Below are 449,080 nucleotides of genomic sequence, written 5' to 3'. Positions count from 1 at the left end.
TGCTCGCGAGCTCCGACGCGCAGCAGCGCGAGGCTTTTCTCTCGCACGTGGCACAGCACCGCGCGCCACGCATCGCGGCGCACTGGGCCTACCTGATGCAGCCGCTGGTGAGCGACCATTCCGAAGACGCGGGCGTGCTGCGCTACCGCCAAATCGAGTACTACCGCATGCCGGTGATGGCCTACCTCTCGCTCGACGACCCGCGCCGCCTCACGCGCGACGACTTCGTGCGGCTCGCTCTCGTCACCGGCGCGGGCGCCACCGATGCCCACCTGCCCTACGCCGACCACCATCTCGCCGACTTCGAGCACAAGTACTGCTACGACCGCTTCTGGGTGAACGCGGGCGCCGCGCCCAACACACGCTACCTGTGCAACGGCCACGCGCTCATCGTGGTGGGCGACGCGCGCTCCGAATTCTTCTGCTGCCGCGACCGCGGCGTGCTCGCGCAGTTCAGGCACCAGCACTTCCTGCTGTTCCTCATCGCGCACTTCCAGAAGGCCTCGCTGCTGATGTTTTCCGACCAGCTGGTGGAAGCGCTCAAGCGGCTGGACATCCGCAGCACGCCGAGCGTGAAGCAGTTCAAGCGCGCCATTCGCGCGAGCTTCGAGCGCTTTTTGCGCTTCACGCACCGCTACTGGTTCCACGAGATCTCCGAGCAGGCGCAGGTGCGCGCACTCTCCCACATGTGCGCCACGCACCTCGGGCTCGATCCGCTCTACGACGAGGTCAAGGCGCGCATCGCCGACATGAACACCTACCTCGACGCCGACAGCCTGCGCCGCCAGGCCGCGACCGTGGTGCGGCTCACCGTGGTCACCCTCTTCGGCCTCATCGGCACCATCACCACCGGCTTCCTCGGCATGAACCTGCTGGCCGAGGCCGAGGCACCGCTGTGGCGCAAGGCCGTGTGGTTCGGCGTGGTGTTCGTCGCGACGACCTGGCTCACCATCTACACGATGGTGAAGTCGCAGCGCCTGTCGGACTTCATCGATGCACTGTCGAACGACAGGCTGGGGTTCAGGGGCAAGCTGGCGGCGCTGGCGAAGGTGTGGCGGCCTGGGGCGGACTGACCGATTTCCCCAGAGCATCGCGCAGAGAACTGATCGTGCTGTCCGCAGCGTCGATTCGCCGTTGCAACTCCTCGTTGACCAGGCGGAACAGCGCGCCGAATTCGGATCGCGTCGGGTAGATCTCCTCGCGCTCGTTCACCTGCATCGGAACGACGAGCTTTTCGAGGCACACATAGGCGCTGTACACCTGTCGAATGCCCTCGACGTCGTCGCCCGCCTGCAGGGCGGCCGACTCGGCATTTGCATTTGAATAGGGAGGAACCGACTTCGGCGTTGGGCCAGTATCGGTTTTCGGCGCGTGCTTGAGCACGCGAGCAGACTTGGTCACGGGCGACCTCCTGAAATTGCAATTTGCAGAAACCGCCGCGGTCGCCCTTTGGGAAACTGCGGCTCACGTCGCAGAGATTGCTTCAGGCTGCTAAACCCGATCACGCCTTGTTCGGCGTGACGGGCGCAGTATAGCCACGCAGCTAGCTCACGGCCGTGTAGGTCGGCATGGTGTTCCTGGTGGCGAACTGGCTCACGGTTCCCCCAGAATCGGCGCATGCGCATTGCCATCGTCTCCGACATCCACGGGAACCTTCCCGCACTCGCAGCCGTCGTCGAGGACATCGGCCGCCGCGGCGTCGATACCGTCGTCAATCTGGGCGACAGCCTCTCCGGCCCGCTGATGCCGCTGGAAACGGCGCGCTTCCTGATGGAGCAGAACTGGACGCATCTCGCGGGCAACCACGAGCGCCAGGTGCTCACCCTTCCTGCCGGCAAACGCGGCGCATCGGACGAATTCGCCCATGAGCGGCTCGGTCCGCAGGAGTTCGCGTGGATGGCTTCGCTCGAACACAGCCTGCGATTGAGCGCCGAAGTGCTGCTGTGCCATGGCACGCCGGACAGCGACCTGCACTACTTCCTGGAGACGGTCGAGCCGTCGCTGCTCAGGCCGGCCACGATGACCGAGATCGATGCGCGGCTCGGCACGGTCGATGCGCAGGTACGGCTCGTCGCCTGCGGCCACACGCATGTGCCGCGCGTGGTTCGCGCTTCTGGCGGGCAACTGATCGTCAATCCGGGCAGCGTCGGGTTGCAGGCTTATGACGACATCCACCCGCATCCGCACGTCGTCGAGACGGGCTCGCCCGACGCGCGCTATGCCATCGTCGAGCGGCTGGCGAACGAAAGCTGGGCTGCGACGCTGATCTCGGTGCCCTACGACCACGCGAGCATGGCGGCGCTTGCGATGGCCAATGGCAGGCCGGACTGGGCCGGCGCACTCGCCACTGGCCGGATGCCCTCAGGCCGTTGACGCTACGCGCGGAATACATGCCGACTCGGCGGGCAAAGAAAAACCCGCCGAAGCGGGTCGATTGCGTCGCAGAGGTTGCTTCGGGCTGCCAAACCCGATCACGCCTCATTCGGCGTGACGGGCGCAGTACAGCCACGCAGTTCGCTCACGGGCCGAGTGCTACCAGGCACGAAGCCTTTCATTGGCAGCTGAAATTCTCGGCCTTCTCGATGTCACCCGTGCCCTTGTAGCGCGCAACCTTCGGGTAGGCGCAGAGCGGCCGGGTGCGGGTGGGCGACCAGCCGGAAGGCACGTCCGCGTTCACGCCGCCCGCGTTGCCCGTACCGCGCGCCGAAGCGACGACGGAATCGGCGGCCTCGCCCTTCTCCACCCAGTTGACGAGCGGCGCGAGCATGTCGAACTGGTCGGTGGTCGGGCCGCCGGCGCAGTGGTTCATTCCGGGCACCCGATAGAAGCGTGCGAAGTTGGATGCATCGCCGCCATTGGCCGCGGCCAGCTGGTCATACCAGTGCTGCGTGTCGTCGCTCGAGAAGATGGGATCGCTCGTCCCATGGTAGGCCATGACCTTGGCGCCGCGCTTCTTCAAGCGGCTCAGATCGGTGGGGTTCGGCGGCGTCATGAACGAAAGAGAGTTCTCGGTGTAGAGCCCGTCGGTCGCGGTGATCTTGGAGAGGATCGAATCGATGCTGGCCGTGAGCGTGAAGTTGGGGCCGTTGAAGCCGGACGGGTTCTCGGGCGGCACCTGCCAGACGAAGGCGACCGCGCCCGAGTCGAGGTTCAATGAATTCGAGAACTTCCACGATGACCAGCCGGTGGTGTTCAGGCCTGCATCGAAGGGAAAGCTCGCATAGATCTTCTTTCCGCCGCCGTCGAGCGCACCCGCGAAGAGCTGCCCGATGCGAAGCTTCTGGTCGGCCGAGAGGCATGTGCCATCGCGCGAGCCGCTGCAGGTGGGAACGTCGCGGTCCAGAGAGAAGGCCGCCTGGCATGCGCCGGTGTCCTGCACGAGGCCGTCGGTCGTGCCGTCGAGGGCATCGCACTTGGCCAGGACTGCATTGGAGACCAGGGTGCGTTCGGCCAGCGTGAAGCCCGTGCCAGGGTCGCCCGGGGTGGTTGCCAGGGCGTTGTAGTTCTGGGCGCCGACGATGTTGGCTGAGGCGGCAAGGGGGAGCCGGAAGCCGGGGTCGCCCACCAGGAAGCCGTCGTAGTCGTCCGCATAGCGCGACATGGCAACCATGGTGTGGCGCCCGCCGTTGGAGCAGCCGCCGATGTAGGAGCGGTCCGGGCCCTTTCCGTAGGCCGATGCGATCAACGCCTTCGCCATCGGCGTGAGCTTGCCGACCGCCTGGTAGCCGTAGTCGAGGCGGGCCTGCGGATCGATGCCGAAGAACGGCGTGGGCGCCGCGTGCCCCGCGTCGGAGCTGATCACGGCGAAGCCCTTGTTCAGCGCGTTGTCCAGTACGCCGCCTCCGCCGACCGGCCCGGTGGCGGTGCCGATGCTGCCGTCGAGCCCTCCGTTGGCTTGATAGAAATACCGCCCGTTCCAGTTCACCGGCAAACGCATCTCGAAGCCGATCGCATAGCTCTGGCCATCGACCGGGCTCGTGCGCTGATACATCGATCCGCGCACCTGGCAATGCGCCCCCACCGGCTTGCCCGCGACGCTCAAGGTGCCGGCTGCGATCGAATTGGCTGCGGAGATGGTCGTGTTGGCAAAGGTGAAGCCGGCGAGTGAGGCGCAATCGCCGAGGGTCGCGCCGGTGGCCGCGCCGAGCACGGGCAGCGTCTCGACGGGCGGCGCCGGATTGTCGGGAGGAGGCGTCACGGGATTGCCATTGCCGGCAGGCGGGGTGACTGTCGAAGTGCCGGTCGTCGGGAACGCGCCGACGAAGCCGCCGCCACCACTTCCTCCGCCACAGGCGGTCAGCAATGAAGCGACAAAGATCAGGGATGCGGGGGTCTTCAAGAATGTCTCCTTCGACGCCTGGACGCGGCGCCTATAGTTAATCTACTTAACTATCAAAGATAACCAGTTATGGTTTTCCATTAAGCAGTTTTCACTCCCAAGACGCCACTCCGATCCAGTTAGATCAGACAGTGAATCACCTGGAGGGAGAACGACAATGCCCGGAATGCCCAAGAACAGAAGCAATCCGGTAGACGCCACACCCGCCGGCCGGCTGGTCGAGGCGTCTTTGCATCACGTGCTCGGCTATCAGCTCGCACAGGCGACGATCGTCACCGGCGCTGTGTTCGCCGAGCGGGTGGGAACGCCTTTCGACCTGCGCCCGGTCGAGTTCACGGTGCTGTGCCTCATCCACGAAAACCCCGACGTGTCGGCCGCCCGCCTGGCGAAGGCACTCGCGGTCACGGCGCCCAACATCGCGGCATGGCTCGAACGGCTCGAGAGGCGAGAGTTGATCCGCCGCACGCCGCACGCCACGGACCGCAGGGCCCAGCACCTTCGCACCACCCCGACCGGCGCCACCCTTGCGAGCAGCGCGACGCGGTCGGTCATCGAAGGCGAGCAGCTGGCGCTCGGCAACCTCTCCAGGGGCGAGCAAATGATCCTGATCGAGCTGCTGCACAAGGTTGCCGTGTCACGCAGCGCGTGAGCGTTCAGGCAACGCGCACGTGCCCCGTGCGCTTCGTGCAGGCCGTGTTCTTCAGTCGCCGAACGCGACTTCCGCGCTGGCGATTGCGCGGATCGGCACGCCGAAGCTCGTGATGTCCGACAGCGTGGCGTTGTGATGCTCGCGGATCTTCGCGCCCGTGGCGTGCGGCTTGTCGTGCGAAGTGTGCGCATCGGCCGCGAGCACCACGTGGTAGCCCAGCGCGGCGGCGCGGCGCACCGTGGTGTCGACGCAGAACTCCGACGAATAGCCGCAGACCACCACGCGCTTCACGCCGTGTTCGGAGAGCCAGGCTTCCAGGGGCGTGCGCAAGAAGGAGTCGGGCGTGGTCTTGCGGATGCGCGCGTCGCGCGAGTCGGTGTTCAGCGCGCTTGCGAGCTGCCAGCGTTCGGAGTCGAACTCCAGGTCAATCGCGTCCTCGTGCTGGATGAAGGCCACCGGCACGCCGGCAGCGCGGGCGCGTTCGGTGAGCGCGTTGATGCGCTGCATCACCTCGTGGGCCTCATGGGGGCGCGGCGGGTCGTCGCAAAGGCCACGCTGGACATCGATGACGAGAACGGCAGTTTTCATGGGCTGCGGAATCGGCGGGTTCTTGACCGCGCGATTGTGCCCGGCCCCGCCTGACCGGCGCCCTACTGCCGAACGCCTTATTCCCAGGCGCTCACTTCCAGCCGCACCTTGCCGCTGATGCCGGGCGCGGCAGGCGCCGCTCCAAGGCTCGACAGCGGCACCACGAACTGCAGCTTGCCGCTCGCCAGTTGCTTCGGGCTCATGGGCAGCGAGGCGCGGCCGGCGGTGTCGGTCTGCCAGCCGTACTTGACGTTCCAGTTCTGCGCCGCGTCGTCGGGCTGGGGCGGCGCGATCTCGATGATCAGCGTGTCGCGAAAGAGCGAGCTGCCTTCGTAGTGGCCGTCGAGCCAGAACTTGTTGTTGACCTGGTAGTCGGGTACGCGCACGCCCAGCGTCATCGCGTAGGCCAGCGTGGGCCTGTCCTGCTTCACGCGGGCCCGGTTGGCGAGGAACACGGTCGAGAGGTAGATGGAGCGGCGGTCGGCCTTGGCTGGGTCGGTGAGCTCCTTGTGCGTGCGGCAGGCGGGCGAGTCTTCCTCGGCAATGCGGCGGCTCAGGTACCAGCGCTTGCCTCGAGGCGCGGCCAGCAGTTCGACCTGGTAGAGCGCATCGACGTCGGCGTCCTTTGGCAGGTCGGGCGGCAGCGTGACGCCGTCGACGTCGAACCACAGGTCGACGCGCACATCGCCGAACAGGAAGCGCGTGAGGTTCTGGTAGGCCTCCTCGGAATTGACGATGCCGAAGTAGCCCGAGTGCGAGCGGTAGGTGTAGGCAGTGGCCACCGGCTGCGTCTTGCCGGCGTCGTCGACGGCCCAGAGCGATGCGTTCTCGATGCGCACGAGCCCGTCGCTGCCGTGGCCCGCGAACATGCGCGAGAGGCCCTTGGCGGTCTCGTAGTCGCCGCGGTTCGTGCCGACCATGCAGAAGAAGCGCTCGGGGGGAAAGGCCGCCGCAGGCAGGTAGTCCATGCGGCCGTTGACCGGTGCCGTGGCCAGGAACTCGGACATCTTCTCCCGGTTGAAGGTGTTCATCTCGTTCAGCGTGAGCCAGGCCGGCACGTTGATGCCGCCCATGTCGATGCCGTTGTGGGGCGTGGCGTAGGTAAACACCTTGTCGACGCAAGCGCGCGCGGCCGCGTCGCCGAGCGCGGGGTTCTGCAGGAAGGCGCGAACCACCAGCCCGCCCATGGAATGCGCGACGAGGTAGCAGCGGAAGTCGTCGGGCGCGAAGCCCGAGGGGCCCTCGCGCTGCACCACTAGGTCACGCACGCGCAAGATGAGCTGGCTCAGGCCCTGCGCGTAGATCTTGACGTCCTTCGCCTTGCCGTCGCCCAGCAGTTCGGAGCCCGAGTCGTAGTAGCGGTAGATGATGACCGAGGCCGAGGGAATGCCGTCGACGTCGTTGCCGTTCGCGTCGGGCGAAGGCTTCCAGTCGGGGTCGAGGATGTCCAGGCCGTTCTGGTAGACGCTCTGGTACTGGAAGTCGGCCAGCAGCCGCACCATCGGCGATTCGAATACGAACTTTTGCGCCGGCGCTTCCTTCTTCACGGTGGCGCGATACACGGTGGAGCCGATGTTGAAGCCGCAGAACGGATCGGCCGCGGTCTCGTCGCGCTCCGACTCGGTCATGGCGTAGCCGCGCACGTAGATGATGGGATAGCGGTTGGTGCTCATGGATCTTCAGCCTCCTCAACTCCGGTGAAACCGATGAAGTCCGGCAGTGTGCCGGGCTCGCGCCGCGCCCGCCATACGGCGCATGGCATAGAGCCCCGAATGCCCCTCCTGCCCGAATGTTTCTATCGCTGAAACCATTGAAACACGCGCCTTCGATAGTCTCCATCCATCCCACAAACACAATCCAGAAGGCTCTCCCATGGCTGAAGACCCCGGCTCGCAAGGCTCCTACCTGCCCCAACTCCTGCGCCGCGGCACCGCGCTCGCCGCAGCCGGCTGCGCCTTCGTGGCGGGCTGCAGCGCCGCTGGCGGCGGCGAGACGCGCTACGAGAATTCGCCGCAATTCAAGGACGGCGGCTTCCACAACATGGCCAACCCCGACCTGCCCGCGCAGGCCAGCGCATGGCGCATCTGGTCGCGCTTCATCGTGGGCAGCAAGGTCGACACCGTCCCGGTCGACCCCATCCCCGTGAAGCCGCTGGACAAGCCCACCCTCGACGCGCTCGACACGAAGACCAACCACGTGATGCGCCTGGGCCATTCGTCGCACCTGCTGAAGCTGCAGGGCAAGTACTGGCTGATCGACCCGGTGTTCAGCGACCGCGCCTCGCCCGTGCAATGGGCCGGGCCGAAGCGCTTTCACAAGACGCCGATCGCGCTGGAGGAGCTGCCGCCCATCGAAGGCGTGATCCTCTCGCACGACCACTACGACCACCTCGACGTGGCGACCATCGAATACCTCGCCAAGGACGTGAAGCGCTACTTCGTGCCGCTGGGCGTGCGCTCCCGGCTGCTGGCAATGGGCGTGCCGGCCGATCGCGTGACCGAGCTCGACTGGTGGCAGTCGGCCGAACACGACGGCGTGAAGCTCACAGCCACGCCCGCCCAGCACTTCTCGGGCCGCACGCTCGGCGACCGCGACCGCACGCTGTGGGCCTCGTGGGTGGTGCAAAGCGGCGACCAGCGCATCTTCTACAGCGGCGACTCGGGCTACTTCCCGGGCTTCAGGCAGATCGGCGAGCGCTTCGGCGGCTTCGACATCGCACTGATGGAAAACGGCGCCTACGACAGCATGTGGCCCGCCGTGCACATGACGCCCGAACAGAGCGTGCAGGCCTTCGAGGACCTGCGCGGCAAGGTGTTCTTCTCGGTGCACAACAGCACCTTCGACCTCGCCTTCCACAACTGGCACGACCCGCTGGACCGCATCGCAGCCCTTACGGAGGCCAGGAAGATCGAGCTGGCCACGCCGGTGATCGGCGAAGTGGTGACGGTGGGAGCGGCGCGGACCAATACGCGGTGGTGGGTCGGCCTGCGTTGACCGGCCCTCCCCCAAGGCCGGGTGGACTACCCGCCGCGCTCCTTGCGCTCGCGGGCGCGCCGCACCTGGCGCGTCTCGTTGGCCTGCGAGGCGATGCGGTCCTTCTCGCGCTTCTTCAGCATGCGCTTCTCGCGCATGCGCCGGCCCAGCACGTAGCTGCCGATGCCGGTGACCACGGCGATGAAGACGCCGATGACGCTGATGTCGATGCCGCCCATGGCTATTGCACCCGCACGATGCTGGTCGGCTTGAAGCCCAGGTCGGCCGCCTTGCCCTTGCGTGCCCGGCTGCCGCGTGCGTTGTTGAGCGTGCGGATCTCCAGCGTTTCCTCGCGCTCCTTGCCGCCTCGGCCGATGCCTTCGATCTTCACGCTGCGCGTGTAGGCGGCCGCACCTGCCAGGGTGTCCTTGGGCTCGAGGTCGATCAGCGTGAGGCCGCGGCCGCCCTTGGGCAGGCTCTTGAGTTCGGCGATATCGAAGGTCAGGATGCGCCCGCCCGTCGAGGCACAGGCCACGTGCGTGGCGGCCGGCATCGGCTCGGCGCCGCTCGCGCCGCCCACCAGCGAGGGGCGGCACAGCTGCTCGCCCTCGCCCACGTCGATGAAGGCCTTGCCGCCGCGCTGGCGCGACATCATGTTCTCGACCGTGGCGATGAAGCCGTAGCCGCCGGTGTTGGCCAGCAGCAGGCTCGCGCCGACCGGGCCCGCGAAGAAGTGCGTGACGTGCGTGCCGGCATCCAGGTCGATGAGCGTGGTGACGGGCTGGCCGTCGCCGCGACCGCCCGGCAGCGAGGCCACGGACACGGTGTAGACGCGCACGCTCTTGTCCTTGGCGCTGCCGAAGACCAGCAGCGTGTCGACGCTGCGGCATTCGAAGGCGCCGTAGAGCGAGTCGCCCGACTTGAAGCTGTACTCGGGCACCGAGCCGTTGGCAGCGCCGGCCGCCTTCTCGCTGGCCCAGCCCTTCTGCGCACGGACCCAGCCCTTCTGCGACACGATCACGGTGACGGGCTCGTCGACGACCTTCACCTCGGCCACGGCGCGCTTCTCGGCCTGGATCAGCGTGCGCCGCGGGTCTTCGAAGGTCTTGGCGTCGGCTTCGATTTCCTTCACCAGCAGGCGGCGCAGCGCGGCGGGGCTGGCGAGGATGTCTTCGAGCTTCTTCTGCTCGTCGCGCAGGCCAGCCAGTTCCTGTTCGATCTTGATGGCCTCGAGCCGCGCGAGCTGGCGCAGCCGGATTTCGAGGATGTCCTCGGCCTGGCGTTCGCTGAGATTGAAGCGAGCGATCAGCGCCGCCTTCGGGTCTTCCGCCGCGCGGATGATCGCGATCACCTCATCGATGTTCAGCAGCACCAGCTGCCGGCCTTCGAGGATGTGGATGCGGTCCTGCACCTTGCCCAGGCGGAAGCGTGAGCGCTTCTCGACGGTGATCTCGCGGAAGGCGATCCACTCGTTGAGCATCTGGCGCAGCGACTTCTGCGTGGGCTTGCCGTCGATGCCGACCATCGTGAGGTTGATCGGCGAGGAGGTTTCCAGCGAGGTCTGCGCGAGCAGCGTGGTAATGAACTCTTCCTGGCTGATGCGCGAGGTCTTGGGCTCGAACACCAGGCGCACGGGGGCGTCCTTGCTCGATTCGTCGCGCACCACGTCGAGCACCGACAGCATCGAGGCCTTGAGCTGCGTCTGCTCCGCACTCAGCGCCTTCTTGCCGGCCTTGACCTTGGGGTTGGTGATTTCCTCGATTTCCTCGAGCACACGCTGCGAGCTCACGCCCGGCGGCAGCTCGTTGACCACCAGCTGCCACTGGCCACGCGCCAGCTCTTCGATCTTCCAGCGTGCGCGCACCTTGAGCGAGCCCCGGCCGGTGCGGTAGGCATCGGCGATGTCGGCCGGGCTGCTGATGATCTGGGCGCCGCCCGGATAGTCGGGGCCGGGCACGATGGCGAAGAGTTCTTCCTCGCTGAGCTTGCCGTTCGACTTGATCAGCGCCACGCAGGCGTCGGCGATCTCGCGCAGGTTGTGGCTCGGGATCTCGGTGGCCAGGCCGACCGCGATGCCGCTCGCGCCATTGAGCAGCGTGAACGGCAGCCGCGCGGGCAGCAGTCGCGGTTCTTCGGTGCTGCCGTCGTAGTTGGGAATGAAGTCGACCGTGCCTTCGTCGATCTCGTCGAGCAGCAGGCTGGTGATGCGCGCCAGGCGCGCTTCGGTGTAGCGCATGGCGGCTGCGCCGTCGCCGTCGCGGCTGCCGAAGTTGCCCTGGCCGTCGACCAGCGGGTAGCGCTGCGAGAAGTCTTGCGCCATGCGCACCAGCGCATCGTACGCAGCCTGGTCGCTGTGCGGGTGGAAGCGGCCGAGCACGTCGCCGACCACGCGCGCGCTCTTCACGGGCTTGGCGCCCACGGTGCCGTTGGTGCCGCCGAAGCCCAGGCCCATGCGCGACATCGAATACAGGATGCGGCGCTGCACCGGCTTCTGGCCGTCGGACACATCGGGCAGCGCGCGGCCCTTGACCACGCTCAGCGCGTATTCGAGGTAGGCGGTCTGGGCGTAGTCGGCGAGGGTCAGGGTCGTGTCGCCGTCGGTGGGACCCTGGAGATCGAGCGGAGGTTGGGAATCCATGAAAGAGCTGGTGAGAAAAACTTTTGTTGTTGCCGGCTGCGCGTTCAGCCGAGCGTAAAGGCCTCGTGGACCGCGGACTGTACGGCGCCGCCGAGCACCGCGCCGCCGCCGGCCACGTAGATCCAGTCGCCGACGACGGCCGCGCCCACGGCGTGGCGCGGCGTGGTCATCGGGGCGTGTCGCTGCCAGGTGTCGTCGACGGGGTTGTAGCTTTCCATCTGGCCGAACACCTTCGCCTGGCGCGGTACGCCGTCGACGAGGATGCCGCCCTCTCCGCCCATGGCGAAGAAGCGGCCGCGGTACACCACGAGCCCGTGGCCCGAGCGCGCGGTGGGCAGCGACGAGCGCAGCTCCCAGGTGTCGCGCGCGGGCAGGTAGACGTGGTGCAGGTCGGTGTTGAATTCGAAGGTGTTGAAGCGCCCGCCGACCACGTGGATCCGGCCGCCGTGCGACACGCAGCCCACGTGGTCGCGCGCGCCGGGCAGCGGTTTACGAGTCGACCAGCGGTCGGCCTTCGGGTCGTAGACCTCGTGCCAACCCACGCTCGCGCGCTCCGCGGCGGGTTCGGACGCGCCGCCGATCAGGTGCAGCGCGCCGTCGAGCATCACGGCGGCTGCGGCGCCACGCGGACGCGGCAGCGGCGCGATGGCGCTCCAGCGGTTGGCGGCGATGTCGTAGACGTAGGCGTTGGTGTCGGAGCGCCGGTTCTGCTCGACGAAACCGCCCAGCGCGTAGACGCGGCCGCCATCGGCGGTCACAGCGACGTGGTTGGCACCGCGGGGCAGCGGCGCGCCGTCGAGCCAGCGGTCGGCCTTCGGGTCGTAGATGTGGTGGTAGTCGCGGTTGACCTTGCCTTCGCCGTAGCCGCCGACCACGTGCATGCGGCCCATCGCCGCGGTGGCCCAGGCCATCTCGCTGCGGGGAATCGGCAATGCGGCGCGCGGCTCCCATCGCCCCTGCGGACCGGGCGGTGCGGAGCTGTCGGTGAAGCGCTGGGCTTCCTGCTCGGGCGTCATGTGGTGCGGCACACCGCCCTGCAGACGCGCATAGGGCTCGGCCGAGGAAGGCACGGGCGGCAGCGTGTCGTGCGTGGCCGGATGCTGCGCGCGTGCGCTGCCCGCCACCATGCCCGCAGCAGTCGTGAGAACGAAGCTTCGACGATCCATGGCCTCCTCCCCTCCTCCGGTCGATCAGGACATCGGCGTGCCCGGTGGCGCATCGGCCGCGCCCGTGGGCACCGCCGGCGGCTCGGGAATGTCGGGAATGTCGGGCATGGCCGGCATGTTGCGCGGCGAATCCGACGGCATGTTGCCGCGGCCGAGCGCGCCGCCCTGCGGCACGGTCAGCTCCATGCGGATGCGTCCCGGCGTCTTGCCACCGCGCACGGCGCCGCTCCCACCGCCCGAAGCCACCGAAGGCTTGAGGTACGCGTACAGCTGCAGCACGGTCTGCACGTAGTTCTGCGTTTCCTTGTAGTTCGGGATCTTGTTGCCCGCCCGCTGCACCGCGCCCTCGCCGGCGTTGTAGGCGGCCAGCGCGAGCTCGATCTGCCCCGGGAACATCGCGATCAGGTCCCGCAGGTAGCGCGAGCCGGCGGCGATGTTGATGCGCGGGTCGAACAGCTTCTTCTCGATGGTCGCGCGCTTGTCCGCCGACACGCCATAGCGCTGAGCCGTGGCCGGCATCAGCTGCATCAGGCCCATCGCGCCCTTGGGCGAAACGGCCTGCGCATCGAAGCCCGACTCAGTGGCGACCAGTGCCTGCAGCAGTTCGTAGTCGATCGCGTGCTTGCTCGCCGCGTCGCGCAGCGCCGACTTGGCGGTCTTGTAGCTGGGCGAGGCCTCGAACATCGCCAGCAGGCTCTGCGAGGCCGGCGGCACCTTGCCGTCGAGTTTGCCCACGCCGCGGCCCAGCGGGGCGATGCCGTTGGCGGTGTCGAAGCTCTGGCCGCCGCGGAAGAAGATCTGGTAGCGCTCGTCGAGCTTCTCGGAGGCGAAGTGCGCGTTGCCCTTGGCGTCGATGTAGCCGTAGATGTCGGCGGCGTGCGCCGGCGCTTGCTGCATGCAAAACAGCAGGACGACCAATGGCAACAAGCGCTTCAAAACCGACATGCGTGCTAGTGGAGGAGAAGGAAAAATCAGACGTCGATATCGACGTCATCGGCGCGCAACTCCATGAGCTCGCGCCGCGCCGCCGCTTCGCCCTTGCCCATCAGCTTGGTGATTTCGCCCTGGGTGGACGTGAAATCGAAGCGGCCCAATTGGACCTGCATCAGGCGCCGGGTGTCAGGATTGAGCGTGGTTTCCCACAATTGTTCCGCGCTCATTTCGCCCAGGCCCTTGAAGCGGCTGATGCTCCAGGCGCCCTCGCGCACGCCGTCCTTGCGGAGCTTGTCGAGCGTGGCGGTCAGTTCGCCTTCGTCCAGAGCATAGACCTTGGAGGCCGGTTTCTTGCCGCGCGCGGGGGCATCGACCCGGAACAATGGCGGCTTCGCGACATACACATGGCCGGCTTCGATGAGTTTCGGAAAGTGCCGGAAGAAAAGCGTGAGCAGCAGCACCTGGATGTGGGAGCCGTCCACGTCGGCATCGCTCAGGATGCAGATCTTGCCGTAGCGCAGGCCGCTGAGATCGGGCGAATCGCCGGGGCCGTGCGGGTCGACGCCGATGGCGACCGAGATGTCGTGGATTTCGGTGTTGGCGAAGAGCCGGTCGCGCTCCACCTCCCAGGTGTTGAGCACCTTGCCGCGCAGCGGCAGGATGGCCTGGCTTTCCTTGTCGCGGCCCATCTTGGCGCTGCCGCCGGCGGAGTCGCCCTCCACCAGGAAGACTTCGTTGTGGCTGGTGTCCTTGCTCTCGCAATCGGTCAGCTTGCCGGGCAAGACGGCCACACCAGAACCCTTGCGCTTCTCGACCTTCTGGCCGGCGCGCTGGCGGGTCTGGGCGGCCTTGATGGCCAGTTCGGCCAGCTTGCGGCCGTAGTCGACGTGCTGGTTGAGCCACAGCTCCAGCGCGGGGCGCACGAAGCTGGACACAAGGCGCACCGCGTCGCGCGAATTCAGGCGCTCCTTGATCTGGCCCTGGAACTGCGGGTCGAGCACCTTGGCGCTCAGCACGTACGAAGCGCGCGCGAACACGTCCTCGGGCAGCAGCTTCACGCCCTTGGGCAGCAGCGAGTGCAGCTCGATGAAGCTCTTCACCGCATTGAACAGGCCGTCGCGCAGGCCGCTTTCGTGCGTGCCGCCGGCGCTGGTGGGAATCAGGTTGACGTAGCTCTCGCGCACCGGCTGGCCTTCCTCGGTGAAGGCGACGGCCCAGTCGGCGCCCTCGCCTTCGGCGAAGTTGTCGGCGTTCTTGTCGGCATGGCCGCTACCCTCGAACAGCGGAATGACCGGGTCGCTGCTGAGCGTCTGCATCAGGTAGTCGCTCAGGCCGCCCTTGTAGAGCCACTGCTGCGTTTCCTTGGTCTTCTCGTTGACGAGCGTGACGCTCACGCCGGGCATCAGCACGGCCTTGCTGCGCAGCAGGTGGGTGAGTTCGCCCATGGGCAGTGCGGCGGTCTCGAAGTACTTGGCGTCGGGCCAGGCGCGAACCGTCGTGCCCTGCTTGCGCTCGCCGGATTCGAGCTTGCGGACCTCCAGCGCCTCGATCACGTCGCCGCCGCTGAAGGCCAGCTTCGCGACCGAGCCCTCGCGGTGCGTGGCCACTTCGAGCCGCTTCGACAGCGCGTTGGTCACCGACACGCCCACGCCATGCAGGCCGCCCGAGAAGCTGTAGGCGCCGCCCGAGCCCTTGTCGAACTTGCCGCCGGCATGCAGCCGGGTGTAGACCAGCTCGACCACGGGCGCCTTCTCTTCCGGATGCAGGCCGAAGGGAATGCCCCGGCCGTCGTCTTCAACACTGACCGAGCCGTCGGTGTGCAGCGTGACCTTGATCTTCTTGCCGTGACCCGCCAGCGCCTCGTCGGCGGCGTTGTCGAGCACTTCCTGGATGATGTGCAGCGGGTTGTCGGTGCGGGTGTACATGCCCGGGCGCTGCTTGACGGGCTCGAGGCCCTTGAGCACGCGGATGGAGCCTTCCGAATAGCCGGAGGAGGCGGACGATGAGCTGGGGGAAGTCTTGGGGGGAGTCGCCATGGGGGCGGATTGTAGTCAGTCGCCGTTCAAACAACTGGATGCCCATACAGCAGCGGCTTTGATGCGTCCACCGCATCGAAATGCGACCGATAAATCATCAATGGCTTTGGCCGACGTGCCACCTGCTGGAGCAGGCGAATAGTTACATTCGAAGTCATGCAATCCCCAGCCGCCCCCGCCCTCTCGGTCAAGCAAGTACTTTTCTGCGGGGCGATGATCGTCACGCTGTCGATGGGCATACGCCACGGCTTCGGCCTGTGGCTGCAGCCGATCACGCAGGCGCAGGACTGGAGCCGGCAGACCTTCTCGTTCGCGCTGGCGGTGCAGAACCTCTCCTGGGGCATCTTCGGCGTGTTCGCGGGCATGCTGGCCGACAGGTTCGGCGCGTTCCGGGTGCTGATCGGCGGCTCGCTCCTCTATGCGCTGGGGCTGTTCGGCATGGCGCATTCGCCGACGCCGCTGCTCTTCACGCTGAGCGCGGGCATCCTGATCGGCGCGGCGCAGGCGGGCTCCACCTACGCGGTGATCTACGGCGTGATCGGGCGGCAGATTCCGGCCGAACGGCGCTCCTGGGCGATGGGCGTGGCGGCGGCGGCCGGCTCGTTCGGGCAGTTCCTGATGGCGCCCATCGAGGGCCGGCTGATCGGCAGCCTGGGCTGGCAGACCGCGCTCGCGGTGGTGGCGGTACTGGCACTGGTGATCGTTCCCCTGGCCTTCGGGCTGCGCGAGCCGAAGACGGCGGCGCTGGCCGGCCACCGCGAGCAGTCGGTGATGCAGGCGGTGGGCGAGGCCTTCCGCTACCCGAGCTTCGGCCTGCTGATGGCGGGCTACTTCGTCTGCGGCTTCCAGCTGGCCTTCATCGGCATCCACATGCCGACCTACCTGCGCGACCGCAGCCTGCCGGCCGAGGTGGCGGGCTACGCGCTGGCGCTGATCGGCCTGTTCAACGTGTTTGGCACCTACACGGTGGGGCTGCTGGGGCAGAAGCTGGCCAAACGGAAGATCCTGGCGGCCATCTACTTCGCGCGGGCGGTATCGATCGCGCTCTTCCTGATGGCGCCGATCTCGCCGATGAGCGTGTACTTCTTCTCCGCGGCGATGGGCTTCCTGTGGCTGTCCACGGTACCGGCCACCAACGCCATCGTGGCGGGCATCTTCGGCGTGGCGCACCTTTCGATGCTCAGCGGCTTCGTGTTCCTGAGCCACCAGGTCGGCTCCTTCCTGGGCGTGTGGCTCGGGGGCTACCTGTACGACACCACGGGCAGCTACGACATCGTCTGGTACATCGCGATCGCGCTGGGCGTGTTCGCGGCGGTGGTCAACCTGCCGGTGAAGGAAAGCGCCATTCCGCGCGGTCCGCAGCCGGTGGGCGCCGCGGGCTGATCCGCAGCCGGTTTGCGTGTAAAACAGGGCCATGACTACCCGGATGCGCCATCACATCGTCCACGCAGGCTGGCTGGCCGCCGCGCTGGCGGTGCTGGGCGGCGTGTTCGCGCTGTACGTTCATCCGGACTTCCTGGTGACGCTGGTCGACCAGATCTGGTCCTGCTTCTGAGCCTCATTGCTATGAAAGAAATAGCGCCGATGCACGGCCTGGGTGCACCTTCCGAATGGATCGTCCGGTGGTCGCACCTGCTTGCGACCGGCGCGTCGGTGCTGGACGTGGCCTGCGGCGCCGGGCGGCACATGAAGTGGTTCGCCGGACGCGGGCACGCGGTCACCGGCGTCGACCGCTCTCCCGAGGCTGTCGAGGCGGCAAGCACGTTCGGCAAGGTGATCGAGGCCGACATCGAATCCGGTTCCTGGCCCTTCTCCGGCCGGGCCTTCGGTGCCGTGGTCGTCACCAACTACCTCTGGCGCCCGCGCATGGCCGACATCGTTGCCGCCGTGGCGCCGGGCGGCGTGCTGCTCTACGAGACCTTCGCCACGGGCAACGAAACCGTCGGCAAGCCCTCGCGGCCCGACTTCCTGCTGCAGCCGGGCGAACTGCTGACGGCCTGCGCCGGACTGAGCGTGGTGGCCTACGAGGACGGGTTCATCGCGCAGCCGGAGCGCTTCGTGCAGCGCATCGCGGCCGTTCGCCCGCCCGCGGCCGATTCCGGTCTGCCGGCGCGCCGCTTCCTTAAGGGAAACTAAGGGGCCCGGGGCCGCTGTCTGGCGGGGCGCCGGAGTAAGTAGAATCGGCGCTTTCGTCCACCGACAAAGAGATTCCCCTTGGAGCAACTGACAGGCAGCATCGTCGCGCTCGTCACGCCGATGCACGACGACGGCAGTGTCGACTACCCCGCCCTGCGGCGACTCATCGACTGGCACATCGAAGAAGGCACCGACTGCCTGGGCGTGGTCGGCACCACCGGCGAATCGCCGACGGTCGATGTCGAGGAGCACTGCGAAATCATCCGCGTCTCGGTCGAGCAGGCCAAGGGTCGCGTGCCCGTGATGGCCGGCTGCGGCGCGAACTCCACCAAGGAAGCCATCGAGCTCGCCAAGTTCGCCAAGGGCGTGGGCGCCGACTCGCAGCTCCAGGTCGTGCCCTACTACAACAAGCCCACGCAAGAGGGCCAGTACCAGCACTTCAAGGCCATCGCCGAGGCCGTGGGCGACCTGCCCATCGTGCTGTACAACGTGCCCGGCCGCACCGTCGCCGATATGGCGCACGACACCGTGCTGCGCCTGGCGCAGGTGCCCGGCATCATCGGCATCAAGGAAGCCACCGGCAACATCGAGCGGGCCCAGTGGCTCATCCGCGAAGTGCCGAAGAACTTCGCCGTCTATTCCGGCGACGACCCGACCGCGGTCGCGCTCATGCTCTGCGGCGGCCAGGGCAACATCAGCGTCACGGCCAACATCGCGCCGCGCAAGATGCACGAGCTGTGCGTCGCCGCGCTGGCGGGCGACGTGAAGCGCGCCATGCAGATCCAGTTCGAGCTCATGCCGCTGCACCGCAACCTGTTCGTCGAGCCCAACCCGATCCCGCTGAAGTGGGCGATGGCACGGCTCGGCCTGTGTGGCGGCGCGCTGCGCCTGCCGCTCACCGAACTCGGCGAAGCGAGCCGCCCCGCGGTCGAAGGCGCCCTGCGCGCCACCGGCCTGCTGAAGGGCTGAGCACTCCTCTCCAGCACGTCCCGGACCTGCCTTTCCCCTGGCCACAGCAAGGTTAAGCAACCTTTTGCCCGAACCGCGCTCAGAGATGGCGGCGGGCACTGCGGCCCCTAGATTGACCGAACCATTCCAACAAGGAAGACGACGTTGAAGAACCTTTCGCGACTTGCACTGCTGGCCCTCGTTGCCAGCCTCGCCGCCTGCTCCGTCCTCGAGAGCGACAAGATCGACTACAAGAGCGCAGGCAAGGCCCCGACGCTCGAAGTCCCGCCCGATCTCTCCCAGCTTTCGCGCGACAACCGCTACGCCATCCCCGGCGGCGCCGTGAGCGCAAACTCGTACCAGGCAGGCATTGCCAACGCGCCCGGCGTCCCCACCGCGGTGGCCAACATCGGCGACGTGCGCATGGAGCGCTCGGGCACGCAGCGCTGGATCGTGGTCAATCGCACGCCCGACCAGCTCTGGGACCCGGTGAAGGACTTCTGGCAGGAAAACGGCTTCCTGCTGACCACCGACCAGCGCAACCTGGGCATCATGGAAACCGACTGGGCCGAGAACCGCGCCAAGCTGCCGCAGGACATCATCCGCGGCACGCTGGGCAAGCTGGTCGACTCGGTCTACTCCACCGGCGAGCTCGACCGCTTCCGCACCCGCCTGGAGCGCACCACCACCGGCACCGAGATCTTCATCAGCCATCGCGGCATGCAGGAGGTCTACAACAACTCCCGCCAGGACCAGACCGTGTGGCAGCCGCGCCCCAGCGATCCTGAGCTCGAGACCGAATTCCTGCGCCGCCTGATGGTCAAGCTCGGCGTGTCGCAGGAGCAGTCGAAGATCCTGGCCGCGACCACCGCGACGCCCAAGACCGCCACCATCGCCAAGGTCGGCAACCAGCCGGTCGTGCAGATCAGCGAAGGCTTCGACCGCGCATGGCGCCGCGTCGGCCTCGCGCTCGATCGCACCGGCTTCACCGTGGAAGACCGCGACCGCAGCGCCGGCGTCTACTACGTGCGCTACGTGCCGCCGAACCCCGACAAGAAGGAGCCCGGCTTCTTCGGCAAGCTGTTCGGTGGCTCGAGCAAGGCCGAGGCGCCCGCGAAGTTCCGCATCTCGGTCAAGAGCCAGGGTGAATCGACCACGGTGTCGGTGCTCAACGAAGCCGGCGCACCCGAAACCTCGGTCAACGCCGAGCGCATCGTCAAGGTCATCGCCGACGACCTGAGATAACCCGCATGCTCCGCTTCCGAAGCCTCGGCAGCGGCAGCACGGGCAACGCCGCGCTGGTCGAGACGACCAGCGCCGGCCGCACCTCCCGCCTCCTCGTCGACTGCGGCTTCGGCCTCAAGCAGCTCGACCTGCGCCTGGCCCAGGCAGGCCTTGCAGCCAGCGACATCGACGCGGTCTTCGTGACCCACGAGCACGGCGACCACATCGGCTGCGCCCATTCGCTGTCGCGGCGCAATCGCATTCCAGTCTGGATGAGCGAAGGCACGTGGCTCGCCACAGGCGGGCGCGACTTCGAGGGCCTGCTGCACCTCGCGCGCGACGATGCCGAGTTCAGGGTCGGCGACCTCTGCGTGCAGCCCTTCACCGTTCCGCACGATGCGCGCGAACCGCTGCAATTGCGCTGTACCGACGGCAATCGCACGCTGGGTGTGCTGACCGACCTGGGCCATGCAACGACGCACGTGCTGACCCGGCTGGCCGGCGTGCATTCGCTGCTGCTGGAGTTCAACCATGACAGCGAGCTGCTCGCGAACTCGAGCTACCCGCCCTTCCTCAAGCACCGCGTGGGCGGCAACTACGGGCACCTGTCGAACACCGCCGCGGCCGAGATCGCACGCGCGCTGGTGCACGACGGCATGCGGCACGTGGTCGCGGCGCACCTGAGCGAGCAGAACAACCGGCCCGAGATCGTGCGGCGCCTCATGGCCGAAGCGCTGGGCGGCAACGAGTCGGAGATGCTGACGGCCACGGCCAGCGCAGGCTCGCCCTGGCTCGACGTCTGAGCGCCAGGGCCCTCACGCTCTCCTAAGAAAAAAAGCCGCCTCATGGCGGCTTTTTCATGGCTGATGCAGCGCTTGCTGCTTACTGCTTCGGCGCTTCATTCTTCTTCGCGGCCTCGGTGGCTGCGTTCGCGGCATCGAGCGCCGACTGCGAGCCCGAAGAAGGCGCGGTCGACGACGAGGACGATGCGCCCGGATCGGCCGATGGCGCGGGAGCGGGAGCAGCGGGCGCGGGTGCGGGTTCAGTCACGGGCGCAGGAGGCGGCGTCACGACAGCCGGCGCTGCATCCTCCTTCTTGCCGCAGGCGACGAGCGCGGCAGCGGCAATCAGAGAGGCGATCAGGACGGACGATGACTTCTTCATGGAATCTCCTTTGGCAATGAAGGTCTGGAACGAAAAAATTCTAGACCTGCATATCCGCCTGAATATGTCTCGCGGCCGCATTCGCGGCATTGGCTTACAAGCCGAGTGTCGATGCCGGAAACGCGGGCCGGCCCATGCGCCAGCACTCTTCGATGGCCTCGCGCAATTCGCTGCGCGCGCGTGCGTCTGCGCCGCTCACGCCCCTGCTTCGTTCTGGGTCGATTCGATGCGCGAACCATGAAGGCGTCCAGATGGCGCTCGGCACTTCCATGCCCGATGCCTTGCCTGCGGCCCTGCATTCGATGATGTGGTCCCACATGCGGCGCCATGCGACGAAGCGCGCATGGCCGCGTTCGAGAATGTCGTAGCGCCGCGCGAGCAGCATCAGGCGGCGGCCGCTCGCGGCCCAGGCCTGCAATGCCTCGATGACCGCGCGCTCGCCGAGGGGCCAGTCGGCGAAATCGGGGTCGCTGAAGACGATCTCCTTCCAGCCTTCGCGCGCCGCGGCCGAGAGTGCGTTGCGCAGGAGCACGTCGAAGGCCTCCCGGCCATCGAAGCGGCCCTCGGGCAATGACGGGCGGGGCGCCTCATCCGGCATGGAGCCACCCTGCTTCGCACCACTCGCCCAGCAGCGCAAGAGCGCCTTCGCTCGCTCGCGAGAGTTCGCGCGCGCCGAGCTCGCGGCGGTCGGCCAGCTTGCGCATCAGCGTCGCATCGGCGCCGCCCGCGCGAAAGCTCTCGCCGTTGATGTAGATGTGCCGCGCGTCGTAGAGCATGCGCGTGCGGCGGTCGAGCTTCACGTGCTGCATGGCCGCTGGTGCCTCACCGCTTTCATCGAACCAGACATTCGCCTTGGGCTCGGTGAGCGACTCGCCAAGGGCACGGTCGATGGCATCGGCATCGCGCAGCGCCGCCTCGATGGCCTTGCGCGCGAAACCCTGCAGGGCCGCGGGCATCGCGGCGGGCGCATCGACGGCGGGCTGCGTCGGATCGCGGTACCGCGCGAGTTCGGTCGGGCCCGCGTCTTCCAGGTCTTCCGCATAGGCCTGCGCCATGCGCGCCAGCAGGTCGGCACCCAGCTCGCCCAGGGCCGACGAGCGCAGGCCGATGGAATACGTCATGCAGTCGCCGCCCACGGCCACGCCGTCGTGGGCGTATCGCGGAGGCAGGTAGAGCATGTCGCCGGGCCCGAGCACGAAGCTCTGCTCGGGCTCGAAGTTCTCGAGGATCTTCAGCGGCAGGCCCTGCTGCAGCCGCAGGTCGCTCTGCTTGCCGATGGACCAGCGCCGGCGCCCGTGCGCCTGCAGCAGGAACACGTCGTAGCTGTCGAAGTGCGCGCCGACGCCACCGGTATCGCTTGCGTAGCTGATCATGAGGTCGTCGAGGCGCGCGTCGGGCAGGAAGCGGAACTGCCGCATCAGCTCGTGCACGCCCTCGTGGTGCAGGTCGACGCCCTGCACCAGCAGCGTCCATGCCGGCTGCTTCAGCGACGGCAGGGCGCGGCGGGCAAGGGGGCCGTGCTTGAGCGACCAGCCGGCCTTGCCGTGGCGGATGAGGCGCGATTCGACGTCCTCACGCTCGGCCAGGGCGAACAACTCGGAACGCTCGATCGGTGGCACCATCGCGGGTATCGCCTGCCGCACGAGCAAGGGTTTTTTCTGCCAGTGCCGCCGCATGAACTGCGCGGCGCTCAGGCCGCCCAGCAGGGGCAGCGGTTTGTTGATCTCCATGGGAGAATTCTGCAATGGAAATCTCTGAACAATGCGTGGTCGGCCTGACCTGGACGATGAAAGACACGCTCGGCGACGTGCTTGATGTGCTCGACGAGCCTGTCGAATTCCTGGTCGGCGGCGACGATCTCTTCGACGTGATCGAAGCGGCCCTGCAGGGCCATGAACCCGGCGCCCGGGTGCAACTGCAGATCGAGCCCGAACAGGGCTTCGGCGACTTCAACGACCAGTTGCTCTTCCTGGAGCCCCGCTCGCTCTTCCCCGAAGGCACCGAGGAAGGCATGACCTTCGACGGCTCCGCACTGCCCAAGGGCGTGAATGCCGACATTCCGAAGGACACGATCTACACCGTGGCCGAGATCTATCCCGACCACCTGGTGCTCGACGGCAACCATCCGCTGGCGGGCATCGCGATCCGGCTCGACATCACCGTGCGTTCCGTGCGCGAGGCTACCGAGGAAGAAGTGGGACGCGGCACGGCGGGCACGGGCTTTTTCAAGGTCGCTCCGATGGCGCCGGGCAACCAGACGCTGCACTGACGCGCCGAATCCGGCCGGAGGCTGCGCATACGAAAAAAGCCGGGCGATGCCCGGCTTTTTCACGTCTGAAACAAGCGCGGCTTACATCCGCGAGATCTGGCCGTTGTCGATGCGCACGCGGTCGCCGATGCGCAGGTCGCCGGGGCTCTGCACGTCGAAGGCGCGATAGCCGCCGCGGTCGGTCTGCACCGAGACGCGGTACATCTCGTAGACGCGCGGACCGTTCTGCTGCGCCTCGATGGTGTTGCCCAGCAGGGCACCGCCCACGATGCCCAGCGCGGTCGCCGCGGCACGGCCATTGCCCCGGCCGAACTGGTTGCCCACCACGCCGCCGATGACGCCACCGGCGACGGCACCGCCGCCCGTGGTGCCGGTGCCGGCGGTTTCGCTGCGCAGCACCTCGATGTTGGCCACGTGGCCGTACTCGACGTAGGAAGCTTCCTGGTAGGGAATGGCCTGCGGAGGCGCCTGGTAGGGATAGCGCGAGGTCTGGTAGACCGGCGCCGGTGCCACGCATGCCGTGAGCGTGGCCACGGCCAGCACGGAAGCGGTGACGGAAACAAAGCGCATTGAGATCTTCATGTTGGAGGCTCCTCGGAAAGAACGATGCAAGGATGATGAATGCATGCACCCTGCGTGTGCCTGACTAACGCCGCAGCATCGGCCGCGATGACGCCGTTCACACACTGAAACCTTCGAGGCCGTACGGCCCGGGCCGGTTCCGCTCTTTACCGCCCGGACACTCAGCCGATCTTCAGGATTCGCTCAATGTTTGCCGGTGGAGCCGTAGCCGCCCTCGCCTCGTTGCGTGGGTGCAAATTCTGTGACCACTCGAAACTGCGCCTGCACCACCGGCACGATCACCAGCTGCGCCAGCCGCTCCATCGGGTTCAGCACGAAGGGCGTGTCGCTGCGGTTCCAGGCGCTGATCTTCAGCTCGCCCTGGTAGTCGCTGTCGATCAGGCCGACGAGGTTGCCCAGCACGATGCCGTGCTTGTGGCCCAGCCCCGAGCGCGGAAGGATCAGCGCCGCATAGGCCGGGTCGGCCAGATGGATGGCGATGCCGGTGCCCACCAGCTGCCAGCCGTTGGGCTCCAGCGTGATGGGGGCATCGAGGCAGGCTCGCAGGTCGAGGCCGGCGCTTCCGGGGGTGGCGTATGCGGGCAATTGATCCACCATGCGCGGATCGAGGATGCGGACGTCGACTTTCACTAGTTATTGCCTTGCTTCTGTTGCTGTTCTCTTTGCTTTCGGGCCGCTTCTTCCAGCACCTGCTGCCACTTGGCAACGCCAGGTGTGAGCTTCAGGCCCTTCAATTTCCTGCCGAACCAGGCGGCCAGCGCCGCCAGGACGATCAGCACGCCGAACGGCACGCCCGCGGCCCAGAGCACGAGGAACGCCACCGCGCCGAAGATGCCCAGCACCTTGAGCAGCGCCGGATCGAAGGAGCCAGGCTGCTTCCTGGGCACTTCGCCGTTGGGGAGCTCGGCGCGTTGCATCGCGGCGGTGACGGGCCCCTGCGCCTGCGGACCGGAGGTCGGCGTCATGCCGATGTCCAACCCGTGCTCGCCGGGCGCTGCGGCGGTCCGCTTCGGCAGCGCCGCCTGCGCGGACAGCCGCTCCACATAGCGGGCGAAATCGCCATTCGGCGGTGTGTTCCATTGGGGATTCATCAGACCCTCCAGTCGGGAAGACGCGCTGCGATCTCGGTCATGAGCTCGCGCGCCAGCGTGAGCTTGGGGGCGCGCGGGAGCTCGCGCACGCCGTTGGCGTCCACCAGCAGCAGCGCGTTGTCGTCCTGGCCGAAGGTCAGCGGGCCGATATTGCCCACCAGCAGCGGGATGCCCTTGCGCTCGCGCTTGGCCTTGGCGTGTTCGGCGAGGTTCTCGCTCTCGGCGGCGAAGCCCACGCAGAAGAGCTTCTTCGACTGCGCCCGCTCGCTCTTCGCGACGGAAAGGAGGATGTCCGGGTTTTCGGTGAAGTTCAGCACCGGCGTCCTGCCGCTGCCGTCCTTCTTGATCTTCTGCTCGCTCTGGCTGGCTGGGCGCCAGTCGGCAACTGCAGCCGTAGCTACGAAAATGCTAGCACTCTGGGCTGCGCGGGTGGTCGCTTCGAGCATGTCCAGTGCGGAGAGCACGTCGACGCGCGTCACGCCGCGCGGCGTGGGCAGGTGCACGGGCCCGGCCACCAGCGTGACTTCGGCGCCCGCCTCGCGGGCCGCGCGAGCAATGGCAAAGCCCATCTTGCCCGACGAATGGTTGGTGATGCCGCGGATCGGGTCGAGCGCCTCGAAGGTCGGGCCGGCCGTGACCAGCACCTTCTGCCCCGCCAGCAGCTTGGGGCTGAAGAAGGCCGTGATGTCCTCCAGCAGCTGCGCCGGCTCCAGCATGCGGCCATCGCCGGTCTCGCCGCAGGCCTGCCAGCCGCTGCCCACGCCTAGCACCGTCGCGCCGTCGGCCGCAACCTGCATGAGGTTGCGCTGCGTGGCCGGATGGGCCCACATCTCGCGGTTCATGGCCGGGGCGATCAGCAGCGGGATGCGGTCCATCGGGCGAGCCAGGCACATCAGGCTCAGCAGGTCGTCGGAGCGGCCTTGCACCAGCCGGGCGATGAAGTCGGCGCTGCAGGGCGCCAGCACGATCGCATCCGCCTCGCGGCTCAGGTTGATGTGCGGCATGTTGTTGGGCTCGCGGGTGTCCCACTGCGAGGTGTAGACGGTTCGCCCCGAGAGCGCCTGCATGGTGACGGGGGTGATGAACTGCTCCGCTGCCTCGGTCATCACGACCTGGACGGTCGCCCCCGCCTTGACGAACAGCCGGCACAGCTCGGCCGACTTGTAGCAGGCGATGCCTCCGGTGAGGCCCAGGACGATGTGTTTGCCGGCGAGGTCTTGCATGGGCTGTATTGTTGCTCACCCCCAGGCTTCGCACTTCGTGTCTTCGCCTCCCCCCCGACCGGGGGCGGGCCGGCCGCTTCGGGCGGCCGTGCGCGGCGGCCCCCACGAAAGATGCCCTTCTCGAAAGGTGTCGCGAAGGGCACACCTATAATCGCAATTTCCCACTGCCCGGATTCACAAGCGTCCGGAACTGGCATGACCAAATTTGTCTTCGTCACCGGTGGTGTCGTTTCTTCCCTTGGCAAGGGAATCGCCTCCGCCTCGCTCGCCGCGATCCTCGAATCGCGCGGCCTCCAAGTCACCCTCATCAAGCTCGATCCGTACATCAATGTCGACCCCGGCACGATGTCGCCCTTCCAGCATGGTGAAGTGTTCGTCACCGATGACGGCGCGGAGACCGACCTCGACCTCGGCCACTACGAGCGCTTCATCAACACGCGGATGCGCAAGGCCAACAACTTCACGACCGGCCAGATCTACAAGACCGTGCTCGAGAAGGAACGCCGCGGCGACTACCTCGGCAAGACCGTGCAGGTGATCCCGCACATCACCAACGAAATCCAGGAATACATCAAGCGCGGCGCCGGCATCGGCACGGCGCACGAGGTGGACGTGGCCATCGTCGAGATCGGCGGCACCGTGGGCGACATCGAGTCGCTGCCCTTCCTGGAGGCCGTTCGCCAGATGAGCCTGCGCATGGGCCCGAACAACTCGGCCTTCGTGCACCTGAGCTACGTGCCCTGGATCGCCGCCGCCGGCGAGCTCAAGACCAAGCCCACCCAGCACACGGCGCAGAAGCTGCGCGAGATCGGCATCCAGGCCGACGCCCTGCTGTGCCGTGCCGACCGCCGCATCCCCGACGACGAGCGCGCCAAGATCTCGCTCTTCTCGAACGTGCCCGAATGGGGCGTTATCTCCATGTGGGACGTGGACACCATCTACAAGGTGCCCCGCATGCTGCACGAGCAGGGCCTGGACGGCCTGATCTGCGACAAGCTGCGCATCAACACCCCGCCCGCCAAGCTGCAGCGCTGGGACGAGCTGGTCTACGAGGTCGAGCATCCGCAGAAGGAAGTCTCGATCGCCATGGTCGGCAAGTACGTCGACCTGTCGGACAGCTACAAGTCGCTCAACGAGGCGCTGCGCCATGCCGGCATGAAGAACCATGCCCGCGTGAAGATCGACTACATCGACTCCGAGACCATCTCGCCGCAGGACGTCTCGCGCCTGGCCAAGTACGACGCCATCCTGGTGCCCGGCGGCTTCGGCCAGCGCGGCGTGGAAGGCAAGATCTCGGCCGCGCGCTTCGCCCGCGAGGGCAAGGTGCCCTACCTCGGCATCTGCCTGGGCATGCAGGTGGCCACCATCGAATACGCCCGCCACGTGGCCGGCCTGAAGAACGCCAACAGCACCGAGTTCGACCCCGAGACGCCCACCCCCGTGATCGCGCTGATCACCGAGTGGAAGGACGCCGACGGCACCGTGAAGATCCGCGACGAGAAGTCCGACCTCGGCGGCACCATGCGCCTGGGCGCGCAGAGCTCCGACGTGGCTCCGGGCACGCTGGCCCACAGCATCTACGGCGACGTGGTCACCGAACGCCACCGCCACCGCTACGAAGCCAACGTGAACTACCTCGACGAGCTGCGCAAGGCCGGCCTCGTGATCTCCGCCCTCACCCAGCGCGAGCACCTGACCGAAATCGTCGAGCTGCCGCAGGACGTGCACCCGTGGTTCATGGGCGTGCAGTTCCACCCCGAGTTCAAGTCGACTCCGTGGGGCGGCCACCCGCTCTTCAACGCCTTCATCAAGGCCGCGCTCGAGCACAAGGAAAAGGGTTCGGGCAGCACCAACAAGACGCTGAAGGCGGTTGCATGAGCAGCGGCTACGTCATCGCCCACGTCGAGGTGAGCAACCCGACGCAGTACGAGGAATACAAGAAGTGGTCGACCGTCGCCATGCAGGCGCACGGCGCCGAGGTGTGCGTGCGCGGCGGCCAGGTGCAGCCGCTGGAGGGCGACTGGAAGCCCACGCGCATCGTCATCCTCAAGTTCCCCAGCTTCGAGAAGGCGAAGGCCTTCTACGAGACGCCCGAGTACCTCAAGGCGCGCGAGGCGCGTGCCGGCGCCGCGATCATGAACATGATCGCCGTCGAGGGCCTCTGATCTCCTGCCCCGTTTCCCCATCTATTCATCCGCCCAAAGAGACCAGAAAGAGAAAGACAGAAGATGAGTGCAATCGTTGACATCGTCGGCCGCGAAATTCTCGACAGCCGAGGCAACCCCACCGTCGAATGCGACGTGCTGCTCGAATCGGGCACCATGGGCCGCGCGGCCGTGCCCTCGGGCGCATCGACCGGCTCGCGCGAAGCCATCGAGCTGCGCGACGGCGACAAGAGCCGCTATCTCGGCAAGGGCGTGCTGAAGGCCGTCGAGAACATCAACACCGAGATCTCGGAAGCCGTGCTCGGCCTGGACGCCAGCGAGCAGGCCTTCCTCGATCGCACGATGATCGACCTCGACGGCACCGACAACAAGGGCCGCCTGGGCGCCAACGCCACCCTGGCCGTCTCGATGGCCGTGGCCCGCGCCGCGGCAGAAGAATCGGGCCTGCCGCTGTACCGCTACTTCGGCGGCATGGGCGGCATGCAGCTGCCGGTGCCGATGATGAACGTCATCAACGGCGGCGCGCACGCCAACAACAGCCTCGACCTGCAGGAATTCATGATCATCCCCGTGGGCGCCAAGAGCTTCCGCGAGGCCGTGCGCTATGGCGCCGAGGTGTTCCATGCACTGAAGAAGATCCTGGGCGACCGCGGCATCAGCACGGCAGTGGGCGACGAAGGCGGCTTCGCTCCCAGCGTCGAGAGCCACGAAGCAGCCATCCAGCTGATCCTGGAAGCCATCGACAAGGCCGGCTACACCGCCGGCGAACAGATCGCCCTGGGCCTGGACTGCGCGGCCAGCGAGTTCTACAAGGACGGCAAGTACGTGCTGTCGGGCGAAAACCTCTCGCTCACGGCCGAGAGCTGGACCGACATGCTCGCGACCTGGGTCGACAAGTACCCGATCATCAGCATCGAGGACGGCATGCACGAAGGCGACTGGGACGGCTGGAAGCTGCTCACCGAACGCCTGGGCAAGCGCGTGCAGCTGGTGGGCGACGACCTTTTCGTCACCAACACCAAGATCCTGCAGGAAGGCATCGAGAAGGGCATCGCCAACTCGATCCTGATCAAGATCAACCAGATCGGCACGCTGACCGAGACCTTCGCCGCCATCGAGATGGCCAAGCGCGCGGGTTACACCGCCGTGATCTCGCACCGCTCGGGCGAGACGGAAGACAGCACCATCGCCGACATCGCCGTGGGCACCAACGCCGGCCAGATCAAGACCGGCTCGCTCTCGCGTTCGGACCGCATCGCCAAGTACAACCAGCTGCTGCGCATCGAGGAAGACCTGGGCGACATCGCCGTATACCCCGGCCGCGGCGCGTTCTACAACCTGAAGTAACGCCGGACGCCACGCGGCATGCGCGCCCGCCTCGTTCCACCGATCGTCCTGCTGCTCCTGCTGGCCATCCTGCAGTGGCAGCTGTGGAACGGGCGCGGCAGCGTGCGCGACGTGGCCCAGCTGCGGACCAAGCTGGCCGACCAGAAGGAAGCCAACGCCAAGGCCGCGCTGAACAACGAGCGCCTGAGCTCCGAGGTCAACGACCTCAAGGACGGGCTGGAGATGGTCGAGGAGCGCGCGCGCGCGGAACTCGGCATGGTCAAGCCGAACGAGGTCTTCGTGCAAATTGCGCACTGACCTCGGCCATTCTTTCCCCTCTCCCTTTCCTCTTCTTTCTTCGCCTCAGAGCCGATGACCGAGCTTCTCTCGGCCCCCGCGTTCATGCTCTGGGGCTCTCCCGTGAGCTGGCTCGAGCTCGTCGCGTCGACGCTGGCGCTCGCCATGGTGGGCTGCAACATGCGCGAGATCCACTGGGGATGGCCGCTGGCCATCGTCAGCTCTGTGCTTTACGTGGCGGTTTTCGCCAAGGCGCGCATCTACGGCGACGCCTCGCTGCAGGTCTTCTTCGCGCTCGTCGCCCTTTGGGGATGGGCGCAGTGGCTGCGTGGCCACCGGGCCGACGGCAGCGCGCTGCGCGTCAGCCGGCTTTCTTCGCGCGGCGTCGCGCTCACGCTGCTGGCCTGCGCAGTGGCATGGCCGGCGGTCGCCCTCTTCCTGCGCCGCTTCACCGACACCGACGTGCCCTGGTGGGACGGCTTCGCCACCGGCCTGAGCCTGGTCGGGCAGTTCCTGCTCGGGCGCAAGTTCATCGAAAATTGGCTGATCTGGCTGGCAGTGAACGTGGTGAGCGTGGGCCTCTTCATCCACAAGGGCCTGTGGCTCACGGTGGGCCTGTATGCGGTGTTCGCAGTGCTCAGCGTGGCCGGCTACCTTGCCTGGCGCCAGCGCATGCCATCCGGCGCCGCCGAGGCTGCGCGCGCATGACACCCGTGCTGCCGACCGGCTGCGTCATCGCCCTCGTGGGTGCCGAAAGCACCGGCAAGACCGAACTGGCCCGCGCCATCGCGCAGCGCCTGCAGGACCGCGGCGTACCGACCACCCTGGTGAGCGAGTACCTTCGCGAATGGTGCGAGCGCGAAGGCCGCACGCCGCGCCCCAACGAGCAGCAGGCCATCGCCGACGAGCAGACCCGCCGCATAGCGCTCGCAGCCGCCACCGGCGTGGTGGTGGCCGACACCACCGCGCTCATGACGGCCGTCTACAGCGAGCAGCTCTTCGCGGACACCTCCCTCTACGACAGTGCGCTGGCCGCCCAGCGGCGCTACGCCATCACGCTGCTGACCGCGCTCGACCTGCCCTGGGTGGCCGACGACATGCGCGACGGACCGCATGCGCAGCAGCCGACCGACACGCTGGTGCGCGCCGCGCTCGCGGGCGCGAAGCTCTCGTATGCCGTGGTGCACGGCAGCGGCGGCGAGCGGCTTGCCAACGCGTGGAACGCCATCGTTTCCATCGCAGGCAACGAGGGCCGGCCGCGCACGCGCGCCAGGTCCGACGCGAAACCCGCCTCCTGGTCGTGGCCTTGCGAGAAATGCTCCGACCCGGAATGCGAACATAGGCTCTTCAGCGATCTCATCGCACGCCGCGAGTAGCGGCCCTCCCTTTCCCCTACCGGAGACCCGATGCCCCTTTCGACCGCCGCGCGCATCGCGCTTCTTCCTTCCGCTCTGGCCGCCCTGCTGCTGTCGGCCACCGGCCCGGTCCACGCGGCACCTGTCGCGGCCACCGTCGAGAACGGCACCACCACCACCGCCTGCGCCGAGGAAGACAACGTCTCGCTGACCCTGCGCGGCGAAGGCATCCGCCGCATGCGCATCGAGGCGCTGCAGCCCGACTACCTCGACAAGATCGGCAACGACGTCACCGCGCCCGACTTCTCGGGCTGCAACTTCGACGGCGGCGAGCATCCCACCGACCCGGCCTATCGCTTCCGCAAGCGCACCGTGATGCTGATGGACAACGCCCAGTGGCGCATCGTAGGCATGACCCTGCCGAGCTTCTGGCGCCCGCAGCGCGTGCCCGTGCAGGTGGGCAAGCGCAAGGACCGCGGCTTTCATCTGCTGCAGGTGTTCAGGAAGGAGAACGGCAAGCCGCTCGAAGCCATCGTGCTCTATCCGTCGGATGGCTACTGGCGCATCAAGCCGCTGCCCGAGCCGCGCTTCGGCGACGGGGTGTACGGCTCGTCCTTCCTGCTCGGCCCGGTCGAGGCCGCCGCGCGGCCGGTGGTGAACATCGCGTCGATCCGCATCGTGCCCCGGCCGCTGGCCATCCACGTGCGCTTCACCGACGGCGGCAGTGCCGCAGTGAAGGTCGAGGAGACCAGCCGCGCGCGCACCGCGCTCGACGTGACGCTGTCGAAGCCCACCGCAAGCGCCCAGCCCTTCGCGGTGCTGCGCTCGATGTACGTCACCCCCGACAACGCCGACGTGAGCGAAGTGCGCTGGCAGGCATCGCCCCAGGCGGCGCAGCAGGTGCTGCCGCTGCCGGAGGTGAAGAGCCTGCAGGCCACGCAGGTGCGCTTTGGCCGCAGCCTGCCGTCGAAGCACAACACGAGCGCGCCGGACATCTCGTTCGGCGGGTTCGACGACGCGGCTCGCTAGACCCCTAGCCCGCGCGCCGCACTTCGCCCGGCGTGACGCCGAGCACACGCCGCATGCAGCGCGCCATGTGGCTCTGGTGCGAGAAGCCGCTCTCCAGCGCCACGAGGCTCGCCGGCATCTCGCTGCGCAGCAGCAGGCCGCGCGCACGGTCGACGCGGCGGTGCACCACGTACTCGTGCACCGGCAGGCCGATGGAGCGCTTGAACTGCGTCTTCAGGTGCGAGGCGCTGAGGCCTGCGACACCGGCCAGCGCGGCCAGCGAGAGATCGCCGTCCAGGTGTGCTTCGATGTACTCGGTCACGCGGCGCAGCTGCGGCCGCGTCAGCCCCTGTGCCGATGCCGTGCCTGCGGCGGCCTCCTGCCCCGCGAGCAGCTGCACCGCGAGCGCGGTGCCCAGGCTGTCGGTGTAGAGCCTGCCGTTGGGAAAGCCAGCGCGGCGCTCCGCGTCGAGCGCCCAAGCGACGTGCTCGATCCGCGCGTCACGGAACTGGTGGCGCTGGTCGAGCACGGCCCGCTCGGGCGGCAGGCCCATCTCGTCGGCTGTGCGGCTCAGCAGCGAAGGCGGCATGCGCACCACGACCGAGGTGCTCGGCGCTTCCTCGTGCCAGACGTCGGAGATGCCGGCCGGCAGGATGTCGAGGTCGCCGCGCGTGTAGAGGAAGCTGTGCAGCCTGCAAGCCCCGGCCACCGGACCGCCGGTGTGTAGCTTGATGCGATGGTCGGGCAGCGCGTCGTAGCCGACCACGCCGCCGGGCGTCTGCCGCAGGTCCACCTGCAGGCGGGTGTCCGTATCGGTTTTGCTCATCGGAACATTATCGAGTGCCGCCTTGCACGGCGCTGTCCGTTCATGCTCCAGCACGGCCGAACGTGCGCGACCGCAAGAGCACCGATCCGGATCATTCGCAGCCTTGAACTTCATCCATTGCAAGGCACGCGAATCATCATGACGAACGACATCTACGGCGGCAAGAAGGCCGTCATCACCGGCGGAACCATCGGCATGGGCCTGGCCACCGCACAGGCGCTGCTCGCGGGCGGCGCCGAAGTGCTCGCGACCGGGCGCAACCCCGTGAACCTCGAAGCCGCGCGGCGCACGCTCGGCGCGGGCGCCCACGTGCTGGCCTCCGACGCCGCCTCGCTGGCCGACATCGACACGCTGGCGGCCACGGTGCGCGAGCGCTTCGGCCGCATCGACCTGCTGCACATCAACGCCGGCATCTCCACGCTGGAGCCCTTCGAACAGGTGACGGAGGCCGGCTACGACCGCGCCTTCGCCATCAACACCAAGGGTCCGTTCTTCACCGTGCAGCGCCTGGCGCCGCTGATCCGCGAGGGCGGCGCCATCGTGGTCACTTCATCGATCGCGGACGAAGGCGGCATGCATGGCATGAGCGTCTACAGCGCCACCAAGGCCGCGCTGCGCTCCTTCGCCTCGGGCTTCGCGGCGGAGCTGATGGCGCGGCGCATCCGCGTGAACGTGGTGAGCCCGGGCTTCATCGACACGCCCACGCTGGGCGTGGCCGATGCGACGCCGGAGGAACGCGCCGAGTTCATCCGGCTGGGCGACCAGATCACGCCGATGCGGCGCCACGGCACCGCCGACGAAGTGGCCCGCGCGGTGCTGTTCTTCGCCTTCGAGGCGACCTTCACGACCGGCGCGCGGCTCACCGTCGACGGCGGACTGGGCCAGAAGCTGACGCCCGCCGCGGCCTGACTGCACCTGATCGACACGAAAACATGGAACGGAGAACGACATGACCGACGTATCCCTCATCGGCCTCGGCCCCATGGGCATCGCGCTCGCGCGCGCACTGCAGCCGAAATACACGCTGACGCTCTGGAACCGCACCGCCGGGCGCGCCCACCCGCTGCTGAACCAGGGCACCCTGCTCGCCACGGATGCGCGCAGCGCCGCCGAGGCGAGCCCCATCGTGCTGATGTGCGTTGCCGACTACGCCGCGGCCCGCTCGATCCTCGCCCAGCCCGGCGTGATGCAGGCCCTGCGCGGCAAGGTGCTGGTGCAGCTGAGCACCGGCACGCCGCAGGACGCGCGCGACGCCTGGGCCGCCGCGGACGGCGTGGCCTACCTCGATGGCGCCCTGCTCGCCACGCCCGGCCAGATCGGCCGGCCCGACACGCCGCTCTTCATTTCGGGCGAGGAGCGCGCGCTGGCCATCTGCCGCCCGGTGCTCGAAACCATCGCCGGCCGCCTCATGTACATGGGCGAGCCGGTCGGCAACGCCGCGGCCTGGGACCTCGCGACGCTGTCGTGCATGTTCGGCGCGATGAGCGGCTTCTTCCACGGCGCTCGCATCTGCGAGGCCGAAGGGCTGGGCGTGGGCGAGTTCGGCCGGATGATCGGTGCGATATCGCCGGTGCTGGGGGAGATGATCCGCGCCGAAGGCGATGCCATCGAGGCCGGGAGCTACGGCGAGCCCCAGAGCTCGATGGCCACCTGCGCGGGCTCGGGCCGGCTGTTCGTGAAGCAGGCGCGCGAGGCCGGCCTGGACGGGAGCTTTCCGGCTTTCCTGGCCGGCATGTTCGACCGCGCGCTGGCGGCCGGTTTCGCGCACGAGCGCCTCGCCGCGATGATCAAGGTGCTGCGCTGACTGAAAAAGAGGCAGCGACGGCGCCGCCTACTGCACGACGGAGCTGCCCGGAACCCGGTCGCCCACCGGCGTGAAAATCTGCGCGGCGTCGACAGCATCGAAGCGGTACTGCTTGCCGCAGAAGTCGCAGCCCACCTCGATGTTGCCGCGCTCGGCGAGGATGCTCTCGGCCTCCTGCTCGCCGAGGCCGCGGATCATCTGCGCCACGCGCTCGCGGCCGCAGGTGCAGGCGAAGCGCGGTCCGAGCATGCCGGCCTGCGGCTCGAAGCGCAGCAGCTTCTCTTCCCAGAACAGGCGGCGCAGAATGGTCTCGACGTCGAGCGTGAGCAGCTCGTCGCGCGTGAGGCTCGACGCGAGGATCGAGATGCGGTTGTAGTCTTCGTTACGGCCGATCTGGTCTTCGTTGGCCTGATCGTGATCCTTGTCGGCGGTGCCCTCGAGGTTGCCTTCGCCTTTCACCGGCAGGCGCTGGATCAGCAGGCCCGCGGCCACCTTGTCGTCGGCGGCCAGCACCAGCGTGGTGTCGAGCTGTTCGCTTTGCAGCATGTAGTGCTGAAGCACGTCGCTGAGCTTGCCGAGCTTCTCGCCGTCGTCACCGAAGAGCGGCACGACGCCCTGGTAGGGGGTGGTGCCCGGCAGCTTGTCCTTGGGGTCGAGCGTGATGGCGCAGCGGCCCTTGTTGTTCACGTTGACCATGTCGGGCAGGTGCGCGTCGGCCGGCAGCTCGCCCATCACCTTGGCGGTCGCGCGCAGGCTCAGGTCGGGCTTGGACTCGGCCACCGCCACCTTGACGGGGCCGTCGCCGAAGATCTGCAGGATCAGCGCGCCGTTGAACTTGATGTTGGCCTGCATCAGCGTGGCAGCCGCCGTCATCTCGCCGAGCAGTTCGACCACGGGCTGCGGATACGCGCCGGTGGCGGTATTGGAGGCGCGCCGCGCGAGGATCTCCTGCCACGCGTCCGTCAGGCGCACGATCATGCCGCGCACCGGCAGGCCATCGAACAGGAATTTGTGCAGCTCGCTCAAAACGTCTTCTTTCTGTGTGTGTGCCTGCGACCGGGATGGTCAGGCGATCTTTTTCAGGCCCTTTGCGAAGCGCCGCGCGTTGGCCACGTAGTTTTCCGCGCCCTGGCGCAGCTTGGCGGCGGCCTCGTCGTCGAGGGTGCGCACCACCTTGGCGGGCGAGCCCATGATGAGCGAGTTGTCGGGAAACTCCTTGCCCTCGGTCACCACGCTGCCGGCGCCAACGATCGAGTTGCGGCCGATCCTCGCGTTATTCAAGACCACCGCCTGGATGCCGACCAGCGTGTTGTCGCCGATGGTGCAGCCGTGCAGCATCACCTGGTGGCCGACGGTCACGTTGTCGCCCACGGTCAGGGGGCAGCCGATGTCGGCGTGCAGCACCGACAGGTCCTGGATGTTGCTGTTGCGCCCGATGCTCAGCGTCTCGGTGTCGCCTCGCAGCACCGCGCCGAACCACACGTTGGCGTTCTCCGCCAGCCTGACGTTGCCCATCACCTCCGCGGTGTCGGCCACCCATGCACCTTCGCCCACCTGGGGTGCCATACCGTCGAGTTCGTAGAGCGCCATTGTTTCCGGTCCCTGCAAGGTCAAAACCTAGAATTGTAGGGATGCACCCCCGATTGAGCGCACTGGCCGCGCTTCGCCTTACAGACCCCGATGAAAAGGTGGCCGCCACCCGTGCCATCCCGCTGGACGGCGCTACCGAATCCATAGCAGCCCAGGCGATCCGCACGCCCGGCGACGATCTCGGCGTGCCGGGCCGCCCCGAGCGCCCGCTGCGCGTGGCCGCCACCGCCGTGCAGAAGCGCTCGCCCTTCACCACCGAGGGACGCGCGGCGCTGATCCATTCGATCTGCCACATCGAGTTCAACGCCATCAACCTCGCGCTCGACGCCGTCTGGCGCTACGACGGCATGCCCGAGGCCTACTACCGCGACTGGCTGCGCGTGGCCCATGAAGAGGCGCTGCACTTCACCCTTCTGCACGCGCACCTGCAGGACATGGGCTGGCGCTATGGCGACTTCCCCGGCCACGACGGCCTGTGGAACATGTGCGAGAAGACCAAGGACGACGTGCTCGCCCGCATGGCGCTGGTGCCGCGCACGCTGGAGGCGCGCGGGCTCGACGCCACGCCGCTCATCCAGGGCAAGCTCAAGCGCGTGAACACACCCGATGCGCTGCGCGCGGTGGAGATCCTCGACATCATCCTGCGCGACGAGGTGGGCCACGTGGCCATCGGCAACCACTGGTACCGCTGGCTGTGCGAGCGCGAGGGCATCGACCCGGAAGCGGCCTACCCCGGGCTCGTGGCGCGCTACGACGCGCCGCGGCACAAGCCGCCCTTCAACTTCGAGGCGCGCGGGCGTGCGGGCTTCAGCGCGGAAGAGCTGCGCCAGCTCTCGCAGACGCAGGACAAGGCCTGAGGCCGCCGCTCTTCTTTCCTCTTCGGCTCAGGCCGGACGCGCCTGCACCACCAGCTTCGGCATGAAATGCTGGAGCACGTCGCCATGCTGGTTGAGCGTCTGGCAGCGCATCGCCACCATCGCGCGGCCGGGTTTGGAGCGCGAGGGCACGATGTCGACGACCTCGCCCTCCACATGCAGCACGTCGCCGGGCCGCGTCGGCTTGGGCCACTGCAGTTCGCCGCCCGAACCGATGATTCCGTCGGCCAGTGGAAGGCCGCTTTCGACCAGCAGCTTCATCGTGAGCGCGGCCGTGTGCCAGCCGCTCGCCGCGAGGCCGCCGAAGAATGTGCTCTTGGCAGCCTCTTCGTCGGTATGAAAGGGCTGCGGATCGAATTGCTGCGCGAAGGCCTTGATCTGCGCCGCGTCGAGCGCGTGCTCCGCGCTCTTGAAACGGTCGCCGACCTTCAGGTCTTCGAGATACAGCTTGGCCATGGGGTCTCCTTTGTCGTGGGTGGCGATCGCCATTCTCGCGGGCGGCGCGGCCTTCAGACGCGCTCGAGGATCGTCGCGATGCCCTGCCCTCCGCCGATGCACTGGGTGGCCAGCGCGTAGCGGCCGTTCTCGCGTGCCAGCAGCGACGCCGCCTTCCCGGTGATGCGCGCACCGGTCGCTCCCAGCGGATGGCCGATCGACAGGCCGCCGCCGTCGAGGTTGATCTTCGCCGGATCGAGCCCGAGGTCGCGGATGCAGGCCAGCGCCTGCGAGGAGAAGGCTTCGTTGATCTCGATCACGTCGAGGTCGGCCGCGCTCAGGCCCGCGCGCGCCAGCGCCTTGCGCGTGGCGGGGATCGGGCCGATGCCCATGATCGCCGGGTCGACGCCCACGGTGGCGAACGAGCGGATGCGCGCCAGCGCCTTCAGGCCGTGCTTCGCCGCGAATTCGTCGCTGGTGACGAGCACTGCCGCCGCGCCGTCGGTCAGCGGAGAAGAGGTGCCTGCCGTCACCACGCCGTCAGGGCGGAACGCGGGCTTGAGGTTCGCCAGTGCCTCGGCGGAAGTGGTCGGACGGATGCAGCCATCGGCATCGATCACGTCGCCCGAAGCCAGGCGCACCGGCACGATCTCGCCGGCAAGCCGCCCCTGCGAACGCGCCTCGGCCGCCTTGCGGTGCGACTCCACCGCGAAGGCCTCCTGGTCGGCACGGCTCACGTTCCAGCGCTGCGCGACGTTCTCGGCGGTCTCGCCCATCGAGATATAGGCGTCGGTGTTCTCCTTGAGTTCCGGGCTCGGCGAGAAGTTGAAGCCGCCCTGCGGCACCATCGTCATCGACTCCACGCCCACGCACAGGAACGCATCGCCCATGCCCGCCTCGATCTGCGCTGCGGCGATGTGCACGGCCTGCATCGAGGAGCCGCAGAAGCGGTTGACCGTCATGCCGCCCACCTCGTGCGGAAGGCCGGCCAGCAACCCGACGATGCGCGCGAGGTTGTTGCCCTGCGAGGCCTCGGGGTAGGCGCAGCCGAGGATGACGTCTTCGAGCAGCGCGGGGTCGAGGTCGGTGCGCTGCAGCAGGCCGCGCACCACGCCGGCGGCCAGCGTGTCGGGGCGCACCTCGGCGAGTGCGCCTTTCTTCGCGAAGTGGAACGGGGAACGGGCGTAGGCGGAAATGACGGCTTTCATGAATGCTCTCCAGCAGATTGACTACCTTCCAATCGGTAGGCTTCGAGGTCGAAAAATAAGCACGCCGAAGCGTGCCTGCACGGGGCCGGGCGCTCAGCCCGGCAAGGAACTCCTTAGCTGGGCGATGGCCTCGTCGAAGTCGTCGACGCGGCCCGTCATGCGCGCCGACAGCAGCGCGCCCTGGCAAACGGAAAAAACGTAGGCAGCCAGCGAAGCCACCGAGGCGCCGGTCTTGCGCTCTGGCATCAGCGCGCCCAGTACGCCGGTGAGCCACGTCACCTGGGTGTTGCGCAGCTCCTGCACGGCAAGGCGAAGCTCGTCGTTGATGACGCCCCAGCCGGGAGCCACCGCCCCCGCGGGACACATGCCCGAGCCGGCCCTGAGCGTGTTGCGGTACATGCGGAAATACGATTCGAGCGCGTCCTTCGGCTCGCGCGCCCGGGCGGCGTCCCAGTCCTTGAAGCCCTGCGTGGCCGCGCGAATCACCGCGACGCCCAGCGCCTCCTTGGTCGGGAAGTGGTGGTACAGGCTGGCCTTGCGCACGCCGACCGCGTCGGCCACGTCCTGGAAGCTGAAGCCCAGGTAGGAACGGGTTTCGATGAAGCCGCGCGCCACCGCGAGGATCTGCTCGCGGGTGCTGCCGGCGGCGAGTGCTGTGGCGTTGGTCATCTACCTACTATAAGGTAGGCAAAGCCAAGTCACAAGCCGGGGTGTCATCCAGGCGTCAGCGCGCCTTTGCGGCTTTTCAATCGGCCTTGATGCCCGCCGCCTTGACGATGCGCCCGTTGCTCTCGAACTCGCTGGCGATTTCCTTCGCGAACGCGGCCGGGGTGCCGCCGGTCGGCACGTTGTCGGTGGCCGTGAGCTTGGCGCGCAGCTCGGGGGTGGCCAGCGCCTTGTTGATCTCGGCGTTGTACTTCGCGACCAGCGCCGGCGGCGTGGCCGCCGGCGCGAACACGCCGAACAGCGAATTGATGTTCGCCGCCTTGTAGCCCAGCTCACCCAGCGTGGGCACCTGCGGGAGGCTGTCGAGCCGGGCTGGGGCACCCACCGCCAGCGGGCGCAGCTTGCCCGACTGGATGTGCGAGGAGAGCGTCGGGCTCGCGTTGGTCGAAAGAATCTCGAACTGCCCGCCGATCGCGTCGTTGAGCTGCTGGCCGCCGCCCTTGTAAGGCACGTGCGTGATGTCCACGCTCGCCGCCGCGCGCAGCTGCTCCAGCACGATGTGGCCCAGCGAGGCCGGCCCCGAGGTAGCCCAGCGCACCGCGCCCGGATGCGCCTTGGCATCGTCGATGAGAGCGCGGAAGTCCTTCGCCTTGCTCGCCGGCGTGGCGATCAGCAGCACCGGCGAATACATCACGCTGGCCACAGGCGCCACGTCCTTCAGCGGATCGAAGGGCAGCTTGCCCAGGTGCGGGCTCAGCACCAGCGGGCTGATGGCCGAGAAGCCCAGCGTCGCACCGTCGGGCGCGGCCTTGGCGACGGCGTCCATGCCGATGGCGCCGCTCGCGCCCGCGCGGTTGTCGACGATCACCGTGACGCCCATCTGGGCCGCGAGCCGGTCGCCCAGCGCACGCGCGACCACGTCGCTGACGCCGCCCGCCGGATAGGCGACGATGAGGCGCACGGTCTTGGGCACGGCCTGCGCGAAGGCGCCGGATGCGGCGCACAGCGCGGCGGCGGCGAGGAGTCGGGTCGCCGTGCGGCGCGAGGGCTTCGGGGAAGCGAGGAAATTCATGGTGTCGTGTGTGGCAGCCCTGGTCGTCTGCCTGCTTGCGTGATGGATGGCGTCAGTCCAGTTGCAGCTTGCGCTCCTTGATCAGCCTGGACCACTTCTCATTGTCCCCCTTCACGAAAGCCGCGAACTCGGCCGGCCCGAGCGAATGCACCTCGGCCCCCGCCGTCGCGAACTTGGCCTTGATCTCGGGCTGCGCCAGCGCCCTGGCCAACTCGCCGGAGAGCCGGTCGACGACTTCCTTCGGCATGTTCGCTGGCCCGACCAGCCCCTGGAATCCGACCGACTCCATGCCCGCAAGCCCCAGTTCCTTGACTGTCGGCACGTCCGGCAGTTGCGGATCGCGCGCCGGGCCGGTCACCGCCAGCGCCTTGAGCTTGCCGCCCTTCACCTGCGGCAGCAGCACGCTGCCCGCGTCGATGAGGATCTGCGTCTGCCCGCCGATCAGGTCCTGCACCGCAGGGGCGCTGCCCTTGTACGGCACGTGCGTCATGTCGAGCCCGGTGACCTGGTTCATCAGCTCGCCGTTGAGGTGCGTGGAGGTGCCGTTGCCGCCCGAGGCGAAGTTGACCTTGCCCGGCTGGCCCTTGGCCCAGGCGACGAACTCCTTGAGGTTCTTCGCCGGATGGTCGGGCCGCGTCACCGCGATGTAGCTGCCCTGGCTGATCTGGCCGATGTAGGTGAACTGCCTGATCGGGTCATAGGGCGGCTTGCTCTGCAGGTACGGCGCGATGGCGAAGGGCCCCGTGTTGGCCAGCAGCAGCGTGTACCCGTCTGCGGGCTGGCGCGTGAGCTCGGTGGCCGCGATCATGCCGCTCGCACCCGGCTTGTAGTCGACCACCAGCTGCTGCTTGAGCGCCTCCTGCAGCGGCACCTGCACCGTGCGCGCCGCGAAGTCGATGCCGCCGCCGGGCGGATAGCCGACGATCAGGCGGATAGGCTTGGCGCTAGGAAAGGCCTGGGCGGCGGCCAAGCCGGCGGCTGCGGCCATTGCGAGGCCGAGCCCAAGGCCGGCGCAGAGTCTGTTGAATTTCACGTTCCGTCTCCTCTTGTTGATCATTGATTTTCCAGCAGCCGCCGCAGCGTCAGCGCGTTGCCCGTGGCCTCGCCGCCGGCCGTGTTGTCGAACACGCACCAGCACTGCGCACCCTCCTCTTTCGCGCGCTGCAGCCGCCGGGCGAGGCGCGCGAGCAGTTCTTCGTCGTAGGCGGACCAGTAGCGCCGCGGCGAACCGTGCAGGCGCAGATAGACAAGGCCCGACCAGCCGCCGGGGGCCGCGGCTTCGTCGAACAGCACCGGGTCCGCGAGCACGCGAGCCACTTCGAAATCCGACAGGAGCCCATCGGCCTGCGGCGTGAACCAGCTGCGATGGCGCGGCTCCAGCACCACCGCGCCCCGGTGCCTGTGCCGCAGCGCGGTGAAGAAGCCGCGCACCGCTTCGGCATCGAACGCCAGGCTGGGCGGCAACTGCACGACCAGCGCACCCAGCTTGCTGCCGAGGCCCTCGACCTGCGCGGCAAACGCCTCGAAAGCCGGCATCGCACCGATCAGCCGGCGTTCGTGCGTCACCGCCTTCGGCAGCTTGACCGCGAAGCGAAACCCCTCTGGGGTGCTCGCGGCCCAGCGCTCGTAGGTCTCGCGCCGGTGCGGCCGGTAGAACGAGGAGTCGATCTCGACCGCGTCGAAGCGCTGCGCATAGCGTTCCAGGTGCGAGCCTTCGGCCGGAAACACCGGCCACAGCGCGCGCGGCAGGCTCCATCCGGCGCAGCCGATGCGCCAGTCCTGCGAAGGCTCAGCCGCGCGGATGGTGCTGCGCATGCAGCTGCTTCAGGCGCTCGCGCGCCACGTGCGTGTAGATGGTCGTCGTCGAGATGTCGGCATGCCCCAGCAGCAGTTGCACCGCGCGCAGGTCGACGCCGTGGTTCAGCAGGTGCGTGGCGAAGGCGTGGCGCAGCGTGTGCGGCGACAGCGGAACGTGGATGCCAGCCGCGGTCGCGTGCTTCTTCACGATGATCCAGAACATCACGCGCGTCATGCCCGAGCCGCGCGCGGTGACGAACAGGTCGGGCGTCTGCTGCCCGTCGAGGATGGCCGGGCGCGAATCCTCCAGGTAGCGCTCGATCCAGCGCCTCGCCTCGGCGCCGAAGGGCACCAGCCGCTCCTTGCTGCCCTTGCCGAGCACGCGCAGGACGCCGTCGTTGAGGCTCATGTCGGTGGCCTTGAGCGCCACCAGCTCGCTCACGCGCAGGCCGCTGGCGTACATCAGCTCCAGCATCGCGCGGTCGCGCAGGCCCAGCGGCGAATCGACGTCGGGCGCGCCCAGCAGGTCGTCGACCTGCTTTTCGGAAAGCGTCTTGACGGCCCTCGGCATCTGCCGCGCCGGCATGAGCCGGATGCTCGGATCGGCCGCGATGCGCCGCTCGCGCAGCGCCCAGCGGTAATAGCGCTTGAACACTGTGAGCCGGCGGTTCGCCGACGTGGCCTTGCCCTTGGTCGACAGGCGCGCGCCCATGTAGGCCTGCAGGTCGGTCTCCTTCGCGGTGTCGAGCGCGGTGCCGCTGCGCTGCGCGCCGAGCCACTGCGCGAACAGCGTCAGGTCGCGGCGATAGGCGGCCAGCGTGTTTTTCGAGAGTCCATCCTCCAGCCACAGTGCGTCGATGAAGTCGTCGATCCCGGGTGTGGTCTGCGTGGCTGCCTCTGTGCTCATGCCTTGCAAGATAACAAAAAGAAAAAGCCGCCCGGCATGCGGGCGGCTTCCCTGGTGCGAGGAGCGATCCTCAGTCGAGCTTCAGGTTCTGCTTCTTCACGACCTGCTTGTACACGTCGTACTCGGCCTTGATCTGCGCGGCGAACTGGTCGGCGTGTTCGCCACGATCAGCGAGCCCGTGTCCTCGATGCGCTTGCGCACCGCCGGCTCTTCCACCGCCTTCTTCACGCCCGCGCTGATCTTCTCGACCACTTCCTTGGGCAGGCCCTTCGGGCCGAGGATGCCGTAGTAGGCCATGCGGTTCACCGGCTCCAGGCCCACTTCCTTGAAGGTCGGCACGTTGGGCAGCGCGGCCAGGCGCTGCGGCGCGGACACCACGATGGGAATCAGCCGGCCGCTCTGGATGAAGGGCATGGCCGAGGGGATGTTGTCGAACATGATCGGCACCTGGCCGGCCACCACGTCGTTCAGCGCCGGGCCCGCGCCGCGGTACGGGATGTGCGTGACGAAGGTGTTGGTCAGGCTCTTGTAAAGCTCCATCAGCAGGTGGCCGATGCCGCCCGTGCCCGACGAGGCGTACGAGTACTTGCCGGGGTTCTTCTTCAGCTCGGCCACGAACTCGGCGTAGTTCTTGGCCGGGAAGCTCGGGTTGACCGCGATGATGTTCGGCGTGGCCGCGATGTTGATGATCGGCGTGAAGTCGTTGATCGGGTCGTACGGCGTCTTCGGGTTGATGGCCGGGTTGGCCGCCGTGCTCGACACCGTGGCGATGCCCAGCTTGTAGCCGTCGGGCGTGGCACGGGCGGTTTCGGCCGCGCCCACGATGCCGCCGCCACCGGCGCGGTTGATCACCACCACCGGCTGGCCCAGCACCTTGCCCAGCGGATCGGAAATCACGCGCGCCACGATGTCCGTCGTGCCGCCCGGTGCGAACGGCACGCTCAGCTCGACGGGCTTGTTGGGATAACCCTGCGCAAAGCTCTGACCCGCCACTGCAATCAGTGCCGCGGCTCCCACCATCGCGCTCCATTGACGACGTTGCATCAAAAACTCCTTGTTCTGCTGTATGTCGAAAAAACGAAGCCCGGATGCTAGCGGCTCGGGGGCCGTATCCGTGCTCTGGATTACCCATGGTCAAGCGGGTTTATCCTCGAAGCGGTGAATTACGCGCAGCTGCTCTTCCCCGACTTCTCCCTCATCGCCATCGGCTGGCTCCTGTGCCGCTACACAGCCCTCGACCGCCGCGTGTGGGACCAGGTCGAGAGCCTTGTTTACTACTTTCTATTTCCTGTGCTGTTGTTCCACTCGATCGTGCGCAGCCCGCTCGACTTCGGGGCGACATCGAGCCTGCTCACCGCAGGTGTCGGCGTGGGCGTGTGCGGCATCTTGCTGGCCTACGCCCTGCCCTTCGTTCCGGGCCTGCGCACGCACATCGACCGGCGCGACCACGCGGCGAGCGCGCAGATTGCCTTTCGCTTCAACTCGTTCATCTGCCTGGCGCTGGCGGAACGGCTCGGAGGCTCCGAGGGGCTGCTGCTGATCGCGGTGCTGATCGGCGTGTGCGTGCCGATCTTCAACATCGCGGCCGTGTGGCCGATGACGCGGCATGCGCAGACCGGGTTCGTGCGGCAGCTGGTGCGCAATCCGCTGATCGTTGCGACCGTGGCGGGGTTGCTGGCCAATGTGCTGGGGCTTACCGTGCCCACTTGGGCCACGCCTACGTTGACGCGGATCGGGGCCGCTTCGCTGGCGCTGGGACTGCTGGCTGCGGGGGCGGGGATGAAGTTCTCCACCTTGGGCACGGGCAAGGTGCTGGCCGTGTCGGTGCTGGCCATCCGGCATCTGTTGCTGCCGTTGGTGGCCTGGGTGCTGGCTCGGGCGCTTCGGCTCGATGCTGCGCAGGGGGCTGTGCTGATGGCTTTCTCTGCTGTGCCTACTGCTTCCAGCGCTTATGTGCTGGCTGCTCGCATGGGGTACAACGGGCCTTATGTGGCTGGGTTGGTGACTTTGTCTACCTTGCTGGGGGTTGTCAGCTTGCCGTTTGCTTTGGCTTTGCCTCGGTGAGGGCTGTTGGGTGTTTGCTTCCCGGGGCCGGGTCTCGGCCCCGGGAAGGAATCGCTCAGCTACGAGAAAGCAAAGCCGGAACAGCAGAAGCCAACAGCGCAACCCCGGAAGCAGTCAACAACCCCAAAACAATCTTCCGAAACGCAACCTCACTGATCCCGATATAAAGCCGCGCCCCCAATAACACAGGCACAGCCACCGCCACCGCCACCACCCCCAGCAAAGGCAAGAGAGAACGCCCGATATTCCCGCTGAACAGGTGGATGCCGAACGCCACCAGCAACATCGACAGATTGAAGTTCTGGATCACCGCCCGCTGCGTATCCCGCTGAAACCCGCGCAACGTGCACCACAGCGTGGGAATGGTCCCCGAGAACCCGCCGATGCCGGCCATCGCCCCACCGATGGCACCGGCCACCCCATCGGCAACACGTCCCCCGAACGCCACCTTCGGCAGATGCTGCGACATCAGCATCGCCGGGCACCACAGCACCAACAGTAGCCCGAGGCACAGCTTGAAGACGACGAGATCCAGATGCGGCAGCAGCCAGACGCCGAAGGGCACGCCCACCAGTCCGCCAAGCAGGAAAGGCCAGAGAACGCTCTTGTCGAAGGAACGCCGCACGGTAACCGCGGCGATCACCTGCCCCGTCATCGCGCCGAAGAGCGCGAGCAAGGCGGCGAGCTGGGGCTCCAGCGTCCAGGCCCAGACGGACATCGCCACCATGCCGAACGCAAAGCCGGAGAGGCCCTGCACGAAACCCGCCAGCACGGCGCCGACGATCACATAGACATACAGGGCTTGCATGCGGCCGATGATATCGGCCGGGGTTCTTCAGCTTCAGGCCGGCACGAGCGCCGTGCGCCGCACCCGGCGCACGTTGAACGCGCTGGCGATGAGCACGCCCTGCACCAGCGCCAGCCCCACGATCACGCTCGTGTACTGGCCGTGGTCCATCAGCCGGCCGAACACCAGCGGCGCCACGGCCTGCCCGATGTCGAGGCCGGCGTAGACCACGCCGTAGACACGGCCGGTGGCGTTGGGCGGCGTCGACTTCTTCACCAGCAGGTCGCGCGAAGGCCCGGCGACGCCCGAGACGAAACCCATCGCACCGAAGAGTGCCGGCACGATGACCGGCGGGAAGTCGGCAAAGGCCAGCAGCAGCGCCAGCGCGGCGGCCAGGCCGAAGCCCACGCCCACGATGCGCTCGCAGCGCGAAGGATCGGATGCCAGGAAACCGCCAGCCACCATGCCCACCGCGCTCGCCACCATGTAGACCGTGAGGCACACGGCCACCAGCGCCACGGGCACCGCGTGAAGGTGCCCCGCGGCCACGGGCGCGAAGGTCTGCACCACGCTGATGACCACGGCATAGAAGAAGAAGAAACCGAAGCACATCCACACGGCCGGGATGCGCAGGAAGTCGAACTCGCCGCCGGCGGGCGAGGACTCGCCCTGTCCAGTGGCCTTGTGCACGGCCGCGGCGTCGAGCGACAGCACGCTGCGGTAGATCCACAGCACCAGCAGCACGACCAGGGCAACCGCGCCCGCCGAAGCCAGTGCCACGCGCCACGAGAAGGCAATGGCGATCGGCACCACGAAGGCCGGCGCCAGCGCCCAGCCCAGGCTGCCGGTGATGCCGTGCACGCTGTAGGCATGGCCCAGGCGCGTGGGCGCGACCTTGCGGTTGAACAGCGTGTAGTCCACCGGGTGGAACACGCCGTTGCCGATGCCGCCGACCACGGCGCACACCAGCAGCATCCAGTAGCTCTGCGCCAGGGCATAGCCGAAAGCCGCCAGCCCCAGCGCCCCGAGCCCCACGAAGAGCACCGGCCGCGGACCCAGCTTGTCGACGATGAAGCCCGAAGCCGCCTGCACGATGCACGAGACCACGAAGAACACCGTGAGCACCGCGCCCAGCTCGACATAACTCACGTTGAACGCGTCCTTCAGCCACGGGAACAGCGGCGCCAGGATGAGCTGGCTGAAGTGGCTGACCGCGTGGGCCAGGCCGACCAGCCCGATCAGCTTGGCGTCGGTGCCCAAGGTATTGGAAGAAGACGGGGAAGCGGGGGCAGAAGCGGCGCTCGCGGGCGAGTTGGAAGACATGGATTGCTACAAAAAAACGGGGCAGGCACCGATGCTATGCGCCGGGGAAGCGGCAGAATGGCGATACAGCGACAACATTTGTCGAAACCATGCCAAGCGCCGCCTCACCCCCCTCCAGGAGCGCCGCGACCGCCGCCAGGCTGCGCGGGCCCACCCCGATCAACAGCGTTGCATCCCTCACGCCGCACCTGTACGCGCCCGACGCGGTGCGGCCGTTGCGCGCCAAGGAGCACTTCCTGAGCGCCGACACGCTGGTCGAGCTTCACGAGCACCCGTGGCCACAGCTCACCTTTTCCACCCGCGGCGTGATCCGCCTGAGCACGCAGGACGGCAGCTACATCGTCCCGCCCTCTCGCGCGCTCTGGGTGCCCGCCAACATGCCGCACAGCATCACGCTGATCGAAGATGCCGAACTGCGCACCGTCTACCTGCACGCCTGGATCGCGCCCTCCTGGGAGAAATGCGAGGTGCTCGAGATCAGCCCGCTGTTGCGCGCATTGATGCTGGCGCTCGACACCACGCCCGACGGCCTGCCGCCGGCAGACGTGCACGCGCCGCAGCGCGAGCGGATGATCGCGCCGCTCCTGGTCGACGAGCTGGAGCGTGCCACGCAGATCCGCATCGACGTGCCGCTGCCCACCGACAAGCGCCTGCGCCAGCTCTGCGAGACGCTGCTGCGCAACCCGGCCGACCGCGCCACGCTGGCCGAGCGCGCCGCCGCCATCGGCGCCAGCGAGCGCACGGTGGCGCGCCTGTTCCGCGACCAGCTCGGCATGAGCTGGCAGCAATGGCGCCAGCAGGCCGTGATGGCGCACGCGCTGCCGCTGCTGGCGCGCGGCATGGCGGTGAGCCAGGTGGCTGCCGCCAGCGGCTACGCCACCGACAGCGCCTTCTGCGCGATGTTCAAGGCCGCCACCGGCCGCTCGCCCACCTCGTTCCAGCACCGCAAGCGGCCCGCGCCCGCCTGAGCGGCGCGCCCCGGGCAACCGGGGTATCGAGGAATGGATGCTTCACGTCGCTCTGGCAAGATCGGCGCCCGACAAGCAACACCATGCACTCACCGATCCCCCTGCATCTGGCGCCCGGCGCCCAAGCTTCCACCTGGACCGCCGACATCTGGCTGCGCGTGCGCCGGCATTTCCTGCTGAAGGCGGTCGGCACCACGGTCTTCACCTGGCTCTTCTTCATCGGCTACTTCCACCTGCTGCGCAATCCGTCCTTTCCGGTCGAGGTGATGCCGCTGACGCCGCTGGACCGCCTGCTGCCCTTCCAGCCCTACCTTCTGGGGCCGTACCTCTCGCTGTGGGTGTACGTGGGCATCGCGCCAGGGCTGCAACTGACCTTCCGCGAGCTGGTGGTCTACGGGCTGTGGATCGGCGGGCTGTGCATCACCGGCCTGGGCATCTTCTACTTCTGGCCGACCCAGATACCCCCTTTGGCCATCGATGCCTCCGGCTACCCAGGCTTCACGATGCTGCAGGGCGTGGACGCGGCCGGCAACGCCTGCCCTTCGATGCACGTGGCGGTGGCCATCTTCACGGCCATCCGCATCGAGGACGTGCTGAGCGAAACCCGCACCCCCGCCGGGTGGCGGGTGCTGAACTGGGCCTGGTTCGCCGCCATCGCCTATTCGACGCTGGCGGTCAAGCAGCACGTGGCGCTGGACGTGGCCGCCGGGGCGCTGCTGGGTATGGCTTTCGCCCTGCCCTCGATGCGCTGGAGGCCGGGCGCCCGGCAGCGGGACGATGTCCCTCACGTGGGAGCGGATATCATCCGTAAACACTGACCACTCACCACTGGCCGACGAGGAAGGGATCGATTGACTCAAGGACCGCACAGGGCGGCGATCGATCGGCGGCACACGACGACAGGCATTGCACGATGAGTTCGCTGAAGGAATTGCAGGACCTGATCCACGAGAAGTACGGCATCGAACCGTCGAAGCTCGACCCCCACGCCTCGATGCGTGAAACCGGCGGACTCGATTCGCTGGCCTTGGCCGAATTTCTGTTCGCCATCGAAGACCACTTCGGCATCGTCATGCCCGACGAGGACGCGAGCATCGACACCCTGGCCGAATTGTCCGTGCTGGTCGACAAGGTCAGGGCCGAGAAGGCCGCGTCGGCGTCGTGAACCACGAAGTCGCCGTCACCGGGCTGGGCGTCGTGGCGCCGCACGGCGACGAGCCCGGCGCACTGTTCCAGGCCCTGCTGCAGGGCCGGTCGGCCATACAGCCCGTTTTTCCTGAACTGCCCAAGCCGGCAGCGGCGGCCACCGTGGCCTTCGACGAGACCCGCTGGTTCACCAAGCTGCAGCTCGCCGGCGTCGACCGCGTGAGCCAGCTGGCCGTGGCCGCCGCCGACATGGCGATGCGCGACGCGGGCCTCGCCGTGTCCGACGCCGACCCCGAGCGCGTGGGCGTCTTCTCGGGCTGCGGCATGGGCGGCGCCGCCGCGCTCGAAGCGGCCTATCGCGGCAACGGCCGCGTCTCCCCGCTCACCATTCCCGCCTTCATGCCGAATGCGCCGGCCGCCCATGTGGCCATGCGCCAGGGCGTGAAGGGCCCGGTGCTCACCTACTCGGTCGCCTGCGCCTCCTCTTCCGCCGCGATCGCCGAAGCGGCCAAGGCCGTGCAGCGCGGCGAGGTCGACATCGCCATCGCCGGCGGCAGCGAGGCGCTGATCGTGCCGGGCGTGGTGGTGGCATGGCAGGCGATGCAGACACTGGCCGGCTTCCAGCCCGGCGAGGCGGCTGGCGCGGTGCGGCCCTTCGCCACCGACCGCAGCGGCTTCGCGCTGGGTGAAGGCTCGGCCTTCCTCGTCCTCGAATCCGCCGAGCGCGCTCGCGCACGCAACGCCCGCAGCTACGCCACACTGGCCGGCTGGGGCCTCAGCAGCGACGCCACCCATCTCACCAAGCCCGACGCTCCAGGACAGGCCCGCGCGCTGCGCGCCGCCCTGCGCCAGGCGGGGCTGCAGCCGCGCGACGTGGGCTACTGCAACGCGCACGGCACGGCCACGCGCATCGGCGACGTGGTCGAGCGCAACGCGCTGGCCGAAGTGTGGGGCGACGACCTCGACGCGCTGCGCGTGAGCTCGACCAAGGCGCTGCATGGCCACATGCTGGGCGCGGCCGGCGCCATCGAGGCACTCATCACCGTGATGGCGCTGCAGCAGCGGCAACTGCCGCCCAGCGCCAACTGCCGCGAGATCGATCCGGAATGCCGGATGAACCTCGTCATGCAGGACGACACCGCGGCACCCGCGCTCGAAGCCGCCATCAGCAATTCCTTCGCCTTCGGCGGCACGAACTCGGTGCTGCTCTTCCGCCGGGCCTAGGCGGCCTTCAGCTCACGCGGCGCGGCCTGCGCGGCCGCCGCGCACAGCCATGCCACGAAGGCGCCGACCAGCGCGTCGTCCGTGCGGCTGGGCGCCACGAAAACGCTGTAGCCCCGGCTCGAGGGCGCACGGTGCGGACAGGCCAGCACCAGCTCGCCCGAACGCAGCTCGCGTTCGACGAAGTAGTCGGGCACGAGCCCCACACCCAGGTCGGCACGCACAGCGGCGACCAGCGAGGAGAACAGGTCGAAGCGGTGCCCGGCCACCAGGTTCTCGGGTGCGCGCAGATGCGGGGTCTGGCCGAACCACTCTTCCCAGGCCCCCATGCGCGTGCGCAACTGCAGCAGCGGCGCCGCGCGGAAGTCGCCGCGCGCCATGGCCGGCCGCCCCTTCGCGTTGGGCGAGCACACGGCAACGCAGGATTCGCCCATGAGCGGCAGCGCGTTTGCGCCCGGCCATACCGCATCGTCGTACTGCACGCCCACGTCGAAGGGCTGGTCTTCCATGTAGAGATGCGTGGGAAACACCTGCAGATGCAGGCTGCAGCCCGGGTTCTGCCCGATGAACTCCGGCAGGCGCGGCGTGAGCCAACCCTCGGCGAGCACCGGCACGGCGCCCACCAGCAGGCGCAGGCCGTCTGTGCGCTGCGCCATGGCTTCGAGCGTGTGGTTCTGCAGCCGCAGCAGGTCGCCCGAGATCTGCCCGTGATAGCGCCGGCCGGCCTCGGTGAGCTCGGTGCCGCGCGCGGTGCGCTGTACCAGCCGCACGCCGATCTGCGTCTCCAGCTGGCGCAGCTGCTGGCTCACCGCGCTGTGCGTGAGGCACAGCTCCTCCGCGGCCTTGCCGACGCCGTGGTGGCGGGCCACCGCGTCGAAGATCAGCAGCGCGCGGGTGCTCGGAATATGGCGGCGCATGAGGGCTTCGTTAGAAAAACTGACAACGCGGCAGATTAAACCAGAGCACGCGCCTAACACAGCCATAAGAATCGCTGACGACGGCGTTGCACCGGCGGCGCCGATCTTGATCTGGCCCGCTTCAAAAAAAGGACACCTTCCATGCTCCGCACCGCCTCGCTACGCCTCGCCCCCCTCGTCCTCGCCCTTGCCTCGGCCGCTGCTGGCTTCGCGCACGCCCAGGGGGGCAGCGTCGCAGCCACGCCCACGCAGGTGCGGCCCGAGGTGGACAAGGCCTACACCCAGCTGATGGCGTCGCCCGCCATCCAGAAGCTGCTGGAAGCGGTCAAGGCCGACCACGACCGCTCGGTGGAAGACCTGAAGATGCTCACCGAGATCGAAGCGCCGCCCTTCAAGGAACAGAAGCGCGCCGAAGCCTTCCTCGCACGCATGAAGGCGCTGGGCCTCGCCGACGCGAAGATCGACGCCGAAGGCAACGTGGTCGGCCTGCGCAAGGGCACGGGCAACGGGCCCAAGCTGCTGATCTCGGCCCACCTCGACACCGTCTTCCCCGCCGGCACCGACGTGAAGGTGAAGGAGCGCGACGGCAAGCTCTACGCGCCCGGCATTTCCGACGACACGCGCGGCCTCGCGGTGCTGCTGTCGTGGCTCAAGGTGCTCAACGACAACAAGATCCAGACGGTGGGCGACCTGCTCTTCGTCGGCAACGTGGGCGAGGAAGAGCTCGGCAACCTGCGCGGCATCAAGGCGATCTTCCGCGACAACCTCGACATCGACGGCATGGTCGGCCTGGAGCCCGCGCCCGATGGCTCGGTGCTGATGCTGGGCACCGGCAGCCATCGCTACGAAGTGACTTTCAAGGGCCCCGGCGGCCACAGCTACGGCGCCTTCGGCCAGGTGCCCAGCGCCATCCACGGCATGGGCCGCGCCATCGCGAAGATCGCCGACATCCGCACGCCGAGCTTTCCGAAGACGACTTTCACCGTCGGCACGGTCGGTGGCGGCACTTCGGTCAACACCATCGCGCCCGATGCACGCATGGCGGTGGACATCCGCTCCGACGAAATGGCGCCGCTGCTCGAGACCGAGAAGAAGATCCTCGCCGCCATCGACGAAGCCGTGGCCGAGGAAAACAAGCGCTGGAACGTCAACACGCTGAGCGTGAGCACCAAGCTCATCGGCGACCGTCCGGGCGGGCGCACGCAGTCGGACACGGTGATCGTCGAGGCCGCCACGCGCTCGAACGCGGCCTTCGGCCACAAGACGCTGCTGACGGGCGCGAGCACCGACGCCAACGTGCCGATGTCGCTGGGCATCCCGGCCATCATCATCGGCGGCGGCGGCAAGACCGGCGGCTTCCACGCGCTGTCGGAGTGGATCGACGTGACCGATGGCTGGAAGGGTGCGCAGAACTCGCTGGTGACGGTGCTGGGCCTGGTTGGCGTGCAAGGCACCAGTGCGCCGCTGCTCGAAAAGCGCCCACCACGCACGAAGTAAGAGCGCGCGTGCAACCGGGGCTTCGCCCCCGGCGTCTCCGTTATGCTGATGGCCGCTTTCCACCACGCGTACCGACAGGAGGACGACATGCACGCCCGTTCAACCCTCATCGCCCTGGCGCTGCTCGCCGCGGGCGCCTCGGCGCAGGCCAACAACCTGCTCGACCAGCTCAAGGAAAAGGCCGGCGAAGCCGCCACCGCCAATTCGCAAGGCAGCGGCGGCAGCACGGGCGGATCGGCGCTCGGCAACCTGGGCAGCAGCCTCGGCTTCAAGATGCCCGCCATCGGTTCCAGCACCATGGGCAACGCGGCCGGTGTGCTGCAGTACTGCGTGAAGAACAACTACCTGGGCGGCGACGCGGCCTCGGTGAAGGACAAGCTGCTCGCCAAGATCACCGGCCAGAAGAAGCAGGAGACCGGCTTCGCCAGCGGCGCCAAGGGCCTGCTGCAAGGCGGCGACGGCAAGTCGCTGAACTTCAAGGGGCTGTCGTCGAAGGTCAAGGAAAAGGCCTGCGACTACGTGCTGAAAAACGCGACATCGTTGATCTGACCCGGCTCCACATTCCGCATCGCTTTCGCGCGGCGCACCGCGCATGTGCCTGCAGTTCTCTCCAGTGCGCCCGCAAACATCCATGACCCCGGCTGCCCCCTCTCCCTCCCTGCGCCAGCGCCTCTCGCGCTGGGTTCCGTGCCTGGCCTGGCCCCGCCCTTCCGCCGCGCTGCTGCGCAACGAGGCGATGGCCGGCATCACCGTGGCGCTGATGGTCATCCCGCAGGGCGTGGCCTATGCGGCGCTGGCGGGCATGCCGCTGGTCACGGGCGTCTACGCGGCGCTGTTCCCGGCGCTGATCGCGGTGATGTTCAGTTCCTCGCAACGGCTGTCGGTGGGGCCGACGGCTCTCACCAGCCTGCTGGTGGGTGCCTCGCTCGCGCCGCTGGCGGTGGCGGGCAGCGCCGAGTGGGTGGCGATGGCGGTGTGGCTCACGCTGATGTCGGGCGCGATCCAGATCGTTCTGGGCGCCGGGCGCTTCGGCTGGCTGCTGCGGCTGGTGAATTCGCCGGTGCTCATCGGCTTCACGCAGGGCGCGGCAGTGCTGATTGCGATCTCGCAGTTGCCTGCGCTGCTGGGCTTCACGGGGCGGACCATTCCGCAGGTGCTGCAGGGCGGGCCATTGCCCGACCTGGTGGCCATCGCCTTCGGGCTGGGCAGCATCGCGGTGCTGTGGCTGGGCAAGCGCCTGCTGCCGCGCTTTCCGACCACGATGGCGCTGGTGGCCGGCGCGGCGGCCATCAGCTGGCTGGCCGACTACGCGCTGCGCGGCGGCGCGGTGGTGGGCACGCTGCCCTCCGGCCTGCCCTCGTTCTACTGGCCGGGCCTGCTCCCCTTGAGCACCTTCAGCGCGCTGGTGCTGCCGGCACTGATGATCACGCTGGTGAGCTTCCTGGAAACCGCGTCGAGCGCCAAGGTCGACAACGCGCGCGCCGGCACGCTCTGGAACGAAAACCAGGACCTGATCGGCCAGGGGCTGGCCAAGCTGGCCTCGGGTTTCACGGGCGCCTTTCCCACGAGTTCGTCGTTCTCGCGCTCGGCCATCACGCTGTACGCCGGCGCGCAGACTGGCTGGGCGACGCTCTTCAGCGTGGTCGTGGTGGCGGGCGCGCTGCTGTGGCTGATGCCGCTGCTCTATCACGTGCCGCAGGCGGTGCTGGCGGCGGTGGTGGTCACGGCCATCCTCGGGCTGGTGAAGCCGGCGAGCTTCACTGCGCTGTGGCGCATCTCGCGCATCGAGGCGGGCATCGCCTTCGGCACCTTCGTGCTGACGATCGCGACCGCGCCCAGCATCTACTGGGGCGTGCTCGGTGGCCTGCTGGCGGCGCTGGCGCACTACATGTACCGGCACCTGCATCCGCGCATCATCGAGGTGGGCCTGCACCCCGACGGCAGCCTGCGCGACCGCAACCTCTGGAAGCTGCCGCCGCTGGCACCGAACCTCTATGCGCTGCGCATGGACGCCGAGCTCGACTTCGCATCCGCCTCCACGCTCGAACGCGCGCTCACGGTGGCGCTGGCCGAGCGGCCCCACCTCACCGACGTGTGCCTGTTCGCGCAGCCGATCAACCGCATCGACATCACCGGCGCCGAGGTGTTCGGCTCGATCCGCCGGATGATGGAATCCAAGGGCATCCGCCTGCACCTGAGCGGCATGAAGCTGCCCGCGATGCAGGTGCTGGAAAGCGCCGGCCTGCTGGCGCCGGGGCCGATGCTCTTCAGCTACCGCACCGACGGCGAGGCGCTCGCGGCGCTGATGCCGCGCGTCGAGGTGCCCGCGCAGCAGGAAGCCGCCGCCTGACGCGCCAGCCCCCATGAAGACCACCATCGAAGAACTCGTCGCGTTCCGCACGGTGGTGGACACGGGCTCGATTACTGCCGCGTCGGAGCAGCTCTCGCAGACCGTCTCGGGCATCAGCCGCGCCCTGAGCCGGCTCGAGCAGAAGCTCGACACCACCCTGCTTCGCCGCACCACGCGCAGGCTCGAACTCACCGAGGAAGGCGCGGCCTTCCTGCAGCGCACGCGCGCCATCCTCGATGCCATCGACGACGCCGAAGAGCACATGGCCGCGCGCCGCGAGCAGCCCGCGGGCCGGCTGCGCGTGAACGCGGCCTCGCCCTTCATGCTGCACGCCATCGTGCCGCTGGTGCCGGAGTTCCGCCGGCTCTATCCGCAGATCAGCCTGGAGCTGGACACCGACGACCTGCCCATCGACCTGCTGGAGCGCCGCACAGACGTGGCGATCCGCATCGGCCCGCTGCGCGACTCCACGCTGCACGCACGGCCGCTGGGCACGCACCGGCTGCGCGTGCTCGCGAGCCCGGCATACCTCGAAGCGCACGGCAAGCCGCGCAAGGCGGCCGACCTGGCCGAACACACGCTGCTGGGCTTCACCCAGCCCGAGTCGCTGAACCGCTGGCCGCTGCGCGGCGTGCATGGCGACGAGTGGAACATCGCGCCCACGCTGGTGGCGTCCAGCGGCGAGACGCTGCGACAGCTCGCGCTGGCGGGCGTGGGCATCGCCTGCCTGTCGGACTTCATGACGGCCATCGACCGCGCCAGCGGCGCGCTGGTGCAGGTGCTGGCGAAGGAGACGGCCGACGTGCGCCAGCCGGTGAATGCCGTGTACTACCGCAACACGCAGTTGTCGGCGCGCATCACGTCGTTCCTGGATTTCCTGTCCCAGCGCATGGGCGGCTGAGCGCGGCCGCTCATTGCGGCTGCCTGGGCACGAAGCGCTCGACCGAGGCCGACCTGATCTCGTAGCCGCTCACGCCCATGTCCGCCGACGAATAGCGCGCGGCCTTCAGCGTGCCGCTGACGTACACCGTGTCCATGGCGTGCAAGCCTTTCACGGCCGAGGCCGCGACAACGTGCACGATCTGGTTGGCCGGCGGCGGCGGGGTGTGGATGCAGGCGCCGAAGTACGGCACCAGCAGGAATTCGCGGATGCCCTCCTGCGTGTTGTCCAGCGGAACGACGAAGCCTGCGAGCTTGCCCGGCTTGCCGTCGAGCGCGACGTTGACGGGGGCGTTGTCCCACACGGCGCGCATCTCGTCGAGCATCTGGATCGCGCGGGGATCGTTGTCGCGCAGGGCTTCGAGGCTGATGTTGCGGTAGCGCCTGGTCGGGTCCCAGCTCTTGGGAATCAGTTCTTCCCACTTGAGCTCGGGGGCTGCGGCGCTGCGTGCTTCCGGTTGCGCTGCGGCTCCCGGGCCGCATCCGCTCAGGAGCGCCGCGGCCGGTGCCAGCAGGAACGCGGCCAGCACGGCGCGCGGAAAGAGCCTTCTCATGAGTGCGATTGTCTTCGGGAGATGTTTCAGGACCGTAAAGCAGGGCCTTTTGCACTCAATTCATCCGAGATTGCGCGAATTCGCTGCGAACCATCAGAATGCCGCAACACGGCACGAGGAGATCCGCATGGCACCGACAGGATGGCTGGGACTCACGTCCCTGGGCACCGTTCACACCGCGATCAGCCTGATCGCCGTCGCCGCGGGGCTGGCGGCCCTGTTCCGCTGCAAGGAAATCACGATGCGCACCGGCCTCGGCCGGCTCTTCGTGTGGACCACCGTGCTGACCTGTCTCACCGGCTTCGGCATCTTCCAGCACGGCGGCTTCGGCAAGCCGCATGCGCTGGGCATCATCACGCTGGCTGCGCTGGCGGCGGGCGCACTCGCCGGCCGGGGCTTGTTCTTCGGGAAGTGGGCGCGCTACGTCGAGGCCATCGCGTTCTCTGCGAGCTTTCTCTTCCACTGGATTCCGGCCTTCACCGAAACGCTCACGCGCCTGCCGCTCGGCGCCCCGCTGCTGCCGAACGCCGATGCGCCGGAGCTCAAGGCGATCACCGGCGTGCTGCTGGTGCTGTACCTGATCGGCGTGGGCCTGCAGATCCGCAGGCTGCGCGGCGGCACCGGAGGGATCAGTCCCGCACCGGTCCGCGCAGGCTCTTGATCTGCGAGCGCTGGCTCTTGCCTTCGAGCCGGCGCTGCTTCGAACCGTAGGTGGGCCTGGTCGCCCGCCGCACGCGCGGCGCGACGGCCACGCTGTCGACCACCGCCTGCAGCCGCGCGAGCGCGTCTGCGCGGTTCATCTCCTGGGTGCGGTGCTGCTGTGCCTTGAGCACGAACACGCCTTCCTGGGTGATGCGGCTGTCGCGCAGCGCGAGCAGCCTTTCTTTCACATCGGACGGCAGCGAACTGGCGTGGATGTCGTAGCGCAGATGCACCGCGCTCGAGACCTTGTTGACGTTCTGTCCGCCCGCGCCCTGCGCCCGGATGGCGCTGAAGTCGACCTCGTCGGGATCGATCAGGACAGACGGGCGGAGCATGCGATCAGACCCGCTCGAAGATGGCCGCGATGCCCTGCCCGCCCCCGATGCACATCGTGACCAGCGCATAGCGCCCCTGCACCCGCTGCAACTCGGCGATGGCCTTGGTCGTGATGATCGCGCCCGTCGCACCCACCGGATGCCCCAGCGAGATGCCAGAGCCATTCGGGTTCACCCTGGCCGGGTCGAAGCCCAGTTCCTTGATGACCGCGCAGGCCTGCGCCGCGAAGGCCTCGTTCGACTCGATCACGTCCAGGTCGCTCACCTTCAGGCCCGTACGCTCCAGCACCTTGCGCGTGGCCGGCACCGGGCCGATGCCCATGTACGCGGGCTCCACGCCGGCATGCGCATAGCCCACCAGCCGCGCCAGGGGCTTGAGCCCCAGCGCCTTCACACGGCCGCCTTCGGCCAACACCACGGCGGCCGCGCCGTCGTTGATGCCCGAGGCATTGCCGGCGGTGACGAGGCCGTCCTTCTTGAACGCGGGCTTCATCTTCGACAGCGTCTCGACGGTGGTGTCGGCGCGCACGTGCTCGTCGGTGTCGAAGAGCACCACGCCCTTGCGCGTCTTGACCTCGACCGGAACGATCTGCTCCTTGAAACGGCCCGCCGCGATGGCAGCGGCCGCGCGCTGCTGGCTCAGCACCGCCAGCTCGTCCTGCTGCTCGCGCGTGATGCCGTAGCGCGCTGCCACGTTCTCGGCGGTGATGCCCATGTGGATCTTCTCCCACGGGTCGTGGAGGATGCCGAGCATGTAGTCGACCAGCACCGCATCCCCCATGCGGGCGCCATAGCGCGCCGAGGTATCGAAGTACGGGCCCCGGCTCATCGACTCCGAGCCGCCGCCGATGGCGATGTCGCAGTCGCCCAGCGCGATGGCCTGCGCCGCCGACACGATGGCCTGCAGGCCCGAGCCGCAGAGGCGATTCACGTTGAAGGCCGGCGTCTCGATGGGGCAGCCCGCGTCGATGGCCGCCACGCGGCTCAGATAGGCGTCCTTGACGTCGGTGGGAATCACGTTGCCCATGACCACGTGGCCGATGGCGTCGGCTGCGACGCCGCTGCGCTCGATGGCGGCCTTGACGGCGGTAGTGGCAAGCTGGGTGTTGGGCACGTCCTTCAGCGAGCCGCCGAAGGTGCCGATGGCGGTGCGGACGGTGCCGACCACGAAGATGTCGCGCGAAGTCATGGAATGTCTCTCCTGGATGAAAGCAGAAAGCCGCGGCTGGCGAGCCGCGGCTCCAGGAGGACGATTCTGACGGCGAACGGTGCGACCGACTGTCGCGCCCGAAATAGCGCCCGCGGGCCGCCGGTCAGCCGCGCGGGGAGACCGATTTCGGCGAAACGTCGGTCACGTCGCTGACGCTGCCGCGGATGCGCACGGGACGCTCCACCGACTCGCCGCGGGCACGGGCGTTCGCCACGTCGGCAGCCGTCGGTTGCGAGGGCTGTGCCGCATTGCGAAATCGGTCGAAGCCGGAGCGCGGGTTGAAACGCATGACCCACGGCGTCACGGGCTTGCCCGTGAGACGCCCCCAGGCGTAGCGAACACCCCACACAGCCGCCAGCAGCATGACCGCCACGGCCAGGCTGGCCGCGAAGACCAGCCCCAGGAGCAGAAGAATGACGCGTATTACGAAGTTCATCATCCGACTTTAGGCCGAAGCGGCCGCCGTTGGTTCCCCCGCCTTGCGGAAGGAGAACTGGCCCGGCGACTGGATCGGGTCGGTCGTGACCTCGATCGTGTCCTTCGGCCCGAAGCTTCCGTCCAGCAGCAGCTTCGACAGCGGGTTCTCGATGCGCTGCTGGATCGCGCGCTTGAGCGGCCGCGCGCCGAACACCGGGTCGAAGCCGACCTTGGCGATCTCCGCCAGCGCAGCCGGCGAAACCTCCAGGCCCAGGTCCATCTTCGCGAGCCGCGCCTGCAGCACCTTGAGCTGGATCGCGGCGATCGACTCGATGTTCTTCGCGTCGAGCGCGTGGAACACGACCGTCTCGTCGATGCGGTTCAGGAACTCGGGGCGGAAGTAGTTCTTCAGCTCGTCCCACACCGCTTCCTTGATCTCTTCCGAGGGCTTGCCCACCATGGCCTGGATGATGGGCGAGCCGATGTTGCTCGTCATCACGATCACGGTGTTCTTGAAGTCCACGGTGCGGCCCTGGCCATCGGTCAGGCGTCCATCGTCGAGCACCTGCAGCAGCACGTTGAACACGTCGGGGTGGGCCTTCTCCACCTCGTCGAGCAGCACCACGCTGTAGGGCTTGCGGCGAACGGCTTCAGTGAGGTAGCCGCCCTCCTCGTAGCCCACGTAGCCCGGCGGCGCGCCGATCAGGCGGGCGACCGAGTGCTTCTCCATGAACTCGCTCATGTCGATGCGGATCAGGTGCTCTTCGCTGTCGAACAGGAAGCCCGCGAGCGCCTTGCACAGCTCGGTCTTGCCCACGCCCGTAGGGCCGAGGAACAGGAACGAGCCGGTCGGGCGGTTCGGATCGGACAGGCCCGAGCGCGAGCGGCGGATGGCGTTGGCCACCGCGCCGATGGCCTCGTCCTGGCCGACCACGCGCTCGTGCAGCTTGTCTTCCATCACAAGCAGCTTGTCGCGCTCGCCCTGCATCAGCTTGGCAACCGGAATGCCGGTGGCGCGCGCCACGACTTCGGCGATCTCTTCGGAGCCGACCTGGGTGCGCAGCAGCGTGGGCGCACTCGACTTGCCCTTGCTAGCCTCGCTGGCCTCGGCCTCCTTCAGGCGCTTCTCGAGCGCCGGCAGCTGGCCGTACTGCAGCTCGGCGACCTTGTTGAAGTCGCCCTTGCGCTTCCACTCCTCGATCTGGAACTTGATCTTGTCCACGTCCTCGCGCACCTGCGCGCTGCCCTGGGCCTGGGCCTTCTCGGCCTGCCAGATCTCGTCGTAGTCGGCGATCTCCTTCTGCAGCTTCTCGATCTCGCCCTCGATCAGGCCCAGGCGCTTCTGCGAAGCCTCGTCCTTCTCGCGGCGCACGGCCTCGCGTTCGATCTGCAGCTGGATCAGGCGGCGGTCGAGCCGGTCCATGACCTCGGGCTTGGAGTCCATCTCGATCTTGATCTTGGCCGCTGCCTCGTCGATCAGGTCGATGGCCTTGTCGGGCAGGAAGCGGTCGGTGATGTAGCGGTCGCTCAGTTCGGCCGCGGCCACGATGGCCGGGTCGGTGATCTGCACGCCGTGGTGCACCTCGTACTTCTCCTGCAGGCCGCGCAGGATGGCGATGGTCGCCTCCACGCTGGGCTCGCCCACGATGATCTTCTGGAAGCGGCGCTCCAGGGCGGCATCTTTCTCGATGTACTTGCGGTACTCGTCGAGCGTGGTGGCGCCCACGCAGTGCAGCTCGCCGCGCGCGAGCGCCGGCTTGAGCATGTTGCCCGCATCCATGGCGCCCTCGGCCTTGCCGGCGCCCACCATGGTGTGCAGTTCGTCGATGAAGACGATGGTCTGGCCCTCGTCCTTGGCGAGTTCGTTCAGAACGCTCTTCAGGCGCTCCTCGAATTCGCCGCGGAACTTGGCGCCCGCCAGCAGCGCTGCCATGTCGAGCGACAGCACACGCTTGCCCTTGAGCGAGTCGGGCACTTCGCCCGAGACGATGCGCTGCGCCAGGCCTTCGACGATGGCGGTCTTGCCCACGCCGGGTTCGCCGATGAGCACGGGGTTGTTCTTGGTGCGGCGCTGCAGCACCTGGATGGCGCGGCGGATTTCCTCGTCGCGGCCGATGACCGGGTCGAGCTTGCCCAGCCGGGCGCGTTCGGTGAGGTCGAGGGTGTATTTCTTGAGGGCTTCGCGCTGGCCTTCGGCGTCGGCGCTGTTCACACCCTGCCCGCCGCGCACGGCGTCGATGGCCGATTCGAGCGACTTGCGGCTCAGGCCGTTTTCGCGGGCGATCTTGCCGACGTCGGCCTTGCTGTCGGCCAGTGCCAGCAGGAAGAGTTCACCGGCGATGAACTGGTCATTGCGCTTGATGGCTTCCTTCTCGGTGGCCTGCAGCAGCTTGCCGAGCTCGGGGCCGACCTGCACGATGTCGTGGCCCTGCACCTGCGGCAGTTTCTTGATGGCGGCCTCGGCCGCCTGCGTCAGGCCGGGGACGTTGACGCCGGCACGCTCCAGCAGGGCGCGCGGGCCGTCGTCCTGGCGCAGCATCGCGACCAGCAGGTGGGCCGGTTCGATGTAGGCGTTGTCGTTGCCCAGCGCCAGGGACTGTGCGTCGCCCAGCGCTTCCTGAAATTTGGTGGTGAGTTTGTCTTGTCGCATGGTGGTATTCCTGCATCCAAAATAGGGCTGTTCGGGCACGATTCAAGGTTGCCGGTCCTTCCGGCGCTTCCCGCCGCTGCGGGCACGGGTATTGCACCGGACCCGGCCTCTCCCGCCCGTAGGCATTTCTCTCTCTCGAATGGAGTCGATCATGGTTTTTTCAATGCGCGTTCAACCGGTGCGCCGGGCGATCAGCGTGGGTCTCTTTATGGCTGCAGCGGGGCTTTGCAGCCTTGCGCAGGCGCAAAGCGGTACGCCCGTGCGCCTGCTGGTGGGCTTCCCCGCCGGTGCCGGCACAGACGCCATCGCCCGCACGCTGGGCGAAAAGCTCAAGGACGTGCTGGGCGTGCCGGTGGTGGTCGAGAACCGCGCCGGCGCGGGCGGGCAGATCGCGGCGACGGTGCTGAAGTCGTCCCCGGCCGACGGCCACACGCTGTTCCTGTCGCACGACCACACCATCTCGATCCTGCCGCAGGTGGTGAAGAACCCGGGCTTCAACCCCGCCACCGACTTCGTGCCCGTGGCCGGTTTCGCCACCTTCGCCAACGTGCTGGCCGTCTCGGGCGGCACGCCGGCCAAGAGCATCGACGAATACGTGAAGTGGGTCCGCACCCAGAAGGGCGGCAAGGAGACCATCGGTATCCCCGCGCCGGCATCGATCCCCGAGTTCCTGGTGAAGATGATCTCGGACAAGTACAAGATCGACGTCCAGCCCGCCCCCTACCGCGGCAGCGCGCCCATGACGGCCGACATGCTGGGCAACCAGATCACGGCAGGCATCGCCTCGGTGCCGGACTTCATCGAGAACCACAAGGCCGGCAAGGTCCGCATCGTGGCGTCCATCGGCGCCAAGCGCCAGGCCGTGCTCCCGAACGTGCCGACCTTCACCGAGTTGGGCTTCTCGAACCTGGAAGACCTGCCCTACTACGGCATCTTCGCGCCGGTGGGCACGCCGCAGCCGATCATCGACAAGTACGGCGATGCGCTGCAGAAGGTGCTGGCCATGCCCGACGTGAAGCAGAAGCTCACGACGATGGGCCTGACAGTGGGCTACGAGCCCCAAGGCCAGTTCGCCGGCCGCGTGCGTACGTACACGCAGACCTGGGAAAAGATCATCCAGTCCAGCGGCTTCAAGCCACTCTGAAGTCTTGCTCCCTCTCCCCTCGGGGAGAGGATTGGGGTGAGGGCCAGCGGCCTTCGCAAGAAGAGCAAGTCGTCGAATGAGTGCGGCTGCCCTCACCCTAACCCTCTCCCAGAGGGAGAGGGAACAGATTCAAGTCAGGCGTTCGGGGCGCTGATGCCCCAGCGCGCCAGGGCCGCGTCGTCGGCCACGCGCGCATCGACCCAGCGGGCGCCTTCGGGCGTCTGCTCCTTCTTCCAGAAGGGCGCCTGGGTCTTGAGGTAGTCCATCAGGAACTCGCAGGCCTCGAAGCTCTGGCCGCGGTGGGCCGACACCACCGCCACCATCATGATCTGGTCTTCCGGCTGCAGCAGGCCGACGCGGTGGATCACGCGCGCGCCCAGGATGTCGAAGCGGCGATGCGCCTCGTCGATCATGGCCTCGATGGCCTTCTCGGTCATGCCGGGGTAGTGCTCCAGCTCCATCGACGAGACGCTGCTGCCGTCGTTGCGGTCTCGCACGGTGCCCACGAAGCTGCAGACGGCGCCCACGCGTTTGTCGCCGGCACGCAACGCGGCGACTTCCCGCGAGAGGTCGAAATCGTTCGTCTGGATCGAAACACGGGCAAGGCTCATGTCCGAATTGTGTCATCGCGATAGACTCTGCCCATGCCCTGCCTTGCCACGCCCACGCTCTTCCCGGTGCCTTCGCGCCTTGAAGACCGTCGCGCCGGCCAAGGCAGCAGCAACGACAAAGCCAAAAAACCAAAGCTCGTCTGACCGGAGCCGAGGTTCCGTCGTCGGATGAGCGACGGAACCTGCAGAAGGCTTTGGCCCCTCACTGGGTTGCGCGCGCATCGGACGATGGTTCTTTCCATCGGTCGATTCCTGAAAGGAAGCCCCGCGTGCCTCATCAACAACAGAACCCCGCCACCCCCGATTTCTCCGGCTTCTGGGTGGCCCTCGTCACGCCGTTCCGCGACGGCGCGGTCGACCATGCCGCTCTCTCCGCCCTGGTCCGCCGCCTCGCCAGCGAAGGCGTGACCGGCTTCGTGCCCTGCGGCTCCACCGGCGAGGCCGCCGCGCTCGACGAAGCCGAGCAACTGGCGGTGCTCGACACCGTGCTGGCAGCGGCCGGCGGTTTGCCGGTCGTCATGGGCATTTCGGGCTACCACCTGGGCAAGGCCATCGCCTGGGCCCGCAAGCTCTCGGAGCGCCCGATCGCGGGCCTTCTGGTGGCCGCGCCGCACTACGTGCGCCCCTCCCAGGCCGGCCTGCTCGAGTGGTTCCGCGCCATCGCCGACGCCAGCTCGGTGCCCGTGCTGGTCTACGACATCCCCTACCGCACCGGCGTCACCATCACCCGCGAGACGATGCTGGCGCTGGCCGCGCACCCCCGCATTCGCGGCATCAAGGACTGCGGCGGTGACATGGGCAAGACACGCGCGGTGATCGCCGACGGCCGGCTGCAGGTGCTGACGGGCGAGGACCACCAGATCTTCGGCACCATGGCCGAAGGCGGCGCGGGTGCCATCGCGGCCAGCGGCAACGTGCAGACGCCGCGCTTCGTGCGCCTGGTGCGCCTGCTGGCGGAGAACCGCCTGGCCGAGGCGCGCGCCGAATGGCAGCCGCTGCAGCCGCTGGTGGAAATGCTCTTCGCCGAACCCAACCCGGGCCCCTTGAAGGCGCTCCTGGCGCACAAGGGCGAGATGGCCGACGAACTGCGCTCGCCGATGACCCGGGCCTCCGAGGGCCTGCGCGAGCGCCTCGTGGCGCTGGACGCGCGCCTCAGCCGCCCGTGACCGGGGGGAAGAAGGCGACCTCGCAGCCTTCGCTCAAGGCTGCGGCTTCGTCGCTCATGGCCTGGTCGAGCGCCATGCGCACCGCCTTGCCGCGCGCCAGCGCGGTGGCGTAGGCGCCGCCCCTGGCGATGAGCTCGTCGCGCAGGGCCGCAAGCGTCTCGGCTCGTGTCTCGACGGCTTCGCCGCTGCTGGAAAGCGCCTCGCGCACCGAGGCGAAATAACGGACCTGGACTTTCATGCGGCTCAACCCAGCAGCGATGCGAAGGGAATGAATTCGACGAGCTCGCCCGACTTGATCGTCCTGCCCGCAGGGTTGTCGACCACGCCGTCGCCCCAGACCATCGAGGTGAGCACGCCCGAGCTCTGGTTGGCGAACAGGTCGAGGCCGCCGGCCGCGTTGCGGCGCACGCGCAGGAACTCGCGGCGCTTGTCGGCGCGGGGCCAGTCGAAATCGGCGCGCATCTTCACCGCCTCTGGTGCGACGCGCGCGGCGCCCTGCAGCGTCAGCAGGAAGGGGCGCACCAGCATCAGGAAGGTGAGGAAGCTCGACACCGGATTGCCCGGCAGCCCCGTCACGTGGCAGGCGCCCTGCCCGCTGCTGCGCGCGATGGAGCCGTAGGCGAAGGGCTTGCCCGGCTTCATCGACAGCGACCACAGCTGCAGCTCGCCCAGCGCCTGCAGCGCGGCGCGGATGTGATCTTCCTCGCCCACCGAAACGCCGCCGGTCGTGATGATCAGGTCGCTCGCCTCGGCCGCGTCGCGCAGTGCGACGACGGTGGCTTCGCGGTTGTCGGGCACGATGCCCAGGTCGTTCACCTCGCAGCCCAGCCGGTGCAGCAGGGCCCGCATGAAGAAGCGGTTGGAGTTGTAGATGGCGCCGGGCTTCATCGCATCGGGCGCGACCTCGCCGGGCATCACCAGCTCGTCGCCGGTGGAGAGCATCGCCACGCGCGGCTTGCGCGCGACCTGCAGGCGGTCGAAGCCGACGCTCGCGGCAAGGCCGAGCGCGGCGGGCGTCAGGCGCTCGCCCTTCCGAAGCACCACGTCGCCGGCGGCCACGTCCTCGCCCGCGCGGCGAATCCACTGGCCGGCCGCCGGCATGATGGCGATGCGCACCGAGCCCAGGCTGCCGTCCTGCGGCACGGCAGCGGTGTCTTCCTGCATCACGACGGCGTCGGCGCCCTCGGGAATCTGCGCGCCGGTGAAGATGCGCGCCGCGGTGCCGGGCGCGAGCAGCGTGCCGACGGTGCCGGCGGGAATGCGCTGCGCGACCTTCAGCTCGGCGCCCGACGCGGCGCAGTCGGCCACGCGCACGGCGTAGCCGTCCATCGCGCTGTTGTCGCGCGGCGGCACCGTGAGGCCGGAGACGAGGTCCTGCGCGAGCACGCGACCGTCGGCGTCGAAGGTGCCGACGCTTTCGGTGGGCAGCACCGGCTGCGCCTTCGCAAGCAGCACCGCGATCGCCTCGTCCAGGGGCATCAGCGGCGGGCGCGAGGAAGAAGCGGCGAAGGGAACGGGGGAATCAGCCATGGTGATCGGGGTTGTATTCGAAGCGCTCACCGCTGTCGATCAACCACTTCGCAATGGCCTCGGCGTCGTTGAGGTCGAAGAGCGGTCGCCCGGTGGGCAGCGGCAGGCTGGCCGGCGCATCGGTGGCCACGGCGACGACGAAGGGATCGTCGGGGTACAGCACGGGCCGCACCGGCTCGTTCGCCCCGGGCTCGCGCCAGATCTCGATCTTGAGCACGTCGCTGTGCCGGAATCCCTCGACCAGCACCCAGTCGGCCACCGGGTGCACCTCGGCCAGCAGCTGGTGCACGCTGAGCTCGACCGGCGCCTCGAATTCGCGCATCACGGCAAGCCGCTTGTCGGAGGCGACGACCACCTCGAAGGCGCCGGCCTCGCGGTGGCGCCAGGTGTCCTTGCCCGGATGGTCGATGTCGAACTTGTGGTGCGCATGCTTGACCACCGACACTCGCTGGCCCAGCCGCTTCAGCGCGGGAATGAGGCGCTCGAGCAGCGTGGTCTTGCCCGCGCCGGAGTAGCCGGCGAAACCGACGACCTTCATGCGCAGCCCTCGCCGTGGTCAGTCACAGTGTTCCGCGATGTAGGCCTTGACCGCTTCCGCGTCGGCCGGCAGCTTGACGACGCGCTTGGGCAGCGCCTCGATGCCTTCGAACTTCTTCGGGCGCGCGGGCTCCTCGCCCAGCGCCTCGACCAGCGTGGCCGCGAACTTGATGGGCAGCGCCGTTTCGAGCACCACCATCGGCACGCCGGGGCTGAGCTGCTCGCGCGCGGCCTTGAGGCCGTCGGCGGTGTGCGGATCGACCAAGGTCGCGAAGCGCTTGTCGGTGTCGCGGATGGTGACCAGGCGGTCTGCGTGCGTGCTGCGGCCGCTGCGGAAGCCGAAGCGCGCGGCGGCCTGCGCGAATGCGGGATCGGCGCTCAGGTCGAAGCTGCCGTTCAGGCCCAGGTCGTCCACGAAGAGCTTGCGCAGTTTGGCCGTATCGCGCCCGACAAGGTCGAACACGAAGCGCTCGAAGTTGCTGGCCTTGCTGATGTCCATCGAGGGGCTGGAGGTTTCGTGCGTGTCGACCGCGCCGCGCACGCGATACACGCCGGTGCGGAAGAACTCGTCGAGCACGTCGTTCTCGTTGGTGGCGACCACCAGCGTGTGGATCGGCAGGCCCATCATGCGCGCCACGTGGCCCGCGCAGACGTTGCCGAAGTTGCCCGAGGGCACGGTGAAGCTCACCGGCTTGTCGTTGGCCGCCGTGGCCTGGAAGTAGCCCGCGAAGTAATAGACGACCTGCGCCAGCAGCCGCGCCCAGTTGATCGAGTTGACCGTGCCGATGCGGTACTTGCGCTTGAAGGCCAGGTCGTTCGACACGGCCTTGACGATGTCCTGGCAGTCGTCGAACACGCCGGTGATGGCGATGTTGTGGATGTTCGCGTCCTGCAGGCTGAACATCTGCGCCTGCTGGAACGGGCTCATGCGGCCGTCGGGCGAGGTCATGAAGACGCGCACGCCCTTCTTGCCGCGCATGGCGTACTCGGCCGCGCTGCCGGTGTCGCCGCTGGTGGCGCCCAGGATGTTGAGCTCGGCGCCGCGGCGGGCCAGTTCGTACTCGAACAGGTTGCCCAGCAACTGCATCGCCATGTCCTTGAAGGCCAGCGTGGGGCCGTTGGACAGGGCCTCGAGGTACACGCCGTCTTCCAGCTCGCGCAGCGGCACGATCTCGTCGGTGCCGAACACCTCGGCCGTGTAGGTCTTCGCGCAGATCGCCTTCAGGTCGGCCGGCGGAATGTCGTCGATGTACAGCGAGAGGATCTCGAAGGCCAGCTCGGCGTACGGCAGCTTGCGCCACTTGGCAAGCGTGGCGGTGTCGATCTGCGGGTATTGCTCGGGCAGGTAGAGGCCGCCATCGGGCGCGAGGCCTTCGAGCAGGATTTCGCAGAAGCGCTTGCGGTCGGGGTGGCCGCGGGTGCTCAGGTAATTCACTTCAACTCTTCCTTGCGGATGCGCACGATGGGTTCGAGCACGGTCGGCAGCGCCTGCAGCTCGGCCAGGACGTCGTCGACCGTGCCCTCGCGCGCGTCGTGCGTGAGGATGATCAGGTCGGTCTGCGTGGAGCCCTCGCCGCCCACCTCGTCGGCTTCGCGCTGCAGCACGGCGTCGATGCTGATGCCTGCAGTGGCAAGCAGGCCCGTCACCTTGGCGAGCACGCCGGCCTGGTCGGCCACGCGCAGGCGCAGGTAGTAGCTGGTGACGACTTCCGACATCGGCAGCACCTGCAGGTCGCTCAGCGCATCGGGGTGGAAGGCCAGGTGCGGCACGCGGTGCGCGGCATCGGCCGTGTGCAGGCGGGTGATGTCGACCAGGTCGGCGATCACCGCGCTGGCGGTCGGCTCGCTGCCGGCGCCCTTGCCGTAGTAGAGCGTGGTGCCCACTGCGTCGCCATGCACCACTACCGCGTTCATCGCGCCTTCGACATTCGCCAGCAGACGCTTCGACGGGACGAGCGAGGGATGCACGCGCAGCTCGATGCCCTTGGCGGTGCGCTTGGTGACGCCCAAGAGCTTGATGCGGTAGCCGAGCTGCTCGGCGTACTTGATGTCCTGCGCGGCCAGCTTGGTGATGCCCTCGATGTGGGCCTTGTCGAACTGCACCGGGATGCCGAAGGCCAGCGCGCTCATCAGCGTGACCTTGTGGCCGGCGTCCACGCCTTCGATGTCGAAGGTCGGGTCGGCTTCGGCGTAGCCCAGGCGCTGCGCTTCCTTGAGCACGGTCGCGAAGTCCAGGCCCTTGTCGCGCATCTCCGAGAGGATGAAGTTGGTGGTGCCGTTGATGATGCCGGCCAGCCACTGGATGCTGTTGGCCGTGAGGCCTTCGCGCAGCGCCTTGATGATCGGGATGCCGCCGGCCACCGCGGCCTCGAAGGCCACCATCACGCCCTTGGCGTGCGCGGCCGCGAAGATCTCGGTGCCGTGCACCGCCAGCAGCGCCTTGTTGGCCGTGACCACGTGCTTGCCGGCCGCGATGGCCTCGAGCACGAGCTGCCTGGCGATGCCGTAGCCGCCGATCAGCTCGATGACGATGTCGATCTCGGGGTTGGCGATGACTTCGCGCGCATCGCTCACCACCTTCACGCCCTCGCCTGCCACTTCGCGGGCACGGGCGGTGTCGAGGTCGGCCACCATGGCGATCTCGATGCCGCGGCCGGCGCGGCGCTTGATTTCTTCCTGGTTGCGCTGGAGCACCTTGAAGGTGCCGCTGCCGACCGTGCCTGCGCCGAGCAGGCCTACTTGGATGGGTTTCATTGGGAGAGTCGCACTCATGGCGTTCAGGGTTTGGATGGGGTGGCGGACGGCTCGGAGAGCTCCACGCGGGTGACGTAGCGCGGCAGGCTCCAGGCACCGCCCGCGAAGCCGCGGCACATGCCGTCGCCCGCGGCGGCGGTGCGCACGAAGCCCTTGCCGTCGAAGCTCCAGGTCTCGCTCGACCAGCAGTCGCCGATGCCGCGGCCCTTCATGGAGGAAGTGACGCTGCCGTCCTTCTCGTCGAAATCGCCGTTGGCTTCGATGGCGACAGGCGCATAGGGCGGCTTGTCGTTGGCGATCCAGAGCAGGCTGGAGTAGTTGTAGGCGCCCATGCCGCAGCCGAAGGACAGCAGCACCTTGCGATCGGTCAGGCGCGTGACGTTCAGCGACTTGGCGTTGAAGTCTTCGTGGTTGTTGCAATCGTCCTTGGCGTCGGACTGCTTCAGCGACGGGAAGATGCGCGCGGCCAGCGCGTCGTCGCCGGGCCTGGCCTTCGGCGGCACGACGGCCTTCACGACCGGCGCCGGCACGGGCGGCAGCACCGATGATTCGGGCTTGCTGCCGCGGCGCACCAGCGCGCCCGGCGTGCCGACGCGGCCCTGGACCTCGTCCATCTTCAGCAGTACGGCATTGAGGCCGGAGAGCGAAAGAACCCACTTCTGCCCGCCGCGGTCCGTGAGCGTGGCGTCGTCGTTCCTGAGCAGTTCGGGGAGCACTGCGCGGACCTGGTCCTGGTCGAGGCTGGCGGCGCTGTCCTTGAGACCGGACAAGGTGGCCTTGCCGACCTTGACGCGCACCGGACCCTTGGCAGGCTTCTCGCCGCCGGTCTGCAGTTCGATCTCGACGGATGTGTCCGGGCCCGCCTTGCGCGTGATGAGCATCGACACCGGCTCCGTGATGTCCGCGCCTTCAGACTGGTAGCCGGCGGCACGGCAGGTGCGCGTGTTGTCGCAGGCCAGTTCCCAGTCGTTGTGCGAGAACGAGACGCCCTCCTTGCCGGCCGCACCGGCGGCGCCAGGGGAAAGCACGGCGAACGACAGCGCCGCGGCGGCAGCGATGCGGGCGGAGTTCATTGGCGCGACTTGCGGCGCAGCCGGTACTGCTCCAGGAACTTCGCGATGCGGTTGATGGCCTCGCGCAGGTCGTCCTCGTGGGGCAGGAACACGATGCGGAAGTGGTCGGGCGTCGCCCAGTTGAAGCCGGTGCCCTGCACCAGCATCACGCGGGTTTCCTTCAGCAGCTCGAGGAAGAACTGGCGGTCGTCCTCGATGGGATAGACCTCCGGATCGAGCTTGGGGAACATGTAGAGCGCAGCGCTCGGCTTGACACAGCTCACGCCCGGAATGGCGGTGATCAGCTCGTAGGCCAGGTCGCGCTGGCGGCGCAGGCGGCCGCCCTCGCACACGAGGTCGTTGATGCTCTGGTAGCCGCCGAGCGCCGTCTGGATGGCCCACTGGCCCGGCACGTTGGCGCACAGGCGCATGTTCGAGAGCATGTTCAGGCCCTCGATGTAGTCCTGCGCGCTGCGCTTGTCGCCCGACACCACCAGCCAACCGGCGCGGTAGCCGCACGATCGGTAGCTCTTGGATAGCGAATTGAAGGTGAGCGTGAGCACGTCGGTCGACAGGCTGGCGATGGCGGTGTGCTTCACGCCGTCGTACAGCACCTTGTCGTAGACCTCGTCGGCGAAGATCACGAGGCCGTGCTCGCGCGCGATGGCCACGATGCTCCTGAGCAGGTCGTCGGAATACAGCGCGCCCGTCGGGTTGTTCGGGTTGATGACCACGATGCCCTTGGTGCGCGGCGTGATCTTGGCGCGGATGTCGTCGAGATTCGGCATCCAGCCGTTGGCCTCGTCGCACAGGTAATGCACCGGGGTGCCGCCGGAGAGGCTGGTGGAGGCGGTCCACAGCGGGTAGTCGGGGGCCGGAAGCAACAACTCGTCGCCGTCGTTGAGCAGCGCGTTGGTCGACATGGCGATCAGCTCGCTGGCGCCGTTGCCGAGGTAGATGTCGTCGAGGGTGACGCCCGCGACGCCCTGCTTCTGCGTCTCGTGCATCACCGCCTTGCGTGCCGCGAAGACGCCCTTGCTGTCGGAGTAGCCGGCCGAGGTGGGCAGGTTGCGGATCATGTCCTGCTGGATTTCCTCGGGAGCATCGAAACCGAACACGGCCAGGTTGCCGATGTTGAGCTTGATGATCTTCTGGCCGTCTTCTTCCATCTGCTTGGCGGCGTCCATGATCGGGCCGCGGATGTCGTAGAGGACGTTGGCCAGCTTGGCCGATTTCTTGAGCTGCTTCAAAGGGCCCTCCCGGGCGCGGGTTAGAGTTTGCTTACGCGGAATCAAAGGCCCTTGCGAGCCCCGTGGCACTAGGGAAAACCTATAATTTGACCACAGTTCCCAGTGCCCAGATGAAGCTACAGCCCGACAAATCCGACGCTCAGTCTCTCACCGCACACGGTCCCGGCTGGGTGGCGATCAACAACGAAAAGGTCGAGGGCAGCGTGGTAGTCGGCTCGCGCGGCGAGCGCTTCGAATGGAATTGTTCGAGCTTCGACCAGATCGGCCCCGAACATTTCGCGCAATTGGCATCACTGGGCGCCGAATTGATCATCTTCGGCAGCGGAAACCGGATCCGCTTCCCCCAGCCAGTCTGGCTCAAGCCGCTGATGGCCCAGCGCACCGGCGTGGAGACCATGGACACCGCGGCAGCCTGCCGGACCTACAACATCCTGGCCGGCGAAGGCAGGCACGTGATCGCCGCCCTCCTCGTGGAGAGCCCCGTGGGTGGCTGATGGGGGTGTTTTCGGGGTAAAATACCGGGTTGCGAACAGGCCGGCTACCCCAAAGTTAGCAACGACCAATCCTCCACTCTTTGAGCAAGCCCGGTGCGAAACGGGGCGAGAGGGCTCAGGAGCGGAATCTAACGGAGAAAACAAGTTTCATGGCGATCGTTGTCAACAAACCCATTCCTGAATTCGACGCCAACGCCACGGGCGGCATCAAGGTCTCGAATACCTCGCATCTCGGCCACGTGCTGGTCATGTATTTTTACCCGAAAGATAACACTCCGGGCTGCACCACCGAAGCGATGCAGTTCCGCGACCGTTACAAGGATTTCGAGAAAGCCGGCGCCACGGTCTTCGGCGTGTCCCGCGACAACATGAAGTCGCACGACGAATTCAAGGCCAAGCTCGAGCTGCCCTTCGAGCTCATCGCCGACACCGAGGAAAAGATGTGCCACATGTTCGGCGTGGTCAAGAACAAGATCATGTACGGCAAGAAGGTCAAGGGCATCGAGCGCAGCACCTTCCTGATCGGCGCCGACGGCATCCTGAAGGCCGAATGGCGCGGGCTCAAGGTCCCCGGCCATGTCGACGACGTGCTCAAGGCCGTCAAGGCCCTCAAGAAGGCTGCCTGAGAGCCTTCCGGCGAGCCGGCGGCGCGCTTTTCCGCTGTGGCGTGGGAAATGCCCCACGCGGTGCGTAAAGAGCTCCCGGCGCGTCATCCGCGGTGTGCATAATGGCCTCATGCCGTTGAGCTCCACGACCGCATCCTCCGAACAAAGCCGCCTTGGTCTTCAGGCGGCTTTTTCGTTTTCTGGTTCCCACTTCCTGCGAGCGATCTGACACATGCCACTGCCCCCCGCCCCCACGAAACGCGCTGCATTGCTCTCCCCGGACGCACTCGATGCGCCCGCCCGGTCCTCGCACCGGGGCTCGCGCCGTTCCGGTGATTCGCGCGCCGACGAAGCCGCGGCGCGCAGCCCGCAGCCGCTGGAGCTGTTCGACAGCGTCGGCGCCGAGAGCGCCGGCGGCGCCACCGCCGTGCGCCCTGCCCGCCGGACCAGGTCGAAAGCCACGCCCGCCCCCGTGAGCGCGCCGGCGCCCCAGGCACTCATCCAGGTCGAGACCAAGGCCCCGGTCGCCGAACCCGCTGCGACTCCTGCAGCGGCAGCGACGCCGCAGGCCCCTGCACGCGCCAAGCGCAGCAAATCCAGCGGCCCGGCCAAGCTGTTCGTGCTCGACACCAACGTGCTGCTGCACGATCCGATGTGCCTCTTCCGCTTCGAAGAGCACGACATCTTCCTGCCGATGATCGTGCTGGAGGAGCTCGACGGCCACAAGAAGGGCACGACCGAAGTCGCCCGCAACGGCCGCCAGACCAGCCGCACGCTCGACGCCCTGGCCGCCGCCCAGGACGCCGACATCGACAAGGGCCTGAAGCTCGACACCACCGGCCACCGCGAAGCCGGCGGCCGCCTGTTCTTCCAGACCGCCCCGCTCGACTATTCGCTGCCGATGAGCCTGCCCCAGGGCAAGGCCGACAACCAGATCCTCGGCGTGGTGCACGCGCTGCGCGACGAGTACGCCAAGGACCGTCCGGGCCAACCCAGGCGGGAAGTCGTGCTGGTGTCGAAGGACATCAACATGCGCGTCAAGGCGCGCGCGCTGGGCCTGGCCGCCGACGACTACCAGAACGACAAGACGCTGGAAGACGGCGACCTGCTCTACGCCGGCTCGCTCGCCCTGCCCGCCGACTTCTGGACTCGCCAGAGCAAGACCGTCGAGAGCTGGCAAAGCGGCAGCAGCACCTTCTACCGGATCAGCGGCCCGCTGGTGCCCAACCTGTACATCAACCAGTTCGTGTACTTCGAGGCTCCGGGCGAACCGAGCATGTACGCCCGCGTCACCGAGATCCGCGACAAGACCGCGGTGCTCAAGACGCTGAAGGACTACAGCTCCGGCAAGAACGCCGTGTGGGGCGTGAACACGCGCAACCGCGAGCAGAACTTCGCGATGAACCTGCTGATGGACCCGGAGATCGACTTCGTCACGCTGACCGGCACCGCCGGCACCGGCAAGACCCTGATGGCGCTGGCCTCCGGCCTCACGCAGGTGCTGGACGACCGCCGCTACACCGAGATCATCATGACCCGCGCCACCGTGAGCGTGGGCGAGGACATCGGCTTCCTGCCCGGCACCGAAGAGGAAAAGATGGGCCCCTGGATGGGCGCGCTCGACGACAACCTCGAGTTCCTGGCCAAGGGCGACGGCGGCGGCGCCGGCGAGTGGGGCCGCGCGGCCACCAACGAGCTGATCCGCAGCCGCATCAAGGTCAAGAGCATGAACTTCATGCGCGGGCGCACCTTCCTCAACAAGTACGTGATCATCGACGAGGCACAGAACCTCACGCCCAAGCAGATGAAGACGCTGATCACCCGCGCCGGCCCCGGCACGAAGATCATCTGCATGGGCAACCTGGCGCAGATCGACACGCCGTACCTCACTGAAGGCTCCTCGGGCCTGACCTTCGCGGTCGACAAGTTCAAGGGCTGGCCGCACGGCGGGCACATCACACTGGCGCGCGGCGAACGCTCGCGCCTGGCCGATTTCGCCAGCGACGTGCTCTGACCCTCCGGGGCAGCGCCCCGGACAAGCCCGCGCACGCTCTCCGAGCAGCGCGGGCTTTTTCATCCGTGGTGACAGGCTACTGACAAGACGCTGTCAGTAGGGCGCCAGCACCATCAGGGCTCCTTCCAACGCAACGAAAGAAAGAGAGTCCCGAATGCAGAACGCCATCACCTGGTTCGAAATCCCTGTCGCCGACATCGATCGCGCACAGGCCTTCTACGAAACCGTGCTCGCCCGCAAGCTGCGCCGCGAAGACTTCGGCGGCGAGACGCTGGCCATCTTCCCGCACGACAAGCCCGCCACCGGAGGCGCCCTGCAGGCCGGCGCCAATGCCAGCGCACGCGCCGGCACTGGCCTTCGCATCTACCTCGACTGCAATCCAAGCATCGATGCCGTGCTGGCGCGGATCGAAGCCGCCGGCGGGCAGATCGTGTCGCCCAAAGCGGCGCTGCCGCCCGGCCTTGGCTTCATCGCCCACCTGCGCGACACCGAAGGCAACGAAGTCGGCCTGCATTCGCTGGAGTGATTCGCCATGACGCAGCGCAACTGGATCGCCGTGGCCAGCGCCGAGCATGCGCGGCGCGGGCGCGACCACCGGCCGCTGGGCTTCATGCAGGTCGGCCACGGCAAGCAGGCGCCGCTCAAGCGGCTTTCGGCGGGCGACCGCGTCGCCTACTATTCGCCGGCCACCATGTTCGGCGGCACGGACAAGCTGCAGAGCTTCGTGTCGATCGGCATCGTGCAGCCGGGCGAACCCTACGAATTCGACATGGGCAACGGCTTCGTGCCTTGGCGGCGCGACGTGGTCTACGCCGCCGGGCACGAGGCGCCGATCGCCCCGCTGATCGAACGGCTGGCCTTCATCGAGAACCCCAGGCAGTGGGGCTACAAGTTCCGCTTCGGCATGTTCGACATCAGCGACGCCGACATGAAGCTGATCGCACAGGCCATGAAGGCCGACCTGAAAACACTATCGCTTTGAGGAGAGAAAGCACATGGAACCAGTTCGCCAACGCCAGGATGCATTCCGCGTCTCGGGCCTCACCATCCGCACCACCAACCGCGAGGAACGCGACCCTGCAACCGCCCGCCTCGGCCAGTTGTGGGGCCGATTCTTCGGCGAGGAAACCTATGCATCGACGCCACAGCGCACCGCCGACATGCGCATCTTCAGCCTCTATTCGGCCTACGAATCGGACAAGGATGGCGCGTTCGACGTCACGGCGGGCGTCGCGGTCTCGGGCGGCGAGAACAGCCTCGCCGTGGAAGCCGGCGACTACCTGGTCTTCAACGGCGAAGGGCAGATGCCGCAGATGGTGATCGCCACGTGGGAGCGCATCTGGCAGTATTTCGAGGCGCACCCGGAAATCGCACGCCGCTATCGCAGCGACTTCGAGGCCTACGAAGGGCCGGACAAGGTGGCGATCCACATCGGAGTTTCATGAGCATCACCCCCAAGAGCCGGCGCGCCCCGCCCGCACGCCACCCTCGCCCGCTCGCCAGGGCCTGCTGATGCGCCGCGCCGACCGCCTCTTCCAGCTCGTGCAGCTCATCCGCGGGCGCCGGCTGACCACGGCCGCGTTCCTGGCGCAGCGCCTCGAGGTGTCGGAGCGCACGGTGTACCGCGACATCGCAGACCTGCAGCACCAGGGTGTGCCCATCGAGGGCGAGGCTGGCGTGGGCTACCGGCTGGGCGCGGGCTTCGAGCTGCCGCCGCTGATGTTCACGCAGGACGAGGCCGCGGCGCTCGTCGCTGCAGCCCGGCTCGCGCAGAGCTGGGTCGATCCGGCACTGGCGCGCGACATCGAGACCGGGCTCGGCAAGATCCTGTCGGTGCTGCCACCCGCGGCGCGCGTCTCGGCCGAGGCGCTGGCGCTCTACGCGCCCGGACTGGGCCTGGACGACACCCTCCGCGCGCGGCTGCAGACGCTGCGCGAGGCGACCCAGTCGCACAACAAGCTGCGGTTGCACTACCGCGACGTCTCGGGCGACGCCAGCGAGCGCACGGTGCGCCCGCTGGGCTGCTTCTATTGGGGCAAGGTCTGGACGCTGTCGACCTGGTGCGAGCTGCGCGACGATTTCCGGGGCTTCCGGCTGGATCGCATGGACGCGATCGAGGTGCTGCCCGACCGCTTTCGAGACGAGCCGGGCAAGACGCTGGCCGACCTTCTGCGGCAGGTCAATGCCGAGACGGCGCATGGCAAGGTGGTGCCGCAGAAGCCGGACGGCCAGCCGTCGTGGTCCAGCAGCAATAGCGGCAGCGGTAGCGCGACCAGCTGACTTCGGCGCCGCCGGGTCAGTACTCGTCGTTGTTGCTGTAGCCGACCAGGTTCTCGAACTTGGTCAGCGGCTTCAGGAAGGCCAGCTTGACGGTGCCGGTGGGGCCGTTACGGTGCTTGCTGATGATCACCTCGGCCACGCCCGGCTCCTTCGACTCCTTGTTGTAGTAGTCGTCGCGGTAGATGAACATGATGATGTCCGCGTCCTGCTCGATGGCGCCGGATTCGCGCAGGTCGCTCATCATGGGACGCTTGTCGGTACGGCTTTCCACGCCGCGGCTGAGCTGCGACAGTGCGATCACCGGGCACTTCAGTTCCTTGGCGAGCATCTTCAGGCCGCGCGAGATTTCGCCCACGGCCGTGGCCCGGTTCTCGTCGCCCGAGCTGCTGGTGGACATCAGCTGCAGGTAGTCGACCACGATCAGGCCGAGCCGCCCGTACTGGCGCGCAAGGCGGCGCGCATTGGCCCGCAGCTCGCTGGTGGAAAGGCCCGGGGTCTCGTCGATGTGCAGCGACACGGTGCGCAGCTTCTCGATGGCCTCGGTCAGACGCGGCCACTCCTCGTCGGTGAGCTTGCCGGTGCGAAGGTGGCCCTGGTCGATGCGGCCGATGGAGCCCACGATACGCACCGCCAGCTGGGCGGCGCCCATTTCCATGGAGAACACGGCCACCGGCAGGCCTTCGTCGAGCGCCACGTGCTCGGCGATGTTGATCGCGAGCGAGGTCTTGCCCATCGAGGGACGCGCGGCCAGCACGATCATGTCGCCCGGCTGCAGGCCGGAAGTCATCTTGTCGAAGTCGTTGAAGCCGGTGCGAACGCCCGTGATGTCGTTCGGGTTCTCGGCCATCTCGGTCACGCGGTCGAGCAGGTCGACCACCAGGGCATCCATGCTCTGGAAGCCCTGCTTCATCCGCGTGCCTTCTTCGCCGATGTTGAAGATCTTCTGTTCGGCCTCGTCGAGGATCTTGTCGACCGCCTTGCCCTGCGGATTGAAGGCGTTGGTCGCGATCTCGTCGCTGGCGGAAACCAGCTTGCGCAGGATGGAGCGCTCGCGAACGATCTCGGCGTAGCGGCGGATGTTGCTCGCGCTGGGCACGTACTGCGCGAGCGAGTTCAGGTACACCAGCCCGCCGATCTCGTCGGCCTTGCCGAGGTTCTGCAACTGCTCGTAGACCGTGATCACGTCCGCCGGCTTGCTGGCGTTGATCAGCCCGCCGATGGCCGCGTAGATCAGCTTGTGTTCGTGGCGGTAGAAGTCGCCGTCGACCAGCAGGTCGCCCATGCGGTCCCAGGCGCCGTTGTCGAGCAGCAGGCCGCCGAGCACGCTCGATTCGGCCTCGATGGAGTGAGGCGGAATGCGCAGTTGGGCGACTTGGCGGTCGGCCGACGGATCATTGTCGGCATAGGAGAAAACGGCGGACATGGGGCCTTGAAAGTTAACAAAGTATGCTACGCGCGCTGCGGCCGCGACGCCATGCATAACGCTGTGTACGTGCTGTGCAAAACCCTGTGGACAGTCACTGAACAAGCCTTGAAGAACAAAAACAAAAGCCGCCCGAAGGCGGCTTTTGCGCAGCGCACGAGGCGCTGTGGACGATCAGGCGGTTTCGCCGTAGACCGTCACGGTGATGTCGACCACCACGTCGGTGTGCAGGGCCACGCTCACGGTGCTGTCGCCGACGATCTTGATCGGACCGTTGGGCAGGCGCACTTGCGACTTCGCAACCTTGTAGCCCTGCTTGCCCAGCTCTTCAGCGATGTCGCCGTTGGTGACCGAGCCGAACAGACGGCCGTCCACGCCAGCCTTTTGCGTCAGCTTGATGGTCGTGCCACCGAGCTTTTCGCCTTGAGCTTGCGATTCGGCCAGCTTGGCGGCCGCAGCCTTTTCGAGTTCGGCGCGCTTGGCTTCGAATTCGGCCTTGTTGGCAGCGGTGGCGCGGCGGGCGCGGCCCGACGGAATCAGGAAGTTGCGTGCGTAGCCGTCCTTGACCTTGACGATGTCGCCCAGGGCACCGACGTTGACAACCTTGTCCAGAAGAATGATTTGCATGGTGTCGACTCCTTAGACGCGGTGCTGGTCGCTGTACGGCACCATGGCCAGGAAGCGTGCGCGCTTGATGGCGGTATTCAGCTGGCGCTGGTAGATCGCGCGCGTGCCGGTCAGGCGCGCGGGGATGATCTTGCCGTTTTCGCTGATGAAGTCACGCAGCGTGTCGATGTCCTTGTAGTCGATTTCCTCGACGCCAGCGACGGTGAAGCGGCAGAAGCGCTTGCGCTTGAACAGCAGCGACTGGGTGTTGCGCTTCGGGCGCTTGTCTTTGTTGAATTTCTTGAACGTGGCCATTTCGGGACCTCTTGTCGAAAATTAATCTTGCTGAAAATCCTGGATGTGCAGGACCGGATGCTTGCCGTTGCCCGGTGTCGCGAGGAAGCCCTGAAAACGCCAGAGACTTCCCATCGACTGTCTTGCGAGCCGTTCGGCGATGGCGCCGAAGGCAACGGCCTTGAGGGCCGTCTTCACCTGCCTGGGCTTTCCTGCCTCCTGGAGCGTCGACTCGTGCTCGAGCTTCAGGTCTAGGGCGGGCAAGCCGGCTGGCGTGAATCGCAGGTTTCCGAGTTCGGCAACGGAGGCGGTCAGCAGCAGCTGGTTGACCCCGGTTGCCGCAGCGGCGGCAGTCACGCCATCAGTTGTTGTTGGCGGCGTACTCGGCCTGCTGGGCCTTGCGGGCCTCTTCGCGCTCGACCGTCTTCATCATCGACGAAGGACCGGTTTCGGCCTTCTTCTTCTGGACGGTCAGGTGACGCAGCACGGCGTCGTTGAACTTGAACGCGTGTTCGAGTTCGCCCATCACGGTCTGCTCAGCTTCGATGTTGACGCACAGGTAGTGGGCCTTGTTGAGCTTGTTGATCTGGTAGGCCAGCTGACGGCGGCCCCAGTCTTCGACGCGGTGGACCTTGCCGCCGCCGGCCGTGATCAGGCCCTTGTAGCGCTCCAGCATGGCCGGAACTTGTTCGCTCTGATCCGGGTGGATCAGCAAAATGATTTCGTAGTGACGCATGGCACTCCTTGTGGATTCTTCCGAGGAAGAGGAAAAGCCACCTGCAGCGTCGGGCGCAGTGTGGCAAGGCAAAGCCAGCGATTATAGCCCTGTCGGAAGCGATCCGGCAAGACTCTCAGTCGTTGAGCGCCTTGTCGAGCGCCGCGGCCTTCTCGGCACCGACGGCGGCGCGGATCTTCGGGGCCAGCGCCAGCAGGTCTTCGTAGCTGGTCGTGCCCTCGACCTGCAGGTTGAGCCGGAAGCCCTTCAGGCCGAGGCTGCCGGTCAGCTGGGTCGCGATCGGGTAGGCGTCCTTGTAGCGCTGCTGCCTGCTGCGCCCGGAGGAGCCCTGGGCGGGCGCCGCTGCAGCGGCCGCCGCCTCTGCGGGAGCCGTCGCGCTGCCCGCCACAGGCTCCAGCACGCCCAGGCCGACCATCTGGTCGATGTCTTCGCGCAAGATGCCCATGCCCGCGGCCAGCACGTCATCGACCGATCTTTTGCCGTCGAACAGGATGAACGCCGAGCGCTGCCGTGGCGACAGCGGGATGGAGCGGTCTTTCAGGGCCTGGTGGCCTGCTTCTGTCTTGACGAGGATCATGGTGTTCTTCCCTTCCGGGATACGCCCGTGAGTCCCGCCAGTCTGGCATCAAATACGCAATTTGTTTCAATCACCGGCCCGGGTCGCGGGAATCCCCCCATGGGGATTTCCGCAATCCAGAGCTTCGGCTTCGCCCGGCTCAGCGCTTGGCGAGCTGCTGCCAGGTGTCGATCACGCTGTCGGGATTCAGCGAGATCGATTCGATGCCCTGCTCCGCCAGCCACAACGCGAAGTCGGGGTGGTCGCTGGGGCCCTGGCCGCAGATGCCGACGTACTTGCCCTGCGACTTGCAGGCCTTGATGGCACGGCTCAGCATGGCCTTGACGGCCGGGTCGCGCTCGTCGAAGTCGGCGGCCAGCAGCTCCAGGCCCGAGTCGCGGTCCAGGCCCAGGGTGAGTTGGGTCAGGTCGTTCGAGCCGATCGAGAAGCCGTCGAAGTACGCCAGGAACTCGTCGGCCAGCACGGCGTTGCTCGGCACCTCGCACATCATGATCAGCTTGAGCTCGTTGTCGCCGCGCTTCAGGCCATGCTCGGCCAGCAGACCGGTCACGCGCTCGGCCTGGCCGAGGGTGCGCACGAAGGGCACCATGATCTGCACGTTGGTCAGGCCCATGTCGTTGCGCACGCGCTTGAGCGCCTCGCACTCCATGGCGAAGGCCTCGCCGAAGTCGGCGCTCAGGTAGCGCGCGGCGCCGCGGAAACCCAGCATCGGGTTCTCTTCCTCGGGCTCGTAGCGGCTGCCGCCGATCAGCTTGCGGTACTCGTTCGACTTGAAGTCCGACAGGCGCACGATCACCTTCTTCGGCCAGAAGGCCGCGGCGATGGTCGCGATGCCCTCTGCGACCTTGTCGACGTAGAAGGCGCGCGGCGAGGCGTGGCCGCGGGCCACCGACTCGACGGCCTTCTTCAGGTCGTTGTCGACGTTCGGGTAGTCGAGGATCGCCTTCGGGTGCACGCCGATGTTGTTGTTGATGATGAACTCCAGCCGCGCCAGGCCCACGCCGTGGTTCGGCAGCTGCGCGAAGTCGAAGGCGAGCTGGGGGTTGCCCACGTTCATCATCAGCTGGATGTCGATCTCGGGCATCACCCCGCGCTGCACCTCGGTCACCTCGGTCTCGAGCAGGCCGTCGTAGATGAAGCCGGTGTCGCCCTCGGCGCAGCTCACGGTGACCAGCGTGCCGTCCTTGAGCAGGTCGGTGGCGTCGCCGCAGCCGACCACGGCCGGAATGCCCAGCTCGCGCGCGATGATGGCCGCGTGGCAGGTGCGCCCGCCGCGGTTGGTGACGATCGCGGAGGCGCGCTTCATCACCGGCTCCCAGTTGGGGTCGGTCATGTCGGTGACGAGCACGTCGCCGGCCTGCACCTGGTCCATCTCGCTGATGCTGTGCACCAGCCGCACGGGGCCGGTGCCGATCTTCTGGCCGATGGCGCGGCCTTCGGCCAGCACGGCGCCCCTGCCCAGCAGCTTGTAGCGCTGCTCGGCCTTGCCCTGCTGCTGGCTCTTCACCGTCTCGGGACGCGCCTGCAGGATGTAGAGCTGGCCGTCGGTGCCGTCCTTGCCCCACTCGATGTCCATCGGGCGGCCGTAGTGTTCCTCGATCACCAGGGCGTACTTGGCGAGCTGCTCGACCTCGGTGTCGGTCAGCGAGTAGCGGTTGCGCTGCTCGGCCTTCACGTCGGTGGTCTTGACCAGCTTGCCGGTGGCCTTCTTCTCCTCGGGCGTGGCGAACTCCATCTGGATCAGCTTGGAGCCGAGGTTGCGGCGGATCACGGCCTTCTTGCCGGCCTTCAGGGTCGGCTTGTGCACGTAGAACTCGTCGGGATTCACGGCGCCCTGCACCACCGTCTCGCCCAGGCCGTAGCTGGAGGTGATGAAGACCACGTCCTCGAAGCCCGATTCGGTATCGATGGTGAACATCACGCCGGCGGCGCCCAGGTCGGAGCGCACCATGCGCTGCACGCCGGCCGACAGCGCGACCACGTCGTGCTCGAAGCCCTTGTGCACGCGGTAGCTGATGGCGCGGTCGTTGTAGAGGGAGGCGAACACCTCCTTCATCTTGTGCAGCACGTCGTCGATGCCGATCACGTTCAGGAAGGTTTCCTGCTGGCCCGCGAAGGAGGCGTCGGGCAGGTCTTCGGCGGTGGCGGACGAGCGCACGGCGAACGAGGCGGCCGGGTTGCCGGCGCTCAGCGTGGCGAAGGCTTCGGTGATGGCCTTCTGCAGGTCGGCCGGGAACGGCTGGGCCTCGACCATGCCGCGGATCTCGGCGCCGGCGGCGGCCAGCGCGCGTACGTCGTCGACGTTCAGGGCGGCCAGGCGCTTGCTGATCTTGTCGGCAAGGCCGTCGTGGGCCAGGAACTGGCGGAATGCGTGCGCCGTGGTCGCGAAACCGGTAGGCACTCGCACACCCTGTGGCAGCTGCGAGATCATTTCGCCGAGGCTGGCGTTCTTGCCGCCAACCGCCTCGACGTCGGTCATTCTCAGGTTTTCAAACGGTACGACCAGGGCGGTCGCGTCGAAAAGTGCAGACATGGGAAAGCTCCAGAAGTTGAAACCGGTGCCGCATGCAGACGGCGCAGCACGATCGTTCTCGTTGCTTTGGGTGCGGGCGCGGTGTGCATGGAGAGAATTGGGCTGGGAAGGCGGATTCCCGATAATGGCCCTCATTGTAGGCGGGGCAAGGTGGTCCGCGCCGCAGGACAAGGCCGCATGACTATTCCTTCACGCACCGTTTTCTTCATTTCCGACGGTACCGGCATCACCGCCGAGACCTTCGGCAACGCCGTCCTCGCCCAGTTCGAGATGAAACCGCGCCACGTCCGGCTGCCCTTCACGGACACGGTCGACAAGGCCCACCAGGCGGTGCGGCAGATAAACCACACTGCCGAGATAGAGGGCGTCAGGCCCATCGTCTTCACGACGCTGGCCAACATGGACGTGCTGGAGGTGATCGAGACCGGCTGCAAGGGCATGCTGCTGGACATGTTCGGCACCTTCGTGCGCCCCCTGGAAATCGAGCTGGCCGCGAAGTCGAACCACCGCATCGGCCGCTTCAGCGACGTCAGCAAGAGCAAGGAATACAACGACCGCATCGCCGCGATCGACTTCAGCCTGCAGCACGACGACGGCCAGAGCAACCGCGACCTGGAAGGCGCCGACGTGATCCTGGTGGGCGTGAGCCGCAGCGGCAAGACGCCGACCTCGCTCTATCTCGCGATGCAGCACGGCCTGAAGGCGGCCAACTACCCGCTGATCCCGGAAGATTTCGACCGCCGTCAGCTGCCGCCGGCGCTCATCCCGCATCGCAAGAAGATCTTCGGCCTGACCATCCAGCCAGATCGGCTCAGCGAGATCCGCAACGAGCGCCGTCCGAATTCGCGCTACGCCAGCATCGAGAACTGCCGCCACGAGGTGGCCGAGGCCGAGGCCATGATGCGGCGCGCGGGCATCCGCTGGCTCTCGACCACCACCAAGTCGATCGAGGAGATCGCCACCACGATCCTGCAGGAGCTGCGGCCGGAGCGGCTGATCTACTGAGTGCTATCTTCTGAATAGCAAAAAGCGCCCCGCCGGGGCGCTTTTTTTGCGTTTTGCTCAGTCGATGTCAGCTTACGCAGGAGCCGACGTGCGGATCAGATGGTCGAACGCACCCAGCGCAGCCTTCGCACCGTCGCCGGCCGCGATGATGATCTGCTTGAACGGCACGGTCGTCGCATCGCCCGCCGCGAACACGCCCGGCACCGAGGTCTGGCCGCGCGCGTCGACGATGATCTCGCCGTGCTTCGACAGCTCGACCGTGCCCTTGAGCCAGTCGGTGTTGGGCACGAGGCCGATCTGGATGAACACCCCCTCGAGCTCGACCTTCTTCGACTCGCCCGTCGCGCGGTCCTTGTAGATCAGGCCGTTGACCTTCTGGTCGCCGGTGATCTCGGTGGTCTGCGCGTTGGTGAACACGTCGACGTTCTTCAGGCTCTTGAGCTTGCGCTGCAGCACCGCGTCGGCGCGCAGCTGCGTGTCGAACTCGATCAGCGTGACATGGCCGACGATGCCGGCGAGGTCGATGGCCGCCTCGACACCCGAGTTGCCGCCGCCGATCACCGCCACGCGCTTGCCCTTGAAGAGCGGGCCGTCACAGTGCGGGCAATAGGCCACGCCCTTGTTCTTGAACTCGTGCTCGCCGGGCACGTTGATGTTGCGCCAGCGCGCGCCGGTCGAAATGATGACCGACTTGCTCTTGAGCGAGGCGCCGCTCTCGAGCTGCACTTCGATCAGGCCGTCGCCCGGCACGAGCGCCTTGGCGCGCTGCAGATTCATGATGTCGACGTCATAGTCGCGCACATGCTCCTCGAGCGCGTGAGCGAACTTCGGTCCCTCGGTTTCCTTGATCGAGATGAAGTTCTCGATGCCCATGGTGTCGAGCACCTGGCCGCCGAAGCGCTCGGAGGCCACGCCGGTGCGGATGCCCTTGCGCGCCGCGTACACGGCCGCTGCCGCGCCGGCGGGGCCGCCGCCGACGATCAGCACGTCGAACGGATCCTTGCCGTCGATCTTCTTGGCTTCGCGCTCGACGCCGCTGGTGTCGATCTTGGCGAGGATTTCTTCAAGGCTCATGCGGCCCTGGCCGAACTCGGTGCCGTTGAGGAACACGGTCGGCACAGCCATGATCTGGCGCTCCTTCACCTCCTCCTGGAAGGTGCCGCCCTCGATCATCGTGGTGCGGATGCGCGGGTTCTGCACCGCCATCAGGTTCAGCGCCTGGACCACGTCGGGGCAGTTGTGGCAGGTCAGCGAGACGTAGACCTCGAACTCGAAGTCGCCGTCGAGCGCCTTGATCTGGTCGAGCACGGCTTGCTCGACCTTCGGGGGATAGCCGCCGATCTGCAGCAGGGCGAGGATCAGCGAGGTGAATTCATGGCCCATCGGCAGGCCGGCAAAGCGCGGGCCGTGGTTTTCGCTCGGGCGGTTGACCGAGAACGAGGGCTTGCGGTGGTTGTCGTCGCGACTTTCGGTCAGCCTGACCAGCGGGGACGATTCGGCAACGTCCTTCAGCAGCGACAGCATCTCGCCCGAGGCCTTGCTGTCGTCGAGCGAGGCGACGATCTCGATCGGCTGCGTGGCGCGCTCAAGGTAACTCTTCAATTGGGCTTTGGTGTTTGCGTCGAGCATGAGGGACTCTCTTTCGATAACGTAAAACTATCAAATGGGGCTGAAAAAGCCCGGGGGCCTATGAGCGCCCGGGCTTTCGCGCGGGTGACGCTCAGATCTTGCCGACGAGGTCCAGCGACGGGGCGATCGTCTTGTCGCCTTCATTCCACTTGGCCGGGCAGACTTCGTTCGGGTGGGCGGCGGTGTAGACCGCTGCCTTCAGCTTGCGCAGCGTTTCCTTCACGTCGCGGGCGATTTCGTTGGAGTGCACTTCGGCGGTCTTGATGATGCCTTCGGGGTTGATCACGAAGGTGCCGCGCAGCGCCAGGCCTTCTTCGGGGATGTGCACGCCGAAGGCGTTGGTCAGCACATGGGTCGGGTCGCCGACCAGCGGGAACTTGGCCTTGCCGACGGCCGGCGAGGTGTCGTGCCAGACCTTGTGCGAGAAGTGCGTGTCGGTGGTCACGATATAGACCTCGGCGCCCAGTTTCTGGAACTCGGCGTAGTTGTCGGCCGCGTCCTCGACTTCGGTCGGGCAGTTGAAGGTGAAGGCCGCCGGCATGAAGATCAGCACGGACCACTTGCCCTTGAGCGACTCGTCGGAAACTTCGATGAACTTGCCGTTGAGGTAGGCCTGGGTCTTGAAGGGCTGAACTTGGGTATTGATCAGGGACATGTTGATTCCTTGGATGCTGCGGATGAACAAAGATAAGGGCGAGCCATGAGTATAACTACCAATCCTCCAATATTCATAGTTATCACCTATTAAAAGTATTGGGACTCGCTATGTTTTCGATGACTGCGAAATACGCCTGACACACCATCAATACGAACGTGTATCACCATCACACGCATGCAGACCGGCGCAGCATGGGATTGCTTGCAAGCGCTCCTTTCCGCCTCTGACAATCACCGCTTTCAGAACAAGGAAAGAGCCATGAAGGGCGACGCAAAAGTCATCGAACACCTGCAGGCTCAGCTCAAGAACGAGCTGACCGCGATCAACCAGTACTTCCTGCACTACCGCATGCTCAAGCACTGGGGCCTGGACAAGCTGGCGAAGAAGGAATACGAGGAATCGATCGGCGAGATGAAGCATGCCGACAAGCTCATGGACCGCATCTTCATGCTCGACGGCCTGCCGAACCTGCAGGACCTGGGCAAGCTGAACATCGGCGAAGACGTGCCCGAACTGCTGCGCTGCGACCTCGGAGCCGAGACCGGCGCGCAGGCCACCATCAAGGACGGCATCGCGCATTGCGAATCGGTGCGCGACTATGTCTCGCGCGACCTGCTCCAGGAGATCCTGGACGATACCGAGGAGCACATCGACTTCCTCGAAACCCAGATCGACCTGATCGACAAGGTCGGCCTGCAGAACTATCTGCAGTCGCAGATGGGCGAACTCGAATAAGGCCGCCTTCGCTGCCGCCAGCAAAACGGGACTTCGGTCCCGTTTTTTATTGCTTTACGTAACTTAACCCGCCACGAATAACAGTCATTCTCATTCGCACGGATAGAATCCGCGCCTTCGATGACTGCGATCCGCCCCGACAACCGCCGCCGTGCCTATTGGCTCAAGACCCTGCACGAATGGCATTGGGTGAGCTCGGCCATCTGCCTCATCGGCATGATCCTGTTCAGCGTGACGGGATTCACCCTCAACCACGCCAGCCAGATCGAGGCCAAGCCGGTCGTCACCCGGCTGAACGGCTCGATCGACGAGGCGCTGCGCGCCCAGCTCGAAAAGCAGCTGCCCGCCGCCAAGGCCCTCAAGGGCAAGGCTCCCCTGCCCCCTGAACTCCAGGCCTGGGTGCAGAAGCACTGGGACATCTCCACCGCCAGCCGCGAGGCCGAGTGGTCCGACGACGAAATCTACCTGTCGCTCCCCCGCCCCGGCGGCGACGCATGGCTGCGCCTGAGCCTGTCCGACGGCGAGATCGAGTACGAGCGCACCGATCGCGGCTGGCTTTCCTACTTCAACGATCTCCACAAAGGCCGCAACACCGGCGCCGCGTGGAGCTGGTTCATCGACATCTTCGCGGGCGCGGCCCTGGTCTTCTCGGTCACCGGCCTCTTCATTCTCAAGATGCATGCGGGCAACCGGCCGTTCACCTGGCCGATGGTCGGCATGGGGCTGGTGGTGCCCGTGCTGCTCGCGCTGCTGTTCATTCACTGATTTCGTTCATCAATTCATCCAGATCCAGGAAAGAGGTTTCCCGTGCACGTTCGCTACTCACTCGCGCCGCTGGCCATGTCGGCGCTGTTCGCGGCTCCGGCCTTCGCGTCGGGGCTGGCCGTCAATATCGAGATCCCACGGCTGAACGTCTCCGAGTACCACCGTCCCTACGTGGCAACCTGGATCGAGCGCGCGGACAACACCGTCGCCGGCACGCTGGCCGTGTGGTACGACGTCCGCACCAAAACCAACAACCCGGAGGGCGAAGGCACCAAGTGGCTGAAGGACATGCGCCAGTGGTGGCGACGCGGCGGCCGCGAGCTCTCGGTGCCGGTCGATGGCGTTACGGGCGCGACCAAGCCTGCCGGCAAGCACCAGTTGAGCTTCACCGAAGGCACGGCGCCCATGCCAAGGCTCGCACCCGGCGCGTACAAGCTCGTGGTGGAGGCCGCGCGCGAAGTCGGCGGCCGCGAAGTCGTGAGCATTCCCTTCCAGTGGCCCCCGACGGCAGCGGCGCAACCGACCGCCACGGGCAAGGAAGAACTCGGCGAGATCAGGCTCGAACTCAAGCCTTGATCTCTTCTGTCCTCCAACGACCAGCCCGCCGCATCACAAAAGGAACCGCCATGACCTGCTTCAACCTGCGCCTCGCCTCCCTCGCCATCGCCCTCTTGGGTGCCGCATCGCTCGCCCAGGCGCACAACGCCTGGCTGCTGCCATCGTCCACCGTATTCTCCAAGGCCGACACCGTGACGGTCGATGCCGCCGTGTCCAACGACCTGTTCGTCGCCAACCACGCGCCGCTGCGCCTCGACGGCCTGCAGATCACAGCGCCCGACGGCAGCACCGTCAAGCCGGAGACCGAAGCCAAGCTCAAGTTGCGCAACGTGTTCGACGTGAGCGTCGCGCAGGCTGGCACCTACCGCATCGCCGTGATCAACGCCGGAGCTTTCGCGAGCTGGAAGGACAAGGCCACGGGCCAGACCAAGCGCACGCGCGGCACGGCCGAGACCATCGGCAAGGAAATTCCGGCCGATGCGCAGGACGTGAGCGTCACCCAGTCGTCGGGCCGCATCGAGACCTTCGTGACCGTCGGCAAGCCTTCCGCGCTCAAGCCGGTCGCCCAGGGCCTGGAGCTGATCGCCGACGGCAGCCCGACCGATCTGGTCAAGGGCGAGAAAGCCACCTTCACGCTGAACCTCGATGGGCAGCCCGCCAAGGGGCTAGAGGTGACGGTGACCGCGGGCAACACGCAGTACCGCGACAAGCTCGAGGAAATCAAGCTCAAGACCGACGACAAGGGCCAGTTCAGCGTGACCTGGCCGACCGCCGGCATGTACTGGCTCGACGCCAGCACCAAGGACAACAAGACCACGGTGCCGCAGGCCAAGGAGCGCCGCCTGAGCTACGCGGCCACGCTCGAAGTGATGCCCTGAGGCTGCGATAGAGCGAGCTTCTCCCTTGGGCCTTTCGTTCAGCACCTGGCGCGCTGGCGGCTACGCCAACGCGGCCGTTCCACGCCCCGCCGATCCCGCGACGCTCCAGCAACTGGGCGACGAGACCATGGGCACCACCTGGTCGCTGCGCTTCGACAATCCGCGAATGCTGCCGCTGGCGCAGGTAAGGGAGGCCGTGGAGTCAGCGCTCGGCCGCGTGATCGCGCAAATGAGCCACTGGGAGCCGGACTCGGACATCAGCCGGTTCAACCGCGCGCAGGCCGGGTCACGCCATGTGCTGCCGCCGGAGTTCGCCGCGGTCATGCGATGTGCTTTCCGGTGGGCAGCGGCAAGCGGCGGCGCGATCGACCCGAGCGTGGGTCCGCTGGTCGCGTGCTGGGGCTTCGGGCCGGAAGCGGAACAGGCGGGCCTGCCCGGCGAGGCCGCGCTGGTCGAGGCGCGCGGGCGCGTCGGCTGGTCCCGGCTGGCGTTCGACGAGGCGGAAGGCTCGCTCCTGCAGCCCGGGGGCGCAACGCTCGATCTCTCGGGCATCGCGAAAGGGTTCGCGGTGGACCACGGCATCGAAGCCCTGCGCACACTGGATATCGCCGACGCGCTTCTCGAAATCGGCGGAGAACTGCGGGGCATTGGCAAACGCCCTGGAGGACAGCCCTGGCAAGTGCTCGTCGATGGCGATCCTTCCGGCGCGCGCCGCGTGGCGCTCGCGGACATGGCCATCGCCACCTCGGGCGACCGGTGGCATCGGCGCTCGCACGAGGGGCGCCACTGGTCGCACACCATCGATCCGCGAACGGGAGAGCCGGTCGCGCACCCGCTGGCCAGCGTCACCGTGCTTCACGCGGAGTGCATGCAGGCCGATGCGCTCGCCACCGTGCTGACGGTGCTCGGGCCGGAAGAAGGATTCGACTTCGCGCAGCGGCACGAGATCGCCGCGCTATTCGTGAGCCACGGCGATCCGGCGCCAGAGGCGAAGACCACGCGTGCCTGGCCCGCAGCGGCCGCTGCATGAACGACTTCGCCTGGCGCGCACTGGGCGCGGTTTCCACCGTCGCGGCGTATGCAGCGCTCTGTGCGTCGATCTACCTGCGCGAGCGCAGCCGCAAGGCCGAAGCTGCGCGCGACTCGGCGGCGTTATCGGCAGGCAGCGGCGCAGCGCCTGTTCTCGTGCTGTTCGCCAGCCAGACCGGCCAGGCCGAAGCCATCGCGTGGCAGACCGCTCGGCAGCTGAGTGCAGCGAATACGCCGGCGCGCGCGATGGAGCTGAACGCGCTCGATGCATCGACGCTGGCAGCCGCCCCGCGCGCGCTCTTCATCGCGAGCACCTATGGCGAAGGCGATGCGCCGGACGGCGCCAGCGTGTTCGTCGAACGGGTGATGAATTCATCGCCGGCACTGTCTTCGCTGAGCTACGCCGTACTGGCGCTCGGCGACCGCCAGTACGCCAACTTCTGCGGCTTCGGTCGTGCGCTCGACGAGTGGCTGCAGGTCGCGGGCGCCAGGCGCGAATTCGATCGCATCGAGGTCGACAATAGCGACCCGGCCGCGCTGGCCGCATGGCATGCGCATTGGGGAGACCCGCCCGCATCCGCAGGCGACGTCGAAGGCGCGGGTTTCGCTCCGTGGCGGCTCGTCTCGCGCGAGCATCTCAACCCGGGCAGCGCGGGCTGGCCGGTCTTCCATCTCGGGCTGGTGCCTCAGGCCGGCGGACCGCTGCCGTACTGGGCCTCGGGCGATCTTGCGCAGGTGGTCGTCGCGGGCGACCCGAAACGCCCGCGCGACTACTCCATCGCCTCGGTGCATGCCGATGGCGAATTGCAGTTGCTCGTGCGGCAGGAGCGGCATCCGGACGGCACGCTCGGCGCGGCCTCGGGACTGCTCACGTCCACCCTGGGCATCGGCGACACGGTTGCGCTGCGCGTGCGGGAGCATCGAAGCTTCCGCCTCGACGGCAACGAAGCACGGCCGCTGATTCTCATCGGCAACGGCACAGGCATCGCCGGGTTGCGCGCGCACCTTCGCACGTGTGCAGCCATGGGCAGGCACGACAACTGGCTGGTGTTCGGGGAGCGCCAGGTGGCGCACGACTTCCTCTATCGCGATGAAATCGAGGCATGGCAGGCCAACGGAACGCTGAAGCGCCTGGACATGGTGTTCTCGCGCGACCAGGCCGATCGCTTCTACGTGCAGCACCGGCTGCTGCAGTCGGCGGACACCGTGCTGCAGTGGCTGCGCGATGGCGCCGCCATCTACGTCTGCGGCAGCCTTCAAGGAATGGCCTCGGGCGTGGATGCGGCGTTGCGCCAGATCGCGGGTGAGGCGCAGCTCATCGAACTCGCGGCCAGCGGCCGCTATCGGCGAGACGTCTACTGAAGAAGGCCAACTGCTTCGCTCGCGTTGTTGGGCCGCAACGAAATTGACACAACTTTCGGCTTAGTTTCGCTCGGGTGTCAATTTTAATATTGAGAACCAATATCATTCGCAGCGATTTGCGAACATTCGCAAATCGACTCACCCAGCCAGTCCTCCCTCGTGTTTCTCCAAGGAATCCAGGTCGTGCGGACACCGCCAGTCGAGTCCTGACGCCCGCCCTTTTCGGAGAAAACTTCATGGCCTACATCAAGAGCCGCAAACACCCTGTTGCGCGTGCCGTTCCACATCTTTCTGGCGCCGCCGCCGCAACGCTGATGGCCATTGCGGCTCCCGGCGCCCTGGCCCAATCGGGTGGGGCGCTGCCTGAAGTGCGCGTGCAGGACTCCGCAGTCACCGACTACAAGGCCGACAACTCGGCCAACCCCAAGTTCACCGCTCCTCTCGTGAACACGCCCCAGACCATCCAGGTCATCAAGGAACAGATCATTCGCGACCAGGGCGCGACCACGCTGACCGAGGCGCTTCGCAACACCCCCGGCGTGGGCACTTTCTTCCTCGGCGAGAACGGCAACACCAACACCGGCGACGCTGTCTTCATGCGCGGCTTCGACAGCTCCAGCGCGATCTTCGTCGACGGCATCCGCGACCTGGGCTCGGTCTCGCGCGACATCTTCAACATCGACCAGGTCGAGGTCGTGAAGGGTCCGTCGGGCACCGACGTGGGCCGCACCTCGCCGACCGGCTACATCAACCTCGTCACCAAGAAGCCGTCGATGGAAGACAGCTTCCTGGGCTCGCTGAGCTTCGGCAGCGCCGACTTCAAGCGCGGCAGCGTCGACTGGAACAAGTCGCTGAGCGGTGCCAACGGCATCGGAGCGGCTTTCCGCCTCAATGCAGTGAGCGAAGACGGCGGCGTGGCCGGCCGCGACTTCGTCAAGAACAAGCGCTGGGCGATCGCGCCTTCTCTCGCCCTCGGCCTGAACAGCCCGACGCGGATCTTCCTCGACTACCTGCACGTCAAGCAGAACAACGTTCCCGACGGCGGCGTGCCCACCATCGGCCTGCCGGGCTACACCACGCCCGACGCCACCGCGATCACCCGCGGCCTGGCCCGCCGCACCTACCTGAACTACGCACCGCGCGTCGATTCGAGCAACTTCTACGGCACCAGCTCGGACTTCGACAACGTGACGGCCGACATGTTCACCGCGCGCATCGAGCACGACCTCACGCCCGACATCACCATCCGCAACACCACGCGCTACGGCAAGACGTCGCAGGACTACATGCTGACGTCGTTCATGGGCGGCGGACTGACCTCGACGAACGGCGTCGGCACCCTGCCCGCCGTGAATTCCGGCTTCATCAACACCGTCATCCCGACGATCCCGGCAAGCTGGACGATCACGCGCAACCTGCCCACCAACAAGGACCAGGAAAACACGATCTTCACCAACCAGACGAGCGTGTCGGCCAAGTTCAACACGGGCAGCATCAGCCACTCGTTCAACGGCGGCCTCGAATTCATCCGCGAGAAGCAGACGGCCAACAACTTCTACACGCAGGGCTTCGCCAGCGTGGGCACCACGCTGGCAGCCGCCGGCTCCTGGCCCGCCGCCAACCTGTACAACCCGAACCCGTACGTTGCCGGCTACAACCGCATCGCCAACGGCACCGGCTCGGACGGCAGCACCGACACCATCGGCCTGTACGCCTTCGACACGCTGAAGTTCAACGAGCAATGGCAGCTGACCGCCGGCCTGCGCTACGACCACTACTCGACCACCTACAACGCCACTGCCCTGACGCTGGCGCGCACCGGCAACGGCCCGCAGACCTCGACGATCACGCCGACCAACCTGAAGCTGTCGGACAACCTGCTCTCCGGCAAGATCGGCCTGGTCTACAAGCCGACGGAGAACAGCAGCGTCTACGCGGCCTACGGTACCGCCGCGCAGCCCCCGGGCGGCGCCAACTTCCAGCTGGCCGCCGGCGGCACCGGCAACAGCGCCGGGCGCACCGACTTCCTTCCGCAGAAGGCCAAGACCTACGAACTCGGCACCAAGTGGGACGTACTGAACAAGCGCGTGGCCCTGACGGCGGCGCTGTATCGCACCGACGTGAGCAACGAGGTCGTGCAGGACTCCGTCACGCAGCAGTACTTCCAGACCGGCAAGAAGCGCGTGCAGGGCGTGGAACTCGGTGTGTCGGGCGCGCTGACCGACAACTGGGGCGTGAGTTCGGGCTTCACCACCATGAACACCCGTGTGCTGAGCGGCCCCTCGGTGCTGGCGGACGGCTCGACTGCGCTCGCCTACACGCCGAAGAAGGCTTTCACGCTCTGGACCACCTACCAGTTCCCGTTCGGCCTCACGCTGGGCGGCGGCGCGCGCTACAACGGCAAGCTGCAGCGCGGCACCGACGGCGCGGTGGGCACGCCAGCGTATGTCGACTCGTACTGGGTGTTCGACGCGATGGCTTCCTATCGCATCAACAAGAACATCGACATCCAGCTGAACGTGTACAACCTGTTCAACAAGGACTACGTGGCGGCCATCAACAAGAGCGGCTACCGCTACACGCCGGGCATCCCCCGATCGGCCAAGATCACCGCGAACTTCGCGTTCTGACGGTCCTTCTCGCGTGCACCGGGCCAACCCGGTGCGGTGCGACACTCGAGCCCCGGCCCGCGCCGGGGCTTTTCTCATTGCGGAGTTCCTGAAAATGATGCTGCATGTGCCCGAAGTGCTGAGCCCCGAGCAGGCGCGCGAGATGCGCGCCGCACTCGACGCCGCGCAATGGACCGATGGACGCGAAACGGTGGGGGCGCAAGGGGCGCAGGTCAAGCGCAACCGCCAGCTGCCGGAGCATTCTCCTGTGGGCAAGGAGTTGGGCAGCATCGTGTTGGCGGCACTGGCGCGGAACCCGCTCTTCTTCTCGGCCGCTCTTCCATCGCGTTTCGTGCCGCCGCTTTTCAATCGCTACGAGGGAGGCGAGCACTACGGCGTCCATGTCGACGGCGCGGTGCGAGCCTTGCCTGGCACCGGGCAGCAATTGCGCACCGACCTGTCTTGCACCCTCTTCCTGTGCGATCCGGAAGACTACGAGGGCGGAGAGCTGGAGGTGATCGACACTTACGGTTCGCACGAGGTGAAGCTTCCGGCGGGAGACCTCATCCTTTATCCGGCGAGCAGCCTTCACCGGGTGCATCCGGTGACTCGCGGTGCGCGGATCTGCTCCTTCTTCTGGCTGCAGAGCATGGTCCGCAGCGATCAGCAGCGCGGGATGCTTTTCGAGCTCGACCAGAACATCCAGAAGCTTCGTGCACGCCTCGGTGAATGCGAGGAAACCGTGGCGCTGACAGGGCATTACCACAACCTGCTGCGGCTCTGGTCTGAAGTCTGACTCCAAGCGGCCTGGTTGTTGCATGAATCAGTAACACATAGTTATTGTGAATGCGATGGATTCTTATTTATAATCGCCCACATCCAACAGCCAGCCAACTGCCGCTTTCACCGCCATGATCGTTTGTGTCTGCCGCCGAGTCTCCGACCGCGAAATCGCACGCCATGTGCGCGCCGGGATGACTTTCGACGAAGTGCAATTCGAGCTTGGCGTCGCCACCCAATGTGGCCAATGTGAAGGTTGCGCGCGCGATATCGTCGCGCAGTGCAGCGCTTCGCACCCGGTTGCCGCATTGAATTGCGAATCGGGTCCGAGAGCGATCCAGCTTGCCAACTCCATCAAGGAAAGCAAAGCATGGAACTCGTCTCGGCACTCGGCGGCAGCCTGATCTTCGTCGCAGGCTCGGTCTGGTGGATCTTTCGCAAGTAGCGCCTGTGGCGTCTTCGTAGCGGTTTTGCTGCAATCGGGGCACCTTTGGGGGTGCCCGCATTCGAATGGTTGATCGTGTCTGACCGCTTCGCCCCCCCTCCTTCCCTCTTCGGCCTTTCGCGCAATGTCGTCATTGCCGGCGGGGTCGTCCTGTTTCACGCCGCTGCGCTCTGGGCGCTCCAGAGCGGGTTGCTGCGCCGTGCCGCCGAAGTGGTGATCCCCGTGGAGATCATCAGCCAGCTCGTCGAACCGCCCAAGCCGGCGCCGCCACCACCGCCCCCGCCTCCTCCGCCGGAGAAAAAGGTGGCCAAGGTGCCGCCGCCTCCGCGGCCCCAGGCGATCCGGGAGCCCAAACCGACGCCTGCGCCGAACGCCCCCACGGGCAGCGTCGAGCCGCCTCCGCCTCCAGCACCCATTCCGCCACCCGCTCCGGAGCCGCCGCCGGCGCCGCCCCCCGCACCGCCGGCGCCCAAGCTGGTCGAGATCAGCGAAGGCCAGACGCAATACGTGCGCGAACCGCGCGTCGTGTTCCCTGCAATGAGTAGGCGCCTGGGCGAATCCGGCGTCGTGGTCATCGCGGTGTATTTCAACAGCGCGGGCATTCCCAAGCGGGCGGAAATCTTCAAGTCCAGCGGTTACGAGCGGCTCGACCAGGCCGCGCGCGAAGCGTTGATGTCTTCGCAAGTGACGCCATTCAAGCAACCGGGGGCCAACGAGGCCACGGTCTACATGCTGAAGGCGCCCATCCGGTTCAATCTTTCCCAGTAATTTTTTGGAGTAGTACGCATGGATTCTCAATTCGGCTTGATGAACGTCTGGAATCAGGGCGATTTCGTCACGAAGGCCGTGGCAGTGCTGCTGATCGGCATGTCGCTCGCGTCGTGGATCGTCATCATCGTCAAGGCGCTCGACGTCATCCGTTACAAGCGTCTCGCCAAGCACTCGCAGGACTTCTGGCACAGCGAAGACTTCGCCACCGCCCTGAACAAGCTGGGCAAGGACGACAGCAACCCCTTCCGCGCACTCGCCCTCGAAGGCCGCGAGGCAGCCGCGCACCACCGCAACACCAAGGCCCACCTGCACGATGCGCTGGATGTGAGCGACTGGATCACGCGCGCCCTGCGCAACGGCATCGACGCCTTCACCGCCCGCCTGCAGACCGGCCTGGCGATCCTGGCTTCGGTCGGCTCCACGGCTCCATTCATCGGGCTGTTCGGCACCGTCTGGGGCATCTACCACGCGCTCATGAGCATCGGCTCGGCCGGCCAGGCGACCATCGACAAGGTGGCCGGCCCGATCGGCGAAGCGCTGATCATGACGGCCCTCGGCCTTGCCGTCGCCATTCCGGCAGTGCTGGGCTACAACGCGCTGGTGCGCGGCAACAAGTTCGTGCTGACCAAGCTCAACGCCTTCGCCCATGACCTGCACGCCTACTTCGTGACCGGCGCGCGTGTGCAAAGCGGCGGCAGCGATGCCATCGTGGTTCCGCTCAAGAAGGGCTGAGCATCATGGCCTTCGGAACACAAGACGAACCCGATGAGGTGATGAACGAGATCAACATGACGCCGCTGGTCGACGTCATGCTGGTGCTGCTCATCATCTTCATCATCACCGTGCCGGTGATGAAGCACGCGGTCAACATCGACCTGCCGCGCGCCACCAGCGAGCCGGAACAACCCAAGCCGCAGAACATCCTGTTCAGCGTGACTGCCGACGGCGCCTACTACTGGAACGAGCAGAAGATCGACGACAGCGAGTTGCCCGGTCGCTTGGCCGCAGAAGCCGCCAAGGAGCCGCAGCCCGAGCTCCACATTCGCGGCGACAAGGCTGTTCGCTATGAGCGAGTGGCCAAGGCGATGTCGGAAGCCCGCGAAGCCGGCGTGCGCAAGATCGGTTTTGTCACGGAACCCGACCCCAAGTGAGCTGAAAGAAAGAGAGCAAGCAAAAAAAGTTGATCGCGGCGATTGACTTCTATTTGCGAATCATTATCATTCACTCATCGCTTCGATAAGGGAACTACAGATGCCAGCCACACCGAATGCCTTTTCTGTTCTGAACCATCCTTCGCTCGACCAGTCGGGTGGCGGCCATGCGTCGATCCAGGCAACGCGTCCGGTGCCGATGCTCGAAAGCACGGAGCTTCTGAAAGGAAGCAAGACCGTCGGCATCATGCACAACGGCTCCCTCTATCGGCTGCAAGCCACCAAACTCGGCAAGCTGATCCTGACCAAGTAAGTCATCCAGCCCGCCCTTCGCGCAAGTTTCATCGTGGGGCGACTCAAGGAGATTCATCTCCGAAGGGTCGTTTTTTGCTAGCCAACGGTTCGCCGACTAGCCAAGCTTTTTTTCCATGCTGAAGCAGCCCAAACAAAAACGCCGACCTCGAAGTCGGCGTTTTGCTTTGTGCGGAGAAAACTCAGAGGCCCAGAGCCGCGATGCCGGCCTTGGCGATCTGCGCGTCTTCATTCGACTTCACGCCGCTCACGCCGACTGCGCCGATCACGTGGCCGTCCTTCACGATCGGCACGCCGCCTTCGAGCAGGCCCTGTACTTCAGGCGCCGTCAGGAACGCGGTCCGGCCACCGTTGATGATGTCCTCGTAGACCTTGCTTTCGCGTCGCCCCATGGCTGCCGTGTGGGCCTTGGCGGGAGCGATGTGCGAAGACAGCGCCGCCGCGCCGTCCAGGCGCTGCAGCCAGAGCAGGTTGCCGGCGTCGTCCGAGATCGCGATGGTCACTGCCCAGTTGTTCTTGAGAGCCTCGGCTTCGGCCGCTGCGGCGATGGTCTTGACGTCGGCGAGTTCGAGGAATGACTTGGTCTTCATGATGGATGAGCTCAGTTTGCGTGAAACCCGAGAGCATAACGGCCACGGCGCCAGGGGCGCCTTCAGGGCTTGGGAACACCCCGCATACGGTTTTTCCGGTACCCCCTCTTGCGGCCCCCTAGAATGCGCCCAACTGCGTCATGCAGCAACCACAGGAGCTCCGGCCATGAACGACCGCGTTACCACCCTAGACACTTCTTCCGGCTACGGCCAGCCATTGGCGCAGGCCGAGCGCCAGCGCGTGCTGCGCAATACCTACTGGCTTCTCGCACTGAGCCTGCTGCCCACCGTATTGGGCGCCTGGGTCGGCGTCAGCACCGGCATCACCCGCTCGCTCACCGGTGGCCTGGGCCTCATCGTCTTCCTCGGCGGTGCCTTCGGCTTCATGTTCGCCATCGAGAAAACCAAGAACTCCGCGGCCGGCGTGCCCGTGCTGCTGGCATTCACGTTCTTCATGGGCCTGATGCTGTCGCGCCTGATCGCGATGGTGCTCGGCTTCAAGAACGGGTCCGAACTCATCATGACGGCATTCGGCGGCACCGCTGGCGTGTTCTTCGTGATGGCCTCGCTGGCCACCGTCATCAAGCGCGACCTGTCTGGCATGGGCAAGTTCCTGTTCGTCGGCGCAATGGTTCTGATGATCGGCGCGATCATCAACGTGTTCGTCGGCTCGACCACCGGCATGCTGGTCATCTCGGTTGCCGCCATCGGCATCTTCTCGGCCTACATGCTCTATGACCTGAAGCAGATCATGGACGGCGGCGAAACCAACTACATCAGCGCCACGCTCGCCCTGTACCTCGACCTGTTCAATGTGTTCCAGAGCCTGCTGGCACTACTGGGCATCTTCGGCGGCGAGCGCGACTGAGCGACGCACACGCGTCCAACGAAAAGGGCCCCTCCGGGCCCTTTTTCATTCCAACTCGAAAACCGCTATCGACTCCACGTGCGCCGTGTGCGGGAACATGTTTACCACTCCCGCATGGGTGCAGCGATAGCCCGCCTGATGCACCAGCAGCCCCGCATCGCGCGCGAGCGTCGACGGGTTGCAGCTTACGTACACGATGCGCTTCGGCGGCGTCCAGCCGTCGGTGCGCAGCTCGGGCTGCTGATGAAGATCGGCGATGGCCTTGGCCAGCGCGAATGCGCCTTCGCGCGGCGGATCGACCAGCCACTTGTCGGCGCCGCCGTCGGCCACCAGCATCTCCGGCGTCATTTCGAACAGGTTGCGCGCCACGAACGTCGCAGGCGACAACTCGCGGCGAGCCGACGTGGCTGGCTGGTTCCTCTTGAAGTTGTCGGTCGCGCGCGCCACCAGCGTGTCGCTGCCTTCGATACCCAGCACCTCGCGCGCCTTGCTGGCCAGCGGCAGGGTGAAGTTGCCGAGGCCGCAGAACCAGTCGATCACGCGCTCGTCAGGCTGAACGTCGAGCAGGCGCAACGCCTTGCCCACCAGCGCCCGGTTGATGTGCGGATTGACCTGCGTGAAATCGGTGGGCTTGAACGGCATCGTCACGCCGAACTCCGGCAACCGGTACGCCAGCGGCGTGCCACCCTCTTCCAGCAGCTTCACGGTGTCCGGCCCCTTGGGTTGCAGCCACCACTGGACGCCTTCGTTCTTCGCGGCAAAAGCCTTCAGCCGGTCGATGTCCGCGCGCGAGAGCGGCTCGAGGTGACGCAGCACCAGGGCGATCGTGCCAAGCCGCGTGGAGTCGGGCGCGTCGCCGCAGGCCAGCTCGATCTGCGGGCAGGTGTCGCGCGCATCCATCGAGCCGATCAGCTCGCGCAACGGCGTCAGCATCTCGCTGACCTGCTTCGGCAGCACCGGGCAAACCTGCATGTCGGCCAGATAGCGGCTCTTGCGCTCGTGGAACCCGATCAGCACCGTGCCCTTCTTGACCACATGGCGCACCGACAGGCGCGCACGATAGCGGTAGTGCCAGGCCGGCCCCTCGAGCGGCCGCAGCAGGTTCTCGGGCTTGACCTTGCCAAGGTGCCAGAGGTTGTCCTCCAGCGCGCGCTGCTTCACTGCCACCTGGGCGGCTGCATCGAGGTGCTGCATCTTGCAGCCGCCGCAGGCACCCGTATGCAGGCCGAAATGCGGGCAGCCCGGGCGCACCCGCTGCGACGATTCGCGGCGGATGGCAGTGACCGTGCCCTGTTCCCAGTTGTTCTTGCGGCGGTGGACGTTGAACCGCACTTCCTCGAACGGCAGCGCGCCTTCGATGAACACGACCATGCCGTCGGCCTTGTGCGCCACGCCCTGCGCATCGAGGTCGAGGGACTCGACCTTCAGCCATTCTTCGCCTGGATTCGCGGGGACTTTCTTTTCTTCGATGGATTCCGTCATCCCCCGATTGTCTCAGCGTGGCCGGATATCCCTAGAACAGCGCGTCGCGCCCTACGCCGGAGCGGGCGAGCTGGCGCCGCATCTTGGCCAGCGCCTCGTTCTGGATCTGCCGCACACGCTCCCGCGTGAGTCCCAGGCGCACGCTCAGCACCTCCAGCGTTTCGGGCTCGCGGTCGTGGAGGCCGTAGCGGCCCTCCAGCACTTCGCGCTCACGTGCGTCGAGGGCCTGCACCCACTGGTCGAGCAGGCGCTCCACCTCGCGTGTGTGCGCCACGTCGGTCGGGCTGCCCTGCTCGTCCTCGGAGGCCACAGTGTCGGCCAGCGTGAACCCCTCGTCTCCCCGAGCGTCGCCAGCGTCCAGCGAGCGCGGGGCTTCGGACAGCGCCAGAAGCTCGGCCACGGACTGCACATCGCGCCCCAACAGCGCCGCGATGTCTTCCACCCGAACGCCGTCCGGCCGATGCACGAGAAATTCGGCGTCGCCTTCGAGCGTGCGGCGGGCCTTCAGCACCTGCTGCAGCTCGCGCACCACGTGCACCGGCAGGCGGATCGCGCGCGCCTGCGTCATGACCGCACGCTCCACCGACTGGCGGATCCACCAGGTCGCATAAGTCGAAAAGCGGAAGCCCCGCTCGGGCTCAAACTTGGTGATGGCGTGCATCAGGCCCAGATTGCCCTCCTCGATGAGATCGGACAGCGGCACGCCTCGCCCCAGATAGGCCTTGGCGATGTTGACCACAAGCCGCAGGTTGTGCTCGATCATCGACTGCCGCGCGGCGAAGTCACCGGCACGCGCGGCGCATGCGGTCTGGTATTCCTCGGCAGGCGTGAAGAGCTCGGTGCGGCGCACCTGGCGCAGGTAGATGGTCAGCGCGTCGGCGCCTTCGCCGCCGACCAGCTCACCCACGGCGCCCATGGCGCTGTTCGTCGGCAGCGGAGCGTCTGCAGCCGACGCGTCCACGTCGTCTTCGGGAACGTGCGCACTCTCGCCGGCAGGCTCGGGATGGCCGTTGCCCGAAGGCATGCTGCCCCTGCCCGCCGACCCGCGCACAGGCAACTGCGTGCGGCGGGGGCGGGAGGCAGCCATGGCATCACCGGCTGGGCAGGTAGCGCGAGGGGTCGACGGGCTTGCCCTGGCGGCGGATCTCGAAATGCAGCTTCACGCGATCGGCATCGCTGTTGCCCATTTCGGCGATCTTCTGGCCCTTCTGAACCGACTGGTCTTCCTTCACGAGCAGCGTCTGGTTGTGCGCGTAGGCCGTGAGGTAGGTGTTGTTGTGCTTCAGGATGATCAGGTTGCCATAGCCGCGCAGGCCCGCGCCCGCATAGACAACGCGCCCGTCAGCGGCTGCAAGCACCGGATCGCCCGCCTTGCCGGCGATGTCGTAGCCCTTGTTCTTCGCTTCGTCGAAACCGGCGATCAACGAACCACTCGCCGGCCAGATCCAGCCCACGTCTTCGTCACCCGAACCGCCGCTGGCGGGGCTGGCCGGTGAAGCCGTGACCGGAGCCGACGGCTTGGTCGCGCCGCTGGACGGCGTGGACGGCACCACCACGGGCTGCGGCGGCACCGGCTTCGTGACCGCGCCTTCGGAAGGCGTTGCGGGCGCGGCCGCGACGGCAGTACCCGAGCCGGTGGGCGGGATCACACGCAGCACCTGGCCGACTTCGATCAGATCGGGGTTGTCGAGATTGTTCCAGCGGACGATGTCCTGCCAGCGCTGGCCGGTCTCGGCGCCGATGCGGCGGATGGTGTCGCCGGGGCGCACTGCGTAGTAGCCGGGCTTGCCGTAGTTCTCGATGCCGGCAAGCGGCCTGCCATTGGCGTCGGTGGTGATCGGTGGGCCGCCGGGCACAGTCGCGGCTGGAGCGCGCGTCATGGTGCCGCGGTCTTCGACTGGTGCCGGCCCGCGAGGTGTGGAACAGCCCGCGATCACGAGCACAAAGGCCAACGTGACGCCAGCGAACCAACTCCGATTGCCAAAACCCTGCATTTGTTATTCCTTCAAGCGATACCGGATTTTAGGGGGACAAAGTGAACAGCCTCAAGAACGAGGCGCTCCAGTCCACGGGGAGTCTTGTCGATGACGACAAGGGCCTGGCCACCCTTCGCGGAATGCGTTGGCGCCACGATGCGGCCGCCCACCGCCAGCTGCTCGATCCACGCCTCGGGCACGGCCTCGCCACCTGCAGCGGCGATGATGCCGGCATAGGGCGCACCCTTGGCGTAGCCGATCATTCCGTCGCCCAATATCAGGTGGACGGTTGCGAGCCGGAAGGGCCGCAGGTTGGCGCGCGCCCGCTCATGCAAACCGCGCAGGCGCTCGATGCTGTAGACCTCGGTCGCCACATGATTCAGCACTGCAGCCTGGTAGCCGCAGCCAGTGCCGATCTCGAGCACCCTGCCGAGCTTGCCCTCGGGCTTTCCCGCCAGGGCAGGAGCGCCCATGAGCAGTTCGATCATGCGAGCCACCACGTTGGGCTTGGAAATGGTCTGCCCCAGTCCGATCGGCAGGCTGGTGTCCTCATAGGCCTGGTTGACCAGAGCGCTGTCGACGAAGCGGTGGCGCTCCACTGCGCCCATCGCGCGCAACACGCGCGCATCGGAAATGCCTTGCGCCGCGAGCTTCTGCACCATGCGCGCCCGCACGGCGTCGGACGCCATCGAAGGCGTGGACGGCACCACAGGCTTGACCGGCGCGGCGGGCATGCGCCCGCGCGTGGCGGCCGAGGCGGTGGGTGTCAGGCGAACAGGAAAACCGGGCCGCTGGGTGGCCATGTCAGTTGCCGAGACGGGCCACCGTCTCGCGCCATTGGCCAAGGTTGGCGTGATCGGTCAGGTCGATCTGCAGCGGCGTCAGCGCGATGTGGCCGGCCGCGGTGGCGTGGAAGTCGGTGCCTTCGCCGCTGTCCTTGGCGCCGCCGGCACCGGCGATCCAGTACATCGTCTCGCCGCGCGGGCTGTCCTGCGTGATCACCTTCTCGGCCGCATGGCGCCTGCCGAGGCGGCAGACCTTGACGGGCTTCAGTTCGTCGAACGGCAGGTTCGGCACGTTCACGTTGAGCAGGAAGGCGCCACCTTCGTGCATGCGCTCGCGCTCGATCTGTTGCACCAGACGCCGCGCCACCTGGCCGGCCGCATCCACGTGGGCCCAGCCCTTCTCGATCTGCGAGAAGGCAATGGCGGGAATGCCGAACAGGTAGGCCTCCATCGCCGCGCCGACGGTGCCCGAATAGATGGTGTCGTCGCCCATGTTGGCGCCGTTGTTGATGCCGGATACCACCAGATCGGGCCGGTAGTCGAGCAGGCCCTTGAGCGCGATGTGCACGCAGTCGGCCGGCGTGCCCGTCACGTAGCGGAAACCGTTGTGCGCCTCGCGCACATAGAGCGGCGCCGCCAGGGTGAGCGCGTTCGACTTGGCGCTGTTGTTGTGTTCGGGTGCGACTACCTCGACTTCGGCGATGTCCTTGAGCGCGTCGTGCAGAGCGACGATGCCCGGCGCCTGGAAGCCGTCGTCATTGGAAATAAGTATCTTCATGGTGCTTCTGGATGCACCGGATTGTAGGCGTCGGGTGCGTCGCAGCAGGGACAAGCCCGCCCTGCCGCGACCCCTATCATGCCCGCAGTCATTGCCCCAACATTACCTGTCTGAAGGAGACCCCTGGCATGCACGCATGGCTTTGCGAAAACCCCGTCGGCGTCGACGCGCTGACCTGGAAGGAACTGCCCACCCCCACGCCGGGCCCGGGCCAGGTGCTCATCGAGATCAAGGCGGCGAGCCTGAACTTTCCTGATCTGCTGATCGTGCAGAACAAGTACCAGATGAAGCCGCCGCTGCCCTTCGTTCCTGGCTCCGAGTACGCGGGCATCATCCAGGCGGTGGGCGAAGGCGTCACGCACCTGAAGGTCGGGCAGAACGTGGCGTGCCTCTCCGGCACGGGTGGCTTCGCCACCCACACTCTGGCACCCGCGGCGCTGTGCATGCCGCTGCCCGAGGGCTTCAGCCATGTAGACGCGGCCGCGTTCATCATGATCTACGCCACCTCCTGGCATGCGCTGATGGACCGGGCGCAACTGAAGGCCGGCGAAACCGTGCTGGTGCTCGGCGCTGCCGGCGGCGTGGGCACCGCGGCCATTCAGATCGCGAAGGCCGCCGGCGCCAAGGTGATCGCTGCCGCCTCCACCGACGAGAAATGCGAGCTCTGCCGCTCCATCGGCGCCGACGCAACGATCAACTACACGACGCACGCCCTGCCCAACGGTTTTCGCGATGCCATCAAGGCCGCGACCGACGGCAAAGGGCCGGATGTCATTTACGACCCCGTCGGCGGCGATTTTGCGGAGCCGGCCTTTCGCTCCATCGGATGGCGCGGCCGTTATTTGGTCGTCGGTTTTGCGTCTGGCCCGATTCCGTCTCTGCCATTGAATCTGACGCTGCTGAAAGGCGCCTCGCTGGTCGGCGTGTTCTGGGGCGATTTCGCCAAGCGCGAGCCCAAGGCCAATGCGCAGATGATGGCCGAATTGGCGCAGTGGTACGGCCAGGGAAAGATCAAGCCGGTGATCGACAGCACGATGCCGATGGCCGAATTGAAGGCCGCGTACGCCCACATGGGTTCGCGCGGCGTCAAAGGAAAACTGGTGATGGTGAACTGAGCGCACCGCCTTTCTGCGCTTCTTGCGCCCCAATAAAAAAGCCCGCATGAGCGGGCTTTTTTATTGGGCATCTGCCCAGCGAAAACAGGGGCACTTACTTGATCTCGTAATCGGAAAGAGACTTGCCCGCAGCCAACGCCTCGGTCACCCAGCGCGGCTTGCGGCCACGGCCGCCAGACCAGGTTTCGCCGGTCGGGCTGCGGTATTTGGCAGCGGCCTTGGCCGGAGCGGCGCTTGCACCGCGCTTGGCGGAACCAGCAGCGCGGCCGGTCAGTTTCAGATCGGAGGCCGTCAAACCGTATTCGGCGATCTTCCGGCGCACCTCTTCGATCACGCCGGCGCGTTCCTGGTTGCGCAGGTCTTCGGCCTGCTTGCGCAATTGCGCAATCTGCTCGTCGTGCTTCTTGATCTGGGAATTGATATCGGCGAGGGTCGAAGCCATTCTTGGACTCCTGAAATTGAAAACGGGGCGATTTTAATTCAGTTTACATTTGACACAAGTGCCTTAACGAGTGAAAAAACGGCGCCGCATTGCATTAGTGCAACAACTCGCAACATAAAGCGATGGGCGCCGGTGAGCGGCCTATAGCTGGGCAAGAGAGAAAAAGAGGCTTCGGCGCGAAGGGACCGCAGAAGATGCGGGGACCGAAAAAGACAACGCCGGGAGAAACCCGGCGTTTTTGTTCCTTTGAATGTGCTATTGCGCAATAGCACAAAGGAGATATTTTGGGGTGGCTGATGGGACTCGAACCCACGACGACCAGAATCACAATCTGGGACTCTACCAGCTGAGCTACAGCCACCACAGAGCCTACGATTGTAGCGTTAAAAATCGCGGTTTTGACGGCGCAATGCACAAAGAGCCCGAAAGAGCAGCATTTCACCCCGCAATCGCCGATCCGCCCGGTGGCACGGCATCCGGAATCCTGATCGATCCATCGGATCTTTCGTGAGTACCGACCAGCAGTCCGCTGGCGACGGCATGTTCGCGCAAGCCGTCGACGACTTCGTCTCTTCCGGGCGTTTCGGAAAACTCGGGACGACTTGCCAACGCAAACAGCTGGAACGCATACCGATGCACTCCATGCCCAGGCGGCGGATCGGGCGGCAGCCAGGCCGCCTGCAAGGCCGAATTGCGTCCAACATGCAGCCCCGCTGCACCCTCGTTTCCCTGGCTTGGAATGGCTCCTTCTGCCAGCGCCCCACTCTGCGGCTCCAGGTCCACCACGATGGCATGCACCAGCGGATTCGGCGTGGGCGAATCGGCGTCCTCCACGATCAGCAGCAACGATGTCGTGCCCACAGGCAGACCGCTCCACTGAAGCGGAGGCGAGACACCTTCTCCATCGGCGGTGCAGCGCTGCGGCAGCGGCGCATGGTCGGCGAACGCCATGCTGGCGAGTTCGATCGATCCCAGTCCCTCGCGCATTCCGAGCGTATTGAAGACGATGTTGTCCAGACCGGCACGCACGCCCTGCAGGGCCTGCCCAATGACTTCGGGTAGTTTTTCCAGCATGCGAATGGTGTACCGCCGCGCCAGTGGCGAATCTGTAGGACGCCGCGCAGCACCTGCGTCACGAAGTCGGGCACAAGTTCTCGGGTGCAGCGCCCGCTGCGCGGCGGCATCGGCCGGCACGCACAGCGCTCCGCTATCATGAATGCGCCCCTTGCGCAGGGGCATGGCTTACGGCCAGTTCCACCACTTCACCACACCAAAGGAATATCTTCATGAGCATCGTCTGGACTATCCTGATCGGGTTCGTCGTGGGTCTTGTGGCGCGGGCAGTCAAGCCGGGCGACGACTCCGCTGGCTTCATCGTCACCACCATCATCGGCATCGCCGGCTCGCTGATCGTCACCTACGTCGGCCAGTCGCTGGGCTGGTACACCGCGGGCCAGGGGGCTGGCTTCATCGCCTCCGTGCTGGGCGCGATCGTGTTGCTCTTCATCTACGGAATGATCAAGCGCAAGAGCTGATCGATACGGGAAAGAAGGCCGTGCCGCCTCGTGCGCACGGCCGCCCAGCGATGCCCCGCAAAGCGCGCGCCAAGCATCATGTGTATGTGGTCGAGCTGGACGACCGCGTATGGAACAACGGCCGCTTCAGGCGCGCCAACCCCGACTACCAGCTCGGCAAACCCTTCGTCTACGTCGGCATGACCGGCCTGGACCCGGACATCCGTTTCGACAAGCACAAGGCCGGCATCCAGGCCAACAGCTTCGTGCAGGAGTTCGGCCTGCACCTGCTGCCCGCGCTCTACGAGCGCTACAACCCCATGACCTACGAGGACGCCCGGCTGATGGAAGTCGACCTCGGCATCGCGCTGCGCAAGGCCGGCTACGGCGTCTGGCAGGCCTGAGGCTCAGGCTGGCAATCAGGCGCCAGCTCTTCAGGAGTAGGTGACCCAGTCCTCATACGCCGGCCCATCCAGATGCGGCAGCGTGTTGTACGTGACGAGCATGTGCCGCTTCGGCGTGAAGGCGAACTCCGTCACCGAGGTATTGCGGATGCGCAGGTTGAGCTCGATCGTCGTCTCCGCACTCGTGCCCAGCACATGACCCACCGCCGTGCTGATCGGCCCACCGCTCGACACCACCAGCACCTTCGCGCCGTGGTGCCTGTCGCGCACGTGGTCGAGCGCCGTCGTCACACCCGCGAGAAAGTCGACATAGCTCGGCATGCCTACCGGCGAAGTCCTGCCCTGCATCCAGGCGCCCAGGCCTTCGCGCAGCAGACGGAAGTGATGGCGGTACATCTCGGGCGTATCGGGCTTCTGCAGCTTGCCTTCGTGGATGGTGGCGATGACCGCCTCGCTGTCGTATTCGTTGAGGCCGGGCCACGGCAGCACGTCGTCGCGCTCCAGGCCGAGCCCTTTGGCGATGCCTTCCCAGGTCTGGCGATGGCGCCTGAGCGTGCCCGTGATGACGGCATCGAATTTCATGCCGCGCTCGCGCCAGTATTCGCCGAGGCGAACAGCCTGCCGATGCCCGAGTTCGCTCAGGTTGTCATAGTCGGCAGCGCCGAAGCTGGCCTGCCCGTGGCGCACGAGGTAGAGGGTTCCCATGGGCGGAATTCTGGCAAGAAGCGAAGGTGTGGGTTGTCCCTCGTGCGACCTGTTCGCGCGGCAAAGAAAAAGGCCCGAGCCATTGGCCCGGGCCTTGTCTGCTCGTTCGCGGGGAGCGAAGCGCGTATCAGCGGCCCGCTGCAACCGGCAGCGTATCCGCCGGCTTCGGCACCAGGATCTCCGCCTTGAAGCGGTCCTTCAGCAGGTTGTAATAGGCAGCGTCTTCAGCGGCGGCCACGGACTGGCCGACCTGCGTCTGCTCCTGCTTCGCGAGCTCGGCCGGCGGCGGCGTGCGCGGAACCACCTTGGTCACGCGCACCACCGTGTAGCCCTGCGCGCCCAGATCCACGCCAACGAGCACGGGCAGCTTGGAGGCGTCGGCACGCAACGCGGCGTCGATGACCGGCAGCGGCTGCGATTGCGCATCGCGGCGCGACACCGTCACGGGCGCGCCGAAGGTCGCGCCATCGGCCTTCGCAGTCCACGCGGCGAGCTTCGCTTCGCCTTCGGCCTTGGCCAGCACGGCGGCGCGCTCGGAGACGAGCTGCGCGCGGATCTTGTCCTTCACGTCAGCCAGCGGCACCGGATGCGCCGCCGTGTACTTCGTCACGCGGCCCGACGCGAGCTGGCTCGGGCCGACTTCGATCGCCTCGGTGTTCTGCTTGCGCTCGAGCGAGTCGGCAGCGAACAGCGCGCTCAGGAAGTTGCGGTTCGCCAGCGGGCCGCTGGTGCCCGGCGCGGGCGTTCGCGCGACGTTGTCGGCCGTGCGGATCGTGAGCTTCAGCTTCTCGGCCGCCGGCTTGAGGCTGTCGGGCGTCTGGTAGACCGCGTCGGTGAAGGTCTCGGCGGCCTTCGCGAATTCCTGCGTGGCCTGCTGCGAGCGCATGTCGTTCTCGATGGTCGCGCGCACCTGCTCGAAGGGCGGGATCACTGCCGGCTTGATGTCGGTCAGGTGGATGATGTGATAGCCGAATTCCGTTTCGACCACGCCGCTGATCTCGCCCTTCTTGAGCGCGAACATCGCGTCTTCGAAAGGCTTGACCATCGCGCCCTTCGTCACGAAGTCGAGATCGCCGCCCTTCTCCGCCGAACCCGGGTCCTGCGAATTCTTGCGCGCCACTTCGGCGAAGGTGTTGGGAGCCTTCTTCACTTCGGCCAGCAGTTGCTCGGCCTTCGCCTTGGCCTTCTCGCGGTCGGCAGCGGATGCGCTGGCCGGCGCGGTGATCAGGATGTGGCTCGCACGGCGCTCTTCCTTCGTGCCGAAGCGCGAAGCGTTCTGCTCGTAGTAGGTCTTGAGGTCCGCCTCGTTCACGACGACGTTCTTCTTGGCCGCGTCGAGATCGAGCACCAGGTACTCGATGCTGGCCTGCTCGGGCGCCTGGAACTGCGCCGTGTGATCCTTGTAGTAGGTCTCGATGTCGGCATCGCTCACCGTCACCTTCGAGGCGAAGGCATCGGGCGCGAAGCGGGCGACCTGGATCTCGCGAATGTCGTAGAAGGCGTTGATGGTGGTCGCGGCCAGTGCGGGCGGCGTGAAGGCCGTGGCCGAGATGCCCAGCAACACCTGCTGCGTCGCCATGTCGGCGCGCACGGAGGCTTCGTATTGCTCGGGCGTGCGGCCGGTCACGCGCTGGAAGCTTTCGCGGTCGAACTTGCCGTCGGGCGTGCGGAAGGTGGCGAGGCCCGGGTCCTGCGCGAAGATGCGCGAGAGGCGCTCTTCGGACACCGTCATGTTGGCCTTGGCCGCCGCAGCAGCCAGCACGCGGTCGCGCACCATGCGCTCCAGCGTGGCATAGCGCATGGCGTCGGACTCGAGGAGCGTCGGGTCGACGTTGGGCGACTGCTGGCGGATGCGGTCCGTCTCGACGCGGTGCTGCTGATCCCACTCGGGCTTGGTAATGTCGTGCCCTTCGATGCGCGCGACCTTCTCGTCGCGACCGAAGCCCTGATAGCGCTCGACGCCGAACAACACGAACGACGGAATGATCAGCAAGAACAAGATGATCATCACGATCTTGTTGTACTTGCGGAAGGTATCAAACATGCTTGAACACTCTTTTTCGACAGCAGTCGGACGGCAATAAAAAAGGCGAACTTGTGGTTCGCCTTTGCATCGGGTGGTGGTGGGTGCTGAGGGGCTCGAACCCCCGACCTACGCCTTGTAAGGGCGCCGCTCTACCAACTGAGCTAAGCACCCCACCGGAAAACTCTCCGAGTCTAACGCCTCAGTTCAGCGCGTCTTTCAGCGCCTTGCCGGGACGGAATTTCGGGATCTTGGCGGCCTTGATTTTAATCGCGTCGCCGGTGCGGGGATTTCGGCCGGTACGAGCCGCGCGTTTGCCTACTGCGAAAGTGCCGAAACCGACGAGCGAAACGGAACCGCCCTTCTTGAGCGTGGTACGAATGGCGCCGATGGTGGATTCGAGCGCGCGGGTCGCTGCGGCTTTGGAAATGTCGGCGTTCTTTGCGATGTGCTCAATCAGTTCGGTCTTGTTCACAAGGGCCCCTTGTAGAAGAAAAAAGTTGGTCGGCTTTCGTCAGCTGCGACCTGGCCGCAAACGGTGCGACACAAGAACCTGGCAGGCCTGACGCCTCGGCAGCGCGCTGCCAGCGAGGATTACAACCACTGGTCTGCAGGGTGTCAATAAGACGCGAGGCCATGCAGAGCAGCGGAGCGCGCGATTTTAGGGGCGTTTCGTGAAGTCCTTTTTCAAAGGCTCTCAAAGCGCATCGGCAATGGCCTTGCCCAGATCGGCGGTGCTGGCAATGCCACCGATGTCGGGGGTGCGCGGTGCTCCGCTTTGGGGCGCGAGCACCTTCTCGATGGTCGACAGGATGGCGTCGTGCGCCTGCTTGTGGCCCAGGAATTCCAGCATCATCGCGCCGCACCAGATCTGCCCGATCGGGTTGGCGATGCCCTTGCCGGCGATGTCCGGCGCCGAGCCGTGCACCGGCTCGAACAGCGACGGCATGGTGCGGTCGGGGTTGAGGTTGGCGCTCGGCGCGATGCCGATGGTGCCGGTGCAGGCCGGCCCGAGGTCGGACAGGATGTCGCCGAACAGGTTGCTCGCCACCACCACGTCGAAGAAGTCGGGCCGCTGCACGAAATGCGCGGTGAGGATGTCGATGTGGAACTTGTCGAGCTTGATGCCGGGGTAGTTCCTGCCCATCTCGGCCACGCGCTCGTCCCAGTAGGGCATGGTGATCGAAATGCCGTTCGACTTGGTGGCGCTGGTCAGGTGCTTCTTGGGCCGCGACTGCGCGAGCTCGAACGCGAACTTCAGCACCCGATCGACGCCCACGCGCGACATCACCGTCTCCTGCACCACGATCTCGCGCGGCGTGCCCTGGTACATGCGCCCGCCGATGCTGGAGTATTCGCCCTCGGTGTTCTCGCGCACGATGTACATGTCGATCTCGCCGGGCTCGCGCGGCGTGCCGTCGCGGCGCACCACCGGCGCGATGATGCCGGGCATCAGGCGCGCCGGACGCAGGTTGATGTACTGGTCGAACTCGCGGCGGAACATCAGCAGCGAGCCCCAGAGCGACACGTGGTCCGGAATCTTCTCGGGCCAGCCCACCGCGCCGAAGAAGATGGCGTCGTGGCCGCCGATCTGGTCCTTCCAGTTGTCGGGCAGCATCTGGCCATGCTTCTCGTAGTAGTCCCAGCTCGAGAAGTCGAAGTGGTCGAACTTCAGGTCGATGCCGAATTTGCGCGCCGCAGCATCGAGCACGCGCAGCCCTTCGGGCATGGTTTCCTTGCCGATGCCGTCGCCGGCGATGACTGCGATTCTGTGGGTGCTCATGGAGTGTCTCCTGCGTGTGCGTGTTGCGAAGATGGAAGAAGAGGAAAGAAGGCCAGGGCCTCGGCGAGCAGTTCGTCCGGGGCCTCCTCGGGAACATAGTGGCCGCAAGGCAGGGCCCGGCCTGACACATCGGCGGCGCGCTCGCGCCACAGCGCCAGCACGTCGAAGGCCTTGCCGACCGCGCCGTGCTCGCCCCACAGCACGCGCAAGGGCTGCCTCAGCTGCAGCCCGGCGGCGATGTCGGCCCGGTCGTGCACGAGATCGATGGTGGCGGAGGCGCGATAGTCCTCGCAGATGGATTCGGCGGTGCCGGCAATGGCGGCGCAGCGCTCGTATTCGGCCAGCACTTGCGGCGCGAAGGGCGCGAGGCCGGCGTGCCGACCGCCCATCACGCTGCGCACGTAGCGCACCGGGTCGGATGCGATCAGCGCCTCGGGCAGTGGCGGCGGCTGGATCAGGAAGAACCAGTGCCAGTAGGCCTTGGCGAATGCTTCCGAGGTCTGCTCGTACATCGCGAGCGTGGGCGCGATGTCGAGCAGCAGCATGCGCTCGACCGCCTCGGGATGGTCCATCGCAAGCCGGTGCGCAACACGCGCACCGCGGTCGTGTGCCAGGATGCCGAAGCGCTCGAAGCCGTGGTGCCGCATGGCCGCGAGCGCGTCGAGCGCCATCTCGCGCTTGCTGTAGACCGCATGCTCGGCATCCGCCGCCGGCCGGCCCGAATCGCCATAGCCGCGCAGGTCGACCGCCACCACCGTGAACCGCTCGGCCAGCGCCGGCGCCACGCGGTGCCAGATCGCATGCGTCTGCGGATGGCCGTGGAGCAGCAGCAAGGGAGCCCCCTGCCCGCCGGTGCGTCCGTGAATGCGCACGCCGTTGCGCTCGATATCGAAAGTGGGGAAGGAAAGAAAGGAAGTGGCCGTCACGACGACGATTGTGCGTTGCGCCCCTCCAGCCATCAAGCAACAATCGGCCAATTCATACTTTCCGATCTGGCATGAATCAACCTTCGATGGAACGAAGCGACCTGGCGCTTGTGCTCGCGATCCGCGACCAGGGCAGCCTCGCGGGCGCGGCTGCCACGCTCGACGTGGTGCCATCCGTCGTCACCAAGCGGCTGGGCGCGCTGGAGGCTCGCCTGGGCCAGCGCCTGTTCGAGCGCACCACGCGGCGCCTCAGCGCCACGGCCGAGGGCGAGGCCATCTGCCTGCATGCGCGGGCGCTGCTCGAAGGGTTCGCCGCGCTGGAGAGCGAGCTTGGCGAACGGCAGAACGAGCTGACCGGCACGCTCCGGCTGGCTGCCACCTTCGGCTTCGGCAGGCTCTGGCTGGGCCCGGCGCTGGCCGCCTTCCAGGCGCGGCATCCGGCGCTGCAGATAGAGCTGGTGCTCACCGAGCAACTGCCCGATCTCGGCGCCGAGGGCTACGACGGCGCGGTGTGGCTCTGGGCCGTGCAGCAGCGCCACGCTGCCGACTGGGTCTCGCGGCGCATCGCGCGCAACCAGCGCGTGCTGGCCGCCTCGCCCGACTACCTGAAGCGCCGCGGCACGCCCGCCACCATCGAGGCGCTGTCCTCGCACGACTGCCTGGTCGCCCGCGAGAACGGCGACGCCGGCGGCCAGCGCCAGCACGCGGTCTGGAGCCTGCGCCACGCGCGCGACGGCAGCACTGCGCGCGTGCGCGTGCAGGGGCCGCTGGCCAGCAATTCGGGCGAGATGGTGCGCGACTGGTGCATGGCCGGGCACGGCATCATGTTGCGCAGCCTATGGGACATCGCACCGCAGCTCGCGAGCGGCGAGCTCGTGCGCCTGCTGCCGCAGTACGCGATGGCGGAGGCCGACATCCACTGGATCGCGCCCTGGCGGCCGAAGACACCGCGCCGCGTGCGCCTGCTGGTCGATCACCTCGTCGAGCAGTTCCGCAGCGAGCCCTGGAAGCCGGGCAAGGCCGAATCACGCTAGATATAAGAAAGGAAGGCAGTTCAGCGGCTGCCGCTTCGCACCACGAGGCTCACCCCCACGGCGGTAAGCCCGATGCCCAGCACCGTCACCAGCGTGATCGGCTCGGAGAACAGCAGCCACGCCATCACTGCCGTACAGGGCGGCACCAGATAGAGCAGGCTGGTGACGGCGGTGGCCGTTCCGCGCTGGATCAGCATGTAGAGCAGCGAGCTGCCGCCCAGCGACAGCGCCAGCACCGACCAGGCCATCGCGCCGCCGGAATGCAGATTCCACTGGATGCTGTCCGTCTCCAGCGCCGCGAACGGCAGGGTGACGAGCACGGCAGCCGCCATCTGCACGGCGCTCGCGCTGCGCACGTCGCAGGGCGCGACGAAGCGCTTCTGGTATAGCGTGCCCGCGGTGATCGATAGCAGCGCCATCAGCGCGAGCGACATCGTCTCCACGCTGACCTCGCCGCCCTGCCCCAGCTTGCGCAGCACAACCAGTACCAGGCCGGCGAAGCCCAATCCCAGCCCGACCCACTGGCGCCCCGTGATTCGCCCGCCGGTGAAGGAGAGCCACACGGCCGTCAGCACCGGCTGGATGCCGACCAGCAGCGCCACCAGCCCCGCGCCCATGCCTTCGCGCACTGCGGCCCAGACGCCGCCGAGGTAGCCCGCCTGCATCAGGATGCCGGTGACGGCCAGGTGCGCCCACTGGGCCCGCTGCTTCGGCCATTCGACCCGCGCCAGCGCGACCCACGCGGCGAAGCAGGCCAGCGACAGCGCGAAGCGCACGGCGAGGAACTTGAGGGGTGGCGCATACGGCATGCCGTAGCGCGCGACGATGAAACCCGTGCTCCAGATCAGCACGAAGACCGCGGGCATCGCCCGCAGCCAGCCCGCGCCGCGGGCCGGGGTTGCCGGTGTCATTTGATTATTTGGTTCGGGCCCGGATTTCCGGAATGGCCTTCTGCAGGTAATACACCATCGACCAGATGGTGAGCACGGCCGAGATCCAGATCAGCCACTGGCCCCAGACGCCGGTGTCGATCACCTTGAACAGGCGCCCGTCATAGAGCAGGAACGGAATGGCGATCATCTGCACGGTCGTCTTGACCTTGCCGATCATGTGCACCGCCACGCTCTTGCTGGCGCCGATCTGCGCCATCCATTCGCGCAGCGCCGAGATGGCGATCTCGCGGCCGATGATGATGAGCGCCACGAACACGTCGGCCCGGTTCAGGTGCACCAGCACCAGGAGCGACGCGCACACCAGGAACTTGTCGGCCACCGGATCGAGAAAGGCCCCGAAGGCCGAGGTCTGGTTGAGCCGGCGGGCCAGGAAGCCGTCGAGCCAGTCGGTGGCGGCGAAGACGATGAACATGACCGTGGCGATCAGGTTGCGCATCGGCTCGGCCATCGGCAGGTAGAACACACCGACGATCAAAGGGATCGCGACGATGCGCGTCCAGGTCATGATGGTCGGCAGGGTCCAGAACATCGCTTGATTGTGTCATGGCCGCGCCACCCCCTCGCGGGGGTCAGGCGCTCAATGCAACGCCTTGTAGATTTCTTCCGCCAGGTCGGAGGCGATGCCCTCGACCGAGGCGATGTCCTCGATACTCGCCGCCGCCACGCCCCGGATGCCGCCGAAGCGCTGCAGCAGGCGCGCGCGCCGCTTCGGCCCTATGCCCGGGATGTCTTCGAGCTGGCTGCCGCCCACGCGCACCTTCGCGCGCTTGGCCCGCATGCCGGTGATGGCGAAGCGGTGCGCCTCGTCGCGGATCTGGGCCACCAGCATCAGCGCGGCCGAGTCCTTGCCGAGGTAGACCTTCTCGCGGCCGTCGGCGAACACCAGCTCTTCAAGGCCTACCTTGCGGCCCTCGCCCTTCTCGACCCCCACGATCAGCGACAGCGGCAGCCCCAGCTCGCCGAACACCTCGCGCGCCATCGACACCTGCCCCTTGCCGCCGTCCACCAGCACCAGGTCGGGCATGCGGGCGGTGCGCGGCTTGGGCGGCGCCTCGCTGCCGTCGCTTTCGGCATCGCCCGGAGGCAGGGCGTCGGTCTCGGCGGCCATGGCCTCGGCCAGCTTGCCATAGCGGCGGTGCAGCACCTGGCGCATGGCGGCGTAGTCGTCGCCGGGCGTGATGCCCTCGATGTTGTAGCGGCGGTACTCCTTGTTCTGCATGGCGTGGTGCTCGAACACCACGCAGGAGGCCTGCGTCGCCTCGCCCGCGGTGTGCGAGATGTCGAAGCATTCGACGCGGAAGTTGTCGAGGTCGTCCGAAGCCAGCTCCAGCGCGTCGGCCAGCGCGCGCGTGCGCGCCTGCTGCGAGCCCTCTTCGGCCAGCAGCCGGGCCAGCTGAAGCTTGGCGTTGGTCTCGGCCATTTCCAGCCAGTGGCGGCGCTGCTCGCGCGGCTGGAACACCGCCGTCACGCGCGAGCCGGCCTGCTGCGAGATGGCCTCGATCAGCTCCCGGCTCACCTGCTCGCTCAGCACCAGCGTGGCAGGCACGGGCACGTCGATGTAGTGCTGGGCGATGAAGGCCTCCAGCACCTGCACTTCGACCGGATCCGCGACGGCGGGCGGCGCGCCCTCTTCGCCGTCGAGCTCGCCGTGATGGATCTGCGCCGCGTCTTCCACGTGCACCGGGAAGTACGGCCGGTCGCCCAGATGCCGCCCGCCGCGCACCATCGCGAGGTTCACGCAGGCCTTTCCGCCCTGCACCTTCACCGCGAGGATGTCGACGTCCTTGTCGGATGCGATCTCGATGGACTGCTGGTGCAGCACGCGCGAGATGGCCGACATCTGGTTGCGCAGATCGGCCGCCTGCTCGAATTCGAGCTTCTCGGCATGCGCCGTCATGCGCTGCTCGAGCTTGGAGAGCACGAGCTGCGTGTCACCCATCAGGAAGGCTTCGGCGCTGGCCACGTCCTGCGCATAGGCCTCGGGGCCGATGTGGCCCACGCAGGGCCCGCTGCAGCGCTTGATCTGGTACAGCAGGCAGGGCCGCGTCCGGTTGGCGTACACCGTGTCCTCGCAGGTGCGCAGGCGGAACACCTTCTGCAGCAGCTGGATGGATTCCTTCACCGCCCATGCGCTCGGATACGGCCCGAAATAGCGGTGCTTCTTGTCGACCGCGCCGCGGTAGTAGGCCAGCCGCGGAAACTGGTGCGAGGCGATTTTCAGGTAGGGGTAGCTCTTGTCGTCGCGAAACAGGATGTTGTAGCGCGGCTTGAGCGTCTTGATGAGATTGTTCTCGAGCAGCAGCGCCTCGGCCTCGGAGCGCACCACCGTGGTTTCCATGCGCACGATCTTCGAGATCATGTGCCCGATGCGCGTGCCGCCGTGGTTCTTCTGGAAGTAGTTGGCGACCCGCTTCTTCAGGTTGCGCGCCTTGCCCACGTAGAGCACCGCCCCGGCCGCGTCGAAATAGCGGTACACGCCGGGCAGTTGCGGCAGGGCCGCGACTTCGCTGAGCAGTTGTTCGGAATGCACGTCTGACATGGCGGCTATTGTGGCGCGCGCCATGCGGCCCCGGCGGCCGCCTGCGCGCAAACCCCGACACCGACTGGAACGGAATGTGCTGAAGATAGGGCGCGGGCGCGAGGAGCGCCCGTGGTTTTCACACATACCTACTCGGGAAATCTCATGACTCAAAACAACAACAGACGCGCCGTCTGGTGCGCGCTCACGCCCGTCGCTCTCTCGCTGAGCCTGGCGGCCTGCGGGGGCGGCTCCAACAACAACGATGCGCAGAACACGGCGGCCGCCCTCGCGGTCATCGCCGCGATCAACGCAGCGAACCAGCCGGCTCCGGCCGCACCTGATAACGGCTGCCTCATCCCAAGCGGCAGCTCGTCCGTGGTGGTCGGCTCCGGCGACGCCGGCGACCCCGCAGCCCCCGAGCCTGCATCGGGCTACGTTCCCGGCCACAAGCTGGTCTACGCCAAGAACTACATGGTGGTCGCGAACCATCCGCTGGCCACCCGCGCAGGCTGCGACGTGCTGAAGGCCGGCGGCAGCGCCGTCGACGCGGCGGTAGCCGTCCAGGCGGTACTGGGCCTGGTCGAACCGCAGTCCAGCGGCCTGGGCGGCGGCGCCTTCATGCTGCACTATGACGCGGCGACGAAGAAGGTACAGGCCTACGATGGCCGCGAGACCGCACCGGCTGCCGCCAACGAGAACTACCTGCGCTACATCGACCCGACCGGCGCCGACACAACCCCGCCCAAGCCCGGCGGCGCGCGTGCCAGCGGGCGCTCCATCGGCACGCCGGGCGCGGTGCGCATGCTCGACATCGCCTACCAGGACCACGGCAAGCTGCCGTGGAAAGACCTCTTCAGCTACGGCATCACGCTGGCATCGGACGGTTTCCAGATCGGTGGACGCATGGCCGCTGCCATCTCGTCGTCGGCCACCAGCCTCAAGCGCGACGCCGAGGCCACGGCCTACTTCTTCAACGCCGACGGGTCACCGAAGACGCTGGGCACGAAGCTGCAGAACCCGGCCTATGCGAAGACGCTGAACGCCATCGCCACGCAAGGTGCCAACGCCTTTTATACGGGCAGCATCGCGCAAGGCATGGTCGACAAGATCGGCATCACGACCGCCGCGAACGACGGCTCGGCCATCACGCCCGGCATGACCACCATGGCCGACCTGGCCAACTACAAGGCCAAGCGTCGCGACCCGGTCTGCGGCACCTATCGCGATTACTACGTGTGCAGCATGTCGCCGCCGTCGTCGGGCGGCATCGCGGTGGTGGCTAGCCTGGGCATCCTCGAGACTTTCAACATGAGCCTGTACAAGCCGACGGCCATCGACATCGAAGGCGGCAAGCCGACCGTGATGGGCGTGCATCTGGTGAGCGAGGCCGAGCGCCTGGCCTATGCCGACCGCGACAAGTACGTGGCCGACACCGACTTCGTGCCGCTGCCGGGTAACTCGGTCGACACCATGATCAACAAGCCCTACCTGCAGAGCCGCGCCAGCCTCATCAGCCTGTCTAAGAGCATGGGCCTCGCGCAGGCTGGCAACCTGGGTTCGGTTCCGCTGGGCATCGACAAGACCGAGGAGCACGGCACCACGCACTTCACCATCGTGGACAAGAATGGCAACGTGGTCGTGATGACTACCACGGTGGAAAGCACGCTGGGCTCGTTCCACATGACGCAGGGCTTCATGCTGAACAACCAGCTCACCGACTTCTCGGCCAACCCCGACGACACCAGCGTGACTCCGAGCGTCAAGGTCGCCAACCGCGTCGCCCCCGGCAAGCGTCCGCGCAGCACGATGGCTCCCACGCTTGTGTTCAGGAAGAACGCCGACGGCAGCATGGGCGAGTTCGTCATGGGCACCGGCTCGCCAGGCGGCGGCACGATCATCCAGTACGTCGTGAAGACACTGGTGGGCGCGCTCGACTGGGGCCTCGATGCACAACAGGCCACGTCGCTGGTCGACTTCGGCGCCACCAACTCTCCCGCCAGCGCCGGTGCCACCTACAGCGCCACCAACGTGGGCGGCGAGCATCCCAACGTGAACACCGGCAACAACGGCAACGACGACCCGCTGATCGTGGGACTGCGTGCCCTGGGTCACACGGTGAACTTCGGCGCCCAGTCCAGCGGTGTCAGCACCGTCATCCGCACGAACGTCGGCGGCAAGACCGTGCTGACCGGCGGCGCCGACCCGCGGCGCGAAGGCATCGTGCTGGGCGACACCTTCACGCCCTGAACGGGCCGCGTACTACGCCCTACTTCGCGAGTTCGCTCACCAGCCGGTACAGGAACTCGCGCCCGTCGTACAGGCGCTGGATCTCGATGCGCTCGTCCAGCCCGTGGGAGCGCGCGTCGGAGGGCTCGACGAACAGGCCGCTCACGCCGTACATCGGGATGCCGGCGTTGCGCATGAAGCGGCTGTCGGTGGCGCCGGTGCTCATGGCGGGGATGACGGGCACGCCGGGCCACATCTGCTGGGTGATCGACTCCACCGTCTTCACCAGGTCGCCGTTCAGCGGCGAGGCCGGGCTGCGCAGCGGCTTGCCCATGTTGCGCACTACGATCTTGTCGTTGCCCACGACCTGGGTCAGCTGGCGCTCGACTTCGTCCGGGTCGTCGTGCGGCAGGATGCGGCAGTTGACCGTGGCCTTGGCCGACTGCGGCAGCGCGTTCTCGGCGTGGCCGGCCTGCACCATCGTCGCCACGCAGGTGGTGCGGAACTGGGCGTTGTAGGCCGGGTTGGCCGACATGCGCTCGATCACCGACGCATCGGGGTTGCCGCTGCCCACTGCGCGCATGTCGTCGGCGAGCTGACCGGTGGCGAAGGGTGCACTGCGCGCGAAGTAGGTTTTGGTGACGTCGGCGAGCTTCACCGGAAAGCTGTAGTTGCCGAGCCGCTCCAGCGCGGCCGACAGCGCGTAGATGGGGTTGGTCTTCGTTGGTATCGAGCTGTGGCCACCCACGTCGCGCGCCTCCAGCATGTAGGTGGTGTACATCTTCTCGGCCACCTGCATGCGGTGCAGGTTGGGCTTGCCGCCGCGCAGCTCGCCGCCGCCGCCTTCGTTGATGCCGAACTCGGCCTGCAGCAGCTCGGGCTTGTTGTTGATGAGCCAGAAGGCGCCGTTGCTCAGCGCGTCGCCGCGTTCCTCGTCGGCGGTCAGCGCGAGGATGACGTCGCGCTTCGGCCTGAAGCCTTCCTGCTTGAGCTGCCCCACTACGGAGACCAGCGCCGCGGCCATGGCCTTGTCGTCGATGGCGCCGCGCGCGGTGAAGTAGCCGCCGGTTTCCTGCAGCTTGAAGGGATCGGTCTTCCAGTCTTCGCGACGCGCCTCGACCACGTCGATGTGGGCCAGCAGCAGCAGCGGCTTCTTGCTGCCGTCGCCCTTGAAGCGCAGCACGAGGTTGCCCTTCTTGGGGAAGGGCTCGAAGATCTGGATGTCGCCGGGGGCGAAGCCCGCTTCGATCAGGCGCTTCTCCATGGCCCGCGCCGCCGCGGTGTTGTCGCCCACCGAGTGGGTGGTGTTGATCTCGATCAGCTCCTTGTAGATGTCGTGGAAGCGCTGCTGCTGCGGCGTGAGCGACTGCGGCGTCTGCGGCTGCGCCGAAGCGGCTGTCAAGCCGCAGATACCGCAAAGGGCCAGCGAGACGGCGAGCACGGACTTGGCGGCACGGAAGGTCTGCATCCTCATGGGTTCTCTCTCTCCGGTGGTTGTCGTCCGGCCAGCATAGCAAGCGCGGCGTGGGAACACGGGCACACTCGCGACCATGCAATCCAGCCAATCGAAGCAGTGGGACATCTTCTGCAGGGTCATCGACAACCACGGCGACCTGGGCGTCTGCTGGCGGCTTGCCCGCCAGCTGGCCGCCCTGGGCGAGCGCGTGCGGCTGTGGATCGACGATGCGGCGGCGCTGGGCTGGATGGCGCCCGAAGCGCGCACCGGCCGCGATGGGGTGGAGGTGATCGACTGGCTGGACGCGGCCTCGCTTCGGGCAGCCGTCGCAGGACCGGCGCCCGACGTGCTGATCGAGGCCTTCGGCTGCGACCCGGCACCGCAGCTGATCGCCCGTTTTGCCGAAGGGCCGGGCCTGGCGTGGATCAATCTCGAATACCTCTCGGCCGAGCCTTACGTCGAGCGGCTGCACGGCTTGCCGTCGCCGGTGTTCAAGGGGCCGGGCTCGGGCCTGACCAAGCGCTTCTTCTACCCGGGGTTCACGCCCGCCACCGGAGGACTGCTGAGGGAGCCCGATCTGATGGAGCGCAGAGCCGCCTTCGACCGCGCGCAGTGGCTGGCGGCCCGGCAGATCCCGTGGCACGAGGGCGAGCGCCTGGTCTCTCTCTTCTGTTACGAGCCCCCCGCGCTGGCAGACCTGCTGGAGCAGTTCGCCTTGAGCGGCCAACCCACTCGCCTGCTGGTGACGGCCGGCCGCGCCGCGCAGGCGGTCCAGGCCCTGCAGGGAAGCGCGCCGCTGCTCCATGGCCGCGGCGCGCTATCAATTTCATACCTGCCCTATCTCACCCAGCCCGACTTCGACCACCTGCTGTGGGCCTGCGACCTGAACTTCGTGCGTGGCGAGGATTCGCTGGTGCGCGCGCTCTGGGCCGGAGCGCCGCTGATCTGGCAGATCTATCCGCAGGACGACGACGCCCACCATGAAAAGCTGAACGCCTGGCTCGACTGGCTCGGCGCCCCGCCCTCGCTGAGGCTTTTCCACCACGCGTGGAACGGCTTTGGCGACACAGCCCTCCCCGAGCCGGAAATGCACGGCCCGTGGCTGGAAACAGCCCGGGACGCCCGCGCGCGGCTGCTCGCGCAGGACGACCTGATTACCCAATTGCGGAAATTCGTCACCCAAAAAAGCTAAAATAGCGGGCTTTGCGGATTTCGGCCCGGGTTTCATCGATCCGGAATGTCTTCCGCTAAACCTGCCGCGGGACATGTACCGCGGGGCCAGCCGAACGGCAAACCAAAGCCCCGCGCACCGAGCGGCCAACATCCAGAGACCCTGTTATGAAAATCGCTCAAGAAATCCGCGCCGGCAACGTCATCATGCACGGCAAGGACCCGATGGTCGTCCTCAAGACCGAATACAGCCGCGGCGGCCGCAACTCCGCCACCGTGCGCATGAAGATGAAGAGCCTGATCGCCAACTTCAACACCGAAGTGGTCTTCAAGGCCGACGACAAGATCGACCAGATCGTGCTCGACAAGAAGGAGTGCACCTACTCGTACTTCGCAGACCCCATGTACGTCTGCATGGACACCGAATACAACCAGTACGAAGTCGAAGCCGAGAACATGGGCGACGCCCTGAACTACCTCGAAGACGGCATGGCCGTCGAAGTGGTGTTCTACGAAGGCAAGGCGATCTCGGTGGAACTGCCGACCAGCGTCGAGCGCGAAATCACCTGGACCGAGCCGGCCGTCAAGGGCGACACCTCGGGCAAGGTCATGAAGCCCGCCAAGATCGCCACCGGCTTCGAAGTGCCGGTTCCGCTCTTCGTCTCGCAAGGCGACCGCATCGAAATCGACACGCGCACCGGCGAATACCGCAAGCGCGTCTGAGTCCCGGCTTCGCCGGCTGACCACCACCCCGAAAAAGGCTCCGCAAGGAGCCTTTTTCGTTTCCGGGCATGATGGTTGCGACGCTGCACAATCACCCGGACAACCTGTCCGCTTTCTCCATGAACAACACGCACAACCTTCACGACAAGCGCCTGGCCGATGCCTGGGCCACGCTCCAGGCCCATGCGGACCAGGGCCTTCCGCTCGACCCCGATCCTTCGCGCATCGCCTTCGCCGACCCCGAATTCCTGCTGCGCCGCGAGACGCGCGGCATCCGCATGCAGCTCGAGCTGATGAAGCCCGACATCGAGCAGCGCGCCCATGGCATCGAGAACACCGTGGTGGTGTTCGGCAGTGCGCGCTTCCGCAGCGAGGAAGACGCAGCGGCCATGATCGCGCAGGCCGAACTCAGCGGCGACACGGCCGCGTCCGAGCGCTGGCGCCGGCTGGCGCGCAACTCGCACTACTACGAGAAAGCGCGCGCCTTCGGCAAGCTGGTGGCCCAGTACAGCAACGACAGGGAGCCGCAGGACAAGCTCTTCATCTGCACCGGCGGCGGCCCCGGCATCATGCAGGCGGCCAACCGCGGTGCGCACGAAGGCGGCGGGCTTTCGGTGGGCCTGGCCATCGCGCTGCCGATGGAAGAGGAAGCCAACCCGTACGTCACGCCGGCGCTGAGCTTCAAGTTCCACTACTTCGCCATCCGCAAGATGCACTTCATGATGCGTGCGAAGGCGCTGGTGGCGTTCCCGGGCGGCTTCGGCACGCTCGACGAGCTGTTCGAGGTGATCACGCTGGTACAGACCAAGAAGTCGAAGCCGGTGCCGATCGTGCTCTTCGGCTCCGACTACTGGAAACGGCTGATCGACTTCGACTTCCTCGTCGACGAGGGCGTGATCTCGCCGGGCGACGTGAAGCTCTTCGAATACGTCGATGCGCCCGAGGATGCCTGGAGCGCGATCAAGCGTTTCTACAAGCTCTGAACGGCCTGAAGCCGCCGCTTCATCGCCTCGGTCGGTGCATCAATCGGCGCTGTCGTCCTCATCCTCCGCCGGATGCAGCGCCTGCTCGAAGAACCTCGTGAGCGCCCGCGCGCGGCGCTTGCGCTCCGAAGCGCCGGTCTGCCCGGTCGCCACGGCATCGTCGGCCACGCCGTGCAGCGCATTGAAGAGGATCACGGCCGTGAGCGTCGCATCCTCCACGTCCCAGAAGCCGGCGCCATCGCCCTGCTTCAGCAAGCCCGCCAACTGCGCGATGACGGCGTTGTCGTTGCGCATGCGGCGGTCTTCGGGGCGGTATTCGTGGAAGACGACGTCGTGCAGCGCGACGTTGTCGAGGTAGATCTCGAGCCCCGTCTCCACCCAGGCCTTCAGCCGGGCGTGATAGTTGCCCGGCCGTTGGCGGTCCATGGCCTCCTGCAGCCGCTCGCAGAAGATGTCGACGAAGCGCTGCTGCAAGGCGCCGAGCAGCGCCTCCTTCGACGGAAAGTACAGATAGAAGGTGCCCTTGGCCACCTGCGCGCCAGCGGCGATGTCGTCGATGCTCGTGGCGGCGATGCCCTTGTCGATGAAGAGGCGCTGGGCCGCCTCCATCAGCGCGGCGGCGCGCGTCTCGGGGGCCTTGGTGCGCCGGCGCTGAGAGAGCTCGCCATCGGTGCCGGGGGAATTCGTGGCGGTGTCGCCGCTCGGGGTCATCTATCGTCGCCTTCGGGTCGTTGATGAAGGCCTGGATACTGACTTCGGGTCAGTAGATTGTCAAAGGGACGGGAAGTACTCGTGTCCGGGACGTGGATTACGAGCCACGCGCCCGCCGGATCAAACCTTCAGGCCCCAGGTCGCTCTCGCTCCGATCGCCACCACACCTCCCACCACCCAGAACACGCCGGCAATGCCGATCAGCGCGCCGAGCGAGCCGAACAGCATCGGCATCGCCACGCTCGACGCGTTGATGGTCATCAGCCGCAGCCCCAGTGCCTCGCCGTGCCGTGTGTGCGGCGTGATCTGGTGGAGCATGCTCATCACCATCGGCTGCACCGCGCCCAGGGCGAAGCCGAGCACCACAGAGCAGATGCCCATGGTCCAGGCCGAATCCAGCAGCGGATACACCGCGAACACCAGCGCCGTGACCGCTGTCGAGGCCAGGATCACGTTGCGTTCCGAGGCGCGCGAGGCAATCACCGGCAGCACCACGCGGATCACCGCCGCCGCGATGGCGAAGGCGCCGAGGATCGAGCCGATCACCGAAGCGCTGATGCCCCGGTCGTGCCCCAGGATCGGCAGCACGAAGGCGTGCACGTCCCAGCTCGACGACTGCAGCCAGTTCACGAACAGCAGGCGGCGGAACATCGGCTCGCGCAGCAGGTCCCAGGCGCGCGTCGGCTTGGCGCCGGCGGGCGGCGGAGCTGGCGGCGGTTCGTCCGCGCCGCGCGCAAGCATCCAGCAGAGAACGGGCAGCGCCGCCATCACCGCGAAGGAGATTCGGAATGCGAGCATGTCCGCCGGCGCGCGGCCCGCGTGGTCGATCAGCATGCCCGCCAGGAACGGCCCGACGAAGTTGGCGACGGCCGGCGCGATGGCCAGCCAGCTGAACACGCGCTTGAGCTGCGTCGCGTTGGTGGCCGAGCGCCCCACGTGCCGCTGCAGCGCGATCACCGTCGCGCCTGTGGCGCCGCCGGTGAGCAGCGCCGCAAGGCACATCACCGGGAACACCGGAAAGATCACCACCAGCCCCGCGCCGACGACCGCGGCGACGACGGACAGCCACAGCGGCCGCTTGAAGCCGTACCGGTCGGCAAAGCGCCCCGCCGGCAGGGCGAGAAAAACCTGGGTCAGCGCAAAGAGGGAGATCAGCACGCCGACCGCCGCCGCGCTGTAGCCCTGTTGGAGCGCCAGCAGCGGCGTGGCGAGCCGCATGCCGGCCATGGTCGCGTGCAGGCACACCTGGGCGCCGATCACACGCAGCAGTTCGGAACCTTTCACGGGGAGTTCTCGCCCTCTTCTTTCTCGTTGTTGTCGGCTTCGGTGCCGGGGGTGGTGGGCGGCAACAGCGCCTGGGCCTGTGCCTCGGGCAGCGCCTCCACCTTGCGCAGCGCCAGGCGCATCTGCCGGGCGCGCGTGTCGGCCTTGTCGATGGTGTCGGAGGCCTTGGCCACCTGCTCCTTGATGCGGGCGACCCACTCGCCGTAGCGCTCGAACTCGGTCTTGACCGCGCCCAGCACCTTCCAGACCTCGGAGGCCTGCCGCTCCAGCGCGAGCGTGCGAAAACCCATGTGCAGGCTGTTGAGCATCGCGAGCAAGGTGGTGGGGCCGGCCAGCGTCACGCGGTGCTGGCGCTGCAGCGCGTCCATCAGGCCGGGCCGGCGCAGCACCTCGGCGTAGAGGCTTTCCACGGGCAGGAACAGGATCGCGAAATCGGTGGTGTGCGGTGCCGCAAGGTAGTTGTCGGCGATGGACTTCGCTTCGGTGCGGATGCGCGCCTCCAATGCCTTCGCCGCGAGTTCGACGCCCGCCGCATCGGCGCGCTCGTGCGCGTCGATGAGCCGCTCGTAGTCGTCGCGCGGAAACTTGGCATCGATGGGCAGCCACACCGGCGCGCCATCGTCGCCGCGGCCGGGAAAGCGGATGGCGAAGTCCACGCGCTGCCCGCTGCGCGGCTTGGTCTCGACTTGCCTGGCGTACTGCTCGGGCGTGAGCACCTGCTCGAGAAGCGCCTCCAGCTGCACTTCGCCGAACATGCCGCGCGTCTTCACGTTGGTCAGCACGCGCTGCAGGCTGCCGACGCCCACGGCCAGCGTCTGCATCTCGCCCAGGCCCTTGTGCACCTGCTCGAGCCGGTCGGCCACCTGCCTGAAGCTTTCGCCAAGGCGCGCTTCGAGCGTGGTCTGCAGCTTCTCGTCGACGGTCTTGCGCATCTCGTCGAGCTTGGCGGCGTTGGTCTGCTGCAGCTGCGCGAGCTGCGCCTCCATGGTCGCGCGCACTTCCGACAGGCGCCGCGCGTTCGATTCGCTCAGCCCCTGCAGCTGGTTGTTGAGCGTGTCCGCCAGCGTCTTCTGCAGCGACGCGAGCTGCAGCGCGAAGGCGTCGAGCTGCGCATTCTGCGTGCGCGTGGCCTCAGCGCCCTGCTGCACCAGTGCCCGCTGGAAGGTGGCGAAGGCCTGCGCGGTTTCCTGCCGGGCACCGCGCGAGCTCTCGCCGATGTCGTTGCGCAGCTCACGCTCGGTGCGCTCGTTGGCCGCGCCCAGCGTGGCCAGCATGCGCGACACCTCGCTGAGGTCGGGCGGAGGCTGCCGGCGGGCCAGCAGCCAGATCACCAGCACGAGCTGGATGGCCGCGAGCACGGCCAGTCCGACGAGGATCAGCGAGGAGTCCAAGGTCCGGTTGCGCTCCTGCTGCTTACTTGCTTGCCGCCGGAACCGGCGTCACGGGCGTCAGCGGTCCCTTGCCGCCGAAGTACGCGATCAGGTTGTCGGCGGCGAGATCGGCCATGGCGCGGCGCGTGGGCACGGTGGCGCTGGCGATGTGCGGCGTCAGCACCACGTTGGGCACGGTCAGCAGGTCGGGATGGACCTTGGGCTCGCCCTCGAACACGTCGAGGCCGGCGGCGGCGATGCGCTTCTCGCGCAGCGCCACGGCCAGCGCGGCGTCGTCGACGATGCCGCCGCGCGCGATGTTGACCAGCGTGGCGGTCGGCTTCATCAGCGCGATCTCGGCCGCGCCGATGGTGTGGTGCGACGCCGCCGAATACGGCACCACCAGCACCACGTGGTCGGCCGTCTTCAGCAGCTCTTCCTTGCTCACGTAGCTGGCCTTGCATTCGGCCTCCAGCGCCGCGTCGAGCCTGGAGCGGTTGTGATAGACCACCTTCATGCCGAAGCCGTGCGCGCCGCGCTTCGCGATGCCCTGGCCGATGCGGCCCATGCCGATGATGCCGAGCGTGGAGCCGTGGATGTCGGAGCCGGCGAACATGTCGTAGCTCCACTTCTGCCACTTGCCCGCGCGCAGGAAGTGTTCGCTCTCGGAGATGCGGCGCGCTGTGGCCATCAGCAGCGCGAAGCCGAAGTCGGCCGTGGTCTCGGTCAGCACGTCGGGCGCGTTGGTGCCGAGCACGCCGTGCGCAGCCATCGCGTCGACGTCGAAGTTGTTGTAGCCCACGGCCATGTTGGCGCAGATCTTAAGGTCGGGGCAGGCGTCGAGCACCGCGGCGTCGATTCGCTCGCTGCCGGTGGTGAAGGCGCCCTGCTTGCCCTGCAGCTTCGCGATCAGCTGTTCCTTGCTCCAGCTCTCGTCGGTCTGGTTCGACTCGACCTCGAAATGCTGCAACAGGCGCTCGATGGTCTCGGGAAAGATCGCGCGCGCGACCAGGATCTTGGGCTTGCTCATGATTTGTTTGTCTCTCAGCGGAAGAAGAGGAAGGTGGACAGGACGAACAGCGGAACCAGGATGGCGCACGACCACGCCATGTAGCCGAAGAAGCTCGGCATGCGCACGCCGCGGCTCTCGGCGATGGCCTTGACCATGAGGTTGGGTGCGTTGCCGATGTAGGTGTTGGCGCCCATGAACACGGCGCCGGCGGAGATGGCGGCGAGCGTGCTCGCGTAGGTGGTCATCAGCGCCGCCGGGTCGCCGCCCGCGGTGTTGAAGAACACCAGGTAGGTCGGCGCGTTGTCCAGGAAGGAGCTCAGCACGCCCGTGGCCCAGAAGTACGCCGCCGGATCGGGCTGGCCGTCGGCTCGCGTCACCGCCGAAACGATGGCGCCGAACGGCCCCTGCGTGCCCGCCTTGAGCATGGCGATCACCGGGATGATGGTCAGGAAGATGCCCGCGAAGAGCTTGGCCACCTCGGCCATCGGGCCCCATTCGAACTGGTTGTCGGCATGCACCTTGGGCGAGGTCAGCCTGTACGAGACCACTGCGATCGCGATCAGCCCGATGTCTCGCACCAGCCCCGGCAGGCCGACCTCGGTGCCGAACACGTCGAAGACCACCGGCGACTTCCAGAAGCCGCTCAGCAGCACCAGCGCGACCACGCCGCCCAGCAGCCAGAAGTTGGCGGCGCCGTCGAACCCGATGCGGGGCGTGTCGGGCGTGGGATCGACCGGCAGCACGCCTTCCTTGCGGTAGTAGTGGCGGTCGATCGCATAGAAGAGCGCCAGCAGCAAGCCGACGATGAAGAGCGTCTCGGGCAGGATGTGCTGCACGGTCCAGAAGAAGCTGACGCCCTTCAGGAAACCGAGGAACAGCGGCGGATCGCCCAGCGGCGTGAGCGAGCCGCCGGCGTTCGACACGATGAAGATGAAGAACACGATCACGTGCGCCTTGTGCAGGCGGTTGTCGTTGGCGCGTATCAGCGGCCTGATCAGCAGCATCGAAGCGCCCGTGGTGCCCATGAAGCTCGCAAGCACCGCGCCGATGGCGAGGATCGCTGTGTTGAGCCCCGGCGCACCGTGCAGGTTGCCCCGGATGTGGATGCCGCCCGCCACGGTGAAGAGCGCCGTCAGCAGGATGATGAACGGGATGTACTCCGCCACCAGCGCATGCACGAACTGCCCGCCGGCCAGCGGCAGGCCGAAGATCGTGGCGAAGGGCACCAGGAACGCCAGCGCCCAGGCCGCCGAGACCTTGCCGTAGTGGTGATGCCAGAAGGAAGGCGCGAGCAGCGGCAGCAGCGCGATCGACAGCAGGATGCCCGCGAAAGGCACACCCCACAGCGGAGAGAGGCTGCCGCCGTCGAATTCAGCGGCCGAGGCCAGTGCGGGGAACAGGAGCAGGAATGGCAGCGCGGCCGCCTTGGGTGGGGTCTTCTTTTGCATGGGGCCGTACCGTACCAGACGGGTCAGTACAGCTTTCAGGCCGGGGGTTGTTCGATCTCGAACACCTGGCGCAGGTAGGCCAGGTACTTCTCGTCCTCGCACATGTTCTTGGACGGCGTGTCCGACAGCTTGGCCACCGGCTGGCCGTTGCACTCGATCATCTTGATGACGATCTGCAGCGGCTCGTAGCCCAGGTCGTTGGTGAGGTTGGTGCCGATGCCGAAGGCCAGCTGGCAGCGGCCGCGGAACTGCTGGTAGAGCTCGATGGTGCGCGGCACCGTGAGGCCGTCGCTGAAGATCAGCGTCTTGGTGCGCGGGTCGACCCGGTTGGCGATGTAATGCGCCAGCATGCGCTCGCCCCAGACGAACGGGTCGCCGCTGTCGTGGCGCGCGCCGTCGAAGAGCTTGCAGAAGTACAGGTCGAAGTCGCGCAGGAAGGCGCTCATGCCGTACACGTCGGACAGCGCGATGCCCAGGTCGCCGCGGTACTCGCGCGCCCAGCTCTCGAAGCCGAAGATCTGGCTGTCGCGCAGCCGCGGGCCCAGTGCCTGGCAGGCCTGCAGGTACTCGTGCGCCATGGTGCCCAGCGGGATCATGCCCAGCTTCATCGCGTACAGCACGTTGCTGGTGCCCGCCAGCTGCGGCAGCCGCGCGCCCGGCTGCGACTGCACCGGCGGCGAGGTGACGGCGCCTAGCCGCGCGGCCGAAGTGCGCAGCACTTCTTCGTGCCAGTCCTTGGAGAAGCGGCGGCGCGTGCCGTAGTCGGCGATCTTCAGGTCGCCGAGGCCGGCCTCCTGCAACTGGGCCAGCTTGGTCTCGAGCCGGCGGCGGCCTTCCTCGAAGTCGGGCTTCTTCTGCGTGTTGCGGAAGTAGACCTCGTTGACGATGGCCAGCACCGGGATCTCGAACAGGATGGTGTGCAGCCAGGGGCCCTTGATGCGGATCTCGAGCTCGCCCGAGGGCTGGGGAATGATGTTGATGTACTTCTCGTTGAGCCTGAAGAGCCCGAGGAAGTCGACGAAGTCGCTCTTGATGAAGCGCATGGAGCGCAGGTAGGCGAGCTCTGCGTCGCGGAACTGCAGCGAGCACAGGCCGCGCACCTCTTCGCGGATCTGCCCGGCGAACTGGGCGAGGTCGACGCCCGGATTGCGGCACTTGAAGCGGTACTCGACCCTTGCCCCGGGGAAGTGATGCAGGACCACCTGCATCATCGTGAACTTGTAGAGGTCGGTGTCGAGCAGGCTGTGAATGATCATGGTGCTGGGCGCGTTGTCTCAAACTTTCGGCGGCCGTTCGATTATCACGGGACGCGTCGGCCTCTGCCTACGGGGGGCGAACAGCACGTCCTACCGACGCGGCGAATCCTCGCGGCGACATTGTTTTCACGGCGGCGGACAAGCCCCGCCGGCTCAACAGTCCCAAAGGAGATTCGCATGAACAAGGACACCATCGAAGGCAACTGGAAACAGCTCAAGGGCAAGGTCAAGGAGCAATGGGGCAAGCTGACCGACGACGACTTCGACGTCATCGCCGGCAAGCGCGACCAGTTGCTCGGCCGCATCCAGGAACGCCACGGCATCAGCCGCGACGAAGCCGAAAAGCAGGTCAAGGACTGGGAATCGCGTGACGGCCGCTCGCCGGACGCGCTCTGGTTCGAGCGCAACTGAGCGCCGCCGGACATCCCCCTGGCATCCCTGCCGAATCCGATCCATCCAATCCCCGAAGGAGAACACCCCATGAAAAAGCACCTTCTCATGCTGGCCCTCGCATCCACCTGCTTCGTGGCCACCCAGGCCAGCGCAATGACCAAGGACGAATACAAGGTCGCCAAGGAAAAGATCGAGGCCGACTACAAGGTCGCCAAGACCCAGTGCGACACGATGAAGGACAACGCCAAGGACGTCTGCATGAAGGAAGCCAAGGGCAAGGAAGACGTTGCCAAGGCCGAACTGGAGCAGCAATACCAGCCCAGCGACAGCCACGCCCGCAAGGTGGCCGAGGAAAAGGTGAAGGCCGCCTACGAAGTCGCGAAGGAAAAGTGCGACGACCAGAAGGGCGAAGCCAAGACCGCTTGCGAGAAGCAGGCCAAGGCTGACGAAGCCCAGGGCAAGGCCGAGATCAACGCCATGAAGAAGAAGATGTAAGGTCTTCGCTCGAGCCCAGTGAAAACGGCGCCCCGGGGCGCCGTTTTCCTTTGCGGAAACGGCTTCAGGGGTCTCGAGACTTGAGCGAATCGACCACCTGCTGCAGGGCCTCGGGCAGCGGCACCGGGCGCTGGGTGGCGCGATCCACGTAGACGTGCACGAAGTGGCCCTGCGCCGCCGCGGTGTCGCAGCCCTCGGCGAACAGGGCGATCTCGTAGCGCACGCTGGAGCGGCCCGCCTGCGCCACCCGCACGCCCGCCTCCACCGTCTGCGGGAAGGCGATCGGCGCGAAGTAGTTGCACTGGGTCTCCACCACGAAGCCGATGGTCTGGCCATGGTGGATGTCGAGAGCGCCGCGCTCGATGAGCAGGGCGTTCACCGCCGTATCGAACCAGCTGTAGTAGACGACGTTGTTGACGTGGCCGTACATGTCGTTGTCGGCCCAGCGCGTCGGGATGCTGCGGAATGCGCGATAGCCGTTGCGCGAATGGGGAGTGGGTCTGGTGGTCGGTGCGCTCATCGCGCGGCATTCTGCCAGCGGCTTTTGCGGCGGAAGGCAACCTTGGTGACCGGTACTCAGCCAGCCGGCAACCGCTGCGCAGCCGAATTTAGAAGGCCGCTTCTAAATTGCTGCATGGCAGCAAAAACCCCTTGATCGCAGAAACCAGCTGCCTATACTTGAGCCCATGCTGCACCGCAACATTGACGGCGAGACAGCGCAACGTGAACCGACCACTCAATCATCCCTTCTGGAGATCCCAAATGGCCCTGACCGCTGACCAAATCCTCGCCGCTCAAAAAGCAAACCTCGAAACCCTGTTCGGCCTGACCACCAAGGCTTTCGAAGGCGTCGAGAAGCTCGTCGAACTGAACGTGACCGCCTCGAAGGCCGCCCTGGCCGAAGCCCAGAACACCGCCCAGGCCGCCCTGAGCGTGAAGGACGCGCAAGAGCTGCTGACGCTGCAAGCCAGCCTGTTCCAGCCCCTGGCCGAGAAGACCGCCGCCTACAGCCGTCACCTGTACGACATCGCCCAAGGCACCGGCGCCGAGTTCACCAAGGCTTTCGAAGCCAAGGCCACCGAAGCCCAGCAAGCCTTCGTCGGCCTTGTCGACAGCGCTTCCAAGAACGCTCCCGCCGGTTCGGAAACCGCCGTTGCCGTCCTGAAGAGCGCCGTGGCCGCCGCCAACAACGCTTTCGAATCGGTTCAGAAGGCCGTCAAGCAAGCTTCGGACGTCGCCGAAGCCAACTTCAACGCCGTGTCGAGCCAGGCCGTCGCCGCTGCCAAGACCGCTACCGCCTCGCGCAAGCGCTAAGCAAGCGACCGACCACCACCAGTTGTCTCCTTGGGTCCTCACGGATCCAATTCAGGGGCCTCATCTCCGGATGAGGCCCTTTTTTTCGTCCTGCGAGCGTCTTCGATAATGGCGGGCTTATCCCAGGAGACTTCTTATGCAGATCGACGGCAAGGTTTTTATCGTGACCGGTGGCGCTTCGGGCCTCGGCGAGGGCACGGCGCGCATGCTGGCCGCCAATGGCGGCAAGGTGGTGATCGCCGATATGCAGGTTGAAAAGGGCGAAGCCGTTGCCAGGGAAATCGGCGGCGTGTTCGTCAAGTGCGACGTGAGCCAGGAGGCCGACGGCCAGGCTGCAGTCGCCGCGGCGCTCAAGCTGGGCAAGCTGGCCGGCCTCGTCAACTGCGCCGGCATCGCTCCGGCCGAGAAGACCGTGGGCAAGAACGGCCCGCACGCGCTGGCCACCTTCAGCAAGACCGTCACGGTCAACCTGATCGGCAGCTTCAACATGATCCGGCTCGCGTCCGACGCCATGAGCAGGAACGAGCCCGAATCCACCGGCGAGCGCGGCGTGCTGATTTCGACCGCCTCCGTAGCCGCCTACGACGGCCAGATCGGCCAGGCCGCCTACAGCGCCTCCAAGGGCGGCGTGGTTGGCATGACCCTGCCCATCGCCCGCGATCTCGCGCGCAGCGGCATCCGCAACATGACCATCGCGCCCGGCATCTTCGGCACGCCCATGCTCTTCGGCATGCCGCAGGAAGTGCAGGACGCACTGGCCGCCAGCGTACCCTTCCCTTCGCGCCTGGGCACGCCCGAGGACTACGCCAAGCTGGCCAAGCACATCATCGAGAACGACATGCTCAACGGCGAGGTGATCCGCCTGGACGGAGCGATTCGACTGGCTCCCCGCTGAGCCTTTCGGATTCCGGCACCCTGGTGGTGCCGGTGCGGTCCAGGCGCTCGTAGTTCGCGATCACCTGGGCCCCGAGCAGCACCAGCGTGGCGGCGATCTCCAGGCTCAGCAGCACCACGATGGCCGTGGTGAGCGAGCCGTAGACCACGTTCACCTGCGAGAGCGTCGAGAAATACCAGATCAGCACGCGCCGCGTGGCCTCCCACAGCAGCGCGGCCGTCACCCCGCCCAGCAGCGCATGGCGCAGCGACATGCGCCCGGCCGGCATCACGAGGTAGAGCGAGGTCAGCATGAAGATCTCGCCGCCCAGCCCCAGCAGGTAAAGCAGCAGCCCCGATACGCCCGACAGCGACCAGCTGCGCCCCAGCAGGTCGACGCTTTCCTGCCCCACCAGTTGCAGCGCCCCCGACACCAGCGTGACCAGCAGCAGCCCCACGCACAGGCACAGGATGTAGACGTAGGGCATGGCCACCGACACCAGGAAATGGCGCTTGTGATCCGCCTTGCGGTGGTGAAAGATCACCGCCATCGCGCTTTCGAGCACGCTGAAGGCCAGCGAGCTGAAGAAGATCATCGTCACCAGCAGCACCGGCCCCAGCACGTCGCGATGGTCCAGGAAGCTCGAAAGCTCCGCCACGATGGCCTTCGACTGCCCCGGCAGCAGCCATTCGAGGTACCGCCCGATGGTGCGCAGCAGCTCGGCCTGCTCGATGACGTGCGACAGCGCGATCACGCTCACGATCAGCAGCGGCACGATGGACAGCAGCGCGTAGTACGCCACGGCGCCGGCGAGCAGCAGGCCCTGGTTGGCGCGGAATTCCTTGAGGGCTTCCCAGATGAACCTCAGGGGGTGGCGCAGCAGCGGCGCGACGTGTTGCAGGGGTTTGGGCGTCGTCATGCGTGAATCCGGTCGCTTTCAGTATGCCGCCCGGCAGTGAACGTTCGGCCGCTTGCGTATGATTTGCCGCTCTTCGCCTACATGACCATCCCCGCTTCATTCATCCAGGAACTCATCGCGCGCGCCGATGTGGTCGAGGTCGTCGGCCGCTATGTGCAGCTCAAGAAGGCCGGCGCCAATTTCATGGGCCTGTGCCCGTTCCACGGCGAGAAATCGCCCTCCTTCTCCGTCAGCCCGACCAAGCAGTTCTATCACTGCTTCGGCTGCGGAGCGCACGGCAACGCCATCGGCTTCCTGATCGAACATGGGGGCATGGGCTTCGTCGAGGCGGTCCACGACCTGGCCGGCCAGTACGGCCTGCAGGTGCCCGAGGACGACGTCTCCCCCGCAGAACGCGCCCGCGCCGCCAGCCAGCGCCAGAAGCAGGCCACGCTGACCGATGTGCTCGAGAAGGCCGGCGACGCCTACCGCAAGCACCTGCGCCAGGCTCCTGGCGCCATCGAGTACCTGAAGGGCCGGGGCGTTTCGGGCGAGATCGCCAGGCAGTTCGGCATCGGCTATGCGCCGGCCGGCTGGCGCGCGCTGGCCAGCGTGTTTCCCGACTACGACGATCCGCTGCTCGCCGAGAGCGGCCTGGTGATCGTCAACAACGAGGAAGGCAAGCTCAGCGAGGAGGAAGCCAAGCGCTACGACCGCTTCCGCGACCGCGTGATGTTCCCGATCCGCAACGTGAAGGGCGAATGCATCGGCTTCGGCGGCCGCGTGCTGGGCGACGAGAAGCCCAAGTACCTGAACTCGCCCGAGACGCCGGTGTTCAGCAAGGGCCGCGAGCTCTACGGCCTCTACGAGGCCCGCGCGGCCTTCCGCGACAAGGGCTACGCGCTGGTCACCGAGGGCTACATGGACGTGGTCGCGCTGGCGCAGCTCGGCTTTCCGAACGCGGTGGCCACGCTGGGCACGGCCTGCACGACCGACCACGTGCAGAAGCTCTTCCGCTTCACCGAGTCGGTGGTGTTCAGCTTCGACGGCGACGCCGCCGGCCGCCGCGCCGCGCGCAAGGCGCTCGACGGCGCCCTGCCCTATGCCACCGACGTACGCAGCATCAAGTTCCTGTTCCTGCCGGCGGAGCACGACCCCGACAGCTTCATCCGCGAGCACGGCGCCGAGGCCTTCGCCCGCTTCGTCAACGAGGCCACGCCGCTGTCGCGCTTCATGATCGAGGCCGCCCGCGAAGGCTGCGACCTGACCACCGCCGAGGGCCGCGCCCACATGACGAGCAACGTGCGCCCGCTCTGGAGCGCCATGCCCGACGGGGCGCTCAAGCGGCAGTTGCTGAGCGAAATCGCGACGCTGGTGCAACTGGACGCGCCGGCGCTGTCGGAGCTGTGGGCCTCCACACCCGGTCCGCGCAAGGCCGGCGGCGGGCCCGCGCAGCAGCAGCAGCAGCGTCGCCACGACGAGCCTCCGAACTACGGCGACGGTGGCGCGGACGACTACTACCCCGACATGCCGCCGCCACAGGACTACGAACCTGCACGCTACGAAAACGATAGCAAACCCAAGTTCCAGCAGCGCAAGTTCACGGGCAAGGGCGGCAAGCGCTGGGGCGGCAAGTTCGAGGAGCCGATCGAGCCCCTGCGCGGCCGCGGCACGCCGCCCAGCCGGCCGGACGTGGCGGTTCGGCTGCTGCTGTCGAACATGGCGCAGTGGGAGGCGCTGTCGCACGAGCTCCACGTGATGCTGTGCGACCTGCCGGGCCAGCACGGCGCCCTCTTCACGTGGCTCGACAGCCAGTTGCACGAGCACGGCGTCCAGCCCTGGGCGGCCCTGCGCGAAGGCCTGCGCGGCCTCGAATTCGAGCCGCTGGCCGAGCGGCTGATGTCCGTCGCCGAAGCCGGGCCCGTTCCCGAGGGAGAAGAAGCGCAACACCTGGCCGATGCCGCCCGGGAGCTTGCCAGCGTGCTCGACTTCATGCTCGAGGAACTCTTGAAAAAGCAGGAAAACGAGGCAATTGCGGCTTTCGGGAAAGACCCGGACGCGCCGAACCGTTTCAGGGCAATTCAGGCAAGGCGGCTCGAATTGCGCGCCAGATTGCGCTCCTCGGGCTCAGAAACTGCTTGAAATTTGCGCAACACGCTATAATGTAGGGCTTCGCAATTGGCGAAATATAGGCAAGAGCGACAGCAGCACCTCCGGGCCGACCCCTAGCGCAATGCACTCCAACGGTAGATTCCGGCGGAAAGGGTCAATAACCGCAAGGACTGCACACCAAATGTTCGCCCGACATCTTGCCTGTTGAGGAATCACTTCCTCTTTCCCATTTGTTTCCAGTCCGTGCCTGTGCACGGGCTTGGTGGCGCCGTCCGCATGACGGTGCGCCTGTGATTCCGCTTGTCTTTTCTTGCCGTAACGAGGTCGTATGCCCAGTTCAAAGAAGCCTGCTCCTTCACTTGCAAAAAGCGTCGCCACCAAGCCCGCAGCAGAAAAACCGTTGAAAGCCGGTGCGAAACCGGCAACCAAGACGGCCGCCGCCGCATCCAAATCGGCCGCCGCTACGAAAGTGAAAACCGTGCCCACGAAATCGACCTCCCTCGAAGATCCCAAGAAGGCCGCCGCCCCGGCCGCCAAGAAGGTCGGCCGCCCGCCCAAGGCTGCCGGAACCGCGTCGGCCACCACCGGCGCCAAGCGCGGCCGCAAGCCCAAGGCCGACAAGGAAGCCCCCGAGAGCGACATCGACCTGTCGGACATCGAGGACGACCTGGCGGGTGACGAGCCCGCGGCTGCGGCGACCGAAGAGAAGGTCAAGCCGCTTCGCATGAAGATCAGCAAGGCGAAGGAACGCGCCTTGATGAAGGAGTTCGGACTCGACGAGACCGTGCTCTCCGAAGAAGACCTGGCCAAGCGCCGCTCGCGCCTGAAGACCCTGATCACGCTGGGCAAGACCCGCGGCTACCTCACGCACGGCGAGATCTCCGACCACCTGCCCGACAAGCTGGTCGACGCCGAGACCATGGAAGTCGTGGTCACCATGCTCAACGACATGGGCGTGGCGGTGTACGAGCAGACGCCCGATGCCGAGACCCTGCTGCTGAACAACACCGCGCCCACTGCCACCACGGTGGAAGAAGCCGAGGAAGAAGCCGAAGCCGCGCTCTCCACGGTGGACAGCGAATTCGGCCGCACCACCGACCCGGTGCGCATGTACATGCGCGAGATGGGCACGGTCGAGCTGCTGACGCGCGAAGGCGAAATCGAGATCGCCAAGCGCATCGAAGGCGGCCTGATGGCCATGATGGAGGCCATCTCGGCCTCCCCCGCCACCATCGCCGAGATCCTGCGCCTGGCCGGCGAGATCCGTGAAGGCAAGGTCGTCATCTCGACCATCGTCGACGGCTTCTCCAACCCCAACGAGGCCGACGACTACGTTGCCGAGGAAGACTTCGACGAATTCGACGAGGAAGACGACGACGACGGCAAGGGCGGCTCCAAGGCGCTCACCAAGAAGCTGGAAGAGCTCAAGAACGAGGCCCTCTCGCGCTTCGACCGCATCGCCGAACTGTTCGAGAAGATCCACAAGATCTACGAGAAGGAAGGCTACGGCACGCCGGCGTACGCCAAGGCCCAGCAGGCCGTGTCCGACGAGCTGATGACCATCCGCTTCACCGCGCGCACCATCGAGAAGCTGTGCGACCTGGTGCGCACGCAGGTGGACGACGTGCGCAAGAAGGAACGCGAGCTGCGCCGCATCATCGTGGACAAGTGCGGCTTCCCGCAGGACGAGTTCATCCGCGACTTCAGCGGCTACGACAAGAACGGCAACCGCATCGCCTCCAACCTGCTGAACCTGAAGTGGGTCGAGAAGCAGGCCGCCGCAGGCAAGCCCTGGAGCTCGGTGCTCGCGCGCAACATTCCGCCGGTGCAGGAACTGCAGCAGAAGCTTGCCGACATCCAGTCGCGCGTGGTGGTGCCGCTGTCGGAGCTCAAGGACATCAACAAGCGCATGAACGAGGGCGAATCGTCCTCGCGCGACGCCAAGAAGGAAATGATCGAGGCCAACCTGCGCCTCGTGATCTCCATCGCCAAGAAGTACACGAACCGCGGCCTCCAGTTCCTCGACCTGATCCAGGAAGGCAACATCGGCCTGATGAAGGCGGTCGACAAGTTCGAATACCGTCGCGGCTACAAATTCTCGACCTACGCGACGTGGTGGATCCGCCAGGCCATCACCCGCTCGATCGCCGACCAGGCGCGCACCATCCGCATCCCGGTGCACATGATCGAGACGATCAACAAGATGAACCGCATCTCGCGCCAGCATCTGCAGGAGTTCGGCTTCGAGCCCGACGCCGGCATCCTGGCCGCCAAGATGGAGATCCCGGAAGACAAGATCCGCAAGATCATGAAGATCGCGAAGGAGCCGATCTCGATGGAAACCCCCATCGGCGACGACGACGATTCGCACCTGGGCGACTTCATCGAGGACAGCAGCAACACGGCCCCCATCGAGGCCGCGATGCAGGCCGGCCTGCGCGACGTGGTCAAGGACATCCTCGACAGCCTCACGCCGCGCGAAGCCAAGGTGCTGCGCATGCGCTTCGGCATCGAGATGAGCACGGACCACACGCTGGAAGAAGTCGGCAAGCAGTTCGACGTGACCCGCGAGCGCATCCGCCAGATCGAAGCGAAGGCCCTGCGCAAGCTCAAGCATCCGTCGCGTTCGGACAAGCTGCGCAGCTTTATTGATACGCTCTGATCCGGTCTCCCGGTATTTCCCCGACGAGGAGGCGCCCGCAAGGGCGCTTTCTTTTTGGTCCTCGCAATACACGCAATAAGAAGAATGGAGCAAACCTCACCATGAATCCCGATGCAGACAAACTCTGGCAGGCCCCGCGCTGGGCGCTTGCCGTGCTGCTCGCCGTGCTGGGCATGCTCGGGCCCTTCTCCATCGACACCTACATCCCGGCCTTCTCGGGCATCGCGCAGTCCATCGGCGCGACGCCGGCCGAGATGCAGCAGACGCTGTCGGCCTACCTTTTCGGCTTCGCGTTCATGAACCTGTTCCACGGCGCGCTGTCCGACAGCTTCGGCCGCCGCCCCGTCGTGCTGTGGGGGCTGGCGGTGTTCACGCTGGCCTCGCTGGGCTGCGCGCTCTCGCAGAACATCACGCAGCTGGTGCTGTTCCGGGGGCTGCAGGGCCTGTCGACCGGCGCCGGCATCGTGGTCTCGCGCGCGGTGATCCGCGACATGTTCCCGCCGGCCGAGGCACAGCGGGTGATGAGCCAGGTCACGATCTACTTCGGCGTGGCGCCGGCCATCGCGCCCATCGTGGGCGGCTTCCTCTTCGTGCACGCGGGCTGGCACGCGGTGTTCTGGTTCCTGGTGGCGGTGGGCGTGGCGCTGTTCGCGGCCAACTACAAGCTGCTGCCGGAGACGCTGCACAAGGACCACCGCCAGCCCTTCCAGGTGCGCCACCTGATGCGCGGCTACTGGAGCCTGTGCTCCGACCCGCGCTTTCTGCTGCTGGCCTTCGCCAGCGGCGTGCCCTTCAATGGCATGTTCCTCTACGTGCTGGCCGCGCCCGCCTTCCTGGGCGACCACCTCGCGCTGCAGCCGCAGCAGTTCTTCTGGTTCTTCCTGCTGACCATCGGCGGCATCATGCTCGGCGCGCGCGCCAGCGGGCGCATGGCCGGCAAGGTGGCGCCCAAGCGGCAGATCCGCGACGGCTTCGTGATCATGCTGGCCACCTCTGTGGTCAACGTGGTGGCCAACACCTTCTTCCACGCACACGTGGCCTGGGCGCTTTGGCCGCTGGCGGTGTTCGCCTTCGGCTGGGCGCTGATGGTGCCGGTGGTCACGCTGCTGGTGCTCGACCTGCACCCCGAGCGCCGCGGCATGGCCTCGTCGCTGCAGGCGGTGATCGGCTCCACCGCCAACGGCATCGTGGCCGGCGCGGTGGCGCCGCTGGTGATGCACTCCACGCTCGCGCTGGCGCTGACCTCCATGGGCATGCTCGCCATCGGGCTGGTCGCCTGGGTGTGGCTGCACGGCCGCTGGCCGGACATCGGGCGCAAGGTGGCGCACGAAGGCTGAGCACATGCGCTTCGCAGCCCTCCTCACCCACGCGCGCGCCTGGCTGCCGGGCCGCACCACCGTCGACGCGCGCGAGCGGCTGCGCGCCGTCCTGGGCGCGGGCATCGGCCTGCTGGTGGCCGCGTTGCTGTCGCACTGGCTGGCCGGGCCGCTGCACGCCTCGGTCTGGCTGATCGCGCCGCTGGGCGCCAGCGCCGTGCTGGTTTTCGCGGTGCCGGCGAGTCCGCTCGCGCAGCCCTGGTCGGTGATCGGCGGCAACACGCTGTCGGCGGTGGTCGGCATCGCGGCGGCCAACTGGATTCCCCAACCCGAGCTGGCCGCCGCCGTCGCGGTGGCGGGCGCCATCGGCCTGATGTTCAGCGCGCGCTGCCTGCACCCGCCCGGCGGCGCGGCAGCGCTGCTGGCGGTGCTGACCCACACCACGCATTTCTCGTCGGCCCTCTTTCCGTTCTTCACCAACTCGCTGCTGCTGGTGCTGGCCGGCGTGGCCTACAACACGCTGACCGGGCGGCGCTATCCGCACGTGCAGGTCGCCGCGCGCCCGCCGGGCTCCGATGCGCGCTTCAGCCAGGCCGACATCGACGCCGTGCTCGCCCGCTACAACCAGGTGCTGGACATCAGCCGCGACGACCTCGAATCGCTGATCCGGGAGACCGAGCTGGAGTCGTACAAGCGCCGGCTGGGCACGCTGAGCTGCGCGGACATCATGTCCAACGTGCCGATCTCGGTGGAGTTCGGCACGCCGCTGCAGGAAGCCTGGGCGCTGATGCACGAGCGCCGCATCAAGGCCCTGCCCGTCACCGACCGCACGCGCCGCGTGGTGGGCATCGTCACGCAGGCCGACTTCTTCCGCCAGCTCGACCTGCAGCACCACGAAGGCATCGCCGCCAAGCTGCGCGACCTGATCCGCGCCACCCGCACCGTGATGTCGAGCAAGCCCGAAGTGGTGGGCCAGATCATGACGCGCCAGGTGCGCGTGGCCAGCGCCGACCGGCCCGTGGTCGACCTGGTGCCGCTGTTCTCCGAGGGCGGCCACCACCACATTCCCATCATCGACGACGAAAAGCGGCTGGCCGGCATGATCACCCAGTCGGACTTCGTGCGCGCCCTCTACCGCGCCGTGCGGCCCGAACCCAACTGAAGCGAAAGGAGCACGCGCATGGCGTGGATCGTGTTGTTCATCGCGGGCCTGCTCGAAACGGGCTGGGCCATCGGCCTCAAGTACACCGAGGGGTTCACGAAGCTCTGGCCCTCGGTGGGCACCGCGATCTCGATGGTGCTCAGCGTGGTGCTGCTGGGCTGGGCGATGCGCTCGCTGCCCGTGGGCACGGCCTACGCGGTGTGGACCGGCATCGGCGCGGTGGGCACCGTGGCCCTGGGCATCGTGCTGTTCGGCGAGCCTGCCAACGCAGCGCGGCTCGTGTGTGTCGCGCTGATCGTGGCCGGCATCATCGGGCTCAAGTTCACGAGCCAGGGTTGAGTTCTTCTTCCCTTCCCGCCTACTCGACCGTCACGTTCGCCTTCTTCACCAGCGCCGCGTAGCGGGCCGCCTCGCTGCGGAAATAGCCGGCAGCCTGCTCGGGCGTGGTGGGCCTGACGACATTGCCCTGCTTGTCCATCGCCTCGCGCACCTCGGCACTGGAAAAAGCCGCGACCACGGCGGCATGGATGCGGGCGACGTCCGCCGGCTGCATCTTCGCCGGCCCGATCAGCGCGAACCAGCCCTCGACCGCGTAGTTCGGCAGCCCCTGCTCGGCGATGGTCGGAATGTCCGGCGCGGCCGGCGAGCGCTGCGCGCCGCACAGGCCGATGGCGCGCAGCGCGCCGCTCTTGATGTGCGACTGCACCGCCGGCAGCGCCACCACGCCCAACTCGACCTGGCCGCCGATCATGTCCGTCATCATCGGCCCGGTGCCCTTGTACGGGATGTGCCGCGCCTTCACGCCGGCCTCGTCCATGAACATCTCGCCCGCCAGATGGATGATGGTGCCGTTGCCCGACGAGGCGTAGTTGTAGGCGCCCGGCTTCGCGCGCAGCAGCGCGACCAGCTCGGGCACGTTCTTCGCCGGCAGCTTCGGGTTGGCCAGCAGCACCAGGGGCGTCGCGCCCACCACGCTGATCGGCGTGATGTCGTTGATCGCGTCGAAAGGCATCTTCCTGAAAACCGCCGGGTTGATGACGTGGTTGTTCGACACCATGCCCAGCGTGAGCCCGTCCGGCGCCGCCTTGACGATGGCCGCCGCGCCGGTGATGCCGCCCGCGCCCGGCAGGTTGTCGATCACCACCGGCTGGCCGAAGGCCTTGCCCAGCGCGGGCGCGGCGGCGCGCGCGATGGTGTCGACGCCCGAGCCCGCGCTGATCGGCAGGATCAGGCGGATGGGCTTGTCCGAACCCTGCGCGAACGCGGGGCATGCGGCCAGCGCGGCTGCGCTGGCGCCGAGGCCGAGCACCGCGCGGCGGTTCATCTTCAGGGGAAGCGTTTTCGTCATGGTCTTGTCTCTCTTCTTTATGTTTCTGGAAAGGCGCCTTGCTCAGGCCACCGCCGACTCCGCATGCATCGCGTCGACCTGCTCGCGTGCATAGCCAAGTTCGGCCAGCAGTTCGCGGGTGTGCTCGCCCAGGGTCGGCGGATGCAGCCGCACGCCCAGGCGCTCGCCACCCAGCGTGATCGGGAACAGCGTGGTCTGCGCCATCTCTCCGGCGCGCTCGCCGTCGGGCAGGCGGATGTCGGCAAGGCCGCCCGTGGCCTTCAGGTGCGGATCGGCGTAGAGGTCCTCGGGCCGCGTGATCGGCGCGAAAGGCAGGCCCTTCGCCTCGAAGATCGCCGACAGCTCCGCCGCCGAACGCTGCGCGAGGCGCTGGCGCAGGTCGGCCAGCAGCGTGGGGCGCATGCGCACGCGGTCGTTGTTGGTGGCCAGCGCGGGGTCGGCCTTCAGGTCGTCGAAGCCGAGTGCATCGCAGAAGGTCTTCCACTGCGCGTCGCTCACCGCCGCCAGGAAGATCTGCTCGCCGTCCTTCACGGTGAACACGTCGTACAGCGCCCAGGCCGAGATGCGCTCGGGCATCGGCGCGGCCGCCTGGCCGGTGATGGCGTACTGCAGCATGTGCTGGCCGACGAGGAACACGTTGTTCTCGAACAGCGCCGATTTCACCTCCTGCCCCTTGCCGGTCTGCATGCGCTGCATCAGAGCGGCGATCGCGCCGATGGCGCCGAACATGCCGCCCATGATGTCGTTCACGCTGGTGCCCGCGCGCAGCGGATCGCCGGGGCGGCCCGTCATGTAGGCGAGGCCGCCCATCATCTGAACCACCTCGTCGAGCGCGGTGCGGTGCTCGTAGGGGCCGGGCAGGAAACCCGCGTGGTCCACGTACACGAGGCGCGGATTGAGTTTGCTCAGCGCGGCGTAGCCCAGGCCGTACTTGTCCATGGTGCCGGGCTTGAAGTTCTGCACGACCACGTCGGCGCTCACGCACAGCCGCAGCGCGGCCTCGAGCCCCTGCGGATTGCGCAGGTCGAGCGCGATGCTCTTCTTGTTGCGGTTGAACATCGGGAAGAAGCCCGCGCCCGCACCCAGCAGGTGCCGCGTGCGGTCGCCCTCGATGGGCTCGACCTTGATGACTTCCGCGCCCAGGTCGGCCAGCACCATGCCGCAGGTCGGCCCCATCACCATGTGCGTGAACTCGACCACGCGGATGCCCGCGAGCGGCAGGCGTTTGGCTTGCGTATCGCTCGTGCTCATGCCGCAACGCCTTCCGTGGCCGTGAAAGTCTTCGGGAAACCCGCGCGCCACACCGTGCCCTGCAGCGTCTCGCCTTCGAGCCAGCCGGCCACGCGCCTGCGCAGGTCGAGCAGCTTCGGCAGGTCGACGCCGGTGGCGACGCCCATGCTCTCGAGCATGAAGACCAGGTCTTCGGTGTCGACGTTGCCGCTGGCGCCGGGCGCATGCGGGCAGCCGCCGATGCCGGCGAGGCAGGCGTCGAAGCGGGTGATGCCGACTTCGAGCGCCGCATAGGCGTTCGCGAGCCCCATGCCGCGCGTGTCGTGGAAGTGGCCGCACCACAGCCGGTCGCCCGCGATGCGCAGGGCGCGCTCGAACAGGCTGCGCACCATCGCCGGATCGGCATAGCCCACGGTGTCGGCGAGGCTCACGCGGTCGGCGCCGGCGTCGAGCAGCGCCTGCATCAGCCGCAGCACCTCTTCGGGATCGACGTGGCCCTGCAGCGTGCAGCCGAAGGCCGTGCCCACGCCGCCGTCGATCAGCGTCTTCGAGCCCGCGGCGTCGCGCGCCGCGCGGATGCGGCCGACCTCGGCGACCACCTCGTCGGGCGTCTTGCGCAGGTTGGCGAGGCTGTGCGCGTGGCTGGCCGACAGCGGCACCACCATCAGGTCGGCGCCGCCCTCGATGGCCCGCTCGGCGCCCTTGAGGTTGGGCACCAGCACCGAGGCGAAGAGCCCCGGCAGCGTCTTCGCGTAGGCCAGCAGCTCGGCCGTGTCGGCCAGTTGCGGCAGCAGGCGCGCCGGCGCGAAGGAGCCGACCTCGATCTCGCGCTGGCCGGCGGCGTGCGCGTCGCGGATCCATTCGAGCTTGTTTTCGGTGGAAAGCACTCGCGCGATGCTCTGGAGGCCGTCGCGCAGGCCCACTTCGCGGACGACCGCGCGCGGCGGCAGGAAGGCGTGAATCAAGTCTTGTCTCCGTGGTGATGCTGGGTGATCCAGGCTAGGGCACCGATGGTAGGAGTTCCAGTTCGATCCAGAAGGTATATTTTGGAAGCCATCCGATTCCAGAATGGAACATCATGAGAGACCTCGACCTGACCACCCTGCGGCTCTTCGTGGCCGTCTGCGAAACGCGCAGCATTGCGCGCGCCGGCGAACAGGCCGCCATCGTCGGCTCGGCCATCAGCAAGCGGCTGGCCCAGCTGGAGGAAACCGTCGGCACGCCGCTGCTGCTGCGCAAGCGCCGGGGCGTGGTGCCCACGCCTGCCGGGGAGACGCTGCTGGAGCACGCCCGCGCGATGCTCGGCAGCGTGAACCGCATCGAGCGCGACATGGCGGCGTATGCGGGCGGCGTGCGCGGGCACGTGCGCATCCTCGCCTCGGCATCGGTCATGGCCGAGTCGCTGGCCGAGGACGTGGCCGACTTCCTGCAGGACCCGGCGCACCGCAACATCCGCGTGGACATGGAAGAGCGCGTGAGCCCCGAGATCGTGCGCGGTATCCGCGAGGGCAGCGCCTCCATCGGCCTGTGCTGGGACGCGGCCGACCTCGAGGGCCTGGAGCGTCGCGACTACCGCTGCGACCACCTCGCCATCGTGGCGCATCCCTCCCACCCGGTTGCGCAGCGCGAGAGCGTGCGCTTCGAGCAGGTGCTCGACCATGAATTCGTCGGCATGCCGGCGCTGAGCGCCGTGCAATTGATGCTGGCGCGCGAGGCGGCGGTGGCGGGCAAGCCGCTGGTGTACCGGGTGCTGGTGTCCAACTTCGATGCGGCGCTGCGCGTGGTGCGCGCGGGGCTGGCGATCAGCGTGGTGCCGGCCGAAGTGGCGCGGCCCTTCGCCGAAGCCTTCGGGCTGCGGCTGATGCCGTTGACGGACGCCTGGGCGCGGCGGCGCTTCGCGATCTGCTTCCGGGGCGACACGGAACTGTCGCCCTCGGCGCAGTTGCTGGTGGCGCATCTGGAACGCCGTGCCACGGACTGATTCGACCGAATTAGGAAACTATTCGTTGTGGATCGTCGGGTTTTTGTTTCGATTCGCGCAACCTAATATTCGAGGCATTCAGCGCTGTCACCCATCCACACACAGTCGAATCACACAGAGAAAGCCCGCCACCATGTTCCGCAGAACCCTCCTCTCCTCCGCCCTCGCCCTCGCCCTCGGTTTCAGCCTCACCGCCCAGGCCGCCCAGCCGCTCAAGCTCGAGGTGTACAACCCCGGCGCGAAATCGATGTTCCCCGTCTCCTCGGAGATCGTCACCGGCCAGACCGACGCGGTGGTCATCGACGCCCAGTTCCAGCGCAACGACGCCGAGGCGCTGGTGCAGAAGATCAAGGCCACGGGCAAGAAGCTCACCACGGTCTACATCAGCCACAGCGATCCCGACTACTACTTCGGCCTCGACGTGATCCAGGCCGCCTTCCCCGACGCGAAGATCGTCGCCACGCCGCAGACCGTGGCCGCCATCCAGGCCTCCAAGGACGGCAAGCTCGCGCACTGGGGCCCGGTCCTGAAGGACAACGCGCCCAAGGCACTGGTGGTGCCGCAGCCGCTGGCCGGCGACAGCATCGAGCTCGAGGGCCGCAAGATCCAGGTCGTAGGCCTCGACGGCCCCACTCCCGAACGCAGCTTCGCTTGGATTCCCTCGCTGAAGGCGGTGGTCGGCGGCATCCCCGTCTCGGCAAACATCCACGTGTGGGTGGCCGACACGCAGACGCCCGAGTCGCGCCGCGACTGGATCAGGACGCTGGGCCGCATAGAGGCGCTGCATCCGAAGACCGTGGTGCCCGGCCACTACCTGCCGAACGCGAACGGCAGCGCGCCCTACTCGCTCGCTTCGGTGAAGTTCACGCGCGATTACCTGAAGGCCTTCGAAGTCGAAGCCGCCAAGGCCAAGGACTCGGGCGCGCTCATCGCCGCGATGAAGAAGCGCTACCCGAAGCTGGAAGACGCCTCTTCGCTGGAACTCGGCGCGAAGGTCATCAAGGGAGAAATGAAATGGCCGCAATGAACGACGCACGAGGCGCAGGCGCGACGCTGCACTACATCTTCGACCCGCTGTGCGGCTGGTGCTACGCCGCCGCGCCGCTGGTCGATGCGGCGCGCGAGGTGCCGGGCCTGAAGGTCGAGTTCCACGGCGGCGGCATGATGACCGGCGCCAACCGCCGGCCGATCACGCCGCAGTGGCGCGACTACGTGCTGCCGCACGACCACCGCATCGCCGAGATGACCGGCCAGCCCTTCGGCGAGCGGTATTTCGAGGGACTGCTGCGCGACACCGGCGCGGTGATGGATTCCGAACCGCCGACCACCGCCATCCTCGCGGCCGAGTCGCTGCGCCCGGGCGGCGGGCTGGACATGATCCACGCCCTGCAGCGCGCGCACTACGTCGATGGCCGCCGCATCGCCGACGTGGAGGTGCTGAAGGCGATCGCCGCCGAACTCGGCTTCGACGCACAGGCCTTCGCATCGGCCTTCGAGCGCCAGTCGGGCGAAGCCACCTCGCGCCACATCGCCGAGAGCCGTCAGTTCCTGCAGCGCGCGGGCGGCCAGGGCTTTCCCACCTTCGTGCTCGTGCAACCCGACGGCAGCGCCGGCCGCGTCGACATCGGTCCCTGGCTCGGTCGTGCGGGCGAATGGAAGGCGCAGCTTGCGAACGTGGCCGGGGCATCGAAGCCAGCCCCGGCAGCCACGGACGCCTCGGCGCCGGCCTGCGGGCCCGACGGCTGCGCCATCTGAGAGAAAAAGCTCCCGGCTATCTCGCCACGCCCAGCAGCCGGTCGAGCACCTGCGGCTGGGAGCGCAGCGAAGCGGCACTGTCCGTGTGCACGATGGTGCCGTGATCGAGCACCACCGCCTCGTCGGAGATCGCGAGGATCGCCTGCGGGTGCTGCTCCACGATGATCGCGGCCAGGCCCTCGTCCTGCGTGATGCGGCGGATGGCGCGCAGCAGCTCTTCCACGATGATCGGCGCGAGCCCTTCGAGCGGCTCGTCGAGCAGCAGCAGCCTGGGGTTGAGCACCAGCGCGCGGCCCACGGCCAGCATCTGCTGCTCGCCGCCCGAGAGCTGCGTGCCCAGGTTGGTCTTGCGCTCGGCGAGGCGCGGGAACATCTCGTAGACACGCTGCGGCGTCCACTTGCCCGGCCGCTCCACCGCAGTGAGGTTCTCGTGCACGGTGAGCGACTTGAAGATGTTGCGCTCCTGCGGCACCCAGCCGATGCCGGCCGCCGCGCGCTGGTGCGGCGCGAGCTTGTGCAGCGCCTGCCCGCCCAGCGTGATGCTGCCGCCGTGCTGGCGCGTCGCGCCCGCGAGGGTGTTGATCAGCGTGGTCTTGCCCGTGCCGTTGCGGCCCAGCAGCGCGAGCGTCTGGCCCTCGCCGAGCGCGAATGCCACGTCGTGCAGCACTACGGCCTCGCCGTAGCCGGCGCTCAGGTTTTCTATTTTCAGCAGCTCAGACATGGGCGGCCTCTCCGTGGCCCAGATAGACCTCTTTCACCTTCGGATCGTTGGCGATGGTCTCTGGGTCGCCCTCGGTCAGCAGCGTGCCGTTGACCAGCACCGTCATGCGGTCGGCGAAGCTGAACACCAGGTCCATGTCGTGCTCGATCAGCAGCACCGACACGTCGGCCGGCAGCGCGGCCACGGTCTGCAGCAGCTCCTCGCGCTCGCCGGCGGGCACGCCGGCCACGGGCTCGTCGAGCAGCAGCACGCGCGGCTCGCAGGCCAGCGCGATCGCGATTTCGAGCAGCCGGCGCTTGCCGTAGGCCAGGTGCTTCACCTGCTGCTGCGCCACGTCGCTCAGGTGGAACTGCTCCAGCAGCTGCGCGGCACGCCCGGCGATGGCCTTGCTCGAACCCAGCGGCTTCCACCATTGCGCGCCCGCGCCCTGGTGCTGCGACACCACCAGCGCCAGCGTCTCGAGCGGCGTCATGGAATCGAACAGCTGATTGATCTGGAAGGTGCGTACCAGCCCGCGCGCCACGCGCTTGTGCGGCGCGAGCTTGGTGATGTCCTCGCCCATCAGCGTGATGCGGCCCTCGGTGGGCGTGAGCACGCCGGTGAGCTGGTTGATGAGCGTGGTCTTGCCCGCGCCGTTGGGGCCGATGAGCGCATGGCGCGCGCCGCGCCGGAGTTCCATCGACACGTTGTTGGTGGCGGTGATGCCGCCGAAGCGCATCACCAGGCCGTGGGTGGAAAGCACGGTTTCGCTCATGCCGCACCGCCTTTCTTGCCGCCCGCGCCGATCCAGGTCCAGGGCTTGAGCAGCCGGTCGCGCCCGACCAGCACCAGCAGCACCAGGATCAGGCCGATCCAGAACATCCAGTACTGCGGCGTCACGGCCGACAGCCAGGTCTGCAGCAGCTTGAACACGATGGCGCCCGCCACGCCGCCATAGAGCCAGCCCACGCCGCCGATGACCAGCATCAGCAGCACGTCGGCCGAGCGGTCGAAGGCCAGCACGTCGAGCGAGGCGAAGCCGGTGGTCTGCGCGAGCAGTGCGCCGGCCGCGCCGGCGATGCCGGCCGCCACGGTGTAGATCACCACCAGCCGCGACACCACCGGGATGCCGATGGCCATGGCGCGCAGCCTGTTGTCGCGGATCGCTTTTAGCGTGGCGCCGAAGGGCGAATGCACGAGGCGGCGCATGAGCAGGAACAGCACCAGCATCACCGCCAGCGAATACCAGGCGGCCGTGCGGCCGTAGAGGTCGAACTCGAACATGCCGAGCACCGGCCCCATCACCACGCCCTGCAGGCCGTCGGCGCCGCCGGTGAGCCAGTCGAGCTTGTTGGCGAGTTCGAGCAGCAGCAGCGCCGTGCCCAGCGTGACCATCAGCCGCGTGAGGTCGCTGCCGCGCAGGATCGTCACGCTCGCCACCATGCCCAGCAGCGCGGACAGCACGGTCGCGAACAGCAGGCCGACGGTCGGGTCGGGCATCACCAGCTTGGCGAACAGCGCCGCGGCATAGGCGCCAAAGCCGAAGAAGGCGGCATGGCCCAGCGACACGATGCCGGTGTAGCCCAGGATCAGGTCGAGCGACATCGCGAACAGCGCGACGATGGCGATCTCGTTGACCAGCAGCGAGTGCGAGGGCATCACGAGCGGCAGCGCGAAGGCCGCGGCCCAGACGACGAATTCGAGCGGGCGCCAGCGCGCCTTGCGCAGCAGGGCCGACTGGAAATCGGCGACGACGGGAAGAGGCGCGCTCATTCAGCGTCCTCCCTTGCGCGTGAAGAGGCCCTGCGGGCGCCACATCAGGATCAGGATCATCAGCAGGTAGACAGTGAAAGCGCCCATCTTCGGAATGAAGTACTTGCCCGCCACGTCGGCGATGCCCAGCAGCAGCGCCGCCGCGAGCGGCCCGGTGATCGACGAGGTGCCGCCGACCGACACCACGATCAGGAAATAGATCATGTACTTGAGCGGGAAGGTCGGATCGAGCCCCAGGATCTCCGCGCCCAGCGCGCCGCCCAGGCCCGCGAGGCCCGAGCCCACCGCGAAGGTCAGCAGGAACACGACGTTCACGTTGATGCCCAGCCCCGCCGCCACGCGCGGGTCGTCGACCGCCGCGCGCAGCCGGCTGCCGAAGCGCGTCTTCGAAAGAATGAGCTGCAGCACCACCGTGAGCACCGCGCACACGCCGATGATGAAGAGCCGGTAGTGCCCCATGCCCAGCAGCAGCGCGCCGTCGCCGATCTCGGTGCGCCCGCGCAGCCATTCGGGCAGCTGCACGTTCTGCTGCGAAGAGCCCACGAAGTAGTCGACCGCCGCCACCGCCATGAAGGCCAGGCCGATGGAAAACAGCACCTGGTCGAGATGCGGCTTGCCGTACATCGGCCGGTAGAGCGTTCGCTCCAGCACCGCGCCGGCCAGCGCGACGACGATGAAAGCGAGCGGCAGGCACGCAAGGAACGGCACGCCCAGCTTCTGCATGGCGAACACCGTGAGATAGCCGCCCGCCATGGCGAAGGCGCCGTGCGCGAGGTTGATGAAGTTCATCAGCCCCAGCGTCACGGCCAGGCCGACGGCGAGCACGAACAGCAGCATGCCGTAGGCGATGCCGTCGAAAAGAATGGTGAGCATGCGAGGGTCTTCGATGCAGTCGCGAAAGCGGACAGCCGAACGCAGAAGGAAGACAAAAACTACGCGAAAGTCGCAGAGAAAACCATCTTTGGTTTCCTTCTGCGACTTTCGCGGAACCTTCGCGACTTCTGCGTTCGGCTGCCCGATCCCGTATTACTTGGCTTTGCCCGGGTCCTTGACGCCCTTGATCACGTCGAATTCGACGTTGTAGAGCTGCCCGTCCTTCTTCTCGACCTTGCGCAGGTACACGTCCTGCACGATGTCGCGGGTCTGCGCGTCGATCAGCACCTGGCCGCGCGGGCTTTCGAAGACCTGGCCCTTCATGGCCGCCAGCAGCGCCTCGCCGCCGCCCTGGCCCTTGGTGGCCTTGAGCGCTTCATAGATGACGCGCATGCCGTCATAGCCACCCACGGCCATGAAGTTGGGACGCATCTTGGGGTTGGCCTTCTCGAAGGCTTCGACGAACTTCTTGTTCAGCGCCGAGGGGTGCGCGGCCGAGTAGTGATGCGAGGTGACCACGCCCAGCGCGCCGTCGCCCATGTCGTTGAGCTGGTCGTCGTCGGTCACGTCGCCGGTGGCGATCATGCGGATGCCGGCCTTGTCCATGCCGCGCTCCAGGAACTGCTTCATCACCGCGGCGCCGGCGCCCGAGGGCACGAAGACGAAGAGCGCGTCGGGCTTCACGTCGCGCACCTTCTGCAGGAAGGGAGCGAAGTCGGGGTTGCGCAGCGGCACGCGCAGCTTGTCGAGCACCTTGCCGCCGTTGAGCTGGAAGCGCTCGGTGAAGAACTTCTCGGCGTCGTTGCCGGGGCCGTAGTCGGCCACCAGCGTCACCACGGTCTTCACGCCGTTCTTCGGCGCCCAGTCGCCCATGGCCACCGACACCTGCGGCAGCGTGAAGCTCGAACGGACGATGTAGGGCGATGCCTCGGTGATGCTCGACGTGGCGGCGGCCATCACGACTTCGGGCGTCTTCGACTGGGTGGCGATGGGCGCCACGGCGAGCGCCAGGGGCGTCAGGCCGAAGCCGGCCAGCACGTTGACCTTGTCGTTCACCACCAGCTCCTGAGCCAGGCGCTTGGTCACGTCGGGCAGGCCGGTGTCGTCCTTGACGATGAGCTCCACCTTCTTGCCGGCCACGGTGTCGCCGTTCTGGGCCATGTACAGGCGCGCGGCGGCTTCGATCTGGCGGCCCGTGGAGGCCGACTGGCCCGTCATCGGAAGGATCAGGCCGATCTTGAACTTGTTGTCCTGGGCACTGGCCAGCGACATCGAAAGTGCAAGAGCCGACAGGGCGGCGGTCTGGATGAGATGGCGTCTTTGCATGTGTTTTCCTTAGAGGGGCGGAACGCGAACCGGAGCTATTTTCAACACTTTGCAACATCCGGCGCAGCAGGCAATCACCTAGCCGGCCACAGTCGCTGACCTTTGTTGCGCGATTGACAAATGAACTGCGCGATCATCGCGCAAGGCAGTCTTCGGCCCGTCACGGGCCGCTTTCATCAGCTGTCGGCGCGGTAGGCGGAATCGAGGGTGAGCGTGCCCACGGCGCGCGACACGCAGGCGCAGATACGGGTGGTCGATTTCTTCTCGTGCTCGCTGAGGAACACGTCGCGGTGGTCGACCTCGCCGTCGACGGCGATCACGTCCATGGCGCACAGGCCGCATTCGCCGCGCCTGCAGTCCGAGAGCGTCTGCACGCCCGCCGCATCGAGCGCGTCGAGCAGCGTGCAGTCGGCAGGCACGGTGATGGTCAGGTCGTGGCGCGGAATGCGCACCTCGAAGGACTGCGTGGCCAGCCGGCCGCTGCTGCCGAAGGTCTCGAAACGCAGGTCGGCGATGGGACGGCCCGCCGCCTGCCAGGCGCGCTTGAGGGCCTCGAGCATCGGCACCGGGCCGCAGGTGTAGAGCTGGGCGCCGGGCGGCAGCGCGGCGATGGCGGCTGCGAAGTCGATGGGTGCTGCACCCTCGTGGGCTTCGACGCCTTCGTCTCCCAGCGCCTCGCGCAGGTGCGGGAGGTAGCCGAACTCGTCGGCGTTGCGAGCGCCGTAGAGCATCTTCACCGGCACGCCGGTGCGCTTCGCATGCACGGCCAGCCGCTGCGCCATCAGCACCAGCGGGGTGATGCCGATGCCGCCGGCCACCAGCAGGTAGCCCGGGGCCGACAGGTCGAGCGGAAAGTGGTTCTGCGGCGCGCTCACCTGCAGGCGGTCGCCCACCGCGAGCCGCCACATCGCGAGCGAGCCTCCGCGGCCGTCGTCCAGGCGCTTGACGGCGATGCGCCAGCAGCGGCCGTCGCCCTCGCCCACCAGCGAGTAGGAGCGGGTCTGCACCCTGCCCTGCGCCGTGAGCACCTGCACCTGGAGGTGGGCGCCGGGTTCATGGGGCGCGGCGAATCCGCTCTCGGGGCGCAGTTCGAACTCGCGCACGGTGGGTGTCACGTCGCGCAGAGCGACGACCTGCGCCTGCATCCATTGAAGATCGCTTTTCATCGGGGAACACCAAGGGAGAAAAAGAAAGAAGCAGGAAGAGGAAGGGAAATCAGCCGCGCCGGCGGATCAGCTGCACGCCCGGCAGCGGACGCTGCTCGGCGGTGGGCGTGCCGTGCAACGCTTCGCGCAGGTTGCGCCGCGCGATGCGGCTGTGTTCGCGCATCAACGCCTCGGCGCGCGAGCCCTCGCCGGACTCGATGGCATCGAGCACCTGCACGTGCTGGTCCTGCGCTACCACGAGCATGTCGCGCGCGGCCGGCGAATTGGCCTGCACCACGACGAAGCCCGAGGGCGAGGCGAAAGGCAGGTTGATCACGCGCTCCAGCTGCTGCGCGATGACGGGGCTGGCCGCCATCTCGCACAGCAGCGCGTGGAAGCGCTCGTTGTGCGTCACGTAGCGCGAGAAGGCGGCGTCGTCGAGCGCGGGCTCGCGCAGCAGTTCGTCGATGCGCTGCAGGCAGGCGCGCGCCTCGCGCAGCACCACCGGCGCGGCGCCGCGCTCGGCCGCGAGCCGGGCCACCAGGCCTTCGAGCGTGCCGCGCAGTTCGATGGCGTCGGCCACGTCGCGTTCGGAGAAGGTGCGCACCGCATAGCCGCCGTTGGGCAGCGCCTCGAGCAGGCCTTCCTGTTCGAGCCGCATCAGCGCGGTGCGCACCGGCGTGCGCGACACGCCGAGCTGCTCGGAGATCGCCACCTCGGCGATGCGCGCGCCGCCGGGCAGCTCGCCCGCGAGGATCATCTCGCGCAGCCGCAGCTGCGCCTTCACGGCCTGCGAGCTGCCGCTGTCGCCGGGCTCGGCGGCAGCGGAGACGGCCGCGACCTTCACACGGCTCACGCGGCCTCCTTCTCGGCCGGCCGGATCGGGATCGCCGCGCGCGCGGGCCTCTCCTTCTCGACCATGCGGTCGATCAGCTTGCGCGCCCACATCGAGCCGGCGTCGATGTTGAGGTTGTAGAACTGGTGGTCGGGGTGCTCGTCGATGGCCTTCTGCTGCGCCTCGAGCACGAGTTCGTCCTCGCGGAAGATGCCGGCGACGCCTTCGCGCAGCTCGTGCGTCAGGCGCTGCTCTCCCAGGCAGTAGTTGCGCGCGAAGGCCCAGAAGTACAGGCAGGTCTTGTCGGTCTCGGGCGTGATGGTGTTGAGCACGTAGCCGTTGACGCCCTTGCTGCGGTCGCCCGGGTTTCCGTCGGAGGGCACCGCGCCGCTGCCGGCCTCGGCCACGCCGACGTCGATGTTCACCGTGCACGGGCCTTCGAATCGGATGATCTGCCAGCGGTCGACCTTGCCGGTGTAGCCGCGCGCATGCCTGATCTGGCCGCCCCAGAACGGCGGCGGATCGATGTTCTCCATCCACCGCGTGACGGTGGCCGAGCGGTCGCCGTGCGTGGCGACGAAGGGCGCCTCGGCCACTTCGCGGTTGCCGATGGAGGAGCCGTGCACGAAGGTCTCGTGCGTCAGGTCCATGAGGTTGTCGACGACGAGGCGGTAGTCGCAGTGGACCCGGATCATCTTGCCGTCGCCGGCCCAGGCCGGGTCGTCGTTCCAGTGCATGTCGGGGATGAGCGCCGGGTCGGCCTTGGCCGGGTCGCCGGGCCAGATCCACACGAAGCGGTGCTTCTCCGCCACCGGGAAGCTGCGCACGCAGGCCGAGGGGTTCAGCGTTTCCTGGCTGGGCATGTGGGTGCAGCGGCCCTGGCTGTTGTAGACGAGGCCGTGATAGCCGCAGACCACCTCGTCGCCTTCGAGCCGGCCCAGCGACAGCGGCATCAGGCGGTGCCAGCAGGCGTCTTCGAGCGCGGCCACCTGGCCGTCGGTGCGGCGAAAGAGCACCATTTTCTGGTTGCAGATGGTGCGTGGCAGCAGCGCGTGGCGCACTTCGACGTCGTAAGCGGCGGCATACCAGGCGTTCAGGGGGAAGGCAGTCGTGGGCGTTTTCATGAATACTCAATGTATACAGAAATGGCGAAATTTCCAGCGAAATTGAGCAATTCGAGGGTAAACACCGAGTTTGCTGTATACAGTAATTAACGTTTCTCAGGCGCTACGATGTTCCGTTCGTTCCTCCCAGATCACGACGGAGTCATCCATGTCACAGCACGCCGCCTTGCCTGCCCGCTACGACCACGTGGGCAGTTTCCTGCGTCCCAAGTACCTTCTCGAAGCCCGTGAGCAGAATGCCAAGGGCGAAATCACGCCCGAGCAGCTTCGCCTCGTCGAGGACAAGGCGATCACCGAGATCGTCAGGTTCCAGGAAGACATCGGCCTGAAGAGCATCACCGACGGCGAATTCCGCCGCACCTACTTCCACATCGACTTCCTCGACCAGCTCGGCGGCGTGAAGACTGACATCCCGGTCACCATCCGCAAGCCCGACGGCACCGAAGAGCTGGCGCCGCCCGCGATGCGCGTGATCGACAAGGTCCGCCACGTCAAGGACATCCAGCTGGCCGACTTCCAGTACCTCAAGAGCCAGGTGTCGGCGGGCCGCACGCCGAAGGTGACCATCCCCTCGCCGACCATGCTGCACTTCCGCGGCGGCCGCGCCGGCATCAGCAAGGACGCCTACCCCGAGCTCGACCCCGCCTTCTACGACGACGTGGCCAAGGCCTACGGCGACGAGCTGCGCTCGCTGGCCGCCGCCGGCTGCACCTACGTGCAGATGGACGACACCAACCTCGCCTACCTGTGCGACGAGCACATGCGCGAGGCCGCCCGCAAGCGCGGCGACGACCCCAACGAACTGCCGCACCGTTACGCCGCCTTCATCAACAAGGTGGTGGCGCAGAAGCCGCCGGGCATGCTGCTGGCCATGCACCTGTGCCGCGGCAACTTCAAGAGCACGCACGCCGCCGCCGGCAACTACGAGCCGGTGGCGGAAGCGCTGCTCAAGGAGATGGACCTCGACGCCTACTTCATGGAATACGACGACGCCCGCTCGGGCGACTTCAAGCCGCTGCGCTACCTGCCCAAGGGCAAGACGGTGGTGCTCGGCCTCGTGACCACCAAGTTCGGCGAGATGGAAGACAAGGACGAGCTCAAGCGCCGCATCGAGGACGCCGCCAAGTACGCCTCGCTCGACCAGCTCGCGCTGTCGCCGCAGTGCGGCTTTTCCAGCACCGTGCACGGCAACAACATCGCGGTGGAAGCGCAGCGCAACAAGCTGCGCCTGGTGGTCGAGACGGCGCAGGAGGTCTGGGGCTCGACCTGAAGCCCGCTTTCTGTTGAAGTCGGGGCCCATGACGACTCACATCTACTCAGGCCCCCTCAGCATGTTCGGCGCCAAGGTCGAGATCGCGGCACGCGAGAAAGGCGTGCCCTTCGAACTGGTCATGGTGCCCTTCATCGAAGGCGACCACTATGAGCCCAAGCACCCTGAGGTGCTCCGGGTCAACCCGGTCAAGCAGCAGGTGCCGGTGCTGGTCGACGACGAGGTCTCGCTCTTCGATTCGACGCAGATCTTCGAGTACCTGGAAGACCGCTATCCCAGCCCCGCGCTTTGGCCCAAGGGCATTGCCGATCGGGCCCGTGCGCGGCAGCTGGAGCAGAAGTCCGACGAGGTCTTCTTCCCGAACGTGATCAAGCTCTTCGGCCTGCAGGAGGCCATGCAGAGCGCTCCCGCGATCGCGGCCTGTGCCGGTTGCGCGCGCTTCTACGAGGAGATGGAAGGCCTGCTCGCCACGCGCGAGTACCTGGCCGGCCCCTACTCCTTCGCCGACATCGCCTTCTACATGGCCTGCGTGTTCGCCGACCGCAAGGGCGCGGGCATGACCGAGGCCACGCCGCGCCTGCTGGCATGGCGCACGCGCGTGGGCGACCGGCCCGCGGTTCGCGCGTCGGTCGATCCGATGATGCGCTTCCTAGCCTCGCAGGGACGGGGCGTGCCGGCCTTCCTGCAGCGCTGAAGGGACACTGAAGGCACCGCGCCAGGCGCTGAGGCATCATCCCAGTCCATGCCGACCAAAGAGTTCGACTGGCTGCCTTCTCCCTCGCAGCACTTTCTCGTCGTCACTTTCGCGCTGCTGGTCTATGTGCTGACCACGCGCGCGCGCCGCGAGCAGCGCGCTCCCACCACCGCCATCGCCTGGGTCATGGGGCTGGTGCTGATGCCCTATTTCATCCTGCCGATGTACCTGCTGTTCGGCCAGCGCAAGCTGCGCCCGGCGGGCTCGCCCCGGCCGCCGCGCTCGGTGCCGCCGGGCCATTGGGCCGCCGACCTGATCGAGAGCTTCGGCCTCGCGCCGCCCGGGCGCAGCGCGATCCGCATGCATGCCGACGGCGAGGCCGCGCGCGAGGCGCTTTGGGAGGTGATCGACGGCGCGCGCGAGCGCATCGACGTGTGCACCTTCATCATCGGCGACGACCCGCTGGGCCACGCGGTGCTGGAGCGGCTTGCGCAGCGGGCGCGCGAGGGCATCAAGGTGCGGGTGCTGCTCGACGGCTTCGGCGCGCTTTCGCTGCCGCGCCATCACTTCGACCGGCTGCGCGCGGCGGGCGGCGAGGTGGCGGTGTTCCGCCCCTTCTTCAGCCTGCGCCGCATCGGGCCGCGCAACCTGCGCAACCACCGCAAGTTCACCATCGCCGACGACGGCTGGCTGTGGTCGGGCGGACGCAACCTCGCCGGCGAGTACTTCACCGGCAACGACGAGCATCCAGAGGCCTGGCGCGATCTTTCCTTTGACCTGCGCGGCAGCGTGGCGGCCGCGGCGGCGCGCCAGTTCGACCACGACTGGGCGTCGGTGCGCAGCCGCAAGGCGCGAGCCATCACCGCGCCCGATGCAGAGGGCCCTGGCACGGCCATGGCGCAGTTCCTGCCGAGCGGCCCCGACCAGACGGAAGACACGGCACACGCACTGCTGATCGACGCCTGCTTCCGCGCCGAGCACCGCATCCTCGCCATCACGCCCTACTTCGTGCCCGGCGACGGCCTGCGCGATGCCCTGCGGCTGGCCGCGCGCCGGGGCGTGCAGGTGACCATCGCGATGCCCGCCCGCTCCAACCACCGGCTGGCCGACTTCGTGCGCGCACGCGCCATGCGCGACCTCGCGCGCGCGGGCGTGAGCTTTCGCATGCTGCCCTTCATGGCCCACGCCAAGGCGGTGGTGGTCGACGAAGAACTCGCGATGTGCGGATCGATCAACCTCGACCTGCGCAGCCTGCTGCTCAACCACGAGGCGGCGGTCGTGTTCTACGGGCAGGACCACATCGAATGGCTGGCCGAGTGGATCGAAACCACGGCTTCGGCCGGCGAGCCCTATCGCGCGCGGCGCCCGGGGCTGCTGCGCGACGTGGCCGAGGGGCTGCTGCTCACTGTTGCTTTCCAGCTCTAGGCGCCCGAGGGCCGGAGCGGGGTCTGTAATCCAAGATGTACAGATGCAACAAATCTGAAACCAATTGAACAAGCACACTAAAATACCCACCGGTTTCGGGGATTGACAAACCTTCACGTCCCGCCGGGTCATCACCGGACGGGCACCGGCGGATCTCCCGGCACCCCCTGCCTGGCGGGGTAGCCCGCTCGGGCGCGACCCTTCACCGGGCCCCGCCGGAGCGCCGTTCGTGGAGTCTTGCGCCCCGGTCCCCGGGGAAAACCGATGCGAGCTTTCTTCTCGCTGCGCGCCCTGGCGAATCTGGCGAACCCGGCCCTGATGCTGGCGACAACGCTTTTCGCACTGTCCGGAATCCCGTCGACCGCCTTCGCCGCCATGGACGAGATCGGCCGGGCCGCCCCGAGCACCCATCGGCTGAAGTTCATCGTCGATCCCGAACTGGCCGCCGATATCGGCCCCGCTGAAGCCGGCCGCCGGCTCGCGCAGTACGTGGCCGACGTCAACACCGTGTTCACGCGCGAGACGGTGCGCAGCTTCTCCTTCGACCCCGCCGCCGACCTGCAGCTGGCCGCACCCGCCAACGCGCCGCAGTGCAGCTACAGCGGACTGGTCAACGGCGAGGTGGTGGTGTGCGTCTCGAAGTCCACCCGCGGCTACAGCCACGGCGGGCTCTCCACGAGCTGGACCTTCCCGCAGAAGGGCGTGGCCTGGAACCTGAACTGGATCGCCATCCACGACCCGCTGCGCCTGACGCGCGCCCCCACGCCGGGCGCGCCCGAGTCCACCGAGAAGGACTACCTCGCCCGCCAGCTCAAGACCCTGCTGCACGAGCTGGAGCACGTGTTCGGCGCGGGCTCGGGCGAGTACTACAACAGCGTCGCGGTGACCGACACCACCGGCGTCGCGCCCGTCACCGACCTCGCGCTGGCCAGCGACAGCGACCGCTACTGGTGGAGCCGCCAGCACTGGCGGCTCGACCCGCTGCTGGGCACCGTCTTCGAGCAGCGCCGCGACCCGCCCTCCAACCGCGTCGCCACGCTGGAGATGATCCGCTTCACCGAAGGCACCCGGGCCAACATCAATACCGACTGGACCGACTGGCCCAAGCTCGGCAGCTCGAAGTTCATGGCGGGCACCACCGCCACCCAGGTGCGCGTGGCCGACCGCGACACCGGCGCCGCCCTGCCCGGCGCGCAGGTGTCGGTGTGGCGCAACCCGGGCCTCGGCAAGCCTCTGGTGATGCTGTCGGCCGGCGTGGCCGACGCTGCTGGCCGCTACCAGTTCGACTGGGACTGCGGCTTCAGTTGCTTCGCCGTAGGCAAGACCACGCTGCTGGTGAAGGCGCGCTCGGCCAACCGCGCGCCCGGCGCGACCTGGTTCACCATCTTCGACGCCTTCGAGCAGAAGGCGGTGCACGGGCAGACGATGTTCACCATCGACCTCGCTCTCGGCAGCCCCGACACGACTGCGCCCACCGTGTCGGTGGCGGCGCCGTCGATGGCCACGGTGGGGCAGCTCACCGTCATCGCGCCCGCCGTGGTCGACAACGCGAGCATCGTCGGCGTGAAGGTGGTGGGCCGCGACAGCATTCCGATCTGCACTTTCACCGCCCCGCCCTACACCTGCAGCTGGACGCCGAGTGCGCCCGGCGTGCAGACCATCCGCGTGATCGCGCTCGATGCGGCCGGCAATTCGGCTGTGGCGTCGGCTAACGTGATAGTCAACGCGCCTTCGGACATCGTGCCGCCGGCCGTGGCGCTGGCGGTGCCGCCCAGCGTGCCGGTGGGCGTGCCCGCAAGGCTCTCCGCCAACGCATCCGACAACGTGGGCGTGGCCGAGCTGAAGTTCGTCGTCGACGGCAGGACCGCCTGCACGCTGCGCGCCGCGCCGTATGTCTGCGCATGGACGCCGAAGCGCCCCGGCGCCGCGAACATCGAAGTGCGCGCCATGGACATGGCGGGGAACATCGCCAGCACCTCCGCCGGCATGCGCATCGAGGGCCTGCGCGCCGAAGATCTCTGAAGCGGCTCAGTCCCGGTTGGTGAAGCTCGCGTTGCCCAGCCCGGTGCCGATGGTCAGCACGCCCCAGTGCCGCACGTCGCGCATGAAGGGCAGCTCGCTCAGGCCCTGCACCACCGCGTCGTTGTGCATCAGCACCAGCGTCGGGCCCGAGCCCATCATCGGCATGCGGCGCCACAGCTGGCTGGGCAGGTGGAAGGCGTGGCCTTCCCAGTCGCCCGGCAGGTTCTGCGCGCCGCGCGCAATGGAGCCGTCGGGACGGATCAGCCCCGGGCAGCCGATGCCGATAAACGGCGCGAGCCGGATCTTCTTGCGCTCGCTGTAGAGGATCATGTCGTGCAGCATGTAGGCGATGTGATCGACCATGCCGCCGCGGTTGGGGCTTTCGTCGGCATGTCGCCACTTCTCGCGCCGCACCACCTTCGCGAGCGAGAAGTCGGGCGCCTTGCGGTGGCGCGTCTTCACGATGCCGCAGCGCACGTTGGTGCCGCCTATGTCCACGGCAAGGATCGCGTCGTGCCCCTTCAGCATGGCCGGCGGCACCAGGTGCACCCAGCCGATCAGGCCGCCGTCGTCCACGTCGTGCGAGAGGCGCGCGATCTGCACGTGCACGCCCAGCTCCTCGAGGATTGCGCCGGTCTGCAGAATGGCGCGCTCGCCCACGTCGCTCTCTGGAAAGCCGCCCCCGATCACGATGCGCTGCACCTTCTTCCACGAGGGCTGGCGCATGAAGCGCTGGATGACCTGGGCCAGCTCCTGCGCGAACTCCTCGATGGCCACGTGCATCAGGTCGGTGGCTTCCGACGCCTTCTTCTCCTGCAGCACGCGGTCGAGTTCCTTCTTGCCGAGATCGCGCGAATGCGAGTTGCCCAGCGGATCCTTGCCCTTGCGGCGGCGGCGCTTGCGCCAGTGTTCGAGCAGTTCGCGGAACGCTGTCTGGCTGGCCTGGTCGCCGACGAAGCCGTCCTTGTCGCGCAGTTGGAGGCTGTAGCCGTCCACCTGCAGGCCGGGCAGTTCACGCAGGCCGTGGACGTCGGGGCCGGGAAGCGGGGCATCCTTCGCGGCCTGGGTCTTGGGGGTCTTTTTCTTCATCGCGGATCACTGTGATCCCGAACGGCCGCCAGCCCCATCGGCACCGCACACCAGGGCGTGTAGGAGATCGACGGGTACGCGCAGCGGGAGCTTGTCTATACACTGGCCCGGATGCACCTGCCCCGCAGCCTCCTGCGCGCCGCCCTGCTCTTCGCCCTCGCCTGGATTGCCCTGTGCGGCATCGCGCGGGCGGCGGACGAGACGTTGCGCGTCGGCTCCAAGCGCTTCACCGAGTCGTACATCCTCGCCGAGCTGCTGGCGCAGACGGCGGCGCCGCACACGGCCACGCCACCCGTCGTGCGGCAGGGGCTGGGCAACACGGCCATCGTGTACGAGGCGCTGCGATCCGGTGCCATCGACCTCTATGCCGAGTACACCGGCACCATCGCGCTCGAGATCCTCAAGGGCGCGCCGGCAGGCACGCGCGAGGAGATGAACGCCGCGCTCGCGCCGATGGGCCTGGGCGTGGCGATACCGCTGGGTTTCAACGACGGCTATGCGCTCGCGGTGCGCGCCGCCGACGCCGACCGGCTGGGCCTGCGCACGCTGAGCGACCTCGCGAAGCACCCGGAGCTGAAGTTCGGCCTGTCGAACGAATTCATCGGCCGCGCCGACGGCTGGAAGGGCCTGGCCGGGCGCTACGGCTTCACGCAGACGCCCACCGGCCTGGACCATGGCCTGGCCTACGACGCGGTGGCCGCGAAGCAGATCGACGTGATCGACATCTACACCACCGACGCCAAGATCGACCACCTCGGCCTGCGCGTGCTGGAAGACGACAGGAAATACTTTCCGCGCTACGACGCCGTGGTGCTCTACAAGCTCGACCTGCCCAAGCGGCTGCCCAAGGCCTGGGCCGCGCTGAAGACGCTCGAAGGCAAGGTCGACGAGCACGCAATGATCGCGATGAATGCGCGCGCCGAACTGCAGGGCGTGCCCTTCGACGTGATCGCGCGCGACTTCCTGGCGAGCGCGGGCGGCAAGGACGCGAAGGCGCAGCCGAAGGAAGAACGCCGGGGCTTCACGGCCAAGCTGTTCGGCCCCGACCTGTGGAAGCTCGCGCGGCAGCACCTGCTGCTGGTGGCGCTGTCGGTGGGCATCGCCATCCTCGTCGGCGTGCCGATCGCGATCCTGGTGTTTCCGCACATGCGGCTGCGCGCGGTGGTGCTGGGTTTCGCGAGCCTGCTGCAGACCGTGCCCTCGCTGGCGCTTCTGGCCGTGCTGATCTCGATGCTGGGCGCCATCGGCGCGCTGCCGGCGCTGATCGCGCTCACGCTCTACTCGCTGCTGCCGATCATGCGCAACACGGTGACGGGCCTGGCCGAGGTGCCCAACGGCCTGCGGCTGGCCGGCACCGCGCTGGGCATGACGCCGCCGCAGAGCCTTCAGTTGGTGCTGCTGCCGCTCGCGCTGCCCACGCTGCTGGCGGGCGTGCGCACGGCCACGGCGATCGCCATCGGCACCGCGACCATCGCGGCCTTCATCGGCGCGGGCGGCTTCGGAGAACGCATCGTCACCGGCCTGGCCCTCAACGACCGCGAACTGCTGGTGGCAGGCGCACTGCCGGCGGCGGCACTGGCCCTGCTGAGCGAAGGCGTCTTCGAACTAGTCGAATACCTCATGCGCAGGCGCCGCCGGGCACCGCCATCGTCGATGCCGACTTGACGCCGTCGCGAAGACGGGAGCGGACAGCCGAACGCAGAAGAAATACAAAGCTACGCGAAAGTCGCAAAAGAACCCGAACACCATTTTTTTGGTATTCCTTTCGCGCCCTCTGCGAAACCTTCGCGCCCTCTGCGCCCGGCTGCCCGCTCCCGCTCCCGATCCCGATCCCGATCCCCGATGCTCAGGCCAGCGTGTAAGCCGTCTTCACCGTCGTGAAGAACTCCTGCGCATAGCGGCCCTGTTCACGCGGGCCGTAGCTCGAGCCCTTGCGGCCGCCGAAGGGCACGTGGTAGTCCACACCCGCCGTCGGCAGGTTGACCATCACCATGCCGGCCTGGCTGTGGCGCTTGAAGTGCGTGGCGTACTTCAGCGAGGTGGTGGCAATGCCGGCCGAGAGGCCGAACTCGGTGTCGTTGGCCGTGGCCAGTGCCTCCTCGTAGTTCTTCACGCGGATCACGCTGGCCACCGGGCCGAAGATCTCTTCCTTGTTGATGCGCATCGTGGCGGCCGATTCGCTGAAGAGGGCCGGCGACATGTAGTAGCCGTCGGTCTCCAGCTTCAGCAGTTCGCCGCCGGCCGCCAGCGTCGCGCCTTCGCTCTTGCCGATGGCGACGTATTCCATGTCCTGGTCGAGCTGCGACTTCGACGAGACCGGCCCCATGTCGGTGCCCTGCGCGAGCGCGTCGCCCACCTTGATCTTCGCCATGCGTTCCTTCATGGCGGCGATGAACTTCGGATAGATGCCTTCGGTGACGATCAGCCGGCTCGACGCGGTGCAGCGCTGGCCGGTCGAGTAGAAGGCGCTCTGCACGCTGAGCTCCACGGCCTGCGCGAGGTCGGCGTCGTCGAGCACCACCTGCGGGTTCTTGCCGCCCATCTCGAGCTGCACCTTCTTGTGGTTGGTGACGCACTGCACCGCGATGTTGCGGCCCACGCCCACCGAGCCGGTGAAGCTGATCGCATGGATGCCGGGGTGGTTGACCAGTGCATTGCCGATCACGCTGCCGCGTCCCATCACCAGGTTGAACACGCCGGCCGGAATGCCCGAGCGGCTGATGATCTCCGCGATCGCCCACGCGCAGCCCGGCACGAGGTCGGCGGGCTTGAGCACCACGCAGTTGCCGAAGGCCAGCGCAGGAGCGATCTTCCAGGCCGGAATGGCGATGGGGAAGTTCCACGGCGTGATGAGGCCCACCACGCCCACCGGCTCGCGCGTGATCTCCACGCCGATGTTCGGCCGCACCGAAGGCAGCACCTCGCCCGACAGGCGCAGGCACTCGCCCGCGAAGAACTTGAAGATGTAGCCCGCGCGCGCGGCCTCGCCGATGCCCTCGGCCTTGGTCTTGCCCTCCTCGCGCGCCAGCAGCGTGCCCAGCTCTTCCTTGCGCGCGAGGATCTCGTTGCCGATCTTGTCGAGCGCGTCGGAGCGCGCCTGCACGCTGCCCGTGGCCCAGGCCGGGAAGGCCGCCGTGGCGGCGGCCACGGCGGCATCGACGTGCGATGCATCGCCCTGCGTGTACTGGCCGATCACGTCGGACAGGTTGCTCGGATTGACGTTGGGGCTGTAGCCGGCGCCTGCACGCCATTCGCCGCCGATGAGGTTGTCGAAGTTCTGCATCTTGGGTTCCTTGCTGCTCGATGGATGAAAAAAGAAAGAAAGAAGCCGGAGCGAGGGCTCCGGCTGCGGGATGTGAGAAACGGAGCCTACGCCTCTACCTGATCATGCAGGGTTTCTTGTTGTCGAAAGTCCACCCCGGGATCAAGTACTGCATCGCCTGTGCATCGTTGCGCGCCCCAAGGCCGTGCTTCAGGTACAGCTGGTGCGCCTTCTCGACCGCATCCATGTCGAGTTCCACGCCGAGGCCGCCGCGCGTGGGCACCTTCACGAAGCCGTCTTCGATCTTCAGCGGGTCCTTGGTCAGATGCTGGCCGTCCTGCCAGATCCAGTGCGTGTCGATGGCCGTCACCTTGCCCGGCGCGGCCGCCGCCACGTGCGTGAACATCGCGAGCGACACGTCGAAGTGGTTGTTGGAGTGCGAGCCCCAGGTCAGGCCCCAGGCCTGGCACAGCTGCGCGACGCGCACCGAGCCCTGCAGGGTCCAGAAATGCGGGTCGGCCAGCGGGATGTCGACCGACTGCAGCGAAAGGCTGTGCACCATCTCGCGCCAGTCGGTGGCGACCATGTTGGTGGCGGTGGGCAGGCCGGTGGCGCGGCGGAACTCGGCCATCACCTCTCGGCCCGAGAACACGCCCTCGGCGCCGCACGGGTCTTCGGCATAGGCCATCACGCCGTGCAGGTCGCGGCACAGGCGAATGGCGTCCTGCAGCAGCCAGCCGCCGTTCGGGTCGAGCGTGACGCGGGCCTTGGGAAAGCGCTCGTGCAGCGCGCGGATGGCTTCGACTTCTTCCTCGCCGCGCAGCACGCCGCCCTTGAGCTTGAAGTCGGTGAAGCCATAGCGTGCGTGCGTGGCCTCGGCCAGGCGCACGATGGCCTCGGGGGTCATGGCTTCCTCGTGGCGAAGACGGAACCAGTCATTGTCGGCGCCGGGATCGCTCTCGTAGGGCAGGTCGGTCTTCCTGCGGTCGCCCACGTAGAAGAGGTAGCCGAGCATCTGCACCGCGTCGCGCTGCTGGCCTTCGCCGAGCAGCGCCGCCACGGGCACTTCGAGGAACTGGCCCAGCAGGTCGAGCAGCGCGGCTTCGACGGCCGTGACCGCGTGGATGGTCACGCGCAGGTCGAAGGTCTGCAGGCCGCGCCCGCCGCTGTCGCGCCCGGCGAAGGCGCTGCGCATGCTGTTGAGAATGGCGTTGTGCCGGCCGATGGGCTGGCCGACGATGAGGTCGCGCGCGTCTTCCAGCGTCTGGCGGATCTTCTCGCCGCCGGGCACTTCGCCCACGCCGGTGTGGCCGGCGCTGTCGGTCAGGATCAGCAGATTGCGCGTGAAGAACGGGCCGTGGGCGCCGCTCAGGTTCATCAGCATGCTGTCGTGGCCCGCGACGGGGACCACGCGCATGCCGGTGACGACGGGGGCGCCTGACGGCGACGAAGTGGAATCTGAAAGCGTCATCGTTGAATCAATCCAAAACCTTTGCTGCCCCATTCGGGGAACACCGCGGAACCGGCTTTGCCGGGCCGCAGGTGTTGCCCCCGGCGAGGGGGTTGGCGAAGCGACACGAAGTGCGCGAAGCCTGGGGGAGTGCCATTAATCCGCGGTGATGTGGCGGGCTTCGATCAATGTCTTCCATCGCGTCCATTCGCGCAACTGGAAGGCGGTGAATTCCTCGGGCGTGCTGGCGACGATCTCCAGGCCCTGGTCGAGCATGCGCTTCTTCGTCTCCGGGTCCTGCATCGCCGCGATGACCGCGTCGCTCAGCTTCTTCTTCACGGCCGGCGGCAGGCCCTTGGGCGCGGCCATGCCCTGCCATGAATAGACCTCGGCGCCCTTCACGCCGGCTTCGGCCAGCGTGGGCACGTCGGGCAGCACCGGCGAGCGCTTGTCGCCCGTGACGGCGATGGCGCGCAGCTTGCCGCCGCGGATGTGCGGCAGCACCGCATTGACGTTCTGGAACGAGAAGTCGACCTGGTTGCCCAGCAGGTCGTTGACCGCCGGCGCGCCGCCCTTGTAGGGAACGTGCACGCCTTCGGTCTTCGTCTGCTGCCAGAAGAGCTCGGCCGAAAGATGGTCGGACGAGCCGTTGCCCGAACTCGCGAACGAGACCTTGCCCGGCGTCTTGCGCAGCAGCGCCAGCACGTCGGCCACGGTGTGCTCGGGTCGCGCGGCGTTCGCGACGAGCACGTTGGGGGCCTGAACTGGCACGCTGATGTAGTCGAAGTCCTTGGTCGCGTCGTAGGGCACGCTCTTCTGCAGGTGCGGGGTGACGACGAAGGCGCCGAGAGAGGAGACCAGCAGCGTGTAGCCGTCGGGCGCGGCGCGCTTGACCTGGCCGGTGCCGATGGTGCCGGTGGCGCCGGGCCGGTTGTCGACGACGAAGCTGCCGCCGAGCTTGGTCTGCAGTTGCAGCGCGATGGTGCGCGCGACCATGTCGGTGGAACCGCCCGCCGGGAACGGCACGATGATGGTCACGGGCTTCTGCTGGGGCCATGCATCGGCTTGCGCCGAGGCAGGCAGCGGCAACAACGCGACCGAGGCGGCCGCGAGGGCGGCCCCGAGAAGGACTCTCTTCTTCATTCGGACTAGATCCTCACGGCCTGACGGGCCAGCAGCTTCCAGCTGCCGCCCTGCTTCTGCCAGACGCCGAGGATCTTCAGCGCCACCTTGCCGGGCTTGCCCGAATCGTTGGTGTCGGCCGTGAGCGTGTGGCGCACGATGGCGGTATTGCCGTCGACCACCTTCACGGTCTGGTCGGTGATGGCGATGGTCACGAAGTCGGACTTGCCGTCGAGCAGGTCGGCGATGAAGCTGGTCTTGGTGTCGACCTTGCCGCCGGAGTGGCCGTAGCTGAGGTCGTCGGCCACCAGCGCGCCGAGCGCGGGGCCGGTGGGGTCGATCATCGCGATGCGCAGGCGCTCGGCGGCGGCGGCCACCTCGGGCGCGGCCGACGCGGCATTGCCCGAGGGCATCACCGAGCAGGCCGAGAACAGGGCCGCCGAGGCGGCGACCAGGAAGAGCTTCTTGAGGAACATGGCGTCTTGTCTCCGTTGTTGTGATGAGGGTCGGTTCGTCCGCCGGGTGCTGGCTTACTGCGGACCGAGCGAGTCGATCAGCGCCTTGAGCTGCTCCATCTCGGCGGGCTTCAGGTCGGTGAGCGGTGCGCGCACGGGGCCGGCGTCGTGGCCGACGATCTTCGCGCCGGCCTTCACGATGCTTACCGCGTAGCCCGGCACGCGGTTGCGCAGCTCGAGGTACGGCATGAAGAAGTTCTTCAGCAGGCGGTGCTGGGTCGGCAGGTCGTCGGCGGCGACGGCCTTGTAGAAGTCCATGGCGGTCTTCGGAATGAAGTTGAAGACGGCCGACGAATACACCGGCGTGCCCATCGCCTTGTAGGCGGCGGCATAGACCTCCGCGGTGGGCAGGCCGCCCAGGTAGGCGAAGCGGTCGCCCATCTTCTGGTAGATGGCGACCATGGCCTCGATGTCGCCCACGCCGTCCTTGAAGCCGACGAGGTTGGGATTGCGCTCGGCCAGCGCGGCCAGCGTGTCGGGCTTCAGGCGGCTGGTGGCGCGGTTGTAGACGATCACGCCGAACTTCACGCTCCTGCACACGGCCTCGACGTGCGCGGCCAGGCCTTCCTGGCCGGCTTCGGTGAGGTAGTGCGGCAGCAGCAGGATGCCGTGCGCGCCGGCCTTCTCGGCGGCCTGGGCGCACTGGATGGCGAAGCGCGTGGGGCCGCCGGCGCCCGCGATGATCGGCACCACGCCACGGCAGGTGTCGACCGCGGTCTGGATGATGCCGGGGTACTCGTCGCCGGTCAGCGAGAAGAACTCGCCCGTGCCGCCGGCCGCGAACAGCGCGCTCGCGCCGTAGGGAGCCAGCCATTCGAGGCGCTGCTGGTAGCCCTTCTTGTTGAAGTCGCCGTTGCTATCGAAGTCGGTCAACGGGAACGAGAGCAGGCCGGAGCCCATGATGGTCTTGAGTTCTTGCGGGTTCATCGGGAAGAGTCCAGTGAAGATTTGGGAAAGGAAAAAGATGGATGAGGCCGGTCAGTCGAGCCTGACGTTCGCCTCTTTGATGACCTGCGCCCAGCGCGCGCGCTCCTTGGCGAAGAACTGGTCCTGCTCGGGCGCGGTCATGGTCACGACCTCGGCGCCCTGGCCCGCGAGGCGGGCGCGGATGTCGGCGGTGCGGATGATGCGCACCAGCTCACGGTTGAGCCGGTTGACGATCGCGTCGGGCACGCCGCGCGCGGCGACCATGCCCTGCCAGGTGCCCGACTCGTAGCCGGGAGCGCCCTGCTCCGCGATGGTCGGCACGCTGCCGATCAGCGGCATGCGCGTGGCCTTGGACACGGCGATCAGCTTGAGCTTGCCGGCCTGCACCTGCGGGTAGGTGGCGAGCATGCCGTTCATGAGCACCTGCGTCTGGCCCGAGACGGTGTCGAGCACGGCCTGCACGCCGCCCTTGTAGGGCACGTACTCCCACTTGGCGCCGATGCGGCGCTGCAGCTCGATGCCCGCGAGGTGCGCGGTGCTGCCGCTGGCGGTAACGGCGAAGTTGAGATCGCTTTTCTTCGAGAGCTCGACCAGTTCCTTCAGCGTGTTCGCCTGCACCGAAGGGTGCACCACCAGCAGGTGCGGCGAATAGGCCAGCATGGAAACGCTGCGCAGGTCCTTCGACGGATCGAAAGGCAGCTTGGGATAGAGCGACGGGCTGATGGCCAGCGCGCCGAGGTCGCACAGCATCAGCGTGTAGCCGTCGGCCGGCGCCTTGGCCAGCAGGTCGGCGCCGAGGTTGCCGTTGGCGCCTGCCTTGTTGTCGATGACGACGGGCTGGCCCAGCGCCTCGGACAGCGGCTGGCTGATGGCCCGCGCGATGATGTCGGACGAACCGCCCGGCGGGTACGGAACGATGATCCGGATCGGCTTCGAGGGCCAGTTGCCGGTGCCGCCCTGCGCGCCGGCCGCGGCCTGCGCGAAGGAGCGCGCCGGCAGGCTGGCGGCCAGGGTGGTTGCCAGTGCGGCGCCGAGTGCGCCGCGTCGGGAGATGGTCATGCTGCCTCCAGTTGTTCGATGGTCGTCATGGCCTTGCGCGCGACGAGCCGCACAAGTTATCAGTCATCGTACAACTAGAGAGATGACTTGTCCAGCATGGCGGACAAGAAAAATATCAGTGAGAGGAAGCGCCGTCGGTCGACGGCACGGCCGCATCGGCGGCACCTGCCGCGGATGCATCGGCTTTCGCCTTCTGCTGCGCCGCCTCCTGCGCCATGCGCAGCCGCTCGCGGCTGTTGGTCAGGTGGATGCGCATCGCGGCGCGCGCCGACTCGGGGTCGCGCCGCGCGATGGCCGCGTAGATCTCTTCGTGCTCGCGGTTGACGCGGCTCAGGTAAGGCGCCCCGCCCTCGTGCGTGCGAATGGCGCTGATGCGCGTGCGCGGAATGAGCGTGGTGCCCAGGTGCCGCATGATGTCCGCGAAGTACGGGTTGCCGGTCGACTCGGCGATCTGCAGGTGGAAGCGGAAGTCGGGCCCCACCGTGTCGCCCGCCGCCACCACGTTGCGCTCGAAGTCGTCGAGCGCCTGGCGCATGGCCACCAGCTGCTCGTCGGTGCGGCGGCTGGCGGCGAGGCCGGCCGATTCGGTCTCCAGGCTGATGCGCAGCTCCAGCACGGCGAGTACGTCGACCGACGCGGCGATCTCGCCCGGATCGAGGCGGAACACCCCGCCGGTGCGCGGCTGCAGCACGAAGGTGCCGACGCCGTGCAGCGTCTCGACCAACCCCGCGGCCTGCAGCTTCGACAGCGCCTCGCGCACCACGGTGCGGCTCACGCCGTAGGCCTGCATGATTGCCGACTCGGTCGGCAGCTTGTCGCCCGGCCGCAGCGACTGGCTGCGGATCTTCTCGCCCAGGTCTTCCACCAGCCCGTGCGCGAGGCCGCGCGCGCGCTGGCGCGGACGCCCCACGAAGGAAGAAGCCGAAGAGCCCGCCTCCGCCGGAGCGTCCGACACCAAGGGATTACCCGCAGTCGTCTGAACCATGGCCACGATGATAATCTCCAAACTAGTTGTACGACAACAGATAACTTATCACTCAACTCCCAAGCGTCGCGGGCTTGTCCGCCAGCGGCCTTCGGTTTCCACGGCACCGAAATGCAGCGCCTTTTCGACCTCGCGACCTCGACCTTGCTTCACCGGCATCGTACCGGTCGCTTCCGCGAAACCGCCGCGACGGCAGCCCCTCGGAAACCATGACTACTGCATGCAAGGACGGCCAACCATGACAGACAACAACAAGATGAACCGCCTCCTGCTGACCGGCGCGGCCGGCGGCCTCGGCAAGGTGCTGCGCGAGCGGCTCAAGCCCTATGCGAACGTGCTGCGCCTGTCCGACATCGCCTCGCTGGCGCCGGCCACCGGCGCGAACGAGGAAACCGTGCCCTGCGATCTCTCGGACAAGGCCGCGGTGCATGCGCTGGTGGAAGGCTGCGACGCCATCGTCCACCTGGGCGGCGTGTCGGTGGAGCGGCCGTTCGAGGAAATCCTCGAAGCCAACATCAAGGGCGTGTTCCACATCTACGAGGCCGCGCGCCGCCACGGCGTGAAGCGCGTGGTGTTCGCGAGCTCGAACCACGTGATCGGCTTCTACAAGCAGAGCGAGCACATCGACGCCCATGCCGCACGCAGGCCAGACGGCTACTACGGCCTGTCGAAGTCCTTCGGCGAGGACGTGGCGCAGTTCTACTTCGACCGCTGGGGCATCGAGACGGTGAGCATCCGCATCGGCTCCTCCTTCCCCGAGCCGGCCAACCGCCGGATGATGAGCACCTGGCTGAGCTACCGCGACCTCACCACGCTGATCGAGAAGTCGCTCTTCACCCCCGGCGTGAAGCACACGGTGGTCTACGGCATGTCGAACAATCGCGACGTGTGGTGGGACAACAGCGCCGCCGCGCACCTGGGCTTCGTGCCGCAGGACAGCTCCGAAGTGTTCCGCGACAAGGTCGAGCAGCAGCCTCCGGTGGCACCGACCGACCCCAACGCCATCTACCAGGGCGGAGCCTTCACTGCACAGGGGCCATTCGGCGATTGAGGCGATGCAAGCTGAACTCGTCCTCGACGCTCGCAACGGCACCGGCGAGAGCCCGGTGTGGCATGCCGCCGAGCAGGCGCTGTACTGGGTCGATATTCCCGCGCGCACGCTGAACCGCTGGCATGCGGGCGAAGGCCACGCGCAGTGGAAGGCCGATGAAATGATCGCCTGCATCGCGCCGCGCGCCGACGCGCCCGGCGAGTGGATCGCCGGCATGGAAAGCGGCCTCTTCTCGCTGAAGCCGCAGGCCGACGGCACGCTGGCCTGCGCGCCGCTCGCCTCCGTCGACCACGCCGCGCCCGCCATGCGCTTCAACGACGGCCGCTGCGACCGCCAGGGCCGCTTCTGGGCCGGCACCATGCTGCTGGACATGGCGGCTGGCGCACGCGTCGGCCGCCTCTACAGCTACGCCAGCGGCAGCGCGAAGGCCGACCAGCGCCTCGACGACTTCATCGTGCCCAACGGCCTGGCCTTCAGCCCCGACGGCCGCACGATGTACCTCTCGGATTCGCACCCCACGGTGCAGGCCGTCTGGGCCTTCGACTACGACACCGCCACCGGCACGCCAGGCAACCGCCGCCTCTTCGTCGACATGAAGCCCCTGCCCGGCCGCCCCGACGGCGCCGCCATCGACACCGACGGCTGCTACTGGATCTGCGGCAACGACGCGGGCCTGGTGCACCGCTTCACGCCCGACGGCCGGCTCGACCGCTCGCTCGAAGTGCCGGTGAAGAAACCCGCCATGTGCGCCTTCGGCGGCGCGGGCCTCGACACCCTGTTCGTCACCTCGATCCGCCCCGGCGGCATCGACCTGTCGGACCAGCCGCTGGCCGGCGGCGTGTTCGCGCTGCGGCCCGGCGCGCAGGGCGTGCCCGAGCCGGCCTTCGGCAGCTGATTCCTTTTTTTCAACAACCACCAAACCAAACCAGAGGACGAGACAAATGAAATTCGCCAAGAAGACCCTGATCGCAATTTCCGCGTGCGCCGCAGCCGCGCTGACCACCATGGCTGCACACGCCACCGAGTTCCGTTCGGCCGACATCCACCCCGACGACTACCCCACCGTGACCGCGGTGAAGTTCATGAGCGAGCGCCTGAAGGCGCTGTCGGGCGGCAAGCACAGCATCAAGGTGTTCAACAACAGTGCGCTCGGCAGCGAGAAGGACACGATCGAGCAGGCCAAGATCGGCGCGCTGCAGATGGTGCGCGTGAACATTGCGCCCATGAACAACATCTGCCCCGAGACGCAGGTGCCGACCATGCCCTTCCTGTTCCGCTCGGTCGACCACCTGCACAAGGTGCTGGACGGCCCGATCGGCGAAGAGATCCTGAAGTCGTGCGAGAAGCAGGGCTTTGTGGGCCTGGCCTACTACGACAGCGGCGCGCGCTCGATGTTCACCGCCAAGAAGCCGGTGCGCAGCTTCGCCGACATGAAAGGCCTGAAGGTGCGCGTGCAGCAGTCCGACCTGTGGGTGTCGATGCTGGAAGCCATGGGCGCCAACGCCACGCCCATGCCCATGGGCGAGGTCTACACGGGTCTGAAGACCGGCCTGATCGACGCCGCCGAGAACAACTATCCCACCTATGAAAGCGCGCGCGCCTTCGAAGTGGCCAAGTACTACAGCAAGACCGAGCACTCGATGGCGCCCGAGATGCTGCTGTTCTCCAAGCGCGTGTGGGACAAGCTCTCCGCCGAGGAGCAGGGCTGGATCCGCCAGGCCGCCAAGGAGTCGGTGCCCTACATGCGCAAGCAGTGGGAAGAGCGCGAAGTGAAGTCGCTGGCCACGGTGAAGGCCGGCGGAGCCGAGATCATCGAGGTCGACAAGGCCCCGTTCCAGGTGGCGATGAAGCCGGTGTACGACAAGTTCATCACCGACGCGAAGCTCAAGGACCTCGTGAAGCGCGTCCAGGAAACGAAATAGGGCTCGCCCCCCAGGCTTGCTCACTTCGTGTAGCCGCCACCCCCTACCGGGGGCAACACCTGAGGCCCGGCAAAGCCGGCTCCTCGGTGTTTCACGAATGGGCAGCCCTCCCCACCATCTCTCGCGCTGGAAAATATGTACACCAAACTTTGCCGCACCCTCGCGCGTGCCTGCATGTGGTTGGGCATCCTCGGTCTCGTGGCGGTCATCTGCGCCGTGAGCTGGCAGGTGTTCGGCCGCTACGTGCTCAACAACACCCCCACCTGGGCCGAAAGCCTCGCGCTGCTTCTGGTGCTCTACGTCACCATGCTCGGCGTGGCCGTGGGCGTGCGCGACGCGGGCCACATCGGGCTCGAGTCCTTCCTCGTCCTCGCACCCGACTGGCTGCGGCTGAAGATGGAATACCTCATCCACGCGCTGATCCTGCTGTTCGGCCTGGCCATGGCCTGGAACTGCGCCGAGCTGGCCGGTTCGGTTTGGGAATACCGGCTGCCCACGCTGTGGATCTCCGAGGGCTGGAAGTACGTGCCGGCCTCGGTCGCGGGCGTGCTGATCGTCCTCTTCTCCATCGAACACATCATCGCCCTGGCCCAAGGCCGCGAAGTGGAACCCGCCTGGGGATAACGAATGCACTCCCCCAGGCTTCGCGCACTTCGTGTCGCTTCTCCAACCCAATTGCAGGGGGCAATGCCTGCGGCCCGGCAAAGCCGGTTCCGCGGCATTCCCCGAACAGTCCATAGCGCCCCCACCACCGGCGAGGCGGCCAGATCATGACCATTCCCCTTTTGATTCTCTGCCTCTCGTTCACGCTCTTCCTCCTGCTGGGCGTGCCGGTGGCTTTCTCCATCGGCCTGTCGGCCCTGGCCACGCTGCTGTATGAAGGCCTGCCGCTGGCGGTCGGCTTCCAGCAGATGACCTCGGGCATGGGCATCTTCTCGTTCCTCGCCATCCCGTTCTTCATCTTCGCCGGCGAGCTGATGCTCTACGGCGGCATCGCGGACCGCATCGTCAACCTGGCGCGCGACCTCGTGGGCCACGTGCGCGGTGGCCTCGGCATGTCGAACGTGGTGGCCTGCACGCTGTTCGGCGGCGTCTCGGGTTCGCCCGTGGCGGACGTCTCGGCCATGGGCGCCGTGATGATCCCGATGATGAAGAAGGAGGGCTATCACGCCGACTACGCGGTCAACGTGACGACCCACGCGGCACTGGTCGGCGCGCTGATGCCGACCAGCCACAACCTCATCATCTATTCGCTGGCCGCGGGCGGAAAGGTGTCGATCGCGGCGCTGATCCTCGCGGCGCTGCTGCCGGCGGCGGTGCTCACCGTCAGCAACCTGGCGGCCGCCTACCTGGTGGCGGTCAAGCGCGGCTACCCCGCCGGCACCTTCCCGGGCTGGGCCATCGTGGCGCGCTCGTTCGCGGCGGCGCTGCCGGGCCTGTTCGTGGTGCTGCTGATCCTGGGCGGCATCCTGTCGGGCATCTTCACGGCCACCGAGTCGGCGGCGGTGGCGGTGCTCTACGCGCTGGCCCTCACGATCTTCGTGTACCGCACGCTGAAGTGGGAGCACTTCGTCAAGGCGGCCTCGAAGGCTGTGCGCACCACCGGCGTGATCCTGCTGCTGATCGGCATCTCCAGCACCTTCGGCTACCTCATCAGCCTGTACGGCGTGGCCGAGCTCACGGGCCAGATGCTGTCGCAGGTCACTAGCACGCCGTGGGTGATCTTCCTGCTGATCAACATCATCCTGTTCGTGCTGGGCACCTTCCTGGACATGGCCGCCACCATCCTGCTGTGCACGCCGATCTTCCTGCCCATCGCGCAGCAGTACGGCATGACCTCCGTGCAGTTCGGCATCGTGATGCTCATCAATTGCGCGCTGGGCCTGAACACGCCGCCCGTGGGCACGACCCAGTTCGTCGGCTGCGCGATCGGCGGGGTGTCGGTGGGAACGGTGATGCGCACCATCTGGCCGTTCTACGGGGCGCTGATCTTCGCGCTCGGCGTGGTCACCTTCGTGCCGGCCTTCTCGACCTGGCTCCCGAGCATGTTCATGGTCGTGAAGTAAGCAAAGCAAGGAACCCGCGATGACCGAGACCACCCGCCCTCCGCTCTACATCCGCATCCACGCCGCCGACAACGTGGCCATCGTCGCCAACGACGGCGGGCTGAAGGCCGGCGCGGAGTTCGCCGACGGCCTGCGGCTGGTGGACAACGTGCCCCAGGGCCACAAGGTTGCGCTGGTCGACCTCGCCGAAGGCGATGCCATCCGCCGCTACGACGTGGTGATCGGCTACGCACAGAAGGCGCTGCCGCGCGGCAGCTGGGTGCACGAGCGCGTGATGCGGATGCCGACCGCGCCCGAGCTCGACGGCCTTCCCATCGCGACGGTCAAGCCCCCTGCCCTGCCGCCGCTGGAGGGCTACACCTTCGAGGGCTACCGCAACGCCGACGGCTCGGTGGGCACGCGCAACATCCTCGCCATCACGCAGACGGTGCAGTGCGTGGCCGGCGTCACCGAATTCGCGGTGCAGCGCATCAAGGCCGAGCTGCTGCCGAAGTACCCCAACGTCGACGACGTGGTGGCGCTGGAGCACACCTACGGCTGCGGCGTGGCCATCGACGCGCCCGACGCCATCGTGCCCATCCGCACGCTGCGCAACATCAGCCTCAATCCCAACTTCGGCGGCGAGGTGATGGTGGTGAGCCTGGGCTGCGAGAAGCTGCAGCCCGAGCGGCTGCTGCCGCCGGGCAGCATTCCCATCGCCGACCAGCGTGCCGGCACCACGCCCGATACCGCGCTCGACGTGGTCTGCCTGCAGGACGACGCGCACGTCGGCTTCATGTCGATGATCGATTCGGTCATGCGCCAGGCCGAGGAGCACCTCGCCCGGCTCAACGCACGCAGGCGCGAGACCGTGCCCGCCAGCGAGCTGGTGGTGGGCGTGCAGTGCGGCGGCAGCGATGCCTTCTCGGGCGTCACCGCCAACCCGGCGGTGGGCTTCTGCACCGACCTGCTGGTGCGCGCGGGCGCCACGGTGATGTTCTCCGAGACCACCGAGGTGCGCGACGGCATCGACCAGCTCACCTCGCGCGCGTCCACGCCCGAAGTGGCCGAAGCCATGATCCGCGAGATGGCCTGGTACGACGCCTACCTGAAGAAGGGCATGGTCGACCGCAGCGCCAACACCACGCCGGGCAACAAGAAGGGCGGGCTCTCCAACATCGTCGAGAAGGCGATGGGCTCCATCGTCAAGTCGGGTTCGGCGCCCATCACCGGCGTGCTCGCGCCCGGCGAGAAGGCGAAGCAGAAGGGCCTGATCTACACGGCCACACCCGCCAGCGACTTCATCTGCGGCACGCTGCAACTGGCCGCCGGCATCAACCTGCACGTGTTCACCACCGGCCGCGGCACGCCCTACGGACTGGCCGAGGTGCCGGTGATCAAGGTCGCCACCCGCAGCGACCTCGCGCGCCGCTGGCACGACCTGATGGACGTAAACGCGGGCCGCATCGCCGACGGCGAGGCCACCATCGAGGACATCGGCTGGGAAATGTTCCGCCTGATGCTCGACGTGGCCAGCGGACGGAAGAAGACCTGGGCCGAGCACTGGAAGCTGCACAACGCGCTGGTGCTTTTCAACCCCGCGCCCGTGACCTGAGCAAGGCGCTGCGCGACGCGCGGGTTCACGTCTTTCTGATTTCCTTTCTAAGACCTGTCTCTTCATCAACGGAGCCCCTCATGGAAGACCTCAAGGACAAGACAGCCCTCGTCACCGGCGCCAGCACCGGCATCGGCGCGGCGGTGGCCATCGCCTTCGCCGCGCGCGGCATGCGCGTGGCGGTGCACTACAACAGCTCCGCCGACGCGGCGAACCAGGTGGTCGACACCATCCGCGCGGCCGGCGGCACCGCCTTCGCACTGAAGGCCGACGTGCGCGACACGGGCGCGATCCGCGAGTGCGTGAAGCAGGCCTCGTCGCAGTTCGGCGGCCGCATCGACGTGCTGGTGAACAACGCGGGCAGCCTGGTCAAGCGCGTGCCCATCGCCGAGTTCGACGATGCACTCTTCGACGAAGTGCTGCACATCAACGCGCGCTCGGTGCTCGCTTTCTGCCGCGAGGTGGTTCCGCTGATGCGCAAGAGCGGCGGCGGCAACATCATCAACGTGACCTCTGTCGCGGCACGCACCGGCGGCGGGCCTTCGGCCTATCTGTACGCGGGCTCGAAGGGCTTCGTGAGCACGGCAACGCACGGGCTGGCGAAGGAGCTGGTGGGCGACCGCATCCGCGTGAACGCGGTGGCGCCGGGCGTCATCCAGACGCCCTTCCAGGACCGCTTCTCCACGCCCGCGATGCTGGAGAACTTCCGCGCCGGCATTCCGATGGGCCGCATCGGCACGCCGGATGAATGCGTGGGCGCATTCCTCTACCTCGCATCGGAACAACTCTCGGGCTACGTCACCGGGCAGGTGATCGAGGTGAACGGCGGGCAGTACATGCCCTGACGCGCACCCACACCTTTCAACACTTCAACGCTCAACCACAACAACGGAGACAAGGATCATGAAACGCAAGCAGTTCATTCGCGGCATCGCCGCCCTCTCGGCCACGGCCGCCCTCTCGCTCGGGCTGGCGGCACCGGCCGCCGCACAGGCCGATTTTCCGAACCGCACCATCGAACTGCTCGTGCCCTACCAGCCCGGCGGCGGCACCGACGGCCTGGCGCGTGCCTTCTCGGAAGCGAGCCGCAAGCACATCTCGCAGAGCATCGTGATCGTCAACCGTCCCGGCGCGGGGGGCGCCATCGGCTGGACCGAGGTGATCAACTCCAAGCCCGACGGCTACAAGCTCGCCGTGCTCACGGTCGAGCTGCTGACGCTGCCGCACCTGGGGCTGGCCAAGTTCAACTACGACGACTTCCAGCCGATCGCTCAGCTCAACGCCGATCCGGCCGCGATCACGGTGAAGGCCGACGCGCCGTGGAACACCATCGAGGAGTTCCTGGCCGCCGCGAAGAAATCGCCGGAGAGCGTGCGCGTGGGCAACTCGGGCAACGGCTCGATCTGGCACCTTGCCGCCGCCGCACTGGAAGACAAGACCGGCGCCAAGTTCGGCCACATCCCGTTCCAGGGCGCGGCACCCGCGGTGCTGGCGCTGCTGGGCGGCCACATCGAAGCCGTGGCGGTGAGCCCGGCCGAGGTGACGACGCACGTGCAGGGCGGCAAGCTCAAGGTGCTGATGGTGATGGCCGACAAGCGCGTGAAGGGCTTCGAGAAGGTGCCCACCGCCAAGGAGCGCGGCATCGACCTGTCGATCGGCACCTGGCGCGGCCTGGGCGCGCCGAAGAACACGCCGCCCGAAGTGATGGCGAAGCTGCGCGAGATCACCGCGAAGACCGCCGCCGAACCGCTGATGCACGAGGTGATGGACAAGCAGAACCTGGGCTATGTCTACACCGACGGCGCGGTGTTCAAGGAAACGCTGGCGAAGGACAACGTGTACTTCAAGCAGCTCATCACCAAACTCAACATCAAGCCCTGAGCCCCGGCCATGAAGAAGACGACCATCGCATCGCTGCTGTGGCTGGCCGCGGCGGTACCCGCATCGGCCGCCACCTGGGTCTACGTGTCGAACGCCGACAGCCAGGAAATCTCGGTGCTCGAGCTCGACAGGAGCCAGGGCGCGCTCAAGCCGGTGCAGACGCTGAACGTGGGCGGCACGGTGATGCCGATGGTGGTGAGCCGCGACAGGCGCGTGCTGTACGCCGCGCTGCGCTCGCAGCCGTTTCGCGTGACCGCGCTGTCGATCGACGGCGCCAGCGGCAGGCTGCGGAAGCTGGGCGAGGCGCCGCTGGCCGACAGCATGGCCAACATCGACCTCGACGCGAGCGGCAAGTGGCTGTTCGCGGCCTCCTACCAGGGCGGCAAGATCACGGTCAACGCGGTGGGCAAGGACGGCACGGTGGGGCCGATCAACCAGCTGATCCAGACAGCGCCCAACGCGCACGCCATCCACGCCGACGCGAGCAACCGCTTCGTGCTCGCCACCAGCCTGGGTGGCGACAACGTGTCGAGCTGGCGCTTCGACGCGGAGAAAGGCCTGCTCTCGCCCAACGACCCGCCGCTGACCACCACCGCCGCGAAGTCGGGCCCGCGCCACTTCGTGTGGGACAAGGCGCAGCGCCATGTCTACCTGCTGGACGAGCTCGACGCCGCGCTGCACGTGTTCGCCTGGGACGCCGCGCGGGGCACGCTCAGGCTCGAACAGAGCACCACCACCCTGCCCGCCGGTTTCACCGGCAAGCCCTGGGCCGCCGACCTGCACCTGACGCCGGACGGGCGCTTCCTCTACGCGTCGGAGCGCACCTCGAGCACGCTCTCGGCATTCAAGGTCGACGCCGCTACGGGGCAGCTGCAGCCGCTGGGCCAGACGCCGACCGAGAAGGGGCCGCGCGGCTTCGCCATCGATTCCACCGGCCGCTACCTGATCGCGGCGGGACAGGAATCGAACGGCATCTCCCTCTACGCCATCGACGCCGACACCGGCGCGCTGGGCACGCCCCAGCACCTGGAGGTGGGCAAGAACCCGAACTGGATCGAGATCGTCGACCTGCCCTGAAGGGCAGCCGGCGCCAACTGACAACCCAAGGAGACTTCGCATGCAACGCCGCACACTCATCCGCACCGCCCTCGCCTCTTCGGTCGCCGCCGCGCTTCCGGCGGCATTCGCCCAGGGCAGCAGCAACTGGCCCACGGGCAAGCCGATCACCTACCTCGTGCCCTTTCCGGCGGGCGGCACCACCGACGTGCTGGGCCGGCTGATAGGACAGAAGCTGGGCCCCGCGCTGGGCACCACGGTGATCATCGACAACAAGGGCGGCGCCGGCGGCAGCGTGGGCTCCGAGATCGGCTCGCGCGCCGCGCCCGACGGCTTCACGCTGGTGGGCGGCACGATCAGCTCGCACGCGATCAACGTGAGCCTGTACCCCAAGCTCGGCTACGACCCGCAGAAGTCGTTCGCGCCGGTGACGCTGATCGGCACCAACCCGGTGGTGCTGGTGGTGAACCAGGCGAGCCCCTACAAGACGCTGAAGGACGTGATCGCCGCGAGCAAGGGCAAGGCGGGCGGGCTCTCGTCGGCATCGGCCGGCACGGGCACCTCGCAGCACCTGGCGCTGGAACTGCTGGCCTACAAGTCGGGCGTGAAGTTCACGCACATCCCGTACAAGGGCAGCGGCCCAGCGATCCAGGACGTGATCGGCGGGCAGGTCGACATGATGTTCGACACCACGGTGGTGGCCGGCCCGCACATCCAGAGCGGCAAGCTGCGCGCGATCGCGGTCACCTCGTCGAAGCGGCTGGCCTCGATGCCCGACGTGCCGACGGTGGCCGAGTCGGGCGTGCCGGGCCTGCAGGACTTCGAGGTGGTGTCGTGGCAGGCGATCTTCGTGCCCGCGCACACGCCCGCGCCGGTGGTCGACCGGCTGCACACCGAGATCCGCAAGATCCTCGCGACGCCGGAGATGCAGGACAAGCTCAAGGGCTTCGGCATGGAGCCGGCCGACCTGAGCACGGTGCAGATCGCGGCCTTCCAGAAGGCCGAGGTGGAGAAGTGGGCGCAGGTGATCAAGGCTGCGGGAATCAAGCCCGACTGATCCGGCGCGATCGGCAGGGGCTGGCTGGGGGAACCAAGGGAAGCTTCCTACGTCCCGGGCGAAAAGCCCTTTATAGAATGCCCCTCCGATCCGCTTTCCAGATCATTCCCACGTGTCCGACCGCTCCGCCGTACTGCCCCAATACCTGTTTCCCAAGCAGGCCCTGACCAATTTCGCCGGCTGGGTCGCGGGCAAGGAACGGGGCGCCGTGACGACGTGGATCATCCGGCGCTTCGTGGCCAAGTACGGCGTGGACATGGGCGAGGCGCTCGAGTCGGACATCAGCCACTACAAGAGCTTCAACCAGTTCTTCACGCGCGAGCTCAAGCCCGGCGCCCGGCCCATCGCCCAGGCCGACCTGATCTGCCCCGTGGACGGCGCGATCAGCCAGTTCGGCGCGATCGAAGGCGACCAGATCTTCCAGGCCAAAGGCCACAACTACACGACCACCGCACTGGTGGGCGGCGACGCCACCCTGGCCGCGAAGTTCGCGCACGGCAGCTTCGCCACGCTCTACCTGAGCCCCAAGGACTATCACCGCATCCACATGCCCTGCGACGGGCGGCTGGTGCGCATGATCCACGTGCCGGGCGACCTGTTCTCGGTGAACCCGACGACGGCGCGGGGCGTGCCCGGCCTCTTCGCGCGCAACGAGCGCGTGGTGTGCGTCTTCGAATCGGCGCGCGGGCCCTTCGTGCTGGTGCTGGTGGGCGCCACCATCGTCGGCAGCATGGCCACCGTGTGGCATGGGGTGGTCAATCCGCCGCGCGTGGGCGAGCTGCGCGAGTGGCACTACACCGACCAGCAGATCGACATCCGCAAGGGCGACGAGATGGGCCGGTTCTTGCTGGGCTCCACCGTCGTCATGCTCTTCCCGGCGCCCGCGCTGGCTTTCAACCCGCAGTGGTCGCCCGGCCGCGCGATCCGGTTGGGCGAAGCCATGGCCGAATACACCAATTTGTGAGGCTTTGTCTCACAAGCCGCATCCAGCTTGCCTTGACAGCTACAAAACTAGTAGCATCCTCATCGATTGCGCTATAGTCGCCGCCCAACGAGACGGTTCATAACCAACCACAAGAACGCGAGGCATCGCCCTGTCCCCGCAGGTCGACGGCCCGCCCAGCTTCGAGGAGATGATGTCGATGAGTACCAAGGAAAACGCAGCCATCAGCCAGTTGCTCGCCCTGCTCGAAGCCCGTTATGCGCTGCGCGTGCTCTGGGCCCTGCGCGACGGCCATGCGCAGACCTTCCGCCTGCTGCAGGACAGCGTCGGCGGCATCACTCCCAACACGCTCAACACCCGCATCAAGGAACTGCGCGAGGCCGGCCTCGTGGGCCATGGCAGCGACGGCTACAGCCTCACGCTCAGCGGGCAGGACCTGCTCAAGCGCCTGTCCGACCTGCAGGCCTTCGCCGGCAAATGGCAGCTCGGCCAGCAGAAGAAGGCTGCGGCAACTGCGCCTGCTGCGCCGGCCGCAACCGCCTCCGCCGCTCCCGCCATGGCTCCCGCTGCGCCCCCGGCAGCGCCCTCCCCCGAACCTCCTCCGGCGCCTGCGCCTACACCCGCGCCGTCCGGCGACGACAGCAGCCACGGCTGACGGACGGCGGGGCTGCCCGTCGGGCCTCGGTAAACTCCGCGCCTTCGATCCACGGATCTCACATCGACGCAAGGAGCGTTTCCCATGCCCACCACTCCCTCCGGCCTGCAATACGAAGACACCGAAGTCGGCACCGGCGCCGAAGCCAAGGCCGGCCAGCACGTGCACGTGCACTACACCGGCTGGCTCTACAACGACGGCGTGCAAGGCGCCAAGTTCGACTCCAGCCGCGACCGCAACGACCCCTTCGCGTTCTCGCTGGGCGCGGGCCAGGTCATCAAGGGCTGGGACGAAGGCGTGGCCGGCATGAAGATCGGCGGCAAGCGCACGCTGATCATTCCCGCATCGCTGGGCTATGGCGCTCGCGGCGCGGGCGGCGTGATCCCCCCCAATGCCACCCTGAAGTTCGACGTCGAACTGCTCGACGCCCACTGAGCCTCCCAGCTGACGGCTCCAAGGCCCGGTTTCGGGCCTTTTTCGTGTCTCGGAGGTCGTTTCGACCCCATTTTTTCGCTTGAAATGCCTTCGGCCAGCCCCATGTGGCTGGCTATCGTTTGTTTTCCGGCACGTGCCGGTTCTTTGAAAAATGTCTGACCCGCAACAATCCGCACAGAATTCTCAAATGCTGCAAGGCGAGCCCAGCCCCGAAGAACTGGAGGCAGCGCAAGCCGCCAACGAAGCCGAGGCGCTCGATGCCCTGGCCGTCGCCCAGGGCGAACTCGCCGCGCTGCAGACCAAGAATGCCGAGCTTGCCGATCAGTACCTGCGCGCCCAGGCGGACGTGCAGAACGCCCGCCGCCGCGCGGACGAGGAAGTCAGCAAGGCCCGCAAGTTCGCCGTCGAGGCCTTCGCCGAAAGCCTGCTACCGGTCACCGACAGCCTGGAAGCCGGCCTGGCCGTCAAGGACGCCACGCCCGAGCAGATCCGCGAAGGCGCCGAAGCCACGCTGCGCCAGCTCAAGAGCGCGCTCGAACGCAACAAGGTGATCGAAGTGGCCCCCGCGCCCGGCACGAAGTTCGACCCGCACCAGCACCAGGCCATCTCGATGGTCCCCGCCGACCAGGAACCCAACACCGTGGTCACCGTGCTGCAGAAGGGCTACACCATCAACGACCGCGTGCTGCGCCCGGCGCTGGTCACGGTCAGCGCCCCGAAGTGACCCGCCGTTCGGCGACACACAAGATTCCCACAGGAAATCCCCGCTTCATGCCTTGAATCGCGACGGGTTATCCACAAGTTCATAACAACATATTTTTCAGGCTTTCAGGAGTAAGAACATGGCAAAGATCATCGGCATCGACCTCGGCACCACCAACTCGTGCGTGTCGATCATGGAAGGCAACACCACGCGTGTGATCGAGAACTCGGAAGGTGCGCGCACCACGCCGTCGATCGTCGCGTACCAGGAAGACGGTGAAGTGCTGGTCGGTGCCTCGGCCAAGCGCCAGGCCGTGACCAACCCCAAGAACACGCTGTACGCGATCAAGCGCCTGATCGGGCGCAAGTTCGAGGAAAAGGAAGTCCAGAAGGACATCGACCTGATGCCCTACACCATCGCCAAGGCCGACAACGGCGACGCATGGGTGGAAGTGCGCGGCAAGAAGATCGCCCCGCAGCAGGTCAGCGCCGACATCCTGCGCAAGATGAAGAAGACCGCTGAAGACTACCTCGGCGAGACCGTCAGCGAAGCCGTGATCACGGTGCCCGCCTACTTCAACGACGCCCAGCGCCAGGCCACCAAGGACGCCGGCCGCATCGCTGGCCTCGACGTCAAGCGAATCATCAACGAACCCACCGCCGCTGCCCTGGCCTTCGGCCTGGACAAGCAGGACAAGGCCGACCGCAAGATCGCCGTGTACGACCTCGGCGGCGGTACCTTCGACGTGTCGATCATCGAGATTGCCGACGTCGACGGCGAGAAGCAGTTCGAAGTGCTGTCGACCAACGGCGACACCTTCCTGGGCGGCGAAGACTTCGACCAGCGCATCATCGACTACATCATCGGCGAGTTCAAAAAGGAACAGGGCGTCGACCTGAGCAAGGACGTGCTGGCACTGCAGCGCCTGAAGGAAGCCGCTGAAAAGGCCAAAATCGAGCTGTCGAACAGCGCGCAGACCGACATCAACCTGCCGTACATCACGGCCGATGCCTCGGGTCCGAAGCACCTGAACATCAAGCTGACCCGCGCCAAGCTGGAAAGCCTGGTCGACGAGCTGATCGAGCGCACCATCGCTCCCTGCCGACTGGCCATCAAGGACGCCGGCATCAGCGTGGGCGACATCAACGACGTGATCCTGGTCGGCGGCATGACCCGCATGCCCAAGGTGCAGGAGAAGGTGAAGGCCTTCTTCGGCAAGGAACCGCGCAAGGACGTGAACCCCGACGAGGCCGTGGCCGTCGGCGCCGCCATCCAGGGCCAGGTGCTCTCGGGCGACCGCAAGGACGTGCTGCTGCTGGACGTGACCCCGCTGTCGCTGGGCATCGAGACCATGGGCGGCGTCATGACCAAGATGATCGCCAAGAACACCACGATCCCGACGAAGTTCGCGCAGACCTTCTCGACCGCCGAGGACAACCAGCCGGCGGTGACCATCAAGGTGTTCCAGGGTGAGCGCGACATCGCCGCGGGCAACAAGCTGCTGGGCGAATTCAACCTGGAAGGCATTCCGCCGGCATCGCGCGGCACGCCGCAGATCGAGGTGAGCTTCGACATCGACGCCAACGGCATCCTGCACGTCGGCGCCAAGGACAAGGGCACCGGCAAGGAAAACAAGATCACCATCAAGGCGAGCTCGGGCCTGTCGGAAGACGAGATCCAGAAGATGGTGAAGGATGCCGAGCTGAACGCCGCCGACGACAAGAAGAAGCTCGAGATCGTTCAGGCGCGCAACCAGGGCGAAGCGATGGTGCACAGCGTGAAGAAGTCGCTGGGCGAACACGGCGCCAGCCTCGAAGCCGCCGAGAAGGAAGCGATCGAGACCGCGATCAAGAACCTGGAAGAAGCCCTCAAGGGCGAGGACAAGGCCGCGATCGAGGAAAAGACGAACGCGCTGATGACCGCAAGCCAGAAGCTCGGCGAGAAGATGTATGCCGAATCGCAGGCCGCGGCCGGCGCGTCGGCAGCAGCCGGCGCGGCTGGCGCGGAAGCTGCATCGCACGCACAGGCTGACGACAACGTGGTCGACGCCGAAGTGAAGGAAGTCAAGAAGGGCTGATCTCCAGCCCGCCGACCAAGGCTGGAACACCTGAAAGGGTGCTCCAGCCTTTCTCGCTTCAAGTCACCCGAGTTCCCGCTGCTTCCCTGATCTCCCGATCGACCTGCCATGGCCACCAAACGCGACTACTACGAAACCCTCGGCGTCCCCAAGAACGCCAGCGAAGAAGAAATCAAGAAGGCTTATCGCAAGCTCGCGATGAAGCACCACCCGGACCGCAATCACGGCGACACCGCGAAGGAGGCCGAGGCCAAGTTCAAGGAGGTCAAGGAAGCCTACGAAATGCTGTCCGACGGCCAGAAGCGCGCGGCCTACGACCAGTACGGCCATGCCGGCGTCGACCCGAACATGCGCGGCCCGGGCGCGGAAGGCTTCGGGGGCTTCGCTGAAGCCTTCGGCGACATCTTCGGCGACGTGTTCGGCGGCGGGCGCCGTGGCGGCGGCCGGCAGGTCTTCCGCGGCAGCGACCTGAGCTACGCGATGGAGATCACGCTCGAGGAAGCAGCCGAGGGCAAGACCACCGAGATCCGCATTCCCACCTGGGACGAATGCGAGACCTGCCACGGCTCGGGCGCGAAACCCGGCACCAAGCCCATCACCTGCACCACCTGCCACGGCGCGGGCGCGGTGCAGATGCGCCAGGGCTTCTTCAGCGTGCAGCAGACCTGCCCCACCTGCCACGGCAGCGGCAAGATCATTCCCGAGCCCTGCACCGCGTGCCATGGCCAGGGCAAGATCAAGCGCAACAAGACGCTCGAAGTGAAGATCCGCGCCGGCATCGACGACGGCCAGCGCATGCGCGTGACCGGCAGCGGCGAGCCCGGCGTCAATGGCGGCCCTCCGGGCGACCTGTACATCGAGATTCGCCTGAAGAAGCACGACATCTTCGAGCGCGACGGCGACAACCTGCACTGCGTGGTGCCGGTGAGCGTGACCACGGCCGCGCTCGGCGGCGAGATCAACGTGCCCACACTGAAGGGCGCGGCGGCCATCGACATTCCCGAAGGCACGCAAAGCGGCAAGCAGTTCCGCCTGCGCGGCAAGGGCATCAAGGGCGTGAACTCGAGCTACCCGGGCGACCTGTACTGCCACGTGCGTGTGGAGACGCCGGTGAAGCTCACCGAGTACCAGCGCAAGCTGCTGAAGGACCTCGACGATTCGCTCAAGAAGGGTGGAGAGAAGCACAGCCCCACCGACAAGGGCTGGTTCGACAAGGCGAAGGAATTCTTCAGCTGATCGTCCTGTACACGCCGGGCCTGCCGCTGCGCAGGAGACCGGCGTCGTGCTCACGGCCGGCCGCAATGGCCGGTTCGAGATGTGGAGTCCCGTTGCGAGGCGGGGCCCCATCACTTCATGGCTTCAATGCGAACCGGGGTGCCTCGCCGCCTCGCTCCAGATGGGGCGGCTGGAAAGCAGCCTTCCCCATCGGCCACTTCATCCCCGAAGCAAATCCGGCCTCATTGACCCGGCGCACCAGCCTCTAGGGCTCTAGCGCACCGAGGCGGTGCATCCGCACCAGGAGGATCAGACCGACCCTGTCCTGGGCGCGATACCGACACCGACTCACGCGAGTCACCTATCCGAAGGTGGCTCAGGGTTTGCTTTTATATTTTTTTGGGTTGAGCAATAAACCGAACGGCAGATCGCGCGTTATTGCAACAGGAACGGCTGTTTTTTTGAGCCTCGAAGCTCAATAGGCGATTTTTTCCCGGAGAAAAGGCAAAAACGGACGATGGCCATTCGGCATAGGTGTTTTCACCCGGAGAGAATCAAGAAAGCGAGCCTTTGAATTTACCTGAAATCTGGAAATTTGTTCCTTGCTTTTTGTGGAACTTTACTTGGCGTCGTGGTTCTGAATTAACAAATGATTTGCCGGGTTCAATCTTTGCTTTATGCTGATTGTTAGCAGATTGTTGTAAGGGAGTTTTCCACGGCATGCAGCCATGGGCAGGCACACCTTTAAATGTTGCGCAAGGCCTTTGCTGCACGCCATCGGGCCAAAAGCCCACCGACCTGAAGGAGGCGTGACCATGGATGTGATCAGCAACTTTGCCGCCCGCTACGAGCGCACCCGCGAGGAAGTCATCTCGCTGCAGGATTACCTGGACACCTGCAAGCGTGATCCCATGGCGTACGCCACTGCCTCCGAGCGCATGCTCAAGGCCATCGGCGAGCCCCAGCTGGTCGACACCCGCAACGATCCCCGCCTTTCGCGCATCTTCGCGAACAAGGTCATCAAGATCTATCCGGCATTCAAGGAGTTCTATGGCATGGAAGACGCCATAGAACAAGTGGTGTCCTATTTCCGCCACGCCGCGCAGGGGCTGGAAGAAAAGAAGCAAATCCTTTACCTGCTGGGCCCGGTGGGCGGCGGCAAGAGCTCCATCGCGGAGCGCCTGAAGCAGCTCATGGAGCACGTGCCCTTCTATGCCATCCAGGGCTCGCCGGTGAACGAATCGCCGCTGGGTCTCTTCAGCGCGGTCGAGGACGGCGAGATCCTTGAAAAGGAATACGGCATCCCGAGCCGCTACCTGAATCGAATTCTCTCTCCCTGGGCCGTCAAGCGGCTCGAGGAGTACGGCGGCGACATCCGCCAGTTCAAGGTGGTCAAGCGCTTTCCCTCGGTGCTGCGGCAGATCGCGGTCGCCAAGACCGAGCCCGGCGACGAGAACAACCAGGACATCTCCTCGCTGGTCGGCAAGGTCGACATCCGCAAGCTCGAGACCTTCGCCCAGGACGACCCCGACGCCTACTCCTACTCCGGTGGCCTGTGCCTGGCCAACCAGGGCCTGCTGGAGTTCGTGGAAATGTTCAAGGCGCCCATCAAGGTGCTGCACCCGCTGTTGACGGCCACCCAGGAAGGCAACTTCAAGGGTACCGAAGGCTTCGGCGCCATACCCTTCGACGGCATCGTGCTCGCGCACAGCAACGAGAGCGAGTGGAAGGCTTTCCGCAACAACAAGAACAACGAGGCTTTCCTCGACCGGATCTACATCGTCAAGGTGCCCTACTGCCTGCGGGCCTCGGAAGAGATCAAGATCTACGAGAAACTGGTGCGCAACTCCTCGCTCGCCAACGCTCCCTGCGCCCCCGGAACGCTGCGCATGATGGCCCAGCTCTCGGTGCTCACCCGCCTGAAGGAGCCGGAGAACTCCAGCACCTTCAGCAAGATGCAGGTGTACGACGGCGAGAACCTCAAGGACACCGACCCCAAGGCCAAGTCGATCCAGGAGTACCGCGACTACGCGGGCGTCGACGAAGGCATGAGCGGCGTTTCCACGCGCTTCGCCTTCAAGATCATCTCCAAGGTCTTCAACTTCGACAGCTCCGAGGTGGCCGCCAACCCGGTGCACCTGATGTACGTGCTCGAGCAGCAGATCGAGCGCGAGCAGTTCCCGCCGGAAGTCGAACAGAAGTACATCAGCTACATCAAGGAGCTTCTGGCGCCGCGCTATGCGGAGTTCATCGGCAAGGAGATCCAGACCGCCTACCTCGAGAGCTACAGCGAGTACGGCCAGAACATCTTCGACCGCTACGTCACCTACGCCGACTACTGGATCCAGGACCAGGAGTTCCGCGACGTGGACACCGGCGAAGTCTTCGACCGCGCCTCGCTCAACGCCGAACTCGAGAAGATCGAGCGGCCCGCCGGCATCGGCAACCCGAAGGACTTCCGCAACGAGATCGTCAACTTCGTGCTGCGCGCACGGGCCGGCAACGCGGGGCGCAACCCGGCGTGGACCAGCTACGAGAAGCTGCGCTCAGTGATCGAGAAGAAGATGTTCTCCAACACCGAAGAGCTGCTGCCGGTGATCAGCTTCAACACCAAGAGCAGCGCCGACGAACAGAAGAAGCACGAGGACTTCGTGACCCGCATGGTCGAGAAGGGCTATACGGCCAAGCAGGTGCGCCTGCTGTGCGAGTGGTATCTGCGGGTGCGTAAAAGCTCATAGAAAAACGGCCCTTCCGATCGTTCTCTCTTTGCAAGGAGCGTTGACAACATCGTGGCCATCCTGCAGCAGATCATCGACCGCCGCCTGTCGGGCAAGAACAAGTCCATTGGCAACCGCGAGCGCTTCCTCAGGCGCTACAAGGGGCAGATCCAGGAAGCGGTGAGGCGCGCCGTCAGCGGCCGCAACATCCGCGAACTGGAGCAGGGCGAAGATGTGACGCTGCCGCGCCACGACGTGTCGGAGCCCGTGTTCGGCCACGCCCGCGGCGGCGACCGCGAGTACGTCCACCCCGGCAACCAGGAGTACCTGAAGGGCGACCGCATCAAGCGGCCTGAAGGCGGCGGCGGAGGCGGCTCCGGCAGCGGAGAGGCCAGCGACAGCGGCGAAGGCGAGGACGATTTCGTCTTCCGTCTCACGCGCGAGGAGTTCATGCGCGTCTTCTTCGACGACCTCGCGCTGCCGCACCTCATCCGCACGCAGATCGCCGACGTGCCCGAGTGGAAGAGCCACCGCGCCGGCTTCACCAGCGACGGCTCGCCCAACAACCTGCACGTGGTGCGCTCGATGCGCGGTGCCCTCGCCCGCCGCATCGCGCTGGGCGGCGAGCCGCGCAAGGAGCTCAAGCGGCTGGAGGCGCACCTCGAAAGCCTGCGCAAGCATCCGCAGGTCGAGCAGCCCTTCATCCAGAAGGAAATCCGCGAGACGGAAGAGCGCATCGCCGAAGTGCGCCGCACCATGCGGCACGTGCCATACATCGACCCCATCGACCTGCGCTACCGCAACCGCGTGAAGACACCGGTGCCCAGCGCCAAGGCCGTGATGTTCTGCCTGATGGACGTGTCGGGCTCGATGGACGAGGCGCGCAAGGACATGGCCAAGCGCTTCTTCATGCTGCTGTACATGTTCCTCACGCGGCACTACGAGAAGATCGACCTGGTCTTCCTGCGCCACCACACGCAGGCGCAGGAAGTGACGGAGGAAGAGTTCTTCCACGCCACGGAAACCGGCGGCACGGTGGTGTCCAGTGCGCTGGTGCTGATGGACGAGATCATCAAGGCGCGCTACCCCAGCGGCGAATGGAACGTGTACGGCGCGCAGGCCAGCGACGGCGACAACTGGCACCAGGACAGCGGCCGCTGCCGCGAGCTGCTGGTCGAGAACATCCTGCCGGTCGTGCGCTACTACGCCTACGTGCAGGTGGCCGAGACCGAGCAGAACCTGTGGCAGGAATACCAGCAGCTCGAAGGCGTGGAGCCCAACTTCGCTATGCGCAAGGTGTCCGACGCTCAAGACATCTACCCGGTCTTCCGCGACCTGTTCAAGAAGGAAGGGGTCACGTCATGAACACCGCCATCACCGCCCCTCCTCCGGCCACCAGCCTGCCCCGGCTGGAGCGCCTGCCCAGCCCTTCGGACTGGACCTTCGAACTCATCGAGACCTACCACTCGGAGATCGCCAAGACGGCCCGGGGCTACGGCCTGGACGTGTACGCGAACCAGCTCGAAGTCATCACCGCCGAGCAGATGATGGACGCCTACGCGAGCGTGGGCATGCCCATGATCTACCGGCACTGGTCGTACGGAAAGCAGTTCATCTCGACCGAGAAGAACTACAAGCGCGGCCACATGGGGCTGGCCTACGAGATCGTCATCAACTCCGACCCCTGCATCGCCTACCTGATGGAGGAGAACACCATGGCCATGCAGGCCCTGGTGATCGCGCATGCGGCCTACGGCCACAACAGCTTCTTCAAGGGCAACTACCTCTTCCGGATGTGGACGGATGCCTCGTCCATCATCGACTACCTGGTCTACGCGCGGCACTACATCGCCGAGTGCGAGGAGCGCCACGGCCTCGATGCGGTCGAGGAGTTGCTCGATTCGTGCCACGCGCTGATGAACTACGGCGTCGACCGCTACCGCCGCCCGCAGAAGCGCTCGCTGGCGCAGGAAGCCGCCCAGCGCGCCGAGCGCGAGCGCCACATGCAGCAGCAGGTGAACGACCTCTGGCGCACGCTGCCGCGCAAGAGCGAGCAGGCGGCCGAGGCCGACGCTGCCAAGCGCTTTCCGTTGGAGCCGCAGGAGAACCTGCTCTACTTCATCGAGAAGAACGCAGCCCTCCTGGAGCCGTGGCAGCGCGAGGTGGTGCGCATCGTGCGCAAGATCGCGCAGTACTTCTACCCGCAGCGCCAGACCCAGGTCATGAACGAAGGCTGGGCCACCTTCTGGCACTACACGCTGCTCAACACCATGTACGACCGCGGACAGCTCGCCGACGGCTTCATGATGGAATGGCTCAGCTCCCACACGGGCGTGATCTTCCAGCCGCCGGTGGGCCACCGCGCCTACAGCGGCATCAACCCGTACGCGCTGGGCTTCGCGATGTACACCGACCTGCGGCGCATCTGCGAGAAGCCCACCGAGGAAGACCGCCGCTGGTTCCCCGACTTCGCGGGCACCGACTGGCTGCGCACGCTCGACTACGCGATGCGCAACTTCAAGGACGAGAGCTTCATCGGCCAGTTCCTGAGTCCGAAGACGATGCGCGACTTCCGCTTCTTCGCGATCCGCGACTTCCAGAGCGAATCGGAACTGGAGGTGTCGGCCATCCACGACGACAGCGGCTACCACGCGCTGCGCGAGTCGCTCTCACGCCAGTACGACATGGGAAGCCGCGAGCCCGACATCCAGGTGTGGAACGTGGCCATGCGCGGCGACCGCTCGCTGACGCTGCGCCACACGCAGCGCAACAACCTGCCGCTGCACGACACGGCCGAAGAGGTGCTCAAGCACGTCGCCCGGCTCTGGGGCTTCGACGTGCACCTGGAGAGCATCGACAGCCAGGGCCGCATCAGCCGCAGCTGGAAGGCCTCGGCGCCCAAACAACTCTACTGAGCGCGCCGCGGGCCCGGGTCAGGCCGCCAGCGCCGTGATGGCGAGGATGTAGCCCTTCACGCCCAGCCCCACGATGATGCCCTTCGCCGCCGGCGAGATGTACGAGTGGTGGCGGAACTCCTCGCGCGCATGCACGTTCGAGATGTGCAGTTCGATCAGCGGCACGCTCGCGCCCTTGATGGCGTCGTGCAGCGCGATCGAGGTGTGGGTGTAGGCGCCGGGGTTCATCACCACGCCGATCATGTTGCCCGCCGCCACTTCGCGGCCGGCCTCCTGGATCCAGTCGATCAGCACGCCTTCATGGTTCGACTGGCGGCATTCGATCTCGACGCCGAACTTCGCGCCGGTTTCCTTGCACAGGCGCTCGACATCGGCCAGCGTGTCGCGTCCGTACTGTTCGGGCTCGCGCGTGCCGAGCAGGTTGAGGTTGGGGCCGTTGAGGACGAGGATCTTCTTCATGATGGTTGTCTGCGGGGAATCTGGCGAACGGAGGCCGATTATGGTCTCGCGGCCGTCCTGCGCCTGCGCGCGGCGGACGAGCCGACGTAGTAGTTGTACGAGTCGATGTCGACCACGCAGCGCGCCATCAGGTCGACGAAGGAGCGCAGCTTCCGCCCCATGTAGCGCTGCCGCTGGTAGGCGCAGTAGATGCGCCGCGGCTCCGGCTGCCACTGCGGCCGCACCGGCACCAGCACGCCCTGCTCCAGCTCGGGCCGCACGAAGAAGGCGGGCAGCAGCGCGATGCCCAGGCCGTCGATGCAGAAGGTCTTCATCACCCAGTGGTCGTTGGTCTCGAAGGCCGGCTCGGGGCCGAACGCGAAGCTGGCCGCGCCCGACACCAGCAGCACCTGCGAGCGCTCCGAAGGCTCCTTCATCACGATGGACTGGTGCGCCACCAGCTCATCGGGTGACGAGGGCACCCCGTGCCGCGCCAGGTACTGCGGGCTCGCATACAGCCCGTAGCTCAGCCGCCCCAGCAGCCGAGCCACGAGGTTCGGCGCATCGGGCGGCTCGGAGCACACGTAGCAGTCGACGTCGTCGATCCGAGGCGCATGGAAGCCGCTCGCCACGTCGAGCTGGCAGCGCACGTCCGGATGCTCCTCGAGGAACAGCTTGACCACATGGCAGACGAAGGAGGTGCTGAACTGCGTGTCCGACAGCAGCGAGAGGCTGCCCGACACGCCCGTCGTCAGCGCATGGATCTCGGTGCTGGCCTCTTCGAGTCGGCCCTTCACCTCGTCGAGCAGCCCTTCGCCGCGCACAAGAAACGCGCGGCCGGCCTCGGTGAGCGAGATGCGGCGCGGGCTGCGCAGCAGCAGTTGCGCGCCAAGCAGCTCCTCCAGCCGCGTGAGCTGCCGGCTCAGGGTGGCCTTGGAAACGCCGGAGAGGCTTTCGGCCTTGGTGAGACTGCCGCTGCGGGCAATCAGCACGAAAGCCTCGACCAGGGCGAGATCGATGCGGCTCATGCGGCCCAGCGTTGCAGGAATGAAAAGCAGCGTCTCTTCATGTGACTTTCATCGGTGCGGCGGAAGCGGTACGGTATCACCGGCGCGCAGCCGTCCTTTCCGCGCTTTCCCACGACATGAACACTCCAGAAAACACCGTCATCGCCTGGCACCCCGTCGCGCGCTCGGCCGACCTGCGCCCGGGCGCCAACATCGTCGCCGGCTTCGCCGAAGGCCAGGAACTTGCGCTCTGGCGCGCCGCCGACGGCACCGCCCAAGCCTGGGAAAACCGCTGCCCCCACCGCAGCGTGCGCTTCACGCTCGGGCAGGTCATCGACAACCGCCTGGCCTGCGCTTACCACGGCTGGCAGTACGAGGCCGGCAGCGGGCAGTGCACCAGCATTCCGGCGCACCCGGCCATGCAGGCGCCGCGCAACGTCTGCGCGAAGACCTTCGGCACGGCGGAGGCGGCCGGGATGCTGTGGGTGAATCTTTCGCCCGAGGCTGCGCCGGTTCCAGACGAACTGCGCGATGCCGTTCCCACCGGCTGGCACTTCTGCCGCACGCTGACGGTTCGCGCGTCCGCCGCCACGGCACGGGCAGCGCTGGAGCACCACGGCTTGACGGCCGCCTCCCAGGGCTGGCGTGGCCGGCTCGGCGGCGCGGATACCGTCGCCCTCGTCCTCGACGCCCAGCCAGGCCTCGCCTTCATCCACCTGTGGACCGAAGCGGCGCCCGGCTCGGCCGCCATGAAGGCCCTGCATGCGGCAGCCCGCCAACTGCGCACCGAAATCGAAGCCCTGCCCCAGGGTTGAAAGAAGAGAAACCCATGCCCTTCGTCACCGACGATCCCAACATGCTCGACGACTGGCTGGTCGTCGGCCCCGCGCCGGCGCCAACGGCCTCGCGCGAAACCCGGCTGCTCGGCGAAACCGTGCGGCTGTCGACCGATGCCGACGGCAATCCCCGCTGCAGCCTCGGCGACACCCCGCTCGCCGTGCAATCCAGCTACGGCTATCTCTGGGTCTGCCCGAGCGGCCGCCCCGCTCGCCCGCTGTTCGACTTTCCCGAATACGGCGAACCCGGCCGCCGCCGCGTGGACTGCGGCGGCATCGGCGTCGCGGTGTCGGGCCTGCGGGTGATCGAGAACTTCCTGGACATGGCGCACTTTCCCTTCGTGCATGCCGACTACCTCGGCAAGGTGCCGCACACCGAGGTCGCGCAGTACCAGGTGCAGGTGGAGCCCGCCACCGGCGAGATCTGGGCCACCGACTGCCGCTTCTGGCAGCCGCGCGCCTCCGCCGCGCACGACGCCTCGGGCAGCGAGGTGCTCTACAAGTACCGCGTGATGCAGCCCTTCTCGGCCATGCTCTACAAGAGCAGCTTCCGCGCGGGCGAGCTCGATGCGATCGGCATCTTCCTGCAGCCGGTCGACGAGGAACGCGTGATCGCCCACACCCTGCTGGCCTGCTACGACGACCATTCCACCGACGCCGAGCTCATCGCCTTCCAGCACACCATCTTCGGGCAGGACAAGCCCATCCTGGAGAATCACGCCTTCAAGCGCATGCCGCTCGAAGGCCGCGCCGAGACGCCCACGCGCGGCGATACCTCCTCCGTCACCTACCGGCGATGGCTGCGCGAGCGCGGCATGCGCTTCGGCGTGAGGGCCGCGGCATGAGCACGGCGACGCTGAAGCTCTACGACTACCCGCTCTCGGGCAACTGCTTCAAGGTGAGGCAGATGCTGGCCTGGCTGGGCGTGGCGTACCAGGCGGTGCCGGTCGATTTCTTTCCCGGCCGCGAGCACAGGTCGGCCGCGTTCCTCGCCAACGTCAATCCACTGGGCCAGTTGCCAGTGATCGACGACGACGGCTTCGTGCTGCGCGACGCGCAGGCCATCCTGGTCTACCTCGCGAGCCGCCACGACCCGCAGGGCCGCTGGTATCCCGCCGACGCCAGGCTGCGCGGCGAAGTCGCCCAGTGGCTCGCCACCGCCGACGAGATCACCCGAACCGCCTCGGCCGCGCGGCTGCACGATGCGCTCGGCTATCACCACCTCGACATCGATGCCTGCCGCGCGGGCGCGCGCGCCGTGTTCCGCGTGCTCGACGACCACCTCGCCGAGCGTGTCACCGAAGGCCTACGCTGGCTCGCGTCGGCGCCGGAGGCCACGATTGCCGACCTGGCCTGCTTTCCCTATGTGGCGCTCGCGGGCGAAGGCGGCATCTCGCTCGATGAGTTTCCCGCGCTGCGAAACTGGGTCTGGGATTTCCGCCACCTGCCGGGGTTCATCGGCATGTCGGGTATCTTCCCTGCTGGCCCTGCCTGAGAATCCCCTCCCATTCCCCGCTTCCGAGATCGAACATCATGAAGACCAAAGCCGCCGTCGCCTGGAAATCAGGCGCCCCGCTCACCATCGAAACCGTGGACCTCGAAGGCCCGAAGTTCGGCGAAGTGCTCGTCGAGATCAAGGCCACCGGCATCTGCCACACCGACTACTACACCCTCTCGGGCGCCGACCCCGAGGGCATCTTTCCCGCCATCCTGGGCCATGAGGGCGCGGGCATCGTGGTGGACGTCGGCCCCGGCGTCACCACGCTGAAGAAAGGCGACCACGTCATTCCGCTGTACACGCCCGAATGCCGCCAGTGCAAGTTCTGCCTGAGCCGCAAGACCAACCTGTGCCAGCTCATCCGCGGCACGCAGGGCAAGGGCCTGATGCCCGACGGCACCAGCCGCTTCAGCCTCGACGGCAAGCCCATCGCCCACTACATGGGTACCAGCACCTTCAGCAACTACACGGTCGCGCCCGAGATCTCGCTGGCCAAGATCCGCGAGGACGCACCGTTCGACAAGGTCTGCTACATCGGCTGCGGCGTGACCACCGGCATCGGCGCGGTGATCTTCACCGCCAAGGTGGAAGCCGGCGCCAACGTGGTGGTGTTCGGCCTCGGCGGCATCGGCCTGAACGTGATCCAGGGCGCGAAGATGGTGGGCGCCGACAAGATCATCGGCATCGACCTGAACCCCGAGCGCGAGGCCATGGCCCGCAAGTTCGGCATGACGCACTTCATCAACCCCAAGGACACGGAGAACGTGGTCGATGCCATCGTGCAGCTGACCGACGGCGGCGCCGACTACAGCTTCGAGTGCATCGGCAACACCAAGGTGATGCGCCAGGCGCTGGAGTGCACGCACAAGGGCTGGGGCCGCAGCATCATCATCGGCGTGGCCGAGGCCGGTGCCGAGATCAGCACCCGCCCGTTCCAGCTGGTCACCGGCCGCAAGTGGGAAGGCTCGGCTTTCGGCGGCGCGCGCGGCCGCACCGACGTGCCGAAGATCGTCGACTGGTACATGGAAGGCAAGATCGACATCGACAGCCTGATCACGCACACGATGCCGCTGGAGAAGATCAACGACGGCTTCGACCTGATGAAGCGCGGCGAATCCATCCGCGGCGTGGTGATTTACTAACCCCCAGGCTTCGCGCACTTCGTGTCGCTGCGCCACCCCCTTGCAGGGGGCAACACCTGCGGCCCGGCAAAGCCGGTTCCGCGGTGGCCTCGGACTCACCCCCAGGCTTCGCGCACTTCGTGTCGCTGCGCCAACCCCCTTCAGGGGGCAACACCTGCGGCCCGGCAAAGCCGGTTCCGCGGTGTTCCTGGCAAAGGCATCTACTCATTCACTGGAGATGATCTCGTGATGGAAAGAATGGAACCCCTGCGCAGGATCGAGGCGGGCGTCCTCGAAGTCGCCTACTACGAAGCCGGCCCCGCCGACGGCCCGCCGGTGCTGTTGATGCACGGCTTTCCGTACGACATCCACACCTATGCCGAGGTCGCGCCGATGCTGGCCGATGCGGGCTGCCGCGTGATCGTGCCGTACCTGCGCGGCTACGGCGCCACGCGCTTTCTGAGCGAGGCCACGCCGCGCTCGGGCGAGCAGGCCGCGCTGGGCGCCGACCTGCTTGCGCTGCTCGACGCGCTGAAGATCGAGCGCGCCGTGCTGGCCGGCTACGACTGGGGCGGCCGCGCGGCCTGCGTGGTCGCGGCGCTGTGGCCCGAGCGCTGCGCGGGGCTGGTGTCCCTCAACAGCTACAACATCCAGAACATCGCCAAGGCGATGGAACCCGACACGCCCGACAACGAGCACAGCCTCTGGTACCAGTACTACTTCCACAGCGAACGCGGGCGCGCCGGCCTCCAGAAAGACCGCAAGGCGTTCACGAAGCTGCTGTGGAAGCTGTGGTCGCCCACCTGGAAGTTCGACGACGCCACCTTCGAGCGCAGCGCCGCCGCCTTCGACCATCCCGACTTCGTGGACGTGGTGATCCAGTCGTACCGCCACCGCTTCGGCCTGGTGCCGGGTGACCCGGCTTACGCCGACATCGAGCGCCGCCTCGCGGCCCAGCCGACGATCACCGTGCCCGCCATCACCTTCGACGGCATCGACGACGGCGTGCGCCCGCCCGCCGATGCCTCCGCCCACGCCAACCGCTTCGGCGGCCCGCGCTCGCACCGGCTGGTGCCCGGGGCCGGCCACAACCTGCCGCAGGAAGCGCCACGCACCTTCGCCGACGCCGTGCTCGAGCTCGTGCCGGCACTGCGCAGCAACGACAAGAACCCCCAATGACCGACAACACCCCCAAGCTGCTTTCCGAGCACCGCGCCTTCGGCGGCCTGCAGCGCTTCGTCGAGCACCATTCGCTCGAGATTGGCCTGCCGATGCGCTTCTCGGTCTACCTGCCGCCGCAGGCCGCGCACGAGCGCGTGCCAGCCCTGCTCTACCTCGCGGGCCTGACCTGCAACGAGGAGACCTTCGCCATCAAGGCCGGCGCGCAGCGCATGGCCGCCAGCCTGGGCATCGCGCTGATCGCGCCCGACACCAGTCCGCGCGGCCCGGAGGTGGAAGGCATTCCCGGCGCCAGGGACAACTGGGACTTCGGCATCGGCGCCGGCTTCTATCTCGACGCGCTGGCCGAGCCCTGGGCCACGCACTGGCGCATGGAAAGCTGGATCGTGCAGGAGCTGCTGCCGCTGGTGGCCAGGCACTTGCCGATCGACGGCGAACGCATCGGCATCTTCGGCCACTCGATGGGCGGGCACGGCGCGCTCACGCTGGCGCTTCGGCATCCGGGGCGCTTCAGGTCGCTGTCGGCCTTCGCGCCGATCTGCGCGCCCACGCAGTGTCCATGGGGCGAGAAGGCCTTCGCGGGCTACCTGGGCGAGCCTGGCGCCGACCGCGCGCAGTGGCTGGCGCACGATGCCAGCGCGCTCATGAAGTCGCAGGTCACGGCGCCCTACCCGCAGGGCATCCTCATCGACCAGGGCCTGGACGACAAATTCCTGGCCGAGCAGCTGCATCCCGAGGCCTTCGAGGCCGCCTGCTTCGCCGCCGGCCAGCCGCTCACGCTGCGCCGCCACGCGGGCTACGACCACGGCTACTACTTCATCCAGAGCTTCATGGCGGACCACATCGCGCACCACGCGCAGACCTTGCGGGCCTCCGGCTAGAGCACGGCCCATCGACCGCGGCGGCCCCGCGCCGTATCATGAAACGCATCATGTCCGCCGCCCAAACTCCGGTCTTCCACCTGCGGTCGCGCGAAGGCGGCGCCGAGGAGAACATGGTGCTGGCGGGCATCTGGCGGCGCGCCTGGATTTCCGCCAACCGCGACGTGCCGCACATCGAGCCCATCGCCCACTGGCTGCATCGCGTGCATACCGAGTTCGGCCCGCCCGCCGACGTGGTGCTGGCCGAGCGCGAAGGCCAGGTGCTGGCCTTCATGGTGCTGCTCGTGAGGCGCGAGTACGTGGCCCAGCTCTTCGTCGAGCCTCATCTGCGCAACCAGGGCCTGGGCAAGGCACTGCTCGACGAGGCTTGCGTGCGCATTCCCAACGGCTGGCGGCTGCACGTGGCGGCCGGCAACACCTCGGCGCAGCGCTTCTACGAACGCTACGGGCTGGAGCGTGGCGCGGCCGACCGCCACCCCACGAGCGGCCGCGAGCGCATCGCCTACCATTGGTCGCCCTCGCGCCCGCCGTGGCGCATCGCCTGAGCGGCCGATTTCCTTCCTTCTTCGCTTCCCCATGCGCATCGACCACATCGCACTCTGGACCACCGATCTCGAACGCTGCAAGCGCTTCTACGTCGACTACTTCGGCGCCACCGCGGGCGCGGGCTACGTCAACCCGGCCAAGGGCTTCGCCTCCTGCTTCCTGAGCCTGGGCGACGGCGCGCGCATCGAGGCCATGACCACCAGCACGCTCTCGCCCCTGCCGGCCGAAGCCGGCGCCCAGCGCATGGGCTGGACGCACCTGGCGATCAGCGTGGGCTCCGACGCCGCCGTGGACGAACTCACGCAACGCCTGAAGGCCGACGGCTATCCGCTGCTCGACGGCCCGCGCCGCACCGGCGACGGCTACTACGAGAGCGTGGTGCTCGACCCGGACGGCAACCGCATCGAGATCACCGCATGAGTGCCGCGCCGGGCCGCCCCAGGCAAGCTCGCGCCGCAGTGCGAAGCACGAAGGCACGCCGATGAGCGAGTTCGTCCAAAGCCTGCACGAGATCTTCGAGCGCCTGGGCCGCATCGAAACCAGGCGCATGTTCGGCGGCCATGGCGTCTGGCACGAGGGCCGGATGATCGCGCTGGTCGCCAACGAAACGCTCTACCTGAAGTCCGACGCCGAGAGCGCCCCGCACTTCGACAGGCTGAACCTGCAGCCCTTCACCTACATGCGCCAGGGCAAGGCGATGCCGATGTCGTACCGGCTCGCCCCGGCGGACCTCTTCGAGGACCGCGAGGAGGCTGCCCGCTGGGGCCGGCTCGCCTACGAGGCGGCACTGCGCTCGGGCCAGCCGCCGAAGCCGAAGAAACCGAAGAAATTGCCGGCCGCAAAGAAGGTCGCCGCAAAGAAAACAGCGGCAAAGAAGACAGCCGCGAAGAAAGCCTCCGTGAAGAAGAAAAAGCCGACCGCGAAAGCGGCCTCCCGGTGAACGAGCGCCGCAACAACCCCGCGCTCCCGCCCCCGCCCGAGCGCGAACAGATCGCGCTGCTCGACCCCTTCGAAACCCTGACCGCAGCGAACGTCGTGGTCGTCTCCACGCTGCAGGAGGCCGAGCGCGCCGCCGCCACGCTGCTGGCGGCAGGCATCGCGGGCTTCGACACCGAATCGAAGCCCACCTTCGCGAAGAACGAGGTGTCGGGGGGCCCGCACGTGGTGCAGTTCGCCACGCGCGATGCGGCCTGGCTGTTCCAGCTGCACCGCACCGAGTGCAATCCGGTGGTGGCCGCGCTGATCGCCTCCACCGAGCTGCGCAAGGTCGGCTTCGGCCTGTCGGGCGACCTGACGCTGATCCGCAACCGGCTGAACATCGAGCCGAAGGCCGTGTTCGACATCGACGACGAGTTCCGCCGGCGCGGCTACCGCAGGTCGGTGGGCGTGAAGGCGGCGGTGGCGCTGGTGTTCGGCCGCCGCTTCGTCAAGTCGCGCAAGGCGACCACCTCGAACTGGGCCAACCGGCAGCTCACCGAGGCGCAGATCCGCTACGCCGCGAACGACGCCTGGGCGTCGATCCGCGTGTACGACGCGCTCTTCGGCGGCGGTGCCTGATCCGAAGGGCTCAGTCGCGTCCGGCCTCGATGATGGCCTGGGCGAGCCGCTTCGGGTTCGAGAAGAACATCTCGTGGCTGCCCGGGCACTCCACCAGCCGGAACAGGCCGAGCCGCTCCGACAGGCGCGGATGCCACGGCAGGCCGTGCGGCATCGCGGTGTCCTGCTGGCAGTTCAGGTACGACTTGCCCAGCGCCAGCGCCGCCAGCGGCTGGCTCAGGCGGATCTTGTCCGTGAAGGTGCGATACGGATGGGGGTTGAGTTTCTCGTAGGCAGCCTGCGCGGTCGCGAGGTCGGCGTCGTTGATGAAGGCCTCGCGCCAGATCTCGAAGGGCAGCGTCACCGCGTTGCCGTTGGCCGCGGCGACGGCATCGAACATCGTCACGTAGTGCGGCGGCACCATGTCGTTGAGCGATTCGCCGTCCAGCGGCACGAAGGCGTTGATGTACACCAGCCGCTTGAGCCGGTGGGCGATGCGGTCGGCCACGCCCGAGATCACCATGCCGCCGTAGCTGTGGCCCACGAGGCGCACCTGCGTCAGGTCCTTCTCCTCGATGTAGCGCACGGCGGAGGCGATGGCGTCTTCGAGGCCGGTGCTGGAACGGTCGTCGCCGGGGTTGTTGCCCGCCAGCGTGGGGCAGTACACGGTGTGGCCGGCCGCGCGCACGCCGTCGGCCACGGCTTCGATCTCGGCGCCTGTATGCCACGCGCCGTGGACCAGGACATAGGTATCGGACATGGGAAGTCTCTTTCGTTGTTTCGATGCAGAGGGACTTTAGGAACGGGGCGATGCCGCGAATGGCCGATGCCTGCCACGCGGATGGCCGGTTCGCGCCAGTTCAGCGCCGGCGCCGCAGTTCGCCGGGTGTGGCGCCCAGGTGCGCACGGCATTGGCGAACAAAGTGTGATGCATCGGCCAGGCCCACGCGATACCCGATTTGGGCGATGCCCAGACGGTCGAAACGTGCATCGGCCAGCATGCGGCGCGCGGCCGCCATGCGGAAACCGGCGAGCGCGGCGGCGAAGGTTGTGGGCCCCTGTGCGCTGCCTTCGCCGGCGGCCAGGCAGCGGTGCAGGCTGCGTTCGGAAATGCCCAGCCCGCGCGCCACGCTCGCCGCGGTGAGCCCGCACTCGGCGTGCCGCTCGCGCGTGGCGTCGAGCACGCGGCGGCGCAGCGCCGCCCTGCCCTTGTCCGGCTCATTTGCGGCGCCGCTGCCCGTGGCCAGGGCCAGCAGGCTGCCGAGCTGGTCGCTCAGCAGCTCGGCGGGCATCGGGGGCTTCGCCGCCAGCTCGGGCGTCAGCTGCCGAACGAAGCCACTGAGCACGCCGCCCCAGCCCGATTGCCCGTCGATGCGCCGCGCCACCTGGTCGCCGGCATCGGGAATCCAGGCATCGACCCAGGCGGTGGGCAGCTCGATCGAGATGGTGTCGGCCGACTGCAGCAGGTGGAATTCGTAGAGCCGGCGCGAATCGACCAGCACCGCGTCGCCCGGGAGAAGCCGCGCCGAGCGGCCGTCCTGCACCGCCACCCAGGCCGAGTCGGCCTTGCACAGCAGGTAGAAGTAGTTGTTGCGGCTGTGGGCGATGGCCCGGCGCGTGCGGTAGACGTCCTGCGCGCTGCCGCGCACCTGGTTGACCACGATGGGGCCCAGCGGCGCAGATTCGAGCGTGGCGCCGAAGCTGCCGGCTTTGGGGCTCGTCACGTCCATCTCCAGGAAGCCCTCGCAGACGGCGCCCACCCAGTAGTCGAGCCGCTGCGAGGGCGGCACGGCGTCGGTGGACCAGCGGTGGATGGCGTCGTGGCTCATGGGGGAATGAACATAGCCAAGGCGGACCCGCTTGCCAATCGGGTTTAGACCGCCTCCGACGCCCCGCCGGGCGCCACATCGGCACAATGGCCCTCGAATCAAACCGGTGCGCGGGGCGCCGCCCCGCCTGCACATACACGAAGGAAGGACACCACAGGCCATGAGCAACAAGCAAAGCGACTTCGGACTGATCGGCCTGGCCGTGATGGGCCAGAACCTCGTTCTGAACGTGGAAAGCCGCGGCTTCCAGGTCAGCGTCTACAACCGCACCGAGGCCACGACCGAGGCCTTCATCGCCGCCAACCCGGGCAAGAAGCTGGTCGGCGCGAAGACGCTGGAAGAGTTCGTGCAAAGCCTGGCGAAGCCGCGCAAGATCCAGATCATGGTCAAGGCCGGCGCGCCGGTCGACCAAGTGATCGAGCAGCTCATCCCCCTGCTGGACAAGGACGACATCGTCATCGACGGCGGCAACAGCCTCTATACCGACACCGAGCGCCGCGACGCATACCTCGCATCGAAGGGCCTGCGCTTCATCGGCGCGGGCGTGTCGGGCGGCGAGGAAGGCGCGCGCAAGGGGCCGTCGATCATGCCGGGCGGGCCGCTTTCCACCTGGGAGGTGATGAAGCCGATCTTCGAGAGCATCTCGGCCAAGGTGGACGGCGAGCCCTGCGTCATCCACATCGGCCCCGGCGGCGCGGGCCACTACGTGAAGATGGTGCACAACGGCATCGAGTACGGCGACATGCAGCTCATCTGCGAGGCCTACAGCCTGTTCAAGGCCGCCGGCTTCAGCACCGACGAGATGGCCGCCATCTTCAACGAGTGGAACGAGGGGGAGCTGCAGAGCTACCTGATCCAGATCACCGCCAAGGCGCTCGAGCAGAAAGACCCGGAGACGGGCAAGCCGATCGTCGACGTGATCCTCGACAAGGCCGGCCAGAAGGGCACGGGCCAGTGGACGCTGATCAACGCGGCCGAGAACGCGGTGGTCATCAGCACCATCAACGCCGCCGTGGAAGCGCGCGTGCTCTCGTCGCAGAAGAAGGCGCGCGTGGCTGCCAGCAGGCAGCTGCAGGGGCCGAAGATCGAACTGTCGGTGGAGAAGAAGGCGCTGGTGGCAAAGGTGCACGACGCGCTCTACGCCTCGAAGGTCATCAGCTACACGCAGGGTTTCGACCTCATCAAGACCATGGGCGACAAGAAGAACTGGGGCCTCGACCTGGGCGGCATCGCGTCGATCTGGCGCGGCGGCTGCATCATCCGCGCGCGCTTCCTCAACCGCATCACCGACGCCTTCCGCACCGACCCGGCGCTGGCCAACCTGATGCTCGACCCGTTCTTCAAGGACCTGCTCAACCGCACGCAGCAGAGCTGGCGCGAAGTGGTGGCGCTGGCGGTGAGCAACGGCATCCCGGTGCCGGCCTTCAGCGCATCGCTGGCCTACTACGACAGCTACCGCACCGAGCGCCTGCCGGCCAACCTGCTGCAGGCGCAGCGGGACTTCTTCGGCGCCCACACCTACGAGCGCGTGGACAAGCCCGAAGGCCAGTTCTTCCACACCGACTGGCCCGAAGTGATCGGCTGAACACCGTGTGACCCCATGCCGGCCCTCGACTACCCCAGCCATCTGGTCGAGGACTGGCAACTGCCCGACGGCACCCCTGTGCGCATCCGCCCGATCCGCGCCGAAGATCTCGCGATGCACACCGCCTTCGTGAACGGCCTCTCGAAGGAAACCGGCTACCGGCGCCTGCTCTCGCCGCGAACGCCGCAGCCCGACGAGCTGTGGCGCATGACGCACATCGACTACGACCGGGAGCTGGCGCTCATCGCGACCACCATGGCCGACGGCGCCGAGCAGCAGATGGGCGTGGCGCGCTACGTGCGGGGCGAGACGCCGGAGACGGCGCAGGTCGCCGAGTTCGCCATCGTCATCGCCGACGCCTGGCAGCACCGCGGCCTGGCGTCCAAGCTCATGCGCAAGCTGATCGACGCCGCCAGGGCGGCCGGCGTGAGGCAGCTGGCCGACATCACCCTCTACGACAACACCGCCATGCTGGCGCTGGCGCGCAAGCTGGGCTTCAGCGTGCAGCGCGATCCGGGCAACCCGAACGTGACGCGGCTGCGGCTCGCGCTGGCCCCGGCCGCCTGAGCTTCGGCCGGCCGGCGGCCGAACCTTCCCCATTCCTTCGCCCTGGGCGCCCGGCCCCGGCCTGCTGCCGCACGCCCGCACGCAGCCTTTTGGTAAAGCGCCACACCTCGTTCGCGGACGCCTGCAAACCTAAATCTACTTCCTTATGATGCAAAACCTTTTTCCGCCGGAAGCAGAGAGCCTTCGCCATGGTCCAGCTCGCATTGCGTCGTCCGTACACATTCATCGTCATGGCGATGCTGATCGTGCTGGCCACGCCCTTCGTGCTGGCGCGCATGGCGACCGACATCTTCCCGGAAATCAACATCCCGGTGGTCAGCATCATCTGGAACTACACCGGCCTGCCGGCCCAGGAGATGGGCCAGCGCATCTCGGGCCAGGTGGAGCGCGGGCTGACCACCACGGTGAGCGACATCGAGCACATCGAATCGCAGTCGCTGGCGGGCGTGGCCATCATCAAGGTGTTCTTCCAGCCCACGGCCAACATCGAGATGGCCATCTCGCAGGTGGTGGCCTCGATGCAGGCGCAGGTGCGGCAGCTGCCGCCGGGCATCACGCCGCCGCTTGTCATCAAGTACTCGGCCTCCAGCGTGCCGGTGATCCAGCTGGCGCTTTCCAGCCCCACGCGCTCTGAAAACTCCCTCTTCGACGCCACCGTCAACCAGCTGCGGCCGCAGCTCATCACCGTGCCGGGCGCGGCCATTCCCTTTCCCTATGGCGGCAAGAACCGGCTGATCTCGGTCGACCTCGACACCCAGGCGCTGCAGGCGCGCGGCCTCTCGCCGGCCGACGTGGTGAACGCGGTGAACACGCAGAACCTGATCCTGCCCTCGGGCACGGCCAAGTTCGGCGCCACCGAATACAACGTGAGGATGAACGGCTCGCCCGATGCCATCGCGGGCCTGAACGACCTGCCGATCCGCACGGTGAACGGCGCCACCACCTACCTGCGCGACGTGGCCTACGTGCGCGACGGCTTCTCGCCGCAGACCAACGTGGTGCGCCAGGACGGCGTGCGCGGCGTGCTGCTGTCGGTGCTGAAGAACGGCGGCGCCTCCACGCTGGACATCGTCTCCAACATCCGCGCGATGCTGCCCATCGCCGCCCAGACGATGCCGGAGGACATCAAGATCACGCCGCTGTTCGACCAGTCGGTGTTCGTGAAGGCGGCCGTCAAGGGCGTGGTGTTCGAGGCCATCCTGGCCGCCGCCCTCACCGCCGCGATGGTGCTGCTCTTCCTGGGGAACTGGCGCAGCACGCTGATCATCGGGCTGACGATTCCGCTGTCGATCCTGGCCTCGATCCTGGTGCTCTACGCGCTGGGCGAGACGCTCAACCTCATGACGCTGGGCGGCCTCGCGCTCTCGGTGGGCATCCTGGTCGACCAGGCGATCGTGACCATCGAGAACATCGAGCGGCACCTGCACATGGGCACGCCGCTGAAGGAAGCCATCGAAGTCGGCGCGGGCGAGATCGGCTCGGCGGCCTTCGTCTCCACGCTGTGCATCTGCATCGTGTTCGTTCCGATGTTCTTCCTCTCGGGCGTGGCGCGCTTCCTGTTCGTGCCGCTGGCCGAGGCGGTGGTGTTCGCGATGATCGCGTCCTACCTGCTGTCGCGCACGCTGGTGCCGACGCTGGTGATGCTGCTGATGGGCGGTGCGCATTCGGCGCAACCCGCTCAACAGGCCGAAGGCGCGAAGCAGAGCGCCCTGCAGCGCCTCTACCGCGCCTTCGACCGCCGTTTCGAGCGCGTGCGCCGCGCCTACACGCTGGTGCTGTCGGCGGTGCTGTCCAAACGTGCCGGCTTCATCGGCCTGTTCCTCGGCTTCTGCCTGCTGTCGTGCCTGCTCTACCCGGCGCTGGGCCGCGACTTCTTCCCGACGGTGGATGCCGGCCAGATCCGCCTGCACCTGCGCGCGCCCACCGGCACGCGCATCGAGGAAACGGCGCGCCTCACCGACCGGGTGGAGGCCGCCATCCGAGAGCTGGTGCCACCCGACCAGCTGGAGACCATCCTCGACAACCTGGGCGTGCCCAACAGCGGTATCAACCTCTCGTACAGCAACGCCGGCACCATCGGCACCTTCGACGGCGAGCTGCTGCTGTCGCTGAAGGAAGGCCACAAGCCCACCGAGCAGTTCGTGTCGCTGCTGCGCGCGGAGCTGCCCAAGCGCTTTCCGGGCATCGAGTTCTTCTTCCAGCCGGCGGACATCGTCACGCAGATCCTGAACTTCGGCCTGCCTGCCGCCATCGACGTGCAGTTCAGCGGCAACGACATGGCGGGCAACGCGGCGCGCGCGGCCGAGCTGACCAAGGCGATCCGCCAGATTCCCGGCGCGGTCGACGCCCACGTGCACCAGCGCATGGACGGCCCCGCGCTGAGCCTGCAGATGGACCGCACCCGGCTGCAGCAATACGGCCTGACCGCCTCCAACGTGGGGCAGAACGTGCTCATCGCGCTGTCGGGCAGCTCGCAGACGGCGCCCGCCTTCTGGCTGAACCCGGCCAACGGCGTGGTCTACAGCATCGCGGTGCAGTCGCCGCAGTACGTGGTCGACTCGCTGGATTCGCTGCTGAACATCCCGGTGGGCGCCAGCGGCACGCCGGCGGCGGGCGGTTCACAGCAGCTGCTGGGCAACCTGGTCGACGCGCAGGCCGCGCGCCAGCCGGCCGTGATGTCGCGCTACAACATCGCGCCGGTGATCGACGTCTACGTGAGCGTGCAGGGCACCGACCTCGCCAGCGTGGCCTCGAAGGTGCAGAAGCTGGTCGACGAGATGCGGCCCACGCTGCCGCGCGGCAGCCGCGTCGAGATCCGCGGGCAGGTGCAGACGATGCAGTCGTCCTTCATCGGCCTGGGCGTGGGGCTGGCGATGGCCATCGTGCTGGTGTACCTGCTGATCGTGGTCACCTTCCAGTCGTGGCTGGACGCGGCCATCATCATCACCGCCCTGCCGGCGGCGCTGGCGGGCATCGCGTGGATGCTGTTCATCACCGGCACCACGCTGAGCGTGCCGGCGCTGACGGGCGCGATCATGACCATGGGCGTGGCCACGGCCAACTCCATCCTGCTGGTGTCCTTCGCGCGCGAGCGGCTGGCCGCCGGCATTCCGCCGCTGTCGGCCGCGCTGGAAGCGGGTGCCACCCGCATCCGGCCGGTGCTGATGACGGCGCTGGCGATGATCATCGGCATGATCCCGATGGCGCTGGGCCTGGGCGAAGGCGCCGAGCAGAACGCGCCGCTTGGCCGCGCGGTGATCGGCGGCCTGGTCTTCGCCACGGTGTCGACATTGTTTTTCGTGCCCGCCGTGTTCGCGGGAGTGCACAGTCGGCTTGCGCACCGCCGGGCGGCGCGCGAGGCCGCGCAGCATCAACAGCATCAACCGCCAGCGGGCACGACCGCCCCCCAGGAGAACTGAAACCTGATGACCCCCACGCTCATTCACTTCGTGTATTCGCTGCCCCCCGAGGGGGCCGCAGCTCGCCTTGGGAGCGGCCCGGCGCCGAGCTGGTCATGACGGAGCAACGCCATTCGGCATTGGCCATCCACCCCATCGCCGTCGAGGAGGGCGACGGCGAGCAGCTGCTGCGCCGCCGGCAGATCGTGCGGCGCACGCGCTGGCTGGTGCTGATCGTGCTGGTGCTGCTGGCGCTGGGCGCGGCGCGCACCGTGTTCGTGCGCATCGCCAACGCCCGCGCGCTGGAGGCCGGCACCGCCGAGCGCGCGAAGCAGTACGTGCAGACCGCCCTGCCCCGCATGCCCACCGCGGGCCAGACGCTCTCTTTGCCCGGCACGCTGCAGGGCTTCGTGCAGTCGCCCATCTCGGCGCGCGCCAGCGGCTACCTCAAGCGCTGGACCAGGGACATCGGCAGCCGCGTCGAAAAGGGCGAGTTGCTCGCCGAGATCGAGACGCCCGAGATCGACCAGCAGCTCTCGCAGGCCGTCGCCGCCCGCGCGCAGGCCGCCTCGGGGCTGGAACTGGCGCGCAGCACAGCCGATCGCTGGGAAGCGCTGCGCAAGAAGGACGTGGTTTCGCAGCAGGACCTGGACGAGCGCCGCAGCGCCGTCGCGCAGGCCACCTCCAACGTGGCGGCGGCCGACGCCAACGTGCAGCGCCTCAAGCAGACCGAGGGCTTCAAGCGCGTGGTGGCGCCGTTCGCGGGCGTGATCACGCGGCGCAACGTCGACGTGGGCGACCTGATCGACGCCGGCGCGGGCGGCGGCGCCGGGCGCGCGCTCTTCATGCTGGCGCAGACCGATCCGCTGCGCGTGTACGTCAACGTGCCGCAGGCCTACGCGCAGCTGGTGAAGGCCGGCCAGCCGGTGGTGGTGACGCAGGCCGAGCTGCGCGGCCAGGCCTTCAAGGGCGAAGTGGCGCGAACCTCGGGCGCTATCGACACGACCACGCGGATGATGCAGGTCGAGGTCTCGCTGCCCAACAAGGACGGCGCGCTGCTGCCGGGCGCCTATGTGCAGGTATCGCTGCCGCTGGCCGCGAGCCGCACGCTCACCGTGCCGGCGAACGCGCTGCTGTTCCGCGCCGAGGGCACGCGCATCGCGGTGGTCGATGCACAGGGCCGCGTCGGCCTGCGCGCTGTGACGCTGGGGCGCAACTACGGCGAGAACGTGGAAGTGATCGACGGGCTCCAAGGCACCGACCGCATGGTGCTGAACCCCTCCGACTCGCTGGCCGAAGGCGACATCGTGGCTGTCGCGCCCGATCAGCCTCCTGCCAAGGCGGCGCCTGCCGGGGCGAAGAAGGAGCCGGCGTGACGCTGGCGCGACTGCCCTGCGCGGCCGCCTGCGCCGCACTGCTCATGCTCGCAGCCGGCTGCGCCGTCGGCCCCGACTACAAGACGCCCGACACACCCCTGCCCGTGAGCTGGAAGCTCGAGGAGCCGTGGCGCGTGAGCACGCCCAGCGACAGCGCCGACAAGGGCCCGTGGTGGAAGCGTTTCGACGACGCCACGCTCGACACGCTGCAGGCGCAGGCCCTGACCGGCAGCCCCACGCTGGCCATCGCCAACGCGCGGCTGGCGCAGGCACGCGCCACGCTGGCCGCCACTTCGGCCAGCCGCTATCCGCAGCTGGGCCTGGGCGCGCGCGCCTCGCGCCTGAAGATCTCGGCCAACCGGCCGCTCACCAACTACGCCACCGCCAATTCGTCGACGGTGCAGAACGACTTCGCCGTTTCGCTGAACGCCAGCTACGAACTCGACCTTGCGGGCCGCGTGCAGCGTACCGTCGAGGGCGCGGCTGCCTCCGCCGAACAATCGGCTGCCGACCTCGCCAACACCAGGCTGCTGCTGAGCGCCGAGCTCGCCAGCAACTACTTCAACCTGCGCTCCACCGACATCGAGCTCGACGTGCTCTCGCGCTCCATCGGCCTGCAGCGCCGCGCGCTGGAGCTGGTGACGGCGCGCCATGACCTGGGCGCGGTATCGGGCCTGGACGTGGCGCAGCAGCAGGCGCTGCTCGAAACCACGCTCACGCAGGTCGACGTGCTGAAGAAGCAGCGCGCACAGTACGAGCACGCGCTGGCCACGCTCACCGGCACGCCCGCGCCCAACTTCTCGCTGCCGGTGGACCTGCGCGAAATCAAGCCGCCCGCGGTGCCGCTGGGCGTGCCCTCCGAAATCCTCCAGCGCCGGCCCGACGTGGCTTCGGCCGAACGCGCGATGGCCGCGGCCAATGCGCAGATCGGCGTGGCCACGGCCGCCTTCTATCCCAGCTTCGTCATCTCGCCCACCGTGGGCGTGGACAGCCGCCTGATCGAGACGCTCTTCAACGGCCCCAGCCTGCTGTGGTCGGTGGGCGTGTCGGCCACGCAGGTGCTGTTCGACGGCGGGCGCATCCGCGCGAACGTCGACTTCGCCAAGGCCGGCTACGACGTCACCGTCGGCAACTACCGCCGCACCGTGCTCACGGCGATGCAGGAGGTGGAAGACGGCATCACCGGTCTCTCGGCGCTCGACAGCGCCACCACGCAGGCGCAGTCGGCCGTGACGGCGGCGCGGCGCGTGCTCGACATGGCGACCAGCCGCTACGAGGGCGGCGCATCGACGTATCTCGACGTGATCACCGCGCAGCAGTCGCTGCTGACGGTGGAGCGGCAGGCCGCGCAGCTGCAGGGGCAGCGGCTGCTGACATCGGTGTTCCTGGTGAAGGCGCTGGGCGGCGACTGGTGCGGTGCCGACGTCGCCGATACGTCCGCCGCATCGCCCACTTGCCGCTCCCCTACCGGCCACGCGGACTGGATCATGCCGCGTCCGGAACAGCAGGGCGGGTAGCGGCTGCAGCTCGGGAGCAGACGATCAGGACAGCAGCAATGCGTCGTCTGCAATGGCTTCGCCTTGCACCCGTTCGAACATGTTCAACAGGTCACGAACCTGCATGCCTTTGCGCTCTTCGCCGCTGACATCGAGCACCACCTGCCCTTTGTGAAGCATCAGTGTGCGATCTCCGAGCTCGAGCGCCTGCTTCATGCTGTGCGTCACCATCAATGTGGTTATTCGCTTTTCATTCACGATGGCTCTTGTCAGCTCGAGAATGAAGGCCGCCGTCTTGGGATCGAGCGCGGCCGTATGCTCATCCAGAAGCAGGATTTCCGAGGGTTGCAAGGAGGCCATCAGCAGGCTGACCGCTTGACGCTGGCCGCCGGACAGCAGCCCGATGCGGTCATTGAGACGAGCCTCCAGTCCGAGGCCGAGTTTGCGAAGTTGCTCCTGATAGAAGGATCGCTGCGAAAGCCGCAGAGCCGGCAAAAGACTCCGCTTCTTTCCGCGCATGGATGCGAGCGCCATGTTCTCCTCGATGGTCAGGGCGTCGCAAGTGCCGATCATCGGGTCTTGAAAGACCCGCGATACCAGACCGACTCGATTCCATGTCGGCAGATGGGTGACGTTGACGCCCGCGACCTCGATGCGTCCCGAATCGACGCGCAGGTCGCCGCTGATGGCGTTGAGAAGAGTCGACTTGCCCGCGCCATTCGATCCGATCACCGTCACGAATTGCCCGTCGGGTATCTCGACGGACATCCCGTCGAGGGCGCGGGTTTCCAACGGCGTACCGGGGTGGAAGGTCAGAAAGAGATTACTGACGCGCAACATGCATTGCTCCTGCTCTTTGGCGTCGCGCCAAAATCTTCTTGCGCAAACCGGGCAAGATCAAGGCGAGTGCTACAAGCACGGCGGTAACGAGACTGAGGTCTTGCGCCTGCAGCCCGATGAAGTCACTCACCAGGGCGGTGGCGACAGCGAAGCGGTAGAGGATGGCCCCAACGATCGCCGAGAAGGTGATCCAAACCATCCGCCGTGCCGAAAGAACCGTTTCTCCGACGATGACGGCGGCGAGTCCGACCACAATGGTGCCGAAGCCCATCGAGATGTCTGCACCGCCCTGCGTCTGAGCGAAAAGGGCGCCCGCAAGGGCCGCAAAGGCATTCGAGATGGAAATACCCACCAGTGTGCCTCGACCGGTGTTCACTCCGACCGACCGGGCCATGCGTGGATTGATCCCGGTCGCACGAAGCGCCAGGCCCTGCTGAGAATTCAGATACCAATCGATCATGATCTTGAGCAGCAGAACGAAAGCGACGAGCACACAAGGACGCACCCAGTAGTCAGGCATCCACGCGGGCGAAAGCACGCTAAAGACGGTCGCATCGTTGATTAGCGGGATATTCGGCTTTCCCATGATGCGCAGATTGATCGAGTACAGACCGATCATCGTCAGGATGCTCGCCAACAGGTTCATGATGTTCATTCGAACCGTCAGCCAGGCGGTGATGAAGCCGGCTGCCGCGCCGACCGCGGCCCCGCAACCGGTGGCGAGAAACGGGTCGAATCCTTTCACGATCATGATGGCGGCAACGGCTCCGCCAGTCGTGAAGCTTCCGTCTACCGTCAGGTCCGGAAAGTTCAAAATGCGAAAGGACAAAAGGACAGCCAGGGCTACGAGACTGAAGATGAGCCCGAGCTCCAGCGCGCCGAGGACGGAGAAGAGAGACATTGGTGTGCGACCTCTGGTTCAGTCGAAGAGCTTGGCGCTGGATCAGTCGATGACCACTTTCGCTTCGCTGAGCAGGCTCTGAGGAAGAGCGATGCCCAGTTGGCCGGCAGCTGCGCGATTGACGTGCAGCTCAAATGCCGTGCTGACGGCCGATGGAATGTTTCCGGGTCCAGGAAGTGCCACTGGCGGGCAAAATGACTAGGCCACTGCGACGATGTCTGTTCCTCCAACGCGTCCACGACCGCCGCACCGATCCAAGACGATCGCTATTGATCTTCCATTGAGCGCTCGCGCCGACGGCGAATCCAAGCAAGACTGGATATACCGCGTCATCCGCGATCGCATCCTCGACCGCAGCCTGATGCCGCTGGCACGGCTGCCATCGTCACGAGAGCTGGCACGGTCGTGGAACGTATCGCGAGGGGTGGTTGAACTTGCATACGAGCGCTTGGCTGCCGAAGGCTTCGTGCTCGCAGCCGTCGGTGTCGGCACGCTTGTAGCCTCGGTGAACCCGGACGTGTTCCTGGCGCTGCCGGCCCAGAACGAATCGCTTCCCGCTCCGGTCAGTTGCCCGGCGCCTGAGCGACACGAATCCTCGCTCGGCATTTCGGCGCCGAGGCGGCAGGGGCGTTCAGCCTTCATCGCAAGAACGGCGGACCCGGCGCTGTTTCCGCTCGAGCGATGGCGTCAGATGCTTTCGGACTGCTTGCGCCGGCTGAGCATGGACACCCTGATGGACGAGGATCCTTCAGGGTTCTTTCCGCTTCGGCAACAGATTGCCGCCTATCTTGGAAATGCACGGGGGCTGCGGTGCGACCCGGAGTGCGTGGTCGTGGTGACAGGCATTCGTCACGCGGTCGATCTGGTCGCCCGCACGGTGGCCCGGGGCGCGAATGTGCTGATCGAGAACCCTGGGTACAGCGGAGCTTACGAGATGTTTGCCGCCGCGGGCGCGATGCCTGTTCCCGTTCCTGTGGACGCCCAGGGGCTGGACATCGAGGCGGCCCGTTCCGTGAAGGCGGCCATTGCCTACGTCACCCCGGCTCACCAGTCGCCGACCGGCGTAGTGATGTCGGTTCAACGCCGAAGCGACCTGCTGCGCTGGGCGAGCGACAACGACAGCTGGATTCTGGAGGATGACTACGACAGCGAGATCAACTACGAAGGCGCGCCGCTTCTTGCACTCAAGGGAGCGGATACCGAGGATCGTGTCATTCATTGCGGGAGCTTCAACAAGACGCTTTTTCCGTCGCTGCGAATCGGCTACATGGTCGTTCCGCGAAAGCTCCTGCCGGTGATCCGGCACATGCGTGCGCTCACGGGCCGCTCCAACAGCATCACGGACCAGGTCGCCTTGGCAGAATTTCTCAAGGCCGGGCTGTTCTCGTCTCATCTTCGGCGTGTGCGTCTGATCTACAAGCGAAGACGTGACATTGCGGCATCGATCTTTCGCAACCGCCTCGGTCACAAGATTCGGATCACAGCAGATAACGCCGGATTTCATTTCCTTCTCTGGCTACCCGAGGGCATCCAGGAGCGAGCTCTGCGGGAACGCGCCGCAAGCTGCGGGATTCATCTCCACTGTCTATCGGATTACTCATACAAGTCTGCGTTGCCCGCTGCTGTATTGATCGGCTTTTCCGCATTGACAGAAGATCAGATCGAGTCGTCTGCAAACGAGCTCTCGCAACTGATTCTCGAGCTTGGCCAGCACTGTGACACCATCCAAAGCTAGCGGTACTGCCCTGTAGCCACGGAAGCCGAACCCCAGTCCTGGCTGGCGGCAAGCTTCTCCATCGCCATCTCGACGAAGGCCGACACCGCATGCGGAATGTGGTGGCGGCTGGCGTAGATCACGCTCAGGCCACGCCCCGCCCGCCTGTACTGCGGCAGCACCGGCACCAGCCGGCCGGCGGCGATGTCGGACGCCACCAGGATCGACGGCAGCGCGGCAATGCCCAGCCCCGCGCACGCGGCCTTGCGCAGAACGTCCTGCATGTTGCTGACGAAGCGGCCCCGCACGCGCACGTCCTGCTCCGCGCCGTCGGCGTCGAGCAGGCGCCAGGTGGCGTAGCTGCCCGCGTCGGGCGGCGGCGTCACGCAGTGGTGTTCGCCCAGCTCATGCAGGCTGGCAGGCTGGCCGTGCGCGGCCACGTAGCCCGGGCTTGCGAAAAGGCCACCGTAGCTGGCGAATATCCTGCGCGTCGCGCTGCCCGCATCCCGCAGCGGACCGCCGCGAAAGGCGACGTCGATGCGCTCGGCGACGAGGTCGGCCGCCGCGTCGCTCAGGACGAAGTCGATCCGCACGCGCGGATTCGCGGCGAGGAAGCCGGACACCCACTCCATCGGGAAGAAGTCGAAGAAATTGCTGGGCGCGGCCACCCGCACCGCCCCGCTCGGCTCCTGGCTGCCCGCGAGCTGCAGTTGCCCGGCGGCCATGAGCTCGTCGACCGCGGGCAGGCATCGCTCGAGAAAATCCTGCCCGCCGCTGGTCAGCGCCAGCTTGCGGGTCGAACGCTGCAGCAGGCGGGTGCCCAGGTGCGCCTCCAGCTGCCGCACCCGCCGGCTCAGGGTGGCGGAAGGCATGCGCAGGTGCCGCGCGGCTTCGGCAAAACTGCCCAGCCGCGCCACCTGCACGAACATGGCGACTTCATTGAGATCCAGCACCGGAAACTGCCTGCCGCTTTCTCAGAAGTCCATCAGCTTGTCGACTTCCTGCGTCTTGCGGCGCGCGAGTGCGAGGTTGGCGCGCTGCTTGTCGAGCACCACGTAGAGGAAGAGTCCCTCCTTCACCGACGAGGGCCGAAGGATGTGGTACTGCCTGCCGAGGGTGATGAGCATGTCCTCGATCACGTCGCTCAGGCCCAGCGCGCGCATGGTCTTGAGCTTGGCCCGCACCACCTCCGTATTGCCCGCCGCGGCGATCTCCATGTCCGCGCCCGAACCCACGCTGCCGAGGATCATGCCGCTGCCGGCGTCGACGACGGCAGCGCACATGGCCCCGTCGATGGTGAGGATGTCTTCGAGCGTGTGCTTGATGGAAGCCAAGTTTTTCTCCAGAAAAGTCGTTGAAGTTGGGTGAGGGAATCGCTGCGTACGGGAAGAGACCCGCGCGCCACGCAGACGCGCGCGAGGAAATCGGTCGTCACACCTCGGCGAGTGCCTTGGCGAGCTGGGCGGCGCGGTACGCCACCATCGCGGGAATGGCGCTGTCTCGCGCCAGCACGTTGATCACGAGGTCGGCATCGCGGCGATGCACGCTGTGGAACACCGCGAAGCCCGAGTCGGTGAGCACCATCACGCTCTCGCGGCGGCCGAGGCGGGCTTCCTGCGACACCACGTCGCCTATCGCCACGATGGAGCTGCCCATGGCGGCCACGCGCGCCGGGTCTGCGTCGCCGGCGGACACGGAGGCCACGTCGAAGCCGTCCGCGGTGGCGACCACCACCGCCGTCACGCCGCTCAGCTCTTCGACCAGCTTGCGCGCTTCGCGCTGCGCGTGCGCCGTGGCAGTCCTGGACAGGCCGTGTCTGGTGCTCACTCTTCGTCTCCCCGCATGTCGGCTTCGAGTTGCATGAGCAGCGTGTCGATCAGCACAAGCACATCGCTCCTGCGGCGCACGTCCACATCGAGAATGGGAAACACCCGGCCGGTGGATGCGAGCCGGTCGGCATAGTCGTCGAGGGTGGGCACGGCGTGGGACTGCATCCGCCCCACGCCCACGACGCAGGGCAGTGTCCGCAGATGCTCGGCGAATCCGTCCAGGTACACGCACATGTCGGCCAGCGGATCGGGCCGCGAGTTGTCCATCAGCACGATCAGGCCCAGCGCGTTCCTCGCGAGGATCTTCCAGAGAAAGTCGAAACGGGCCTGCCCGGGCGTACCGAACAGGCGAACGATGTCGCCGTTGTCCAGCGTGAGCTGGCCGTAGTCCAGCCCGACCGTGGTGCGGGCCTTGTCGATGGACGCGTCGGAATTGCGCACGTCGGTCACGACCGGCGCGACCTCGCTCACGAGGCCGATGGCCGTCGTCTTGCCAGCGCCCACGGTGCCCGTGACGAGGATCTTGTGCTCCCTCATGGCGCGCGCAGGCCCAGCCGGCGGCGGATGCGTTCGATGAAGCTGCGCGCGAGATCGCCGCCGCGCAGCGATCTGTCGCTGCGGGATATGGCCGGCGGCAACGCTTGGGCCACACGCAGCTCCAGCACGCCTGCCTTGCGCAGCTCGTGCAGGAAGGCCACGCACTGGGAGAAAGGCAGCTGGCTGAGGTCGGCCAGCTCGGTCGCGTTCAGTGCGCGCCGCGACAGCAGGCTCGCCATGCGGATGTTGTCGAGGTCGTTGCGCAGCAGCATGGCCGGCGGCCAGCGGCGCAGCATGAAATGCTCCGCGTCGGACACCTCGACTTCCAGCGCCGTCTGCTCGTGCAGCGTGAGGCCGCCGGGCTGCGCCTCGCGCAGCGCGTGCTCGATGCTGCGCAGCCACTGCTGCAGCCTGTCGGCACGGATCGGCCGCTCCATGGTGCCGGGCTGCCACCCCGCGTTCATGCTGGTGAGCCTGAGCACGGCGGCGGCCATGCTGCCAGCCACCCCGGGATATTCATGCTCCGCAGAAGAGCCGTCGACCAGCAGCGCGTCGTAAGGCGGCGCGTCGACCAGCTGCCAGGCGAAGCCGGGCTGGCCCGCAGAGAGCCTCATGATCGTGCGGATCAGGACCGCCTCTGCCATGGGCAGTTTGTGGATGCCGAGCCTCAGCATGGATGTGTCCCCTGCGCCGCGACCATGCCTGGTCAGTTCGTCGAGGCCGTGTCGCGCCAGCCTTGGAGGCACGGCGCAAAGATGCGGTCCAGCGCGCCGGCGGCCGCCTGTTGAAAGCGTTGCATGCCGATGTGGGCCGCCACGAAGCCGTCCGGACCACCAAGGGGTCGTCCGCTCACCAGCTCGCTCTTGCAGCGGGGCAGCAAGGCGGATGCGGCAACGGCCAAACAAGCCAGAAGGACCGCCGATTCGATCAGCGTGAACCCCCTGGTGACGCGCGAAAGCCGTTGTTCTGCCTGTTGGTTTTCTGCACCCGTCGACCTTTTATTCAACCCGTTCCCCTTGCTGTAACCTGAAGCATCCATTTCCCTATGCGGAAATGATGAAAATGAATGAGTTTTTTCGTGCGCTCGCAATGCAGACATGCCGAATTGCATGTCCATCAAAAGGATTCGTGACAATTGTTTACGGAATCTGTTGTGCTGCGCTAGCGCACAAAATGAGTTTCAGCCGATCAGCTTTCGATGCAATCCGTACGATTTGGCCGAATCAATTGCACCAAATTAAGGCAAATTGCCCGCATGTGGTGCATCTGCAATCAGCAGATATGAGCAACACCCGTCTGGGCGCCGGTATTCAGCGGCAGACCGACGAATCGAGATGCGCCTCCAGCCGGCGTTCACTCGTCTCGGCTGGAGGAGGCATCCACTCCTGCAGGCTGAGCTTTTCAACCGCCATGTTCACGAACGCCGTGACCGCAAGCGGTCGCTGCTGGCGACTCGGGTAGACCACGCTCATGCCGCGTCCTGCCCGCACGTATTGAGGCAGCACCGGCACCAGCCGGCCCGCCGCCACTTCGGACGAGGTCAGGATCGCCGGCAGGGCGACGATGCCCAGCCCGGCGCAGGCGGCCTCGCGCAGCGCCACGTGCGTGTTGCTGCTGAAGCGTCCCCGAACCCGCACGTCTTCTTCGCAGCCGTCGGGGCCTTTCAGCCGCCATGTGGCGAAGCTGCCCGTCGCTGGCGGCTGGGTCACGCATTCGTGCTCGCTCAACTCGCGCAGATCGCGAGGCGCGCCATTCGCCGCAAGATAGGCCGGGCTGGCAAGGAGGCCTCCGTAGCTCGTGAAGATGCGGCGCGCCACGTAACTCGAATCCTCGAGAGCCCCGATGTGGAACGCGACGTCGATGCGATCGGCGATGAGGTCGGCCTGCAGGTCGCTGAGGACGAAGTCGATCTGCACCGCAGGGTGCGCGGCCAGGAAGGCCGACACCCAGCCCATGTCGAAGTACTCGAAGAAGCTGGCCGAAGCCGCCACCCGGATCGCGCCACTGGGCTCCTTGCTGCCCGCCACGTGCGATTGCCCGGCCTCTATCAGTTCCTCCACCGCAGGGCCGCAGCGCTCGTGGAAGGTCTGGCCCGCGCTCGTCAGCGTGAGCTTGCGGGTGGAGCGCTGCATCAGGCGGGTGCCCAGCCGCGTCTCGAGCTGCTGGATGCGCCGGCTCACTGTGGCCGAGGGCACGCGCAGGTGCCGCGCGGCCTCCGCGAAGCTGCCCAGGCGCGCCACCTGGACAAACATGGCGACTTCGTTCAGATCGAGCAAGAGATTCCTTTCCTGGATGACTGCTGCAAAAAGCCTGCTTCTATCAATTTCGCTATTGCTATCAATCGATATTCAAATCGAGATCAATTCAGCCCGAATAGCGGTGCGATATGCCGAACCCGCGCAAAAGCGCGGCGGCCAATACTGAGCACCGGCTGACTTTCCGCAATTGGCGGACGCCCTATGGAAAAATGCCGCGAATCTCAATGACATTGCGGCAATATTCATTGCCCGGCTGTTTATAAATATCGACAGACGATTGATCTAATCCATCACCCACCGTCGAGGTCGGTTGGCCGGCAGATGACCTCGACTTCGGATCGCCCATGCAAGTTTTCACCGATGCCCAGGCGCTGCGCTCGCCGCGCTGCCTGGACGACCTGCTCCTGTACCGCCTCTCCCGGGCCATTCGTCCGGGCAGCGGCATGGCGACGCGCCTCGTCGAAGGAGGCTTCGGCATCACGCACCGCGAGTGGGGAATGATCGGCATGCTCGCGCAGATCGGCGAGATCACCTCCTCGGCATTCGCTGAGCGCCTGCAGCTCGACCGCGTGCGAACTTCGCGCGGCCTGCGCAGCCTCGCCGAGAAGAAGCTGGTGGAGCGCAGGCGCGATGCCGAGGACGGACGCGAGGTGCACGTGAGCCTGAGCGCCGCCGGCCGCCAGCTGTGCGAGGCGGTGTTCCCGAGAATCGCCCGCCTCAACATGGACCTGCTCGAGGCCATCGACGCGGAGCACCTTGACATCTTCCTCAAGTGCCTGCGCCGGCTCGAGCTGCGTGGCAGGGAGCTGAGCGCGATGGGCGTGGTGCCGGAGAAAGCCGACCGCCGCTCGGGCGGCACGCGCCACAAGTGGCCGGAGTGCAGCGCCTGACAACGCTTCTTCAACAAAGACTGTCGGAAATTTGACAGTTCCTGTGCCTACCGGTGCCTACCATCCGGCACCACATGAATACCGCCCTTCAGGACAACAGCAACGGCTACCGCATCTCGCGCCCCCGGCGCGCCCTGCTGACCGGCGGCGCGCTGCTGGCCGGCGCTGCAGCCACGGGCGCCGGCTACGTTCTCACCCACTCCGACCAGCCCATCGCCATGGACGACTTCTCCGACCTGCCCCGCGCCATGCGCACCCTCGAACGCTTGCGCACCGCACCGCTGCGCACCCGCTCGGGCTGGGACCTGGCGCAGGTGCTGCACCACAGCGCGCAGAGCGTCGAATACTCGCTCGACGGCTTCCCCCAGCTCAAGCCCGCGTGGTTCCGCGGCTCGCTGGGCAGCATGGCATTCGCGGTGTTCTCGGCGCGCGGCCGAATGAGCCACGGGCTCGAAGAGCCCATTCCCGGCGCACCGGCGATCGCGTCAGGCCAGCCGCTCGATGCCGCGGTGGAGCACCTGATGAGCGCGCTGGGCCGCTTCGAACGCCACGGCAACGCGCTCGCGCCGCACTTCGCCTACGGGGCGCTGAGCAAGTCGGAGTACACCCGGGCGCATCTCATGCACCTGGCGAATCACTGGGAGTTGGTGGACGCCGGCTGACGCGCGCTTCGAGGGCTTCGCGCCCGATGCGGGTTCGCGTTCCGGCGACAACCTCTTCGTTGCGGATCTCGCCGTTGCCGGTGACGTCCTGCTCGTCGGCCTCGTCGAGGCGGCGGCGGCGGGGGTGGCGGCTGGCTCGACAGTGCACGGTCATGCATGCACCGGCAGGTATTCTTCGGCCATCGAAGAACCGAAGGAGACGGCGGACATGTACACGGAACAAGGCGGCGAAGGCGCGGACCTGCTTCTCTTGCTGCACGGAATGGGCGCGACGGGCGCCGTGTGGTCGCCCCTGTGCGCCGATGCCGGCACCCGCTGGAAAGGCCGCTGGTTCGCACTCGACCTGCCCGGCCATGGCGGCTCCGGCACGCAGGACTCCTACGCCATCGGCCAGCACGCGGCGAGCGTCGCGCGCGCCGTGCTGCCGCATCTGCAGCCAGAAGGGCGCCTCGTGGTGCTCGGGCATTCGCTGGGCGGCGTGATCGGCCTCGCGCTCGCCACGGGCTGGTTCGGCCTCCTGCCGCATCGCGTCTTCGCGGCCGGCATCAAGATCGCTTGGAGCGACGAGGAAGTGCGCCGCATGGACTCGCTGGCGCTGCAGCCCGCGAAGCTGTTCGCCACCGAAGAGGAAGCGCGCGAGCGTTACCTGAAGGTGTCGGGCCTCGCCGCGGTTGCCGGTGCGCCGGCATCGGTGTCAGCGCGAGGCATCGCGCACGGCGACGGCGGCTGGCGCCTTGCGATGGACCCGCGCGCCAACGCGGTGGGCAAGCCGCCGCTATCGGAGCTGATGACGCTCGCGCGCTGCCCCGTTCATCTCGCGCGCGGAGGCAACGATGCGATGGTGACGCTGGAGCAGACCCGCTCGCTCGACGCCGAAGCGCGCGACCTCGGGCCGCATGGGCACAACGTGATGGTCGAGGCGCCCGCGCAGGTCTGGGACTGGATGGCTTCCTTCAGCTGACGCGCAGCTCTTCGATCCTGCGGATCGGTATGGCCACTTCGGCCACTTCGGCGGCGCGCGCCCTCAGCTGGCCGCACCCGCCGTCGATGTCCTGCCCCGCCGACTGCCGCAGCTTCGTCAGGATGCCGCGCTCGTGCAGCGTGCGCGCGATCTGTTTGCAGCGTTCCCAGGACGGTCGGTTGAAGTCGACGCCATCCACCGCGTTGAACGGAATCATGTTCAGCACGCCCCACTTGCCCGAGAGCAGCCGGACGATGCCGTCGATCTCGTCCTGCCCATCGTTGACGCCTTCCAGCAGCGTCCACTGGTACTGGATGGGATAGCCGGTGGCCCGCGCGTAGCGTTCGCCCGCGGCGACCAGTTCTTCCGGCGTCATGTTGGGCGCGCGCGGAAGCAGCTTCCTGCGCAGCCCGGCCTTGGTGGTGTGCAGAGAGAGCGCCAGCGCGGGCCTGACGCGCTCCCCGGCCAGTCTCTCGAACACGCGCGGATCGCCCACGGTGGAGAACACGAGGTTCTTGTGGCCGACATTGCCCACGGTGCCGAGCAGCTCGATGGCCTCCAGCACGTTGTCCATGTTGTGCGCGGGCTCGCCCATGCCCATGAACACCACCTTGCGCACCGGCCTGCGCATGCGCGCGAGCGCGACCTGGGCAATGATCTCGGCGCTTCCCACCTGCCGCAGCAGGCCGTCGCGGCCCGTCATGCAGAACTGGCAGCCGACGGCACAGCCAACCTGCGACGACACGCAGAGGCCGTCGCGCGGCAGCAGCACGCTTTCGACGGTCTGGCCGTCGGCGAGTGCGACCAGCAGCCGCTCGGAACCATCGGCGCCCGGATGCGCCGCGACCACGCGTGCCAGCCCCGCAAGCTCGGCTTCGATGGCTGGCAAGGCCTCCATCAACGGCGCGGGAAAGAAGCTCGCGGGCAGGCGCCTGCCGCTGTTCCTGGGCAGGGCGTGGGACCACAGCCGCAGGATGCGCTGCTCATGGCTGGGACCGGCTCCGGCTTTTCGCAGCCGCTCTTTCAGTTCGTGGATTCGCATGCGCCCTCTGGGGCTGGAAGCTTCCCGTGCCTGCCGGCTGCCCTTTTTGCAGCAGCGCCGAACGCACGGGAGGATGGTCGACAAGCCCCGGATTGTGCACGGCGCCGGCCGCCTCAGCCCTGCGACTGCAGCCCCATGGCCCGGCGGCGGCTGCTGGCGATCATGGCCGAGCCCGCAAGGCACAGCACCGCGAGCAGGGCCAGCGCGGCGCTGGTGCCGCGAGTGAAGATGGCCACGTCGAGGCCGGAAAGCCCCGCGCCTGCGTTGCCTAGAACGCTGCGCTGCGAGCCTGGCGAAAGCCGCGCCAGCGCCACGCTGAGCGCCAGCGCGGTGCCCACCATGATTCCGGTGTTCTGCAGTGTCGAGCGCACGCCGTTGGCGATGCCCCTGCGCTGCGGCGTCACTGTCTGCAGGATCGACGCGTTGTTCGGCGTCACGAAGCTGCCGATGCCGAGGCCCAGCCCCCAGAAGCACAGCGACAGCGGCACCGCGCCGATCTCCGGCCGCAGCAACGTGGCCAGCATCGCCAGCGCGCCTGCAGCGAGCAGCATGCCGCCCACGCATACCGACTCGGGACTGAAGCGCCGGATGAGCATGCCCGCCACGGGTGCGGCCATCAGCATGCCGAATGCGACCGGGGCCACCCGCAGGCCCGCCTGCGAGGGCTCCAGCCCCGCGCAGGCCTGCAGATACAGCGCCACCAGCACCAGCGGCGCGGCCTGCGCCATCGACAGCAGCAGGATGCCCGCGTAGGCGGTGCGGCGCACCGGGTCACCGAACAGCGAGGGATCGACCAGCGGGCTCGATGCGCGCACCTGGACCCTGTAGAAGAGCGCGATGGCGCCAAGCCCCGCGAACATGAACGCCCAGACCGGCGTGCTCGTCCAGCCGCGCGTGCCCGCCATCGAGAGCGCGTAGGTCACGCATCCGATGCCGACGAAGGAAAGCGCCGCGCCCGCAAGGTCGAAGCGCTCCGACCGCACGGCTGCGCCCACTGGCAGCACCTTCCACGACAGGGCCAGCACGCACAGCCCCAGCGGCACGTTGAGCATGAAGAGCACACGCCAGCCCCACCACGACACGACGAAACCGCCGGCCAGCGGGCCCACGACCTGCGCCAGCGCCGCGACCATGGCGAGCACGCCGAGCGCCAGCCCCATCCTGCGGCGGCCGAAGGCATCGCCCACCAGCGCGCTGGCATTGGCCATGACGCCGGCCGCGCCCACCGCCTGGCAGATGCGTGCCGCCAGCATCAGCCCGGCGTCGGGCGCGAAGGCGCATGCCGCGCAGGCGGCCACGAAGAGGCACAGCCCCGCGAGGAAGAGCCTGCGCCGCCCCCACAGGTCTGCCAGCCGCCCGAAGCTGAGGATGCAGACGGTGCTGACCAGCATGTACGACAGCAGGATCCAGCTCGCCTGCGTGGGCGAAGCATGCAGGCTGCGCGCCACTGCCGGCAGCGCGACGTTGAGCGCGCTGAGGTTGAGAAAGCACAGCAAAGCCCCGGCGCTGGCGGCTGCGAGCACCGCCCAGCCAGCCCTGTCGTCCGCGCCCTCGCTGCCCACGCTGCCGGTAGTCACTTGCGTTCAGTCTTCGCTCTTGAAGCCCGAGGCCTCGACGATGGGGCGCCAGTACGCGCGGTCCGAAGCCATGATCCGCTTCACTTCCGCGCCGGGCAGCCCCGTGGGCTCGAGGCCCATGCGGTCGACCTGCCCGCGCACCTGCGGGCTGCGCATCGCGGAGAGAAAGGCCGACTCCAGCTTCGCGACCACGTCCTTCGGCGTGCCGGCAGGCACGAACGCGGCGTAGGCGGCATTGGCGCGGTCGAAGGCGTCGTAGCCCGACTCCTTGATCGTCGGAACATCGGGCAGCCAGCTCAGCCGTTTCGTGCCCGCCACGCCCAGGATGCGCAGCTTGCCCGCGCGATGCAGCTCGAGCTGGCTGGCCAGCGCGTCGGCGCCCAGCGGCACGTGGTCGCCGACGATGTCGGTGGCCAGCGGCGCGCCGCCCCGGTAGGTGACGGGCGTGAGCGGCACGCCGATGGCCTTCGACAACTGAAGCAGGCTGAAGTGCAGGCCGCCGCCGAGGTTGGTGAGGCCGACGCTGCCGCCGGAAGGGTTCTTGCGCACCCATGCGACGTATTCCGCGAGCGTTTTGAACGGCTGGTTCGCGCCCGCGGAGATCACGCTGGGCACGTTCGCCAGGTGCGCGAGGGGAACGAAGTCCTTGTCGACGTCGTAGTTCAGCCGCGCGTAGGTCATCGGAAAGAGCACGAAGGGCGGCGTGGCCCCGAGCAGGATGGTTCGGCCGTCGGGCTTCGCCGCCTTCACCGCCTCGATGGAGATGCGGGTGGAAGCGCCGGGGCGGTTCTCCACCAGCACGGGCTCCTTCAGCGTGGTGCGCAGGTCCTCGGCCAGCGAACGCGCGAGGCTGTCGAGCGCGCCGCCCGGCGGAAAGCCGATGATCAGCCGGATCGGCGTGGCGCTGTCGGCATGCGCGGCCGCGCCGGCCAGGGCGATCGAGGCGCCCAGCAGAAGTGTCTTGAGGAACGAGGCCATGGTGGGAGTACCTGCGGAGTTGGGAACGGGTGGAGGGCCGGCTCAGAAGGCCAGCACGGGCAATGCGTTCGCCGGCCTGTGCGCGGCCTCGAAGCCGGCCGCGGCCTGCAGCAGCTGCTGGTCTTCGCGGAAGCGGCCGACCAGCTGCATGCCGATGGGCAGGCCGTCGCGTCCGGCGCCGCAGGGCAGGCTGATGGCGGGATGGCCCGTGAGGTTGAAAGGCATCGTCCACGGGAACCAGTTCGGCCTCAGGTCGGCATAGGACTGGCCGTCGATCTCGATGCTTCCGAACAGGTCCTGGTCGATAGGCAGCGCCGTGCGCGAAAGGGTCGGCGTGAAGATGAAGTCGTGCGTCTCCAGCTGGGCCTGCACCCGGCGAAAGAGCGCGGTCCTGGCGAACATGGCCTGCTGGAAGGCGACGCCGTCGACATGCTGCGCCAGCGCGAGCTGCTGCAGCAGCGAGGGGCTGAGCTTCTCGCCGTGCGCCTCGGCCAGCGGAGCGAAGCGGCCGCGCCAGCTGGTGTGGTTGATCACGCGCCACACCGGCTCGACGTCATAGCCCTCATCGGGCATCTCCTCCAGTTGCGCCCCCATCGAGCGCAGCGTGGCGAGCGCGGCCTCGAAGGCGGCGGCGACGTCGGCGGAGATCGGGCGCCCTTCCAGCGTCGCACGGTACAGGACGCGCTTTCCGCGCAGGTCGGAGGCGGGCCGCAGCGCGTCGAAGTAAGGCTGCGCGGGCACGCCCAGCGACCACGGGTCGCAGCCGTGCGCGCCGGTCATGGCCTGCAGCATGAGCGCGGTGTCGGCCACGTCGCGCGTGGTAGGCGTCACGTAGGTGTAGTTGCCGAAGGCGTCCTGCACTTGGCTGTGCGGCACCACGCCCAGGCTCTGCTTCAGGCCCACAACGCCGTTGCAGGCGGCGGGAATGCGGGTGGAGCCGCCGCCGTCGGTGGCGATGGCCAGGGGCGCGACGCCCGCCGCCATGGAGGCGGCAGCCCCCCCGCTGGAGCCGCCGCTGGTGCGCGTGGCGTCCCATGCGTTGCGGGTGCTGCCGAAGAGGGGCGCATCGGTCATGCACTTGGCACCGAACTCGGATGAGGTGGTCTTGCCGATCAGGATGCCGCCGGCCTGGCGAATGCGCGCCACGGCCAGCGCGTCCTGCGCGGGAACATGGTCGCGGTGCAGCACCGAGCCGTAGGTGGTCCTGACGTCCGCGGTGTCGACGATGTCCTTCGCCGTGAAGGGCAGGCCGTGCAGCAGGCCCTGCGCCTCGCCCTTCATCAGGGCCGCCTCCGCCTTCCTGGCCTCTTCCATGGCCTGCTCGTGGCATAAGGTGACGAAGCAGTTCAGCAGCGGCTGCACCGCATCGGCGCGGCGCAGCACCTCGGCGACGATCTCCACCGGCGAGAGCTTGCGTTGCGCGACGAGGGAGCGCAGCGTCACGGCGGACATTTCGCAGATCTCGGACTTCGGAAGACGGGGATACTTTTGCATGCGCAAATGATTGATGCGCCCCCAAAGCCAGTCCAATACTGTTTTCTCGAAAAGGCATATGACCAGCGTATGGCAGCACCAGACTTCAGAACGCTCCGCTACTTCGTGGCCGTTGCCGAGGAACGCAGCGTGGGCAAGGCCGCACGGCGGCTCAACATGGCGCAGCCGCCGCTGTCGGTGCACATCCGGAACCTGGAAGCCTCGGTGGGAACGCCCCTGTTCCAGCGCACGGCGCGCGGCATGGAGATCACCGATGCCGGCAATGCGCTCTTCAGGCGCGCGAAGGAAGCCCTGCTGCTGGCCAACGAAGGCTTCGACGCCGCGCGGGCCATAGGCTCGGGCAGCAGGGGCCGGCTCACTGTCGGAACCATGGTGGTGCTCTCTTACCTGGTGCTGCCCCGCCTGGAGAACGCGCTGCGCGCGAAGCTGCCCGACGTGGAGATCCAGTACGTGGAGCTCAACGCGGTGAACAACATCTCGGCTGTCACCGATTCCGACGTGTCGGTGGCGATCTGCATTCCACCCATCGCGCAGGCCGGCATCTCGGTCGAGCGCATCGGCACCCAGCCGCTGATGCTGGCGGTGCGCGCGGATTCGCCGCTGGCGCGCATGGCCAGCGTTCCGCTGCAGCGGCTCGAGGGCGTGCCGCTCATCGGGCTGCCGGTGCCCGAGGGCGATCTCGACAAGTCGGTGGTGGCCTCGATGCTGAGGCGGCATGGGGTCGGCATGCCCGTCGCGCAGCGGGTCGAGACCATGGTGTCGGCGCTGGCGCTGGTGCTCGCGGGCAAGGGGGTGGCCATCCTGCCCGCATGCGCGCGGATCGGCCGGCCGCCGGGCGTGGTGTTCAGGCCGCTGCGCAACGTCGACGCGAAGATGGAGATCGCCGCCTGCTGGCGCAGCGACTGGGACAGCCCGCTGATCCAGCCCTTCCTGGCGTGCGCTCGGGCCTCCGTGCGACAGGCGGCCTAGCTAGGGCCTGTTCACACTATTTCCGGGGTCGCGTTGGTGCTCCAAGGGGCTGGCTGCAAGGCGCCCGTGCGCAGCAAGGCTGAAGCCTTGCAAGCGCGGGCAACGCCGCAGACGGCCCCTTGGAGCACCAACCCTGCGGGAAGGGCAGCCAGGGCGGGCCAATCAAGGCGCGTGACGACGCGTGTGCATGCGCACACGCTAGGAACGCAACGCCGAGTGGCCCGCCCTGGCTGCCCTTCGCGACCCCGGAAATAGTGTGAACAGGCCCTAGAACAGGCTGCCCTGCCCCGCCGCGCCCGGCGGGCGGAACGCGGAAATATCGAGTGGAATGCGCTCGCGGTTGTAGCCCAGGCGGTTCGTCGCCTTCTGGAAACGCTGGTGGATCAGGTCGGCCCACAGGCCCGAGCCCTTCATTCGCGTGGCGAAGTCGGCGTCGTAGTCCTTGCCGCCGCGCATTTCGTGGATGCGCGCCATGATGCGGTCGGCGCGCTGCGGGTAGTGCAGCGCCAGCCATTCCTTGAAGAGTGGCGCCACTTCCCACGGCAGCCGCACCACCGTGTAGAAGGCGCTGCGCGCGCCGGCCTCCCATGCGGCTTCGAGCACCTGTTCCATGTCTTCGGTCACGAAGGGAATCTGCGGCGCCACGCTCACGCCCACCGGCACGCCGGCCTCGGTGAGCGTGCGGATGGTGCGCAGCCGCCGGTGCGGCGCCGCGGCGCGGGGCTCCAGCTTGCGGGCGAGGTCGCCGTCGAGCGTGGTCACGGTGATGTAGACGGCCGCCAGGTGGTCGGCGGCCATGGGCGCGATCAGGTCGAGATCGCGCTCGATGGCGCTCGACTTGGTGACCAGGGCGAACGGGTGCCGCGCCTCGCCCAGCAGCTCGATGACCGAGCGCGTCAGCCGCAGTTCGCGCTCGATGGGCTGGTAGCAGTCGGTGGCGGTGCCGATGGCGATGTAGCTGGGCCGGTAGCTCTTGCGCCCGAGCTCGGTGCGCAGCACCTCGGCGATGTTGCGCTTGGCGATCAGCTTGGTCTCGAAGTCGAGGCCTGGCGACAGGTTGAGGTAGCTGTGCGTGGGCCGCGCGAAGCAGTAGATGCAGCCGTGCTCGCAGCCCCGGTAGGGGTTGAGGGAGCGGTCGAAGTAGATGTCGGGCGAGTCGTTCTCGTTGAGGGCCGACTTCACGTCCTCGAAGCGCACCTCGGTGGCCAGGGGCTGCAGCGTCTCGGCCTCGGCCGCGCCTTCTTCCAGCGTGCCCCAGCCGTCGTCGAAGGCGTCGCGCTCGTCCTTGGAGAAACGGTGTGCGATGTGCGTGGCCGCGCCGCGGCCCTTGATGGCGTGGATGGGAATGAAGGCGGCTGGCATGGTCGGCGACTCCTTGGCAACTCGATTTACTGTTTATTCATACAGTATTCCACTGATTCACTGTCATTGCCGATTTTTTAATTTCTTTCTTGACAGAAATTTCGAGAATCCTAAACTCGGCGCCATGGAACTCACCGACATCCAACGCAAGTTCGTCCTGCACTGGGGCGAAATGGGCTCGCTGTGGGGCGTCAACCGCACCGTCTCGCAGATCCACGCCCTGCTCTTCGCCTACGGCAAGCCCATGAACGCCGAGGAGCTGTGCGACACGCTCGGCGTGGCCCGCTCCAACATCAGCAACAGCCTGAAGGAACTGCAGGCCTGGAACCTGGTCCGCATCACCCACACGCTGGGCGACCGGCGCGACTACTTCGAGACCAGCGTCGACGTGTGGGAGCTGTTCCGCACCGTGGTGCGCGAGCGCAAGGAGCGCGAGTTCGACCCCACGGTGCGCGTGCTGCGCGAGCTGGTGTCCAGCCCCGACTTCCAGAAGGAGCCCGCCGACGCGCAGGACCGCATCCGCTCCACGATGGAGCTCATGGAGAAGCTGGCCACCTGGGCCGACGAGATGCTGCGGCTGTCGCCCGGCACGCTCGACAAGGTGATGACGCTGGGTGCCAGCGTGCAGAAGTTCGTTCGCGGCGATTCGTCGCAAGGCGGCAAGGGTGACAAGGGCGAAGACCCGGACGCGCACCACGCCAGCCTGCCCATGATCTGAGTCTCTTTTTTTGCCCAATAATTTCTGTTTTGACAGAAATATCGAGAACAAAGAACGCCATGAGCCACATCGCAACACCTGTCTACCCGCTCACGATCTATTTCGATGCAAGCTGCGCGATCTGCTCCGCCGAAATGGGCGCCCTCAAGGCACGCGACGCTGCCGGCCGGCTTCAACTGGTCGACTGCTCGCCCATCGGCTTCACCGGCGGCCCGGCACCGCGCGAGGCGCTGATGGCGGCCATCCACGTCTCCAGCGCCGACGGCAAGGTGCACGTCGGCGTGCCGGCCATCCGCATCTGCCGCGCGGCGGTGGGCCTGTCCAGCGGCGGCCTGCTGCTCGACCTGCCGCTGGTCGCGCCGCTGGCCGATCGCGCCTATGCGCTGCTGGCACGCAACCGCTACCGCATTCCGCGCTGGCTGGCCGCCAGGCTGGCGGGACGCGTCGCCCCTTCATGCGATGACGGCAACTGCCGCATCTGAAGAAGAAACAACCACACGAGGGAACCAACCATGCCCACCGTCTTCCAGCCCGACTTCCGCATGCCGCGCGGAACTGTCGAGCACACCGGCGCCCCCATCACGGCCGAGGACACGCAGGACTACTTCACCGAGGTCGCGACCGACTACAGCGCCTGGAGCCCCAGCTACAACATGCACTTCGGCTTCTGGCGCGCGGGGCTGAACCCGCTGCGGCGCGAGGGCATGCTGGTCGAGATGAACCGCGTGGTCGGCCGTGCGCTGCGCCTCGACGATGCGCCCCGTCGCTGCGTGATCGACATGGGCTGCGGCGCCGGCGCGACCGCGCGCACGCTGGTCGGCGACCACGCATCGCTCTATGCCATCACCGTGACCAACGTCGCCGTGCAGAACCGCATCGCCGCGAAGCTCGACGCCGCTGCGGGCGTGGCGGACCGCATGGCGCACATCGAGGCCGACTACACCCGCACCGGCCTGCCCGCCGCGCAGGCCGATGGCGCGTGGGCTGTAGAAAGCGCCTGCTATGCCGGCGGCACCGACAAGGCCGACTTCATCCGCGAAGCCGCGCGACTGCTCAAGCCCGGTGCGCGCCTCGCGGTGGTCGACGGCTTCCTGCTGCGCCGCAACCCAGGCCGGCTCGCAAGCTGGCTGCACCGCCTGTGGGCCGACAGCTGGGCCGTGCCCACGCTGGCCGTGCGCGAAGACTTCGTTGCCGCATTGCACGAGAACGGCTTCGAAGACGTCGAAGTGAAGTCGCTGCGCTGGCGCGTCGCGCCCAGCGCGCTGCACATCCCCATGCTGGCCACCCGCTTCACGCTGGCCGAACTCTGGAAGGCGCGCGGCAGGCTCAGCCCGTGGCGGCGCAAGCACATCGTGGCCAGCTACTGCGCACTGGCGCTGGGCATGTTCTGGCGCGACTTCGACTACTGCATGGTCACCGCCACGCGCCGCGCCGACTGAGCACGACACGAATACAGACAGAAAGAGGAGAAGAGGCTTTTCATGCAAAACGTCCCCGAAGAAAGCAGGCTCGCCGAGATGGCACCCGTCGAACCGCAGGAAGCACAGCCCAGGCCCGTTCGCGGCATGCCCTTCGGCTGGTTCTGGCCGATGGCCATCGGTGCCGCGGTCGCGCTGGTGCTGCGCCTGTTCTTCAGCAGCGCGCCCGGCAAGCCCTACTCGGCCATGCTGGCTTCGTTCGTCTACTTCGTGCCCGCGGTGTGCGGCGCGGTCACGGTGTACATGGCCGAGCGCATCGAGCGCCGCAGCTGGGGCTACTACATCTGGGCGCCGTGGGTGGCGACCTCGCTCTTCGTCGGCGGCACGCTGCTGGTGTTCATCGAAGGGCTGATCTGCGCGATCGTCATCGTGCCGCTGTTCGCCACCATGGGCAGCGTCGGCGGGCTGGCGATGGGCATCGTGTGCCGCATCACCAACTGGCCGAAGCAGGCCGTCTACAGCTTCGCGATGCTGCCGCTGGTGCTCGGCGCCATCGAGCCCCAGTTGCCCAACCCCGACCAGTTCTCCAGCACCTCGCGCACGCTCTTCATCGCCGCGCCGGCCGAACGCGTTTGGCACGAGCTCAACGCCGCGAGCGACATCCGCCCAGCCGAGGTCGGCGACGCATGGGCCTACCGCATCGGCGTGCCGATGCCGGTGTCGGGCATTACCGTCGACACACCCGAGGGCCGCGTGCGCCAGGTGCAGTGGCAGAAGAACGTGCACTTCGAGGAAGTCATCACCGAGTGGCAGCCCAACCGCCTGCTGAAGTGGCGCTTCCGCTTCTCGCCCGACTCCTTCCCGGCCGGCGCGCTCGACGACCACGTGATGATCGGCGGCCACTACTTCGACCTGCGCGACGCCACCTACACGCTGACGCCGCGCGACGGCGGCACCGAGCTGCGCGTGGCAGTGTCGTGGCGGCTGAGCACCAGCTTCAACTGGTATGCCGACCGTGTCATGCATCTGCTGCTGAACGATGCCTCGGAGAACATCCTGCGCTTCTACAAGGCGCGCAGCGAGGCCGCGACAGCAGCTACTGCAGGATGACGACGATGCAACCCGTCTTCCAGCAGGCGCTCGGCCCCGCCTGGGACCGACTAGGCGAGGTCATCCGCCGCCACTACACGATGAGGCCGTTCTCCGACGACCATGTCTGCGTGCGCGGCACCATGGACGAGGTCTGGCACGCGCCGTGGGCCGCGCTGCTGATGCCCTTCGGCCGGCTGTTCGGCGCGCTGGTGCCGCACCAGGGCAAGGAAGTGCCCATCGAGGTGCACTACCGCTGCCGCCCCGACAACGCCACGCTCCACTGGGACCGCGTCTTCCACTTTCCCGGCAGGCCGCTCTTCCACTTCCGCTCGCACATGGAGCACGACGCGGCCCATGGCAGCGAGGTGACCGAGTACGTGCGCTTCGGCATCGGCATGCGCCTCGCGGTGAGCGCGGAAGAAGGCGCGGTGGTGTTCCGCGACCTGGGCTACGTCTGGCGCGTCGCGGGGCTGCGCATTCCGCTGCCGCTCGGCCTGTTCATGGGTACGGCCTATGTGGAGGAACGGCCCGATCCGGCCGACGCCGACCGCTTCACCATGAAGATGCTGCTGCGCCACCGCTGGTTCGGCGACGTGTTCCGCTACAGCGGGCGCTTCCACCTCGGCCCGCGAACAGGATCACAATGAGCGCACCATGCCTCGCCGCCCAGAAAACCTCTACGCCCAGTACCACGCCCACGTCTATTTCGGCCCCGACACGCTCACGCAGGCCAAGGCCCTCTGCGAACGCGCGGGCCATGAGCTGATGGTGGTGGTCGGCCGCGTGCACGAGCGGCTGGTGGGCCCGCATCCGCACTGGAGCTGCCAGCTCGCCTTCGACGCCGCCGAGTTCGACCAGGTCATCGGCTGGCTCGAAGCCAACCGCGACGGGCTCGACGTGTTCGTGCACGGCGTGACGGGCGACGACCTCGCCGACCACACGACGCACGCCATGTGGCTGGGCGAGGAAAGCGAGCTCGACCTGCGGGTATTCCGCCGCTAGGCCTCTTCCCGGGCGTCTTCCTCGACGCCCGCCCCGTGCACCTTGAAGAAGGTGGCGCCCTCCACCTTCTGCCCGATGGCCTTCTCGTAGGCCGCGCGCACCTCGTCGGGCTGCCCGGCCTGGCCGAAGAAGTCCTTCAGATACGGCCCCAGCAGCGGATGCGCCGCCAGCTCCCTGCGCGGCAGGCCGTTGATCATCTCGTCGCGGCACGCCGAGGGCAGGAACACGTCGCGGTTCTTCTCCGGATCGCGGATCAGCCCCTTGGGCTCGTGCGCCGGGTCGGCCTGCATCGCCTCCAGCTCCTCGAAGAAGCGGCGCCGCATCATCACGATGCCCTTGTCGCTCTGGCCCAGCTTCTCGCGCGTGCGGTCGGTGACGGTGCCCTGCCCTACCCACACCACGAAGTCCTGGTTGGCGACATGGCTGGTGATCCAGCGGCCCGTCGCCGGGTCCTTGATGGGTCCGTACCAGGAGGGAATGCGCTCCTGCACGTAAGGCTCCTGTTCGTTCGGCACGCGGCTCAGCACCCACAACACGCTCAGCGTGTTGTGGTCGTCGATGGGCACGCGCCATTCGAAGTGGTGGCCCAGGAAGAAGCCGTTGGGCCACAGCGTGACGCGGCCGGTGGTCCACATCACGTTGTCCTCGCGCTCGCCGCCGCGCAGGCGCTTGTAGACGAAGCCGTGCTCGAACTCCTCGAAGGCCAGCTTCAGGTGCGTGGGCACGTACGGCCCCTCGTCGCCCTGCAGGCGCGTGGTCCAGTTGTTGTGGGTCCACTCGAAGTGCACCGGGTCGATGGAGTTCTCCTGGCACTGGAACCAGTTGCACGGAATCTCGGCGAACACCGCCTGCGCGAAGCCGTTCGCGCAGTTGAAGAGCTCCCAGTCGGGCAGCAGCGGCGCGGGCTGCGGGCCCATGTAGGTCCAGAGCAGACCGGCCTTCTCCTGCACCGGGTAGGCCTTGATCTTCGTGTTCCTGCGCATGCGCGCGCCGGGGTCCAGCGTTTCCTCGAAGGGCTGATGCACGCACTGGCCGCTCTGGTCGTACTGCCAGCCGTGGTAGCTGCAGCGCAGGCCGCATTGCTCGACGTAGCCGTACGACATGTCGGCGTTGCGGTGCGGGCAGCGGCGATCGACCAGGCCGTAGTTGCCGCTCAGGTCCTTGTAGAGCACCAGGTCCTCGCCGAGGATGCGCAGCGGCTTCACCGCCTTGTCGTCGAACTCGCTGGCGCCGGCGATCGGATGCCAGTAGCGGCGCAGGTAATCGCCCATCGGCTTGCCAGGGCCTACTTCGGTCAGCAGGCGGTTCTTCTCTTCGCTCAACATCGAATGGTCTCCTTGTCGCTTGTCTTCAATCGGCGCGGATGCCGAACTCGCGCACCAGCCTGCCGAAGCGCTGGTCGTCGTCCGATATCTGCTTGGCCAGCACGGCCGGCGCTCCGCCCACGGGTTCGATGCCTAGCGCGGCCATCCTTGCCTGCACGTCGGGCATCTTCAGGATCTCGTTGAAGTGCCTGTTGAGCGCCTGCACCACGTCGGCGGGCATCGCCTTCGGGCCGAGCAGGCCCATCCATGCGCTCACGTCCACGTCCTTGAAGCCCAGCTCGATGAAGGTGGGCACCTCGGGCATCAGCTTCGTGCGCTGGCGTTCCGCGACCGCGAGCGGAAGCAGCTTGCCGGTGGCGATGTGGCCCGCCACCGCGCCGGGTGTGATCCAGCCCACGCTGACGTGGCCGCCCAGCGTGTCGTTCACCACCGGCGCCACGCCGCGATACGGCGCGTGCGTGGCCGAGATGCCGGCGTCCTTGTTCAGCAATTCGCCCGCGATGTGCATCGGCGAGCCCGCGCCCGGCGTGCCGTAGGTGACGGTCTTGCCGGCCTTCGCCCCGGCCACGAACTGCGCGACGCTCTGGATGCCGCTCGCGGGCGAGGTCACCAGCAGCAGCGGGATGTTGCCGGTCTTCACGACGGGGGTGAAGTTCTTCACCACGTCGTGCGCCACGCCGGGGCCGGCCTTCAGCACATGCTGCGCGATGGGAAAGGTGCTGGGCGTGAAGAGCAGCGTGTAGCCATCGGCGGGCGCCTTGGCGACCCACACGTTGCCGATCATGCCGCTCGCGCCGGGCCGGTTGTCGACCAGCACCGGCTGCCCGGTGCGCTGCGAGAGCTTCTCGGCATAGGTGCGCGCGATGGCGTCGGTGTCGCCGCCCGCCGGGTAGGCCACGACGATGGTGATGGGCTTGGAGGGCCATGCCTGCGCCACGGCCGCGGTGGCGGCACATAGCGAAAGAACGGCTGCAGCAGCGGCACGGGCCGCGTTTCGGTGGTGAAACAACATGCTCTTTTTCCTTCTCGGTGGGACGACGTTGGGGTCGAACGCACTGTAGGAACGAGGCTGCGCGGCCAGAAGATATAGTTTCACTGAGTGAACCTTTTTCTGGAGACCGGCATGTCCGACACCATGGGCACGCAGAGCGTGAAGTCGATCGACGCGCTGCGCCGCGGGCTCGACGTGATGCTGGCCATCCAGCGCTCCTCGGCCGTCACGCTGCAGGAGCTGCACCGGCAGACCGGCGTGTCGAAAGCCACGCTGCTGCGCATCCTCAAGACGCTGCAGCAGGCGGGCTGGGTGGAACGCAGCGAGCACGACAAGCGCTACGTGCCCGCGTCGGCCACCGGCCAGTCGGGGCCCGTGGCGGCATGGCGCACGCGGCTTTCGGCGCTTGCTGCCCCTGCACGCGCCACGCTGCAGCGGCTGGTGCCGTGGCCCATCGACCTGGGCGTGCGCGACGGCACGGCGATGCTCATCCTCGACACCGACCGGCCGCGCAACGGCCTGGCGGTCAACTACCGCGCGCTGGGCTTCCGGCCGCCGATGCTGCTGTCGTCGCTCGGCCGCTGCTACCTGTCGTTCTGCCCCGAGGAAGAGCGGCGCGAAATCCTCGCCGCACTGGCGCGCTCGCCGAACGATTTCGACCGCAGCGCGCGGCGCCCCGAGAACATCCGCCGCATGGTGGCGCATGCGCGCGACCTCGGCTACGTGGCGCGCGACCCGACCTCGACCAGTCTGGATTCGCCCGACCGCTTCGGCGCGGTGTCGGTGCCGCTGCGGCAAGAAGATCGGGTGGTGGGCTGCCTCAGCTGCGCCTGGCTGCCCGCGGTGAAGAGCGAGCGCGAGATCGTATCCGCGCACCTGGCCGACATGCAGCAGGCCGCGCAGAGCATCGAACGCAAGCTGGCGCAGGCCGGCTTCGGGCCGCCGCCTCCAACGAATGCATGAAGTGCGAAGCCGGGCCGGCGCTCAGAACTCCGCGTCGAGCTCGTCGATCTCGTCGGGCTCCTGCTTCGCGGCAGCCACCCATTCCTTCATGGCCGGCAGCTCCATCACGCGCTTGCAGTAGGCGGCGCAGGCGCTGTCGAGCGCCACGTCGTAGCTCAGGAAGCGCGTGACCACCGGCGCGTACATCGCGTCGGCCATGCCCGGCTGGCTGCCGAAGAGGAACGGGCCGCCGTAGGCCTTGAGGCACTCGCGCCAGATGGCGACGATGCGGTCGATGTCGGCCTGCGCGCGCGACCACACCTTGAAGTTCTTGAAATGGGCCTTGATGTTCATCGGCAGCGCGCCGCGCATCGAGGCGAAGCCCGAGTGCATCTCGCCGCAGATGGCCCTGCAGTGGGCGCGGGCCGCGATGTCGGAGGGCAGCAGGCCGGCCTTGGGCTTGATCTCGTTGAGGTACTCGCCGATGGCCAGCGTGTCCCACACCTTCACGCCGCCGTGCTGCAGCGAGGGCACCAGCATCGAGGACGACAGCAGCAGCATCTCGGCCTTCATGGCCGGGTCGTCGGGCGGGATCACCTTCTCGCTGAAGTCCAGCCCCGCCAGCCTGCACATCAGCCAGCCGCGCAGCGCCCAGGCGCCGTAGTTCTTGCTGCTGATGGTGAGTACGGGTTTGGCCATCTCGGAGCTCTCCTTGGGCGTTGCGCCTTTGCCCGTGCCGCGTGCAAGCCCCATGCCATGCGGCTGGCCCGCAACTTGCCTGCGCGATGCCCATGCTGTACCGGGCCTACCAGAACCAAGCCGACCTGCTCTCCCCGGCGCGGCTCGCGGCGCAGTACATGGCCAAGGCGCTGTGGAAGGAAGGCACCGAGCGCACCATGATGCGGCGCATGGCCGCCCAGTTCGAGGTGTTCTCGCGCATGCGGCTGACCCACACCCGGCCCGACTACGGCATCCACAGCGTGGTTTCCGACGGCACCGAGGTGGCCGTGCACGAGGAGAAAACCCTCATCTCCCCCTTCGGCACCCTGCTGCACTTCCGCAAGGACACCGATGCGGTGCATCCGCCCGTGCTGCTGGCCGCACCGTTGTCGGGCCATTTCGCCACGCTGCTGCGCGAAACGGTGCGCACCCTGCTGCGCGACCACGACGTGTACCTGACCGACTGGCACAACGCGCGCGACGTGCCGCTGTGGCATGGCGGCTTCGGGCTGGACGACTACACGCTGCAGCTCATCCGCTTCCTGGAGGCCGTCGGCCCGGGCGTGCACATGGTGGCCGTCTGCCAGCCCTGCGTGGCCGCCCTGGCCGCCACCGCGCTGATGGCCGAGGATGGCAACCCCGCCACGCCCCGCAGCCTGACGCTGATGGCGGGCCCGGTCGATTGCCGCATCAACCCGACCGCGGTGAACAAGCTCGCGACCGACCGGCCCATCGACTGGTTCCGGCGCAACCTCATCAGCCACGTGCCGTGGCCGCACGCCGGCATGATGCGGCGCGTGTACCCGGGCTTCCTGCAGCTGTCGGCCTTCATGAGCATGAACCCGGAGCGCCACAAGAAGCAGTTCGAGGACATGTACAGCCACCTGGTCGAGGGCGACATCGAGAAGGCCCGCACCATCGGCACCTTCTACGACGAGTACCTGGCCGTGAACGACCTGCCTGCCGAGTTCTACCTTGAGACCGTGGAGCGCGTGTTCCAGACCTACGACCTGCCGCTGGGCAGACTCACCGTGGGCGAGCGCACCGTGAACCCGGCCGCCATCCGCCGCACGGCGCTGCTCACTGTGGAGGGCGAGCGTGACGACATCTGCTCCGTGGGGCAGACGGTGGCGGCGCAAGACCTGTGCACCGGCATCCGGCCCTACATGAAGGCGCATCACCTGCAGGCCGGCGTCGGACACTACGGCGTGTTCAGCGGCAGCAAGTGGAATGCGCAGATCTATCCGCGCGTGCGCGAGACGATCCATGCGGCAGCCGAGCTGAACGGCTGAGAGAGCAAAAACAATCTGGCAAGGGCCGTGAGGCCTTTGTTTGCCCTTGTGCGCCGGTCTTCCTACACTCGGCCGCCATGCAACGCCAGCCCTTGATCCGCAGCACGCCGCGCGCAGTCTTCACTGCGCGGACCGCCGCGGGGTCGCACCAGACCCTCGCAGATCTCTGAGCCCGGCGGTCAGCCTCTTCCTTCCCCCTTCTTCAGCACATCTTCATCGACCGCCGGGCCCAAGCCCCGCGCGGTAGCGCGCCCATGCGGGCGCTCCGCGCTTTCCCTCGCTGATTCATTCGCCTGTCGCCAGCCGCTTCACCACGGCCGGCGATGGGCCTCGTCATGCGGAAAGAACACCGGCGATGAACAACATCCAATCGATCCTGGCGGTCACCGACCTGTCGGCGCACGGACTGCGCACGGTGGTGCGCGCGGCCTCCATCGCGGCGGCGCACGGCGCGCTGCTGAAGATCATGTACGCGCCCGCGGCCTTCGCGGGCCCAGCCGATGCCGATACGGCAGGCGGCCTTGGCGCGGTGTGCCTTGAGGTGGCCGAGCGCTTCGGCATCCTCGTCAAGAAGATCGACGGCACGCGCGGGCGGCTCGAGGACACCGCGCTCGAGGCGCGCTGGTACGATCTCGTGGTGATCGGCGACGAGCCCGACCGCTCGCTCGCAGCCTTCTTCCGGGGCCAGCCGGCCGAGCGGCTGCTGCGGGCGGCGCAGCGGCCGGTGCTGGTCGCGCGGCTCGACGCGCAGCCCGGCGGCTACCGGCGCATGCTGGTCGCGGTCGATCTCATGGAGGCGTCGCGTCCGCTGGTCGACCTCGCCTGCGCCTTCGACGCGCAGGCCGACGTCGAGCTGTTCCACGCCTTCACGCCCATGCACGAAGGCAAGCTGCGCTGTGCGGACGTGTCGGCGCACGCCATCGATGCCTACCGCCACACCTGCGCCCGCCATGCGCGCGAACGCATGCTGTGGCTGTCGGATGCGTCGAGCGCGCGCCGCAACCGCGTCGTCTCGTCGGTCGGCCGCGGCGACCCGGCGCGGCAGGCGGCCGTCCAGCAACAGTACAGCGGAGCCGACCTGCTGGTGGTCGGCAAGCGCAGACGTTCGGCGCTGACGGATTTCCTGCTCGGCAGCGTGGCGCTGCGGGTGCTGCGGTGGTCCACGGGCGACGTGCTCGTGGTGCCTCATGGCATGCAGGCACCGAGTTCCACGCCGGCGGTCCGGCGGAGTGCGGCATGACATCGCTGGCACCGCCATTCATGTTCTCCTTCCCCTCGCTGCCGGACTGGCGCCCCAGGCCGGCCGAGCTGCGCATCGACGTCGATCCGGGCAAGGCCACGCTCGCGCCCGTCCACGAACGCATGCGCGCCCTGCGAGACCGCCTGCAGGACATGCCGGGCCTCGTGCTCGATGACCCCGGCTTGCGCGCACGCTGTCGCGAAGCCGACGGCGAGCTGTACGTCTACATCGAGGACCTGCGCCGAGACAGGCTGGTCGGCTACACCGTGTTCAACCGGCTGATCGAACTGAGCCGCAGGGCGGAGCGCCACATCCGCGCACCGCATTCGCAATACGACCCGGCCTGGCAGCGGCGCGGGCTGGCTTCCGCCGTCTACCGCTGGGCGCTGGACCGGGGCCTCTGCCTCATGAGCGGCGCGCGGCAGTCGCCGGGCGCGCATGCGCTCTGGCAGAGCCTGTCGAGCCGCTACGAGGCGGGCTTCGCCGACCTGCGGAACAAGCAGCTGAGCTACCTGGGCCGCGAGGTCGAGAGTGAAACGCTTGCCGGGCTGCACACGCGCATGTTCCTGCTCGGCGAAGGCTGGACGCTGGAGCGCTTCCGCCTCGAGACGCAGATGGCTTAGCGCCGCGCCCGCGCGCCCTTGCCGTTCACGCGCCGCACCGTCGCTTCGCCGGCCTGCGGCAGCCGCTCGCGCAGGAATGCGATGAGCGCCTGCGCCACCACGTTGCGCATCGGCCCCGGCAGGTAGGCCAGCACCACGCGGCGCTCGACGCGCGGCTTCAGCAGCGGCACCACAGCCAGTTCGGGGTCGCGCAGCGACGAGGTGTACAGGCGCGGCATCAGCCCCAGCGCCTGTCCGCCGCGCACCAGCGCATAGAGCGTCTCGGAGTAGCTCACGCGGTACGGCTGCGGCCCCTGCGCGAACTGCGCGCGCGCCGGGTTGCCCAGCGCGGGCATGCTGCCACTTTCGAAGAGAACCAGCCGCTCCTTGCCGATGGCCTCCCAGCTCGCGTCGCCGGCCGCCGCCAGCGGGTGGTCGCGCCGCACCACCAGCACCAGCGGATCGCGGAACAGGTCGATGCAGGTCAGCCCGCCCGGCGGCTCGGTAATGGCGGCCACGGCCATGTCGATCTGGCCGCTGCGCAGTTCGGACAGCAGCGTGTTCGATGGGGCGTCGCGCCAGGACAGCTCCACCTCGCGCCGGCCTTCCGTCTGCAGGAACTCGCTGGCGGCGGCCGCCACGCGCGCGCTGGCCGAGGGGATCACGCCGACGCGCACATAGGCCCGGCCGCGCTGCACGGTGCTTTCGATGTCGCGCAGCGCCACCTCGAAGGTGTTGACCAGGAAGTCGGTACGCGCCAGCACTTCGGCGCCCACGGGCGTGAGTTCCAGGCGATGGGTCGAGCGGGTGAGCAGCTCTGCGCCGAGCAGCTTTTCCATCTGCTTGATGGCGTTGCTCAGGGCCGGCTGCGTGATGGCCAGCCGCCGCGCCGCCCGGCCGAACTGGCCTTCTTCCACCAGCACCGAGAAGAACTGGAGCTGGCGCAGCGTGAGCGCGCGCAGGGGCAAGGCGGCCATGGCGAACCTCGGTTATTGATTCAGTGAATCAAATTATAGAAATTCAAAATTTTCCTTATGAGGACGCCATTACTAGACTGCCGCCATGACCAGTCCCACGTCCGCGCCCGTTGCCTCTGCAGCGCCCCTCACGCTGGAACAGATGCTGCACGCGATGCCCAAGGCCGAGCTGCACTGCCACCTGTTCGGCACCGTGCGCCACGAAACCTTCAAGCAGTTCAACCGCCGCGCCGGCTCGCCGCTGGCTGACGACGAGATCGAGGGCTCTACACACGCGGCGAGAAGCCCGTCGGCGTGCTGCGGGTGCTGCGCGCGCTCGACGCCCAGCTGGTGCGCAGCCCCGGCGACCTCTATCAGCTCACGTTCGAATACCTGCAGGACGCGGCCGCCCACAACGTGCGCCATGCGGAGTTCTTCTGGAACCCGACCGGCACGGTGCATGAGTCGGGCATCGCCTACCCCCTCGCGCAGGGCGCCATCGTGCGCGCCATCCAGGATGCGAAGACGGAATTCGGCATCTCGGGCCGTCTCATCGCCGCCATCGACCGCGAGGCCAGCCCCGAGGCGGCCGTGGAGATGGTCGAGTGGGTGAAGGCCAACCGCTGCGATGAGGTGATCGGCATCGGCATCGACTACCGCGAGGTCGACCGTCCGCCGGAATTGTTCGCCCGGGCCTATGCCGACGCGAAGAAGGCCGGCCTGAAGACCACCGCGCACGCCGGCGAGTTCGGCATGCCCTGGACCAACGTGCGCACCGCGCTCGACGAACTGCAGGTCGACCGCATCGACCACGGCTACACGGTGATCGACCAGCCCGACTACGCGCGCCGCTGCGCCGAGCGCGGCGTGATCTTCACCGTCGTGCCCACCAACTCCTACTACCTGCGCACGCTGCCGCCCGAGCGCTGGGCGCTGGACCACCCCATCCGCCGCATGCCCGGCCTGGGCCTGCGCATCCACCCCAACACCGACGACCCGACGCTGCACAAGGTCACGCCCACGCAGGCCTGGCTGATGATGGTGCGCGACTTCGGCTTCGGCCTGGACGACCTGCGCGGCTTCATGCTCAATGGCCTCGACGGCGCATGGATCGACGAGGCGCAGCGCCGCGAATGGCGCACGCAATGGAGCGCCGAGTTCGACGCGCTGCGCGCCCGGCTCGACACCGAACCCGCCCCCACCAACCACGAATGACCCACGCCATGAACACGCCCCGCCGCCTGCTCCTCGCCGCTGCGCTCTGCGCCGCCCTTCCCACCGCCGCCCTCGCACAGGCGGCATGGCCCGCCGCCAAGCCCATCACGCTGATCGTGCCCTTCACGGCCGGCGGCAGCGTGGACGTGAACGCGCGCCTGGTAGCCCAGCGCCTCGGCGAGCGGCTCAAGCAGTCGGTGGTGGTCGAGAACGTGGCCGGCGCGGGCGGCGCTATCGGCGTGGCCAAGGCGGTGAACGCGGCGCCCGACGGCTACACGCTGGTGGCGGGCCCCGACAGTGCCATCGCCATCGGCAAGCTGGTGAACCCCTCGGCCTTCCGCTTCGACCCGCTGAAAGACCTCGCCCCGGTGGGCATGCTCAACACCGCGCCGATGGTGCTGGTAGCGCGGCCCGGCCTCGAGGCCCAGACCTTCTCCGACTTCGTGAAGCTCGCCAAGGCCAGGCCCGGCAAGTACAACTACGCGACCTCGGGCGTGGGCACGGTGCTGCAGTTGGCGATGGAGCTGCTGAAGGAGCGCAGCGGCATCTTCGTCACCCACGTGCCCTACCGCGGCGGCGCGCAGATCGCCACCGACGTGATCGGCGAGCAGGTCGACCTGGCGATGCTGGTGAGCACCAGCGCGATTCCGCATGTGAACGGCAAGCGGCTGAAGGCGCTGGGCATCACCGGCACCAAGCGGCTGGCCGCGCTGCCCAACGTGCCCACCTTCGACGAGATGCCCGGCCTCAGGGGCTTCGACATGGTGAGCTGGACCGGCATCTTCGCACCCGCGAAAACGCCGCCGGCCGTGGTCGCGCACATCAACCAGGAGCTCAACGCGGTGCTGCAGGAAGAAGGCGTGCGCAGCAAACTGGTGGAGCAAGGCGCGCTGCCGGGCAGCGGCACGCCGGAATCGTTCGCGAAGTTCGTGCAGGCCGAGTACGCGCGCAACCAGAAGATCGTGCAGACCGCCAACATCAAGGAGTGAGCGCGTGACCAGGAAGCCCATGCTGTCCCGCCGCACCCTGCTGCTGGGTGCATCCGCCGCCGGCCTCGCCGGCATGGCATGGGCCCAAAGTCCGAGCCCCACCGAGCTGGCGCAGGCGCTCGCGGGCACGCCCGCCACCCGGCTGCCTGCCGTGGCCGGCAAACGCCAGGTCATCATCGACACCGACCCCGGCCAGGACGACGCCATCGCCCTGCTGATGGCCATGGCCGCCACCGACCGGCTCGACATCAGGGCGCTGACCGTCAGCGTGGGCAACCTGCCGCTGACGGTGACCGAGAAGAACGCGCGCATCGTGCGCGACTGGGCCAACCGGCCCGAGATTCCGGTCTACGCCGGCTACCCGCGCCCGCTGGTGCGCGAACCCATCTTCGCCGACGACGTGCATGGCAAGACCGGCATGGAAGGCCCCGTGCTGCACGAGCCGCGCGGCCCGCTGGAGCCGAAGCACGCGGTGCAGTACATCATCGAGACGCTGCGCGCCGCGCCGTCGAAGAGCATCACGCTCGTGGGCCTGGCGCCGCTCACCAACTTCGCGGCCGCGCTCAACTCGGCGCCCGACATCAAGCCGGCCGTTGCCGAGATCGTGGTGATGGACGGCTCCTGGGGCGTGGGCGGCAACATCACGCCGGCCGCCACCTTCAACGTGTATGCCGACCCGGAGGCCGCCTCGATCGTGTTCCGCAGCGGCGTGCCGGTGACGGCCATGTCGCACGACGCGGCGCGCCGCGTGCTGCTGACGCCCGAGCGCATCGCGCCCTTCCGCGCCATGGGCAACAACGCCGGCAAGGTGGTGGCGGACATCTTCGATTCGATGATGGCCTACGGCCTGCGCCGCCGGGGCGTGGCGGTGGGGCCGATCTACGACCCGTGCGTGATCGCCTACCTGCTGAAGCCCGAGCTCTTCAAGGGCGCGAAGGTGAGCGTGGATGTGGAGACCAAGGGCGAGTTCACGACCGGCGCGACGGTGGTCGACTTCCGTGGCTACAACCGCCGCACGCCCAACACGCTGTGGATCAGCGAGGCTGATACCGAGGGCTTCTACTCCCTGCTGCAGGCGCAGATCGCGCGCCTGCCCTGATGCGGTAAGAAAGGCCGGAGACGCTCAGCCGGCCTTCTCGTCTTCCTCGGGCCAGTCGCGGATGTAGGCCTTGAGCATCTTGTTCTCGAAGTTCTGGCTGTCCACCACGGCCTTGGCCACGTCGTAGAAGCTGATCACGCCCATCAGCATGCGCTTGTCCATCACGGGCATGTAGCGCGCGTGGCGCTCCAGCATGATGCGGCGGATCTCGTCGAGGTCGGTTTCGAGCGTGCAGGTGACGGGGGCGTCGTCCATGACCTTGCGGACCTGCATGGTGCCGACTTGGCCTCCGTTGCCAACGATGGCCACGATCACCTCGCGGAAGGTGAGCATGCCGACCAGGTCGCCGTGCTCCATGACCACCAGCGAACCGATGTCCTTTTCCGCCATCGTCTTGGCGGCTTCTGCCAGCAGGTCGTCTGGCGTGATGGTGAAGAGCGTATTGCCCTTGACGCGAAGGATGTCGCTGACTTTCATCGTTTTGCTCCTCTGGGAACTCAATCTCGGCTATCTCGGCGGGCGTGCCGTTTTTGAATATAGCCCACAATCGACGCCGACCTGAGCGCCCCTGTCGCGCACGCATGAATTGCAGACGTAACGGGGCATTGCCAGGAGACAACAGCTCAGACACGAGAAAGGCCCTCATGCCCGGATATTCCGACCCCGGTTTCGACACCCTCGCGCTGCACGCCGGCGCCGCGCCCGACCCCGCCACCGGCGCGCGGGCGGTGCCGATCCACCTGACCACCTCCTTCGTCTTCGAATCCAGCGACCACGCCGCCGCCCTCTTCAACCTGGAGCGCGCCGGCCACGTGTATTCGCGCATCAGCAACCCGACCAACGCGGTGCTGGAGCAGCGCGTGTCGGCGCTCGAAGGCGGCATCGGCGCCATCGCCACCGCCAGCGGGCAGGCGGCGCTGCACCTGTCGGTGGCCACGCTGATGGGCGCGGGCTCGCACATCGTGGCCAGCACGGCGCTGTACGGCGGCTCGCAGAACCTGCTGCACTACACGATGCGCCGCTTCGGCATCGAGACCACCTTCGTGAAGCCCGGCGACCTCGACGGCTGGCGCGCCGCGGTGCGCCCCGAGACCAAGCTCTTCTTCGGCGAGACGGTGGGCAACCCGGGGCTGGACGTGCTCGACATCCCCGCCGTGGCCGACATCGCCCACGAGGCGGGCGTGCCGCTGCTGGTCGATTCCACGCTCACCTCGCCCTACCTGATCAAGCCCTTCGACTGGGGCGCCGACCTGGTCTATCACTCGGCCACCAAGTTCCTGTCGGGCCACGGCACGGTGATCGGCGGCGTGGTGGTCGACGGCGGCAGCTTCGACTGGGAGAAATCCGGCAAATTCGCCGAGCTGACGCAGGCCTACGACGGCTTCCACAACATGGTCTTCAGCGAGGAAAGCACCGTGGGCGCCTTCCTGCTGCGCGCCCGCCGCGAGGGCCTGCGCGACTTCGGCGCCTCGATGAGCCCGCACACGGCATGGCTGATCCTGCAGGGCATCGAGACGCTGCCGCTGCGCATGGAGCGCCACATCGACAGCACGCAGAAGGTGGTCGAATTCCTCGCGAGCCACCCCTTCGTGTCGCGCGTGGGGCATCCGCTGATCGAATCGCACCCGAGCCATGCGCTCGCGCAGAAGTTGCTGCGCCACGGCGCGCGCGGCGCGGGCGCGGTGTTCAGCTTCGACATCAAGGGCAGCCGCGCGCAGGGCAAGGCCTTCATCGAGACGCTGAAGATCTTCAGCCACCTGGCCAACGTGGGCGACTGCCGCAGCCTGGTGATCCACCCCGCGAGCACCACGCACTTCCGCATGACCGACGAGGCGCTGGCGGGCGCGGGCATCTCGCAGGGCACGATCCGCCTGTCGATCGGCCTGGAAGACCCGGTCGACCTGATCGACGACCTGAAGCGCGCCCTGAAAGCCGCGGAAAAGGCAGGTGCCTGAGATGAACTACACCGTCAACGGCCACGCCACCTACTGCTACACCGGCGGCAAGCCCTTCGATGCGGCCAAGCCCACGGTCGTCTTCATCCACGGCGTGCTCAACGACCACAGCGTGTGGATCCTGCAGAGCCGCTGGTTCGCCAACCACGGCTGGAACGTGCTCGCAGTCGACCTGCCCGGCCACTGCAAGAGCGAAGGCCCGCCGCCGGCCAGCGTGGAGGAGGCTGCGCAGTTCGTGATCGCGCTGCTCGACGCGGCCGGCGTGCAGAAGGCCGCGCTGGTCGGCCACAGCTTCGGCTCGCTGATCGCGCTGGAGGCGGCCTCGCGCGCGCCGGAGCGCATCACGCAGCTCGCGATGGTCGGCACGGCCTACCCGATGGCGGTGTCGCCCGCGCTGCTCGAAAGCTCGGTGAGCGACCCGCAGCGCGCCATCGCCATGGTCAACACCTTCTCGCATTCGCTGCTGGCGCCGCCGCCTTCCTCGCTCGGCCCGGGCACCTGGCTCTACGGCAGCTCGCGCGCGCTGATGCGCCGCGTGCTCGCGAGCAACCGCGAGGCGAACGTATTCCACATCGGCTTCAAGGCCTGCAACGACTACGCCAACGGCGAGGCCGCCATCGAGAAGGTGCAATGCCCGGTGCTCTTCCTGCTCGGCGACGCCGACCAGATGACGCCGCCGCGCGCCACCAAGGCGCTGGTGGGCAAGGCGCGCAACGCGAAAGTGGTGACGGTGCACGCGGGCCACGCGCTGATGAGCGAGGCGCCCGACGAGGTGCTGTTCGCGCTGCGCGACTTCCTGAACGCCTGAGCTTCCAGGGACCCGATCTACTCCGCCATGATCCCCGCGCGATGCGCAAGGGCGCGGTAGCGCGAGATCTCGCCTTCCATCTGCGCGCGGAACGCCGCCGCGCCGATGGCCACCGGCTCCATGCCCTGCGCACGCAGTTGGGCCTGCAGCGCCGGGTGGCCCATGGTCGCGACGACCGTGCGGGCGAGCTTGTCGATCACCGGCGCCGGCGTGCGCGCAGGGGCGGCGAAGCCGTACCAGGCGTCGAAGGTGGCCTCGGGCAGTCCCTGCTCGGCCAGCGTGCGCACCTCGGGCAACATGCTGGAGCGCGTCGCGCCCACGATGCCCAGCGCGCGCAGCTTGCCCGCGCGCACGTGCGGCGCCACGGCGGCCACGGTGTCGATGGCGATCTCGACCTCGCCGCCGATCACCGCCAGCGAGCTCTGGCTGCTGCCCTTGTACGGAATGTCCTGCAGCTGGATGCCCGCGGCCAGCGCGAACAGTTCACCCGACAGGTGCGGCCCCGAGCCCGACCCGAAAGTGGCGTAGCGGATGCTCTTCGGCTTGGCCTTGGCCGCCGCGACGAGTTCGGGCAGCGACTGCCAGGGCTGGCCCTTGCCCACCACCAGCACCAGGGGCGTGCGCGCCACGATGGCGATGGGCGCGAGGTCGCGCACCGTGTCGTAGGGCAGCCTGGCGCGCAGGGCCGGGTTCACGCTGAAGCTGGTCGAACCCGAGAGCAGCAGCGTGTAGCCGTCGGGCGCGGCCTTGGCGACCGCGTCGGTGCCGATGATGGTGGACGCGCCGGGCTTGTTGTCGACCACGATGGGCTGGCCGAGCTGCTCCGACAGCGTCTGCCCCATGGCCCGCGCGACCAGGTCTGTGCCGCCGCCCGGGGGGAAAGGCACGACCAGCCTGATCGGACGCTCGGGCCAGGCGCCCTGTGCGAAAGCGGGTGAATGCGTGCCCAGGACGGCGGAAGCGGAAAGCAGCAGGCCGAAGCGACGGCGTGAGATGGCGATGTCCATGGTGCGTGTCAGGAGAGAGTGGAAGCGGATTGCGAAAGACGGCCTGCAGCCCACGGCGCAAGGCCCGGCTCGCCCAGGTCCCAGTACAGGCCGGCCATGATCTGCAGGCCCTCGCGCGCCAGCGGCGCGAGCAGGTGCTCGTTGGGCGCGTGCTGCGCGCAGGCGGGGTACGAATGCGGCACCCACAGCGTGGGCAGCCCGAGCAGGTCGGCGAAGACGTCGTTGGGCAGTGAGCCGGCGAGGTTGGGCAGCAGATCGAGCCGCCGGCCGCTGCTTTCCTCGATGGACTTGCGCGCCCAGCCCACCCAGGGGTTCTCGACGTCGAGCCGCGTCGCCGCGCCGGTCAGCGTCACCTGCACCTCGACCTGCCCGAAGCCGTGCGCATCGAGATGCGCGCGAACGATCTCCTGCAGGTCCTGCCAGGGCGTGCCGACCACGAAGCGCAGCTGGCAGTGCGCCACCGCCTCGGAGGGAATCGCGTTGACGGGCCGCTGCGGCGAGCCCGCGCCGAGCGCCAGCACCTCGATGGTGTTCCAGGCCACCAGCCGCTCCGCCGGGCTCAGGCCGGGCTCGCCCCAGCCCTCGTCGACCTCGGGGTCGTCCGCGCCGCCACCGATGGCGATGCTGGCCAGCGCATCCCGCACCGCCTGGGTCACCGGCGGCGGGCGCAGCGCCTCGACGAGGATGCGCCCGCGCGCATCGACCAGCGAGGCCACCGCATGGCTGACGACCGTGCCCGGATTGACCAGCACGCCGCCCCAGTTGCCCGAGTGATAGCCGCGCGGCCGGGCGCGCAGCCGCAGGCTGAAATTGACCGCGCCGCGCGAACCGAGGAAGAGCGTGGGCCGCGCGGCGCTCACGCGCGGGCCGTCGCTGGCGATGAACAGGTCTGCGCGCAGCTTGTCGCGCTGCTGCTCGCACACCGCGTGCAGGCCGGGCGAGGCGGCTTCCTCGCCCATTTCGATGAGCCAGGTCACGTTGTAGCCCAGGCGGCCGCCACGGGCTTCCAGCGCCGCCGCGAGGCCGCCCAGGTTGATGCTGTGCTGGCCCTTGTTGTCGGCCGTGCCGCGCCCGTACCAGCGTTCGCCGCGTGCCGTCAGCGCCCAGGGGGCCAGGCCCTCTTCCCAGTGCGCGTCCTGCCCGCTGACCACGTCGCCGTGGCCGTAGGTCATCACCGTGGGCAGGGACGGATCCTCGACGCGGCGCGCGATGAGGAAGGGCCCACCGCCGGGCACCGGGTTGGCGACCACCTCGCAGGCGAAGCCGAGTGCGGCGAGGGGCGGGATCATCTCCTCGCGCAGGTAGGCCTCCAGCGCGGGCGTGGCGGCGCCGGTGTCGCTCTCGGTGCGGAAGGCGACGCGGCGCTGGAGGTCGGCGAAGAAGCCGCCTGCGTCGAAGTAGGCGGCTGCGGCGACGAGGCTGTCTGAACGTGGCATGAAAGGGGTCCTTGTCTCTCTGTGTCTTCCCGTGTGACGGGTAGAGCAAGTACAAGGTCTGAAGGCCGATGCTTCCAGCATCGTTTTGGCAAGCTAACATTGCCTTGAAGGCAACACTCCGGACATTTCAGCCCGTCATGACGCTTCCGCTGCTCAGCATCCCGATGCGGCACTTCCTCGAAGTGGCGCGCAGCGGCTCGGTCAACCAGGCGGCGGCGCGCCTCTTCGTGGCCTCGTCGGCGGTGAGCCGGCAGATCGCCAAGCTCGAAGACAGCCTGGGTACGCCGCTCTTCGAACGGCATGCGCGCGGCATGGCGCTCACGGCAGCCGGCGAACGGCTGGCGGCACACCTGCGCAATGCGCAGCTCGACATCGAACAGGTGGTCGAGCAGGTACGCGACCTCGGCGGGCAGAGCGCGCGGCGCATCCGCATGGCCTGCACGGAAGGCTTCGCAGGGCACTTCATGCCGCTGGTGATGCGCAGCTTCGAATCGGCGAACCCGGGCTGCCAGCTGGAGTTGCACGTGGGCTCGCCCGATGGCGTGAGTGCGCTGCTGGCGCGCGGCGAGACCGACATCGCGCTCAAGTACGTGGTCGCGCCCGAGCCCGGACTGAAGATCGAGCACTCGGCCACCGCGCCGGTGTACGCCGTGCTGCGGCCCGACCACCCGCTGGCACGGCAGCGCGTGGTGTCGGTGGCCGACGCGGTGCGCTATCCGCTGGCCGTGGGCGACAAGGGCGTGACCGCGCGCCAGCTCTTCGACCAGGCCTGCAGCCTGCAGGGGCTGCAGTACCGGGCGCTCTTCGTGAGCAATTTCTCCTCGGTGCTGCTGCCGCTGCTGCGCACGCCCGATGTGATGCTCTCGGGCCTGCTCACGGTGATGCACCTGATCGACGAAGGCACGGTGGTGGCGCGGCCCTTCGCGGAGGCACCGCTGCAGCAGCGCCAGCTGCAGGTGCTGGCGCTCGAAGGCCGCACGCTGCCGCCGCTGGCGCAGGACTTCGTTCGGCACCTGGTCACGGCCATCGCCAGCGCGGGGCGCCGCAAGCTGGGGCGCGCGCGGGCTTCCGGCGCGGCGAAGAAAGAAGAGATCAGCCCAGGGCGTTGATGTCCGCCGGGTCGAGGATCGGCTTGGCCGCGCCCTTGCGCGCCACGGCCAGCATCGCGCGGCCCAGCTTCTCGGTGGTGGTCACCCGGTTCGGCCAGAGGCGGAAGGCCAGTCCGAGCACGGGTTTGAGCACGACGATGGCCGCGTCGTAGACCGGCGTTTTGGAACGGATGCCGTGCAGCGGCTGGATCATGCCGGGGCGGAACATGTAGGCCGCCTTGAACGGCAAGCGCAGCAGGGCGTTCTCGGTCGCGCCCTTCACGCGGGCCCACATGCTGCTGCCGCGTTCGCTGCTGTCGGTGCCGGCACCCGTCACGTAGGTGAAGGTCATGCCCGGGTTGAGCCGCGCGAGCACGGTGGCTGCCGCCAGCGTGAGGTCGTAGGTGATGCGTTTGTACTCGGGCTCCTTCATGCCCACCGAGGACACGCCGAGGCAGAAGAAGCAGGCGTCGAAGCCCTGCAGCTGCGATTCGATGTCGCCGTAGTCGTACATGTCCTTGTGGACCAGGTCGCGCAGCTTCGGGTTCTGCTGCCCTGTTGGGTTGCGGCCGACCGCGACCACGCTTTCCACATCGGGCGCCAGCAGGCACTCGCGCAGCACGCCCTGCCCCACCATGCCGGTGGCGCCGAAGATCAGGACTTTCATGGGAAGGGCTCCGGCCGGTCAGACCGCGAAGACGGCGGGCTTCTTGTTCAGCACCGCCAGCAGCAGGTCGACGTCGAGGCTGGAAGGCTGCGGCGGCTGAAGCGCCGAGAGCATGCGGGAGAGCGTCTCGGCATGCGGCAGGAGCGGGCCCAGGAAGCGCGTGCCGTCGGAGCCGGCGACCAGCAGGGTCGGGAAGGTCTCGACGTCGAAGGCATCGGCGATGTCGGCGTGGTCCTCGATGTCGACCCAGGCGAAGCGGAACTGCGGATGCGCGCGCGCCACTTCCTGGAGCAGCGGGCGGTAGTCGCGGCAGGTGCCGCACCACTCGGCGCAGAGGCAGACGACCCAAGGCGCATCGCCGGCCGGACCGGCGGATTCGGGGGTGCTTGGAAGGCTTGGAAGAGCGCTCAAGGCTGATGCGTCGGTGGTGTGATCGGAAGACCGGGTGGTACGGCCGGGAGGTCGTGGCTATTATGGACAAAGCCCTCCCGCAGGGTACAGGAGACTCGCACGATGAACACCACGACTGCCCCTGCATCTGCCGTCGATCCGCGCCAGTTCAAGAGCTTCGCGGAGTTCTACCCCTTCTACCTGACCGAGCACGCCAACATCACCTGCCGGCGGCTGCATTTCGCCGGTTCGACCATCTCGCTGCTGTGCCTGGTGGCGCTGATAGTCACGCTCAATCCGTTGTGGCTGCTGGCGGGCCTCGTGGCGGGCTACGGCTTCGCGTGGGTCGGGCACTTCGGCTTCGAGAAGAACAAGCCGGCCTCGTTCAAGCGGCCGCTCTATTCCTTCATGGGCGACTGGGCGATGTACCGGGACATCTGGCTGGGACGCGTGAAGATCTAGATCAGGAGCACGTCGCCCAGCCTCAGGGAGCGCAGCGGACCTTTCTGCCAGAGGTCTTCGAGCGGCTCGGCCCGCGGCATCAGCAACTCTTTCAGCAGCGGCTCGATGGGCGTCGACGGGTCGGCCAGCAGCACATAGCGCGGATCTTCGTTGGCGGGTTCTTCCGCCAGGGGCGCAATCCAGTCGAGCGCCACCAGCGTCTCGAGCACCGGCGCCAGCTGCAGCGCATCCACGCGCATGCGCGTCACCAGTTCGGTCGCGCCCATGCCCTTGGCAGGCGTGGCCTGTGCTCGGGCCAGGTGCTGCAGCGTTTCCATGGCCAGTTGCATGGGCCAGCCGGCGGTGCCGCCGCGCCGCGCGACGCCCGTCAGCAGGCTGGGCAGGTAGGCGGCGATGACCGCGCCCAGAAGCACGATCACCCAGGCCACGTAGATCCACACCAGCAGGATCGGCACCGTCGCGAAGGCGCCGTACAGCACCGAGTACGTCGGCACCAGGCTCAGGTAATAACCCAGCACGCGCTTGGCGATCTCGATGGCCGCCGCCACGAAGATGCCTCCGGCCCACGCATGCGACCAGCGCACGTTGGTGTTGGGCACGTAGTGGTATAGCGAAGCCATGCCGACCGCGAGCAGCATGAACTCGAAGGTGTCGAAGAACAGCTTCACGATGCCGCGCCCCACCACGTCGCTGGTGGCCGCGACCACGTAGGAAGTGGTGGAGAGGCTCACCGCGAGGATGATCGGCCCCAGCGTGATGGCCGCCCAATAGATGAGCACCCGCTGCGCGAACGGCCGCGGCGTGCGCACGCGCCAGATGTTGTTGAGCGTCTTGTCGATGGTGAGGATCAGCGCGATGGCGGTGATCAGCAGCACGATCAGGCCCGCGATGCCCAGCCCGCTGGCCTTGCTCGCGAACTGGTTCAGGTAGCCCAGCACCTGCCGCGCGATATTGTCTGGAATCAGGCTTTCGATGAGCCAGCGCTGCAGCCGGCCCTGCATCTTCGCGAACATCGGGAACACGGTGAACAGGGCCAGCGCCACCGTGAAGAAGGGCACCATCGCGATGGTGGTGGTGAAGGTCAGGCTGCTGGCCGTGAGGCCGAGCCGGTCTTCCCGGAAGCGCTCGCCCAGCACCGCTGCCGTGTTGCGCCACGGGAAGCGCGAAAGATCCCTCCAGAGTTGCCGACGATTCATGGCCGGTATCATGCCATCCGCTCTTTTCGCAGCGTCCCCGCCACCCGTGTCCGACACCCCGCCTCCTCCATCTTCCGTTCGCGCCACCCGCTGGGCCGCCGTGGGCAGCGTCGTCGGCCTCATCGTGCTCGGCCTGGCCTGGGAATTGTGGCTCGCGCCCTTGCGGCCCGGCGGCTCGCTGATGGCGCTGAAGGTGCTGCCGCTGGTCATTCCGCTCGCCGGGCTCTGGAAGAACCGCATGTACACCTACCGCTGGGTCAGCCTGATGATCTGGCTCTATTTCACCGAGGGCGTGGTGCGCGCCTGGAGCGACACCAGCGGCGTGAGCCAGGTGCTCGCGCTCGTCGAGGTACTGCTGTGCCTCGTGCTCTTCGCCGCCTGCGCCTGGCATGTGCGGCTTCGCCTGCGCCACGCCAAGAACGCTGCCCGCCAACTGGAGGCTTCCGCCCAATGACTTCTACCACCGACCTGATCGAACAACTGCGCGCCATCGTCGGCGCATCGCATGTGCTGAACGAGGGCGACCTCACCGCCTACGAGCAGGACTGGCGCAAGCGCTCCCGCGGCAAGTCGCTGGCCGTGGTGCGGCCGGCCAACACCCGGCAGGTGGCCGACGTGGTCAAGGCCTGCGCCGCGGCCGGCACGGCGGTGATTCCGCAGGGCGGCAACACCGGCCTCGCGGTCGGCTCCATTCCCGACGACAGCGGCACGCAGGTGGTGCTGAGCCTGCAGCGGCTGAACGCGATCCGCACCATCGACGCCGCCAACCTCACCATGACGGTGGAGGCCGGCTGCATCCTGCAGACGCTGCAGGAAACCGCCGAGAAGGCCGGCTACCTGTTCCCGCTGAGCCTCGCGGCCGAGGGCAGCTGCACCATCGGCGGCAACCTCGCCACCAACGCGGGCGGCACGCAGGTGGTGCGCTACGGCAACACGCGCGAGCTGTGCCTGGGCCTGGAGGTGGTCACGCCGCAGGGCGAGATCTGGGAAGGCACCAGCGGCCTGCGCAAGGACAACACCGGCTACGACCTGCGCGACCTCTTCGTCGGCAGCGAGGGCACGCTGGGCATCATCACCGCCGCCACCATGAAGCTCTATCCGCTGCCGGCGGCGCAGCTCACGGCTTGGGCCGCGGTGCCCTCGCTGGACCACGCGGTGACGCTGCTGGGCCTTGCCCACAAGCACCTGGGCTCGGGCCTCACCGGTTTCGAGGTGATGGGCCGCTTCGCACTGAGCCTGGTCGACAAGCACATGCCGCAGCTGCGCGTGCCCTTCATCGCCGACGAGGCGGTGCCGTACTGCGTGCTGCTGGAAAACTCCGACAGCGAATCCGAAGACCATGCCCGCTCGCGCTTCGAGGCACTGCTCGAAACCGCCTTCGAGGACGGCTGCGTGACCGACGCGGTGGTGGCCGAGAACCTCACGCAGGCGCACCAGCTGTGGCACATCCGCGAGAGCATCCCGCTCGCGCAGGCCGAGGAAGGGCTGAACATCAAGCACGACATCTCCATTCCGGTGTCGCGCATCCCGGCCTTCGTCGAGGAAACCGACGCGCTGCTGGCGCGCGAGATCGCCGGCGTGCGGCTGGTCAACTTCGGCCACCTGGGCGACGGCAACCTGCACTACAACGTTCAGGCGCCGGAGAACGTCGATACCAAGGCCTTCCTGAAGAACGAGGAAGAGCGCATCAACACGCTGGTGTACGACGCGGTCGAGAAGTTCGGCGGCTCGTTCTCGGCCGAGCACGGCGTCGGCTCGCTCAAGGTCGACAAGCTCGAGAAGCACAAGTCGCCGGTGGCGCTGGAGATGATGCGGGCGATCAAGCGCGGGCTCGACCCCAAGAACATCCTGAACCCCGGGCGGGTGATCCGGGTCTAGCCGCGCCTATCGGACCTGGAGCTTGACGGACGCGGCCCGCGCCGTGTCCGCCCTCTGCATGCTGGTCGCGGCCGGCAGTGCGTCGTCGCAGCGCGCGCAGTCCGCCTTCATGCAACCCAGATGCACCGTGACCGGTCCACCGGCGCTGAGGCCATGCGCCTGCGCCGCGCGCATCAGCCCCTGGTGCAGCGCTTCGTCGACCACCTCGACGCTGGCGTTGCAGCCGCCGCAGCTCAGCCGCACAGTGACTTCGAGCGCCTGCGGCCGCCGCAGGCGATGCACCGCGCGCACGCCACCCAGGCTGCGCTCCCATTCGCGCTGGATGAGGCCGGCCTGCTCCAGCTCCTTGATCACGCGGTAGACGCTGGCAAGGCCGGTGGCGGTGCCGCGCGCGAGCATGCGGCGGAACACTTCTTCGCCGCCCAGCCACTCGGAACCGCTCTCGGCCAGCGTCTGCAGCACGCACAGGCGGATGACCGTGGGCCGTATGCCCATGCTGCGCAGTTGCACAGAGAAGCCCTCGTTCGCGGGCGCCGCCGCGTACTGCATTGCTGCCGAAACTGCCACTGGCTCGTCCGCCCCTGATCTGCCTTGTCTGACGGCGCTCAGGCCGCCAGGCCCTGCGCCGGCGTGGCCGTGACCTGCGCGACGCGCCCGGCCTTCATCTGCACGATGCGGTCGGCCACGTGGAAATAGCGGTCGTCGTGCGAGATGACGACCAGCGAGTGCCCCTTGGCGCGCAGCTCGGGCAGCAGCTCTGTGTAGAAGAGATGGCGGAAGGTCGGGTCCTGGTCGGCTGCCCATTCGTCGAACACCAGCACCGGGCGGCCTTCGAGGTAGGCGTGCACCAGCGCGAGCCGCTTGCGCTGGCCGGTCGACAGGTCGGTGGTGCTGAAGGCGCCGTCCTTCACCGAGACCTTGTGTGCGATTTCCAGCCGCTGCAGGTAGGGCAGCGCGGTTTCGGGCAGCGCCTGGTGGCCGCCTTCCTCGCCTGCGACAAGGTCCTCGAACAGGTAGAAGTCGGAGAACACGGTGGTGAAGAGCTGGCGGTAGTCGTCGCGCGTCTCGGGCGTGACGGGCCTGCCGTCGAGCACCACTTCGCCCTGCTGCGGCGCGTACAGGCCCAGCAGCAGCTTGATGAGCGTGGTCTTGCCCGAGCCGTTGTCGCCGACGATGAAGACGATCTCGCTGCGGCCGATGCACAGGTCGACAGGGCCGAGCACGAAGGCGTCGCCGCCCTCGGGCGCATCGAAGGCGTAGCGCACGCCGCGCAGCTCGATGGCGTCGCGCAGCGGAGGCGAGGCAGGCGGCGAGTCGAGGTGCAGGTGCGGCTCCGGCGTGGCGAAGCGCGCCGACAGGTCGGCGATGCGCCCGAAGGCCACCTTGGCGCGGCCCAGGTGCGGAAGCGCGCCCACGATCTGGTCGATGGGCCCCTTGATGAACAGCAGCACCAGCACGAAGCCGCTGAGCACAACGGGATCGGTCGTGCGCCATGCGGCCCAGCCGAGTATCAGCGCGATCAGCAGGAAGAACAGCGCCGAACCGAAGGAGGTGGCGAGCACGAAGGTGTTGATCGCGCGGCGGTTGATGTCGCGGATCGCATCGACGGTCTGGGCGATCTGCCCCTCGTACACCCTGGCGCGGCGGGCGCGGTGCATGCGCAGCTCCTTGGCGCCCTCGCTGATGCCGCGATAGGCCTTGTGCAGGAGCTCTTCCTTTTCGCGCGACTGGAAGAAGCCCGCGATGCCGCGCCCGTGGGCCCAGCTTTGGATGGCCACGCCGATCAGCATGGCCACCACCAGCAGGCCGAAGAGCGCCGGCGACAGCCACGCGAGGTAGCCGAGGCACCCCAGCGCGATGGCCAGCGAGATCATGGTGGCGGCCAGCATGAAGGCCACGTCGCTGATCATGTCCACGTCCTGCGTGAGAACGGGCATCAGGCGGTGCATGCGGTAGCGCTCCAGTGCGTCGATGGGCGCCGCGAGAATCCTCAGGGCCAGGTCTTTTCGCACCTGGGCGACCAGCCGCTGGCCCACGACGTTGTTCGACATGTCCGAGAGCGCGCGGCCGACCAGCGCCACCACGCACAGCCCGATGAAGGTCAGGAGCAGTCCGCCGGCCATGCCGCCGGGCCGGCTGAGCACCTCGTTGATGGTCGCCAGCAGCGACACGGTGGCTGCGCCGGCGGCGATGCCGGTAACGGCCGAGAGCAGGATCCAGGGAGCGAAGGGTTTCAGCAGCCGGAGCAGATCGGTGGCCTTGGCGCTGGCGGGTTGGGTTTGCATGCCGGTATGACGCTGCGGCGGCCGGAATGTTTAGCCGGCGGCCGGCCCGCCGCTTGCTGCTTACTGCAAGGTCGGCTTCTGGCACGGCTCGTCGCCGGGCGCGGACCCGACCATGACCGCGCCGGCCAGGGCCCACAGGGTCAGGGCATCGTCGAGCGCGCGCACGTGCCGGGCATCGCGCCCCAGCCACAGGACCAGCTTCTCCGCGCGCTCGAGCGACGGCGCATCGTGCAGCTCGCGAAAGAGCCGCCAGGCCTCGCTGAAAGCCGGATCGGAAGGAACGTGGTGACGGGAGTTCATCGCATCTGACGCCTGGACTGCTGTGGATGCGTGGATAGACGCGACCCGCCGTCGGATGTTTAGCGCATGTCATCTCCACGTCGCAATTTCGTGAACTATTGCGCCGCACTAAACCTTCGGGCGGCTCGTCCGTCTCCTGTTGGATGAGCACGACTTGCGCGGCCACGCCCTGTCTTTTCTTCCGATGATTCCCCTGCTGGCACCGATCTTCAAAGGCGAGTGGGCGGTCTACGGCGAAACGCTGGCCTGCGCGCCGCAGCCGCCCGCGGGCGCCGTGCAGGTGGCCGAGCTGATCGCCAGGTCGGAACTTCTTGCCGCGCTTCTGCAGCAGCACGCCCGTCACCGCCGTGTGCGCAGGCCCGACCTGCGGCCGGTGGCCTCGGCCTGGAGCATGCACTACCTGAATGCCCTGCTGCCCCCGGTGGCCGCGGCGGCCAGCCTGCTTCAGCATGAATTTCCGATGGCGCCGGAGCGGGTGTGGATCAGCTTCGAAGACGGCGCCGTGCCGCAGCGCTTTCACATCACGCACGAAGGGCACGCGCGCCCCGGCACCGACACCGCAGCGCGCTATACGGCGCTGCTCTTCGAGCACCTCGGGCCGCTCTTCGCGCAGCTGACCCGACTCACGCGCATCGCGCCCAAGATCTTGTGGGGCAATGCCGCGCGCTACCTGGAGCCCGTACTCCAGCAGGGCCTGCTGCTCAGCGGCCACGCTCCCTCCATTGCAAAGGACCTGGACCACCTGCTGCACCAGCCGCGCTGGGGCTGCGCCGACAACCCGATGTTCACGGTGCCGCGCGAGGTGGTGCGGATGCAGTCCGGCACGCCGGTCCCCGTCACGCTGCACCGGCAGTGCTGTCTTTATTACCTGCTGCCCGAAGAGGGCTACTGCGGTGCGTGTCCGCTGGCGCCGGAGTTCCGCAAGGCGCGGGACCGCGCCTAAACAAACAGCCGCGCCGTGCGTCTTTTGCGGATAAGCATCCGTTCATGGATGCAACCGCGACATCCACCATGCCACTGCATCCCGACCTGGAAGCCTTCCTCGAACTTGCCGCCATCGCCGAGGAGGACGGACGCCCCCCGATGTGCGACATGTCGCCCGCGCAGGCGCGCGCCAGCTACGACCAGTCGACGCTGGCGCTCGACGGCGTGGGCCCCGACCTGCCCGTGGAGGACATCGGCTTGCGCGCCCGCGACGGCGCGCCGCTGCGCGCGCGGCTGTATCGCGGCGCAGCCACGGGCGCGCCGCTGCCCACCCTGCTCTACTTTCACGGCGGCGGCTATGTCGTCGGCGGGCTGGACTCGCACGACGCCCTGTGCCGCACGCTGGCAAAAAACGCCGCGTGCGCGGTGCTGGCGGTCGACTACCGCCTCGCGCCCGAGCATAAGTTTCCGACCGCCTTCCACGATGCCGAAGATGCCGCCCAGTGGCTCGCGGTGCACGGCGGCTCGCTCGGCCTGGACACCTCCCGCGTGGCCTTCGGCGGTGACAGCGTCGGCGGCACGCTGGCCACGGCGCTGACGATTGCCGCGCGCGATGCCGGGCGCCCGCAGCCGCTGTTGCAGCTTCTGCTCTATCCCTGCACCAGCATCCGACAGGACAGCGACTCGCACCAGCGCTACACCAAGGGGCACCTGCTCGAGCAGCGCACGCTGCAATGGATGTTCGGCCACTACCTGCGCAGCGACGAAGACCGCCACGACTGGCGCTTCGCCCCGCTCGCCGCGAAGGATCTCTCCGGCCTTGCGCCCGCCCACATCGTGCTGGCGGAATACGACCCGCTGGTGGACGAAGGCAAGGCCTACGCCGGGCGCCTTCAGGATGCCGGTGTGCGCACGCACCTGGCCGTGCACGAAGGCATGGTCCATGACTTCGCACGGCTGAGCCAGGTGGTGGAGGAAGCGGACGCGCTGCGCTCGTCGCTCGCGCAGGTGCTGGCCGAGGCCTTCCAGCGGCCGGCAGTTGCCGCGACGCCCCCGGCGATCGGCGCATGGGTGTTCCACGCGCACCCCGACGGCCAGCCGCTCGAAGCGCGGCTCGACGGCGTGAAGCTCACGGTCGGCCCGCAAAGCGGCAATGAACGGAGCAGCCGCTGGGCATTGCGCGAGCAGGCCGGCACGTTGCGTCTGGAATGGCCGCAGGGCAATGACACGGAGCCGCAGGAGACCCATCTGCTGGCGGCCATCGAAGCCGTCTTCGTTCGCCATCCGAAGTGCAAGACGCTGCCGTTGCAGGTGCCATCGTCGTGCATCGCCCGGCTGATCGATGCCGGGGCGGTCGCCCCTTCCGCCGGGCAATTGCCGAGCGTGGTGCGCGAGACCTTCTGGCAATTGCCGCGCGTGTGGCAGTGCAATCCGCGCGAGCCCTTCGCGCAGCGCCATGTGATGAGCCAGGGCAAGCGGCATCCGCTGCGGCCCGCCAAGCCCGTCGGCACGGTCTACCAGCGCCACATTCCGTGGCTGTCGCAGACGCTGACGCTCGACACCGTGGACATCGAGCGCGACCTTCCCGCCTTCAACCGCTGGATGAACGACCCGGTGGTCGCGCACTTCTGGGAAGAACAGGGCGACCTCGCGAAGCATCGCGCGTACCTGGACGCCATCGCGGCCGACCCGCGCGTCACGGGGCTGATCGGCCGGCTCGACGGCGAAGCCTTCGGCTACTTCGAGGTGTACTGGGCCAAGGAAGACCGCATCGCGCCCTTCTACGACGCGGGCGACCACGACCGCGGCTGGCACGCGCTGATCGGCGAGGCGCGCTTTCGCGGCAAGCCCTTCCTCACGGCGTGGATGCCGTCGGTGTCGCACTACCTCTTCCTGGACGACTGCCGCACGCAGCGCATCGTGATCGAGCCGCGCGCGGACAACCACAAGATGATCAAGAGCCTGGGCCGCTGCGGCTATGCGCACGTGAAGGAGTTCGACTTTCCGCACAAGCGGGCCATGCTGGGCATGCTGCTGCGCGAACGCTTCTTCGGCGAGGCTCTCTGGATTCCCCAAGGGGAGTCGACCATTTCGCCAACTTCGGCCGAGCGCGCCGAACTTCCCACCGAGGACCCCTCATATGCAAATCCATGACCTGATCGGCGTCGGCTTCGGCCCGTCCAACATCGCCCTGGCGATCGCCCTCGACGAGAAGCGCCACCACGGCCAGTTCGTGGACGCGCTGTTCATCGAGAAGCAGCCGGGCTTCGTCTGGCACAAGAACATGCTGCTGGACAACGCGCACATGCAGATCTCCTTCATCAAGGACCTGGCGACGCTGCGCAACCCCGCGAGCCGCTTCACCTTTTTGAACTACCTGCACGAGAAGCAGCGCCTGCAGGATTTCGTCAACCTCAAGACCTTCTTCCCGAGCCGCCACGAGTTCAACGACTACCTGGGCTGGGCCGCGGCGCAATTCGAGGACCGCTGCGCCTACGGCGAGGCCGTGTTCGAAGTGGTGCCCGAGATGCGCGGCACCGAGGTGCAGATGCTGCGCGTGCGCTCGCGCCAGGCCGATGGCACGGTGCGCGAGCGGCTGGCACGCAACCTGGTGGTGAGCGTGGGCGGCGTGCCGAACATTCCGGCGCGCTTCCAGCCCTTCAGGGACGACGTGCGCGTGTTCCATTCGAGCAGCTACCTGGAGGCGATCGCGAAACACCCCGACGCGAAGCGCATTGCCATCGTCGGCGCAGGCCAGAGCGCGGCGGAGATCTTCATGGACCTGCAGAGCCATCCGAACAAGCCGGCGGTGGACCTGATCATGCGGGCGCGTTCGATCAAGCCCTCGGACGACAGCCCCTTCGTCAACGAGATCTTCAACGCCGACTTCACCGACTTCGTTTTCAACCGCTCCGGGCCCGAGCGCGCCGAGCTGCTGGAGGAGTTCTGGCACACCAACTACGCGGCGCCCGACCTGGAGCTGATCCAGCAGATCTTCAACGTGTTCTATCGCCAGCGCGTGGCGGGCGTGGCGCGCCACAGCTTCCTGCGCCGCCACGAGGTGACCGCGGTGCACGCCGCGGCGGACGGCGTCCACCTGTCGCTGCACGACCTCAACAGCGGGGAGCGCGGCAACCAGGCCTACGACGTGGTGATCCTCGCCACGGGCTACGCGCGCGACGCGCACCGGACGCTGCTCGATCCGCTCGCGCCCTACCTGGGCGACTTCACGGTGGACCGCCACTACCGACTGCAGGGCACGCCGGAGCTCAAGCCGGGCATCTTCCTGCAGGGCGCCTGCGAGACCAGCCACGGGCTGAGCGACACGCTGCTGTCGGTCACGGCGATCCGCTCGGACGAGATCGGTCAAGCGCTGCTGAACGCGAACCCGCGCCCGCTGCAGCAGCAGGCGCAGGCGGCGGAACGCGCGTCGCGCGCCACTGCAGTCATCTGACATCGGAAAGACGCGGCTCGGTGACTCGGTGATACACTTAATAAGAATAGTTCTTATTAACCCCATCCCCCGGGGTCACCGAAACGCAAAGCCATCGCCGCCATCTCGTTGCTTCCTGAAGGAGGCGGCGATCTCGCGGGCATGACGGGCGTCCGGTTCCGGGGCCCATCGTCGATGCTTGCGAGAAGGCTGCCGGATGCGCGACCTCGTCCAGGAACTTGTAGCTCACTATGCGGACTTGCGCCGACAGCTCACTCGCGACCTGAGGGACCCCCATTACGCGGCGGACATCGCGCAGTCGAGCTTCGAGCGCGTCTACGCGCAGGCGACGAAGGCGCCCGGCGCCGCGCGCATCGACATTTCGCCCGATGACGCGAAGGACAGCGGCAGCGGTGGCATCGAGTCGCCTCGCGCCCTGCTCTTTCGCGTGGCGCGCAATCTCTGCATCGACGAGGCGCGCCGCCGCAAGGTGGCCCAGGAATGGGTGGGCTCGCACGCCACCATCGGCTCCAGCCTCGTGGCGCCCTCCAGCGAATTCCTCCTGGCGCAGCAACGCGTGCTGGCGCGGGTGGTCGAAACCATGGAGAAGCTTCCGCCCCGGCGGCGCGAAGTGTTCCTGTTGTTCCGGGCCTACGGCCACACGCGCGCCGAGATCGCGCAGCAGCTCGACATCACCGAGATGGCCGTGGCCAAGCACCTGCTTCGCGCCACCATCGACTGCTCGCGAGTGTTCGCCGAGCTGCGCACCGAGCTGATCGAACCGCCGCACGTTCAAAGCCGCGCGGGCTTCGACGCCGCGCTGGCCGAAGACTTCTCGTGAGCGGCGGCATGGCAATGGGCGTACCGCGCGAACGGCTGATCGAGCGCGCGCTCGCGCTGATCGTGGAAGGCGAGGTCGCGCCGGGGGAAGCCGCGCAGAACGCCCGCACGGCCATGAACCAGTGGCGCAACAGATCGCCCGAGCACGCCGCGGCGCTGCTCGAAGCGCGACACCGCTGGGACATGCTCGGCGGCATGGCCGACGACCTGCGCGCGCACTTCGACACACCGGCCGCCGGCATGGCGGCGGCCGCTGCGGCAACCTCCGCCCGTTCGCCCCAGCGCCGAAAGCTGCTGCTTTCCATCGTGGGGCTGGTGGGCGGCGGCCTCGTCGCGGGCCGTGGCGTGCAGTGGTACTGGCAGCAGCCCGTATTTCGCTCCGCCTACAACACCCGCACCGCGCAGATGCTGAAGGTGACGCTGCCCGACGGCGCCGCCGATGCATCGGGCAGCCAGCTCGACATCGCGCCCCGGAGCGCCATCGAGGTCACGCTGTACCGCGGGCAGCGGATCGTCGACATGGCGCGCGGCGAGGTGCGCTTCGAAGTGGCGCACGACTCACAGCGCCCCTTTCGGGTGCGCACGCGCGATGCTGTCATCGAGGTCGTCGGCACCGTCTTCACCGTGCGTGACCGCGGCGGGCCGGTCACCGTTGGGGTGGAGCAGGGGCATGTCCGCGTGCAGGTGCGTGCCCGCCAGAACGCCGAGGCATCCATACCGTCCGCCGAGGTCATCGACCTGCACGCCGGCGAACTCGTCGAAGTGCTGGACGGCCACGCCGATGCCGTGCGCCAGTCCGACACTCGCGCCCTCTCGGCGTGGCGAGACGGCTGGCTGGTATTCGACAACACGCCGCTGAGCGAGGCCCTCGCGGCGGTCAACAGCTACCGAATCCGCCCCATCGTCAGCGCCGACGCGCGCATCGACGCCATGCGCCTGTCCGGCCGCTTCCGCACCAATGACTCCGTGGGTCTGGTCGAAGTGCTGCCGACGATCCTCCCGGTGATCGCCGCCCCCCACCCTGACGGCAGCGTGGAACTGCGCAAGCGCTGAAAAAAGAGGCGGCACCAGCCTCGCGGTGCCCGGGGCCGAACAGTGTGTCTCTGTTTGGCGAGTTCAAACGTCTTACTTTGAGAAACGCCAAGGCTGCTGTTTTTTGCGAGCCATGGCGTCCAAAAGTACGAATACGTCGCATTTACTTGACCTGGAGCCCTGACCCATGCGTTCTTCGCCTCGCCATCGCCTTCTGAGCGCCGCACTCGCCGCCGCCTTCGGAACCACCTTCGTCAGCTGGAGCAGCCTTGCTTCCGCCCAGGCCTCCGAACAGGCGGCCGCGCCGACATTCGACATCCGCGTGCCCGCGCAGCCGCTGGCGGCGGCGCTGAACGAGCTGTCGCGGCAGACGGGTGCGCAGGTGTTCGCTGCCGGCGACATGGTGACGGGCATCAGCGCGCCCGCGGTATCCGGCAGGCTGACGCTGCAGCAGGCGCTGGACCGGCTGCTCGCCAGCAGCGGCCTCGTCGCGGTGCGCAACGGCGCCTCGCAGGTCACGATCCAGCGCGCTTCGACCGCCACGGCCGGCACCTCGCTGCCACCGGTGACAGTCCAGGCCACGGCCGACGGCACCACCGAAGGCACGGGCTCCTACGCAGCCCGCTCCGCTTCGACCTCCACGCGCATGGACCTGTCCCTGCGCGAGACCCCCCAGTCCGTGAGCGTGATCGGCCGCCAGCAGATCGAAGACCAGAACCTGGTCACGCTCGACGACGTGCTGCGCCAGACCCCCGGGATCGTGGCCGACCGGCTCGACGAACGGGTGCAGTTCACGTCCCGCGGCTTCACGCTGGGCACCATGATCGACGGCATCCCCACCTTCGCCTTCAACACCGTGGCGGGCGAGGTCAGCATGCTCAGCACCGCCATCTACGACCGCGTGGAAGTGCTGCGCGGCTCGGCAGGCCTCCTCAACGGCGTGGGCTCGCCCGGCGGCGCGATCAACCTGGTGCGAAAGCGCCCGACCAGCGAGTTCTCGGGCCACGTGACCGGCGGCATCGGCTCCTGGAACCGCTACTCCGGCGAAGTCGACGTGGGCGGCCCGCTCAATGCCGCGGGAACGCTGCGCGGACGCTTCGTGGCTTCGCGCACCGCGGGAGACAGCTTCATCGAATCGAAGAAGACCGCGGAAGACGTGCTGTACGGCATCCTGGAGGCAGACCTCTCCCCCACTACCACGCTGGCCGTCGGCGTCGAGCACCAGAAGACCGCCACCGACGGCGCCAACTACGGCCAGGCCCCGCTCTTCTTCAGCGACGGCACGCGCACCCGTCTGCCGCGCTCCTTCAACTCCAGCGCGCCCTGGAGCTACTGGAACATGTACTCGGACAAGGTCTTCGCCAACCTCGATCAGCAGCTGGGCGGCGGCTGGCGCCTGAAGCTCGACGCGAGCTACCTGAAGAGCAAGCGCAAGCGCGCCTCGGGCGACCTCAATACCTTCTACCCCGTCGATGCGACGGGCGACTCCACCATCGACATCCGGGACAACCCGGCGACATCGAGGAATACCTCCTTCGACGCCCACCTGCGCGGCCCCTTCGAGGCCTTCGGGCGCAAGCACGAGGCGGTCCTCGGGTTCAGCTACAACGACTACGACTACGCCATAGACACCAACCTGGCAGCGCCCACCGTCTTCGATACCCGGCCGCTCAACTTCTACACGCTGCAGTCGTTCCCCGCAGTCACATCCTTCCCCTACAAGTCGTACACGCTGTCGGGCCAGACCTCCGAGAAGTCGGTCTACGCATCGACGCGTCTGCGCCTGGCCGACCCGCTGTCGGTGATCGTGGGCGCTCGGGGCACCTGGTACAAGAACGACGCGCTCAACCGCAACCAGGTGGCCGGCACGCTGACCAGGGTTCCCGGCTCGCACGAGAGCGGTGTCGTCACGCCCTATGCCGGCATCGTGTACGACCTCAGCAAGGAGTTCTCCGTGTACGGCAGCTACACCGACATCTTCATGCCCAACACCGAGCGCGACAGCGCCAACAATGTGATCCCGCCGCAGCGCGGCAAGAACTACGAGCTCGGCATCAAGGGCGAGCACTTCGCAGGCAAGCTCAACACCAGCCTCGCGGTCTTCCGCACCAAGCAGACCAATCTGCCCGTGGAAGACACCAGCGCAGGCCTGCTGCCCGACGGCAGCGTTCCCTACCGGTCCGTGCCCGGCGCACGCAGCAGGGGCTTCGAACTGACCGCCTCGGGCGAGCTGGCACCCGGCTGGCAAATGCAGGCGGGCTACACCTACCACGTCAAGCGCGACAACAAGGGCGTGCGGCTCGATCCCACCTACCCCAACCGCCTGTTCCGCGTAAGCACCAGCTACCGCCTGCCTGGCGACTGGAGCAAGCTCACCGTCGGCGGCAGCGTGAGCTACCAGAGCAGCATCTATTACGACGAGGCTTCCGGACTCGGCCGTGCGACGCAGGGTGGCCTCACGCTCATCGGCCTGATGGCGCGCTACGAGTTCGACAAGAAGCTGAGCGCCTCGCTCAACATCGAGAACCTGACCGACAAGCGTTATTACAGCGGGCTCGGCGGCTACAACGGCTACACCTACGGCCGCCCGCGCAACGTCTGGCTGAAGCTCACCTACAAGCTCTGATTGCTGTCACGCAGCGCCGGCGCCAGCCGGTGCCAGCAAAAAGGCCGGCCCCGTTTCGGGAGCCGGCCTTTTTTGTTGCCTGCCTTCCGCCTACCGGCCAGCCTGCGCCACCGCGACGCAGTGGTCGACGATCTCCTCCAGCGCCTCGCGGTAGAAGCCGATCAGCTTCTCCACCGTCGCCTCGTCGTACATCGCCCGGCTGAAAATCCAGCTCATCGAGAGCTGCCCTTCGTACACGTTGCCGGCGATCTCCAGCCAGTTGGCCAGCGGAGCCTCCTCGTCGTGGACCGGCCCCGGATGCTCCACTGCCGGCTTGAACATCGCATCGTCCCCGCCCAGGCTGCGGTCGAACTGACCCAGGTAGTTGAAGGTGATGCGCGCCTGTGCCGGACCCAGCGAGGCACCCTGCGGCCGCAGGTGCTTGAGCACGCCATGCCCGATGCCGCGACGCGGCACATCCATGCGCTGCTGCTTCGTCGAGAGAATCAGCGACTCGACCGGCGAACTGCCCTCGCGCAGCCGCACCGGATAGACACTCGTGAACCAGCCCAGCGTGCGGCTCAGGTCGAGCCCTGCGGCATCGGCCTCGCGCCCGTGGCCTTCCAGCTGGACCAGCGTCTGCGACTCGCCGCTCCAGCGCCAGACCGTCCTCGACAGCGCCGCCAGCAGCAGATCGTCGATGGACGTGCCGTACGCCGAGGGCGCCACGCGCAACAGCTGGGCCGTGCGTTCGCTGTCCAGGCGCATGCGCTGCGTCAGCGCGTCGCGATCGACCAGCGCGTCGATCGGCCGGTCCCTCGGAATGTCGACCACCGGCTGCAGCTGCGTCTGCCAGTAGGCAAGTTCATCGTCCAGTTCCGTCCCCTGCGCCAGGGCCTGGAGATGCTCGGCCCAGGCCTTGAAGGAGGCCGTCTTGCCGGGCAGCTGCACCGCGCGGCCTTCGCTGAGTTGCCCGTAGACCGCCTGCAGGTCTTCCAGCAGCACGCGCCACGACACGCCGTCGACCACCAGGTGATGCACCACCAGCAGCAACCGCGCACTGCCGTCGGCATGGCGCATGTGCACCACGCGCCACGCCGGCCCCTTGGACAAATCGAGGCTGCGCTGCGCCGCGTCCGCCACCAGGCTGATCTCCTGCGCATCGGCGACCTCGCGGCTCCACAGCAGGTCGCGCGGCTCCGCTTGCGCGCTGTAGCGCTGCCGCCAGCGTCCGTTGGCCTGCTGTTCGAAACGCAGTCGCAGCGCGTCGTGATGTGCTGCCAGGGCGTCGAGCGCCTGCAGCAGCAACGATTCGTCCAGCGGCTTCGCCGCCTCCAGCATCAGCGCCTGGTTGAAGTGATGGCGCCGCGGAATGGGCGTGTCGAAGAACCAGGCCTGGATCGGAATGAGCGGCAGCGTGCCCTGCGCCTCGACCACGGCCTGTGCCGGCTCTGTCGGCTGCACGAGCGCGGCATCGGCAAGCTGCTCCACCAGCGCCTCGATGGTCGGATGGCGCATCAGGTCGCGCAGGCGCAGCTGGAACCCCAGATCGGCCTGCCGCACCTTGGAGATCACCTGCAGGCTCAGGATCGAGTCGCCACCCAGCTCGAAGAAGTTGTCCGAGATGCCCACCGACTCCACGCCCAGCACCTCGGCCCAGATGGCGGCGAGCCTGCGCTCCCTGTCGTTGCGCGGCGCCTTGATTTCGCGCTGCGCGTCCACACCCGGCTCGGGCAACGCGTGGCGGTCCAGCTTGCCGCTGATCAGCCGCGGCAGCGCATCCAGCACGATCAGGTGCGCGGGCACCATGTGCTCCGGCAGGCGCCGGCGCAACTGCTGCAGGGCTTGCTGCGACAGCTGCGCGCGCGGCCCGCTCGGCATGGGCACGATGTAGCCGACGAGCTGTCGGCCCGAGGGCCCTTCGTGCAGCTGCACCGCGGCCTCCAGCACGTCCGGAACCTCGCGCAGCTGCGCTTCGATCTCGCCCAGTTCGATGCGGAAGCCGCGGATCTTCACCTGCTGGTCGGCGCGCCCGATGTAGGCGATGTTTCCGTCCTCGCGCCACCGCACCAGGTCGCCGGTGCGGTACAGGCGGCCGCCGCTGCCCGTGTTGTCGAAGGGGTCGGCGACGAAGCGCTCCGCCGTCAGTGCGCTGCGCCCCAGATAGCCGCGCGCCAGGCCGTAGCCGCCGATATAGAGCTCGCCGACGCTGCCGCGCGCAACCGGCCGCAGCTGCGCATCGAGCACATGGACCGTGCGTTCGCCCACCGGCCGCCCGATGGGCGCATAGGCCTCATCGAAGCCACGGTCCGCGCTGGTCTTCCAGATCAGCGGCGTGACCACGGTTTCCGTCGGCCCGTAGCCGTTGATGAGCGTGCGCGGCCGCAGCGACTGGCGCACCTTGTCGTAGGCGGCCCGGGGCATCGCCTCGCCGCCGAACACGTACAGCTCCACCGGAGGTGCCTCGCCCAGCGCCTGCGCCCAGTCGGCCAGCTGGCTCAGGTAGGCCGGCGGGAAAGCCGCGTTGGTCACGCCGTAGCGATACAGCGCGTCGCAGGTCTGCTCCGCCGTCCACAGCTCGTTGTCGCGCAGCGCCAGGCTCGCGCCCACGGTGAGCGCCGTCAGCCAGCGCTCATGGGCCCCGTCGAACGAGAAGGACATGAAGTGCAGCTCGCAGGAGCGCGCCACCATGCCGTAGATCTCCGCCGTGGCCTGGCAGTGCATGCTGAGCGGCCCGTGCGACACCGCCACGCCCTTGGGCTGGCCCGTCGAGCCGGAGGTGTAGATCACGTAGGCCAGCTGGTCCTGATGAACCGCGACCTCCGGATCGTGAGCGGGCCAGCCGGCCAGCTCCGCTTCGTCCAGCACCAGCGTGTCGGCCATCGAGGGCAGGCGCGGCAGCACGGCGCGCTGCGTGAGCATCAGCCGCGCACCGCTGTCCTTGCACATGAAATGCAGGCGGTCCTGCGGATAGTCCGGGTCGAGCGGCAGGTACGCGGCGCCGGCCTTGAGCACGGCGAGCAGCGCGACGATGGTCTCCAGCGAACGCTGCAGCGACACCGCAACGACCGCATTGCCACGCACGCCGCGCTCGATCAGCGCGTGCGCCAGGCGATTCGCGCGTGCATTGAGATCCGCATAGCTCAGCTCGGCATCGCCCATCAGCAGCGCGATCGCCTCGGGCTGCAGGCGCGCCTGCTGCTCGATGAGCTGGTGCACCGGCGTGCGCAGGAAACCGTGGCGCCCGCTGCGGCCCAGGCGCGTGATCTCGGACTGCTGCGCCGAGGTCAGCGTGTCGAGGTCGCGCAGCGCCTGCGAGCTGTCCTGGCTCATCCTGTCCATCAGGCCGAAGAGCTGCTGCGAGAGGGCCTGCACGTCCGCTTCCTTGAATCGCTCGCGCAGATACTTGAGCTTGATCGTCAGCACCTCGCCCAAGTGGACTTCCACGTCCATCGGATAGTGGGTGACGTCGACCGACTCGGCCTGCTCGAACTTCAGGCCCTGGTCCGCGCGGCCGGCGAGCGTCTGGTCGATCGGGTAGTTCTCGAACACGACGATGCTGTCGAACAGCCCCTGTCCGCCGCCCTGCCCGGCCCAGCGCTGGATCTCGTGCAGCGGTGTGTACTCGTGCTCGCGCGAGGCCAGGTTCTGCGCCTGCAGTTCGCGCAGCCAGTCCCCCAGCCGCTGCGCCGGCGCGGCGTCGACGACCACGGGCAGCGTGTTGATGAAGAGGCCCAGCATCCGGTCGGCCCCCACCAGCCCCGCGGGCCGGCCCGCCACCGTGGCGCCGAAGACGACCGTTTGCTGCGCGGCGTAGCGCGACAGCAGCAGCGACCATGCGCCCTGCACGAGCGTGTTCAGCGTCACGCGCTCGCGGCGGGCGAAGGCCTGCAGGGCCTGCGTGCCTGCCGCATCCAGCGCGGCACCGACTTCGCCATGGCCCTCGCCGTTGGCTGGCGGCTCGAGAGCCGTGCCGAGCAGCGTCGGCGCATCGATCTTCTGCAGCCGGCCGCGCCAGTAGGCCTCGCCCTCCTTCGCCGGACGCGCGGCCAGCCAGGCGATGTAATCGCGATAGCTGCACGCCGGCTCTTCCGTCGCCACGCCGTCGTAGGCCTGCAGCACCTCGCCGAACAGGCGAGACATGCTCCAGCCGTCCAGCAGCAGGTGGTGACAGCTCCAGATGAAGCGATGGCGCTGGTCGTCGATGCGGATCGCGGCAAGCCGCATCAGCGGCGGCGCCGACAGGTCGAAAGCGGCCTGCTGCTCCAGTGCCAGCGCCTCGATCGCCTGCGCCTGGTCGGCTCGCCCGCGCCAGTCGTGCACGGCCATCGGCAGTTCCACCGACCTGGCCACCCACTGAAGCGGAGGCTGGGCCATGCTCAGGAAGCCCGTGCGCAGCACGTCATGGCGTTGCACCACCTGCTGCCACGCACTCCTGAAGCGCTGCACCTCCAGCCCCTGCACGTCGATGCGCAGCTGCGTCACGTACGCCGTGCCGCCCCCGTCGTACACACTGTGGAACAGCATGCCCTGCTGCATCGGCGACAGCGGATACAGGTCCTGCACCTTCTGCGCCTCCGATGGCAGTACATCCAGCAAGGCATCCAGCTGCGCCTGCGTCAGCGCCGCCAGCGCGAAGTCCGAGGGCGTCACGCCCGAGGCTCCACCGGTGCAGTGCGCCACCAGCGCCTGCAGCTCCTCGCGCAGCCGGTGCGTCCACGCCCGCACGTCCTCTTCCCGATGCCGCTCGCGCCCGTAGCTCACCGCCAGGCTCAGCTCTCCCTCGTACACCCGCGCGTTGATCGCGAACTCGTGCGCCTGCGGCGCATCCCCTCCCATCGCCTGGCCACCGCCTTGCGCCGCCGGGCGCCACAGCGCCTGCTCGTCGAAGCTGCCGTCGAACTGCCCCAGGTAGTTGAAGACCACCTGCGCCCTGGGCAGCGCCTCGATGGCCTGGCGCTGCGCATCGCTGCCCAGGTGCTGGAACACGCCGTGCCCCAGCCCCTTGTTGGGCACCTGGCGCAGCTGCTCCTTCACGCGCTTGAGCGCATCGCCGATCTCGCCCTGCGGCGCCAGCGCCACCGGGTACACGCTGGTGAACCAGCCCACGGTGCGGCTGAGGTCCATGCCCTCGAAGATGTCCTCGCGCCCGTGGCCTTCGAGGTCGACGAGCACGCTGGCCTGGCCGCTCCAGCCGCACAGGGCGCGCGCCAGCGCGGTCAGCAGCAGGTCGTTGACCTGGGTGCGGTAGGCGGCTGGGGCGTCCTTGAGCAGGCGCTGGGTGGTGGCTGCGTCCAGGGTGACGTTCACGCTGGCCTGATCGCTCGCGCGGCGGCTGCCCTGGGGGTTGGCGCATGGCAAGGAGGCCGTCTCTGCATGGCCCAGGGCCTGCTGCCAGTAGGCCAGCTCGCCGGCATTGGCCTGTGCGTAGCCTTGCAGGGCCTGCGCCCAGTCGCGGTAGCTGCTGCTGCGCGCGGGCAGCTCGGCGCTTCGGCCCGCGAGGCTGGCGCGGTAGGCTGCCTGCAGATCCTCCAGCAGGATGCGCCAGGACACGCCGTCGACCACCAGGTGGTGGATGGCTAGCAGCAGCAGCCAGCGGCCGTCTTCGACTTCGATGAGCAGCGCCCGCATCAAGGGGCCTCGCTCCAGGTCGAGGCTGCGCTGGGCTTCGTCGCACAGCGCCTCGATGCCGGCTTCGTCCTTCGCGCGGCGCACCCACAGCAGTTCCTGCAGTTGCGCTTCGGGAACGGGTTCGTAGCGCTGGGTCCACTGGCCCTGCGCCTGCTGGCTGTAGCGCAGCCGCAGGCCGTCGTGGTGCTGCACCAGCGCGCCCAGCGCCTGGCGCAGCGCCTTCATGTCCAGCGGCTCGCGGCTTTGCAGCAGCACCGACTGGTTCCAGTGGTGGCGCGCCGCCATCTCCATGCCGAAGAACTCGGCCTGGATCGGCAGCAGTGGCACTTCGCCTTCGGCCGGCCCGCGCACCTGCGCTGCGACCGCCTCCTGGTCCAGCGCCTGCACCACGCCGGCGAGCTGGGCGATGCTCTGGCGTTCGAACATCTGCCTCGGGGTGAGTTGCCAGCCCGCGCGACGCGCCTGCGCGACGATCTGCAGGCTGAGGATGGAGTCGCCTCCGAGTTCGAAGAAGTTGTCGTGGCGCCCCACCTGCTGCAGCCCCAGCACCTGGGCCCACACCTGCGCCAGCGCCTGCTCCACTTCGCCCTGCGGCGCCTCGTAGTCGTGCGCCGCGGCGTACCCAGGCTCCGGCAGCGCCTTGCGGTCGACCTTGCCGTTGGCGTTCAGCGGCAGTGCCTCCAGCACCACGAGGGCACCGGGCACCATGTACTCCGGCAGCACCGCGCCGAGCTGTTCGCGCAAGGCCGCCGCCTCCAGCGCCGGCTGGCCTTCGTGGCCGCAGACGTAGCCCACCAGGCGGGCTCCGCTGGGGCCCTCCTGCGCCACCACCACCGCCTCGCGCACGCCCGGCTGCGCCAGCAGCTGCGCCTCGATCTCGCCGAGCTCGATGCGGAAGCCCCGCACCTTGACCTGGTGGTCCAGCCGCCCGAGATACTCCAGCTGGCCGTCCTCGCGCCAGCGAACCAGGTCGCCCGTGCGGTACAGCCGCCCGCCGGCCTCATCGAACGGGTCCGCCACGAAGCGCTGGGCCGTCAGGCCGCTTCTGTTCAGGTAGCCGCGCGCAAGGCCCGCGCCCGACACAAACAACTCACCGGTGCATCCCACCGGCACCCGATGCAGGTCGGGGTCGAGCACATGCATGCCGAGGTCCGGAATGTTCACGCCGACCGGGCTGCGCGGCACCTCGAGATCGAGCGCCGTGATGGGCCGGTAGGTCACGTGGACAGTGGTCTCCGTGATGCCGTACATGTTGATCAGCCGCGGCTGCGCATCGCCGAAACGTTCGATCCAAGGACGCAGGCTCTGCGGCTCCAGCGCCTCGCCGCCGAAGATCACATGCTTCAGCGACAGGCCGCCTTCCTCGTAGAGTCCGCGTGCCGTCATCAGCTGACGGAAAGCCGAGGGCGTCTGGTTCAGCACCGTGACCCGCTGCTCGCGCAGCAGGGCCAGGAAGTCGTCTGGCGAGCGGCTGATCCAGAAAGGAACGACCACGAGCCGGCCGCCATGGCACAGCGCACCGAAGATTTCCCAGACCGAGAAGTCGAAGGCATACGAGTGGAACAGGGTCCACACGTCGTCCGCGCCGAAATGGAACCAGTCCTGCGTCGAGCCCAGCAGCCGCACCACCTGGCGATGGCACAGCTGGGCGCCCTTGGGCTTGCCGGTCGAACCGGAGGTATAGATGACGTAGGCCAGCTGGTCCGCGTGCTGCGCGACGGCCGGATCGTGATCGGGCACCGACTGCAGCTCGAGCGTGTCCAGCACCAGGACCTGCACGCCCGGTCCGCTGGGCGGCAGGACGGGCTGCACCTCGCTGTGCGTCAGCAGCAGCGCGATGCCGCTGTCTTGCATCATGTGGGCCAGGCGATCGGACGGATAGGCCGGGTCCAGCGGCACATAGGCTGCGCCGGCCTTCAGGATGGCCAGAAGGGCCACCACCATCTCGATGCCGCGCTCCACCGCCAGGCCAACGCGGGCCTCCGGCCGTACGCCGAGTTCGATGAGCAGATGCGCCAGGCGGTTCGCGCGTGCATTGAGCTCCGCATAGCCGAGCCTGTGTTCGCCGAAGACCAGCGCCACGGCCTGCGGACGCGCGCGGGCCTGCTGCTCGAAGAGGCCGTGCAGCGAAGCATCGCGCGGCACGGCCGGCTGCTCGCGTTCGGCTCCCCAGGACTGCAAGGTCTGGAGCGTCGCCGGATCGACCAGCTCGAGTCGATCCAGGCACCCGGCCTTCGCATCGACCAGCTGCAGCAACAGGTGCCGCATGCGGTCGGCGATGGCACTTGCCGTCTGCTCGCCGAAGCTGTCGCGCATGAAGCCGAACTGCAGCCCCAGCGTGTCGGCCTGGCGCACGACCAGGGTCATCGGGTAGTTGCTCTCCTCGCTGTGCGCGATCTCGCCGAAGCTCAGGCCGCCGGGCGAGCTCGCCTTCAGCGCCTGATCGACCGGGTAGTTCTCGAACACGACGATGCTGTCGAACAGCCCCTGGCCGCCGCCCTGCCCGGCCCAGCGCTGGATCTCGTGCAGCGGCGTGTGCTCGTGCTCGCGCGAGGCCAGGTTCTGCGCCTGCAACGCGCGCAGCCAGTCGCCCACGGGCCGGCCGGCTTCGATGCCGACGATCATCGGCAGGGTGTTGATGAACAGGCCCAGCACCTGGTCGGCACCGCGCAGTTCGGCCGGGCGACCGGCTACCGTGACGCCGAAGCTCACGGTGCGCTGGCCGGAGTGACGGGCCAGCAGCAGCGCCCAGGCCGCCTGCACCAGCGTGTTCACCGTGATGCGCTCGGCCCGCGCGAAGGCTTGGAGGCGTTGGGTTTCCGAAGTGTCCAGGGTGCGGATGCAGCGGCCGTGCCCCGGCTGCGCTTGCGCCGGCCTGGGCAGCACCTGGCTCAGGTGCGTCGGCGTATCGAGGCGAGCGAGCTGGCCGCGCCAGTAGGCCTCGTGGGCCACGGCATCCTGTGCCTGCAGCCACTCGATGTAGTCGCGATAGCGGCCGGCCTGCGGCGGCAGGGCAGCTCCTGCGTAGGCGCTCAGCACTTCGCCCATCAGCCGCGACAGGCTCCAGCCGTCGAGCAGCAGGTGGTGGGCGGTCCAGACCAGATGGTGGCTGTCCTGCCCGGTACGGATCGCGAGCAGCCTGGCCAGGGGCGGCTGAACGAGGTCGAAGCCGCGCGCGAGATCTTCGCTCGCCCAGTCGTCCAGCGACTGGCGCAGGTTCGGCTCGGCGCGCGCATCGCGCTCCAGCCAGGGTGTTTCCACCGACCTGGCCACCCACTGAAGCGGAGGCTGGGCCATGCTTAGGAAGCCCGTGCGCAGCACGTCGTGGCGTTGCACCACCTGCTGCCACGCCCCCCTGAAGCGCTGCACCTCCAGCCCCTGCACGTCGATGCGCAGCTGCGTCACGTACGCCGTGCCGCCCCCGTCGTACTCGCTGTGGAACAGCATGCCCTGCTGCATCGGCGACAGCGGATACAGGTCCTGCACCTTCTGCGCCTCCGATGGCAGTACATCCAGCAAGGCATCCAGCTGCGCCTGCGTCAGCGCCGCCAGCGCGAAGTCCGAGGGCGTCACGCCCGAGGCTCCACCGGTGCAGTGCGCCACCAGCGCCTGCAGCTCCTCGCGCAGCCGGTGCGTCCACGCCCGCACGTCCTCTTCCCGATGCCGCTCGCGCCCGTAGCTCACCGCCAGGCTCAGCTCTCCCTCGTACACCCGCGCGTTGATCGCGAACTCGTGCGCCTGCGGCGCATCCCCTCCCATCGCCTGGCCACCGCCTTGCGCCGCCGGGCGCCACAGCGCCTGCTCGTCGAAGCTGCCGTCGAACTGCCCCAGGTAGTTGAAGACCACCTGCGCCCTGGGCAGCGCCTCGATGGCCTGGCGCTGCGCATCGCTGCCCAGGTGCTGGAACACGCCGTGCCCCAGCCCCTTGTTGGGCACCTGGCGCAGCTGCTCCTTCACGCGCTTGAGCGCATCGCCGATCTCGCCCTGCGGCGCCAGCGCCACCGGGTACACGCTGGTGAACCAGCCCACGGTGCGGCTGAGGTCCATGCCCTCGAAGATGTCCTCGCGCCCGTGGCCTTCGAGGTCGACGAGCACGCTGGCCTGGCCGCTCCAGCCGCACAGGGCGCGCGCCAGCGCGGTCAGCAGCAGGTCGTTGACCTGGGTGCGGTAGGCGGCTGGGGCGTCCTTGAGCAGGCGCTGGGTGGTGGCTGCGTCCAGGGTGACGTTCACGCTGGCCTGATCGCTCGCGCGGCGGCTGCCCTGGGGGTTGGCGCATGGCAAGGAGGCCGTCTCTGCATGGCCCAGGGCCTGCTGCCAGTAGGCCAGCTCGCCGGCATTGGCCTGTGCGTAGCCTTGCAGGGCCTGCGCCCAGTCGCGGTAGCTGCTGCTGCGCGCGGGCAGCTCGGCGCTTCGGCCCGCGAGGCTGGCGCGGTAGGCTGCCTGCAGATCCTCCAGCAGGATGCGCCAGGACACGCCGTCGACCACCAGGTGGTGGATGGCTAGCAGCAGCAGCCAGCGGCCGTCTTCGACTTCGATGAGCAGCGCCCGCATCAAGGGGCCTCGCTCCAGGTCGAGGCTGCGCTGGGCTTCGTCGCACAGCGCCTCGATGCCGGCTTCGTCCTTCGCGCGGCGCACCCACAGCAGTTCCTGCAGTTGCGCTTCGGGAACGGGTTCGTAGCGCTGGGTCCACTGGCCCTGCGCCTGCTGGCTGTAGCGCAGCCGCAGGCCGTCGTGGTGCTGCACCAGCGCGCCCAGCGCCTGGCGCAGCGCCTTCATGTCCAGCGGCTCGCGGCTTTGCAGCAGCACCGACTGGTTCCAGTGGTGGCGCGCCGCCATCTCCATGCCGAAGAACTCGGCCTGGATCGGCAGCAGTGGCACTTCGCCTTCGGCCGGCCCGCGCACCTGCGCTGCGACCGCCTCCTGGTCCAGCGCCTGCACCACGCCGGCGAGCTGGGCGATGCTCTGGCGTTCGAACATCTGCCTCGGGGTGAGTTGCCAGCCCGCGCGACGCGCCTGCGCGACGATCTGCAGGCTGAGGATGGAGTCGCCTCCGAGTTCGAAGAAGTTGTCGTGGCGCCCCACCTGCTGCAGCCCCAGCACCTGGGCCCACACCTGCGCCAGCGCCTGCTCCACTTCGCCCTGCGGCGCCTCGTAGTCGTGCGCCGCGGCGTACCCAGGCTCCGGCAGCGCCTTGCGGTCGACCTTGCCGTTGGCGTTCAGCGGCAGTGCCTCCAGCACCACGAGGGCACCGGGCACCATGTACTCCGGCAGCACCGCGCCGAGCTGTTCGCGCAAGGCCGCCGCCTCCAGCGCCGGCTGGCCTTCGTGGCCGCAGACGTAGCCCACCAGGCGGGCTCCGCTGGGGCCCTCCTGCGCCACCACCACCGCCTCGCGCACGCCCGGCTGCGCCAGCAGCTGCGCCTCGATCTCGCCGAGCTCGATGCGGAAGCCCCGCACCTTGACCTGGTGGTCCAGCCGCCCGAGATACTCCAGCTGGCCGTCCTCGCGCCAGCGAACCAGGTCGCCCGTGCGGTACAGCCGCCCGCCGGCCTCATCGAACGGGTCCGCCACGAAGCGCTGCGCCGTCAGGCCACTCCTGTTCAGGTAGCCGCGCGCAAGGCCGGCTCCGCCCAGATACAGCTCGCCCGCCATGCCGGCCGGCACCAGATTCAGGTCGCCATCGAGCACCACTGCCGTGCGATCACCCACCGGCGAGCCGATCGGCATGTAGGCCGCATCGAAGCCCTCGCCCGCATGCGCCTTGGCGATGGTCGGCGTGATCACTGTCTCGGTCGGCCCGTAGCCGTTGATGATCCGCGGCGGCCGCAGGTTCGACATCACGCGGTCGAAGGCGGCGCGAGAAGTCGCTTCGCCGCCCACGGTGTAGGAGCGCAGCGAAGGCACGCGCCCCTCTTCGCCCATGCCCTCGGCCAGCTGCTGCAGATAGCTGGGCGTGAAGCAGGCGATGGTGATGCCATGACGGCTCATCTCCTCATGGCTGCGTTCCACCGACCACAGTTCCTCGTCGCGCGGCATCAGCGCCGAGCCGAAGGCCAGGGGCGTCCAGATGCGCTCGTGCGCGCCGTCGAAATTGATGGACGCGAACTGCAGCTCGCGGTCCTGCGGCGTCATGCCGTAGACCTTGCCGATGGCCAGGATGTGCATGCCCAGCGGCCCGTGCGCGACGGCGACGCCCTTGGGCTGTCCGGTCGAGCCCGAGGTGTAGATGACGTAGGCCAGGTGTTCGCCGCTCAGCGCGACGTCGGGGCTGTCTTCGCGACCTGTTTCCAGCGCCTGTGCATCGAGCAGCAGCGTGGGGATTTCGCGCATCGCGGCCGGCAGGCGCCCGCGCACATGGGCCTGCGTGAGCAGCATGCAGATGCCGCTGTCGGCTGCCATGAATTCCAGCCGCTCCGCGGGATAGCCGGGGTCGAGCGGCACATAGGCGCCGCCCGCCTTGAGCACGCCGAGCAATGCCACCACCATCTCGATGGAGCGCTCCACCGCCAGGCCCACCCGGCTTTCCGGCCGCACGCCCAGCGCGATCAGCCGATGGGCCAGCCGGTTGGCACGCGCATCGAGCTCGGCATAGCTGAGTTCGGCGTCGCCCATGATCAGGGCCGTGGCCTCAGGACGCACGCGCGCCTGCCTTTCGACCAGCCGGTGCACGAAGGCTTCTTCCTGCCCCTGTTCGGCGGAGTTCCACTCTCCCGTTCCCCAGCGCTGCAACTGCAGGCGCTCGGCTTCGTCGAGCAATTCGACCTCGCGCAAGGTCTTGCCAGGGTGGCTCACCAGATGCTGCAGCATCGCGACGAAATGCGTCGCCAGCCGCTCGACGGTCTGAGGTTCGAACACCGCCTTGGCGTAGGTGAAGACGAAGCCGAAGCCACCGTCGGATTCCTCCAGCGTGTCGAGCGCCAGTTCGAAGGGTGCCGTCTGCTCGTCGATCTCATAGGGCTCCAGCGCGAGCCCGGGCAGTTGCCCCAGCGCGCCCAAGTTCTGCTGCTGGTGGTTGAAAATCACCTGGAACAGCGGTGGCTGGCCAAGGCTGCGCTGCGGCGCGAGCGCATCGACCAGCTGTTCGAAGGGCAGGTCCTGATGAGCCTGCGCGTCCAGCGCCGCCTGGCGTGCCTGCGCGAGGAGCTGGGCCAGCGTCGTGTGGCCTTCCACCGTGTTGCGCAGCACCTGCGTGTTGACGAACAGGCCCACCACGCCGGCAACCTCGGTCCGGTCGCGGTTGGCGACCGGCACGCCGAGGCGGATGTCGGTCTGGCCGCTGTAGCGGTGCAGCAGGCCCTGGAACGCTGCCATCAGCAGCATGAAGGGCGTGGCCTTTTGCGCGGTGGCGCTGCGCCGCAGTTCGCGCGCCAGCGCCTCGGGCAAGGCGGCACGGTGGCGGGCCACGCGATACGGTCCCTGCGCGGGGCGCGGATGGTCGCCCGGCAGCTGCAGCAGAGGTTGCGCGCCGCCGAGCTGCGCCTTCCAGTAATCGAGCTGCCGGTCGCGCTCCCCCGCATCGAGCCAGTTGCGCTGCCATGCGGCGTAGTCGGCATAGCTCAGCGTCGGCGTGGCAGGCTCCGGTGCGGTGCCCATGGCGTGCGCGTGATAGAGCTGACCGAATTCGTCGATGAGGATCTGCATCGACCAGCCGTCGGCCACGATGTGATGCAGCACCATGACCAGGATCTGCTCGTCGTCGGCCAGACGGATCAGGCCCACGCGCAGCAGCGGGCCGGCGGCCAGGTCGAAGGCTTCGCCGGCCATGCGGCTTGCCTCCTCCTGCGCCCGGCCGTCGCGCGACTGCCCAGGCTCGGCGCGCAGGTCGACCTGGCGCAGATCGGGCATCGACCCGGCATGCACGACCTGCTCGGCCACGCCTTCGGCGCTGGCGCGGAAAGTGGTCCGCAGCGATTCATGCCGCGCCACCAGCGCGGCCAGGCTGGCTTCCAGGGCCTGCTGGTCGAGCCGCCCCTTCAGCCTCAGCGCGGCCGTGATGTGATGCGCCGCGCTGGCGGGCTCCATCTGCCACACGAACCACTGCCGGGCCTGCGCGTACGACAGCGGCAGCACCGCCCCCCTGGGCCGCGGCACGATGGGAAGCCGGCCGAAGTCGATGCCCTGCTGCCGCAACGCCGCGATGAATTCCTTCTGCTTTTCCGGCGGCAGCTCGGCAAAGCGTTGTGCGATCAATGTGCTGCGTGCGTTCACTTAGGCTCCCAGACTTTCCAACAATGCATCCATGCGATCCAGCTCCGAGCCATCCTGCTCGGCGTGCGCGGCCTGTGCGCGGCCTTCCGCCGCCAGGACTTCGGCACAGGCCGCGAGGCTCGGGCATTCGAAATAGCGCTGCAGCGGCAGGTCGACGCCCAGACGCGCCTTGACCAGCTGCCGCAACTTCAAGGCGGCCAGCGAATGGCCTCCGAGCTCGAAGAAGTTGTCGTGGCGCCCCACCTGCTGCAGCCCCAGCACCTGGGCCCACACCTGCGCCAGCGCCTGCTCCACTTCGCCCTGCGGCGCCTCGTAGTCGTGCGCCGCGGCGTACCCAGGCTCCGGCAGCGCCTTGCGGTCGACCTTGCCGTTGGCGTTCAGCGGCAGTGCCTCCAGCACCACGAGGGCACCGGGCACCATGTACTCCGGCAGCACCGCGCCGAGCTGTTCGCGCAGCACCGCTGCCTCCAGCGCCGGCTGGCCTTCGTGGCCGCAGACGTAGCCCACCAGGCGGGCTCCGCTGGGGCCCTCCTGCGCCACCACCACCGCCTCGCGCACGCCCGGCTGCGCCAGCAGCTGCGCCTCGATCTCGCCGAGCTCGATGCGGAAGCCCCGCACCTTGACCTGGTGGTCCAGCCGGCCGAGGTATTCCAGCTGGCCGTCCTCGCGCCAGCGAACCAGGTCGCCCGTGCGGTACAGCCGCCCGCCGGCCTCATCGAACGGGTCCGCCACGAAGCGCTGGGCCGTCATGTCGCTGCGATTCAGATAACCGCGCGCAAGCACCTCCGCGCCCACATACAGCTCGCCGATCGCGCCCAACGGCGCTTTGCGCAGGCTGCCGTCCAGCACCAGCAGGCGCGCGCTGGAAGCCGGCCGCCCGATGGGCGGCAGCCCCTCGCCGTCGGCGAGCTCGACGACGAACTCGCTGACCACGTGGGTCTCGGTGGGGCCGTACTGGTTGAGCAGGCGACACTGCGGCTCGCGCTGCAGCCAGGCGATCAACGCGGGCGTGAGCTTGAGCTGCTCGCCCGCCGTGACGATCTCCTTCAGTGCCGGCAGCCGCGTGCCCTGGGCCAGGGAGGCTTCGGCAAGATGCTGCAGCACGGAGAAGGTCAGGAACACGCGCTCCACCGACTGCTCGCGCATCAGCGCCTCGAGTTCGACCATGTCGAGCCGCTGCGCCTCGGTGCTCTGCACCAGGCAGCCGCCAGAGGCCAGGCCGCTGAGCATTTCCTGGAACGCCACGTCGAAGCACGGCGATGCGTACAGCAGGGTGCGACGCGAGCCGGGAATGCACGCCAGCTGCCAGGCTATCAGCCGCGCCACCGCTTCGTGCCGCATCGCCACGCCCTTGGGACGCCCGGTGGAGCCCGAGGTGTACAGCACGTACGCCAGGTGGTCTCCATGGAGCGGCACGACCGGGTTGTCCCCGGACTCGCCGCTCACGTCGTCCGTGTCGAAGGACAGCAGGCGCACGCCGGGCCGGGACGGAATCCGCGCCGCGAGGGCATCGCGGGTCAGCACCCAGGCTACGCCGCTGTCTTCCACCATGTAGGCCAGGCGATCGGACGGGAAGGACGGGTCCAGCGGCACATAGGCCGCACCCGCCTTCAGCACAGCCAGCAAGCCCACCACCGTTTCGACGGAACGGTCGACCGCGATCGCCACCCGGTCCTCCGGCCTCACGCCGAGCCGGATCAGGCGATGCGCCCACTGGTTGGCCAGCCGGTTCAGGGCCGCATGGCTGAGCCGCCGCTCGCCGGCGACCAGCGCCGGAGCCTCGGGATTCAGCCTTGCCTGGCGCTCGACCAGCCGGTGGACAGGCTCCGGCGAATGTGCCCCGAAGTCGCCGCGCTCGAAGCGCGCCAGTTGCTCCAGCTCACACGGTTCGATCAGCGGCAGCTGCGCCAGCGGGCGCTCGCCGCTGTCCTCGGCCAGGGCCAGCAGCAGTGCTCGCAGCTGGCTCGCGAGGCGCTCGATGGTCGCCTCGTCGCACAACTCCTGCGCGTAGAGCCAGTCCAGTTGCAGCGTGTCGCCCTGATGGACCAGCAGGCTCAGCGGATAGGAGGTGTCTGCCTGCGTGCGCACCGGCCCGAACACCAGTCCGGCCGGCGAAGCCTCCTTCAGCACCTGGTCGACCGGGTAGTTCTCGAACACCATCAGGCTGTCGAACAGGCCCTGCCCCGCGCCGCCCGCCCAGGCCTGGATTTCATGCAGCGGCGTGTGCTCGTGCTCGCGCGCAGCCACCTGGCTGGCCTGCAGTTCGCGCAGCCACTCGCCCACGGGCTGCCCGGGTCGCAGCGGCACGACCACCGGCAAGGTGTTGATGAACAGCCCGAGCATCTGCTCGGCACCGCGCAGATCGGCAGGACGGGTGGCGGCGGTGGCGCCGAACACGACGGTGCCCTGGCCCGTATGGCTGCCCAGCAGCAGCGCCCATGCGGCCTGCATCAGCGTGTTGAAAGTCACCCGTTCGCGCCGCGCGGCCTGTTGCAGGCGCTGCGTGGCAGAGGCATCGAGCAGGCTGCGATGGCGCGCCTTGCCCGTCTTTGCAAGGGCAGGAGGGCGCAGTGCGGACAGCAGCCGCGTCGGTGCGTCCAGCGTACCCATGGTCGCGCGCCAGTAGCGCTCGCCGGCCTGCGGATCGCGCGCGCCCAGCCAGGCGATGTAGTCGCGGTAGCGCCCCGGCGCCTGGGACGGTGGCTGCCCGCCGTAGCGGTGCAGCACCTCGGCCATCAGTTGCGCGGCGCTCCAGCCGTCCAGCAGAAGATGGTGATGCGTCCAGATCAGGTGATGACGGCGCTCGCCGGTGCGCGCCAGCAGCAGCCGCATCAGCGGCGGCCGCGAGAGATCGAAGCCCTGCTCCTGCTGCTCGCGGGCCAGCACCTGCAGCGCCGCACCGAGGTCGGTGCGCTCGCGCAGGTCGTGCTCGATCCAGGGCATTGCCGTGCCCGCGCTGGCGGCCACCCATTGCAGCGGCGCTTCGCCATGCACGAGGAAGCCGCTGCGCAGGATCTCGCTGCGCTGCAGGGCCGCCTCCCAGGCAGCGCGAAGGCGTGCCGGATCGAGGTTCTCCACATCCACCGCGAGCTGGTTGACATAGCTGCCGTCCTGCGGTTCGAGCAGGCCGTGGAACAGCATGCCCTGCTGCATCGGAGACAGCGGATACAGATCCTCCAGCTCGGCGACCGCCACCGGCAAGGCATCGAGTTGCGACTGGCCGAGGCCGGCCAGCGGAAAGTCCGATGGCGTCACGCCGCGTGCGCCCGCAGTGCAATGCGCGATGAGCGCATGGAGTTCGTCCTCGAAGCGCTTCACCCACCCCTGCACCGTGTGCCGCTCATGCCGCGCACGGCTGTAGCTCACGGTGATGGTGAGTTCTCCGCCCGACACCTGGCCGTTGACCGTGAACTCGTGCAGCAGCGGTGCCGCTTCACCCATCGACGCCCCCGGACTCTCTTCGGCCTGCCGCCAGGGCGAGCCGGCGTCGAAGCCGCTGTCGATCTGCCCCAGGTAGTTGAAGACGAGCTGCGGCGCCGGCAAGGCCCTCAGGGCCTGGCGCTGCGCTTCACTGCCGAGGTGCTTCAGCGCACCATGGCCAAGCCCCTTGAGAGGAATGCCTCGCAGGCTTTCCTTCATCCGCCTGAGCGCCTCGCCCGGCTCGCCCGAGGTATCGAGCAGCACCGGGAACAGGCTGGTGAACCAGCCCGTGGTGCGCGACAGGTCGACGCCACCGGGCAGGTCCTCGCGGCCGTGGCCCTCCAGCATGACCTGCAGCCGCTCGTGTCCGCTCCAGGCGCACAGCGCCCGGCCCAAAGCCGTGAGCAGCACGTCGTTGACCTGCGTGCGATAGGCCGCCGGCGCCTCCTTGAGCAGCGCGTGCGTGCTGGCCCGGTCGAGGCGCAGCTCGATGCTGTCGCGCTCGGCCTGCGTGCTCGCGCCCTCGGGATGCTCGCAGGGCAACACCACGGGCACTTCGGCCAGCGTGCGCCAATAGGCAAGCTCCCCGTCGCCGGATGCGGCGGCGTACTCCTGAAGGGCCAATGCCCAATCCCTGACGCTGCCGGTCCTGGCGGGCAGCGCGACGGTCTCGCCCGCGCGCAATCGCGCATAGGCTTGCCCCAGGTCCTCGAGCAGGATGCGCCACGACACGCCATCGATGACAAGGTGATGTGCCGCGAGCAGCAGGCGCCATGAGCCGTCGCCGAGCTTGATGGCCAGCGGGCGCAGCAAGGGCCCGCGCTCCAGGTCAAGACTGCGCTGTGCTTCGTCGCACAGTGCCTCGACCGCGGCCGCGTCTTTCGCCTCGCGCACCCACAGCAGCTCCTGGTGCCAGCCTGCCGGCAGCGACTCGTAGGCCTGCCGCCACACATCCGCAGCATCCTTGCGGAATCGCAGCCTGAAGGCGTCGTGATGTTCCATGGCAGCCACCAGCGCCCCCTCGAGCGCGGGCAGGTCCAGCGGCTCGCGGCTTTGCAGCAGCAGGGACTGGTTCCAATGATGACGCTCGGGCATCGCCGTCTCAAAGAACTCGGCCTGGAGCGGCAGCAGCGGCACCGCGCCGTTCTCCACGCTGTCCTTCGCGCCGTGCCCGGTCGACGGCGAAGCCGCGGCATCCACCGCTTCGGCCACCTCCGCGAGTTCCGCGATGGTCTGGCGATCGAACATCTGTCTTGGCGTGAGCTTCCATCCGGCCGTGCGCAGGCGCGCCACGATCTGCAGGCTCAGGATGGAATCGCCGCCGAGGGCGAAGAAGTTGTCGCGCCGCCCCACCCGCTGCACGCGCAGCAGTTCGGACCAGATCGCGGCCAGCGCCTGCTCGACCACGCCGCAAGGTGCTTCATAGGCGTCGGTCGCGACCGACTCGGGCTCCGGCAGCGCCTTGCGGTCGATCTTGCCGTTGGCATTGAGCGGCAGCGTGTCCAGCACGAGCAGCGCGCCGGGCACCATGTAGTCCGGCAGCGCGGCGGCAAGGCGCTCGCGCAGCACTGCTGCATTCAGCGCCTCGCCTGTTCGCGCCGAAACATAGCCCACCAGCCGCATGCCAGCGGGACCGGCTGCCGCCACCACCACCGCCTCGCGCACCCCCGGCTGCGTCAGCAGCTGCGCCTCGATCTCCCCCAGCTCGATGCGCAAGCCCCGGATCTTCACCTGATGGTCGATGCGCCCCAGGTATTCAAGTTCGCCGTCTTCCCTCCAGCGCACCAGGTCGCCCGTGCGGTACAGCCGCTCTCCGGCGCCGCCGAACGGATCGGCGACGAAACGCTCGGCGCTCAGGCCTGCCTTGTCCAGGTAGCCCCGCGCCAGGCCGATGCCGCCGAGGTACAGCTCCCCCGGCAACCCCTGGGCCACGAGGTTCAGGCCATCGTCGAGCACGTAGGTCTTCGTGCCCGCGATCGGGCGGCCGATGGCGACGTGGTTGCGCCCGTCGGGCCTGCACGTCCAGTGCGTGACGTCGATGGCCGCTTCCGTGGGGCCGTACAGGTTGTACAGGCCCGCGCCGGGCAGCCGCTCGAACACCCTGGCCTGCGCCTCTGCCGGCAGGGCCTCGCCGCTGCACACGATGCGCGTCAGGCTGGTGCAGGCCTCGATGCCCTCATGGGCCACGAAGGCCTGCAGCATGGAGGGCACGAAGTGGATGGTGCTGACCTGGTGCTGGCGGATCAGCTCGACGAGCTTCGCCGGCTCGCGATGGTCGCCCGGCCGGGCGACGACGAGCCGCGCGCCCTGCATCAGCGGCCAGAAGAATTCCCACACCGACACGTCGAAGCTGAAGGGGGTCTTCTGCAGCACGGTGTCGGCTTCGCCCAGCGAATAGGCGTCCTGCATCCACGCGAGGCGGTTGTACAGCGACAGGTGCCGGTTGGCCGCGCCCTTGGGCCGGCCGGTGGAGCCGGAGGTGTAGATGACGTAGGCGAGGTGTTCGCCGTGCAGGGGCACGCCGGGGTCCACGCTCGGGCCTTCCTCGAGGTCGAGCCGGTCCAGCTCGATGCTCTGCACGCCCTCGCGAAGCGGAATGCCCGGCACGACGTGGCTCTGGGTGAGCAGCAGCGCGACGCCGCTGTCCTCGAGCATGTAGGCGATGCGGTCGCTGGGGTATTCAGGGTCGATGGGCACGTAGGCGCCGCCGGCCTTGAGGATGGCCAGCAGGCCCACCACCATCTCGATGCTGCGCTCGACGGCGATGCCGGCCTTGGTGTCGGGCTTCACACCCAGCGCGATCAGGCGGTGCGCGAGGCGGTTCGCCTTCGCGTCGAGTTGGGCGTAGCTCAGCGAGACATCGCCGAAGACCAGCGCCACCGCGCCCGGGGTGCGTTGCGCCTGCCTGCCGATCAGCCTGTGCACCGGCTCCGTGTAGTCGCGGTGCGGCAGGCCGGCGCTCTGGCGCATCAGTCCGGCGCGTTCTTCCTCGCCCGTCAGCACGAGATTCGCGAGCACGCAGTCAGGGTCGGATGCCAGCGTCTGCAGCACGCGCTGGTAGCTGTCGACCAGCCGCTGCGCGGTGCGCGCCTCGAACAGGTCGGTGTTGTATTCGAGCCGGCCGCGCACGCCCTGCGGGTCGATGTAGAAGTCCAGCGACAGGTCGAACTTGGCGCCCGCGTCGTCGAACTCTTCCAGCTCGGCCTGCACGCCCTCGAAATCGAGCGCCACGGCCTCGCCGGACATCTGCACGCCGAACATCACCTGGAACAGCGGGCTGCGTGCCGGGTCGCGCCGGTCCTTGCGGTTCGCGAGCAGCACTTCGAAGGGCAGGTCGGCGTTGTCCAGCGCGGCCAGCGCATCGGCGCGCACCTGGCGGCAGACCTCGCGCAGGCTCTGCCTCGGCGAGAGCCGCGCGCGGAACACCTGGGTGGTCACGAAGAAGCCCAGCAGCTCGCTCACTTCCTCGTGGTGCCGGCCGGCGTTGGGCACACCGACGGCGAAGTCGCCCTGCCCGCTCAGGCGCGACAGCAGCACCTGCCATGCCGCGAGCAGCGCGACGAAGGGCGTGCATTTCTCGGCGCGGCAGAATTTCTGCACCGCCAGTGCCAGCGCCGGCGGCAGCTCGAAGCCCAGCGCGGTGCCGGCGAATGTCTTCTGCGCGGGACGCGTGCGGTCGGTCGGCAGGTCAAGCGACGGAACCTCGGGGCCGAGATGCCGATTCCAGTGGTCAAGCTGGCGCGCCAGAGCGCCGCCCTGCACGCTCGCGCGCTGCCACACGGCGTAGTCGGCGTACTGCACGGGCAGCGGCGGCAATGCGACGGCAGCACCGCCGCTGCGCAGCGCGAGCCGGTAGGCCCGCGCCAGGTCGCCGGCGAGGATCGGGTTCGACCACGCATCGGAGACCACGTGATGCAGGCACACGGCCAGCACATGGCGCCGGTCGCCCAGCTTCACCAGCCGCGCGACCAGCGCGGGCGCGGCGCCCAGGTCGAACACATGCGCCGCGGTGCGGCGCACGGCCTCGTCCAGCGGCTGCTTCTGCGCTTCGGGCGAAAGCGCCGAGAGATCGATGCGCTCCAGCGCGAAGGGCGCGGATGTAAGAACCCGCTGCATCGGCACGCCGTCCTGCTCGAAGAAGGCGGTGCGCAGGATGGCGTGGCGCGCGATCAGCGCCTGGAACGCGCGCTCCAGCGCATCGGCGTCGAGCGCGCCGCCCAGGCGGAAGACGCGCGGCAGGTTGTAGGCCGTGAGGCCGGGTTCGAGCTTCTGCAGGAAGCACAGCTGCTCCTGCGCGTAGGAAAGCGCGACGGCGTCGCCGTCGCGAACCGTGCTGACGATACCGATGCTCATGCAGCCTCGCTTGCTTCTGCCGTCGCCTCTTCGGACTGCCGAAGAGCCTGCGCCCGCTGCTCGAGCCCCTCGGCATCGCTGCTGGCCTCGCGCAGCACCGCGGCGAGCGCGGCCGGCGTCGGGTGGTCGAACACCGCGCCCGCGGCGATCTCCACCTGCAACTGCTTGCGGATGCGCGCCACCAGCTTGATGACCTGCAGCGAATGGCCACCGAGTTCGAAGAAGTCTTCATCCGCGCCGATGGGGCCGCTGCCCAGCAGCGAGGCCATGCCGCCGGCCAGCACGGCTTCGAGCGCGTCGCGCGGGTCGGTGCGCACGCGGCGATCGGCCGCGGCGGGTTCCTTCGCCGCCAGCGCGGCCAGCGCAAGACGGTCGATCTTTCCGTTGGGCAGGCGCTCGAAGGCATCCACCGCCTTGAAGCCGGCCGGCACCATGTGCGCGGGCAGTAGCGCGGCAAGTTGCTCGCGCAATGCGCGACCATCGAGCGCCGTATCGTCTGCAACGAAAAAGGCACTCAGCGTTGTAGCTCCAGCTGCGTCCTGCACCGCCAGCACCACCGCCTGCCGCACGCCCGGCTGCGCCAACAGCACCGCCTCGACCTCGGCGGGCTCCACACGGAAGCCTTGAATCTTTACCTGATGGTCCGCGCGCCCCGCAAGGCGGATGCCGCCTTCGGGCAGCACGCGCGCCAGGTCGCCGGTGCGGTAGAGCCGCTCGCCCGGGTTGAACGGGTCGGCGACGAAGGCCTCGCCCAGTTCCCTGTTCAGGTAGCCGCGGCACAGCTGAGCACCGCCGACGTAGAGCTCGCCCATGCCGCCCGCCGGCACGAGGCGCAGCGAAGCATCGAGCACATGCACGCGGTTGTTGGCCAGCACCTGAGTCAAAGGCAGTTGCGCCGGCAGTTGCCCGCCCGCGGGCATGGCATGCACCATCACGCCGACCGTGGTCTCGGTCGGCCCGTAGTGGTTGTAGATGGCGCACTGCGGCGCGAGCCGCGCGATGCGCTCGACCAGCGCGCGCGGCGCGGCCTCTCCGCCCAGCACCAGCGTGCGCGGCAGGCGGGGCGCCTCGCATTCGAGCAGCGCCTCCAGGTGCGAGGGCACGATCTTGATCGCGTCGATGGCGTGCGTGGCCATGAAGCGGGCGAAGGCTTCCGCGTCCCTGGCTTCGTCCTCGCCCGCGACGACGAGGCATGCGCCGTTGAAGAAGGCGCCGAAAAGCGCGGTGTTGCCCAGGTCGGCCACCACCGAGCTCGTGAGCGCCCAGCGGCGGCATTCATCGAGCTTCATCGCGGCCGAGGCGGCTGCCACGTAGTTCAGCAGCTGGCCCTGCTCGATGGCGACGCCCTTGGGCTTGCCGGTGGAGCCGGAGGTGTAGAGCACATAGGCCAGGTCCTGCGGCGCGATGCGGTGCGCCTGGGCCTCGCCGGGCAGGCCGTCGAGCGCGGCGGGCAGCGCATCGAGCACCAGCGCGGGCTGCGCGTCGGCAAGCACGGCGGCGCGGCGCGCCTCGGGCCAGCCGGGCTCCAGCGGCAGGTAGGCTGCGCCCGCGCGCCAGGCGGCGAACATCGCCACCGGCAGGTCGAGCGACCGCGGCAGGTTGAGCGCGACGATGGCGCCCGGCTTCACGCCCTGCGCGACGAGCCAGTGCGCAAGGCGATTGACGCGGGCATCCAGCTCGCGGTAGCTCAGTCGTTGACCACCGCCTTCGAGCGCGGGGGCCTCGGGCGTCGTCTTCGCCCAGTGCGCGATGCGATCGGCCACGGTCTGCGTGCCCAAATCGATGCGCACATCGTTCTGCGCGAGCAGCAGCGCCTGCTCCTTAGCGCCGACCAGCGGCAGCGAGCCCGCAGGCGCATCGGGCCGAGCGACCACGGCGTCGAGCAGGGTGGCGAACTGCATCAGCAGCCGCTGGAGCGCGGCGCGGCTGTAGCGGGCCGCGTCGGCGTGCAGCGACAGCACCGTGCCTTCGGCACTCCATGCAGCCTGCAGCGCAAGCTCGAAGCACTGCATCGGACCGGGCAGGCCGGCCAGCGTCCATTGCGTGCCGGTGCCGGTGCCATGGCGGCGGCTCGCCTCGTGCGAGGCGAAACCGACGACGGTGTGTGCGGCAAGCGGCGGCGTATCGACGGGCCAGTATTCCTGCACGTCGACGTGCGCGGCCATGGTGCCCTGCAGCCGGGCGATCCAGCTCGCGAAGGATTCGTCGTCCACGTCGACCAGGATGGGCAGCACCTTGTCGAACAGGCCGACCGCGCCCTGCATCGGCTCGTAGTCGCGCCGGCAATCGTGCTGCCAGCCGCCGACGAAGCGGCCCGCGCCGCCGTCCAGCCGCGCGAGCAACAGCCACCACACGCCCTGCAGCAGGGCCTCGGGCTCGAGGCCGAGCGCATCCGCGCGTTTGGCCACGCCGGCCGAGAGCGCCGCATCGATGGCAGCGCCGGCCTCGTGGCGCGTCGTTGACGCTCCGGCGCCATCGAGCCGCGCATGCAGGCGCGGCGGTGCGAGCGTGGCGGCGTGCGCCGCGAAGCGCTGCCAGTAGGCGCAGCCCTCCGCGGCGTCCTCGCCTTCGACCAGGTCCTGCCGCCATTCGACGAAGCGCGCGTACTGGAAGATGTCTTCCGGATCGATGTTGCCCTCGCCCAGATAGGCCATGGCGATCTGGTCGAAGAGGTTCCGCAGGCTCTCGCGGTCGGCGGCCAGCGGGTTCACCGACAGCGCGAGCGTGTGCCGCGCCTCCCCCGTGCGTACGAGGCCGGCGCTGGCGAGTTCACCGCGCTCCATGGCCAGCGGCTCGCGATTGATGGCGTCGAGCCATGCGGCGACCGCCTCGCCGGAGGCGTCGGGCATGTCGGCGGACTGCCACTTCAGCGGCGGCATTTCGTCGTGGTACTGCAGCCGCAGGCCCCGGTAGCCGGGCACCTGCCGGATGGACGCGCACAGCGCGCCGTGCGCGCGCAGCACGCTCTCCACCGCGATGCGCAGGCGAGCGATGTCCAGCGGGCCCTCGATGCCGGCCAGCATCGGCAGGCGGGGCGCGCCGGCGGGCACGAGGCGCTGCTCGGGGCTGAGCGCGAAGGTGGTTTCGGCGTTGTCAGTCGTCACGGTTGTCACGCTCATGCCCCCTGCTCGTCGGCCATGCGGGCGTCCGTCGCCGCCTGCGCAGCGCCTGCCAGCGCGGCGCGGTCGAACATCGCGCCCATCGCCACCACGATCTTGCGCGGCCCTTCGTACGGGTCGCGCGCATGGGCCGCGAGCATGTTGTCGAGCATGACGATGTCGCCCTGCTGCCAGTCGAAGCGCACCGCGCATTCCTCGTAGACGCGGCCGACCACGGCCATGGTCTCGTCGGCGATGGGCGAGCCGTCGCCATAGGTCACGTTGCGCGGCAGGCGGTCGATGCCGCCCATGGCCAGCAGGTCCTCGCGCACCTGCGCCTCCAGGCAGGCCACGTGGTGCAGTTGGATCTGGTTGAAGAACACCTTCTCGCCCGTGAGCGGATGGCGGATCACCGCCGGGCAGCGGGTGCGCGTCTGCAGCGTGTCGCTGTCGAGCCAGCGCCAGGCGATGCCGGCGTCGGCGAGGCGGGCTTCCACGTCCTCGCGGCGCTCGGTCTTGTAGAAGTCCTGCCAGCTCACGTCCAGGCCCGGCGTGAAGGTGCGCACGTACAGCAGCTCCTTGCGCTCGAACTCGGCCACCATGTCGGCCGGCAGGCGGCGCAGCATCTCGCGGCAGTCGACGATGGGCGTGGCCCCGCCCACCGGCGAGGGCAGCTCGCAGAAGAACCACTGCTTGCGCGGCCAGCGGTCGAGGTGCGAGCTCTCGTTGTGGTACAGGATCATCTGCCGCTCGGGGTACGGCGTGGATCGGTAGGTCTTCTTGCCGCCCTCCTTCTTGGGCAGGTCGCCGTAGCTGCCGTACAGCTCGGGCTCGATGGCCTCGGCGAAGGCCTCGAAGTCCTGCGGCGTCTTCAGGCCGAAGTTGCGGAACAGGATGCCGCCGTGCCTGGCCACCAGCATCTCGATGTAGTCGGCCTGGCTCTTCGCCCAGGCCACGGTGTCGAGGTCGGCGGTGGTGGCCTGCAGCACGATGGGGAACTCGGCCCCGGGCTCGAGGAAGGAGGTCTGGACCACGGGGCGCGCGGCGGCGCGCGGGGCCTCGGTGCCGGGGGCTGCCTTGGCGAGTTTCCCAAGCTTGCCGAGCTTGTCTAGCTTGTTGCTGCTGCCGGCTGCGGGTCGGGTGGTGGTATTCATGTCGATTCGCTCCTGCGAAGGGGTGATGGCCGGCGCATCGATGGCCAGGCCCGGTGTTGCGACGATCCGCTCCAGCAGCGCGTGCCACGAAGCGGCGTACTTCTCGACGGTTTCCCGCCGGTACAGGTCTGTGGCGTACACCCACTCGACGGTGAGCGCGCCGGCCTGTTCCCTGGCGAACACCGCCAGGTCGAACTTGGATTCGTTCATCTGCTGGGGCAGCACCTCGACCTCGGCGCCTTCGATGGCGAACCGGATCTCCGGTGTGTTCTGCAGGACGAAGAGCACCTGCACCAGCGGATTGCGGTCGCGCGCGCGGCGCGCGCCCGCGAGTTCCACGATCTGGTCGAAGGGCACGTCCTGGTGGTCCATGGCGGCGAGCGTCTGTCGCTTCGTCCGCGCGAGCCATTGACTGAAATCCGCCGGCCGGCCTTCCATTCGCGAACGCACCGGCACCACGTTGACGAAGAAGCCCAGCAGCTGCTCCAGGTCCGGATGGCCGCGTCCCGCCACGTCGGTGCCGATGACGACGTCGTCGGCGCCCGAGGCCTGGTGGAAGAACAGGAAGAAGGAGGACAGCAGCAGCGTGAAGAGCGAGGCGTCGGACTCGCGCGCGAGCCTGCCCAGCGCCTGCGACAAGGCCGGCGAAAGCTCCAGCACCACCGAGCTGCCGGCGTGCGACGCGGTGGCCGGGCGCCGGTGCTCGGGCTTCAGGCTCGAGACCTGGGGCGCGTCGCGCAGGTAGTCGCGCCAGAACCCAGCCTTGGCACCGAAGGCAGGCGAGGCCAGCGCGCGCTCGTACCACGCAGCGTAGTCCACGTACTGCACCGGCAACGGCGCAAGCGCCAGCGGCTGGCGGCGCAGCGCGCGCTCGTAGAACTCGCCGAGCTCGCGCGCGAACACCGCGATCGACCAGCCATCGAACACGATGTGGTGCACCACGAGGATCAGCACATGCTCGCGCTCGCCGAGGCGCGCGACGGTGGCCTTGATCAGCGGGCCCTCGGCCAGCACGAAGGGCATGCGCACGAGTTCGTCGAAGAGCTCGGCGTAGCGGCGTTCGCGCTCGGCCTTGTCGGCACCGGGCACGTCGATCACCGGGATGTCCAGGCTCACGCGATCGCGGATCACCGCCACGGGCTCGCCCTCGCCGTCCTCGGCGAACACGGTGCGCAGCACTTCGTGGCGAGCGACGATGGCGTCGATGGCCGCGCGCAGCGCGCCGACGTACAGCTCGCCGTGCAGGGCCAGGCCGGCCGACATGTTGTAGGCCGCGCGGCCCGAGACGTTGGCTGCATCGGTGAGGCGGTCGACCAGCCACAGCCGGCGCTGCATCGGCGACAGCGGCAGCGCGCCGTCGCGCGGCACGGGTGCGATCTCGGTCGAGGCGGCGCTGCCCCGGTTCGCCGCGACATCCTGCACAGGCATGTGCGCCATCAGCCCCGCGATGGTCGGCGCCTTGAAGAACTCGCTGGGGTGCAGCTCGACGGCATAGGCCTTGCGGATGCGCGACAGCAGCTGGATGGCCACCAGCGAATCGCCGCCGAGTTCGAACAGGTTGTCGTCCATGCCGATGGGCGCGATGCCCAGCCGCTCGGTCCAAAGCGCCGCCAGTGCGTTCGCGAGCTCGCCTTCGGGTGCGACGAAAGGCGTCTGCAGCGCGGGGCGCGGATGGCTGCCGCCGCTCGCGGCGGGCTGCGCGCCTTCGGCATCGAGCAGGTCGAGCATGCCGTTGTCCAGCGGGCCGAGGCGCGCGGCGAGGTCGGTGGTCGAGATCACGGTCTGCGGCCGCGGCGGGCCGTTGACGATGCGCTCGAAGGTGCGCGCGCCCTCGGGGCCGTCCATGCCGATGCCTTCGGGCACCACCATGTTCTGGGCCATGCCGAGGCCGCGCCAGGCGTCCCAGTTGACCGAGAAGACCGGATAACCGCCGCTGCGCGCATGCGCGACGGCCACGGCGTCGAGATACGCGTTGGCCGCGGCGTAGTCGCTCATGCCCAGGCCGCCGGCCACGCTGGAGATGGAGGAGCAGAACTGCACGAAGTCCAGCGGCTGGCCGCGCAGCGCGTCCAGCAGCACGCGGGTGCCGCGCACCTTGGCGGAGAACACCGTGTCGACCTGCGCGCGCGTGCGCTGGGCCATGATGCCGCCGCCCGCATCGCCGGCAGCGTGGACGATGCCGTGCAACGCGCCGAAGCGCGCGTTCGCGAGCGCGAGCGCGGCCTGCACCTGTGCCGGGTCGGACACGTCGGCCGACAGGGTCAGCACCTGCGCGCCCAGCGATTCGAGTTCGAGCAGCTGGCGCAGGCGCGTTCTCTGCGCCTCGTTCTGGTTTGCGTCGCCGGCCAGCTTGCTCCACGCCGCGCGTTCGGGCATGGCCGTGCGGCCGAGCAGCACCAGCCTGGCCTGCCAGTGCTGCGCCAGATGCTTCGCGATGGCGAGGCCGACGCCGCCCAGGCCGCCGGTGACGAGGTACACGCCCTCCCGGCGAAGGCGCGGCCGTGCGGCGGCCGGCAGCGGCGCGGGCTCGTAAGTCCTGGCCCAGCGATGCGCGCCGCGATACGCCAGCAGCGGCTCGCCGGCCTCGTCGCGCAACGCAGCAGCTTCGGCGGTGATCTGTTCGACGAGCAGGTTCTCGGCCTCGCTTTCGGGCGCGGGCAGCATCACGTCGATCACGCGGCAGCGGATGCGCGGGCATTCCTGGCCGATCACCTTGGCCATGGCCGGCAGCGTGGCCTTCTCGGGGCACAGCGCCTCCGCGCCGGTGATGTCCTCGATCTGGTTGGCGACGATGGCGATGGGCAGCAAGGCGGCGGTGGCCGCAGTGGTGCGCGCATCCAGCGCCTGCACCAGCGCCAGCAGGCTGAAGAAGCCGCGCTCCAGCAACTCGGCCTGAGGACCGGCGGCGGGTACCTCGTCGAGGCACCAGAGATGGTGGATGGCGGTGACGGCGCCGAAGTCGGCTTCGACCTCGCGCAGCAGCCGCGCGTGGTCGGCCTGCTCGCCGGGGCGCAGCGCCCATTCGTCGCGGCCGTTGCGCGCGAAGGATTCGCCGCGCTGCGCGATGGCCACGGGATGGCCCTGCGAGCGCAGGTGCCGCGCGAGATGGCCGGTGAAGCTGCGGCCGTCGCCGTACACCAGCACGCAGCCCGTGGCAGGTTCGCTCGCCGGTGCCGGCATCGGCGCCTCGATGCGCTTCCATGCAGGCACGTAGAACGCGTCCAGCGGCTTCCTGCCCGGCGATTTCGCCGATGCGCCATCGGGTGCGTCGACCCAGTAGCGGCGGCGCTGGAACGGGTAGGCCGGCAGCGGCACGCGGCGGCGCGCCTGGCCTGCGTGGCAGGCGGCCCAGTCGATGTCCACGCCCGCGAGCCAGAGGCCGGCCAGCGCCTGCGCGATCTGCTGTGCGTTGCGCGCCCGCTGCTGCGGATGCGCCTGGCTGGCAAGCACGGCGGCCGCCGACGCGACCTTAGGGTGCTGGCGCGCGAGGCCCGCGAGCGTTTCGCCGGGGCCCACTTCGAGCACCACGCGTCCGGGCACGTCGAGCAGCGTGCGCAGGCCATCCACGAACTGCACCGTGCCGCGCAGGTGCTGCGCCCAGTAGCCCGGGCTCATGGCCTGTTCGGCCGTGACGAGCTTGCCGGTGACGTTGGAGACGAAGGGAATCTTCGGCGCCTGCCGCGGCACCGAGGCGATGAGCCGCTCGAGTTCGCCGAGCAGCGGCTGCGTCATCGCCGAATGCGAGGCGATGGACACATGCAGGCGGCGCGGCAGGTGGCCCTGCGCGCGCAGCTTCTCCTCGGTCGCCTCGATGGCACCGATGGGGCCGGAGAGCACGCTCAGCTGCTCGCCGTTGGCGGCGGCGAGGTCGCAGCCGTCCTGCAGGAAAGGCGCGAGCTCGGCCTGCGAGAGCGGCACCGCCGTCATCGCGCCGGGCTGCATCGACTGCAGCAGCCGGCCGCGCAGGGCCGCCACGCGCAGCGCGTCTTCCAGCCTGAACACGCCCGCCAGGCAGGCGGCCACGTATTCGCCGAGGCTGTGGCCCATCATCACCGCGGGACGCACGCCACGGCGCATCCACCAATGCGCCATTGCATATTCGATGACGAACAAGGCGGGCTGCGCGAGGGCGATGCTGAAGAGGCGCGCATCGGCGTCGGCCTCCGCGCCCGGCGCGGGGAACAGCAGCTCGCGCAGGTCGAAGCCGAGCTCGGGGCGCAGCAGCTCGCAGCAGCGGTCGACGTCATCGCGGAAGGCGGTGTCGCCGCGGTACAGCTCCAGGCCCATGTTGGCGTGCTGGGTGCCGCCGCCGGGAAACAGGAACGCCACTTCGGGCGGCTCTTCGGGCGCCGGCGCCGAGGCGGTGACGACGCCCTCGCCCGAGGCCAGCATGCGCGCGGCCGCCGATGCATCGTCTGCCACCACGGCGCTGCGATGCGCGAAGGCGCGGCGGCCCGACTGCAGCGTGTGCGCGATGTCGGTCAGCGCGAGCTCCGGATGCGCCTCGATGTGCGCGCCCAGCCTTTGCGCGGCCTGCCGCGTGGCGGCAGCGCTCATGGCCGACAGCGGCAGCACCTGCCAGCCGCTCTCCTTGGCCTGCTCGGCGATGGCGGGAGCTTCTTCCAGCACCACATGCACGTTGGTGCCGCCGATGCCGAAGGAGCTGACGCCAGCCCGGCGCGGCGCATCGCCCTTCGGCCAGGGCCTGGCCTCGGTGTTCACGTAGAACGGGCTGTTCGCGAAATCGATCTGCGGGTTGGGCTGCTCGAAATGCAGGCTGGGCGGCAGCGTCCTGTGGCGCAGCGCCATCGCCGCCTTGATGAGGCCGGCCACGCCGGCCGCGGCGTCGAGGTGGCCGATGTTGGTCTTCACCGAGCCGATGGCGCAGCTGCCCTTTTCGGTTGCCCCGCCGCTGGCGAAGGCCTGCGTGAGCGCGGCCATCTCGATCGGATCGCCGAGCGTGGTGCCGGTGCCGTGCGCCTCGACGTAGCCGACGGTGGCGGGGGGAACGTCGGCCACCATCTGCGCCGCGCGGATCGCGCTGGCCTGCCCCTGAACGCTGGGCGCGGTGAAGCCGATCTTGTCGGAGCCGTCGTTGTTGGAGGCGCTGCCCTTGATGACCGCGTGAATGGTGTCGCCGTCGCGCAGCGCCTCGGCCAGCCGCTTGAGCACCACGATGCCCGCGCCGCTGCCGATGACGGTGCCCGCGGCCTTCGCGTCGAAGGCGCGGCAGTGCCCGTCGGGCGAGAGGATGGCGCCGCTCTGGTAGCGGTAGCCGCCTTCCTGCAGCAGGTTGAGCCACACGCCGCCGGCCAGCGCCATGTCGCAGTCGTGGCTCAGCAGCGCCTGGCAGGCCATGTGCACCGCCACCAGCGAGGTGGAGCATTCGGTCTGCACGCTGACGGCCGGGCCGCGCAGGTCGAGCTTGTAGGCCACGCGCGTGCACAGCGAGCCGGCGGAGTTGCCGCTCATCAGGCCCAGCATGTCGGCGATGCCGGTGCCGGCGTCCACGCCGAAGGCGGGCAGCAGGTGCCGCATGAGGTAGAGGTTGGGGCCGTCGCCCGCGTAGACGCCGACCGAGGCGCCGCCCTTGCCCGCCCCCGCCTGCCAGCCGGCGCTTTCCAGCGCCTCCCAGGCGCATTCGAGGAAGATGCGCTGCTGCGGATCGAGGTGCTCGGCCTCGCGCGGCGAATAGCCGAAGAAGCCCGCGTCGAACTGGTCGAAGCCCTCGAACAGCACGCCGGCCTTCACGTAGTCGGGGTCGGCCAGAGTGCGCTCGGGCACGCCGCGCGCGCGCAGCTGCTCGTCGCTGAAGACGGTGACCGACTCCACGCCGTCGCGGATGTTGCGCCAGAAGGCGTCGACGTCCGGCGCGCCCGGGAAGCGGCCGGCCATGCCGACGATGGCGATCTCGATGCCCGTGTATTCGGGCGCAGGTGTCTGGTCTTGCATCAGAGGCTTCTTTCGGTGGGACGGCGGCGCTGCAGCAGGGCCGCGCGCTGGCGCTGGGCACGCGCCTGCTCGTCGTCGGCAAGCTCGTCGTCGGCAAGCTCGCCGCCGGAAGCGGCAGGCGCGGCGCCGCGCTGTCCCTGTTCGATGCGCCGCGCGAGCGCGCCGACGGTCGGGTACTTGAAGAGATCGACCACGGTGAGGCCCGGCTTGAGCCTGTCTTCCATCAGCCGGTGCATGCGGATCACGAGCAGCGAGTTGCCGCCGAGGTCGAAGAAGTTGTCGTTCATGCCGACCTTCGCGACCTTGAGCAGCTCGGCCCAGATCGCAGCCAGCGTCTCTGCCACGTCGCCCTGCGGCGCCTCGTAGGCATGGCCGCCCTGCCCCCCGGCGGCGACGGGCGCGGGCAGCGCGCGGCGGTCGATCTTGCCGCCCGCGGTGAGCGGAAAGCTCTCGAGCACCACGATGGCCGCGGGCACCATGTAGTCGGGCAACGCGCGGGCCAGTTGCTCCCTGAGCGCGGCGGTGTCGATCTGCGCGGCGGGCGCGGGCGAGACATAGGCGGCGAGCGAAGGGTCGGCCGCGGCCTCGTGCACGAGCACCAGCGCCTCGCGCACCGCCGGGTGCTCGCGCAGACGGGCCTCGATCTCGCCGAGCTCGATGCGGAAGCCGCGGATCTTCACCTGGTGGTCGAGCCGGCCGAGGTATTCGAGCTGGCCGTCGTCGCGCCAGCGCACGAGATCGCCGGTGCGATAGAGCCTGCCGCCTGCGTCGCCGAGCGGGTCGGCGACGAAGCGCTCGGCCGTGAGCGCCGCGCGGCCGAGATAGCCGCGCGCCAGCCCCTCGCCGCCGAGGTACAGCTCGCCAGCGACGCCCTGCGGCACCGGCTGCATGTCGGCGTCGAGCACATGGGCCGTGCGGTTGCCCACCGGTCGGCCGATGGGCGCGTAGCCCTGCACGTCGTCGTGCGCCGAGCCGTTCCAGGCGGTGGGCGTGATGACGGCCTCCGTCGGGCCGTAGGCGTTGACGATCCGTTCGGGCCGCAGCACGCGGCGGATCAGCGCCAGGTCTTCGCCGGTCCAGGCCTCGCCGCCGAAGAGCGCGAGGCGCACCGCATGCGCGAACGGCGGCTGGCCCTGCATCAGCTGGCGGGCATAGGCCGGCGGCAGGTCGACCACGCTCACTCGGTGGCGCTGCAGCAGCGCGTCGAGTTCGCCCGCGAGCGAGCACCACTGCGACTGCACCACGAGGGCCGCGCCCGTCGCGAGCGGCAGCAGGCACTGCTCGACGGCCGCATCGACGTGCGGCAGCGCGAACAGCAGCGAGCGGTCTTCGACACGCATGCCGCAGGTGCGTGCCATCGCCTGGATGTGCATGGCCAGCGCACCATGCGGCACGGCCACGCCCTTGGGCCGGCCGGTGGTGCCGGAGGTGTAGATGAGGTAGGCGAGCTGGCCGTCGTGCAGGTCGACTTCCGGGTCGGCGGAGGCTTCGCCGCGCAGTTGCTCTTCGTCGAACAGCACGGTGGCGATGCCTCGCTGCACTTCCGCATCCGCAGTGCTGGCCAGCAGCAGCCCGGCGCCGCTGTCTTCCAGCAACTGCGCAATGCGCTGCGTGGGATGCGTGGGGTCCAGCGGCAGGTAGGTGGCGCCGGCCTTGAGTACGCCAAGCAGGCCCACGACGCGATCTGCGGCCGATTCGATGGCCACCGCGACGACAGTGCCGGGAACTGCGCCCTGGCGGATCAGCCGGTGGGCGACGCGGTTGGCGCGTTCGTTCAGGGCCGCGTAGCTCCACTGGGCATCGCCGTCGATCAGCGCGACGGCGGCAGGGGTCGCGCGTGCATGCACTTCGAACAGGCGGTGCACGGGCTGCGGCTGCGGCGATTGCCACTCGCCCGTCGACCAGTCGCGCAGCTGGCGCTGCTGTGCCTCGTCGAACCATTGCACGTCGCCAAGGGCCTGGGCGGAATCCGACGCCAGCGCCTCCAGCAGCGCGCGGTAGTGCGCAGCGATGCGCTCGATCGTGGCGGGCTCGAACAGCTCGGCCGCGTAGGTGAACACGGCCCCGGCGCTTCCGTCGGCACGCTCGCGGATGTCGAGCACGAGTTCGAACTGCGCGGCGCCCTCCTCCATGCGGCGCTCGCGGGCTTCCAGCCCGGGCAGCGCGCGCAGCGTGTCCGCGTCCTCGCGCAGGTGGTTGAGCATCACCTGGAACAGCGGGCTGTGGCTCAGGCTGCGCTGCGGCTGCAGGGCCTCGACCAGCTGCTCGAAAGGCAGGTCCTGGTGGGCCTGCGCGCCGAGCGCGGCTTCTCGGACCTGCGCCAGCAGCTGCGCGAGACTCATGCGGCCGCTCACCGAGGCGCGCAGCACCTGGGTGTTGACGAAGAAGCCGATCAGCCCCGCTGTCTCGCTGCGGTGGCGGTTGGCCACCGGTACGCCGACGCGCACCTCCTGCTGGCCGGTGTAGCGGTGCAGCAGCGCCTGGAAGCCGGCCAGCAGCGCCATGAAGAGCGTGGCGCCCTGCGCCTGCGCCGCGGCGCGCAGCCGCTCGACGATGGTGGCGTCGAATTCGAAGGCATGGCTGGCGGCGCGGTAGCTCGCAACCGCCTGGCGCGGATGGTCGGTGGGCAGGGCCAGCACGGGATGCTCGTCGCCGAGCTGGGCACGCCAGTAGGCAAGCTGGCGTGCGGCCTCGCCTGCGGCGAGCCAGTCGCGCTGCCAGAGGGCGTAGTCGGCGTACTGGATCGGCAGCGGCTCGAACCGAGGGGCCTCGCCCTTCGCGCGGGCCGCATAGCCTGCGCCGAGTTCGCCGACCAGCACCTGCATGGATGCGCCGTCGGACACGATGTGGTGCGCCACGACCACGAGCAGGTGACGGGCGTCGTCGATGCGGATCAGCGCCGCGCGCAGCAGCGGGCCTTCGCCGAGGTCGAAGGGCTCGGCGTGGACGCGGCTCGCATGCTCGATCGCCGCAGCTTCGCGCTCGTGTGCCGGCAGATCGCGCAGGTCGACGTGCCGCAGCGAGAACTGCGACACAGGCTGAAGCCACTGGCTCACGCTTGCGTCCGCCGCCGCGCGGAACACGGTGCGCAGGCTCTCGTGGCGGGCCACGATGTCGACGAACGCAGCACCGAGCGCTTCGGCGTGCAGCGGTCCCGACAGATCGAGAGCCACGCCGACGTGGTACGCGGTGCTCTTCGGATCGAGCTGCCACAGGAACCACTGGCGCTCCTGCGCGTGCGAGAGCGCGAGCGGGCCGGCGCGGCGCTCCGCCGGCAGCACGGGGATCGCGCTGCGCGGGCTGCGCCGGCCGCTCGCGAGCACCCGGCGCACTTCGGCCGAGAGGTCACCCAGCCGGGGCTGTTCGAAAAGCATGCGTGCGGGGAAGTCGATTTCCCAGCGGTCGGCGATGCGGGCCGCGACCTGCGTGGCGGCGAGCGAATTGCCGCCACGGATGAAGAAGTGATCGCCGCGCGCGAGCGCGGGCTGCTGCGCGTTGCGGCGCAGCACTTCGTTCCAGATGGAGGCGACGGCCTGCTCCAGTTCGTCGAGCGCCGGCTGCGCCACAGGCGCATTCGCCGTCGCCGCCGGGCCACCGAGCACGAATTCGCCATGCGCGTACATCGCGTAGGCGTCGGCCGTGCGGTCGATCCAGCCTTGCCGGCAGGCGCCGCGCTGCAGCTTGCCGCTGGTGGTCTTGGGCATGCCGCCGGGGTTGAGCAACATCACCACGGACAGCGGCTCGCCGAACTGCTCGCTCACGGCCGCGCTCAGCGTTTCGACCAGCGCCTCGGGTCTGACCAGCTTCTGCGTGCTGCGCGAGACCTCGGCCGCGAGGCCGATGCCCTCGCCGTTCGGCCCATCGACTGCGAAGGCGGCCACGCGGCCCTTGCGCACGATGTCGACCTCGGATTCGATCATCCGCTCGATGTCCTGCGGGTACAGGTTGTGGCCGCGCACGATGATCATGTCCTTGATGCGCCCGGCCACGTAGAGCTCGCCCTCGTGCACGAAGCCGAGGTCGCCGGTGCGCAGCCAGGTGGCGCCGTCGTGCTCGACGAAGGTGTTGCGCGACACATCCGGCTTGTTCCAGTAGCCGCTGCCGATGCTGGGCCCCGTGGCCCAGATCTCGCCGATGCCACTCGCGTCGCGCACGGCCAGCGAAACCGGGTCGACGATGCGCACGGCATGGCCGGAGACGGTCCTGCCGCAGCCGACGAGCGTGGTGCTTTCTTCGGATTCGGCTTGGCTTTCGACAACGCCGCGCGCGAGGCTGCGGCTCGAGAAGCCCTGGGCGACCATGCCCGCGCCGCGCCGGCCCCCGGCAACGAAGAGAGTCGATTCGGCGAGACCGTAGCACGGATACACCGCCCCGGCGGCGAAGCCCGCTGGCGCGAACTGCGTCCTGAATTGGCGCAGCGTGTCTGCGCGCACCGGCTCGGCGCCGGAGAAGGCAAGAGTCCAGCTCGACAGGTCGAGCTTGCACAGTTGCGCTTCCGAAACTCTTTCGAGGCACAGGCGGTAGGCGAAGTCGGGCCCGCCGCTGATGGTCGCGCGGTGGCGCGAGATGGCTTCGAGCCAGCGCACGGGCCGCTCGAGGAAATAGCGCGGCGACATCAGCACGACGGGAATGCCGCGATGCAGCGGCTGCAGCAGGCCGCCGATCAGGCCCATGTCGTGGTTCAGCGGCAGCCAGCTTGCGAAGGTGTCGTCCTGTCCGACGGAAAGGCCCTCCTCGATCGCGCGCATGTTCGCCATGAGGTTGGCGTGCGTGACCATCACGCCCTTGGGCGCGGAGGTCGAGCCGGAGGTGTATTGCAGGAAGGCAATGTCGGAAGCGGCCGGCGTATGCGGCGCCCAGCGGTCGGCATCCTCGGTGCCGATCTCGTCGACGGCGATCAGCGGCACATCGGCAAAGGCTTCGGCCACGCTGGCGATGGACGCCTTGATGGCCGCATGCGTCAGCACACAGCAGGCGCCGGCATCGGCCGCGATGCCCTCCAGCTTGCCGAGATGCCGCTTGCGCGTCGATTCGGGCGGGAACACGGGCACGGCGATGAGGCCGGCGTAGAGGCAGGCGAAGAAGCTGACGACGTAGTCGTCGCTGTTGTCGAGCATGATCAGCGCGCGCTCGCCACGGCCATGGAACTGCTGCAGCCGCGCCGCGAGGCCGCGCACGCGCTCGTCGAGCCGGCTGTAGCTGATGGGGGTGTCGAGGGGGGCGCCGTCGCGGTCGGTGACGGCGATCAGCGCGGTGTCGCCGGGCCGCCGCGCAGCCAGATCGCGCAGGTGGCTCACGAAGTCCACGGGATGCATCGGGTTCACATCGATTCCTTGAGTTGCCGGGCCCGCGCGGCGGCGCAGCCCGGCGGCAGCAGGTCAGGCAAGGGCACGGGCACGAGGCGCATGGAATTCCGCTCCCGCCGCCAGCCCGGCCAGGCGCCGCACCAGCGCGTCGAGCACCTGGGCCTCCTGCTGCCGGATGAAGAAATGGCCGCCGTCGAACCAGTCGAGCGTGAAACCGGCGCGGGAGGTCTCGGCGGACCAGGCCTCCATGCGCCAGGGCTCGATGTCGTCCTGCCGGCCGGAGAAGGCGTGCAGGGGAAGAGGCAGCGGCGCATTGCCAGCATGCGCGAAGCTCTCGCACACGCGGTAGTCGGCGGCCAGGGTGTCGAGCGTCATGCGCAGCAGCTCGGGGCTGTCGAAGAGCTCCTCGGGTGTGCCGCCCTGCCTGCGCAGGTCGCCGACGAGGGCCGCGTCGTCATTCATGTCGACGAAGCGGTCGGGGTCGCGCTGCGAAGGCGCGGCGCTGCCGGACACGAGCAGCGCGCGCGGCAAGGGCCGGCCATCGGCACGAAGGCGCTGCGCGACGCCCCACGCCAGCAGGGCGCCCATGCTGTGGCCGAAGAGCGCGAAGTTGCCGCGCAGCGCTGCATCGTGCTCGGCGCACAGGAGCGAGACCAGCGATTCGAAGTCTTCAACGAAGTCCTCGCCCAGGCGGCTGCCGCGGCCGGGCAGCTCCATCGGCACGACTTCGATCCAGTGCGGCAGCAGCCGCCGCCAGCGCAGGTACATGGTGGCGCTGGCGCCTGCGCATGGCAGGCACAACAGGGCAAGGGGCGCCTGCATTCGCTCTTCTTCGGATGGCTTCAGGCTGCGGCAGGAGCGCTCTTGCTGTCTTCCTGCTGCGCCATCCAGTCGCGCAGCGACCTGGGGCGCATGTCGGTCCAGGTTTTCTCTACGTACTCGAGCACGGTCTTCTTGTCGCCCTGGACGCCTTCGACGGCCTTCCAGCCGCCGGGCACGGCCTTCCATTGCGGCCAGATCGAGTATTGCTCTTCGTGGTTGACGAGAACGATGAAGGTCTCGTCCTCACGGTCGAAGCAGCTGGTAGACATGTGCGGTCCTCTTGGGGTAGTTGAGATCGGCAGCGAGGCGAAGGCGCCTGCCCTTGCGATACATGACGGGGACGGAGGCCGCGTGTTTAGGGTCGGGAGACACTCGTTGCGCAGGCGCGCGCGGCCGCGGCCGCGAGGGCTCGCGGCGCGGAAAGGGAAGGAAGAAGGAGGAAGGAAAGAAGGCCGCGGCTAGCGCGCGGCGGAGTCGCCCGGGCCGTCGTCGGGCGGGGGAACGTCGTTGGCGGGCGGAACGAGGCCCACGAGCAGCCAGAGGCGGGCCGCCTCGTCGTATGTCTTGCGGTGAAGAGGATCGGCGGCGAGCCATTGCGCGAGCTCCCTGCCCGCCGCCTCGCCGAGGCCGCCGCGCTCATGCTGGCGGCGCACCCAGGTCCATGCGATCTGCCAGACCGGGTCGTGGTCCTTGTCCTGCTTTGTCATCGGCGACATCGTATCGCCGACGGGGAGGCGGAAAAATCAGCCGCCCTGGACGAGGTAGCGGCAGCTTTCGAGGGCGGCGTCGGCGTCCTTGATCATGAAGTTCACCAGCGTGGCGGAGCAGCCGAGACGCACGCCGATCTCCCGTTGCGTCATGCCGCTGAGGCGGTTGAGCTCGAAGGCCAGGCGGGTGCGCGCGGGCAGCGCCTCTAGCACGCGGTCGATCGCGGCCAGCGCCTGGCGGCCGTCGAGTACGCGGTCGGGCGCGTCGTTGCTGGGCGGGCTGACCAGTTCGACGTCTTCGCAGTAGGTGCGATAGGTGGCCTCGACGGAGTTGTGGCGGTGGTAGTCGAAAGCCACGTTGCGCACCACCTGGCAGCAGTAGCCGAGGGGCTTGCGCACGTCGCGCACGCAGGCGCCGTCGGCGAGCTTGAGGTAGGCGTCCTGCAGCACTTCGTCGGCGAGATCCGCGGTACGGACGATTTTTTGCGCAACGCGCTGGAGCTGGGCACGGTTTGCGATGAAGACCTCTCCCAGCGTGGGCTCGGCTGGCTGAAGCGACATGTCCATGGGTACTCCTGAAGTATTCAATTCGAGATAATGCAAATAAGAACTATTACTATCTTTAGACAAGAAAAGGCCCGCTTTCGCAGTTGCTCCTCCCTTTATCTCTTACCCATTAAGACGTTTGAACGGCCGAAACCGAGACAGCCTTCAACGCTCGCCGGAGGGCCCGGCGGGGCCACCTAAAATGCCGCCCCTAGCCCGATTCCGCACCCATGAACATCGTCGTCAACGAAGAACTCAAAGCCTATATCGATCCCATGACGCCGGAGGAACACGAGGCGCTGGAGCGGAGCATCCTGGCCGAGGGCTGCCGCGACGCATTGGTGCTGTGGGGCGATGTGCTGGTGGACGGCCACAACCGCTACGGCATCTGCCAGAAGCACGGCCTGCCCTTCAAGACGGTGCAGAACCCGCGCTTCAAGACCATCGAGGACGTGCACCTCTGGATGATCGACCAGCACCTGGGCCGGCGCAGCATCTCCGACTACCTGCGCGGCGTGCTCGCGCTGAGAAAGAAGGACATCGTCGACCAGCAGCGCAGCCGCCTGGCCACGGCGACCGAGCCGGCCTCCTCCGCCCTTGCCCCTGCCTCTTCCTCGGACGATCCCCCGTTCGATGCCGATCCGCCCGCCGATGCTACGGGTGAAGAAGCCGCCGCGGCAGTTCCTCTCCCCCCGCCCGCTCCGCTCAACAGCCGCGAAGCCATCGCCAGAGCCGCCCGCCTGAGCAGCAGCCAGGTCGGCATGATCGAGAAGATCCAGAAGCAGGCCGCGCCGGAACTGGTGGCCGCTGTCAAGTCGGGCGTGATCTCGATCAACACCGCGGCGGCCGTGGCCACGCTGCCGGCCGAAGAACAGGTCTCGGCCGCGAACGCGGGCAAGGATGAACTCAAGCAGGCTGCAAAACGCGTGCGCGAGTCGAAGAAGAAGCCGCGTGCGGAAACGGCCGAGCAATCTTCGGACGACGACGCGAGCCCGGATACGGTGCAGGCGCTGCAGCAGCGCGTGGCCGAACTCACGGCCGAGAACGAATCACTGCGCAGGCAGGTTGCCGAGCTGCAGGCCCAGCTGGATCACTGAGAGCCTGCAGCCGGCTGGATGAGGAAGGCAGTTCCTACGGCTGGATCTCGCTGATCTTCGCGCCCGACAGCGAAACGCCCGCTTCCAGCCCCACGTTGGTCATCACGAAACCCACCACGGGCTGGCGCAGCGTGTTGGTGTCGATGCTGCCGTTGGCGCCGATGGTCGCGAGCGCCACCGTGGCGTCGGCGCCGGCCGTCCAACCCTTGCTGCTGCGGAACTTGTCGAGCGCGGCCTGGGTGTTGAACAGGTAGATCACTGCCTTCGACTGCGCGCCGGCCTGGAAGCCCACCGACCCGGCGGTGGTGCTGTAGTAGGACTGCGTGCGCCCGTTCACGCGCAGGGCGCCCCGGCCGTACTCGGCGCCCACGCCCATGCTGGCGCCCACCACGGCGGGAAACACCAGCACGCCGCTGGACTTGGCGACCAGATCGCGCGAGCCCTTCACCGAATCGTAGAGCTTGGACAGCGAAGCATCGACCTGCGCATCGATGGAGGCGCGCGAAGACGCGCTGCTGGCCTGGTCCTGCGGCCGCGTGGTCGTGCACCCGACGAAGGCCAGGCTGCACGCCGCCACGAGGGACGAAAGCGCCAGCGTCCGGAAGTTCATGGCTTTTTTCATGACGGAATCCTTCCTTTGAAAAGAACATGGATCGGCAATGAGATCTCTGCCCGTGGGCAGATTCGCCCATGCTAAGACCGTCAAAACCGGGCAAATCGAGTTGAAGGCATCGGCCTACGCGAGGTCACGGCATCGATGAACCTTCGCGGCGCACCCGCGGCCGGCGCGCAATGTTCGTGCAATGGTGATTCGTAGCATCGCGGCTGTGGTGCGGATGGCTGCGCACGGCCCTCCGCGATCTGGCATCCGAACCGACATCGCGCCCCATGACATTCGACCTCGCAGCAAGAATGCTGCCGCGCCAACCGCGCGCCGGCAGCGTCCGCCGACCTGAACTGCCGGACGCACTGCGCGGCTTCGTGCTGTTCCTCATGCCGATGCTCGGCCTGCTCGGCGCGTCGGCACTCGAATTCGCCGTGTCGTCGGCTGCGCTGCTTTCGCTGCTCTTCGGCATGAGCTTCGCGATGCGGGCGGATCGGCCTGGCAAGAAGCCGGCCGCCTGGCGCGTGCTCGCGCGGCGCATGCTGCTGGAGTCCGTCGCCTATCGACGGCTGTGGGTTCGGCTGCTGAAGACGGCCGCGGTCACCGGCATCATCGCGGCCCTGCTGCTGCAGCGACTCGCACCGCTGGCAGCAGCCCTCTTCATCTGCTGCATGGCGGCCTTCGTTCTGCTGTTCCAGCAGGCGCGCTGGCGGCAATGGCTGCGCAAGCTCGCGCCCATGGGCTGCATCGCACTGACGAACTGGCTGCTGCAAGTGCTGGCCGCAACGGTGCTGTTCCATGCGCTGGAGCCGCGTTTCGGGCTCCTGCTGGGGGTTGCCGTGCCCTTCGCCGCACTGCCGGCGCTGCAGGCGGTGCTCAGCTGCCGATGGCTGGCCCGCACTCGCAGAGTTCCGGTCGCGCCGGTTTGGCACGGCCTGGTATCTGAAGGACAGGCCGGCTGAGCGCGGCCTGTCCTCGCATTCACCACCCGCCTGTCAAGGCACGACCGTGATGCGGTCGGTCGCCGGCGGCGTCAGCGGACTGTTGGCCTTGATGTAGGCCTCCAGGGCATCCACGTCCTGGTCGCCGCCCAGCGTGTCCGTCCCCTGGTTGAAGGCGGTGAAGTTGTCGCCGCCGGTGGCCAGGAAGCTGTTCATGGTCACGCGGTAGCTGGTGCCATCGGTCATCGCGGTGCCGTTGAGCGACATGTTGCTGATGCGCGATCCGGCAGGCTGCGACAGGTTGTAGGTGTAGCTGAAGCCGTTGGAGGGCAGCAGCACCTTGGGCGCGCTCGTGGTGTTGGAACCGCTGTTGAACTGCTGTTCGAGCACCGCCTTGATCTGCGCGCCGGTCATGGTCTTCACCACCAGGCTGTTGCCGAAGGGCTGCACGGCGAAGATCTGGCCGTAGGTCACGCTGCCGTCGCCGGCGGGCGCGAGGTCGGCACGCACGCCGCCCGGGTTCATGAAGGCGATCTGCGCGGCGCCCTTGCCGGCGGGGGTGGTCGCGGCGAGTTGCGCATCGGCGATCAGGTTGCCCAGCACGCTTTCCTTCGACGCGGTCTGCGTGCGCGTGGCAGTGGCGGTCAGCGAGCCCACCACGCGCTGCACCAGCGGCCCGGCGATCGCGAGGTACTGGCTGATGAGTGCAGCCACTTCCTGGTTCTTGCCGAAGACGGGGTACTGGTCGGTCAGCGCGACAGTGGTCGAGCCGCTGGTGTAGGCCTCGCCCTGCACGATCACGTTGTCGGCGCTCTTTGCCGTCACCTTGCGGGTCTTGGTGTCGATGGTGAGGTTGATGTCGGTCAGCAGCGTGCCGTACTGGCCGGCGCTGGTCAGCAGGAAGGGCTTGGCGGGGTTGGTCTTGGCGTAGTCGCAAATGTAGGAGCGGTGCGTATGTCCCGAGATCACCACGTCGACCGACGCGTCCAGCTTGTTGAGGATCGGCAGGATGTCGCCGCTCAGGCCGGCGCAGCTCTTGTCGTTGTAGCCCACGGTGGTGGTGCCGCCTTCGTGGATGACGACGACGATGGCGTCGGCGCCCTGCGACTTCAGCTGGGGAATCAGCGCGTTGGCCGTATCGGCTTCGTCCTTGAAGCTCAGTCCGGCAACACCGGCGGGCGTCACGATGTTCGGCGTGCCCTTCAGCGTCATGCCGATGAAGGCCACCTTCACCGTGGCGCCGTCCCTCGTGAAGCTCTTCATGCCGGTGGCGGGAAACAGCGTGTTGCCGTCGGTCTTCACCGTGTTGGCCGCGAGAAAGCCGAAGTTGGCGCCCGGGAAGCTCTTGTTCACGCGGCAGGGCTCGAGCGCGGTGTTCTTCGCGCAGCCGCCGTTCTTCATGCGCAGCAGCTCGGTCTGGCCCTTGTCGAACTCGTGGTTGCCGACCGCGTTGAAGTCGATCTTCATCGCGTTGACGGCTTCGATGGTCGATTCGTCGAGGAAGAGTGCCGAGACCAGCGGCGACGCGCCGATCATGTCGCCGGCCGACACCACGGCGTTGTTCGGATTCTTCGCCTTCAGCGAGGCGATGGCGGAAGCCATGTAGGCCGCGCCGCCGGCGGGCACCGCCACCGTGCCGCCCGCCTTCGCCGGCGCGTTGATCGACAGCTTCGGCGGCTCGAGGTTGCCGTGCAGGTCGTTGAAGGCGATGAGCTTGACGTCGATGGTGCCCGGCGCAGCGGGCGCCGGAGCCGGTGCAGGCGGATTGCTCGCCGTGGGAGGCGGCACGAAGGGAATGAAATTGTTCGAGTTGCCGCTGCCGCCGCAGGCGGTCAGGGTGGCCACCACCACGCCGGCAAGGGCGAAGTGCTTCAACGATGCATGCATGGGAAACCTCTCTCCTTGTTTGGTAACGCAGCGGATGCTGGCCACCGCGCATGACGAGGCCGTGAAGGCCCTGCCGTGGCGTCAGGAGATCGGCAGCCGTTTCAGGGCAACTGGACGATGCGGATCGCAACGCCGGGGCCGAAGGCGGCCTGCAGGAGCGCCTTCGCCTCCATGCTGCGCTGGTCGGTCGGCGACTGCACGGCGAGCCAGCCTTCGGTGGGGCGCCGCCGCAGGTGCCAGCCTTCCTGTCCGAGCTGGATGAGCCGGGCCAGCGCCGCAGCGTCCGCCACCGGCGGCGCGGCGGGCGTGATGTCGAGCCAGTCGGTGACCTGGTCGCTCTCGCCGCCCAGGCGGGCTGCGGCGCCTTGCGCAAGCACTTGCTGCGTAGCTGCGTCTTGCACCGTGCCCTGAAGCACGATGCCGCCGCCGTGCCAGCGGATCTCGAGCGACGAAGCCGACTCGGCCGCACTGGCTTGCGGTTCACCGGCGGCCCCAACGCGCCAAGCGATACCCATTGCCAGGATGGCAAGGCCGGCGATCGCTGCAAGAAGAATGCTGATGCGCTTCGTCATTCGAGGCGCGAGGGTGCCACGCTGCGCATGACGCAGGTGTGACGATCGGCTGCAGTCGACGGACAGCCATTCGGCCTACACGGATAAGCGCATGCCGGCGCATCCGCGGATCACCGGATTCCTATACGCTTGAGTTCCGTCCCCCGCATTCCCCAACACCCCGAGGAACGAACATGGCAGCCAATGCGAAAGTCACAGGAAATGTCGAATACCGGGCCGGCGATGGCCCCCTGATCCTCATTCCCCAAGGCCCCATCGAAATCCAGTTGGCGCCCGACAGCGCCGTGCTGAGCTGGGGCGATGCCGGCAGCATGCAGACGACGGCGATACCGATCGCCGAGTACCAGCGCTACCTGAACGAGGGCGTGATCCAGCCCGACTGAAATGTGCCGGCGGCAGCCAAGCCGACCGACCAATAAAAAACGGCCCCGAGGGGCCGTTTCTTATGGAGCATCCTCGACGCACGGCCGGGATGCCTGCGTCACCGCTTCTTTCTTACTTCTTCTTGGCAGCCACGGCCTTCTTGGCGGGAGCGGCGGCCTTCTTCGCTGCGGGCTTGGCAGCCACAGCCTTGCTGTCGGCCTTGCGCTTTGCAGCCTTGGGGTCCACGGCGGCCTTGAAGGCCGCGCCCGGCACGAACTTCGGCACCTTCTGTGCAGCGATCTTGATCTTGGTGCCGGCGCTGGGGTTGAAGCCCGAGCGTGCGGCGCGCGCCACTTGCTTGAAAGTACCGAAGCCGACGATCTGGACGGGGTCGTCCTTCTTCACGGCGGCGACGATCGAGCTGGTGATGGTCTCGAGGACGCGCGCGGCTTCTGCCTTGCTGAGGTTATGGGCGGCGGCGATTTTTTCGACGAGTTCGATGCGGTTCAACTGAGTTCCTAATAAGTTTGATTTCGCCATGTTGCCTATGGCGGCGCAGCACGAATCACGCTGCAAGCGGGCGGGAGTTTATTCGACTGCGAGAGCCCGGATGTAACGCGGTCGCTTCGAGTTGTCGTTGATTTGCCTCATTCGGTCTTCGAGGAGGTCTTGTGCCTGCATGTCGGCGAGGGATCCATGTCGCGAATGACCATAGATCAGCGAGAAAAATCGCGCCCCGCGCGATGACCAGTACGCCGGGCCGCAACGAAGTTCTCCGAGGAGATTTGATGGCACTGCACTCGTGAAGGCTGCCGCGGCTCTCCGATGCCGCTGTCATGGTGAAGCTACCGCAGCGATGAAGCTACGTATCGAGCGCGTGTCCGCTACGTTGCTCTCCAACAGCATCAGTGGACCAAGCATCGAGCATCTCTACCGATGCTCTCCCTGAGCAGGCGCATCCTGAACTCGCACCCGAACCTGATCGTGGATGCATTCGACACGCCGCACGTCCCATGCGACAAACGCACGGCGCCTCGTAGCCATGAGGCAACAGACATGCGCAGATCAGCGGACGAATGGGGGGAAGAATGGGGAAGCAAAGAAACAGGTAGAAGCCAGAAAGTGAAAAGCCCCTGCAGCTTTTGGCTGCAGGGGCTTCTGACTGGCGGAGTGGACGGGACTCGAACCCGCGACCCCCGGCGTGACAGGCCGGTATTCTAACCAACTGAACTACCACTCCTGGTAGACAACGTTCGCTCCTCGCGGAACCGAGTGTTGACGACTCGTGCCTGCTTCACTGAAGTGAAACTGGCGACCCTACGGGGATTCGAACCCCGGTAGCCACCGTGAAAGGGTGGTGTCCTAGGCCTCTAGACGATAGGGTCAAAACCTTGGACGTGCTGCGATCAGCATCTCATACCTTCTCGACACTCTGGTGGAGGTAAGCGGGATCGAACCGCTGACCTCTTGCATGCCATGCAAGCGCTCTCCCAGCTGAGCTATACCCCCGTGTGGGTGTCGAGCCTCAGATTATAGCCCGAATTTCAGGCCTTTCTCAATCGTTCGATAACTTTTTCGCGGGAAAAAATTTCGAGGACTGAATCCAAGGACGGTGTTTGCGGTGTTCCCATCACAAGCACTCGTACTGGCATCGCTAACACCGGCATCTTCAATGCGTGTGTCGCGAGGACTTCCTTGATCATAACTGCGATCGAGGCCTTATCCCACGCGACCGTCATCATTTTTTCTGCAAGCGTTGCGATTGCGGGCTTCACTGCATCGGTGATGTGCTGTGCGCGATCGGCTTCGGTCACGGTGATGTCCGCATAGAACGCAGCAGCCCAGTCGGCCAGCGCCACCATCGTGTCGCAGCGATCCTTGAAGAGCGCGCAGATCGCGGGCAGGCGCTCGTCCGCAACGATGCCGCGCTTGTGCAGCTGCGCTGCAACGAGCGGTGCGAGTTCATCGCCGCTCTTCGCCTTGATGTACTGCGCGTTGACCCACGCGAGCTTCGCCGCATCCCACTGCGCGGGACTCTTCGACAGGTGCGAACCGTCGAACCAGCTCACCATCTGCTCGCGCGTGAAGAGCTCGTTGTCGCCGTGGCTCCAGCCCAGGCGCGCGAGATAGTTGAGCATCGCTTCCGGCAGGTAGCCGTTGTCTTCATAGGCCGTGACGCTCACTGCGCCGCGGCGCTTCGAGAGCTTCTGTCCGTCGTCGCCAAGAATCACCGGCACGTGGCCGAATTCGGGCAGCTGCGCCCCCAGCGCGCGGAAGATGTTGATCTGCCACGGCGTGTTGTTGATGTGCTCGTCGCCGCGGAACACGTGCGTGATGTTCATGTCCCAGTCGTCGACCACCACCGCGAAGTTGTAGGTCGGCACACCGTCGGGCCGCAGGATGATGAGGTCGTCGATCTCGCGGTTGTTGATGGTGATCTCGCCCTTCACGAGGTCGTTCCACGTCACGTCGCCCTCGGGCGGATTGCAGAAGCGCACCACCGGCGGCACGCCTTCGGGCACGGGCGGCAGCACCTTGCCCGGTTCGGGGCGCCAGCGGCGGTCGTATAGCGTCTTCTCGCCGCGTGCACGTTGCGCCTCGCGCATCTCCTCGAGTTCCGCAGGCGTGCAATAGCAGTAGTAGGCGGTGCCCGCCGCGAGCATCTGCGCGATCACTTCGCGGTAGCGCTCCAGGCGCTGCATCTGGTAGATCGGGCCTTCGTCGTATTCGAGGCCGAGCCAGTGCATCGACGCGAGGATCTGGTCGGTCGAGTCCTGCGTGGAGCGGGCCACGTCGGTGTCCTCGATGCGCAGCACGAACTCGCCGCCGTAGTGGCGCGCATAGGCCCACGAGTAGAGGGCCGTGCGAGCCGTGCCCAGGTGAAGAAAGCCCGTGGGGGATGGTGCGATGCGGGTGCGTACTTTGCCGGTCATTTCGTTATCGTGGATTCAGGGTGCTCAGGCCGCGCGCGATGTCGGCCTTGATGTCTTCGACATGCTCGAGGCCGACCGCGAGGCGGATCAGCCCCTGGCCGATGCCCGCGGCCTGGCGCTGCGCCTCTGTCAGGCGGCCATGCGAGGTGGTGCCGGGGTGCGTGATGATGGTCTTCACGTCGCCCAGGTTGGTGGCGCGGCTCACGACGCGCGTGCTGTTCATGACGTGGAAGGCATTGACACGTGCCGTCTCGGGCGAGTCGCCGACCACGTCGAAGGACACCACCGCCCCGCCCTGCCCCGACTGTTGCCGCATGGCCAGCTCGTGCTGCGCATGCGAAGCCAGCCCCGGGTAGTACACGCGCGAGATGCCCGGCTGCTTCTCGAGCCACTGCGCGATCTCCATCGCGTTGGCGCAATGCGCCTTCATGCGGATGCCGAGCGTCTCGATGCCCTTGAGCACGACCCACGCGTTGAACGGCGCCAGCGCCATGCCGGCGGTGCGCACGATGGGGCCGAACACGTCGACGATGAGCTTCGAGGGACCGCAGATCGCACCTGCCATCACGCGGCCCTGCCCGTCGAGGTGCTTGGTGCCCGAGTGGATGACGAGGTCGGCCCCCAGCTCCGCCGGACGCTGCAGGATAGGCGTGCAGAAGCAGTTGTCGACCGCCAGCAGCGCGCCCGCGGCATGCGCCACCTCGGCCAGCGCACGGATGTCGCAGACCTCCGTGAGCGGATTGGTCGGCGTCTCGGCGAACAGCAGCCTGGTGTTCGGCTTCACGGCGGCGCGCCATTCGGCGACGTCGGTCTGCGACACGAAGGTGGTCTCGACGCCGAACTTGGCGAACTCCTTGCCGAACAGGTTCAGCGTGGAGCCGAACACCGAGCGCGAGCACACCACATGGTCGCCGGCCTTCAGCAGGCCCATGCACATCATGAGGATCGCGCCCATGCCGGTCGATGCGCCGATCGCCGCCTCGGTGCCTTCGAGCGCCGCGATGCGCTGCTCGAAGCTGGTCACGGTCGGGTTCGAGGTGCGCGAGTAGGTGAAGCCAGGCTCGGTGCCCGCGAAGCGGCGCATCGAGGTTTCGGCGTCGGGCTGCACGAAGCCGCTGGTCAGGAAGAGCGCGTCGGAGTGCTCGCCGTACTGGCTCGGCGCGAGACCGGTGCGCAGCGCGAGCGTCTCGGGGTGCAGCCCGGGCGGCAGTGTTCTTTCGTCGTCGGTCACTTCGTCTGCTCTCTCACTCGCTGTGATTGGGAAGCGCGAGGCGCGAGGAATCCTCTTCGGTCTCCTCGATGCGTGGACGGTTGCCGTTCATGCGGGTGATGGCGTCGGTGTCGATGTCGCCGGTCACGTACACGCCGTCGAAGCAGGAGGCGTCGAAACCATCGAGCTTGCCGTTCAGTGAACCGATGGCGCGCTTCATTGCATCGACATCCTGGTAGATCAGCGCGTCGCAACCGATCAGCTCGCGGATTTCCTCGACGGTGCGGTCGTGCGCAACCAGCTCGTCCTTGGTCGGCATGTCGATGCCGTAGACGTTGGGATAGCGCACCGGCGGCGCGGCGCTGGCCAGGTAGACCTTGCGGGCGCCGGCGTCGCGCGCCATCTGCACGATTTCGCGGCTGGTGGTGCCGCGCACGATGGAGTCGTCGACCAGCAGCACGTTGCGGCCCTTGAATTCGCTGCCGATCACGTTGAGCTTCTGGCGCACCGACTTCTTGCGCACGCCCTGCCCCGGCATGATGAAGGTGCGGCCGACGTAGCGGTTCTTCACGAAGCCTTCGCGGTACGGCACGCCCAGCAGGTGCGCGAGCTGCGTGGCGCTCGGACGGCTCGACTCGGGGATCGGGATGATCACGTCGATCTGGTTCGGCGGCACGGTCGACACGACGCGCTTGGCCAGCGTCTCGCCCAGGTTCAGGCGCGCCTGGTAGACCGAGATGCCGTCGAGCACGGAGTCCGGACGGGCCAGGTAGACGAATTCGAAGATGCAGGGGTTGAGCGTCGGCGCCTCGGCGCACTGCATCGAATGCACCTTGCCCTCGAGGTCGATGAACACGGCCTCACCAGGGTTGATGTTGCGCTCGAAGGTATGGCCCGAGCCCTCCAGCGCGACCGATTCGCTCGCCACCATCACAGTGCCGTCGGCGCTGCGGCCCATGCACAGCGGGCGGATGCCGTACGGGTCGCGGAAAGCCAGCAGGCCGTGGCCGGCGATGAGCGACACCACGGCATACGAGCCGCGCAGGCGCTTGTGCATGCTCTTCACGGCGGCGAACACCTCGGCCGGATGCAGTGGCACGCCGCGCGAGGCACGCTCGAGTTCATGGGCCAGCACGTTGAGCAGCACTTCGGAGTCGCTCTCGGTGTTGGTGTGGCGGTGGTCGGTGGAGAACAGCTCCGAGCGCAGCGCGTGGGCGTTGGTCAGGTTGCCGTTGTGCACCAGCACGATGCCGAAGGGCGCGTTCACGTAGAAGGGCTGGGCCTCTTCCTCGCTGTAGGCGTTGCCGGCGGTGGGGTAGCGCACCTGGCCCAGGCCCACGCTGCCGGGCAGCGCGCGCATGTTGCGCGTGCGGAACACGTCGCGGACCATGCCCTTGGCCTTGTGCATGAAGAACTTGCGTTCCTGCAGCGTGACGATGCCTGCGGCATCCTGGCCGCGGTGCTGCAGGAGCAGCAGCGCGTCATAGAGCAGCTGATTGACGGGTGCGTTGCTGACAACGCCGACGATTCCACACATGAACGATTCCCCTTAGGGCAGGTAGCTGGCCAACTTTTCAGGCAGGGAGGGCTTGAGGCCCTGCAATGCCGCATCGAGAACAATGGCGCTGCGCGATTCGTGCCACCAGGCACTGTCGCTCAACACCAGCAAATGGACAACGACGGCGAACACGAGCAGGGCCACCACGCCCCGCGCCGCGCCGAACGCCGCGCCCAGAATCCGGTCCACCGGCCGCAGACCCACGACCGTGATCAACTTGCGCGTGAGCGCTGCCACCAGCCCCACGCCGAACACCACCGCCACGAACACCAGCACGAAGGCCAGCGGGTAGCGCCACGCTCCCTGCGGGTCACCGAACGGCAACCATGCCGCCACGTCCGACGCCAGCCACTGGGCTGCAATGAAGGCGGCCACCCATCCGATCAGCGAAATCACCTCGAACACCAGCCCGCGCATCAGGCCGAAAAGCATCGACACCCCGATGAGCGCGACGGCGATCCAGTCGAGCAAGGCCACGGCAACGGCTGGCGACGACTCTTACAACGTGAGGATCGCGGCCGACAAAGACAAGCCCTTGACCTTATCGGCCGCGCGGTCGGCCTCGGCACGCGAGCTGAAGGGGCCGACACGCACACGCGTGCGTTCGCCGTCGGCAGTCTTCGCCACGTGCACATAGGTCTTGAGACCGGCCCTCTCGAGCTTCTGGCGCACTTCGCGCGCCTTGTCGGCGTCGGCGAAGGCGCCGACCTGCACCACGAAGCGGCCGCCCTCGTCGGCAGCGGCGGGCTTGGCGGCGGCCGCGGTGACGGGCTTGCCCTCGAGCAGCGCGCGGGCGCGGGCGCCGTCGTCCACGGCGGCGGTTTTTGGCTTGGCTTCGGGCTTGGGTTCCGGCTTCGGCTTGGGCTCCGGTTTCGGTTCCGGCTTGTGCTCGGGCTTGGGTTCGGGCTTCGGCTCAGGTTTGGGTTCTGGCTTGGGGTCCGGCTTGCGCTCGGGCGCCGGGGCCTGGGTGGAACTGGCGACCGGCTTGCCGGGGTCGATCTCGGTGCCGTCCGCGGCTTCGGTGATCATGCCGCTCGATGACGAGGCGGATGCCACGCGCGAGCTGCCGTTGTCGGGGGCGGCAGGCGTCGTGTTGCTGCTGGTGGCGGGCGCCGGCGTTGCCGGCACGGGCAGCGGCTTGACCTTGTTGCGGTCCGGAATCTCGATGGGGATGTCGACCGACACCGGCCGCGGCTGGGTATCGAACAGCAGCGGGAAGCCGATCACGCCGAGCAGCACCAGCACCGCCGCGCCGAGCAGCCGGTGGCGCGCACGCCGACGCATGGTTTCGACACTTTCCGCTGGGACTGCGGCTGGGGCGCCTCGTCCTTCGTTGCCTTGCGGGCCGCGCGTGCGGAACTTGAAAAACGCCATGAAGTTCGATCCCTGGAGGAGTGCAGCGAGGTGGTGCCAGAAGGTGCGTACAACCCGACGATCAGCCGCCCGGCGACAGGTGTTTGGCTTGCAGCCGGGGAGTGCCGTTTTCGAGGACGCCACCCACGGTGAAGAACGATCCGAAGACCACGATTCTATCAGCGGGCCCTGCCTGCCCGATGGCCGCGCGCAGCGCCTCCATCGGCCCTGCATGCACGCTGCCGGAGGCGTCGGTGCGCGTGTTCTGCGCCTGCCAGGTGGCCAGCAGGTCGGCCGCCTTGGCGGCGCGCGGCGTAGGCAGGTCGGTGAAGTACCAGCGGTCGATCAGCGGCCCGATGCGCGCGAGGATCGGGGCCAGGTCCTTGTCCGCCATCACGCCGAAAACGCCGTGCGTGGTGGGGTAGAAACCCATCGCGTCGAGGTTCTCGGCCAGCGCGGCCACGGCGTGCGCGTTGTGCGCCACGTCGAGCACCAGCGCGGGCTCGCCCGGGACGATCTGGAAGCGGCCCGGCAGCTCGACCATCGCGAGCCCGTTACGCACGGCCTGCGCCGTGATCGGCAGTTGTGGCCGCAGCGCCTCGAGCGCCGCCAGCACGCCGGCCGCATTGATGAGCTGGTTGGCGCCGCGCAGGGCCGGATAGGCCAGCCCGCTGTAGCGCCGCCCGCGGCCCGACCAGCCCCACTGCTGCTTGTCGCCCGCAACGTTGAAGTCGGTTCCGAAGCGCCAGAGGTCGGCGCCGATCGAGTTGGCATGGTCGATCACGCTCTGCGGCGGCACCGGGTCGCTCACGATGGCGGGCTTGCCCGGGCGCATGATGCCGGCCTTCTCGAAGCCGATGCTCTCGCGGTCGGGGCCGAGGTATTCCATGTGGTCGAGGTCGATGCTGGTGATCACTGCGCAGTCGGTGTCGATGATGTTGACCGCGTCGAGCCGGCCGCCCAGGCCCACCTCGAGGATCGCCACGTCGGGCTTTTCCACGGTCATGCAGTGCAGGATGCCGAGCGTGGTGAATTCGAAGTAGGTCAGCGGCATGTCGCCGCGCGCCTTTTCCACCACCTCGAAGCTTGCTATCAGTTTCGAAGCATCGACAGCCTCGCCCTGCAGCCGCAGGCGCTCCTCGAAGCGCACCAGGTGCGGCGAGGTGAACACCGCCGTGCGGTAGCCCGCGTGCGTCAGGATCGATTCGAGCATGGCGCAGGTCGAGCCCTTGCCGTTGGTGCCCGCCACCGTGATCACGGGGCAGGCGAAGCGCAGGCCGAGGCGCTGCGCCATCTCTTTGGCGCGTTCGAGTCCGAGCTCGATGTTCTTGGGATGGAGCCGCTCGGCGCGCTCGAGCCAGTCGTTCAGGGTTTCCATGGAGGCGGGCATTGTCGCCGACCCGTCGGCCGGGGCATCATCGCGGCCATGACAACCCTCTACGGCATTCCGAATTGCGACACCGTCAAGCGCGCCCGCGCCTGGCTCGACGAACACGGCATTGAATACACCTTCCACGACTTCAAGAAACAGGGCGTTCCCGAGGCCGAGCTCGACCAGTGGCTGAAGAAGCCCGGCTGGGAAGCCCTGGTCAACCGCAAGGGCACCACCTGGCGCAAGCTCGACGACGCCACCCGCGAGGGTGTGGTCGACGCCGTTTCCGCCCGCGCCGTGCTGCTGGCCAACCCCAGCCTGATCAAGCGGCCGGTGGTCAACTGGGGGCCCAAAAAGCCCGTTACGGCGGGATTCGACGCCGACGCCTGGGCTGTCAACGCCGTGTAAACCCCGGAACCCGGCCTGCCGCCCGGCGTCGAACCTCGATCCGCAGGAGAGACACACCATGAACAATCGCACTTTTCGCACTCTCGCAGGCATTTCAGTCGCCGGCATGCTGGCCGCCGGCACCGGCCTCGTTCATGCGCAGCAGAACCAGGTGGTCCAGGCCCGGGTGATCTCCGCCACCCCGATCCGCGAAACGACCGGCAGCGACGTGAACTACAACGTCACGTACGAATACAACGGCCGGCAGTACACCACCCGCATGAACACCCGGCCCGGAGCGACCATTCCGATCCAGGCCGGCGCGTATGGCGTGACCGGCGTGACGACCTCCCCGGTGACACCGCAGCCGCAGCTGCAGGCCTACCCGGTCGAGGCCAACAACGGCGGCAGCTACGCCCCGCAGTCCGGTGGCTCGCCATGGGACAGCGTGGTTCCCGAGGCCGGCGTCGTCGTCTCCAGCGCCCCCGCGCCGGTCTACCAGCCGGCGCCCGTGTACACCGCTCCCGCCCCCGTCTACGTGGAGCCGGCCTATACGTACCCCTATGCCTATCCCTACGTCTACCCGCCGGTCGGCATCTCGCTGAACCTCGGCTATTCGCGAGGCTGGGGCGGCGGCTACTACCGCGGCTACGGCTATCGCGGCTGGGGTGGCTATCGCGGCGGCTGGCACCGTTGAGGCGAGGGCTGGCGGGCCGCCGCCCCCGAGCCCCTAAAATCGAGGACTTTTCCAACCCTTGACGGGTGCGCCGCAGGTGCGGTGCGTCCTCGATTCGCCGGCCGCCAAAGCGCCGGCGCCACCCAATGACGACGACTACCGACACTCTGAACAGCGCCGCAGTGGCCACCAAGGCCAATGTGTATTTCGACGGCAAGTGCGTGAGCCACAGCCTCACGCTGGCGGACGGCACCAAGAAATCGGTCGGCGTGATCCTGCCGTCCACCCTCACCTTCAACACCGGCGCTCCCGAAATCATGGAAGGCACCGCCGGCAGTTGCGAATACCAGCTCGCGGGCACCGACGAATGGATCGCCTCGGGCCCCGGCCAGAAGTTCAACGTGCCCGGCAACTCGAGCTTCAAGATCCGCGTGACGGGCGAGCCCTATAGCTACATCTGTCATTTTGGGTAAACCCCAGGCTTCGCGCACTTCGTGTCGCTTCTCCCACCCCCTTGCAGGGGGCGATACCGGTGGCCCGGCAAAGCCGGTTCCACGGTATCCCGGGCAAAGAGCCGCGCCACGAAAGCCATGAACCATTGAACCGCGCCACCACCAACGGAACCCCCAACATGTCGACCATCCTCCAAAACGTTCCCGCCGGCCAGAAGGTCGGCATCGCCTTCTCCGGCGGCCTGGACACCAGCGCGGCGCTCCACTGGATGCGCAACAAGGGCGCGATCCCCTACGCCTACACCGCCAACCTCGGCCAGCCCGACGAGCCCGACTACGACGAGATCCCCCGCAAGGCGATGCTCTACGGCGCAGAGAACGCCCGCCTGATCGACTGCCGCGCGCAGCTGGCCAACGAAGGCATCGCCGCCCTGCAGGCCGGCGCATTCCACGTCACCACCGCCGGCGTCACCTACTTCAACACCACGCCGCTGGGCCGCGCCGTCACCGGCACCATGCTCGTGTCGGCCATGAAGGAAGACGACGTCCACATCTGGGGCGACGGCAGCACCTACAAGGGCAACGACATCGAGCGCTTCTACCGCTACGGCCTGCTGACCAACCCCGCCCTCAAGATCTACAAGCCCTGGCTCGACCAGGTCTTCATCGACGAGCTGGGCGGCCGCGCCGAGATGTCGGCGTTCATGCAGAAGGCCGGCTTCGCCTACAAGATGTCGGCCGAGAAGGCGTACTCCACCGACTCCAACATGCTCGGCGCCACGCACGAAGCCAAGGACCTGGAGCACCTGAACAGCGGCATCACCATCGTGCAGCCCATCATGGGCGTCGCCTTCTGGAAGGACGAGGTCGAGGTCAAGCGCGAGACGGTATCGGTGCGCTTCGAGGAAGGCGTGCCGGTCGCGCTGAACGGCGTGCGCTACTCGAACCTGGTCGAGCTGATCCTCGAAGCCAACCGCATCGGCGGCCGCCACGGCCTGGGCATGAGCGACCAGATCGAGAACCGCATCATCGAGGCCAAGAGCCGCGGCATCTACGAGGCTCCCGGCCTTGCGCTGCTGTTCATCGCCTACGAGCGCCTGGTCACCGGCATCCACAACGAAGACACCATCGAGCAGTACCGCGAGAACGGCCGCAAGCTGGGCCGCCTGCTCTACCAGGGCCGCTGGTTCGACCCGCAGGCCATCATGCTGCGCGAGACGGCCCAGCGCTGGGTGGCGCGCGCCATCACCGGCGAGGTGACGGTCGAGCTGCGCCGCGGCAACGACTACTCGATCATGAACACCGAGTCGGCCAACCTCACCTACAAGCCCGAGCGCCTGAGCATGGAGAAGGTCGAAGGCGCGTTCACGCCGCTGGACCGCATCGGCCAGCTGACGATGCGCAACCTCGACATCGCCGACACGCGCGAGAAGCTGGGCATCTACACCCAGACCGGCCTGCTGTCGTCGACCGAAGGCGCCGCGCTGCCGAAGCTGGCGAACGACGGCGACGCGAGCTAGTCGACGGCGATCAAAGCCTCCAATGACAACGGGCCCCTCGGGGCCCGTTTTTCATGGGTAATGCGCAGGGTTCAGTCCCCGCCGCCTCCACCGCAGCCGCCTCCACACCCGCCACCGCCATCGGACGAGCCTCCGTCGCCGGAGCCGCCATCACCGCTGCTGCTCGACGACTCGCTCCCGCCGAAGCCGCCTGCGTCGCCCGAGCTGCCGCTGTCCGATGACGAATCGCCGAAGCTGGTGCCGCAATGGGCATCCGAGCCGATGTGCCGCTCGACCGCCCGGCAGTCGGGTATGTAGTGAAAGCCGCCTTCGATGGCGAACTTGATGTCCAGCGCGAACAGCAGCGGCAGCCGCGCGGGCTTGCGCGGATCGATGCTCTCTTCCTTGCAGGCCCAGTACCAGGTGCGGCGCAGGCCGTCGTTGCGCTTGGGGTCCCGGCCAAGCACTTCGGCAGGGCTGTGGTGCAGCATGCCGCCGAAGGCCGCCTTGCACCAGTTCTGGTAGCCCTGCGTGTGCAGGATGAACTCGTGCCAGGCCGTGTCGACCACCTTCGAGGGCATGGCCACGAACTTGCGGTCGCTGCGCAGGTGCGCCATGAAGAACTGGCGCAGGCCGCGCAGCACCAGTTCGGCGTCGCGCCGGCTGAGCTGCGGATGCGCCTGGCACAGCTTGCCGACCAGGAAGGGCGGCAGCCGCGCCTCGCGGATGAACTGGCGCCGCAGGCTGGTCTCGAGGAACTTGAGCACCGCCGCGAACAGCAGCGCGAACACGATCACCGCCACCATCGAGCCCCAGCGCCGCGTTCCGAGCAAGAGCGCCAGCAGCGCGACCACGGGCACTGCCCGGCGGGCCCAGACGAGGGCGCCGATGCGGCGGCGGAAATTCAGGTGCAGGAAGTCGAGGTCCATGCTGGCGTGGCGTCAGCTCAGACGACGACCGGCTCCGGCTCCAGCCGGATGCCGAAACGCTCGTACACGCTGGTCTGGATCGCCTTGGCGAGCGTCATCACCTCGCCTCCCGTCACCGGGTTCTCGCGGCCGCCGCGGTTGACCAGCACCAGCGCCTGCCGCTCGTACACGCCGGCATTGCCCACCGACTTGCCCTTCCAGCCGCAGGCGTCGATGAGCCAGCCGGCCGCCAGCTTGATGCTGCCGTCGTCCATCGGGTAGTGAACGATCTTCGGGTCGCGCGCGATGATGTCCGCGCACTGCTCGGGCGTGACCGTCGGGTTCTTGAAGAAGCTGCCGGCGTTGCCCAGCACGCGCCAGTCGGGCAGCTTGGCGCGGCGGATGGCGCAGATCCAGTCGAAGATGTCCTGTGCGCTCGGCGTGAAGTTGCCCGTCTCCTCCATCTTGCGCTCCAGGTCGAGGTAGCCGACCACCGGTTTCCAGGGCTTGGGCAGGCGAAAGCGCACCCGGGTGATCACCGCCCTGCCCGCCAGGCCGAAATCGTTCGGACCGCTGCGCACGTGCTTGAAGACCGAGTCGCGGTAGCCGAAGGCGCATTGGGCCGCATCGAGGGTGAAGCTGCGGCCGGTTTCGAGGTCGAAGGCGTCGAGCGACTCGAAGCGGTCCTGCAGTTCGACACCGTAGGCGCCGATGTTCTGCACCGGCGAGCCGCCCACCGTGCCGGGAATCAGCGCCAGGTTCTCCAGCCCCGGATAGCCGTTGCGCACCATCCACTCGACGGCGTCGTGCCAGGTTTCGCCCGCGCCTGCCTCCACGATCCAGGCGCGCGGGGTTTCTTCCAGCAGCCGCAGCCCCTTGATCTCGACCTTCAGCACCAGCGATTTCACGTCGCCCGTCAGCACGATGTTGCTGCCGCCACCCAGCACGAAACGGGGCGCGTCGCGCCATGCCGGATCGTCGCGCAGCGCGGCCAGGTCGGCCTCGCCGGCAATGCGCGCCAGGTGCTGCGCGCGCGCGACGATGCCGAAGCTGTTGTAGGGCTGCAGCGGGACGTTGGACTCCACGATCATGGGAGAATTGTCGCATCTGCACCCGTGAAGAATTCAGGAGAGAGTCCATGCCGTCCTTCGATACCGTCTGCGAACCCAACCTTCCCGAGGTGAAGAACGCAGTCGAGAACACCGCCAAGGAAATCGCCACGCGTTTCGATTTCAAGGGCACGGCCGCCGCCGTCGAGCTCAAGGACAAGGAAATCACCATGATCGGCGACGCCGAGTTCCAGCTCGTGCAAGTCGAAGACATCCTTCGCAACAAGCTCACCAAGCGCAGCGTCGACGTGCGCTTCCTCGACAAGGGCGACGTCCAGAAGATGGGTGGCGACAAGGTCAAGCAGGTCATCAAGATCAAGAACGGCATCGAGAGCGAGCAGGCCAAGAAGATCACCCGCATCGTCAAGGACAGCAAGCTCAAGGTTCAGGCCGCGATCCAGGGCGACGCGGTGCGCGTCACCGGCGCCAAGCGCGACGACCTGCAGGCAGCCATGGCGCTGATCAAGAAGGACGTGCCCGACATGCCGCTCACCTTCAACAACTTCAGGGACTGATCTAGGTACTCCCCCAGGCTTGCCCACTTCGTGTGGCCGCCAACCCCCTCGCCGGGGGCAATACCGGCGGACCGGCGGAGCCGGTTCCGCGGTATTCCTGGTCTATCAAGTCGAACAACCGACGCTGGAGCAGCAAGCCTCGTATGAAACATCTTCTCGTCGCAGCGCAGTTGTTCGCTGCCGCCGCCGTGGCGCATGCGGCCGGCTCGGTCACCCTGACCGGCAGCATCGGCAGCCGCGCGATCCTTATCGTGAACGGCAATCCGCCCAAGACGGTGGCGATCGGCGAGAGCTACCAGGGCGTGAAGCTGGTATCTCTGCAGGCCGAGCAGGCCGTGGTCGAGATGGAGGGCAAGCGCGTCAACCTGCGCATGGACACGCCGGTGAGCATCGGCGGTGGTGGCGGGTCGGGCGGGGGCGGGAGCCGCGTGGTGCTGTCGGCCGACAGCCGCGGGCACTTCATGACGCAGGGCGCCATCAACGGCCGGCCGGTCACCTTCATGCTCGACACGGGCGCGACGGCCATCGCGCTGTCGGCCGACGACGCCCAGCGCATCGGCCTGGACTACAGCAAGGGCCAGCGCGTGCTGATGAACACCGCCAACGGCACGGCTACCGGCTACAAGCTGCGCCTGCAGTCGGTGCGCGTGGGCGACGTGGAGGTGTACGACATCGACGCCATCGTCTCGCAGCAGGCCATGCCCTTCGTGCTGCTGGGCAACAGCTTCATCAACCGCTTCTCGATGCGGCGCGACGCGGACCAGATGGTCCTCGAAAAACGCTATTGAGCTAGGACCAGGGCCTGTTCAGGCCTGCGCGGCCGTCACCACGATCTCGATCTTGTAGGCCGTGTTGGCCATTTTGGCCTGCACGGTGGCGCGCGGCGGCGTGTTGCCGGCCGGGATCCAGGCGTCCCACACCTCGTTCATGGCGGTGATGTCGTTGATGTCGGCCAGGAAGATCTGTGTCATGAGGATGCGCGACTTGTCGCTGCCGGCCTCAGCGAGCAGGCGGTCGACCATGCCGAGCACCTGCGTGGTCTGGCCGCGGATGTCCTGCGTGGTGTCGTCGGGCACCTGGCCCGCGAGGTAGATGGTGCCGTTGTGCACGGCCGTCTCCGACAGGCGCGGGCCGACGTGGTAGCGGGTGATGGAAGCCATGGAACGTGTTCTTTCTTCGGTTCAGGTTGGTTTCTTCTTGGAGCCGAGCTTCGACTCCGTGCCGGCAGCGAGCCGGCGGATGTTCTCGCGGTGCCGCCAGATCAGCAGCAGGCTCATGACGATGATCGCGACCAGCGCCGTGCGGTCCAGCGGCCACGCGATGCCGCCGCCGATCAGGTAGTAGGCCGGCGTGAAGAAGGCAGCCACCAGCGAGGACAGCGACGAATAGCGGAAGAAGATCGCGATGATCAGCCAGGTGGCGCCGGTGGCCAGCCCCAGCCAGGGCGCGATGCCCACCAGCACCCCGGCGGCCGTGGCCACGCCCTTGCCGCCCTGGAAGCCGAAGAACACCGGGTACAGGTGCCCGAGGAACGCGGCCACGCCGGCCACGGCTGCAACGCCCTCTCCCAGCCCCCACTGCGCGCCGAACTGGTGGATGAGGAACACGGGCACCCAGCCCTTGAGCGCATCCAGCAGCAGCGTGGCGAGCGCCGCGCCCTTGTTGCCCGAACGCAGCACGTTGGTGGCGCCGGGGTTCTTGCTGCCGTAGCTGCGCGGATCGGCCATGCCGAGCGCCTTGCTCACGATGACCGCGAACGAAAGCGAGCCGATCAGGTACGACGCCACGATGGCAATGATGGAAGGCAAGGTGAAGCTCAAGACGGCACTCCGCGGGGGATGATGGTTGTTGTTGTGTGTTCGGCGTATCGGATCAGGCGACCGGCGCCTCGGGCGGCGATTGGATCACGACGTACTGCTTGCGAAACTCGAAGCCCCGGTCGGGCCACTGCGCCGCGTAGGCGCGCAGCGCATCGGCGCCGGCGGGCCAGTCCTCGCCGTTGATGCGGCAGTCGGCCTGCACGTCGCCCTCGGCGTCTCGCGCGGCATAGAGCCGCACGCCGTAGAGGCCGTCCGACTCGATCTGCGGCTTGAAGGCATCCCAGGTGTTGGTGAAGAGGCAGCAGGGGCAGAACGGATGTTCTTCCTCCTCGGCCGCCTCCTTCGCATGCTGGTGCGCGACCGGTCCGAAGAGCACGCGCCGCTCGCGGGCCGGGCGGCCTTCGGCCTCCTTCGCTTCCCAGTTCATCTGCATCGAAGTGCAGTGGCTCAGGCCTGCCGCGTCGGCGGACAGCGCATCGAGGAACACGACCAGATCGACCTGCGCCCAGAGGTCGAAGCCCCGGGTCAGGGAAGCGGCGATGTCGGCGCCCACCGAATGCTGGAACTCGAAGAGGCCCTTGGGCAGCAGCTCGGCATGCGCCACCTCGATGGTGCTGCTGGTGCGCACGCTGCCGTCGCTGTTGGCCCAGTAGCTGGTGATCTGTGGCCAGAGCCACAGACCGCTGCCGGGCAGCCGCAGCCAGCCTTCGCGCTCGCGCACCGGCTCGTGGCCACGTGCCTCCAGCGTTTCGAGCAGCAGTTCGGTGAGGTCGAAAACCTCGGTCCAGTCCTTCTTGCCATCGTTGAACTCGACTTCGAACGACGGCCCGCCGCCTTCGTTGGCGGGACAGAGCGGAGGAAAGAAGTCTGGGGAGGACGAGGACGGTGATGTCGCCATGGCGGCGGCTATTCTGCCAGCGCGCATTGCACGGGCTTCGCGCCCAGCAGCGCCACGCACACCTGCGGATCGATGCCGATCAGGTAGCCGCGCCGCCCGCCGTTGAGCACGACGCGCGGCAGCTCCAGGATGCTCGACTCCACGTACACCGGCATCTCGCGCCGCGTACCGAAGGGCGAAGTGCCGCCCACCATATAGCCGCTGTGCCGCTGCGCCACCTCGGGCTTGCAGGGCTCCACCGACTTGGCGCCGATCTGACGCGCCAGATTCTTGGTCGACACCGTGCGGTTGCCGTGCATCAGCACGATCAGCGGCTTCGCGTCCTGGTCCTGCATCACCAGCGTCTTGATGACGGTGAACGGGTCCAGCCCCAGCATCTCGGCACCGCGCTGCGCGCCGCCGTGCTCGACGTATTCGTAGGGGTGCTCGGTGAAGGCGATCTTGTGCGCGCGCAGCAGTTGCGTGGCGGGTGTCTCGGAGGTATGGACGCTTTTCTTGGCCATCTGGGTGGCAACTTCCGGTTCAGGATGACTTCAGGAAATCCGGTGTACCGCAGCAAGAATCTGCCGCACCACATCGAATTCCGGTCGAGCCATGCAGCATACGCCAGCCCCGGAGGGCGCGATTCCGTTCCCCACGCTGCGCCGCCCCGCCCTCACGGCGCTCGTGCTGGCGGTCGCGGCCATGCACGCGGCGGTGCTCTGGCTGCTTGTGATGGCGACGAAGCCGCATGGGCGCACTGCCGGTGCAGCGAAACGCATCGTCGTGGAAATGGTGCGCGCGGAGCCTCCGGCGGAAGCGGATCCGGCGCCACGCAAGAAGGCGGCATCGCCTGCCTCCACTTCGTCGCCGCGCCCGGCCGCCAGGCGGCCGCCGCAATCCGTTCGAGCCACGGCGAACGCCGCTCCCGAGGCTCCGGCCGACACATCGCCCCCATCGCAAGCAGCAAGCGTTGCACCGGCGCGGCCGTCGATCCTCCACTCGGAAAGCACGCGCCGCGCCCTGCGCGACATCGCCCGCGAACGCTCCTTCGCCGACCGAGCCGCCGAGGATCTCAACGGCAGCCCGCGCTCGGGCTTCGACTCCAGCCTCAGCGCGGGCGTCGCAGGCGCCGCGCGCGGTGACTGCAGGAAGGGCGAGTTCAAGGGCGGCGGCATGGGCCTGCTGAGCCTGCCCGCGCTCGCCCTGGCTGCCGCGAACGGCGAATGCGCCCGCTGACGGATCAGGGAACGGAACTCAGGCAGCCGGATCGCGGATTTCCCAGCGGATCTTGTCGATCTCGGCCAGCACCTCCGGCGACAGTGTGGTGCCGTACACGTCCAGGTCTTCCTCCAGCTGCGCCAACGAGGTCACGCCGATGATCGTGCTCGCCACCTGCCACTTGGTGTAGCAGAAGGCCAGCGCCAGTTGCGTCGGCGTCAGGCCGTTGTCGCGGGCGAGCTGGTTGTAGCGCCTGGCCGCGCGCAGCGAATCGGGGCGGCCCCAGCGCTGCTTGCGCACCGATTCGTAGCTCGAGATGCGCGCGCCCTTGGGCGCGTCGGGCCCCTCGATGCCGCTCTGGTCGTACTTGCCGGTGAGCAGGCCGAAGGCCAGCGGCGAATACGCCAGCAGCGACACGCCCAGCCGGTGCATGGTTTCGTCCAACCCGTTCTCGTAGCCGCGGCTGATGAGGCTGTACACGTTCTGCACCGTCGCCACGCGCGGCAGGCCGTGCTGTTCGGCCAGCCGCACGAATTCGTGCACGCCGTAAGGCGTTTCGTTCGACAGGCCGATGGCGCGCACCTTGCCCGCCTTCACCAGCTTGCCCAGCGCTTCGAGCTGCTCGTGGATCGGCGTCTTCGAGGTTTCCTTGGCCGGGTCGTAGTAGATGTTGCCGAAGAGCGGCACGTGGCGCTCGGGCCAGTGGATCTGGTAGAGGTCGATGACATCGGTGCGCAGCCGCTTCAGGCTGGCGTTGCACGAGGCTTCGATGTCGGTCGCCGTCATGCCGCTGCCTTCGCGCACCCAGGGCATGCCGCGCGAGGGGCCGGCCACCTTGGTCGCGACCACCAGCTTCTGGCGCGCGCCGGGGTTGGCGGCGAACCAGTTGCCGATGATGGTCTCGGTGACGCTGTAGGTTTCCTTGCGCGTGGGCACCGAGTACATCTCGGCGGTGTCGATGAAGTCGACGCCCCGCTCCAGCGAGCGGCTCAGGATGGCGTGGGAAGTAGGCTCGTCGACCTGTTCGCCGAAGGTCATCGTGCCGAGGCAGATCGGGGTGACGTGCAGGTCGCTCTGACCGAGTTGGATCTTTTTCATGCGCGGGATGCTACCGCCCCGGTCTCAGGCCCGCCGGCCGCCGCGCCAAAACCCGAGCGCCGCGCGGCCTGCCGGCCGGCCGCTGCCTGTCCTGTGGCGGACTGCGTCAGTACAAAGGCCTCCTTATCATCGACGCCCATGTACCAAGCCCTCCGCCCCTCCCGCAGCGAATTCGTGCCCGTGCGCAACCTCAGCTACCACGTGCGGCTGTGGGGCCAGCCTTCCGACAAACGCCCGCCGCTGGTGCTGGTGCACGGCTGGATGGACGTGGCGGCGTCGTGGCAGTTCGTGGTCGACGCGATGGAGGAAGACCGCTTCATCATCGCCCCCGACTGGCGCGGCTTCGGCCTCACCGACGGCGGCGGCGTCGACAACTACTGGCTCGCCGACTACCTCGCGGACCTCGAATGGCTGCTCGACCACTACGCGGGCGAAGGCCTGGATGGGGAAGGCGCCCGGCAGATCGACCTCGTCGGCCACAGCATGGGCGGCAACGTCGCCATGCACTACGCCGGCGTGCGGCCGCAGCGCATCCGCCGCCTGGTCAACCTCGAAGGCTTCGGCATGCCCGCGCGCAAGCCCGACGAAGCGCCCGCGCGCTACGGCCAGTGGATCGACGAGCTCAAGCGCCTGCACCGCGGCGAAATGGCGCTGGCCGGCTACTCGGCCGTGGACGGCGTGGCCCGCCGCCTCATGAAGACCAATCCGCGCCTGACGCCCGACAAGGCCGCCTGGCTCGCAAGCCACTGGTCGGTGAACCACGCGCAGCCCGACGGCAGCGAGCGCTGGCAGATCCTGGGCGAGGCGGCACACAAGATCGTCAATGCCCACATCTTCCGCGTCGACGAGACGCTGGCGCTCTACTCGCGCATCACCGCGCCGCTGTTGATGGTCGAGGCATCGGACGACAGCCTGCACGGCTGGTGGAAGAACCGCTACACGCTCGACGAATTCCACGAGCGGCTGAAATCGGTGGGCAACGCGCGCATCGAGCGGCTCGAAGACGCGGGCCACATGCTGCACCACGACCAGCCGCGGATCGTCGCGCGGATGATCGAGGCGTTTCTCGCGGCCTGATCAGCCGCGCCGGGGCTCGCTGTCCAGGCTGGCCATCTGCGCAGCCGCATAGCGGTCGCCGGCGGCAGCGCCCTTCGGCACCGCGCGTTCGATGGCGGCGAAGTCGTCGGCTCCCAGCTTCACGCTCGACGCACCGAGTGCCTCGTCGAGCCGCGTGCGCCGGCGCGCGCCGATCAGCGGGACGATGTCGTCGCCTTGCGCCGCCACCCATGCGATGGCGATCTGCGCGACGCTCACGCCCTTTGCGTCGGCGATCTTGCGCAGCGCCTCGACCAGCGCAAGGTTGCGCTCCACGTTCTCGCCCTGGAAGCGCGGGCTGTGCGCGCGGAAGTCCTTCTCGCCCGCGCTGTCCTTCGTCCAGTGCCCGCTGATGAGGCCACGCGACAGCACGCCGTAGGCGGTGATGCCGATGCCCAGCTCGCGGCAGGTGGCGAGGATTTCGTCCTCGATGCCGCGCGAGATCAGCGAATACTCGATCTGCAGGTCGCACACCGGATGCACGGCCGCCGCCTTGCGGATCGTCTGCGGGCCCACTTCCGACAGGCCGATGTGGCGCACGTAGCCCGCCTTCACCAGGTCGGCGATGGCGCCGATGGTCTCCTCGATCGGCACGTTCGGGTCGAGCCGCGCCGGGCGGTAGATGTCGATGTGGTCCACGCCCAGGCGCTGCAGGGAGTAGGTGGCGAAGTTCTTCACCGCCGCCGGCCGCGCGTCGTAGCCGACCCAGCCGCCGGCCGGGTCGCGCATGGCGCCGAACTTGACGCTGACCAGCGCCGCGTCGCGCTGCGAGGGCTTCAGGCCCTTCAGCGCCTCGCCGATCAGCATTTCGTTGTGGCCGCTGCCGTAGAAATCGCCGGTGTCGAGCAGCGTGATGCCCGCGTCCATGGCGGCGTGGATGGTGGCGATGCTTTCGGCGCGGTCGGAGGGGCCGTACATGCCCGACATGCCCATGCAGCCGAGGCCGATGGCGGAAACTTTGGGGCCGGTTGCACCGAGCTGGAGTGTGTTCATCGAAGCGTTCCTTTCAGAGGGGCCGGACGCGATGGCGAGCGGCATGGCGGTAGTCTGGAAGCAAAGATGCCGTTCGATAATCCGTCCAGCCCTGCACGGGTTGTGCGGGAAAACGCACAATCGCGCCATGAACGAACCAGAGCTCTCCGACCTGGGCGCCTTCGTGGCCGTCACCCGTGCGCGCAGTTTCCGGGGCGCTGCCGCACTGCGCGGCGTGTCGCCCTCCTCGCTCAGCGAGGCCATGCGCAGGCTCGAGGCGCAGCTGGGCGTGCGCCTGCTGAACCGCACCACGCGCAGCGTGACGCCCACCGAAGCGGGCCAGCGCCTGCTCGACCGCATCTCGCCCGCGCTGGACGACATCGCCGGCGCGCTCGACACGCTCAACAGCTTTCGCGACAGCCCCACCGGCACGCTGCGCCTGAACGTGCCGACCATCGTGGCGCAGCGCGTGCTGCCGCCGCTTGCCAGCCGCTTCCTGCGCACGCACCCGGGCATCACGCTGGAGATCACGACCAACGACACCTTCATCGACGTGCTCGCGGCGGGCTTCGACGCCGGCATCCGCTATGACGAGAGCATCGCCCGCGACATGATCGCCGTGCCCCTGGGCCCGCGCACACAGCGCTTCGTGGCCGCGGCATCGCCGGGCTATCTCGCCCAGCACGGCGTGCCCAGGCACCCGACCGATCTGCTGCGCCACGCCTGCATCGGCCACCGCTTTCCCAGCGGCGTGCTCGCGGCCTGGGGCTTCGTGCGCAAGGGCAAGACGGTGAAGATCACGCCGAGCGGACCGCTGATCGCGTCGGCGCTCGACCTCGAACTGAATGCCGCCGAGTCGGGCCTCGGCGTGATCTACACCTTCGACGAGTACCTGCGCCCCTCCATCGACCGGGGCACGCTCGCGCCGGTGCTGGAGGACTGGTGGCAGAGCTTCTCGGGGCCGTTCCTGTACTACCCGAGCCGCACGCACATGCCGGCGCCGCTGCGGGCTTTCGCCGATTTCCTGAAGGCCGAAGGCCAGTCCGGCTGATGTCCGCCGGATATTTGCCCAGCGGATAACCAAGCGCGCGAATCTTCGTTCGCGCGGCGCTCACCGCGTCCTAGAGTGCGCAGCTCCCTTTGCCGTCCCCTGGAGTTGTCGTCATGCCTTCCTCTTCGCGCGCGCCGTCGTGGCTGCGCCGCTTCGCCCCGCTGCTCGGCAGCCTCGCCCTGAGCCTGGCGGCGCAGCTTTCCGCCCACGCCGCCGACCTGCGCGTGGGCTTCATGCCCGGCCCGTACCGCGATGCCTTCACGAACGGCATCGAGCCCCAGCTGAAGAAGCTGGGCTACACCGTCAAGTACGTCGAGTTCAGCCAGGGCGTGCAGCCCAACGACGCGGTGGAGCGCGGGCAGATCGACGCCAACATCTTCCAGCACACGCTGTACCTCAACGCCACCAACAGGCAGCAGGGCTTCGACCTCGTGCCGGTGGTGCATGTGCCGACCCCGCCGATGGGCCTCTACTCGCAGCGCCACAAGTCGCTCGACACCGTGCCCGACGGCGCAACGGTCACGCTGCCATCCGACCCGGTGAACGCGGCGCGCGCGCTCAACATCCTCGCGGGCATCGGCTGGGTGACGCTCAAGCCGGGCGTGAGCCCGATCTCGGTGTCGGAGCGCGACATCGTCGCCAACCCCAAGCGCCTGAAGCTGGTGCCGCTCGAAGCCGCGCAGGCCCCGCGCTCGCTGGCCGACGCCGACATCGCCGCCGTGCAGGGCAACTTCGCCATCGCGTCGGGCCTGAAGCTCACCGAGGCGCTGAAGCTGGAGAACATGACGCTGCCCTACGTGAACGTGGTCGCCGTCAAGCGCAGCAACGAGAGCGCGAAATTCGCGCAGGACATCGCGGCGGCCTACCAGTCGCCCGAATTCCAGCGCTTCTTCAGGGCCAACCCGGCATGGGCCGGCTACCGGCTGCCCGACTACTTCTCGCAATGAGCCTTTCGAACAACAAGACCGCGCTGCGGCAGCTGCACCTCAACGTCAACATCCTGCATTCGGGCTTCGTGCCCTCGGCGTGGCGCCTGCCGCAGAGCGATCCGTGGGCCTTCGCCGACATCCAGCACTACATCCGCACCGCGCAGATCGCCGAGGCCGGCAAGCTCGACGCGGTGTTCCTCGCGGACAACGCGGCCATCGTCGACCAGATCCACTTCCGCCCGATCACCGCGCTGGAGCCGACGGTGCTGCTGGCCTGCGTGGCCGCGGCCACCACGCACATCGGCCTGATCGCCACCGCCTCGACCAGCTACAACGAGCCCTACAACATCGCCCGCCGCTTCGCCACGCTCGACCATGTGAGCAGTGGCCGCGCCGGCTGGAACGTGGTGACCACGGCCGACCTGCCCTCGGCGCGCAACTTCGGCCTCGACGCCACGCCCGACCACGCGAAGCGCTACGCGCGCGCCTCCGAGTTCACCGACGTGGTGAAGGCGCTGTGGGACAGCTGGGAGGACGATGCCTTCGTCGGCGACAAGGCCTCCGGCAGCTTCATCGACACCGCCAAGGTGCACGCCATCGCGCACCGCGGCGAACACTTCGCGGTGCAGGGTCCGCTGAACCTGCCGCGCTCGCCGCAGGGGCACCCGGTGCTGGTGCAGGCAGGGGCGTCGGCGGACGGACGTGAGCTGGCGTCGCGCCACGCGGAGGCGGTGTTCTCCGCCTCGCAGTCCTTCGAGGAATCGCTGGCATACGCTCGAGCACTGAAGACCCGCGCCGCCGAACTGGGCCGAGGCCCCGACGCGGTGAAGGTGCTCGCGGGCCTGACCACCATCGTCGGCGCCACCGAGGCCGAGGCGCGCCGCCGCCGCGACGAACTGGTCGATCTGATCCCGTGGGACTACAGCCTCACGCGCATCGCCGGCACGCTCGGCATCACGCCCGACCGCCTGAAGCTCGACGAGCGCCTGCCCGACAACCTGCCGCTGCCCGCCAATGGCAACGGCAACCACACCTTCTTCAACGCCGTGGTCGCGGCCGGGCGCACGCACGGCTACACGGTGCGCCAGCTGATCCGCGAACTCGCGGGCGGCGGGGGGCACCGCGTGATCGTCGGCACGCCGGAGCAGATCGCGGACGACATCGAGCGCTGGTTCAGGGCCGGCGCGGCGGACGGCTTCAACCTGATGCCTGACGCGCTGCCGCACGGGCTGCAGGATTTCGTCGACGGGGTGGTGCCGATCCTGCAGAAGCGCGGGATCTTCCGCACGGAATATGAGGGGCGCACGCTGCGCGATCACCTGGGGCTGACGCGGCCTGCCGGGCGGACGGCGCAGCGGCTGGCCGCCTGAATAGATAAAGGTAAAGGGCGCAAAGAAAAAAGGCCGCGGTTCACGCGGCCTCTTGTTCTTCTTGCGTCATCACTCCTCGTCGGCGTCGTTGCCCGTGAGCGACAGCACTTCCTCGACGAAGGCTTCGAACAGCGGCAGCGACGCCGGCAGCCCCTCCAGCGACTCAGCCTCGCCCGCATCGAAGAAATGCGGCTTGCCCGCCGGCACCGAAGCCCACTCGCCCGCCTCCAGAAGCAGGCCGAGGTAGCCGTCATCGGTCGGCAGATAGAAGAGCCCAGCGCTCTCGAGCACGCGCTGCCCCTTCTTCCTGCCGCGCCCCCAGCTCACGCCCTGCCCGGCCAGGCGTTCGGTGATCCAGCCGTCGCACACGTGTGTGTCGCGCCAGCTTCCCTGGGCATCGAATACGGCCAGAACGGGCATGGGGAGTCCTTTTCTCGAAGAAGGATGAAGGAAAGGAAGGATTACTGCAGGAAACCGGGCTTGGCGTAACCCTGGAATTTGCTGTCAACCACCGCCTTGAACTCCTTCGAGCGGTAGGCATCGGCGATGTCCTTGGCCCACTGGGTGTTCTTGTCGGCGGTCTTCACGGCGACCACATTCAGGTAGTAGTCGGGCGTCTTTTCGAGCACCACGGCCTCGGTGAGCTTCAGGCCCGAGGAGATCGCGAAGTTGCCGTTGACGATGGCGTACTCGGTGTCGCCGAGCGAGCGCGGCAGCTGGGCGGCCTCGAGCGGAATGAACTTCAGCTTCTTCGGGTTCTCGGCCACGTCCTTCTCGGTAGCGCGCAGCGGGTCGATGCCGGTCTTCAGCGTGAGCAGCTTGTTCTGCTCCAGCAGCACCAGCGCGCGGGCCAGGTTGCTCGGGTCGTTCGGCAGCGTCACGCGGTCGCCTTCCTTCACATCGGCCAGCGTCTTGCGTTTGGTCGAGTACACGCCCATGGGCGCGATCGGGCCCTGCACCAGTTCGGCGAGGTCGAGCTTCTGGTCGGCCGCGAACTTCTTCAGATAGACCTGATGCTGGAAGAAGTTGGCGTCCAGCGAGCCCTGGGCCAGCGCGAGGTTGGGCTGCACGTAGTCGTTGAACTCGACCAGCTTCACCTTGTAGCCCTTCTTCTCGAGGATGGGCACGATGCCCTGCTTGAGCTGGTCGGCGTTGGAGCCGGCGGTGCCGCCGATTACCAGGTTCTTCTTGGCGGGGTCTTGCGCATGGGCCTGCAGCGAGAGGCCGCCCAGGGAAAGGGCTGCCAGCGACAGGGCGAGAACGGAACGGCGCAGGAAAACGGTCTTCATGAGATTGGAAAAGCTGGAAGGGAAAAAGTGAGAGATCAACGCTTGTCGAGCCTGCGTGCCGTGGCGTTGCCGGCGAATTGCAGGATCTGTACCAGCACCACGAGCAGCGCCACGGTGAGCACCATCACGTCGGTCTGGAAACGGTAGTAGCCGTAGCGGATGGCCAGGTCGCCGATGCCGCCGCCGCCCACCACGCCGGCCACCGCCGAATAGGAAAGGAAGCTCACGGCGAGCACGGTCAGCGCCAGCACCAGGCCCGAGCGGGCCTCCACCAGCAGCACGCGCCAGACGATCTGCAGCTCGGTCGCGCCCATGGCGTGGGCGGCCTCGATCACGCCGCGCGGCACTTCGCGCAGGCACTGGTCGACCAGCCGCGCCAGGTAGGGAATGGCCGCGAACGACAGCGGCACCGCGGCCGCCAAAGGCCCGATGGAGGTGCCCGCGATCACCCGCGTGAACGGCACCAGCGCCACCAGCAGGATGATGAAAGGGAACGAGCGCACCGTGTTCACCAGCCAGTTGAGCACCAGGAACGCCGGCTTGTTCTCCAGCGACTGCCCCGGCCCCAGCAGGAACAGCAGGATGCCCAGCGGCCCGCCGATCAGCACGGCGGCCGAGAGGCCGATGGCCAGCATCATGAAGGTCTGCCCGGTGGCGACCCACAGCTCGGGGAGGATGGGGGCGATGTTCTCAAACATAGGCCAGCTCCTGCGCGCCGAACTGGGCCGACGGCCGCGCCGGGTGCGATTCGCGCGCCTCGCGCTCGCGGCGGCGCACCAGCTCGTCGATCTCGCGGCCCAGCGCGGTCTTGCGCTCGGCCTCGCCGGCCGCATCGACCGCGAACTGCTCCACCAGCCGGCCCTTCTCGAGAATGGCCACGTTGCGGCACAGCACTTCCACCACCGACAGCTCGTGCGTGACGATCACGATGGTCACGCCGATCTTCTGGTTGATGTCGCGCAGCGTCTCCAGCAGCGAGCGCGTGGTTTCGGAGTCGAGCGCCGAGGTGGGCTCGTCGCACAGCAGCACCTGCGGGCGCGGCGCCAGCGCGCGGGCGATGGCCACGCGCTGCTTCTGCCCGCCGGAGAGCTGGGCCGGGTAGGTGTCGATCTTCTCGGCCAGGCCGACCAGGGCCAGGCACTCGCGCACGCGCGCGTCGATCTCGGCCTTGGAATGGCGGCCGTGGATCTTCAGCGGGAAGGCCACGTTGTCGAACACCGTGGCGTTCTGCAGCAGGTTGAACTGCTGGAAGATCATGCCGATGTTCTGGCGCGTGTCCCGCAACTCGCTGCGCGAGAGCGTGGTGAGGTCGCGCCGCCGACGAAGACGCGGCCCGCGTCGGGCCGCTCCAGCAGGTTGATGAGGCGCAGAAGCGTCGACTTGCCGGCGCCGCTCTTGCCGATCAGGCCGAACACGTCGCCCTGCTGGATGTCGAGCGACAGCGAATGCACGGCGTCGAACGCTTCGCCGCTGGGCAAGGCGAAGGATTTCTGCACCGATTGGAGACGGATGACTGGCGCCGCGTGATCGCGGCGGCCCTGGTCAGGCGTAGGGTGGGTCATGGAGAAGAAGCGCGGCCCGCGCGGGTGGCGCAGGTCGCGTAGGTTCGAAAAAAGGTGCCGAGTATGAAAAGAAACGCAGCGAAAGGGAACGAACAAAAAGGATGCTGTTTATACGAATAGGCACATAAGAGAAGTACGTGACGGGCGCGACACGCCATATCGATATGCAGATTGGTTCGTTCCCTTCCGCGGCCGGCAATGCCACATTCGCGCCTTCGTTTTTTTCGATCCGCGCAAGCACATGCATACCAATTTCCGCCGCCGCACCTTCGCCCTCGCCACCCTGGCTGCCGCCCTCTTCGCAGGCTCCGGCGCCTTCGCGCAGGACAAGAACAACATCAAGGTCGGCGTCTCCGTCGGCAACGGCGAGCAGATCTTCGAGGTGGTCAAGAAGGTCGCCGCCAAGGACGGCCTGAACATCCAGGTGGTCGTGTTCAACGACTACCAGCTGCCCAACGCCGCGCTGGCCTCGGGCGACCTCGACGCCAACGCCTTCCAGCACCAGCCATTCCTGGACAACCAGAACAAGGCGCGCGGCTTCGACATCGTGCCGGTGGGCCTGACCATCACCGCGCCGCTGGGCTTCTACTCGCGCAAGATCAAGTCCATCGACCAGCTGCCCGACGGCGCCACGGTCGGCATCCAGAACGACCCGTCCAACGGCAACCGCGCCCTGCTGCTGCTGCAATCGGCCGGTCTCATCACGCTGAAGCCGGAGGCGGTGAAGAACAACACGGCCACGCCGCTGGACGTGGTCACCAACCCGAAAAAGCTGAAGCTGGTGGCGCTCGACGCCGCCCAGCTGCCGCGCTCGCTGGACGACCTGACCATCGCCTCCATCAACAACGACTACGCCGAGAAGGCCGGCCTGTCTCTGAACAAGGATGCGGTGATCAAGGAATCGCCCAAGAGCCCCTACGCCAACCTGATCGCCGTGCGCCGCGCCGACAGGGACAAGCCCTGGGCGAAGCGCCTGGTGGTGGCCTACCAGTCGCCCGAGGTGAAGAGCTTCATCGAGACGCAGTTCAAGGGCTCGCTGGTTCCGGCGTTCTGACGACTCTTGCTCCCTCCCCCGCTGGGGGAGGGCCGGGGGTGGGGCAAGCGGCGCTCGCATGGGACGCCCTGCCCGCCCCATCCCAGCCTTCCCCCAGAGGGGGAAGGAGCAATACGGGGGCCTCCTCGGTGGAAGACCGGAGCATGAGAAAATGCCCGGTTTCCCCGAACACAGTCAGGACACCCCATGGACGCAGAACAGATCAACCAAATCGGCGCGATGCTCGCGGACCTGAGCGCCCGCACGGTCGATTTACGGAGGTATCTTTGACTACGATGCCAAGGCCGAACGTCTGAGGACGGTCAACGCATCGCTCGAAGATCCCAACGTCTGGAACGACCCGAAGAAGGCCCAGGAGCTGGGCAAGGAAAAGAAGTCGCTCGACGACGTGGTCGTCACGCTCGACCGGCTCACCAGCGGCCTGTCGGACAACACCGAGCTGTACGAGATGTCTAAGGAAGACGGCGACATCGCCGGCCTGCAGGCCATCTCCGATGACGCAGCCACGCTCGAAGCCGACATCAAGCAGCTCGAATTCCGCCGGATGTTCAACAACCCGGCCGACCCGCTGAACGCCTTCATCGACATCCAGGCCGGCGCCGGCGGCACCGAGGCCTGCGACTGGGCCAGCATGCTGCTGCGCCAGTACACGAAGTACGCCGAGCGCAAGGGCTTCAAGGCCCAGCTGGAAGACGAAACCCCCGGCGACACCGCCGGCATCAAGAGCGCCACCATCAAGGTGGAAGGCGACTACGCCTTCGGCCTGCTGCGCACCGAGACCGGCGTGCACCGACTGGTGCGCAAGTCGCCCTTCGACTCCTCGGGTGGCCGCCACACCAGCTTCGCCAGCATCTTCGTGTACCCGGAGATCGACGACTCCATCGAGATCGAGATCAACCCGGCCGACGTGCGCACCGACACCTTCCGCGCCAGCGGCGCCGGCGGCCAGCACATCAACAAGACCGACTCGGCCGTGCGCCTGACGCACATCCCGACCGGCATCGTGGTCCAGTGCCAGGACGGCCGCAGCCAGCACAGCAACCGCGACGTGGCCTGGAAGCGCCTGCGTTCGCGCCTGTACGACCACGAGATGCGCAAGCGCCAGGAAGAACAGCAGAAGCTCGAAGACAGCAAGACCGACGTGGGCTGGGGCCACCAGATCCGCAGCTACGTGCTGGACAACAGCCGCATCAAGGACCTGCGCACCAACGTCGAAGTCTCGGCCACGCAGAAGGTGCTCGACGGCGACCTCGACGTGTTCATCGAGGCCTCCCTCAAGCAGGGCGTGTGATACCGATGAGCCTGCAAAGCCTGAAGGGTGGCAAGGTCGAAGCCTTCATCTTCGACATGGACGGCACCATGATCGACTCCATGCCCTGGCATGCGCGGTCGTGGGTCGAGTTTGCGCACAACCACGGCGTGAAGCTCGACGTGAGCGAGATTCTTGCGCGCACCACCGGCCGCACCGGCACGGAGAGCATGCGCGAATTGTTCGAGCGCGAGCTTTCCGACGAAGAGTGCCAGGCCATGGTGCACGAGAAGGAAGAGATCTATCGAGCCCTTTTCCACGACAACTTCACCGAAGTCGCAGGCTTCACGGCCTTTGCCAAGGCAGCGGTTGCACACGGCCTGAAGGTGGCGGTCGGCACGGCCGGCGACAGGCACAACATCGAGTTCGCCATGTCGCGCCTGAAGATGGACCCGCTGCCGCTGGCCATCGTGGGCGGCGACGAGGGCTTCTCGGGCAAGCCCACGCCCGCCATCTTCCTGGAGGCCGCGCGCCGCATCGGCGTTGCGCCCGAGCGCTGCATCGTCTTCGAAGACGCGCCCTTCGGCATCGAAGCCGCCCGCCGCGGCGGCATGCGCGCCGTGGCCGTGTGCAGCACCCATTCCGCCGCCGAGCTTGCCGGCCCCCATGTGATCGCCGCGGTTCGCGACTACGACGAACTCGCCCATTCAAATTTTTTGGAGACCCTCGATGCTGCAGCGTGACGCCCAAGGGCAACCCATCGCCATCCGCCGCGAAGACTACGCGGCCCCGGCCTATTGGATCGACACTGTCGACCTGACCTTCGACCTCGACCCCGCCAAGACCCGCGTGCTCAACCGCATGCAGATGCGCCGCAACCCCGAGGTGCCGGTGCAGCCGCTGCGCCTGGACGGCGACGAGCTGAACCTGGCGCGCGTGCTGGTCAACGGCCAGGGCGCCTCGTTCCGCATGGAGGGCGAGCAGCTCGTCATCGACGGCCTGCCCGACGCTTTCGAACTCGAGATCTTCACCACCTGCTGCCCCATCAAGAACACCAAGCTGATGGGCCTGTTCGTGAGCGAGGACACCTTCTTCACGCAGTGCGAGGCCGAGGGCTTCCGCCGCATCACCTATTTCCTCGACCGCCCGGACGTGATGGCGAGCTACACCGTCACCCTGCGTGCCTCGAAGGCGGCCTACCCGGTACTGCTGTCGAACGGCAACCTCGTCGAACAGGGCGAGCTGCCCGAGGGCCGCCATTTCGCCAAGTGGGTCGACCCGTTCAAGAAGCCCAGCTACCTGTTCGCGCTGGTGGCGGGCAAGCTGGTGGCGCGCGAGCAGCGCATCAAGGCGCGCAGCGGCAAGGAGCACCTGCTGCAGGTGTACGTGCGCGCCGGCGACCTCGACAAGACCGAGCACGCGATGAACTCGCTCATCAACTCGGTGCTGTGGGACGAGGCCCGCTTCGGCCTGCCGCTGGACCTCGACCGCTTCATGATCGTCGCCACCAGCGACTTCAACATGGGCGCCATGGAGAACAAGGGCCTGAACATCTTCAACACGAAGTACGTTCTGGCCAACCAGGCCACCGCCACCGACGCCGACTACAGCAACATCGAGAGCGTGGTCGGCCACGAGTACTTCCACAACTGGAGCGGCGACCGCGTGACCTGCCGCGACTGGTTCCAGCTCTCGCTGAAAGAGGGCCTCACCGTCTTCCGCGACCAGGAATTCAGCCAGGACCTGTGCGCCGACGCATCGGCGCGCGCCGTCAAGCGCATCGAAGACGTTCGCGTGCTGCGCACCGCCCAGTTCCCCGAGGACGCGGGCCCCATGGCCCACCCGGTGCGCCCCGACAGCTACATCGAGATCAGCAACTTCTACACCGTCACCATCTACGAGAAGGGTGCCGAGGTGGTGCGCATGATGCAGACGCTGGTCGGTCGCAAGGGCTTCGAGAAGGGCATCACGCTCTACTTCGAGCGCCACGACGGCCAGGCCGTGACTTGCGACGACTTCGCGCAGGCCATCGCCGACGCCAACCCCGAATCGGAACTCGCCCGCCTGCTGCCCCAGTTCAAGCGCTGGTACAGCCAGGCCGGCACGCCGCGCCTCGCCGCCCATGGCGTGTACGACGCGCAGAACCGCAGCTACACCCTGAGCGTGGTGCAGAGCTGCCCGCCCACGCCCGGCCAGCCAACCAAGGAACCCTTCGTCATTCCGCTGAACGTGGGCCTGCTCGACGCGAGCAGCGGCCGCGAGCTGCCGCTGCAGCTGGAAGGCGAGAGCGAAGCAACGCACGGCACGCGCACCGTGGTGCTGTCGCGCGCCGGTGAGCAGATCACCTTCACGGGCCTCGACGCGGAGCCGGTGCCGTCCATCCTGCGCGGCTTCAGCGCGCCGGTGATCCTCGACTTCGAGTACACCGACGCCCAGCTGCTCACCCTTCTGGCCAACGACCCCGACCCGTTCAATCGCTGGGAAGCCGGCCAGCGCCTGGGCCTGCGCGCCGCGCTGAACGGCATTGCCGCCCTGGCCACCGACACCACGCCGGTGCTGAACGACGCGTACATCGACGCCATGCGCAGCGTGCTGCGCAACCCGCAGCTCGACGCCGCCTTCAAGGAACTGGTGCTCACGCTGCCGTCGGAAACCTACATCGCCGAGCAGCTCGACGTGGTCGACCCGCAGCGCGTGCACCTGGTGCGCGAAGCCATGCGCGCCCAGCTGGCCACCGCCCTCTTTGCCGACTGGCAGTGGGCCTATGAAGAAAACCACGACACCGGCGCCTACAGCCCCGACCCGACCTCCTCGGGCCGCCGCGCGCTGGCCGGCATGGCGCTGAACTTCCTGTGCCTGGCGGCGCGCGCTTCTGGCGACGTGGTGTGGCCTGGCAAGACGCTGCAGCGCTTCAAGGATGCGGGCAACATGACCGACCGCTTCAACGCGCTCAACGCGCTGGTGTCGTCGGGCCACACGCTGGCGGCACAGGCGCTCGCGCGCTTCCACGCCATCTTCAAGGACGAGGCGCTGGTCATCGACAAGTGGTTCTCGCTGCAGGCCGGCGCACCCGACCGCGGCGGCGACATCCTGCCGCTGGTGAAGCAGCTGATGAAGCACCCCGACTTCTCGCTGAAGAACCCGAACCGCGCGCGCAGCGTGATCTTCAGCTACTGCAGCGCCAACCCCGGCGCCTTCCACCGCCCCGACGCAGCCGGCTACGTGTTCTGGAGCGAACGCGTGATCGAGCTCGACGCCATCAACCCGCAGGTCGCCGCCCGCCTCGCGCGCGCACTCGACCGCTGGAGCAAGCTGGCCGAGCCCTACCGCAGCGCCGCGCGCGAGGCGATCGCCCGCGTGGCGGCCAAGCCGGACCTGAGCAAGGACACCCACGAAGTGGTGACCCGCGCTCTTGCTGGCAACTGAAGCAGAAAACCCGAACCCGGAAAACACATGGCTCAAAAGATTTCCCTCACCCGCTACCTCGTCGAACAACAGCGCGCCGACGGCCTCATTCCCGGCCAGTTGCGCCTGCTGCTCGAAGTGGTCGCGCGCGCCTGCAAGAGCATCAGCCAGGCCGTCAACAAGGGCGCGCTGGGCGGCGTGCTCGGCACGGCCGAGAGCGAGAACGTGCAGGGCGAGATCCAGAAGAAGCTGGACATCATCGCCAACGAAGTGCTCATCGAGGCCAACGAATGGGGCGGCCACCTCGCGGCCATGGCCAGCGAGGAAATGGACAGCATCTACGTGGTGCCCAACCGCTACCCGCAGGGCGAATACCTGCTCATGTTCGACCCGCTCGACGGCAGCAGCAACATCGACGTGAACGTCAGCATCGGCACCATCTTCAGCGTGCTGAAGAAGCCCGACGACCACCCCGGCGTGCAGGAAGCCGACTTCCTGCAGGCAGGCACCCAGCAGGTGGCCGCCGGCTACTGCATCTACGGCCCGCAGACCACCCTGGTGCTGACCGTGGGCAACGGCGTGGCCATGTTCACCCTCGACCGCGAACAGGGCAGCTTCGTGCTGACGCAGGAAGACATCCAGATTCCGCCCGACACCAAGGAATTCGCGATCAACATGAGCAACATGCGCCACTGGGACGAGCCCGTGAAGCGCTACATCGACGAATGCCTGGCCGGCAAGGAAGGCCCGCGCGGCAAGGACTTCAACATGCGCTGGATCGCCAGCATGGTGGCCGACGTGCACCGTATCCTGATGCGCGGCGGCGTCTTCATGTACCCCTGGGACAAGCGCGAGCCCGAAAAGGCCGGCAAGCTGCGCCTGATGTACGAGGCCAACCCGATGAGCTGGCTGGTCGAGCAGGCCGGCGGCGCCGCCACCAACGGCAAGCAGCGAATCCTGGACCTGCAGCCCACCAAACTGCACGAGCGCGTGAGCGTGATGTTGGGTTCTAGAAACGAAGTTGAGCGTTTGACGCAGTACCACGCAAAGAAGGCCTGATTTCTTGGCTATAATCTGAGGCTTCGCCGGTGTAGCTCAGTCGGTAGAGCAGCTCATTCGTAATGAGAAGGTCGGGTGTTCGATTCATCTCTCCGGCACCAATTAAAAGCCCGCTATCCAAAAGGTAGCGGGCTTTTTCCGTTATGCGGAATTCAGGAAGGCCATTCGGCCAGCAGCTCCCCAACGCGCTCTGGCGAGTTGTAGCCAGCCTGAATCAATATTTCAGCGATATCTCGCCCGCAGATAAACACGATCGGATGGCGGTCGTCGCGCACCTCCTCGTAGGCTTGCTTGGCGATCAATGAGGTGGTGACTAGGATGCCGAACTGACGGTGCCGAATCCGGGAGATCAGGCGAGCGACCTCGCGCACACCGACCGTGTTCGCCGCCACAGCTTCGGACGCCGGGCGATAGCACTTCGCCTCCAAAGCGAACTCAGCATAGACCGGGTCACCGCTTAGCCCGAGCAAGTACCTGCCGACCGCATCCCGCCCTCCATCGACACTGCCCCGGGTGATCTCGTCGATGATCACTCGCCGGTCCGAGAGCTGATAGATCCGGGCAGCAAAGGACTCGAACGCGTGCGGCGAAGCTTTGAAATGGTTCCATACCTGCTCCAGGATCGCAGCCTTGAGAGCGGTGTCCGGGCGCTGCTCGCTTTCAGTTCGAATCACTTTCGTGGGTTCTGAGGTCAGGGGCATGTAGACCCCCGTCTTGATCCACGAACTCCACGCGTTGGGCGCATTTGCCAACGCTCCCCCCTGGGGACGAAAGGCTATCGATCCACGTGCGCGAGACTGTTGCCGCATTGAGAACCGTGAAAACGGAGCGGTAGTTTTGGAATCGCTCCCCTGCGGTTGTCTTCCAGACGGCCACCAGATCCTCTGTCATGGGAAGACCTGGAAACCCCGGGGCGGCAAGACCCTTAAACTGAACAGACCGATTGCTCTTCGCAGTCGGGGACTTGGTAAAGACCAAGAACGGCGGCACCTCCGCCCTCTTCGCCGCGTCTCCATGTGCATTCTCGAAGGCTGCCTTCAAAAGAAGATTGCCGCGTCGCGTGGTGTCATGAAGATCATGTCCCGGCGTGCGGTTGTCGCCGTAGTAAATGAACTGACCGGTGTTCAGGTCTAAGCGGTCGGGCCAGTCGCCTTCTTCACCGCTCGAATACAGAACGACGAACTTCTTCTTCAAGCCCGGGCCCGATGCCCTGAATCCGCCTTGATTGCCCGCTCCTGGAAGCAGTTTGGCGATCGGATCACTGCTGGTATTGGCGGCACTGCCCCCTTCATAAATCGCGTCTACGACAAGGTCGGCGGTCGGCAAGTCGTCGAAGCTGAATATGCGGGTCATCTCGAGGCAGGGGCTGAGACAGATTGATCACAGATGCGCGGACGATATGCGCCCGCGCATTAATTTAACAATCTTGAAACAACTGCGCCTAACTCACAAGGCCGATGCCCGGTGGAACGAGGTGCCGCCACCCCACCTGGGCTACATTGGTTTCATAGAACCTCGCCCGAAATTTGCTGCCGACTTCGTATCGCCTCCTACCGCATCGAACGGATACGCCGGGGCATGAAAGGTATGGAGGACGCTACGGCAACAGCGGCGACGACAAAGTCGCGCGCCTTCGGCCGCTGGCCGCCCGCCAGCGGCCGATTTCTCATTAAGCCTTCGGCATATCCGCCGCATTGATCTGCTTCAGCAGTTCTTGAGAGAGTTGTGCCGCATCGTCAGCCAAGTCTGCGGCGATCCACATAACGCGGTCTCGGTGCGTCGCTCCGATCGCGTCGAACCAATCGCATCCGTCCCCGTAGCAACACTTCAGCAGAGATTGCAATTGGGACAACTTTTTCTCAAGAAGATCAGCCGCGTCGGATGAGGCGATTGCGCCGTGGGAGGTGGGCGCGTCTTGCCCGGCGATAATTTGATCAGCCATTTGATGTGCTTGCTTTCCAAAGTACGTGCACGTTGATTGGTCAGACGGCCATGGTGTTAGCGCACCTTGCCGTCGCCTTTTGTGCCTCACATCGACATCGCTGCGGTGTGCATCGATGTCCCGCCGTGAGGCGCGGCGGTCGTTCAAATGTATGGGAGAACCTTGCTGGCGGGGGACTCCATGCAGTGAACAAATTGGGGATCGCGCCGACTTTGCGCAAATGACTACGATCGTTGCGGGGTTGGCGCTCAGGTCTTGATCTGCCTGGCATTGCCCATTCCCACCAAACGCAAAAAGGCCCGCCATCGAAACGATGGCGGGCCTTTGATTGCAGGCATCCAAATGAATTACGAGCCCGCTTCACTCAACCACCTGGCAACCAGTGCAGGCACCACGTCCGTCGCCCTGCCCTGCAGGAAGGTGAAGCCGCGCGGCACCTCTTCCATGTCGAGCGCGACAAGCACTTTCTCGGCATTGCGGTCCGCGTACCGCACGAGCGACGCCGCCGGATAGACCGTGAGCGAGGTGCCCACCACCAACACGCGCGCCGCGGTGGCCACGTGCTCCTCGGCCTCCTCGAAGTGCTGCACCGCCTCGCCGAACCACACGATGTCGGGCCGCAGCTGGGTGCCGTCTTCGCAGAGTTGCCCCATGGCAATGGGATTTCCGTCGATGCGATAGCGCTTCGGCTCGGGCTCCGAGGTGCCCCGCGCGTAGGCGAGTTGCCCGTGCAGATGCACCACGTTGCGCGACCCGGCACGCTCATGCAGTGCGTCGACGTTCTGCGTGACGATCACGACTTCGTATGCCGCCTCGAGCGATGCGATGGCAGCGTGCGCGGCATTCGGCTGTGCCTGCCATGCCTTCTCGCGCCGCTCGTTGTAGAAGGCCAGCACCGCCTCCGGGTGCCGCTGCCAGCCTTCGGGGCTGGCGAGTTCCTGCCACGAGTAGCTGTTCCACAGCCCCTTGGCATCGCGGAACGTGGGCAGGCCACTCTCGGCGCTCACGCCGGAGCCCGAGAGCACGACGATCTTGTTCGGCTTGACCTTGGGTTTCATGCTTCGGTGCTCCTTCTGCGTGGCTGTCGTTGAATTGTGGCTCCCCGAACACGGATCGAACGTGTGACCTGCGCATTAACAGTGCGCCGCATCTACCAGCTGAGCTACCGGGGAAAGATTGGTTGAAGGATGTGTATGGAGGCGCGCCCCGGAGTCGAACCGGGCTGGACGGATTTGCAATCCGCTGCACTGCCGCTTTGCTATCGCGCCGGAATCGAGCCTGATGATGGCGTTGGTGGTGGATCGTCTTCGAGTCGAACCAAGTATTCCCGAAGGAGACGGGGTTACAGCCCGCTGCAGTCGCCAGTGCTGCTCACGATCCATCGAAGAGAAAAGTCGATCGATGAGTGGCGTTCCGCAGGGGAGTCGAACCCCTGGCTTCCTCCTGGACAGGGAGGCACTCTGGCCACTGAGTTAGCGGAACGAAAAAGAGAAAAATGAAAAGCTGGCAAGCCCTCAAGGATTCGAACCTTGGATCCCGGGATCAAAACCCGGTGCCTTGGACCACTAGGCGAAGGGCCCGCAAAAAGATTGGCGCGCGCGGAAGGATTCGAACCTTCAACCGTTGGGTTTGGAGTCCAGTGCTCTGCCAGTTGAGCTACACACGCACAAGAGAAAGCGAAAAAGAAGAGATGGTCTGAGTGGCAGGATTTGAACCTGCAGCCTCCTGCTTCCAAGGCAGGCCGTCTACCAGATTGACACTACACCCAGAGAAATTGGTGCCCCAGGGGAGACTCGAACTCCCAGAATTCCGCTTCTAAGGCGGACACGTCTACCAGTTGCGTCACCGGGGCTGAAAAGAAAATGTTTGTGGCTGCTACCGCGAATTTTTAAGGAGCACTCACAAGGCTCGAACCCTGTGCGGGCAGCACGATCGCTGCTCGTGAACGAATGGCATGAAAACGAAGCGGCCCGGAACCTCGCGGTGTCCGGGCCTCTTCTGTTCGAGAGAGAGCTTGGGAGGTCTGCGCCTATGCGCGTCCTCCACCCGGTTGCACCTGATCCTGGTAATCGCACGGCCACAGATTGGCCCGCGGGTTGGACATCGGATACGGGAGTTGATTGAGTTGCTGCTGCAGCAGCGGCTGCAGGCCGAGACCATCGTGCGAAGCGACGCGCACGAACACGTTGCCGGATGCGGGGCAAGTGCTGTAGATGCGGATCGTTGCGGCTTTCACGTTGGGTCCTGTTGGCGTTGAGTGGGATGGACTGTAAATAGTCTTTACACAATCGTCAACTGCTTGGACAAACTTTTTTCAAGCACCGTTGCAGCAAGCGCCGGACAACGACGCCTTGAATGCGACGACGAATGCCGTGTAGCCCTAAGCACTGTCTGTGGGCTTCAACAGGGCATCCGCAATCAATGACGGCCGTACAGGCGTCATGCGCTCATGGAGTTGAATGTCAGTCGCAGAACGCTGCGAGCCCCATGCCCTGTGCCTTCGCCTGGGTCAAGATCGCGTGTATCGACTTGAAAGCCGCGATCTGCGCGTGTTGGGCGCCAGCTTCAGGGGCGTTGGCAGTGAATACCTCGAGCATGGTCACGACCTGCTCGGCGCGCAGCAGCGAATCGTCGAAGTAGTCGAGGTTTACGCCTTTCCGGACACATCTGTCGAAGAGAGCCGCGATTGAGCAATGCGCATCCAGATCGACAGAGCCCGCAAGCTCAAGGCCACGCGGGTCTTTCGGCAAGTGCCTGCAGGTCGATTCGACGAAGTAGAGGTCCAGCATTCGGCACTCTATCGAGGCATCCGCTTCGCCAGTTCGGCGCAGGTCAGGCCCAGGCCGTCGGCGTGCGTTGCCAACGGCATGCCAAGCTTATTTTCCAGGCTCTCGAGCCATTGGAAGAAGCCGACGGTGTGCGCTTCGTCGGCCTCGGTCATCTCGAAGATTCCGTTGCTTGCATGCGATCGCTGGACGAGCTCGATGAGCGAGATGAACGAAGCCAGATCCGTCGCGATGTCGGTGGTGTCCAGCGCGCGTATAGCGCGGATCAGGCCCAGCTCTTCCTGCAGCGGCATCTCGGTCGGCTGCGCCGTCCAATACGCCAACAGTTTGCCGAGGGCCGTCGTGGTCATGGCACCACCGTGTACTTGAGATCCCTGTGCTTGACCTTGACTACCGAGTTCGTGAAGACGATCTCGTGACTGAGAAAGCCGTCCTCGAGCACCAGCATTTCATCGATGAGCCAATCGCCGTGGGAGCGGTCGCCAGCGGGCCAATCGCTCTTTGTTTTCTCGACCGCATAAGACTGCACGTCGCGATAGTGCAGCGTGATGCGATTCCCATGCGCTCCGGCCAGTTGCATCTCGATGTCATTCGCCCGGAAGTCGCCGTCCTCGAACTCTCGTACGAGCAACTGCTCCAGCCTGGCATCGTGCGGGCATCGCTCGTCCCGATGCTCATAGTGCCACGCTGCCCTCATGAATTCGAGAGCGTCCGTCGGCACCAGGCTGCTTACCTGCCGTACATAGGCCGGATAAGCGGAGCTGTCCATGGAGTAGCCGTCGCTGGTTTCACTGAACTTGATAATTTTCATGGTGCTTGATCAACATCCTGAAAGCCCGCTCTTGCGCACGCGCTCTGAATACTCTCTGGCCGCTACGCGGCTGTTGGGTGTTCCCAGAGCAGGCAGTTTTCCTATCTTTCTCAATTCGTCGACGGCGATGCCGTTCAGCACGTTGGATACCTTCGGCGTGACCTTCACTTCGGTGCCGACAGTACCGTGCTTGTTGAAGAAGCCGTCCGGTCCGTAGATGCCAGCTTCGGTTCCGTTGGGTTTGTACACGTGTATCTCGAAAGACGAACCAGTACTCGTGTTGAATCGGTCGATTCTTGCCCTGTAGCCATCGGGCAAGGACAAAGGTGCCTTGGGCGCCCAGCCCCACGGGTCGATCCACGACACAGGATTGGGCGCATAGCTGTGCAGATTGTTCCCGCCAGCAAGGCCGATAGGGTCCGGGCTGATGAAGCGGCCAATATCGGGGTCATAGAACCGGAAGATGTTGTAGTGCAGGCCGATGTCGCGGTCCAGATACTGGCCCTGGAATCGCATGTTCTGCTCGACTTTTGGCAGTGCCTTGTTCGCAGGAGAGGCGGCGCGGCCATCGAGCAAAGTGGACTCCCACTGCTCGGCCACAGCGCCGCCCCACGTGCGATAGCTCGCTCGCCAGCATATCCGGCCGGACTGATCCGTCAGCTCCTCAGGCAGGCCGGCCTGATCCGTGTGAAGGTGGAAGATGTTCGCAGGTGCAGCGGCACCAGCCTCGCCAGTGGCGGCATCGAGCCGCGCCAGCGGCATGTAACTGTCAGGCTCGTAAACGTGGCTTGTTACTTGCGAGCCGCGCCGCTCCTCGATCAGCCGCATCCCCTCCCAGACAAACCGCGTACTGCCGAACGCATCGTGCTTGGCCACGCGTCGCCCCATTGCGTCGTAGTCGAAGCGCGTGACCTGCGTGGTGGCTTCGGGCGTGCCCGGGCGCCGCGTGGTGTGCACGGCCACGAGGCGGCTTTCGTCGTCCCACTCGAAGCGCTGGTCGGTGTGCCTGCCCGACAGCTTGCGCGCCAGCCGGCCGTGGCCGTCGTAGCTGTAGCGCTTGTCCTCGAAAACGCGCACGAGGTTGTCGCGCACGTAGCCGGGCGCGGTTGATGCGTCGAGCAGGTTGCCTGCCGGGTCGTAGGCAAAGCGCTCGCTGTTGGCCGCGCTGCGCACGCTCTCTTCGATGCGGCCGGTGGCGTCGTATCTGTGCCCCGTCGTGCCCTGCAGCGAATGGCGGCTCTGCCGCAGCTCGCCCACGGGGTCGTAGCTGTATTCCTTCATCAGCCCGTCGAGAAGGCGGGCCCCGGGGGTGCCCGCGGCGTCGATGGCCTGGCGCCAACCCGGGTCTTGCGTGGTGAATGCCACGTCCAGTCCGCCGGGACGGCACCACGACGCGGCCCGCCGGCCCAGCGGATCCAGCGCAAAGCGAGTGTGCAGTGCGCCCTGGCTGCGCGCCACTTCGCGGTGCAGGTCGTCGCGCTCGATGTCGCTGATCAGCTGGTGCACCACGGGTGCGTCGCCATGCTGCTGCGACAAGTTGACCTGATGCAGGTGCCCGGAGCCGTAGTACAGGTAGTTCAGCGCGCGCTGCACGCCCGGCTGCGACGCGATGGCGGGCAGAACGGTCTGCGTGCGGTTGCCGAGTTCGTCGTGCGCGTGGCGCAGGGTGTGGGTCTCGCCGGTGAGCTCGTCGATGGCCGTCTCTTCGACGAGCCACCCGAGCTTGTCGTAGACGAATGTGGTGCGATGCAGCGCGCGCGGCTCGCCATCCGTGCCGGGTTGCGGCGCTTCCAGCTTCGTTGCTTCGACCAGGCGGTCCAGCTGGTCGTAGCTGTAGCGGTACCAGTGGCGCCCGGTGCGCTTCTCGACGAGGCGACCCACGGCATCGCGCAGCAGTTCGGTACGCAGGGGTCCGGCCGGGCGATGCGGTTCGGCGCCTTCATGCAGTGCGAGGTCGTCGTCGCCGATGCCCGGTATATGGGTGATGCACACCGGCCAGCCGTTGGCGTCGTATTCCACCTGCACGCGCGTGCCGCCCACGCGACGCTCTTCCACCACGCGGTCGGCGGCGTCCCGCACGAATTCGAAGTGCAGGCCGTTCTCGTTGACGAGCGCCTGCAGGCGCTGGGCGCCGTCGTAGTGCCAGGCGATGCGGCGCCCCTCGGCGTCCTGCCGCACCAGCGGCTGGCCGCGCAGGCCGAGCGCGAAATGCGTGCTGCGGCTCAGCGCATCGGTGGCGGCGACGATGCGGCCGGCCGCATCGCGGCGCAACGACTGGTGGCTCTGGTCGGGCTGCGACACCGACAGCAGCCGCCCCATGGCGTCGTGCGTCAATCGCGTGCGCTGGCCCATGGCATCGGTCACGGTCTGCAGGTGGCCCCAGCCGTCGTATGCGTAGCGCGTGGTCTTGCCGGAGCAGTCGGTCAGCGAAAGCAGCTGCGCGCAATCGCTCCACGTCATGCGGTTGGTGCCGCCCTTGCCGTCGGTCACCACGATCGGCAGGCCCCGCCTGTCGTAGGCGTACTCGGTGGTGTGGCCCAGCGGGTCGGTCTCGCGCACCAGGTTGCCCTGGTCGCTGTAGGCGTAGGTCCAGGTGCTGCCGTCCGCGAGGGTCTGGCGCCAGGGCTCGCCGAACTCGGTCCAGCCGGTGCTCTGCGTGCGGCCCAGCGCATCGGTGCGGCTGGCCATGAAGCCCATGGGGTCGTAGGTGCAGCGCGTGGTGGCACCGCCGGGCTCGGTGATGGCGACGAGCTGGCGCAACTCGTTGTACTGCGCATGCCATTGGCGGCCCGCCGCATCGACGTAGTCGGTGACCTGTTGGTCGGCATTCCAGTGCCAGGCGTACTCGCGTCCGAGCTGGTCGACGACCAGTGTCTGGCCCAGCGCCAGCGCGTCGTCCGCGGCAGGCGGCACGCGCCGGACGGTGTAGCTCTCGCCGTCGTTGGTCCAGTGGCGGACCACGTGGGCTTCGTCGCCCTGGCCGCACCACTCGTAGCGGCATTCCAGCCCTGCGGCGTCGGCATGGAAGTCCATGAGGCCCCGGGCGTCGTAGCCGAAGCGGCGCACCACCGCACCGTTGCGGTCGGTCACCTCGAGCAGCCTGCCTTCGGCGTCGTGCCTGTAGGTCACCAGCAGGCCCGGCAGCTCGCCGGGTGCGCCGGCGGCCAGGCGCAACGCGCCCACCCGGCGGCTCTCGCCCGCGTACTCGAGCGCCAGCAGCCGGCCGGTGCTGTCGGTCAGCTCGACCAGCTGGCCCAGCGGATCGTGGCGCAGGTCGATGAAGTTGCCGTTGCGGTCTTCCAGCCGCGCGAGCTTCAGCGTCTGGACGCGCGGCTCGCCTTCGATCGGCGGCTCGAACAGGAAGAACAACCCGCCCGGCACATGGATGAAGTAATGGCCGCCTTCGGTGCGGCACAGGTCGAGCCCGTCGCGCAGGCTGTACTGCCGCGTGCCGGGCTCGATGTCGGGCAGCACCATCGGCCGGCCCTGCTCGTCGATGAGCGTGACCACGGGCTGGCCTTCGTCGTCGCTGCCCAGCCGCAGTTCCATCGAATAGGGCAGGCTCCAGCCCTGCCCCAGCGGGCCGTCGCGGCGCAGGTCGTGGCTGCTGTAGAAGCGCTGCCATGCGATGGGCAACGGCCCCGGCAGGCTGAAGTCGAGCTCGCTCTCGCCGCCCAGGAACTTGCCGCCCGTGGCCGCATGCACCGGATTGCCGAAGGAACTGACCATGCCGTGGATGCCCATGCCAAGCCCCACCGCTCCTTCGATCAGGCAAGGCAGCGCGTTCTTGCCCTGCCGCGCGAGCTTGGGCAGGCAGCGCAGGCCGCGGTAGATCATGACCACATTGAAGATGGTCACCAGCACCTTGGAGATGAGCGGCACCTCGTCGGCCACATCGCGCACGCGCGCGGTCGGCCCGCCGATGAAGACCGTGGGCGCCCCGTCGCTCACCTTGGCGCCGCACTCGGTGTGGTCGTCCTTGCGCGAGGCCACGCCCATGTTGATGAACACGGTCTCCGCGCCCTCGGCAAGAAGAATCTGCGGCGAGTCGTTCTTGCAACTCACCGTGTCCATGGGAGCGTCGGGCGAGGCCCGCGCCGCGCCCAGGGCCTTGCCGCCGATGAACACGTCCGACGATCCGCTGGTGATCATCCCGGTCACGGTGAGCGTCTCGGGCACCAGCGCATCGGCGATCGACTCGCCCAGGCTCGCGCCGACGTAGCCGCCGGCCATGCGCGCGCCCACAACCACCGCGCCCGCCACCAGCGGCCCGGCGAGCCCACCGGTGCCGACCACGGCCGCTGCTGCCACGCCCACCGCGAAGCCCACGGCGATGCCGCCGATCAGTCCGCCAGCGAACTTGGCCCAGAAGCGCGCGTGCGCGTTGGTGTGGGCAATGGGGTCGTGCAGGCGTGCAGCTGGTTGGCCGGCCATGGCGCCTCAGGCCCTCGGCTGGAAGCTCTCGAGCACGCGCCGCCACAGCGCGACCGCCTCGGCATCGAAGGGCACGGGGCTGCTGGCCGTGAGGATCAGCACGCTCCTGCCGCCCGGGTCCTGCGGCAGCAGGAACACGGCCTGGCGTTGATGCAGCGCCTGGCCGTTCTGCTTGAACTGCGTGGCGAGTTCGATGGCATGCAGGCTCGCGATGGCCGGGCCCACGGCGATGTCGGTGCGCGACACCTCCTTGAGCTGGCTCACCTGGCGCGTCAGGTCGTTCATCTGCCGCGTGACGAACTGCGCCAGGGTTTCCTGCGCCCGCAGCGCGTCGCGGCTCACGATGAGGGTGGTGCCCGAGCCATCGGGCATCGCGAGGACGTTCATCGAGCGGTCGATGCGGCCGTCTTCGGGGATGTCGAACTGGCCTTCGTTGAGGTGGTAGCGCATGGCGAGGAGACGTTTACGAAGGATCGAAGGCCACATAAGCCAAACAGGCAGGATTGCTCTCGCCGAAGCCAAACGAGAGTTCGCCCCAATCGAGTTTCGCTGTGTAGCTGGTGTCCTCATCCAATGAACGTCCACGAGGAACACCGGTAAGCCTCAGTTCCGCGTAGTGCCGCAGAACTTCCTCGAACGAGATGCCACGCCCCTCCAACTCGAGCACCAGGAATCCTGGATGAGGGCCTTCCCGCTTGAGGCGCAAGTCGACTTCCTGAATGCCAACGCCTTCTGCCAACTGCACAGGACCGCCTTCGAGAAACTGAAACAGGTCGCTGCCTGAAGCTTCCGTATCGACAAGCCTGATGCCCAGCTCACGCTCGACCTTGTCTTTCGAAAAGGGAACGCTGCCAATCAACGCCTCAATGGCTTGCCAGATGGTCGTGGAGATTTCGTTCATGTACGTTGCCTCAAACACTCATTCGATGCCGAAGAATTTCTTCAGCTTGGTCAGCGGAAGGTCGTCGTAGCGTTCTCCGTACATTTCGTAGTAGGTCTTCCCGCCGGTTCCGGATGCCTTGTTTGTGCCGTAGACGGCTCCGATGGTTTGCTCGGCCCGTTCGAAGTTGCCCGTTCTCAGGGCCTCGTCGTAGGCCCTGTTGTAGATGGCCATATGGTGAGAGTTCTCGTTGGCGAGGATGTCTGGGCCACCATTGGCGAGAATTTCACGCTGCACCCGGATCTCGTTGATCTGAGCGCTCCCCTCCGCCCTGAGGCCACTGTTGATGTACGCCTGCCTGGACGACGTATCCATTTCCCTCTTATCGAGTGCGTGCCCCACCTCGTGTGCAGCTGCGGCATTGAATGCGAGGGGCCGTCCTTTCAGGGAACTGTCGAGCGTGATGGTCTTTTTCCTCTCGCTCGCAGAGCTTCCTCCCTTGGCGGGACCAAAGCGGAGCTTCCAACCTTCGCGCCTGATTTGGGCCAGTTGCCTGTCCAGCGTCGGCGAGCGAACTCCGGGTTGGTCCATCGCCTCCTCGGCTGCTGCGGCCGGAGCCAGAACGGCTGCGGGATGCGCATCCTCTTCCAGCGTTGCGACCTCCATTTCCGGGTCTCCGCCCCCGATCGGCGCATCGCAGTTCAAGAAGATCTTCCCACCCCGCTGATCCAGGTTGTCCGTGAAGTTCACCAGCCCCTTCACTCCGTTGATCTTCACCGTGCCATCCGCCAGCAGCACGATCGACGACTTGCCGCAGATCAGCGAGATGCTTGTCTTCGCGGTGACGAACACGTCCTGCTCCGCCGCCTGGATCACCACCGACTTCTGCCCGGTGAGGTTCGCGTTGGCCGCGGTGGAGGTGACGGAGGCGTCGGTCTTCGACACCAGGTTGATCGCACCGGCGCTGGCGTGCGAGACGATGTCGCCGTCGGACACCACGTTGATCTGCCCGCCCTCGCTCACCTGCGTGAGCATGCCCTTGGCGGCGAGCTGCGTGAGCTGGGCGCCGGTGGTCATGGTCAGCGCCGAGACGGAGCGCATCGACACGCTCTGCCCCGAGCTCACCACGATGGGCCGGGGGCTGATCATCGTCTGGCCCTCGGGGCTCACGATGGAGACCACGGGCTTGTCGATCTTGCGCGAGAGGTCGAGCATCTGCTGCGCGTCGGCCATGGCCGGATCGGGGTCGTCCGAGACGCCGGCCTCGGGCGATCCGCCGGCCGCCAGCGCGGCGACGGCCTGCGACACGCCGCCGAGCGACTGCACGCCCTGCACCAGCCCCGAGAGCGTCTGGTTCTTGCCCTGGGCCATGGCGCTCACGAGCGATTTCGTCGCGGCCACGGCCTGCCCCGCCGCCTGCATGAGCGCGTTGCTCTGCGCGAGCGTGGCGCCCATCTGCTCGTGGCCATCGGGGTTGTCGCGCGAGGTCTTCTGCGCGAAGTCCTGCGTGTAGGTGGTCAGCAGAAGGCCCTTGTCGGCGCGGATGGAGCCCCACTCGTTGGTGCGCAGCTCGAAGCCGTAGCTGCGCTGCACACCCGAGCCCTGGTTCATCAGATAGCCCATGTGCAGATGGGTATTGCCGTGGTCGGTCGACAGCTCGATGTGCTCGGTGCCGCGGCTGTCCTCGAAGCGCAGCATGTGCTTGCCGCCGCCGCCCTTGCTCCAGTGGGTCTGGAAGCCGGTCTGCGTCTTGTGGCGCGGCAGTTCCCACGGCGGCATCTGCGCGGCGTTGTAGACGCAGCCGGTGACGATCGGATGGTCGGGGTCGCCGTTGAGGAAATCGACGATCACCTCCTGGCCGATGCGCGGGATGTGCATCGCGCCGTAGTTGCTGCCGGCCCAGGTCTGCGAGACGCGGATCCAGCACGAGGAGTTCTCGTCGCGCTTGCCGTAGCGGTCCCAGTGGAACTGCACCTTGATGCGGCCGTACTGGTCGGTGTGGATCTCCTCGCCCGCCGGGCCGACCACCACCGCGGTCTGCGGCCCGGTGGTGCGCGGCCTCGGCGTGACACGCGCGGGGCGGTACGGCGCGCTGTCGGGCAGCACCTCGAAGCTCTGGCGGTAGCTCGTGCTGCTGGTCGACTCGCTGTAGGCGGCGTCCGCCGCGCCGACCACGCGCAGCGCGTTCTCCTGGAAGTCGTAGGTCACGGCCTCGATCAGGTAGCGGCGGTTCTCCTGGGCGTTCGGGTGGCGCGCCAGCTCGAAGAGGTAGCCGGGCGCCATGTGGCGCAGGTTGCCCTCGGCACTCACCAGCTCGCGGCGCCCCGCGAGCTGCTCCAGCCGCAGGCGCGCGTAGTTCTCGCCGTCGGCCAGCTCGGTATAGCCGCCGGGCCAGTCGTAGATCTCGAAGCTGTCGCGGCTGTGGCCGGCCGGCTGCTGGCGCACGGTGTCTATCTCGGCGTTCGGCTTCCTGAAGTCGTAGTCGTCGGCCGCAAAGTTGCCCGATGCGATGTCCTCCGAATGGCTCCAGCTGTCGATGAAGTCCTGCTCGAGGATCTGCGCGGCGAGCACGCCCGCGTGATAGGGCACCCTCACCGGACCGGCGGGCAGGTCGGTGTGCGAATCGGCACCGTCGCACAGCACCAGCTGATGGCTGCCCTGCGCATGCGAGAAGAAGTAGTAGATGCCCTCCTGCTCCATGAGCCGGCTGGCGAAGTTGAAGTCGCTCTCCGAGTACTGCACGCAGTAGTCCCAGGTGCGGTAGCTGCCGCTCAGCCGCGCGTCGATGGCGAAGCCGTAGGGCGCGAGCACCTCCTGCAGGATCTGCGGGGCGGTCTTGAACTGGAATATCCTGAAATCGGAGCGACGGGTGGCGTACCACAGCCAGGGGCGCAGCGTGGCCTCGTACACGCACATGTCGCCGTCGTCCTTGCCGATGTAGGCGAAGCGCGTGACCTGCCCGCTCAGGAAGCGGCTGCCGGCGCCGCCGAGTTCGGTGGCGAGGTTCACCTCGATGCTCATGTCCTCGCCCAGCATGCTCCGGGGCTGGATGTTGGGCATGTCGCTGATGAGCCGCACGCGGTGCTCGAACAGCGCGGAAATGCGCTCCTGCCCCGTCATCGAGCGGAACTTCAGGCGCTCGCCCAGCTCGCTGTGGGCGATGAAACTGCGGGTCATTCCTGGAAAGCTCCCTGGTCAATGAACCCGGCGCGGGCCGCCCAAGCGGCAAACCGCGCCGGGCAAAGGGAGTTCAGGCCTCCTTGTTTTCCTTGATGTTCCAGCCCAGCACCGTCTCGGCGCCCTTGCCGCCCTTGTCGGTCTGCTCCCAGTACTGCTGCTTCACCTTCGCGGCCTGGAACGAGTACTGCACGAACACCGCGTCCGAGCCCTGTTCGGCGGTGTACTGCACCGAGGTCACCAGCACTTCTTCGAGCGTGACGCGCGTGTACTCGATCTGCGAGCCGCCGGCCTTGCACACCGACACTTCCACCTTGCCCAGGTGCTTGCCGCTCGCGCAGTTCTTCATCACCGAAGGCGCCGCCTTGTCGATGCGCGCCAGCACCTGCAGGTCGTTGAAGCTGGCCTTGCCGACACCGCCGCCACCACCGCTGACCATGTTGCCGGGCTGCGTGGCGCCCCATGCGAACGACTTGATGTCCGTCCACTCCTTGTGGTTCGAATCCTTCGATTCGCCGTTCGCGCCCTCGACGCGCATGAACATGTCTACTGCCATGAGATCAACTCCCTCGAAATTGCGTGCCCGCCCGGGGGCACATTGGAACCAGCCGCCCTCCCGGCAGGAGGACGGCAACGAATCGGAAGGCTCGGCCGGCGCTGGTGACACAGCGACGGCGGCCCTTTTCCGAAGCACAACGCTTCAGCGCACGAACATTAATCGAGGGGTTCGTGCGCAACCAGTGCCGAACGGCATGCGCAAAAAGAACTACCAAAGCCGGCGTTTGGTTCCCGGGATCACATCCTGTACTGTTGCGGGCGCACCCTCCCCACATACCGTCCCATCCTTCCAGGAGCCCGCATGGCGTCGTCCACACCCGCTGCCCACCCGCACTACGACCGCCTGATCGCCGCCGCGCGCGGCCTGCCCTCGCTGCGGGTCGCGGTGGTGCACCCTGCCAACGCGGCCTCTCTGGAAGCAGCGCTGGCGTCGGCGTCGCTGGGCCTGATCGTGCCGACGCTCGTGGGCCCTCGCGCGAAGATCGAGGCAGCCGCGCAAGAGGCCGGCATCGATCTCTCCACGATCGCGATCGTCGATGCGCCCCACAGCCACGCGGCGGCCGATGCGGCCGTAGCCATGGCGCTGCGCGGCGAGGTCGATGCACTGATGAAGGGCAGCCTCCACACCGACGAGCTCATGGGTGCCGTGGTGCGCCGCGAGGGCGGGCTGCGCACCTCGCGGCGCATCAGCCACTGCTTCGTGATGGACATCCCGGGCCATGCGCAGCCGCTGATCATTTCGGACGCGGCCATCAACATCGCGCCCACGCTCGAGGAGAAGGCCGACATCGTGCAGAACGCGATCGATCTTGCGCACGCGCTGCACATGCCGGTCGTGCGCGTCGCGATTCTTTCCGCGACGGAGACGGTCAATGCCAAGGTGCCTTCCACGCTCGACGCCGCGGTGCTTTGCAAGATGGCCGACCGCGGCCAGATCACCGGCGCGGTGCTCGACGGCCCGCTGGCCATGGACAACGCCATCGACGCCGAGGCGGCGCGCATCAAGGGCATCGTCTCGCCGGTGGCGGGGCGCGCCAACGTGCTCATCGTGCCCGACCTCGACGCGGGCAACATGCTCGCGAAGAGCCTGACCTTCCTCGGCGGCGCCTATGCCGCGGGCATCGTGCTGGGGACGAAGGTGCCGGTGATCCTCACGAGCCGGGCCGATTCGGAACCGGCCCGGCTCGCCTCGTGCGCCGTCGCGTCCATGCTCGCGAAAGCGGGGCGCGACAAGCTCATCAAGGCGGTGGGCTGAGCCCGGCGCTCAGCGCGCGCCGGCCACGATCGCGATGCCCCTGATCTGCCCCGCGGACGGCGCCCGCTCGGGCTTCGGATAGCGCGCCGGCGCGAAGCGGTGCAGCAGCTCGGACTCCTGCATCTTCACGGCTTCGAAGTTCGCGAGCTTGACGTGGCCGAAGCCGCGAATGGACAGCGGCAGCGCCGCGATGCGCGCAGCCGTCGCCTGGTTGCCCGCCGAGAGTTCGCCCGCCATCGCTTCGAGCAGGCCGTCGAAATGCGAGATCAGCTCGCGCTCCATGCGCCGCTCCGCGGTGCGTCCGAAGATGTCGAAGGCCGTGCCGCGCAGGCGCTTGCCATGCGCCAGCCAGCGCATCGCGGGCAGCATCCAGCTTCCGATGCGGATCTTGGCGGGCGCCTTGCCGTGCGCGCCGCGCGAGAGCACCGGCGGGGCCATGTGGAATTCGAGCTTCAGGTCGCCTTCGAACTGCTCGTTGAGCTTCTGCAGGAAGGCGCCGTCGGTGTAGAGCCGCGCCACTTCGTACTCGTCCTTGTAGCTCATGAGCTTCAGCAGGCTGCGCGCCGCGTTGCGCGTGAAGGGCAGGCTCGCATCGCCCCCCTGCAGTGTGGCCTCGCGCTCGCGCAGGCTGCGGATGCGCTTCTCGAAGCGGTCCGCCCATGCGGCGTCCTGATAGCCCGTGAGATGCCGGCGCGCCTCGGCGATCAGCGCGTCGAGCGGTCGCTCGTCGAGCGAAGAAGCCTGCGCATCGGCAGGCGCCGCGCGCAGAGCGTCCAGCGCCTCGGGGTTGCCGGCCGCGAGCCGCCCCAGCGAAAAGGCCGACTGGTTCGCGGCCACCGCCACGCCGTTGAGCTCGATCGCATGCATCAGCGCCTCCAGGCTCAGCGGCACCAGCCCGCGCTGCCACGCGTAGCCGGCCGCGACGATGTTGGCGGCCAGCGTGTCGCCGAGGAACTCCTCGGCCAGGCTCTGAGCGTCGAAGGTCTCGACCTGCTCGTCGCCAGCCACGAAGCGCATCTTCTCCAGCAGAAGGTCGACATGCAGGTCGGCATCGGGGTTGCGCAGCGACTCGGCAACCGGAATCTCGTGCACGTTCGCGAGCACTCGCGTGCGTCCGTGGCGCACGGTCTGCAGCGCGTCGGCCGATGCGCCCACCACCACGTCGCAGGCGAGGATGGCGTCGGCCTGTTGCGTGTCGATGCGGACCTGGTGCAGCCGCTCGCGCGAATCGGCCAGGCGCACGAAGCTCAGCACCGAGCCGCCCTTCTGCGCGAAGCCCATGAAGTCGAGCACGCTCGCGGCCTTGCCTTCGAGGTGCGCGGCCATGGCGATCACCGCGCCCACGGTCACCACGCCGGTGCCGCCCACGCCGGTCACGAGCAGGTCATACGGAGCGGTCCAGGCGTGCTCCGCCGGGTACGGCAGCGCGGCCACGCGGTGCAGGAAGGCATCGCGCCCCGACGCGAGCGCACCGCTCTTGCGGCGCAGCTTGCCGCCCGTGACGCCCACGAAGCTGGGGCAGAAGCCCTTGGCGCAGGAGTAGTCCTTGTTGCAGCTGGTCTGGTCGATCTTGCGCTTGCGGCCCATCGGCGTCTCGTGCGGCAGCACGGCCACGCAGTTGCTCTGCACGGTGCAGTCGCCGCAGCCCTCGCACACGGCCTCGTTGATGAACAGGCGCTTCGGCGGATCCGCCAGCTCGCCCTTCTTGCGGCGGCGGCGCTTCTCGGCGGCGCAGGTCTGCTCGTAGATGAGCACCGTCACGCCCGCCATCTCTCGCAGGCGGCGCTGCACCTCGTCGAGCGCGGCGCGGTCGTGGAACTCGGTGCCGCTCGGAAAGCGGTCCTTGATGGCGTCGTACTTGCCGATGGCGTCGCTCACCACCACCACCTTGCTCACGCCTTCCGACTCGACCTGCCGCGCGATGGCGTCCACGCTGATGACGCCGTCGACCGGCTGCCCGCCGGTCATCGCCACCGCGTCGTTGAAGAGGATCTTGTAGGTGAGCGTGGCCTTTGCCGCCACGGCCTGCCGGATCGCGAGGTAGCCGGAGTGGTAGTAGGTGCCGTCGCCCAGGTTCTGGAAGACGTGCGGCGTCTTCGTGAACATCGCGTGCGAGATCCAGTCCACGCCCTCGCCGCCCATCTGGATCAGCCCGGCGGTGCTGCGGTCCATCCAGTTGGCCATGAAGTGGCAGCCGATGCCCGCTCGCGCGGTCGACCCCTCGGGCACCTTGGTGCTGGTGTTGTGCGGGCAGCCGGCGCAGAAGTACGGCAGGCGCTTGACCGCATCGCTCGCGTTGGCCAGCAACTCGGGCGGCGTGAAGTCGCGCACATGCTGCAGGTGGTCGCCCAGGTCGTGGTTGTCGGGGAAGTGCACGGCCAGCCAGTGCGCGACCAGCTCGATGAGCCGCGAGGGCCGCAGCTCGCCCAGCGCCGACACCAGCGGCTGGCCTTCGCGGTCGTGCTTGCCCACGAGCACGGGACGCGCATCGGGCGGCGCGTTGTAGAAGATGTCGCGCAGCTGCGTCTCGACCACCGCGCCCTTCTCCTCGACGATGAGGATCTCTTCCAGCCCCTGCGCGAAGGCCTTGATGCGCGTCTGCTCCACCGGAAAGCTCAAGCCCACCTTGTAGAGCCGCACGCCCGCGCGGGCCAGCTGCTCGGGCGAAAGCTCGAGCCGGCGCAGCACTTCCATGAGGTCGTGGTGCGCCTTGCCGCAGGTGACGATGCCGACCTTCGCGTGCTCGCTGACGATCACGTGGCGGTCGATGCTGTTGCGCCTGGTGAATGCGGCGACGGCCGCGAGCTTGTCTTCCAGGCGCGACTCGATGCGCAGCGAAGGCAGGTCGGGCCAGCGGTAGTGCAGGCCGTCCGGCGGCGCATGGTGACCGGTGGCGGCGCTCACCGCATCGGCGTCTTCCCATGCGCTGACGCGGGCATTGATCGCGTCCAGGTCCACGGTGCCCGCGCTCTCCACCACTTCGGACAGCGCCGCCATGCCGACCCACGCGCCCGAATAGCGCGAGAGCTCGTAGCCGTACAGGCCGAACTCCAGGTACTCGGCCACGCTGGAAGGCTGCAGGATGGGCATGCGCCACGCCATGAAGGCGTGGTCGCTCTGGTGCGGCATCGACGACGAAACGCAGCCGTGGTCGTCGCCCGCCACCACAAGCACGCCGCCGTGCGGCGAAGAGCCATACGCATTGCCGTGCTTGAGCGCATCGCCCGCACGGTCGACGCCGGGACCCTTGCCGTACCACATGGCGAACACGCCATCGACGGTGCGCTCCGGGTCCGATTCCACGCGCTGCGTGCCCAGCACCTGCGTGGCCGCGAGCTCCTCGTTCACGGCCGGCACGAAGCGGATGCCGGTCTGCTTGAATCGCTCGCCGGCCTTCCAGATCGCCTGGTCGACCATGCCCAGCGGCGAGCCGCGGTAGCCGCTGATGAAACCCTGAGTGTGCAGGCCGCGCTGCGCGTCGCGCCGGCCCTGCATCACGAGTACGCGGATCAGCGCCTGCGTGCCGGTCAGGAAAACCGAGCCGGACTCGGCCCAGATGTTGTCGGAGAGTTGGTAGCCGGGCCGTCTTATCGCGGTGGCATTGAGTGGGGCATTCATGCCCGGAATTGTTCTGCCGCCTTCCGAGGGAGTGCTTCTTCAATGCACTAGCGCAGACCCTTGTTTGAAGAATAATTCACCTGAAAACAAGACAAAAAGAAGGTTTTATTTTTTATTTCTTCAGATCCTGAGAAAACACCAGTCTCCCGGCGCTACCTCATCTTCCGGCGCCCGCGTGCCGCGCCCGGAACTCGCCCGGCGTCATGCCTTCGAGCCGCCGGAAGTGGCGGTTGAAGTTCGAGAGGTTGTTGAAGCCCACCTCGTAGCAGATGCTGCTCACGTGCTGGCGCGTGGAGGTCAGCAGGCCGCAGGCCTTCGCCAGGCGCAGGCCGATGATGAAGTCGGTGAAGGTCTTGCCGGTCGCGCGGCGGAAGCTGCGCGAGAGCGAAGTTCTGCTGGTGCCCACGAGCGCGCTGACTTCCGAAAGCGACAGCGGCTGTGCGTAGTTGTTCCGGATGTGATGCAGCGCTCTCTGCACGTGCAGCGTGCGGCCCGGCCCGGCGGCATCCGCGTGCACGGGGATTCGGGCCAGCAGCCGGAAGTCGGTCCACTGCGAGAGCTCATTCAGCACGGCGGTGAATGCCGAAAACCGTGCCAGCCCGTGCAGCGTCGAAAGGCGCCTCAGCTTGGTCAGCGTCTCCGCACCCAGGCCGACGAAATGCACGCCCTGGCGCGCGCGCGAAAGAAGCGGCCCGACGTCCGACAGCTCCGGAAATATCGCCGCACCGCGCCGCAGCGGCTCGTCGCTGAAGCGCAGCACCAGCCCGTCGTCCGGCTCCGCTCGATACGCCAGCCTCAGTGTCCGTGGCAGCAGCGGCCCGAGCAGCACGACCGCGCCGGGTGCGAGCGTATGCGTCTCTTCGCCAGCGCCGCTGCCGACGCGCAGGCACGCCGGGGCGCTTCCGATCAGGTGCAGTTCGTGGTCGTGAAGGCAGCTGCCGGGGTCGAAGCCTCGTCCCGCGAACGGGCTCGGCTCCTCGCAGAGAACGGTGGCATTGGCGTCGGACATTCGATTGCGATCCACAAGGCCTCGTGGCGATGGCGCGGCGGCCGCATCTGCGGTCAGTCGCGCGAGCGCATCGCGAAGAAGCCCCCGGCCACCAGGATGAACGCCCCGATGATCACCTTCTGCCAGGTGCTGGGCACCCCGGCCAGGATCAGCACGTTGTTGATCAGCGTGACCAGCACCACGCCCAGCAGCGTGCCGCCCACGGTGCCGCTGCCGCCGGTGATGCGCGCGCCGCCCAGGATCACGGCCGCGATCACGTCCAGCTCGTTGCCCACCAGGTCGAAGGGGTTCGCCAGCCGCGTGCTCGACACGTGCACGATGCCCGCCAGCCCCGAGAGGAACCCCGCGTACGCGAACACGAAGACGTGCACCGTGCGCAGGTTGTAGCCCAGCCGCTCCGCAATGGCCAGGCTGCCGCCGATGGCGTACACCGCGCGGCCGATCAGCGTGCGGTTCAGCAGCCACCAGGTCAGCACCGCCGCGAACACCAGCACCAGCACCGTGGCCGGCAGCACCACGTGCAGGCCCTGCGGCGTGTCGAAGCGCCACAGCGCCAGCTTGCCGAAGGCATCCATCGGCGCGGGCACGTTCATGAAGAACACGGTGCCCACGAAGGTCAGCAGAATGCCCCGGTACAGGTACTGGGTGCCGATGGTCACGATGAGCGAAGGCGCCTTGAGCCAGTGCACCAGCAGCCCGTTGATCACGCCCAGCAGCGCGCCGCTGGCCGCGCCGGCAACCAGCAGCAGCGCGATGGGCGCTTCCGGAAAGTAGTTCAGCACCAGCTTGGTGATGCTGTACATCGTGAGCGCGGCAATGGCCGCGAACGACACGTCGATGCCGCCGGCCGCCAGCACGATCAGCACGCCCAGTGCGAACAGGCCCAGCACCGTGCAGGCGCGCACGATGTCGAACAGCACCGGCAGCTGGAAGAAGCTCGGGTTGATGGCGCCCACGGCCAGGCTCGCCAGCACGATCAGTGCGAGCGTGAAGACCGAGGGTCGCTGCGCGAGCCAGGCGCGCAGCGAGACCCGCGCCTGCGGCGGGTGCGGAGCCGATTCAGGCGCGGCCGGCGCGGACTGCGCTTGCATGGTGGAAGCCGTCATGAGAATGCGGGGGAAGGTGTGTCGGAAACCAGCGCGTGATAGAGGTCGCTCTCGGCGAGCCCCTGCGCGTCGAAGTCGTTGGCGATGCGGCCCTTGCGCATCAGCAGGATGCGGTCGCAGTTCTGCAGCAGCTCCTGCAGGTCGTCGCTCACCAGGATCACGCCCAGGCCCTGCTCTGCCAGCCGCTGCACGATGCGGTAGATGGTGTCCTTGGAGCCCACGTCCACGCCAACGGTGGGGCCGTGCAGTATCAGCACGCGCGGCCCGATGGCCAGCCAGCGCCCGATGAGCACGCGCTGCTGGTTGCCGCCCGAGAGCGACTGCACCGGCCTGTCGACGTCGGGCGTGGCGATCTGCAGGTCGGCCACGGTGCGCTCCGCCAGCGCCTGGCACTGGGTTGTATCGAGCGCGCCGAAGCGCCCGCGCAGGCGGTTGAGCACCGCCGTGACGATGTTGTCGCGGATCGGCTTGTCGAGGAACAGGCCCTCGCTGAGCCGGTCTTCGGGCACGTAGCCGATGCCCTGGCGGATGCCGTCGGTGGGCGTATTCAGCGCGATCTCCTTCGCGTCGAGCAGCACGCGTCCGCGGTCGGCGCCCTGCACGCCGGCCAGCGCCAGCGCGAGCTCGTTGCGGCCGGAGTCGAGCAAGCCGGTCACGCCGAGGATCTCGCCCTTGCGCAGCGTGAAGCTCACGTCGCTGAACTGCGCGCCGCGGCCCAGGCCTTCGACCTTCAGCAGTTCGTCGCCGCCGTGTGTGCCGTGGCGGTAGCGCTCGCCGTCGAGGTGCTTGCCGGTCATCCAGTGCGCGATCTCGGCCTTGGTGAAGTCGCGGATCGGGCCCTGCGCCACCTTCGTTCCGTCGCGGAACACGATGGCCTGGCCGCCCATGGCCATGCACTCGTCGAGCTTGTGGCTCACGAAGAGCACGGCCACGCCCTGCTCGCGCAGCGCCTCCACCACGCGAACGAGGTTGTCCACCTCCTTCTGCGTGAGCGAGGTGGTGGGCTCATCCATGATGACCATGCGCGCGCGCGTGGCCACCGCGCGCGCGATGGCCACGAGCTGGCGGGTGGCGATGGGCATCTCGTCCACGCGCCGCGCGAGGAAGGCCGCGTCGGTCGGCAGCTTCACCGCCTCCAGCGCGCGCGCGGCCGTGGCCGCGAGCGCCTTGCGGTCGAAGTGCCGCGCCAGCCGGCCGCCGGTTGCAACCAGCTGCTCGCTGAGCGCGACGTTCTCGGCCACGCTCATGTTCGGCAGCAGCGACAGGTCCTGGTAGACCGTCTCGATGCCGAGGCTGAGCGCCTGCAGCGGCGACAGCGAGTCGTACGGCCGCCCGTCGATCACGATGCGCCCCTGGCTCGGCGGCTGCGCGCCCGAGATGATCTTGATCAGCGTGCTCTTGCCGCAGCCGTTCTCGCCGAGCAGGTGGTAGATCTCGCCGGCCTCGATGCGCAGGTCGATGCCGCGCAGCGCGTGCACGCCCGCGAAGCGCTTGTGCACGTCCTGCACTTCGAGGAACACCCGGCGCCCGGCCGGTGTGCCGGCCGGGCTTGCTTGCGTGGAAGGCGCGGTCAGGGTCATGGCTGCAAGGCGGTCAGAACGAATACTTCTTGTAGTTCTGCTTGTCGACCTCGACCCAGGCCTGGCCCGTGACGATGATGCCCACGCCCGGGCCCTTCTTCACCGAGACCTTGTTGTAGCCGGGCACGCCCATGTCGGTGCCGTCGGTGATGGTCTTGCCGTCCAGCAGCATCTTGGCCGCCTTGTTCATGACGATGCCGGCGTCCTTCGGGTCCCAGAAGGCGATGCCGCCGACCGCGCCCGACTCGAGGAACTTGGCCGCCTCGCTCGGCAGGCCGGTGCCGAAGACGCAGATCTTGCCCGCCAGGCCGGCTTCTTCCACCGCGCGGCCGATGCCCAGCACGTCGAGCGACGACGAGCCCTGGAAGCCCTTCAGGTCCGGGTGCTTGCGCAGCATTTCCTTGGCCTTGCCGTAGGCCTTCTCGGCGTCGTTGAGCGACTCGTTCTTGGCGTCGACCAGCTGCATCTTGGGGTACTTCTTCGCGTTGGCCGCGCCGCCGTCGGCCCACTGCACTTGCGACTGGCTGCCCAGCGAGCCGACCAGCGAGGTCCACTTGCCCTGCTGGCCCATGCAGGCGGCAAGGCGCTCGTTGATGCGCGCGCCGTAGGCGGTGTTGTCGAAGGCCTCGATGTCGACCATGGTGTTCTTCTGGTTGTCTGCCTCGTGCGTGACGACCTTGATGCCGCGTTCCATCGCGCGCTTGAGCACCGGCTCCAGCGTGGGCGGGTCCATCGACACCACCGCGATCGCGTCGACCTTCTTGGCCACCAGGTCTTCCACCAGGCGCTGCTGCTGCGCGGCGTCGGACTGGGCCGGGCCGATCTGGCGCGTGGCCACGCCCGGCGTGCTGCTGCCGAACTCCTTCACGCCCACTTCCATGCGGTTGAACCAGCTGATGCCGGTGATCTTCACCACGGTGACGATGTCCTGCGGCTTGCCCTGCGCATGCAGCGCCGAGGCGAAGGCGACGGTGCCCAGTGCGAGCACGGTGCAGGCGATCTTGGTTTTCTTCAGCATGTTCGTTTGTCTCCTAGCCCTCGGTGGTTCTCTGCGTCGCGCCAGGAGGGGGCTGATGCGGCGGTGCGCTGGTGCGCGAAACGGAGATGAAGCTGCGCAGGTCGGCCAGGCTGAAGCGCGCCGATGCCAGAAAGAACAGCAGCAGCAGGCCCCAGGCGCAGTCGCGGAAGAAGTTGGAGATGCCCAGCAGGTTGAAGGTGCTCGACAGCAGCTGCAGCGCCACGGCCGAGAAGAACAGGCACACCATGCGCCCGTAGCCGCCCTGCGGCCGCACGCCCGCCATCACGGTGATGAGGATGGCGATCAGCAGGTAGGAGTTGCCGTAGTCCGACTTCACGCTGGCCGTGCGGCCCGCGATGATCACGCCCGCCACCGCCGCCAGCACGCCGCACAGCGCGTAGGTGGCGATCAGCATGCGGCCCTGCGGAATGCCCGCGTAGCGCGCCGCCTTGGCGTTGGTGCCCAGCAGGAAGAGCCGGATGCCGAACGGGCTCTGCTTGAGCAGCCAGCCCACGGCCAGCAGCATCGCGACGAAGATCGCGAACGGAATCGGCACGCCCAGCACGTTCTCGTTGCCGATGGCCGAAAGCGGCTCCGCATTGCCCACGCGCAGGCTGGAACCGCCCGTGAGCACCACGGCCAGGCCGGTGTAGAGCAGTTGCGTGCCCAGCGTGCAGAGAATGGGCGTGAGGCCGGCGCGCGCAATCAGCACGCCGTTGAGCAGTCCGCCCGCCAGCCCCACCGCCAGAGCGATGACAGTGAAGGCGCCGGTGTAGAGCCAGGGCGAGGCGTCGGCCTCCACCAGCATCGGCGCCAGCGTGGCGGCCACCACGCCCGAGAGATTGGCCAGCGCCACCCCCGAGAGGTCGATGCCGCCGTTGCCGGAGATCATCGACAGCGCCACACCCATGGCCAGCAGGCCGAGTTCGGGCAGCTGGCCGCCCATCGACTGGAAGTTGTAGACGTCGAGGAAGTCGCCCTTCGACAGCACCGTGGCGACCACGAGGATCGCGACGTTGATGCCGACCAGGAAGTTGAGCTCGCGGTCTGAAAACCTGAATTTCACGGAAGGCTCCTTTGCGGCTCGCGTTCTCAGGCTGCGGCCCGGCCCAGCAGCGCATCGACCTCGGCACGCGTGGGCATCGAAGGCGCGGTGCCGGCGCGCGTGACCGAGATGGCTGCCACGGCCGAGCCGAAGCGAGCGGCTTCCAGCGGAGACGCGCCCTCGGCCAGTGCGGCAGCGAAGCCGCCGTTGAAGGCATCGCCAGCGCCGGCCGTTTCCTTCACCGCGCCGGCATGGAACACGGGCAGGTGCACCGACTCGCTCGCGCTATGCAGCAGCGCGCCCTTGTCGCCGAGCGTGATGAGCGCGCAGCCCACGCCCTTGGAGAGGAAGAAGTCGCCCGCGCGGCGCGCATCCTCGACGGTCTCGACGGCGATGCCGCTCAGCGCAGCGGCTTCGTGCTCGTTCGGCGTGATGAAGTCGCACAGCGGGTACACCGCATCGTCGAACGGCAGCGCGGGCGCGGGGTTGAACACCGTCACCGTGCCGGCAGCGCGCGCAAGCTCCAGGCCGCGCTGCGCGGCACCGGCGGGCTGCTCCAGCTGCGTGACGAACACCCGCGCGCCGCGAATGGCGTCGGCGGCCGCATCCACGTCCGCCGAGTCGATGAGCGCCGCGGCGCCGGGCACCACGATGATGGCGTTGTCGCCCGTGACCTCGTGCACGTAGATGAAGGCCGCGCCGGTCGGCTGCGTCGTCACCTGCGGCACGCGCGGCGTGATGCCCTCCTCGGCCCAGAGTGCGAGCGCATTGGCGCCGAAGGCGTCCCGCCCGAGCTTGGAGATGAAGGTCACCTGCGCGCCGGCGCGCGCCGCCGCCACCGACTGGTTCGAGCCCTTGCCGCCGGGCCCCATGGCGAAGCCGGAGCCGGCGATGGTCTGGCCCACGCCCGGAAGGTCGGCCGCACGGAAGGCGAGGTCGGCCACGAAGATGCCGAGCACGGCGACGCCGCGCTGCTGGTGCGAAGAAGCCGTGCCCATCGCGATCAGGCCTCGGGGGCGATCACGCCCTTCTTGAACACGAAGCAGCCGTAGAAGCGGCGCTCGCCGGTGGCGATCACGCAGTAGGCGCGGCGCGCGGCTTCATAGAAGGCGAAGCGCTCGATGGAGCCCATCGGACGCGGGCGCCCTTCGGCCGCGTCGATCTCGCGCTGCATCTCCTGCTGCACGGGCGGGATCTCATCGGGCGCCCCCATGATCTCCATGCGCCTCGCCGGATCTTCTACCGCGTTGTCCAGCGGCAGCACCGAAAGAATGGCGCGCGCCGCCTCGGTGGTGCCCACGCCGTCGATGCGCAGCAGCCGGCCCAGCGAGGTCTGGCGGGCGACCGAGTCGGCCGGGAAGTTGGCGTCGCACAGCACCAGCTCGTCGCCGTGGCCCATCGCGCGCAAGGCGTAGAGCACGTCTGCGTTGAGCAGCGGATGGATGGACTTCAGCATTCGGTCTCCTGAATTGGTATGGCTTTCGCGGCTGCGATCTTAGATAAAGAAAACGTTTGCGCAAACGTTTGCTTCTCGGGGATTTCCCTTGGTTTCGATAACAGGCACAACGGCTGCCCGTTCATTCGCCATAGGGAATCCAGATGTTCTTGACCTGCGTGGCGTGCCGCAGGAACACCGCGCCTTCGCCCGATGCCGGGTCGTGCCAGTCGGTGGCCAGGCCATGGTCGACCAGCGTGCGCTTGAGGTTGCCGACCGAAAGCCGCTCGGCATCGCGCGACAGCTCCTTCGCGCCGAAGACCCAGAGCGCGTCGACGTCGTCGTGCTCTGCCAGCGTGCGCACGAGGCCCGCGGCCGGGCCGGTCACGATGTTGACGACGCCGCCCGGCAGGTCGGAGGTTTCGAGCACCTGGTAGAAGTCGGTGGCGACCAGCGCGTGCCTCTCGCCCGGCACGATGACCGTGCGGTTGCCCATGGCGAGGTTCGGCGCCAGCAGGCTCACGAGGGACAGCAGCGGCGCCTCGTCGGGGCAGACCACGCCCACCACGCCGATCGCCTCGACCGTGGCCAGCGCTACGCCGCGCAATGGCGGCACATGCACCGTGCCCTCGTACTTGTCGGCCCAGGCCCCGTAGGCGAAGAGGCGGCTCACCGATGCATCGACCTCGGCCTGCGCGGCCTTCGCCGCAACGCCGGTGAGGCTCGCGATGCGCACAGCGAACTCGCCTGCGCGCGCCGAGAGGTTCTCAGCGAGGTAGTAAAGCGCCTGTGCGCGGCGATGCGGCGTCGCGCTCGACCAGCCCGAGGCCGAGCGCGCGGCGGCGACGGCATTGCGGATGTCCTTGCGGTTGCCCGTGCCCACCTCGCCGGCACGCTGCCCGTTGGCGGCGAAGATGCCGCTGGAGATTTCGCCATCGGGCCGCACCTGCTTGCCGCCGATGAAGAGCTTGGCGGTGCGGTCGATGGCGGGCAAGGCGAGCGCAGATTCGTTCTTCGCATCCGCAGCCTCGTTCGCAACGACACTCGCTGCAGCAGAACGCGGCTTGCGCTGCGCCCATGCACGCGGCTTCAGATATTCGTAGCAGCCCTCTCGCCCGCCCTCGCGGCCGTAGCCCGATTCGCGGTAGCCCCCGAAGCCCACGCCAGCGTCGAACAGGTTGGTCGCGTTGACCCACACCACGCCTGCCTGCAGCTGCGGCGCGATGCCCAGCGCGAGGCCGATGGTCTCGCTCCACACGCTGGCCGCGAGGCCGTAGCGCGTGTTGTTGGCAAGCGCGATGGCTTCGTCTGGCGTGCGGAAGGTCATCGTCACCAGCACGGGGCCGAAGATTTCCTCGGTCGCGACGGTGGATGCCGGCTGCACGCCCGTCAGCAGGGTCGGCGGAAAGAAGCTGCCGCCCGGCGGCAGCGCGCCCGGCGCCTGGTAGCAGCTCGCGCCCTCGCGCACGCCGGCGGCCACCAGCGAGCGCACGCGCTCGAGCTGCGTGGAGTCGATCAGGCTGCCCATGTCGATCGCCTTGTCCAGCGGCGAGCCCACGCGCAGGGTCTGCATGCGGCGCTTGAGCCGCGCGATGAAGTCGTCGGCGATGCCTTCCTGCAGCAGCAGCCGCGAACCGGCGCAGCACACCTGGCCCTGGTTGAACCAGATCGCGTCGACCACGCCTTCGACAGCGGCGTCGATGTCCGCGTCGTCGAACACGATGAAGGGCGACTTGCCGCCCAGCTCCAGCGTGAGCGACTTGCCCGTGCCCGCCGTCGCGGTGCGAATCAGCCGCCCCACTTCCGTCGAGCCGGTGAACGCGATCTTGTCCACGCCCTCGTGCGCGACCAGCGCGGCGCCGGTGGCGCCGTCGCCCGTCACCACGTTGAGCACGCCGCGCGGCAAGCCCGCCTGCGCGGCGAGTTCGGCGAAGAGCAAGGCGCTCAGCGGCGTGAACTCGGCGGGCTTCAGCACCACGGTGTTGCCCAGCGCGAGCGCGGGCGCGATCTTCCACGCGAGCATCAGCAGCGGGAAGTTCCACGGAATGATCTGGCCGACCACGCCCAGCGGCACCTGGTCGGCGAACTCGCGCTCCTGCAGTTGCGCCCAGCCGGCATGGTGATAGAAGTGGCGCGCGGCCAGCGGCACGTCGAGGTCGCGCGTCTCGCGGATCGGCTTGCCGTTGTCGAGTGCCTCGACCACCGCGAGCAGGCGCGCATGACGTTGCACCATGCGGGCGAGCGCATACAGATGCCGCGCACGGCCATGGCCGCCGAGCGCGAACCAGCCCGGCTGCGCGGCGCGCGCGGCCGCCACCGCGGCGTCCACGTCCTTCGCCGAACCTTGCGCGATGCGCGCCAGGCGCTGGCCGGTGGCCGGCTCGGCCGTGTCGAAATGCGCGCCCTCGGCAGCGAGCGTGAAGCGTCCGTCGATGAAGTGGCCGAAGCCTTCGGCATGGCGCGCTAGCCATTCGCGCGCGTCGGTGTCGCTCTCGGGCGCGGGGCCGTAGTCCATGGTGTCGAAATAGCGTGCGACGTTGTTGTTGCTGCTCATCGGGCTCATCCGATCGGGTGGCGGTTGTAGGCCGAGTAGCGGCCGGTGACGTGGTGCTCCAGCTGGCGCTCGATGTCGGCCAGCAGCGTGGAGGCGCCGATGCGGAACAGGTCGGGCTCGAGCCAGTCGCGGCCCAGCTCCTCCTTCATGAGCACCTGGTAGTCGAGCGCCGTCTTCGCGGTGGAGACGCCGCCCGCGGGCTTGTAGCCCACGCGCAGGCCGGTGCGGGCCTCGTACTGGCGGATCATCCGCAGCATCGCGAGCGTGACCAGCGGCGTGGCGTTCACGCCTTCCTTGCCGGTGGAGGTCTTGATGAAATCGGCGCCGGCCATCATGCAGACCATCGAGGCCTTCGCGACGTTGCGCAGCGTCTTGAGCTCGCCGGTGGCGAGGATCGCCTTCACGTGCGCATCGCCCGCCGCGCGGCGGAAGTCGAGCATCTCGTCGTAGAGCTTCTTCCACTGGCCGGCGAGCACGTGCTCGCGGGTGATGACGATGTCGATCTCCGAAGCGCCGTCGCGCACCGAGGCCTCGATCTCCTTGAGCTTGAGCTCGTGCGGGATCAGCCCCGCCGGAAAGCCCGTGGACACCGCCGCCACCGGAATGCCGCTGCCTGCCAGCGCCTCGACCGCCGTGGAGACGAAGCGGTGATAGACGCACACAGCACCCGTGTGCAGCTTGCGGTCGGCAAACCCGAGCGCGGCCAGCAGGTCGGGGCGAACCGGCGTCACGGCCTTGGCGCAGAGCCGCTTCACGCGCTCTGCCGTGTCGTCGCCGCTGAGCGTGGTGAGGTCGATGCAGGTGATGGCCTTGAGCAGCCAGCCGGCCTGTGCGTCCTTCTTGACCGAGCGGCGGCCGGGCAGCGTGGCCACGCGGCGCTCGGCGGCAGAGAGGTTGAAGCGGATGCCGTCGATCCAGCCGAGGTCGAAGGGCTGGGCGGTGTTGCGCGCGGCAGCGGGGTGGGTCTGCGCCGGCGTCCCGGCGGGCGCCTGGGGCGCGGCCGCAGGCGAAGCCGGGCGCGAGCGCACCGCGCCGCTGGGGCGAACGAGGGAAGTGGAAGTCATGGATGGGCGAGCGCCGTGGCGCGCAAGGGCCGCGAGTGCGGCGGGACGGCTGGGTACATGTCTTTTGTCTCCGGGCCTCATCGCATCGCATTGCATCGCGGCAGGCCTTGGTGTTCGTGTTGGGATAAATGTTATTACAACAACATTTAAATGCGCAATATGTTTTTCAAACAACATTGAAACGACATGCGATGCCCGATACTCCAGAGCGTGGACCTGAGGAAACGAACATGAGAAGAACCGCCGGAGCCGAGGCCCGGGCCGTGCGCCTGGCCAGGATGCAGGAACTCGTCGAGGCCGGCGGCCCGCTGCCGATCAAGCAGGCGGCGCAGCAACTCGATGTGACGGAAATGACCATCCGCCGCGACCTGGCATCGGCGGAATCTCCCCTCTCCGCCCTCGGCGGCTATGTGCTCGCGACCACGCTGCCGGGCGCCGAGCGCTACTCGCTCGACGAGGCCAGCGACCAGCATGCGGCCAACAAGCGCCTGGCCTGCGAACGCGCCGCCGGGCTCGTGCAGCCGCACGACAGCCTCTTCATCGACTGCGGCACCACCATGGTCCATTTCGCCGAGGCGCTGCCGCCCGAAATGCCTTTGAGCGTCGTGTGTTATTCCACGAACATCGCGCAGGTGCTGAGCCGCCGCCCGAACACGCAGCTGATGCTGCTGGGCGGGCTCTACCACCCCTCCTCGGCCACCTTCTTCTCGGACGAGGGCCTGCAGTACCTCGCCAGGCTGGGCGTGAACAAGGCCTTCATCTCGGCGGGCGGCATCGACCTGGAGCGCGGCGCGAGCTGCTCCAACTTCCACGAGGTGCCGGTGAAGCAGGCGGCAATCCGCAGCGCATCGCAGAGCTTCCTGATCGTCGACGAAAGCAAGCTCGGCACGCTGCGGCCGGCCTTCTTCAGCCCGCTCGACGCCTTCGCACGCATCGTGGTCGGCGGCTCGCCCGAGGCTTCGCTGAGGAAGCAGTTCAAGGACCTGCCGCTGGAGTTCGCGCGCGCCGCCGACGCATAGGCACTGCATTGCCCTGACGCATCGATCGGGGAGAATCGCGACGACGGAGGGGATCGGCACTCGATCCCCTTCTGAACCCCATCACTACACGCGACTGCGCGATGAATGCCGGCACCGTTTCCCTCGACGAGCACTGCCTCAAGATCCTCTCCGCGCTGCAGCACGACGGCCGCCAGACCGTGCAGCAGATATCCGATGCCGTCGGCCTCTCGCCCACGCCCTGCTGGAAGCGCATCAAGGACATGGAAGCCGCCGGCGTCATCCGCGGCTACACCACGCTGGTCGACCCCGAGCTCGTGGGCCTGCACGTATCGGCCGTCGCCGAAGTGAACCTCGACCGCCACAGCGAGACGATGGTGCAGCGCTTCGAGGAAGCGGTGGCCGCGAGCCCGCAGATCATCCGCTGCGTGTCGGCCACCGGGCCGGCCGACTACATCCTCAACGTGACCGTGCCCGACATGAAGCACTACGAGCGCTTCCTGCACGAGGTGCTGTTCAGCCTGCCGGGCGTGACGCACGTGCGCTCGAGCATCGTGCTGCGCGAGATCAAGTCTGAAACAGCGCTGCCGTTGGACCACCTGCTGCCGGGCACGCCGCGCGCGACCGGCTCGAGGCGCGGCGCCGGATGAACTGAGCTCTCCCAGAGGCTTCTTCGAAAACGGGGCGTGCCTGTAGCAAGCACTGAACACTCCCGCCGGCCTCCAGCGACATCGTCAGAAGTCGGCCGTTTCTCGAGAGTCTGTAATAGACCGTAATGGAACGGCCTGCAATCGAGCACCAAGATGCCCGGACCTCCATACTCACACAAGGAATATGTGATGGTCCCGTCTACTTCGGGCAATTGCAGCCACCATGCGAGATAAGTACTCGTTTGTTCCTGATCCCGTCGCACCGCCCAGCCACCACGGCCGGCGTGACGAAATCTCGGCGCTGTTCGGTATCAACAAGAACATGCGGAAGCGCCACTCGACCGAGGCGGCCAACGCGCTGGCGCAGAACCTTGCTGTAGCTGCAGACTTCAATGCGATTCATACCGCGCTACACACCTATGAGAAGGCGCATCTGAACGGTGGCGGCAACTGGCCGCGACTCAAAGGTGCGCTATTGCTCCGCTATCGCGGAGTACTCGATTTCGTGGACAACCTCCCTCATTCGTCAGATTGCTTCATGCGGGTCGGAGGTATCAGGGCCAAGGTTGGTACCGTCTTCTTCGGCGAAGGCCGCTTCCATCTCATCGGCCGCCCGCTGCTCGCACATAACGACGTCTACCATCGCCACGGTGACAACAATGTTCCCCCTCGTCACTACATTTCGCTCACCACCTCGGCCACGCACGTCAAGCGTTTCGTCACCCGCGGCCTGAGCGCATTCGATGCCATGGCCATCACGCAGGGGCGACCGCTGCGCTCCGTGCTCGGCACCGTGAATGCCCAGCTCACCGAGGTCGGGGGAGCCTTCATGCACGGCGTGGGCGCGGGAATCGCGCTGACTGAAGCCCAGCAGATCCTGACTCATACACGCGGCTGGGGCGGCAACAAGCGCTACATTTCCACCGGCGTCTCCAACAGACCCGCGCTGTCCACGCGCGGAATACCTTTCGTCAGCATGTACGGTGTAGTGACGGTGGATCTCGCGCTCGTGCCGGCCGCGACCATCTTCGACGTGCACCGCCACGACGTGGCTTCGGCCTGGCTGGGCTTGCCGGCGACCGACGTTCTGAACAACGGCCATCACACCAATACCGGCGACATCGCCGAACAACAATATCTGGGCCTGCGCGACACCATCCGCACACGCGAACTCCTGATCAAAGGCAGCATCCCCATCGCGGCCTTGCATCGCACTTCGGCCGGCCGCGTCTTGCTAGGATTGGGGTCCACCACCAACCTGATGCACGATGGTCATGCCAAGCGCAGGGTCAACGGCTTCGGCGATGGCGGTACCGAGCATCTGATCAGCACGCTGGCGCCGGGAATACGCGGCACCATCGTCGGACAGGATCACATGAGCTTTCGCGACCCACACACCAATCTGCGCTGGCACTTCCTTGAGTTCAATGCCCCGGGTGCGGTCGTTGCCGCCCAATTGGTGCTGCAGCCCCTGCTCGCCGGCCGGAACATGGTTGCATTCGAAAAGTTCACCCCCATCCGGCCGCCGGGCATGGTGTAGCTCTCGACAGGGCTTTCCATTGTCATACCGCACGCCCGCGCCTTCGCCTGACGCCTCTTTTGCCCGCCTGGTACTGGATTCCGACGTGCCGGAAGTACCGCGCCTGCAATCGTCCTGGCAACCGACAGGAGCCTTCACCACCTCCGGCAGCGCGCAGTTTTCGATGGCCGGCTGGCAACAACTGCACGCCACCGTCATCCAGAGGCAACCAGCGACCTTCGTGGTGGTGGATCTTCGCAAGGAATCACACGGATTCATCAACGGCGCCGCTATCAGTTGGTACGCGGCGGGCAGCAACTGGGGCTGTGCAGGTCTTTCCCCGGCCGATGCCGAGGAGCTGGAACGTTTGCGCTTGACCATCGTCTCGAACTCACCGGAAGTCACGGTGACAACCAAGACGCAGGTGCAGCTCGGCGCACCAGGTGGCGAGACGTGGCAGGTAGAGCAAGTCTGCAGCGAGAAGCGTCTCGTTGAGGACGACGACGTGCGGTATGTGCGTCTGCCCGTGGATGATCATTGCGCACCCGATGCTGCGGCGTTGAACGCCCTGGTCGAGCTGTTCGACTCCCTGCCTGCCGGCAGCCATCTTCACTTTCATTGTCGCGGTGGAAAAGGCCGGACAGCCACGGCCCTCGCCTTGCTTGATATTCATCAGCATGCCGGCTCCACGCCCTTCGCACAGATCATCGAACGCCAGGCGATATCGACTGGCTATGCATTGGATGGGCATGTGCACGACACGCAACAACCCAAGTTCCCTCACTTGCGGGCTCGGCTGGAAATATTGAAGCAGTTTCATGCGGATCGCGCGTCCAGGTGACGGAACTGGACGTAGAAAAGAATGGCGGCATCGCAGCCACAACGACAACACGAACATGAACCTGCCGTTTCGCCTCGCGCTCGCCGCGCTCATCCTTTCGATGGGCACCTCGGCCCTCGCAGCAACGCCGGCCACGCCGCCGGCCGCAACGCAGGCCGCCGCCAAGCCCGTCCCCGGCGTGCCGGTGCCCGCAGGCTCTCCGCAGCAGGCCGGCCCCGTCCGGTTCCAGTTCGCCATCTACTACGCCAAGACGCCGGCCACCGACCCGATGGCCGCGCTGCGCGGCGCGCTCGGCAAGACCGGCGGCAGCCCGAAGCTCCTGGCGTCGATGCCGACGCCCTCCTCCGTCAGCGCGCCCGTGGTCTTTGCGAACTGGAACACCGCCACCGTGCTGAAGGAATACCGCGCGCCCGACATGGAGTCGCTGCAGCGCTTCGGCCGCGGCATCTCGCGCGAGCAGGCGGAAGCGCTGCAGAAGGCGGACAAGGCGCTGATCCTCGATTTCGCGCACCCCTCGCAGCAGTCGTCCGCCGCCATGCAGAAGGCGCTGCAGGTCACGCTACAGGTCGCGCGCGACACCGGCGGCCTGCTGTGGGACGAGGAGACGCGCGAAGTCTTCTCGCCCGACGAATGGCAGAAGCGGCGCATCGACAGCTGGGCCAACGGCCTGCCCGACGTGTCGCAGCACATGACCATCCACGCTTACCGCAGCGGCGAGATGGTGCGGGCCATCACGCTCGGCATGGGCAAGTTCGGCCTGCCCGACGTGGTGGTGAGCGATTTCTCGTGGTCGAGCAACCGGCCCATGGGCAGCCTGCTCAATGCCTTCTCCCAGGCGATGGCCGAGGGCATCACGCTGGCGAAGCCCGGACAGTTCGACATGGACCTGCGCGCGCTCAAGCATGCAGGCGCGCGCGACCCGCTGCTCTCGGGGCTGAAGCCCAACGCCGCCGCGGTGGCAAGGCTCTCGCTCGTCAACGGCACCTGGGAAAGCGGCGATCCACAGAACAGGCTCTACGAGATCCGCTTCGACCGCTACAAGGGCCCCGACCGCTACGCGCAGCAGAATGCCCTGCTGAGCTCGGTGTTCGGCGCCGACGAAGACCCGGTCACCCGCCTGAAGCACAACGACGAACTGCTCGCCGCCAGCAAGGCCGCCACCGCTCAGTTGCCCAAGCTGCGCGACGCATTCATCAAGGGCCTGCAGCCCGGCGAATACATCCTCGTGAAGGCCCCGTTCACCACGGCCGCAGGCGGCAACGAATGGATGTGGGTGGAGGTCGCCCGCTGGAACGGCGATGCCATCGAGGGCTTGCTGAAGAACGAGCCTGTCGACGTCCAGGGCCTCCACGCCGGCCAGATGGTGAAGGTCTCGCAGGCCAAGGTCTTCGACTACATCCGCATCTATCCGGATGGCCGCCGGGAAGGCAACGAGACGTCGAAGATCATCGCGCGCATGCAGGGCGCGAAGAAGTAGCAGTAGCGGCAGCAACAGCAGCCGGCTGCCCGCCGGGAATGAAGACGGTGAACGCGCATCCCCGTCCGCCGGGCGCCTGCGCGAGCCCGATGGTGCCGCCCATGCGCTGGCAGGCTTGACGCGCTATCGACAGCCCCAGCCCCGTGCCCTGCGCGAGCGTGGCCGAGCCGCGATGGAAGCGTTCGAACACCAGCTCGTGCTCCTCGACCGGAATGCCGGGCCCGCTGTCGACCACGGAAAGAACCAGCCCCTGCGCCTCGCGCCGCGGCGTCACCACCACCTGCCCGCCGGTTTCCACGTACTTCACCGCGTTGTCGAGCAGATTGCGCAGCACCGACTCGGACAGCGGCACGGGCAGTTCGAAGACCAGGCTGTCGGAGCCACCAACTCCGGCGTGGCGAAGGGCTTGACCACGTAGTCGTCGGCGCCGCCGTCCAGGCCCGCAAGCCGGTCTTCGAGGGCCGAACGCGGGGTGATGACCACGATGGGCACCGTCACGCCCGAGCAGCGCCAGCGCGACAGCAGCTGCAGCCCCGAGCCGTCGGGCAGGCTCACGTCGAGCAGCACGCAGCCGCAGGCATCGCCGTCGAAGGAGCGCGGTGCGTCGGCGATGCGGCGCAGCCACTCGATGCTGAAGCCCTCGGCCTTCAGCGCCTGCGAGAGGGCGCGGCCCAGGTCCAGGTCGTCTTCGATGAGCAGGAGGTGCATCGCCCGGATTGTCCGGCGGGAACCTTAAGCATTGCCAAAGGTTCGGAGGCGAACAATGATGCGGTCTTCCCTCGCCTTCCTCGCCTTCCTCGCCTTCCTTCTTCCTGGTCTCCCCGGTCTTCCGGGCCGCCGTCCGCGCGCACCGGCGGCAGCCCGAGCAAAACGGAGTCGTACAGAGTGAACACCGCCTTCGCAACCCTGCTCGTCGCCGCCGCGCTCCTGTCGGCCTGCGGCAACCAAGATGCCGGCCCGCAGCCGGCCGCCCCCGGCCTGCAACAGCGCGCCGACGCCGTCACGGGCCGCGTCACGGCGTTGGATGGCGACTTCGAAGGCGCGGGCCTGATTGGCGCCAGGGTGCTCTTTCCGGTGGGCGCCGACGCGAAGGCGATGACGGCCGTGATCGCCGCGCGCCTGGTCGAGCGCGGCTCCCTGCGCTGGAACACGCGCATCGCCGAGGCCCTGCCCGAACTGCGCCGCCTGATGCTGCCCGCCTACCGCAACGTGACGCTCGAAGACCTGCTCGCGCACCGCGCCGGCCTGCCCGCCTTCACCACCGAAGAAGAGTTCGGCCGCTTCCTGTCCGTTCTCCCCGAGGCCGTGCCTGCCGGCGCACTGCCCACCACCGACGCCGGGCGCCGCCTCTTCTTCGCGCGCTGGCTGGTGCGCCAGCCGCCCGCGGCCGACAGCACCGGCTTCCGCTATTCGAACGCAGGCTACGCACTCGCGACCACGATGATGGAACGCGCCACCGGCCTGAGCTACCGCGCGATGTTCGAGCAGGAACTGGCCCGCCCGCTCGCCATCGCCGGCACCTGGCGCGAAGCCGATGCACGCGGCCCCGCCAGCCCGCAGGCCTGGCTCGACGCGATCATGCCGGCCGGCCGCTTCGCCACCACGGCGTCGACCTACGCCGGCTGGCTGCGCTGGCACCTGCGCGCATTGCAGGGCGACCAAACGCCCCTGCCCTCCAGCTACGTGGAGCGCCTGCGCGGACTCGCACCCGGCGGCTACGCACTCGGATGGACAGGCGCGCTCGTGCAAGGCCGCCCGGTGCTGCGGCACGCACGCGGCGGCGCTGAAGCCTCGCTGGCCGAGACGCAGTCCGACGCGGTGGTCGACACCGACGGCGGCAGCGCGAGCTTCGCGCTTTCGCTCGCCGGCCAGCGCGAAGGCGGCGTGCGCGCTTCGGCGGTGCTCGACCGGCTCATGGCCGGGCTGAACGGCCTGAACGGCGATGAGCCCACCGCCAAGCCGCTTTTCGCGCAGCTGCGCTGCAGGCTCAGCCGCTGCAGCTTCGTGATGCGGCTGCGGCGCATCGCCTGGGTGCAGGCCCTGCTGCGCTGATCCGGACCGATCTGGCGCAAACTGGAGGCCCGCCCGATCACCGAGGAGCCCTCGATGCGCATCCGCGAACTCGCCACCGGCCTGCAGTTTCCCGAAGGCCCGATCGCCATGGACGACGGCTCCGTACTGCTGGTGGAGATCGCGTGCGGCACGCTCACGCGCGTGCGCGCCGACGGCCTCGTGCAGGTGGTGGCCGACCTGGGCGGCGGGCCCAACGGCGCGGCCATCGGGCCTGATGGCGCGGTCTACGTCTGCAACAACGGCGGCTTCAGGTGGCACACCGAGGCCGACGGCTGCATGCGGCCCGTCGGGCAGGCCGAGGACTACTCGGGTGGACGCATCGAGCGCGTGAACCTCGCGACCGGCCATGCCGAGCGCCTCTACGACACGGTGGATGGCGGCGCCCTGTGCGGGCCCAACGACATCGTGTTCGATGCTCATGGCGGCTTCTACTTCACCGACCTGGGCAAGGTGCGCGAGCGCGACATGGACCGCGGCGGCCTCTTCTACGGCCATGCCGACGGCAGCACCGCCAGCGTGATCGCGCGGCCGGTGATGACGCCCAACGGCATCGCCCTCTCGCCCGACGGCGGCACGCTCTACTACGCCGAGACCGAGGGCGCGCGCGTCTGGGCCTTCGACATCACGGCGCCCGGCCGCGTGCGCAAGGACGGCTGGCCCTCGCCGCACGGCGGCCGCATGCTCTGCGCCTCGCCGGGCGGGCACTACCAGCGCTTCGATTCGATGGCGGTCGACGCGCTCGGCAATCTCTGCGTGGCGACGCTGCTGCACGGCGGCATCAGCATCGTGGCGCCCGACGGCGGCGCGGTCGAGCACGTGCCGCTGCCCGACCGCTACACAACCAACATCTGCTTCGGAGGACGAGACCGGCGCACGGCCTATGTCACGCTCTCGGGCAGCGGGCGGCTGATCGCCATCGACGACTGGCCCACGCCCGGCCTCGCGCTGAACTTCGAAGCCTAGGAAACCACCTGGTAGTACAGGTTCTGCGGATGCCGGGCCTGCGCGAAGAAGAACCAGCGCTCCGCCAGCAGCCCCGGCGCCTGCACCAGCGCCGCGAGCAGCCACGGCAACGTTCCCGCGCCGGCGATGCCCCACGCGAGCAACAGCGCTGGCAACACGAAGGCCAGCAGCTGGAAGCCCAGCTTCATGTTGCCCAGCGCCGCGAGCGAAGCGCCATGGAAGAACTCGCGCGTGTTGAACGAGCCGGCCGACATGCCCATCGACTTCTGCACCAGCTTCTGCGTGCGGATGCCGGTGGCCGACTGCAGCGTCGACTTGTGGCGAATGCCCGCGTTGCGCCGCAGCGCCGTGCCGCGCGCCGCCCATGCCGCCAGAGTGGCGACGAGCGCATTGGGCCCGAACGCGTGCACGAGGCGCGCCTCGCCGGCCAGCGCCGCCATCGCGCAGGCCAGCACCAGACCGGACGACAACCCGATCAGCGTGAAGTTGAGAATGGTCAGCGGATGCGCCCATTCCTCGATGAAGCGCAGGCAGGCGTAGATCATCGCGGTGCAGTACCAGAGCAGCACCGCGCCGCACAGCGCGAGCACCGGCAACAACCATGACCACGGCGCGCCGACACCCAGCCGCAGCGACAGCCACCACAGCGCCACCAGCGCGATGAAGGCCGGCAGCACGATCACCTCGCGCGACATCCACGAGGTGCGCCACATCAGCACCGCGCGCCACGCGCGCGTCTTGCGGCCCAGGTGCATGAACGAGGCGGCCAGTCCGGCCACCAGCAGCACCTCGGCCACGCCCAGCGCCAGGGCCAGGAAGCCCGGCGCGAGTTCGAGCCCGAAGAGCACGGCCAGCGCGAGCGCGAACACCAGCCCCTGCGCGGCGCCGGCCAGCGTGGTGAAGAAAAGAATCGAGAACGCCGGATGCATGCGGCCTACTCCTGTTCCGAAGGCGTGATCCGCCTCGGCAGATAGCGATTGGCCGGGTTGGTCTCCCACTCGGGCATGAGCTGGTAGCCGCCGCGCTCGCGGATCGCCTTCGACACGTCGGAGTCAGGGTCCTTCACGTCGCCGAAGAGCCGCGCGCCGGTCGGGCAGGCCTTCACGCAGGCGGGCTTGCGGTCTTCCTTGGGCAGTTGCTCGTCGTGGATTCTGTCAACGCACAGCGTGCACTTGGTCATGACCTGGCGCTCCTCGTCGAGCTCGCGCGCGCCGTAAGGGCAGGCCCATGCGCAGTACTTGCAGCCGATGCACTTGTCGTAGTCGACGAGCACGATGCCGTCTTCCTTGCGCTTGTAGCTCGCGCCCGTGGGGCACACCGGTACGCACGGCGGGTCTTCGCAGTGCAGGCAGCTCTTGGGAAAGTGGATGGTCTCGGTGACCGGGAATGCGCCGGCCTCGTAGGTCTGCACGCGGTTGAAGAAGGTGCCGGTGGGGTCGGCCGCGTAGGGTCGCTCGTCGGCAAGCGGTCCGGCGCTGCCGGAGGTGTTCCATTGCTTGCACGAGGTCACGCAGGCATGGCAGCCGACGCAGACGTTGAGGTCGATGACCAGCGCCAGCTGCTTGGCGAGAGTTTCACCGGGCTCGGCACGAGCTGTGCCGGTATTGCTCCCTCTCCCGCTTGCGGGAGAGGGTTGGGGTGAGGGTGCAACGGCTTTCATCACCCCACCGCGTCCAACTCCAGCGGTGCCGCCCTCACCCCAGCCCTCTCCCGCAAGCGGGAGAGGGGGCAAAACCGGAGCCGGCGCCATCAGGTCCTTGAGCCATTGCATCATTTCCTGTTCCTCCCCGCGAAGTAGGTCAGCACGCTCGCCGCCTTGCCCAGCACGCCGGGCACCGCCGGCATGCTCGCGACCTGCGGATAGCTCTCCTCGGGCTCGCCCGGATCGGCCGGCCGTATGCGCACCCGCACGTCGTACCAGCCGGCCTGCCCGGTGATCGGGTCGGAGTTGCTGATGGTTCCGCTCGCGGTGCCCGCGCAGGGCAGCTCCTCGCTGATGAGGTGATTGAGCAGGAAGCCCTTGCGCGCCTCGTCCGCGCCCGGCGCGAGTTGCCATGCGCCGTCGGCCTTGCCGATGGCGTTCCAGGTCCACACGGTGCCCGGCTCCACCGCCTCACTGTGGCGCAGCATGCAGCGCACCTTGCCCCAACGGCTCTCGACCCAGCACCAGCCGCCGTCGGCGATGCCCGCGGCCTGCGCCGTCACCGGGTTCACGTGCAGGTAGTTGTGGCTGTGGATCTGCCGCAGCCATGCGTTCTGCGAGTCCCACGAGTGGTACATGGCCATGGGCCGCTGCGTGAGCGCGTTGAGCGGAAACGCATCGAGGTCGGTCGCGGCCTCTTCGAGCGGCGGATACCAGAAGGGCAGCGGATCGAAATACTTGTCGATGCGCTCGCGCAGCGCCTCGGGCGGCTGCCGCCCCGCGCTCTTGCCCCGCGCCGCGAGCCTGAAGGTCTGCAGCGTGTCGGAGTAGAGCGCCAGCTGCACCGGGTCGTTGCGCTGGCGCCAGCCCTTGTCCTTCGCGAAGTCGAGGTACTCGCGGTTCCAGTTGCGCATGTAGTGCATGCCCTCGGGCATGTGGTACTGGAAAACGCAGTTGTTCTTCTCGTAGGCCTCCCACTGCTTCGGGTTGGGCGCGCCGCGCAGGTGCTCGGTGCCGTCCTTGCCGCGCCATCCCATGAGAAAGCCGATGCCCGGCTGCGGCTCGAAGTTGACGATGAAGTCGGGGTAGCCGCTGTACTTGCGCCCACCCTCGGGCGTGGTGAAGGCCGGAAACTTCAGCCTCGAGGCCAGCTCGATCAGCACCTCCTGGAAGGGCTTGCACTGCCCCATGGGCGGCACCACCGGGATGCGCACCGAATCCACCGGCCCGTCGAATTCCGAGATGGGCCGGTCGAGCATGCCCATCACGTCGTGGCGCTCCAGGTAGGTGGTGTCGGGCAGCACGAGGTCGGCGAATGCCACGGTCTCGCTCTGGAAGGCGTCGCACACCACCAGGAAGGGGATCATGTGCTCGCCCTTCTCGTCCTTGCGGTTGAGCATCTCGCGCACCGCCATGGTGTTCATGCTGGAGTTCCAGGCCATGTTGGCCATGAAGATCAGCAGCGTGTCGATGCGGTACGGGTCGCCCTTCACCGCATTGGTGATCACGTTGTGCATGAGCCCGTGCGCCGACAGCGGGTGCTCCCACGAGAAGGCATGGTCGATGCGGATCGGCGAACCGTCGGGGTTGATCGCCAGCTCGTCGGGGCTGGCTGGAAAGCCCAGCGGCGCGGCATTGAGCGGCGTGTTCGGCTGGATCATTCCGGGGTCGTTGAAGGCGCGGTAGTTCGGCACGATGTGGCGCGGGTAAGGCGCCTTGTGCCTGAAGCCGCCCGGCGCATCGATGGTGCCGAGCACGCTCATCAGCACCGCGAGCGCGCGCACCGTCTGGAAGCCGTTGGAATGCGCAGCCAGCCCGCGCATCGCATGGAAGGCCACGGGCCGGGCCTGTGTGGTCTCGTGCCGCTTGCCCCATGCGTCGGTCCATGGAATGGGCAGCTCGAAGGCCTGCTTCAGCGCGGTCTCGCCCATCTCGCGCGCCAGCTTGCGGATGCGTGCCGCGTCGATGCCGGTGATGGCCTGCGCCCACTCGGGCGTGCAGCTTGCGACGCGCTCGCGCAGCAGCTGGAACGAAGGCGCGACGCGCGTGCCGTCGGCCAGCGTGTAGTGGCCTTCGAGCGCGGGGTCGCAACCATCGGCGATGCCTTCGGGGTACGCCGGCTTCACGCTGCCGCTGGCCTTGTCCCACACCAGCTTGTTGTGCGGGTTGCGGCCGTCGCCCGGTGGGCCTCGCTCGGGATCGAAGGCGAACAGACCTTCGCGCTCGCAGTCGTCGAGCACCACCAGCTGCGGCGCGTTGGTGAAGCGCTTGAGGAACGCGTGGTCCACCAGCTCGTTGCCGATCAGCTCGTGCAGCAGCGCCATGAAGAGCGCGCCGTCGGTGCCGGGCTTGATCGGAATCCACTCGTCGGCGATGGCCGAATAGCCGGTGCGCACCGGGTTGATGGAGATGAAGCGCCCGCCCGCGCGCTTGAACTTGCTGATGGCGATCTTCATCGGGTTGCTGTGATGGTCCTCTGCCGTGCCGATCATCACGAACAGCTTGGCGCGCTCCAGGTCGGGCCCGCCGAACTCCCAGAAGCTGCCGCCGATGGTGTAGATCATTCCCGCGGCCATGTTCACCGAGCAGAAGCCACCATGCGCCGCGTAGTTGGGCGTGCCGAACTGCCGCGCGAACAAGCCGGTGAGCGCCTGCATCTGGTCGCGCCCGGTGAAGAGCGCGAACTTCTTCGGATCGGTGGCGCGGATCTTCGCGAGCCGCTCGGTCAGCATATCGAAGGCGCGCTCCCAGCTGATCGGCTCGAACTCGCCCGCTCCGCGCTCGCTGCCGGCCTTGCGCAGCAGCGGCTGCGTGATGCGCGCGGGAGACACCTGCTTCATGATCCCCGAAGAGCCCTTGGCACAGATCACGCCCTGGTTCAGCGGGTGGTTCGGGTTGCCGTCGATGTAGCGCACCTCGGGGCCCTTCTCGCCCTCCCGCAGGTGCACGCGAATGCCGCAGCGGCAGGCGCACATGTAGCAGGTGGTGGTCTTGACCGTGGTGTCGGCCGTGGGCGTGGGCGCCACCAGCGGGTCGTGCACGGGCTCGCGAGACAGGAAGCTGAACACTTGGCGGTCCTTTGTTTTCAGGCGGGGTCCACTCGATGGTATGCAGCCTCGATCAAACGAAAAAGCAGAGAATATCGCTCACCATGACCGGAAAAACTGATCAGCAGCAGGGCACCGCATCGAGCTCCCGCCTGCGCCTGAACCTGCGCCAGCTCGAGGTTTTCGTCGCCACAGCGCGCGAAGGCAGCACCCGCGCCGCGGCGGACCGCATCGCGCGTTCGCAGTCGGCCGCCAGCAGCGCCCTGGCCGACCTGGAGTCTTCGGTGGGCGTCCAGCTCTTCGACCGGCTCGGGCGCCGGCTGGTGCTCAACGAGAACGGCCGTGCCTTGCTGCCCAAGGCACAGGCGCTGCTCGACCAGGCCGCGGAGGTCGAGGCGCTTTTCAGCGGCGAGCATGCGGCGCCGCTGCGCGTGGCGGCCAGCTTCACCATCGGCGAGTACCTGCTGCCGGAGCGGGTGTCGACCTGGACGGCGCTGCATCCGCAGAGCCAAGTGCACCTGCACATCGCGAACACGCACGACGTGATCGAGGCAGTGGCCGGTTTCGACGTGGACGTGGGCTTCATCGAAGGCCCGCAGACGCACCCCGACCTCGTGGTGCGGCCCTGGCGCGAAGACGAACTGGTGATCGTCGCTGCGCCCGGCCACGAGCTGGCGGGCCGCGTCGCCACGCACAGGCAGCTCTCGCAGGCCACCTGGGTGCTGCGCGAGCACGGCTCTGGCACCCGGCAGGTGACGGACGCATGGCTGATCCAGAATCTGGAACAGGTGCACGTGGGCTTCGAGCTGGGCAGCACCGAGGCCATCAAGCGCGTGGTGGCATCGGGCACCGGGCTCGCGTGCCTCTCGCGCTACACGGTGGCGCAGGCGCTGGAAGACGGGCATCTGGTGGAGCTGCGCACGAGGCTGCCGGCCGGCGTGCGGCGGCTGGCGACGGTGATGCACCGCGACAAGCTGCTGGGCCGCGCGACGGCGGATTTTTTGCGCCACTGCGGCGCCATCGTGCCGCGCCGCTAGAAGTCTTCAGCCGGCGGCTCGCAGCACACGCGCCGTGTGCCTGGCGATCACGGCTTCTTCATCGGTGCGCAGCACCCACGCGCTGACGGGACTCTCGGCCGTAGTCAGCCGCGCGGCACCGCTGCGGTTCGCGGCGGCATCGACATTCACGCCCAGCCACTCGCAGTCTTCGAGGATGCGTTCTCGCAACGCCGCGCCGTTCTCGCCGATGCCACCGGTGAACACGATGGCATCGACGCCGCGCAGCGCCGCCGCGAGGCTGCCCATGTGCTGCACCACCTGCTCGGCGAAGTGGCCGATGGCCTCGGCGGCGGCAGGCTCGGCCGAGGCCTCCAGCACGCGCATGTCGCTGGACACGCCCGAGATGCCGAGCAGCCCCGACTGGCGGAACAGCAGCGCCTCGACATCGTCGGCCGACATGCCGCGCGAGCGCATCAGGTAGAGCACGACAGCCGCGTCGAGTTGGCCGCAGCGCGTGCCCATGGTCAGCCCGTCGAGCGGCGAGAAGGTCATCGTCGTCGCGACCGATCGGCCTTGCGCGATGGCGCACATCGAGGCGCCGTTGCCCAGGTGCGCGACGATCACGCGCCGCTGCGCGAGCTCGGGCGCGATACGGGCGAACTGCGCGACGATGGATTCGTAGGAAAGGCCGTGGAAGCCGTAGCGACGCACGCCCGCGTCGTGCAGCTCGCGCGGCAGCGCGAAGCGCCGGTTGACCTCGGGCTGCACCGCGTGGAAGGCGGTGTCGAAGCAGGCGACCTGCAGCACACCGTCGAACGCCGCCATCGCCGCGCGCACGCCCGCAAGGTTGTGCGGCTGGTGCAGCGGCGCCAGCGGTTCCAGTTTCGCCAGCGCGTCGAGCACGCCGGCATCGATGCGCACCGGCGCCACGAAGTCCGCGCCGCCATGCACGATGCGATGGCCCACGGCCGCGATGCGCCCTCCTCCCGACTGCTTCGCGTGCCAGTCGAGCAGCGCCGCAAGCGCCCCCTGGTGCGAAGCCTGTGCGCCTTCGAGCGGCGCGTCGTGCAAGGCCTGCCCGTCGGCATCTCGCACACGAAGCCGCGCCTTCAGGCCCGCGCCCAGCCCATCGGCCTGCCCCGACCAGCGCGCCGCCGGCAACGGCGCGTCGCCATCGCCGGCCGCGTCGAACAGCGCGACCTTGATGGAAGACGAACCCGCGTTGAGCGTCAGCAGCGAACCGGTCATGGGGTGGCTCGAGTTCAGACGTAGTCCTTGTACTTGTCGAGGAATCGCACCGGCTTGGACAGCGCGTCGCGGCGGAACGGGTCGCCCAGTTCGCGGGTGCACATGATCTCGATCACGCAGGTCTTGCCTTCGTTCATCTGCATGTCGATGGCCTTCTTCAGCGCCGGTCCCACGTCCTCGAGCCTGTCGACCACGATGCCCTCTGCGCCCATGGCCTTGGCGATGCCCGCGAAGCTCTCGCTCTCGAGCTCCCCGGCGACGAAGCGGCGGTTGTAGAAGTCGACCTGGTTCTTCTTCTCCGCGCCCCACTGGCGGTTGTGGAAGACCACCGCCGTCACCGGGATGTCGTGGCGCACGGCCGTCATGATCTCGACCATGCTCATGCCCCAGGCGCCGTCGCCGGCATAGGCCACGGCCGGGCGGTCGGGCGCCGCGCACTTGGCGCCGATCATGGTGGGCAGCGAATAGCCGCAGTTGCCGAAGCTCATCGGCGCGAAGAAGCTGCGCGGCTCCTCGAAGCGCAGGTAGCTGTTGGCGATGGCGTTGATGTTGCCGATGTCGGTGGAGACCATCACGCGCGGCGGCATGGCCTTCTCGAGTTCGCGCAGCACCTGGCGCGGGTGCAGGTAGCTGCCGCCGGTGGGCGTCTTCTCGCCTTTCGCTTCCTCGATGGCGTCGAGGCTGAACTGGTCGCGCTCGTGGGTCCACTCGTCGAGCTCTTTCTCCCACGCGGCCTTCTCGGCCTTGATCTTCTCGGCGCGCTCGGCCTTGGTGGCATCGCAGGCCAGTGTCTTGCCCTGCAGGCGCTTGAGCAGCTCCTTGGCCGTGGCCTTGGCGTCGCCGTGGATGCCCACGGTGATCTTCTTCACCAGGCCCAGGTTGGTGTGGTCGGCCTCGACCTGGATGATCTTCGCCTCCTTCGGCCAGTAGTCCATGCCGTGCTGCGGCAGCGTGCCGAAGGGGCCCATGCGCGAGCCGAGCGCGAGCACCACGTCGGCCTGCGCGATCAGCTTCATCGCGGCCTTGGAGCCCTGGTAGCCCAGCGGGCCGGCCCACAGCGGATGGCTCGCGGGGAAGGAGTCGTTGCGCAGGTAGCCGTTGGCCACCGGCGCGCCCAGGCGCTCGGCAAGGGCCTTGCACTCCTCCACCGCGTCGCCCATGACCACGCCGCCGCCCGAGAGGATCACCGGGAATTTTGCGGAGGCCAGCAACTCGACCGCCGCATTCAGGCTGTTCTCGCCGCCCGCGCCGCGCTCCACGCGCATCGGCTTCGGGATCTCGCACTGGATCTCGCCGTAGAAGTAATCGCGCGGAATGTTCAGCTGCGTCGGGCCCATCTCCGAGATGGCGCGGTCGAAGCAGCGCGCGGTGTACTCGGCCATGCGCTTGGGGTTGTTGACGTGGCCCTGGTACTTCGTGAACTCCTGGAACATCGGCAGCTGGTTGGCTTCCTGGAAGCCGCCGAGGCCCATGCCCATGGTGCCGGTCTCGGGCGTGATCATCACGACCGGGCTGTGCGCCCAGTAGGCGGCCGCGACGGCCGTCACGCAGTTGCTGATGCCGGGGCCGTTCTGGCCGATGACGAGGCCGTGGCGGCCCGACACGCGCGCATAGCCGTCGGCCATGTGGGCGCCGCCCTGCTCGTGCACCACCGGAATGAGGCGGATGCCCGCGGGCGCGAAGATGTCCATCGCGTCCATGAAGGCCGAGCCCATGATGCCGAAGATGTCGGTCACGCCATTGGCGACCATGGTCTCGACGAAAGCCTCGGAGGGCGTCATCTTCTGCACGCCCTTGACGGCTTCGCGTGCGGGGGCTGCGGCTTGCTTCTGGCTCATGGGAGGCGTCTCCTGGAAGGATGAAGGGGCGGGTTTCGCTCCAAAAGTCGGAACGGCTTGTTCCGGAATTCATTCCGGCGGAATATAGGACGGCATCGGTATCGCGTCAAACAATTTACAAAAATCGGAACGTCTTGTCTCTTTTTTTGTAAAACACCTATGATTCGCGCCATGAAGATCGTCAAAGGGCTTTCCGTGGACGCCGCCGAACCGGCCGGCTCGGGTGGTGACTCGCCCACCATGCGCCTGTTCGCGCTGCTCGAAGTCATGGCCGCGAAAGACCAGCGCTATTCGCTGCAGGGCCTGGTGGAAGAAACCGGCCTGCCCAAACCGACCTTGCACCGCATGCTGCAGCAGCTCGAAGGCGCGGGGCTGCTGCAGCGCGAAGGCGACGGCCGGCACTACGGCATCGGCACGCGGCTGCGGCGGCTGGCCGAGAACCTGCTGCTCAACGACAGCCTGCACGGCGCGCGCCACACGGTGCTGCGCCAGCTGGTGGAAGAGATCGGCGAGAGCTGCAACCTCACTGCCCTTTCGGGCAGCGAGGTCGTCTACCTCGACCGCGTGGAGACCGCCGCGCCGCTGCGCTTCTACCTGCACTCGGGCTCGCGCGTGCCTGTGCACTGCTCGGCCAGCGGCAAGATCTTTCTCTCGCAGATGAGCGCGGCGCAGCGCCGCCGGCTGCTGTCTCATGCGCCGCTCGAAACCTACACGCCCCGCACGCTGACCGACCCCGAGGCGCTGGAAAAGGAAGTACAGCGCGTACGCAAGGACGGCTACGCCATCGACCACGAGGAGTTCCTGCCCGGCCTGCTGTGCATCGCCACGCCGGTGCCCTCGGGCGACGACGCCCCCTCCAACCTCTGCATCGCGGTGCAGGCGCCGGTGATGCGGCTCGACGCGGCCAAGGCGAAGACGCTGCTGCCCGCATTGCAGCGTGCCGCTCAGGCACTGAGCCGCATCGACGCCGACGCGGCCTCCGACCGCGCGCAGGCCTGACCACACCTCTTTCGCAGGAACCGCCATGACCGATACCGCCGACCTTCGACCCGACCGGATGCTCAGCGTGCGCGAGGTGTTCGGCATCGACTCCGACCTGCGCGTGCCTGCATTCAGCGAGCGCGACGACCACGTGCCCGAGGTCGACGCCGTCTACCGCTTCAACCCCGACGTGACGCTCGCCATCCTTGCGGGCTTCATGCGCGACCGGCGCGTGATGGTGCAGGGCCTGCACGGCACCGGCAAGTCGACCCACATCGAGCAGGTGGCGGCGCGGCTGAACTGGCCCTGCGTGCGCCTGAACCTCGACGGCCACATCAGCCGGCTCGACCTGGTGGGAAAAGACGCGGTGGTGCTGCGCGAAGGCAAGCAGGTCACCGAGTTCCAGCAAGGCATCGTGCCCTGGGCGCTGCAGCGGCCGGTGGCGCTGATCTTCGACGAGTACGACGCGGGCCGGCCCGACGTGATGTTCGTCATCCAGCGCATCCTGGAGCGCGACGGCAAGTTCACGCTGATGGACCAGAACCGGGTGCTGCGCCCGCATCCCTTCTTCCGCCTCTTCGCCACCGCCAACACCGTGGGCCTGGGCAACCTCAATGGCCTCTACCACGGCGCGCAGCGGCTCAACCACGCGCAGATCGACCGCTGGAACATCGTGGCCTCGCTCGACTACCTGCCGGCCGCGGAAGAGATCGCCATCGTGCAGGCGCGCGTGCCTTCGCTGGCCGACGAGGCGGGCACGAAGCTGGTCGCATCGATGGTGGCCGTGGCCGACCTCACGCGAAAGGGCTTCGCAGCGGGCGACCTCTCTACATTGATGTCGCCGCGCACCGTCATCACCTGGGCCGAGAACGTCGAAATATTCAAGGACCCGGCGCTGGCCTTCCGCCTTTCCTTCGTCAACAAGTGCGACGACGCCGAACGCCCGCTGGTGGCCGAGTACTTCCAGCGCTGCTTCGACCGCGAACTGAAGGAATCGCACCAGCTCTCGGCGGGCCCGCGCGAATGACCGCCGGCCCCGCGAGCGCGATGCAGCGCCGCGTGCGGCAGGAAGAACTCGTCGCCGAGCTCTGCGCGGGTGTGGTGCGCGCATTCAGCGGCGAGCGCGACCTGCACTTTCGCGGACGGCGCCTGCACCGTGGCCGCGTGGCGCTGCCGTGGTTCGCGCCGCATCTGCATCCCTCGCCCGACAGCGACGACTTCGCATCCTTCCGCGGCGTGGCCGACGGGCTCGCGCTGCGGCTCACCGCATCGGATGCGGCGCTGCACCAGAGCCTGCGCCCCGAGGAGCCGGTGGAGCGCATGCTGTTCGAGATGCTGGAGCAGTTCCGCGCCGAGGCGATGGCGCCAGAGGCCATGGTGGGCATGCGGCACAACCTGCGGCACCGGCACGAGCAGTGGTCGCTCGCCTTTCATCATTCCGGGCTGACCGACACCGCGCGCGGCCTGCTGCTGTATGCCGTCGCGCAGATCTGCCGCGCGCGCGTCAACGGCGAACAGGTCGTCGAGGAAACCGAGGACATGCTCGAAGCCACGCGCTTCGCGCTCGCACCGCTGATCGGCCACGCGCTGACCGGCCTGCGCAAGGACCGTGCCGACCAGGCGGCCTATGCGGTGCACGCCCGCGCCATCGCGCGCATCGTTGCCGCGATGCTGCACGAGGCCGGCGACGGAGACAGCGAAGCCGCGCGCGATGCCCACGTGGACGACAAGCGCAGCGTTTTCTCGCTGGTGGCCGACATGGACCAGGAGATCGTCGAGCGCTTCACCACCGCCGAATCGGGCCGCAGCGAGGTGCTCGAAGGCGCGGGCGGTGCCTACCGCGTCTTCACCGACGCCTACGACCGCGAACACGATGCCGCCACGCTCGCACGCAAGGAAGTGCTCGCAGGCCATCGCGAGAAGCTCGACCGCCGCATCGCCGCGCAGGGCGTGAACATCGCCCGCCTCGCGCGCGAGCTGCGCGCACTGCTAGCCGAGCCCGAACGCGACGGTTGGGACGGCGCGCAGGAGGAAGGCCTCGTCGATGGCCGCCGCCTCGCGCAGCTCGTGGCCTCGCCCACCGAGCGCCGCCTGTTCCGCACCGAGCGCATGGAGCCGCTGGCCGATTGCATCGTCACCTTCCTCATCGACTGCTCGGGTTCGATGAAGGAGCACGCCGAACCTGTGGCGATGATGGTCGACGTGTTCGCGCGCGCACTCGAACAGGCTGGCGTGGCCTGCGAGGTGCTGGGCTTCACCACCGGCGCGTGGAACGGTGGACGCCCGCAGCGCGAGTGGGTGCGCGCGGGCAGGCCGCCGCATCCGGGGCGGCTCAACGAGCGCTGCCACATCGTCTTCAAGGACGCGGCCACGCCATGGCGACGCGCGCGCCCCGCGATGGCGGCGCTGCTCAAGGCGGACCTGTTCCGCGAAGGCATCGACGGCGAGGCGGTCGACTGGGCCTGCATGCGGCTGCGCCAGCGCGGCGAGGCGCGCAAGCTGCTGATGGTGATCTCCGATGGCTCGCCGATGGACAGCGCCACGCACCTCGCCAACGACGCGCACTACCTCGACCACCACCTGCGTGACCTGGTCGCGCGCCAGGAACAGCGCGGCGACATCGAGATCGCCGGCATCGGCGTGGGCCTCGACCTGAGCCCCTGCTACAGCCGCAGCCATGTGCTCGATCTGGCGAACCCGAGCGGCAACACCATCTTCCGCGAGGTGATCGGGCTCATGGCGGGACGCCATCGCCGCTGAGGCATTTAGAACTACATCCAAGTCCCTGATTGACAAGGGGCACCAGGCGTTCTTACATTGCGTTTCACATCCGAGAACGCTGTTCCAATATTTGGAACAACAAGGAAAGCCAAGCCTCATGGACTCCACGCTTGCCAAGGGCCTCGCCGCCATCGAATGGATGGTGCGCCAGCAGCGCGACTGCCGCGTCACCGAACTGGCGCAGGCATTCGGCATGGCGCGCAGCAACGCGCACCGCACGCTGCAGACGCTGGTCGGATGCGGCTGGGCCGTGCAGGACCCGGGCACGAGCACCTACCGGCCCAGCCTCAGGCTCTTCGAACTCGGGGCGATGGTTTCCGAGGCATCCGACATCGGGTCGCTGCTGCGCCCTCATCTCGCGCAGCTCGCGCAGGCCACGGGCGAGACCATCCACCTCGCGGTGCTCGACGGCGCGGAGATCGTCTACCTCGACAAGTTCGACAGCCCCCTGCCGGTGGCCGCCTACTCGCGCATCGGCGGTCGCGCGGCGGCGTACTGCGTGGCTTCGGGCAAGGCGCTGCTCGCCGCGGCAGGCCTGAGCGTGCCGGCGCTGCAGGAGTGCCTGGGCACGCTGGAGCCGCACACGAAGAACAGCATCACCGACTTCGGCACCCTTTTCAACGAACTGGAACGCTCCCGCGCCCGCGGTTATGCAGAAAACCGCGAGGAATGGCGCATCGGCGTTTGCGGCCTCGGCGTGCCCGTGCTCAATGCACGCGGCGAGGCCGTGGCGGCCGTCGGCATGAGCGTGCCCTCGATCCGCTTCGCGCGCACGCAGGCGCGCGGGCTGGCCGATCACCTGATGGCCTGCGCGCGCGATGCCAGCGTCACGCTGGGCTATCGCGTGGGCGCCGCACCGGCCGGGCCGTCGCCGATGTCCATCACAAAGAGAAGGAGACCCGAATGAAGTTGTTCTTCGCCCCCTGGCATCGCGCCGGGATGCTGGCTCTCGCCGCGCTCGCTGCCTTCGCCTCGCCGCTTGCCGCGCAGGCGGACAACGGCAGCGACTACCCCAACAAGCCGATCCGCCTCGTCGTGCCCTACCCGCCCGGCGGCGGCACCGACGTGATCGCGCGCATCGTGCAGGAGCGCTTCTCGGCGTTGCTGGGCCAGCAGGTGCTCATCGACAACCGCGGCGGCGCGGCGGGCTCCATCGGTACCGAGCTGGTGGCCAAGTCGCCGCCGGACGGCTACACGGTGCTGTTCACGCTTTCCTCGCACACCATCAACCCCGCCATCTACGCCAAGCTGGGTTTCGACACGGCGAAGGATTTCGCGCCCGTCGGCATGGTCGCCTCGCTGCCGCAGATCCTGGTGGCCAACACGCAGTTTCCAGCGAACACCGTGGCCGAACTGGTGGCGCTGGCCAAGGCCAAGCCCGACAGCATCTCCTTCGCTTCGGTGGGCAACGGTTCTCCCGGGCACCTCGCCGGCGAACTGCTGAAGCTGCGCACCGGCACGCAGATGACGCACGTTCCCTACCGCGGCGGCGGCCCCGCCGTGACCGACGTGATGGGCGGGCAGGTGCCGCTGCTGTGGGTGTCGATTCCGGCGGCCGCGCAGTTCGTGAAGGCCGGCAAGCTCAAGGCGCTCGCGGTATCGACCACCAGGCGCAGCGCGGCCTTTCCCGACGTGCCGACGATGCAGGAGGCCGGCATCGCCGACTTCGACGTCGACTCCTGGTACGCCGTGTTCGTGCCCGCGAAGACGCCCAAGCCCGCCATCGACAGGCTCAACCGCGTGATCAACACCGTCGTCAAGGAACCCGAGATTCGCGACAAGCTGCTCGCACAGGGCAGCGAAGGCGTGGGCGGCACGCCGGAGCAACTGGGCAAGGTCGTGACCGCCGAACTCGTGCGCTGGCAGAAGCTCGCCAGGGAAGCAAACATCAAGGTGGATTGATCCACGCAGGCCCCATGGAACACCCGAACACCCCCTCTTCCCCCATCGCCGAATTGGTGGCGCGCGCCCGCGCCGCGCAGCGCATCTACGAGACCTGGTCGCAGGCCCAGGTCGACACCGCCGTGGTCGCGGCGGGCTGGGCCATCATCGAGCCGGCACGCAACCGCGAGCTGGCCGAGCTGGCCGTGGCCGACACAGGCGTGGGCAACGTCGAGGACAAGGTGCGCAAGAACCACCGCAAGACCTTCGGCCTGCTGCGCGACCTGCACGGCGCGAGATCGGTGGGCGTGATCGCCGAAGACCCGGCGCGCGGCATCGTCGAGATCGCGCGGCCCGTGGGCGTGGTGTGCGCCATCACGCCATCGACCAACCCGGGCGCGACGCCGGCCAACAAGATCATCAATGCGCTCAAAGGGCGCAACGCGGTCATCGTCGCGCCTTCGCCCAAGGGCTGGTCGACGGCGGCGCGGCTCATCGAGTTCATCCACGCGCAGTTCGACCGCATCGGCGCACCGCGCGACCTGGTGCAGCTGCTGCCCGCGCCGGTCAACAAGCAGTCGACCGCCGAGCTGATGCGGCTGTGCGACCTGGTGGTGGCCACCGGCTCGCAGGCCAACGTGCGCGCGGCGTACGCGAGCGGCACGCCGGCCTTCGGCGTGGGCGCGGGCAACGTGGCGGGCATCGTCGACGAGACGGCGGACGTAGAGGCCGCAGCCGATCGCATCGTGCGCTCCAAGACCTTCGACAACGCGACCAGCTGCTCGTCGGAGAACAGCCTCGTCGTCGTCGACGCGGTGCGCGCGAAGATGCTCTCGGCGCTGAAGGACCGCGGCGCCGTCATGCTCGCCGACGCGCAGAAAGCCACGCTGCAGAAGCTGATGTGGCCCGAGGGCAAGCTCTCGGCCGCCGTCATCGGACAGTCGGCGCGCGTCATCGCCGAGCGCGCGGCCGAAGTCGATGGCGCCAACCGCGCCGCCTGGCAGGCGATTGCCGAGGCCGATCCGCGCATCCTCATGGTGGCCGAGGACGGCGTGGGCCACGACCATCCGTTCTCCGGCGAAAAGCTGAGCCCGGTGCTCGCGGTGTACGCCGCGCGCGACTTCGACGAGGCCGCCGCCACCGTGGCGCGCATCTATTCGTACGAAGGCGCCGGCCACTCCGTGGGCCTTCACAGCGCGGTGCCCGAGCGCGCACTCTCGCTCGGCCTCACGTTGCCGGTCTCGCGCGTCATCGTCGACCAGGCGCACTGCATCGCCACCGGCGGCAGCTTCGACAACGGGCTGCCCTTCTCGCTCTCGATGGGCTGCGGCACCTGGGGCAGGAACAACTTCTCGGACAACATGAACTACCGGCACTACCTGAACATCACGCGCGTGTCGCGGCCGATTCCCGAGGTGGTGCCGAGCGAGGAAGACATCTTCGGCGCCTTCTTCGCCAGCCACGGCGCGAAGTGAACATGACGGCGGCCGCGACCACGGTGCATGCGCTGATCGAGCGCCAGGCACGAGAGCAGCCGCACGCGGTCTACGCGCGCGCCACCGAATCGGAACAGCACATCGCCTACGGCGAACTCGCGCGCGCGTGCCGCCGCGTCTCGGCCGTGCTGCGCGGGCTCGGCATGGAGCCGGGCGACACGGTCTCGGTCGTCATGCCCAACGGCCTGCAGACACTGAGGCTGCTGCTGGGCGCGATGCACGGCGGCTTCCGCGTGAACCCGGTCAACCTGCTGTCGCAGCCTGAGCAGATGCACTACGTGCTCTCGCATTCCGACTGCCGCCTGGTCTGCGTCGCGCCCGAGTGGGAATCGCGAGTGCGCGGCATCGTCGAAGCCTTCGACCGGCCGGTGGAGCTGATCGTGGTCGACCCCGAGGGCGATGCGCTGCCCGGCGAGGAAGAAGCCGCCGCGGACGTGCCGCCGCCCTCGCCCGACGCGGTTGCGCTGCTGATGTACACCTCGGGCACAACCGGCAACCCCAAGGGCGTGATGCTCACGCAGCGCAACCTCGCCGCCAATGCGCAAGCCATCAGCGAGGAGCACGGTCTGCGACCGTCCGACCGCGTGCTGGCGGTACTGCCGCTGTATCACATCAACGCCTTCACCGTGACCATGCTCGCGCCGCTGGCGCACGGCGGCAGCCTCGCGATGCCGCCGAAGTTCTCGGCCGGCCGCTTCTGGGAACAGGCCACGCAGACGCAGTGCAGCTGGATCAACGTGGTGCCCACCATGATCTCGTACCTGCTCGAAGGCCCGAAGCCGCCGCTCGCGCAGACGCTGTCGATCCGCTTCTGCCGCTCGGCCTCGGCCGCACTGCCGCCGGAGCACCTGCGCGCCTTCGAGCAGATGTTCGGCATCGGCATCGTCGAGACCATGGGGCTCACCGAGACGGCAGCGCCCTCTTTCTCGAACCCCATGGACCCTGCCGCGCGCAAGCTCGGCTCGGTCGGCCGCGCCTCGGGCTGCATGGCCGGCGTGGTCGACGCGCAGCTCGCGGCCGTGCCCGACGGCACCACCGGCGAACTCGTCATCCGCGGGCCGAACGTGATGCTGGGCTACTACAAGAACGAGGAAGCCACCCGAGCGAGCTTCACGCCCGACGGCTGGCTGCGCACCGGCGACCTCGGCCACCGCGACGAGGACGGCTTCTTCTTCGTCACCGGCCGCATCAAGGAACTCATCATCAAGGGCGGCGAGAACATCGCGCCGCGCGAGATCGACGAGGCCCTGCTGAAGCACCCCGCCGTGCTCGAGGCCGTCTCCGTGGGCGTGCCCGACCGCCACTACGGCCAGGAGATCGGCGTGTGCATCGTGCTGCGCGAAGGCTGCGCCTGCACGGAAGACGAGCTTCGCGAGTTCAGCGCCACCGCGCTCGGCCGCTACAAGTCGCCCGGCCACTACCGCTTCGTGCGAGACCTGCCGCGCGGCCCCTCCGGAAAAGTGCAGCGCCTGAAACTGTTGCCGCTCTTCGAGGCATGACGGCGGCCGAACTGCTGGTGCCGCCGCTGGCGCCGGCGACGCTCGCCTACAGCCTTTGCGTGGTGTTTGCGGCCGGCATCGTGCGCGGCTTCGCGGGCTTCGGCTTCTCCGCCATCACCGTGGCGGGCATGTCGCTGGTGATCTCTCCCGCGCTGGTGGTGCCCGCCATCTTCATGCTGGAGATCCTCGCCAGCCTGAGCCAGCTGCGCGGCATCGCGCGCGACGTCGACCTGCCATGGCTGGGCTGGCTGATGCTCGGCAACCTGATCTGCATTCCCATCGGCGTGGCGCTGCTCGCATGGCTGCCGGAGACACCGCTGCGCCTCTTGATCGGCATGCTGCTGATGGCCGCCGCCTTGCTGCTGCGCGGAGGCGCACACGTCGCACTGGAACCCACGCGCGGCCTGCGGCTCACGGCCGGTCTGGCCTCAGGCTTCATCAACGGCGTCGCGGCCATCGGCGGCATCGCGGTCGCGGTGCTGCTGAGCACCGCGAAGATGGCACCCGCCGCCCTGCGCGCCACGCTTATCGCGCTGCTGCTCTTCAGCGACGTGGTGTCGCTCATCAGCGCGGCGCTGATGCCCTCGTCGGCGCATGCCTCGGGCAACCTGCTGGGGCCCGACACGCTCAAGTGGGCGCTGTGGCTGACGCCTGCGATGCTGGCCGGCATCTGGTGGGGGCAGCGCTCGTTCAAGGGAGTGTCGCCGGAGCAGTTCAGGCAGCAGGTGTTGAATCTGCTGATCGGGTTGGCGTTGGTAAGTGTCGCAAAGGCCATGGCCGATCTGGCTTCCTAGTTTGCCTTGATCGGAAAGGCCAGGAGTTGGTCTGTCGCTCGGCGGCCACGCGGTGTTCTAGCTACACGTCAGCTCCAAATACTTTAGATTAGTTTTACCTTAATCCCTCACGCGCAAGCAGGCATTGCAATTGTCAGTCAGGTCCTACTCAGGTATCTTGATGTTTCAGAAAAACATTCGAGGAATCGGAAATGGGCGTGGGGGAGGCTGTGCAATCGCACGGGGAGGGGCGCGCGCGACCGAAAGACGCACTTGAAGCGGGGGCTGCTGCGAACCCGTCTCTCGTCGCACTCTGCACCCTCGCGCGCTTCCACCAGATCGCAGCCGATGCGTCGCTGCTGTCGCACCAGCTGGGCCTCGCATCCTCTGAAGCTGTCGACACCGCCACGCTGCTGCGGGCAGCCAAGCACTTGGGCCTGAAGGCCAAGTCCTCCCGCACGACGCTCGATCGCCTGTCCCTGACACCGCTACCCGCATTGGCGGTGCTTCGAGGTGAAGACGGCTCCGAGCACTTCGTCATCCTGGCCCAGTGCGACGCCCAGCGCGTCCTGCTGCAAGACCCTTCTTCCTCGAACGGCCGCCCCGTCATCGAACCCCTGGAAATCTTCGCCTCGCACTGGACAGGCGAACTCATCCTCATCACCAGCCGCGCAAGCCTCGCAGGCGAACTCGCCAAGTTCGACTTCTCCTGGTTCATCCCCAGCCTCGTCAAGCACAGGAAGCTGCTCGGTGAAGTCCTCTTCATCTCCTTCATCCTGCAGCTGTTCGCGCTGGTCAGTCCGCTGTTCTTCCAGGTCGTCATGGACAAGGTGCTCGTGCACCGCGGCATGACCACGCTCGATGTGCTCGTCATCGGATTGCTGGTCGTCGTCGTCTTCGAATCGCTGCTCAACGGCCTGCGCAGCTACGTCTTCAGCCACACCACGAATCGCATCGATGTCGAGCTCGGGGCGCGGCTGTTTCGCCATCTGGTCCAGTTGCCCCTGGCCTACTTCCAGGCCCGGCGCGTCGGAGATTCCGTCGCCCGTGTGCGCGAACTCGAGAACATCCGCAGCTTCCTGACCGGCAACGCCCTGACGGTGCTGCTGGACGTCGTCTTCTCCATCGTCTTCGTCGCCGTCATGCTGTTCTACAGCGTGCCGCTGACCCTCATCGTGCTCGCGAGCATGCCGCTGTACTTCGGGCTGAGCCTGGCGGTGGTGCCCATCCTGCGTCGGCGCCTGGACGAGAAGTTCGCGCGCGGCGCGGAGAACCAGGCCATGCTGGTGGAGACCGTTAGCGCCATCCAGACCGTCAAGGCCACCGCGCTCGAACCCGCCTTCGCCCGACGCTGGGACAACCAGCTCGCGGCCTACATCTCCGCGAGCTTCCGCACCCAGAACCTCGCGAGCTGGGCGCACGAAGGCGTCAACCTCATCGGCAAGCTCGTCAATGCCGCCACCCTCTGGTACGGCGCGCACCTTGTGATGAACAACGAGCTCACCGTCGGCCAGTTCGTCGCCTTCAACATGTTCGCCCAGCGCGTGTCGCAGCCCATCATGCGCATGGCCCAACTGTGGACCGACTTCCAGCAGACCGGCATCTCCATGGCCCGGCTTGGCGACATCCTCAACACCCGCACCGAAGTGCCGCCGAGCACTGCTGCCCAGTTGCCTGCTCTGAAGGGCCGCGTCACACTGGACAACCTGACCTTCCGTTACCGTCCCGAGGCGGCTCCGGTGCTCAACGGCGTCAGCCTCGATGTGCGCCCTGGCGAAGTCATCGGCATCGTCGGTCGCTCGGGCTCGGGCAAGAGCACGCTGACCAAGCTCGTCCAGCGCCTGTACACCCCCGAGCAGGGACGCTTGCTGGTCGACGGCATCGACATCAGCCTGATCGATGCGGCCCAACTCAGAAGGCAGGTGGGCGTGGTGCTGCAGGAGAACACCCTCTTCAACCGCAGCGTGCGCGAGAACATCGCCATCGTCGATCCGGCGGCGCCGCTGGACGCGGTGATCCAGGCGGCCCAGCTGGCAGGCGCCCATGAATTCATCAGCGAGCTGCCCGAGGGCTACGACACCGTGGTGGGCGAACAGGGGGCGAGCCTCTCGGGAGGCCAGCGCCAGCGCATCGCCATTGCCAGGGCTCTCTTCACCCACCCGCGTATCCTGATCTTCGACGAGGCCACCAGCGCGCTGGACTACGAGAGCGAGGCCATCGTGCAGCGCAACATGGCGCACATCTGCAGGGGGCGAACCGTCTTCATCATTGCCCACCGCCTGAGTGCGGTGCGCCATGCCAACCGCATCATCGTGATGGACAAGGGCAAGATCGTCGAAGGGGGGACGCATGAGAGCTTGCTGAGCCGGCCCAAGGGCATCTACGCGCACTTGTGGAACATGCAGGGCGGTGGGCATCCGACCGAAGGTGCGGGGGCAGGAGCAGCGGTATGACGACAGATGTCTCCACTACGGCGCCCGCAGCCAATGCGCCGAGCGTGCGTCACCCTGCCTTCGAACTGCTGGGCCGCTACGGCGCGATCTTCAAGGCTGCCTGGAAGCACCGCCACGAGCTGGCAGGCCCGAAGCGCCTGGCCGATGAAGCGGCCTTCCTACCCGCAGCGCTCAGCCTACAGGACACCCCCGTGCATCCGGCACCCAGGCGGCTGGCCTATGCGCTGATCGCGCTGTTCCTCATTGCGCTGGCCTGGTCCATCTTCGGGCAGGTCGACATCGTGGCGGTGGCGCCCGGCAAGATCATCGTGAGCGAGCGCACCAAGATCATCCAGCCGCTGGAGGTGAGCGTGGTCAAGCGGGTGCTGGTAAGGGATGGCGACCGTGTCGAAGCAGGTCAACCGCTGGTCGAGCTCGATCCCACGATGGCGACTGCGGACAGGACGAACGTCAATGAGCAGTTGAAGGCGGCGCAGTCCGAGGTCATGCGGACTCGGGCACTGCTGAAGGCCCTGACGACTACTCCCAACGCCGCTGACGGACATGTGCCGGATCTAGGCAACGCCACTCCGGCGGGCTGGACCGACGAAGACCTGAGTTCAGCCCGCGCGGAGCTGAATGACGAATGGAGCGACATCACGGCCAAGCTGGCCAAGGCGGCGGCGGAGATCAACCGGCGTCAGGCGGAGATCGCGACTGCGCGCGAGATCGTCACCAAGCTGGAAACGACGCTCCCGATCGCGAGACAACGCGAAGCCGACTTCCGTCAATTGGCCGACCAGGGCTTCATGTCGAGCCATGCGAACCAGGACCGCACGCGCGAGCGCATCGAGATGGAGCGGGACCTTGCAACCCAGCGAGCGAGATTGGCGGAAGCCAACGCCACGCTGAGGGAGAGCGAGAACACCAGAGCGGCCTACATCGCCGAGACGAAGCACAGCCTGAGGACGCGGGAAGCTGCAGCCGAACTCAAGCGTCAGCAAGGCACGCAGGACCTGGCCAAGGCGGGTCAACGCGAGCGGCTGACCACGTTGAAGGCCCCAGTGGCAGGCACGGTGCAGCAACTGGCCGCGCACACCGAAGGCGGGGTGGTCACGGAAGCGCAGCCGCTGATGGTGATCGTGCCCGACGGGGCGCAGGTGACGGCCGAGGTGACGCTGGAGAACAAGGACATCGGCTTCGTGAGTCCGACGCAGGAAGCGGCGATCAAGCTGGAGACGTTCCCGTACACGCGCTACGGCACGGTGAACGCGACCGTGAAGACGGTGACGGCCGATGCGGTCAATGACGAGAAGCGCGGGGCGATCTTCCCCGTCACGCTCAACCTGAATTCAACAACCATCGATGTGGATGGCAGGCCGATCAAGCTCAGCCCGGGAATGAACCTCACGGCGGAGATCAAGACGGGCAAACGCCGGGTTATTGAGTTCCTGCTCAGCCCGGTCCAGCGCGCCACCAGCGAAAGCTTGAGAGAACGTTGAAAGCTGAATTCTGAATCCATATGAGCACAATGCATCCATGAATTATTGGCGCAATTCAATTTTCCTAACCCTGGCGATCTGGGGCATCGCGGCCCTTTGCGCCATTTATTTACCACTAGATATTGCACGCCAAGTCGAATCAATCAATCCAATTCCATTTTTATGGAAAAGCATTTCAGGATGGAAAGGATTTGCAAGATCAGAGTTCCCCGAGATTTCTTCCACATATTATTCCATTGCATGGTTAAGCTATCCATTGTTTTTTCACATTGTCTGGCATTGGCTCAGAATTAGCATGGACAAAGGGATGGATGGATTGCTTGTAAAGCGCAATTTGACGTTTGGAGAAAAGATTTTTATTCTTCTCTCAATTCCCATATTTCTTTTGCTTATTTATGGCATAACAGTCGGAAATGAAGGGCAAAGTTTGCGGTATTTTCAATTAGGAAAATCCAGATTGGATTTGGCAATTTTTGGAATCATCGCCCCTGCCGCAGCGGCAATTTGCTCGGCAATCATCGCGTTTGGTCTTTTCAGGGTTTTTAATTTTTGGAGGAAAGCATGAGTGGTTCTAGTTCATCTCCGAGTTATTCTGATTCTGCTCTTTCAGCAATCGCCGATCCATGGGCATACATTGGTGCCAATGCGGGTCTTGCATCTGTATATTTGAATGAGTCGGCCGCCGCATTCAATAGAGCAATTCAAGAAGCAGATGCAATTCGATCTGGGCTTTTGTCTGATGCCCAGCGATATCAACGAGCAGCCGATCTTTGGCAAGATTTATCTAGATCACTGAGTTCCGAAATGGATGGCATGCGAGGACGATTGAACTCCAGCCAAAACAAATGGGTAGACAAGGCGATCGATGCCTTACAGGATGCGAACCTACTGGATGACACGATCAACGGCATGAAGGGCTCGGGTCAAGCTCTTTCTGGCGCTCTTCAAACAATAGGAAAAAACCTGGGTGCCATTGTTGGTGCCGCGCAACTCATATCTGAGCTCAATAAAGATGGCGTCAACGGCCAAGGCCCCACTGTAAATGACATTGCAAAGGCTGCTTTGGGTGTTGGGGTAGGAATTTTAGCAGGCGCGCTGCTCCCAGCAACTATCGCAGGAGTTGCCGCCGCGGCGGCTGTAGGATTGGCCGCAGGTTGGCTATATGATCAATTTGCCGGCGACATCATTTCACCAGATCTAGCAAACGCGTCTTATTGGGATGTCTTGTTTGACTTGTTGACGGGTGGAAACGTTAGCGGCGTTGTTAATAAGGATTTTGGGGACGCAAAGGGCTGGCGCCAGCCTGTCGATCCCTTGATGCTGGATCTAGATGGCGACGGGCTGGAACTAAAGGCTGCCGATGGCTCAATCCTGTTTGATCACGATGCCGACGGCGTCAAAACGGGCACCGGTTGGCTTGGCTCCGATGACGGCCTTCTCGTACGCGATCTCGATGGCAATGGCCTCATTCAGACCGGGCGAGAACTCTTTGGCGTCGACACCATCAAGCGCAACGGAGAGAAAGCGGCCAATGCCTTCGATGCCCTCGCGGACCTGGACAGCAATGCCGATGGCAACTTCACTAGCGCCGATCTGGCATGGGGCCAAGTCAAGGTCTGGCGCGATATCGATCAGGACGGAGTCTCTGATGCAGGCGAACTCTTCTCTCTTGACCAGTTGGGCATCAGTCGCATCGGGGTGGTAGGCAGCGCCACGAACACCACCGGCGGCAGCCAAGCTGGCACAACCATCAACGGCAACTTCATTGCACAAAGCGCCAGCTTCACACGCAACGATCAAACTCTCAGCGTGGGCTCCGCTAGCCTCTCAGCAGGCGCCATCGATCTGGACTCGAGCAACTTCCATCGGCAGTTCACCGATCACATTCCCCTGACCGATATTGCCAAAGCGCTTCCAACGATGCAAGGCTCCGGCAGAGTTCGAGACTTGGCGGAGGCTGTAAGTCTGAGCCCAGAGCTAGCGGTAGCGCTCACAGCCTTCAGCTCTGCCACAACGCGCGAAGCGCAGATGGCGCTGATTGACAATCTGATAACTACCTGGGCCAAGAGCAGCGACTTCTGGAGCAGCATCGAGGACAACCTTGGCGGCAAGGACAACCTTAGCCTCGGCATCACGTTGACGGGTGGGATGACACAGGAGCAGTTCCGCAACCTCATCGGTGTGCTCGAGGTGTTTAATGGCGAACGCTTCTACGAAAAGCCCAGCACAACCGAGACAGTGCAAATCGTCGCGGGGTTCACCAGCAGCACCAGCACGACGACGTCAGGCGGCGTGACTATCGTACGCCCGGGCTATCTCATCAACCCTCCCGCAGCACAGTTGGCGTTGCTTCAGCAGAGCTATGAGAGCCTGAAAGAGAGCATCTACGGGGCATTGGTCATGCAGACCAGGCTCAAGCCGTATCTGGATTCCATCGGCCTTACGATTAATGAAAATGGAGTCATCGGGTTCAATCTGACTGCATTGACCGCGAAACTGGATGGGCTCAAGGCTAGTAACGAGCGAGCGGCTTTAGTTGATCTTGTCGAACTCAACCGATATGCGCAGAACGCACTGCTTGCGGCAGGATTCAATGGAATGGAGCGCCTGCGCAGTTGGATCGGATCGCTCCCTACAGACTCTGCTCTTCGAACAGAGCTTGCGAGCTTGAATGTTTATGCTGAAACCTCAACCACTGGCAGCACCAAGGATGACATCTATGTAGGCAATTCGGCTGGGAACAACTTTAGCGGCGGCACCGGAAACGACACGCTCGACGGCGGTGCGGGCAACGACAACCTCACCGGTGGTGACGGTGCGGACACACTGATCGGTGGCGACGGCAACGACTACCTGTACGGCAGCAACGGCAACGACACGCTGCTGGGCGGCGCCGGATCCGACTATCTGTATGGCGAAGCCGGCAACGACATCCTCGATGGTGGCGCAGGCAACGACAGCCTCTCCGGCGGCGACGGCTCCGACACCTACCGCTTCGCTCGCGGCTGGGGCCAGGACTCGATCAGCAACTACGACACCAGCGCCGGCAAGACCGATGCGATCGAGTTCGCAGCAGGCATCTCCGCCAGCGACATCGTGGCCACCCGCTCGGGCGACAGCCTCGTGCTGAGCCTGAAGGGCACAAACGACACCATCACCGTCAGCAGCTACTTCAGCGCCGACGGCACCAGCGGCTACAAGCTCGAGCAGATCCGATTCGCCGATGGCACTGCCTGGGACGTCGCTGCGGTCAAGGCCCTGGTGCAGCAAAGCACCTCGGGCAACGACACGCTGTACGGCTATGCCACGGCGGACACGCTCTCCGGTGGCGCAGGCAACGACACCATCAACGGCTACGCGGGCGACGACACGCTCGATGGGGGCGCAGGCAACGACAACCTCACCGGTGGTGACGGTGCAGACACACTGATCGGTGGCGACGGCAACGACTACCTGTACGGCAGCAACGGCAACGACACGCTGCTGGGCGGCGCCGGATCCGACTATCTGTATGGCGAAGCCGGCAACGACATCCTCGATGGTGGCGCAGGCAACGACAGCCTCTCCGGCGGCGACGGCTCCGACACCTACCGCTTCGCTCGCGGCTGGGGCCAGGACTCGATCAGCAACTACGACACCAGCGCCGGCAAGACCGATGCGATCGAGTTCGCAGCAGGCATCTCCGCCAGCGACATCGTGGCCACCCGCTCGGGCGACAGCCTCGTGCTGAGCCTGAAGGGCACAAACGACACCATCACCGTCAGCAGCTACTTCAGCGCCGACGGCACCAGCGGCTACAAGCTCGAGCAGATCCGATTCGCCGATGGCACTGCCTGGGACGTCGCTGCGGTCAAGGCTCTGGTGCAGCAAAGCACCTCGGGCAACGACACGCTGTACGGCTATGCCACGGCGGACACGCTCTCCGGTGGCGCAGGCAACGACACCATCAACGGCTACGCGGGCGACGACACGCTCGATGGGGGCGCAGGCAACGACAACCTCACCGGTGGTGACGGTGCGGACACCCTGATCGGCGGCGACGGCAACGACTACCTGTACGGCAGCAACGGCAACGACACGCTGCTGGGCGGCGCCGGATCCGACTATCTGTATGGCGAAGCCGGCAACGACATCCTCGACGGCGGCGCGGGCAACGACAGCCTCTCCGGCGGCGACGGCTCCGACACCTACCGCTTCGCTCGCGGCTGGGGCCAGGACTCGATCAGCAACTACGACACCAGCGCCGGCAAGACCGATGCGATCGAGTTCGCAGCAGGCATCTCCGCCAGCGACATCGTGGCCACCCGCTCGGGCGACAGCCTCGTGCTGAGCCTGAAGGGCACAAACGACACCATCACCGTCAGCAGCTACTTCAGCGCCGACGGCACCAGCGGCTACAAGCTCGAGCAGATCCGATTCGCCGATGGCACTGCCTGGGACGTCGCTGCGGTCAAGGCCCTGGTGCAGCAAAGCACCTCGGGCAACGACACGCTGTATGGCTATGCCACGGCGGACACGCTCTCCGGTGGCGCAGGCAACGACACCATCAGCGGCTACGCGGGCGACGACACGCTCGATGGCGGCGCGGGCAACGACAACCTCACCGGTGGTGACGGTGCGGACACCCTGATCGGTGGCGACGGCAACGACTACCTGTACGGCAGCAACGGCAACGACACGCTGCTGGGCGGCGCCGGATCCGACTATCTGTATGGCGAAGCCGGCAACGACATCCTCGACGGCGGCGCGGGCAACGACAGCCTCTCCGGCGGCGACGGCTCCGACACCTACCGCTTCGCTCGCGGTTGGGGCCAGGACTCGATCAGCAACTACGACACCAGCGCCGGCAAGACCGATGCGATCGAGTTCGCAGCAGGCATCTCCGCCAGCGACATCGTGGCCACCCGCTCGGGCGACAGCCTCGTGCTGAGCCTGAAGGGCACAAACGACACCATCACCGTCAGCAGCTACTTCAGCGCCGACGGCACCAGCGGCTACAAGCTCGAGCAGATCCGATTCGCCGATGGCACTGCCTGGGACGTCGCTGCGGTCAAGGCCCTGGTGCAGCAAAGCACCTCGGGCAACGACACGCTGTATGGCTATGCCACGGCGGACACGCTCTCCGGTGGCGCAGGCAACGACACCATCAGCGGCTACGCGGGCGACGACACGCTCGATGGCGGCGCGGGCAACGACAACCTCACCGGTGGTGACGGTGCGGACACCCTGATCGGTGGCGACGGCAACGACTACCTGTACGGCAGCAACGGCAACGACACGCTGCTGGGCGGCGCCGGATCCGACTATCTGTATGGCGAAGCCGGCAACGACATCCTCGATGGTGGCGCAGGCAACGACAGCCTCTCCGGCGGCGACGGCTCCGACACCTACCGCTTCGCTCGCGGCTGGGGCCAGGACTCGATCAGCAACTACGACACCAGCGCCGGCAAGACCGATGCGATCGAGTTCGCAGCAGGCATCTCCGCCAGCGACATCGTGGCCACCCGCTCGGGCGACAGCCTCGTGCTGAGCCTGAAGGGCACAAACGACACCATCACCGTCAGCAGCTACTTCAGCGCCGACGGCACCAGCGGCTACAAGCTCGAGCAGATCCGATTCGCCGATGGCACTGCCTGGGACTATGCAACGACTAAGTCCAAGGTCGTGACGATAGGTTCGCCGGCTGGCACTACGCTTCAAGGCACAGCAGCTGATGAGACACTTTCAGGTAGCGCTGGTAACGACACCCTCAACGGCGGCTACGGCGCCGACCTGCTGCAAGGCGGCGACGGCAACGACACGCTCAACGGCGAGGCCGGCAACGACACGCTCGATGGCGGTGCAGGCAACGACGCGCTCAATGGCGGTGCCGGCAACGACACCTACCTCTTCGGACGTGGCTCCGGACGCGATACCGTCTACGACTACGACACCACCGCAGGCAACATCGACACGGTCCAGTTCGGCGAGGGCGTCTCCGCCTCCGACGTGCTGCTGTGGCGCAGCGGCGACAGCCTCTACCTCTACATCGACGGCTTCAACGGCGATCGCCTCGAGCTGCAGAACTACTTCTACCAGGAAGGTGTCTCCGCCTACTCGATCGAGAACATCCGCTTCGCCGACGGCACCAGCTGGGACTTGGCCACCATCAAGTCCAAGGTGGTCGTGCCCACCGAGGGCAACGACAGCCTCATCGGCTACGCAGGCAACGACACCCTCTCGGGCCTGGCTGGCGACGACACCATCTACGGCCGTGCCGGTGACGACACGATCGACGGCGGTGCCGGAGCCGACACGCTGTACGGCGAGGATGGCAACGACACCCTCTTCGGCGGTGCGCAGGACGACACCTTGAACGGTGGCTACGGTGCCGACCTGCTGCAAGGCGGCGACGGCAACGACACGCTCAACGGCGAGGCCGGCAACGACACGCTCGATGGCGGTGCAGGCAACGACACCCTCAACGGCGGTGCCGGCAACGACACCTACCTCTTCGGGCGTGGCTCCGGACGCGATACCGTCTACGACTACGACACCACCTCAGGCAACATCGACACGGTCCAGTTCGGCGAGGGCGTCTCCGCCTCCGACGTGCTGCTGTGGCGCAGCGGCGACAGCCTCTACCTCTACATCGACGGCTTCAACGGCGATCGCCTCGAACTGCAGAACTACTTCTACCAGGAAGGTGTCTCCGCCTACTCGATCGAGAACATCCGCTTCGCCGACGGCACCAGCTGGGACCTGGCCACCATCAAGTCCAAGGTGGTCGTGCCCACCGAGGGCAACGACAGCCTCATCGGCTACGCAGGCAACGACACCCTCTCGGGCCTGGCTGGCGACGACATCATCTACGGCCGTGCTGGTGACGACACGATCGACGGCGGTGCCGGAGCCGACACGCTGTACGGCGAGGATGGCAACGACACCCTCTTCGGCGGTGCGCAGGACGACACCTTGAACGGTGGCTACGGTGCCGACCTGCTGCAAGGCGGCGACGGCAACGACACGCTCAACGGCGAGGCCGGCAACGACACGCTCGATGGCGGTGCAGGCAACGACACCCTCAACGGCGGTGCCGGCAACGACACCTACCTCTTCGGGCGTGGCTCCGGACGCGATACCGTCTACGACTACGACACCACCTCAGGCAACATCGACACGGTCCAGTTCGGCGAGGGCGTCTCCGCCTCCGACGTGCTGCTGTGGCGCAGCGGCGACAGCCTCTACCTCTACATCGACGGCTTCAACGGCGATCGCCTCGAACTGCAGAACTACTTCTACCAGGAAGGTGTCTCCGCCTACTCGATCGAGAACATCCGCTTCGCCGACGGCACCAGCTGGGACCTGGCCACCATCAAGTCCAAGGTGGTCGTGCCCACCGAGGGCAACGACAGCCTCATCGGCTACGCAGGCAACGACACCCTCTCGGGCCTGGCTGGCGACGACATCATCTACGGCCGTGCTGGTGACGACACGATCGACGGCGGTGCCGGAGCCGACACGCTGTACGGCGAGGATGGCAACGACACCCTCTTCGGCGGTGCGCAGGACGACACCTTGAACGGTGGCTACGGTGCCGACCTGCTGCAAGGCGGCGACGGCAACGACACGCTCAACGGCGAGGCCGGCAACGACACGCTCGATGGCGGTGCAGGCAACGACACCCTCAACGGCGGTGCCGGCAACGACACCTACCTCTTCGGGCGTGGCTCCGGACGCGATACCGTCTACGACTACGACACCACCTCAGGCAACATCGACACGGTCCAGTTCGGCGAGGGCGTCTCCGCCTCCGACGTGCTGCTGTGGCGCGGCGGCGACAACCTGTACCTCTACATCGACGGCTTCAACGGCGATCGCCTCGAACTGCAGAACTACTTCTACCAGGAAGGTGTCTCCGCCTACTCGATCGAGAACATCCGCTTCGCCGACGGCACCAGCTGGGACCTGGCCACCATCAAGTCCAAGGTGGTCGTGCCCACCGAGGGCAACGACAGCCTCATCGGCTACGCAGGCAACGACACCCTCTCGGGCCTGGCTGGCGACGACATCATCTACGGCCGTGCTGGTGACGACACGATCGACGGCGGTGCCGGAGCCGACACGCTGTACGGCGAGGATGGCAACGACACCCTCTTCGGCGGTGCGCAGGACGACACCTTGAACGGTGGCTACGGTGCCGACCTGCTGCAAGGCGGCGACGGCAACGACACGCTCAACGGCGAGGCCGGCAACGACACGCTCGATGGCGGTGCAGGCAACGACGCGCTCAATGGCGGTGCCGGCAACGACACCTACCTCTTCGGACGTGGCTCCGGACGCGATACCGTCTACGACTACGACACCACCGCAGGCAACATCGACACGGTCCAGTTCGGCGAGGGCGTCTCCGCCTCCGACGTGCTGCTGTGGCGCAGCGGCGACAGCCTCTACCTCTACATCGACGGCTTCAACGGCGATCGCCTCGAACTGCAGAACTACTTCTACCAGGAAGGTGTCTCCGCCTACTCGATCGAGAACATCCGCTTCGCCGACGGCACCAGCTGGGACCTGGCCACCATCAAGTCCAAGGTGGTCGTGCCCACCGAGGGCAACGACAGCCTCATCGGCTACGCAGGCAACGACACCCTCTCGGGCCTGGCTGGCGACGACATCATCTACGGCCGTGCTGGTGACGACACGATCGACGGCGGTGCCGGAGCCGACACGCTGTACGGCGAGGATGGCAACGACACCCTCTTCGGCGGTGCGCAGGACGACACCTTGAACGGTGGCTACGGTGCCGACCTGCTGCAAGGCGGCGACGGCAACGACACGCTCAACGGCGAGGCCGGCAACGACACGCTCGATGGCGGTGCAGGCAACGACGCGCTCAATGGCGGTGCCGGCAACGACACCTACCTCTTCGGACGTGGCTCCGGACGCGATACCGTCTACGACTACGACACCACCTCAGGCAACATAGATATTGCTCGGTTCGGGGTAAATGTTTCAGCAGACCAGCTTTGGTTCAGCAGGAGTGGCAGCGATCTCTCGATCGACATCATTGGCACCGACAACCGGCTGACCATCAGTAACTGGTACGCATCGAGCAGTTATCGCATCGAGCAGTTCAAGACAGCGGACGGGAAGACCTTGCTCGACAGCCGAGTGCAAAGTCTTGTAGACGCGATGGCTGCATTCTCACCGCCGGCCGCAGGACAAACAACGTTGCCAAACACCCATCAAAGTGGGTTGAACTCGGTAATCGCCGCAAACTGGCAGTAACCCGCGAGCTGCTTGTGAGTGACTGTTGGGCTGCCTCTGGAGAACCAGAGGCAGCCCAATTTCTATTGAAGGCGAAGCGACAACACACCGGATCCAACATGCTGAGCGACACGGGACCAGGGGACCATGGTCAATCAGGACGGAACCATCACCCCCGCGTCATACGCCTCGCAATAGAGTCCCCAATCCTCCACCACCTGCGCCGCACACTGATGCGCCGCATCCAGCAAGTCCCTGCGCCATGACTTCGCCGACGCGCCGAAGTCGATCAGCGCATCGGCGATGGCCGAGCCCTGGCGGCCCGAGCTGCGCAGTTGCGCCCAGGCCATGAGCTGGCCCATCTCGGTGATCACGCCGCGGATGTCGGCGAGGCGCGTGCGGTTCACGTCGAGCATCACGCGGTCTTCGCTGGGTTGCAGGCCGCGCAGCACGTACGACGACTTGCGCCCGGCGATGGGATGGAGGAAGGCCATCGACACGGCCTGCATGCGGCGCTGCAGGCCGACCACGCGGTGCGCCTCCGAAGGCCATTCGGGCTGCTTCGTCTTCTTCAGGTGCGGCACGAGCGAGGACGGCAGCGCCTGCTTCAGGTCGAGCAGGAAGTTGGCGTCGGGCGAGCCCTTGCCTTCGATCAGCACGATGTAGCGCTCCACGCCGAGGCTGCCGGTGCCGGCGACGCGGCGGGCCACGTCGAGCACATTGAAGAAGCCGGGGTTGGGCTGCGAGGCGGCGAAGTTGTCGATGAGCCTGGTGACCCGCTCGCGCTGCGCCTCGGTGGCCGGCAGCGCGTGCTTGCCGTCGCAGCGGATGGAGCGCCTGCGGCCCTTGCGGTCGCTGCGCCGGTCGAGGAACGCGGGGCGGGTGCGCGCCTTGAGGGTGTCGAGCAGGTCCCTGACGAGGCCGCCTGCTGTGTCGCGCTCGATCCAGCGGGCCTTGCCCAGCACGAGCGCGCCGGCATAGGCATCGAGGAAGGTCCTGCACAGGGCATCCGCGTCGGCGGTGCTCTTGCACAGGCCCTCGCCCGCCACCAGGATGCTGGAGAGGAAGCGCACCAGCTCCCACGTCACCGGCGCGAGCGCGGCTTCGTCGAAGTCGTTGAGGTCGAAGTAGACGAGCCGGTTGTCGCCCTTGTAGCTGCCGAAGTTCTCCAGGTGCGCGTCGCCGCACAGCCATGCCGCCGGCGCCTTGGAGAACAGCGCACCGGCCGGCAGGCGGTCGTAGAACAGGTGGCAGGTGCCGCGCAGGAAGACGAAGGGGCTGGAGCGCAGGTTGGCGTATTTCATCGCCAATCGTTCCGGATCGCGCCCGGCGTTGAAGCTGCGGATGGTCTTGGCGGCGTTGGGCATGCGTTTCGTCTTTCTTCCTCTTGCGCGGGTCGCGAGCGGCGGATTCTGTGGCCGCTCGCCCACTCGCAGCTGACGAAGCTGCGAGGCTGAAGAGGCCGAAGTCAGAGCAGCCCGGCCATCTTCTGCGCCGCCGCCTTCAGCGCATCGATGCGTCCGATCGCATCGTCCATCGACATGCGCGCCGTGGGCGCGTGCACGGCCAATGCGGCCCGCACCGCGCCGGCCGCATCGCGCACCGGCACGGCCACCGCCACGAGGCCGGCGATGAATTCCTCGCGGTCGCAGGAGTAGCCCTGCTTCGCGATCGCCTCGCACTCGGCGCGCAGCGCGGCTGCCTTGACGATGGTGTTGGGCGTCATGCGCTCCAGCGGCTGTCCGTCGATGAACGCATCGCGCTCCTTTGCCTGCATCTGCGCCAGGAAGAGCTTGCCGCTGGCCGTGCAGTGCAGCGGCACGTGCGAGCCCACGTCGAGCGTCAGGCGCAGCGGCCATTGCGCCTCGACGCGGTCGAGGTAGAGCACCTGCGCGCCGTCGAGGGTGGTGAGGTTGCAGGTCTCGCCGACCTGGCGCACCAGCGCCGACAGCACCTCGTGCCGCATCCCGCGCACCACGCCGTGGTTGAGAGTGTCGAAGGCCAGCCGGCGCAGCGCGGGGCCGACGGTGAAGGAGCGCTCGTCCACGTCGCGCGCCAGGAAGCCGGTTGCAAGCAACTGCGTGCAGATGCGGTGCGCCGTGCCCTTGGGCAGGCCGAGCTGCGCGGCCAGGTCGGCCAGCGTGAGCGCGCGGCCTTCGCTGGCGAGCAGCGCCAGCAGGCGCAGGCTGCGCTCGGCGGAGGAACCGGAGACGCCGGCGGACTCCGCGTCGTCCTGGAGGGGCGCTGCGGCGGGAATCACTGCGGCGGATGCGCGCGCGGAACGTGGCATGCGGATAAACCTTGTGAAGAAAAGAAGTCGGTCCGGAAAGGTATGGCCATGGACGCAGCCTGGCCACGGCGATTGTTCCACTGCCCGGCCCCGCTATCTCCTGGCCCCATTCAGCGCATGCAGTGCGGCAAAGGCAGGCGCATTCGGCTGGGCTCCCAAAAGAATGTCCGGGAATTTTTTTCGTAAACAAATTCGATGAATTTGTGATCAAAAAAAAGGCCGCGCATGGCCTCAAGAACCTGGAATCCCGACCGAAAAGAAAAGCACGGAATTCGCGCGATTGAAGAGCGCCCAATTCCGACGGCGCTTATTGCGATCCAGCTTTTTCCTACCCTGACACCGGACCCATGAAAAATATCTCGACCCGGAAACTGCTCGCCGGGACTTTCACGATCCTCGCGCTGCTGGTGCTGCTTGTGAGCCTGCTGGCACTGCGTTCACTGAATGCGGCCGACCACCGGTTCTCCAGCTACGTCGCCGGCATCGCGCACCGCAAGGCGCTGACGGCCGAGATCGGCATCGCCGCCAGCCGGAGGGCCATCGGCGTGCGCGAAATGGTGCTCGTGCAATCGGCGGCGGAGCGCGATCGGGCCAAGGCGATGGCGGTCGACAGCAACGAGAAGCTGCAATCCGCGCTGAAGCAACTCAAGAAGGCGCTCGACACGGAAAGCGATGTGACGCAGCGCGAACGGGCCATCTTCGAAAAGATGGAAAAGACCGAAAGGGAATACCTGCCCATTGCCCTTTCCATCGTCGAACTCGCCGCCGCCGGAAAACGCGAGGAGGCGATCGAAAGAATGAATACCGCGTGCAGGCCGTTGCTCCTGCAGCTGCTGCTCGCCTCGGTCGAATACGCGGACTACAACGCGGAAATATCGCAAAAGGATGTCGAGGCTTCCGCGGCGGCCTATTCAAGGCAGCTGACGCTGCTGCTCGCGCTGAGTTGCTTCGCGGTGCTGGCGGCGGTGGCGCTCGGCGTCTTCATTGCGCGCCGTCTCTTCTCGGCGCTCGGCGGCGAGCCAGCCATGCTCAGCGTGGCGGCCCACAGGGTAGCCGACGGCGACCTGAGCGAGATCGACGGCGCGCACGAGGCGCCGCAGGGCAGCGTGCTGGCATCCATGGTCGCCATGCGGCGCCAGCTGGTCGCGCTGATCGGGCAGGTCCGCTCCTGTGCCGACAGCATCGCCGTCGCGAGCGCGGAGATCGCCCAGGGCAACAACGACCTTTCCCGCCGGACGGAGGCCGAGGCCTCTTCCCTTCAGGAAACCGCGGCCTCCATGGAAGAACTCAACGCCGCCGTCAGGCGCAACGCCGCCAGCGCGACCGAAGCCAACAGGCTCGCCCACGGCGCGAGCAGCGTGGCGATGCGCGGCGGCGAAGTCGTGGTGCAGGTCGTGGAGACGATGAAGAGCATCAACGACGGCAGCAAGCGGATCGCGGACATCATCGGCGTGATCGACGGCATCGCGTTCCAGACCAACATCCTTGCGCTGAACGCCGCCGTGGAGGCCGCGCGCGCGGGCGAGAAGGGCCGGGGCTTCGCGGTGGTCGCCTCCGAAGTGCGCAGCCTCGCGGGACGCTCGGCCGACGCCGCGAAGGAGATCAAGGCGCTGATCGGCGCGAGCGTCGATCGCGTCGAGGCCGGCTCGGCGCTGGTCGACCGCGCGGGCGCCACCATGGCGGAAGTCGTCGATTCCATCAGGCGGGTCGCAACCATCGTCGGCGAGATCAGCACGGCCAGCGCCGAGCAAAGCGCCGGTGTCGCGCAGGTCAACGCAGCCGTGACGCAGCTGGACCAGGCCACGCAGCAGAACGCGGCGCTGGTCGAACAGAGCGCGGCCGCGGCGCAGAGCATGAACATCCAGGTCGGGCAGCTGATGCAGGCGGTCTCGGCCTTCCGGGTCGGCAAGCCGCATCCCGGCGCCGTTGCCGAGCGCGCCGCCGAGCCGGTGCTTCGGCTCTCGGCGGATAGCGCACTGGCTTAGGAATCGGAAGGCCCGCCCCGCCACCACCCGGCTCGGCATGCGGGTAAACGTTAAAAACGGAACATTGCGTTCCGAAAATCAATGACCTAGGATCGGTTCGAACAAGGGCGCTCGCCCTTCCAGAACTTCCCCCGGGACCATTGCATGCCTGAAGAAGAGTTCGACTACATCGTCGTCGGCGCGGGTTCCGCCGGCTGCGTGCTGGCCGGCCGGCTCAGCGAAGACCCGGCCACGCGGGTGCTGCTGCTCGAAGCCGGCCCGGCGGACCGGTCGCTGTGGATCCACCTGCCCATCGGCTACGGCAAGACGATGTGGAGCCCCACCTACAACTGGCGCTTCGAGACCGACCCCGACCCGAACATGAACGGCCGGCGCATCTACTGGCCGCGCGGCAAGACCCTGGGCGGCTCCAGCTCGATCAACGGCCTGATCTACATCCGCGGCCAGCGCGAGGACTACGACCACTGGGCCGCGCTGGGCAACGCCGGCTGGGGCTACGACGATGTGCTGCCTTACTTCATTCGCTCCGAAGGCAACGAGCGCGGCGGCGACGCCTTCCATGGTGGCGAGGGGCCGCTGAAGGTTTCGGACATCGCGGCGAAGCACGAACTCATAGAAGCCTTCATCGACGGCGCCGTGCAGACCGGCGTGCCGCGCACGAAGGACTTCAACGGCGCCGCGCAGGAAGGCGCCGGCTACTACCAGCTCACCACGCACAAGGGCTGGCGCTGCAGCACTGCCAAGGCCTACCTGACGCCGGCGGTGAAGCGGCGGCCCAACCTGCGCATCGAGACCGAGGCGATGGCCGGGCGGCTGCTGTTCGATGGCAGGCGCGCCACGGGCATCGCCTACCGCCAGCGCGGCGAACTGAAGACCGCGCGCTGCCGCGCAGAGGTGCTGCTGTCGGCCGGCTCTCTGCAGTCGCCGCAGTTGCTGCAGCTCTCGGGCATCGGGCCGCGCGCGCTGCTCGATCGCTTCGGCATTCCGGTGGTGCAGGAGCTGCCCGGCGTCGGCGAGAACCTGCAGGACCACCTCCAGATCCGCCTGGGCTACGAATGCACCAAGCCCATCACCACCAACGACCAGCTCAACTCCTGGTTCGGACAGATGGGCATGGGCCTCGAATGGCTGCTGCACCGCACCGGCCCGCTGGCGGTGGGCATCAACCAGGGCGGCTGCTTCATGCGCGCGCTGAAGGATGCCGAGGGCCGGCCGGTGGCGGCCACGCCCGACATCCAGTTCCACGTGGCCACGCTCTCGGCCGACATGGCGGGTGGCAAGGTGCATCCGTACTCGGGCTTCACGATGTCGGTGTGCCAGTTGCGGCCCGAGTCGCGCGGCCACGTGCGCATACGCTCGCTCGACGCGGCCGAGCCCCCCGAGATGCAGCCCAACTACCTTTCGACCGAACTCGACCGCGCGACCACCGTGGCCGGCGTGAAGGCCGCGCGCGCCATCGCCGAATCGCCCGCGATGCGCCCCTACGTCAAGCGCGAGGTGAAGCCCGGCCCCGGCGCGGCGAGCGACGCCGACCTGCTGGAGTTCTGCCGCAACAACGGCGCCACCATCTTCCACCCCACCGGCACCTGCCGCATGGGCGCCGATGCGCTCGCGGTGGTTGACGCGCGCCTGCGCGTGCACGGCGTGGCGGGGCTGCGCGTGATCGACTGCTCGGCGATGCCGACGCTGGTGTCGGGCAACACCAACGCGCCCGCCGTGATGATGGCCGAGAAGGCCGTCGACCTGATCAGAGAGGACGCGAGAGCGGCAGCCGCCGCACAGTGAGTTCCCGCATCGAACGAACCCCACGGTCCGCAGAGACCGCCACGACAACCTCATCGGAGACAGACATGAGCGCAAGCGACGAGAAAGCGATTCGCAGGGTGGTGGTTTCGGCCCTGGTGGGCGCCACCATCGAGTGGTACGACTTCTTCCTGTACGGCGTGGTGGCCGGCATCGTGTTCAACAAGCTCTACTTCCCGGGCAGCGACCCGGTGGTGTCGACCCTGCTGGCCTACACGACCTTCGCGGTGGGCTTCGTCACGCGGCCGCTGGGCGGCGTGATCTTCGGCCACTTCGGCGACAAGATCGGCCGCAAGAGCATGCTCATCATCACGCTGATGATCATGGGCGTGGCCACCTTCCTCATCGGCCTGGTGCCGACCTACGCGCAGATCGGCATCGCGGCGCCGCTGCTTTTGTTGCTGCTGCGCGTGGCGCAGGGCATCGGGCTGGGTGGCGAATGGGGCGGCGCGGTGCTCATGGCCTACGAATACGCGCCGAAGGAAAAGCGCGGCTTCTACGCCTCGCTGCCGCAGATCGGGCTGGCCATCGGCCTGTGCATGGCCTCGGGCGTGGTGGCGCTGCTGTCGTGGCTGCTGACCGACGAGCAGTTCCTCTCGTGGGGCTGGCGCATCGCCTTCCTGATCTCGGGCGCGATGGTGATGGTGGGCATGTACATCCGCCTGCACGTGAAGGAAACGCCGGAGTTCGCGGCCGTGAAGGCGCGCAACGCCGAGCTGCGCATTCCCTTCATGGACATGCTGCGCCGCTACCCCGGCAACGTGTTGAAGGGCATGGGCGCGCGCTACATCGACGGCGTGTTCTTCAACATCTTCGGCGTGTTTTCCATCAACTACCTCACGAGCACCATCAAGATCAACCGCACCGAGGCGCTGCTGGGCGTGATGGCCGCGGCGGTGGTGATGTGCTTCGCCATTCCCTTCTTCGGGCGCATGTCCGACCGGCTGGGGCGCCCGCGCGTGTACATGTGGGGTTCGCTCATCACGGCCGTGTCGGCGTTCCCGGGCTTCTGGCTCATGACGCACAGCGGCGGCAACGTGCTGCTGGTGTGGCTGTCGATCATCGTGCCCTTCGGCATCCTCTACGCCTCGGTGTACGGGCCGGAGGCCGCCCTCTTCTGCGACCTGTTCGACGCGAAGGTGCGCTACACGGGCATCAGCTTCGTCTACCAGTTCTCGGGCATCTTCGCCTCGGGCATCACGCCGATCATCGCGACGGCGCTGCTGAAGTCGGGCGGCGGTGAGCCATGGCAGATCTGCCTGTACGTGCTGTTCGCGGGCGTAGTGTCGGCGGTGTGCGCGTGGATGATCGGGCGCGGCGTCTCACCTGCAGATGCACCGGCGGCGGTGGCCTCGCGCTGAGGGCCACGCAAACCTTTCAGAGCGCGCTGCCTATGCCGAGCGCGCGCATCACGGCCGCGGTGCGCGTCTCCACGCCCAGCTTCACGTACACGTGCTCCAGGTGCTTGTGCACCGTGCGGGGGCTGATCTGGAGCAGGGCGGCGATCTCGGCGTCGGTCTTGCCGCGCGCCAGCCAGTGCATGACCTCGCCTTCGCGCGGCGTGAGGGCCGGAGTGCGCTTTGGCGGCGAGACGGCGCGCGCGGATACCTCCGCGCAGGTCAACCGGTACAGCAACGCCACCGCGACCACATGCTCCAGCCCCGCGCGGCGATAGTGCTCGGCCTGCATCGATGCGCGGCGGAACTCTCGCCGGCCCGGTGCCTTCGCGGCGTTGCGCCGGATTGCATGCACGCCGTGATGCCGCACGGGCGACTGCCCGGATTCCAGCTGTTCCAGCAGGCGGAGTGCGCTCGCGCAGTCGCCGCGCGTGAGATGCGTCATGGCATGCCCCTTTCTTCGTGCATACGCATTGCTGCGTATGGCGCCCGTACGCATCGGGACGGAGGATCGCCCTTCGTCCCTCTGCCGCGAGCCCAGTATAGGCAGGCAAGGGACGCGCGAGCCGTCCGCCGGCGAAGGGGAAACACATGGCTATCGACGAAACAAGGCTTAACGCGTTCATGGGTAACTTCGTCCATGACATCGGCGCCGTGATGCACGCCGCAACCATCGTCGTGGGCGACCAGCTCGGCCTGTACAAGGAAATGGCGAAAGGCCCGGGCACGGTGGAAGAGCTGGCCAAACGCACCGAGACCGATCCGCGCTACCTGCGCGAGTGGCTCTCGGCACAGGCCGCCAGCGGCTATGTGGAGTACGACCCGAAGAGCGAGCGCTTCTCGCTCACCGAAGAGCAGGCCTTCGCGCTCGCCGAGGAAGGCAGCCCGGCCTTCGTGCCCGGCGCGTTCCAGATCGCCGTGGCGCAGTTCAAGGCCGTACCCAAGATGGTCCAGGCCATGCGCACCGGCCTGGGCATCGGCTGGCACGAGCACGACCCCGCCCTCTTCCACGGCACCGAGCGCTTCTTCAGGCCGGGCTATGCGGCCAACCTGGTGAGCCAGTGGATACCGGCGCTCGAAGGCGTTTCCGCCGCGCTCGAGCGCGGCGCGCGCGTGGCCGACGTGGGCTGCGGACACGGCGCCTCCACGCTGCTGATGGCACAGGCCTACCCCGAGTCGAGCTTCGTCGGCTTCGACTACCACGCCCCCTCGATCGAGCGTGCGCGCGAGACGGCGCGCAAGGCCGGCATCGACGATCCGAAGCGCCTGAGCTTCGAGGTCGCGAGCGCGAAGGACTTCCCGGGCAAGGACTACGACCTTGTCGCTTTCTTCGACTGCCTGCACGACATGGGCGACCCGGTGGGCGCGGCGGCGCACGTGCGCGGCAGCCTGAAGCCGCAGGGCACCTGGATGCTGGTGGAGCCCTTCGCCAACGACCGGCTGGAAGACAACATGAACCCGGTGGGGCGCGTGTTCTATTCGGCCTCGAACTTCATCTGCACGCCCGCATCGCGCTCGCAGGAAGTGGGACTGTGCCTTGGCGCGCAGGCCGGCGAGGCGCGGCTTCGCGACGTGGCTTCCAAGGGCGGCTTCGCGCATTTCCGCCGCGCCAGCGAGACGCCCTTCAACATGATCTTCGAAGCACGTCCGTGAGGACATCCAAGGAGCTGCCGCCATGTCACGCCAATACATCGACTGCCGCGAATACCCGAGCACCATGAACTGCAGCGTCGCGCTCAGCGCCGACAGCGAGAGCGAGCTGCTCGATGCCGCCGTGCAGCACGCCGTGACCGTTCACGGCCACACCGACACGCCCGAGCTTCGCAAGCAGCTCGCGAGCATGTTCAAGACCGGCACGCCGCCGCTGCAGGCGCCTGCCGCGCAGAAGTTGCCCGCCTGACAGCTGAGCCGGCCGTGGCGGTCGCTGCGCCGCCGGCCGTCCCTGACTCTTGGCTGACCGATGGCCGGCTGGCCACCGGGTATCGCCGCATCTACACTGCGGCCATGAAGAGAACAGGGGAAGCACAGCGCTGCCTGCAGCCCGTGGTGGAGCTGCGGAAGGAAGTTTCGTCCTACGCCTACTCCGTTCGCGCGCCCCGCTCCAGGGGCGTGATACCTCCCAGCTCGTACCGCAACGGCGGCTTCGCCACGCTGGCCGAATGCCTCGGCGACGTGGCGCGCGCAATGGGCGGCGACTTCTCGCGCATCTACGTGCGGCTCGAGGGCTTGTGCGTCGGCGAGCGCGACATCGTGGAGTTGCGCCGCGACCCCGAGAGGGTCGCCGTCGAACTGAAGGCCGGACTCGAGGCCGAACTGAAGGCGAAGGCCGCCTTCGAGGTCAGGGCCGAGAGCGTGTCCGAGCCCGGCGAAGGCTGATCGCGATAACCAGCCCCATCGCCGCGGCGCCGCTGCCGGCAAGGAACACGCCGCCGTACCCAGCCCTGTCCGCGAGCAGCCCGGCCAGCGGGCCCGTCAGCCCGTAGGCGACGTCCTGGAAGGCGGAGAACCCGCCCAGCGCCGTGCCGCGCAGATGAGGCTGCACCAGATGCACGACCTCTCGCCCCATGGACGGAAAGATCATCGAGCAGCCGAGCCCCGTGAGGAACGCGCCGGCAAGGGCAACCACAGGATCGGAAGCGCTCCAGATCAGCGCCTGCCCCACCGTCTCGACCGCAAGCGAGCCGATGGCCACGGGCAGTCCGCCCACGCGGTCCGGCAGGTGGCCGAAGAGCACGCGCACCAGCACGAAGCCGCCGCCGAAGGCCGTCAGGCCCAGCCCGGCGTAGCGCCAGTGCTGGTCGAGGAAATGCAGCGTGAAGAACGCGCCGATCGCCGCGAAGCCGATGCCCTGCAGGCACACGATGGTGCCGTGCGGCCAGACCTGGCCGATCACGCGCCAGAACGGCGGCCGCTCGGCGCCCGGATGCGCGGGCACGCCGGCCATGCGCCAGATCGCGAGCATGCCGAGGCAGGGCAGGATCACGCCGACGCTCATCACGCCGGCGTATCCGAAGCGCTGCTGCAGCGCGAGGCCGATCGGCCCGCCGACCGCCAGCGCGCCGTAGATGGCGGCGCCCACCAGCGCCAGCACCTTGCCCGAGCGCACCGGGCCGACGAGCCCCATGCCCCAGCCGATGATGCCGACGCCGACCAGGCTTTCGCCGAGGCCGACCAGCAGCCGGCCCGCCAGCAGGACGAGGTAGGCCGTCCAGGGCGACTGCACCAGCAGGCCGGCGACCAGCGAGACCAGTGCGCCGCTCACGTAGAAGACCAGCCCGCGCGACACCGCGGCCTTGGCCCCGGCGCGGTCGGACTGCGTGCCGGCATGGGCCCGGCTCAGCACGGTGGCGAGAAAGGCAATGCCGACGCCGAGCCCGGCCCACACGTTGCCCAGCCCGAGTTGCCCCGTCACGAAGATCGGAACGACGGGCAGGGACATGCCGACGCAGAGATAGGAAATGAAGAGGATGGCCGTCAGCAGCAGCAGGCGGCCCTGCGCGGGGTCGCGCGTCGATGATGGTGGCGATGACGATGAAGTCGTGGCCCGTGTCGATGGAGAAGTCATGGTGTCGTCCAGGTTCGTGGTGTTCTCCCGGCCGACCGGAGCGCGCATGCGAACGCACCCCGACCGGCAAGGGTCGTGGAGTGCGTTGGTTGACGTCAGACGCTTACGGCCAGTGCGACTGGCACTGCGAACACCGTGGCGTCCGCGTTGGAGTGGTGGCGGTAGTCAGCCGGGCTGCTCGATGCCGCTCGACAGACGAAGGCGGGCCGGTTTCATGCGAGCCGCATCGACAGTTCGACGTCATCGCCGAAGGGCGTGGACATGTAGCCCGAGGCGGGCGAGCGCACATGCGCGAGGTACTCGGGGCAGTAGTCGGCGTTGTCGGCGACGACGAATGCGCCGGGCCTCAGGCGGCTTTCGACCAGCGCGAGGATCTCCGGGTAGAGGGCCTTGGCGCCGTCGAGCAGCAGCAGGTCGATCGACCCGGGCAAGTCGGCTGCGAGCGTGCGCAGCGCGTCGCCCTCGCGAATCTCGACCAGGTCGGCGAGGCCGCCAGCCTCGAGGTTGCGGCGGGCGCGCGCCACCTTGGAGGGCTCGAACTCGGTGGTGACGACGCGGCCGCCGCCGTTGTCGCGCAGGGCGGCGGCGAGGTGCAGCATCGAGATGCCGAAGGAAGTGCCGAACTCGACGATGTTCCGCGCGCCGCCGCTGCGCGCCAGCATGTAGAGCAGCAGGCCGGTCTCGCGCGAGACGGGCAGCGGAACGTCCTTGAGCCGCGGGTAGAGATCGATGTAACCGGTCTTGCTGCGCATCAGCTTCGAGCGCTCTTCGTCGGACAGGCCGGCGATCGCCGCGCTCATCGCGGGCGATGCCTCGGCGGCCTCGGCGGCCTCGGCGAACAGGCGCTCCAGCAGGGGCGCCAGTGGTTTGTTGGTGAGGGTTGTCACAGGGGTTCTTCGTGTCCGAGTGAAGGTTGGCCAATAATATGAAGGAACATTCACATTTCCTATTCGCGTTGCGAACCCCGCCCATGGCCGACCGTCAGAACCCGCCGATCTCCTCCCGAAGAAAGCCCAAGCAGGCCCGCTCCAACGACCTCGTCGCGGCCATCCTCGAGGCAGCTCTTCAGGTTCTGGAGAAGGAAGGCGCGCAGCGCTTCACCACCACGCGCGTGGCCGAGAGGGCCGGCGTCAGCGTCGGGTCGGTGTATCAGTACTTCCCCAACAAGGCGTCGATCCTCTTCCGGCTGCAAAGCGACGAGTGGAAGCAGACGAGCGACATGCTCTGCGGCATCCTCGAAGACGCGCAGCGCCCGCCGCTGGAGCGGCTGCGCATGCTGGTGCACGCCTTCGTGCGGTCGGAGTGCGAGGAAGCCGGAATGCGCGTGGCGCTCAACGACGCCGCCCCGCTCTACCGCGATGCGCCCGAGGCGCACGAGGCACGCGCCGCCGGCGACCGCATCATGCAGGCCTTCATGCGCGAGGCCTTGCCCGACGCCGGCGAAGCCACGCGGGCGCTGGCGGCCGACCTGGTCACGACCACGTTCAGCTCGGTGGGCAAGCAGTTCTCGGAAAGTCCGCGCACCGACGCGGAGATCAAGATCTATTCGGACGCCATGGCCGACATGTTCTGCGCCTACCTCCAGAGCCTCGGGCACGGCCAGCAGAAGAAGCGCCCTCGCCGACCGGCAGGCCTCTAGCCCTCGCCCCTTTGTCTTTGTATTTCGCGCGAAACACTGCTTACCTCTTGATGCAGTTCAGGGTATGCCTGCGCCACACGGCGTCACGCCCGTAGCGCGCTGGGCCTCAACCGGCGGTGCTGGCGAGCATTGCCCACACCCGCCTCGGCAGCCATCGCCCCCCGCCTGGGTACCCGCTTCCGGGCATATCGCCCGCCGCAACGCGTACTTACATTTTTGGCTTGCAAATCGAAAACGACGGCATGTGCAGGCGGGGGACAGACTCGCGCCCGCACGCGGGAGCCTGCCCGTTCAGGCGACGAACGAACAAGTTGGGAAGCCATGAACAAGGTTTTTCGGACCCTCTGGAATCAAGCCCGCGGCACCTGGGTCGCCGCACCCGAGACCTCGCGCGGCCATGCGCGCTCGGCGCAACAGCCGGCCGAGGCGATGGCCATTGCCTTCGCGCTCGCCCCTGCCTTCGCGGCGCTGCTGCTGGGTGCCGGCCCGGCGCTGGCGGCGGGCGGCGCGGGCGGCCAGCCCGCCAACGACACCTCGCTGCACGCCGGCTCGGGCGGTGCCGACGGCAGTGGCGGCAGCGGCGGGCTCAACGACACCACGGTGAATGCGAGCGGCGGCGCCGGCGGATCGTCGACCGACGCGGGTCCGACGGCCGGCTCCGCAGCCAACATCGGCTCCTTCGCCGGCGCCACCGCCGGCACGGGCGGCGCGGCGGGCGCGGGCAGCAACGTCGTCAGCCCCGGCGTGCTGCAGGGCGACAACGGCGCGGCCGGCCAGTCGCAGACCGGCGACTTCAGCAACGGAAACGGCTACGGCGGCGGCGGCGGCGGCGGCTTCCAGGGCGCGTCCATCGGCAGTGGCGTCACCACCTCTTCCGACAGCTACACGGGCGGCGCTGGCGGCGCGGGCGGCAACGGCTACTGGGCGGCCGGTGGAGGCGGTGCGGGAGGCTACGGCTCCATCCTCATCGGGCCGACCGGCAACTACACCGCCACCGGCAGCTCGACCGGCGGCGCCGGCGGCAAGGGCGGCGACGCCTTCTCGCAAGCCGGTGGCGGCGGCAGCGGCGGCGCCGGCTTCTTCCTGAATGCGACGACCTCGGGCATCGTCTTCACCAACAACGGCGTCGTCGCCGGCGGTGCCGGCGGCGCGGGCGGCTCCGAGCTGCTGCCGGCGCGCAGCAACGCGTCGGGCGGCGGCGGCGGCGCCGGCGGCAGCGGCATCACGCTGGCGGGCAGCGCGGTCTCGGTGACCAACACGGGGGCGGTCAGCGGCGGCGCCGGTGGCGCGGGGGGGGCCGGTGGCGGCGGCGCGGGCGGAACCGGCTCACCGGGCGCCGGCGGCGATGGCGGCATCGGCCTGCGGGCGACGGGCGCCAGCACGACGATCACCAACAGCGGCTCCATCACCGGCGGCAACGGCGGCGTCGGCGGCGCCAGCAGCAACGGGGGCGCGAGCGGCGCCAACGGCGCGGGCGGAGTGGGCGTGTCGGGCGCCAACCTCGGCATCGTGCACAGCGGCAGCATTACCGGCGGCATGGGCGGCGACGGCGTCACCCGCGCGGCGGCCGTGGAGTTCACCGGCGGCAGCAACAGCCTGACGCTGAACGCCGGCGCGGCGCTGACGGGCGCCGTGGCCATCGACGGCGGCGCCACCGCCAGCATCGTCGCGGGCGCCGATGGCCTGAGCCTGAGCAGCCCGCTGCTGCTGGGCGGCACCGGCACCATCGACACCAACGGGCACGACATGGGCTGGTCGGGCCCCGTCTCCGGAACCGCCGGCCTGGTGAAGACTGGCGCGGGCACGCTGACGCTGTCGGGCGCCAACGTCTACACCGGCGCTACCAGCGTCAACGCCGGCACCCTGCGCGCCGGAGCGGCCAATGCGCTCAGCAACGCGAGCGCATTCACGGTCGCGTCGGGCGCCACGCTGGACCTCGCCGGCCAGAGCCAGACCATCGCGTCGATGGCCAATGGCGGCACCGTCTCGCTCGTCGGCTCCGCGCCGGGCACCACGCTCACCGTGACCGGCCCGTGGGTCGGCAACGGCGGCACCTTGCGCCTGGGCACCGCGCTGGGCGACAGCAGCAGCGCGAGCGACCGGCTGGTGCTCAGCGGCGCGACCGCCATCGCCAGCGGCACGACCAACGTGCAGATCACCAACCTCGGCGGACTTGGCGCGCTGACCACCGGCAATGGCATCGAGGTCGTCAGCGCGATCAACGGCGCCACCACCACCGCGCAGACCACGAAGAACGCCTTTGCGCTGGCGGGCGGCCACGTCGATGCCGGCGCCTACGAGTACCGGCTGTACGCCGCCGACGCGAGCGGCGCGGGCGAGAACTGGTATCTGCGCTCCAGCGCCGTGGTCACGCCTCCCGCCAACGGCGGCGGAGGCGGAAGCACCGGCGGCACCGGTAGCGGCGGCGGCACCGGCGGGGGCGTGAGCGTGCCCACCTACCGCACCGAAGTGCCGCTGTACGCCGCGCTGCCCGAGCAGTTCCGCCAGGCCAACCTGTCGATGCTCGGCAGCATGCGCCAGCGCTTCGGCGACGACGGCCCGCCCGGCAGCAACGACGCCGGCCCGGCCATGCAGGACCGGAGCTACCGCCAGGTCTGGGCCCGCATCGTCAGCACCGACCGCACCATCAGCCAGGGCGGCACCGTGAACCCCACCAGCAAGGGACGCCTCACCGGCTTCCAGGCCGGCACCGATCTCTGGGCCGACGCCCGCTGGCGCGCCGGCGTCTACCTCGGCGAACTCAACGGCGACATGCGCGTGAACGGCTTCGCGCGCGGCATCGTCAACTACGCGGCCGGCTCCAACGACCTGCGCAGCCAGTACCTGGGCGCCTACGCCACCTGGAAGAACGACAGCGGCCTGTACGTCGACGGCGTGCTGCAGGCCGGGCGCCATCACTACACGGCATCGCCCGCGCTGAGCTATTCCAGCTCCGGCAAGGGCAGCAGCCTGCTGGCCTCCATCGAGGTCGGCCAGTCATTCGCCATCGCGCCGGGCTGGACCATCGAGCCGCAGCTGCAACTGGTGCACCAGCGCATCAGCCTGGGCGACGGCGGCATCGCCGCCGCGCTGGTGCAGCAGCACAGCCACAGCGGCTGGATGGCGCGCGCCGGCGTGCGGGTGAAGGGGGAGATCGCCACCTCCGCCGGCCTGCTGCAGCCCTATGTGCGCTTCAACGTCTACCGCAACGGCAGCGGCACCGACACCGCCCGCTTCATCGGACCCGCGGCCTACACCGACATCGCCACGCGCACCGGCGGCACCAGCACCGAACTGGCGGCGGGCGCCACGCTGCAGCTCACGCAGAACGCGAGCCTGTACGCGGAGCTGGGCAAGCTCTGGGCCTCGGGCGGCGGCGTGCGCACGAAGAGCAGCGGCATCGAGGGCAGCGTGGGCGTGAAGTTCCGCTGGTAATGCACGGACGCGGCGGCGCGCTCAACGCCGCCCGCCCTCGTCCTCGCGAACCATCTCGACGACCGACAGCACCGCCTCGATCACCGCCTCCGGGTCGTCGAACTGGATGTCGTGGCTGGAGTTCGGCAGCGACAGGTGCCTGCCGCGCGAAGACCACTCCGCTTCTTCCATGTGGAGCTGCTGCCAGATGGCCAGCACCTCGCGGCCCTGTGCGGGCGTGATCTTCATTCCCCGGAGCTCGGCCTCGGTGTACGGCGCCATCGCGGTGAGCACCACCAGCGCACGCCTGCCCAGGTCGCGGAAGGCGCCCGCCTCGGCGAGCATGGCATCGGTCGCGTCGCTCTCCGCCATCTGCGTGACCATCGACTTCGGCGCGTAGGCCCGGACCGCCCGCGCATCGCGCTCGCTCTGGTTCGGCGCACGGGGCAGCAGCCTCGGGGCCGCCGCCCTCAGCAGGCCGGTCCACGCGAGCGACACCGCGACGCGCGAACGCAGCGAGCGGGTTTCCGTCATGTAGGCCGCGACGCGCGCCACCTGGTCTGGATGCGACGGGTCCACCAGAACCAGCCCCGCCACCTCGTCGCCGAAGTACCGCGTGAAGGTCGTGGCGAACAGTCCACCCAGCGACTGCCCGACCAGCACGAAAGGCCCGCGCTCTCCCGCTCGCGCCAGCGCCTCGTGAAGATCGCTTGCCACCTGCTTCGCGCTGATCGGCGCACCCGACGGGTCGCTCCACATCAGCCCCGCGCGGCTGTAGGCGCACGCCCGCGTGCGCGCCGCGATGGCCGGCTGCACCGCCGACCAGCTCAGCGAGCCATCGACGCTGAGCCCGGCCTCGAACACGACCGTGGGCGAACCGGAGCCCCGGCAGTCGAGCTGGATGCGGCGCCCGCCGCCGACATCGACCATCTTTCCCGGCGCGGGGAAGTCCCGCTGCGCCCGGTAGCGGCCGACCTGCTCGTACACCACGCCCGCGAGGACGGCCAGCGCGAGAAGTGCCGTGCTCCAGAAGACGATGCGCATCATCACCAAGGAAGATCTGTTCGACGAAGGCTTCACCGCGGCCATGGTGCCACCGCCAGGCGGCCAAGGCCACCGGCTAACGCTTCGAGCGATCGCCGCGCACCGGCCCCGGCACGAAGGCGTTGGTGCGCGCCATGTAGTCGAGATAGGCGGGGCGGCGCTCGCCGATGTCGCTTTCGAGCATGCGCACACCCGAGACCTTCAGCAGCAGCCAGGTCATGAGCAGTGGCGACACGATGCTCCACGCCCCGCCCCACCCCGCGCCGCCGATGGCCATGAGCCAGATGCCCCACCATGTGCAGGCCTCGCCGAAGTAGTTGGGATGCCGCGTGTAGCGCCACAGGCCGCGGTCCATCACCTGGCCACGGTTCGCGGGGTCGGCCTTGAAGCGCGCCATCTGCGCGTCGCCGATGGCTTCGAAGAGGATGCCGAAGAGCGCCAGCGCGCCGCCGATCGCATCGAGCGGACCGAGCGGCCGCGCAGCCGCCATGCCCGGAAGGAAAGGCGCCGACACGATCCAAGCCAGCACCGCCTGCAGCGCGAACACCAGATACAGGCTCCTGAAGCCGAAGTTCGGCTGGTTGCGCGCGCGTATCGCCTGGTATCGGCGGTCTTCGCCATGCCCCCAGTTGCGCCACGTGACGTAGATGCACAGCCGCAGCGCCCAAGCGGTGCCCAGTACCGCCATGCACAGTCCGCGCGCGGTCTGCGCGGGCAGCAGCAGGAAGTACACGAGGCCGGCACCCGCAATGAAGACCGACCACATCCGGTCGACGAGGCTCGCGTCATGCCGTGCGAGGCTCACGGCCCAGGTCGGCAGCGCCAGCGATGCGGTCCACGCCAGGCCCGCAAGAGCGACCACGGTCATGCCGCTGCTCATGCGCGGCACTCGAAGAGATGGCGGCCTACCGGGCGGCGCTTCCGGTGGTCGAAGCAGGAGAACGGCAGCAGCCCCCTCCCGGCCCGGCGGATGGCGAATGCGATGTCCTGCGGCATGTGCGTCTGGTCTTTCCTCTGGGGACACGCGCGGGGGCGTGCATGGACAGGTGTACGCGGCGAATCGGGTTTTGGATGAGCCTCGGCTAAAGTCGGCCACGACCTTACCCACATCCCGAAGACATGCGTGACGTTCTCTACTACTCGTTGATGCTCCTGCTGGGCTTCGCCTGGTACAGGTTCGGGCAGAACCTGCTGCGCAAGGGCAACCGCGACGAGAACGACGAGCTCACCAAGGGAATCGTGGGGCCCGTGGGCTTCCTGATGGCTGGCGGCATCGCCTGCTACCTCTTCTTCGGCGTGCTGCGCGCGCTGGTCCGGGCAGAGGTGCCATGCATCGGCAAGGGCTGTGCGGGACAGCTCTATACCCTGGCGGCCAATCCCGGCGAATTCTGGGCCAACGTGCTCTTCATGGTGTGGATGGTGCTCGCCCTGGGTTACGCGCTGTACGTGACGCTCAGGATCTGGTTCAGGGTCTAGGGCGCGATTGCCGGTGCGCCATCGGTCGAACGGGTCACCTGCGTGACCTCGCACCGACACCGGCTACGGCGGCAACCCCAGCTGAAAGGGCGGTAACATTTTCCGGTGCTCCGCCGCCCACCCTGGTCGGAGCACCATGAGAACAGCAGGAACTCCGGGGTGTCACCGCAAATGGAGCCCCCTGATGTGGAGCATCCTGGCCGATCTTTTCGTCGGCATCTTCGATTTCGTTGCCGACGTCTTCCTGTTCCGGCGTCTGCGCCACAAGCGCGGCCACCGTGACCGCGGCCTTGCCGAAGACACGCTGGCGGTCGCCCGGTTCGACTTCGTCACCCTCGTTTTCATCGGCCTTGTCTGCGCCGGATTGATGCTGCTCCTGGCACTCGGATTTGGCTTGCCGGCCGGCTGGAGCGTCGGGATCGGTCTCGCCGTCGGCGTCGTGTGGGGAATGTGGCGATATTTCCGGCTGGTTCGCGAGCGATGAGCGGGGCCGGCGCCCGGCTTGAACCAAATATCGTTGGCTCGCTGCGCAACAAAGCCTCAGAATGCGTCGCGCCTATCTGGTCCTCGACAGTGGAGCTCCGACATGAAGAATCGCCTTGCGCTGGTATTGGCCCTGTTGATTGCCGTGCTGTGCACAGCCAATGCCGGAGCACAACCGGCCTTCCCGAGCAGCTTCAAGACCCGGACCGTCACCCTGGCGGATGGCGCGAGCATCTTTGTCCGCTCCGGCGGTGCCGGCCCCGCCGTGGTGCTCATCCACGGGTTCGGCGACACGGGCGACATGTGGGCCCCGCTGGCGCAAGAGCTCGCGAAGACGCACCTGGTGATCGTGCCGGACCTCCGCGGCATGGGGAAATCGTCGAAGGCCACCAGTGGCTACGACAAGAAGTCGCAGGCTGCCGACATACGCGCGGTCGTGACTGCCCTGAAGCAGGACCAGAGCGCCGTCGTCGGGCATGACATCGGCACGATGGTCGCCTATGCGTATGCGGCCAGCTACCCCGACAAGGTCGACAAGCTCGTCGTGATGGACGCGCCCGTGCCCGGCGTCGCGCCATGGGACCAGATCATCCTGTGGCCCGCGTTGTGGCACTTCAACGCCGGCGGCCGCGATTTCGAGCGACTGGTCGCCGGCAGGGAGCGCATCTATCTCGACCGGTTCTGGAACGAGTTTGCCGGCACGCCTTCGAAGATCGACGAGGCGACGCGGCGGCACTACGCCAGGCTCTATGCGCAGCCGGGCGCGATGCGCGCCGCCTTCGCGCAGTTCAACACCATCGCCAGCAACGACGTTGCCGACAACATCGCGTTCTCCAAGACCAGGCTCGCCATGCCGGTGCTCGCCATTGGCGGAGAGAAGTCCTTCGGCGACAACATGGCGATCGTCATGCGCAATGCGGCAACCAATGTGCGCGGAGAAGTCGTGCCAGGTGCAGGACACTGGTTGATGGAAGAGAGTACCGGCGTTACGGTCGGGTTGATCAGCAAATTCCTGGCCGCTTCGCAGTAGCGCCGTCTGCGCACCCCTGCTGACGGACGCCGGTTTCAGAGAAGAGACGACACCACCTCCCGGCAGGTGCGGCACATCCTGCGGGGCCCCAGGTCGTCGATACGCTGATCCTCGCCGTACTGACGCGGCTGGCCGGCGAGTGGCGGATCAAGGCGCTCGAGAACGTGACGCTGGCGAATCCCGCACGGGGGAAGCGGTGCCGCGACCGACACAGGCTCAGTAGGACCCCGGCGGCGGCGTGTGCCTCATTCGCCGCGACGTGGCCATGCTGATGAAGCGCGCACGCGCAGCGCCGAGCCGGGCGCGGCCGGCACCGACGAAACCGCCGATGGCCGACTTCACCGCATCCGCTACCAGCGACTCCCGCGGGTATGAGGGCGACAGGCCGCACTTGCGCATCAGCCGGTTCACCTGGTGGATGCGGGCCACCTCGCGCGTGGCGGCGGTGTAGAAGGTCACGCCGATCGAGATCGACAGGCGATCGCCGGCGCCGGTCCCGCCGACCTCCGAGCGGGTCATGTGGGGCGAGGTGCTGGGGAAGTAGATGGCATCGCCCGGCCGTGCGTCGAACTCCAGCCCCAGCGGCATGAACGCTTCGCTGAAGCGAACCTTCTTCAGCGACTGCGTGACGATGAAATCCTCCACGGCGTCGGCCGGCACGATGCCGCGGTCGCGGTGATCCCACACGTTGAGGATCTTGTGGCCGTGCAGTTGCAGCCAGAAGTTGTTCTCGCGGTCGATGTGAAAGGGCGTGACGGAAGGCGGCGCCGAGAAGAAGACGAAGCCGTTCACCCTGAAGATGTCCGGCTGCTCGCGCTCCACGAGCGCGCGCATGGAGTTCACCACCGACATCAGCAAGGCCTGGTAGCGGGGAACGACTTCGATGTTGTAGAAGGCGCACGACGAGCCCGGCTCCTCCATGCGCTCGAAGAACTCGTCGATGCTGCGCCCGCCCGGCGGCCTGCCCTCGTGCGAGAGCGCCGAGGAAATCGTTCTCTTCGGGTCCATGAACCTGCACTGGTCCACCTTCGAGAGCTCCATGCCGAGCTTCACGAGTTCGGGCACCTGGAACAGCGGATGCTCGTGGAAGTTGTGGTGCATCGGCGTGATGCGCTGGGTCGAGAACCCCTCGGGGTCGTCGGTCCAGACCCGATATGTCGCCGGCCCCGAAGTCCCGACGGAATTCATGCTGGTCAAGCGCATGGCAGCACCTCCGGAACGCTTTCCGGACTCCAGCCCCCGAACGAAGGCGAGGCCGCAGCCCACGAGCAGAAGTAGTACTTTGGAGTTCAATACTGGAGCGGGTTTATGAACACTCCCTGACCACTCCCATGCGCTTTCGCAGACTTCATCCACAGCCGTAAAAAGAGGTCCCGTGGTTCTTAGCGCCGTTGCCTGCGCCAGGGCATCGCCATCGAAATCGACGGCTGCGCGCGCGACGGCTCCAGCATCTTCACCAGGTTCGATGCCGCATCGCGAGGCGCTTCCCCCGGGCTGCGCGCCGCCCCCGCCGCGAGCCGGGGCGGCGACGGCGCCTGGCTGCGCCGCTCAGGCCGAAGCCGTTTCCCGGTGGTTCGCCACGGCGCGGCGCCCGCGCTTGACGGAATACATGGCCTCGTCGGCCAGCCGCAGCGCTTGCGCCGCGGAGGTGGTGCGCGGGTCGATGGCGACCACGCCGACGCTCGCGCCGCGATAGTCGAGCGTGGCGCCCTGCAGCTGCAGTTCGCCCACGGTGCTTTCGCCCAGCCGCTCGGCGAGCGAACGCGCCGCGGCGTTCGGCGCCTGATCGAAGGCGGGGCCGGCGCCGATCACCACGAACTCGTCGCCGCCGTTGCGCGCCAGCATGTCGCCCGCGCGCAGCGAGGCCGACATGCGGGCGGTCATGGCGACGAGAAACTCGTCGCCGATGTCGTGGCCGTGGGTGTCGTTGATCTTCTTGAAGCCGTCCATGTCGATGAAGCCGACCAGCACGCTGGTGCCGTCGCGCTCGGCCTGCGCCATCAGCCTGCGCAGGCCGTCGACGAGCGTGCGGCGGTTCGGCAGGCCCGTGAGCGCGTCGGTGGACGCGAGGGTGACGACTTCGGCATGGGCCTTCTCCAGCTTCCTGTAAAGCAGCTCGCGCTCCACCTGCTGGCCGATCAGCCGCGCGAACAGCTGCAGCACGGGCTCGGCATGCGGCGCCAGGGGCTGCTGCGTCGAGCTCGCGGCGCACAGGGTGCCGAACAGGTCGCCGCCCTCGGTCTTGACCGGCGTGCTTACGTACGTCTGGATGCCGAGCTCCTTTGCCGCGTCGGAATCGCCCCAGCAGCTGGCGACGTCGCCGGTGTAGGTGCGGCCCTCTTCCATGGCGCGCTTGCAAAGCGTGTCGGCCCAAGGCACGGTGAGGCCCTCTGGAATGCTCAGCTGCCGCACATTGCGCGAGAAGAGGATGTGCTGCTGCCCCTTGTCGAGGTCGATGGTGGTGAGGTAGGTCGACTCCAGCCCGGTCACCGCGCCGAGCATCTCGAGCATCGGACGGGTCAGGTCTTCCAGCGTCCGGGCCGAAGCCACCGAGTCGGAGAGTTGTTCGATCAGAGATTCCATGGCCGGCATTTTGACGGCGAAGCGGCCCCGGCAGCGGTTCCCCCGTCGCCAGGAGGCTTTCGGGCCGCGTCGCGCCCCCGGAATCACGGGTTTATGCTTGCGCCGGCCTCGGGCCGCCCGGCCTCCAAAGATCTTGAAACAACAGGAAACTCATGTTTGACCATGTCAAATTCGGCGTGAGCGACTACGCGGCGAGCAAGGCGTTTTTCTTAAGGGCGCTCGAACCGCTCGGCGTCGCCGTCGTTTCCGAGGGCGTGCCGAGCTACGGCGTCGAACTCGCCTCGAAGAGCAAGGCCTCGCTGTGCCTTTTCCAGACCGACGAGAAGCCGGCGCACCTTCACCTGGCGTTCAAGGCCGAGACCCGCCAGCAGGTCGACGCGTTTTATCGCGCGGCGCTGGAGGCGGGAGGCAGGGACAACGGACCGCCCGGCCTGCGCCCGCAATACCACGCGAACTACTACGCGGCCTTCGTCATCGGCCCGGACGGGCACAACATCGAAGCGGTCTGCAACGAGCCCCAGGCCTGACCCGGGAGCTCAGCGCGTCACGCGCGACCAGGCCTCGTACAGGTCCTCGCCCTCGTCGCGCACCGGCAGCGCGCGCACGGGCATCTCGCGCTGTTCGATGGGCCGCGCTATCTCCAGGTAGCCGCGCTCGGCCGACAGGTCGTGCGGCTCGCCGTCCTCGTTGGAGTAGGCGTAGTAGACCTCCTTCACTCCCGCCAGGTACATCGCCGTAAGGCACATCGGACACGGATAGCCGCTGGCGTACACCACGCTGCCCGACAGGTCGGTGCCGCCCTGCGCCTTGGCGGCGATGCGCACGGCCTGCATCTCGGCATGGGCCGTGGGGTCGCACAGGGCATCGACCTCGTTGACCGCGTGGGCCAGCACCTTGCCGTTGCGCACCAGCACGGCGCCGAAGGGCCAGGTCCTGCGCTCGCGCACGTTGCGCATGGCCAGGCGGATAGCGTCGACCATGTATTTCTCTGCGTTGGGTTCGGATTGGAGTTGGGGTTGGGTCATCGCTAGGGGCTCCGGCGGCAGTCAGCTGCCGCGATACGTTGAAAAGAACCAGGGCGCGCACAGCATCGGCACGTGGTAGTGCTGTGCGGCGTCGAAGATGGAGAAGCGAACGGGCACCACGTCCGAGAGCCCATCGGCGGCCTTGAAGTGGTCGCCGACGTGGAAGCGCAGTTCGAAGTGGCCGGCACGCGCGTCCTTGGCCGAGAGCATGGGCGCGTCGGTGCGGCCGTCGGCGTTGGTGCGGGTGCTGTTCAGGCGCGTGGGCGGAGTGGTCGCCATGTCGTAGAGCTCCACCTGCAGGCCCGCCAGGGGCCTTCCGTTGGTGATGTCGAGCACGTGGGTCGAGATGCCGGTCATGTCGTGTCCTTTCGTGAATCCGGTGAGCTCAGCTGCCGCGCGAATAGGTGTAGCTCCACGGGCCGAACTGGATCGGCAGGTGGATGCGCTCGGCGACGTTGGCCACGCGGATGCGCACCGGCAGCCTGGTCAGGAAGGGCGGCATGGGCAGCACAGCCTTCCTGCTGGCGAAGTAGTCGTCCACGTGCAGCAGCAGCTCGTAGTCGCCGGCCTGGTAGCTGTCGCCGATCAGCAGCGGCTCTTCGGAGCGGCCGTTGCCGTTCATGACGACGCTGCGCAGCGGCCTGTAGCTGCCGCCCTCCAGCCGCGAGAAATCGATGCGCAGGCCGGTGGCAGCGGCGCCGTGGAAGGTGTCAAGCGCATGCACCGTCAGGCGCGGGCTCGCGCCATGCAGCACGATGGGGCCGCTGGCCTGGGCCGGGCCTGCCGGCGCGGCGTTGGGCTGTTGTTGCGCGGGTGCTCCGCGCGCGGTCAGCGCCGCCGCGCCCAGGGCCAGCCCCGAGAGCGCGAACTGCCTGCGCGCGGGTTGGGATACGACTTGATTCGCCATGCTGTTGTCTCCTGTCGTTGTTGCCTTTTTCGGGCGATGGAAGGCCTGGCCGGTGCGTGCGCCGCACCAGCCGGCGGGAACGGGAACGTGTCGTCGGGAGGGAAAGGAAAGGCGGCTTCAGCCGTCCAGCAGCGCATCGATGCGCCCACGGGTGATGAACCCGATCTGGTCGAGCGCGGCGCGGTGCTCGGCCTGCGTGCTCGCTTCGGCGCGCGTGCGCATCGCATCGAAGATCTGCTGCTTGGTGTTGCGGCGCACGGCGATGATGAAGGGGAAGCCGTGGCGCTCCCGGTACGCGCGGTTCAGCCGTTGCATCTCGTCCAGCTCTTCGCGGCTGAGCGCGTCGAGCCCGGCGCTGCGCTGCTCGCCGACGGATTCGATGGTCATCGTGCCGGCCTGGGCTTCGCGGCCGGCCAGTTCGGGGTGGCCGCAGAGGAAAGCGATGCGGCGCTCGTGCGGCGCCTCGCGCACCACGTCGAGCATTGCGGCATGCAGCGCGTCGGTGTCCGCGAAGGGCCTGCGAGCCCACGCGGCCTGCGCGACCCAGGGGGAGTTCTCGAAAGTGGGCCCGACGGCGGCGACGAAGGCGTCGCGGTCCATGGCGTTGAGCGCGGCCAGGTCCAGGCGGGTGGCGGTGAGGGTCATTGGTTGTTCTCTTTCATGACTGCTTGCGATGCGAAGGCACGCAGGCCAGGATCAGCAGGGTGGCGCAGACCTCGACCGCCGCCACCACGTACAGGCCGGGCGAGAGGCTGCCGGTGGATGTCTTGATGAGCCCCAGCATCCAGGGCGCGCCGAAGCCGGCGAGGTTGGCGATGGAGTTGATCAGCGCCACGCCGCCGGCGGCCGCGGTGCCGGCCAGGAAACGGTTGGGCATCTGCCAGAACACCGGAATGGCACTCATGGTGCCGACGATGGCCAGCGTGAGCCCAACAAGCACAGCCAGCGCGCTGTGCCCCAGGAAAAGCGCCACGACCAGCAGCGAGGCAGCGCCCAGCGCGGCGGCCAGGGCGCAGTGCCAGCGCGATTCCTGCTGCCTGTCGGAGTGGAAGCCGTTCCAGATCATGCCGGCCGCGCCGCACAGGTAGGCCACGGCCATGATCCAGCCCACCGTCACCGGGCTGGTGAAGCCCACTTCCTTGACCAGCGTGGGACCGTAAAAGGTCAGCGAGGAATTGGCCGCGATGATGCAGAAGAAGATCAGGATCAGCAGCCAGATGCGCCCGCTCCTGAGCGAAGCCAGCATGCTGTGCTCGCGCTGGCCCAGCGAGCGGCCGTCGCGCTCGAGGTCTTCATGCACCAGTTGGCGTTCGCGCGCCGTGAGCCATCGGGCCTGCTCGGGCCTGTCGGTCAGGTAGAAGTACGTGACGAAGCCTGCGATGACCGAGGGAATGCCTTCGAGCAGCAGCACCCATTGCCAGCCCGACCAGCCGTTCACGCCGTGCATGCCGGTCATGATGGCGCCGGCCAGCGGCCCGCCGATCACGCCCGCGAAGGCCGAGGCCGACATGAACATGCCGAAGGCCTTGGCCCGCCGGTCATTGGGAAACCAGTAGGTCAGGTACAGGATGATGCCGGGGTAGAAGCCGGCCTCGAACACGCCCAGCAGGAAGCGCAGGAAATAGAACATCTCCGGCGTCTTCACGAACATCGTGGCGATGGAGGTCAGGCCCCAGCCGATGGTGATGCGCATGATGGTCTTCTTGGCCCCGATGCGCTGCAACAGCAGGTTGCTTGGCACCTCGAAGAAGAAGTAGCCCAGGAAGAAGATGCCCGCGCCCAGGCCGTACATCGCCTCGCTCCACTTGAGCTCGTCGAGCATCGTCAGCTTGATGAAGCCGATGTTGACCCGGTCGATCCAGGCCAGCACCCACAGCAGCATCAGGAAGGGAATGAGCCGCCAGATGATCTTGCGGTAGACCCCGTCCAGCTCGGACGGGGTGTCGGAAGGCCGGGCGGGTGCGGCCGCCGTGGTTGTCGATGTCATGCTTTGTCTCCAGGTCCTTGGTGTGGGGCTTCGCGATCGGCTCCATCGCCGAGAAGGAACGCCGCCTGCCGGGGCACTGTAGGCACAATGGTCCCGCCGCGCGCACGGCGCGCGGAATGTGCGGCATAAACCAGAGCGATAGGTCGCGCCCCGCGAGGGTGCGCCATCCGGTCGAACCCCTAGACACATGACGAGAAGCCAGGACCTTGTCGACATCCATCTGCTGCGCGTGCTGGCGGTGCTGGTGGCCGAGCGCAGCGTTTCTCGCGCGGCTGTCCGCATGAACCAGACGCAGCCGGCCGTCAGCGCGGCCTTGCGGCGCCTGCGCGACGCCTTCGGCGACCCGATCCTGGTGCGCGAGCGCGGCGGCATGGTGCCCACCGCCCGCGCGCTGCAGCTGCGCGACAGCGCGCGCGAGGTGCTCGGAGAAATCGACCGCATGCTGGCCGGCCCCGAGCGCTTCGAGCCCGGCTCCAGCACCATGACCTTCACCATCGCCACGCCGGACTACCTGGCCGCGAGCTTCATGGCCGAGGCGGTGGCGCGCTTTCGCGCCGAGGCGCCGCAGGCACGCCTGCTGATCCACCCCCTCACTCCCGGCTACGACTACGAGCGCGCGCTGGCGCAGGGCGAGCTCGACATCGTCATCGGCAACTGGCCGCTGCCGCCGGAGCGCATGCACCTGTCTCTGCTGATCGAGGACGACCTGGTCTGCATGACGAGCCCGACCAATCCGCTGGCCGCGCCGGGCGCGATGACGCTGCAGCGCTACCTGGCGGCCGCCCATGTCGTGCCCACGCCCTTCGCCAAGTCGCACCGCGCGGTCGTCGACAGCCACCTCGCCGGGCTCAGGCAGACCCGCGACGCACGCGTCTTCGTGCCCTACTACGCAATGGCCCCCTACCTCGTGGCCGAGAGCGACCTCGTCTTCACCACCGCGCGCCACTTCGCCGAGCAGTTCACGCGCAGCCTGCCGGTGGTGAACCTGCCCGCGCCCGAAGGATTTCCGCGCATGCGCTTCTACCAGCTGTGGCACGAGCGCTCGCAGCACCAGGGCGCGCATCGCTGGCTGCGCGGGCTGCTGTCGACGGTGGGTAGGCACCTGGCACAGTCGGCGCCCGGTGCGACGAGCGAGCCCGCTGCGGACTAGGTTTCGCCTTCCGCAAGGCCCCGGCACAGCTCCAGCACCATGCCGCGCAGCCATCGGTGCGCGGGATCGCGGTCCATGCGCGGATGCCACATCTGCGAGATGGTGATCTGCTCCGTGCGCATGGGCAGCGGGAACGAGCGCAACCTGCTCTGAGCCCTCAGTCGCTCGAAATACGAGGCTGGTACCAAGGCCACAAGATCGGTCGCCGCCGCGATCGACAGAGCAGCACCGAAGCTCGGCACCGTGACCGCGACGTTGCGCGCCAGCCCCATCGCCGCGAGAGCCACGTCCGCCGGCCCTTCCTTGCGGCCGTGGCGCGACATGACCACGTGGTCGCAGGCGGCATAGCGCTCGGGCGTGATCCCGGCCTCGGCCAGCAGCGGATGGCCTTCGCGCACCGCGGCGATGAAGCGGTCCCGATAGAGCGCCTGGACGCGCACCTCCGGCCCCGCCGAATCGCCCAGCACGCCGACGTCGAGATCGATCAGGCCTTCGCGCAGCGGGCGCACGTCCTTGTCGGGCTTGGGCGCGAAGCGCAGGCGAACGCCGGGCGCCTCCTTCGCGACACGGGCCACCATCACATGCGCGAAGGCCTCGATGAAGCCGTCGTTGGCCCGTATGGTGAACAGGCGCTGCAGCGTGCGCGGGTCCAGGCACGCGTCGGCGGGCTGCAGGACCGCGTGCGACTCCTGCACCAGGTCTCTCACGCGATCGCGCAGCGCCAGCGCATGCGGCGTGGGCACCATCCCGCGCCCGGCGCGCACCAGCAGTTGATCGCCTGTGGCCTCCCGCAGCCGCGCCAGCGTGCGGCTCATGGCCGATTCGCTCAGGCCCATGCGCTCGGCGGCCTTCGCCACGTTGCCTTCTGAAAGCAGTGCGTTCAGCGCGGTCAGTAGGTTGAGATCGGCGTCTTGCATGCCCGACGCTAGCACAGGCGCGCGGGTCCAGGCAGGCGCCGCATGCAGGAACAACCTGCGCGCCACGCTCTGGGCCGGCGCGTCTTCGCGACCTATTCTGGGCCGACGCAATCGAGCGTCTTCCATCAAGGCCACTCCCATGCTCCTCTCTCCTTCACTCCGCTCCAGCACTTCTTCCATCGGGACCGAGGCAGCGAACGATGCCGGCGGCCTGCCGATGCCCCGGCGCATCGCGGCCGTCGCCGCCATCCTCGGCGCGGGCACCCTGGTGGTGCTCGACGGCGCGATCGCCAACGTGGCGCTACCGAGCATCTCCCGGCAACTGCAGGCGACGCCTGCCGATGCGGTCTGGATCATCACGGCGTACCAGCTCGCGGTCGTGATGTTCCTGCTGCCTGCTTCCGCCGTCGGCGCGCGACTCGGCTATCACCGAGTGTTCGCCGGCGGCGTCGCGCTGTTCACCGCGGCGTCGGTGCTGTGCGCGCTTTCTCCATCGCTGCCATGGCTGGTCGCCGCGCGATGCCTGCAAGGGCTGGGCGCGGCGGCAGTGATGCCGCTCGGCCTGGCGCTGCTGCGCTTCACCTATCCACGCCGGCTGCTGGCGAGTGCGATAGGCTGGAACGCACTCGCCATTGCGGGCGCCACGGCGGCGGGGCCTTCCATCGGCGCATTCATTCTTTCGGCGGCGAGCTGGCCGTGGCTCTTC

Annotated in this window: 400 protein-coding genes, 13 tRNA genes and 3 pseudogenes (2 of these 416 only partly in view); 199 read left to right on the top strand and 217 right to left on the bottom strand. The window is 67.6% G+C overall.

Annotated features, from left to right (window positions below; genetic code table 11):
- Positions 1 to 1,073: the 3' portion of a hypothetical protein gene (locus ACAM57_RS10900; RefSeq protein ID WP_369661643.1), read on the top strand. It extends 622 nt beyond the left edge of the window; the window shows 1,073 of its 1,695 coding nt (coding positions 623-1,695); the start codon falls outside the window, past its left edge; it ends in the stop codon at positions 1,071 to 1,073.
- Here ACAM57_RS10900 and ACAM57_RS10895 read toward each other — a convergent pair.
- Positions 1,021 to 1,401 (bottom strand): hypothetical protein, encoded by a 381-nt coding sequence (locus tag ACAM57_RS10895; RefSeq protein ID WP_369661642.1) that lies wholly within the window; start codon positions 1,399 to 1,401, stop codon positions 1,021 to 1,023. The genes ACAM57_RS10900 and ACAM57_RS10895 overlap by 53 nt on opposite strands.
- Before the next feature lie 216 nt (positions 1,402 to 1,617).
- Here ACAM57_RS10895 and ACAM57_RS10890 point away from each other — a divergent pair, with 216 nt between their 5' ends.
- Positions 1,618 to 2,373, top strand: coding sequence for a metallophosphoesterase (locus tag ACAM57_RS10890; protein ID WP_369661641.1), 756 nt, complete (start codon positions 1,618 to 1,620; stop codon positions 2,371 to 2,373).
- 178 nt (positions 2,374 to 2,551) lie between these two features.
- Here the strand turns inward: ACAM57_RS10890 and ACAM57_RS10885 are convergent, their stop codons facing one another.
- On the bottom strand, positions 2,552 to 4,198 hold the full coding sequence (locus tag ACAM57_RS10885; protein ID WP_369662422.1) for a tannase/feruloyl esterase family alpha/beta hydrolase: 1,647 nt from the start codon (positions 4,196 to 4,198) through the stop codon (positions 2,552 to 2,554).
- A 307-nt stretch (positions 4,199 to 4,505) separates the two neighbouring features.
- Between ACAM57_RS10885 and ACAM57_RS10880 the strand changes: the two genes are divergently transcribed.
- The gene (locus ACAM57_RS10880; RefSeq protein ID WP_369661640.1) at positions 4,506 to 4,988 is read left to right on the top strand and encodes a MarR family winged helix-turn-helix transcriptional regulator; all 483 of its coding nucleotides are present in this window, start codon (positions 4,506 to 4,508) and stop codon (positions 4,986 to 4,988) included.
- A gap of 51 nt (positions 4,989 to 5,039) precedes the next feature.
- On the opposite strand, the gene ACAM57_RS10875 is transcribed toward ACAM57_RS10880, so the two are convergent.
- Both ACAM57_RS10875 and ACAM57_RS10870 read right to left on the bottom strand, forming a co-directional pair.
- Positions 5,040 to 5,576, bottom strand: a complete 537-nt coding sequence (locus ACAM57_RS10875) for a cysteine hydrolase family protein (protein WP_369661639.1) — start codon at positions 5,574 to 5,576, stop codon at positions 5,040 to 5,042.
- Between the two features lie 77 nt (positions 5,577 to 5,653).
- Positions 5,654 to 7,249 (bottom strand): esterase/lipase family protein, encoded by a 1,596-nt coding sequence (locus ACAM57_RS10870; protein WP_369661638.1) that lies wholly within the window; start codon positions 7,247 to 7,249, stop codon positions 5,654 to 5,656.
- 199 nt (positions 7,250 to 7,448) lie between these two features.
- Here ACAM57_RS10870 and ACAM57_RS10865 point away from each other — a divergent pair, with 199 nt between their 5' ends.
- A complete protein-coding gene (locus ACAM57_RS10865; protein ID WP_369661637.1) occupies positions 7,449 to 8,570 on the top strand; it encodes an MBL fold metallo-hydrolase in 1,122 nt (373 codons plus the stop codon).
- Between the two features lie 26 nt (positions 8,571 to 8,596).
- Here ACAM57_RS10865 and ACAM57_RS10860 read toward each other — a convergent pair whose 3' ends face one another.
- The 5 genes from ACAM57_RS10860 to ACAM57_RS10840 form a co-directional block, all read right to left on the bottom strand.
- The gene (locus tag ACAM57_RS10860) at positions 8,597 to 8,788 is read right to left on the bottom strand and encodes a hypothetical protein (RefSeq protein ID WP_369661636.1); all 192 of its coding nucleotides are present in this window, start codon (positions 8,786 to 8,788) and stop codon (positions 8,597 to 8,599) included.
- A 2-nt stretch (positions 8,789 to 8,790) separates the two neighbouring features.
- Positions 8,791 to 11,187: a DNA topoisomerase IV subunit A gene (gene parC, locus ACAM57_RS10855; RefSeq protein ID WP_369661635.1), complete on the bottom strand. Its 2,397-nt coding sequence runs from the start codon at positions 11,185 to 11,187 to the stop codon at positions 8,791 to 8,793.
- Between the two features lie 44 nt (positions 11,188 to 11,231).
- Positions 11,232 to 12,353, bottom strand: a complete 1,122-nt coding sequence (locus ACAM57_RS10850) for a Kelch repeat-containing protein (RefSeq protein ID WP_369661634.1) — start codon at positions 12,351 to 12,353, stop codon at positions 11,232 to 11,234.
- 24 nt (positions 12,354 to 12,377) lie between these two features.
- Positions 12,378 to 13,250 (bottom strand): lytic transglycosylase domain-containing protein, encoded by an 873-nt coding sequence (locus ACAM57_RS10845; RefSeq protein WP_369661633.1) that lies wholly within the window; start codon positions 13,248 to 13,250, stop codon positions 12,378 to 12,380.
- A gap of 74 nt (positions 13,251 to 13,324) precedes the next feature.
- Positions 13,325 to 15,322, bottom strand: a complete 1,998-nt coding sequence (locus ACAM57_RS10840) for a DNA topoisomerase IV subunit B (protein ID WP_126021753.1) — start codon at positions 15,320 to 15,322, stop codon at positions 13,325 to 13,327.
- A gap of 156 nt (positions 15,323 to 15,478) precedes the next feature.
- Here ACAM57_RS10840 and ACAM57_RS10835 point away from each other — a divergent pair, with 156 nt between their 5' ends.
- The 6 genes from ACAM57_RS10835 (at position 15,479) to ACAM57_RS10810 (ending at position 20,433) form a co-directional block, all read left to right on the top strand.
- On the top strand, positions 15,479 to 16,705 hold the full coding sequence (locus tag ACAM57_RS10835) for an MFS transporter (protein ID WP_126021752.1): 1,227 nt from the start codon (positions 15,479 to 15,481) through the stop codon (positions 16,703 to 16,705).
- Between the two features lie 31 nt (positions 16,706 to 16,736).
- A complete protein-coding gene (locus tag ACAM57_RS10830) occupies positions 16,737 to 16,877 on the top strand; it encodes a hypothetical protein (protein ID WP_369661632.1) in 141 nt (46 codons plus the stop codon).
- 11 nt (positions 16,878 to 16,888) lie between these two features.
- Entirely contained in the window at positions 16,889 to 17,458 is a 570-nt protein-coding gene (locus tag ACAM57_RS10825; RefSeq protein WP_369661631.1) for a class I SAM-dependent methyltransferase, read from the top strand.
- Positions 17,459 to 17,536: 78 nt separating this feature from the next.
- Positions 17,537 to 18,427 (top strand): 4-hydroxy-tetrahydrodipicolinate synthase, encoded by an 891-nt coding sequence (gene dapA, locus ACAM57_RS10820; protein ID WP_126021750.1) that lies wholly within the window; start codon positions 17,537 to 17,539, stop codon positions 18,425 to 18,427.
- Between the two features lie 144 nt (positions 18,428 to 18,571).
- Complete coding sequence (gene bamC, locus ACAM57_RS10815; RefSeq protein WP_184641295.1) at positions 18,572 to 19,651, top strand: outer membrane protein assembly factor BamC; 1,080 nt, start codon at positions 18,572 to 18,574, stop codon at positions 19,649 to 19,651.
- Positions 19,652 to 19,656: 5 nt separating this feature from the next.
- Positions 19,657 to 20,433: an MBL fold metallo-hydrolase gene (locus ACAM57_RS10810; protein ID WP_369661630.1), complete on the top strand. Its 777-nt coding sequence runs from the start codon at positions 19,657 to 19,659 to the stop codon at positions 20,431 to 20,433.
- Positions 20,434 to 20,512: 79 nt separating this feature from the next.
- Here the strand turns inward: ACAM57_RS10810 and ACAM57_RS10805 are convergent, their stop codons facing one another.
- The 3 genes from ACAM57_RS10805 to ACAM57_RS10795 form a co-directional block, all read right to left on the bottom strand.
- A complete protein-coding gene (locus ACAM57_RS10805; RefSeq protein ID WP_019655983.1) occupies positions 20,513 to 20,794 on the bottom strand; it encodes a hypothetical protein in 282 nt (93 codons plus the stop codon).
- Positions 20,795 to 20,888: 94 nt separating this feature from the next.
- Positions 20,889 to 21,392: a hypothetical protein gene (locus ACAM57_RS10800; protein ID WP_369661629.1), complete on the bottom strand. Its 504-nt coding sequence runs from the start codon at positions 21,390 to 21,392 to the stop codon at positions 20,889 to 20,891.
- Complete coding sequence (locus tag ACAM57_RS10795; protein WP_369661628.1) at positions 21,382 to 22,524, bottom strand: cupin domain-containing protein; 1,143 nt, start codon at positions 22,522 to 22,524, stop codon at positions 21,382 to 21,384. The genes ACAM57_RS10800 and ACAM57_RS10795 overlap by 11 nt, the downstream gene beginning before the upstream one ends.
- 14 nt (positions 22,525 to 22,538) lie before the next feature.
- Between ACAM57_RS10795 and ACAM57_RS10790 the strand changes: the two genes are divergently transcribed.
- Positions 22,539 to 23,063: a peptidylprolyl isomerase gene (locus ACAM57_RS10790; protein WP_369661627.1), complete on the top strand. Its 525-nt coding sequence runs from the start codon at positions 22,539 to 22,541 to the stop codon at positions 23,061 to 23,063.
- An 81-nt stretch (positions 23,064 to 23,144) separates the two neighbouring features.
- Here the strand turns inward: ACAM57_RS10790 and ACAM57_RS10785 are convergent, their stop codons facing one another.
- From ACAM57_RS10785 to coaBC, 4 genes are all read right to left on the bottom strand, one after another.
- Positions 23,145 to 23,645, bottom strand: coding sequence for a glycine zipper 2TM domain-containing protein (locus ACAM57_RS10785; protein WP_126021744.1), 501 nt, complete (start codon positions 23,643 to 23,645; stop codon positions 23,145 to 23,147).
- Positions 23,646 to 23,828: 183 nt separating this feature from the next.
- Positions 23,829 to 24,275 carry a dUTP diphosphatase gene (gene dut / locus ACAM57_RS10780; RefSeq protein WP_019655978.1) on the bottom strand — a complete coding sequence of 149 codons (447 nt, stop codon included), beginning with the start codon at positions 24,273 to 24,275 and terminating at the stop codon, positions 23,829 to 23,831.
- The gene (locus tag ACAM57_RS10775; protein WP_369661626.1) at positions 24,275 to 24,736 is read right to left on the bottom strand and encodes a hypothetical protein; all 462 of its coding nucleotides are present in this window, start codon (positions 24,734 to 24,736) and stop codon (positions 24,275 to 24,277) included. The genes dut and ACAM57_RS10775 overlap by 1 nt, the downstream gene beginning before the upstream one ends.
- Positions 24,736 to 25,959: a bifunctional phosphopantothenoylcysteine decarboxylase/phosphopantothenate--cysteine ligase CoaBC gene (gene coaBC, locus ACAM57_RS10770; RefSeq protein ID WP_369661625.1), complete on the bottom strand. Its 1,224-nt coding sequence runs from the start codon at positions 25,957 to 25,959 to the stop codon at positions 24,736 to 24,738. Before coaBC ends, ACAM57_RS10775 begins: the two co-directional genes overlap by 1 nt.
- 195 nt (positions 25,960 to 26,154) lie before the next feature.
- Between coaBC and ACAM57_RS10765 the strand changes: the two genes are divergently transcribed.
- From ACAM57_RS10765 to ACAM57_RS10735, 7 genes are all read left to right on the top strand, one after another.
- On the top strand, positions 26,155 to 27,837 hold the full coding sequence (locus ACAM57_RS10765; protein ID WP_184641301.1) for a CTP synthase: 1,683 nt from the start codon (positions 26,155 to 26,157) through the stop codon (positions 27,835 to 27,837).
- Positions 27,834 to 28,124: a DUF1330 domain-containing protein gene (locus ACAM57_RS10760; protein ID WP_369661624.1), complete on the top strand. Its 291-nt coding sequence runs from the start codon at positions 27,834 to 27,836 to the stop codon at positions 28,122 to 28,124. The genes ACAM57_RS10765 and ACAM57_RS10760 overlap by 4 nt, the downstream gene beginning before the upstream one ends.
- Positions 28,125 to 28,187: 63 nt before the next feature.
- Positions 28,188 to 29,471, top strand: a complete 1,284-nt coding sequence (gene eno, locus ACAM57_RS10755) for a phosphopyruvate hydratase (RefSeq protein ID WP_019655973.1) — start codon at positions 28,188 to 28,190, stop codon at positions 29,469 to 29,471.
- An 18-nt stretch (positions 29,472 to 29,489) separates the two neighbouring features.
- Positions 29,490 to 29,768, top strand: coding sequence for a cell division protein FtsB (gene ftsB / locus ACAM57_RS10750; protein ID WP_093203189.1), 279 nt, complete (start codon positions 29,490 to 29,492; stop codon positions 29,766 to 29,768).
- Positions 29,769 to 29,822: 54 nt separating this feature from the next.
- Entirely contained in the window at positions 29,823 to 30,455 is a 633-nt protein-coding gene (pnuC, locus tag ACAM57_RS10745) for a nicotinamide riboside transporter PnuC (protein ID WP_369661623.1), read from the top strand.
- A complete protein-coding gene (locus ACAM57_RS10740; RefSeq protein WP_369661622.1) occupies positions 30,452 to 31,123 on the top strand; it encodes an AAA family ATPase in 672 nt (223 codons plus the stop codon). Before pnuC ends, ACAM57_RS10740 begins: the two co-directional genes overlap by 4 nt.
- Positions 31,124 to 31,153: 30 nt before the next feature.
- Positions 31,154 to 32,131 carry a hypothetical protein gene (locus ACAM57_RS10735; protein WP_369661621.1) on the top strand — a complete coding sequence of 326 codons (978 nt, stop codon included), beginning with the start codon at positions 31,154 to 31,156 and terminating at the stop codon, positions 32,129 to 32,131.
- A gap of 4 nt (positions 32,132 to 32,135) precedes the next feature.
- On the opposite strand, the gene ACAM57_RS10730 is transcribed toward ACAM57_RS10735, so the two are convergent.
- Positions 32,136 to 32,936, bottom strand: coding sequence for a helix-turn-helix domain-containing protein (locus tag ACAM57_RS10730; RefSeq protein WP_369661620.1), 801 nt, complete (start codon positions 32,934 to 32,936; stop codon positions 32,136 to 32,138).
- Between the two features lie 138 nt (positions 32,937 to 33,074).
- On the opposite strand from ACAM57_RS10730, the gene ACAM57_RS10725 reads away from it, so the two are divergent.
- Together ACAM57_RS10725 and ACAM57_RS10720 are read left to right on the top strand one after the other, a co-directional pair.
- Positions 33,075 to 33,845 carry an SDR family oxidoreductase gene (locus tag ACAM57_RS10725; RefSeq protein WP_369661619.1) on the top strand — a complete coding sequence of 257 codons (771 nt, stop codon included), beginning with the start codon at positions 33,075 to 33,077 and terminating at the stop codon, positions 33,843 to 33,845.
- A 40-nt stretch (positions 33,846 to 33,885) separates the two neighbouring features.
- Complete coding sequence (locus ACAM57_RS10720; RefSeq protein ID WP_369661618.1) at positions 33,886 to 34,740, top strand: NAD(P)-dependent oxidoreductase; 855 nt, start codon at positions 33,886 to 33,888, stop codon at positions 34,738 to 34,740.
- A gap of 27 nt (positions 34,741 to 34,767) precedes the next feature.
- Here the strand turns inward: ACAM57_RS10720 and ACAM57_RS10715 are convergent, their stop codons facing one another.
- Together ACAM57_RS10715 and ACAM57_RS10710 are read right to left on the bottom strand one after the other, a co-directional pair.
- Positions 34,768 to 35,766: an Hsp33 family molecular chaperone HslO gene (locus tag ACAM57_RS10715; RefSeq protein ID WP_184641308.1), complete on the bottom strand. Its 999-nt coding sequence runs from the start codon at positions 35,764 to 35,766 to the stop codon at positions 34,768 to 34,770.
- 39 nt (positions 35,767 to 35,805) lie between these two features.
- Positions 35,806 to 36,330: a gamma carbonic anhydrase family protein gene (locus ACAM57_RS10710; RefSeq protein ID WP_369661617.1), complete on the bottom strand. Its 525-nt coding sequence runs from the start codon at positions 36,328 to 36,330 to the stop codon at positions 35,806 to 35,808.
- A 41-nt stretch (positions 36,331 to 36,371) separates the two neighbouring features.
- On the opposite strand from ACAM57_RS10710, the gene ACAM57_RS10705 reads away from it, so the two are divergent.
- On the top strand, positions 36,372 to 37,187 hold the full coding sequence (locus tag ACAM57_RS10705) for a ferritin-like domain-containing protein (protein WP_184641309.1): 816 nt from the start codon (positions 36,372 to 36,374) through the stop codon (positions 37,185 to 37,187).
- 27 nt (positions 37,188 to 37,214) lie between these two features.
- Here the strand turns inward: ACAM57_RS10705 and ACAM57_RS10700 are convergent, their stop codons facing one another.
- The 8 genes and pseudogenes from ACAM57_RS10700 to ACAM57_RS10665 form a co-directional block, all read right to left on the bottom strand.
- Positions 37,215 to 37,661, bottom strand: coding sequence for a MaoC family dehydratase (locus ACAM57_RS10700; protein WP_126025841.1), 447 nt, complete (start codon positions 37,659 to 37,661; stop codon positions 37,215 to 37,217).
- A 53-nt stretch (positions 37,662 to 37,714) separates the two neighbouring features.
- Positions 37,715 to 38,848: a thiolase family protein gene (locus ACAM57_RS10695; protein ID WP_184641310.1), complete on the bottom strand. Its 1,134-nt coding sequence runs from the start codon at positions 38,846 to 38,848 to the stop codon at positions 37,715 to 37,717.
- Positions 38,849 to 38,941: 93 nt separating this feature from the next.
- Positions 38,942 to 39,517, bottom strand: a complete 576-nt coding sequence (locus tag ACAM57_RS10690; RefSeq protein WP_369661616.1) for a TetR/AcrR family transcriptional regulator — start codon at positions 39,515 to 39,517, stop codon at positions 38,942 to 38,944.
- 76 nt (positions 39,518 to 39,593) lie between these two features.
- A complete protein-coding gene (locus ACAM57_RS10685) occupies positions 39,594 to 40,586 on the bottom strand; it encodes a Bug family tripartite tricarboxylate transporter substrate binding protein (RefSeq protein WP_369661615.1) in 993 nt (330 codons plus the stop codon).
- A gap of 52 nt (positions 40,587 to 40,638) precedes the next feature.
- On the bottom strand, positions 40,639 to 41,619 hold the full coding sequence (locus ACAM57_RS10680) for a Bug family tripartite tricarboxylate transporter substrate binding protein (protein WP_369661614.1): 981 nt from the start codon (positions 41,617 to 41,619) through the stop codon (positions 40,639 to 40,641).
- Positions 41,620 to 41,639: 20 nt separating this feature from the next.
- On the bottom strand, positions 41,640 to 42,401 hold the full coding sequence (locus ACAM57_RS10675; RefSeq protein WP_369661613.1) for a DUF72 domain-containing protein: 762 nt from the start codon (positions 42,399 to 42,401) through the stop codon (positions 41,640 to 41,642).
- Complete coding sequence (xerD, locus tag ACAM57_RS10670) at positions 42,376 to 43,290, bottom strand: site-specific tyrosine recombinase XerD (protein ID WP_126025846.1); 915 nt, start codon at positions 43,288 to 43,290, stop codon at positions 42,376 to 42,378. Before xerD ends, ACAM57_RS10675 begins: the two co-directional genes overlap by 26 nt.
- 70 nt (positions 43,291 to 43,360) lie before the next feature.
- Positions 43,361 to 44,334 (bottom strand): annotated as a pseudogene (locus tag ACAM57_RS10665) (tripartite tricarboxylate transporter substrate binding protein BugE).
- Positions 44,335 to 44,436: 102 nt separating this feature from the next.
- On the opposite strand from ACAM57_RS10665, the gene ACAM57_RS10660 reads away from it, so the two are divergent.
- Positions 44,437 to 45,354 carry an AEC family transporter gene (locus ACAM57_RS10660; protein WP_369662421.1) on the top strand — a complete coding sequence of 306 codons (918 nt, stop codon included), beginning with the start codon at positions 44,437 to 44,439 and terminating at the stop codon, positions 45,352 to 45,354.
- 55 nt (positions 45,355 to 45,409) lie between these two features.
- On the opposite strand, the gene ACAM57_RS10655 is transcribed toward ACAM57_RS10660, so the two are convergent.
- A complete protein-coding gene (locus ACAM57_RS10655) occupies positions 45,410 to 46,162 on the bottom strand; it encodes a sulfite exporter TauE/SafE family protein (RefSeq protein WP_369661612.1) in 753 nt (250 codons plus the stop codon).
- A gap of 33 nt (positions 46,163 to 46,195) precedes the next feature.
- Positions 46,196 to 47,464 (bottom strand): MFS transporter, encoded by a 1,269-nt coding sequence (locus ACAM57_RS10650; RefSeq protein WP_369661611.1) that lies wholly within the window; start codon positions 47,462 to 47,464, stop codon positions 46,196 to 46,198.
- 89 nt (positions 47,465 to 47,553) lie between these two features.
- Here ACAM57_RS10650 and ACAM57_RS10645 point away from each other — a divergent pair, with 89 nt between their 5' ends.
- The 4 genes from ACAM57_RS10645 (at position 47,554) to ACAM57_RS10630 (ending at position 50,802) form a co-directional block, all read left to right on the top strand.
- Complete coding sequence (locus ACAM57_RS10645) at positions 47,554 to 48,432, top strand: helix-turn-helix domain-containing protein (RefSeq protein WP_184641316.1); 879 nt, start codon at positions 47,554 to 47,556, stop codon at positions 48,430 to 48,432.
- An 83-nt stretch (positions 48,433 to 48,515) separates the two neighbouring features.
- Positions 48,516 to 49,250 (top strand): phosphatase PAP2 family protein, encoded by a 735-nt coding sequence (locus ACAM57_RS10640; RefSeq protein WP_369661610.1) that lies wholly within the window; start codon positions 48,516 to 48,518, stop codon positions 49,248 to 49,250.
- Between the two features lie 95 nt (positions 49,251 to 49,345).
- Positions 49,346 to 49,597 carry an acyl carrier protein gene (locus tag ACAM57_RS10635; RefSeq protein WP_126025852.1) on the top strand — a complete coding sequence of 84 codons (252 nt, stop codon included), beginning with the start codon at positions 49,346 to 49,348 and terminating at the stop codon, positions 49,595 to 49,597.
- Positions 49,594 to 50,802: a beta-ketoacyl synthase gene (locus tag ACAM57_RS10630; protein ID WP_369661609.1), complete on the top strand. Its 1,209-nt coding sequence runs from the start codon at positions 49,594 to 49,596 to the stop codon at positions 50,800 to 50,802. The genes ACAM57_RS10635 and ACAM57_RS10630 overlap by 4 nt, the downstream gene beginning before the upstream one ends.
- Here ACAM57_RS10630 and ACAM57_RS10625 read toward each other — a convergent pair.
- On the bottom strand, positions 50,799 to 51,716 hold the full coding sequence (locus ACAM57_RS10625; RefSeq protein ID WP_369661608.1) for a LysR substrate-binding domain-containing protein: 918 nt from the start codon (positions 51,714 to 51,716) through the stop codon (positions 50,799 to 50,801). The genes ACAM57_RS10630 and ACAM57_RS10625 overlap by 4 nt on opposite strands.
- A 141-nt stretch (positions 51,717 to 51,857) precedes the next feature.
- On the opposite strand from ACAM57_RS10625, the gene ACAM57_RS10620 reads away from it, so the two are divergent.
- The 4 genes from ACAM57_RS10620 (at position 51,858) to ACAM57_RS10605 (ending at position 56,464) form a co-directional block, all read left to right on the top strand.
- A complete protein-coding gene (locus tag ACAM57_RS10620; protein ID WP_369661607.1) occupies positions 51,858 to 53,213 on the top strand; it encodes a M20/M25/M40 family metallo-hydrolase in 1,356 nt (451 codons plus the stop codon).
- 87 nt (positions 53,214 to 53,300) lie between these two features.
- Entirely contained in the window at positions 53,301 to 53,762 is a 462-nt protein-coding gene (locus ACAM57_RS10615; protein WP_369661606.1) for a DUF2501 domain-containing protein, read from the top strand.
- 82 nt (positions 53,763 to 53,844) lie between these two features.
- Positions 53,845 to 55,563: a SulP family inorganic anion transporter gene (locus ACAM57_RS10610; protein ID WP_369661605.1), complete on the top strand. Its 1,719-nt coding sequence runs from the start codon at positions 53,845 to 53,847 to the stop codon at positions 55,561 to 55,563.
- Between the two features lie 13 nt (positions 55,564 to 55,576).
- Positions 55,577 to 56,464 (top strand): LysR substrate-binding domain-containing protein, encoded by an 888-nt coding sequence (locus tag ACAM57_RS10605; RefSeq protein WP_369661604.1) that lies wholly within the window; start codon positions 55,577 to 55,579, stop codon positions 56,462 to 56,464.
- Positions 56,465 to 56,474: 10 nt separating this feature from the next.
- On the opposite strand, the gene ACAM57_RS10600 is transcribed toward ACAM57_RS10605, so the two are convergent.
- Entirely contained in the window at positions 56,475 to 57,056 is a 582-nt protein-coding gene (locus ACAM57_RS10600; RefSeq protein ID WP_369661603.1) for a DUF3299 domain-containing protein, read from the bottom strand.
- A 127-nt stretch (positions 57,057 to 57,183) separates the two neighbouring features.
- Here ACAM57_RS10600 and ACAM57_RS10595 point away from each other — a divergent pair, with 127 nt between their 5' ends.
- A complete protein-coding gene (locus ACAM57_RS10595; protein WP_369661602.1) occupies positions 57,184 to 57,717 on the top strand; it encodes a hypothetical protein in 534 nt (177 codons plus the stop codon).
- Here the strand turns inward: ACAM57_RS10595 and arfB are convergent.
- The 4 genes from arfB to clpB all read right to left on the bottom strand — a co-directional run bounded on the left by arfB (position 57,686) and on the right by clpB (position 62,370).
- On the bottom strand, positions 57,686 to 58,093 hold the full coding sequence (gene arfB, locus ACAM57_RS10590; protein WP_126025861.1) for an alternative ribosome rescue aminoacyl-tRNA hydrolase ArfB: 408 nt from the start codon (positions 58,091 to 58,093) through the stop codon (positions 57,686 to 57,688). The two genes, ACAM57_RS10595 and arfB, sit on opposite strands and share 32 nt — an antisense overlap.
- Positions 58,094 to 58,097: 4 nt before the next feature.
- Entirely contained in the window at positions 58,098 to 59,282 is a 1,185-nt protein-coding gene (locus ACAM57_RS10585) for an acetyl-CoA C-acyltransferase family protein (RefSeq protein ID WP_369661601.1), read from the bottom strand.
- 124 nt (positions 59,283 to 59,406) lie between these two features.
- Positions 59,407 to 59,742 (bottom strand): hypothetical protein, encoded by a 336-nt coding sequence (locus ACAM57_RS10580; RefSeq protein WP_126025863.1) that lies wholly within the window; start codon positions 59,740 to 59,742, stop codon positions 59,407 to 59,409.
- A 6-nt stretch (positions 59,743 to 59,748) separates the two neighbouring features.
- Positions 59,749 to 62,370: an ATP-dependent chaperone ClpB gene (gene clpB / locus ACAM57_RS10575; protein ID WP_369661600.1), complete on the bottom strand. Its 2,622-nt coding sequence runs from the start codon at positions 62,368 to 62,370 to the stop codon at positions 59,749 to 59,751.
- A gap of 151 nt (positions 62,371 to 62,521) precedes the next feature.
- Here clpB and ACAM57_RS10570 point away from each other — a divergent pair, with 151 nt between their 5' ends.
- Positions 62,522 to 63,514: a Bug family tripartite tricarboxylate transporter substrate binding protein gene (locus tag ACAM57_RS10570; RefSeq protein ID WP_184641328.1), complete on the top strand. Its 993-nt coding sequence runs from the start codon at positions 62,522 to 62,524 to the stop codon at positions 63,512 to 63,514.
- Between the two features lie 134 nt (positions 63,515 to 63,648).
- Here ACAM57_RS10570 and ACAM57_RS10565 read toward each other — a convergent pair whose 3' ends face one another.
- The gene (locus tag ACAM57_RS10565; RefSeq protein WP_126025866.1) at positions 63,649 to 64,125 is read right to left on the bottom strand and encodes a molybdenum cofactor biosynthesis protein MoaE; all 477 of its coding nucleotides are present in this window, start codon (positions 64,123 to 64,125) and stop codon (positions 63,649 to 63,651) included.
- Positions 64,126 to 64,394: 269 nt separating this feature from the next.
- Between ACAM57_RS10565 and dapA (ACAM57_RS10560) the strand changes: the two genes are divergently transcribed.
- Positions 64,395 to 65,291 (top strand): 4-hydroxy-tetrahydrodipicolinate synthase, encoded by an 897-nt coding sequence (gene dapA / locus ACAM57_RS10560; RefSeq protein WP_369661599.1) that lies wholly within the window; start codon positions 64,395 to 64,397, stop codon positions 65,289 to 65,291.
- On the opposite strand, the gene moaD is transcribed toward dapA (ACAM57_RS10560), so the two are convergent.
- Genes moaD through ACAM57_RS10525 form a run of 7 tightly spaced genes read right to left on the bottom strand, consistent with a single transcriptional unit; the run spans position 65,278 to position 72,414 of the window.
- Positions 65,278 to 65,529, bottom strand: a complete 252-nt coding sequence (gene moaD, locus ACAM57_RS10555) for a molybdopterin converting factor subunit 1 (RefSeq protein ID WP_126025868.1) — start codon at positions 65,527 to 65,529, stop codon at positions 65,278 to 65,280. The two genes, dapA (ACAM57_RS10560) and moaD, sit on opposite strands and share 14 nt — an antisense overlap.
- A gap of 5 nt (positions 65,530 to 65,534) precedes the next feature.
- Complete coding sequence (glp, locus tag ACAM57_RS10550) at positions 65,535 to 66,821, bottom strand: gephyrin-like molybdotransferase Glp (RefSeq protein WP_369661598.1); 1,287 nt, start codon at positions 66,819 to 66,821, stop codon at positions 65,535 to 65,537.
- Complete coding sequence (gene mobB, locus ACAM57_RS10545) at positions 66,814 to 67,359, bottom strand: molybdopterin-guanine dinucleotide biosynthesis protein B (RefSeq protein WP_369661597.1); 546 nt, start codon at positions 67,357 to 67,359, stop codon at positions 66,814 to 66,816. The genes glp and mobB overlap by 8 nt, the downstream gene beginning before the upstream one ends.
- A gap of 18 nt (positions 67,360 to 67,377) precedes the next feature.
- On the bottom strand, positions 67,378 to 68,793 hold the full coding sequence (gene thrC, locus ACAM57_RS10540) for a threonine synthase (protein WP_369661596.1): 1,416 nt from the start codon (positions 68,791 to 68,793) through the stop codon (positions 67,378 to 67,380).
- The gene (locus ACAM57_RS10535) at positions 68,790 to 70,112 is read right to left on the bottom strand and encodes a homoserine dehydrogenase (RefSeq protein ID WP_369661595.1); all 1,323 of its coding nucleotides are present in this window, start codon (positions 70,110 to 70,112) and stop codon (positions 68,790 to 68,792) included. The genes thrC and ACAM57_RS10535 overlap by 4 nt, the downstream gene beginning before the upstream one ends.
- Positions 70,113 to 70,135: 23 nt before the next feature.
- Positions 70,136 to 71,185 carry a DUF1176 domain-containing protein gene (locus ACAM57_RS10530; RefSeq protein ID WP_369661594.1) on the bottom strand — a complete coding sequence of 350 codons (1,050 nt, stop codon included), beginning with the start codon at positions 71,183 to 71,185 and terminating at the stop codon, positions 70,136 to 70,138.
- Positions 71,182 to 72,414, bottom strand: a complete 1,233-nt coding sequence (locus ACAM57_RS10525) for a pyridoxal phosphate-dependent aminotransferase (RefSeq protein WP_126025874.1) — start codon at positions 72,412 to 72,414, stop codon at positions 71,182 to 71,184. The genes ACAM57_RS10530 and ACAM57_RS10525 overlap by 4 nt, the downstream gene beginning before the upstream one ends.
- A gap of 110 nt (positions 72,415 to 72,524) precedes the next feature.
- On the opposite strand from ACAM57_RS10525, the gene ACAM57_RS10520 reads away from it, so the two are divergent.
- The 7 genes from ACAM57_RS10520 to ACAM57_RS10490 all read left to right on the top strand — a co-directional run bounded on the left by ACAM57_RS10520 (position 72,525) and on the right by ACAM57_RS10490 (position 77,807).
- Positions 72,525 to 72,908, top strand: a complete 384-nt coding sequence (locus ACAM57_RS10520; RefSeq protein ID WP_126025875.1) for an Mth938-like domain-containing protein — start codon at positions 72,525 to 72,527, stop codon at positions 72,906 to 72,908.
- 149 nt (positions 72,909 to 73,057) lie between these two features.
- On the top strand, positions 73,058 to 73,534 hold the full coding sequence (locus ACAM57_RS10515) for a peroxiredoxin (protein WP_019655927.1): 477 nt from the start codon (positions 73,058 to 73,060) through the stop codon (positions 73,532 to 73,534).
- A 211-nt stretch (positions 73,535 to 73,745) separates the two neighbouring features.
- Positions 73,746 to 75,527, top strand: a complete 1,782-nt coding sequence (locus ACAM57_RS10510; RefSeq protein ID WP_369661593.1) for a PhoH family protein — start codon at positions 73,746 to 73,748, stop codon at positions 75,525 to 75,527.
- Positions 75,528 to 75,681: 154 nt separating this feature from the next.
- Entirely contained in the window at positions 75,682 to 76,053 is a 372-nt protein-coding gene (locus ACAM57_RS10505; protein WP_369661592.1) for a VOC family protein, read from the top strand.
- Positions 76,054 to 76,059: 6 nt separating this feature from the next.
- A complete protein-coding gene (locus tag ACAM57_RS10500; RefSeq protein ID WP_369661591.1) occupies positions 76,060 to 76,509 on the top strand; it encodes an EVE domain-containing protein in 450 nt (149 codons plus the stop codon).
- Between the two features lie 13 nt (positions 76,510 to 76,522).
- Positions 76,523 to 76,972, top strand: a complete 450-nt coding sequence (locus tag ACAM57_RS10495) for a GyrI-like domain-containing protein (protein ID WP_126025879.1) — start codon at positions 76,523 to 76,525, stop codon at positions 76,970 to 76,972.
- Positions 76,973 to 77,039: 67 nt separating this feature from the next.
- On the top strand, positions 77,040 to 77,807 hold the full coding sequence (locus tag ACAM57_RS10490) for a helix-turn-helix transcriptional regulator (protein ID WP_369661590.1): 768 nt from the start codon (positions 77,040 to 77,042) through the stop codon (positions 77,805 to 77,807).
- Positions 77,808 to 77,823: 16 nt separating this feature from the next.
- On the opposite strand, the gene dnaB is transcribed toward ACAM57_RS10490, so the two are convergent.
- The 7 genes from dnaB to ppsA all read right to left on the bottom strand — a co-directional run bounded on the left by dnaB (position 77,824) and on the right by ppsA (position 83,976).
- A complete protein-coding gene (gene dnaB, locus ACAM57_RS10485) occupies positions 77,824 to 79,230 on the bottom strand; it encodes a replicative DNA helicase (RefSeq protein WP_093203332.1) in 1,407 nt (468 codons plus the stop codon).
- A 174-nt stretch (positions 79,231 to 79,404) separates the two neighbouring features.
- Positions 79,405 to 79,857, bottom strand: coding sequence for a 50S ribosomal protein L9 (rplI, locus tag ACAM57_RS10480; RefSeq protein ID WP_126025881.1), 453 nt, complete (start codon positions 79,855 to 79,857; stop codon positions 79,405 to 79,407).
- 12 nt (positions 79,858 to 79,869) lie between these two features.
- Positions 79,870 to 80,151, bottom strand: a complete 282-nt coding sequence (rpsR, locus tag ACAM57_RS10475; protein ID WP_007830781.1) for a 30S ribosomal protein S18 — start codon at positions 80,149 to 80,151, stop codon at positions 79,870 to 79,872.
- A 21-nt stretch (positions 80,152 to 80,172) separates the two neighbouring features.
- Positions 80,173 to 80,487, bottom strand: coding sequence for a primosomal replication protein N (gene priB / locus ACAM57_RS10470; protein WP_126025882.1), 315 nt, complete (start codon positions 80,485 to 80,487; stop codon positions 80,173 to 80,175).
- 4 nt (positions 80,488 to 80,491) lie between these two features.
- Positions 80,492 to 80,866, bottom strand: a complete 375-nt coding sequence (rpsF, locus tag ACAM57_RS10465; RefSeq protein WP_019655917.1) for a 30S ribosomal protein S6 — start codon at positions 80,864 to 80,866, stop codon at positions 80,492 to 80,494.
- Between the two features lie 115 nt (positions 80,867 to 80,981).
- The gene (locus ACAM57_RS10460) at positions 80,982 to 81,443 is read right to left on the bottom strand and encodes a hypothetical protein (protein WP_369661589.1); all 462 of its coding nucleotides are present in this window, start codon (positions 81,441 to 81,443) and stop codon (positions 80,982 to 80,984) included.
- A 139-nt stretch (positions 81,444 to 81,582) separates the two neighbouring features.
- Positions 81,583 to 83,976: a phosphoenolpyruvate synthase gene (gene ppsA / locus ACAM57_RS10455; RefSeq protein ID WP_369661588.1), complete on the bottom strand. Its 2,394-nt coding sequence runs from the start codon at positions 83,974 to 83,976 to the stop codon at positions 81,583 to 81,585.
- Positions 83,977 to 84,159: 183 nt separating this feature from the next.
- Between ppsA and ACAM57_RS10450 the strand changes: the two genes are divergently transcribed.
- Positions 84,160 to 84,981 (top strand): pyruvate, water dikinase regulatory protein, encoded by an 822-nt coding sequence (locus ACAM57_RS10450; protein WP_369662420.1) that lies wholly within the window; start codon positions 84,160 to 84,162, stop codon positions 84,979 to 84,981.
- Positions 84,982 to 85,053: 72 nt separating this feature from the next.
- Here the strand turns inward: ACAM57_RS10450 and ahpF are convergent, their stop codons facing one another.
- Together ahpF and ahpC are read right to left on the bottom strand one after the other, a co-directional pair.
- Positions 85,054 to 86,610 (bottom strand): alkyl hydroperoxide reductase subunit F, encoded by a 1,557-nt coding sequence (gene ahpF / locus ACAM57_RS10445; protein ID WP_369661587.1) that lies wholly within the window; start codon positions 86,608 to 86,610, stop codon positions 85,054 to 85,056.
- 91 nt (positions 86,611 to 86,701) lie between these two features.
- The gene (gene ahpC, locus ACAM57_RS10440; protein WP_126025886.1) at positions 86,702 to 87,265 is read right to left on the bottom strand and encodes an alkyl hydroperoxide reductase subunit C; all 564 of its coding nucleotides are present in this window, start codon (positions 87,263 to 87,265) and stop codon (positions 86,702 to 86,704) included.
- 261 nt (positions 87,266 to 87,526) lie between these two features.
- Between ahpC and bfr the strand changes: the two genes are divergently transcribed.
- The 13 genes from bfr (at position 87,527) to hemP (ending at position 98,664) form a co-directional block, all read left to right on the top strand.
- A complete protein-coding gene (bfr, locus tag ACAM57_RS10435) occupies positions 87,527 to 88,003 on the top strand; it encodes a bacterioferritin (protein WP_126025887.1) in 477 nt (158 codons plus the stop codon).
- Between the two features lie 120 nt (positions 88,004 to 88,123).
- The gene (locus ACAM57_RS10430; RefSeq protein WP_369661586.1) at positions 88,124 to 88,768 is read left to right on the top strand and encodes a PepSY-associated TM helix domain-containing protein; all 645 of its coding nucleotides are present in this window, start codon (positions 88,124 to 88,126) and stop codon (positions 88,766 to 88,768) included.
- Between the two features lie 75 nt (positions 88,769 to 88,843).
- Positions 88,844 to 89,344, top strand: coding sequence for a DUF2271 domain-containing protein (locus ACAM57_RS10425; RefSeq protein ID WP_221297725.1), 501 nt, complete (start codon positions 88,844 to 88,846; stop codon positions 89,342 to 89,344).
- A 50-nt stretch (positions 89,345 to 89,394) separates the two neighbouring features.
- Positions 89,395 to 90,204: a DUF4198 domain-containing protein gene (locus ACAM57_RS10420; protein ID WP_369661585.1), complete on the top strand. Its 810-nt coding sequence runs from the start codon at positions 89,395 to 89,397 to the stop codon at positions 90,202 to 90,204.
- 25 nt (positions 90,205 to 90,229) lie between these two features.
- Entirely contained in the window at positions 90,230 to 91,234 is a 1,005-nt protein-coding gene (locus ACAM57_RS10415; protein ID WP_369661584.1) for an FAD:protein FMN transferase, read from the top strand.
- Positions 91,231 to 92,595: a sulfite reductase subunit alpha gene (locus ACAM57_RS10410; protein WP_369661583.1), complete on the top strand. Its 1,365-nt coding sequence runs from the start codon at positions 91,231 to 91,233 to the stop codon at positions 92,593 to 92,595. The genes ACAM57_RS10415 and ACAM57_RS10410 overlap by 4 nt, the downstream gene beginning before the upstream one ends.
- A 236-nt stretch (positions 92,596 to 92,831) precedes the next feature.
- Positions 92,832 to 95,225 (top strand): catecholate siderophore receptor Fiu, encoded by a 2,394-nt coding sequence (locus ACAM57_RS10405; protein ID WP_369661582.1) that lies wholly within the window; start codon positions 92,832 to 92,834, stop codon positions 95,223 to 95,225.
- A gap of 94 nt (positions 95,226 to 95,319) precedes the next feature.
- Positions 95,320 to 96,000, top strand: a complete 681-nt coding sequence (locus tag ACAM57_RS10400; RefSeq protein ID WP_184641349.1) for a Fe2+-dependent dioxygenase — start codon at positions 95,320 to 95,322, stop codon at positions 95,998 to 96,000.
- 115 nt (positions 96,001 to 96,115) lie between these two features.
- Positions 96,116 to 96,388, top strand: a complete 273-nt coding sequence (locus ACAM57_RS10395; protein ID WP_126025895.1) for a bacterioferritin-associated ferredoxin — start codon at positions 96,116 to 96,118, stop codon at positions 96,386 to 96,388.
- Positions 96,389 to 96,504: 116 nt separating this feature from the next.
- Positions 96,505 to 97,197, top strand: coding sequence for an energy transducer TonB (locus tag ACAM57_RS10390; RefSeq protein WP_311737056.1), 693 nt, complete (start codon positions 96,505 to 96,507; stop codon positions 97,195 to 97,197).
- Positions 97,198 to 97,215: 18 nt separating this feature from the next.
- Positions 97,216 to 97,932: a MotA/TolQ/ExbB proton channel family protein gene (locus ACAM57_RS10385; protein ID WP_126025897.1), complete on the top strand. Its 717-nt coding sequence runs from the start codon at positions 97,216 to 97,218 to the stop codon at positions 97,930 to 97,932.
- A 5-nt stretch (positions 97,933 to 97,937) separates the two neighbouring features.
- On the top strand, positions 97,938 to 98,351 hold the full coding sequence (locus ACAM57_RS10380; RefSeq protein ID WP_126025898.1) for a biopolymer transporter ExbD: 414 nt from the start codon (positions 97,938 to 97,940) through the stop codon (positions 98,349 to 98,351).
- Positions 98,352 to 98,451: 100 nt separating this feature from the next.
- Complete coding sequence (gene hemP, locus ACAM57_RS10375; protein ID WP_019655899.1) at positions 98,452 to 98,664, top strand: hemin uptake protein HemP; 213 nt, start codon at positions 98,452 to 98,454, stop codon at positions 98,662 to 98,664.
- Positions 98,665 to 98,845: 181 nt separating this feature from the next.
- Here hemP and ACAM57_RS10370 read toward each other — a convergent pair whose 3' ends face one another.
- Positions 98,846 to 99,253 carry a heme-binding protein gene (locus ACAM57_RS10370; RefSeq protein ID WP_081268676.1) on the bottom strand — a complete coding sequence of 136 codons (408 nt, stop codon included), beginning with the start codon at positions 99,251 to 99,253 and terminating at the stop codon, positions 98,846 to 98,848.
- Between the two features lie 166 nt (positions 99,254 to 99,419).
- On the opposite strand from ACAM57_RS10370, the gene ACAM57_RS10365 reads away from it, so the two are divergent.
- Complete coding sequence (locus ACAM57_RS10365; RefSeq protein ID WP_126025899.1) at positions 99,420 to 100,121, top strand: Bax inhibitor-1/YccA family protein; 702 nt, start codon at positions 99,420 to 99,422, stop codon at positions 100,119 to 100,121.
- Positions 100,122 to 100,166: 45 nt separating this feature from the next.
- Here the strand turns inward: ACAM57_RS10365 and rlmD are convergent, their stop codons facing one another.
- The 5 genes from rlmD to surE are packed head-to-tail and all read right to left on the bottom strand — an operon-like array spanning position 100,167 to position 105,142.
- On the bottom strand, positions 100,167 to 101,603 hold the full coding sequence (gene rlmD / locus ACAM57_RS10360; protein WP_369661581.1) for a 23S rRNA (uracil(1939)-C(5))-methyltransferase RlmD: 1,437 nt from the start codon (positions 101,601 to 101,603) through the stop codon (positions 100,167 to 100,169).
- 31 nt (positions 101,604 to 101,634) lie between these two features.
- On the bottom strand, positions 101,635 to 102,690 hold the full coding sequence (locus ACAM57_RS10355) for a sigma-70 family RNA polymerase sigma factor (RefSeq protein WP_369661580.1): 1,056 nt from the start codon (positions 102,688 to 102,690) through the stop codon (positions 101,635 to 101,637).
- 4 nt (positions 102,691 to 102,694) lie between these two features.
- A complete protein-coding gene (locus ACAM57_RS10350) occupies positions 102,695 to 103,597 on the bottom strand; it encodes a peptidoglycan DD-metalloendopeptidase family protein (protein ID WP_369661579.1) in 903 nt (300 codons plus the stop codon).
- Between the two features lie 11 nt (positions 103,598 to 103,608).
- Positions 103,609 to 104,382 (bottom strand): protein-L-isoaspartate(D-aspartate) O-methyltransferase, encoded by a 774-nt coding sequence (locus ACAM57_RS10345; RefSeq protein WP_369661578.1) that lies wholly within the window; start codon positions 104,380 to 104,382, stop codon positions 103,609 to 103,611.
- Position 104,383: 1 nt separating this feature from the next.
- Positions 104,384 to 105,142: a 5'/3'-nucleotidase SurE gene (gene surE / locus ACAM57_RS10340; protein ID WP_126024945.1), complete on the bottom strand. Its 759-nt coding sequence runs from the start codon at positions 105,140 to 105,142 to the stop codon at positions 104,384 to 104,386.
- Between the two features lie 128 nt (positions 105,143 to 105,270).
- Between surE and ACAM57_RS10335 the strand changes: the two genes are divergently transcribed.
- The gene (locus ACAM57_RS10335; protein ID WP_369662419.1) at positions 105,271 to 106,257 is read left to right on the top strand and encodes an NADPH:quinone oxidoreductase family protein; all 987 of its coding nucleotides are present in this window, start codon (positions 105,271 to 105,273) and stop codon (positions 106,255 to 106,257) included.
- Between the two features lie 94 nt (positions 106,258 to 106,351).
- Here the strand turns inward: ACAM57_RS10335 and ACAM57_RS10330 are convergent, their stop codons facing one another.
- The 3 genes from ACAM57_RS10330 to ACAM57_RS10320 all read right to left on the bottom strand — a co-directional run bounded on the left by ACAM57_RS10330 (position 106,352) and on the right by ACAM57_RS10320 (position 107,938).
- Positions 106,352 to 106,699 (bottom strand): H-NS family nucleoid-associated regulatory protein, encoded by a 348-nt coding sequence (locus ACAM57_RS10330; protein ID WP_126024944.1) that lies wholly within the window; start codon positions 106,697 to 106,699, stop codon positions 106,352 to 106,354.
- Positions 106,700 to 106,984: 285 nt separating this feature from the next.
- A tRNA-His gene (locus tag ACAM57_RS10325) sits at positions 106,985 to 107,060 on the bottom strand.
- A gap of 77 nt (positions 107,061 to 107,137) precedes the next feature.
- A complete protein-coding gene (locus tag ACAM57_RS10320; protein WP_240650805.1) occupies positions 107,138 to 107,938 on the bottom strand; it encodes a YbhB/YbcL family Raf kinase inhibitor-like protein in 801 nt (266 codons plus the stop codon).
- A 47-nt stretch (positions 107,939 to 107,985) separates the two neighbouring features.
- Between ACAM57_RS10320 and ACAM57_RS10315 the strand changes: the two genes are divergently transcribed.
- Together ACAM57_RS10315 and ACAM57_RS10310 are read left to right on the top strand one after the other, a co-directional pair.
- Positions 107,986 to 108,234: a GlsB/YeaQ/YmgE family stress response membrane protein gene (locus ACAM57_RS10315; RefSeq protein WP_019655888.1), complete on the top strand. Its 249-nt coding sequence runs from the start codon at positions 107,986 to 107,988 to the stop codon at positions 108,232 to 108,234.
- Between the two features lie 50 nt (positions 108,235 to 108,284).
- Complete coding sequence (locus ACAM57_RS10310; RefSeq protein ID WP_126472778.1) at positions 108,285 to 108,617, top strand: hypothetical protein; 333 nt, start codon at positions 108,285 to 108,287, stop codon at positions 108,615 to 108,617.
- A 30-nt stretch (positions 108,618 to 108,647) separates the two neighbouring features.
- Here the strand turns inward: ACAM57_RS10310 and ACAM57_RS10305 are convergent, their stop codons facing one another.
- The 6 genes from ACAM57_RS10305 to ACAM57_RS10280 all read right to left on the bottom strand — a co-directional run bounded on the left by ACAM57_RS10305 (position 108,648) and on the right by ACAM57_RS10280 (position 114,054).
- Complete coding sequence (locus ACAM57_RS10305; protein WP_126024942.1) at positions 108,648 to 109,322, bottom strand: histidine phosphatase family protein; 675 nt, start codon at positions 109,320 to 109,322, stop codon at positions 108,648 to 108,650.
- 127 nt (positions 109,323 to 109,449) lie between these two features.
- A complete protein-coding gene (locus ACAM57_RS10300; protein WP_369661577.1) occupies positions 109,450 to 111,366 on the bottom strand; it encodes a SurA N-terminal domain-containing protein in 1,917 nt (638 codons plus the stop codon).
- A gap of 77 nt (positions 111,367 to 111,443) precedes the next feature.
- A tRNA-Val gene (locus ACAM57_RS10295) sits at positions 111,444 to 111,519 on the bottom strand.
- Positions 111,520 to 111,547: 28 nt separating this feature from the next.
- A complete protein-coding gene (locus ACAM57_RS10290) occupies positions 111,548 to 111,820 on the bottom strand; it encodes an HU family DNA-binding protein (RefSeq protein WP_007830705.1) in 273 nt (90 codons plus the stop codon).
- A gap of 222 nt (positions 111,821 to 112,042) precedes the next feature.
- Complete coding sequence (locus ACAM57_RS10285; RefSeq protein WP_369661576.1) at positions 112,043 to 113,128, bottom strand: tartrate dehydrogenase; 1,086 nt, start codon at positions 113,126 to 113,128, stop codon at positions 112,043 to 112,045.
- On the bottom strand, positions 113,125 to 114,054 hold the full coding sequence (locus ACAM57_RS10280; RefSeq protein WP_369661575.1) for an alpha/beta fold hydrolase: 930 nt from the start codon (positions 114,052 to 114,054) through the stop codon (positions 113,125 to 113,127). Before ACAM57_RS10280 ends, ACAM57_RS10285 begins: the two co-directional genes overlap by 4 nt.
- Before the next feature lie 86 nt (positions 114,055 to 114,140).
- On the opposite strand from ACAM57_RS10280, the gene ACAM57_RS10275 reads away from it, so the two are divergent.
- Complete coding sequence (locus ACAM57_RS10275) at positions 114,141 to 115,088, top strand: LysR substrate-binding domain-containing protein (protein ID WP_184641358.1); 948 nt, start codon at positions 114,141 to 114,143, stop codon at positions 115,086 to 115,088.
- A gap of 20 nt (positions 115,089 to 115,108) precedes the next feature.
- On the opposite strand, the gene ACAM57_RS10270 is transcribed toward ACAM57_RS10275, so the two are convergent.
- From ACAM57_RS10270 to uvrC, 3 genes are read right to left on the bottom strand one after another with little or no spacing between them, the layout of a single operon-like run.
- The gene (locus tag ACAM57_RS10270; RefSeq protein WP_369661574.1) at positions 115,109 to 115,999 is read right to left on the bottom strand and encodes a DMT family transporter; all 891 of its coding nucleotides are present in this window, start codon (positions 115,997 to 115,999) and stop codon (positions 115,109 to 115,111) included.
- Between the two features lie 4 nt (positions 116,000 to 116,003).
- Positions 116,004 to 116,570, bottom strand: coding sequence for a CDP-diacylglycerol--glycerol-3-phosphate 3-phosphatidyltransferase (gene pgsA, locus ACAM57_RS10265; protein ID WP_093051202.1), 567 nt, complete (start codon positions 116,568 to 116,570; stop codon positions 116,004 to 116,006).
- Between the two features lie 48 nt (positions 116,571 to 116,618).
- Complete coding sequence (uvrC, locus tag ACAM57_RS10260) at positions 116,619 to 118,580, bottom strand: excinuclease ABC subunit UvrC (protein ID WP_369661573.1); 1,962 nt, start codon at positions 118,578 to 118,580, stop codon at positions 116,619 to 116,621.
- Between the two features lie 144 nt (positions 118,581 to 118,724).
- Here uvrC and ACAM57_RS10255 point away from each other — a divergent pair, with 144 nt between their 5' ends.
- Positions 118,725 to 120,809 (top strand): gamma-glutamyltransferase family protein, encoded by a 2,085-nt coding sequence (locus ACAM57_RS10255; protein WP_369661572.1) that lies wholly within the window; start codon positions 118,725 to 118,727, stop codon positions 120,807 to 120,809.
- Between the two features lie 19 nt (positions 120,810 to 120,828).
- Here ACAM57_RS10255 and ACAM57_RS10250 read toward each other — a convergent pair whose 3' ends face one another.
- Positions 120,829 to 122,262, bottom strand: a complete 1,434-nt coding sequence (locus ACAM57_RS10250) for a M20/M25/M40 family metallo-hydrolase (RefSeq protein WP_369661571.1) — start codon at positions 122,260 to 122,262, stop codon at positions 120,829 to 120,831.
- A 76-nt stretch (positions 122,263 to 122,338) separates the two neighbouring features.
- Between ACAM57_RS10250 and earP the strand changes: the two genes are divergently transcribed.
- From earP to ACAM57_RS10235, 3 genes are all read left to right on the top strand, one after another.
- On the top strand, positions 122,339 to 123,436 hold the full coding sequence (gene earP, locus ACAM57_RS10245; RefSeq protein ID WP_369661570.1) for an elongation factor P maturation arginine rhamnosyltransferase EarP: 1,098 nt from the start codon (positions 122,339 to 122,341) through the stop codon (positions 123,434 to 123,436).
- Between the two features lie 146 nt (positions 123,437 to 123,582).
- The gene (gene efp / locus ACAM57_RS10240) at positions 123,583 to 124,137 is read left to right on the top strand and encodes an elongation factor P (RefSeq protein ID WP_126024932.1); all 555 of its coding nucleotides are present in this window, start codon (positions 123,583 to 123,585) and stop codon (positions 124,135 to 124,137) included.
- A 119-nt stretch (positions 124,138 to 124,256) separates the two neighbouring features.
- Positions 124,257 to 125,120: a TIGR00730 family Rossman fold protein gene (locus ACAM57_RS10235; RefSeq protein WP_126024931.1), complete on the top strand. Its 864-nt coding sequence runs from the start codon at positions 124,257 to 124,259 to the stop codon at positions 125,118 to 125,120.
- 39 nt (positions 125,121 to 125,159) lie between these two features.
- Here ACAM57_RS10235 and ACAM57_RS10230 read toward each other — a convergent pair whose 3' ends face one another.
- From ACAM57_RS10230 to pncB, 6 genes are all read right to left on the bottom strand, one after another.
- Positions 125,160 to 125,831, bottom strand: a complete 672-nt coding sequence (locus ACAM57_RS10230) for a TetR/AcrR family transcriptional regulator (protein WP_369661569.1) — start codon at positions 125,829 to 125,831, stop codon at positions 125,160 to 125,162.
- 120 nt (positions 125,832 to 125,951) lie between these two features.
- Positions 125,952 to 127,115, bottom strand: a complete 1,164-nt coding sequence (locus tag ACAM57_RS10225) for an MFS transporter (RefSeq protein ID WP_369661568.1) — start codon at positions 127,113 to 127,115, stop codon at positions 125,952 to 125,954.
- A complete protein-coding gene (locus ACAM57_RS10220; RefSeq protein WP_369661567.1) occupies positions 127,112 to 128,506 on the bottom strand; it encodes a DNA recombination protein RmuC in 1,395 nt (464 codons plus the stop codon). Before ACAM57_RS10220 ends, ACAM57_RS10225 begins: the two co-directional genes overlap by 4 nt.
- Before the next feature lie 22 nt (positions 128,507 to 128,528).
- A complete protein-coding gene (locus ACAM57_RS10215) occupies positions 128,529 to 129,515 on the bottom strand; it encodes a 2-hydroxyacid dehydrogenase (protein ID WP_369661566.1) in 987 nt (328 codons plus the stop codon).
- A gap of 14 nt (positions 129,516 to 129,529) precedes the next feature.
- The gene (locus ACAM57_RS10210) at positions 129,530 to 130,945 is read right to left on the bottom strand and encodes a sodium:proton antiporter (protein WP_369661565.1); all 1,416 of its coding nucleotides are present in this window, start codon (positions 130,943 to 130,945) and stop codon (positions 129,530 to 129,532) included.
- A gap of 35 nt (positions 130,946 to 130,980) precedes the next feature.
- Complete coding sequence (gene pncB, locus ACAM57_RS10205; protein ID WP_184641368.1) at positions 130,981 to 132,201, bottom strand: nicotinate phosphoribosyltransferase; 1,221 nt, start codon at positions 132,199 to 132,201, stop codon at positions 130,981 to 130,983.
- A gap of 177 nt (positions 132,202 to 132,378) precedes the next feature.
- Here pncB and ACAM57_RS10200 point away from each other — a divergent pair, with 177 nt between their 5' ends.
- Both ACAM57_RS10200 and ACAM57_RS10195 read left to right on the top strand, forming a co-directional pair.
- Positions 132,379 to 132,612, top strand: coding sequence for a CsbD family protein (locus tag ACAM57_RS10200; protein WP_126024924.1), 234 nt, complete (start codon positions 132,379 to 132,381; stop codon positions 132,610 to 132,612).
- A 69-nt stretch (positions 132,613 to 132,681) separates the two neighbouring features.
- Positions 132,682 to 133,089, top strand: a complete 408-nt coding sequence (locus ACAM57_RS10195) for a hypothetical protein (RefSeq protein WP_126024923.1) — start codon at positions 132,682 to 132,684, stop codon at positions 133,087 to 133,089.
- 64 nt (positions 133,090 to 133,153) lie between these two features.
- Here ACAM57_RS10195 and ACAM57_RS10190 read toward each other — a convergent pair whose 3' ends face one another.
- Positions 133,154 to 133,609: a thioesterase family protein gene (locus ACAM57_RS10190; RefSeq protein ID WP_126024922.1), complete on the bottom strand. Its 456-nt coding sequence runs from the start codon at positions 133,607 to 133,609 to the stop codon at positions 133,154 to 133,156.
- A gap of 242 nt (positions 133,610 to 133,851) precedes the next feature.
- Here ACAM57_RS10190 and ACAM57_RS10185 point away from each other — a divergent pair, with 242 nt between their 5' ends.
- Positions 133,852 to 134,403 (top strand): phasin family protein, encoded by a 552-nt coding sequence (locus ACAM57_RS10185; protein ID WP_019655862.1) that lies wholly within the window; start codon positions 133,852 to 133,854, stop codon positions 134,401 to 134,403.
- Positions 134,404 to 134,539: 136 nt separating this feature from the next.
- Positions 134,540 to 135,298, top strand: a complete 759-nt coding sequence (locus tag ACAM57_RS10180; RefSeq protein WP_369661564.1) for a 3-hydroxyacyl-CoA dehydrogenase — start codon at positions 134,540 to 134,542, stop codon at positions 135,296 to 135,298.
- On the opposite strand, the gene ACAM57_RS10175 is transcribed toward ACAM57_RS10180, so the two are convergent.
- On the bottom strand, positions 135,246 to 136,196 hold the full coding sequence (locus ACAM57_RS10175) for a YihY/virulence factor BrkB family protein (protein WP_369661563.1): 951 nt from the start codon (positions 136,194 to 136,196) through the stop codon (positions 135,246 to 135,248). The two genes, ACAM57_RS10180 and ACAM57_RS10175, sit on opposite strands and share 53 nt — an antisense overlap.
- An 81-nt stretch (positions 136,197 to 136,277) precedes the next feature.
- Between ACAM57_RS10175 and dnaG the strand changes: the two genes are divergently transcribed.
- Positions 136,278 to 138,317, top strand: coding sequence for a DNA primase (gene dnaG / locus ACAM57_RS10170; RefSeq protein ID WP_369661562.1), 2,040 nt, complete (start codon positions 136,278 to 136,280; stop codon positions 138,315 to 138,317).
- A 15-nt stretch (positions 138,318 to 138,332) separates the two neighbouring features.
- Here the strand turns inward: dnaG and ACAM57_RS10165 are convergent, their stop codons facing one another.
- Positions 138,333 to 138,773 (bottom strand): hypothetical protein, encoded by a 441-nt coding sequence (locus ACAM57_RS10165; protein ID WP_240650804.1) that lies wholly within the window; start codon positions 138,771 to 138,773, stop codon positions 138,333 to 138,335.
- Between ACAM57_RS10165 and rpoD the strand changes: the two genes are divergently transcribed.
- The 4 genes from rpoD to sugE all read left to right on the top strand — a co-directional run bounded on the left by rpoD (position 138,766) and on the right by sugE (position 143,766).
- Positions 138,766 to 140,949, top strand: a complete 2,184-nt coding sequence (gene rpoD, locus ACAM57_RS10160; RefSeq protein WP_311737057.1) for an RNA polymerase sigma factor RpoD — start codon at positions 138,766 to 138,768, stop codon at positions 140,947 to 140,949. The two genes, ACAM57_RS10165 and rpoD, sit on opposite strands and share 8 nt — an antisense overlap.
- A gap of 101 nt (positions 140,950 to 141,050) precedes the next feature.
- Positions 141,051 to 142,286 (top strand): multidrug effflux MFS transporter, encoded by a 1,236-nt coding sequence (locus tag ACAM57_RS10155; protein ID WP_126024917.1) that lies wholly within the window; start codon positions 141,051 to 141,053, stop codon positions 142,284 to 142,286.
- Between the two features lie 4 nt (positions 142,287 to 142,290).
- Complete coding sequence (locus ACAM57_RS10150; protein WP_369661561.1) at positions 142,291 to 143,427, top strand: HPP family protein; 1,137 nt, start codon at positions 142,291 to 142,293, stop codon at positions 143,425 to 143,427.
- Between the two features lie 18 nt (positions 143,428 to 143,445).
- A complete protein-coding gene (gene sugE / locus ACAM57_RS10145; protein ID WP_126024915.1) occupies positions 143,446 to 143,766 on the top strand; it encodes a quaternary ammonium compound efflux SMR transporter SugE in 321 nt (106 codons plus the stop codon).
- Positions 143,767 to 143,785: 19 nt separating this feature from the next.
- On the opposite strand, the gene ACAM57_RS10140 is transcribed toward sugE, so the two are convergent.
- The 3 genes from ACAM57_RS10140 to ACAM57_RS10130 are packed head-to-tail and all read right to left on the bottom strand — an operon-like array spanning position 143,786 to position 146,970.
- A complete protein-coding gene (locus ACAM57_RS10140; protein ID WP_369661560.1) occupies positions 143,786 to 144,775 on the bottom strand; it encodes a tripartite tricarboxylate transporter substrate binding protein in 990 nt (329 codons plus the stop codon).
- Between the two features lie 42 nt (positions 144,776 to 144,817).
- Positions 144,818 to 146,026, bottom strand: coding sequence for a CaiB/BaiF CoA transferase family protein (locus ACAM57_RS10135; protein WP_369661559.1), 1,209 nt, complete (start codon positions 146,024 to 146,026; stop codon positions 144,818 to 144,820).
- On the bottom strand, positions 146,023 to 146,970 hold the full coding sequence (locus ACAM57_RS10130; RefSeq protein WP_369661558.1) for a hydroxymethylglutaryl-CoA lyase: 948 nt from the start codon (positions 146,968 to 146,970) through the stop codon (positions 146,023 to 146,025). The genes ACAM57_RS10135 and ACAM57_RS10130 overlap by 4 nt, the downstream gene beginning before the upstream one ends.
- 113 nt (positions 146,971 to 147,083) lie before the next feature.
- Between ACAM57_RS10130 and ACAM57_RS10125 the strand changes: the two genes are divergently transcribed.
- The 3 genes from ACAM57_RS10125 (at position 147,084) to ACAM57_RS10115 (ending at position 149,741) form a co-directional block, all read left to right on the top strand.
- Positions 147,084 to 147,986 carry a LysR family transcriptional regulator gene (locus ACAM57_RS10125; RefSeq protein ID WP_126024911.1) on the top strand — a complete coding sequence of 301 codons (903 nt, stop codon included), beginning with the start codon at positions 147,084 to 147,086 and terminating at the stop codon, positions 147,984 to 147,986.
- 133 nt (positions 147,987 to 148,119) lie between these two features.
- Positions 148,120 to 149,013 carry an MBL fold metallo-hydrolase gene (locus ACAM57_RS10120; protein WP_369661557.1) on the top strand — a complete coding sequence of 298 codons (894 nt, stop codon included), beginning with the start codon at positions 148,120 to 148,122 and terminating at the stop codon, positions 149,011 to 149,013.
- Positions 149,001 to 149,741 carry a DsbA family protein gene (locus ACAM57_RS10115; RefSeq protein ID WP_369661556.1) on the top strand — a complete coding sequence of 247 codons (741 nt, stop codon included), beginning with the start codon at positions 149,001 to 149,003 and terminating at the stop codon, positions 149,739 to 149,741. The genes ACAM57_RS10120 and ACAM57_RS10115 overlap by 13 nt, the downstream gene beginning before the upstream one ends.
- Positions 149,742 to 149,757: 16 nt before the next feature.
- Here the strand turns inward: ACAM57_RS10115 and ACAM57_RS10110 are convergent, their stop codons facing one another.
- The 8 genes from ACAM57_RS10110 to ACAM57_RS10075 all read right to left on the bottom strand — a co-directional run bounded on the left by ACAM57_RS10110 (position 149,758) and on the right by ACAM57_RS10075 (position 157,517).
- Positions 149,758 to 150,462 carry an ABC transporter ATP-binding protein gene (locus ACAM57_RS10110; protein ID WP_369661555.1) on the bottom strand — a complete coding sequence of 235 codons (705 nt, stop codon included), beginning with the start codon at positions 150,460 to 150,462 and terminating at the stop codon, positions 149,758 to 149,760.
- Positions 150,455 to 151,216 carry an ABC transporter ATP-binding protein gene (locus ACAM57_RS10105; protein ID WP_369661554.1) on the bottom strand — a complete coding sequence of 254 codons (762 nt, stop codon included), beginning with the start codon at positions 151,214 to 151,216 and terminating at the stop codon, positions 150,455 to 150,457. Before ACAM57_RS10105 ends, ACAM57_RS10110 begins: the two co-directional genes overlap by 8 nt.
- Positions 151,213 to 152,214, bottom strand: coding sequence for a branched-chain amino acid ABC transporter permease (locus ACAM57_RS10100; RefSeq protein WP_369661553.1), 1,002 nt, complete (start codon positions 152,212 to 152,214; stop codon positions 151,213 to 151,215). The genes ACAM57_RS10105 and ACAM57_RS10100 overlap by 4 nt, the downstream gene beginning before the upstream one ends.
- Complete coding sequence (locus ACAM57_RS10095) at positions 152,215 to 153,087, bottom strand: branched-chain amino acid ABC transporter permease (RefSeq protein WP_126024905.1); 873 nt, start codon at positions 153,085 to 153,087, stop codon at positions 152,215 to 152,217.
- Positions 153,088 to 153,240: 153 nt separating this feature from the next.
- Entirely contained in the window at positions 153,241 to 154,413 is a 1,173-nt protein-coding gene (locus tag ACAM57_RS10090) for an ABC transporter substrate-binding protein (protein ID WP_184641382.1), read from the bottom strand.
- 176 nt (positions 154,414 to 154,589) lie between these two features.
- The gene (locus ACAM57_RS10085; RefSeq protein ID WP_369661552.1) at positions 154,590 to 155,579 is read right to left on the bottom strand and encodes a 2Fe-2S iron-sulfur cluster-binding protein; all 990 of its coding nucleotides are present in this window, start codon (positions 155,577 to 155,579) and stop codon (positions 154,590 to 154,592) included.
- A gap of 49 nt (positions 155,580 to 155,628) precedes the next feature.
- Positions 155,629 to 156,405: a GntR family transcriptional regulator gene (locus ACAM57_RS10080; RefSeq protein WP_126024956.1), complete on the bottom strand. Its 777-nt coding sequence runs from the start codon at positions 156,403 to 156,405 to the stop codon at positions 155,629 to 155,631.
- A gap of 5 nt (positions 156,406 to 156,410) precedes the next feature.
- Positions 156,411 to 157,517 carry an aromatic ring-hydroxylating dioxygenase subunit alpha gene (locus tag ACAM57_RS10075; RefSeq protein ID WP_184641384.1) on the bottom strand — a complete coding sequence of 369 codons (1,107 nt, stop codon included), beginning with the start codon at positions 157,515 to 157,517 and terminating at the stop codon, positions 156,411 to 156,413.
- Between the two features lie 148 nt (positions 157,518 to 157,665).
- Between ACAM57_RS10075 and ACAM57_RS10070 the strand changes: the two genes are divergently transcribed.
- From ACAM57_RS10070 to ACAM57_RS10055, 4 genes are all read left to right on the top strand, one after another.
- The gene (locus ACAM57_RS10070; protein ID WP_126024901.1) at positions 157,666 to 158,787 is read left to right on the top strand and encodes a 5-methyltetrahydropteroyltriglutamate--homocysteine S-methyltransferase; all 1,122 of its coding nucleotides are present in this window, start codon (positions 157,666 to 157,668) and stop codon (positions 158,785 to 158,787) included.
- 28 nt (positions 158,788 to 158,815) lie between these two features.
- On the top strand, positions 158,816 to 159,481 hold the full coding sequence (locus ACAM57_RS10065) for a glutathione S-transferase family protein (RefSeq protein ID WP_369661551.1): 666 nt from the start codon (positions 158,816 to 158,818) through the stop codon (positions 159,479 to 159,481).
- Between the two features lie 48 nt (positions 159,482 to 159,529).
- Positions 159,530 to 160,906 (top strand): phospholipase D-like domain-containing protein, encoded by a 1,377-nt coding sequence (locus ACAM57_RS10060; RefSeq protein ID WP_184641387.1) that lies wholly within the window; start codon positions 159,530 to 159,532, stop codon positions 160,904 to 160,906.
- A gap of 264 nt (positions 160,907 to 161,170) precedes the next feature.
- Positions 161,171 to 162,928 (top strand): Ig-like domain-containing protein, encoded by a 1,758-nt coding sequence (locus tag ACAM57_RS10055; RefSeq protein WP_369661550.1) that lies wholly within the window; start codon positions 161,171 to 161,173, stop codon positions 162,926 to 162,928.
- Between the two features lie 6 nt (positions 162,929 to 162,934).
- Here the strand turns inward: ACAM57_RS10055 and ACAM57_RS10050 are convergent, their stop codons facing one another.
- Positions 162,935 to 164,017 carry an ROK family protein gene (locus ACAM57_RS10050; RefSeq protein WP_369661549.1) on the bottom strand — a complete coding sequence of 361 codons (1,083 nt, stop codon included), beginning with the start codon at positions 164,015 to 164,017 and terminating at the stop codon, positions 162,935 to 162,937.
- Between the two features lie 111 nt (positions 164,018 to 164,128).
- On the opposite strand from ACAM57_RS10050, the gene ACAM57_RS10045 reads away from it, so the two are divergent.
- Positions 164,129 to 165,682, top strand: a complete 1,554-nt coding sequence (locus tag ACAM57_RS10045) for a glycine betaine ABC transporter substrate-binding protein (RefSeq protein ID WP_369661548.1) — start codon at positions 164,129 to 164,131, stop codon at positions 165,680 to 165,682.
- Positions 165,683 to 165,863: 181 nt separating this feature from the next.
- On the opposite strand, the gene ACAM57_RS10040 is transcribed toward ACAM57_RS10045, so the two are convergent.
- From ACAM57_RS10040 to ACAM57_RS10010, 7 genes are all read right to left on the bottom strand, one after another.
- Complete coding sequence (locus ACAM57_RS10040) at positions 165,864 to 167,300, bottom strand: aldehyde dehydrogenase family protein (RefSeq protein ID WP_369661547.1); 1,437 nt, start codon at positions 167,298 to 167,300, stop codon at positions 165,864 to 165,866.
- A gap of 94 nt (positions 167,301 to 167,394) precedes the next feature.
- Complete coding sequence (gene gudD / locus ACAM57_RS10035) at positions 167,395 to 168,750, bottom strand: glucarate dehydratase (RefSeq protein WP_369661546.1); 1,356 nt, start codon at positions 168,748 to 168,750, stop codon at positions 167,395 to 167,397.
- 135 nt (positions 168,751 to 168,885) lie between these two features.
- Positions 168,886 to 169,872: a tripartite tricarboxylate transporter substrate binding protein gene (locus tag ACAM57_RS10030; RefSeq protein WP_126024893.1), complete on the bottom strand. Its 987-nt coding sequence runs from the start codon at positions 169,870 to 169,872 to the stop codon at positions 168,886 to 168,888.
- Positions 169,873 to 169,877: 5 nt separating this feature from the next.
- On the bottom strand, positions 169,878 to 170,327 hold the full coding sequence (locus ACAM57_RS10025) for a nuclear transport factor 2 family protein (RefSeq protein WP_126024892.1): 450 nt from the start codon (positions 170,325 to 170,327) through the stop codon (positions 169,878 to 169,880).
- A gap of 54 nt (positions 170,328 to 170,381) precedes the next feature.
- Positions 170,382 to 171,293, bottom strand: a complete 912-nt coding sequence (kdgD, locus tag ACAM57_RS10020) for a 5-dehydro-4-deoxyglucarate dehydratase (RefSeq protein ID WP_126024891.1) — start codon at positions 171,291 to 171,293, stop codon at positions 170,382 to 170,384.
- A gap of 51 nt (positions 171,294 to 171,344) precedes the next feature.
- Positions 171,345 to 172,352: a Bug family tripartite tricarboxylate transporter substrate binding protein gene (locus tag ACAM57_RS10015; protein WP_369661545.1), complete on the bottom strand. Its 1,008-nt coding sequence runs from the start codon at positions 172,350 to 172,352 to the stop codon at positions 171,345 to 171,347.
- Between the two features lie 115 nt (positions 172,353 to 172,467).
- Positions 172,468 to 173,337, bottom strand: coding sequence for a FadR/GntR family transcriptional regulator (locus ACAM57_RS10010; RefSeq protein WP_126024889.1), 870 nt, complete (start codon positions 173,335 to 173,337; stop codon positions 172,468 to 172,470).
- 238 nt (positions 173,338 to 173,575) lie between these two features.
- Here ACAM57_RS10010 and ACAM57_RS10005 point away from each other — a divergent pair, with 238 nt between their 5' ends.
- The 19 genes from ACAM57_RS10005 (at position 173,576) to ACAM57_RS09915 (ending at position 195,624) form a co-directional block, all read left to right on the top strand.
- A complete protein-coding gene (locus ACAM57_RS10005) occupies positions 173,576 to 174,388 on the top strand; it encodes an NAD-dependent epimerase/dehydratase family protein (RefSeq protein WP_369661544.1) in 813 nt (270 codons plus the stop codon).
- Between the two features lie 4 nt (positions 174,389 to 174,392).
- Entirely contained in the window at positions 174,393 to 175,283 is an 891-nt protein-coding gene (locus ACAM57_RS10000; protein ID WP_369661543.1) for an SMP-30/gluconolactonase/LRE family protein, read from the top strand.
- A 46-nt stretch (positions 175,284 to 175,329) separates the two neighbouring features.
- Positions 175,330 to 176,310 carry a TRAP transporter substrate-binding protein gene (locus ACAM57_RS09995; protein WP_369661542.1) on the top strand — a complete coding sequence of 327 codons (981 nt, stop codon included), beginning with the start codon at positions 175,330 to 175,332 and terminating at the stop codon, positions 176,308 to 176,310.
- A gap of 135 nt (positions 176,311 to 176,445) precedes the next feature.
- Positions 176,446 to 176,934, top strand: a complete 489-nt coding sequence (locus ACAM57_RS09990; protein WP_126024885.1) for a TRAP transporter small permease — start codon at positions 176,446 to 176,448, stop codon at positions 176,932 to 176,934.
- A gap of 146 nt (positions 176,935 to 177,080) precedes the next feature.
- Positions 177,081 to 178,376 (top strand): TRAP transporter large permease, encoded by a 1,296-nt coding sequence (locus ACAM57_RS09985; RefSeq protein ID WP_126024884.1) that lies wholly within the window; start codon positions 177,081 to 177,083, stop codon positions 178,374 to 178,376.
- A 19-nt stretch (positions 178,377 to 178,395) separates the two neighbouring features.
- On the top strand, positions 178,396 to 179,970 hold the full coding sequence (garD, locus tag ACAM57_RS09980) for a galactarate dehydratase (RefSeq protein WP_369661541.1): 1,575 nt from the start codon (positions 178,396 to 178,398) through the stop codon (positions 179,968 to 179,970).
- A gap of 80 nt (positions 179,971 to 180,050) precedes the next feature.
- The gene (locus ACAM57_RS09975) at positions 180,051 to 180,815 is read left to right on the top strand and encodes an SDR family NAD(P)-dependent oxidoreductase (RefSeq protein ID WP_369661540.1); all 765 of its coding nucleotides are present in this window, start codon (positions 180,051 to 180,053) and stop codon (positions 180,813 to 180,815) included.
- Between the two features lie 58 nt (positions 180,816 to 180,873).
- Positions 180,874 to 181,851, top strand: coding sequence for a tripartite tricarboxylate transporter substrate binding protein (locus tag ACAM57_RS09970; RefSeq protein WP_369661539.1), 978 nt, complete (start codon positions 180,874 to 180,876; stop codon positions 181,849 to 181,851).
- 9 nt (positions 181,852 to 181,860) lie between these two features.
- Positions 181,861 to 182,928: a lactonase family protein gene (locus ACAM57_RS09965; RefSeq protein WP_369661538.1), complete on the top strand. Its 1,068-nt coding sequence runs from the start codon at positions 181,861 to 181,863 to the stop codon at positions 182,926 to 182,928.
- A gap of 40 nt (positions 182,929 to 182,968) precedes the next feature.
- Positions 182,969 to 183,964 carry a tripartite tricarboxylate transporter substrate binding protein gene (locus ACAM57_RS09960; RefSeq protein WP_126024879.1) on the top strand — a complete coding sequence of 332 codons (996 nt, stop codon included), beginning with the start codon at positions 182,969 to 182,971 and terminating at the stop codon, positions 183,962 to 183,964.
- Positions 183,965 to 184,076: 112 nt separating this feature from the next.
- Entirely contained in the window at positions 184,077 to 184,928 is an 852-nt protein-coding gene (asd, locus tag ACAM57_RS09955; protein WP_369661537.1) for an archaetidylserine decarboxylase, read from the top strand.
- Between the two features lie 178 nt (positions 184,929 to 185,106).
- Positions 185,107 to 185,562 carry a winged helix-turn-helix transcriptional regulator gene (locus ACAM57_RS09950; protein WP_369661536.1) on the top strand — a complete coding sequence of 152 codons (456 nt, stop codon included), beginning with the start codon at positions 185,107 to 185,109 and terminating at the stop codon, positions 185,560 to 185,562.
- Positions 185,563 to 185,646: 84 nt separating this feature from the next.
- Positions 185,647 to 185,997, top strand: a complete 351-nt coding sequence (locus ACAM57_RS09945) for an FKBP-type peptidyl-prolyl cis-trans isomerase (protein ID WP_013540334.1) — start codon at positions 185,647 to 185,649, stop codon at positions 185,995 to 185,997.
- Positions 185,998 to 186,148: 151 nt separating this feature from the next.
- On the top strand, positions 186,149 to 186,721 hold the full coding sequence (gene grpE, locus ACAM57_RS09940; RefSeq protein WP_126024876.1) for a nucleotide exchange factor GrpE: 573 nt from the start codon (positions 186,149 to 186,151) through the stop codon (positions 186,719 to 186,721).
- Between the two features lie 118 nt (positions 186,722 to 186,839).
- Positions 186,840 to 188,777 (top strand): molecular chaperone DnaK, encoded by a 1,938-nt coding sequence (dnaK, locus tag ACAM57_RS09935; protein ID WP_184641402.1) that lies wholly within the window; start codon positions 186,840 to 186,842, stop codon positions 188,775 to 188,777.
- A gap of 108 nt (positions 188,778 to 188,885) precedes the next feature.
- Complete coding sequence (gene dnaJ, locus ACAM57_RS09930) at positions 188,886 to 190,013, top strand: molecular chaperone DnaJ (RefSeq protein ID WP_126024874.1); 1,128 nt, start codon at positions 188,886 to 188,888, stop codon at positions 190,011 to 190,013.
- 794 nt (positions 190,014 to 190,807) lie between these two features.
- Complete coding sequence (locus ACAM57_RS09925) at positions 190,808 to 192,730, top strand: PrkA family serine protein kinase (protein WP_126024873.1); 1,923 nt, start codon at positions 190,808 to 190,810, stop codon at positions 192,728 to 192,730.
- Positions 192,731 to 192,781: 51 nt separating this feature from the next.
- On the top strand, positions 192,782 to 194,074 hold the full coding sequence (locus ACAM57_RS09920; protein WP_184641403.1) for a YeaH/YhbH family protein: 1,293 nt from the start codon (positions 192,782 to 192,784) through the stop codon (positions 194,072 to 194,074).
- On the top strand, positions 194,071 to 195,624 hold the full coding sequence (locus tag ACAM57_RS09915) for a SpoVR family protein (protein ID WP_126024871.1): 1,554 nt from the start codon (positions 194,071 to 194,073) through the stop codon (positions 195,622 to 195,624). The genes ACAM57_RS09920 and ACAM57_RS09915 overlap by 4 nt, the downstream gene beginning before the upstream one ends.
- Positions 195,625 to 195,642: 18 nt before the next feature.
- Here the strand turns inward: ACAM57_RS09915 and aroQ are convergent, their stop codons facing one another.
- Both aroQ and ACAM57_RS09905 read right to left on the bottom strand, forming a co-directional pair.
- Entirely contained in the window at positions 195,643 to 196,083 is a 441-nt protein-coding gene (gene aroQ / locus ACAM57_RS09910; RefSeq protein WP_126024870.1) for a type II 3-dehydroquinate dehydratase, read from the bottom strand.
- Positions 196,084 to 196,121: 38 nt separating this feature from the next.
- Entirely contained in the window at positions 196,122 to 197,090 is a 969-nt protein-coding gene (locus tag ACAM57_RS09905) for a LysR family transcriptional regulator (protein ID WP_369661535.1), read from the bottom strand.
- 116 nt (positions 197,091 to 197,206) lie between these two features.
- Between ACAM57_RS09905 and ACAM57_RS09900 the strand changes: the two genes are divergently transcribed.
- The 10 genes from ACAM57_RS09900 (at position 197,207) to ACAM57_RS09855 (ending at position 204,687) form a co-directional block, all read left to right on the top strand.
- Positions 197,207 to 197,884: a Rieske 2Fe-2S domain-containing protein gene (locus tag ACAM57_RS09900; RefSeq protein WP_369661534.1), complete on the top strand. Its 678-nt coding sequence runs from the start codon at positions 197,207 to 197,209 to the stop codon at positions 197,882 to 197,884.
- A 14-nt stretch (positions 197,885 to 197,898) separates the two neighbouring features.
- Positions 197,899 to 198,750 (top strand): aromatic ring-hydroxylating dioxygenase subunit alpha, encoded by an 852-nt coding sequence (locus ACAM57_RS09895; RefSeq protein WP_369661533.1) that lies wholly within the window; start codon positions 197,899 to 197,901, stop codon positions 198,748 to 198,750.
- Positions 198,747 to 199,400 carry a glutathione S-transferase family protein gene (locus ACAM57_RS09890; protein ID WP_369661532.1) on the top strand — a complete coding sequence of 218 codons (654 nt, stop codon included), beginning with the start codon at positions 198,747 to 198,749 and terminating at the stop codon, positions 199,398 to 199,400. Before ACAM57_RS09895 ends, ACAM57_RS09890 begins: the two co-directional genes overlap by 4 nt.
- A 38-nt stretch (positions 199,401 to 199,438) precedes the next feature.
- Positions 199,439 to 200,545 (top strand): S-(hydroxymethyl)glutathione dehydrogenase/class III alcohol dehydrogenase, encoded by a 1,107-nt coding sequence (locus ACAM57_RS09885; RefSeq protein WP_126024865.1) that lies wholly within the window; start codon positions 199,439 to 199,441, stop codon positions 200,543 to 200,545.
- A 228-nt stretch (positions 200,546 to 200,773) separates the two neighbouring features.
- The gene (locus ACAM57_RS09880) at positions 200,774 to 201,703 is read left to right on the top strand and encodes an alpha/beta fold hydrolase (protein ID WP_369661531.1); all 930 of its coding nucleotides are present in this window, start codon (positions 200,774 to 200,776) and stop codon (positions 201,701 to 201,703) included.
- Positions 201,700 to 202,584, top strand: a complete 885-nt coding sequence (gene fghA, locus ACAM57_RS09875; RefSeq protein WP_369661530.1) for an S-formylglutathione hydrolase — start codon at positions 201,700 to 201,702, stop codon at positions 202,582 to 202,584. Before ACAM57_RS09880 ends, fghA begins: the two co-directional genes overlap by 4 nt.
- 50 nt (positions 202,585 to 202,634) lie before the next feature.
- Positions 202,635 to 203,129, top strand: coding sequence for a GNAT family N-acetyltransferase (locus ACAM57_RS09870; RefSeq protein WP_240650801.1), 495 nt, complete (start codon positions 202,635 to 202,637; stop codon positions 203,127 to 203,129).
- A 31-nt stretch (positions 203,130 to 203,160) separates the two neighbouring features.
- The gene (locus tag ACAM57_RS09865; protein ID WP_126024861.1) at positions 203,161 to 203,550 is read left to right on the top strand and encodes a VOC family protein; all 390 of its coding nucleotides are present in this window, start codon (positions 203,161 to 203,163) and stop codon (positions 203,548 to 203,550) included.
- A 61-nt stretch (positions 203,551 to 203,611) separates the two neighbouring features.
- Positions 203,612 to 204,070 carry a TfoX/Sxy family protein gene (locus tag ACAM57_RS09860; protein ID WP_369661529.1) on the top strand — a complete coding sequence of 153 codons (459 nt, stop codon included), beginning with the start codon at positions 203,612 to 203,614 and terminating at the stop codon, positions 204,068 to 204,070.
- The gene (locus ACAM57_RS09855; protein WP_369661528.1) at positions 204,067 to 204,687 is read left to right on the top strand and encodes a 3'-5' exonuclease; all 621 of its coding nucleotides are present in this window, start codon (positions 204,067 to 204,069) and stop codon (positions 204,685 to 204,687) included. Before ACAM57_RS09860 ends, ACAM57_RS09855 begins: the two co-directional genes overlap by 4 nt.
- 10 nt (positions 204,688 to 204,697) lie before the next feature.
- On the opposite strand, the gene ACAM57_RS09850 is transcribed toward ACAM57_RS09855, so the two are convergent.
- Complete coding sequence (locus ACAM57_RS09850; protein ID WP_369661527.1) at positions 204,698 to 205,426, bottom strand: alpha/beta fold hydrolase; 729 nt, start codon at positions 205,424 to 205,426, stop codon at positions 204,698 to 204,700.
- Between the two features lie 100 nt (positions 205,427 to 205,526).
- A complete protein-coding gene (locus ACAM57_RS09845) occupies positions 205,527 to 206,495 on the bottom strand; it encodes a helix-turn-helix domain-containing protein (protein ID WP_369661526.1) in 969 nt (322 codons plus the stop codon).
- A gap of 160 nt (positions 206,496 to 206,655) precedes the next feature.
- Here ACAM57_RS09845 and gnd point away from each other — a divergent pair, with 160 nt between their 5' ends.
- The 5 genes from gnd to ACAM57_RS09820 all read left to right on the top strand — a co-directional run bounded on the left by gnd (position 206,656) and on the right by ACAM57_RS09820 (position 214,938).
- Complete coding sequence (gene gnd / locus ACAM57_RS09840) at positions 206,656 to 208,080, top strand: decarboxylating NADP(+)-dependent phosphogluconate dehydrogenase (protein WP_184641415.1); 1,425 nt, start codon at positions 206,656 to 206,658, stop codon at positions 208,078 to 208,080.
- 15 nt (positions 208,081 to 208,095) lie between these two features.
- On the top strand, positions 208,096 to 208,647 hold the full coding sequence (locus tag ACAM57_RS09835; protein ID WP_369661525.1) for an N-acetyltransferase family protein: 552 nt from the start codon (positions 208,096 to 208,098) through the stop codon (positions 208,645 to 208,647).
- Positions 208,648 to 208,835: 188 nt separating this feature from the next.
- The gene (locus tag ACAM57_RS09830) at positions 208,836 to 212,066 is read left to right on the top strand and encodes an efflux RND transporter permease subunit (protein WP_369661524.1); all 3,231 of its coding nucleotides are present in this window, start codon (positions 208,836 to 208,838) and stop codon (positions 212,064 to 212,066) included.
- A gap of 95 nt (positions 212,067 to 212,161) precedes the next feature.
- A complete protein-coding gene (locus tag ACAM57_RS09825; RefSeq protein WP_369661523.1) occupies positions 212,162 to 213,421 on the top strand; it encodes an efflux RND transporter periplasmic adaptor subunit in 1,260 nt (419 codons plus the stop codon).
- A gap of 44 nt (positions 213,422 to 213,465) precedes the next feature.
- Complete coding sequence (locus ACAM57_RS09820; protein WP_369662418.1) at positions 213,466 to 214,938, top strand: efflux transporter outer membrane subunit; 1,473 nt, start codon at positions 213,466 to 213,468, stop codon at positions 214,936 to 214,938.
- Between the two features lie 24 nt (positions 214,939 to 214,962).
- Here ACAM57_RS09820 and ACAM57_RS09815 read toward each other — a convergent pair whose 3' ends face one another.
- Both ACAM57_RS09815 and ACAM57_RS09810 read right to left on the bottom strand, forming a co-directional pair.
- Entirely contained in the window at positions 214,963 to 215,757 is a 795-nt protein-coding gene (locus ACAM57_RS09815) for an ABC transporter ATP-binding protein (protein ID WP_369661522.1), read from the bottom strand.
- Complete coding sequence (locus tag ACAM57_RS09810; protein WP_369661521.1) at positions 215,741 to 216,658, bottom strand: ABC transporter permease; 918 nt, start codon at positions 216,656 to 216,658, stop codon at positions 215,741 to 215,743. Before ACAM57_RS09810 ends, ACAM57_RS09815 begins: the two co-directional genes overlap by 17 nt.
- A gap of 214 nt (positions 216,659 to 216,872) precedes the next feature.
- Here ACAM57_RS09810 and ACAM57_RS09805 point away from each other — a divergent pair, with 214 nt between their 5' ends.
- Complete coding sequence (locus ACAM57_RS09805; protein WP_369661520.1) at positions 216,873 to 218,393, top strand: PLP-dependent aminotransferase family protein; 1,521 nt, start codon at positions 216,873 to 216,875, stop codon at positions 218,391 to 218,393.
- Here the strand turns inward: ACAM57_RS09805 and ACAM57_RS09800 are convergent.
- From ACAM57_RS09800 to ACAM57_RS09770, 7 genes are all read right to left on the bottom strand, one after another.
- Positions 218,390 to 219,325 carry a LysR family transcriptional regulator gene (locus ACAM57_RS09800; protein ID WP_369661519.1) on the bottom strand — a complete coding sequence of 312 codons (936 nt, stop codon included), beginning with the start codon at positions 219,323 to 219,325 and terminating at the stop codon, positions 218,390 to 218,392. The genes ACAM57_RS09805 and ACAM57_RS09800 overlap by 4 nt on opposite strands.
- A 21-nt stretch (positions 219,326 to 219,346) precedes the next feature.
- On the bottom strand, positions 219,347 to 219,706 hold the full coding sequence (locus tag ACAM57_RS09795; RefSeq protein ID WP_369661518.1) for a hypothetical protein: 360 nt from the start codon (positions 219,704 to 219,706) through the stop codon (positions 219,347 to 219,349).
- Positions 219,707 to 219,803: 97 nt separating this feature from the next.
- Positions 219,804 to 220,199 (bottom strand): roadblock/LC7 domain-containing protein, encoded by a 396-nt coding sequence (locus ACAM57_RS09790; protein WP_369661517.1) that lies wholly within the window; start codon positions 220,197 to 220,199, stop codon positions 219,804 to 219,806.
- A complete protein-coding gene (locus ACAM57_RS09785) occupies positions 220,196 to 220,738 on the bottom strand; it encodes an ATP/GTP-binding protein (protein ID WP_369661516.1) in 543 nt (180 codons plus the stop codon). Before ACAM57_RS09785 ends, ACAM57_RS09790 begins: the two co-directional genes overlap by 4 nt.
- Entirely contained in the window at positions 220,735 to 221,382 is a 648-nt protein-coding gene (locus tag ACAM57_RS09780) for a hypothetical protein (RefSeq protein ID WP_369661515.1), read from the bottom strand. Before ACAM57_RS09780 ends, ACAM57_RS09785 begins: the two co-directional genes overlap by 4 nt.
- Positions 221,383 to 221,444: 62 nt before the next feature.
- The gene (locus ACAM57_RS09775) at positions 221,445 to 221,855 is read right to left on the bottom strand and encodes a type II secretion system protein (RefSeq protein ID WP_369661514.1); all 411 of its coding nucleotides are present in this window, start codon (positions 221,853 to 221,855) and stop codon (positions 221,445 to 221,447) included.
- Positions 221,856 to 222,048: 193 nt separating this feature from the next.
- Positions 222,049 to 223,014, bottom strand: coding sequence for a LysR family transcriptional regulator (locus tag ACAM57_RS09770; protein WP_369661513.1), 966 nt, complete (start codon positions 223,012 to 223,014; stop codon positions 222,049 to 222,051).
- A 326-nt stretch (positions 223,015 to 223,340) separates the two neighbouring features.
- Between ACAM57_RS09770 and ACAM57_RS09765 the strand changes: the two genes are divergently transcribed.
- The 3 genes from ACAM57_RS09765 to ACAM57_RS09755 all read left to right on the top strand — a co-directional run bounded on the left by ACAM57_RS09765 (position 223,341) and on the right by ACAM57_RS09755 (position 225,509).
- Entirely contained in the window at positions 223,341 to 223,886 is a 546-nt protein-coding gene (locus ACAM57_RS09765) for a MarR family winged helix-turn-helix transcriptional regulator (protein ID WP_369661512.1), read from the top strand.
- Between the two features lie 74 nt (positions 223,887 to 223,960).
- Positions 223,961 to 224,548, top strand: coding sequence for a DUF1569 domain-containing protein (locus ACAM57_RS09760; protein WP_369661511.1), 588 nt, complete (start codon positions 223,961 to 223,963; stop codon positions 224,546 to 224,548).
- Positions 224,549 to 224,756: 208 nt separating this feature from the next.
- Entirely contained in the window at positions 224,757 to 225,509 is a 753-nt protein-coding gene (locus tag ACAM57_RS09755) for an alpha/beta fold hydrolase (protein ID WP_369661510.1), read from the top strand.
- Here ACAM57_RS09755 and ACAM57_RS09750 read toward each other — a convergent pair.
- From ACAM57_RS09750 to ACAM57_RS09735, 4 genes are all read right to left on the bottom strand, one after another.
- Positions 225,502 to 226,551, bottom strand: coding sequence for an RNA methyltransferase (locus tag ACAM57_RS09750; protein ID WP_369661509.1), 1,050 nt, complete (start codon positions 226,549 to 226,551; stop codon positions 225,502 to 225,504). The two genes, ACAM57_RS09755 and ACAM57_RS09750, sit on opposite strands and share 8 nt — an antisense overlap.
- A 113-nt stretch (positions 226,552 to 226,664) precedes the next feature.
- On the bottom strand, positions 226,665 to 228,128 hold the full coding sequence (locus ACAM57_RS09745; protein ID WP_369661508.1) for an MFS transporter: 1,464 nt from the start codon (positions 228,126 to 228,128) through the stop codon (positions 226,665 to 226,667).
- Between the two features lie 6 nt (positions 228,129 to 228,134).
- Positions 228,135 to 229,106: a tripartite tricarboxylate transporter substrate-binding protein gene (locus ACAM57_RS09740; RefSeq protein ID WP_126024843.1), complete on the bottom strand. Its 972-nt coding sequence runs from the start codon at positions 229,104 to 229,106 to the stop codon at positions 228,135 to 228,137.
- Between the two features lie 42 nt (positions 229,107 to 229,148).
- On the bottom strand, positions 229,149 to 230,600 hold the full coding sequence (locus ACAM57_RS09735) for an amidase (RefSeq protein ID WP_126024842.1): 1,452 nt from the start codon (positions 230,598 to 230,600) through the stop codon (positions 229,149 to 229,151).
- A 69-nt stretch (positions 230,601 to 230,669) separates the two neighbouring features.
- Between ACAM57_RS09735 and ACAM57_RS09730 the strand changes: the two genes are divergently transcribed.
- Positions 230,670 to 231,569: a LysR family transcriptional regulator gene (locus ACAM57_RS09730; RefSeq protein WP_126024841.1), complete on the top strand. Its 900-nt coding sequence runs from the start codon at positions 230,670 to 230,672 to the stop codon at positions 231,567 to 231,569.
- A 267-nt stretch (positions 231,570 to 231,836) separates the two neighbouring features.
- Here the strand turns inward: ACAM57_RS09730 and ACAM57_RS09725 are convergent, their stop codons facing one another.
- The gene (locus tag ACAM57_RS09725) at positions 231,837 to 232,931 is read right to left on the bottom strand and encodes a PA0069 family radical SAM protein (RefSeq protein ID WP_369661507.1); all 1,095 of its coding nucleotides are present in this window, start codon (positions 232,929 to 232,931) and stop codon (positions 231,837 to 231,839) included.
- A 124-nt stretch (positions 232,932 to 233,055) separates the two neighbouring features.
- Between ACAM57_RS09725 and ACAM57_RS09720 the strand changes: the two genes are divergently transcribed.
- From ACAM57_RS09720 to ACAM57_RS09695, 6 genes are read left to right on the top strand one after another with little or no spacing between them, the layout of a single operon-like run.
- Entirely contained in the window at positions 233,056 to 233,649 is a 594-nt protein-coding gene (locus ACAM57_RS09720) for a GbsR/MarR family transcriptional regulator (RefSeq protein WP_369661506.1), read from the top strand.
- Positions 233,650 to 233,708: 59 nt separating this feature from the next.
- Entirely contained in the window at positions 233,709 to 234,131 is a 423-nt protein-coding gene (locus tag ACAM57_RS09715) for a thiol-disulfide oxidoreductase DCC family protein (protein ID WP_369661505.1), read from the top strand.
- A gap of 30 nt (positions 234,132 to 234,161) precedes the next feature.
- Positions 234,162 to 235,088 (top strand): cyclopropane-fatty-acyl-phospholipid synthase family protein, encoded by a 927-nt coding sequence (locus ACAM57_RS09710; RefSeq protein ID WP_369661504.1) that lies wholly within the window; start codon positions 234,162 to 234,164, stop codon positions 235,086 to 235,088.
- 42 nt (positions 235,089 to 235,130) lie between these two features.
- A complete protein-coding gene (locus ACAM57_RS09705) occupies positions 235,131 to 236,177 on the top strand; it encodes an SRPBCC domain-containing protein (RefSeq protein ID WP_369661503.1) in 1,047 nt (348 codons plus the stop codon).
- Positions 236,178 to 236,182: 5 nt separating this feature from the next.
- Positions 236,183 to 236,806 (top strand): DUF4166 domain-containing protein, encoded by a 624-nt coding sequence (locus tag ACAM57_RS09700; protein ID WP_369661502.1) that lies wholly within the window; start codon positions 236,183 to 236,185, stop codon positions 236,804 to 236,806.
- Between the two features lie 7 nt (positions 236,807 to 236,813).
- Complete coding sequence (locus tag ACAM57_RS09695) at positions 236,814 to 237,161, top strand: DOPA 4,5-dioxygenase family protein (RefSeq protein WP_369661501.1); 348 nt, start codon at positions 236,814 to 236,816, stop codon at positions 237,159 to 237,161.
- Here ACAM57_RS09695 and ACAM57_RS09690 read toward each other — a convergent pair.
- Together ACAM57_RS09690 and ACAM57_RS09685 are read right to left on the bottom strand one after the other, a co-directional pair.
- Positions 237,158 to 238,486: a Rieske 2Fe-2S domain-containing protein gene (locus ACAM57_RS09690; protein ID WP_369661500.1), complete on the bottom strand. Its 1,329-nt coding sequence runs from the start codon at positions 238,484 to 238,486 to the stop codon at positions 237,158 to 237,160. The genes ACAM57_RS09695 and ACAM57_RS09690 overlap by 4 nt on opposite strands.
- A gap of 25 nt (positions 238,487 to 238,511) precedes the next feature.
- Entirely contained in the window at positions 238,512 to 239,498 is a 987-nt protein-coding gene (locus tag ACAM57_RS09685; protein ID WP_369661499.1) for a tripartite tricarboxylate transporter substrate binding protein, read from the bottom strand.
- A 111-nt stretch (positions 239,499 to 239,609) separates the two neighbouring features.
- Here ACAM57_RS09685 and ACAM57_RS09680 point away from each other — a divergent pair, with 111 nt between their 5' ends.
- Positions 239,610 to 240,440 (top strand): helix-turn-helix domain-containing protein, encoded by an 831-nt coding sequence (locus ACAM57_RS09680; protein ID WP_369661498.1) that lies wholly within the window; start codon positions 239,610 to 239,612, stop codon positions 240,438 to 240,440.
- Between the two features lie 21 nt (positions 240,441 to 240,461).
- On the opposite strand, the gene ACAM57_RS09675 is transcribed toward ACAM57_RS09680, so the two are convergent.
- Entirely contained in the window at positions 240,462 to 241,118 is a 657-nt protein-coding gene (locus tag ACAM57_RS09675; RefSeq protein ID WP_184641438.1) for a glutathione S-transferase, read from the bottom strand.
- Between the two features lie 92 nt (positions 241,119 to 241,210).
- On the opposite strand from ACAM57_RS09675, the gene ACAM57_RS09670 reads away from it, so the two are divergent.
- The 3 genes from ACAM57_RS09670 (at position 241,211) to ACAM57_RS09660 (ending at position 244,294) form a co-directional block, all read left to right on the top strand.
- The gene (locus tag ACAM57_RS09670; protein WP_369662417.1) at positions 241,211 to 242,431 is read left to right on the top strand and encodes a polyhydroxyalkanoate depolymerase; all 1,221 of its coding nucleotides are present in this window, start codon (positions 241,211 to 241,213) and stop codon (positions 242,429 to 242,431) included.
- Positions 242,432 to 242,786: 355 nt separating this feature from the next.
- Positions 242,787 to 243,671: a universal stress protein gene (locus ACAM57_RS09665; protein ID WP_369661497.1), complete on the top strand. Its 885-nt coding sequence runs from the start codon at positions 242,787 to 242,789 to the stop codon at positions 243,669 to 243,671.
- A complete protein-coding gene (locus ACAM57_RS09660) occupies positions 243,668 to 244,294 on the top strand; it encodes an N-acetyltransferase (protein WP_369661496.1) in 627 nt (208 codons plus the stop codon). Before ACAM57_RS09665 ends, ACAM57_RS09660 begins: the two co-directional genes overlap by 4 nt.
- Here ACAM57_RS09660 and ACAM57_RS09655 read toward each other — a convergent pair.
- Positions 244,291 to 245,250 carry a LysR family transcriptional regulator gene (locus ACAM57_RS09655; protein ID WP_369661495.1) on the bottom strand — a complete coding sequence of 320 codons (960 nt, stop codon included), beginning with the start codon at positions 245,248 to 245,250 and terminating at the stop codon, positions 244,291 to 244,293. The two genes, ACAM57_RS09660 and ACAM57_RS09655, sit on opposite strands and share 4 nt — an antisense overlap.
- Before the next feature lie 142 nt (positions 245,251 to 245,392).
- Between ACAM57_RS09655 and ACAM57_RS09650 the strand changes: the two are divergent.
- The 3 genes and pseudogenes from ACAM57_RS09650 (at position 245,393) to ACAM57_RS09640 (ending at position 248,532) form a co-directional block, all read left to right on the top strand.
- Positions 245,393 to 246,444: pseudogene (locus tag ACAM57_RS09650) on the top strand (adenosine deaminase).
- Between the two features lie 8 nt (positions 246,445 to 246,452).
- Positions 246,453 to 247,433 carry a Bug family tripartite tricarboxylate transporter substrate binding protein gene (locus tag ACAM57_RS09645; protein WP_369661494.1) on the top strand — a complete coding sequence of 327 codons (981 nt, stop codon included), beginning with the start codon at positions 246,453 to 246,455 and terminating at the stop codon, positions 247,431 to 247,433.
- Between the two features lie 19 nt (positions 247,434 to 247,452).
- On the top strand, positions 247,453 to 248,532 hold the full coding sequence (locus tag ACAM57_RS09640) for a nucleoside hydrolase (RefSeq protein WP_369662416.1): 1,080 nt from the start codon (positions 247,453 to 247,455) through the stop codon (positions 248,530 to 248,532).
- Between the two features lie 24 nt (positions 248,533 to 248,556).
- Here the strand turns inward: ACAM57_RS09640 and ACAM57_RS09635 are convergent, their stop codons facing one another.
- Positions 248,557 to 249,009: a CBS domain-containing protein gene (locus ACAM57_RS09635; RefSeq protein ID WP_126024824.1), complete on the bottom strand. Its 453-nt coding sequence runs from the start codon at positions 249,007 to 249,009 to the stop codon at positions 248,557 to 248,559.
- Positions 249,010 to 249,176: 167 nt separating this feature from the next.
- On the opposite strand from ACAM57_RS09635, the gene ACAM57_RS09630 reads away from it, so the two are divergent.
- On the top strand, positions 249,177 to 250,487 hold the full coding sequence (locus ACAM57_RS09630; RefSeq protein WP_369661493.1) for an O-acetylhomoserine aminocarboxypropyltransferase: 1,311 nt from the start codon (positions 249,177 to 249,179) through the stop codon (positions 250,485 to 250,487).
- 1 nt (position 250,488) lies between these two features.
- On the top strand, positions 250,489 to 251,295 hold the full coding sequence (locus ACAM57_RS09625; RefSeq protein ID WP_369661492.1) for an alpha/beta fold hydrolase: 807 nt from the start codon (positions 250,489 to 250,491) through the stop codon (positions 251,293 to 251,295).
- Positions 251,296 to 251,312: 17 nt separating this feature from the next.
- On the opposite strand, the gene ACAM57_RS09620 is transcribed toward ACAM57_RS09625, so the two are convergent.
- Entirely contained in the window at positions 251,313 to 252,302 is a 990-nt protein-coding gene (locus ACAM57_RS09620) for a Bug family tripartite tricarboxylate transporter substrate binding protein (RefSeq protein ID WP_369661491.1), read from the bottom strand.
- 8 nt (positions 252,303 to 252,310) lie between these two features.
- On the bottom strand, positions 252,311 to 253,738 hold the full coding sequence (locus tag ACAM57_RS09615; protein WP_369661490.1) for a M20 family metallopeptidase: 1,428 nt from the start codon (positions 253,736 to 253,738) through the stop codon (positions 252,311 to 252,313).
- A 137-nt stretch (positions 253,739 to 253,875) separates the two neighbouring features.
- On the opposite strand from ACAM57_RS09615, the gene ACAM57_RS09610 reads away from it, so the two are divergent.
- Positions 253,876 to 254,847 (top strand): LysR family transcriptional regulator, encoded by a 972-nt coding sequence (locus ACAM57_RS09610; RefSeq protein WP_369661489.1) that lies wholly within the window; start codon positions 253,876 to 253,878, stop codon positions 254,845 to 254,847.
- Here the strand turns inward: ACAM57_RS09610 and ACAM57_RS09605 are convergent.
- Both ACAM57_RS09605 and ACAM57_RS09600 read right to left on the bottom strand, forming a co-directional pair.
- A complete protein-coding gene (locus ACAM57_RS09605) occupies positions 254,831 to 255,493 on the bottom strand; it encodes an NmrA family NAD(P)-binding protein (RefSeq protein WP_369661488.1) in 663 nt (220 codons plus the stop codon). The two genes, ACAM57_RS09610 and ACAM57_RS09605, sit on opposite strands and share 17 nt — an antisense overlap.
- Before the next feature lie 18 nt (positions 255,494 to 255,511).
- Positions 255,512 to 255,904: a thioredoxin family protein gene (locus ACAM57_RS09600; RefSeq protein ID WP_126024818.1), complete on the bottom strand. Its 393-nt coding sequence runs from the start codon at positions 255,902 to 255,904 to the stop codon at positions 255,512 to 255,514.
- A gap of 102 nt (positions 255,905 to 256,006) precedes the next feature.
- Here ACAM57_RS09600 and ACAM57_RS09595 point away from each other — a divergent pair, with 102 nt between their 5' ends.
- The gene (locus tag ACAM57_RS09595) at positions 256,007 to 256,345 is read left to right on the top strand and encodes an Mpo1-like protein (protein ID WP_126024817.1); all 339 of its coding nucleotides are present in this window, start codon (positions 256,007 to 256,009) and stop codon (positions 256,343 to 256,345) included.
- On the opposite strand, the gene ACAM57_RS09590 is transcribed toward ACAM57_RS09595, so the two are convergent.
- Entirely contained in the window at positions 256,342 to 257,553 is a 1,212-nt protein-coding gene (locus ACAM57_RS09590) for a YihY family inner membrane protein (protein ID WP_369661487.1), read from the bottom strand. The genes ACAM57_RS09595 and ACAM57_RS09590 overlap by 4 nt on opposite strands.
- On the opposite strand from ACAM57_RS09590, the gene ACAM57_RS09585 reads away from it, so the two are divergent.
- Together ACAM57_RS09585 and ACAM57_RS09580 are read left to right on the top strand one after the other, a co-directional pair.
- Entirely contained in the window at positions 257,552 to 257,995 is a 444-nt protein-coding gene (locus tag ACAM57_RS09585) for a DUF2069 domain-containing protein (protein ID WP_126024815.1), read from the top strand. The two genes, ACAM57_RS09590 and ACAM57_RS09585, sit on opposite strands and share 2 nt — an antisense overlap.
- A complete protein-coding gene (locus ACAM57_RS09580; RefSeq protein WP_369661486.1) occupies positions 257,992 to 259,419 on the top strand; it encodes an FAD-binding oxidoreductase in 1,428 nt (475 codons plus the stop codon). The genes ACAM57_RS09585 and ACAM57_RS09580 overlap by 4 nt, the downstream gene beginning before the upstream one ends.
- A 6-nt stretch (positions 259,420 to 259,425) precedes the next feature.
- Here the strand turns inward: ACAM57_RS09580 and ACAM57_RS09575 are convergent, their stop codons facing one another.
- Genes ACAM57_RS09575 through ACAM57_RS09565 form a run of 3 tightly spaced genes read right to left on the bottom strand, consistent with a single transcriptional unit; the run spans position 259,426 to position 262,004 of the window.
- On the bottom strand, positions 259,426 to 259,986 hold the full coding sequence (locus ACAM57_RS09575; RefSeq protein WP_369661485.1) for a Fur family transcriptional regulator: 561 nt from the start codon (positions 259,984 to 259,986) through the stop codon (positions 259,426 to 259,428).
- A gap of 38 nt (positions 259,987 to 260,024) precedes the next feature.
- A complete protein-coding gene (locus tag ACAM57_RS09570) occupies positions 260,025 to 261,704 on the bottom strand; it encodes a cyclic peptide export ABC transporter (RefSeq protein ID WP_369661484.1) in 1,680 nt (559 codons plus the stop codon).
- 60 nt (positions 261,705 to 261,764) lie between these two features.
- Entirely contained in the window at positions 261,765 to 262,004 is a 240-nt protein-coding gene (locus ACAM57_RS09565; RefSeq protein WP_126024811.1) for a hypothetical protein, read from the bottom strand.
- A 184-nt stretch (positions 262,005 to 262,188) separates the two neighbouring features.
- On the opposite strand from ACAM57_RS09565, the gene fhuF reads away from it, so the two are divergent.
- The 6 genes from fhuF to ACAM57_RS09535 all read left to right on the top strand — a co-directional run bounded on the left by fhuF (position 262,189) and on the right by ACAM57_RS09535 (position 270,859).
- A complete protein-coding gene (gene fhuF, locus ACAM57_RS09560) occupies positions 262,189 to 262,947 on the top strand; it encodes a siderophore-iron reductase FhuF (RefSeq protein WP_369661483.1) in 759 nt (252 codons plus the stop codon).
- Positions 262,948 to 263,015: 68 nt separating this feature from the next.
- On the top strand, positions 263,016 to 265,082 hold the full coding sequence (locus tag ACAM57_RS09555; RefSeq protein WP_369661482.1) for a GNAT family N-acetyltransferase: 2,067 nt from the start codon (positions 263,016 to 263,018) through the stop codon (positions 265,080 to 265,082).
- Complete coding sequence (locus ACAM57_RS09550) at positions 265,069 to 266,382, top strand: lysine N(6)-hydroxylase/L-ornithine N(5)-oxygenase family protein (protein WP_369661481.1); 1,314 nt, start codon at positions 265,069 to 265,071, stop codon at positions 266,380 to 266,382. Before ACAM57_RS09555 ends, ACAM57_RS09550 begins: the two co-directional genes overlap by 14 nt.
- A 196-nt stretch (positions 266,383 to 266,578) precedes the next feature.
- On the top strand, positions 266,579 to 267,202 hold the full coding sequence (locus tag ACAM57_RS09545; RefSeq protein ID WP_126024808.1) for an RNA polymerase sigma factor: 624 nt from the start codon (positions 266,579 to 266,581) through the stop codon (positions 267,200 to 267,202).
- A gap of 8 nt (positions 267,203 to 267,210) precedes the next feature.
- Positions 267,211 to 268,254, top strand: coding sequence for a FecR family protein (locus tag ACAM57_RS09540; RefSeq protein WP_369661480.1), 1,044 nt, complete (start codon positions 267,211 to 267,213; stop codon positions 268,252 to 268,254).
- 166 nt (positions 268,255 to 268,420) lie between these two features.
- Positions 268,421 to 270,859 carry a TonB-dependent siderophore receptor gene (locus ACAM57_RS09535; protein ID WP_369661479.1) on the top strand — a complete coding sequence of 813 codons (2,439 nt, stop codon included), beginning with the start codon at positions 268,421 to 268,423 and terminating at the stop codon, positions 270,857 to 270,859.
- A gap of 90 nt (positions 270,860 to 270,949) precedes the next feature.
- Here ACAM57_RS09535 and ACAM57_RS09530 read toward each other — a convergent pair whose 3' ends face one another.
- The 9 genes from ACAM57_RS09530 to ACAM57_RS09490 form a co-directional block, all read right to left on the bottom strand.
- Positions 270,950 to 284,677: a non-ribosomal peptide synthase/polyketide synthase gene (locus tag ACAM57_RS09530; RefSeq protein WP_369661478.1), complete on the bottom strand. Its 13,728-nt coding sequence runs from the start codon at positions 284,675 to 284,677 to the stop codon at positions 270,950 to 270,952.
- Complete coding sequence (locus ACAM57_RS09525; protein WP_369661477.1) at positions 284,678 to 292,450, bottom strand: amino acid adenylation domain-containing protein; 7,773 nt, start codon at positions 292,448 to 292,450, stop codon at positions 284,678 to 284,680. It abuts the gene before it with no gap.
- On the bottom strand, positions 292,447 to 295,569 hold the full coding sequence (locus ACAM57_RS09520) for an amino acid adenylation domain-containing protein (protein WP_369661476.1): 3,123 nt from the start codon (positions 295,567 to 295,569) through the stop codon (positions 292,447 to 292,449). Before ACAM57_RS09520 ends, ACAM57_RS09525 begins: the two co-directional genes overlap by 4 nt.
- Positions 295,566 to 302,654 (bottom strand): SDR family NAD(P)-dependent oxidoreductase, encoded by a 7,089-nt coding sequence (locus ACAM57_RS09515; RefSeq protein ID WP_369661475.1) that lies wholly within the window; start codon positions 302,652 to 302,654, stop codon positions 295,566 to 295,568. Before ACAM57_RS09515 ends, ACAM57_RS09520 begins: the two co-directional genes overlap by 4 nt.
- Positions 302,654 to 307,969, bottom strand: a complete 5,316-nt coding sequence (locus ACAM57_RS09510; protein ID WP_369661474.1) for an amino acid adenylation domain-containing protein — start codon at positions 307,967 to 307,969, stop codon at positions 302,654 to 302,656. Before ACAM57_RS09510 ends, ACAM57_RS09515 begins: the two co-directional genes overlap by 1 nt.
- Before the next feature lie 63 nt (positions 307,970 to 308,032).
- Positions 308,033 to 308,782: a thioesterase II family protein gene (locus ACAM57_RS09505; RefSeq protein WP_369661473.1), complete on the bottom strand. Its 750-nt coding sequence runs from the start codon at positions 308,780 to 308,782 to the stop codon at positions 308,033 to 308,035.
- Between the two features lie 20 nt (positions 308,783 to 308,802).
- Complete coding sequence (locus ACAM57_RS09500) at positions 308,803 to 309,051, bottom strand: MbtH family NRPS accessory protein (RefSeq protein WP_126025290.1); 249 nt, start codon at positions 309,049 to 309,051, stop codon at positions 308,803 to 308,805.
- 189 nt (positions 309,052 to 309,240) lie between these two features.
- Entirely contained in the window at positions 309,241 to 309,489 is a 249-nt protein-coding gene (locus tag ACAM57_RS09495; RefSeq protein WP_369661472.1) for a FecR/PupR family sigma factor regulator, read from the bottom strand.
- 36 nt (positions 309,490 to 309,525) lie between these two features.
- A complete protein-coding gene (locus ACAM57_RS09490; RefSeq protein WP_126025288.1) occupies positions 309,526 to 310,056 on the bottom strand; it encodes a sigma-70 family RNA polymerase sigma factor in 531 nt (176 codons plus the stop codon).
- A gap of 209 nt (positions 310,057 to 310,265) precedes the next feature.
- On the opposite strand from ACAM57_RS09490, the gene ACAM57_RS09485 reads away from it, so the two are divergent.
- Positions 310,266 to 311,132 (top strand): plasmid replication/partition related protein, encoded by an 867-nt coding sequence (locus ACAM57_RS09485; RefSeq protein WP_369661471.1) that lies wholly within the window; start codon positions 310,266 to 310,268, stop codon positions 311,130 to 311,132.
- Between the two features lie 34 nt (positions 311,133 to 311,166).
- On the opposite strand, the gene ACAM57_RS09480 is transcribed toward ACAM57_RS09485, so the two are convergent.
- A complete protein-coding gene (locus tag ACAM57_RS09480; protein WP_126025286.1) occupies positions 311,167 to 311,754 on the bottom strand; it encodes a YSC84-related protein in 588 nt (195 codons plus the stop codon).
- Positions 311,755 to 312,020: 266 nt separating this feature from the next.
- Between ACAM57_RS09480 and ACAM57_RS09475 the strand changes: the two genes are divergently transcribed.
- Positions 312,021 to 312,698 (top strand): DUF418 domain-containing protein, encoded by a 678-nt coding sequence (locus tag ACAM57_RS09475; RefSeq protein WP_369661470.1) that lies wholly within the window; start codon positions 312,021 to 312,023, stop codon positions 312,696 to 312,698.
- A gap of 33 nt (positions 312,699 to 312,731) precedes the next feature.
- Here ACAM57_RS09475 and ACAM57_RS09470 read toward each other — a convergent pair whose 3' ends face one another.
- The gene (locus tag ACAM57_RS09470; protein WP_369661469.1) at positions 312,732 to 314,564 is read right to left on the bottom strand and encodes a bifunctional UDP-sugar hydrolase/5'-nucleotidase; all 1,833 of its coding nucleotides are present in this window, start codon (positions 314,562 to 314,564) and stop codon (positions 312,732 to 312,734) included.
- A gap of 101 nt (positions 314,565 to 314,665) precedes the next feature.
- Complete coding sequence (locus ACAM57_RS09465; protein WP_369661468.1) at positions 314,666 to 315,136, bottom strand: hypothetical protein; 471 nt, start codon at positions 315,134 to 315,136, stop codon at positions 314,666 to 314,668.
- Positions 315,137 to 315,309: 173 nt separating this feature from the next.
- On the opposite strand from ACAM57_RS09465, the gene ACAM57_RS09460 reads away from it, so the two are divergent.
- On the top strand, positions 315,310 to 315,519 hold the full coding sequence (locus ACAM57_RS09460) for a hypothetical protein (RefSeq protein WP_126025282.1): 210 nt from the start codon (positions 315,310 to 315,312) through the stop codon (positions 315,517 to 315,519).
- Between the two features lie 112 nt (positions 315,520 to 315,631).
- Here the strand turns inward: ACAM57_RS09460 and ACAM57_RS09455 are convergent, their stop codons facing one another.
- The 10 genes from ACAM57_RS09455 to folC all read right to left on the bottom strand — a co-directional run bounded on the left by ACAM57_RS09455 (position 315,632) and on the right by folC (position 323,943).
- Positions 315,632 to 316,009 carry an HU family DNA-binding protein gene (locus tag ACAM57_RS09455; protein WP_126025297.1) on the bottom strand — a complete coding sequence of 126 codons (378 nt, stop codon included), beginning with the start codon at positions 316,007 to 316,009 and terminating at the stop codon, positions 315,632 to 315,634.
- 653 nt (positions 316,010 to 316,662) lie between these two features.
- A tRNA-Asp gene (locus ACAM57_RS09450) sits at positions 316,663 to 316,739 on the bottom strand.
- A gap of 69 nt (positions 316,740 to 316,808) precedes the next feature.
- Positions 316,809 to 316,884, bottom strand: a tRNA-Glu gene (locus ACAM57_RS09445).
- Positions 316,885 to 316,932: 48 nt separating this feature from the next.
- Positions 316,933 to 317,008, bottom strand: a tRNA-Ala gene (locus ACAM57_RS09440).
- A 35-nt stretch (positions 317,009 to 317,043) separates the two neighbouring features.
- Positions 317,044 to 318,432 (bottom strand): glutamate--tRNA ligase, encoded by a 1,389-nt coding sequence (gene gltX, locus ACAM57_RS09435; protein ID WP_369661467.1) that lies wholly within the window; start codon positions 318,430 to 318,432, stop codon positions 317,044 to 317,046.
- 4 nt (positions 318,433 to 318,436) lie between these two features.
- Positions 318,437 to 319,663: an O-succinylhomoserine sulfhydrylase gene (locus tag ACAM57_RS09430; RefSeq protein WP_369661466.1), complete on the bottom strand. Its 1,227-nt coding sequence runs from the start codon at positions 319,661 to 319,663 to the stop codon at positions 318,437 to 318,439.
- Positions 319,664 to 319,676: 13 nt separating this feature from the next.
- A complete protein-coding gene (gene purF / locus ACAM57_RS09425) occupies positions 319,677 to 321,179 on the bottom strand; it encodes an amidophosphoribosyltransferase (protein WP_184641685.1) in 1,503 nt (500 codons plus the stop codon).
- 12 nt (positions 321,180 to 321,191) lie between these two features.
- Entirely contained in the window at positions 321,192 to 321,677 is a 486-nt protein-coding gene (locus ACAM57_RS09420) for a CvpA family protein (RefSeq protein ID WP_184641684.1), read from the bottom strand.
- Positions 321,678 to 321,698: 21 nt separating this feature from the next.
- Entirely contained in the window at positions 321,699 to 322,574 is an 876-nt protein-coding gene (locus ACAM57_RS09415) for an SPOR domain-containing protein (RefSeq protein WP_369661465.1), read from the bottom strand.
- A 61-nt stretch (positions 322,575 to 322,635) separates the two neighbouring features.
- Positions 322,636 to 323,943, bottom strand: coding sequence for a bifunctional tetrahydrofolate synthase/dihydrofolate synthase (gene folC / locus ACAM57_RS09410; RefSeq protein ID WP_184641682.1), 1,308 nt, complete (start codon positions 323,941 to 323,943; stop codon positions 322,636 to 322,638).
- Positions 323,944 to 323,979: 36 nt separating this feature from the next.
- Between folC and ACAM57_RS09405 the strand changes: the two genes are divergently transcribed.
- The 4 genes from ACAM57_RS09405 (at position 323,980) to argG (ending at position 326,960) form a co-directional block, all read left to right on the top strand.
- Positions 323,980 to 324,333, top strand: coding sequence for an ArsC family reductase (locus tag ACAM57_RS09405; protein ID WP_126025275.1), 354 nt, complete (start codon positions 323,980 to 323,982; stop codon positions 324,331 to 324,333).
- A gap of 58 nt (positions 324,334 to 324,391) precedes the next feature.
- Entirely contained in the window at positions 324,392 to 325,009 is a 618-nt protein-coding gene (locus ACAM57_RS09400) for a hypothetical protein (protein ID WP_369661464.1), read from the top strand.
- Positions 325,010 to 325,134: 125 nt separating this feature from the next.
- Positions 325,135 to 325,461, top strand: a complete 327-nt coding sequence (locus ACAM57_RS09395) for a pyrimidine/purine nucleoside phosphorylase (protein ID WP_126025273.1) — start codon at positions 325,135 to 325,137, stop codon at positions 325,459 to 325,461.
- 158 nt (positions 325,462 to 325,619) lie between these two features.
- Complete coding sequence (gene argG, locus ACAM57_RS09390) at positions 325,620 to 326,960, top strand: argininosuccinate synthase (protein WP_126025272.1); 1,341 nt, start codon at positions 325,620 to 325,622, stop codon at positions 326,958 to 326,960.
- Between the two features lie 71 nt (positions 326,961 to 327,031).
- Here the strand turns inward: argG and ACAM57_RS09385 are convergent, their stop codons facing one another.
- Complete coding sequence (locus tag ACAM57_RS09385; protein ID WP_369661463.1) at positions 327,032 to 327,868, bottom strand: hypothetical protein; 837 nt, start codon at positions 327,866 to 327,868, stop codon at positions 327,032 to 327,034.
- Positions 327,869 to 327,885: 17 nt separating this feature from the next.
- Positions 327,886 to 328,938: a UDP-N-acetylmuramate dehydrogenase gene (murB, locus tag ACAM57_RS09380; RefSeq protein ID WP_369661462.1), complete on the bottom strand. Its 1,053-nt coding sequence runs from the start codon at positions 328,936 to 328,938 to the stop codon at positions 327,886 to 327,888.
- A 47-nt stretch (positions 328,939 to 328,985) separates the two neighbouring features.
- Between murB and ACAM57_RS09375 the strand changes: the two genes are divergently transcribed.
- Together ACAM57_RS09375 and ACAM57_RS09370 are read left to right on the top strand one after the other, a co-directional pair.
- Entirely contained in the window at positions 328,986 to 329,471 is a 486-nt protein-coding gene (locus ACAM57_RS09375) for a YajQ family cyclic di-GMP-binding protein (protein ID WP_126025269.1), read from the top strand.
- Positions 329,472 to 329,614: 143 nt separating this feature from the next.
- The gene (locus tag ACAM57_RS09370) at positions 329,615 to 330,259 is read left to right on the top strand and encodes a TIGR02281 family clan AA aspartic protease (RefSeq protein ID WP_126025268.1); all 645 of its coding nucleotides are present in this window, start codon (positions 329,615 to 329,617) and stop codon (positions 330,257 to 330,259) included.
- Positions 330,260 to 330,277: 18 nt separating this feature from the next.
- Here ACAM57_RS09370 and ACAM57_RS09365 read toward each other — a convergent pair whose 3' ends face one another.
- The 4 genes from ACAM57_RS09365 to ACAM57_RS09350 are packed head-to-tail and all read right to left on the bottom strand — an operon-like array spanning position 330,278 to position 332,692.
- Complete coding sequence (locus tag ACAM57_RS09365; protein ID WP_132802791.1) at positions 330,278 to 330,631, bottom strand: RidA family protein; 354 nt, start codon at positions 330,629 to 330,631, stop codon at positions 330,278 to 330,280.
- A gap of 21 nt (positions 330,632 to 330,652) precedes the next feature.
- Positions 330,653 to 331,291: a glycerol-3-phosphate 1-O-acyltransferase PlsY gene (gene plsY / locus ACAM57_RS09360; protein ID WP_369661461.1), complete on the bottom strand. Its 639-nt coding sequence runs from the start codon at positions 331,289 to 331,291 to the stop codon at positions 330,653 to 330,655.
- Positions 331,292 to 331,343: 52 nt separating this feature from the next.
- Entirely contained in the window at positions 331,344 to 332,189 is an 846-nt protein-coding gene (locus tag ACAM57_RS09355) for a DUF6348 family protein (protein WP_369661460.1), read from the bottom strand.
- 8 nt (positions 332,190 to 332,197) lie between these two features.
- The gene (locus tag ACAM57_RS09350) at positions 332,198 to 332,692 is read right to left on the bottom strand and encodes an aminoacyl-tRNA deacylase (protein WP_369661459.1); all 495 of its coding nucleotides are present in this window, start codon (positions 332,690 to 332,692) and stop codon (positions 332,198 to 332,200) included.
- 91 nt (positions 332,693 to 332,783) lie between these two features.
- On the opposite strand from ACAM57_RS09350, the gene ACAM57_RS09345 reads away from it, so the two are divergent.
- On the top strand, positions 332,784 to 333,407 hold the full coding sequence (locus ACAM57_RS09345; protein ID WP_369661458.1) for a hypothetical protein: 624 nt from the start codon (positions 332,784 to 332,786) through the stop codon (positions 333,405 to 333,407).
- 18 nt (positions 333,408 to 333,425) lie between these two features.
- Here the strand turns inward: ACAM57_RS09345 and ACAM57_RS09340 are convergent, their stop codons facing one another.
- A complete protein-coding gene (locus tag ACAM57_RS09340) occupies positions 333,426 to 334,487 on the bottom strand; it encodes an aldo/keto reductase (protein ID WP_369661457.1) in 1,062 nt (353 codons plus the stop codon).
- A gap of 138 nt (positions 334,488 to 334,625) precedes the next feature.
- On the opposite strand from ACAM57_RS09340, the gene ACAM57_RS09335 reads away from it, so the two are divergent.
- Positions 334,626 to 335,564: an alpha/beta fold hydrolase gene (locus ACAM57_RS09335; RefSeq protein WP_369661456.1), complete on the top strand. Its 939-nt coding sequence runs from the start codon at positions 334,626 to 334,628 to the stop codon at positions 335,562 to 335,564.
- Here the strand turns inward: ACAM57_RS09335 and ACAM57_RS09330 are convergent, their stop codons facing one another.
- Complete coding sequence (locus ACAM57_RS09330; RefSeq protein ID WP_369661455.1) at positions 335,565 to 336,575, bottom strand: aldo/keto reductase; 1,011 nt, start codon at positions 336,573 to 336,575, stop codon at positions 335,565 to 335,567.
- Between the two features lie 127 nt (positions 336,576 to 336,702).
- Here ACAM57_RS09330 and ACAM57_RS09325 point away from each other — a divergent pair, with 127 nt between their 5' ends.
- The 3 genes from ACAM57_RS09325 (at position 336,703) to ACAM57_RS09315 (ending at position 339,904) form a co-directional block, all read left to right on the top strand.
- The gene (locus ACAM57_RS09325; RefSeq protein ID WP_369661454.1) at positions 336,703 to 337,605 is read left to right on the top strand and encodes a LysR family transcriptional regulator; all 903 of its coding nucleotides are present in this window, start codon (positions 336,703 to 336,705) and stop codon (positions 337,603 to 337,605) included.
- Between the two features lie 113 nt (positions 337,606 to 337,718).
- Positions 337,719 to 338,552, top strand: coding sequence for a MetQ/NlpA family ABC transporter substrate-binding protein (locus ACAM57_RS09320; RefSeq protein ID WP_369661453.1), 834 nt, complete (start codon positions 337,719 to 337,721; stop codon positions 338,550 to 338,552).
- The gene (locus ACAM57_RS09315; protein WP_369661452.1) at positions 338,549 to 339,904 is read left to right on the top strand and encodes an LLM class flavin-dependent oxidoreductase; all 1,356 of its coding nucleotides are present in this window, start codon (positions 338,549 to 338,551) and stop codon (positions 339,902 to 339,904) included. Before ACAM57_RS09320 ends, ACAM57_RS09315 begins: the two co-directional genes overlap by 4 nt.
- A gap of 69 nt (positions 339,905 to 339,973) precedes the next feature.
- On the opposite strand, the gene ACAM57_RS09310 is transcribed toward ACAM57_RS09315, so the two are convergent.
- The 4 genes and pseudogenes from ACAM57_RS09310 to ACAM57_RS09295 form a co-directional block, all read right to left on the bottom strand.
- A complete protein-coding gene (locus ACAM57_RS09310; protein ID WP_369661451.1) occupies positions 339,974 to 340,324 on the bottom strand; it encodes a hypothetical protein in 351 nt (116 codons plus the stop codon).
- 41 nt (positions 340,325 to 340,365) lie between these two features.
- On the bottom strand, positions 340,366 to 341,193 hold the full coding sequence (locus tag ACAM57_RS09305; RefSeq protein WP_126025252.1) for a MetQ/NlpA family ABC transporter substrate-binding protein: 828 nt from the start codon (positions 341,191 to 341,193) through the stop codon (positions 340,366 to 340,368).
- A 35-nt stretch (positions 341,194 to 341,228) separates the two neighbouring features.
- A complete protein-coding gene (locus tag ACAM57_RS09300; RefSeq protein WP_093200265.1) occupies positions 341,229 to 341,891 on the bottom strand; it encodes a methionine ABC transporter permease in 663 nt (220 codons plus the stop codon).
- Positions 341,884 to 342,755: pseudogene (locus tag ACAM57_RS09295) on the bottom strand (methionine ABC transporter ATP-binding protein). Before ACAM57_RS09295 ends, ACAM57_RS09300 begins: the two are co-directional and overlap by 8 nt.
- 241 nt (positions 342,756 to 342,996) lie before the next feature.
- On the opposite strand from ACAM57_RS09295, the gene ACAM57_RS09290 reads away from it, so the two are divergent.
- The 6 genes from ACAM57_RS09290 (at position 342,997) to ACAM57_RS09265 (ending at position 349,623) form a co-directional block, all read left to right on the top strand.
- Positions 342,997 to 343,809, top strand: coding sequence for a MetQ/NlpA family ABC transporter substrate-binding protein (locus ACAM57_RS09290; protein ID WP_369661450.1), 813 nt, complete (start codon positions 342,997 to 342,999; stop codon positions 343,807 to 343,809).
- A gap of 186 nt (positions 343,810 to 343,995) precedes the next feature.
- A protein-coding gene (gene prfB / locus ACAM57_RS09285) for a peptide chain release factor 2 (protein ID WP_126025249.1) occupies positions 343,996 to 345,100 on the top strand; the annotation gives its coding sequence in 2 pieces (ribosomal slippage) (positions 343,996 to 344,076 and positions 344,078 to 345,100; 1,104 coding nt in all).
- A 5-nt stretch (positions 345,101 to 345,105) separates the two neighbouring features.
- Entirely contained in the window at positions 345,106 to 345,801 is a 696-nt protein-coding gene (locus ACAM57_RS09280; protein ID WP_369661449.1) for an HAD family hydrolase, read from the top strand.
- Positions 345,788 to 348,484 (top strand): aminopeptidase N, encoded by a 2,697-nt coding sequence (pepN, locus tag ACAM57_RS09275; RefSeq protein WP_369661448.1) that lies wholly within the window; start codon positions 345,788 to 345,790, stop codon positions 348,482 to 348,484. Before ACAM57_RS09280 ends, pepN begins: the two co-directional genes overlap by 14 nt.
- A 27-nt stretch (positions 348,485 to 348,511) precedes the next feature.
- Positions 348,512 to 349,522: a class 1 fructose-bisphosphatase gene (locus ACAM57_RS09270; RefSeq protein WP_369661447.1), complete on the top strand. Its 1,011-nt coding sequence runs from the start codon at positions 348,512 to 348,514 to the stop codon at positions 349,520 to 349,522.
- Positions 349,523 to 349,547: 25 nt separating this feature from the next.
- A tRNA-Thr gene (locus ACAM57_RS09265) sits at positions 349,548 to 349,623 on the top strand.
- A 51-nt stretch (positions 349,624 to 349,674) separates the two neighbouring features.
- Here ACAM57_RS09265 and ACAM57_RS09260 read toward each other — a convergent pair.
- The 20 genes from ACAM57_RS09260 to ACAM57_RS09165 form a co-directional block, all read right to left on the bottom strand.
- Positions 349,675 to 350,223 carry a restriction endonuclease gene (locus ACAM57_RS09260; RefSeq protein ID WP_369661446.1) on the bottom strand — a complete coding sequence of 183 codons (549 nt, stop codon included), beginning with the start codon at positions 350,221 to 350,223 and terminating at the stop codon, positions 349,675 to 349,677.
- A complete protein-coding gene (locus ACAM57_RS09255; RefSeq protein WP_369661445.1) occupies positions 350,183 to 350,875 on the bottom strand; it encodes a hypothetical protein in 693 nt (230 codons plus the stop codon). Before ACAM57_RS09255 ends, ACAM57_RS09260 begins: the two co-directional genes overlap by 41 nt.
- Before the next feature lie 316 nt (positions 350,876 to 351,191).
- The gene (locus ACAM57_RS09250; RefSeq protein WP_369661444.1) at positions 351,192 to 351,464 is read right to left on the bottom strand and encodes a hypothetical protein; all 273 of its coding nucleotides are present in this window, start codon (positions 351,462 to 351,464) and stop codon (positions 351,192 to 351,194) included.
- A gap of 347 nt (positions 351,465 to 351,811) precedes the next feature.
- Complete coding sequence (locus ACAM57_RS09245) at positions 351,812 to 352,522, bottom strand: NAD-dependent deacetylase (RefSeq protein ID WP_369661443.1); 711 nt, start codon at positions 352,520 to 352,522, stop codon at positions 351,812 to 351,814.
- 37 nt (positions 352,523 to 352,559) lie between these two features.
- Positions 352,560 to 352,636: transfer RNA gene (locus ACAM57_RS09240), tRNA-Asn, on the bottom strand.
- A 22-nt stretch (positions 352,637 to 352,658) separates the two neighbouring features.
- Positions 352,659 to 352,732, bottom strand: a tRNA-Cys gene (locus ACAM57_RS09235).
- 138 nt (positions 352,733 to 352,870) lie between these two features.
- Positions 352,871 to 352,946 (bottom strand) — tRNA-Asp (locus ACAM57_RS09230).
- A 22-nt stretch (positions 352,947 to 352,968) separates the two neighbouring features.
- Positions 352,969 to 353,044, bottom strand: a tRNA-Gln gene (locus tag ACAM57_RS09225).
- A 10-nt stretch (positions 353,045 to 353,054) separates the two neighbouring features.
- Positions 353,055 to 353,130, bottom strand: a tRNA-Trp gene (locus tag ACAM57_RS09220).
- A 25-nt stretch (positions 353,131 to 353,155) separates the two neighbouring features.
- Positions 353,156 to 353,233 (bottom strand) — tRNA-Pro (locus ACAM57_RS09215).
- A gap of 6 nt (positions 353,234 to 353,239) precedes the next feature.
- Positions 353,240 to 353,316 (bottom strand) — tRNA-Leu (locus ACAM57_RS09210).
- 177 nt (positions 353,317 to 353,493) lie between these two features.
- On the bottom strand, positions 353,494 to 353,700 hold the full coding sequence (locus ACAM57_RS09205; RefSeq protein ID WP_184641658.1) for a hypothetical protein: 207 nt from the start codon (positions 353,698 to 353,700) through the stop codon (positions 353,494 to 353,496).
- A gap of 226 nt (positions 353,701 to 353,926) precedes the next feature.
- Entirely contained in the window at positions 353,927 to 354,253 is a 327-nt protein-coding gene (locus ACAM57_RS09200; protein WP_184641657.1) for a hypothetical protein, read from the bottom strand.
- A gap of 8 nt (positions 354,254 to 354,261) precedes the next feature.
- Complete coding sequence (locus ACAM57_RS09195; protein ID WP_369661442.1) at positions 354,262 to 354,600, bottom strand: hypothetical protein; 339 nt, start codon at positions 354,598 to 354,600, stop codon at positions 354,262 to 354,264.
- Positions 354,597 to 355,061 (bottom strand): hypothetical protein, encoded by a 465-nt coding sequence (locus ACAM57_RS09190; RefSeq protein ID WP_184641655.1) that lies wholly within the window; start codon positions 355,059 to 355,061, stop codon positions 354,597 to 354,599. The genes ACAM57_RS09195 and ACAM57_RS09190 overlap by 4 nt, the downstream gene beginning before the upstream one ends.
- Positions 355,062 to 355,070: 9 nt before the next feature.
- Positions 355,071 to 359,495: an RHS repeat-associated core domain-containing protein gene (locus ACAM57_RS09185; RefSeq protein WP_369661441.1), complete on the bottom strand. Its 4,425-nt coding sequence runs from the start codon at positions 359,493 to 359,495 to the stop codon at positions 355,071 to 355,073.
- A gap of 6 nt (positions 359,496 to 359,501) precedes the next feature.
- Positions 359,502 to 359,945 carry a DcrB-related protein gene (locus ACAM57_RS09180; protein ID WP_369661440.1) on the bottom strand — a complete coding sequence of 148 codons (444 nt, stop codon included), beginning with the start codon at positions 359,943 to 359,945 and terminating at the stop codon, positions 359,502 to 359,504.
- Positions 359,946 to 359,958: 13 nt separating this feature from the next.
- Positions 359,959 to 360,396 carry a hypothetical protein gene (locus ACAM57_RS09175; RefSeq protein WP_369661439.1) on the bottom strand — a complete coding sequence of 146 codons (438 nt, stop codon included), beginning with the start codon at positions 360,394 to 360,396 and terminating at the stop codon, positions 359,959 to 359,961.
- A gap of 18 nt (positions 360,397 to 360,414) precedes the next feature.
- Positions 360,415 to 363,552 carry a type VI secretion system Vgr family protein gene (locus ACAM57_RS09170; protein WP_369661438.1) on the bottom strand — a complete coding sequence of 1,046 codons (3,138 nt, stop codon included), beginning with the start codon at positions 363,550 to 363,552 and terminating at the stop codon, positions 360,415 to 360,417.
- 73 nt (positions 363,553 to 363,625) lie between these two features.
- On the bottom strand, positions 363,626 to 364,108 hold the full coding sequence (locus tag ACAM57_RS09165; protein WP_369661437.1) for an Hcp family type VI secretion system effector: 483 nt from the start codon (positions 364,106 to 364,108) through the stop codon (positions 363,626 to 363,628).
- A 303-nt stretch (positions 364,109 to 364,411) separates the two neighbouring features.
- On the opposite strand from ACAM57_RS09165, the gene ACAM57_RS09160 reads away from it, so the two are divergent.
- Positions 364,412 to 365,365: a phosphate acetyltransferase gene (locus ACAM57_RS09160; protein WP_369661436.1), complete on the top strand. Its 954-nt coding sequence runs from the start codon at positions 364,412 to 364,414 to the stop codon at positions 365,363 to 365,365.
- A 9-nt stretch (positions 365,366 to 365,374) separates the two neighbouring features.
- On the opposite strand, the gene ACAM57_RS09155 is transcribed toward ACAM57_RS09160, so the two are convergent.
- The 10 genes from ACAM57_RS09155 to deoC form a co-directional block, all read right to left on the bottom strand.
- Positions 365,375 to 368,983 carry an indolepyruvate ferredoxin oxidoreductase family protein gene (locus tag ACAM57_RS09155; protein WP_369661435.1) on the bottom strand — a complete coding sequence of 1,203 codons (3,609 nt, stop codon included), beginning with the start codon at positions 368,981 to 368,983 and terminating at the stop codon, positions 365,375 to 365,377.
- Positions 368,984 to 369,140: 157 nt separating this feature from the next.
- Entirely contained in the window at positions 369,141 to 369,992 is an 852-nt protein-coding gene (locus tag ACAM57_RS09150) for a helix-turn-helix domain-containing protein (protein WP_369661434.1), read from the bottom strand.
- 53 nt (positions 369,993 to 370,045) lie between these two features.
- Complete coding sequence (locus ACAM57_RS09145) at positions 370,046 to 371,098, bottom strand: ABC transporter permease (RefSeq protein WP_369661433.1); 1,053 nt, start codon at positions 371,096 to 371,098, stop codon at positions 370,046 to 370,048.
- Positions 371,095 to 372,678, bottom strand: a complete 1,584-nt coding sequence (locus ACAM57_RS09140; protein WP_369661432.1) for a sugar ABC transporter ATP-binding protein — start codon at positions 372,676 to 372,678, stop codon at positions 371,095 to 371,097. Before ACAM57_RS09140 ends, ACAM57_RS09145 begins: the two co-directional genes overlap by 4 nt.
- A gap of 13 nt (positions 372,679 to 372,691) precedes the next feature.
- The gene (locus ACAM57_RS09135; RefSeq protein WP_126025227.1) at positions 372,692 to 373,696 is read right to left on the bottom strand and encodes a substrate-binding domain-containing protein; all 1,005 of its coding nucleotides are present in this window, start codon (positions 373,694 to 373,696) and stop codon (positions 372,692 to 372,694) included.
- Between the two features lie 13 nt (positions 373,697 to 373,709).
- Complete coding sequence (locus ACAM57_RS09130) at positions 373,710 to 374,762, bottom strand: ABC transporter permease (protein WP_369661431.1); 1,053 nt, start codon at positions 374,760 to 374,762, stop codon at positions 373,710 to 373,712.
- A 26-nt stretch (positions 374,763 to 374,788) separates the two neighbouring features.
- A complete protein-coding gene (locus ACAM57_RS09125; RefSeq protein ID WP_369661430.1) occupies positions 374,789 to 375,739 on the bottom strand; it encodes a ribokinase in 951 nt (316 codons plus the stop codon).
- Between the two features lie 5 nt (positions 375,740 to 375,744).
- Positions 375,745 to 376,197 (bottom strand): RbsD/FucU family protein, encoded by a 453-nt coding sequence (locus ACAM57_RS09120; protein ID WP_184641644.1) that lies wholly within the window; start codon positions 376,195 to 376,197, stop codon positions 375,745 to 375,747.
- A gap of 121 nt (positions 376,198 to 376,318) precedes the next feature.
- A complete protein-coding gene (locus tag ACAM57_RS09115) occupies positions 376,319 to 378,730 on the bottom strand; it encodes an aldehyde dehydrogenase family protein (protein ID WP_369661429.1) in 2,412 nt (803 codons plus the stop codon).
- Positions 378,731 to 378,735: 5 nt separating this feature from the next.
- Entirely contained in the window at positions 378,736 to 379,794 is a 1,059-nt protein-coding gene (gene deoC, locus ACAM57_RS09110) for a deoxyribose-phosphate aldolase (RefSeq protein ID WP_126025222.1), read from the bottom strand.
- A gap of 230 nt (positions 379,795 to 380,024) precedes the next feature.
- On the opposite strand from deoC, the gene ACAM57_RS09105 reads away from it, so the two are divergent.
- From ACAM57_RS09105 to ACAM57_RS09085, 5 genes are all read left to right on the top strand, one after another.
- Positions 380,025 to 380,813 (top strand): DeoR/GlpR family DNA-binding transcription regulator, encoded by a 789-nt coding sequence (locus ACAM57_RS09105; RefSeq protein ID WP_184641641.1) that lies wholly within the window; start codon positions 380,025 to 380,027, stop codon positions 380,811 to 380,813.
- A 101-nt stretch (positions 380,814 to 380,914) separates the two neighbouring features.
- Positions 380,915 to 381,442, top strand: a complete 528-nt coding sequence (locus ACAM57_RS09100; RefSeq protein WP_369661428.1) for an Lrp/AsnC family transcriptional regulator — start codon at positions 380,915 to 380,917, stop codon at positions 381,440 to 381,442.
- Between the two features lie 223 nt (positions 381,443 to 381,665).
- Positions 381,666 to 382,982 carry a hypothetical protein gene (locus tag ACAM57_RS09095; protein ID WP_369661427.1) on the top strand — a complete coding sequence of 439 codons (1,317 nt, stop codon included), beginning with the start codon at positions 381,666 to 381,668 and terminating at the stop codon, positions 382,980 to 382,982.
- 19 nt (positions 382,983 to 383,001) lie between these two features.
- The gene (locus ACAM57_RS09090; RefSeq protein ID WP_184641638.1) at positions 383,002 to 383,802 is read left to right on the top strand and encodes a protein tyrosine phosphatase; all 801 of its coding nucleotides are present in this window, start codon (positions 383,002 to 383,004) and stop codon (positions 383,800 to 383,802) included.
- A 55-nt stretch (positions 383,803 to 383,857) separates the two neighbouring features.
- On the top strand, positions 383,858 to 385,279 hold the full coding sequence (locus ACAM57_RS09085; protein WP_369661426.1) for a DUF2314 domain-containing protein: 1,422 nt from the start codon (positions 383,858 to 383,860) through the stop codon (positions 385,277 to 385,279).
- Here the strand turns inward: ACAM57_RS09085 and ACAM57_RS09080 are convergent.
- Positions 385,248 to 385,631, bottom strand: a complete 384-nt coding sequence (locus ACAM57_RS09080) for a sensor histidine kinase (RefSeq protein WP_369661425.1) — start codon at positions 385,629 to 385,631, stop codon at positions 385,248 to 385,250. The genes ACAM57_RS09085 and ACAM57_RS09080 overlap by 32 nt on opposite strands.
- Positions 385,583 to 385,987 carry a response regulator gene (locus ACAM57_RS09075; RefSeq protein ID WP_369661424.1) on the bottom strand — a complete coding sequence of 135 codons (405 nt, stop codon included), beginning with the start codon at positions 385,985 to 385,987 and terminating at the stop codon, positions 385,583 to 385,585. Before ACAM57_RS09075 ends, ACAM57_RS09080 begins: the two co-directional genes overlap by 49 nt.
- Positions 385,988 to 386,164: 177 nt before the next feature.
- Between ACAM57_RS09075 and ACAM57_RS09070 the strand changes: the two genes are divergently transcribed.
- Together ACAM57_RS09070 and ACAM57_RS09065 are read left to right on the top strand one after the other, a co-directional pair.
- Positions 386,165 to 387,331: a serine hydrolase domain-containing protein gene (locus ACAM57_RS09070; protein ID WP_369661423.1), complete on the top strand. Its 1,167-nt coding sequence runs from the start codon at positions 386,165 to 386,167 to the stop codon at positions 387,329 to 387,331.
- Positions 387,332 to 387,385: 54 nt separating this feature from the next.
- The gene (locus tag ACAM57_RS09065) at positions 387,386 to 388,315 is read left to right on the top strand and encodes an SMP-30/gluconolactonase/LRE family protein (protein WP_369661422.1); all 930 of its coding nucleotides are present in this window, start codon (positions 387,386 to 387,388) and stop codon (positions 388,313 to 388,315) included.
- Here ACAM57_RS09065 and ACAM57_RS09060 read toward each other — a convergent pair.
- The 3 genes from ACAM57_RS09060 to ACAM57_RS09050 all read right to left on the bottom strand — a co-directional run bounded on the left by ACAM57_RS09060 (position 388,312) and on the right by ACAM57_RS09050 (position 393,025).
- The gene (locus ACAM57_RS09060; protein ID WP_369661421.1) at positions 388,312 to 389,244 is read right to left on the bottom strand and encodes a dimethyl sulfoxide reductase anchor subunit family protein; all 933 of its coding nucleotides are present in this window, start codon (positions 389,242 to 389,244) and stop codon (positions 388,312 to 388,314) included. The two genes, ACAM57_RS09065 and ACAM57_RS09060, sit on opposite strands and share 4 nt — an antisense overlap.
- A gap of 5 nt (positions 389,245 to 389,249) precedes the next feature.
- Positions 389,250 to 389,975: a 4Fe-4S dicluster domain-containing protein gene (locus ACAM57_RS09055; protein ID WP_369661420.1), complete on the bottom strand. Its 726-nt coding sequence runs from the start codon at positions 389,973 to 389,975 to the stop codon at positions 389,250 to 389,252.
- Between the two features lie 110 nt (positions 389,976 to 390,085).
- The gene (locus ACAM57_RS09050) at positions 390,086 to 393,025 is read right to left on the bottom strand and encodes a molybdopterin-dependent oxidoreductase (RefSeq protein ID WP_369661419.1); all 2,940 of its coding nucleotides are present in this window, start codon (positions 393,023 to 393,025) and stop codon (positions 390,086 to 390,088) included.
- A gap of 83 nt (positions 393,026 to 393,108) precedes the next feature.
- On the opposite strand from ACAM57_RS09050, the gene ACAM57_RS09045 reads away from it, so the two are divergent.
- A complete protein-coding gene (locus ACAM57_RS09045; RefSeq protein WP_184641629.1) occupies positions 393,109 to 394,041 on the top strand; it encodes a LysR family transcriptional regulator in 933 nt (310 codons plus the stop codon).
- 6 nt (positions 394,042 to 394,047) lie between these two features.
- On the opposite strand, the gene ACAM57_RS09040 is transcribed toward ACAM57_RS09045, so the two are convergent.
- Both ACAM57_RS09040 and xsc read right to left on the bottom strand, forming a co-directional pair.
- The gene (locus tag ACAM57_RS09040; protein ID WP_369661418.1) at positions 394,048 to 395,250 is read right to left on the bottom strand and encodes an acetate/propionate family kinase; all 1,203 of its coding nucleotides are present in this window, start codon (positions 395,248 to 395,250) and stop codon (positions 394,048 to 394,050) included.
- 14 nt (positions 395,251 to 395,264) lie between these two features.
- On the bottom strand, positions 395,265 to 397,088 hold the full coding sequence (gene xsc, locus ACAM57_RS09035; RefSeq protein ID WP_369661417.1) for a sulfoacetaldehyde acetyltransferase: 1,824 nt from the start codon (positions 397,086 to 397,088) through the stop codon (positions 395,265 to 395,267).
- A gap of 171 nt (positions 397,089 to 397,259) precedes the next feature.
- On the opposite strand from xsc, the gene ACAM57_RS09030 reads away from it, so the two are divergent.
- The 11 genes from ACAM57_RS09030 to ACAM57_RS08980 all read left to right on the top strand — a co-directional run bounded on the left by ACAM57_RS09030 (position 397,260) and on the right by ACAM57_RS08980 (position 410,998).
- Positions 397,260 to 398,087, top strand: a complete 828-nt coding sequence (locus ACAM57_RS09030) for an IclR family transcriptional regulator (protein WP_221297744.1) — start codon at positions 397,260 to 397,262, stop codon at positions 398,085 to 398,087.
- Between the two features lie 25 nt (positions 398,088 to 398,112).
- Positions 398,113 to 399,096: an AAA family ATPase gene (locus tag ACAM57_RS09025; protein ID WP_369661416.1), complete on the top strand. Its 984-nt coding sequence runs from the start codon at positions 398,113 to 398,115 to the stop codon at positions 399,094 to 399,096.
- Positions 399,093 to 400,829, top strand: coding sequence for a cobalt chelatase (locus ACAM57_RS09020; protein ID WP_369661415.1), 1,737 nt, complete (start codon positions 399,093 to 399,095; stop codon positions 400,827 to 400,829). Before ACAM57_RS09025 ends, ACAM57_RS09020 begins: the two co-directional genes overlap by 4 nt.
- A gap of 118 nt (positions 400,830 to 400,947) precedes the next feature.
- Positions 400,948 to 401,757, top strand: coding sequence for an IclR family transcriptional regulator (locus tag ACAM57_RS09015; RefSeq protein WP_369661414.1), 810 nt, complete (start codon positions 400,948 to 400,950; stop codon positions 401,755 to 401,757).
- On the top strand, positions 401,754 to 402,752 hold the full coding sequence (locus ACAM57_RS09010; RefSeq protein ID WP_369661413.1) for a tripartite tricarboxylate transporter substrate binding protein: 999 nt from the start codon (positions 401,754 to 401,756) through the stop codon (positions 402,750 to 402,752). The genes ACAM57_RS09015 and ACAM57_RS09010 overlap by 4 nt, the downstream gene beginning before the upstream one ends.
- Before the next feature lie 14 nt (positions 402,753 to 402,766).
- Positions 402,767 to 404,206: an aldehyde dehydrogenase family protein gene (locus ACAM57_RS09005; RefSeq protein WP_369661412.1), complete on the top strand. Its 1,440-nt coding sequence runs from the start codon at positions 402,767 to 402,769 to the stop codon at positions 404,204 to 404,206.
- A 2-nt stretch (positions 404,207 to 404,208) separates the two neighbouring features.
- The gene (locus tag ACAM57_RS09000) at positions 404,209 to 405,726 is read left to right on the top strand and encodes an AMP-binding protein (RefSeq protein ID WP_369661411.1); all 1,518 of its coding nucleotides are present in this window, start codon (positions 404,209 to 404,211) and stop codon (positions 405,724 to 405,726) included.
- Positions 405,723 to 406,520, top strand: coding sequence for a sulfite exporter TauE/SafE family protein (locus ACAM57_RS08995; protein WP_369661410.1), 798 nt, complete (start codon positions 405,723 to 405,725; stop codon positions 406,518 to 406,520). Before ACAM57_RS09000 ends, ACAM57_RS08995 begins: the two co-directional genes overlap by 4 nt.
- A 191-nt stretch (positions 406,521 to 406,711) precedes the next feature.
- Positions 406,712 to 408,952 (top strand): type I secretion system permease/ATPase, encoded by a 2,241-nt coding sequence (locus ACAM57_RS08990; RefSeq protein ID WP_369661409.1) that lies wholly within the window; start codon positions 406,712 to 406,714, stop codon positions 408,950 to 408,952.
- Positions 408,949 to 410,433, top strand: coding sequence for an HlyD family type I secretion periplasmic adaptor subunit (locus ACAM57_RS08985; RefSeq protein ID WP_369661408.1), 1,485 nt, complete (start codon positions 408,949 to 408,951; stop codon positions 410,431 to 410,433). Before ACAM57_RS08990 ends, ACAM57_RS08985 begins: the two co-directional genes overlap by 4 nt.
- 37 nt (positions 410,434 to 410,470) lie before the next feature.
- Positions 410,471 to 410,998 (top strand): hypothetical protein, encoded by a 528-nt coding sequence (locus ACAM57_RS08980; RefSeq protein WP_369661407.1) that lies wholly within the window; start codon positions 410,471 to 410,473, stop codon positions 410,996 to 410,998.
- An 800-nt stretch (positions 410,999 to 411,798) separates the two neighbouring features.
- Here the strand turns inward: ACAM57_RS08980 and ACAM57_RS08975 are convergent.
- Positions 411,799 to 412,170, bottom strand: a complete 372-nt coding sequence (locus ACAM57_RS08975) for a hypothetical protein (protein ID WP_369661406.1) — start codon at positions 412,168 to 412,170, stop codon at positions 411,799 to 411,801.
- 930 nt (positions 412,171 to 413,100) lie between these two features.
- On the opposite strand from ACAM57_RS08975, the gene ACAM57_RS08970 reads away from it, so the two are divergent.
- Positions 413,101 to 419,700, top strand: coding sequence for a calcium-binding protein (locus ACAM57_RS08970; protein ID WP_369661405.1), 6,600 nt, complete (start codon positions 413,101 to 413,103; stop codon positions 419,698 to 419,700).
- Between the two features lie 134 nt (positions 419,701 to 419,834).
- Here the strand turns inward: ACAM57_RS08970 and ACAM57_RS08965 are convergent, their stop codons facing one another.
- Together ACAM57_RS08965 and ACAM57_RS08960 are read right to left on the bottom strand one after the other, a co-directional pair.
- Complete coding sequence (locus tag ACAM57_RS08965; RefSeq protein WP_369661404.1) at positions 419,835 to 421,046, bottom strand: DUF2252 domain-containing protein; 1,212 nt, start codon at positions 421,044 to 421,046, stop codon at positions 419,835 to 419,837.
- A 101-nt stretch (positions 421,047 to 421,147) separates the two neighbouring features.
- Positions 421,148 to 421,969 carry an IclR family transcriptional regulator gene (locus ACAM57_RS08960; protein WP_369661403.1) on the bottom strand — a complete coding sequence of 274 codons (822 nt, stop codon included), beginning with the start codon at positions 421,967 to 421,969 and terminating at the stop codon, positions 421,148 to 421,150.
- Positions 421,970 to 422,316: 347 nt separating this feature from the next.
- Here ACAM57_RS08960 and ACAM57_RS08955 point away from each other — a divergent pair, with 347 nt between their 5' ends.
- The 3 genes from ACAM57_RS08955 (at position 422,317) to ACAM57_RS08945 (ending at position 427,118) form a co-directional block, all read left to right on the top strand.
- Positions 422,317 to 423,954, top strand: a complete 1,638-nt coding sequence (locus ACAM57_RS08955) for a methyl-accepting chemotaxis protein (RefSeq protein ID WP_369661402.1) — start codon at positions 422,317 to 422,319, stop codon at positions 423,952 to 423,954.
- Between the two features lie 144 nt (positions 423,955 to 424,098).
- Positions 424,099 to 425,739: a GMC family oxidoreductase gene (locus ACAM57_RS08950; protein WP_369661401.1), complete on the top strand. Its 1,641-nt coding sequence runs from the start codon at positions 424,099 to 424,101 to the stop codon at positions 425,737 to 425,739.
- A 65-nt stretch (positions 425,740 to 425,804) separates the two neighbouring features.
- Positions 425,805 to 427,118 (top strand): MFS transporter, encoded by a 1,314-nt coding sequence (locus tag ACAM57_RS08945; protein ID WP_369661400.1) that lies wholly within the window; start codon positions 425,805 to 425,807, stop codon positions 427,116 to 427,118.
- Positions 427,119 to 427,134: 16 nt separating this feature from the next.
- On the opposite strand, the gene ACAM57_RS08940 is transcribed toward ACAM57_RS08945, so the two are convergent.
- Complete coding sequence (locus ACAM57_RS08940; protein WP_369661399.1) at positions 427,135 to 427,599, bottom strand: response regulator transcription factor; 465 nt, start codon at positions 427,597 to 427,599, stop codon at positions 427,135 to 427,137.
- A gap of 146 nt (positions 427,600 to 427,745) precedes the next feature.
- On the opposite strand from ACAM57_RS08940, the gene ACAM57_RS08935 reads away from it, so the two are divergent.
- From ACAM57_RS08935 to ACAM57_RS08925, 3 genes are all read left to right on the top strand, one after another.
- A complete protein-coding gene (locus ACAM57_RS08935; protein WP_369661398.1) occupies positions 427,746 to 428,807 on the top strand; it encodes a class I SAM-dependent methyltransferase in 1,062 nt (353 codons plus the stop codon).
- Between the two features lie 22 nt (positions 428,808 to 428,829).
- Entirely contained in the window at positions 428,830 to 429,054 is a 225-nt protein-coding gene (locus ACAM57_RS08930; RefSeq protein ID WP_126024469.1) for a DUF1059 domain-containing protein, read from the top strand.
- 104 nt (positions 429,055 to 429,158) lie between these two features.
- Complete coding sequence (locus tag ACAM57_RS08925) at positions 429,159 to 429,530, top strand: hypothetical protein (protein ID WP_126024468.1); 372 nt, start codon at positions 429,159 to 429,161, stop codon at positions 429,528 to 429,530.
- On the opposite strand, the gene ACAM57_RS08920 is transcribed toward ACAM57_RS08925, so the two are convergent.
- Together ACAM57_RS08920 and ACAM57_RS08915 are read right to left on the bottom strand one after the other, a co-directional pair.
- Positions 429,493 to 430,719: an arabinose transporter gene (locus ACAM57_RS08920; protein WP_369661397.1), complete on the bottom strand. Its 1,227-nt coding sequence runs from the start codon at positions 430,717 to 430,719 to the stop codon at positions 429,493 to 429,495. The genes ACAM57_RS08925 and ACAM57_RS08920 overlap by 38 nt on opposite strands.
- A 212-nt stretch (positions 430,720 to 430,931) precedes the next feature.
- The gene (locus ACAM57_RS08915; RefSeq protein ID WP_369661396.1) at positions 430,932 to 431,606 is read right to left on the bottom strand and encodes an O-methyltransferase; all 675 of its coding nucleotides are present in this window, start codon (positions 431,604 to 431,606) and stop codon (positions 430,932 to 430,934) included.
- A gap of 83 nt (positions 431,607 to 431,689) precedes the next feature.
- Here ACAM57_RS08915 and ACAM57_RS08910 point away from each other — a divergent pair, with 83 nt between their 5' ends.
- Together ACAM57_RS08910 and ACAM57_RS08905 are read left to right on the top strand one after the other, a co-directional pair.
- Positions 431,690 to 432,358 carry a TetR family transcriptional regulator gene (locus ACAM57_RS08910; protein WP_184641612.1) on the top strand — a complete coding sequence of 223 codons (669 nt, stop codon included), beginning with the start codon at positions 431,690 to 431,692 and terminating at the stop codon, positions 432,356 to 432,358.
- A 321-nt stretch (positions 432,359 to 432,679) separates the two neighbouring features.
- On the top strand, positions 432,680 to 435,793 hold the full coding sequence (locus tag ACAM57_RS08905) for an autotransporter outer membrane beta-barrel domain-containing protein (RefSeq protein WP_369661395.1): 3,114 nt from the start codon (positions 432,680 to 432,682) through the stop codon (positions 435,791 to 435,793).
- Positions 435,794 to 435,814: 21 nt separating this feature from the next.
- Here ACAM57_RS08905 and ACAM57_RS08900 read toward each other — a convergent pair whose 3' ends face one another.
- Together ACAM57_RS08900 and ACAM57_RS08895 are read right to left on the bottom strand one after the other, a co-directional pair.
- Complete coding sequence (locus ACAM57_RS08900) at positions 435,815 to 436,819, bottom strand: alpha/beta fold hydrolase (protein WP_369661394.1); 1,005 nt, start codon at positions 436,817 to 436,819, stop codon at positions 435,815 to 435,817.
- Positions 436,820 to 436,892: 73 nt separating this feature from the next.
- On the bottom strand, positions 436,893 to 437,696 hold the full coding sequence (locus tag ACAM57_RS08895) for a DUF1295 domain-containing protein (protein ID WP_369661393.1): 804 nt from the start codon (positions 437,694 to 437,696) through the stop codon (positions 436,893 to 436,895).
- 239 nt (positions 437,697 to 437,935) lie between these two features.
- On the opposite strand from ACAM57_RS08895, the gene ACAM57_RS08890 reads away from it, so the two are divergent.
- From ACAM57_RS08890 to ACAM57_RS08880, 3 genes are all read left to right on the top strand, one after another.
- A complete protein-coding gene (locus ACAM57_RS08890) occupies positions 437,936 to 438,292 on the top strand; it encodes a hypothetical protein (RefSeq protein ID WP_369661392.1) in 357 nt (118 codons plus the stop codon).
- 184 nt (positions 438,293 to 438,476) lie between these two features.
- Complete coding sequence (locus ACAM57_RS08885; protein ID WP_369661391.1) at positions 438,477 to 438,776, top strand: hypothetical protein; 300 nt, start codon at positions 438,477 to 438,479, stop codon at positions 438,774 to 438,776.
- Positions 438,777 to 438,878: 102 nt separating this feature from the next.
- Complete coding sequence (locus tag ACAM57_RS08880) at positions 438,879 to 439,805, top strand: alpha/beta fold hydrolase (protein WP_126024460.1); 927 nt, start codon at positions 438,879 to 438,881, stop codon at positions 439,803 to 439,805.
- Positions 439,806 to 440,021: 216 nt separating this feature from the next.
- Here ACAM57_RS08880 and ACAM57_RS08875 read toward each other — a convergent pair whose 3' ends face one another.
- Both ACAM57_RS08875 and ACAM57_RS08870 read right to left on the bottom strand, forming a co-directional pair.
- A complete protein-coding gene (locus ACAM57_RS08875) occupies positions 440,022 to 441,008 on the bottom strand; it encodes a cupin domain-containing protein (RefSeq protein WP_369661390.1) in 987 nt (328 codons plus the stop codon).
- 345 nt (positions 441,009 to 441,353) lie between these two features.
- Positions 441,354 to 442,388 (bottom strand): diguanylate cyclase, encoded by a 1,035-nt coding sequence (locus tag ACAM57_RS08870; RefSeq protein WP_369661389.1) that lies wholly within the window; start codon positions 442,386 to 442,388, stop codon positions 441,354 to 441,356.
- A 152-nt stretch (positions 442,389 to 442,540) separates the two neighbouring features.
- Here ACAM57_RS08870 and ACAM57_RS08865 point away from each other — a divergent pair, with 152 nt between their 5' ends.
- Positions 442,541 to 442,915 (top strand): VOC family protein, encoded by a 375-nt coding sequence (locus tag ACAM57_RS08865; protein WP_369661388.1) that lies wholly within the window; start codon positions 442,541 to 442,543, stop codon positions 442,913 to 442,915.
- Between the two features lie 9 nt (positions 442,916 to 442,924).
- On the opposite strand, the gene ACAM57_RS08860 is transcribed toward ACAM57_RS08865, so the two are convergent.
- From ACAM57_RS08860 to ACAM57_RS08840, 5 genes are all read right to left on the bottom strand, one after another.
- Positions 442,925 to 443,413, bottom strand: coding sequence for a nucleoside deaminase (locus ACAM57_RS08860; RefSeq protein WP_369661387.1), 489 nt, complete (start codon positions 443,411 to 443,413; stop codon positions 442,925 to 442,927).
- A gap of 21 nt (positions 443,414 to 443,434) precedes the next feature.
- Positions 443,435 to 443,770 (bottom strand): hydroxyisourate hydrolase, encoded by a 336-nt coding sequence (gene uraH, locus ACAM57_RS08855; protein ID WP_369661386.1) that lies wholly within the window; start codon positions 443,768 to 443,770, stop codon positions 443,435 to 443,437.
- Between the two features lie 28 nt (positions 443,771 to 443,798).
- On the bottom strand, positions 443,799 to 444,320 hold the full coding sequence (locus tag ACAM57_RS08850) for a hydroxyisourate hydrolase (protein WP_369661385.1): 522 nt from the start codon (positions 444,318 to 444,320) through the stop codon (positions 443,799 to 443,801).
- A 117-nt stretch (positions 444,321 to 444,437) separates the two neighbouring features.
- The gene (gene uraD, locus ACAM57_RS08845) at positions 444,438 to 444,965 is read right to left on the bottom strand and encodes a 2-oxo-4-hydroxy-4-carboxy-5-ureidoimidazoline decarboxylase (RefSeq protein ID WP_369661384.1); all 528 of its coding nucleotides are present in this window, start codon (positions 444,963 to 444,965) and stop codon (positions 444,438 to 444,440) included.
- A 13-nt stretch (positions 444,966 to 444,978) separates the two neighbouring features.
- Positions 444,979 to 446,307: an MFS transporter gene (locus ACAM57_RS08840; RefSeq protein WP_126024452.1), complete on the bottom strand. Its 1,329-nt coding sequence runs from the start codon at positions 446,305 to 446,307 to the stop codon at positions 444,979 to 444,981.
- 187 nt (positions 446,308 to 446,494) lie between these two features.
- Here ACAM57_RS08840 and ACAM57_RS08835 point away from each other — a divergent pair, with 187 nt between their 5' ends.
- Complete coding sequence (locus tag ACAM57_RS08835) at positions 446,495 to 447,457, top strand: LysR substrate-binding domain-containing protein (RefSeq protein WP_369661383.1); 963 nt, start codon at positions 446,495 to 446,497, stop codon at positions 447,455 to 447,457.
- Here ACAM57_RS08835 and ACAM57_RS08830 read toward each other — a convergent pair.
- Positions 447,454 to 448,374: a LysR family transcriptional regulator gene (locus ACAM57_RS08830; RefSeq protein ID WP_184641601.1), complete on the bottom strand. Its 921-nt coding sequence runs from the start codon at positions 448,372 to 448,374 to the stop codon at positions 447,454 to 447,456. The two genes, ACAM57_RS08835 and ACAM57_RS08830, sit on opposite strands and share 4 nt — an antisense overlap.
- 139 nt (positions 448,375 to 448,513) lie before the next feature.
- On the opposite strand from ACAM57_RS08830, the gene ACAM57_RS08825 reads away from it, so the two are divergent.
- Positions 448,514 to 449,080, top strand: the 5' end (the start) of a protein-coding gene (locus tag ACAM57_RS08825; protein ID WP_369661382.1) for an MFS transporter. The gene runs 846 nt beyond the window's last position; only the first 567 of its 1,413 coding nucleotides appear in the window; its start codon is at positions 448,514 to 448,516; the stop codon falls past the right edge of the window.

This window comes from Variovorax sp. V15 (assembly GCF_041154425.1).
GTDB classification, from domain to species: Bacteria; Pseudomonadota; Gammaproteobacteria; order Burkholderiales; family Burkholderiaceae_C; genus Variovorax; species Variovorax guangxiensis.
This window is presented reverse-complemented; position numbering and strand designations above follow the sequence as displayed.

What these genes read in the sequence shown, in the direction of transcription:
- dnaJ (WP_126024874.1), top strand. Translation starts at nt 188,886, where the DNA reads ATGGCCACCAAACGCGACTACTACGAAACCCTCGGCGTCCCCAAGAAC.
- ACAM57_RS09720 (WP_369661506.1), top strand. Translation starts at nt 233,056, where the DNA reads ATGGAACTCACCGACATCCAACGCAAGTTCGTCCTGCACTGGGGCGAA.
- ACAM57_RS10725 (WP_369661619.1), top strand. Translation starts at nt 33,075, where the DNA reads ATGACGAACGACATCTACGGCGGCAAGAAGGCCGTCATCACCGGCGGA.
- ACAM57_RS10650 (WP_369661611.1), bottom strand. Translation starts at nt 47,464, where the DNA reads ATGTCTTCCAACTCGCCCGCGAGCGCCGCTTCTGCCCCCGCTTCCCCG.
- gnd (WP_184641415.1), top strand. Translation starts at nt 206,656, where the DNA reads ATGAGCAACAAGCAAAGCGACTTCGGACTGATCGGCCTGGCCGTGATG.
- ACAM57_RS10210 (WP_369661565.1), bottom strand. Translation starts at nt 130,945, where the DNA reads ATGCAAAAGAAGACCCCACCCAAGGCGGCCGCGCTGCCATTCCTGCTC.
- ACAM57_RS10250 (WP_369661571.1), bottom strand. Translation starts at nt 122,262, where the DNA reads ATGAGGATGCAGACCTTCCGTGCCGCCAAGTCCGTGCTCGCCGTCTCG.
- ACAM57_RS09550 (WP_369661481.1), top strand. Translation starts at nt 265,069, where the DNA reads ATGCAAATCCATGACCTGATCGGCGTCGGCTTCGGCCCGTCCAACATC.
- ACAM57_RS09660 (WP_369661496.1), top strand. Translation starts at nt 243,668, where the DNA reads ATGACATCGCTGGCACCGCCATTCATGTTCTCCTTCCCCTCGCTGCCG.
- ACAM57_RS10090 (WP_184641382.1), bottom strand. Translation starts at nt 154,413, where the DNA reads ATGCAAAGACGCCATCTCATCCAGACCGCCGCCCTGTCGGCTCTTGCA.
- ACAM57_RS09355 (WP_369661460.1), bottom strand. Translation starts at nt 332,189, where the DNA reads ATGGCGACATCACCGTCCTCGTCCTCCCCAGACTTCTTTCCTCCGCTC.
- ACAM57_RS10605 (WP_369661604.1), top strand. Translation starts at nt 55,577, where the DNA reads ATGAAGACCACCATCGAAGAACTCGTCGCGTTCCGCACGGTGGTGGAC.
- ACAM57_RS08895 (WP_369661393.1), bottom strand. Translation starts at nt 437,696, where the DNA reads ATGAGCAGCGGCATGACCGTGGTCGCTCTTGCGGGCCTGGCGTGGACC.
- rpsR (WP_007830781.1), bottom strand. Translation starts at nt 80,151, where the DNA reads ATGGCCACGTTCAAGAAATTCAACAAAGACAAGCGCCCGAAGCGCAAC.
- ACAM57_RS09335 (WP_369661456.1), top strand. Translation starts at nt 334,626, where the DNA reads ATGTACCAAGCCCTCCGCCCCTCCCGCAGCGAATTCGTGCCCGTGCGC.
- ACAM57_RS09785 (WP_369661516.1), bottom strand. Translation starts at nt 220,738, where the DNA reads ATGAGGGAGCACAAGATCCTCGTCACGGGCACCGTGGGCGCTGGCAAG.
- ACAM57_RS09145 (WP_369661433.1), bottom strand. Translation starts at nt 371,098, where the DNA reads ATGACGGCTTCCACCATGCAAGCGCAGTCCGCGCCGGCCGCGCCTGAA.
- ACAM57_RS09010 (WP_369661413.1), top strand. Translation starts at nt 401,754, where the DNA reads ATGAAGTTGTTCTTCGCCCCCTGGCATCGCGCCGGGATGCTGGCTCTC.
- ACAM57_RS10180 (WP_369661564.1), top strand. Translation starts at nt 134,540, where the DNA reads ATGCAGATCGACGGCAAGGTTTTTATCGTGACCGGTGGCGCTTCGGGC.
- ACAM57_RS10850 (WP_369661634.1), bottom strand. Translation starts at nt 12,353, where the DNA reads ATGGATCGTCGAAGCTTCGTTCTCACGACTGCTGCGGGCATGGTGGCG.
- mobB (WP_369661597.1), bottom strand. Translation starts at nt 67,359, where the DNA reads ATGAAGGTCGTCGGTTTCGCCGGCTACTCCGGCGCGGGCAAGACCACG.
- ACAM57_RS10385 (WP_126025897.1), top strand. Translation starts at nt 97,216, where the DNA reads ATGGATTCTCAATTCGGCTTGATGAACGTCTGGAATCAGGGCGATTTC.
- ACAM57_RS10110 (WP_369661555.1), bottom strand. Translation starts at nt 150,462, where the DNA reads ATGTCTGAGCTGCTGAAAATAGAAAACCTGAGCGCCGGCTACGGCGAG.
- ACAM57_RS09775 (WP_369661514.1), bottom strand. Translation starts at nt 221,855, where the DNA reads ATGGACATGCAATTCGGCATGTCTGCATTGCGAGCGCACGAAAAAACT.
- ACAM57_RS09385 (WP_369661463.1), bottom strand. Translation starts at nt 327,868, where the DNA reads ATGGACCTCGACTTCCTGCACCTGAATTTCCGCCGCCGCATCGGCGCC.
- pepN (WP_369661448.1), top strand. Translation starts at nt 345,788, where the DNA reads ATGCTGCAGCGTGACGCCCAAGGGCAACCCATCGCCATCCGCCGCGAA.
- ACAM57_RS09690 (WP_369661500.1), bottom strand. Translation starts at nt 238,486, where the DNA reads ATGTTGAGCGAAGAGAAGAACCGCCTGCTGACCGAAGTAGGCCCTGGC.
- ACAM57_RS10420 (WP_369661585.1), top strand. Translation starts at nt 89,395, where the DNA reads ATGACCTGCTTCAACCTGCGCCTCGCCTCCCTCGCCATCGCCCTCTTG.
- ACAM57_RS09655 (WP_369661495.1), bottom strand. Translation starts at nt 245,250, where the DNA reads ATGGCCGCCTTGCCCCTGCGCGCGCTCACGCTGCGCCAGCTCCAGTTC.
- ACAM57_RS10835 (WP_126021752.1), top strand. Translation starts at nt 15,479, where the DNA reads ATGCAATCCCCAGCCGCCCCCGCCCTCTCGGTCAAGCAAGTACTTTTC.
- ACAM57_RS09365 (WP_132802791.1), bottom strand. Translation starts at nt 330,631, where the DNA reads ATGGCTTCCATCACCCGCTACCACGTCGGCCCGCGCCTGTCGGAGACG.
- ACAM57_RS10060 (WP_184641387.1), top strand. Translation starts at nt 159,530, where the DNA reads ATGCCGACCAAAGAGTTCGACTGGCTGCCTTCTCCCTCGCAGCACTTT.
- ACAM57_RS08920 (WP_369661397.1), bottom strand. Translation starts at nt 430,719, where the DNA reads ATGACTTCTCCATCGACACGGGCCACGACTTCATCGTCATCGCCACCA.
- ACAM57_RS09165 (WP_369661437.1), bottom strand. Translation starts at nt 364,108, where the DNA reads ATGGCAGTAGACATGTTCATGCGCGTCGAGGGCGCGAACGGCGAATCG.
- ACAM57_RS10355 (WP_369661580.1), bottom strand. Translation starts at nt 102,690, where the DNA reads ATGGCTGCCTCCCGCCCCCGCCGCACGCAGTTGCCTGTGCGCGGGTCG.
- ACAM57_RS09280 (WP_369661449.1), top strand. Translation starts at nt 345,106, where the DNA reads ATGAGCCTGCAAAGCCTGAAGGGTGGCAAGGTCGAAGCCTTCATCTTC.
- ACAM57_RS09495 (WP_369661472.1), bottom strand. Translation starts at nt 309,489, where the DNA reads ATGACAAAGCAGGACAAGGACCACGACCCGGTCTGGCAGATCGCATGG.
- ACAM57_RS09960 (WP_126024879.1), top strand. Translation starts at nt 182,969, where the DNA reads ATGCAACGCCGCACACTCATCCGCACCGCCCTCGCCTCTTCGGTCGCC.
- grpE (WP_126024876.1), top strand. Translation starts at nt 186,149, where the DNA reads ATGTCTGACCCGCAACAATCCGCACAGAATTCTCAAATGCTGCAAGGC.
- ACAM57_RS10255 (WP_369661572.1), top strand. Translation starts at nt 118,725, where the DNA reads ATGACTCAAAACAACAACAGACGCGCCGTCTGGTGCGCGCTCACGCCC.
- ACAM57_RS09710 (WP_369661504.1), top strand. Translation starts at nt 234,162, where the DNA reads ATGCCCACCGTCTTCCAGCCCGACTTCCGCATGCCGCGCGGAACTGTC.
- ACAM57_RS09100 (WP_369661428.1), top strand. Translation starts at nt 380,915, where the DNA reads ATGAATGCCGGCACCGTTTCCCTCGACGAGCACTGCCTCAAGATCCTC.
- aroQ (WP_126024870.1), bottom strand. Translation starts at nt 196,083, where the DNA reads ATGAAGAAGATCCTCGTCCTCAACGGCCCCAACCTCAACCTGCTCGGC.
- ACAM57_RS09535 (WP_369661479.1), top strand. Translation starts at nt 268,421, where the DNA reads ATGCGTTCTTCGCCTCGCCATCGCCTTCTGAGCGCCGCACTCGCCGCC.
- ACAM57_RS10695 (WP_184641310.1), bottom strand. Translation starts at nt 38,848, where the DNA reads ATGAAAGCCGTCATTTCCGCCTACGCCCGTTCCCCGTTCCACTTCGCG.
- ACAM57_RS09730 (WP_126024841.1), top strand. Translation starts at nt 230,670, where the DNA reads ATGGCAGCACCAGACTTCAGAACGCTCCGCTACTTCGTGGCCGTTGCC.
- ACAM57_RS10675 (WP_369661613.1), bottom strand. Translation starts at nt 42,401, where the DNA reads ATGCGCAGCACCATCCGCGCGGCTGAGCCTTCGCAGGACTGGCGCATC.
- ACAM57_RS10620 (WP_369661607.1), top strand. Translation starts at nt 51,858, where the DNA reads ATGCTCCGCACCGCCTCGCTACGCCTCGCCCCCCTCGTCCTCGCCCTT.
- ACAM57_RS08965 (WP_369661404.1), bottom strand. Translation starts at nt 421,046, where the DNA reads ATGCCCAACGCCGCCAAGACCATCCGCAGCTTCAACGCCGGGCGCGAT.
- ACAM57_RS09155 (WP_369661435.1), bottom strand. Translation starts at nt 368,983, where the DNA reads ATGAATGCCCCACTCAATGCCACCGCGATAAGACGGCCCGGCTACCAA.
- hemP (WP_019655899.1), top strand. Translation starts at nt 98,452, where the DNA reads ATGCCAGCCACACCGAATGCCTTTTCTGTTCTGAACCATCCTTCGCTC.
- ACAM57_RS10740 (WP_369661622.1), top strand. Translation starts at nt 30,452, where the DNA reads ATGACACCCGTGCTGCCGACCGGCTGCGTCATCGCCCTCGTGGGTGCC.
- ACAM57_RS09715 (WP_369661505.1), top strand. Translation starts at nt 233,709, where the DNA reads ATGAGCCACATCGCAACACCTGTCTACCCGCTCACGATCTATTTCGAT.
- ACAM57_RS10335 (WP_369662419.1), top strand. Translation starts at nt 105,271, where the DNA reads ATGCACGCATGGCTTTGCGAAAACCCCGTCGGCGTCGACGCGCTGACC.
- ACAM57_RS10625 (WP_369661608.1), bottom strand. Translation starts at nt 51,716, where the DNA reads ATGCGCCGCCATATTCCGAGCACCCGCGCGCTGCTGATCTTCGACGCG.
- ACAM57_RS09815 (WP_369661522.1), bottom strand. Translation starts at nt 215,757, where the DNA reads ATGTTGCGCGTCAGTAATCTCTTTCTGACCTTCCACCCCGGTACGCCG.
- ACAM57_RS09850 (WP_369661527.1), bottom strand. Translation starts at nt 205,426, where the DNA reads ATGTCCGATACCTATGTCCTGGTCCACGGCGCGTGGCATACAGGCGCC.
- ACAM57_RS10880 (WP_369661640.1), top strand. Translation starts at nt 4,506, where the DNA reads ATGCCCAAGAACAGAAGCAATCCGGTAGACGCCACACCCGCCGGCCGG.
- ACAM57_RS09865 (WP_126024861.1), top strand. Translation starts at nt 203,161, where the DNA reads ATGCGCATCGACCACATCGCACTCTGGACCACCGATCTCGAACGCTGC.
- ACAM57_RS10190 (WP_126024922.1), bottom strand. Translation starts at nt 133,609, where the DNA reads ATGAGCGCACCGACCACCAGACCCACTCCCCATTCGCGCAACGGCTAT.
- clpB (WP_369661600.1), bottom strand. Translation starts at nt 62,370, where the DNA reads ATGCGACAAGACAAACTCACCACCAAATTTCAGGAAGCGCTGGGCGAC.
- ACAM57_RS09140 (WP_369661432.1), bottom strand. Translation starts at nt 372,678, where the DNA reads ATGACCCTGACCGCGCCTTCCACGCAAGCAAGCCCGGCCGGCACACCG.
- ACAM57_RS09350 (WP_369661459.1), bottom strand. Translation starts at nt 332,692, where the DNA reads ATGGCCAAGAAAAGCGTCCATACCTCCGAGACACCCGCCACGCAACTG.
- xerD (WP_126025846.1), bottom strand. Translation starts at nt 43,290, where the DNA reads ATGAGCACAGAGGCAGCCACGCAGACCACACCCGGGATCGACGACTTC.
- rpsF (WP_019655917.1), bottom strand. Translation starts at nt 80,866, where the DNA reads ATGCGTCACTACGAAATCATTTTGCTGATCCACCCGGATCAGAGCGAA.
- ACAM57_RS10005 (WP_369661544.1), top strand. Translation starts at nt 173,576, where the DNA reads ATGACAGACAACAACAAGATGAACCGCCTCCTGCTGACCGGCGCGGCC.
- ACAM57_RS08990 (WP_369661409.1), top strand. Translation starts at nt 406,712, where the DNA reads ATGGGCGTGGGGGAGGCTGTGCAATCGCACGGGGAGGGGCGCGCGCGA.
- ACAM57_RS09490 (WP_126025288.1), bottom strand. Translation starts at nt 310,056, where the DNA reads ATGGACATGTCGCTTCAGCCAGCCGAGCCCACGCTGGGAGAGGTCTTC.
- ACAM57_RS09030 (WP_221297744.1), top strand. Translation starts at nt 397,260, where the DNA reads ATGAAGATCGTCAAAGGGCTTTCCGTGGACGCCGCCGAACCGGCCGGC.
- ACAM57_RS08985 (WP_369661408.1), top strand. Translation starts at nt 408,949, where the DNA reads ATGACGACAGATGTCTCCACTACGGCGCCCGCAGCCAATGCGCCGAGC.
- ACAM57_RS10230 (WP_369661569.1), bottom strand. Translation starts at nt 125,831, where the DNA reads ATGACCCCGAGCGGCGACACCGCCACGAATTCCCCCGGCACCGATGGC.
- ACAM57_RS09740 (WP_126024843.1), bottom strand. Translation starts at nt 229,106, where the DNA reads ATGGCCTCGTTCCTCAAGACACTTCTGCTGGGCGCCTCGATCGCCCTG.
- ACAM57_RS09905 (WP_369661535.1), bottom strand. Translation starts at nt 197,090, where the DNA reads ATGAGCCGCATCGATCTCGCCCTGGTCGAGGCTTTCGTGCTGATTGCC.
- uvrC (WP_369661573.1), bottom strand. Translation starts at nt 118,580, where the DNA reads ATGTCAGACGTGCATTCCGAACAACTGCTCAGCGAAGTCGCGGCCCTG.
- pgsA (WP_093051202.1), bottom strand. Translation starts at nt 116,570, where the DNA reads ATGTTCTGGACCCTGCCGACCATCATGACCTGGACGCGCATCGTCGCG.
- ACAM57_RS09735 (WP_126024842.1), bottom strand. Translation starts at nt 230,600, where the DNA reads ATGCAAAAGTATCCCCGTCTTCCGAAGTCCGAGATCTGCGAAATGTCC.
- ACAM57_RS10305 (WP_126024942.1), bottom strand. Translation starts at nt 109,322, where the DNA reads ATGGGAACCCTCTACCTCGTGCGCCACGGGCAGGCCAGCTTCGGCGCT.
- ACAM57_RS09805 (WP_369661520.1), top strand. Translation starts at nt 216,873, where the DNA reads ATGTCTGTTCCTCCAACGCGTCCACGACCGCCGCACCGATCCAAGACG.
- ACAM57_RS09950 (WP_369661536.1), top strand. Translation starts at nt 185,107, where the DNA reads ATGAGTACCAAGGAAAACGCAGCCATCAGCCAGTTGCTCGCCCTGCTC.
- ACAM57_RS10685 (WP_369661615.1), bottom strand. Translation starts at nt 40,586, where the DNA reads ATGAATTTCCTCGCTTCCCCGAAGCCCTCGCGCCGCACGGCGACCCGA.
- ACAM57_RS09620 (WP_369661491.1), bottom strand. Translation starts at nt 252,302, where the DNA reads ATGGACATCGCCATCTCACGCCGTCGCTTCGGCCTGCTGCTTTCCGCT.
- ACAM57_RS10425 (WP_221297725.1), top strand. Translation starts at nt 88,844, where the DNA reads ATGTCGGCGCTGTTCGCGGCTCCGGCCTTCGCGTCGGGGCTGGCCGTC.
- ACAM57_RS10615 (WP_369661606.1), top strand. Translation starts at nt 53,301, where the DNA reads ATGCACGCCCGTTCAACCCTCATCGCCCTGGCGCTGCTCGCCGCGGGC.
- ACAM57_RS09465 (WP_369661468.1), bottom strand. Translation starts at nt 315,136, where the DNA reads ATGACGAAGCGCATCAGCATTCTTCTTGCAGCGATCGCCGGCCTTGCC.
- ACAM57_RS09700 (WP_369661502.1), top strand. Translation starts at nt 236,183, where the DNA reads ATGCAACCCGTCTTCCAGCAGGCGCTCGGCCCCGCCTGGGACCGACTA.
- ACAM57_RS09085 (WP_369661426.1), top strand. Translation starts at nt 383,858, where the DNA reads ATGAACCTGCCGTTTCGCCTCGCGCTCGCCGCGCTCATCCTTTCGATG.
- gltX (WP_369661467.1), bottom strand. Translation starts at nt 318,432, where the DNA reads ATGACCGGCAAAGTACGCACCCGCATCGCACCATCCCCCACGGGCTTT.
- ACAM57_RS09115 (WP_369661429.1), bottom strand. Translation starts at nt 378,730, where the DNA reads ATGAGCAGCAACAACAACGTCGCACGCTATTTCGACACCATGGACTAC.
- ACAM57_RS09880 (WP_369661531.1), top strand. Translation starts at nt 200,774, where the DNA reads ATGGAAAGAATGGAACCCCTGCGCAGGATCGAGGCGGGCGTCCTCGAA.
- ACAM57_RS09405 (WP_126025275.1), top strand. Translation starts at nt 323,980, where the DNA reads ATGACAACCCTCTACGGCATTCCGAATTGCGACACCGTCAAGCGCGCC.
- rlmD (WP_369661581.1), bottom strand. Translation starts at nt 101,603, where the DNA reads ATGACGGAATCCATCGAAGAAAAGAAAGTCCCCGCGAATCCAGGCGAA.
- ACAM57_RS09300 (WP_093200265.1), bottom strand. Translation starts at nt 341,891, where the DNA reads ATGTTTGAGAACATCGCCCCCATCCTCCCCGAGCTGTGGGTCGCCACC.
- ACAM57_RS10045 (WP_369661548.1), top strand. Translation starts at nt 164,129, where the DNA reads ATGCACCTGCCCCGCAGCCTCCTGCGCGCCGCCCTGCTCTTCGCCCTC.
- ACAM57_RS09345 (WP_369661458.1), top strand. Translation starts at nt 332,784, where the DNA reads ATGCAGCATACGCCAGCCCCGGAGGGCGCGATTCCGTTCCCCACGCTG.
- ACAM57_RS09615 (WP_369661490.1), bottom strand. Translation starts at nt 253,738, where the DNA reads ATGCCACGTTCAGACAGCCTCGTCGCCGCAGCCGCCTACTTCGACGCA.
- ACAM57_RS10640 (WP_369661610.1), top strand. Translation starts at nt 48,516, where the DNA reads ATGCACTCACCGATCCCCCTGCATCTGGCGCCCGGCGCCCAAGCTTCC.
- ACAM57_RS10760 (WP_369661624.1), top strand. Translation starts at nt 27,834, where the DNA reads ATGAGCAGCGGCTACGTCATCGCCCACGTCGAGGTGAGCAACCCGACG.
- ACAM57_RS09585 (WP_126024815.1), top strand. Translation starts at nt 257,552, where the DNA reads ATGCCATCCGCTCTTTTCGCAGCGTCCCCGCCACCCGTGTCCGACACC.
- ACAM57_RS09305 (WP_126025252.1), bottom strand. Translation starts at nt 341,193, where the DNA reads ATGAAGACCGTTTTCCTGCGCCGTTCCGTTCTCGCCCTGTCGCTGGCA.
- ACAM57_RS09260 (WP_369661446.1), bottom strand. Translation starts at nt 350,223, where the DNA reads ATGCCCCTGACCTCAGAACCCACGAAAGTGATTCGAACTGAAAGCGAG.
- ACAM57_RS10690 (WP_369661616.1), bottom strand. Translation starts at nt 39,517, where the DNA reads ATGACCAACGCCACAGCACTCGCCGCCGGCAGCACCCGCGAGCAGATC.
- ACAM57_RS10235 (WP_126024931.1), top strand. Translation starts at nt 124,257, where the DNA reads ATGAACAACACGCACAACCTTCACGACAAGCGCCTGGCCGATGCCTGG.
- glp (WP_369661598.1), bottom strand. Translation starts at nt 66,821, where the DNA reads ATGGCTGATTCCCCCGTTCCCTTCGCCGCTTCTTCCTCGCGCCCGCCG.
- parC (WP_369661635.1), bottom strand. Translation starts at nt 11,187, where the DNA reads ATGGATTCCCAACCTCCGCTCGATCTCCAGGGTCCCACCGACGGCGAC.
- kdgD (WP_126024891.1), bottom strand. Translation starts at nt 171,293, where the DNA reads ATGAACCCGCAAGAACTCAAGACCATCATGGGCTCCGGCCTGCTCTCG.
- ACAM57_RS09890 (WP_369661532.1), top strand. Translation starts at nt 198,747, where the DNA reads ATGAGCACGGCGACGCTGAAGCTCTACGACTACCCGCTCTCGGGCAAC.
- ACAM57_RS10310 (WP_126472778.1), top strand. Translation starts at nt 108,285, where the DNA reads ATGCCCCGCAAAGCGCGCGCCAAGCATCATGTGTATGTGGTCGAGCTG.
- ACAM57_RS09860 (WP_369661529.1), top strand. Translation starts at nt 203,612, where the DNA reads ATGAGCGAGTTCGTCCAAAGCCTGCACGAGATCTTCGAGCGCCTGGGC.
- ACAM57_RS10200 (WP_126024924.1), top strand. Translation starts at nt 132,379, where the DNA reads ATGAACAAGGACACCATCGAAGGCAACTGGAAACAGCTCAAGGGCAAG.
- ACAM57_RS09120 (WP_184641644.1), bottom strand. Translation starts at nt 376,197, where the DNA reads ATGCTGAAGTCCATCCATCCGCTGCTCAACGCAGACGTGCTCTACGCC.
- ACAM57_RS09200 (WP_184641657.1), bottom strand. Translation starts at nt 354,253, where the DNA reads ATGCTGGACCTCTACTTCGTCGAATCGACCTGCAGGCACTTGCCGAAA.
- ACAM57_RS09520 (WP_369661476.1), bottom strand. Translation starts at nt 295,569, where the DNA reads ATGAGCGTGACAACCGTGACGACTGACAACGCCGAAACCACCTTCGCG.
- ACAM57_RS09000 (WP_369661411.1), top strand. Translation starts at nt 404,209, where the DNA reads ATGACGGCGGCCGCGACCACGGTGCATGCGCTGATCGAGCGCCAGGCA.
- dnaG (WP_369661562.1), top strand. Translation starts at nt 136,278, where the DNA reads ATGACCATCCCCGCTTCATTCATCCAGGAACTCATCGCGCGCGCCGAT.
- ACAM57_RS09580 (WP_369661486.1), top strand. Translation starts at nt 257,992, where the DNA reads ATGACTTCTACCACCGACCTGATCGAACAACTGCGCGCCATCGTCGGC.
- ACAM57_RS09510 (WP_369661474.1), bottom strand. Translation starts at nt 307,969, where the DNA reads ATGCATCCCGTGGACTTCGTGAGCCACCTGCGCGATCTGGCTGCGCGG.
- ppsA (WP_369661588.1), bottom strand. Translation starts at nt 83,976, where the DNA reads ATGTCTGCACTTTTCGACGCGACCGCCCTGGTCGTACCGTTTGAAAAC.
- ACAM57_RS10185 (WP_019655862.1), top strand. Translation starts at nt 133,852, where the DNA reads ATGGCCCTGACCGCTGACCAAATCCTCGCCGCTCAAAAAGCAAACCTC.
- ACAM57_RS09595 (WP_126024817.1), top strand. Translation starts at nt 256,007, where the DNA reads ATGAACACCACGACTGCCCCTGCATCTGCCGTCGATCCGCGCCAGTTC.
- ACAM57_RS10810 (WP_369661630.1), top strand. Translation starts at nt 19,657, where the DNA reads ATGCTCCGCTTCCGAAGCCTCGGCAGCGGCAGCACGGGCAACGCCGCG.
- ACAM57_RS08830 (WP_184641601.1), bottom strand. Translation starts at nt 448,374, where the DNA reads ATGCAAGACGCCGATCTCAACCTACTGACCGCGCTGAACGCACTGCTT.
- ACAM57_RS09060 (WP_369661421.1), bottom strand. Translation starts at nt 389,244, where the DNA reads ATGCATCCGGCGTTCTCGATTCTTTTCTTCACCACGCTGGCCGGCGCC.
- ACAM57_RS08960 (WP_369661403.1), bottom strand. Translation starts at nt 421,969, where the DNA reads ATGCCACGTTCCGCGCGCGCATCCGCCGCAGTGATTCCCGCCGCAGCG.
- ACAM57_RS09020 (WP_369661415.1), top strand. Translation starts at nt 399,093, where the DNA reads ATGACCGCCGGCCCCGCGAGCGCGATGCAGCGCCGCGTGCGGCAGGAA.
- ACAM57_RS10195 (WP_126024923.1), top strand. Translation starts at nt 132,682, where the DNA reads ATGAAAAAGCACCTTCTCATGCTGGCCCTCGCATCCACCTGCTTCGTG.
- ACAM57_RS09525 (WP_369661477.1), bottom strand. Translation starts at nt 292,450, where the DNA reads ATGAGCATCGGTATCGTCAGCACGGTTCGCGACGGCGACGCCGTCGCG.
- ACAM57_RS08860 (WP_369661387.1), bottom strand. Translation starts at nt 443,413, where the DNA reads ATGACCCAACCCCAACTCCAATCCGAACCCAACGCAGAGAAATACATG.
- ACAM57_RS08935 (WP_369661398.1), top strand. Translation starts at nt 427,746, where the DNA reads ATGGCTATCGACGAAACAAGGCTTAACGCGTTCATGGGTAACTTCGTC.
- ACAM57_RS09995 (WP_369661542.1), top strand. Translation starts at nt 175,330, where the DNA reads ATGAAATTCGCCAAGAAGACCCTGATCGCAATTTCCGCGTGCGCCGCA.
- ACAM57_RS09505 (WP_369661473.1), bottom strand. Translation starts at nt 308,782, where the DNA reads ATGCAGGCGCCCCTTGCCCTGTTGTGCCTGCCATGCGCAGGCGCCAGC.
- ACAM57_RS09325 (WP_369661454.1), top strand. Translation starts at nt 336,703, where the DNA reads ATGAACGAACCAGAGCTCTCCGACCTGGGCGCCTTCGTGGCCGTCACC.
- ACAM57_RS10350 (WP_369661579.1), bottom strand. Translation starts at nt 103,597, where the DNA reads ATGCAGGGTTTTGGCAATCGGAGTTGGTTCGCTGGCGTCACGTTGGCC.
- ACAM57_RS09885 (WP_126024865.1), top strand. Translation starts at nt 199,439, where the DNA reads ATGAAGACCAAAGCCGCCGTCGCCTGGAAATCAGGCGCCCCGCTCACC.
- ACAM57_RS10505 (WP_369661592.1), top strand. Translation starts at nt 75,682, where the DNA reads ATGCAGAACGCCATCACCTGGTTCGAAATCCCTGTCGCCGACATCGAT.
- dnaB (WP_093203332.1), bottom strand. Translation starts at nt 79,230, where the DNA reads ATGTCCGCCGTTTTCTCCTATGCCGACAATGATCCGTCGGCCGACCGC.
- ACAM57_RS10460 (WP_369661589.1), bottom strand. Translation starts at nt 81,443, where the DNA reads ATGATCCTCGTCAAGACAGAAGCAGGCCACCAGGCCCTGAAAGACCGC.
- ACAM57_RS08850 (WP_369661385.1), bottom strand. Translation starts at nt 444,320, where the DNA reads ATGGCGAATCAAGTCGTATCCCAACCCGCGCGCAGGCAGTTCGCGCTC.
- earP (WP_369661570.1), top strand. Translation starts at nt 122,339, where the DNA reads ATGCAATCCAGCCAATCGAAGCAGTGGGACATCTTCTGCAGGGTCATC.
- ACAM57_RS10860 (WP_369661636.1), bottom strand. Translation starts at nt 8,788, where the DNA reads ATGGGCGGCATCGACATCAGCGTCATCGGCGTCTTCATCGCCGTGGTC.
- ACAM57_RS09830 (WP_369661524.1), top strand. Translation starts at nt 208,836, where the DNA reads ATGGTCCAGCTCGCATTGCGTCGTCCGTACACATTCATCGTCATGGCG.
- ACAM57_RS09190 (WP_184641655.1), bottom strand. Translation starts at nt 355,061, where the DNA reads ATGAAAATTATCAAGTTCAGTGAAACCAGCGACGGCTACTCCATGGAC.
- ACAM57_RS10870 (WP_369661638.1), bottom strand. Translation starts at nt 7,249, where the DNA reads ATGAGCACCAACCGCTATCCCATCATCTACGTGCGCGGCTACGCCATG.
- ACAM57_RS10720 (WP_369661618.1), top strand. Translation starts at nt 33,886, where the DNA reads ATGACCGACGTATCCCTCATCGGCCTCGGCCCCATGGGCATCGCGCTC.
- ACAM57_RS10635 (WP_126025852.1), top strand. Translation starts at nt 49,346, where the DNA reads ATGAGTTCGCTGAAGGAATTGCAGGACCTGATCCACGAGAAGTACGGC.
- deoC (WP_126025222.1), bottom strand. Translation starts at nt 379,794, where the DNA reads ATGACTTCCACTTCCCTCGTTCGCCCCAGCGGCGCGGTGCGCTCGCGC.
- ACAM57_RS10500 (WP_369661591.1), top strand. Translation starts at nt 76,060, where the DNA reads ATGACGCAGCGCAACTGGATCGCCGTGGCCAGCGCCGAGCATGCGCGG.
- ACAM57_RS09395 (WP_126025273.1), top strand. Translation starts at nt 325,135, where the DNA reads ATGACGACGACTACCGACACTCTGAACAGCGCCGCAGTGGCCACCAAG.
- ACAM57_RS10365 (WP_126025899.1), top strand. Translation starts at nt 99,420, where the DNA reads ATGAACGACCGCGTTACCACCCTAGACACTTCTTCCGGCTACGGCCAG.
- ACAM57_RS10370 (WP_081268676.1), bottom strand. Translation starts at nt 99,253, where the DNA reads ATGAAGACCAAGTCATTCCTCGAACTCGCCGACGTCAAGACCATCGCC.
- surE (WP_126024945.1), bottom strand. Translation starts at nt 105,142, where the DNA reads ATGAAGATACTTATTTCCAATGACGACGGCTTCCAGGCGCCGGGCATC.
- ACAM57_RS09640 (WP_369662416.1), top strand. Translation starts at nt 247,453, where the DNA reads ATGCTGTCCCGCCGCACCCTGCTGCTGGGTGCATCCGCCGCCGGCCTC.
- ahpC (WP_126025886.1), bottom strand. Translation starts at nt 87,265, where the DNA reads ATGTCCCTGATCAATACCCAAGTTCAGCCCTTCAAGACCCAGGCCTAC.
- ACAM57_RS09270 (WP_369661447.1), top strand. Translation starts at nt 348,512, where the DNA reads ATGGCTCAAAAGATTTCCCTCACCCGCTACCTCGTCGAACAACAGCGC.
- ACAM57_RS08865 (WP_369661388.1), top strand. Translation starts at nt 442,541, where the DNA reads ATGTTTGACCATGTCAAATTCGGCGTGAGCGACTACGCGGCGAGCAAG.
- ACAM57_RS09545 (WP_126024808.1), top strand. Translation starts at nt 266,579, where the DNA reads ATGCGCGACCTCGTCCAGGAACTTGTAGCTCACTATGCGGACTTGCGC.
- ACAM57_RS09570 (WP_369661484.1), bottom strand. Translation starts at nt 261,704, where the DNA reads ATGCAAACCCAACCCGCCAGCGCCAAGGCCACCGATCTGCTCCGGCTG.
- ACAM57_RS10025 (WP_126024892.1), bottom strand. Translation starts at nt 170,327, where the DNA reads ATGTTCCTCAAGAAGCTCTTCCTGGTCGCCGCCTCGGCGGCCCTGTTC.
- ACAM57_RS09105 (WP_184641641.1), top strand. Translation starts at nt 380,025, where the DNA reads ATGAGAAGAACCGCCGGAGCCGAGGCCCGGGCCGTGCGCCTGGCCAGG.
- ACAM57_RS10430 (WP_369661586.1), top strand. Translation starts at nt 88,124, where the DNA reads ATGACTGCGATCCGCCCCGACAACCGCCGCCGTGCCTATTGGCTCAAG.
- sugE (WP_126024915.1), top strand. Translation starts at nt 143,446, where the DNA reads ATGGCGTGGATCGTGTTGTTCATCGCGGGCCTGCTCGAAACGGGCTGG.
- ACAM57_RS10105 (WP_369661554.1), bottom strand. Translation starts at nt 151,216, where the DNA reads ATGAGCGAAACCGTGCTTTCCACCCACGGCCTGGTGATGCGCTTCGGC.
- uraH (WP_369661386.1), bottom strand. Translation starts at nt 443,770, where the DNA reads ATGACCGGCATCTCGACCCACGTGCTCGACATCACCAACGGAAGGCCC.
- ACAM57_RS09470 (WP_369661469.1), bottom strand. Translation starts at nt 314,564, where the DNA reads ATGCATGCATCGTTGAAGCACTTCGCCCTTGCCGGCGTGGTGGTGGCC.
- ACAM57_RS10330 (WP_126024944.1), bottom strand. Translation starts at nt 106,699, where the DNA reads ATGGCTTCGACCCTCGCCGATATCAATTCCCAGATCAAGAAGCACGAC.
- ACAM57_RS09605 (WP_369661488.1), bottom strand. Translation starts at nt 255,493, where the DNA reads ATGAAAGTCCTGATCTTCGGCGCCACCGGCATGGTGGGGCAGGGCGTG.
- ACAM57_RS09750 (WP_369661509.1), bottom strand. Translation starts at nt 226,551, where the DNA reads ATGCGAATCCACGAACTGAAAGAGCGGCTGCGAAAAGCCGGAGCCGGT.
- ACAM57_RS10570 (WP_184641328.1), top strand. Translation starts at nt 62,522, where the DNA reads ATGGTTTTTTCAATGCGCGTTCAACCGGTGCGCCGGGCGATCAGCGTG.
- ACAM57_RS08980 (WP_369661407.1), top strand. Translation starts at nt 410,471, where the DNA reads ATGAATTATTGGCGCAATTCAATTTTCCTAACCCTGGCGATCTGGGGC.
- ACAM57_RS09965 (WP_369661538.1), top strand. Translation starts at nt 181,861, where the DNA reads ATGAAGAAGACGACCATCGCATCGCTGCTGTGGCTGGCCGCGGCGGTA.
- ACAM57_RS08870 (WP_369661389.1), bottom strand. Translation starts at nt 442,388, where the DNA reads ATGGAATCTCTGATCGAACAACTCTCCGACTCGGTGGCTTCGGCCCGG.
- ACAM57_RS10300 (WP_369661577.1), bottom strand. Translation starts at nt 111,366, where the DNA reads ATGTTTGATACCTTCCGCAAGTACAACAAGATCGTGATGATCATCTTG.
- ACAM57_RS10600 (WP_369661603.1), bottom strand. Translation starts at nt 57,056, where the DNA reads ATGAGAAGGCTCTTTCCGCGCGCCGTGCTGGCCGCGTTCCTGCTGGCA.
- ACAM57_RS09040 (WP_369661418.1), bottom strand. Translation starts at nt 395,250, where the DNA reads ATGACCGGTTCGCTGCTGACGCTCAACGCGGGTTCGTCTTCCATCAAG.
- ACAM57_RS08940 (WP_369661399.1), bottom strand. Translation starts at nt 427,599, where the DNA reads ATGACGCATCTCACGCGCGGCGACTGCGCGAGCGCACTCCGCCTGCTG.
- ACAM57_RS10085 (WP_369661552.1), bottom strand. Translation starts at nt 155,579, where the DNA reads ATGAAAAGCGATCTTCAATGGATGCAGGCGCAGGTCGTCGCTCTGCGC.
- ACAM57_RS10135 (WP_369661559.1), bottom strand. Translation starts at nt 146,026, where the DNA reads ATGAGCACGAGCGATACGCAAGCCAAACGCCTGCCGCTCGCGGGCATC.
- arfB (WP_126025861.1), bottom strand. Translation starts at nt 58,093, where the DNA reads ATGCTCCGCCCGTCTGTCCTGATCGATCCCGACGAGGTCGACTTCAGC.
- ACAM57_RS09695 (WP_369661501.1), top strand. Translation starts at nt 236,814, where the DNA reads ATGCCTCGCCGCCCAGAAAACCTCTACGCCCAGTACCACGCCCACGTC.
- ACAM57_RS10065 (WP_369661551.1), top strand. Translation starts at nt 158,816, where the DNA reads ATGACGACTCACATCTACTCAGGCCCCCTCAGCATGTTCGGCGCCAAG.
- ACAM57_RS09820 (WP_369662418.1), top strand. Translation starts at nt 213,466, where the DNA reads ATGCTCGCAGCCGGCTGCGCCGTCGGCCCCGACTACAAGACGCCCGAC.
- ACAM57_RS10710 (WP_369661617.1), bottom strand. Translation starts at nt 36,330, where the DNA reads ATGGCGCTCTACGAACTCGACGGTATGGCACCCCAGGTGGGCGAAGGT.
- ACAM57_RS10285 (WP_369661576.1), bottom strand. Translation starts at nt 113,128, where the DNA reads ATGAGCACCCACAGAATCGCAGTCATCGCCGGCGACGGCATCGGCAAG.
- ACAM57_RS09005 (WP_369661412.1), top strand. Translation starts at nt 402,767, where the DNA reads ATGGAACACCCGAACACCCCCTCTTCCCCCATCGCCGAATTGGTGGCG.
- ACAM57_RS10140 (WP_369661560.1), bottom strand. Translation starts at nt 144,775, where the DNA reads ATGACGAAAACGCTTCCCCTGAAGATGAACCGCCGCGCGGTGCTCGGC.
- ACAM57_RS09015 (WP_369661414.1), top strand. Translation starts at nt 400,948, where the DNA reads ATGGACTCCACGCTTGCCAAGGGCCTCGCCGCCATCGAATGGATGGTG.
- ACAM57_RS10275 (WP_184641358.1), top strand. Translation starts at nt 114,141, where the DNA reads ATGGAACGAAGCGACCTGGCGCTTGTGCTCGCGATCCGCGACCAGGGC.
- ACAM57_RS10875 (WP_369661639.1), bottom strand. Translation starts at nt 5,576, where the DNA reads ATGAAAACTGCCGTTCTCGTCATCGATGTCCAGCGTGGCCTTTGCGAC.
- ACAM57_RS09835 (WP_369661525.1), top strand. Translation starts at nt 208,096, where the DNA reads ATGCCGGCCCTCGACTACCCCAGCCATCTGGTCGAGGACTGGCAACTG.
- eno (WP_019655973.1), top strand. Translation starts at nt 28,188, where the DNA reads ATGAGTGCAATCGTTGACATCGTCGGCCGCGAAATTCTCGACAGCCGA.
- ACAM57_RS09645 (WP_369661494.1), top strand. Translation starts at nt 246,453, where the DNA reads ATGAACACGCCCCGCCGCCTGCTCCTCGCCGCTGCGCTCTGCGCCGCC.
- ACAM57_RS09985 (WP_126024884.1), top strand. Translation starts at nt 177,081, where the DNA reads ATGACCATTCCCCTTTTGATTCTCTGCCTCTCGTTCACGCTCTTCCTC.
- ACAM57_RS09095 (WP_369661427.1), top strand. Translation starts at nt 381,666, where the DNA reads ATGCGAGATAAGTACTCGTTTGTTCCTGATCCCGTCGCACCGCCCAGC.
- ACAM57_RS10585 (WP_369661601.1), bottom strand. Translation starts at nt 59,282, where the DNA reads ATGACTTCGCGCGACATCTTCGTGGTCGGCACCGTCCGCACCGCCATC.
- ACAM57_RS09315 (WP_369661452.1), top strand. Translation starts at nt 338,549, where the DNA reads ATGAGCCTTTCGAACAACAAGACCGCGCTGCGGCAGCTGCACCTCAAC.
- ACAM57_RS09135 (WP_126025227.1), bottom strand. Translation starts at nt 373,696, where the DNA reads ATGCTGAAGAAAACCAAGATCGCCTGCACCGTGCTCGCACTGGGCACC.
- uraD (WP_369661384.1), bottom strand. Translation starts at nt 444,965, where the DNA reads ATGACCCTCACCGCCACCCGCCTGGACCTGGCCGCGCTCAACGCCATG.
- ACAM57_RS10320 (WP_240650805.1), bottom strand. Translation starts at nt 107,938, where the DNA reads ATGCCCCTGCGCAAGGGGCGCATTCATGATAGCGGAGCGCTGTGCGTG.
- ACAM57_RS10380 (WP_126025898.1), top strand. Translation starts at nt 97,938, where the DNA reads ATGGCCTTCGGAACACAAGACGAACCCGATGAGGTGATGAACGAGATC.
- ACAM57_RS09755 (WP_369661510.1), top strand. Translation starts at nt 224,757, where the DNA reads ATGTACACGGAACAAGGCGGCGAAGGCGCGGACCTGCTTCTCTTGCTG.
- ACAM57_RS10700 (WP_126025841.1), bottom strand. Translation starts at nt 37,661, where the DNA reads ATGGCCAAGCTGTATCTCGAAGACCTGAAGGTCGGCGACCGTTTCAAG.
- ACAM57_RS09590 (WP_369661487.1), bottom strand. Translation starts at nt 257,553, where the DNA reads ATGATACCGGCCATGAATCGTCGGCAACTCTGGAGGGATCTTTCGCGC.
- ACAM57_RS10000 (WP_369661543.1), top strand. Translation starts at nt 174,393, where the DNA reads ATGCAAGCTGAACTCGTCCTCGACGCTCGCAACGGCACCGGCGAGAGC.
- ACAM57_RS10150 (WP_369661561.1), top strand. Translation starts at nt 142,291, where the DNA reads ATGCGCTTCGCAGCCCTCCTCACCCACGCGCGCGCCTGGCTGCCGGGC.
- ACAM57_RS09780 (WP_369661515.1), bottom strand. Translation starts at nt 221,382, where the DNA reads ATGGCAGAGGCGGTCCTGATCCGCACGATCATGAGGCTCTCTGCGGGC.
- ACAM57_RS10800 (WP_369661629.1), bottom strand. Translation starts at nt 21,392, where the DNA reads ATGCCGGATGAGGCGCCCCGCCCGTCATTGCCCGAGGGCCGCTTCGAT.
- ACAM57_RS09900 (WP_369661534.1), top strand. Translation starts at nt 197,207, where the DNA reads ATGAACACTCCAGAAAACACCGTCATCGCCTGGCACCCCGTCGCGCGC.
- ahpF (WP_369661587.1), bottom strand. Translation starts at nt 86,610, where the DNA reads ATGCTCGACGCAAACACCAAAGCCCAATTGAAGAGTTACCTTGAGCGC.
- ACAM57_RS10410 (WP_369661583.1), top strand. Translation starts at nt 91,231, where the DNA reads ATGAACGACTTCGCCTGGCGCGCACTGGGCGCGGTTTCCACCGTCGCG.
- ACAM57_RS09635 (WP_126024824.1), bottom strand. Translation starts at nt 249,009, where the DNA reads ATGAAAGTCAGCGACATCCTTCGCGTCAAGGGCAATACGCTCTTCACC.
- ACAM57_RS09475 (WP_369661470.1), top strand. Translation starts at nt 312,021, where the DNA reads ATGACATTCGACCTCGCAGCAAGAATGCTGCCGCGCCAACCGCGCGCC.
- ACAM57_RS10015 (WP_369661545.1), bottom strand. Translation starts at nt 172,352, where the DNA reads ATGACCATCTCCCGACGCGGCGCACTCGGCGCCGCACTGGCAACCACC.
- ACAM57_RS09975 (WP_369661540.1), top strand. Translation starts at nt 180,051, where the DNA reads ATGGAAGACCTCAAGGACAAGACAGCCCTCGTCACCGGCGCCAGCACC.
- ACAM57_RS10825 (WP_369661631.1), top strand. Translation starts at nt 16,889, where the DNA reads ATGAAAGAAATAGCGCCGATGCACGGCCTGGGTGCACCTTCCGAATGG.
- dnaK (WP_184641402.1), top strand. Translation starts at nt 186,840, where the DNA reads ATGGCAAAGATCATCGGCATCGACCTCGGCACCACCAACTCGTGCGTG.
- ACAM57_RS09665 (WP_369661497.1), top strand. Translation starts at nt 242,787, where the DNA reads ATGAACAACATCCAATCGATCCTGGCGGTCACCGACCTGTCGGCGCAC.
- ACAM57_RS10315 (WP_019655888.1), top strand. Translation starts at nt 107,986, where the DNA reads ATGAGCATCGTCTGGACTATCCTGATCGGGTTCGTCGTGGGTCTTGTG.
- ACAM57_RS10050 (WP_369661549.1), bottom strand. Translation starts at nt 164,017, where the DNA reads ATGAAGAAAAAGACCCCCAAGACCCAGGCCGCGAAGGATGCCCCGCTT.
- ACAM57_RS10595 (WP_369661602.1), top strand. Translation starts at nt 57,184, where the DNA reads ATGGCACCGACAGGATGGCTGGGACTCACGTCCCTGGGCACCGTTCAC.
- ACAM57_RS09555 (WP_369661482.1), top strand. Translation starts at nt 263,016, where the DNA reads ATGCCACTGCATCCCGACCTGGAAGCCTTCCTCGAACTTGCCGCCATC.
- ACAM57_RS09185 (WP_369661441.1), bottom strand. Translation starts at nt 359,495, where the DNA reads ATGGCCGGCCAACCAGCTGCACGCCTGCACGACCCCATTGCCCACACC.
- ACAM57_RS09460 (WP_126025282.1), top strand. Translation starts at nt 315,310, where the DNA reads ATGGCAGCCAATGCGAAAGTCACAGGAAATGTCGAATACCGGGCCGGC.
- ACAM57_RS09970 (WP_369661539.1), top strand. Translation starts at nt 180,874, where the DNA reads ATGAAACGCAAGCAGTTCATTCGCGGCATCGCCGCCCTCTCGGCCACG.
- ACAM57_RS09725 (WP_369661507.1), bottom strand. Translation starts at nt 232,931, where the DNA reads ATGCCAGCCGCCTTCATTCCCATCCACGCCATCAAGGGCCGCGGCGCG.
- ACAM57_RS09680 (WP_369661498.1), top strand. Translation starts at nt 239,610, where the DNA reads ATGTCCGACACCATGGGCACGCAGAGCGTGAAGTCGATCGACGCGCTG.
- ACAM57_RS09170 (WP_369661438.1), bottom strand. Translation starts at nt 363,552, where the DNA reads ATGACCCGCAGTTTCATCGCCCACAGCGAGCTGGGCGAGCGCCTGAAG.
- ACAM57_RS10120 (WP_369661557.1), top strand. Translation starts at nt 148,120, where the DNA reads ATGTTCCGCAGAACCCTCCTCTCCTCCGCCCTCGCCCTCGCCCTCGGT.
- ACAM57_RS10580 (WP_126025863.1), bottom strand. Translation starts at nt 59,742, where the DNA reads ATGATGAACTTCGTAATACGCGTCATTCTTCTGCTCCTGGGGCTGGTC.
- pnuC (WP_369661623.1), top strand. Translation starts at nt 29,823, where the DNA reads ATGACCGAGCTTCTCTCGGCCCCCGCGTTCATGCTCTGGGGCTCTCCC.
- ACAM57_RS09705 (WP_369661503.1), top strand. Translation starts at nt 235,131, where the DNA reads ATGCAAAACGTCCCCGAAGAAAGCAGGCTCGCCGAGATGGCACCCGTC.
- ACAM57_RS09480 (WP_126025286.1), bottom strand. Translation starts at nt 311,754, where the DNA reads ATGAAAAAAGCCATGAACTTCCGGACGCTGGCGCTTTCGTCCCTCGTG.
- ACAM57_RS09320 (WP_369661453.1), top strand. Translation starts at nt 337,719, where the DNA reads ATGCCTTCCTCTTCGCGCGCGCCGTCGTGGCTGCGCCGCTTCGCCCCG.
- ACAM57_RS09895 (WP_369661533.1), top strand. Translation starts at nt 197,899, where the DNA reads ATGCCCTTCGTCACCGACGATCCCAACATGCTCGACGACTGGCTGGTC.
- ACAM57_RS09375 (WP_126025269.1), top strand. Translation starts at nt 328,986, where the DNA reads ATGCCGTCCTTCGATACCGTCTGCGAACCCAACCTTCCCGAGGTGAAG.
- ACAM57_RS10785 (WP_126021744.1), bottom strand. Translation starts at nt 23,645, where the DNA reads ATGAAGATCTCAATGCGCTTTGTTTCCGTCACCGCTTCCGTGCTGGCC.
- ACAM57_RS10840 (WP_126021753.1), bottom strand. Translation starts at nt 15,322, where the DNA reads ATGGCGACTCCCCCCAAGACTTCCCCCAGCTCATCGTCCGCCTCCTCC.
- ACAM57_RS09825 (WP_369661523.1), top strand. Translation starts at nt 212,162, where the DNA reads ATGACGGAGCAACGCCATTCGGCATTGGCCATCCACCCCATCGCCGTC.
- ACAM57_RS09810 (WP_369661521.1), bottom strand. Translation starts at nt 216,658, where the DNA reads ATGTCTCTCTTCTCCGTCCTCGGCGCGCTGGAGCTCGGGCTCATCTTC.
- ACAM57_RS10040 (WP_369661547.1), bottom strand. Translation starts at nt 167,300, where the DNA reads ATGCAGAACTTCGACAACCTCATCGGCGGCGAATGGCGTGCAGGCGCC.
- ACAM57_RS10775 (WP_369661626.1), bottom strand. Translation starts at nt 24,736, where the DNA reads ATGAATCCCCAATGGAACACACCGCCGAATGGCGATTTCGCCCGCTAT.
- ACAM57_RS10155 (WP_126024917.1), top strand. Translation starts at nt 141,051, where the DNA reads ATGAATCCCGATGCAGACAAACTCTGGCAGGCCCCGCGCTGGGCGCTT.
- ACAM57_RS08950 (WP_369661401.1), top strand. Translation starts at nt 424,099, where the DNA reads ATGCCTGAAGAAGAGTTCGACTACATCGTCGTCGGCGCGGGTTCCGCC.
- ACAM57_RS10215 (WP_369661566.1), bottom strand. Translation starts at nt 129,515, where the DNA reads ATGAGCAAGCCCAAGATCCTGGTCGCGCGCGCGATCTTTCCCGAGACC.
- fhuF (WP_369661483.1), top strand. Translation starts at nt 262,189, where the DNA reads ATGATTCCCCTGCTGGCACCGATCTTCAAAGGCGAGTGGGCGGTCTAC.
- ACAM57_RS10030 (WP_126024893.1), bottom strand. Translation starts at nt 169,872, where the DNA reads ATGAAGAAGAGAGTCCTTCTCGGGGCCGCCCTCGCGGCCGCCTCGGTC.
- ACAM57_RS09915 (WP_126024871.1), top strand. Translation starts at nt 194,071, where the DNA reads ATGAACACCGCCATCACCGCCCCTCCTCCGGCCACCAGCCTGCCCCGG.
- ACAM57_RS10125 (WP_126024911.1), top strand. Translation starts at nt 147,084, where the DNA reads ATGAGAGACCTCGACCTGACCACCCTGCGGCTCTTCGTGGCCGTCTGC.
- ACAM57_RS10115 (WP_369661556.1), top strand. Translation starts at nt 149,001, where the DNA reads ATGGCCGCAATGAACGACGCACGAGGCGCAGGCGCGACGCTGCACTAC.
- ACAM57_RS10845 (WP_369661633.1), bottom strand. Translation starts at nt 13,250, where the DNA reads ATGCAGCAAGCGCCGGCGCACGCCGCCGACATCTACGGCTACATCGAC.
- ACAM57_RS10865 (WP_369661637.1), top strand. Translation starts at nt 7,449, where the DNA reads ATGGCTGAAGACCCCGGCTCGCAAGGCTCCTACCTGCCCCAACTCCTG.
- ACAM57_RS10495 (WP_126025879.1), top strand. Translation starts at nt 76,523, where the DNA reads ATGGAACCAGTTCGCCAACGCCAGGATGCATTCCGCGTCTCGGGCCTC.
- folC (WP_184641682.1), bottom strand. Translation starts at nt 323,943, where the DNA reads ATGCCCGCCTCCATGGAAACCCTGAACGACTGGCTCGAGCGCGCCGAG.
- ACAM57_RS10400 (WP_184641349.1), top strand. Translation starts at nt 95,320, where the DNA reads ATGATGCTGCATGTGCCCGAAGTGCTGAGCCCCGAGCAGGCGCGCGAG.
- ACAM57_RS09255 (WP_369661445.1), bottom strand. Translation starts at nt 350,875, where the DNA reads ATGACCCGCATATTCAGCTTCGACGACTTGCCGACCGCCGACCTTGTC.
- ACAM57_RS08925 (WP_126024468.1), top strand. Translation starts at nt 429,159, where the DNA reads ATGAAGAGAACAGGGGAAGCACAGCGCTGCCTGCAGCCCGTGGTGGAG.
- ACAM57_RS09845 (WP_369661526.1), bottom strand. Translation starts at nt 206,495, where the DNA reads ATGAGCCACGACGCCATCCACCGCTGGTCCACCGACGCCGTGCCGCCC.
- ACAM57_RS10610 (WP_369661605.1), top strand. Translation starts at nt 53,845, where the DNA reads ATGACCCCGGCTGCCCCCTCTCCCTCCCTGCGCCAGCGCCTCTCGCGC.
- ACAM57_RS09340 (WP_369661457.1), bottom strand. Translation starts at nt 334,487, where the DNA reads ATGAAAAAGATCCAACTCGGTCAGAGCGACCTGCACGTCACCCCGATC.
- ACAM57_RS09945 (WP_013540334.1), top strand. Translation starts at nt 185,647, where the DNA reads ATGCCCACCACTCCCTCCGGCCTGCAATACGAAGACACCGAAGTCGGC.
- ACAM57_RS10070 (WP_126024901.1), top strand. Translation starts at nt 157,666, where the DNA reads ATGTCACAGCACGCCGCCTTGCCTGCCCGCTACGACCACGTGGGCAGT.
- ACAM57_RS10795 (WP_369661628.1), bottom strand. Translation starts at nt 22,524, where the DNA reads ATGGAGATCAACAAACCGCTGCCCCTGCTGGGCGGCCTGAGCGCCGCG.
- fghA (WP_369661530.1), top strand. Translation starts at nt 201,700, where the DNA reads ATGACCGACAACACCCCCAAGCTGCTTTCCGAGCACCGCGCCTTCGGC.
- ACAM57_RS09500 (WP_126025290.1), bottom strand. Translation starts at nt 309,051, where the DNA reads ATGTCTACCAGCTGCTTCGACCGTGAGGACGAGACCTTCATCGTTCTC.
- moaD (WP_126025868.1), bottom strand. Translation starts at nt 65,529, where the DNA reads ATGAAAGTCCAGGTCCGTTATTTCGCCTCGGTGCGCGAGGCGCTTTCC.
- ACAM57_RS10535 (WP_369661595.1), bottom strand. Translation starts at nt 70,112, where the DNA reads ATGAAACCCATCCAAGTAGGCCTGCTCGGCGCAGGCACGGTCGGCAGC.
- ACAM57_RS09175 (WP_369661439.1), bottom strand. Translation starts at nt 360,396, where the DNA reads ATGAACGAAATCTCCACGACCATCTGGCAAGCCATTGAGGCGTTGATT.
- ACAM57_RS09675 (WP_184641438.1), bottom strand. Translation starts at nt 241,118, where the DNA reads ATGGCCAAACCCGTACTCACCATCAGCAGCAAGAACTACGGCGCCTGG.
- ACAM57_RS09370 (WP_126025268.1), top strand. Translation starts at nt 329,615, where the DNA reads ATGAAACATCTTCTCGTCGCAGCGCAGTTGTTCGCTGCCGCCGCCGTG.
- ACAM57_RS10765 (WP_184641301.1), top strand. Translation starts at nt 26,155, where the DNA reads ATGACCAAATTTGTCTTCGTCACCGGTGGTGTCGTTTCTTCCCTTGGC.
- argG (WP_126025272.1), top strand. Translation starts at nt 325,620, where the DNA reads ATGTCGACCATCCTCCAAAACGTTCCCGCCGGCCAGAAGGTCGGCATC.
- ACAM57_RS10055 (WP_369661550.1), top strand. Translation starts at nt 161,171, where the DNA reads ATGCGAGCTTTCTTCTCGCTGCGCGCCCTGGCGAATCTGGCGAACCCG.
- ACAM57_RS10175 (WP_369661563.1), bottom strand. Translation starts at nt 136,196, where the DNA reads ATGACGACGCCCAAACCCCTGCAACACGTCGCGCCGCTGCTGCGCCAC.
- ACAM57_RS09065 (WP_369661422.1), top strand. Translation starts at nt 387,386, where the DNA reads ATGCGCATCCGCGAACTCGCCACCGGCCTGCAGTTTCCCGAAGGCCCG.
- ACAM57_RS09250 (WP_369661444.1), bottom strand. Translation starts at nt 351,464, where the DNA reads ATGGCTGATCAAATTATCGCCGGGCAAGACGCGCCCACCTCCCACGGC.
- ACAM57_RS09630 (WP_369661493.1), top strand. Translation starts at nt 249,177, where the DNA reads ATGCCCGGATATTCCGACCCCGGTTTCGACACCCTCGCGCTGCACGCC.
- coaBC (WP_369661625.1), bottom strand. Translation starts at nt 25,959, where the DNA reads ATGCAAGACCTCGCCGGCAAACACATCGTCCTGGGCCTCACCGGAGGC.
- ACAM57_RS09670 (WP_369662417.1), top strand. Translation starts at nt 241,211, where the DNA reads ATGCTGTACCGGGCCTACCAGAACCAAGCCGACCTGCTCTCCCCGGCG.
- efp (WP_126024932.1), top strand. Translation starts at nt 123,583, where the DNA reads ATGAAAATCGCTCAAGAAATCCGCGCCGGCAACGTCATCATGCACGGC.
- ACAM57_RS10655 (WP_369661612.1), bottom strand. Translation starts at nt 46,162, where the DNA reads ATGCAAGCCCTGTATGTCTATGTGATCGTCGGCGCCGTGCTGGCGGGT.
- ACAM57_RS09125 (WP_369661430.1), bottom strand. Translation starts at nt 375,739, where the DNA reads ATGGGCACGGCTTCTTCGCACCAGCAGCGCGGCGTCGCCGTGCTCGGC.
- ACAM57_RS10565 (WP_126025866.1), bottom strand. Translation starts at nt 64,125, where the DNA reads ATGAGCCTTGCCCGTGTTTCGATCCAGACGAACGATTTCGACCTCTCG.
- ACAM57_RS09025 (WP_369661416.1), top strand. Translation starts at nt 398,113, where the DNA reads ATGACCGATACCGCCGACCTTCGACCCGACCGGATGCTCAGCGTGCGC.
- ACAM57_RS09565 (WP_126024811.1), bottom strand. Translation starts at nt 262,004, where the DNA reads ATGAACTCCCGTCACCACGTTCCTTCCGATCCGGCTTTCAGCGAGGCC.
- ACAM57_RS10520 (WP_126025875.1), top strand. Translation starts at nt 72,525, where the DNA reads ATGAAGCTACAGCCCGACAAATCCGACGCTCAGTCTCTCACCGCACAC.
- ACAM57_RS10010 (WP_126024889.1), bottom strand. Translation starts at nt 173,337, where the DNA reads ATGGTTCAGACGACTGCGGGTAATCCCTTGGTGTCGGACGCTCCGGCG.
- ACAM57_RS08930 (WP_126024469.1), top strand. Translation starts at nt 428,830, where the DNA reads ATGTCACGCCAATACATCGACTGCCGCGAATACCCGAGCACCATGAAC.
- ACAM57_RS09870 (WP_240650801.1), top strand. Translation starts at nt 202,635, where the DNA reads ATGTCCGCCGCCCAAACTCCGGTCTTCCACCTGCGGTCGCGCGAAGGC.
- ACAM57_RS09400 (WP_369661464.1), top strand. Translation starts at nt 324,392, where the DNA reads ATGAACAATCGCACTTTTCGCACTCTCGCAGGCATTTCAGTCGCCGGC.
- ACAM57_RS10705 (WP_184641309.1), top strand. Translation starts at nt 36,372, where the DNA reads ATGCACCCCCGATTGAGCGCACTGGCCGCGCTTCGCCTTACAGACCCC.
- ACAM57_RS09055 (WP_369661420.1), bottom strand. Translation starts at nt 389,975, where the DNA reads ATGAAAGCCGTTGCACCCTCACCCCAACCCTCTCCCGCAAGCGGGAGA.
- ACAM57_RS09310 (WP_369661451.1), bottom strand. Translation starts at nt 340,324, where the DNA reads ATGCCCGTTCTGGCCGTATTCGATGCCCAGGGAAGCTGGCGCGACACA.
- ACAM57_RS08955 (WP_369661402.1), top strand. Translation starts at nt 422,317, where the DNA reads ATGAAAAATATCTCGACCCGGAAACTGCTCGCCGGGACTTTCACGATC.
- murB (WP_369661462.1), bottom strand. Translation starts at nt 328,938, where the DNA reads ATGATCGTGGAGTCCAACGTCCCGCTGCAGCCCTACAACAGCTTCGGC.
- xsc (WP_369661417.1), bottom strand. Translation starts at nt 397,088, where the DNA reads ATGAGCCAGAAGCAAGCCGCAGCCCCCGCACGCGAAGCCGTCAAGGGC.
- ftsB (WP_093203189.1), top strand. Translation starts at nt 29,490, where the DNA reads ATGCGCGCCCGCCTCGTTCCACCGATCGTCCTGCTGCTCCTGCTGGCC.
- ACAM57_RS10645 (WP_184641316.1), top strand. Translation starts at nt 47,554, where the DNA reads ATGCCAAGCGCCGCCTCACCCCCCTCCAGGAGCGCCGCGACCGCCGCC.
- ACAM57_RS09245 (WP_369661443.1), bottom strand. Translation starts at nt 352,522, where the DNA reads ATGAAACCCAAGGTCAAGCCGAACAAGATCGTCGTGCTCTCGGGCTCC.
- ACAM57_RS09150 (WP_369661434.1), bottom strand. Translation starts at nt 369,992, where the DNA reads ATGTCCGACGCCAATGCCACCGTTCTCTGCGAGGAGCCGAGCCCGTTC.
- ACAM57_RS09760 (WP_369661511.1), top strand. Translation starts at nt 223,961, where the DNA reads ATGAATACCGCCCTTCAGGACAACAGCAACGGCTACCGCATCTCGCGC.
- ACAM57_RS08840 (WP_126024452.1), bottom strand. Translation starts at nt 446,307, where the DNA reads ATGACATCGACAACCACGGCGGCCGCACCCGCCCGGCCTTCCGACACC.
- ACAM57_RS09990 (WP_126024885.1), top strand. Translation starts at nt 176,446, where the DNA reads ATGTACACCAAACTTTGCCGCACCCTCGCGCGTGCCTGCATGTGGTTG.
- ACAM57_RS09515 (WP_369661475.1), bottom strand. Translation starts at nt 302,654, where the DNA reads ATGCAAGACCAGACACCTGCGCCCGAATACACGGGCATCGAGATCGCC.
- pncB (WP_184641368.1), bottom strand. Translation starts at nt 132,201, where the DNA reads ATGATCATTCACAGCCTGCTCGACACCGACCTCTACAAGTTCACGATG.
- ACAM57_RS10805 (WP_019655983.1), bottom strand. Translation starts at nt 20,794, where the DNA reads ATGAAGAAGTCATCGTCCGTCCTGATCGCCTCTCTGATTGCCGCTGCC.
- ACAM57_RS08905 (WP_369661395.1), top strand. Translation starts at nt 432,680, where the DNA reads ATGAACAAGGTTTTTCGGACCCTCTGGAATCAAGCCCGCGGCACCTGG.
- ACAM57_RS09415 (WP_369661465.1), bottom strand. Translation starts at nt 322,574, where the DNA reads ATGGCGTTTTTCAAGTTCCGCACGCGCGGCCCGCAAGGCAACGAAGGA.
- ACAM57_RS09330 (WP_369661455.1), bottom strand. Translation starts at nt 336,575, where the DNA reads ATGAACACACTCCAGCTCGGTGCAACCGGCCCCAAAGTTTCCGCCATC.
- ACAM57_RS08945 (WP_369661400.1), top strand. Translation starts at nt 425,805, where the DNA reads ATGAGCGCAAGCGACGAGAAAGCGATTCGCAGGGTGGTGGTTTCGGCC.
- garD (WP_369661541.1), top strand. Translation starts at nt 178,396, where the DNA reads ATGACCGAGACCACCCGCCCTCCGCTCTACATCCGCATCCACGCCGCC.
- ACAM57_RS09925 (WP_126024873.1), top strand. Translation starts at nt 190,808, where the DNA reads ATGGATGTGATCAGCAACTTTGCCGCCCGCTACGAGCGCACCCGCGAG.
- ACAM57_RS10510 (WP_369661593.1), top strand. Translation starts at nt 73,746, where the DNA reads ATGCCACTGCCCCCCGCCCCCACGAAACGCGCTGCATTGCTCTCCCCG.
- ACAM57_RS08995 (WP_369661410.1), top strand. Translation starts at nt 405,723, where the DNA reads ATGACGGCGGCCGAACTGCTGGTGCCGCCGCTGGCGCCGGCGACGCTC.
- ACAM57_RS08875 (WP_369661390.1), bottom strand. Translation starts at nt 441,008, where the DNA reads ATGCGCTTGACCAGCATGAATTCCGTCGGGACTTCGGGGCCGGCGACA.
- ACAM57_RS09290 (WP_369661450.1), top strand. Translation starts at nt 342,997, where the DNA reads ATGCATACCAATTTCCGCCGCCGCACCTTCGCCCTCGCCACCCTGGCT.
- ACAM57_RS09180 (WP_369661440.1), bottom strand. Translation starts at nt 359,945, where the DNA reads ATGCGCTACCACCTCAACGAAGGCCAGTTCGACATCCCCGAAGACGGC.
- ACAM57_RS09195 (WP_369661442.1), bottom strand. Translation starts at nt 354,600, where the DNA reads ATGACCACGACGGCCCTCGGCAAACTGTTGGCGTATTGGACGGCGCAG.
- ACAM57_RS09045 (WP_184641629.1), top strand. Translation starts at nt 393,109, where the DNA reads ATGACCGGAAAAACTGATCAGCAGCAGGGCACCGCATCGAGCTCCCGC.
- ACAM57_RS10095 (WP_126024905.1), bottom strand. Translation starts at nt 153,087, where the DNA reads ATGCTCACCATTCTTTTCGACGGCATCGCCTACGGCATGCTGCTGTTC.
- ACAM57_RS10735 (WP_369661621.1), top strand. Translation starts at nt 31,154, where the DNA reads ATGCCCCTTTCGACCGCCGCGCGCATCGCGCTTCTTCCTTCCGCTCTG.
- gudD (WP_369661546.1), bottom strand. Translation starts at nt 168,750, where the DNA reads ATGACGCTTTCAGATTCCACTTCGTCGCCGTCAGGCGCCCCCGTCGTC.
- ACAM57_RS10890 (WP_369661641.1), top strand. Translation starts at nt 1,618, where the DNA reads ATGCGCATTGCCATCGTCTCCGACATCCACGGGAACCTTCCCGCACTC.
- ACAM57_RS10405 (WP_369661582.1), top strand. Translation starts at nt 92,832, where the DNA reads ATGGCCTACATCAAGAGCCGCAAACACCCTGTTGCGCGTGCCGTTCCA.
- ACAM57_RS10530 (WP_369661594.1), bottom strand. Translation starts at nt 71,185, where the DNA reads ATGAACTCCGCCCGCATCGCTGCCGCCGCGGCGCTGTCGTTCGCCGTG.
- ACAM57_RS10830 (WP_369661632.1), top strand. Translation starts at nt 16,737, where the DNA reads ATGACTACCCGGATGCGCCATCACATCGTCCACGCAGGCTGGCTGGCC.
- ACAM57_RS09485 (WP_369661471.1), top strand. Translation starts at nt 310,266, where the DNA reads ATGAACATCGTCGTCAACGAAGAACTCAAAGCCTATATCGATCCCATG.
- ACAM57_RS10490 (WP_369661590.1), top strand. Translation starts at nt 77,040, where the DNA reads ATGCGCCGCGCCGACCGCCTCTTCCAGCTCGTGCAGCTCATCCGCGGG.
- ACAM57_RS08835 (WP_369661383.1), top strand. Translation starts at nt 446,495, where the DNA reads ATGACGAGAAGCCAGGACCTTGTCGACATCCATCTGCTGCGCGTGCTG.
- ACAM57_RS08890 (WP_369661392.1), top strand. Translation starts at nt 437,936, where the DNA reads ATGCGTGACGTTCTCTACTACTCGTTGATGCTCCTGCTGGGCTTCGCC.
- ACAM57_RS10730 (WP_369661620.1), bottom strand. Translation starts at nt 32,936, where the DNA reads ATGAGCAAAACCGATACGGACACCCGCCTGCAGGTGGACCTGCGGCAG.
- ACAM57_RS10515 (WP_019655927.1), top strand. Translation starts at nt 73,058, where the DNA reads ATGGCGATCGTTGTCAACAAACCCATTCCTGAATTCGACGCCAACGCC.
- ACAM57_RS10345 (WP_369661578.1), bottom strand. Translation starts at nt 104,382, where the DNA reads ATGGCCACCCAGCGGCCCGGTTTTCCTGTTCGCCTGACACCCACCGCC.
- rplI (WP_126025881.1), bottom strand. Translation starts at nt 79,857, where the DNA reads ATGCAAATCATTCTTCTGGACAAGGTTGTCAACGTCGGTGCCCTGGGC.
- ACAM57_RS09685 (WP_369661499.1), bottom strand. Translation starts at nt 239,498, where the DNA reads ATGTTGTTTCACCACCGAAACGCGGCCCGTGCCGCTGCTGCAGCCGTT.
- ACAM57_RS09540 (WP_369661480.1), top strand. Translation starts at nt 267,211, where the DNA reads ATGGCAATGGGCGTACCGCGCGAACGGCTGATCGAGCGCGCGCTCGCG.
- ACAM57_RS09765 (WP_369661512.1), top strand. Translation starts at nt 223,341, where the DNA reads ATGCAAGTTTTCACCGATGCCCAGGCGCTGCGCTCGCCGCGCTGCCTG.
- ACAM57_RS09610 (WP_369661489.1), top strand. Translation starts at nt 253,876, where the DNA reads ATGACGCTTCCGCTGCTCAGCATCCCGATGCGGCACTTCCTCGAAGTG.
- ACAM57_RS08900 (WP_369661394.1), bottom strand. Translation starts at nt 436,819, where the DNA reads ATGATGCGCATCGTCTTCTGGAGCACGGCACTTCTCGCGCTGGCCGTC.
- ACAM57_RS10790 (WP_369661627.1), top strand. Translation starts at nt 22,539, where the DNA reads ATGGAAATCTCTGAACAATGCGTGGTCGGCCTGACCTGGACGATGAAA.
- ACAM57_RS09625 (WP_369661492.1), top strand. Translation starts at nt 250,489, where the DNA reads ATGAACTACACCGTCAACGGCCACGCCACCTACTGCTACACCGGCGGC.
- ACAM57_RS10270 (WP_369661574.1), bottom strand. Translation starts at nt 115,999, where the DNA reads ATGACACCGGCAACCCCGGCCCGCGGCGCGGGCTGGCTGCGGGCGATG.
- ACAM57_RS08880 (WP_126024460.1), top strand. Translation starts at nt 438,879, where the DNA reads ATGAAGAATCGCCTTGCGCTGGTATTGGCCCTGTTGATTGCCGTGCTG.
- ACAM57_RS08910 (WP_184641612.1), top strand. Translation starts at nt 431,690, where the DNA reads ATGGCCGACCGTCAGAACCCGCCGATCTCCTCCCGAAGAAAGCCCAAG.
- bfr (WP_126025887.1), top strand. Translation starts at nt 87,527, where the DNA reads ATGAAGGGCGACGCAAAAGTCATCGAACACCTGCAGGCTCAGCTCAAG.
- ACAM57_RS10100 (WP_369661553.1), bottom strand. Translation starts at nt 152,214, where the DNA reads ATGAGCGCGCCTCTTCCCGTCGTCGCCGATTTCCAGTCGGCCCTGCTG.
- ACAM57_RS10075 (WP_184641384.1), bottom strand. Translation starts at nt 157,517, where the DNA reads ATGAAAACGCCCACGACTGCCTTCCCCCTGAACGCCTGGTATGCCGCC.
- purF (WP_184641685.1), bottom strand. Translation starts at nt 321,179, where the DNA reads ATGTGTGGAATCGTCGGCGTTGTCAGCAACGCACCCGTCAATCAGCTG.
- ACAM57_RS08885 (WP_369661391.1), top strand. Translation starts at nt 438,477, where the DNA reads ATGTGGAGCATCCTGGCCGATCTTTTCGTCGGCATCTTCGATTTCGTT.
- ACAM57_RS09160 (WP_369661436.1), top strand. Translation starts at nt 364,412, where the DNA reads ATGGCGTCGTCCACACCCGCTGCCCACCCGCACTACGACCGCCTGATC.
- ACAM57_RS09075 (WP_369661424.1), bottom strand. Translation starts at nt 385,987, where the DNA reads ATGCACCTCCTGCTCATCGAAGACGACCTGGACCTGGGCCGCGCCCTC.
- ACAM57_RS10395 (WP_126025895.1), top strand. Translation starts at nt 96,116, where the DNA reads ATGATCGTTTGTGTCTGCCGCCGAGTCTCCGACCGCGAAATCGCACGC.